477 protein-coding genes, 8 tRNA genes, 7 pseudogenes and 7 riboswitches (2 of these 499 cut by a window edge) are annotated in these 461,373 nt (G+C 45.8%); of the genes and pseudogenes, 105 read left to right on the top strand and 387 right to left on the bottom strand.

Going from position 1 to position 461,373, the window contains the following annotated elements; genetic code table 11:
- Position 1, bottom strand: a 1-nt sliver of a protein-coding gene (locus FKV70_RS03745) for a helix-turn-helix domain-containing protein (protein ID WP_142611842.1). It extends 245 nt beyond the left edge of the window; just 1 of its 246 coding nucleotides falls inside the window; only part of the start codon is in view: it crosses the left edge, with 1 base visible at position 1; its stop codon lies beyond the left edge, outside the window.
- On the bottom strand, positions 1-654 hold the full coding sequence (locus tag FKV70_RS03740) for a hypothetical protein (RefSeq protein ID WP_142611841.1): 654 nt from the start codon (positions 652-654) through the stop codon (positions 1-3). The genes FKV70_RS03745 and FKV70_RS03740 overlap by 1 nt, the downstream gene beginning before the upstream one ends.
- Positions 651-1,262, bottom strand: a complete 612-nt coding sequence (locus tag FKV70_RS03735) for a hypothetical protein (RefSeq protein WP_142611840.1) — start codon at positions 1,260-1,262, stop codon at positions 651-653. Before FKV70_RS03735 ends, FKV70_RS03740 begins: the two co-directional genes overlap by 4 nt.
- 93 nt (positions 1,263-1,355) lie before the next feature.
- The gene (locus tag FKV70_RS25850) at positions 1,356-2,126 is read right to left on the bottom strand and encodes an ORF6C domain-containing protein (protein ID WP_162305659.1); all 771 of its coding nucleotides are present in this window, start codon (positions 2,124-2,126) and stop codon (positions 1,356-1,358) included.
- Positions 2,127-2,201: 75 nt separating this feature from the next.
- Positions 2,202-2,396, bottom strand: a complete 195-nt coding sequence (locus FKV70_RS03725) for a helix-turn-helix domain-containing protein (RefSeq protein ID WP_142611839.1) — start codon at positions 2,394-2,396, stop codon at positions 2,202-2,204.
- Positions 2,397-2,611: 215 nt separating this feature from the next.
- Here FKV70_RS03725 and FKV70_RS03720 point away from each other — a divergent pair, with 215 nt between their 5' ends.
- On the top strand, positions 2,612-3,001 hold the full coding sequence (locus tag FKV70_RS03720) for a helix-turn-helix domain-containing protein (protein WP_142611838.1): 390 nt from the start codon (positions 2,612-2,614) through the stop codon (positions 2,999-3,001).
- Positions 3,002-3,218: 217 nt separating this feature from the next.
- Positions 3,219-3,446, top strand: coding sequence for a helix-turn-helix transcriptional regulator (locus FKV70_RS03715; protein WP_142611837.1), 228 nt, complete (start codon positions 3,219-3,221; stop codon positions 3,444-3,446).
- A 220-nt stretch (positions 3,447-3,666) separates the two neighbouring features.
- Here the strand turns inward: FKV70_RS03715 and FKV70_RS03710 are convergent, their stop codons facing one another.
- From FKV70_RS03710 to FKV70_RS26400, 4 genes are read right to left on the bottom strand one after another with little or no spacing between them, the layout of a single operon-like run.
- Entirely contained in the window at positions 3,667-4,041 is a 375-nt protein-coding gene (locus FKV70_RS03710) for a hypothetical protein (RefSeq protein WP_142611836.1), read from the bottom strand.
- Between the two features lie 13 nt (positions 4,042-4,054).
- Positions 4,055-4,192 carry a cyclic lactone autoinducer peptide gene (locus FKV70_RS26870; RefSeq protein WP_142611835.1) on the bottom strand — a complete coding sequence of 46 codons (138 nt, stop codon included), beginning with the start codon at positions 4,190-4,192 and terminating at the stop codon, positions 4,055-4,057.
- Positions 4,179-4,721, bottom strand: a complete 543-nt coding sequence (locus FKV70_RS03700; protein WP_142611834.1) for an accessory gene regulator ArgB-like protein — start codon at positions 4,719-4,721, stop codon at positions 4,179-4,181. The genes FKV70_RS26870 and FKV70_RS03700 overlap by 14 nt, the downstream gene beginning before the upstream one ends.
- The gene (locus tag FKV70_RS26400; RefSeq protein WP_244310630.1) at positions 4,714-5,010 is read right to left on the bottom strand and encodes a hypothetical protein; all 297 of its coding nucleotides are present in this window, start codon (positions 5,008-5,010) and stop codon (positions 4,714-4,716) included. The genes FKV70_RS03700 and FKV70_RS26400 overlap by 8 nt, the downstream gene beginning before the upstream one ends.
- Before the next feature lie 496 nt (positions 5,011-5,506).
- Between FKV70_RS26400 and FKV70_RS03690 the strand changes: the two genes are divergently transcribed.
- Complete coding sequence (locus tag FKV70_RS03690; protein WP_142611832.1) at positions 5,507-6,142, top strand: hypothetical protein; 636 nt, start codon at positions 5,507-5,509, stop codon at positions 6,140-6,142.
- 454 nt (positions 6,143-6,596) lie between these two features.
- On the opposite strand, the gene FKV70_RS03680 is transcribed toward FKV70_RS03690, so the two are convergent.
- Positions 6,597-6,809 (bottom strand): helix-turn-helix domain-containing protein, encoded by a 213-nt coding sequence (locus FKV70_RS03680; protein WP_053325014.1) that lies wholly within the window; start codon positions 6,807-6,809, stop codon positions 6,597-6,599.
- 147 nt (positions 6,810-6,956) lie between these two features.
- On the opposite strand from FKV70_RS03680, the gene FKV70_RS25845 reads away from it, so the two are divergent.
- Together FKV70_RS25845 and FKV70_RS03675 are read left to right on the top strand one after the other, a co-directional pair.
- Entirely contained in the window at positions 6,957-7,094 is a 138-nt protein-coding gene (locus FKV70_RS25845) for a hypothetical protein (protein WP_161626993.1), read from the top strand.
- A gap of 102 nt (positions 7,095-7,196) precedes the next feature.
- Complete coding sequence (locus FKV70_RS03675; RefSeq protein WP_142611830.1) at positions 7,197-7,511, top strand: hypothetical protein; 315 nt, start codon at positions 7,197-7,199, stop codon at positions 7,509-7,511.
- Positions 7,512-7,708: 197 nt separating this feature from the next.
- On the opposite strand, the gene FKV70_RS03670 is transcribed toward FKV70_RS03675, so the two are convergent.
- The 34 genes from FKV70_RS03670 to FKV70_RS03500 form a co-directional block, all read right to left on the bottom strand.
- On the bottom strand, positions 7,709-8,290 hold the full coding sequence (locus FKV70_RS03670) for a phage holin, LLH family (protein ID WP_142611829.1): 582 nt from the start codon (positions 8,288-8,290) through the stop codon (positions 7,709-7,711).
- Between the two features lie 2 nt (positions 8,291-8,292).
- Positions 8,293-9,243 (bottom strand): GH25 family lysozyme, encoded by a 951-nt coding sequence (locus FKV70_RS03665; protein WP_142611828.1) that lies wholly within the window; start codon positions 9,241-9,243, stop codon positions 8,293-8,295.
- 12 nt (positions 9,244-9,255) lie between these two features.
- Positions 9,256-9,726 carry a phage holin family protein gene (locus tag FKV70_RS03660; RefSeq protein ID WP_142611827.1) on the bottom strand — a complete coding sequence of 157 codons (471 nt, stop codon included), beginning with the start codon at positions 9,724-9,726 and terminating at the stop codon, positions 9,256-9,258.
- Positions 9,727-9,885: 159 nt separating this feature from the next.
- On the bottom strand, positions 9,886-10,092 hold the full coding sequence (locus FKV70_RS03655; protein ID WP_142611826.1) for a hypothetical protein: 207 nt from the start codon (positions 10,090-10,092) through the stop codon (positions 9,886-9,888).
- A 17-nt stretch (positions 10,093-10,109) separates the two neighbouring features.
- A complete protein-coding gene (locus FKV70_RS03650) occupies positions 10,110-10,589 on the bottom strand; it encodes a hypothetical protein (protein ID WP_142611825.1) in 480 nt (159 codons plus the stop codon).
- Positions 10,590-10,602: 13 nt separating this feature from the next.
- On the bottom strand, positions 10,603-13,191 hold the full coding sequence (locus FKV70_RS03645; RefSeq protein WP_142611824.1) for a hypothetical protein: 2,589 nt from the start codon (positions 13,189-13,191) through the stop codon (positions 10,603-10,605).
- Between the two features lie 15 nt (positions 13,192-13,206).
- The gene (locus FKV70_RS03640; protein WP_142611823.1) at positions 13,207-13,848 is read right to left on the bottom strand and encodes a hypothetical protein; all 642 of its coding nucleotides are present in this window, start codon (positions 13,846-13,848) and stop codon (positions 13,207-13,209) included.
- On the bottom strand, positions 13,832-15,019 hold the full coding sequence (locus tag FKV70_RS03635) for a baseplate J/gp47 family protein (RefSeq protein ID WP_142611822.1): 1,188 nt from the start codon (positions 15,017-15,019) through the stop codon (positions 13,832-13,834). The genes FKV70_RS03640 and FKV70_RS03635 overlap by 17 nt, the downstream gene beginning before the upstream one ends.
- Complete coding sequence (locus FKV70_RS03630) at positions 15,009-15,377, bottom strand: DUF2634 domain-containing protein (protein ID WP_142611821.1); 369 nt, start codon at positions 15,375-15,377, stop codon at positions 15,009-15,011. The genes FKV70_RS03635 and FKV70_RS03630 overlap by 11 nt, the downstream gene beginning before the upstream one ends.
- A 13-nt stretch (positions 15,378-15,390) precedes the next feature.
- Positions 15,391-15,789, bottom strand: a complete 399-nt coding sequence (locus FKV70_RS03625; protein ID WP_142611820.1) for a Gp138 family membrane-puncturing spike protein — start codon at positions 15,787-15,789, stop codon at positions 15,391-15,393.
- Positions 15,786-16,574: a phage protein gene (locus FKV70_RS03620; RefSeq protein ID WP_142611819.1), complete on the bottom strand. Its 789-nt coding sequence runs from the start codon at positions 16,572-16,574 to the stop codon at positions 15,786-15,788. The genes FKV70_RS03625 and FKV70_RS03620 overlap by 4 nt, the downstream gene beginning before the upstream one ends.
- A complete protein-coding gene (locus FKV70_RS03615) occupies positions 16,567-16,899 on the bottom strand; it encodes a phage baseplate plug family protein (RefSeq protein WP_142611818.1) in 333 nt (110 codons plus the stop codon). Before FKV70_RS03615 ends, FKV70_RS03620 begins: the two co-directional genes overlap by 8 nt.
- 12 nt (positions 16,900-16,911) lie before the next feature.
- Positions 16,912-17,451 (bottom strand): phage baseplate protein, encoded by a 540-nt coding sequence (locus FKV70_RS03610; RefSeq protein ID WP_142611817.1) that lies wholly within the window; start codon positions 17,449-17,451, stop codon positions 16,912-16,914.
- Positions 17,451-19,880, bottom strand: a complete 2,430-nt coding sequence (locus FKV70_RS03605; protein WP_142611816.1) for a phage tail tape measure protein — start codon at positions 19,878-19,880, stop codon at positions 17,451-17,453. Before FKV70_RS03605 ends, FKV70_RS03610 begins: the two co-directional genes overlap by 1 nt.
- 190 nt (positions 19,881-20,070) lie before the next feature.
- The gene (locus FKV70_RS03595) at positions 20,071-20,376 is read right to left on the bottom strand and encodes a hypothetical protein (RefSeq protein WP_103047698.1); all 306 of its coding nucleotides are present in this window, start codon (positions 20,374-20,376) and stop codon (positions 20,071-20,073) included.
- 33 nt (positions 20,377-20,409) lie between these two features.
- Positions 20,410-20,808 (bottom strand): phage structural protein, encoded by a 399-nt coding sequence (locus tag FKV70_RS03590; RefSeq protein WP_142611814.1) that lies wholly within the window; start codon positions 20,806-20,808, stop codon positions 20,410-20,412.
- Between the two features lie 13 nt (positions 20,809-20,821).
- Entirely contained in the window at positions 20,822-21,823 is a 1,002-nt protein-coding gene (locus FKV70_RS03585) for a DUF3383 family protein (protein WP_142611813.1), read from the bottom strand.
- 13 nt (positions 21,824-21,836) lie between these two features.
- Positions 21,837-22,322, bottom strand: coding sequence for a phage neck terminator protein (locus FKV70_RS03580; RefSeq protein WP_142611812.1), 486 nt, complete (start codon positions 22,320-22,322; stop codon positions 21,837-21,839).
- Positions 22,282-22,656, bottom strand: coding sequence for a hypothetical protein (locus FKV70_RS03575; RefSeq protein ID WP_142611811.1), 375 nt, complete (start codon positions 22,654-22,656; stop codon positions 22,282-22,284). The genes FKV70_RS03580 and FKV70_RS03575 overlap by 41 nt, the downstream gene beginning before the upstream one ends.
- A 10-nt stretch (positions 22,657-22,666) precedes the next feature.
- Positions 22,667-23,137: a phage virion morphogenesis protein gene (locus tag FKV70_RS03570; RefSeq protein ID WP_142611810.1), complete on the bottom strand. Its 471-nt coding sequence runs from the start codon at positions 23,135-23,137 to the stop codon at positions 22,667-22,669.
- Positions 23,137-23,691, bottom strand: a complete 555-nt coding sequence (locus FKV70_RS03565) for a phage head-tail connector protein (protein ID WP_142611809.1) — start codon at positions 23,689-23,691, stop codon at positions 23,137-23,139. The genes FKV70_RS03570 and FKV70_RS03565 overlap by 1 nt, the downstream gene beginning before the upstream one ends.
- Positions 23,691-24,029 carry a hypothetical protein gene (locus FKV70_RS03560; protein ID WP_142611808.1) on the bottom strand — a complete coding sequence of 113 codons (339 nt, stop codon included), beginning with the start codon at positions 24,027-24,029 and terminating at the stop codon, positions 23,691-23,693. Before FKV70_RS03560 ends, FKV70_RS03565 begins: the two co-directional genes overlap by 1 nt.
- 38 nt (positions 24,030-24,067) lie before the next feature.
- A complete protein-coding gene (locus FKV70_RS03555) occupies positions 24,068-25,279 on the bottom strand; it encodes a phage major capsid protein (RefSeq protein ID WP_142611807.1) in 1,212 nt (403 codons plus the stop codon).
- A gap of 43 nt (positions 25,280-25,322) precedes the next feature.
- A complete protein-coding gene (locus FKV70_RS03550; RefSeq protein ID WP_142611806.1) occupies positions 25,323-25,922 on the bottom strand; it encodes an HK97 family phage prohead protease in 600 nt (199 codons plus the stop codon).
- The gene (locus FKV70_RS03545; RefSeq protein WP_244310629.1) at positions 25,861-27,207 is read right to left on the bottom strand and encodes a phage portal protein; all 1,347 of its coding nucleotides are present in this window, start codon (positions 27,205-27,207) and stop codon (positions 25,861-25,863) included. Before FKV70_RS03545 ends, FKV70_RS03550 begins: the two co-directional genes overlap by 62 nt.
- A gap of 15 nt (positions 27,208-27,222) precedes the next feature.
- Positions 27,223-28,986, bottom strand: coding sequence for a terminase large subunit (locus tag FKV70_RS03540; protein WP_142611805.1), 1,764 nt, complete (start codon positions 28,984-28,986; stop codon positions 27,223-27,225).
- On the bottom strand, positions 28,979-29,602 hold the full coding sequence (locus tag FKV70_RS03535) for a P27 family phage terminase small subunit (RefSeq protein ID WP_019686489.1): 624 nt from the start codon (positions 29,600-29,602) through the stop codon (positions 28,979-28,981). Before FKV70_RS03535 ends, FKV70_RS03540 begins: the two co-directional genes overlap by 8 nt.
- 114 nt (positions 29,603-29,716) lie before the next feature.
- Positions 29,717-29,983 carry a hypothetical protein gene (locus FKV70_RS03530; RefSeq protein WP_142611804.1) on the bottom strand — a complete coding sequence of 89 codons (267 nt, stop codon included), beginning with the start codon at positions 29,981-29,983 and terminating at the stop codon, positions 29,717-29,719.
- Complete coding sequence (locus tag FKV70_RS03525; protein ID WP_142611803.1) at positions 29,980-30,207, bottom strand: hypothetical protein; 228 nt, start codon at positions 30,205-30,207, stop codon at positions 29,980-29,982. Before FKV70_RS03525 ends, FKV70_RS03530 begins: the two co-directional genes overlap by 4 nt.
- Positions 30,200-30,406: a hypothetical protein gene (locus tag FKV70_RS03520; RefSeq protein WP_142611802.1), complete on the bottom strand. Its 207-nt coding sequence runs from the start codon at positions 30,404-30,406 to the stop codon at positions 30,200-30,202. The genes FKV70_RS03525 and FKV70_RS03520 overlap by 8 nt, the downstream gene beginning before the upstream one ends.
- Positions 30,403-30,663 carry a hypothetical protein gene (locus tag FKV70_RS03515; protein WP_142611801.1) on the bottom strand — a complete coding sequence of 87 codons (261 nt, stop codon included), beginning with the start codon at positions 30,661-30,663 and terminating at the stop codon, positions 30,403-30,405. The genes FKV70_RS03520 and FKV70_RS03515 overlap by 4 nt, the downstream gene beginning before the upstream one ends.
- On the bottom strand, positions 30,653-31,015 hold the full coding sequence (locus FKV70_RS03510; RefSeq protein ID WP_167669706.1) for an HNH endonuclease: 363 nt from the start codon (positions 31,013-31,015) through the stop codon (positions 30,653-30,655). The genes FKV70_RS03515 and FKV70_RS03510 overlap by 11 nt, the downstream gene beginning before the upstream one ends.
- Entirely contained in the window at positions 31,015-31,287 is a 273-nt protein-coding gene (locus tag FKV70_RS03505; RefSeq protein ID WP_142611800.1) for a hypothetical protein, read from the bottom strand. The genes FKV70_RS03510 and FKV70_RS03505 overlap by 1 nt, the downstream gene beginning before the upstream one ends.
- 238 nt (positions 31,288-31,525) lie before the next feature.
- Complete coding sequence (locus FKV70_RS03500; protein ID WP_142611799.1) at positions 31,526-31,783, bottom strand: hypothetical protein; 258 nt, start codon at positions 31,781-31,783, stop codon at positions 31,526-31,528.
- Between the two features lie 264 nt (positions 31,784-32,047).
- On the opposite strand from FKV70_RS03500, the gene FKV70_RS03495 reads away from it, so the two are divergent.
- Positions 32,048-33,697, top strand: a complete 1,650-nt coding sequence (locus FKV70_RS03495; protein WP_142611798.1) for a recombinase family protein — start codon at positions 32,048-32,050, stop codon at positions 33,695-33,697.
- Between the two features lie 98 nt (positions 33,698-33,795).
- Here the strand turns inward: FKV70_RS03495 and FKV70_RS03490 are convergent, their stop codons facing one another.
- The 13 genes from FKV70_RS03490 to FKV70_RS03435 all read right to left on the bottom strand — a co-directional run bounded on the left by FKV70_RS03490 (position 33,796) and on the right by FKV70_RS03435 (position 40,372).
- The gene (locus tag FKV70_RS03490) at positions 33,796-34,008 is read right to left on the bottom strand and encodes a hypothetical protein (RefSeq protein WP_142611849.1); all 213 of its coding nucleotides are present in this window, start codon (positions 34,006-34,008) and stop codon (positions 33,796-33,798) included.
- A gap of 32 nt (positions 34,009-34,040) precedes the next feature.
- The gene (locus tag FKV70_RS03485; RefSeq protein ID WP_142611848.1) at positions 34,041-34,541 is read right to left on the bottom strand and encodes an ArpU family phage packaging/lysis transcriptional regulator; all 501 of its coding nucleotides are present in this window, start codon (positions 34,539-34,541) and stop codon (positions 34,041-34,043) included.
- A gap of 2 nt (positions 34,542-34,543) precedes the next feature.
- Positions 34,544-34,960 (bottom strand): hypothetical protein, encoded by a 417-nt coding sequence (locus FKV70_RS03480; protein ID WP_142611847.1) that lies wholly within the window; start codon positions 34,958-34,960, stop codon positions 34,544-34,546.
- A gap of 3 nt (positions 34,961-34,963) precedes the next feature.
- Positions 34,964-35,236: a hypothetical protein gene (locus FKV70_RS03475; RefSeq protein ID WP_142611846.1), complete on the bottom strand. Its 273-nt coding sequence runs from the start codon at positions 35,234-35,236 to the stop codon at positions 34,964-34,966.
- The gene (locus FKV70_RS26395; protein ID WP_280115056.1) at positions 35,233-35,784 is read right to left on the bottom strand and encodes a DnaA ATPase domain-containing protein; all 552 of its coding nucleotides are present in this window, start codon (positions 35,782-35,784) and stop codon (positions 35,233-35,235) included. The genes FKV70_RS03475 and FKV70_RS26395 overlap by 4 nt, the downstream gene beginning before the upstream one ends.
- A gap of 241 nt (positions 35,785-36,025) precedes the next feature.
- The gene (locus FKV70_RS26390; protein WP_244310631.1) at positions 36,026-36,943 is read right to left on the bottom strand and encodes a hypothetical protein; all 918 of its coding nucleotides are present in this window, start codon (positions 36,941-36,943) and stop codon (positions 36,026-36,028) included.
- 53 nt (positions 36,944-36,996) lie between these two features.
- On the bottom strand, positions 36,997-37,389 hold the full coding sequence (locus tag FKV70_RS03465) for a DUF6809 family protein (RefSeq protein ID WP_142611844.1): 393 nt from the start codon (positions 37,387-37,389) through the stop codon (positions 36,997-36,999).
- A gap of 94 nt (positions 37,390-37,483) precedes the next feature.
- Positions 37,484-37,732: a hypothetical protein gene (locus FKV70_RS03460; protein WP_142611843.1), complete on the bottom strand. Its 249-nt coding sequence runs from the start codon at positions 37,730-37,732 to the stop codon at positions 37,484-37,486.
- Positions 37,732-37,977: a helix-turn-helix domain-containing protein gene (locus tag FKV70_RS03455; RefSeq protein ID WP_142611842.1), complete on the bottom strand. Its 246-nt coding sequence runs from the start codon at positions 37,975-37,977 to the stop codon at positions 37,732-37,734. Before FKV70_RS03455 ends, FKV70_RS03460 begins: the two co-directional genes overlap by 1 nt.
- Positions 37,977-38,630 (bottom strand): hypothetical protein, encoded by a 654-nt coding sequence (locus FKV70_RS03450; RefSeq protein ID WP_142611841.1) that lies wholly within the window; start codon positions 38,628-38,630, stop codon positions 37,977-37,979. The genes FKV70_RS03455 and FKV70_RS03450 overlap by 1 nt, the downstream gene beginning before the upstream one ends.
- Positions 38,627-39,238, bottom strand: a complete 612-nt coding sequence (locus FKV70_RS03445; RefSeq protein WP_142611840.1) for a hypothetical protein — start codon at positions 39,236-39,238, stop codon at positions 38,627-38,629. The genes FKV70_RS03450 and FKV70_RS03445 overlap by 4 nt, the downstream gene beginning before the upstream one ends.
- A 93-nt stretch (positions 39,239-39,331) precedes the next feature.
- Complete coding sequence (locus FKV70_RS25840) at positions 39,332-40,102, bottom strand: ORF6C domain-containing protein (RefSeq protein WP_162305659.1); 771 nt, start codon at positions 40,100-40,102, stop codon at positions 39,332-39,334.
- Positions 40,103-40,177: 75 nt separating this feature from the next.
- Entirely contained in the window at positions 40,178-40,372 is a 195-nt protein-coding gene (locus FKV70_RS03435) for a helix-turn-helix domain-containing protein (RefSeq protein WP_142611839.1), read from the bottom strand.
- 215 nt (positions 40,373-40,587) lie between these two features.
- On the opposite strand from FKV70_RS03435, the gene FKV70_RS03430 reads away from it, so the two are divergent.
- Together FKV70_RS03430 and FKV70_RS03425 are read left to right on the top strand one after the other, a co-directional pair.
- Positions 40,588-40,977, top strand: coding sequence for a helix-turn-helix domain-containing protein (locus FKV70_RS03430; protein ID WP_142611838.1), 390 nt, complete (start codon positions 40,588-40,590; stop codon positions 40,975-40,977).
- Positions 40,978-41,194: 217 nt separating this feature from the next.
- The gene (locus FKV70_RS03425) at positions 41,195-41,422 is read left to right on the top strand and encodes a helix-turn-helix transcriptional regulator (RefSeq protein ID WP_142611837.1); all 228 of its coding nucleotides are present in this window, start codon (positions 41,195-41,197) and stop codon (positions 41,420-41,422) included.
- A 220-nt stretch (positions 41,423-41,642) separates the two neighbouring features.
- Here the strand turns inward: FKV70_RS03425 and FKV70_RS03420 are convergent, their stop codons facing one another.
- Genes FKV70_RS03420 through FKV70_RS26380 form a run of 4 tightly spaced genes read right to left on the bottom strand, consistent with a single transcriptional unit; the run spans position 41,643 to position 42,986 of the window.
- Positions 41,643-42,017 carry a hypothetical protein gene (locus FKV70_RS03420; RefSeq protein WP_142611836.1) on the bottom strand — a complete coding sequence of 125 codons (375 nt, stop codon included), beginning with the start codon at positions 42,015-42,017 and terminating at the stop codon, positions 41,643-41,645.
- Positions 42,018-42,030: 13 nt separating this feature from the next.
- Positions 42,031-42,168 (bottom strand): cyclic lactone autoinducer peptide, encoded by a 138-nt coding sequence (locus FKV70_RS26865; protein WP_142611835.1) that lies wholly within the window; start codon positions 42,166-42,168, stop codon positions 42,031-42,033.
- A complete protein-coding gene (locus FKV70_RS03410; RefSeq protein ID WP_142611834.1) occupies positions 42,155-42,697 on the bottom strand; it encodes an accessory gene regulator ArgB-like protein in 543 nt (180 codons plus the stop codon). The genes FKV70_RS26865 and FKV70_RS03410 overlap by 14 nt, the downstream gene beginning before the upstream one ends.
- On the bottom strand, positions 42,690-42,986 hold the full coding sequence (locus FKV70_RS26380) for a hypothetical protein (protein ID WP_244310630.1): 297 nt from the start codon (positions 42,984-42,986) through the stop codon (positions 42,690-42,692). The genes FKV70_RS03410 and FKV70_RS26380 overlap by 8 nt, the downstream gene beginning before the upstream one ends.
- A 496-nt stretch (positions 42,987-43,482) precedes the next feature.
- On the opposite strand from FKV70_RS26380, the gene FKV70_RS03400 reads away from it, so the two are divergent.
- The gene (locus FKV70_RS03400; RefSeq protein ID WP_142611832.1) at positions 43,483-44,118 is read left to right on the top strand and encodes a hypothetical protein; all 636 of its coding nucleotides are present in this window, start codon (positions 43,483-43,485) and stop codon (positions 44,116-44,118) included.
- Between the two features lie 454 nt (positions 44,119-44,572).
- Here the strand turns inward: FKV70_RS03400 and FKV70_RS03390 are convergent, their stop codons facing one another.
- A complete protein-coding gene (locus FKV70_RS03390; RefSeq protein ID WP_053325014.1) occupies positions 44,573-44,785 on the bottom strand; it encodes a helix-turn-helix domain-containing protein in 213 nt (70 codons plus the stop codon).
- A 147-nt stretch (positions 44,786-44,932) separates the two neighbouring features.
- Between FKV70_RS03390 and FKV70_RS25835 the strand changes: the two genes are divergently transcribed.
- A complete protein-coding gene (locus tag FKV70_RS25835; protein ID WP_161626993.1) occupies positions 44,933-45,070 on the top strand; it encodes a hypothetical protein in 138 nt (45 codons plus the stop codon).
- A gap of 102 nt (positions 45,071-45,172) precedes the next feature.
- Positions 45,173-45,487 (top strand): hypothetical protein, encoded by a 315-nt coding sequence (locus FKV70_RS03385; protein WP_142611830.1) that lies wholly within the window; start codon positions 45,173-45,175, stop codon positions 45,485-45,487.
- Positions 45,488-45,684: 197 nt separating this feature from the next.
- Here FKV70_RS03385 and FKV70_RS03380 read toward each other — a convergent pair whose 3' ends face one another.
- The 34 genes from FKV70_RS03380 to FKV70_RS03210 form a co-directional block, all read right to left on the bottom strand.
- The gene (locus FKV70_RS03380) at positions 45,685-46,266 is read right to left on the bottom strand and encodes a phage holin, LLH family (protein ID WP_142611829.1); all 582 of its coding nucleotides are present in this window, start codon (positions 46,264-46,266) and stop codon (positions 45,685-45,687) included.
- Between the two features lie 2 nt (positions 46,267-46,268).
- Complete coding sequence (locus tag FKV70_RS03375) at positions 46,269-47,219, bottom strand: GH25 family lysozyme (RefSeq protein WP_142611828.1); 951 nt, start codon at positions 47,217-47,219, stop codon at positions 46,269-46,271.
- Between the two features lie 12 nt (positions 47,220-47,231).
- Positions 47,232-47,702: a phage holin family protein gene (locus FKV70_RS03370; RefSeq protein WP_142611827.1), complete on the bottom strand. Its 471-nt coding sequence runs from the start codon at positions 47,700-47,702 to the stop codon at positions 47,232-47,234.
- A 159-nt stretch (positions 47,703-47,861) separates the two neighbouring features.
- Positions 47,862-48,068 (bottom strand): hypothetical protein, encoded by a 207-nt coding sequence (locus tag FKV70_RS03365; protein ID WP_142611826.1) that lies wholly within the window; start codon positions 48,066-48,068, stop codon positions 47,862-47,864.
- Positions 48,069-48,085: 17 nt separating this feature from the next.
- Positions 48,086-48,565 carry a hypothetical protein gene (locus FKV70_RS03360; protein WP_142611825.1) on the bottom strand — a complete coding sequence of 160 codons (480 nt, stop codon included), beginning with the start codon at positions 48,563-48,565 and terminating at the stop codon, positions 48,086-48,088.
- A gap of 13 nt (positions 48,566-48,578) precedes the next feature.
- Positions 48,579-51,167: a hypothetical protein gene (locus tag FKV70_RS03355; protein WP_142611824.1), complete on the bottom strand. Its 2,589-nt coding sequence runs from the start codon at positions 51,165-51,167 to the stop codon at positions 48,579-48,581.
- Positions 51,168-51,182: 15 nt separating this feature from the next.
- Positions 51,183-51,824: a hypothetical protein gene (locus FKV70_RS03350; protein ID WP_142611823.1), complete on the bottom strand. Its 642-nt coding sequence runs from the start codon at positions 51,822-51,824 to the stop codon at positions 51,183-51,185.
- Positions 51,808-52,995 carry a baseplate J/gp47 family protein gene (locus tag FKV70_RS03345; RefSeq protein ID WP_142611822.1) on the bottom strand — a complete coding sequence of 396 codons (1,188 nt, stop codon included), beginning with the start codon at positions 52,993-52,995 and terminating at the stop codon, positions 51,808-51,810. The genes FKV70_RS03350 and FKV70_RS03345 overlap by 17 nt, the downstream gene beginning before the upstream one ends.
- Positions 52,985-53,353 (bottom strand): DUF2634 domain-containing protein, encoded by a 369-nt coding sequence (locus tag FKV70_RS03340; RefSeq protein ID WP_142611821.1) that lies wholly within the window; start codon positions 53,351-53,353, stop codon positions 52,985-52,987. The genes FKV70_RS03345 and FKV70_RS03340 overlap by 11 nt, the downstream gene beginning before the upstream one ends.
- A 13-nt stretch (positions 53,354-53,366) precedes the next feature.
- Complete coding sequence (locus FKV70_RS03335) at positions 53,367-53,765, bottom strand: Gp138 family membrane-puncturing spike protein (RefSeq protein ID WP_142611820.1); 399 nt, start codon at positions 53,763-53,765, stop codon at positions 53,367-53,369.
- On the bottom strand, positions 53,762-54,550 hold the full coding sequence (locus tag FKV70_RS03330) for a phage protein (protein ID WP_142611819.1): 789 nt from the start codon (positions 54,548-54,550) through the stop codon (positions 53,762-53,764). The genes FKV70_RS03335 and FKV70_RS03330 overlap by 4 nt, the downstream gene beginning before the upstream one ends.
- Positions 54,543-54,875 carry a phage baseplate plug family protein gene (locus FKV70_RS03325; protein ID WP_142611818.1) on the bottom strand — a complete coding sequence of 111 codons (333 nt, stop codon included), beginning with the start codon at positions 54,873-54,875 and terminating at the stop codon, positions 54,543-54,545. Before FKV70_RS03325 ends, FKV70_RS03330 begins: the two co-directional genes overlap by 8 nt.
- A 12-nt stretch (positions 54,876-54,887) precedes the next feature.
- Entirely contained in the window at positions 54,888-55,427 is a 540-nt protein-coding gene (locus FKV70_RS03320; RefSeq protein ID WP_142611817.1) for a phage baseplate protein, read from the bottom strand.
- Positions 55,427-57,856 carry a phage tail tape measure protein gene (locus FKV70_RS03315; protein ID WP_142611816.1) on the bottom strand — a complete coding sequence of 810 codons (2,430 nt, stop codon included), beginning with the start codon at positions 57,854-57,856 and terminating at the stop codon, positions 55,427-55,429. Before FKV70_RS03315 ends, FKV70_RS03320 begins: the two co-directional genes overlap by 1 nt.
- A gap of 190 nt (positions 57,857-58,046) precedes the next feature.
- The gene (locus FKV70_RS03305) at positions 58,047-58,352 is read right to left on the bottom strand and encodes a hypothetical protein (RefSeq protein ID WP_103047698.1); all 306 of its coding nucleotides are present in this window, start codon (positions 58,350-58,352) and stop codon (positions 58,047-58,049) included.
- Positions 58,353-58,385: 33 nt separating this feature from the next.
- Positions 58,386-58,784 (bottom strand): phage structural protein, encoded by a 399-nt coding sequence (locus FKV70_RS03300; RefSeq protein ID WP_142611814.1) that lies wholly within the window; start codon positions 58,782-58,784, stop codon positions 58,386-58,388.
- A gap of 13 nt (positions 58,785-58,797) precedes the next feature.
- A complete protein-coding gene (locus tag FKV70_RS03295) occupies positions 58,798-59,799 on the bottom strand; it encodes a DUF3383 family protein (protein ID WP_142611813.1) in 1,002 nt (333 codons plus the stop codon).
- 13 nt (positions 59,800-59,812) lie between these two features.
- A complete protein-coding gene (locus FKV70_RS03290) occupies positions 59,813-60,298 on the bottom strand; it encodes a phage neck terminator protein (RefSeq protein ID WP_142611812.1) in 486 nt (161 codons plus the stop codon).
- The gene (locus FKV70_RS03285) at positions 60,258-60,632 is read right to left on the bottom strand and encodes a hypothetical protein (RefSeq protein WP_142611811.1); all 375 of its coding nucleotides are present in this window, start codon (positions 60,630-60,632) and stop codon (positions 60,258-60,260) included. Before FKV70_RS03285 ends, FKV70_RS03290 begins: the two co-directional genes overlap by 41 nt.
- 10 nt (positions 60,633-60,642) lie before the next feature.
- Complete coding sequence (locus tag FKV70_RS03280) at positions 60,643-61,113, bottom strand: phage virion morphogenesis protein (protein ID WP_142611810.1); 471 nt, start codon at positions 61,111-61,113, stop codon at positions 60,643-60,645.
- Positions 61,113-61,667 carry a phage head-tail connector protein gene (locus FKV70_RS03275; RefSeq protein ID WP_142611809.1) on the bottom strand — a complete coding sequence of 185 codons (555 nt, stop codon included), beginning with the start codon at positions 61,665-61,667 and terminating at the stop codon, positions 61,113-61,115. The genes FKV70_RS03280 and FKV70_RS03275 overlap by 1 nt, the downstream gene beginning before the upstream one ends.
- Entirely contained in the window at positions 61,667-62,005 is a 339-nt protein-coding gene (locus FKV70_RS03270; RefSeq protein ID WP_142611808.1) for a hypothetical protein, read from the bottom strand. The genes FKV70_RS03275 and FKV70_RS03270 overlap by 1 nt, the downstream gene beginning before the upstream one ends.
- 38 nt (positions 62,006-62,043) lie before the next feature.
- Positions 62,044-63,255, bottom strand: coding sequence for a phage major capsid protein (locus FKV70_RS03265; RefSeq protein WP_142611807.1), 1,212 nt, complete (start codon positions 63,253-63,255; stop codon positions 62,044-62,046).
- Positions 63,256-63,298: 43 nt separating this feature from the next.
- A complete protein-coding gene (locus FKV70_RS03260) occupies positions 63,299-63,898 on the bottom strand; it encodes an HK97 family phage prohead protease (protein ID WP_142611806.1) in 600 nt (199 codons plus the stop codon).
- On the bottom strand, positions 63,837-65,183 hold the full coding sequence (locus FKV70_RS03255) for a phage portal protein (protein WP_244310629.1): 1,347 nt from the start codon (positions 65,181-65,183) through the stop codon (positions 63,837-63,839). The genes FKV70_RS03260 and FKV70_RS03255 overlap by 62 nt, the downstream gene beginning before the upstream one ends.
- 15 nt (positions 65,184-65,198) lie before the next feature.
- Complete coding sequence (locus tag FKV70_RS03250; protein ID WP_142611805.1) at positions 65,199-66,962, bottom strand: terminase large subunit; 1,764 nt, start codon at positions 66,960-66,962, stop codon at positions 65,199-65,201.
- Complete coding sequence (locus FKV70_RS03245; protein WP_019686489.1) at positions 66,955-67,578, bottom strand: P27 family phage terminase small subunit; 624 nt, start codon at positions 67,576-67,578, stop codon at positions 66,955-66,957. Before FKV70_RS03245 ends, FKV70_RS03250 begins: the two co-directional genes overlap by 8 nt.
- 114 nt (positions 67,579-67,692) lie before the next feature.
- Entirely contained in the window at positions 67,693-67,959 is a 267-nt protein-coding gene (locus tag FKV70_RS03240) for a hypothetical protein (protein ID WP_142611804.1), read from the bottom strand.
- Positions 67,956-68,183 (bottom strand): hypothetical protein, encoded by a 228-nt coding sequence (locus tag FKV70_RS03235; protein ID WP_142611803.1) that lies wholly within the window; start codon positions 68,181-68,183, stop codon positions 67,956-67,958. Before FKV70_RS03235 ends, FKV70_RS03240 begins: the two co-directional genes overlap by 4 nt.
- Entirely contained in the window at positions 68,176-68,382 is a 207-nt protein-coding gene (locus FKV70_RS03230; protein WP_142611802.1) for a hypothetical protein, read from the bottom strand. Before FKV70_RS03230 ends, FKV70_RS03235 begins: the two co-directional genes overlap by 8 nt.
- Positions 68,379-68,639 (bottom strand): hypothetical protein, encoded by a 261-nt coding sequence (locus tag FKV70_RS03225; RefSeq protein ID WP_142611801.1) that lies wholly within the window; start codon positions 68,637-68,639, stop codon positions 68,379-68,381. The genes FKV70_RS03230 and FKV70_RS03225 overlap by 4 nt, the downstream gene beginning before the upstream one ends.
- Positions 68,629-68,991, bottom strand: coding sequence for an HNH endonuclease (locus tag FKV70_RS03220; RefSeq protein ID WP_167669706.1), 363 nt, complete (start codon positions 68,989-68,991; stop codon positions 68,629-68,631). The genes FKV70_RS03225 and FKV70_RS03220 overlap by 11 nt, the downstream gene beginning before the upstream one ends.
- A complete protein-coding gene (locus FKV70_RS03215; protein ID WP_142611800.1) occupies positions 68,991-69,263 on the bottom strand; it encodes a hypothetical protein in 273 nt (90 codons plus the stop codon). Before FKV70_RS03215 ends, FKV70_RS03220 begins: the two co-directional genes overlap by 1 nt.
- Before the next feature lie 238 nt (positions 69,264-69,501).
- Positions 69,502-69,759: a hypothetical protein gene (locus FKV70_RS03210; RefSeq protein WP_142611799.1), complete on the bottom strand. Its 258-nt coding sequence runs from the start codon at positions 69,757-69,759 to the stop codon at positions 69,502-69,504.
- A gap of 264 nt (positions 69,760-70,023) precedes the next feature.
- Between FKV70_RS03210 and FKV70_RS03205 the strand changes: the two genes are divergently transcribed.
- Complete coding sequence (locus FKV70_RS03205) at positions 70,024-71,673, top strand: recombinase family protein (RefSeq protein WP_142611798.1); 1,650 nt, start codon at positions 70,024-70,026, stop codon at positions 71,671-71,673.
- Positions 71,674-71,677: 4 nt separating this feature from the next.
- Here the strand turns inward: FKV70_RS03205 and FKV70_RS03200 are convergent.
- Positions 71,678-72,541: pseudogene (locus FKV70_RS03200) on the bottom strand (protein prkA); the annotation flags it as partial.
- A 282-nt stretch (positions 72,542-72,823) separates the two neighbouring features.
- Here FKV70_RS03200 and FKV70_RS03195 point away from each other — a divergent pair.
- A complete protein-coding gene (locus tag FKV70_RS03195) occupies positions 72,824-73,669 on the top strand; it encodes a DUF2161 domain-containing phosphodiesterase (protein WP_142611797.1) in 846 nt (281 codons plus the stop codon).
- A 6-nt stretch (positions 73,670-73,675) separates the two neighbouring features.
- Here FKV70_RS03195 and FKV70_RS03190 read toward each other — a convergent pair whose 3' ends face one another.
- On the bottom strand, positions 73,676-74,929 hold the full coding sequence (locus FKV70_RS03190) for an aminotransferase-like domain-containing protein (protein WP_064795305.1): 1,254 nt from the start codon (positions 74,927-74,929) through the stop codon (positions 73,676-73,678).
- Between the two features lie 49 nt (positions 74,930-74,978).
- Positions 74,979-75,635 carry a response regulator transcription factor gene (locus FKV70_RS03185; RefSeq protein ID WP_142611796.1) on the bottom strand — a complete coding sequence of 219 codons (657 nt, stop codon included), beginning with the start codon at positions 75,633-75,635 and terminating at the stop codon, positions 74,979-74,981.
- A gap of 271 nt (positions 75,636-75,906) precedes the next feature.
- Here FKV70_RS03185 and FKV70_RS03180 point away from each other — a divergent pair, with 271 nt between their 5' ends.
- Together FKV70_RS03180 and FKV70_RS03175 are read left to right on the top strand one after the other, a co-directional pair.
- Complete coding sequence (locus tag FKV70_RS03180; RefSeq protein ID WP_063209899.1) at positions 75,907-76,314, top strand: hypothetical protein; 408 nt, start codon at positions 75,907-75,909, stop codon at positions 76,312-76,314.
- Complete coding sequence (locus FKV70_RS03175; protein ID WP_064795306.1) at positions 76,311-77,378, top strand: phosphodiester glycosidase family protein; 1,068 nt, start codon at positions 76,311-76,313, stop codon at positions 77,376-77,378. The genes FKV70_RS03180 and FKV70_RS03175 overlap by 4 nt, the downstream gene beginning before the upstream one ends.
- Before the next feature lie 100 nt (positions 77,379-77,478).
- Here FKV70_RS03175 and FKV70_RS03170 read toward each other — a convergent pair whose 3' ends face one another.
- From FKV70_RS03170 to FKV70_RS03115, 12 genes are all read right to left on the bottom strand, one after another.
- Entirely contained in the window at positions 77,479-77,727 is a 249-nt protein-coding gene (locus FKV70_RS03170) for an AbrB/MazE/SpoVT family DNA-binding domain-containing protein (protein WP_014599574.1), read from the bottom strand.
- A 376-nt stretch (positions 77,728-78,103) separates the two neighbouring features.
- Positions 78,104-78,568, bottom strand: coding sequence for a tRNA (uridine(34)/cytosine(34)/5-carboxymethylaminomethyluridine(34)-2'-O)-methyltransferase TrmL (trmL, locus tag FKV70_RS03165; RefSeq protein ID WP_063209901.1), 465 nt, complete (start codon positions 78,566-78,568; stop codon positions 78,104-78,106).
- 243 nt (positions 78,569-78,811) lie between these two features.
- Positions 78,812-79,903 (bottom strand): 3-phosphoserine/phosphohydroxythreonine transaminase, encoded by a 1,092-nt coding sequence (serC, locus tag FKV70_RS03160; RefSeq protein ID WP_081276704.1) that lies wholly within the window; start codon positions 79,901-79,903, stop codon positions 78,812-78,814.
- Between the two features lie 268 nt (positions 79,904-80,171).
- Entirely contained in the window at positions 80,172-81,596 is a 1,425-nt protein-coding gene (glnA, locus tag FKV70_RS03155) for a type I glutamate--ammonia ligase (RefSeq protein WP_063209902.1), read from the bottom strand.
- Positions 81,597-81,866: 270 nt separating this feature from the next.
- Positions 81,867-82,904: a 3-deoxy-7-phosphoheptulonate synthase gene (gene aroF, locus FKV70_RS03150; RefSeq protein WP_142611795.1), complete on the bottom strand. Its 1,038-nt coding sequence runs from the start codon at positions 82,902-82,904 to the stop codon at positions 81,867-81,869.
- 264 nt (positions 82,905-83,168) lie between these two features.
- The gene (locus FKV70_RS03145) at positions 83,169-84,125 is read right to left on the bottom strand and encodes a 4-hydroxy-3-methylbut-2-enyl diphosphate reductase (protein WP_142611794.1); all 957 of its coding nucleotides are present in this window, start codon (positions 84,123-84,125) and stop codon (positions 83,169-83,171) included.
- 110 nt (positions 84,126-84,235) lie between these two features.
- On the bottom strand, positions 84,236-85,714 hold the full coding sequence (locus FKV70_RS03140; RefSeq protein ID WP_063209905.1) for a sensor histidine kinase: 1,479 nt from the start codon (positions 85,712-85,714) through the stop codon (positions 84,236-84,238).
- 1 nt (position 85,715) lies between these two features.
- A complete protein-coding gene (locus FKV70_RS03135; RefSeq protein WP_064795310.1) occupies positions 85,716-86,405 on the bottom strand; it encodes a response regulator transcription factor in 690 nt (229 codons plus the stop codon).
- Positions 86,406-86,552: 147 nt separating this feature from the next.
- The gene (locus FKV70_RS03130; protein WP_063209907.1) at positions 86,553-88,136 is read right to left on the bottom strand and encodes a S1C family serine protease; all 1,584 of its coding nucleotides are present in this window, start codon (positions 88,134-88,136) and stop codon (positions 86,553-86,555) included.
- 197 nt (positions 88,137-88,333) lie between these two features.
- The gene (locus FKV70_RS03125; RefSeq protein ID WP_063209908.1) at positions 88,334-88,642 is read right to left on the bottom strand and encodes a hypothetical protein; all 309 of its coding nucleotides are present in this window, start codon (positions 88,640-88,642) and stop codon (positions 88,334-88,336) included.
- Positions 88,643-88,726: 84 nt separating this feature from the next.
- Complete coding sequence (locus FKV70_RS03120; protein ID WP_063209909.1) at positions 88,727-89,302, bottom strand: 3D domain-containing protein; 576 nt, start codon at positions 89,300-89,302, stop codon at positions 88,727-88,729.
- A gap of 61 nt (positions 89,303-89,363) precedes the next feature.
- Entirely contained in the window at positions 89,364-90,245 is an 882-nt protein-coding gene (locus FKV70_RS03115; RefSeq protein ID WP_063209910.1) for a putative sporulation protein YtxC, read from the bottom strand.
- Positions 90,246-90,484: 239 nt separating this feature from the next.
- Between FKV70_RS03115 and FKV70_RS03110 the strand changes: the two genes are divergently transcribed.
- The 4 genes from FKV70_RS03110 to FKV70_RS03095 all read left to right on the top strand — a co-directional run bounded on the left by FKV70_RS03110 (position 90,485) and on the right by FKV70_RS03095 (position 93,747).
- Entirely contained in the window at positions 90,485-90,880 is a 396-nt protein-coding gene (locus tag FKV70_RS03110; protein WP_142611793.1) for a hypothetical protein, read from the top strand.
- Positions 90,881-91,076: 196 nt separating this feature from the next.
- On the top strand, positions 91,077-91,571 hold the full coding sequence (locus FKV70_RS03105; RefSeq protein WP_142611792.1) for a cation:proton antiporter regulatory subunit: 495 nt from the start codon (positions 91,077-91,079) through the stop codon (positions 91,569-91,571).
- 4 nt (positions 91,572-91,575) lie between these two features.
- Positions 91,576-92,802: a cation:proton antiporter gene (locus FKV70_RS03100; RefSeq protein WP_142611791.1), complete on the top strand. Its 1,227-nt coding sequence runs from the start codon at positions 91,576-91,578 to the stop codon at positions 92,800-92,802.
- Between the two features lie 84 nt (positions 92,803-92,886).
- The gene (locus FKV70_RS03095) at positions 92,887-93,747 is read left to right on the top strand and encodes a YitT family protein (protein WP_142611790.1); all 861 of its coding nucleotides are present in this window, start codon (positions 92,887-92,889) and stop codon (positions 93,745-93,747) included.
- Between the two features lie 148 nt (positions 93,748-93,895).
- Here FKV70_RS03095 and mqnC read toward each other — a convergent pair whose 3' ends face one another.
- From mqnC to metA, 4 genes are all read right to left on the bottom strand, one after another.
- Complete coding sequence (gene mqnC, locus FKV70_RS03090; protein ID WP_063209912.1) at positions 93,896-95,029, bottom strand: cyclic dehypoxanthinyl futalosine synthase; 1,134 nt, start codon at positions 95,027-95,029, stop codon at positions 93,896-93,898.
- 310 nt (positions 95,030-95,339) lie between these two features.
- A complete protein-coding gene (locus tag FKV70_RS03085) occupies positions 95,340-96,518 on the bottom strand; it encodes an aminotransferase class I/II-fold pyridoxal phosphate-dependent enzyme (RefSeq protein WP_142611789.1) in 1,179 nt (392 codons plus the stop codon).
- Positions 96,515-97,699: a PLP-dependent transferase gene (locus FKV70_RS03080; protein ID WP_063209914.1), complete on the bottom strand. Its 1,185-nt coding sequence runs from the start codon at positions 97,697-97,699 to the stop codon at positions 96,515-96,517. The genes FKV70_RS03085 and FKV70_RS03080 overlap by 4 nt, the downstream gene beginning before the upstream one ends.
- 125 nt (positions 97,700-97,824) lie before the next feature.
- Positions 97,825-98,742: a homoserine O-acetyltransferase MetA gene (gene metA, locus FKV70_RS03075; protein ID WP_063209915.1), complete on the bottom strand. Its 918-nt coding sequence runs from the start codon at positions 98,740-98,742 to the stop codon at positions 97,825-97,827.
- A 116-nt stretch (positions 98,743-98,858) separates the two neighbouring features.
- Positions 98,859-98,984: riboswitch (SAM riboswitch) on the bottom strand.
- 548 nt (positions 98,985-99,532) lie between these two features.
- On the opposite strand from metA, the gene corA reads away from it, so the two are divergent.
- A complete protein-coding gene (gene corA / locus FKV70_RS03070) occupies positions 99,533-100,468 on the top strand; it encodes a magnesium/cobalt transporter CorA (protein ID WP_063209916.1) in 936 nt (311 codons plus the stop codon).
- 123 nt (positions 100,469-100,591) lie between these two features.
- Here the strand turns inward: corA and FKV70_RS03065 are convergent, their stop codons facing one another.
- The 12 genes from FKV70_RS03065 to FKV70_RS03010 all read right to left on the bottom strand — a co-directional run bounded on the left by FKV70_RS03065 (position 100,592) and on the right by FKV70_RS03010 (position 109,311).
- Positions 100,592-101,599 carry an HRDC domain-containing protein gene (locus FKV70_RS03065; protein ID WP_063209917.1) on the bottom strand — a complete coding sequence of 336 codons (1,008 nt, stop codon included), beginning with the start codon at positions 101,597-101,599 and terminating at the stop codon, positions 100,592-100,594.
- A gap of 165 nt (positions 101,600-101,764) precedes the next feature.
- The gene (locus FKV70_RS03060; RefSeq protein WP_064795315.1) at positions 101,765-102,643 is read right to left on the bottom strand and encodes an ROK family protein; all 879 of its coding nucleotides are present in this window, start codon (positions 102,641-102,643) and stop codon (positions 101,765-101,767) included.
- 217 nt (positions 102,644-102,860) lie between these two features.
- A complete protein-coding gene (locus FKV70_RS03055) occupies positions 102,861-103,757 on the bottom strand; it encodes a 5'-3' exonuclease (protein ID WP_142611788.1) in 897 nt (298 codons plus the stop codon).
- A 72-nt stretch (positions 103,758-103,829) separates the two neighbouring features.
- The gene (locus FKV70_RS03050) at positions 103,830-104,195 is read right to left on the bottom strand and encodes an arsenate reductase family protein (protein WP_142611787.1); all 366 of its coding nucleotides are present in this window, start codon (positions 104,193-104,195) and stop codon (positions 103,830-103,832) included.
- Positions 104,196-104,239: 44 nt separating this feature from the next.
- Complete coding sequence (locus FKV70_RS03045) at positions 104,240-105,199, bottom strand: RluA family pseudouridine synthase (RefSeq protein WP_142611892.1); 960 nt, start codon at positions 105,197-105,199, stop codon at positions 104,240-104,242.
- Positions 105,200-105,220: 21 nt separating this feature from the next.
- Positions 105,221-105,784 (bottom strand): cob(I)yrinic acid a,c-diamide adenosyltransferase, encoded by a 564-nt coding sequence (locus FKV70_RS03040; protein ID WP_025676377.1) that lies wholly within the window; start codon positions 105,782-105,784, stop codon positions 105,221-105,223.
- Positions 105,785-105,802: 18 nt separating this feature from the next.
- On the bottom strand, positions 105,803-106,372 hold the full coding sequence (locus tag FKV70_RS03035) for a type 2 periplasmic-binding domain-containing protein (RefSeq protein WP_063209922.1): 570 nt from the start codon (positions 106,370-106,372) through the stop codon (positions 105,803-105,805).
- A 100-nt stretch (positions 106,373-106,472) separates the two neighbouring features.
- On the bottom strand, positions 106,473-106,679 hold the full coding sequence (locus tag FKV70_RS03030) for an aspartyl-phosphate phosphatase Spo0E family protein (RefSeq protein WP_063209923.1): 207 nt from the start codon (positions 106,677-106,679) through the stop codon (positions 106,473-106,475).
- Positions 106,680-106,793: 114 nt separating this feature from the next.
- Positions 106,794-108,005 carry an aminotransferase class I/II-fold pyridoxal phosphate-dependent enzyme gene (locus FKV70_RS03025; protein WP_142611786.1) on the bottom strand — a complete coding sequence of 404 codons (1,212 nt, stop codon included), beginning with the start codon at positions 108,003-108,005 and terminating at the stop codon, positions 106,794-106,796.
- A 12-nt stretch (positions 108,006-108,017) separates the two neighbouring features.
- The gene (locus FKV70_RS03020; RefSeq protein ID WP_013370105.1) at positions 108,018-108,518 is read right to left on the bottom strand and encodes an Lrp/AsnC family transcriptional regulator; all 501 of its coding nucleotides are present in this window, start codon (positions 108,516-108,518) and stop codon (positions 108,018-108,020) included.
- Positions 108,519-108,662: 144 nt separating this feature from the next.
- Positions 108,663-109,049, bottom strand: coding sequence for a spore coat protein (locus FKV70_RS03015; protein WP_063209925.1), 387 nt, complete (start codon positions 109,047-109,049; stop codon positions 108,663-108,665).
- 25 nt (positions 109,050-109,074) lie between these two features.
- Positions 109,075-109,311, bottom strand: coding sequence for a hypothetical protein (locus FKV70_RS03010; RefSeq protein WP_142611785.1), 237 nt, complete (start codon positions 109,309-109,311; stop codon positions 109,075-109,077).
- Positions 109,312-109,422: 111 nt separating this feature from the next.
- Here FKV70_RS03010 and FKV70_RS03005 point away from each other — a divergent pair, with 111 nt between their 5' ends.
- Positions 109,423-110,661, top strand: a complete 1,239-nt coding sequence (locus FKV70_RS03005) for an NAD(P)/FAD-dependent oxidoreductase (protein WP_142611784.1) — start codon at positions 109,423-109,425, stop codon at positions 110,659-110,661.
- 69 nt (positions 110,662-110,730) lie between these two features.
- On the opposite strand, the gene FKV70_RS03000 is transcribed toward FKV70_RS03005, so the two are convergent.
- The 4 genes from FKV70_RS03000 to FKV70_RS02985 form a co-directional block, all read right to left on the bottom strand.
- Complete coding sequence (locus FKV70_RS03000; protein WP_142611783.1) at positions 110,731-111,984, bottom strand: MFS transporter; 1,254 nt, start codon at positions 111,982-111,984, stop codon at positions 110,731-110,733.
- A gap of 116 nt (positions 111,985-112,100) precedes the next feature.
- Positions 112,101-112,817 (bottom strand): hypothetical protein, encoded by a 717-nt coding sequence (locus tag FKV70_RS02995; protein ID WP_142611782.1) that lies wholly within the window; start codon positions 112,815-112,817, stop codon positions 112,101-112,103.
- 55 nt (positions 112,818-112,872) lie between these two features.
- The gene (locus FKV70_RS02990) at positions 112,873-113,286 is read right to left on the bottom strand and encodes a DUF350 domain-containing protein (RefSeq protein WP_063209930.1); all 414 of its coding nucleotides are present in this window, start codon (positions 113,284-113,286) and stop codon (positions 112,873-112,875) included.
- 52 nt (positions 113,287-113,338) lie between these two features.
- The gene (locus FKV70_RS02985) at positions 113,339-115,708 is read right to left on the bottom strand and encodes an endonuclease MutS2 (RefSeq protein ID WP_142611781.1); all 2,370 of its coding nucleotides are present in this window, start codon (positions 115,706-115,708) and stop codon (positions 113,339-113,341) included.
- A gap of 153 nt (positions 115,709-115,861) precedes the next feature.
- Between FKV70_RS02985 and FKV70_RS02980 the strand changes: the two genes are divergently transcribed.
- A complete protein-coding gene (locus FKV70_RS02980; RefSeq protein WP_063209932.1) occupies positions 115,862-116,221 on the top strand; it encodes a phage holin family protein in 360 nt (119 codons plus the stop codon).
- A gap of 150 nt (positions 116,222-116,371) precedes the next feature.
- Here the strand turns inward: FKV70_RS02980 and FKV70_RS02975 are convergent, their stop codons facing one another.
- From FKV70_RS02975 to ilvB, 14 genes and pseudogenes are all read right to left on the bottom strand, one after another.
- On the bottom strand, positions 116,372-118,396 hold the full coding sequence (locus FKV70_RS02975) for a DNA repair protein (RefSeq protein ID WP_142611780.1): 2,025 nt from the start codon (positions 118,394-118,396) through the stop codon (positions 116,372-116,374).
- A gap of 207 nt (positions 118,397-118,603) precedes the next feature.
- Entirely contained in the window at positions 118,604-121,051 is a 2,448-nt protein-coding gene (gene pheT / locus FKV70_RS02970) for a phenylalanine--tRNA ligase subunit beta (RefSeq protein ID WP_142611779.1), read from the bottom strand.
- Between the two features lie 28 nt (positions 121,052-121,079).
- The gene (pheS, locus tag FKV70_RS02965) at positions 121,080-122,111 is read right to left on the bottom strand and encodes a phenylalanine--tRNA ligase subunit alpha (protein ID WP_280115053.1); all 1,032 of its coding nucleotides are present in this window, start codon (positions 122,109-122,111) and stop codon (positions 121,080-121,082) included.
- Positions 122,112-122,544: 433 nt separating this feature from the next.
- Positions 122,545-124,250: pseudogene (locus tag FKV70_RS26860) on the bottom strand (ABC-F family ATP-binding cassette domain-containing protein).
- Between the two features lie 398 nt (positions 124,251-124,648).
- A tRNA-Gly gene (locus FKV70_RS02955) sits at positions 124,649-124,719 on the bottom strand.
- A 107-nt stretch (positions 124,720-124,826) separates the two neighbouring features.
- On the bottom strand, positions 124,827-126,968 hold the full coding sequence (locus tag FKV70_RS02950) for a putative bifunctional diguanylate cyclase/phosphodiesterase (protein ID WP_142611778.1): 2,142 nt from the start codon (positions 126,966-126,968) through the stop codon (positions 124,827-124,829).
- Positions 126,969-127,308: 340 nt separating this feature from the next.
- Complete coding sequence (locus tag FKV70_RS02945; protein WP_142611777.1) at positions 127,309-128,412, bottom strand: ATP-binding protein; 1,104 nt, start codon at positions 128,410-128,412, stop codon at positions 127,309-127,311.
- Between the two features lie 335 nt (positions 128,413-128,747).
- Entirely contained in the window at positions 128,748-129,164 is a 417-nt protein-coding gene (locus FKV70_RS02940; RefSeq protein WP_142611776.1) for a hypothetical protein, read from the bottom strand.
- A gap of 261 nt (positions 129,165-129,425) precedes the next feature.
- Positions 129,426-129,965 carry a peroxiredoxin gene (locus FKV70_RS02935; protein ID WP_013370083.1) on the bottom strand — a complete coding sequence of 180 codons (540 nt, stop codon included), beginning with the start codon at positions 129,963-129,965 and terminating at the stop codon, positions 129,426-129,428.
- Positions 129,966-130,294: 329 nt separating this feature from the next.
- A complete protein-coding gene (gene leuB / locus FKV70_RS02930; protein WP_064795327.1) occupies positions 130,295-131,371 on the bottom strand; it encodes a 3-isopropylmalate dehydrogenase in 1,077 nt (358 codons plus the stop codon).
- 205 nt (positions 131,372-131,576) lie between these two features.
- A complete protein-coding gene (locus FKV70_RS02925; protein WP_063209940.1) occupies positions 131,577-133,118 on the bottom strand; it encodes a 2-isopropylmalate synthase in 1,542 nt (513 codons plus the stop codon).
- 126 nt (positions 133,119-133,244) lie between these two features.
- Complete coding sequence (ilvC, locus tag FKV70_RS02920; RefSeq protein ID WP_013309387.1) at positions 133,245-134,237, bottom strand: ketol-acid reductoisomerase; 993 nt, start codon at positions 134,235-134,237, stop codon at positions 133,245-133,247.
- 162 nt (positions 134,238-134,399) lie between these two features.
- Complete coding sequence (gene ilvN, locus FKV70_RS02915) at positions 134,400-134,885, bottom strand: acetolactate synthase small subunit (protein WP_016820552.1); 486 nt, start codon at positions 134,883-134,885, stop codon at positions 134,400-134,402.
- Between the two features lies 1 nt (position 134,886).
- A complete protein-coding gene (gene ilvB / locus FKV70_RS02910; protein WP_142611775.1) occupies positions 134,887-136,632 on the bottom strand; it encodes a biosynthetic-type acetolactate synthase large subunit in 1,746 nt (581 codons plus the stop codon).
- Positions 136,633-137,244: 612 nt separating this feature from the next.
- Here ilvB and FKV70_RS02905 point away from each other — a divergent pair.
- A complete protein-coding gene (locus FKV70_RS02905; RefSeq protein ID WP_063209942.1) occupies positions 137,245-137,685 on the top strand; it encodes a GNAT family N-acetyltransferase in 441 nt (146 codons plus the stop codon).
- Between the two features lie 34 nt (positions 137,686-137,719).
- Here FKV70_RS02905 and FKV70_RS02900 read toward each other — a convergent pair whose 3' ends face one another.
- The 9 genes from FKV70_RS02900 to FKV70_RS02860 all read right to left on the bottom strand — a co-directional run bounded on the left by FKV70_RS02900 (position 137,720) and on the right by FKV70_RS02860 (position 146,117).
- A complete protein-coding gene (locus FKV70_RS02900) occupies positions 137,720-138,055 on the bottom strand; it encodes a hypothetical protein (RefSeq protein WP_063209943.1) in 336 nt (111 codons plus the stop codon).
- Between the two features lie 257 nt (positions 138,056-138,312).
- The gene (locus tag FKV70_RS02895) at positions 138,313-139,272 is read right to left on the bottom strand and encodes an ABC transporter permease (RefSeq protein WP_010349245.1); all 960 of its coding nucleotides are present in this window, start codon (positions 139,270-139,272) and stop codon (positions 138,313-138,315) included.
- A gap of 1 nt (position 139,273) precedes the next feature.
- The gene (locus tag FKV70_RS02890; RefSeq protein ID WP_063209945.1) at positions 139,274-140,353 is read right to left on the bottom strand and encodes an ABC transporter permease; all 1,080 of its coding nucleotides are present in this window, start codon (positions 140,351-140,353) and stop codon (positions 139,274-139,276) included.
- On the bottom strand, positions 140,346-141,884 hold the full coding sequence (locus FKV70_RS02885) for an ABC transporter ATP-binding protein (RefSeq protein ID WP_063209986.1): 1,539 nt from the start codon (positions 141,882-141,884) through the stop codon (positions 140,346-140,348). Before FKV70_RS02885 ends, FKV70_RS02890 begins: the two co-directional genes overlap by 8 nt.
- Before the next feature lie 138 nt (positions 141,885-142,022).
- Entirely contained in the window at positions 142,023-143,060 is a 1,038-nt protein-coding gene (locus tag FKV70_RS02880) for a BMP family lipoprotein (RefSeq protein WP_063209946.1), read from the bottom strand.
- Between the two features lie 367 nt (positions 143,061-143,427).
- The gene (gene rplT / locus FKV70_RS02875) at positions 143,428-143,787 is read right to left on the bottom strand and encodes a 50S ribosomal protein L20 (protein ID WP_007429517.1); all 360 of its coding nucleotides are present in this window, start codon (positions 143,785-143,787) and stop codon (positions 143,428-143,430) included.
- Positions 143,788-143,839: 52 nt separating this feature from the next.
- Positions 143,840-144,040 carry a 50S ribosomal protein L35 gene (gene rpmI / locus FKV70_RS02870; RefSeq protein WP_007429516.1) on the bottom strand — a complete coding sequence of 67 codons (201 nt, stop codon included), beginning with the start codon at positions 144,038-144,040 and terminating at the stop codon, positions 143,840-143,842.
- A gap of 20 nt (positions 144,041-144,060) precedes the next feature.
- Positions 144,061-144,558: a translation initiation factor IF-3 gene (infC, locus tag FKV70_RS02865; protein ID WP_007429515.1), complete on the bottom strand. Its 498-nt coding sequence runs from the start codon at positions 144,556-144,558 to the stop codon at positions 144,061-144,063.
- A gap of 320 nt (positions 144,559-144,878) precedes the next feature.
- Positions 144,879-146,117: a glycosyltransferase family 2 protein gene (locus FKV70_RS02860; protein WP_063209947.1), complete on the bottom strand. Its 1,239-nt coding sequence runs from the start codon at positions 146,115-146,117 to the stop codon at positions 144,879-144,881.
- Between the two features lie 601 nt (positions 146,118-146,718).
- Here FKV70_RS02860 and FKV70_RS02855 point away from each other — a divergent pair.
- Both FKV70_RS02855 and FKV70_RS02850 read left to right on the top strand, forming a co-directional pair.
- Positions 146,719-147,246 carry a phosphatase PAP2 family protein gene (locus FKV70_RS02855; RefSeq protein WP_063209948.1) on the top strand — a complete coding sequence of 176 codons (528 nt, stop codon included), beginning with the start codon at positions 146,719-146,721 and terminating at the stop codon, positions 147,244-147,246.
- A 51-nt stretch (positions 147,247-147,297) separates the two neighbouring features.
- Complete coding sequence (locus tag FKV70_RS02850) at positions 147,298-148,431, top strand: MGDG synthase family glycosyltransferase (RefSeq protein ID WP_419866075.1); 1,134 nt, start codon at positions 147,298-147,300, stop codon at positions 148,429-148,431.
- A gap of 45 nt (positions 148,432-148,476) precedes the next feature.
- On the opposite strand, the gene trmB is transcribed toward FKV70_RS02850, so the two are convergent.
- Positions 148,477-149,190 carry a tRNA (guanosine(46)-N7)-methyltransferase TrmB gene (gene trmB / locus FKV70_RS02845; protein ID WP_063209950.1) on the bottom strand — a complete coding sequence of 238 codons (714 nt, stop codon included), beginning with the start codon at positions 149,188-149,190 and terminating at the stop codon, positions 148,477-148,479.
- A gap of 104 nt (positions 149,191-149,294) precedes the next feature.
- On the bottom strand, positions 149,295-149,492 hold the full coding sequence (locus tag FKV70_RS02840) for a hypothetical protein (RefSeq protein ID WP_063209951.1): 198 nt from the start codon (positions 149,490-149,492) through the stop codon (positions 149,295-149,297).
- A 306-nt stretch (positions 149,493-149,798) separates the two neighbouring features.
- On the opposite strand from FKV70_RS02840, the gene mnmL reads away from it, so the two are divergent.
- The 4 genes from mnmL (at position 149,799) to FKV70_RS02820 (ending at position 153,507) form a co-directional block, all read left to right on the top strand.
- A complete protein-coding gene (gene mnmL / locus FKV70_RS02835) occupies positions 149,799-150,752 on the top strand; it encodes a tRNA modification radical SAM protein MnmL/YtqA (protein WP_064795332.1) in 954 nt (317 codons plus the stop codon).
- On the top strand, positions 150,753-151,334 hold the full coding sequence (mnmM, locus tag FKV70_RS02830) for a tRNA 5-(aminomethyl)-2-thiouridylate-methyltransferase MnmM (protein WP_063209953.1): 582 nt from the start codon (positions 150,753-150,755) through the stop codon (positions 151,332-151,334).
- A 168-nt stretch (positions 151,335-151,502) separates the two neighbouring features.
- Positions 151,503-152,477, top strand: coding sequence for a type I phosphomannose isomerase catalytic subunit (locus FKV70_RS02825; RefSeq protein WP_063209954.1), 975 nt, complete (start codon positions 151,503-151,505; stop codon positions 152,475-152,477).
- A gap of 25 nt (positions 152,478-152,502) precedes the next feature.
- On the top strand, positions 152,503-153,507 hold the full coding sequence (locus FKV70_RS02820; RefSeq protein ID WP_142611774.1) for an alpha/beta fold hydrolase: 1,005 nt from the start codon (positions 152,503-152,505) through the stop codon (positions 153,505-153,507).
- Positions 153,508-153,608: 101 nt separating this feature from the next.
- Here the strand turns inward: FKV70_RS02820 and FKV70_RS02815 are convergent, their stop codons facing one another.
- From FKV70_RS02815 to FKV70_RS02805, 3 genes are all read right to left on the bottom strand, one after another.
- Positions 153,609-154,139: a YfiT family bacillithiol transferase gene (locus tag FKV70_RS02815; protein ID WP_142611773.1), complete on the bottom strand. Its 531-nt coding sequence runs from the start codon at positions 154,137-154,139 to the stop codon at positions 153,609-153,611.
- A 140-nt stretch (positions 154,140-154,279) separates the two neighbouring features.
- Positions 154,280-155,572, bottom strand: a complete 1,293-nt coding sequence (gene odhB, locus FKV70_RS02810) for a 2-oxoglutarate dehydrogenase complex dihydrolipoyllysine-residue succinyltransferase (protein WP_142611772.1) — start codon at positions 155,570-155,572, stop codon at positions 154,280-154,282.
- Between the two features lie 5 nt (positions 155,573-155,577).
- Complete coding sequence (locus FKV70_RS02805) at positions 155,578-158,475, bottom strand: 2-oxoglutarate dehydrogenase E1 component (protein ID WP_142611771.1); 2,898 nt, start codon at positions 158,473-158,475, stop codon at positions 155,578-155,580.
- A 588-nt stretch (positions 158,476-159,063) separates the two neighbouring features.
- On the opposite strand from FKV70_RS02805, the gene FKV70_RS02800 reads away from it, so the two are divergent.
- The gene (locus FKV70_RS02800; RefSeq protein ID WP_142611770.1) at positions 159,064-160,335 is read left to right on the top strand and encodes an MFS transporter; all 1,272 of its coding nucleotides are present in this window, start codon (positions 159,064-159,066) and stop codon (positions 160,333-160,335) included.
- A gap of 249 nt (positions 160,336-160,584) precedes the next feature.
- Here FKV70_RS02800 and FKV70_RS02795 read toward each other — a convergent pair.
- Positions 160,585-160,658, bottom strand: a tRNA-Pro gene (locus tag FKV70_RS02795).
- Between the two features lie 130 nt (positions 160,659-160,788).
- Here FKV70_RS02795 and FKV70_RS02790 point away from each other — a divergent pair.
- Positions 160,789-161,094 carry a hypothetical protein gene (locus FKV70_RS02790; protein ID WP_142611769.1) on the top strand — a complete coding sequence of 102 codons (306 nt, stop codon included), beginning with the start codon at positions 160,789-160,791 and terminating at the stop codon, positions 161,092-161,094.
- 67 nt (positions 161,095-161,161) lie between these two features.
- Here the strand turns inward: FKV70_RS02790 and FKV70_RS02785 are convergent, their stop codons facing one another.
- Complete coding sequence (locus tag FKV70_RS02785) at positions 161,162-161,992, bottom strand: barstar family protein (RefSeq protein ID WP_142611768.1); 831 nt, start codon at positions 161,990-161,992, stop codon at positions 161,162-161,164.
- A gap of 180 nt (positions 161,993-162,172) precedes the next feature.
- Positions 162,173-162,436: a hypothetical protein gene (locus FKV70_RS02780; RefSeq protein ID WP_244310628.1), complete on the bottom strand. Its 264-nt coding sequence runs from the start codon at positions 162,434-162,436 to the stop codon at positions 162,173-162,175.
- A gap of 206 nt (positions 162,437-162,642) precedes the next feature.
- On the opposite strand from FKV70_RS02780, the gene FKV70_RS02775 reads away from it, so the two are divergent.
- Both FKV70_RS02775 and FKV70_RS02770 read left to right on the top strand, forming a co-directional pair.
- A complete protein-coding gene (locus FKV70_RS02775; RefSeq protein WP_142611767.1) occupies positions 162,643-163,401 on the top strand; it encodes a DUF2087 domain-containing protein in 759 nt (252 codons plus the stop codon).
- 31 nt (positions 163,402-163,432) lie between these two features.
- Complete coding sequence (locus FKV70_RS02770; RefSeq protein WP_142611766.1) at positions 163,433-163,774, top strand: GIY-YIG nuclease family protein; 342 nt, start codon at positions 163,433-163,435, stop codon at positions 163,772-163,774.
- A gap of 2 nt (positions 163,775-163,776) precedes the next feature.
- Here FKV70_RS02770 and FKV70_RS02765 read toward each other — a convergent pair whose 3' ends face one another.
- From FKV70_RS02765 to FKV70_RS26355, 11 genes and pseudogenes are all read right to left on the bottom strand, one after another.
- Positions 163,777-164,337 carry a GNAT family N-acetyltransferase gene (locus FKV70_RS02765; RefSeq protein WP_142611890.1) on the bottom strand — a complete coding sequence of 187 codons (561 nt, stop codon included), beginning with the start codon at positions 164,335-164,337 and terminating at the stop codon, positions 163,777-163,779.
- 28 nt (positions 164,338-164,365) lie between these two features.
- Positions 164,366-164,923, bottom strand: a complete 558-nt coding sequence (locus tag FKV70_RS02760; protein WP_142611765.1) for a hypothetical protein — start codon at positions 164,921-164,923, stop codon at positions 164,366-164,368.
- Positions 164,924-165,204: 281 nt separating this feature from the next.
- Positions 165,205-166,149, bottom strand: a complete 945-nt coding sequence (locus FKV70_RS02755; RefSeq protein WP_142611764.1) for a class I SAM-dependent methyltransferase — start codon at positions 166,147-166,149, stop codon at positions 165,205-165,207.
- Positions 166,150-166,275: 126 nt separating this feature from the next.
- Positions 166,276-167,478 (bottom strand): rhamnogalacturonan acetylesterase, encoded by a 1,203-nt coding sequence (locus FKV70_RS02750; protein ID WP_142611889.1) that lies wholly within the window; start codon positions 167,476-167,478, stop codon positions 166,276-166,278.
- A gap of 76 nt (positions 167,479-167,554) precedes the next feature.
- A pseudogene (locus tag FKV70_RS02745) lies at positions 167,555-168,029 on the bottom strand (ribosomal maturation YjgA family protein).
- 192 nt (positions 168,030-168,221) lie between these two features.
- Positions 168,222-168,809, bottom strand: a complete 588-nt coding sequence (locus FKV70_RS02740) for a GNAT family N-acetyltransferase (RefSeq protein ID WP_142611763.1) — start codon at positions 168,807-168,809, stop codon at positions 168,222-168,224.
- Positions 168,806-169,519: an HAD family hydrolase gene (locus FKV70_RS02735; protein WP_142611762.1), complete on the bottom strand. Its 714-nt coding sequence runs from the start codon at positions 169,517-169,519 to the stop codon at positions 168,806-168,808. The genes FKV70_RS02740 and FKV70_RS02735 overlap by 4 nt, the downstream gene beginning before the upstream one ends.
- 115 nt (positions 169,520-169,634) lie before the next feature.
- Positions 169,635-170,192: an SMI1/KNR4 family protein gene (locus FKV70_RS02730; protein WP_142611761.1), complete on the bottom strand. Its 558-nt coding sequence runs from the start codon at positions 170,190-170,192 to the stop codon at positions 169,635-169,637.
- Positions 170,193-170,250: 58 nt separating this feature from the next.
- Entirely contained in the window at positions 170,251-170,646 is a 396-nt protein-coding gene (locus FKV70_RS02725; RefSeq protein ID WP_142611760.1) for a hypothetical protein, read from the bottom strand.
- A 145-nt stretch (positions 170,647-170,791) separates the two neighbouring features.
- Positions 170,792-171,160 (bottom strand): hypothetical protein, encoded by a 369-nt coding sequence (locus tag FKV70_RS26360; RefSeq protein WP_244310627.1) that lies wholly within the window; start codon positions 171,158-171,160, stop codon positions 170,792-170,794.
- Entirely contained in the window at positions 171,157-171,468 is a 312-nt protein-coding gene (locus tag FKV70_RS26355; RefSeq protein ID WP_244310625.1) for a hypothetical protein, read from the bottom strand. The genes FKV70_RS26360 and FKV70_RS26355 overlap by 4 nt, the downstream gene beginning before the upstream one ends.
- A 127-nt stretch (positions 171,469-171,595) precedes the next feature.
- On the opposite strand from FKV70_RS26355, the pseudogene FKV70_RS26990 reads away from it, so the two are divergent.
- Positions 171,596-172,086: pseudogene (locus FKV70_RS26990) on the top strand (LuxR C-terminal-related transcriptional regulator); the annotation flags it as partial.
- Between the two features lie 89 nt (positions 172,087-172,175).
- Here FKV70_RS26990 and FKV70_RS02710 read toward each other — a convergent pair.
- The 12 genes from FKV70_RS02710 to FKV70_RS02655 form a co-directional block, all read right to left on the bottom strand.
- Complete coding sequence (locus FKV70_RS02710; protein ID WP_063209972.1) at positions 172,176-172,355, bottom strand: hypothetical protein; 180 nt, start codon at positions 172,353-172,355, stop codon at positions 172,176-172,178.
- Between the two features lie 77 nt (positions 172,356-172,432).
- Complete coding sequence (locus FKV70_RS02705) at positions 172,433-173,434, bottom strand: diacylglycerol kinase catalytic domain-containing protein (protein WP_063209973.1); 1,002 nt, start codon at positions 173,432-173,434, stop codon at positions 172,433-172,435.
- Positions 173,431-174,492: an SPFH domain-containing protein gene (locus FKV70_RS02700; protein ID WP_063209974.1), complete on the bottom strand. Its 1,062-nt coding sequence runs from the start codon at positions 174,490-174,492 to the stop codon at positions 173,431-173,433. Before FKV70_RS02700 ends, FKV70_RS02705 begins: the two co-directional genes overlap by 4 nt.
- Before the next feature lie 202 nt (positions 174,493-174,694).
- Complete coding sequence (locus FKV70_RS02695) at positions 174,695-175,363, bottom strand: HD domain-containing protein (protein ID WP_063209975.1); 669 nt, start codon at positions 175,361-175,363, stop codon at positions 174,695-174,697.
- Between the two features lie 3 nt (positions 175,364-175,366).
- Positions 175,367-176,137, bottom strand: coding sequence for a HEAT repeat domain-containing protein (locus FKV70_RS02690; protein ID WP_142611759.1), 771 nt, complete (start codon positions 176,135-176,137; stop codon positions 175,367-175,369).
- A gap of 221 nt (positions 176,138-176,358) precedes the next feature.
- Positions 176,359-177,393, bottom strand: coding sequence for an NAD(P)/FAD-dependent oxidoreductase (locus FKV70_RS02685; RefSeq protein WP_142611758.1), 1,035 nt, complete (start codon positions 177,391-177,393; stop codon positions 176,359-176,361).
- Between the two features lie 153 nt (positions 177,394-177,546).
- Positions 177,547-178,050: a DinB family protein gene (locus tag FKV70_RS02680; RefSeq protein ID WP_142611757.1), complete on the bottom strand. Its 504-nt coding sequence runs from the start codon at positions 178,048-178,050 to the stop codon at positions 177,547-177,549.
- 24 nt (positions 178,051-178,074) lie between these two features.
- On the bottom strand, positions 178,075-178,524 hold the full coding sequence (locus FKV70_RS02675) for a hypothetical protein (protein ID WP_142611888.1): 450 nt from the start codon (positions 178,522-178,524) through the stop codon (positions 178,075-178,077).
- Between the two features lie 25 nt (positions 178,525-178,549).
- Entirely contained in the window at positions 178,550-179,071 is a 522-nt protein-coding gene (locus tag FKV70_RS02670; protein WP_142611756.1) for a GNAT family N-acetyltransferase, read from the bottom strand.
- A gap of 57 nt (positions 179,072-179,128) precedes the next feature.
- Complete coding sequence (locus tag FKV70_RS02665; protein WP_142611887.1) at positions 179,129-179,620, bottom strand: 8-oxo-dGTP diphosphatase; 492 nt, start codon at positions 179,618-179,620, stop codon at positions 179,129-179,131.
- A gap of 80 nt (positions 179,621-179,700) precedes the next feature.
- The gene (locus FKV70_RS02660; protein ID WP_064795349.1) at positions 179,701-180,162 is read right to left on the bottom strand and encodes a hypothetical protein; all 462 of its coding nucleotides are present in this window, start codon (positions 180,160-180,162) and stop codon (positions 179,701-179,703) included.
- Between the two features lie 11 nt (positions 180,163-180,173).
- Positions 180,174-180,602 carry a GNAT family N-acetyltransferase gene (locus tag FKV70_RS02655; RefSeq protein WP_142611755.1) on the bottom strand — a complete coding sequence of 143 codons (429 nt, stop codon included), beginning with the start codon at positions 180,600-180,602 and terminating at the stop codon, positions 180,174-180,176.
- Positions 180,603-180,990: 388 nt separating this feature from the next.
- On the opposite strand from FKV70_RS02655, the gene FKV70_RS02650 reads away from it, so the two are divergent.
- Both FKV70_RS02650 and FKV70_RS02645 read left to right on the top strand, forming a co-directional pair.
- Entirely contained in the window at positions 180,991-181,566 is a 576-nt protein-coding gene (locus FKV70_RS02650; protein WP_142611754.1) for a class I SAM-dependent methyltransferase, read from the top strand.
- A gap of 15 nt (positions 181,567-181,581) precedes the next feature.
- Positions 181,582-182,187: a DedA family protein gene (locus FKV70_RS02645; RefSeq protein ID WP_142611753.1), complete on the top strand. Its 606-nt coding sequence runs from the start codon at positions 181,582-181,584 to the stop codon at positions 182,185-182,187.
- Positions 182,188-182,501: 314 nt separating this feature from the next.
- Here FKV70_RS02645 and FKV70_RS02640 read toward each other — a convergent pair whose 3' ends face one another.
- The 3 genes from FKV70_RS02640 to recQ all read right to left on the bottom strand — a co-directional run bounded on the left by FKV70_RS02640 (position 182,502) and on the right by recQ (position 187,798).
- Positions 182,502-183,812, bottom strand: coding sequence for an alkaline phosphatase (locus FKV70_RS02640; RefSeq protein WP_142611752.1), 1,311 nt, complete (start codon positions 183,810-183,812; stop codon positions 182,502-182,504).
- A 179-nt stretch (positions 183,813-183,991) separates the two neighbouring features.
- Positions 183,992-185,848, bottom strand: coding sequence for a B12-binding domain-containing radical SAM protein (locus FKV70_RS02635; protein WP_142611751.1), 1,857 nt, complete (start codon positions 185,846-185,848; stop codon positions 183,992-183,994).
- Positions 185,849-185,899: 51 nt separating this feature from the next.
- Positions 185,900-187,798, bottom strand: a complete 1,899-nt coding sequence (recQ, locus tag FKV70_RS02630) for a DNA helicase RecQ (protein WP_142611750.1) — start codon at positions 187,796-187,798, stop codon at positions 185,900-185,902.
- 223 nt (positions 187,799-188,021) lie between these two features.
- On the opposite strand from recQ, the gene FKV70_RS02625 reads away from it, so the two are divergent.
- On the top strand, positions 188,022-189,035 hold the full coding sequence (locus tag FKV70_RS02625; protein ID WP_063208237.1) for an RluA family pseudouridine synthase: 1,014 nt from the start codon (positions 188,022-188,024) through the stop codon (positions 189,033-189,035).
- Positions 189,036-189,116: 81 nt separating this feature from the next.
- Here the strand turns inward: FKV70_RS02625 and FKV70_RS02620 are convergent, their stop codons facing one another.
- Positions 189,117-189,965, bottom strand: a complete 849-nt coding sequence (locus tag FKV70_RS02620) for a hypothetical protein (RefSeq protein ID WP_142611749.1) — start codon at positions 189,963-189,965, stop codon at positions 189,117-189,119.
- A 566-nt stretch (positions 189,966-190,531) separates the two neighbouring features.
- Between FKV70_RS02620 and speD the strand changes: the two genes are divergently transcribed.
- Together speD and FKV70_RS02610 are read left to right on the top strand one after the other, a co-directional pair.
- Entirely contained in the window at positions 190,532-191,338 is an 807-nt protein-coding gene (gene speD, locus FKV70_RS02615; RefSeq protein ID WP_063208231.1) for an adenosylmethionine decarboxylase, read from the top strand.
- A 250-nt stretch (positions 191,339-191,588) separates the two neighbouring features.
- On the top strand, positions 191,589-193,007 hold the full coding sequence (locus FKV70_RS02610) for an NAD-dependent malic enzyme (protein ID WP_142611748.1): 1,419 nt from the start codon (positions 191,589-191,591) through the stop codon (positions 193,005-193,007).
- 82 nt (positions 193,008-193,089) lie between these two features.
- Here the strand turns inward: FKV70_RS02610 and FKV70_RS02605 are convergent, their stop codons facing one another.
- Entirely contained in the window at positions 193,090-193,770 is a 681-nt protein-coding gene (locus tag FKV70_RS02605; protein ID WP_063208225.1) for a protein kinase family protein, read from the bottom strand.
- Positions 193,771-193,905: 135 nt separating this feature from the next.
- Positions 193,906-194,637 carry an HAD family hydrolase gene (locus tag FKV70_RS02600; RefSeq protein WP_142611747.1) on the bottom strand — a complete coding sequence of 244 codons (732 nt, stop codon included), beginning with the start codon at positions 194,635-194,637 and terminating at the stop codon, positions 193,906-193,908.
- A gap of 360 nt (positions 194,638-194,997) precedes the next feature.
- On the opposite strand from FKV70_RS02600, the gene FKV70_RS02595 reads away from it, so the two are divergent.
- From FKV70_RS02595 to FKV70_RS02585, 3 genes are all read left to right on the top strand, one after another.
- Positions 194,998-195,852 carry a hypothetical protein gene (locus tag FKV70_RS02595; protein ID WP_142611746.1) on the top strand — a complete coding sequence of 285 codons (855 nt, stop codon included), beginning with the start codon at positions 194,998-195,000 and terminating at the stop codon, positions 195,850-195,852.
- A 111-nt stretch (positions 195,853-195,963) separates the two neighbouring features.
- The gene (locus tag FKV70_RS02590; protein ID WP_064795359.1) at positions 195,964-196,719 is read left to right on the top strand and encodes a threonine/serine exporter family protein; all 756 of its coding nucleotides are present in this window, start codon (positions 195,964-195,966) and stop codon (positions 196,717-196,719) included.
- A gap of 20 nt (positions 196,720-196,739) precedes the next feature.
- Positions 196,740-197,195: a threonine/serine exporter family protein gene (locus tag FKV70_RS02585; protein ID WP_063208213.1), complete on the top strand. Its 456-nt coding sequence runs from the start codon at positions 196,740-196,742 to the stop codon at positions 197,193-197,195.
- A 76-nt stretch (positions 197,196-197,271) separates the two neighbouring features.
- Here FKV70_RS02585 and FKV70_RS02580 read toward each other — a convergent pair whose 3' ends face one another.
- A complete protein-coding gene (locus FKV70_RS02580; protein ID WP_142611745.1) occupies positions 197,272-197,781 on the bottom strand; it encodes a GNAT family N-acetyltransferase in 510 nt (169 codons plus the stop codon).
- Positions 197,782-197,952: 171 nt separating this feature from the next.
- On the opposite strand from FKV70_RS02580, the gene FKV70_RS02575 reads away from it, so the two are divergent.
- Together FKV70_RS02575 and FKV70_RS02570 are read left to right on the top strand one after the other, a co-directional pair.
- Positions 197,953-198,717, top strand: coding sequence for an MBL fold metallo-hydrolase (locus FKV70_RS02575; protein WP_482811951.1), 765 nt, complete (start codon positions 197,953-197,955; stop codon positions 198,715-198,717).
- Positions 198,718-198,789: 72 nt separating this feature from the next.
- Positions 198,790-199,878 carry a M24 family metallopeptidase gene (locus tag FKV70_RS02570; RefSeq protein WP_142611744.1) on the top strand — a complete coding sequence of 363 codons (1,089 nt, stop codon included), beginning with the start codon at positions 198,790-198,792 and terminating at the stop codon, positions 199,876-199,878.
- 67 nt (positions 199,879-199,945) lie between these two features.
- Here FKV70_RS02570 and FKV70_RS02565 read toward each other — a convergent pair whose 3' ends face one another.
- The 4 genes and pseudogenes from FKV70_RS02565 to FKV70_RS02555 form a co-directional block, all read right to left on the bottom strand.
- Entirely contained in the window at positions 199,946-200,644 is a 699-nt protein-coding gene (locus tag FKV70_RS02565; RefSeq protein ID WP_142611743.1) for a queuosine precursor transporter, read from the bottom strand.
- 248 nt (positions 200,645-200,892) lie between these two features.
- Positions 200,893-202,290 (bottom strand): L-cystine transporter, encoded by a 1,398-nt coding sequence (locus FKV70_RS02560; protein ID WP_142611742.1) that lies wholly within the window; start codon positions 202,288-202,290, stop codon positions 200,893-200,895.
- 245 nt (positions 202,291-202,535) lie between these two features.
- Positions 202,536-202,838, bottom strand: a pseudogene (locus tag FKV70_RS26340) (PTS sugar transporter subunit IIA); the annotation flags it as partial.
- A complete protein-coding gene (locus tag FKV70_RS02555) occupies positions 202,817-203,401 on the bottom strand; it encodes a PTS sugar transporter subunit IIC (protein WP_244310619.1) in 585 nt (194 codons plus the stop codon). The gene FKV70_RS02555 and the pseudogene FKV70_RS26340, both read right to left, overlap by 22 nt.
- Positions 203,402-203,778: 377 nt before the next feature.
- Here FKV70_RS02555 and FKV70_RS02550 point away from each other — a divergent pair, with 377 nt between their 5' ends.
- A complete protein-coding gene (locus FKV70_RS02550; protein ID WP_142611741.1) occupies positions 203,779-205,482 on the top strand; it encodes a methyl-accepting chemotaxis protein in 1,704 nt (567 codons plus the stop codon).
- Between the two features lie 99 nt (positions 205,483-205,581).
- Here FKV70_RS02550 and FKV70_RS02545 read toward each other — a convergent pair whose 3' ends face one another.
- The 10 genes from FKV70_RS02545 to cobD form a co-directional block, all read right to left on the bottom strand.
- Positions 205,582-207,201 carry a cobyric acid synthase gene (locus tag FKV70_RS02545; protein ID WP_142611740.1) on the bottom strand — a complete coding sequence of 540 codons (1,620 nt, stop codon included), beginning with the start codon at positions 207,199-207,201 and terminating at the stop codon, positions 205,582-205,584.
- A gap of 38 nt (positions 207,202-207,239) precedes the next feature.
- Positions 207,240-208,109, bottom strand: coding sequence for an adenosylcobinamide-GDP ribazoletransferase (gene cobS, locus FKV70_RS02540; RefSeq protein ID WP_142611739.1), 870 nt, complete (start codon positions 208,107-208,109; stop codon positions 207,240-207,242).
- Positions 208,106-208,672, bottom strand: coding sequence for a bifunctional adenosylcobinamide kinase/adenosylcobinamide-phosphate guanylyltransferase (gene cobU / locus FKV70_RS02535; protein ID WP_142611738.1), 567 nt, complete (start codon positions 208,670-208,672; stop codon positions 208,106-208,108). The genes cobS and cobU overlap by 4 nt, the downstream gene beginning before the upstream one ends.
- A complete protein-coding gene (cobT, locus tag FKV70_RS02530) occupies positions 208,669-209,751 on the bottom strand; it encodes a nicotinate-nucleotide--dimethylbenzimidazole phosphoribosyltransferase (protein WP_142611737.1) in 1,083 nt (360 codons plus the stop codon). The genes cobU and cobT overlap by 4 nt, the downstream gene beginning before the upstream one ends.
- Complete coding sequence (locus tag FKV70_RS02525) at positions 209,748-210,629, bottom strand: ABC transporter ATP-binding protein (protein WP_142611736.1); 882 nt, start codon at positions 210,627-210,629, stop codon at positions 209,748-209,750. Before FKV70_RS02525 ends, cobT begins: the two co-directional genes overlap by 4 nt.
- Positions 210,626-211,672: a FecCD family ABC transporter permease gene (locus FKV70_RS02520; protein WP_063208175.1), complete on the bottom strand. Its 1,047-nt coding sequence runs from the start codon at positions 211,670-211,672 to the stop codon at positions 210,626-210,628. The genes FKV70_RS02525 and FKV70_RS02520 overlap by 4 nt, the downstream gene beginning before the upstream one ends.
- The gene (locus FKV70_RS02515; RefSeq protein WP_142611735.1) at positions 211,669-212,676 is read right to left on the bottom strand and encodes an ABC transporter substrate-binding protein; all 1,008 of its coding nucleotides are present in this window, start codon (positions 212,674-212,676) and stop codon (positions 211,669-211,671) included. Before FKV70_RS02515 ends, FKV70_RS02520 begins: the two co-directional genes overlap by 4 nt.
- Positions 212,677-212,885: 209 nt before the next feature.
- Positions 212,886-213,077, bottom strand: a riboswitch (cobalamin riboswitch).
- A 125-nt stretch (positions 213,078-213,202) separates the two neighbouring features.
- Entirely contained in the window at positions 213,203-213,934 is a 732-nt protein-coding gene (locus FKV70_RS02510; RefSeq protein ID WP_142611886.1) for a histidine phosphatase family protein, read from the bottom strand.
- Positions 213,935-213,948: 14 nt separating this feature from the next.
- On the bottom strand, positions 213,949-214,920 hold the full coding sequence (gene cbiB / locus FKV70_RS02505; RefSeq protein WP_142611734.1) for an adenosylcobinamide-phosphate synthase CbiB: 972 nt from the start codon (positions 214,918-214,920) through the stop codon (positions 213,949-213,951).
- On the bottom strand, positions 214,910-216,013 hold the full coding sequence (gene cobD / locus FKV70_RS02500) for a threonine-phosphate decarboxylase CobD (protein ID WP_142611733.1): 1,104 nt from the start codon (positions 216,011-216,013) through the stop codon (positions 214,910-214,912). Before cobD ends, cbiB begins: the two co-directional genes overlap by 11 nt.
- 159 nt (positions 216,014-216,172) lie before the next feature.
- On the opposite strand from cobD, the gene lplA reads away from it, so the two are divergent.
- Complete coding sequence (gene lplA, locus FKV70_RS02495) at positions 216,173-217,174, top strand: lipoate--protein ligase (RefSeq protein WP_064795577.1); 1,002 nt, start codon at positions 216,173-216,175, stop codon at positions 217,172-217,174.
- Positions 217,175-217,336: 162 nt separating this feature from the next.
- Positions 217,337-218,137 carry a Cof-type HAD-IIB family hydrolase gene (locus tag FKV70_RS02490; protein WP_064795373.1) on the top strand — a complete coding sequence of 267 codons (801 nt, stop codon included), beginning with the start codon at positions 217,337-217,339 and terminating at the stop codon, positions 218,135-218,137.
- A 157-nt stretch (positions 218,138-218,294) separates the two neighbouring features.
- Here FKV70_RS02490 and FKV70_RS02485 read toward each other — a convergent pair whose 3' ends face one another.
- Entirely contained in the window at positions 218,295-219,206 is a 912-nt protein-coding gene (locus tag FKV70_RS02485; RefSeq protein WP_142611732.1) for a DMT family transporter, read from the bottom strand.
- A 132-nt stretch (positions 219,207-219,338) separates the two neighbouring features.
- Between FKV70_RS02485 and FKV70_RS02480 the strand changes: the two genes are divergently transcribed.
- A complete protein-coding gene (locus tag FKV70_RS02480; protein ID WP_142611731.1) occupies positions 219,339-220,847 on the top strand; it encodes an aminotransferase-like domain-containing protein in 1,509 nt (502 codons plus the stop codon).
- Between the two features lie 4 nt (positions 220,848-220,851).
- Here the strand turns inward: FKV70_RS02480 and FKV70_RS02475 are convergent, their stop codons facing one another.
- Both FKV70_RS02475 and FKV70_RS02470 read right to left on the bottom strand, forming a co-directional pair.
- Positions 220,852-221,622 (bottom strand): MBL fold metallo-hydrolase, encoded by a 771-nt coding sequence (locus FKV70_RS02475; protein ID WP_063208154.1) that lies wholly within the window; start codon positions 221,620-221,622, stop codon positions 220,852-220,854.
- A 151-nt stretch (positions 221,623-221,773) separates the two neighbouring features.
- Positions 221,774-222,835 carry a sulfate/molybdate ABC transporter ATP-binding protein gene (locus tag FKV70_RS02470; RefSeq protein ID WP_142611730.1) on the bottom strand — a complete coding sequence of 354 codons (1,062 nt, stop codon included), beginning with the start codon at positions 222,833-222,835 and terminating at the stop codon, positions 221,774-221,776.
- A 219-nt stretch (positions 222,836-223,054) separates the two neighbouring features.
- Here FKV70_RS02470 and FKV70_RS02465 point away from each other — a divergent pair, with 219 nt between their 5' ends.
- On the top strand, positions 223,055-223,456 hold the full coding sequence (locus FKV70_RS02465) for a secondary thiamine-phosphate synthase enzyme YjbQ (protein WP_063208147.1): 402 nt from the start codon (positions 223,055-223,057) through the stop codon (positions 223,454-223,456).
- 174 nt (positions 223,457-223,630) lie between these two features.
- Here the strand turns inward: FKV70_RS02465 and FKV70_RS02460 are convergent, their stop codons facing one another.
- From FKV70_RS02460 to FKV70_RS02450, 3 genes are all read right to left on the bottom strand, one after another.
- Positions 223,631-224,212: a TetR/AcrR family transcriptional regulator gene (locus tag FKV70_RS02460; protein WP_063208144.1), complete on the bottom strand. Its 582-nt coding sequence runs from the start codon at positions 224,210-224,212 to the stop codon at positions 223,631-223,633.
- Positions 224,213-224,217: 5 nt separating this feature from the next.
- Positions 224,218-224,850: a YigZ family protein gene (locus FKV70_RS02455; RefSeq protein WP_063208141.1), complete on the bottom strand. Its 633-nt coding sequence runs from the start codon at positions 224,848-224,850 to the stop codon at positions 224,218-224,220.
- 146 nt (positions 224,851-224,996) lie between these two features.
- Positions 224,997-226,352 (bottom strand): glucose-6-phosphate isomerase, encoded by a 1,356-nt coding sequence (locus FKV70_RS02450; RefSeq protein WP_063208138.1) that lies wholly within the window; start codon positions 226,350-226,352, stop codon positions 224,997-224,999.
- Between the two features lie 250 nt (positions 226,353-226,602).
- Between FKV70_RS02450 and FKV70_RS02445 the strand changes: the two genes are divergently transcribed.
- Positions 226,603-227,502: an NAD(P)-dependent oxidoreductase gene (locus FKV70_RS02445; RefSeq protein WP_064795376.1), complete on the top strand. Its 900-nt coding sequence runs from the start codon at positions 226,603-226,605 to the stop codon at positions 227,500-227,502.
- A 101-nt stretch (positions 227,503-227,603) separates the two neighbouring features.
- Here FKV70_RS02445 and ppnP read toward each other — a convergent pair whose 3' ends face one another.
- The 4 genes from ppnP to FKV70_RS02425 all read right to left on the bottom strand — a co-directional run bounded on the left by ppnP (position 227,604) and on the right by FKV70_RS02425 (position 232,691).
- Entirely contained in the window at positions 227,604-227,918 is a 315-nt protein-coding gene (gene ppnP / locus FKV70_RS02440; RefSeq protein ID WP_063208132.1) for a pyrimidine/purine nucleoside phosphorylase, read from the bottom strand.
- 288 nt (positions 227,919-228,206) lie between these two features.
- Complete coding sequence (gene tkt / locus FKV70_RS02435; RefSeq protein ID WP_142611729.1) at positions 228,207-230,252, bottom strand: transketolase; 2,046 nt, start codon at positions 230,250-230,252, stop codon at positions 228,207-228,209.
- Between the two features lie 389 nt (positions 230,253-230,641).
- Positions 230,642-231,541 (bottom strand): formyltetrahydrofolate deformylase, encoded by a 900-nt coding sequence (gene purU, locus FKV70_RS02430; RefSeq protein WP_063208126.1) that lies wholly within the window; start codon positions 231,539-231,541, stop codon positions 230,642-230,644.
- A 22-nt stretch (positions 231,542-231,563) separates the two neighbouring features.
- Entirely contained in the window at positions 231,564-232,691 is a 1,128-nt protein-coding gene (locus FKV70_RS02425; RefSeq protein ID WP_063208123.1) for a deoxyribonuclease IV, read from the bottom strand.
- 264 nt (positions 232,692-232,955) lie between these two features.
- Between FKV70_RS02425 and FKV70_RS02420 the strand changes: the two genes are divergently transcribed.
- Complete coding sequence (locus FKV70_RS02420) at positions 232,956-233,870, top strand: TIGR01777 family oxidoreductase (RefSeq protein ID WP_142611728.1); 915 nt, start codon at positions 232,956-232,958, stop codon at positions 233,868-233,870.
- 140 nt (positions 233,871-234,010) lie between these two features.
- On the opposite strand, the gene FKV70_RS02415 is transcribed toward FKV70_RS02420, so the two are convergent.
- From FKV70_RS02415 to FKV70_RS02340, 15 genes are all read right to left on the bottom strand, one after another.
- The gene (locus FKV70_RS02415; RefSeq protein WP_142611727.1) at positions 234,011-235,789 is read right to left on the bottom strand and encodes a DUF6382 domain-containing protein; all 1,779 of its coding nucleotides are present in this window, start codon (positions 235,787-235,789) and stop codon (positions 234,011-234,013) included.
- Between the two features lie 62 nt (positions 235,790-235,851).
- Positions 235,852-236,364: an A24 family peptidase gene (locus tag FKV70_RS02410; RefSeq protein WP_064795382.1), complete on the bottom strand. Its 513-nt coding sequence runs from the start codon at positions 236,362-236,364 to the stop codon at positions 235,852-235,854.
- 91 nt (positions 236,365-236,455) lie between these two features.
- Positions 236,456-237,451 carry a TadE/TadG family type IV pilus assembly protein gene (locus FKV70_RS02405; protein ID WP_142611726.1) on the bottom strand — a complete coding sequence of 332 codons (996 nt, stop codon included), beginning with the start codon at positions 237,449-237,451 and terminating at the stop codon, positions 236,456-236,458.
- Positions 237,420-239,636 carry a DUF5702 domain-containing protein gene (locus FKV70_RS02400; RefSeq protein ID WP_142611885.1) on the bottom strand — a complete coding sequence of 739 codons (2,217 nt, stop codon included), beginning with the start codon at positions 239,634-239,636 and terminating at the stop codon, positions 237,420-237,422. Before FKV70_RS02400 ends, FKV70_RS02405 begins: the two co-directional genes overlap by 32 nt.
- A 40-nt stretch (positions 239,637-239,676) precedes the next feature.
- Positions 239,677-240,345 carry a TadE family protein gene (locus FKV70_RS02395; RefSeq protein WP_142611725.1) on the bottom strand — a complete coding sequence of 223 codons (669 nt, stop codon included), beginning with the start codon at positions 240,343-240,345 and terminating at the stop codon, positions 239,677-239,679.
- Complete coding sequence (locus FKV70_RS02390; protein ID WP_063208101.1) at positions 240,345-240,539, bottom strand: Flp1 family type IVb pilin; 195 nt, start codon at positions 240,537-240,539, stop codon at positions 240,345-240,347. The genes FKV70_RS02395 and FKV70_RS02390 overlap by 1 nt, the downstream gene beginning before the upstream one ends.
- Before the next feature lie 9 nt (positions 240,540-240,548).
- A complete protein-coding gene (locus FKV70_RS02385) occupies positions 240,549-241,433 on the bottom strand; it encodes a type II secretion system F family protein (protein WP_142611724.1) in 885 nt (294 codons plus the stop codon).
- Positions 241,434-241,439: 6 nt separating this feature from the next.
- Positions 241,440-242,231 (bottom strand): type II secretion system F family protein, encoded by a 792-nt coding sequence (locus FKV70_RS02380; protein WP_142611723.1) that lies wholly within the window; start codon positions 242,229-242,231, stop codon positions 241,440-241,442.
- The gene (locus FKV70_RS02375; protein ID WP_142611722.1) at positions 242,228-243,475 is read right to left on the bottom strand and encodes a TadA family conjugal transfer-associated ATPase; all 1,248 of its coding nucleotides are present in this window, start codon (positions 243,473-243,475) and stop codon (positions 242,228-242,230) included. The genes FKV70_RS02380 and FKV70_RS02375 overlap by 4 nt, the downstream gene beginning before the upstream one ends.
- 13 nt (positions 243,476-243,488) lie before the next feature.
- Entirely contained in the window at positions 243,489-244,646 is a 1,158-nt protein-coding gene (locus FKV70_RS02370; protein ID WP_142611721.1) for an AAA family ATPase, read from the bottom strand.
- A 536-nt stretch (positions 244,647-245,182) separates the two neighbouring features.
- Positions 245,183-247,510, bottom strand: coding sequence for a histidine kinase (locus FKV70_RS02360; RefSeq protein WP_142611720.1), 2,328 nt, complete (start codon positions 247,508-247,510; stop codon positions 245,183-245,185).
- A 217-nt stretch (positions 247,511-247,727) separates the two neighbouring features.
- Positions 247,728-248,615 carry a metal ABC transporter permease gene (locus tag FKV70_RS02355; RefSeq protein ID WP_142611719.1) on the bottom strand — a complete coding sequence of 296 codons (888 nt, stop codon included), beginning with the start codon at positions 248,613-248,615 and terminating at the stop codon, positions 247,728-247,730.
- A complete protein-coding gene (locus FKV70_RS02350; RefSeq protein ID WP_142611718.1) occupies positions 248,612-249,541 on the bottom strand; it encodes a metal ABC transporter permease in 930 nt (309 codons plus the stop codon). The genes FKV70_RS02355 and FKV70_RS02350 overlap by 4 nt, the downstream gene beginning before the upstream one ends.
- 5 nt (positions 249,542-249,546) lie before the next feature.
- Complete coding sequence (locus FKV70_RS02345) at positions 249,547-250,311, bottom strand: metal ABC transporter ATP-binding protein (RefSeq protein ID WP_142611717.1); 765 nt, start codon at positions 250,309-250,311, stop codon at positions 249,547-249,549.
- Between the two features lie 14 nt (positions 250,312-250,325).
- Positions 250,326-251,297 carry a metal ABC transporter solute-binding protein, Zn/Mn family gene (locus tag FKV70_RS02340; RefSeq protein WP_142611716.1) on the bottom strand — a complete coding sequence of 324 codons (972 nt, stop codon included), beginning with the start codon at positions 251,295-251,297 and terminating at the stop codon, positions 250,326-250,328.
- A 239-nt stretch (positions 251,298-251,536) separates the two neighbouring features.
- Here FKV70_RS02340 and FKV70_RS02335 point away from each other — a divergent pair, with 239 nt between their 5' ends.
- A complete protein-coding gene (locus tag FKV70_RS02335; RefSeq protein ID WP_142611715.1) occupies positions 251,537-252,325 on the top strand; it encodes a DUF3153 domain-containing protein in 789 nt (262 codons plus the stop codon).
- On the opposite strand, the gene FKV70_RS02330 is transcribed toward FKV70_RS02335, so the two are convergent.
- The 3 genes from FKV70_RS02330 to FKV70_RS02320 all read right to left on the bottom strand — a co-directional run bounded on the left by FKV70_RS02330 (position 252,322) and on the right by FKV70_RS02320 (position 253,741).
- The gene (locus tag FKV70_RS02330) at positions 252,322-252,747 is read right to left on the bottom strand and encodes a thiol-disulfide oxidoreductase DCC family protein (RefSeq protein ID WP_142611884.1); all 426 of its coding nucleotides are present in this window, start codon (positions 252,745-252,747) and stop codon (positions 252,322-252,324) included. The two genes, FKV70_RS02335 and FKV70_RS02330, sit on opposite strands and share 4 nt — an antisense overlap.
- A 126-nt stretch (positions 252,748-252,873) precedes the next feature.
- Positions 252,874-253,200: a hypothetical protein gene (locus FKV70_RS02325; protein WP_142611714.1), complete on the bottom strand. Its 327-nt coding sequence runs from the start codon at positions 253,198-253,200 to the stop codon at positions 252,874-252,876.
- Positions 253,201-253,321: 121 nt separating this feature from the next.
- The gene (locus tag FKV70_RS02320) at positions 253,322-253,741 is read right to left on the bottom strand and encodes an organic hydroperoxide resistance protein (RefSeq protein ID WP_142611713.1); all 420 of its coding nucleotides are present in this window, start codon (positions 253,739-253,741) and stop codon (positions 253,322-253,324) included.
- Between the two features lie 319 nt (positions 253,742-254,060).
- Between FKV70_RS02320 and FKV70_RS02315 the strand changes: the two genes are divergently transcribed.
- Positions 254,061-255,380, top strand: coding sequence for an Nramp family divalent metal transporter (locus tag FKV70_RS02315; RefSeq protein WP_142611712.1), 1,320 nt, complete (start codon positions 254,061-254,063; stop codon positions 255,378-255,380).
- Positions 255,381-255,659: 279 nt separating this feature from the next.
- Here the strand turns inward: FKV70_RS02315 and kdpC are convergent, their stop codons facing one another.
- The 5 genes from kdpC to FKV70_RS02290 form a co-directional block, all read right to left on the bottom strand.
- Positions 255,660-256,388: a potassium-transporting ATPase subunit KdpC gene (kdpC, locus tag FKV70_RS02310; protein WP_142611711.1), complete on the bottom strand. Its 729-nt coding sequence runs from the start codon at positions 256,386-256,388 to the stop codon at positions 255,660-255,662.
- A 19-nt stretch (positions 256,389-256,407) separates the two neighbouring features.
- Positions 256,408-258,438 (bottom strand): potassium-transporting ATPase subunit KdpB, encoded by a 2,031-nt coding sequence (gene kdpB, locus FKV70_RS02305; protein WP_142611710.1) that lies wholly within the window; start codon positions 258,436-258,438, stop codon positions 256,408-256,410.
- Between the two features lie 40 nt (positions 258,439-258,478).
- Complete coding sequence (gene kdpA / locus FKV70_RS02300) at positions 258,479-260,155, bottom strand: potassium-transporting ATPase subunit KdpA (protein ID WP_142611709.1); 1,677 nt, start codon at positions 260,153-260,155, stop codon at positions 258,479-258,481.
- 141 nt (positions 260,156-260,296) lie between these two features.
- Entirely contained in the window at positions 260,297-260,374 is a 78-nt protein-coding gene (kdpF, locus tag FKV70_RS27055) for a K(+)-transporting ATPase subunit F (protein ID WP_080567893.1), read from the bottom strand.
- A gap of 182 nt (positions 260,375-260,556) precedes the next feature.
- Complete coding sequence (locus tag FKV70_RS02290; RefSeq protein WP_063208011.1) at positions 260,557-260,952, bottom strand: hypothetical protein; 396 nt, start codon at positions 260,950-260,952, stop codon at positions 260,557-260,559.
- Positions 260,953-261,065: 113 nt separating this feature from the next.
- Positions 261,066-261,237: riboswitch (cyclic di-AMP (ydaO/yuaA leader) on the bottom strand.
- Between the two features lie 464 nt (positions 261,238-261,701).
- Here FKV70_RS02290 and FKV70_RS02285 point away from each other — a divergent pair.
- Positions 261,702-262,187, top strand: a complete 486-nt coding sequence (locus tag FKV70_RS02285; RefSeq protein WP_063208008.1) for a glutathione peroxidase — start codon at positions 261,702-261,704, stop codon at positions 262,185-262,187.
- Positions 262,188-262,329: 142 nt separating this feature from the next.
- Here the strand turns inward: FKV70_RS02285 and FKV70_RS02280 are convergent.
- A tRNA-Leu gene (locus FKV70_RS02280) sits at positions 262,330-262,412 on the bottom strand.
- A gap of 260 nt (positions 262,413-262,672) precedes the next feature.
- Here FKV70_RS02280 and FKV70_RS02275 point away from each other — a divergent pair.
- Together FKV70_RS02275 and FKV70_RS02270 are read left to right on the top strand one after the other, a co-directional pair.
- Positions 262,673-263,410 (top strand): urease accessory protein UreF, encoded by a 738-nt coding sequence (locus FKV70_RS02275; RefSeq protein ID WP_142611708.1) that lies wholly within the window; start codon positions 262,673-262,675, stop codon positions 263,408-263,410.
- Between the two features lie 292 nt (positions 263,411-263,702).
- On the top strand, positions 263,703-263,924 hold the full coding sequence (locus FKV70_RS02270; protein WP_013369935.1) for a Rha family transcriptional regulator: 222 nt from the start codon (positions 263,703-263,705) through the stop codon (positions 263,922-263,924).
- A gap of 118 nt (positions 263,925-264,042) precedes the next feature.
- On the opposite strand, the gene FKV70_RS02265 is transcribed toward FKV70_RS02270, so the two are convergent.
- From FKV70_RS02265 to FKV70_RS02240, 6 genes are all read right to left on the bottom strand, one after another.
- The gene (locus FKV70_RS02265) at positions 264,043-264,426 is read right to left on the bottom strand and encodes a helix-turn-helix domain-containing protein (RefSeq protein ID WP_063208002.1); all 384 of its coding nucleotides are present in this window, start codon (positions 264,424-264,426) and stop codon (positions 264,043-264,045) included.
- A gap of 89 nt (positions 264,427-264,515) precedes the next feature.
- Complete coding sequence (locus FKV70_RS02260; RefSeq protein ID WP_063207999.1) at positions 264,516-264,890, bottom strand: helix-turn-helix domain-containing protein; 375 nt, start codon at positions 264,888-264,890, stop codon at positions 264,516-264,518.
- A 185-nt stretch (positions 264,891-265,075) separates the two neighbouring features.
- Positions 265,076-265,531 (bottom strand): MarR family winged helix-turn-helix transcriptional regulator, encoded by a 456-nt coding sequence (locus FKV70_RS02255; RefSeq protein WP_063207997.1) that lies wholly within the window; start codon positions 265,529-265,531, stop codon positions 265,076-265,078.
- Between the two features lie 165 nt (positions 265,532-265,696).
- Positions 265,697-265,779, bottom strand: a tRNA-Leu gene (locus FKV70_RS02250).
- 15 nt (positions 265,780-265,794) lie between these two features.
- Positions 265,795-265,870, bottom strand: a tRNA-Lys gene (locus tag FKV70_RS02245).
- 86 nt (positions 265,871-265,956) lie between these two features.
- Positions 265,957-266,028: transfer RNA gene (locus FKV70_RS02240), tRNA-Glu, on the bottom strand.
- A 247-nt stretch (positions 266,029-266,275) separates the two neighbouring features.
- Here FKV70_RS02240 and FKV70_RS02235 point away from each other — a divergent pair.
- Both FKV70_RS02235 and FKV70_RS02230 read left to right on the top strand, forming a co-directional pair.
- A complete protein-coding gene (locus tag FKV70_RS02235) occupies positions 266,276-267,037 on the top strand; it encodes a DeoR/GlpR family DNA-binding transcription regulator (RefSeq protein WP_063207994.1) in 762 nt (253 codons plus the stop codon).
- Between the two features lie 72 nt (positions 267,038-267,109).
- Positions 267,110-267,985, top strand: a complete 876-nt coding sequence (locus FKV70_RS02230; RefSeq protein WP_063207991.1) for a Cof-type HAD-IIB family hydrolase — start codon at positions 267,110-267,112, stop codon at positions 267,983-267,985.
- 169 nt (positions 267,986-268,154) lie between these two features.
- Here the strand turns inward: FKV70_RS02230 and FKV70_RS02225 are convergent.
- The 3 genes from FKV70_RS02225 to FKV70_RS02215 form a co-directional block, all read right to left on the bottom strand.
- Positions 268,155-268,243: transfer RNA gene (locus FKV70_RS02225), tRNA-Ser, on the bottom strand.
- 1 nt (position 268,244) lies between these two features.
- Positions 268,245-268,320 (bottom strand) — tRNA-Asn (locus tag FKV70_RS02220).
- A 44-nt stretch (positions 268,321-268,364) separates the two neighbouring features.
- Positions 268,365-268,877: a SprT family protein gene (locus tag FKV70_RS02215; RefSeq protein WP_142611707.1), complete on the bottom strand. Its 513-nt coding sequence runs from the start codon at positions 268,875-268,877 to the stop codon at positions 268,365-268,367.
- A 142-nt stretch (positions 268,878-269,019) separates the two neighbouring features.
- Between FKV70_RS02215 and cmpA the strand changes: the two genes are divergently transcribed.
- Positions 269,020-269,154 (top strand): cortex morphogenetic protein CmpA, encoded by a 135-nt coding sequence (cmpA, locus tag FKV70_RS02210; RefSeq protein WP_016821163.1) that lies wholly within the window; start codon positions 269,020-269,022, stop codon positions 269,152-269,154.
- Positions 269,155-269,260: 106 nt separating this feature from the next.
- Here the strand turns inward: cmpA and FKV70_RS02205 are convergent, their stop codons facing one another.
- From FKV70_RS02205 to FKV70_RS02180, 6 genes are all read right to left on the bottom strand, one after another.
- Entirely contained in the window at positions 269,261-271,483 is a 2,223-nt protein-coding gene (locus tag FKV70_RS02205) for a Tex family protein (RefSeq protein ID WP_208738387.1), read from the bottom strand.
- A gap of 179 nt (positions 271,484-271,662) precedes the next feature.
- Positions 271,663-272,013 carry a type II toxin-antitoxin system PemK/MazF family toxin gene (locus FKV70_RS02200; protein WP_007429335.1) on the bottom strand — a complete coding sequence of 117 codons (351 nt, stop codon included), beginning with the start codon at positions 272,011-272,013 and terminating at the stop codon, positions 271,663-271,665.
- A gap of 6 nt (positions 272,014-272,019) precedes the next feature.
- The gene (locus FKV70_RS02195) at positions 272,020-272,301 is read right to left on the bottom strand and encodes a CopG family ribbon-helix-helix protein (protein ID WP_063207982.1); all 282 of its coding nucleotides are present in this window, start codon (positions 272,299-272,301) and stop codon (positions 272,020-272,022) included.
- Between the two features lie 293 nt (positions 272,302-272,594).
- On the bottom strand, positions 272,595-273,791 hold the full coding sequence (gene alr, locus FKV70_RS02190; protein WP_063207979.1) for an alanine racemase: 1,197 nt from the start codon (positions 273,789-273,791) through the stop codon (positions 272,595-272,597).
- A gap of 266 nt (positions 273,792-274,057) precedes the next feature.
- The gene (locus FKV70_RS02185) at positions 274,058-275,335 is read right to left on the bottom strand and encodes a DUF4367 domain-containing protein (protein WP_142611705.1); all 1,278 of its coding nucleotides are present in this window, start codon (positions 275,333-275,335) and stop codon (positions 274,058-274,060) included.
- 110 nt (positions 275,336-275,445) lie between these two features.
- Positions 275,446-276,078, bottom strand: a complete 633-nt coding sequence (locus FKV70_RS02180; RefSeq protein ID WP_142611704.1) for a LysE family translocator — start codon at positions 276,076-276,078, stop codon at positions 275,446-275,448.
- A gap of 234 nt (positions 276,079-276,312) precedes the next feature.
- Between FKV70_RS02180 and FKV70_RS02175 the strand changes: the two are divergent.
- The 3 genes and pseudogenes from FKV70_RS02175 (at position 276,313) to FKV70_RS26335 (ending at position 279,139) form a co-directional block, all read left to right on the top strand.
- Positions 276,313-277,307, top strand: a pseudogene (locus tag FKV70_RS02175) (ABC transporter substrate-binding protein).
- A gap of 110 nt (positions 277,308-277,417) precedes the next feature.
- Positions 277,418-278,569, top strand: coding sequence for an AraC family transcriptional regulator (locus FKV70_RS02170; protein WP_244310615.1), 1,152 nt, complete (start codon positions 277,418-277,420; stop codon positions 278,567-278,569).
- A 12-nt stretch (positions 278,570-278,581) separates the two neighbouring features.
- Positions 278,582-279,139 (top strand): ABC transporter substrate-binding protein, encoded by a 558-nt coding sequence (locus FKV70_RS26335; RefSeq protein ID WP_280115055.1) that lies wholly within the window; start codon positions 278,582-278,584, stop codon positions 279,137-279,139.
- A gap of 31 nt (positions 279,140-279,170) precedes the next feature.
- Here the strand turns inward: FKV70_RS26335 and FKV70_RS02165 are convergent, their stop codons facing one another.
- From FKV70_RS02165 to arcA, 7 genes are all read right to left on the bottom strand, one after another.
- Positions 279,171-280,802 carry a formate--tetrahydrofolate ligase gene (locus tag FKV70_RS02165; protein WP_142611703.1) on the bottom strand — a complete coding sequence of 544 codons (1,632 nt, stop codon included), beginning with the start codon at positions 280,800-280,802 and terminating at the stop codon, positions 279,171-279,173.
- Between the two features lie 133 nt (positions 280,803-280,935).
- On the bottom strand, positions 280,936-281,439 hold the full coding sequence (locus FKV70_RS02160; protein ID WP_142611702.1) for a DUF6933 domain-containing protein: 504 nt from the start codon (positions 281,437-281,439) through the stop codon (positions 280,936-280,938).
- Between the two features lie 275 nt (positions 281,440-281,714).
- Entirely contained in the window at positions 281,715-282,404 is a 690-nt protein-coding gene (locus tag FKV70_RS02155; RefSeq protein ID WP_063207965.1) for a Crp/Fnr family transcriptional regulator, read from the bottom strand.
- Between the two features lie 121 nt (positions 282,405-282,525).
- Positions 282,526-283,488 carry a carbamate kinase gene (gene arcC / locus FKV70_RS02150; protein WP_142611701.1) on the bottom strand — a complete coding sequence of 321 codons (963 nt, stop codon included), beginning with the start codon at positions 283,486-283,488 and terminating at the stop codon, positions 282,526-282,528.
- 35 nt (positions 283,489-283,523) lie between these two features.
- Positions 283,524-284,939: an arginine-ornithine antiporter gene (gene arcD, locus FKV70_RS02145; RefSeq protein ID WP_142611700.1), complete on the bottom strand. Its 1,416-nt coding sequence runs from the start codon at positions 284,937-284,939 to the stop codon at positions 283,524-283,526.
- A 68-nt stretch (positions 284,940-285,007) separates the two neighbouring features.
- A complete protein-coding gene (gene argF / locus FKV70_RS02140) occupies positions 285,008-286,006 on the bottom strand; it encodes an ornithine carbamoyltransferase (protein WP_142611699.1) in 999 nt (332 codons plus the stop codon).
- Positions 286,007-286,030: 24 nt separating this feature from the next.
- The gene (gene arcA, locus FKV70_RS02135) at positions 286,031-287,263 is read right to left on the bottom strand and encodes an arginine deiminase (RefSeq protein WP_142611698.1); all 1,233 of its coding nucleotides are present in this window, start codon (positions 287,261-287,263) and stop codon (positions 286,031-286,033) included.
- Between the two features lie 363 nt (positions 287,264-287,626).
- Between arcA and FKV70_RS02130 the strand changes: the two genes are divergently transcribed.
- The 6 genes from FKV70_RS02130 to FKV70_RS02105 all read left to right on the top strand — a co-directional run bounded on the left by FKV70_RS02130 (position 287,627) and on the right by FKV70_RS02105 (position 294,598).
- Positions 287,627-288,334, top strand: coding sequence for a response regulator transcription factor (locus FKV70_RS02130; protein ID WP_064795409.1), 708 nt, complete (start codon positions 287,627-287,629; stop codon positions 288,332-288,334).
- Between the two features lies 1 nt (position 288,335).
- Positions 288,336-289,280 carry a sensor histidine kinase gene (locus tag FKV70_RS02125; RefSeq protein WP_142611697.1) on the top strand — a complete coding sequence of 315 codons (945 nt, stop codon included), beginning with the start codon at positions 288,336-288,338 and terminating at the stop codon, positions 289,278-289,280.
- Between the two features lie 102 nt (positions 289,281-289,382).
- Positions 289,383-290,306, top strand: coding sequence for an ABC transporter ATP-binding protein (locus tag FKV70_RS02120; protein WP_142611696.1), 924 nt, complete (start codon positions 289,383-289,385; stop codon positions 290,304-290,306).
- Positions 290,299-290,991: an ABC transporter permease gene (locus FKV70_RS02115; RefSeq protein ID WP_142611695.1), complete on the top strand. Its 693-nt coding sequence runs from the start codon at positions 290,299-290,301 to the stop codon at positions 290,989-290,991. The genes FKV70_RS02120 and FKV70_RS02115 overlap by 8 nt, the downstream gene beginning before the upstream one ends.
- 77 nt (positions 290,992-291,068) lie before the next feature.
- Positions 291,069-291,213: riboswitch (FMN riboswitch) on the top strand.
- A gap of 170 nt (positions 291,214-291,383) precedes the next feature.
- A complete protein-coding gene (locus tag FKV70_RS02110) occupies positions 291,384-292,334 on the top strand; it encodes a DMT family transporter (RefSeq protein ID WP_142611694.1) in 951 nt (316 codons plus the stop codon).
- Between the two features lie 233 nt (positions 292,335-292,567).
- A complete protein-coding gene (locus tag FKV70_RS02105; RefSeq protein WP_142611693.1) occupies positions 292,568-294,598 on the top strand; it encodes a methyl-accepting chemotaxis protein in 2,031 nt (676 codons plus the stop codon).
- Positions 294,599-294,738: 140 nt separating this feature from the next.
- Here the strand turns inward: FKV70_RS02105 and FKV70_RS02100 are convergent, their stop codons facing one another.
- Positions 294,739-296,220, bottom strand: coding sequence for a carboxylesterase/lipase family protein (locus FKV70_RS02100; protein ID WP_142611692.1), 1,482 nt, complete (start codon positions 296,218-296,220; stop codon positions 294,739-294,741).
- Positions 296,221-296,372: 152 nt separating this feature from the next.
- Positions 296,373-296,936 carry a GbsR/MarR family transcriptional regulator gene (locus FKV70_RS02095; RefSeq protein WP_063207928.1) on the bottom strand — a complete coding sequence of 188 codons (564 nt, stop codon included), beginning with the start codon at positions 296,934-296,936 and terminating at the stop codon, positions 296,373-296,375.
- Between the two features lie 514 nt (positions 296,937-297,450).
- Here FKV70_RS02095 and FKV70_RS02090 point away from each other — a divergent pair.
- On the top strand, positions 297,451-298,674 hold the full coding sequence (locus FKV70_RS02090; RefSeq protein WP_142611691.1) for a quaternary amine ABC transporter ATP-binding protein: 1,224 nt from the start codon (positions 297,451-297,453) through the stop codon (positions 298,672-298,674).
- Positions 298,649-300,418 carry a glycine betaine ABC transporter substrate-binding protein gene (locus tag FKV70_RS02085; RefSeq protein WP_142611690.1) on the top strand — a complete coding sequence of 590 codons (1,770 nt, stop codon included), beginning with the start codon at positions 298,649-298,651 and terminating at the stop codon, positions 300,416-300,418. Before FKV70_RS02090 ends, FKV70_RS02085 begins: the two co-directional genes overlap by 26 nt.
- Before the next feature lie 102 nt (positions 300,419-300,520).
- On the opposite strand, the gene FKV70_RS02080 is transcribed toward FKV70_RS02085, so the two are convergent.
- The 6 genes from FKV70_RS02080 to FKV70_RS02055 all read right to left on the bottom strand — a co-directional run bounded on the left by FKV70_RS02080 (position 300,521) and on the right by FKV70_RS02055 (position 307,245).
- Positions 300,521-301,744 (bottom strand): ABC transporter permease, encoded by a 1,224-nt coding sequence (locus tag FKV70_RS02080; RefSeq protein WP_142611689.1) that lies wholly within the window; start codon positions 301,742-301,744, stop codon positions 300,521-300,523.
- 1 nt (position 301,745) lies between these two features.
- Positions 301,746-303,110 (bottom strand): HlyD family secretion protein, encoded by a 1,365-nt coding sequence (locus FKV70_RS02075; protein WP_064795419.1) that lies wholly within the window; start codon positions 303,108-303,110, stop codon positions 301,746-301,748.
- Positions 303,111-303,134: 24 nt separating this feature from the next.
- A complete protein-coding gene (locus FKV70_RS02070; RefSeq protein ID WP_063207916.1) occupies positions 303,135-303,719 on the bottom strand; it encodes a TetR/AcrR family transcriptional regulator in 585 nt (194 codons plus the stop codon).
- Between the two features lie 255 nt (positions 303,720-303,974).
- Positions 303,975-305,342 carry an ABC transporter substrate-binding protein gene (locus FKV70_RS02065; protein WP_142611688.1) on the bottom strand — a complete coding sequence of 456 codons (1,368 nt, stop codon included), beginning with the start codon at positions 305,340-305,342 and terminating at the stop codon, positions 303,975-303,977.
- Positions 305,343-305,461: 119 nt separating this feature from the next.
- Complete coding sequence (locus FKV70_RS02060; protein ID WP_142611687.1) at positions 305,462-306,283, bottom strand: carbohydrate ABC transporter permease; 822 nt, start codon at positions 306,281-306,283, stop codon at positions 305,462-305,464.
- Positions 306,280-307,245: a carbohydrate ABC transporter permease gene (locus FKV70_RS02055; protein WP_142611686.1), complete on the bottom strand. Its 966-nt coding sequence runs from the start codon at positions 307,243-307,245 to the stop codon at positions 306,280-306,282. The genes FKV70_RS02060 and FKV70_RS02055 overlap by 4 nt, the downstream gene beginning before the upstream one ends.
- A gap of 193 nt (positions 307,246-307,438) precedes the next feature.
- Between FKV70_RS02055 and FKV70_RS02050 the strand changes: the two genes are divergently transcribed.
- The gene (locus FKV70_RS02050) at positions 307,439-307,759 is read left to right on the top strand and encodes a hypothetical protein (RefSeq protein ID WP_142611685.1); all 321 of its coding nucleotides are present in this window, start codon (positions 307,439-307,441) and stop codon (positions 307,757-307,759) included.
- A 111-nt stretch (positions 307,760-307,870) separates the two neighbouring features.
- On the opposite strand, the gene FKV70_RS02045 is transcribed toward FKV70_RS02050, so the two are convergent.
- The gene (locus FKV70_RS02045) at positions 307,871-308,248 is read right to left on the bottom strand and encodes a hypothetical protein (RefSeq protein ID WP_142611684.1); all 378 of its coding nucleotides are present in this window, start codon (positions 308,246-308,248) and stop codon (positions 307,871-307,873) included.
- 495 nt (positions 308,249-308,743) lie between these two features.
- Here FKV70_RS02045 and FKV70_RS26020 point away from each other — a divergent pair, with 495 nt between their 5' ends.
- On the top strand, positions 308,744-308,917 hold the full coding sequence (locus FKV70_RS26020; RefSeq protein WP_013369893.1) for a hypothetical protein: 174 nt from the start codon (positions 308,744-308,746) through the stop codon (positions 308,915-308,917).
- Positions 308,918-309,288: 371 nt separating this feature from the next.
- Positions 309,289-310,074 (top strand): polysaccharide deacetylase family protein, encoded by a 786-nt coding sequence (locus FKV70_RS02040; protein ID WP_142611683.1) that lies wholly within the window; start codon positions 309,289-309,291, stop codon positions 310,072-310,074.
- Between the two features lie 55 nt (positions 310,075-310,129).
- Here FKV70_RS02040 and FKV70_RS02035 read toward each other — a convergent pair whose 3' ends face one another.
- From FKV70_RS02035 to FKV70_RS26330, 5 genes are all read right to left on the bottom strand, one after another.
- The gene (locus FKV70_RS02035) at positions 310,130-311,443 is read right to left on the bottom strand and encodes a prolyl oligopeptidase family serine peptidase (protein ID WP_142611682.1); all 1,314 of its coding nucleotides are present in this window, start codon (positions 311,441-311,443) and stop codon (positions 310,130-310,132) included.
- Between the two features lie 97 nt (positions 311,444-311,540).
- Positions 311,541-312,425, bottom strand: a complete 885-nt coding sequence (locus FKV70_RS02030; protein ID WP_142611681.1) for an AraC family transcriptional regulator — start codon at positions 312,423-312,425, stop codon at positions 311,541-311,543.
- Positions 312,426-312,846: 421 nt separating this feature from the next.
- Positions 312,847-313,563 (bottom strand): complement C1q domain-containing protein, encoded by a 717-nt coding sequence (locus tag FKV70_RS02025; RefSeq protein WP_142611680.1) that lies wholly within the window; start codon positions 313,561-313,563, stop codon positions 312,847-312,849.
- A 224-nt stretch (positions 313,564-313,787) separates the two neighbouring features.
- Positions 313,788-314,744, bottom strand: coding sequence for an IS30 family transposase (locus FKV70_RS02020; RefSeq protein WP_142611679.1), 957 nt, complete (start codon positions 314,742-314,744; stop codon positions 313,788-313,790).
- Between the two features lie 260 nt (positions 314,745-315,004).
- Complete coding sequence (locus FKV70_RS26330) at positions 315,005-315,118, bottom strand: YjcZ family sporulation protein (protein ID WP_081276706.1); 114 nt, start codon at positions 315,116-315,118, stop codon at positions 315,005-315,007.
- 216 nt (positions 315,119-315,334) lie between these two features.
- Between FKV70_RS26330 and FKV70_RS02010 the strand changes: the two genes are divergently transcribed.
- The 5 genes from FKV70_RS02010 (at position 315,335) to FKV70_RS01990 (ending at position 320,013) form a co-directional block, all read left to right on the top strand.
- Positions 315,335-316,126, top strand: coding sequence for a polysaccharide deacetylase family protein (locus tag FKV70_RS02010; protein ID WP_142611678.1), 792 nt, complete (start codon positions 315,335-315,337; stop codon positions 316,124-316,126).
- A 122-nt stretch (positions 316,127-316,248) separates the two neighbouring features.
- Positions 316,249-316,572, top strand: a complete 324-nt coding sequence (locus FKV70_RS02005; protein ID WP_142611677.1) for a hypothetical protein — start codon at positions 316,249-316,251, stop codon at positions 316,570-316,572.
- Positions 316,573-316,647: 75 nt separating this feature from the next.
- Complete coding sequence (locus tag FKV70_RS02000; protein WP_244310612.1) at positions 316,648-317,277, top strand: class F sortase; 630 nt, start codon at positions 316,648-316,650, stop codon at positions 317,275-317,277.
- Between the two features lie 46 nt (positions 317,278-317,323).
- The gene (locus FKV70_RS01995) at positions 317,324-318,448 is read left to right on the top strand and encodes an amidase domain-containing protein (protein WP_142611676.1); all 1,125 of its coding nucleotides are present in this window, start codon (positions 317,324-317,326) and stop codon (positions 318,446-318,448) included.
- 71 nt (positions 318,449-318,519) lie between these two features.
- A complete protein-coding gene (locus FKV70_RS01990) occupies positions 318,520-320,013 on the top strand; it encodes an oligosaccharide flippase family protein (RefSeq protein ID WP_231116710.1) in 1,494 nt (497 codons plus the stop codon).
- 62 nt (positions 320,014-320,075) lie between these two features.
- Here the strand turns inward: FKV70_RS01990 and FKV70_RS27050 are convergent, their stop codons facing one another.
- The 9 genes from FKV70_RS27050 to FKV70_RS01945 form a co-directional block, all read right to left on the bottom strand.
- Positions 320,076-320,201, bottom strand: a complete 126-nt coding sequence (locus FKV70_RS27050; RefSeq protein WP_142611675.1) for a kelch motif-containing protein — start codon at positions 320,199-320,201, stop codon at positions 320,076-320,078.
- Positions 320,202-320,386: 185 nt separating this feature from the next.
- Positions 320,387-320,941, bottom strand: a complete 555-nt coding sequence (locus FKV70_RS01980) for a DUF1003 domain-containing protein (protein ID WP_064795429.1) — start codon at positions 320,939-320,941, stop codon at positions 320,387-320,389.
- Between the two features lie 311 nt (positions 320,942-321,252).
- Positions 321,253-321,425: riboswitch (M-box (ykoK) riboswitch) on the bottom strand.
- Positions 321,426-321,673: 248 nt separating this feature from the next.
- Positions 321,674-323,302, bottom strand: coding sequence for a chaperonin GroEL (gene groL / locus FKV70_RS01975; RefSeq protein WP_013369880.1), 1,629 nt, complete (start codon positions 323,300-323,302; stop codon positions 321,674-321,676).
- A gap of 73 nt (positions 323,303-323,375) precedes the next feature.
- Complete coding sequence (groES, locus tag FKV70_RS01970; RefSeq protein ID WP_007429271.1) at positions 323,376-323,657, bottom strand: co-chaperone GroES; 282 nt, start codon at positions 323,655-323,657, stop codon at positions 323,376-323,378.
- Between the two features lie 249 nt (positions 323,658-323,906).
- Positions 323,907-324,671: a twin-arginine translocase subunit TatC gene (gene tatC / locus FKV70_RS01965; RefSeq protein WP_064795431.1), complete on the bottom strand. Its 765-nt coding sequence runs from the start codon at positions 324,669-324,671 to the stop codon at positions 323,907-323,909.
- 112 nt (positions 324,672-324,783) lie between these two features.
- The gene (locus FKV70_RS01960; RefSeq protein ID WP_142611674.1) at positions 324,784-325,035 is read right to left on the bottom strand and encodes a twin-arginine translocase TatA/TatE family subunit; all 252 of its coding nucleotides are present in this window, start codon (positions 325,033-325,035) and stop codon (positions 324,784-324,786) included.
- Positions 325,036-325,137: 102 nt separating this feature from the next.
- Entirely contained in the window at positions 325,138-325,620 is a 483-nt protein-coding gene (locus FKV70_RS01955; protein WP_013369877.1) for a MogA/MoaB family molybdenum cofactor biosynthesis protein, read from the bottom strand.
- Positions 325,621-325,733: 113 nt separating this feature from the next.
- Positions 325,734-326,222: a cyclic pyranopterin monophosphate synthase MoaC gene (moaC, locus tag FKV70_RS01950; protein WP_064795433.1), complete on the bottom strand. Its 489-nt coding sequence runs from the start codon at positions 326,220-326,222 to the stop codon at positions 325,734-325,736.
- Between the two features lie 45 nt (positions 326,223-326,267).
- Complete coding sequence (locus FKV70_RS01945) at positions 326,268-326,915, bottom strand: 5-formyltetrahydrofolate cyclo-ligase (RefSeq protein ID WP_063207877.1); 648 nt, start codon at positions 326,913-326,915, stop codon at positions 326,268-326,270.
- A gap of 268 nt (positions 326,916-327,183) precedes the next feature.
- Between FKV70_RS01945 and FKV70_RS01940 the strand changes: the two genes are divergently transcribed.
- Positions 327,184-329,148: an ABC-F family ATP-binding cassette domain-containing protein gene (locus FKV70_RS01940; RefSeq protein ID WP_142611673.1), complete on the top strand. Its 1,965-nt coding sequence runs from the start codon at positions 327,184-327,186 to the stop codon at positions 329,146-329,148.
- Positions 329,149-329,683: 535 nt separating this feature from the next.
- Here FKV70_RS01940 and tsaD read toward each other — a convergent pair.
- From tsaD to tsaE, 4 genes are read right to left on the bottom strand one after another with little or no spacing between them, the layout of a single operon-like run.
- Entirely contained in the window at positions 329,684-330,748 is a 1,065-nt protein-coding gene (tsaD, locus tag FKV70_RS01935) for a tRNA (adenosine(37)-N6)-threonylcarbamoyltransferase complex transferase subunit TsaD (protein ID WP_142611672.1), read from the bottom strand.
- Complete coding sequence (gene rimI / locus FKV70_RS01930) at positions 330,745-331,260, bottom strand: ribosomal protein S18-alanine N-acetyltransferase (RefSeq protein WP_142611671.1); 516 nt, start codon at positions 331,258-331,260, stop codon at positions 330,745-330,747. The genes tsaD and rimI overlap by 4 nt, the downstream gene beginning before the upstream one ends.
- 16 nt (positions 331,261-331,276) lie before the next feature.
- Positions 331,277-332,113 (bottom strand): tRNA (adenosine(37)-N6)-threonylcarbamoyltransferase complex dimerization subunit type 1 TsaB, encoded by an 837-nt coding sequence (gene tsaB / locus FKV70_RS01925; protein ID WP_142611670.1) that lies wholly within the window; start codon positions 332,111-332,113, stop codon positions 331,277-331,279.
- A gap of 3 nt (positions 332,114-332,116) precedes the next feature.
- Entirely contained in the window at positions 332,117-332,596 is a 480-nt protein-coding gene (gene tsaE / locus FKV70_RS01920; protein WP_063207863.1) for a tRNA (adenosine(37)-N6)-threonylcarbamoyltransferase complex ATPase subunit type 1 TsaE, read from the bottom strand.
- Positions 332,597-332,730: 134 nt separating this feature from the next.
- On the opposite strand from tsaE, the gene FKV70_RS01915 reads away from it, so the two are divergent.
- The 5 genes from FKV70_RS01915 (at position 332,731) to FKV70_RS01895 (ending at position 337,137) form a co-directional block, all read left to right on the top strand.
- The gene (locus tag FKV70_RS01915) at positions 332,731-333,261 is read left to right on the top strand and encodes a cysteine hydrolase family protein (protein ID WP_142611669.1); all 531 of its coding nucleotides are present in this window, start codon (positions 332,731-332,733) and stop codon (positions 333,259-333,261) included.
- 540 nt (positions 333,262-333,801) lie between these two features.
- Complete coding sequence (locus FKV70_RS01910) at positions 333,802-334,986, top strand: acetyl-CoA C-acetyltransferase (RefSeq protein WP_142611668.1); 1,185 nt, start codon at positions 333,802-333,804, stop codon at positions 334,984-334,986.
- 55 nt (positions 334,987-335,041) lie between these two features.
- Positions 335,042-335,782, top strand: a complete 741-nt coding sequence (locus FKV70_RS01905) for an acetoacetate decarboxylase (RefSeq protein WP_063207853.1) — start codon at positions 335,042-335,044, stop codon at positions 335,780-335,782.
- A 37-nt stretch (positions 335,783-335,819) separates the two neighbouring features.
- Positions 335,820-336,488, top strand: coding sequence for a CoA transferase subunit A (locus FKV70_RS01900; protein ID WP_142611667.1), 669 nt, complete (start codon positions 335,820-335,822; stop codon positions 336,486-336,488).
- A complete protein-coding gene (locus FKV70_RS01895) occupies positions 336,481-337,137 on the top strand; it encodes a 3-oxoacid CoA-transferase subunit B (RefSeq protein ID WP_063207847.1) in 657 nt (218 codons plus the stop codon). The genes FKV70_RS01900 and FKV70_RS01895 overlap by 8 nt, the downstream gene beginning before the upstream one ends.
- Before the next feature lie 153 nt (positions 337,138-337,290).
- On the opposite strand, the gene FKV70_RS01890 is transcribed toward FKV70_RS01895, so the two are convergent.
- Together FKV70_RS01890 and FKV70_RS01885 are read right to left on the bottom strand one after the other, a co-directional pair.
- A complete protein-coding gene (locus FKV70_RS01890; RefSeq protein ID WP_063207844.1) occupies positions 337,291-337,470 on the bottom strand; it encodes an H-type small acid-soluble spore protein in 180 nt (59 codons plus the stop codon).
- A gap of 53 nt (positions 337,471-337,523) precedes the next feature.
- Positions 337,524-337,763, bottom strand: a complete 240-nt coding sequence (locus FKV70_RS01885) for a hypothetical protein (protein ID WP_142611666.1) — start codon at positions 337,761-337,763, stop codon at positions 337,524-337,526.
- A gap of 172 nt (positions 337,764-337,935) precedes the next feature.
- Here FKV70_RS01885 and ku point away from each other — a divergent pair, with 172 nt between their 5' ends.
- Entirely contained in the window at positions 337,936-338,850 is a 915-nt protein-coding gene (ku, locus tag FKV70_RS01880; protein ID WP_063207840.1) for a non-homologous end joining protein Ku, read from the top strand.
- Positions 338,851-338,868: 18 nt separating this feature from the next.
- Here ku and FKV70_RS01875 read toward each other — a convergent pair whose 3' ends face one another.
- The 8 genes from FKV70_RS01875 to FKV70_RS26325 form a co-directional block, all read right to left on the bottom strand.
- Complete coding sequence (locus tag FKV70_RS01875) at positions 338,869-340,728, bottom strand: ABC transporter ATP-binding protein (RefSeq protein ID WP_142611665.1); 1,860 nt, start codon at positions 340,726-340,728, stop codon at positions 338,869-338,871.
- 20 nt (positions 340,729-340,748) lie between these two features.
- Positions 340,749-342,068, bottom strand: a complete 1,320-nt coding sequence (locus tag FKV70_RS01870; RefSeq protein ID WP_142611664.1) for a nucleotidyltransferase domain-containing protein — start codon at positions 342,066-342,068, stop codon at positions 340,749-340,751.
- A gap of 49 nt (positions 342,069-342,117) precedes the next feature.
- Complete coding sequence (locus tag FKV70_RS01865; protein ID WP_142611663.1) at positions 342,118-342,603, bottom strand: lasso peptide biosynthesis B2 protein; 486 nt, start codon at positions 342,601-342,603, stop codon at positions 342,118-342,120.
- A gap of 1 nt (position 342,604) precedes the next feature.
- Positions 342,605-342,907, bottom strand: a complete 303-nt coding sequence (locus FKV70_RS01860) for a lasso peptide biosynthesis PqqD family chaperone (protein WP_142611662.1) — start codon at positions 342,905-342,907, stop codon at positions 342,605-342,607.
- Entirely contained in the window at positions 342,885-343,931 is a 1,047-nt protein-coding gene (locus FKV70_RS01855; protein WP_142611661.1) for a serine kinase, read from the bottom strand. The genes FKV70_RS01860 and FKV70_RS01855 overlap by 23 nt, the downstream gene beginning before the upstream one ends.
- Before the next feature lie 136 nt (positions 343,932-344,067).
- On the bottom strand, positions 344,068-344,196 hold the full coding sequence (locus FKV70_RS01850; protein ID WP_013369856.1) for a paeninodin family lasso peptide: 129 nt from the start codon (positions 344,194-344,196) through the stop codon (positions 344,068-344,070).
- A 52-nt stretch (positions 344,197-344,248) separates the two neighbouring features.
- Complete coding sequence (locus FKV70_RS01845; protein WP_142611660.1) at positions 344,249-346,174, bottom strand: asparagine synthase-related protein; 1,926 nt, start codon at positions 346,172-346,174, stop codon at positions 344,249-344,251.
- Positions 346,175-346,366: 192 nt separating this feature from the next.
- Positions 346,367-346,765: a sulfotransferase gene (locus FKV70_RS26325; RefSeq protein WP_244310611.1), complete on the bottom strand. Its 399-nt coding sequence runs from the start codon at positions 346,763-346,765 to the stop codon at positions 346,367-346,369.
- Between the two features lie 212 nt (positions 346,766-346,977).
- Between FKV70_RS26325 and ligD the strand changes: the two genes are divergently transcribed.
- Positions 346,978-347,880, top strand: a complete 903-nt coding sequence (gene ligD / locus FKV70_RS01835; protein WP_063207819.1) for a non-homologous end-joining DNA ligase — start codon at positions 346,978-346,980, stop codon at positions 347,878-347,880.
- A 68-nt stretch (positions 347,881-347,948) separates the two neighbouring features.
- On the opposite strand, the gene FKV70_RS01830 is transcribed toward ligD, so the two are convergent.
- Both FKV70_RS01830 and cls read right to left on the bottom strand, forming a co-directional pair.
- Positions 347,949-348,893, bottom strand: a complete 945-nt coding sequence (locus FKV70_RS01830; RefSeq protein WP_081276708.1) for a YitT family protein — start codon at positions 348,891-348,893, stop codon at positions 347,949-347,951.
- A gap of 194 nt (positions 348,894-349,087) precedes the next feature.
- Positions 349,088-350,518, bottom strand: a complete 1,431-nt coding sequence (gene cls / locus FKV70_RS01825) for a cardiolipin synthase (protein ID WP_142611659.1) — start codon at positions 350,516-350,518, stop codon at positions 349,088-349,090.
- Positions 350,519-350,640: 122 nt separating this feature from the next.
- Here cls and FKV70_RS01820 point away from each other — a divergent pair, with 122 nt between their 5' ends.
- Both FKV70_RS01820 and FKV70_RS01815 read left to right on the top strand, forming a co-directional pair.
- Positions 350,641-351,672, top strand: coding sequence for a M23 family metallopeptidase (locus FKV70_RS01820; protein WP_142611658.1), 1,032 nt, complete (start codon positions 350,641-350,643; stop codon positions 351,670-351,672).
- 45 nt (positions 351,673-351,717) lie between these two features.
- Positions 351,718-352,194, top strand: coding sequence for a bactofilin family protein (locus FKV70_RS01815; RefSeq protein ID WP_142611657.1), 477 nt, complete (start codon positions 351,718-351,720; stop codon positions 352,192-352,194).
- A gap of 39 nt (positions 352,195-352,233) precedes the next feature.
- On the opposite strand, the gene FKV70_RS01810 is transcribed toward FKV70_RS01815, so the two are convergent.
- The 16 genes from FKV70_RS01810 to FKV70_RS01735 all read right to left on the bottom strand — a co-directional run bounded on the left by FKV70_RS01810 (position 352,234) and on the right by FKV70_RS01735 (position 368,892).
- Positions 352,234-353,319 (bottom strand): AI-2E family transporter, encoded by a 1,086-nt coding sequence (locus tag FKV70_RS01810; RefSeq protein ID WP_064795448.1) that lies wholly within the window; start codon positions 353,317-353,319, stop codon positions 352,234-352,236.
- A gap of 258 nt (positions 353,320-353,577) precedes the next feature.
- Positions 353,578-354,360 (bottom strand): ABC transporter permease, encoded by a 783-nt coding sequence (locus tag FKV70_RS01805; protein WP_064795449.1) that lies wholly within the window; start codon positions 354,358-354,360, stop codon positions 353,578-353,580.
- Entirely contained in the window at positions 354,353-355,273 is a 921-nt protein-coding gene (locus FKV70_RS01800) for an ABC transporter ATP-binding protein (protein ID WP_142611656.1), read from the bottom strand. The genes FKV70_RS01805 and FKV70_RS01800 overlap by 8 nt, the downstream gene beginning before the upstream one ends.
- A 115-nt stretch (positions 355,274-355,388) precedes the next feature.
- Positions 355,389-355,886, bottom strand: coding sequence for a hypothetical protein (locus tag FKV70_RS01795; protein ID WP_142611655.1), 498 nt, complete (start codon positions 355,884-355,886; stop codon positions 355,389-355,391).
- A 118-nt stretch (positions 355,887-356,004) separates the two neighbouring features.
- On the bottom strand, positions 356,005-356,982 hold the full coding sequence (locus tag FKV70_RS01790; protein WP_142611654.1) for an LCP family glycopolymer transferase: 978 nt from the start codon (positions 356,980-356,982) through the stop codon (positions 356,005-356,007).
- 13 nt (positions 356,983-356,995) lie between these two features.
- Entirely contained in the window at positions 356,996-358,336 is a 1,341-nt protein-coding gene (locus FKV70_RS01785; protein WP_142611653.1) for a UDP-glucose dehydrogenase family protein, read from the bottom strand.
- 53 nt (positions 358,337-358,389) lie between these two features.
- Entirely contained in the window at positions 358,390-359,199 is an 810-nt protein-coding gene (locus FKV70_RS01780; RefSeq protein WP_142611652.1) for a WecB/TagA/CpsF family glycosyltransferase, read from the bottom strand.
- Positions 359,177-360,418, bottom strand: coding sequence for a glycosyltransferase family 4 protein (locus FKV70_RS01775; RefSeq protein ID WP_142611651.1), 1,242 nt, complete (start codon positions 360,416-360,418; stop codon positions 359,177-359,179). Before FKV70_RS01775 ends, FKV70_RS01780 begins: the two co-directional genes overlap by 23 nt.
- A complete protein-coding gene (locus FKV70_RS01770; RefSeq protein WP_142611650.1) occupies positions 360,415-361,629 on the bottom strand; it encodes a glycosyltransferase family 4 protein in 1,215 nt (404 codons plus the stop codon). Before FKV70_RS01770 ends, FKV70_RS01775 begins: the two co-directional genes overlap by 4 nt.
- Positions 361,630-361,997: 368 nt before the next feature.
- A complete protein-coding gene (locus tag FKV70_RS01765; protein ID WP_142611649.1) occupies positions 361,998-363,266 on the bottom strand; it encodes a hypothetical protein in 1,269 nt (422 codons plus the stop codon).
- Positions 363,253-364,596: a flippase gene (locus tag FKV70_RS01760; protein WP_142611648.1), complete on the bottom strand. Its 1,344-nt coding sequence runs from the start codon at positions 364,594-364,596 to the stop codon at positions 363,253-363,255. The genes FKV70_RS01765 and FKV70_RS01760 overlap by 14 nt, the downstream gene beginning before the upstream one ends.
- 123 nt (positions 364,597-364,719) lie before the next feature.
- Entirely contained in the window at positions 364,720-365,709 is a 990-nt protein-coding gene (gene gmd, locus FKV70_RS01755) for a GDP-mannose 4,6-dehydratase (protein ID WP_142611647.1), read from the bottom strand.
- A gap of 20 nt (positions 365,710-365,729) precedes the next feature.
- Positions 365,730-366,668, bottom strand: coding sequence for a GDP-L-fucose synthase (gene fcl, locus FKV70_RS01750; RefSeq protein WP_142611646.1), 939 nt, complete (start codon positions 366,666-366,668; stop codon positions 365,730-365,732).
- A gap of 33 nt (positions 366,669-366,701) precedes the next feature.
- A complete protein-coding gene (locus FKV70_RS01745; protein WP_063207767.1) occupies positions 366,702-367,400 on the bottom strand; it encodes a sugar transferase in 699 nt (232 codons plus the stop codon).
- An 84-nt stretch (positions 367,401-367,484) separates the two neighbouring features.
- Positions 367,485-368,162: a CpsD/CapB family tyrosine-protein kinase gene (locus FKV70_RS01740; protein WP_142611645.1), complete on the bottom strand. Its 678-nt coding sequence runs from the start codon at positions 368,160-368,162 to the stop codon at positions 367,485-367,487.
- On the bottom strand, positions 368,143-368,892 hold the full coding sequence (locus FKV70_RS01735) for a YveK family protein (protein WP_142611644.1): 750 nt from the start codon (positions 368,890-368,892) through the stop codon (positions 368,143-368,145). The genes FKV70_RS01740 and FKV70_RS01735 overlap by 20 nt, the downstream gene beginning before the upstream one ends.
- Positions 368,893-369,218: 326 nt before the next feature.
- Between FKV70_RS01735 and FKV70_RS01730 the strand changes: the two genes are divergently transcribed.
- A complete protein-coding gene (locus FKV70_RS01730) occupies positions 369,219-369,590 on the top strand; it encodes a helix-turn-helix domain-containing protein (protein ID WP_063207759.1) in 372 nt (123 codons plus the stop codon).
- 48 nt (positions 369,591-369,638) lie between these two features.
- On the opposite strand, the gene FKV70_RS01725 is transcribed toward FKV70_RS01730, so the two are convergent.
- From FKV70_RS01725 to thpR, 24 genes are all read right to left on the bottom strand, one after another.
- A complete protein-coding gene (locus tag FKV70_RS01725; RefSeq protein WP_142611643.1) occupies positions 369,639-369,821 on the bottom strand; it encodes a hypothetical protein in 183 nt (60 codons plus the stop codon).
- A gap of 309 nt (positions 369,822-370,130) precedes the next feature.
- Positions 370,131-372,425: a hypothetical protein gene (locus FKV70_RS01720; RefSeq protein ID WP_142611642.1), complete on the bottom strand. Its 2,295-nt coding sequence runs from the start codon at positions 372,423-372,425 to the stop codon at positions 370,131-370,133.
- Positions 372,426-372,473: 48 nt separating this feature from the next.
- Positions 372,474-374,075, bottom strand: a complete 1,602-nt coding sequence (locus FKV70_RS01715) for a glycosyl hydrolase (protein WP_142611641.1) — start codon at positions 374,073-374,075, stop codon at positions 372,474-372,476.
- Between the two features lie 13 nt (positions 374,076-374,088).
- Positions 374,089-374,170: riboswitch (cyclic di-GMP riboswitch) on the bottom strand.
- 156 nt (positions 374,171-374,326) lie between these two features.
- Positions 374,327-375,703 (bottom strand): sugar phosphate nucleotidyltransferase, encoded by a 1,377-nt coding sequence (locus FKV70_RS01710; protein WP_142611640.1) that lies wholly within the window; start codon positions 375,701-375,703, stop codon positions 374,327-374,329.
- A gap of 754 nt (positions 375,704-376,457) precedes the next feature.
- Positions 376,458-377,786 (bottom strand): UDP-glucose dehydrogenase family protein, encoded by a 1,329-nt coding sequence (locus FKV70_RS01705; protein WP_063207744.1) that lies wholly within the window; start codon positions 377,784-377,786, stop codon positions 376,458-376,460.
- 5 nt (positions 377,787-377,791) lie between these two features.
- Complete coding sequence (locus FKV70_RS01700; RefSeq protein WP_064795460.1) at positions 377,792-378,892, bottom strand: glycosyltransferase; 1,101 nt, start codon at positions 378,890-378,892, stop codon at positions 377,792-377,794.
- A gap of 28 nt (positions 378,893-378,920) precedes the next feature.
- On the bottom strand, positions 378,921-380,069 hold the full coding sequence (locus FKV70_RS01695; protein ID WP_063207739.1) for a glycosyltransferase family 4 protein: 1,149 nt from the start codon (positions 380,067-380,069) through the stop codon (positions 378,921-378,923).
- Positions 380,066-381,253 (bottom strand): glycosyltransferase family 4 protein, encoded by a 1,188-nt coding sequence (locus FKV70_RS01690; protein ID WP_142611639.1) that lies wholly within the window; start codon positions 381,251-381,253, stop codon positions 380,066-380,068. Before FKV70_RS01690 ends, FKV70_RS01695 begins: the two co-directional genes overlap by 4 nt.
- Positions 381,240-382,079, bottom strand: a complete 840-nt coding sequence (locus FKV70_RS01685; protein ID WP_142611638.1) for a glycosyltransferase family 2 protein — start codon at positions 382,077-382,079, stop codon at positions 381,240-381,242. The genes FKV70_RS01690 and FKV70_RS01685 overlap by 14 nt, the downstream gene beginning before the upstream one ends.
- A 22-nt stretch (positions 382,080-382,101) precedes the next feature.
- Positions 382,102-383,481 (bottom strand): lipopolysaccharide biosynthesis protein, encoded by a 1,380-nt coding sequence (locus FKV70_RS01680; protein ID WP_142611637.1) that lies wholly within the window; start codon positions 383,479-383,481, stop codon positions 382,102-382,104.
- Positions 383,482-383,486: 5 nt separating this feature from the next.
- On the bottom strand, positions 383,487-384,929 hold the full coding sequence (locus tag FKV70_RS01675; protein WP_142611882.1) for an O-antigen ligase family protein: 1,443 nt from the start codon (positions 384,927-384,929) through the stop codon (positions 383,487-383,489).
- 5 nt (positions 384,930-384,934) lie between these two features.
- Positions 384,935-385,705 (bottom strand): WecB/TagA/CpsF family glycosyltransferase, encoded by a 771-nt coding sequence (locus FKV70_RS01670; RefSeq protein WP_063207728.1) that lies wholly within the window; start codon positions 385,703-385,705, stop codon positions 384,935-384,937.
- Between the two features lie 4 nt (positions 385,706-385,709).
- Positions 385,710-387,047 carry an O-antigen ligase family protein gene (locus tag FKV70_RS01665; RefSeq protein ID WP_064795463.1) on the bottom strand — a complete coding sequence of 446 codons (1,338 nt, stop codon included), beginning with the start codon at positions 387,045-387,047 and terminating at the stop codon, positions 385,710-385,712.
- A gap of 10 nt (positions 387,048-387,057) precedes the next feature.
- A complete protein-coding gene (locus FKV70_RS01660; protein WP_142611636.1) occupies positions 387,058-387,993 on the bottom strand; it encodes a glycosyltransferase in 936 nt (311 codons plus the stop codon).
- Positions 387,993-388,691 (bottom strand): sugar transferase, encoded by a 699-nt coding sequence (locus FKV70_RS01655; RefSeq protein ID WP_063207718.1) that lies wholly within the window; start codon positions 388,689-388,691, stop codon positions 387,993-387,995. Before FKV70_RS01655 ends, FKV70_RS01660 begins: the two co-directional genes overlap by 1 nt.
- A gap of 16 nt (positions 388,692-388,707) precedes the next feature.
- Complete coding sequence (galU, locus tag FKV70_RS01650; protein WP_187360703.1) at positions 388,708-389,598, bottom strand: UTP--glucose-1-phosphate uridylyltransferase GalU; 891 nt, start codon at positions 389,596-389,598, stop codon at positions 388,708-388,710.
- A 42-nt stretch (positions 389,599-389,640) separates the two neighbouring features.
- Positions 389,641-390,279, bottom strand: a complete 639-nt coding sequence (locus tag FKV70_RS01645; RefSeq protein WP_063207713.1) for a CpsD/CapB family tyrosine-protein kinase — start codon at positions 390,277-390,279, stop codon at positions 389,641-389,643.
- Entirely contained in the window at positions 390,263-391,006 is a 744-nt protein-coding gene (locus FKV70_RS01640) for a YveK family protein (RefSeq protein WP_196771802.1), read from the bottom strand. Before FKV70_RS01640 ends, FKV70_RS01645 begins: the two co-directional genes overlap by 17 nt.
- Before the next feature lie 285 nt (positions 391,007-391,291).
- Positions 391,292-391,936 (bottom strand): response regulator, encoded by a 645-nt coding sequence (locus FKV70_RS01635; protein ID WP_142611635.1) that lies wholly within the window; start codon positions 391,934-391,936, stop codon positions 391,292-391,294.
- 115 nt (positions 391,937-392,051) lie between these two features.
- Entirely contained in the window at positions 392,052-393,689 is a 1,638-nt protein-coding gene (locus FKV70_RS01630; protein ID WP_063207703.1) for a sensor histidine kinase, read from the bottom strand.
- A 323-nt stretch (positions 393,690-394,012) separates the two neighbouring features.
- The gene (gltB, locus tag FKV70_RS01625; RefSeq protein ID WP_142611634.1) at positions 394,013-398,611 is read right to left on the bottom strand and encodes a glutamate synthase large subunit; all 4,599 of its coding nucleotides are present in this window, start codon (positions 398,609-398,611) and stop codon (positions 394,013-394,015) included.
- A gap of 462 nt (positions 398,612-399,073) precedes the next feature.
- Entirely contained in the window at positions 399,074-399,757 is a 684-nt protein-coding gene (locus FKV70_RS01620) for a metal-dependent hydrolase (protein WP_063207697.1), read from the bottom strand.
- A gap of 166 nt (positions 399,758-399,923) precedes the next feature.
- The gene (locus FKV70_RS01615; protein WP_063207694.1) at positions 399,924-400,736 is read right to left on the bottom strand and encodes a cell wall hydrolase; all 813 of its coding nucleotides are present in this window, start codon (positions 400,734-400,736) and stop codon (positions 399,924-399,926) included.
- Positions 400,737-400,847: 111 nt separating this feature from the next.
- The gene (gene thpR / locus FKV70_RS01610) at positions 400,848-401,414 is read right to left on the bottom strand and encodes an RNA 2',3'-cyclic phosphodiesterase (protein WP_142611633.1); all 567 of its coding nucleotides are present in this window, start codon (positions 401,412-401,414) and stop codon (positions 400,848-400,850) included.
- A gap of 226 nt (positions 401,415-401,640) precedes the next feature.
- On the opposite strand from thpR, the gene FKV70_RS01605 reads away from it, so the two are divergent.
- Positions 401,641-402,597 (top strand): D-2-hydroxyacid dehydrogenase, encoded by a 957-nt coding sequence (locus FKV70_RS01605; protein ID WP_142611632.1) that lies wholly within the window; start codon positions 401,641-401,643, stop codon positions 402,595-402,597.
- Positions 402,598-402,601: 4 nt separating this feature from the next.
- Here the strand turns inward: FKV70_RS01605 and FKV70_RS01600 are convergent, their stop codons facing one another.
- The 31 genes from FKV70_RS01600 to FKV70_RS01465 all read right to left on the bottom strand — a co-directional run bounded on the left by FKV70_RS01600 (position 402,602) and on the right by FKV70_RS01465 (position 430,171).
- The gene (locus tag FKV70_RS01600) at positions 402,602-403,588 is read right to left on the bottom strand and encodes an RNA methyltransferase (protein ID WP_142611631.1); all 987 of its coding nucleotides are present in this window, start codon (positions 403,586-403,588) and stop codon (positions 402,602-402,604) included.
- Positions 403,589-403,610: 22 nt separating this feature from the next.
- Positions 403,611-404,555, bottom strand: a complete 945-nt coding sequence (locus FKV70_RS01595) for an MsnO8 family LLM class oxidoreductase (RefSeq protein WP_142611630.1) — start codon at positions 404,553-404,555, stop codon at positions 403,611-403,613.
- Between the two features lie 71 nt (positions 404,556-404,626).
- Positions 404,627-406,042, bottom strand: coding sequence for a deoxyguanosinetriphosphate triphosphohydrolase family protein (locus FKV70_RS01590; RefSeq protein ID WP_064795471.1), 1,416 nt, complete (start codon positions 406,040-406,042; stop codon positions 404,627-404,629).
- A gap of 210 nt (positions 406,043-406,252) precedes the next feature.
- Positions 406,253-407,164, bottom strand: coding sequence for a nickel transporter permease (gene nikC / locus FKV70_RS01585; RefSeq protein WP_142611629.1), 912 nt, complete (start codon positions 407,162-407,164; stop codon positions 406,253-406,255).
- 35 nt (positions 407,165-407,199) lie between these two features.
- Positions 407,200-408,204 carry an ABC transporter permease gene (locus FKV70_RS01580; RefSeq protein WP_142611628.1) on the bottom strand — a complete coding sequence of 335 codons (1,005 nt, stop codon included), beginning with the start codon at positions 408,202-408,204 and terminating at the stop codon, positions 407,200-407,202.
- Between the two features lie 29 nt (positions 408,205-408,233).
- A complete protein-coding gene (locus FKV70_RS01575) occupies positions 408,234-409,889 on the bottom strand; it encodes an ABC transporter substrate-binding protein (RefSeq protein ID WP_142611627.1) in 1,656 nt (551 codons plus the stop codon).
- Positions 409,890-410,634: 745 nt separating this feature from the next.
- Complete coding sequence (locus FKV70_RS01570; protein ID WP_142611626.1) at positions 410,635-411,603, bottom strand: glycoside hydrolase family 25 protein; 969 nt, start codon at positions 411,601-411,603, stop codon at positions 410,635-410,637.
- 153 nt (positions 411,604-411,756) lie between these two features.
- Complete coding sequence (locus FKV70_RS01565) at positions 411,757-412,203, bottom strand: phage holin family protein (protein WP_142611625.1); 447 nt, start codon at positions 412,201-412,203, stop codon at positions 411,757-411,759.
- Positions 412,204-412,333: 130 nt separating this feature from the next.
- Complete coding sequence (locus FKV70_RS01560) at positions 412,334-413,353, bottom strand: phage tail protein (protein ID WP_142611624.1); 1,020 nt, start codon at positions 413,351-413,353, stop codon at positions 412,334-412,336.
- 15 nt (positions 413,354-413,368) lie between these two features.
- A complete protein-coding gene (locus FKV70_RS01555) occupies positions 413,369-413,758 on the bottom strand; it encodes a phage tail-collar fiber domain-containing protein (RefSeq protein ID WP_064795477.1) in 390 nt (129 codons plus the stop codon).
- Between the two features lie 41 nt (positions 413,759-413,799).
- Entirely contained in the window at positions 413,800-414,567 is a 768-nt protein-coding gene (locus FKV70_RS01550) for a putative phage tail protein (RefSeq protein ID WP_425280347.1), read from the bottom strand.
- 52 nt (positions 414,568-414,619) lie between these two features.
- Positions 414,620-414,751, bottom strand: a complete 132-nt coding sequence (locus FKV70_RS26855) for a hypothetical protein (protein WP_280115052.1) — start codon at positions 414,749-414,751, stop codon at positions 414,620-414,622.
- 41 nt (positions 414,752-414,792) lie between these two features.
- Positions 414,793-415,059 (bottom strand): hypothetical protein, encoded by a 267-nt coding sequence (locus FKV70_RS01545; protein ID WP_142611622.1) that lies wholly within the window; start codon positions 415,057-415,059, stop codon positions 414,793-414,795.
- A gap of 64 nt (positions 415,060-415,123) precedes the next feature.
- Positions 415,124-415,729 carry a hypothetical protein gene (locus tag FKV70_RS01540; RefSeq protein ID WP_142611621.1) on the bottom strand — a complete coding sequence of 202 codons (606 nt, stop codon included), beginning with the start codon at positions 415,727-415,729 and terminating at the stop codon, positions 415,124-415,126.
- Between the two features lie 12 nt (positions 415,730-415,741).
- A complete protein-coding gene (locus FKV70_RS01535) occupies positions 415,742-418,285 on the bottom strand; it encodes a hypothetical protein (RefSeq protein ID WP_142611620.1) in 2,544 nt (847 codons plus the stop codon).
- 1 nt (position 418,286) lies between these two features.
- Positions 418,287-418,961, bottom strand: coding sequence for a YmfQ family protein (locus FKV70_RS01530; protein WP_142611619.1), 675 nt, complete (start codon positions 418,959-418,961; stop codon positions 418,287-418,289).
- Positions 418,954-420,105: a baseplate J/gp47 family protein gene (locus FKV70_RS01525; RefSeq protein ID WP_142611618.1), complete on the bottom strand. Its 1,152-nt coding sequence runs from the start codon at positions 420,103-420,105 to the stop codon at positions 418,954-418,956. Before FKV70_RS01525 ends, FKV70_RS01530 begins: the two co-directional genes overlap by 8 nt.
- Positions 420,105-420,575, bottom strand: a complete 471-nt coding sequence (locus FKV70_RS01520) for a DUF2634 domain-containing protein (protein ID WP_081276710.1) — start codon at positions 420,573-420,575, stop codon at positions 420,105-420,107. The genes FKV70_RS01525 and FKV70_RS01520 overlap by 1 nt, the downstream gene beginning before the upstream one ends.
- Positions 420,562-420,969: a hypothetical protein gene (locus tag FKV70_RS01515; RefSeq protein ID WP_013369781.1), complete on the bottom strand. Its 408-nt coding sequence runs from the start codon at positions 420,967-420,969 to the stop codon at positions 420,562-420,564. Before FKV70_RS01515 ends, FKV70_RS01520 begins: the two co-directional genes overlap by 14 nt.
- Complete coding sequence (locus FKV70_RS01510; protein WP_142611617.1) at positions 420,962-421,939, bottom strand: XkdQ/YqbQ family protein; 978 nt, start codon at positions 421,937-421,939, stop codon at positions 420,962-420,964. Before FKV70_RS01510 ends, FKV70_RS01515 begins: the two co-directional genes overlap by 8 nt.
- The gene (locus FKV70_RS01505; RefSeq protein ID WP_063207644.1) at positions 421,936-422,577 is read right to left on the bottom strand and encodes a LysM peptidoglycan-binding domain-containing protein; all 642 of its coding nucleotides are present in this window, start codon (positions 422,575-422,577) and stop codon (positions 421,936-421,938) included. The genes FKV70_RS01510 and FKV70_RS01505 overlap by 4 nt, the downstream gene beginning before the upstream one ends.
- Before the next feature lie 16 nt (positions 422,578-422,593).
- Positions 422,594-424,471 (bottom strand): transcriptional regulator, encoded by a 1,878-nt coding sequence (locus FKV70_RS01500; protein ID WP_142611616.1) that lies wholly within the window; start codon positions 424,469-424,471, stop codon positions 422,594-422,596.
- Between the two features lie 20 nt (positions 424,472-424,491).
- Complete coding sequence (locus FKV70_RS26850) at positions 424,492-424,620, bottom strand: hypothetical protein (RefSeq protein WP_280115051.1); 129 nt, start codon at positions 424,618-424,620, stop codon at positions 424,492-424,494.
- A gap of 23 nt (positions 424,621-424,643) precedes the next feature.
- Positions 424,644-425,078, bottom strand: a complete 435-nt coding sequence (locus tag FKV70_RS01495; protein ID WP_007429164.1) for a phage tail assembly chaperone — start codon at positions 425,076-425,078, stop codon at positions 424,644-424,646.
- A 98-nt stretch (positions 425,079-425,176) separates the two neighbouring features.
- Positions 425,177-425,584: a phage tail tube protein gene (locus tag FKV70_RS01490; protein WP_013369776.1), complete on the bottom strand. Its 408-nt coding sequence runs from the start codon at positions 425,582-425,584 to the stop codon at positions 425,177-425,179.
- Positions 425,585-425,706: 122 nt separating this feature from the next.
- Complete coding sequence (locus FKV70_RS01485) at positions 425,707-427,173, bottom strand: phage tail sheath family protein (RefSeq protein WP_142611615.1); 1,467 nt, start codon at positions 427,171-427,173, stop codon at positions 425,707-425,709.
- Positions 427,174-427,175: 2 nt separating this feature from the next.
- Positions 427,176-427,394, bottom strand: a complete 219-nt coding sequence (locus FKV70_RS01480) for a YqzN/YkzM domain-containing protein (RefSeq protein WP_142611614.1) — start codon at positions 427,392-427,394, stop codon at positions 427,176-427,178.
- Positions 427,395-427,404: 10 nt separating this feature from the next.
- Positions 427,405-428,265 (bottom strand): hypothetical protein, encoded by an 861-nt coding sequence (locus FKV70_RS01475; RefSeq protein WP_244310607.1) that lies wholly within the window; start codon positions 428,263-428,265, stop codon positions 427,405-427,407.
- Positions 428,262-428,396, bottom strand: coding sequence for a hypothetical protein (locus tag FKV70_RS26845; RefSeq protein ID WP_280115057.1), 135 nt, complete (start codon positions 428,394-428,396; stop codon positions 428,262-428,264). Before FKV70_RS26845 ends, FKV70_RS01475 begins: the two co-directional genes overlap by 4 nt.
- 324 nt (positions 428,397-428,720) lie before the next feature.
- The gene (gene ant(6) / locus FKV70_RS01470; RefSeq protein WP_142611612.1) at positions 428,721-429,575 is read right to left on the bottom strand and encodes an aminoglycoside 6-adenylyltransferase; all 855 of its coding nucleotides are present in this window, start codon (positions 429,573-429,575) and stop codon (positions 428,721-428,723) included.
- 107 nt (positions 429,576-429,682) lie between these two features.
- Positions 429,683-430,171, bottom strand: a complete 489-nt coding sequence (locus FKV70_RS01465) for an ArpU family phage packaging/lysis transcriptional regulator (RefSeq protein WP_142611611.1) — start codon at positions 430,169-430,171, stop codon at positions 429,683-429,685.
- Positions 430,172-430,449: 278 nt separating this feature from the next.
- Between FKV70_RS01465 and FKV70_RS01460 the strand changes: the two genes are divergently transcribed.
- From FKV70_RS01460 to FKV70_RS01445, 4 genes are all read left to right on the top strand, one after another.
- Positions 430,450-430,923 (top strand): helix-turn-helix domain-containing protein, encoded by a 474-nt coding sequence (locus FKV70_RS01460; protein WP_142611610.1) that lies wholly within the window; start codon positions 430,450-430,452, stop codon positions 430,921-430,923.
- A gap of 11 nt (positions 430,924-430,934) precedes the next feature.
- The gene (locus FKV70_RS01455; protein ID WP_142611609.1) at positions 430,935-431,360 is read left to right on the top strand and encodes an ImmA/IrrE family metallo-endopeptidase; all 426 of its coding nucleotides are present in this window, start codon (positions 430,935-430,937) and stop codon (positions 431,358-431,360) included.
- Positions 431,361-431,559: 199 nt separating this feature from the next.
- Positions 431,560-433,482 (top strand): 5'-nucleotidase C-terminal domain-containing protein, encoded by a 1,923-nt coding sequence (locus FKV70_RS01450; RefSeq protein WP_142611608.1) that lies wholly within the window; start codon positions 431,560-431,562, stop codon positions 433,480-433,482.
- Positions 433,483-433,725: 243 nt separating this feature from the next.
- Positions 433,726-434,397 (top strand): 3'-5' exonuclease, encoded by a 672-nt coding sequence (locus tag FKV70_RS01445; protein WP_064795493.1) that lies wholly within the window; start codon positions 433,726-433,728, stop codon positions 434,395-434,397.
- 40 nt (positions 434,398-434,437) lie between these two features.
- On the opposite strand, the gene FKV70_RS01440 is transcribed toward FKV70_RS01445, so the two are convergent.
- From FKV70_RS01440 to FKV70_RS26015, 3 genes are all read right to left on the bottom strand, one after another.
- Positions 434,438-435,421, bottom strand: coding sequence for a helix-turn-helix transcriptional regulator (locus tag FKV70_RS01440; RefSeq protein ID WP_063207609.1), 984 nt, complete (start codon positions 435,419-435,421; stop codon positions 434,438-434,440).
- 71 nt (positions 435,422-435,492) lie between these two features.
- Positions 435,493-436,260, bottom strand: coding sequence for a hypothetical protein (locus tag FKV70_RS01435; RefSeq protein WP_142611607.1), 768 nt, complete (start codon positions 436,258-436,260; stop codon positions 435,493-435,495).
- 224 nt (positions 436,261-436,484) lie between these two features.
- Entirely contained in the window at positions 436,485-436,640 is a 156-nt protein-coding gene (locus tag FKV70_RS26015) for a hypothetical protein (protein WP_167669705.1), read from the bottom strand.
- A gap of 314 nt (positions 436,641-436,954) precedes the next feature.
- Between FKV70_RS26015 and FKV70_RS01430 the strand changes: the two genes are divergently transcribed.
- The 6 genes from FKV70_RS01430 to queF all read left to right on the top strand — a co-directional run bounded on the left by FKV70_RS01430 (position 436,955) and on the right by queF (position 441,355).
- On the top strand, positions 436,955-437,395 hold the full coding sequence (locus FKV70_RS01430) for an SH3 domain-containing protein (protein ID WP_142611606.1): 441 nt from the start codon (positions 436,955-436,957) through the stop codon (positions 437,393-437,395).
- A gap of 24 nt (positions 437,396-437,419) precedes the next feature.
- Positions 437,420-438,124 carry an AIM24 family protein gene (locus FKV70_RS01425; RefSeq protein ID WP_142611605.1) on the top strand — a complete coding sequence of 235 codons (705 nt, stop codon included), beginning with the start codon at positions 437,420-437,422 and terminating at the stop codon, positions 438,122-438,124.
- Positions 438,125-438,209: 85 nt separating this feature from the next.
- Positions 438,210-438,253: riboswitch (PreQ1 riboswitch) on the top strand.
- Between the two features lie 135 nt (positions 438,254-438,388).
- Positions 438,389-439,072: a 7-cyano-7-deazaguanine synthase QueC gene (gene queC / locus FKV70_RS01420; protein WP_142611604.1), complete on the top strand. Its 684-nt coding sequence runs from the start codon at positions 438,389-438,391 to the stop codon at positions 439,070-439,072.
- Entirely contained in the window at positions 439,065-439,556 is a 492-nt protein-coding gene (queD, locus tag FKV70_RS01415; RefSeq protein ID WP_142611603.1) for a 6-carboxytetrahydropterin synthase QueD, read from the top strand. The genes queC and queD overlap by 8 nt, the downstream gene beginning before the upstream one ends.
- Positions 439,549-440,427 carry a 7-carboxy-7-deazaguanine synthase QueE gene (gene queE / locus FKV70_RS01410; RefSeq protein ID WP_142611602.1) on the top strand — a complete coding sequence of 293 codons (879 nt, stop codon included), beginning with the start codon at positions 439,549-439,551 and terminating at the stop codon, positions 440,425-440,427. The genes queD and queE overlap by 8 nt, the downstream gene beginning before the upstream one ends.
- A gap of 430 nt (positions 440,428-440,857) precedes the next feature.
- The gene (gene queF, locus FKV70_RS01405; RefSeq protein WP_007429143.1) at positions 440,858-441,355 is read left to right on the top strand and encodes a preQ(1) synthase; all 498 of its coding nucleotides are present in this window, start codon (positions 440,858-440,860) and stop codon (positions 441,353-441,355) included.
- A gap of 194 nt (positions 441,356-441,549) precedes the next feature.
- Here queF and FKV70_RS01400 read toward each other — a convergent pair whose 3' ends face one another.
- The 5 genes and pseudogenes from FKV70_RS01400 to FKV70_RS01380 all read right to left on the bottom strand — a co-directional run bounded on the left by FKV70_RS01400 (position 441,550) and on the right by FKV70_RS01380 (position 449,713).
- Entirely contained in the window at positions 441,550-442,383 is an 834-nt protein-coding gene (locus FKV70_RS01400; RefSeq protein WP_142611601.1) for an AraC family transcriptional regulator, read from the bottom strand.
- Between the two features lie 216 nt (positions 442,384-442,599).
- Positions 442,600-443,991, bottom strand: coding sequence for a glycoside hydrolase family 32 protein (locus FKV70_RS01395; protein ID WP_142611600.1), 1,392 nt, complete (start codon positions 443,989-443,991; stop codon positions 442,600-442,602).
- Complete coding sequence (gene bglX / locus FKV70_RS01390; RefSeq protein WP_142611599.1) at positions 443,984-446,242, bottom strand: beta-glucosidase BglX; 2,259 nt, start codon at positions 446,240-446,242, stop codon at positions 443,984-443,986. Before bglX ends, FKV70_RS01395 begins: the two co-directional genes overlap by 8 nt.
- 18 nt (positions 446,243-446,260) lie before the next feature.
- Entirely contained in the window at positions 446,261-447,667 is a 1,407-nt protein-coding gene (locus FKV70_RS01385; RefSeq protein ID WP_064795502.1) for a sucrose-specific PTS transporter subunit IIBC, read from the bottom strand.
- 276 nt (positions 447,668-447,943) lie between these two features.
- A pseudogene (locus tag FKV70_RS01380) lies at positions 447,944-449,713 on the bottom strand (acid phosphatase).
- 376 nt (positions 449,714-450,089) lie between these two features.
- Here FKV70_RS01380 and FKV70_RS01375 point away from each other — a divergent pair.
- Complete coding sequence (locus FKV70_RS01375; protein WP_142611598.1) at positions 450,090-451,358, top strand: MFS transporter; 1,269 nt, start codon at positions 450,090-450,092, stop codon at positions 451,356-451,358.
- 111 nt (positions 451,359-451,469) lie between these two features.
- Here the strand turns inward: FKV70_RS01375 and FKV70_RS01370 are convergent, their stop codons facing one another.
- Complete coding sequence (locus FKV70_RS01370; RefSeq protein ID WP_142611597.1) at positions 451,470-452,393, bottom strand: EcsC family protein; 924 nt, start codon at positions 452,391-452,393, stop codon at positions 451,470-451,472.
- A gap of 133 nt (positions 452,394-452,526) precedes the next feature.
- On the opposite strand from FKV70_RS01370, the gene FKV70_RS01365 reads away from it, so the two are divergent.
- Positions 452,527-453,003 carry a GNAT family N-acetyltransferase gene (locus FKV70_RS01365; RefSeq protein ID WP_142611596.1) on the top strand — a complete coding sequence of 159 codons (477 nt, stop codon included), beginning with the start codon at positions 452,527-452,529 and terminating at the stop codon, positions 453,001-453,003.
- Between the two features lie 62 nt (positions 453,004-453,065).
- On the opposite strand, the gene FKV70_RS01360 is transcribed toward FKV70_RS01365, so the two are convergent.
- A complete protein-coding gene (locus FKV70_RS01360; protein ID WP_142611595.1) occupies positions 453,066-453,491 on the bottom strand; it encodes an Lrp/AsnC family transcriptional regulator in 426 nt (141 codons plus the stop codon).
- Between the two features lie 158 nt (positions 453,492-453,649).
- Here FKV70_RS01360 and FKV70_RS01355 point away from each other — a divergent pair, with 158 nt between their 5' ends.
- Together FKV70_RS01355 and FKV70_RS01350 are read left to right on the top strand one after the other, a co-directional pair.
- The gene (locus FKV70_RS01355) at positions 453,650-454,402 is read left to right on the top strand and encodes an MBL fold metallo-hydrolase (RefSeq protein WP_142611594.1); all 753 of its coding nucleotides are present in this window, start codon (positions 453,650-453,652) and stop codon (positions 454,400-454,402) included.
- Between the two features lie 78 nt (positions 454,403-454,480).
- Positions 454,481-455,386 (top strand): SDR family oxidoreductase, encoded by a 906-nt coding sequence (locus tag FKV70_RS01350; RefSeq protein WP_142611593.1) that lies wholly within the window; start codon positions 454,481-454,483, stop codon positions 455,384-455,386.
- A gap of 106 nt (positions 455,387-455,492) precedes the next feature.
- Here the strand turns inward: FKV70_RS01350 and mmsB are convergent, their stop codons facing one another.
- From mmsB to FKV70_RS01330, 4 genes are all read right to left on the bottom strand, one after another.
- Positions 455,493-456,656: a multiple monosaccharide ABC transporter permease gene (mmsB, locus tag FKV70_RS01345; protein ID WP_142611592.1), complete on the bottom strand. Its 1,164-nt coding sequence runs from the start codon at positions 456,654-456,656 to the stop codon at positions 455,493-455,495.
- Complete coding sequence (mmsA, locus tag FKV70_RS01340) at positions 456,640-458,190, bottom strand: multiple monosaccharide ABC transporter ATP-binding protein (RefSeq protein WP_142611591.1); 1,551 nt, start codon at positions 458,188-458,190, stop codon at positions 456,640-456,642. The genes mmsB and mmsA overlap by 17 nt, the downstream gene beginning before the upstream one ends.
- A 32-nt stretch (positions 458,191-458,222) precedes the next feature.
- The gene (chvE, locus tag FKV70_RS01335; protein ID WP_142611590.1) at positions 458,223-459,308 is read right to left on the bottom strand and encodes a multiple monosaccharide ABC transporter substrate-binding protein; all 1,086 of its coding nucleotides are present in this window, start codon (positions 459,306-459,308) and stop codon (positions 458,223-458,225) included.
- 435 nt (positions 459,309-459,743) lie between these two features.
- Positions 459,744-459,968, bottom strand: a complete 225-nt coding sequence (locus FKV70_RS01330; protein WP_069291285.1) for a helix-turn-helix domain-containing protein — start codon at positions 459,966-459,968, stop codon at positions 459,744-459,746.
- 153 nt (positions 459,969-460,121) lie between these two features.
- Here FKV70_RS01330 and FKV70_RS01325 point away from each other — a divergent pair, with 153 nt between their 5' ends.
- Positions 460,122-460,409, top strand: a complete 288-nt coding sequence (locus FKV70_RS01325) for a DUF6809 family protein (RefSeq protein WP_007431381.1) — start codon at positions 460,122-460,124, stop codon at positions 460,407-460,409.
- Between the two features lie 300 nt (positions 460,410-460,709).
- Here FKV70_RS01325 and FKV70_RS01320 read toward each other — a convergent pair whose 3' ends face one another.
- Positions 460,710-461,373: the final stretch of a caspase family protein gene (locus FKV70_RS01320; protein WP_142611589.1), read on the bottom strand. The gene runs 698 nt beyond the window's last position; only the last 664 of its 1,362 coding nucleotides appear in the window; the start codon falls outside the window, past its right edge — the gene reads right to left on this strand; the stop codon is at positions 460,710-460,712.

Raw genomic sequence — 461,373 nt, 5'->3', positions numbered from 1 at the left:
TTATCGCTGCCCCTTCCCTACGGCATTTAAAATGTCCGTTATGGTTCTACTATCCTTGATATACCGTTCATAAGTGTGTTCAATCCAACGGATAGCTTCATCTCTCCCCATACGCCGTACTTCTTGTTTGATAGCCGCTGCTGTTTTCCCATATCTGAAAGAGGCAAGCAATTTGTAATATTCATTCATAAAACTGATAGCTACAGGGTTTTTCTCATCAATCATGGTCAAGTAACTGAATTTAATTAGCCCACGCGCAGAAAAGAGCTTGCCTTCTGGATCGTCAGGATTGTCCATAACGTCTATATCACTTTCATAAGCTGGAATAGTGTAATTTCCTTTTCCTTTCTTTAGTCTCCGCATAGTTACGCTGGGCGCATCAACTTGTGATTGATACAAAGCAAAACGTACATTGCGTTCATAGTCATGATCCCAACCCTCTTCTTTAAATCCATTCAAAACTTCTAAAATGCCAGCAGCCGCTTCTTCAATGGTCATAGCATTAGGGTAAACAGAGTAATCTTTCCCGTTAAACACAGCCACTGCATATTTAGACAAAGGGTTTTCTTCTTCTATCGGGAAAGCGAATATAGTACCTCCTAGACGCTTATGCATATCAGCAGCTCTTGCTTTCAATTCTTCATGCATTTTCATAGGTCGCCACCTTCAAAATCCATAAACGGGCCAAATAACTCTTCTGTCTTTCTCCGCATCATTTCCCGAGTTTGGGGATTTTTCGTTAATTCATCCATCATATAATCCATACAATGATGGGTTAAAGGTTCATTTCCTACCTTCGTGACCAACATCGACATTAACGGTTTATTTCGATCTACCCAGCGTTTCCAATCCTCATAACCGATTGATAACATACTGCGAATTTCCGCTTCACTGTAATAACCACTTGTCTCATCTACGTACATAGCATATTCAAGAACGTATTTGGCATTATGGCGAGCGTGATCTTCACATTCCATTAAGCAAGATTGCATGAAAATGTAATCATCCTGTTCATAGTAAGGATCATTCCGCATGACTCTAATTTCATCAATTGTTTTTATGATTTTTTTGGCTTTGGAAATCATATCATCCAAAATCCGGGCTTTCATTTTAGAAATAATAATATTTTGGGTCCATGCCTTTCGTTCACGAGTTTTAAAATCACCTTCTGTACCAGCTTCGATAAAACGTTCTAAGATCCCATGGCTAGCTGATTGTAATTTGTCGTACTTTTTCCCCATATTCTCATAATTTTTATTCATTTGTTTCGTTCCTTTCTGATTAGGTTTTTGACAAGTACGGCATGTTGTAACGGATTACCAAACCACATACGGGCCAGTTCTGGTAATGATAAATCAGAACAATGTTTGTCCATTAGCTTCTTCAATCTCCCTCATAAGGTTATTAGGTGGAGTCCAATGTGGGACATATTGCAATCCACGGTCAAAATCCTTCGTGAAAGTATTGCTGTAAGAGTTGATCCCAAAAAAGTCTTGATAGTCATTCCACATAGCCTGATAAGCTTTATTGCGTAGGCTACTATTCTTGTAGGCGGCCGATTTCTTTCCGCCAAGCAGTCCGACGATTCTGGCATTGCCTGCTTTCCTTAATTCGCGTTGTTGACCATAGTCAATAGTGGTGTGATTTTCCAGATGTTCCACGCGAGAATCAAGCTGTTGAACCTTGGCATCTGTTATAAAAATGGCTTTAAGTTCAGGACTAAGGCTATCAAAGTCAAACCCCTTTGGAATAAATGCCTCTGCCAAAATATCTTTGGCTTTCAATTGGTATTGAACCAACTTATCCGCAACTTCCGGTTGGTTTACTTGCATATTGGGTGTGATAGAGATTTTCGCAAGCCAGAGCGGTAGATAGTCAAGCTCAATCCCTAGCACCTCTCTTTGCTGCCCCCCAAATTTGAGGGGTAGTTTTTTTGCCCCCTGTTTTAGAGTGGCATCTTCCTGAATATTGCTTACTTGCCGATCCTTTTGTTTTTCACTTAGACCAATTCCATTACAAACATATGAGACTCCGATATAAACCTTCCCATCATTCGCTTTGACTCCAAGCAATTCAGTTCCATTGAAAGGAACCATTTTTTGTTCAATTGGTTGAATGTTATCCATGCCTTCCCTCCCTACTGAATACAAAGCTAATTATGTTCATATTGTGGCTCCCTTGTATAATTTGGTCACTGATAGTTAAGGCTGATGATTGAACTCAATTTGAATACCGAGAGCAGCGCAGACCTCGTTGATAATGCCTTCATGCCACCTCCGCTCACCTTTTAATAAATCACTAATGTACTGGTAACTTCGGTGTGTGGCCCGGGCTAAGTCAGCTTTACTCATTCCCTTTGCTTCCATAGCAGCCTCAACAGCTTCTGTGAAATTCATTGTTGTTCACCTCCATGACTAAATAATAAGCATTATGCTTACATATGTAAATGAGCAAATTTAAGCATTATGCTTAAATATGGAGCATTTCTCTGATATTATCAGCATTATGCTTCAAATTGCTCATTTTTTCAGCATTTTGCTTATTGTTTAAAAACATGGGGAATGTTATTATCATTACAGCAAAATGCTTAAATAGAAGGAGCGGTAAACTAATGTCTGGTGCGGATAGTAGATTAAAAAGAATAAGAAAAGAGAAGAAAATGAGCGGTATAGCAGTTGCGAAGGCTTTAGGGATTACGCCTCAATACTATTACGATATTGAAAAAGGGGAACGACGATTAACAACCGAAATAGCCGGGAAATTGGCTAATTTATATCAAACCACTGTTGATTATCTAATTGGAGTAACAGATGTTAATCAATTTGAAATTGGTAAAAATGCAAACAACCCCGATAGTCACGAAGAATCGGAGTTGGCTGAAATACCTATAGAGAGACTAAACCAGTACAAATTGAGCTATAAAGGTCATGACCTGAGTAAAGAAGAAGCTGACGATATTATCGAACTTCTGGAGGCAGCTCTAAAACGTTGGAAGAAATGATCTCTTCTAAACGCTGTTCAACTTCCGTTGTGTCAATCCCTTGATATTGGTTATGTAACATTTCTAAGTAACATTTCAAATCAATTTTTGAATCCATAAACAACACTCCTAAATTAAATGACGTCCGTTTTTGAGAGGTTGGAATCAGTATACCACAAAAATACGAACAAAAATACGAACACTTGATTAAAATGGAATACATAGAGAGGAGACCCGTATGGATTACCGGCTTGGGGCTTGCCTCTTGCTGGAGCGACTTGAAGAGAACAAAATGAATCAGGCTGATTTTGCTAGAGTAATGGGGGTTTCAAGGCAATTCGTCAATAAGCTAATAACTGGAGAACGTAAAATGTCCCTTGAATTCGCCTTTAATGCAGCTTATCGACTTAACTGCAGAATCACCGACCTATATGTACTTGAAGTCGTCCGCAAGCAGGTGGAGTAGTTTTTCTGCTCCCCCACAGCCTTATTGTCACCCATATGGGTAACAAACAAATGACTGGTTTATGTTTTTATTAAATCCCAAATACTCTCATTTGTAAAAGCAAATTCATATATGAATTTTACAGTTTCGACAACAAGTTTCGACAGCATCCTACTTAAGACATATGTTATAGTTACATGTTCCATAAAAAAAGAGCCGCTGTTAACCTAGCGGCTCTCTACTAATTATAAAATATAATATCTGGCTTTAATCTCGCCAAAGCTGCAGCTATTTTTTTATATCTCAGACCTGCCATTGTGCAGGTCATTTTTTTGTAGCTCTGGCTACTTTGAAATTCAGCAAGTTTCAAGTTTTCGTTTATCCCCGTCAGTTCATCTACATTTATAGTGTAGGAACGATCAACATTGTAAAATCTGTACCCTTCGCTATTAAATAGCATTTCCCAATATCCCAATGGTCCAACTGTGTAAAAAACGCCGTCAAACGTATGCATTGCGATACGTTGGATGCTGCTCTGGCTCTCAATAAAGAGGATCGTACCCACATCCAGTAGTTTTGGGCCCCTGTCGTGCTCCACGGTGACTGAAATTATCATGTGTCCTCCAAGCTTATTTCATTAGTTCCTTTGGCGGCTTTGGATTGTATACGTAAAATAAACTAGCCACCACAACAGTCATTACAGCAAACGATGATAAGCAAGTAGCCAGGGCGTAGTAGGTGCTTCTTTTAATGTTAAGCTTCTTCATGTGTTGTTTCACCTCCTATCCTAAAGTTAATTAACAGTATGGTTTGTGACAAAAAGCTCACTGCCGTAATTGGATCAGCAAAGTAAAAATTGAGCCCAACCACACACAAGGCCAGCACTTTAAGCAACGGAAAGTATTTTGGTGGTATACGTGTTTGGTTTTCGATTCCCGCTGGTGCAAAAGCTAGAATTAAAAGCATACTGACCAATGTTGCACCTATCGTCCAGTTGTGATCCAAGCTGATGAACGATAAGCCAGTAAACAACAGTGTGGAAACAGCTACACAGCCCATGCCACTTTTAAGGTGTATACCTCCAGTCATTTGACGGAGAAAGGCGAATGCCGCCATAATCGTCACCACTTCCCTCGTGCGGCCTGTAAAAACCGATATAACGAGGGTCAAGCCCGTAATAAACACCATATTCAATAAGACAGCCAATGCATGCTGTAATACTGGCACTGAGGCCGGATGGTCTGGTACAACACTTTTGATATGTTGCGCCATTCGTAAGGATAATGGCTCAATCATATTCTCTCTCCTTCCGCAGCGCGTAATATAGAAACATCCCCGCTGCCAGTGCAAAATAGGCTATATTAAGCCATACATCGTTTACATACGCTATTACTGTCAGGGTTGCCAGCGCTCCTATGATTACGATAATGACAATGTTCTGTTCCCATTTAATTCGTAGTTTGTCAAACGGGGCTATAAAACCTATTCCGAATTTATAAAGCAGTCCTGATACGATCAACACGACTGCACTGGTCACGGCTTGTAACAAAGACCCCTTTGCCGATCCCCCTTGTAATTCGCTCATAGGTACATCAGAGTACATAAGCAATAAGAGTATTGTTTGGAACAGTGTATAGACAAAAAAACCAGTCACCGACAGTATACAAGACCATATCAGCGGTACTTTAACTATCGTTGTTATTAGTAGCACCATTAACAGTATGTTTATTACTGGAGCCAGAAAAGCCAATTGTAATTCTTCCCGCAGAACGAAACTTTGGCACGACATTAGTAGAGTCACTACTAAGGCCTGCCATTGGAAGTCCAAAGCTTTTAACCTAAAAATAGTCAACGTCAATACAAAAGCCGCAAAACTCTCAACCACTGAAAAAGTTATAAACATAGACGTATCCCACATCTACTACTCATCCTCTGCATTTTTTCTTTCTTCCCCTGTAAATATACGATTTTCGGCGGTTTTGCTCAAGCCAAATTGGGAAGTATTTCATGTTTTTGTAGAAATATTTTCCTAGGTCTGATAGACTATATCCATATATTATTGATCAATAGGAGGAAGTAAGTTGAAGAAAACTTTAAGTCTCACGGTTGCAGCTATCGCGGCGATTAGCCTGCTTGCTGGGTGTGGAGCTGACAAGACCGCTATTAAGGACGAAACACCTACGCAGGCAAAAGTAGAAAGCCAACCAGCTAAAGAAACTAAGGCTGCTGAACCAGCGACTACTAAAGAAGGGGCTGCGCCGGTTGAAGCAGAGAAAAAGCCCGACGACATTTGGACCTACTATAACGATGCAAAATGGACAGATACATGGAATGGTGTTACTTCTACTATTGAAAAAGTAGTTGTTACTGACCGCGCTCCTAAAGATGGAAATACAAATGATCTTACAGCTTCTGCTGTTGGAGTGAAATTCAAAGTTGAAAACACCACTAAAAAACTTTTCACTACATACCCTGACCAAGCGGAATTGATTACCTCTACTGGTGAACAGGTTCAAGCAGACATGGTGACCTCTGATCACATCGGCGGAGAAATTGAAGAAGGCGTTATTAAAGATGGGAATATAATTTGGTTCCTGAAACGCGGTCATGCTGCTGATATCAAATGGATTAAAATGAAATGGTATGTCATTGAGGGTAACGGTATGGAACCTACTCAAGATAAAAAAGAATACTCAGTTAAACTTGAGCTTAAATAAATAAAGCCCCGGAGCAATCCGGGGTTTTAATATTTGACTATAGTCAACAAAGGCAATCCCATTGCCTGTATAGTTTCAGTGTGGTAACATAATAATATAAATAAGGGGAGTCGCTAGCTCCCCCTGAACAACGATGTGCCTCACGGCGCGCATTATATTACTGTTAAGACAGCAAAACCCACCGTAGGCGGTCAACCTTAGCGGTGGGTTTTGCGCTTGTTACGTCTTTTACGTATCCATCGGTAAACTTTCCGTGAACTAAACCATAGGCTTAGAATCGTTGAAATTACTTTCAGGATCATGTAAAACGCACCAAGTGCAGTCATGGCGTCAATCACCTCCTTTACAGAAGGCTGCGCCGTGACCCCACCCGTTGTCCAATCCAGATTATACCACACAAGTCCTCATGTTGAGGGCTTTTTATTTTGTTCAATAAAAAAAGAGCAGCGAGGTTTTACCCCTCCTGCTCTTTTACATACTCAATAATATCGTTGGGCTGCACATCGAAATATGCACACAGCTTTTCAACGACCTCCAAAGATACGTACTCACCTTTATCGAATTTTGCGATAGTAGACGGTCCCAAACTCAATTCTGTACGCAAATCCATTTTTTTCATTCCTCGTTCAACCAACAATTTCAACAAGGGCTTATACGTTATAGCCATCGAAAGACCCCTTTCCTGTAATTTATATACGCATTATAATATTTTAATTACAGAAAATCAAACATTTTTGCTTGACCAAAAACTACAGGATGTGATATATTATTTACAGGAAGTGAAACACAAGCTTCCGAAAGGGGTGAAAGAAATTTGAGAGCAATAGATTGGGTCTTGCTCTCCACCGCACTCACAAACCTGATAACTGCAATTATCGGTTTGGTCAAAGTGTTTAAAGAGAGCAAGAAAAAGAAAAAGGTACCTAAACGACGCGGGCAGCGTAAACGTTAAAAGTACCAGAGGTGGCGGCTAGTATAGCGCCATCTCCACCCAATCTTAACATAACAGTTTGATATATACAATTGGCGGCGGCCTTACGCAAGGAGACGTGAAATGGAAAAGAAAAAAGCAGAATACCGCAGCAATGGATTAATTCATGTTCCAGATATTCGTATTGAGTACAAAGGATTCATAATCCAACCCAAGTTGGATATGGGGCGAAATCCTTGGCGGATAAAGGGGAATGATATACGGCGTGGCTACATCGTTATGGAGAATGGTTGTCTTGCAATGCCTGGAGGCGCATGGGCCTGTTCAGTTGTTGAGGCAAAACACATGATTGACACCTATCTCGAATCAGGCGGGGACGTACAGAAGTTTTGGGAATTGTTACGTAAGGCTGAATATGAAGAGTATGATGAGGTATAACGCGGGATTCCATGCTCCATTATAGGAGGTAAGTCTATGTATGATGCCATCTTATGGACCATATCTATATCTGGATGGGCAATAAGTATTGTTGCTCTATTGTTAAGTATTCGTAATTACTTTAAATAACAAAAAAGCTCTGCCGACCAATTAAGGTTAGCAGAGCTTTTTCTTACTTGCTCAATGTGTATTAGTCTTTACTCCGCAGTTACAGGCATTTGTTCTGTTGTTGGTGCAGGAACAGACTCAGACTCAGGCTGAATAGGAGCAGGAGCAGCGGGTACAGCTTCTGCTGTAGCTTGGGCTAATAGCTCATTTACTTTAGCTGCCAAACCAACCATAGCCTCTTTCGCCGCTACTCGTGCAGCTTCTTCTGTGCTAATATCGTCTCCTGCAACCGCTATAGCAGTTTCCTCTGTACTAATGGGTTTTTGCTTGGCTTTGTAGTCTAGGTACGCCTTTTCGATGGCCCCCTGAATCTCTATGTCAGTAAGGTAAATACCTCTTTGTTGTAGTTGTCTGGTTACATAGGATAAAGCCTGTTGTAGCTTTTTCGGACCGTCTGCCTCTTTGAAAACTGTCTTAGAGAGAGAGAATCCTTCTTCCGCCAATTTGTGCAACAGGACGCGCTGTGACTCCGTTGTACGGGCGTTTATCCACTCATTAGCCTTCACCTTAATCGTGTTCAGTCCAGCTATAACAATGGCTGTCAGGACTCCTAGAATAGCTGTAGCGACGGTACTTACATATGGTTGTACGGTTTCGATAATTGTTTGCATGATTATTTATCCCCTTTCGTTTTCAACGATGCGATTTTATTTTTTGAATCCCAGGACACTACAGCGCCGTATGCCTCCGCAACGGGTCTTAGCTGCACATATGCCACTCCTTCGACCAGTTGGATAAATTGCAGCTTGGCTCCATTTAAATAAGCGACCTTGAGACTGGTGTCCCAATGACACGATAAACCCAACACAGTAGCAAGCACACGCAACGGAACATACGTCCTGCCACTAAAGAGCAGCGTCTTCCCTACCTGTTTGCCATTTACGATGAACGTACCGGACGTGACTGTCTCCGGCTGCTCAGGGCGCTTTGTGAAACGTTCACGTAGCTCGTCCGCCGTACCATCATACTCATTCATATCCACGTTCCCTTTTATTCCTGCTACCTTGCCGCTGTCGCTGTATTGCCAAATATCCCAACGTTTCCACGTCACTGTATCGCTCGGTACGCGCGTTTCACTATATCGGGCTATCCATAATGGGTACCCGCTCAATGAGGCGTTAAAATTGGCTGCGAATGCATTGCCTGTATAAATAATGGGCTTGCGTCCTGTAAGTCGCTCCAACTCCAGCAGAAAGGCCAACGCTACAGCACTAATAAGCGTTTTAGACAGGTTGCCGGGATTGTTTTCATAATCCATTACAGGCGGCAAGTCCAGAGATTTCCCACCACCTACCTGTTCCAATACCTCGGCAAAATGCCGGGCTTCCGCTTTGGCTGCCTCAACGCTGGTTGCGTCTACAAAGTGGTATGCCCCCAACAATACCCCGGCTGCTCTGGCTCCTTTAGCATTCGTAGTGAATGTAGGATCAACGTAACGTTGCCCCTGGCTGGCCTTGATGAAGGCAAATGAAATACCGTCAGCCTTAACCGCCTTCCAGTCAATGTTTCCTTGATATCGGGATACGTCGATTCCCCGCGCGTTACCTTTTTTATGTGATTGCAAAATAACTCCCCCTTATACAGCAGGCTTTTGCCCCTGCTCTTTATTTTCTGGCTCTGACTCTGACATGTTCGGATTAGGTGCTGGATCGCTTTTTGATTCGAAAATCTTTACGGCGTTTCGTAATACTGTAGGCATAGGTACGCCCATCCGTCCGACATTCTCAGTAATAGACAACAGTTCATTTGCTAGGTAAAAGCAGATGACTGCATTTTGAAAATAATTAAGGCCGCCCAGTGCTGCATCAATAAAATGTGCAACGACTACAACCAAAAAGATTGCCACCTTGCGAATGATCCCATGAAAACCAACTCGGCTGCGTAACTCCCCACGTATCCAAGCAGCCGCCCAGCCAGTCAGCCAGTCCACAATAACCATAATGAGCAGCAAATGTACGAACACGCTAAACCCTCCAAGCAGGTAGCCGGCTACCGCTCCAAACCCCGCCGCCGCTCCCTTAAAAATGTGTGTTAATCTGTCATCCATCGTTCTCCCCCGTCTCTATAGGTCAGGACAATTTTCCTGACCTTTGTCAAAATCTGCGTAAATTATTCCGTTAAATATTCTCTTAATTATTCCGGTGCAGAGAAAAGCCCTCGTCCACTCCGAGGGCATAAAAATAGCGCATCCCTTTGGGTGCGCTGGTTACACTTGTTCTTTCGGTTGCTCAGGTACTGGATCGGCTGCAAGGTCTGGACGCTTTGAATAAATCTCGGCCAAAACTAAGTTGCGATTTTCATCATCCATCTGATAACTATCAACAACATTTTCAATTCCTCGTTCTCCACGCTCATACCGGGTAATACAAGCATTGGCGCAAATGCGAACGCGCGGCATGGACATAGCTGCCATATTCATTTCACCTCCCCTCATTTACCTAGCATAATTTCCGTGAGCACCAACTCCAAGTCGGACAGACGTTGACGGAGCAAATCAGTTTCACTTTGTTCCGGCGTAGCTGGCTTTGTTAGCTCTGCTATTTGCTCCGGTGTGAGTCCTTCTGTCCAAAGGTTATCAGGCTGCTTAGGAGCAACATATACTGGCTGTTCCCCTTCTGCCCTGCCCTTAGATTGCCATTCGTCCAGTGCGGCTATATACGCCTCTTGTGCCTCGTATACGGCACTCTCATAAGCCTTCCATGCAGCAAGATCAAAACGCGGTTTGAACAGTCCCGGTGTTGTAATCGGTACACCAACCGTATAGCCTATTAGTTCCGGCGTTGTCGGCTCAGTATCCTCGTCCTGATCGTCCGGCTGGGCATAAAAAGGGACGACACCATTAAAGGCATCGTCCATTAGTTTGTCTTCAATATAGAACCCCTCTGTAGTTACTCTAGGTACTACTTTCATGTTGTGACCTCCTTTATCTATTCGCTAAGAACTTAATACCGTCTAACCTCAACCAAGCCAAGGATACAGTAGACTCCATTTGCACATTGCCATTCTCAGATACAAGGACTTTTACAGGCACATCTGCGGCTCCTGTGTTGCCTGCACACATTAAGGCAACGAGTTGCTTAGGTCTATACCCTTCGGGCAAGCGGAACATTACAAAGGTACCAGCGGAAGGTGGTTTAATAGACCCTTGAAACGTTACCAAACCATCTGAGGATTTCACGTATTCTACAGGAGAAAACGACGCCTCAACAATGACCCCGTTTAGTAAGGTCGGACTTAACACACCTGGGTTATCCTTGTCAGACTTCTTGTTCTCCAGCACCGACACACGCGCCGTATTCTGTTGTACACTATCCACCAAGTCCGCAAGTAGCGTTTTTTCATTGGCTGCGTAGGAACCTGTAAACGGTACGACTGGCGAACGGTCAAGCATAAGGTACGTAACGCTGTAAGCTGCTGCTGCGTCATGATCGGTATCATATTGCTGCGCCAACGCCCCCGCACTTGTAACCATTTTGTTGGTTATCATCCATGTGGAATCGCGTTTGCCATTTTTATAAATCGCCAAAATATCCGATGCTTTTTGTTTAAGCCACGCCGTAGTAGTGTAGTTTGCGTTATTGACGTTCCATAATTTTTCCACAGGTTGTTGATACGTCTCATTTCGTTCACGCAGCACAATCCCCGTACCTACTTCAACCTGATTGTCTCCCTCGTTGAAGGATAGTTGCCCCTCAGATACGATAGGCTCTACTGTAGGCGTTGCAAGCTGGTATACGAGTTGGTATGGTGTATACCCTGCATAGGACTGCTGTGGTGCTGATTGAGTAAAGTTAGGCAAGCCAATACGCTGAACCCAATACTTAGTACCTGTACCGTTCCACGTCGCTGTTGTCGCTGCCTGCGCCTGTGCTGGCGTGATAGTATTAGCATCATAGGCTTTGTAGCCGTAGAAATAGGCTTTGATGTCATCTTGTGATGGACTGTATTTATCATCCCATCCACTGTCAGCAACACTGATACCAATATAGATGTCTCCTGCTGCGGTGACTGCGTTCGTGTCGGCTGTGTTGCCCGTGCTGCCTTGTGGCATTATTTTTCCATCAAACTTCGTGGCAACCCCGCTTGCAGCCACAGCGCCAGCCGCAAGACCTACTATTTTTACTTGTCTGACTCCAGCAGTAGCAGCAGCGTCACCAAGTACCCACGCCCTGTTACCGTCGATCGTCAATCCTTGCCACTTCTTGGACTTAAAGTATTGCCCATCACGTTCAAATACCGTATCGGCATTGGCTCCTGTAACTGGATCGGCGTACAAGTCTGTTTGCAACGCCAACATGGAATCTTCGCGCGGTTTGAATGGCTTGGCTGTACTGCCGATGTTAAGCATAGGATTTTCATGGGTGAATGAACCTGCAGCGGCGTATCTAAGCCGCACAGATAAAAATCGCGTTTGTGACGATGTGGTGAATGTTTTAGAACCTACAGCAATTACGCCTGGCACAACCTCCCCACTTGGATCAGAGTCGTTTTCATCCCGACGTTCAATGTACTGTATTCCGTCACCTGCACTTGAGATTGTGTATGTTGTATTCGGCAATACAGGAACAACCACTTTTAAGGGCGATAAAGGAAATGGACCAGGATAGCTACTTGTTGAAGCACTCGCTTTGTAGGGACCTTGTAGATTGACTATCCCTGTGTTGATGACCGCCCACTCATAAAAGCTTGGCAATAGATTTTCCCCGTATCGTATCGCATATGGATTACGTACAGGCATTACGCTGTCTACGTAAGGCCATTTAGCTGCTACCTGAGCAGGCGTAAGGGTCGCGGCTGCTGCATAGTCCGCCTCGCTGACCTCGTAAACACGCACACTGTCCATATTAAAAGTGCTTCCGCTGTTGCCTGTGCCTGTGATCGTAACAATGTGAAAAAAGTCCGTCGCGGCGAACCGCACAACAGATGGTGCAAAAACAGAGGAAGATGTAACCTCATTTCCAACTGCGCCAGCAATACCATTTATAGACATGGCTACTTTGCTGGTATTGCCGTTTTTCACATCTGCAACAGCGATGTATTTGCGCCCTGGTGTGGTCAAAAAGGTTGCAGAGGCCGTAGCGGGTATGCTACCTAATGTAAGCTTAAATGAGCTGGTTCCGCTGGTTTTATTAGCTGTATCCGTTGCGATTGTAGTATTGGACGACCATAGGCCCACGCTTTCACAGTTTCCCATACGACCCAGCAAGTTCACCAACATTCGCCCGGTTACGCCGGACAATGAAAACGGAGCTGCCTTCACAGCGTTAAGTATCTGTACACCTGCATTCAGCGTAACCGTTTTGGTATTTATTGTGTTAAAGCGCGATTCTATTTCTTCTTTATGGACTGCGTTTTCTTGTAGCTCTTTAAGAGCAAGATATGATGTGTTCAAATGCCAATTAAACCACTGTGCCGGAGGTTTCAAACCTGGTGTGTAACCCGCTGTTTTCTGTGTTGTAGTAGGTTCCGTTCCGGCCGCAAACCATTCCGGTAATTTCTCTTTAAACGGCATAAAATTACTCCTTTCCTAAATAGGTAAATCTGTATTTTTCCCTGGCTCATAAACCGCGCCAAGCTTGCCGCCAATGACTGAATCGTCCAAACTGCCCCACCCGCGCTCTGGGTCTGCTTCTTCTGGCAGGCTACCAAACTCAAAGGTTCCAGCCAGTTCAATACTTTGGACGCTAACGCCAGCCGCCACGGTTTTTTGAATTATTTGCACGAACTGCGATAATTCAATACCGGATTCGTCCAACTTATCAAGCGGTAAGCGCATGAGGGATAATGCCGCTGGTTCCGGGTCTAACGGATCACTAAATTTCTGTTGAATCTTAATTTCGCTGTAATCTGCACCAACCGCAAGAGCAATGACCCGGATGATCGTGTTAACGTCACCCTTGGATAGGTTACGGGCTATCTTGCTTTTAATCATTATCCGGTAAATTTCATCAGTGGCCACACCTCGAAGTTGTCCCACATTTCCACCGATAAGATCCAATGTAGTTCCCTTTGCAGTGTCGATATCTCGCCATTCTTCGATTGTTTTGAACGTAGTTTCTAAGTCGTTTATCGGGCCAGCTACAATTGTAAAAAGCTTTCCTATATTGCTGTTCGGATTTTTGGTAAACACATCCGTCAGCTTTTTAATAAGGTCAACCGGAGAAATCATGATGCGTCACCTCAATCCAATTCGCTGCTGTTTGGGCCACTTGCTGCACGTCCACAACTAAATTATGTGTCCCGTAGCTTGTTCCATTCGTGGATAGCTCTATAACCACATCTTCCACGCCAACAATGGAATATGCAGCAGCAGCAAGGCGCATCATTACCACATCCTCCCCCATGCTCAAGCCAGCGTATACAGTCCCGTCTAAGTCAGCCCCGCCAATGAACCTGACCAATTTGGATTTAACCTGATCGTCTCCATCAGAAGGATAGGCCGTACTTTTATAAACCTGAATTTTTATATGAACAGGTACAACCACGGCGCGACTAAATTTAATCGGCTGTAGGTTCCCACTAAGGTCCTTAACTTGCATGGATATGTCACCGTAAGACTCGATGCCCGCGGCGCCCACAGATAAAATTGCGTTGGCAATGTCGGTGTCTGATCCACCAAGAGCATACACCTGATATGATTTTGCAGGACGACCAGCAGCATCAGGAGTGATTTTATTGTTTATAATCACCGCCGCCGCACGTACCCCAGTTACCCGCAGCACCGCCCCCCGTATAGCATCGCCTGTCGCTGATCCGCCGCCAGCTACCGACAGACTGAACTTATCACGGAACTCCGGGTCAGTCTCCTTATCACGTCCGCCAAGAATAGCAGCGGGATTGTTTACTGCTGTCACTTCCGGTACCGGGTTAACGATGATCGTTACTGTACCCTCTGGCGTATTGCCAGATAAACCCGCCTCCATCGCCTCCACGGGAACCGTCATACTACCGGAGGCTGGGAAAGTGGCATCAGATGTAGTTTCATACTGCACATCTGTATCTGTTGACACTAAAAAACCCGCCGACACTGTGTAACCGGGGGTTCCTGTAAGGGTTACGTTGCCTGTTGCATATTGCGAAAGAGCACGTGATACACCGACATGAGGACCGAGACGGTCTAAACTGCTTCCCTCTGCGGTGTTTACGTAGGCGCTATAATATACCTTTTCAGCAAGCCCCCAAACCGTGGCAAGAAACCACGCAAAAATCCGCAAGATAATACCCAGCGGAGAGAGGGCGGAAGTATTAATTTTGTCGCCGTATACCTCTTTGGCCTTGTCTTCCATTTCATCTATTAAATCGTCGAATCTCTTACGCTTAAACCCCTTTTCATCCAGCATTAATACTCACCCCTTCCTGCTGGATTACCTCGCCATTCGTTCCGGTTGCCTTGAACGTAACTGTTAGCAGCCGGGCCGCACGGTCAACGGAAAATGTAACATCGTCCACGCTCTCTATTCGTTCTTCCTGCAACAATGCACGGGTAAGCTCATTTCTCATTTCTTCCTCGCTGGCAAGCTTGCCGAGAAACAAACGAAAAGCAAGACCGATATCAGGATTCAGAAACCATTCCCCTGCGTTGGTCCCAATAGCAATTCGACAACACTGTGCTAGTTCTTCGTCACCTTCGTTCATGACCAGGTCCCCCCGGCTATCAAACTCCAAATCTCCGTCAGCGGAAAGTTTGAATGATTGCAAGCTTTCATACCCCCTAACTAAAAGAAGCCGGGAATATCCCGACTATAACCGCGTCATTGCTATCATGTTGCCTTGCCGTGTCAGGCGCAGCCACCGCACCAGCAAGCCCGTTACGTATTTCCCTGTCTGCAACGACCACATAAACCACGTCTCCCGGCTTGTATACAGGTAAATATTCTTGTTCGCTGCCACCGTCTTTAGGTTTTAATCGGTAGCCCAGCCCCGGCACAGCCTGAATCATAGCAGGCTGATCGCTGCCCGTTCGGATAAGCGGCTGTACGCTGGCAATCATTTTCACAGGATCGAATTTAACGACCTTACATGGGAAGGCCACATTAAAATCTGTATACAGCTTCGACAAAAAGCCATCCAACAAAGCAGACATAGCGGCGGCAGGATCAATCTTACTCACAAAATCGCCTCCACTTCCGTTACAAAATCACCTGTCCGGCTGAAAGTATGAGAACCACTGCGGACATGTGCTTTCCCGGTAAAACGGGAATAAGACAGATTAAGCATACTAGCCGTCGTTACCCTGTGCTGGAGCTGCATCTTTATGTTAAAGCCCTTGGCCCCATCCTTTTCAAATCGGCCCGGGGTCCCGATCAATCCCGTTTTGGTATTGACCGCAAACACATTATCCCCTCCGCTTCGCAGATTACGAACGTACAGCTTGTTTTTGTTTATATAAACGCTGGTCCCGCAATCCTTAGCGACCTTTGCGATTATTTCCGTTACTTTGCCTTTTGCGGTATATCCGTCCTGATAGCGGTAATCCTGATTTAGATTAAATTGAGCAATAGGTAGACCAATATAGCTTGCCATCTGTTTAATAATCTTGCTGGCGAGTGTGTTTTCAGCAAAGGCAATTTCTTTTACCTCGCGTTTGTCCAGGTCTTCACTGTCCAGTACATGGATAGTGGTGATTTTGTCCACGCCCTCCCAAACGGTATCTACGTTGGATATGTAGCCGTGGAGCAGTAGACCCACATCACCCTTATATCCAGCATTAAGCATTAATACCTTTCCGCGCTTGATATTGTTTATGGTTGTCTCTGCCAAATTCCAGATTTTAATTTCTGATTCGTTCGGCAAGGTATCATTGTCAAACGGTACTTTGCCCTCAATGTTGTACTTATCGCTGGAAAACTTCATACCAGCGGTCAAGACCTCTATCACACGTCCAAAATTACGCATCGTCCTCATCCTCTTCCTCTATAACATAAAGAAACACGCTCACACCGAGCGTGTCCCATGTTACGGCTGTACTGTTTTCAGATTCGTCATAGGGAACGATGGGTACTTTCGGGAATCTGTCGTCTTGCACATCATAGAACAGCGGTATGCCGTATACGATCTTTTCCCCGTAAACTAGCACTTCCCCATCCAGTTCTAAATCAATGGTGAAATAGTCGTTTTCAGCATTATAGTGAATCTCGAAGGTGTACATTTGTTCAGCCAGTTCAATATCGAAACGGTAAGGAATGTTTTCCTTTTCAATTTCTATATATTCATAGTCCATCAGCGTTCACCCCTAAGCCCACGGGCTACCCTTCTTGAATTTAACCTTTTGGACTTTTTCCTTCTCCTTTTTTCCCTTGCCCTTACCCTTTTTACCTTTCTTGGTCTTGTCCTTTTTGCCTGATTTCTTCTTGTCCTTCTTCTGCTTCACACCACTGTTTACTATTTTCGCCGCCTGCGCTTTAACAGGAAGCGGGAGTTTGCCCACATATGAACTTTGCGCGACCAAGACCTCTGTTATCGTGAACGACACGGCGTAACCGTCAGCAATTGTATAGTCGTGGTCAGTCGCTAAACCGGATATAATTCCCGTGAAAGCTGTACGGCCTACATATTTTACAATCTGTCCCGTGTCAGATGCCTTTTTTAAATATGTAAGCACCCGCGCCGCATCCGACCCGGATATAACCCCACTAAGGGGCATTGTCCGGGCTTTTCGCTGCACATGGTCCACCATATCTATTCCTTTTTCAACAGGTTGTGAAGTAATCTCCACATCGAATGTGGGTGACTCTTTCTCAATCCAAATGTAGTGACTATCTATCATTGCCATTACATATTCACCTCCGGTGAAACAAATCCCTCACGCCGGAATGTTTCTTCTAGAATCTTTTGAACTTGGCGGCGAACCTCGGCGGCTACATCCCCGGCAACCGTAGCGCTTGAAGCATCTGCCCGAAGGTCGATATTCACACTAATGTTCATCGCACCGCCTGCGCTGCCCCCTCCGCCAACACGAGCTGGGGCTAATTTACGGGCTGGCGCATTTGTTGGGCTATTTGTGGATGGTATAATCTCGTCCGTCATGCCAGTTGCAGCAGCAGCCACACGGTCCTGAGTTCCTTCAATCCCTCTCGCCAAGCCTTCGCCTGTAAAGAAACCAAGCTCCATCATTACACGAGACGGGGAATGAATATCAAGTGCGCTTTTGATACTGTTTTGTATACTGTCACCGATACCCTTAACCTTGTCCACTACGGCATTGGCCATAGACATAATCCCGTTAATCATGCCTTCGATTATGTTCTTACCTACTTCAAATAGGTTGATTCCTTGAAGGTAACTGATAATTTGATTCCAGATGCCCGTTATCTTGTTCCAAATGTTGGTGACTGTTGTTGAAATGGTGGACAGAATACTATTCCACACATTGGAAAGGAACGACTTTACGCCATTAAATATATTGGACGTAGTGGTCTTTACGTTGTTCCAAGCGTTGGTTATGCGGCTCCATATGGACGATACAGCCCCGCTAATGCTCCCGGTTATTCCTGTCCATAAAGTGACCAACCACATTTGAATGGTCATAAAGGTTAATATAGTGAACGCCTTTATCTCATCCCAATACTTAACGACAGCAGCTACAGCCCACCCAATCGGTCCAGTCAAAGAAATTAAGAAGGTTGGCCCCCATTGAACAATGAAATTAACAATGGCATTAAAAACATTTGGAACTGTCGTGGTGAAAAAGTTCATGGTTGCAGCAAACGCAATTTTAATTCCTGCCCATGCCCCGTTAATGATATTTCTAAATTTCTCAGATTTTTTATATGCAACCACAAAGGCCACAACCAATCCAGCGATTAGAGCAACCACCAGCCCGATAGGGTTGAGGCTCATTGCAACGTTTAATGCCAGTTGGAACGCTGTCCATATTCGTGTAGCGACGGAAATAGTAGTTACAACAGCTTTATAAGCTACCAACGCGGCTGCGATGCCTGCGATTCTCGGTGCGAACCCCTCAAAGCTCGTCATTTTCTGGACGACACCCGCGATTGTACTGCCAACACTTTGAAGTGTGGGCCATAGCTCTTGTGCTTTGGTTGTAAGCCACTCAATCGCTTTGCCTATCTTATCCCCTATAGCTGCGCCAAACGCCTCTATTTGGGGCTTGTGGTCAGCCGCCCACTGTCCAAACCGATTGAGGTACGGCAGCAGCTTTTGACCAACAGGTATTAAGATCCCAGTTTCTATTTGCCTACCAAACATTTGAAGTGCTTCGCCGGGACTGTTAAACCTGACCTTATTAATATCATTGAGCGTATCGGCAGCAGAGTTAAACTGCGACTTCACCGACCCCATAGCAGTTATCGTCTTGGCCTCTAGGTCTTCAAACTGGCTACCCATCAAAGCAACCCCGACGGTGTTACGTTGAACCGGGTCCTCAATGTCACCGATCATCTGCATAACCTGTTGAAAACTCTTTTTAGCCTCCGGCCCCCCCTGGGCAAATGTATGCATCATCTTATCCGCATTAAGCCCCAACATTTCAAAGGCTTGTGTAGTGGTCTTGCTACCGTCTTTGGCCCGGATGTTAAATTCTTTAACCGCGTCACCGACTTTGTCCAGGTTGAAAGCCCCGTTTTGCGATCCAGCAGCCAGAGTATCAAACATATCATCAGCGCCGAACCCCAAGGATTTAAAAGAAACGGAATACTCATTAGCTGTGTCAAGCAGCTCGCCCGTTTTATCAAGCCCCTTTTGCGCCCCCTGCGCCAACAATGTCATGGATTGCTCTGACGTTATGCCAAATTGCCGCATCATGGTATCGGTGGTCCTTACAGACTCCCCAACCTCAAAATTAAAGGCTCTACCCAAAAGCATTGCATTTTTGGTTGTACCCTCCAGCGCCGCTCCGGTCTGTCCGGTTATCTGCGCCGTGGTGCTAATAGCGCCGCTCAAGTCCTGCCAGTTTTCCCCGAAGTTTTGGGAATACAAATTCTTGGCTATTTCTTTCGTTGCCAACATTTGTTGATCCGTTTGCCCAGTAGCCATTTGAACTTGAGCCATATTCTTTTCAAAATTTGATGCAGCGCTAATAGAAGCCACAGCAAAAGCCCCCATAGCCGCCGTTGCGGCAGCCCCGAAAGCAAATACCCCACCGCGTAAGCTGCTAAGTTGGTCCTCAGCCCGGCGCAATGGACCTTCTGCCACTTTGAAACCAACGGCAAACATTAAGTTACCTATTACGCCGCCAGCCATATATTCACCTCACAACAAAAAGAGCGCCCAAAATAGGCGCTCCATTCATTTTTTATTTGCTGCTCTTTCTTGCTGTTTCAAATAGATATCCAAAGCAGCATTTGCCTCTGCTATATCGTCATGGTCCATCTCGTTCAGATCCGAATAATTTATGTTCATATCTGACAGGAGAAGTCTCCAAGTAAGCCAATTAGCCCTCGCTCGTCGCTCCGCTTCCTTCTGACTTATCATCTTCATCCACTCCGTTCATGAACTGCATTGCGGCAAAAATAACTTCGTTAAACTCCTTAACATCCGTACCAAAGTCTTCAATTTTCATTTTTGGTTCAACTACAACATGCTTCAGCACTTCATCCGCTGATTTTTCATCCGATGCAATACCAAATTTGTTTTTAACCCGGTCAGAAATTTGAGCAACGGCACGGATACCTGGGAATTGGAACAAATATTCTTTACCTGACGTAGAAGTGAACTTTTTCTGTTTGAAATTTGACATGATTTATCGTCTCCTTAAATTTGGATTATTGGATTAAAGAATTTCGTGGTTTGTTAACTGAATTTCATATTCCCGGTCATCTGCCTCATTCCCATATTTACGGGCAGCAGGCTTCTTGACGACCCCGGCTGTACTGGTGATGGTTTCCTTTGGGGTGCCATTGTAAATAACACTAACATCCACTACCTGACCAGTAACGGCTAGTTTGTCCATATATGCTACTTGCGGACTTGTTGCAAGCAATGTGATTTTAAGTGTAGCAAGTGGGTTATTTACCTTGGTTACGAGTACATCACCCTGCGCGCCAACCTTAAAAGTATTTGAATCTTCGTCTTTTTCCCACTCTACCAAGTCCTCAGAAAAACCCGTAAGAAAAACCCCTCCAACTGATACGGAGAGGTCCATAGGATCATATGTGGTTGTTTTAGGCAATTAAATCAACTCCTTAAATTTGGATTAATCCTGTGACTTTTGTCTGGTGAATTGCTCCGTCCAGCTCAAAGGTGAACTTTGCATCATTGTACTGGCGTTTTTCCCGGTCTGCTGGATCTACCTCAGAGCGACGTTTAAAATCCGTTGAGTACAACGGCAATCCATCATCATCGTGGGCTATCATTTCCTGTTGGTCAGCTCGCAATAGATTGGTTTTAACAACTGCTTCAATTTGAGCGATGCCGCTGTTGGAAAACCCTACTTTGTCCTGACGGAAGAACAATTTTTGAACACCCAACTGAATGTTAAGTATGAGCCAGTCCCGACATTGCATAATATCAATGTATTCCCCTGATACTGTTAGCCCTTCGGATGTTTGATCGTCTCCAGCCTTAGTAACATAGGTATTCGCTCCCAGCGCGTGAATAGCTTGCAACTCAGTTTCAGTGATATCCATAGGCGCAATACCTTTAAGCGGTTGAAACTTCCAAGTCAATGACCCAGCTGGCTTTTGTCCTGCACTACCAATCCAAGCAGCGTCAGGATAATTGGTTATATCCTCATGGTAAAAGGAAATAGTGCGGGTGTATTTCTTGGCTTTAATTGTGGCCAGATCCGTCTTACTGCTTGATGCTACGAAAAATAGCCGCGAATCATCCAGTTCCACCGCATCCCCTATCGCCGTGACATCTGCCAGTGTGCGGCTGGTAGATACAAGATAATACCAGTCTTTCGAAAAAATCTTTGGAAGCCAGTCCGCAAGTGGGTCACCTGTTTTATACTGCATTACTGCAATGGATTCGGGTGAATTGCTGCCTTGATTGAACAGAGCATAAGCAGCTTTATAAATCTGTGACGTGTTCGCAAAGTCCTCCAGAACAGCGTCCAGATCATAGTACAATTTAAACTCAGTAGCCGCCGCAGCAGCACCGATAATAAGCGGCCTACCCAATCCGGTTTTAGGAGTAGGACGAAGGATATTAATAATTACTTGAACGTCTCCACGTACCGCCAAAACAATCAGCTCCTTACGTTATTATTTTGTTTGCAATTTTCACTTTTTCGATGTATTCAAGGTCCTGCGAAGTAACGGCGGTGGTGCGAAAATCTACATCAAACCCGTATCGTCGTTCCCACTCGTCCGCAATAAGAATATCTCGGTTGTCCACGTTACCGATGTTAAAAACAATCACGTCCAAATCCTTGAGAACATCCCGTCCAATGGTTTTAAGCCAGTCCTGCGCCCTAAGCGCGTTTGTAATGCTGTCAGCGCTATCCGAAGCATAGGACAAAAAAGAGACGGTAAATTCCACCGTCTCCCGCTGCACCAATTTTCCGTTTTCCTGTGTTACTACTGGGAAACCTCGTCCTTCTGCCGGACCATCTGTAAATGAGTAGGTCAGGAATGCGCCTTTCGGCATGTCTCCCCCGCCGTTCAACTCCACCACCTTGACACCTAAATAGGTCGATAGATTACGAACTATCGCTGACCGAATCGCCCTGAATGGAATCATTTCTGACCACCTTTTTCAACATGTATTTATTAATATCGCTGTACTCTCGTACCTCAGAGGTATCAACTGTGTAATGATTTCCCTGGTACTCTATCCGGTCGCCGTTAGAGTGCACGGAAGCCGTGTACAGTGTCCTATCTTCCTCGGTGTAGTTACCGCCTTCTTCCTGCTGGAGCTTGGCTGAAACGGGCTGGAAATGACCCTGTAGCGAAACTCGTTCTTCTTTTCCCGGAACCCATACACCGTCTTCGTCCCATTCCCCCGAACCGGGTCGGACAAATACGTAAGGCACGTTATATTTCCGCACGACTCCCCCGAAAGCAAACTTACGCATAACCTACCTCCTACTTGTCCACGATCACATGGGTAATAGAGTCCCGAAGTTCGGCCTCTGCAATAAGGATTTTCTTCCCTTTCTTACGCCGGGCATAAAGCGGGGAAAGTGGCGGCTGCTTAATCCTATTAAAATTAGCAAGCGTCTTCGTTTCCCCAATTACTCCAATCTGTTCAAGAAAGGCCATAACGTCCATATTACCCATAGCTACAGGGGTTATGTTCGTGCGGACCCACTTGGAGATACCAGCAGCCGATTTTTTCTTTCCTGTCCCGATAAATGAACGAGCTGGGATTTTCATTTTGGCTGATCCGTATTCATGGACCCCGGCAATCATTGCAAGGTCAGCATTACCCTGCATACCTATATGGACCTCTTTTTTAGCGAGCTTGTTTAAATTGGCTATGATTGCCGGAAGGAAACTCGTTTCATCCAGTTCCACATTTGCGCGGCGAGTGCGTGTCCGTCTTGCTCCAGCCATTAGACCCACCTCCCCACATAAGGAGAAAGAAGCGCCTGAACGGTTGAAGAAAACAATGCGTCTGTATCCCCATAGGTAACAGATATATCCCCGACACGTTCAGACTTCACCCCAATTGCTGTGGGATTTTGTAGCATTCCTTGCACAACAAATATACAGGCCACTTCAACCGCCTCCGGTAAGGTGCGCGGATTATCGGCTGAATCATCGCCCGGAAGCACATACCCCGCCTCATACCGAACCGTTATACTACGCTGTCCTGTATTCCATCCTTTGGGCAAAAATAAAATACCGTCCTCGTTGGCCTCGACTGCAAATTGATCCTTATCCATAGTCGCAACACCAGAAAATACCGGAAAATTACGCAACACCAAAAAGGACGATCCAGAACCGTCCAGCACTTCAGTATATGTTTGTTTTTTGAAAGACCTTCGGCAAAAACTTTCTATAGCTTGGGACGCTGCCATAATGTACATGTTAAGGTTGTTATCCTCGCTAGTGTCCTCAATCGGGATACCTAGCTGGCCTTTTACTTTTGCAATCGTGGTAAGCATTACGCTAAAATTCCTGCTGCGCGAAGTTTAGTTTTTAAATCACGCAGTTCGGCAAGCACACCAGCCGCGTCCGTTGCTGCTGTGTCCGGTACTGCTGCTGCTTTTGTGGCTGTTAGCTTGCCATTAAGGGTACTTGTTAAACTTGAATCCAGCTTGGCTACTGTTACAGCACCGTTTGCCAATTTTGCAGCAGTAACAGAACCATCTACCAACTGTGCGGAGCCGCCCAAGTTAACGGCCACACCATCCTTAGTGATTTTTCCGTCACCTACAACGGCTATTTCCCCGCCGATTGTTAACTTATCTGGCGTTGCGTGGTTTTTTGTCAAATAACTCAATGCTGTTTCCTCCTTTCAGGGGCCTAGGCCCCTAAATATTAGGCTTCTACCGGAACACCAGTCAGGATAACAATTGCATCCTCATTTGCTGGCTTGCCATCAAAACGCTGAATGATACGAGTAAGAGTAGTATCATTCTCGAATGCGTCTCCGCCTTCATCAGTCGTTTTAGCTTCTAAGGTTTTACGATCAAAGAAGTAATAACCGACTTCAAAGTTACCAAAAGCAATTTTTGTCTTGCCAGTTTCTGTTTTGATATCATCAAAAACGGCGACTGGATAACTAAACAAGGTGAATACGTCTGCTTGCGTTGGATCGGGAACCAAAACACTTTTACCGTCTGCATATTTCATGTCAGCCAGAGCTTCAGTCGCAGCGGTGTTCATAACCCATTTAGCTCCGCGTCTATATCCTGCATCCACCATATTTTTCAACTTTCTTAGGAGTTTGATATCAACGCCTGAGGTTGGTGTAGGCAAAGTACGGTATTTTGTAGTTGTGAAAATACCCTCTGTGGAATTTTCCCCACCGATTCCATAAAACACTTCGTCATTCTCTGTATTGAGAGAAATTTCAGTGTACCAGTCAAGAAGTTCTGTACTGATAGAAACAGCGCTATCAGCTATCAATTCATTAGTAGCCTCAAAAATCCCGCCGTATTTATGGACCTTGTATTTGATTTCCTCGTATTGTGGGGTATCCATTTTGTCAATCTTGGTTTTTTCGTCGTAGTTCTTCATTTTCAAATCAGTTCCACGGCGTTTCGGACGGCTACCGGACAACGTTCCTACTGGTTTTACTCCAACCAAATTGCGAATAGAGGTTTTAGATTTTTTCTGAAGAATAATATCCTTGCTATCATCTTCAGGGACCAAAATTCCCCCGCTGCCTTTTTCACCTTCGTTCATTGACCGTGCTTCATTCTGCTTCGCCTTAAATGCAGCCCGTTCTTCATCGGACATTTCCGCATTTCGACCAAACTTCAAGTATTTTTCATAGGCGCTGCGGTATTCCTTGGAAGTATCGGCTTTACGTTCTTCATCATCACCCGGTTCTTTTACAGAATCAGGATCAACGGGAGGCGTTTCGATACCTTCCAAACTGCGGTAAGCTTCAATCTTGGCAGAAATGGTTTCTGCTTCCGTAATCAAAGAACGGGCTTCATCAATCTTTCCTTCTTCCACCAGCTTGCGAGCTGCTTCTTTTTTTGCCGCCAATTGTTGGCGTAGTTCTCTTTCTTTCGGGTCCATTTAAATTCCTCGCTTTCAGTATTTGGGTATAAAAAAACGACCCTTACAATCCCAATAGGTCGATTTCAAGCAATAATTTTTCTACTTTCAATTTGTCTCCAGCTCTAAATTCATCTAACGATCGGCAGGACACTTCATTGGATGGATAAGCAGGAAAAGCAACGGGCGATATTTCATACAATTCAGCATTCAGAATTGAACGTTTATATAGCTTTGTCCCACCTTCTCTATCCTCCGAAGACCATTTTTCCTTAGTGACTCGCATTCCAAAGGAAACACCGTCCACATCGCCGCGCTGAATCAATTCCCAGGCATCATTTCCGGAGCTTGTGTTAGGAATGTCCAGTTCAAAGCGCAATTCCTTATCCCCGCTAAATAAACGTAAAGTGCTGCTCTTAGTGTTACCTAGCACTTGAGAGGTATCGTGTGACCACAAGCCTACAACGCCCCGCGTTCTAATACTTTCGTCAAAAGCACCAGGAGCAATTTGTTCAACAAACTCGTCTCCGTACCAGTCCCGCATTACTTCGCTGTCAGTCTCATACTTGATTCCTCCAGTGATGGTTCTCGTCCCGTCTTCCTCAGTCGCTTCCCTCACTTGGAGTTGTATCGGTAGCGTCCGTTTCTCCTTGTTGTCCTTCATCGGATTGTTTCTGCTCAGTTCCTTCACCCCCCTTCGTCGGATTGACTCCGGTTTGTATTTGCTCCAATTTATCCAAAGTTGTGAAGTTCAACGGAATAAGATGTTTATCGCCCATTTCCCCGATATTGTCACGTTCCTCCAGTTCCCGAACTTCGTTAATAGAATAGACACCCATTTGGATCATTTCTTTGTAGTACGCTGCGCGGCTTTGGCTGTCTCCGCGCAGCTCACTGGTAACATTAAATCTGGCGTATCTCCCTTTGTCTCGCGCTCCGTTTTGAGTAAATAACTTGAAATTAGCCTCTTGTTCCCAATTGGTGATGTGCGGCTGAAGCGTGTTTTTGACATACTCAATGGATTGATGTTCTATATTGGAAAATGTCGCCTTGTCCAAAAGTCCAAGTTTATGAGGCGGAATTTTGTACAGCTTGGCAACTTCACTTATACCAAATTTTTGAGTCTCTATAAATTCAGCATCTTTAAGAGGCATACCAATACTTTTATAATCCAGTCCAGCATCCAGCACAGCAATACGATGTGCATTGTTTAGTCCGGTATGCAATCTATTCCATTCCTCACGGGTACGCTCTTTTGCTGGTTTGTCAATCTTCTGTTCCGTCTTGAGTATCCCGCCTATTGACGTGCCGTTTTCATAAAAAGATGATGTGAATTTTTCCATAGCGTTCTGAGAACCAAGCTTCTCACGCAATGCAGCAATTGGACTCATGCCCTTCAATCCGGTGGTGCTGATCAATTTTAAGTGGAGTACATCAGACATGTGTAACTTGCGCTGTACTCCATTCGGAAGAGTTGTTATATACCAAATTTCATTATTAGTCCAATCAATCTTAACGTCAGTCTGTGCAGGATTGAGAGGCCATAGAGCTTTTGGTAATCCCATTTCGTCCCACTCGATGTTGGCGTAGAAATTCCCCCATGTCGCAAGATGAACCATAGATAATTCTTTGAATGTATAGGCGCTCATAAGTGGATTAGATCGGGTCCCAAGCAAGTACGATACTGGATGATCCGTATCCTTGGTTATTTTCCCTCCACGCTTCCGGAATACTTGAACGGGTAATTTACCGATATCTCCACCCAATACAGAACAAACCGTATAGATATTTGAATTTATAATAGAATTCCCATTGCTCACCCTTTTCCCACTGGCCGTTTTTTCACCAAACAGCCAATCCATAAACCATCCTGCCGGATTTTTAAGATCCGACTTCTGCACATCTGTATTTGAGCGCCGCGACCACCATTTCATTTTACGTTTTGCCAAAGTATCACCCCCAATCTACAACGAAAAATCGTCGCTCATGATGTAATCATTCAAGTTAATACTCTTGTTCATGGACAATGTTAATTTGTGACTGTCTATAACAGCGTCCACGGGGTCTATACGCTTCGTTTTCGCTGTGGGGTCCTTGTCTATCTTTATTTCCCCAAAACTGTTACTGGTGGTCTTAGCGTTCGCCATAGACCACGTTAACAACTTATTGCGACGATCATAAATGACGTTGCCTGCCTCAACTTCCAGCCTAAAATCAACCGTTGCATCATTTAGGCTCTTGGCGCTTTGGACTATCTCGACCAGGTCAACACCAAACTCTTCAAGGTCAGACAAAAAGGCATCCGCATTATGTGGGTCATAAGCGATGCCTATTAATTTCAATTTATGTTTTTTGATTAGATCCCGGTAATAAGTAAGGATGTACTTATAGTCCGTCTTCACGCCGCCCATTGTCTCCGTAGGAGTAAGCAGCCCCTCCATAATCCACATGTCATACGGCGCGTGGTCAGACTGCACATGCTCCTGTACCCGCGCTGCCGGAATCCAACTGTGAGAATGGATGTAGTATTTGCGCTGCCCATCCACATCCAAAGGAAATTCCAAGCATCCAGAAGTTAAGTCGCCGCCGCTTGAAAGGTCCAGTCCTAAATAACATTCTTTGCCCTCCATATCTTCTATGGTCGTGTCAGATTCGCAGGCTTGCCAATGCTCCATGTTCATATACTGCGTATCGGAGAACTGAACCCATCGATTCAAGGACTTGGTGAGGAAGTTTCGCAGTTCTTCCCCTTGCTGAACTTTGGCCTTTATCGCTTCCGACCTTAAACTATCTAAAGTTTCAGGAGTCCATAACGGGTTAGCTTTCGGCCAGTTGGCTTCATCCCATACATCGTCGTCTTTGTCCAACTCGCAGATAAAAACGAACTGAGTTTCGTCGGCATGTGCGCCGGATAGAATTAACTTGCAATATTTGTACAACTCATAGCACGGACCGTTGATATTAAAGCCTGCGGTTGTAATAACGGAAATAAGGCATTGCTTTAATTTTTTGGTTCCATCAGCAAGCAGCTTGTACATTTGATTGTCTTTGTGTAAATGATATTCGTCGACGCTCGCAAAATATGGACGGAATCCATCTATCGTTTTCGTATCTCGACCAAGCGCCCTGATTTCACCCTTGGTCAGAGAACAAAGGATAGTGCTCTTATAGTCTTTAACGTCAAATAGCCCCGACTCGTAATCTGAACCACCAAGCTCGGGGTCTGCATCAATGAATTTGATACATTCCTTTAGGACAATTCTTGCCTGAGCTTCTTTTGTAGCGGTGCAGTATACTTGGGGATAATTATAGCCGTCAAAGTTTCCATAAAAGAGGGCCGGGACCGCGTTGCCCAAAGATTTACCGTTTTGCCGGGCCACCTGAACATATGAGGTGCGGAATCGACGGTAACCATCCAACGTAACCCAGCCATTCCAACTCCCAAACATAAAGTCTTGAAAGCCCCATAGTTCAAGCGGCAAAGGTTCCTCGCCTTCTGCCAGCGTGAGGGACTCGGCAAACTCTATAATCTCATGGGCCTTATCTGGATCGAACACGTAAGGAAAATCTTCCGTACCCTGCCGATCCAAGTCTCGAAGGTGGCGCTCACACGCCTGTCGCTGTGCCTGTCCTGAAACAATTCTACCGGACACCACTTCCAGTGCATAGGCCGTTACCCGATCCGTCTCACCGACAGTGTTGTAAGGGTAAATCTGCGGGTTAGCCACTACGGTTCCCCCCGAACTTTCCGAACTTGCTTGAGGTCTTCTCCGGTTCCTTCGGCTTCGGAACATTCTTTACCTTAGACAAAGGGTTTAAGAAAAGACGGTCCTGCATTTTGAGAAGCATGTCCATCTTCTTGTTGATTGCCGTTTCGATTTTTAATACACCTTCTAAGGAAGCAAGTTGGGAAAGGTACTTTTGTGCCCTCAAACCATACTCGTTCAAATCTTCTTCCGCTTCCTCAGCTTTGCGAGTTAATTCTTCAAAATATTCATCAAATACATAATCTTCAATGGAAATTCGCTCAATTTTTTGATACTGTTTCAGCAGCTTTTCGTACTCTGAATATGTCCGGCAGTACATCGCCAATAGTCCCACATCGGAGCTAGAAAGCAAATTCACACCTTCAGCAGCCGCCGCTTTATAATCTTTCATGCACTGTTTCCAGTGAGCGAAAGCAACTGTATCATCCTTTACAAACACAGGCGGTTTCAGCTTTTCCAGCTCAGTTTTTCCGAGCTTAACCTCACCTTCTTTACGCGCCTGAATCTGTGCTTTGGTTAATCGGTTCGGATTGCCCCCCGCGATGTGAAGGTCAATCGGTTTTGCATTTCTCCCCATCCGGGCGCACCTCCAAATCCCGAAAAATTTATAAAACGAGTTTTTACGCGAAAAAAGTCCGACGCGGTCTATTCCAAAAAAAGTTTTTAGAAATTTGACCCCCCTTCCCCTTTTCTAAGAAATAATCTTAAATTTATTTTTTTCAAAAAATTCATTCAGTACCTGCCTAACCTTCTGTTGCACGTCCTGCGTTGTACACGTCTGGTCAAGGTCTATCTCCACTCGCATGTAGTGTCTACCGTGTAGCTGTGCATTAACTGTTACATCCTTGGTGGCTGCGGCTAACCTCTTCGCTTCCTCGTACTCATCAGTCAATCGGTCATACTCTACTAATTCCTGCGGTGTACCTTCCAACTCATAGATTCCCATTCTAATGATCATGCGTTATCCCTCTCTCTTCCGTGCTTATTGACTATATCGCACACACGTTGAGTACGTGCAGCCTTGGCGATAGTCTTATCAAACAGAGAACGTCCTAGCAGCCTATCCCACCAACGCAACCGTACCGCTACAGCAGTGAAGCGCCCTGTTGATCTACGGCCTAATATGATATGGTTTGTCCGGTTGTCTATAGGCTGTATGTGGTGCAAATAGAAATCAGGCATGATAATTACCCTCCTGCTTAGCCTTATCGTACTCAGCGTTCAACCTTAACACTTGGAATACTTCCTCATGCTCAAGGCTAATGTCACAACGCCTCTCCAAATTACGCAGAATATATCCTATACGCTCATCTTGCCTACTTACAGCCTCTCGCCATCCTTCTGGCGGCTTAGGTGGCGCGTCTACAGTCTTCTTTATCATACGATGATCCACCCCACAGATTTAAACTTACTAATCAAAATATGCACATCGTTAGCCACCTTAAACAGGTTATAGTAGGTCTTTGGAAGACCTATGTAATTGCTTGTTGCGGCGTCAACCTCTGTTCTGAAATACTCGGCTTGTTTCGCCGTCAAAAATGCGTCAGCGTTTATGACTGCTTGGAATCCATCCGCAGACACAGTTACACTAACAACGCTATTGTATACAACCGTTATAGGATCATAGCTAGCTCCCATTCCCAAAACCCCCATCTTCTTTTGCTGTCTTGGTATCGTGGCATTGCTTACACAGCGGTTGCCAGTTATCCCTATCCCAAAACAGTTGCTTGTCTCCCCGGTGCGGGATGATATGATCGACTACTGTCGCAGCAGCCAAGTACCCACGTTGGAAACAGTAGGTACATAATGGGTGCTTACGTAGGTAGCCTTCACGTGCCTTGCGCCATTTGCTATCATAGCCGCGCTCGGCTGCTGTGCCTCTCTGCTGGTCATAGCTGCGTACTTGCTCTTGGTGAGCCTCACAGTACCTCTCATTGCCTGCGACCAGTTCCTTGCATCCCTGCTTACCGCAGAATCGTTTAAGAGCCATTAACACCGCGTCCTTGCCACAATGCGTACAGGGCGACGATCAATTACCTGAGACTGTAGCCTTTGCCGATAATTAAGCTTCATGTATGTAGGAGAAATGTGTGGGCTGTATTCATATAGCCATTTCAGATCGTCGACTGTAATTTTTCTGAACGCTTCAATCAGTGGGGCAAATGATTCTTTGATGCTTTTCCACATAGCGGCAGCAGCTTCATGTAGCTTGCGAATAGTGTCCTCAAATGTTTCTCGCTGCTCTTTGGTCAGTCCGTTCATAACATCATCCCTTTCTACAATTCACCCACATGCATGTTTGTTTTGTTCCTGTCCAGTTACCCCATACGCAGCCTTGACACTTGATCGGCTGTAGAGGCGAAACAGCAGGCACAGGCGGTGGGCGCTTGGTTGACTTAATCATGTATGTTCCCCCGGATAATAATAAATGGCGCACAGCGGAATCGAACCGCCCATAGTCCTGTATGCACCACAAGCCCGGCATAAGCCGGGTAAGGTGTTACAATAGCTCTGTTGCAAGTTGCTTGAGCACTGGTGGGGTGGCAATAAGTTTACCGTCCGACTTGTTACCGTTAACGTAGGCTTTATCTTCTCGGGCATAATAAACAACGCCTTGACCCTCGACGATCGGAAAGCCGCTTTCATCATCCGTCAGGGATGTTTGAACGTGCTTGCCGTGCTGTGCTGCGTGTTCTTCATCATGCAGATGTAAAATACCATCAGAGCTGAGAAATGCGAAACGTGGTTTTACAGACATGCTAGTTTCCTCCTTGTTATGGCATAGCAAAAAGGAGAACGAATTTTCGTTCCCCTCATGCTTGCTTATGGATTGGTGAAGCTAAGGAAAAGTTTCCTGATCACCAAATTTCGATGTTATAAATATATCAGATCAAAAATCAAAAATGTGATAACTATCTTCTATCATTTTACTATTATTTTTCTAAGATTTTCGTTCTTTTACTTTTTTGTTTGGGATATAATACATTACACATACCAAAATAAAAACTAAAGGATGTTGTATATGGCTCCTGTAAGTGCTGATTTTCTACTTAGTTTAGGAATTGAAAACATAATTAACTACCTGCGTAAATCCAGAGCAGATGAAGAACACGAAAGAAGAACAGGCGAAGATGTTCTAAAAGCCCAAAAAGAGTTAATGGACAGAGTCCTTGAACCTTTGGGAATCCCTTATACTCAGCGGCCCGAAGTCGGGTCCGGTGACAAAATATCAACACGGCCAGTTTTCCAAGGTGTCATTGATGATCTTCGCATGAAGAAATACCAGGCTATTGCAGTTAAAGAGATATCACGTATGGGCCGTGGCTCTTATACTGATATGGGTGTTATTTATGATTTAATAGTTGATAATCGGATTTTCATTTTAACTCCTTACAAGTTATATGATCCTCGTAACCCGTCTGACCTACGGCAAATCCGATTTGAACTCTTTATGTCTCGTGAAGAATTTGAAACAACTAGAGAACGTCTATTTGGAGGGAGAGTGAACAACGCAATTGCAGGCCGTTGGGTTGCTGGTCCTGCTCCGTTCGGATTCGATTATGATAAGGATTCGAAAAAGCTAGTTATAAATGAAGAGGAAGCTAGTATTGTGCGTATGATTTTTGATTATTATGTAAATGGTGTGCCAGAATCTGACGGAACAAGACGTGCTGTTAGCTTCCGGGCTTTGGCTACATATATAAGCAAAAAGACATTGATACGGACACCTAAAGGAAAAAAAGAATGGCATCCAAATCAACTATTACAGCTAATAAGCAACGAGCGGTATATAGGAACATTGCGTTTCCGAACTACACAGAGAATCAATGGGAAAATGGTCCAGCGTCCAGAAGAAGAACATATAATCGTACCGGATGCATTCCCGGCTATCATTAGCCCTACCACATGGTTACAGGCACAGGGCAAATTAATTGACTCTGCTCATAAACCGCGTAACAAGATGGATTTTTCCCCTTGTGAACTTGCTGGCCTATGCGTGTGCCAGAAATGCGGCCGGAGAATGGTTAGACAATACAGCGTTCAAAACTACAAAACAAAATCGGGGACTATAAATAAATATCACAAAGAATTTTTGTGGTGTACTACTTCCGGCTGTACATTTTTGAAATATAGATCTATAGAAGAAGACTTACTGGAAGTGTTGCGGCATTTTTCAAATTTAGATAAGGATATTCTACAAGAACAACTCTCCCAACTTATTGCAGAAGATAAAAAGGTTAATTATAAAGAAGACGTTTCTTCATATATTGAGTCGCGAAGCAAAGAACTAAAGAAGCGGATGAATTTCATATATGAAAAATATGAAACTGGCAAGTATACAGATGAAATGTTTGACGAAAGAAAAGCGGAGATTGATTCGGAGTTACAGGAGCTTGCCCTTCTAGAAGCAGAAGCAAGTAAACCACTTCCTACGGAGAGAAACCAAATTGATATTGATGTGGTGAAGAATAATCTAACATCTGTTCTTGAGGCGTACCAAGCAGCAGAAGATAAATCTGATCGTAATAAAATACTGAGAAGTGTCTTTGATCGTGTTATTGTGGAATTAACGGAACGAGGTCGGGGCCGTATTCCTGCTAAATATGTATTGTACCCAGTTTTAAAGCCGGGTTTGGTTACGCGTGATTTCTTTAGTCTTATGAGTATATAACCTATTCATCTGTTATGTCATGATATATGCAAAAGAAAAACGTTGGTGTAGCAGCCTTTTTTCATAAGCTACTTATCTATAAAGAAAGAAGCCACCCCTTATTCTGGAGTGGCTTCTTTCTTTATGGCTTGTTTAATTGCTATTTCAGCGATTGTACGGTGAAGGTCTTCTAATGCGTTTGTCGGCCCCTCACAGGGCGGGATTATAATTCCAATGAGTCCGTTTTTGCCTTGAATGTACGTTGTGACCTTACTTTCAATTTCCACTTTTTTATGTGCGTGTGAGTCGCCATAATCCCCTGGACTTAACATTGTTCCCTCCCCTCCGATCTTGGTTGTATAGTTTATTCGAAGCTGCTTGTCCGTATGTTCGCGCGTTTTGTGTCTATTAAGCTCTGTATGTTGATAATCCCAAAAGCATGAAAGCTATATGCTAAATTTTGAAATGCTTTTCTTCGCAATTTTGCGTAAGTGTCCTTACTAATGGGATGATCCATTTTGAAATTGTAAACTGCGTAATCAGTTGGCATGTCGTCACCCAAATATTTTAATTCGATTATCTCTCTATACTTTGGATACAGGTAACTGACAGCCAGTTCAACGTTTTCACAAAATTGTCTGCGGTGTTCAGGCTCGAACACATTAAATATTGCAACATTCGCAGTTGAATCGCTTGTTACATTGGTTGGACCACTCGGACGATCTTGATAACTGGCCGTTATGGTTGCCTCTCTCTGTTCAATTATCGTATTCTTAAATATTTGATATTTTTCAAAAACACCTACTATTGCATTTTTTGTCTTCTTATTATCTAGCTTTGGTAAATCGGTTGTTGGTTGGCTCATACTCAACCCCCTGCTATATCATTCCTGCGGTTGGCCTTGTCAAAAGCCTGCTGCATATCCGTTCTAATACGCGGTGTGTACATACGATGCTTCTGTATGCACTCAATCTTTTCAGCTCTCCATTTCGCTTTTTCAAATTCATAGACTAAATGCGGATGTCCTTCTGAGACATCGTACAAGGGCTGTAGGCGCTCTCTTTCGTTTTTGATTACTCTACGTTTCCTCCGGTTATCTTGAAGCTGCTGAGAGATATTTAATCGCATATCGTTATCAATCTCCATGAACTCTAAAGCGTGAAGCAGGTCCGTACATTCCAAATCGTAATATCGAACTTCACGGTCAAGGTGTTCATACTCTGTTTTGATACCTTTCAAAATATCACTAAGCTGTTGGGCTACTTCTGCGGCTTCTATCCTCAATTTTCATCTCCCCTTTTTTATAGGGGCTTTATCATGTTTTCCAACCTTCATTCCTAGCTCAAGTCCGTCCTCAAATTCAGATCCGCTCATATCTGTAATTACAGCGTCCCCAAAAGGAATAGTAAGGAGGTTATTTTGACCCTCATAGTAAGGCCCGTTTTTCACTATGAAATCATTTGGCCCCCATGCTGGATCGTTATACATAACTTCCACTTCTTTACCGACCAATTTTTCATATGGCGCTCCTACTGGAGCTGAACGTACAATTATCTTCATAACTCGTTCCCCGTTTCCAGTTGAAATCTATCTCGTGCTTTCTTCTCCCGCCGATCGGGACCAATCATTTCAATTCGCTGAGCTTGTCCAATAATCCGGCTGGCAATCTTCCTGCCATTCAGAGGCAAGCGCAGATGTATACGTTCCGTTGCGTAATTGCTGGTGATAATTGTAATCTTGTTTTTATCCATGCGTTCATTTAGGATGCTGTACAGCTTACCTTCAGCCCATTCAGAATATGAAGCGGTGAACAAATCATCTATCATTAGCACAGGAACGTTATAGTAGCGGCTCAAAACTTCTGTTTCACTCTCTTCACTGTTCCGACTATAGGTAGACCTGATATCCCCGAAAAGTGTTTCCTCGGTAACATAGAGGCCCGGTATGCGTCTTTCAGCCAACGCGTTAGCTATACAATCCATCAAATACGTTTTGCCAGTGCCGTATGCACTCTGATTTCCTTTAATCCGGGTTTCATCCCCAAAGATATAAAGCCACGTTCCTTTCTCTTGGTGGGCTTCGATGTTATCAACGAATTTCGTAACCATAGCAAAGTGCTGGGCATTCTTCGCGTCAATATCAGCATTTTTGAAAGTATGCTGCTTTTGCTCATAATTAAAGCTGCTATTTGCCGTATATTTTGTTAGCTGCCGATCCAGCAAGCATGAGCAGGGCTCCACTTGCGCCACCTGCACCTTCATAGGCGCCCCATGTTTGTCCGTATACCCCTCTTTCTCTACCCAGCGGAATGTATTAATGGTTCCGGTATAATCACACTTTGGACATCCCTCATGTGCTTCTAATTCGCTGTAATAGCTCTTCGGAAAGAATTCCGTCTTCTCCTTCCTTTGGCTTTCCAAGGATGAGGTCTTCTGTTGGGCTTTCATAGTTTCTACTCTCTTGAGAAGATCCCGCATGACTGGTTTTACGCTGTCCACGTCCTCCACCTCCCTGTTGTTTTTTGAACGTTTCAAATGGATTGTTCTCACTCAAGAACTGATCAATGTTTTTAGCATTCATGAATTTTTCCAAAGTGAATTTGTAGGTGTACCAATATAAATCACTTTTAATGATGGTGTTGTAATTGCTTATGGCTTCTTTCATTTCCTCGAAGCTCATATTTTTTAATCTGGCGTTTATACTGGATTGCATTTTTTGAGTTAGTTCTCGATGCTTGATAATTTCAAGCGAATTCCAATAATCATATATATCTTTTAAAACATTATTAGATTTATTTAAGTTCTTTAACTTATTGTGTATTGCCCCTGCTTTGCCCTCACTTTGCCCTTGCTTTGCCCTTGTAATGCCCGTTTCATTGCCCTCTGCTTTGCCCTTGTAGTTATCGGAATCCTGATAAACCCCGTAATTAACAATGGTTAAGAGCAATCCACGCTTTGCCCGTGCTTTTGCCTCATCCTTTGCCAAAAAATCATGTTTTTCTAATTTTTCAATCGCGTTACGCACAACTTTTACTGTTACTTGCTTGTCTCCAATATCATCCGCTATCATTTGATAAGAGGTTGCAATTTGCCCCCGTTTAAGGGGGATAATCTCACCATTTCTAACAACCTCACAATCTTGATATGCGGCTTGCAAAAGCAGTTCAATCATTACCAATCTATGAGTAGCCTTGAGAGAAAGCCAAAGATTAGACTTCCTAATTTTTCGCGCTAAGATGATATATCCATTAGGGATAAAGTCATTCATTTCACCACCACACTATTCTGTGACTTAAGTGTCATTTGCTTGGACCGATTGTTTCAATCTTTCCCCGTTGACACATGTAATGTTTTTAAAAAGCGATATCCCTCAATGAACCCTTTAACAAAGGCTTCTTCTTCTTCATATCCAGCAACAATATTGAAATCGCCTTCCAGATCGCCTAATGCTTCTTTTTCCTTTTTAGGCAATTTATCGCGTAAGGCAGAAAAATTATCACAAAGAATTTTATTGGCTTCTTCGATGTGTGGGAGCATATCCCGGGAAGTGTTACGGGTTAAAAATTTATGTGTAGCCAGTTCACGAAGAACCTCAATCATTCCGTTTTCGAATACATCCGTTAACACGGGTTCACTATCCATAGGGTCTTTACCTTGAAGTCTTCTGAAATCAGGCTCAATTGCTCTAAAAGAAACCATCTGGCATCTGTTCATGTTCAACTCTCCCCATTTTTGGGGACAGCCCTTGCGCTTTATGATGACATGACTTATAATGTGCGCGTGGGCTTGTCCCTTGATTTATGTCGCCTTAACGCCCGGCCAAGGTATTGTTAAGGCTTTTTGTTTGTTCATCATAGAAACCCTTGATTACACCAAAATGGATTTCTTCTGCATATGTTAGATCTTGAACAGCTTTAAATATCTTTTCTGAAATCATTTCTCTAGTGAACACTTCATCCTGCTGAACAATGCAAAGTAATTCGATTAAATCCTTTTTGATTTGCGTCACATTATCATGACAATTCAAATGATCAATTACCATAGGGTCCATTCCCATTACACGCTCACCGCCTCTCTACGAGCTTTGTATACGTCTTCTGCTTTTCCTGCATGAACATGATTGAAAGATATTTTGTAGTATTGCAACAGACGAAAGAACTCGTACGTTTCCGCTCTTGATGCATCTTTCTCCCAGCGTTTTAACTTAGCAACTGAAATCCCCGTTTCATCACTAACCTGTTCGATTGACTTCTTGCAGTTCTCGCGAACTTGCTTCAGAGTTAAATGATTAGCAAGACTCATTATCGCTGCCCCTTCCCTACGGCATTTAAAATGTCCGTTATGGTTCTACTATCCTTGATATACCGTTCATAAGTGTGTTCAATCCAACGGATAGCTTCATCTCTCCCCATACGCCGTACTTCTTGTTTGATAGCCGCTGCTGTTTTCCCATATCTGAAAGAGGCAAGCAATTTGTAATATTCATTCATAAAACTGATAGCTACAGGGTTTTTCTCATCAATCATGGTCAAGTAACTGAATTTAATTAGCCCACGCGCAGAAAAGAGCTTGCCTTCTGGATCGTCAGGATTGTCCATAACGTCTATATCACTTTCATAAGCTGGAATAGTGTAATTTCCTTTTCCTTTCTTTAGTCTCCGCATAGTTACGCTGGGCGCATCAACTTGTGATTGATACAAAGCAAAACGTACATTGCGTTCATAGTCATGATCCCAACCCTCTTCTTTAAATCCATTCAAAACTTCTAAAATGCCAGCAGCCGCTTCTTCAATGGTCATAGCATTAGGGTAAACAGAGTAATCTTTCCCGTTAAACACAGCCACTGCATATTTAGACAAAGGGTTTTCTTCTTCTATCGGGAAAGCGAATATAGTACCTCCTAGACGCTTATGCATATCAGCAGCTCTTGCTTTCAATTCTTCATGCATTTTCATAGGTCGCCACCTTCAAAATCCATAAACGGGCCAAATAACTCTTCTGTCTTTCTCCGCATCATTTCCCGAGTTTGGGGATTTTTCGTTAATTCATCCATCATATAATCCATACAATGATGGGTTAAAGGTTCATTTCCTACCTTCGTGACCAACATCGACATTAACGGTTTATTTCGATCTACCCAGCGTTTCCAATCCTCATAACCGATTGATAACATACTGCGAATTTCCGCTTCACTGTAATAACCACTTGTCTCATCTACGTACATAGCATATTCAAGAACGTATTTGGCATTATGGCGAGCGTGATCTTCACATTCCATTAAGCAAGATTGCATGAAAATGTAATCATCCTGTTCATAGTAAGGATCATTCCGCATGACTCTAATTTCATCAATTGTTTTTATGATTTTTTTGGCTTTGGAAATCATATCATCCAAAATCCGGGCTTTCATTTTAGAAATAATAATATTTTGGGTCCATGCCTTTCGTTCACGAGTTTTAAAATCACCTTCTGTACCAGCTTCGATAAAACGTTCTAAGATCCCATGGCTAGCTGATTGTAATTTGTCGTACTTTTTCCCCATATTCTCATAATTTTTATTCATTTGTTTCGTTCCTTTCTGATTAGGTTTTTGACAAGTACGGCATGTTGTAACGGATTACCAAACCACATACGGGCCAGTTCTGGTAATGATAAATCAGAACAATGTTTGTCCATTAGCTTCTTCAATCTCCCTCATAAGGTTATTAGGTGGAGTCCAATGTGGGACATATTGCAATCCACGGTCAAAATCCTTCGTGAAAGTATTGCTGTAAGAGTTGATCCCAAAAAAGTCTTGATAGTCATTCCACATAGCCTGATAAGCTTTATTGCGTAGGCTACTATTCTTGTAGGCGGCCGATTTCTTTCCGCCAAGCAGTCCGACGATTCTGGCATTGCCTGCTTTCCTTAATTCGCGTTGTTGACCATAGTCAATAGTGGTGTGATTTTCCAGATGTTCCACGCGAGAATCAAGCTGTTGAACCTTGGCATCTGTTATAAAAATGGCTTTAAGTTCAGGACTAAGGCTATCAAAGTCAAACCCCTTTGGAATAAATGCCTCTGCCAAAATATCTTTGGCTTTCAATTGGTATTGAACCAACTTATCCGCAACTTCCGGTTGGTTTACTTGCATATTGGGTGTGATAGAGATTTTCGCAAGCCAGAGCGGTAGATAGTCAAGCTCAATCCCTAGCACCTCTCTTTGCTGCCCCCCAAATTTGAGGGGTAGTTTTTTTGCCCCCTGTTTTAGAGTGGCATCTTCCTGAATATTGCTTACTTGCCGATCCTTTTGTTTTTCACTTAGACCAATTCCATTACAAACATATGAGACTCCGATATAAACCTTCCCATCATTCGCTTTGACTCCAAGCAATTCAGTTCCATTGAAAGGAACCATTTTTTGTTCAATTGGTTGAATGTTATCCATGCCTTCCCTCCCTACTGAATACAAAGCTAATTATGTTCATATTGTGGCTCCCTTGTATAATTTGGTCACTGATAGTTAAGGCTGATGATTGAACTCAATTTGAATACCGAGAGCAGCGCAGACCTCGTTGATAATGCCTTCATGCCACCTCCGCTCACCTTTTAATAAATCACTAATGTACTGGTAACTTCGGTGTGTGGCCCGGGCTAAGTCAGCTTTACTCATTCCCTTTGCTTCCATAGCAGCCTCAACAGCTTCTGTGAAATTCATTGTTGTTCACCTCCATGACTAAATAATAAGCATTATGCTTACATATGTAAATGAGCAAATTTAAGCATTATGCTTAAATATGGAGCATTTCTCTGATATTATCAGCATTATGCTTCAAATTGCTCATTTTTTCAGCATTTTGCTTATTGTTTAAAAACATGGGGAATGTTATTATCATTACAGCAAAATGCTTAAATAGAAGGAGCGGTAAACTAATGTCTGGTGCGGATAGTAGATTAAAAAGAATAAGAAAAGAGAAGAAAATGAGCGGTATAGCAGTTGCGAAGGCTTTAGGGATTACGCCTCAATACTATTACGATATTGAAAAAGGGGAACGACGATTAACAACCGAAATAGCCGGGAAATTGGCTAATTTATATCAAACCACTGTTGATTATCTAATTGGAGTAACAGATGTTAATCAATTTGAAATTGGTAAAAATGCAAACAACCCCGATAGTCACGAAGAATCGGAGTTGGCTGAAATACCTATAGAGAGACTAAACCAGTACAAATTGAGCTATAAAGGTCATGACCTGAGTAAAGAAGAAGCTGACGATATTATCGAACTTCTGGAGGCAGCTCTAAAACGTTGGAAGAAATGATCTCTTCTAAACGCTGTTCAACTTCCGTTGTGTCAATCCCTTGATATTGGTTATGTAACATTTCTAAGTAACATTTCAAATCAATTTTTGAATCCATAAACAACACTCCTAAATTAAATGACGTCCGTTTTTGAGAGGTTGGAATCAGTATACCACAAAAATACGAACAAAAATACGAACACTTGATTAAAATGGAATACATAGAGAGGAGACCCGTATGGATTACCGGCTTGGGGCTTGCCTCTTGCTGGAGCGACTTGAAGAGAACAAAATGAATCAGGCTGATTTTGCTAGAGTAATGGGGGTTTCAAGGCAATTCGTCAATAAGCTAATAACTGGAGAACGTAAAATGTCCCTTGAATTCGCCTTTAATGCAGCTTATCGACTTAACTGCAGAATCACCGACCTATATGTACTTGAAGTCGTCCGCAAGCAGGTGGAGTAGTTTTTCTGCTCCCCCACAGCCTTATTGTCACCCATATGGGTAACAAACAAATGACTGGTTTATGTTTTTATTAAATCCCAAATACTCTCATTTGTAAAAGCAAATTCATATATGAATTTTACAGTTTCGACAACAAGTTTCGACAGCATCCTACTTAAGACATATGTTATAGTTACATGTTCCATAAAAAAAGAGCCGCTGTTAACCTAGCGGCTCTCTACTAATTATAAAATATAATATCTGGCTTTAATCTCGCCAAAGCTGCAGCTATTTTTTTATATCTCAGACCTGCCATTGTGCAGGTCATTTTTTTGTAGCTCTGGCTACTTTGAAATTCAGCAAGTTTCAAGTTTTCGTTTATCCCCGTCAGTTCATCTACATTTATAGTGTAGGAACGATCAACATTGTAAAATCTGTACCCTTCGCTATTAAATAGCATTTCCCAATATCCCAATGGTCCAACTGTGTAAAAAACGCCGTCAAACGTATGCATTGCGATACGTTGGATGCTGCTCTGGCTCTCAATAAAGAGGATCGTACCCACATCCAGTAGTTTTGGGCCCCTGTCGTGCTCCACGGTGACTGAAATTATCATGTGTCCTCCAAGCTTATTTCATTAGTTCCTTTGGCGGCTTTGGATTGTATACGTAAAATAAACTAGCCACCACAACAGTCATTACAGCAAACGATGATAAGCAAGTAGCCAGGGCGTAGTAGGTGCTTCTTTTAATGTTAAGCTTCTTCATGTGTTGTTTCACCTCCTATCCTAAAGTTAATTAACAGTATGGTTTGTGACAAAAAGCTCACTGCCGTAATTGGATCAGCAAAGTAAAAATTGAGCCCAACCACACACAAGGCCAGCACTTTAAGCAACGGAAAGTATTTTGGTGGTATACGTGTTTGGTTTTCGATTCCCGCTGGTGCAAAAGCTAGAATTAAAAGCATACTGACCAATGTTGCACCTATCGTCCAGTTGTGATCCAAGCTGATGAACGATAAGCCAGTAAACAACAGTGTGGAAACAGCTACACAGCCCATGCCACTTTTAAGGTGTATACCTCCAGTCATTTGACGGAGAAAGGCGAATGCCGCCATAATCGTCACCACTTCCCTCGTGCGGCCTGTAAAAACCGATATAACGAGGGTCAAGCCCGTAATAAACACCATATTCAATAAGACAGCCAATGCATGCTGTAATACTGGCACTGAGGCCGGATGGTCTGGTACAACACTTTTGATATGTTGCGCCATTCGTAAGGATAATGGCTCAATCATATTCTCTCTCCTTCCGCAGCGCGTAATATAGAAACATCCCCGCTGCCAGTGCAAAATAGGCTATATTAAGCCATACATCGTTTACATACGCTATTACTGTCAGGGTTGCCAGCGCTCCTATGATTACGATAATGACAATGTTCTGTTCCCATTTAATTCGTAGTTTGTCAAACGGGGCTATAAAACCTATTCCGAATTTATAAAGCAGTCCTGATACGATCAACACGACTGCACTGGTCACGGCTTGTAACAAAGACCCCTTTGCCGATCCCCCTTGTAATTCGCTCATAGGTACATCAGAGTACATAAGCAATAAGAGTATTGTTTGGAACAGTGTATAGACAAAAAAACCAGTCACCGACAGTATACAAGACCATATCAGCGGTACTTTAACTATCGTTGTTATTAGTAGCACCATTAACAGTATGTTTATTACTGGAGCCAGAAAAGCCAATTGTAATTCTTCCCGCAGAACGAAACTTTGGCACGACATTAGTAGAGTCACTACTAAGGCCTGCCATTGGAAGTCCAAAGCTTTTAACCTAAAAATAGTCAACGTCAATACAAAAGCCGCAAAACTCTCAACCACTGAAAAAGTTATAAACATAGACGTATCCCACATCTACTACTCATCCTCTGCATTTTTTCTTTCTTCCCCTGTAAATATACGATTTTCGGCGGTTTTGCTCAAGCCAAATTGGGAAGTATTTCATGTTTTTGTAGAAATATTTTCCTAGGTCTGATAGACTATATCCATATATTATTGATCAATAGGAGGAAGTAAGTTGAAGAAAACTTTAAGTCTCACGGTTGCAGCTATCGCGGCGATTAGCCTGCTTGCTGGGTGTGGAGCTGACAAGACCGCTATTAAGGACGAAACACCTACGCAGGCAAAAGTAGAAAGCCAACCAGCTAAAGAAACTAAGGCTGCTGAACCAGCGACTACTAAAGAAGGGGCTGCGCCGGTTGAAGCAGAGAAAAAGCCCGACGACATTTGGACCTACTATAACGATGCAAAATGGACAGATACATGGAATGGTGTTACTTCTACTATTGAAAAAGTAGTTGTTACTGACCGCGCTCCTAAAGATGGAAATACAAATGATCTTACAGCTTCTGCTGTTGGAGTGAAATTCAAAGTTGAAAACACCACTAAAAAACTTTTCACTACATACCCTGACCAAGCGGAATTGATTACCTCTACTGGTGAACAGGTTCAAGCAGACATGGTGACCTCTGATCACATCGGCGGAGAAATTGAAGAAGGCGTTATTAAAGATGGGAATATAATTTGGTTCCTGAAACGCGGTCATGCTGCTGATATCAAATGGATTAAAATGAAATGGTATGTCATTGAGGGTAACGGTATGGAACCTACTCAAGATAAAAAAGAATACTCAGTTAAACTTGAGCTTAAATAAATAAAGCCCCGGAGCAATCCGGGGTTTTAATATTTGACTATAGTCAACAAAGGCAATCCCATTGCCTGTATAGTTTCAGTGTGGTAACATAATAATATAAATAAGGGGAGTCGCTAGCTCCCCCTGAACAACGATGTGCCTCACGGCGCGCATTATATTACTGTTAAGACAGCAAAACCCACCGTAGGCGGTCAACCTTAGCGGTGGGTTTTGCGCTTGTTACGTCTTTTACGTATCCATCGGTAAACTTTCCGTGAACTAAACCATAGGCTTAGAATCGTTGAAATTACTTTCAGGATCATGTAAAACGCACCAAGTGCAGTCATGGCGTCAATCACCTCCTTTACAGAAGGCTGCGCCGTGACCCCACCCGTTGTCCAATCCAGATTATACCACACAAGTCCTCATGTTGAGGGCTTTTTATTTTGTTCAATAAAAAAAGAGCAGCGAGGTTTTACCCCTCCTGCTCTTTTACATACTCAATAATATCGTTGGGCTGCACATCGAAATATGCACACAGCTTTTCAACGACCTCCAAAGATACGTACTCACCTTTATCGAATTTTGCGATAGTAGACGGTCCCAAACTCAATTCTGTACGCAAATCCATTTTTTTCATTCCTCGTTCAACCAACAATTTCAACAAGGGCTTATACGTTATAGCCATCGAAAGACCCCTTTCCTGTAATTTATATACGCATTATAATATTTTAATTACAGAAAATCAAACATTTTTGCTTGACCAAAAACTACAGGATGTGATATATTATTTACAGGAAGTGAAACACAAGCTTCCGAAAGGGGTGAAAGAAATTTGAGAGCAATAGATTGGGTCTTGCTCTCCACCGCACTCACAAACCTGATAACTGCAATTATCGGTTTGGTCAAAGTGTTTAAAGAGAGCAAGAAAAAGAAAAAGGTACCTAAACGACGCGGGCAGCGTAAACGTTAAAAGTACCAGAGGTGGCGGCTAGTATAGCGCCATCTCCACCCAATCTTAACATAACAGTTTGATATATACAATTGGCGGCGGCCTTACGCAAGGAGACGTGAAATGGAAAAGAAAAAAGCAGAATACCGCAGCAATGGATTAATTCATGTTCCAGATATTCGTATTGAGTACAAAGGATTCATAATCCAACCCAAGTTGGATATGGGGCGAAATCCTTGGCGGATAAAGGGGAATGATATACGGCGTGGCTACATCGTTATGGAGAATGGTTGTCTTGCAATGCCTGGAGGCGCATGGGCCTGTTCAGTTGTTGAGGCAAAACACATGATTGACACCTATCTCGAATCAGGCGGGGACGTACAGAAGTTTTGGGAATTGTTACGTAAGGCTGAATATGAAGAGTATGATGAGGTATAACGCGGGATTCCATGCTCCATTATAGGAGGTAAGTCTATGTATGATGCCATCTTATGGACCATATCTATATCTGGATGGGCAATAAGTATTGTTGCTCTATTGTTAAGTATTCGTAATTACTTTAAATAACAAAAAAGCTCTGCCGACCAATTAAGGTTAGCAGAGCTTTTTCTTACTTGCTCAATGTGTATTAGTCTTTACTCCGCAGTTACAGGCATTTGTTCTGTTGTTGGTGCAGGAACAGACTCAGACTCAGGCTGAATAGGAGCAGGAGCAGCGGGTACAGCTTCTGCTGTAGCTTGGGCTAATAGCTCATTTACTTTAGCTGCCAAACCAACCATAGCCTCTTTCGCCGCTACTCGTGCAGCTTCTTCTGTGCTAATATCGTCTCCTGCAACCGCTATAGCAGTTTCCTCTGTACTAATGGGTTTTTGCTTGGCTTTGTAGTCTAGGTACGCCTTTTCGATGGCCCCCTGAATCTCTATGTCAGTAAGGTAAATACCTCTTTGTTGTAGTTGTCTGGTTACATAGGATAAAGCCTGTTGTAGCTTTTTCGGACCGTCTGCCTCTTTGAAAACTGTCTTAGAGAGAGAGAATCCTTCTTCCGCCAATTTGTGCAACAGGACGCGCTGTGACTCCGTTGTACGGGCGTTTATCCACTCATTAGCCTTCACCTTAATCGTGTTCAGTCCAGCTATAACAATGGCTGTCAGGACTCCTAGAATAGCTGTAGCGACGGTACTTACATATGGTTGTACGGTTTCGATAATTGTTTGCATGATTATTTATCCCCTTTCGTTTTCAACGATGCGATTTTATTTTTTGAATCCCAGGACACTACAGCGCCGTATGCCTCCGCAACGGGTCTTAGCTGCACATATGCCACTCCTTCGACCAGTTGGATAAATTGCAGCTTGGCTCCATTTAAATAAGCGACCTTGAGACTGGTGTCCCAATGACACGATAAACCCAACACAGTAGCAAGCACACGCAACGGAACATACGTCCTGCCACTAAAGAGCAGCGTCTTCCCTACCTGTTTGCCATTTACGATGAACGTACCGGACGTGACTGTCTCCGGCTGCTCAGGGCGCTTTGTGAAACGTTCACGTAGCTCGTCCGCCGTACCATCATACTCATTCATATCCACGTTCCCTTTTATTCCTGCTACCTTGCCGCTGTCGCTGTATTGCCAAATATCCCAACGTTTCCACGTCACTGTATCGCTCGGTACGCGCGTTTCACTATATCGGGCTATCCATAATGGGTACCCGCTCAATGAGGCGTTAAAATTGGCTGCGAATGCATTGCCTGTATAAATAATGGGCTTGCGTCCTGTAAGTCGCTCCAACTCCAGCAGAAAGGCCAACGCTACAGCACTAATAAGCGTTTTAGACAGGTTGCCGGGATTGTTTTCATAATCCATTACAGGCGGCAAGTCCAGAGATTTCCCACCACCTACCTGTTCCAATACCTCGGCAAAATGCCGGGCTTCCGCTTTGGCTGCCTCAACGCTGGTTGCGTCTACAAAGTGGTATGCCCCCAACAATACCCCGGCTGCTCTGGCTCCTTTAGCATTCGTAGTGAATGTAGGATCAACGTAACGTTGCCCCTGGCTGGCCTTGATGAAGGCAAATGAAATACCGTCAGCCTTAACCGCCTTCCAGTCAATGTTTCCTTGATATCGGGATACGTCGATTCCCCGCGCGTTACCTTTTTTATGTGATTGCAAAATAACTCCCCCTTATACAGCAGGCTTTTGCCCCTGCTCTTTATTTTCTGGCTCTGACTCTGACATGTTCGGATTAGGTGCTGGATCGCTTTTTGATTCGAAAATCTTTACGGCGTTTCGTAATACTGTAGGCATAGGTACGCCCATCCGTCCGACATTCTCAGTAATAGACAACAGTTCATTTGCTAGGTAAAAGCAGATGACTGCATTTTGAAAATAATTAAGGCCGCCCAGTGCTGCATCAATAAAATGTGCAACGACTACAACCAAAAAGATTGCCACCTTGCGAATGATCCCATGAAAACCAACTCGGCTGCGTAACTCCCCACGTATCCAAGCAGCCGCCCAGCCAGTCAGCCAGTCCACAATAACCATAATGAGCAGCAAATGTACGAACACGCTAAACCCTCCAAGCAGGTAGCCGGCTACCGCTCCAAACCCCGCCGCCGCTCCCTTAAAAATGTGTGTTAATCTGTCATCCATCGTTCTCCCCCGTCTCTATAGGTCAGGACAATTTTCCTGACCTTTGTCAAAATCTGCGTAAATTATTCCGTTAAATATTCTCTTAATTATTCCGGTGCAGAGAAAAGCCCTCGTCCACTCCGAGGGCATAAAAATAGCGCATCCCTTTGGGTGCGCTGGTTACACTTGTTCTTTCGGTTGCTCAGGTACTGGATCGGCTGCAAGGTCTGGACGCTTTGAATAAATCTCGGCCAAAACTAAGTTGCGATTTTCATCATCCATCTGATAACTATCAACAACATTTTCAATTCCTCGTTCTCCACGCTCATACCGGGTAATACAAGCATTGGCGCAAATGCGAACGCGCGGCATGGACATAGCTGCCATATTCATTTCACCTCCCCTCATTTACCTAGCATAATTTCCGTGAGCACCAACTCCAAGTCGGACAGACGTTGACGGAGCAAATCAGTTTCACTTTGTTCCGGCGTAGCTGGCTTTGTTAGCTCTGCTATTTGCTCCGGTGTGAGTCCTTCTGTCCAAAGGTTATCAGGCTGCTTAGGAGCAACATATACTGGCTGTTCCCCTTCTGCCCTGCCCTTAGATTGCCATTCGTCCAGTGCGGCTATATACGCCTCTTGTGCCTCGTATACGGCACTCTCATAAGCCTTCCATGCAGCAAGATCAAAACGCGGTTTGAACAGTCCCGGTGTTGTAATCGGTACACCAACCGTATAGCCTATTAGTTCCGGCGTTGTCGGCTCAGTATCCTCGTCCTGATCGTCCGGCTGGGCATAAAAAGGGACGACACCATTAAAGGCATCGTCCATTAGTTTGTCTTCAATATAGAACCCCTCTGTAGTTACTCTAGGTACTACTTTCATGTTGTGACCTCCTTTATCTATTCGCTAAGAACTTAATACCGTCTAACCTCAACCAAGCCAAGGATACAGTAGACTCCATTTGCACATTGCCATTCTCAGATACAAGGACTTTTACAGGCACATCTGCGGCTCCTGTGTTGCCTGCACACATTAAGGCAACGAGTTGCTTAGGTCTATACCCTTCGGGCAAGCGGAACATTACAAAGGTACCAGCGGAAGGTGGTTTAATAGACCCTTGAAACGTTACCAAACCATCTGAGGATTTCACGTATTCTACAGGAGAAAACGACGCCTCAACAATGACCCCGTTTAGTAAGGTCGGACTTAACACACCTGGGTTATCCTTGTCAGACTTCTTGTTCTCCAGCACCGACACACGCGCCGTATTCTGTTGTACACTATCCACCAAGTCCGCAAGTAGCGTTTTTTCATTGGCTGCGTAGGAACCTGTAAACGGTACGACTGGCGAACGGTCAAGCATAAGGTACGTAACGCTGTAAGCTGCTGCTGCGTCATGATCGGTATCATATTGCTGCGCCAACGCCCCCGCACTTGTAACCATTTTGTTGGTTATCATCCATGTGGAATCGCGTTTGCCATTTTTATAAATCGCCAAAATATCCGATGCTTTTTGTTTAAGCCACGCCGTAGTAGTGTAGTTTGCGTTATTGACGTTCCATAATTTTTCCACAGGTTGTTGATACGTCTCATTTCGTTCACGCAGCACAATCCCCGTACCTACTTCAACCTGATTGTCTCCCTCGTTGAAGGATAGTTGCCCCTCAGATACGATAGGCTCTACTGTAGGCGTTGCAAGCTGGTATACGAGTTGGTATGGTGTATACCCTGCATAGGACTGCTGTGGTGCTGATTGAGTAAAGTTAGGCAAGCCAATACGCTGAACCCAATACTTAGTACCTGTACCGTTCCACGTCGCTGTTGTCGCTGCCTGCGCCTGTGCTGGCGTGATAGTATTAGCATCATAGGCTTTGTAGCCGTAGAAATAGGCTTTGATGTCATCTTGTGATGGACTGTATTTATCATCCCATCCACTGTCAGCAACACTGATACCAATATAGATGTCTCCTGCTGCGGTGACTGCGTTCGTGTCGGCTGTGTTGCCCGTGCTGCCTTGTGGCATTATTTTTCCATCAAACTTCGTGGCAACCCCGCTTGCAGCCACAGCGCCAGCCGCAAGACCTACTATTTTTACTTGTCTGACTCCAGCAGTAGCAGCAGCGTCACCAAGTACCCACGCCCTGTTACCGTCGATCGTCAATCCTTGCCACTTCTTGGACTTAAAGTATTGCCCATCACGTTCAAATACCGTATCGGCATTGGCTCCTGTAACTGGATCGGCGTACAAGTCTGTTTGCAACGCCAACATGGAATCTTCGCGCGGTTTGAATGGCTTGGCTGTACTGCCGATGTTAAGCATAGGATTTTCATGGGTGAATGAACCTGCAGCGGCGTATCTAAGCCGCACAGATAAAAATCGCGTTTGTGACGATGTGGTGAATGTTTTAGAACCTACAGCAATTACGCCTGGCACAACCTCCCCACTTGGATCAGAGTCGTTTTCATCCCGACGTTCAATGTACTGTATTCCGTCACCTGCACTTGAGATTGTGTATGTTGTATTCGGCAATACAGGAACAACCACTTTTAAGGGCGATAAAGGAAATGGACCAGGATAGCTACTTGTTGAAGCACTCGCTTTGTAGGGACCTTGTAGATTGACTATCCCTGTGTTGATGACCGCCCACTCATAAAAGCTTGGCAATAGATTTTCCCCGTATCGTATCGCATATGGATTACGTACAGGCATTACGCTGTCTACGTAAGGCCATTTAGCTGCTACCTGAGCAGGCGTAAGGGTCGCGGCTGCTGCATAGTCCGCCTCGCTGACCTCGTAAACACGCACACTGTCCATATTAAAAGTGCTTCCGCTGTTGCCTGTGCCTGTGATCGTAACAATGTGAAAAAAGTCCGTCGCGGCGAACCGCACAACAGATGGTGCAAAAACAGAGGAAGATGTAACCTCATTTCCAACTGCGCCAGCAATACCATTTATAGACATGGCTACTTTGCTGGTATTGCCGTTTTTCACATCTGCAACAGCGATGTATTTGCGCCCTGGTGTGGTCAAAAAGGTTGCAGAGGCCGTAGCGGGTATGCTACCTAATGTAAGCTTAAATGAGCTGGTTCCGCTGGTTTTATTAGCTGTATCCGTTGCGATTGTAGTATTGGACGACCATAGGCCCACGCTTTCACAGTTTCCCATACGACCCAGCAAGTTCACCAACATTCGCCCGGTTACGCCGGACAATGAAAACGGAGCTGCCTTCACAGCGTTAAGTATCTGTACACCTGCATTCAGCGTAACCGTTTTGGTATTTATTGTGTTAAAGCGCGATTCTATTTCTTCTTTATGGACTGCGTTTTCTTGTAGCTCTTTAAGAGCAAGATATGATGTGTTCAAATGCCAATTAAACCACTGTGCCGGAGGTTTCAAACCTGGTGTGTAACCCGCTGTTTTCTGTGTTGTAGTAGGTTCCGTTCCGGCCGCAAACCATTCCGGTAATTTCTCTTTAAACGGCATAAAATTACTCCTTTCCTAAATAGGTAAATCTGTATTTTTCCCTGGCTCATAAACCGCGCCAAGCTTGCCGCCAATGACTGAATCGTCCAAACTGCCCCACCCGCGCTCTGGGTCTGCTTCTTCTGGCAGGCTACCAAACTCAAAGGTTCCAGCCAGTTCAATACTTTGGACGCTAACGCCAGCCGCCACGGTTTTTTGAATTATTTGCACGAACTGCGATAATTCAATACCGGATTCGTCCAACTTATCAAGCGGTAAGCGCATGAGGGATAATGCCGCTGGTTCCGGGTCTAACGGATCACTAAATTTCTGTTGAATCTTAATTTCGCTGTAATCTGCACCAACCGCAAGAGCAATGACCCGGATGATCGTGTTAACGTCACCCTTGGATAGGTTACGGGCTATCTTGCTTTTAATCATTATCCGGTAAATTTCATCAGTGGCCACACCTCGAAGTTGTCCCACATTTCCACCGATAAGATCCAATGTAGTTCCCTTTGCAGTGTCGATATCTCGCCATTCTTCGATTGTTTTGAACGTAGTTTCTAAGTCGTTTATCGGGCCAGCTACAATTGTAAAAAGCTTTCCTATATTGCTGTTCGGATTTTTGGTAAACACATCCGTCAGCTTTTTAATAAGGTCAACCGGAGAAATCATGATGCGTCACCTCAATCCAATTCGCTGCTGTTTGGGCCACTTGCTGCACGTCCACAACTAAATTATGTGTCCCGTAGCTTGTTCCATTCGTGGATAGCTCTATAACCACATCTTCCACGCCAACAATGGAATATGCAGCAGCAGCAAGGCGCATCATTACCACATCCTCCCCCATGCTCAAGCCAGCGTATACAGTCCCGTCTAAGTCAGCCCCGCCAATGAACCTGACCAATTTGGATTTAACCTGATCGTCTCCATCAGAAGGATAGGCCGTACTTTTATAAACCTGAATTTTTATATGAACAGGTACAACCACGGCGCGACTAAATTTAATCGGCTGTAGGTTCCCACTAAGGTCCTTAACTTGCATGGATATGTCACCGTAAGACTCGATGCCCGCGGCGCCCACAGATAAAATTGCGTTGGCAATGTCGGTGTCTGATCCACCAAGAGCATACACCTGATATGATTTTGCAGGACGACCAGCAGCATCAGGAGTGATTTTATTGTTTATAATCACCGCCGCCGCACGTACCCCAGTTACCCGCAGCACCGCCCCCCGTATAGCATCGCCTGTCGCTGATCCGCCGCCAGCTACCGACAGACTGAACTTATCACGGAACTCCGGGTCAGTCTCCTTATCACGTCCGCCAAGAATAGCAGCGGGATTGTTTACTGCTGTCACTTCCGGTACCGGGTTAACGATGATCGTTACTGTACCCTCTGGCGTATTGCCAGATAAACCCGCCTCCATCGCCTCCACGGGAACCGTCATACTACCGGAGGCTGGGAAAGTGGCATCAGATGTAGTTTCATACTGCACATCTGTATCTGTTGACACTAAAAAACCCGCCGACACTGTGTAACCGGGGGTTCCTGTAAGGGTTACGTTGCCTGTTGCATATTGCGAAAGAGCACGTGATACACCGACATGAGGACCGAGACGGTCTAAACTGCTTCCCTCTGCGGTGTTTACGTAGGCGCTATAATATACCTTTTCAGCAAGCCCCCAAACCGTGGCAAGAAACCACGCAAAAATCCGCAAGATAATACCCAGCGGAGAGAGGGCGGAAGTATTAATTTTGTCGCCGTATACCTCTTTGGCCTTGTCTTCCATTTCATCTATTAAATCGTCGAATCTCTTACGCTTAAACCCCTTTTCATCCAGCATTAATACTCACCCCTTCCTGCTGGATTACCTCGCCATTCGTTCCGGTTGCCTTGAACGTAACTGTTAGCAGCCGGGCCGCACGGTCAACGGAAAATGTAACATCGTCCACGCTCTCTATTCGTTCTTCCTGCAACAATGCACGGGTAAGCTCATTTCTCATTTCTTCCTCGCTGGCAAGCTTGCCGAGAAACAAACGAAAAGCAAGACCGATATCAGGATTCAGAAACCATTCCCCTGCGTTGGTCCCAATAGCAATTCGACAACACTGTGCTAGTTCTTCGTCACCTTCGTTCATGACCAGGTCCCCCCGGCTATCAAACTCCAAATCTCCGTCAGCGGAAAGTTTGAATGATTGCAAGCTTTCATACCCCCTAACTAAAAGAAGCCGGGAATATCCCGACTATAACCGCGTCATTGCTATCATGTTGCCTTGCCGTGTCAGGCGCAGCCACCGCACCAGCAAGCCCGTTACGTATTTCCCTGTCTGCAACGACCACATAAACCACGTCTCCCGGCTTGTATACAGGTAAATATTCTTGTTCGCTGCCACCGTCTTTAGGTTTTAATCGGTAGCCCAGCCCCGGCACAGCCTGAATCATAGCAGGCTGATCGCTGCCCGTTCGGATAAGCGGCTGTACGCTGGCAATCATTTTCACAGGATCGAATTTAACGACCTTACATGGGAAGGCCACATTAAAATCTGTATACAGCTTCGACAAAAAGCCATCCAACAAAGCAGACATAGCGGCGGCAGGATCAATCTTACTCACAAAATCGCCTCCACTTCCGTTACAAAATCACCTGTCCGGCTGAAAGTATGAGAACCACTGCGGACATGTGCTTTCCCGGTAAAACGGGAATAAGACAGATTAAGCATACTAGCCGTCGTTACCCTGTGCTGGAGCTGCATCTTTATGTTAAAGCCCTTGGCCCCATCCTTTTCAAATCGGCCCGGGGTCCCGATCAATCCCGTTTTGGTATTGACCGCAAACACATTATCCCCTCCGCTTCGCAGATTACGAACGTACAGCTTGTTTTTGTTTATATAAACGCTGGTCCCGCAATCCTTAGCGACCTTTGCGATTATTTCCGTTACTTTGCCTTTTGCGGTATATCCGTCCTGATAGCGGTAATCCTGATTTAGATTAAATTGAGCAATAGGTAGACCAATATAGCTTGCCATCTGTTTAATAATCTTGCTGGCGAGTGTGTTTTCAGCAAAGGCAATTTCTTTTACCTCGCGTTTGTCCAGGTCTTCACTGTCCAGTACATGGATAGTGGTGATTTTGTCCACGCCCTCCCAAACGGTATCTACGTTGGATATGTAGCCGTGGAGCAGTAGACCCACATCACCCTTATATCCAGCATTAAGCATTAATACCTTTCCGCGCTTGATATTGTTTATGGTTGTCTCTGCCAAATTCCAGATTTTAATTTCTGATTCGTTCGGCAAGGTATCATTGTCAAACGGTACTTTGCCCTCAATGTTGTACTTATCGCTGGAAAACTTCATACCAGCGGTCAAGACCTCTATCACACGTCCAAAATTACGCATCGTCCTCATCCTCTTCCTCTATAACATAAAGAAACACGCTCACACCGAGCGTGTCCCATGTTACGGCTGTACTGTTTTCAGATTCGTCATAGGGAACGATGGGTACTTTCGGGAATCTGTCGTCTTGCACATCATAGAACAGCGGTATGCCGTATACGATCTTTTCCCCGTAAACTAGCACTTCCCCATCCAGTTCTAAATCAATGGTGAAATAGTCGTTTTCAGCATTATAGTGAATCTCGAAGGTGTACATTTGTTCAGCCAGTTCAATATCGAAACGGTAAGGAATGTTTTCCTTTTCAATTTCTATATATTCATAGTCCATCAGCGTTCACCCCTAAGCCCACGGGCTACCCTTCTTGAATTTAACCTTTTGGACTTTTTCCTTCTCCTTTTTTCCCTTGCCCTTACCCTTTTTACCTTTCTTGGTCTTGTCCTTTTTGCCTGATTTCTTCTTGTCCTTCTTCTGCTTCACACCACTGTTTACTATTTTCGCCGCCTGCGCTTTAACAGGAAGCGGGAGTTTGCCCACATATGAACTTTGCGCGACCAAGACCTCTGTTATCGTGAACGACACGGCGTAACCGTCAGCAATTGTATAGTCGTGGTCAGTCGCTAAACCGGATATAATTCCCGTGAAAGCTGTACGGCCTACATATTTTACAATCTGTCCCGTGTCAGATGCCTTTTTTAAATATGTAAGCACCCGCGCCGCATCCGACCCGGATATAACCCCACTAAGGGGCATTGTCCGGGCTTTTCGCTGCACATGGTCCACCATATCTATTCCTTTTTCAACAGGTTGTGAAGTAATCTCCACATCGAATGTGGGTGACTCTTTCTCAATCCAAATGTAGTGACTATCTATCATTGCCATTACATATTCACCTCCGGTGAAACAAATCCCTCACGCCGGAATGTTTCTTCTAGAATCTTTTGAACTTGGCGGCGAACCTCGGCGGCTACATCCCCGGCAACCGTAGCGCTTGAAGCATCTGCCCGAAGGTCGATATTCACACTAATGTTCATCGCACCGCCTGCGCTGCCCCCTCCGCCAACACGAGCTGGGGCTAATTTACGGGCTGGCGCATTTGTTGGGCTATTTGTGGATGGTATAATCTCGTCCGTCATGCCAGTTGCAGCAGCAGCCACACGGTCCTGAGTTCCTTCAATCCCTCTCGCCAAGCCTTCGCCTGTAAAGAAACCAAGCTCCATCATTACACGAGACGGGGAATGAATATCAAGTGCGCTTTTGATACTGTTTTGTATACTGTCACCGATACCCTTAACCTTGTCCACTACGGCATTGGCCATAGACATAATCCCGTTAATCATGCCTTCGATTATGTTCTTACCTACTTCAAATAGGTTGATTCCTTGAAGGTAACTGATAATTTGATTCCAGATGCCCGTTATCTTGTTCCAAATGTTGGTGACTGTTGTTGAAATGGTGGACAGAATACTATTCCACACATTGGAAAGGAACGACTTTACGCCATTAAATATATTGGACGTAGTGGTCTTTACGTTGTTCCAAGCGTTGGTTATGCGGCTCCATATGGACGATACAGCCCCGCTAATGCTCCCGGTTATTCCTGTCCATAAAGTGACCAACCACATTTGAATGGTCATAAAGGTTAATATAGTGAACGCCTTTATCTCATCCCAATACTTAACGACAGCAGCTACAGCCCACCCAATCGGTCCAGTCAAAGAAATTAAGAAGGTTGGCCCCCATTGAACAATGAAATTAACAATGGCATTAAAAACATTTGGAACTGTCGTGGTGAAAAAGTTCATGGTTGCAGCAAACGCAATTTTAATTCCTGCCCATGCCCCGTTAATGATATTTCTAAATTTCTCAGATTTTTTATATGCAACCACAAAGGCCACAACCAATCCAGCGATTAGAGCAACCACCAGCCCGATAGGGTTGAGGCTCATTGCAACGTTTAATGCCAGTTGGAACGCTGTCCATATTCGTGTAGCGACGGAAATAGTAGTTACAACAGCTTTATAAGCTACCAACGCGGCTGCGATGCCTGCGATTCTCGGTGCGAACCCCTCAAAGCTCGTCATTTTCTGGACGACACCCGCGATTGTACTGCCAACACTTTGAAGTGTGGGCCATAGCTCTTGTGCTTTGGTTGTAAGCCACTCAATCGCTTTGCCTATCTTATCCCCTATAGCTGCGCCAAACGCCTCTATTTGGGGCTTGTGGTCAGCCGCCCACTGTCCAAACCGATTGAGGTACGGCAGCAGCTTTTGACCAACAGGTATTAAGATCCCAGTTTCTATTTGCCTACCAAACATTTGAAGTGCTTCGCCGGGACTGTTAAACCTGACCTTATTAATATCATTGAGCGTATCGGCAGCAGAGTTAAACTGCGACTTCACCGACCCCATAGCAGTTATCGTCTTGGCCTCTAGGTCTTCAAACTGGCTACCCATCAAAGCAACCCCGACGGTGTTACGTTGAACCGGGTCCTCAATGTCACCGATCATCTGCATAACCTGTTGAAAACTCTTTTTAGCCTCCGGCCCCCCCTGGGCAAATGTATGCATCATCTTATCCGCATTAAGCCCCAACATTTCAAAGGCTTGTGTAGTGGTCTTGCTACCGTCTTTGGCCCGGATGTTAAATTCTTTAACCGCGTCACCGACTTTGTCCAGGTTGAAAGCCCCGTTTTGCGATCCAGCAGCCAGAGTATCAAACATATCATCAGCGCCGAACCCCAAGGATTTAAAAGAAACGGAATACTCATTAGCTGTGTCAAGCAGCTCGCCCGTTTTATCAAGCCCCTTTTGCGCCCCCTGCGCCAACAATGTCATGGATTGCTCTGACGTTATGCCAAATTGCCGCATCATGGTATCGGTGGTCCTTACAGACTCCCCAACCTCAAAATTAAAGGCTCTACCCAAAAGCATTGCATTTTTGGTTGTACCCTCCAGCGCCGCTCCGGTCTGTCCGGTTATCTGCGCCGTGGTGCTAATAGCGCCGCTCAAGTCCTGCCAGTTTTCCCCGAAGTTTTGGGAATACAAATTCTTGGCTATTTCTTTCGTTGCCAACATTTGTTGATCCGTTTGCCCAGTAGCCATTTGAACTTGAGCCATATTCTTTTCAAAATTTGATGCAGCGCTAATAGAAGCCACAGCAAAAGCCCCCATAGCCGCCGTTGCGGCAGCCCCGAAAGCAAATACCCCACCGCGTAAGCTGCTAAGTTGGTCCTCAGCCCGGCGCAATGGACCTTCTGCCACTTTGAAACCAACGGCAAACATTAAGTTACCTATTACGCCGCCAGCCATATATTCACCTCACAACAAAAAGAGCGCCCAAAATAGGCGCTCCATTCATTTTTTATTTGCTGCTCTTTCTTGCTGTTTCAAATAGATATCCAAAGCAGCATTTGCCTCTGCTATATCGTCATGGTCCATCTCGTTCAGATCCGAATAATTTATGTTCATATCTGACAGGAGAAGTCTCCAAGTAAGCCAATTAGCCCTCGCTCGTCGCTCCGCTTCCTTCTGACTTATCATCTTCATCCACTCCGTTCATGAACTGCATTGCGGCAAAAATAACTTCGTTAAACTCCTTAACATCCGTACCAAAGTCTTCAATTTTCATTTTTGGTTCAACTACAACATGCTTCAGCACTTCATCCGCTGATTTTTCATCCGATGCAATACCAAATTTGTTTTTAACCCGGTCAGAAATTTGAGCAACGGCACGGATACCTGGGAATTGGAACAAATATTCTTTACCTGACGTAGAAGTGAACTTTTTCTGTTTGAAATTTGACATGATTTATCGTCTCCTTAAATTTGGATTATTGGATTAAAGAATTTCGTGGTTTGTTAACTGAATTTCATATTCCCGGTCATCTGCCTCATTCCCATATTTACGGGCAGCAGGCTTCTTGACGACCCCGGCTGTACTGGTGATGGTTTCCTTTGGGGTGCCATTGTAAATAACACTAACATCCACTACCTGACCAGTAACGGCTAGTTTGTCCATATATGCTACTTGCGGACTTGTTGCAAGCAATGTGATTTTAAGTGTAGCAAGTGGGTTATTTACCTTGGTTACGAGTACATCACCCTGCGCGCCAACCTTAAAAGTATTTGAATCTTCGTCTTTTTCCCACTCTACCAAGTCCTCAGAAAAACCCGTAAGAAAAACCCCTCCAACTGATACGGAGAGGTCCATAGGATCATATGTGGTTGTTTTAGGCAATTAAATCAACTCCTTAAATTTGGATTAATCCTGTGACTTTTGTCTGGTGAATTGCTCCGTCCAGCTCAAAGGTGAACTTTGCATCATTGTACTGGCGTTTTTCCCGGTCTGCTGGATCTACCTCAGAGCGACGTTTAAAATCCGTTGAGTACAACGGCAATCCATCATCATCGTGGGCTATCATTTCCTGTTGGTCAGCTCGCAATAGATTGGTTTTAACAACTGCTTCAATTTGAGCGATGCCGCTGTTGGAAAACCCTACTTTGTCCTGACGGAAGAACAATTTTTGAACACCCAACTGAATGTTAAGTATGAGCCAGTCCCGACATTGCATAATATCAATGTATTCCCCTGATACTGTTAGCCCTTCGGATGTTTGATCGTCTCCAGCCTTAGTAACATAGGTATTCGCTCCCAGCGCGTGAATAGCTTGCAACTCAGTTTCAGTGATATCCATAGGCGCAATACCTTTAAGCGGTTGAAACTTCCAAGTCAATGACCCAGCTGGCTTTTGTCCTGCACTACCAATCCAAGCAGCGTCAGGATAATTGGTTATATCCTCATGGTAAAAGGAAATAGTGCGGGTGTATTTCTTGGCTTTAATTGTGGCCAGATCCGTCTTACTGCTTGATGCTACGAAAAATAGCCGCGAATCATCCAGTTCCACCGCATCCCCTATCGCCGTGACATCTGCCAGTGTGCGGCTGGTAGATACAAGATAATACCAGTCTTTCGAAAAAATCTTTGGAAGCCAGTCCGCAAGTGGGTCACCTGTTTTATACTGCATTACTGCAATGGATTCGGGTGAATTGCTGCCTTGATTGAACAGAGCATAAGCAGCTTTATAAATCTGTGACGTGTTCGCAAAGTCCTCCAGAACAGCGTCCAGATCATAGTACAATTTAAACTCAGTAGCCGCCGCAGCAGCACCGATAATAAGCGGCCTACCCAATCCGGTTTTAGGAGTAGGACGAAGGATATTAATAATTACTTGAACGTCTCCACGTACCGCCAAAACAATCAGCTCCTTACGTTATTATTTTGTTTGCAATTTTCACTTTTTCGATGTATTCAAGGTCCTGCGAAGTAACGGCGGTGGTGCGAAAATCTACATCAAACCCGTATCGTCGTTCCCACTCGTCCGCAATAAGAATATCTCGGTTGTCCACGTTACCGATGTTAAAAACAATCACGTCCAAATCCTTGAGAACATCCCGTCCAATGGTTTTAAGCCAGTCCTGCGCCCTAAGCGCGTTTGTAATGCTGTCAGCGCTATCCGAAGCATAGGACAAAAAAGAGACGGTAAATTCCACCGTCTCCCGCTGCACCAATTTTCCGTTTTCCTGTGTTACTACTGGGAAACCTCGTCCTTCTGCCGGACCATCTGTAAATGAGTAGGTCAGGAATGCGCCTTTCGGCATGTCTCCCCCGCCGTTCAACTCCACCACCTTGACACCTAAATAGGTCGATAGATTACGAACTATCGCTGACCGAATCGCCCTGAATGGAATCATTTCTGACCACCTTTTTCAACATGTATTTATTAATATCGCTGTACTCTCGTACCTCAGAGGTATCAACTGTGTAATGATTTCCCTGGTACTCTATCCGGTCGCCGTTAGAGTGCACGGAAGCCGTGTACAGTGTCCTATCTTCCTCGGTGTAGTTACCGCCTTCTTCCTGCTGGAGCTTGGCTGAAACGGGCTGGAAATGACCCTGTAGCGAAACTCGTTCTTCTTTTCCCGGAACCCATACACCGTCTTCGTCCCATTCCCCCGAACCGGGTCGGACAAATACGTAAGGCACGTTATATTTCCGCACGACTCCCCCGAAAGCAAACTTACGCATAACCTACCTCCTACTTGTCCACGATCACATGGGTAATAGAGTCCCGAAGTTCGGCCTCTGCAATAAGGATTTTCTTCCCTTTCTTACGCCGGGCATAAAGCGGGGAAAGTGGCGGCTGCTTAATCCTATTAAAATTAGCAAGCGTCTTCGTTTCCCCAATTACTCCAATCTGTTCAAGAAAGGCCATAACGTCCATATTACCCATAGCTACAGGGGTTATGTTCGTGCGGACCCACTTGGAGATACCAGCAGCCGATTTTTTCTTTCCTGTCCCGATAAATGAACGAGCTGGGATTTTCATTTTGGCTGATCCGTATTCATGGACCCCGGCAATCATTGCAAGGTCAGCATTACCCTGCATACCTATATGGACCTCTTTTTTAGCGAGCTTGTTTAAATTGGCTATGATTGCCGGAAGGAAACTCGTTTCATCCAGTTCCACATTTGCGCGGCGAGTGCGTGTCCGTCTTGCTCCAGCCATTAGACCCACCTCCCCACATAAGGAGAAAGAAGCGCCTGAACGGTTGAAGAAAACAATGCGTCTGTATCCCCATAGGTAACAGATATATCCCCGACACGTTCAGACTTCACCCCAATTGCTGTGGGATTTTGTAGCATTCCTTGCACAACAAATATACAGGCCACTTCAACCGCCTCCGGTAAGGTGCGCGGATTATCGGCTGAATCATCGCCCGGAAGCACATACCCCGCCTCATACCGAACCGTTATACTACGCTGTCCTGTATTCCATCCTTTGGGCAAAAATAAAATACCGTCCTCGTTGGCCTCGACTGCAAATTGATCCTTATCCATAGTCGCAACACCAGAAAATACCGGAAAATTACGCAACACCAAAAAGGACGATCCAGAACCGTCCAGCACTTCAGTATATGTTTGTTTTTTGAAAGACCTTCGGCAAAAACTTTCTATAGCTTGGGACGCTGCCATAATGTACATGTTAAGGTTGTTATCCTCGCTAGTGTCCTCAATCGGGATACCTAGCTGGCCTTTTACTTTTGCAATCGTGGTAAGCATTACGCTAAAATTCCTGCTGCGCGAAGTTTAGTTTTTAAATCACGCAGTTCGGCAAGCACACCAGCCGCGTCCGTTGCTGCTGTGTCCGGTACTGCTGCTGCTTTTGTGGCTGTTAGCTTGCCATTAAGGGTACTTGTTAAACTTGAATCCAGCTTGGCTACTGTTACAGCACCGTTTGCCAATTTTGCAGCAGTAACAGAACCATCTACCAACTGTGCGGAGCCGCCCAAGTTAACGGCCACACCATCCTTAGTGATTTTTCCGTCACCTACAACGGCTATTTCCCCGCCGATTGTTAACTTATCTGGCGTTGCGTGGTTTTTTGTCAAATAACTCAATGCTGTTTCCTCCTTTCAGGGGCCTAGGCCCCTAAATATTAGGCTTCTACCGGAACACCAGTCAGGATAACAATTGCATCCTCATTTGCTGGCTTGCCATCAAAACGCTGAATGATACGAGTAAGAGTAGTATCATTCTCGAATGCGTCTCCGCCTTCATCAGTCGTTTTAGCTTCTAAGGTTTTACGATCAAAGAAGTAATAACCGACTTCAAAGTTACCAAAAGCAATTTTTGTCTTGCCAGTTTCTGTTTTGATATCATCAAAAACGGCGACTGGATAACTAAACAAGGTGAATACGTCTGCTTGCGTTGGATCGGGAACCAAAACACTTTTACCGTCTGCATATTTCATGTCAGCCAGAGCTTCAGTCGCAGCGGTGTTCATAACCCATTTAGCTCCGCGTCTATATCCTGCATCCACCATATTTTTCAACTTTCTTAGGAGTTTGATATCAACGCCTGAGGTTGGTGTAGGCAAAGTACGGTATTTTGTAGTTGTGAAAATACCCTCTGTGGAATTTTCCCCACCGATTCCATAAAACACTTCGTCATTCTCTGTATTGAGAGAAATTTCAGTGTACCAGTCAAGAAGTTCTGTACTGATAGAAACAGCGCTATCAGCTATCAATTCATTAGTAGCCTCAAAAATCCCGCCGTATTTATGGACCTTGTATTTGATTTCCTCGTATTGTGGGGTATCCATTTTGTCAATCTTGGTTTTTTCGTCGTAGTTCTTCATTTTCAAATCAGTTCCACGGCGTTTCGGACGGCTACCGGACAACGTTCCTACTGGTTTTACTCCAACCAAATTGCGAATAGAGGTTTTAGATTTTTTCTGAAGAATAATATCCTTGCTATCATCTTCAGGGACCAAAATTCCCCCGCTGCCTTTTTCACCTTCGTTCATTGACCGTGCTTCATTCTGCTTCGCCTTAAATGCAGCCCGTTCTTCATCGGACATTTCCGCATTTCGACCAAACTTCAAGTATTTTTCATAGGCGCTGCGGTATTCCTTGGAAGTATCGGCTTTACGTTCTTCATCATCACCCGGTTCTTTTACAGAATCAGGATCAACGGGAGGCGTTTCGATACCTTCCAAACTGCGGTAAGCTTCAATCTTGGCAGAAATGGTTTCTGCTTCCGTAATCAAAGAACGGGCTTCATCAATCTTTCCTTCTTCCACCAGCTTGCGAGCTGCTTCTTTTTTTGCCGCCAATTGTTGGCGTAGTTCTCTTTCTTTCGGGTCCATTTAAATTCCTCGCTTTCAGTATTTGGGTATAAAAAAACGACCCTTACAATCCCAATAGGTCGATTTCAAGCAATAATTTTTCTACTTTCAATTTGTCTCCAGCTCTAAATTCATCTAACGATCGGCAGGACACTTCATTGGATGGATAAGCAGGAAAAGCAACGGGCGATATTTCATACAATTCAGCATTCAGAATTGAACGTTTATATAGCTTTGTCCCACCTTCTCTATCCTCCGAAGACCATTTTTCCTTAGTGACTCGCATTCCAAAGGAAACACCGTCCACATCGCCGCGCTGAATCAATTCCCAGGCATCATTTCCGGAGCTTGTGTTAGGAATGTCCAGTTCAAAGCGCAATTCCTTATCCCCGCTAAATAAACGTAAAGTGCTGCTCTTAGTGTTACCTAGCACTTGAGAGGTATCGTGTGACCACAAGCCTACAACGCCCCGCGTTCTAATACTTTCGTCAAAAGCACCAGGAGCAATTTGTTCAACAAACTCGTCTCCGTACCAGTCCCGCATTACTTCGCTGTCAGTCTCATACTTGATTCCTCCAGTGATGGTTCTCGTCCCGTCTTCCTCAGTCGCTTCCCTCACTTGGAGTTGTATCGGTAGCGTCCGTTTCTCCTTGTTGTCCTTCATCGGATTGTTTCTGCTCAGTTCCTTCACCCCCCTTCGTCGGATTGACTCCGGTTTGTATTTGCTCCAATTTATCCAAAGTTGTGAAGTTCAACGGAATAAGATGTTTATCGCCCATTTCCCCGATATTGTCACGTTCCTCCAGTTCCCGAACTTCGTTAATAGAATAGACACCCATTTGGATCATTTCTTTGTAGTACGCTGCGCGGCTTTGGCTGTCTCCGCGCAGCTCACTGGTAACATTAAATCTGGCGTATCTCCCTTTGTCTCGCGCTCCGTTTTGAGTAAATAACTTGAAATTAGCCTCTTGTTCCCAATTGGTGATGTGCGGCTGAAGCGTGTTTTTGACATACTCAATGGATTGATGTTCTATATTGGAAAATGTCGCCTTGTCCAAAAGTCCAAGTTTATGAGGCGGAATTTTGTACAGCTTGGCAACTTCACTTATACCAAATTTTTGAGTCTCTATAAATTCAGCATCTTTAAGAGGCATACCAATACTTTTATAATCCAGTCCAGCATCCAGCACAGCAATACGATGTGCATTGTTTAGTCCGGTATGCAATCTATTCCATTCCTCACGGGTACGCTCTTTTGCTGGTTTGTCAATCTTCTGTTCCGTCTTGAGTATCCCGCCTATTGACGTGCCGTTTTCATAAAAAGATGATGTGAATTTTTCCATAGCGTTCTGAGAACCAAGCTTCTCACGCAATGCAGCAATTGGACTCATGCCCTTCAATCCGGTGGTGCTGATCAATTTTAAGTGGAGTACATCAGACATGTGTAACTTGCGCTGTACTCCATTCGGAAGAGTTGTTATATACCAAATTTCATTATTAGTCCAATCAATCTTAACGTCAGTCTGTGCAGGATTGAGAGGCCATAGAGCTTTTGGTAATCCCATTTCGTCCCACTCGATGTTGGCGTAGAAATTCCCCCATGTCGCAAGATGAACCATAGATAATTCTTTGAATGTATAGGCGCTCATAAGTGGATTAGATCGGGTCCCAAGCAAGTACGATACTGGATGATCCGTATCCTTGGTTATTTTCCCTCCACGCTTCCGGAATACTTGAACGGGTAATTTACCGATATCTCCACCCAATACAGAACAAACCGTATAGATATTTGAATTTATAATAGAATTCCCATTGCTCACCCTTTTCCCACTGGCCGTTTTTTCACCAAACAGCCAATCCATAAACCATCCTGCCGGATTTTTAAGATCCGACTTCTGCACATCTGTATTTGAGCGCCGCGACCACCATTTCATTTTACGTTTTGCCAAAGTATCACCCCCAATCTACAACGAAAAATCGTCGCTCATGATGTAATCATTCAAGTTAATACTCTTGTTCATGGACAATGTTAATTTGTGACTGTCTATAACAGCGTCCACGGGGTCTATACGCTTCGTTTTCGCTGTGGGGTCCTTGTCTATCTTTATTTCCCCAAAACTGTTACTGGTGGTCTTAGCGTTCGCCATAGACCACGTTAACAACTTATTGCGACGATCATAAATGACGTTGCCTGCCTCAACTTCCAGCCTAAAATCAACCGTTGCATCATTTAGGCTCTTGGCGCTTTGGACTATCTCGACCAGGTCAACACCAAACTCTTCAAGGTCAGACAAAAAGGCATCCGCATTATGTGGGTCATAAGCGATGCCTATTAATTTCAATTTATGTTTTTTGATTAGATCCCGGTAATAAGTAAGGATGTACTTATAGTCCGTCTTCACGCCGCCCATTGTCTCCGTAGGAGTAAGCAGCCCCTCCATAATCCACATGTCATACGGCGCGTGGTCAGACTGCACATGCTCCTGTACCCGCGCTGCCGGAATCCAACTGTGAGAATGGATGTAGTATTTGCGCTGCCCATCCACATCCAAAGGAAATTCCAAGCATCCAGAAGTTAAGTCGCCGCCGCTTGAAAGGTCCAGTCCTAAATAACATTCTTTGCCCTCCATATCTTCTATGGTCGTGTCAGATTCGCAGGCTTGCCAATGCTCCATGTTCATATACTGCGTATCGGAGAACTGAACCCATCGATTCAAGGACTTGGTGAGGAAGTTTCGCAGTTCTTCCCCTTGCTGAACTTTGGCCTTTATCGCTTCCGACCTTAAACTATCTAAAGTTTCAGGAGTCCATAACGGGTTAGCTTTCGGCCAGTTGGCTTCATCCCATACATCGTCGTCTTTGTCCAACTCGCAGATAAAAACGAACTGAGTTTCGTCGGCATGTGCGCCGGATAGAATTAACTTGCAATATTTGTACAACTCATAGCACGGACCGTTGATATTAAAGCCTGCGGTTGTAATAACGGAAATAAGGCATTGCTTTAATTTTTTGGTTCCATCAGCAAGCAGCTTGTACATTTGATTGTCTTTGTGTAAATGATATTCGTCGACGCTCGCAAAATATGGACGGAATCCATCTATCGTTTTCGTATCTCGACCAAGCGCCCTGATTTCACCCTTGGTCAGAGAACAAAGGATAGTGCTCTTATAGTCTTTAACGTCAAATAGCCCCGACTCGTAATCTGAACCACCAAGCTCGGGGTCTGCATCAATGAATTTGATACATTCCTTTAGGACAATTCTTGCCTGAGCTTCTTTTGTAGCGGTGCAGTATACTTGGGGATAATTATAGCCGTCAAAGTTTCCATAAAAGAGGGCCGGGACCGCGTTGCCCAAAGATTTACCGTTTTGCCGGGCCACCTGAACATATGAGGTGCGGAATCGACGGTAACCATCCAACGTAACCCAGCCATTCCAACTCCCAAACATAAAGTCTTGAAAGCCCCATAGTTCAAGCGGCAAAGGTTCCTCGCCTTCTGCCAGCGTGAGGGACTCGGCAAACTCTATAATCTCATGGGCCTTATCTGGATCGAACACGTAAGGAAAATCTTCCGTACCCTGCCGATCCAAGTCTCGAAGGTGGCGCTCACACGCCTGTCGCTGTGCCTGTCCTGAAACAATTCTACCGGACACCACTTCCAGTGCATAGGCCGTTACCCGATCCGTCTCACCGACAGTGTTGTAAGGGTAAATCTGCGGGTTAGCCACTACGGTTCCCCCCGAACTTTCCGAACTTGCTTGAGGTCTTCTCCGGTTCCTTCGGCTTCGGAACATTCTTTACCTTAGACAAAGGGTTTAAGAAAAGACGGTCCTGCATTTTGAGAAGCATGTCCATCTTCTTGTTGATTGCCGTTTCGATTTTTAATACACCTTCTAAGGAAGCAAGTTGGGAAAGGTACTTTTGTGCCCTCAAACCATACTCGTTCAAATCTTCTTCCGCTTCCTCAGCTTTGCGAGTTAATTCTTCAAAATATTCATCAAATACATAATCTTCAATGGAAATTCGCTCAATTTTTTGATACTGTTTCAGCAGCTTTTCGTACTCTGAATATGTCCGGCAGTACATCGCCAATAGTCCCACATCGGAGCTAGAAAGCAAATTCACACCTTCAGCAGCCGCCGCTTTATAATCTTTCATGCACTGTTTCCAGTGAGCGAAAGCAACTGTATCATCCTTTACAAACACAGGCGGTTTCAGCTTTTCCAGCTCAGTTTTTCCGAGCTTAACCTCACCTTCTTTACGCGCCTGAATCTGTGCTTTGGTTAATCGGTTCGGATTGCCCCCCGCGATGTGAAGGTCAATCGGTTTTGCATTTCTCCCCATCCGGGCGCACCTCCAAATCCCGAAAAATTTATAAAACGAGTTTTTACGCGAAAAAAGTCCGACGCGGTCTATTCCAAAAAAAGTTTTTAGAAATTTGACCCCCCTTCCCCTTTTCTAAGAAATAATCTTAAATTTATTTTTTTCAAAAAATTCATTCAGTACCTGCCTAACCTTCTGTTGCACGTCCTGCGTTGTACACGTCTGGTCAAGGTCTATCTCCACTCGCATGTAGTGTCTACCGTGTAGCTGTGCATTAACTGTTACATCCTTGGTGGCTGCGGCTAACCTCTTCGCTTCCTCGTACTCATCAGTCAATCGGTCATACTCTACTAATTCCTGCGGTGTACCTTCCAACTCATAGATTCCCATTCTAATGATCATGCGTTATCCCTCTCTCTTCCGTGCTTATTGACTATATCGCACACACGTTGAGTACGTGCAGCCTTGGCGATAGTCTTATCAAACAGAGAACGTCCTAGCAGCCTATCCCACCAACGCAACCGTACCGCTACAGCAGTGAAGCGCCCTGTTGATCTACGGCCTAATATGATATGGTTTGTCCGGTTGTCTATAGGCTGTATGTGGTGCAAATAGAAATCAGGCATGATAATTACCCTCCTGCTTAGCCTTATCGTACTCAGCGTTCAACCTTAACACTTGGAATACTTCCTCATGCTCAAGGCTAATGTCACAACGCCTCTCCAAATTACGCAGAATATATCCTATACGCTCATCTTGCCTACTTACAGCCTCTCGCCATCCTTCTGGCGGCTTAGGTGGCGCGTCTACAGTCTTCTTTATCATACGATGATCCACCCCACAGATTTAAACTTACTAATCAAAATATGCACATCGTTAGCCACCTTAAACAGGTTATAGTAGGTCTTTGGAAGACCTATGTAATTGCTTGTTGCGGCGTCAACCTCTGTTCTGAAATACTCGGCTTGTTTCGCCGTCAAAAATGCGTCAGCGTTTATGACTGCTTGGAATCCATCCGCAGACACAGTTACACTAACAACGCTATTGTATACAACCGTTATAGGATCATAGCTAGCTCCCATTCCCAAAACCCCCATCTTCTTTTGCTGTCTTGGTATCGTGGCATTGCTTACACAGCGGTTGCCAGTTATCCCTATCCCAAAACAGTTGCTTGTCTCCCCGGTGCGGGATGATATGATCGACTACTGTCGCAGCAGCCAAGTACCCACGTTGGAAACAGTAGGTACATAATGGGTGCTTACGTAGGTAGCCTTCACGTGCCTTGCGCCATTTGCTATCATAGCCGCGCTCGGCTGCTGTGCCTCTCTGCTGGTCATAGCTGCGTACTTGCTCTTGGTGAGCCTCACAGTACCTCTCATTGCCTGCGACCAGTTCCTTGCATCCCTGCTTACCGCAGAATCGTTTAAGAGCCATTAACACCGCGTCCTTGCCACAATGCGTACAGGGCGACGATCAATTACCTGAGACTGTAGCCTTTGCCGATAATTAAGCTTCATGTATGTAGGAGAAATGTGTGGGCTGTATTCATATAGCCATTTCAGATCGTCGACTGTAATTTTTCTGAACGCTTCAATCAGTGGGGCAAATGATTCTTTGATGCTTTTCCACATAGCGGCAGCAGCTTCATGTAGCTTGCGAATAGTGTCCTCAAATGTTTCTCGCTGCTCTTTGGTCAGTCCGTTCATAACATCATCCCTTTCTACAATTCACCCACATGCATGTTTGTTTTGTTCCTGTCCAGTTACCCCATACGCAGCCTTGACACTTGATCGGCTGTAGAGGCGAAACAGCAGGCACAGGCGGTGGGCGCTTGGTTGACTTAATCATGTATGTTCCCCCGGATAATAATAAATGGCGCACAGCGGAATCGAACCGCCCATAGTCCTGTATGCACCACAAGCCCGGCATAAGCCGGGTAAGGTGTTACAATAGCTCTGTTGCAAGTTGCTTGAGCACTGGTGGGGTGGCAATAAGTTTACCGTCCGACTTGTTACCGTTAACGTAGGCTTTATCTTCTCGGGCATAATAAACAACGCCTTGACCCTCGACGATCGGAAAGCCGCTTTCATCATCCGTCAGGGATGTTTGAACGTGCTTGCCGTGCTGTGCTGCGTGTTCTTCATCATGCAGATGTAAAATACCATCAGAGCTGAGAAATGCGAAACGTGGTTTTACAGACATGCTAGTTTCCTCCTTGTTATGGCATAGCAAAAAGGAGAACGAATTTTCGTTCCCCTCATGCTTGCTTATGGATTGGTGAAGCTAAGGAAAAGTTTCCTGATCACCAAATTTCGATGTTATAAATATATCAGATCAAAAATCAAAAATGTGATAACTATCTTCTATCATTTTACTATTATTTTTCTAAGATTTTCGTTCTTTTACTTTTTTGTTTGGGATATAATACATTACACATACCAAAATAAAAACTAAAGGATGTTGTATATGGCTCCTGTAAGTGCTGATTTTCTACTTAGTTTAGGAATTGAAAACATAATTAACTACCTGCGTAAATCCAGAGCAGATGAAGAACACGAAAGAAGAACAGGCGAAGATGTTCTAAAAGCCCAAAAAGAGTTAATGGACAGAGTCCTTGAACCTTTGGGAATCCCTTATACTCAGCGGCCCGAAGTCGGGTCCGGTGACAAAATATCAACACGGCCAGTTTTCCAAGGTGTCATTGATGATCTTCGCATGAAGAAATACCAGGCTATTGCAGTTAAAGAGATATCACGTATGGGCCGTGGCTCTTATACTGATATGGGTGTTATTTATGATTTAATAGTTGATAATCGGATTTTCATTTTAACTCCTTACAAGTTATATGATCCTCGTAACCCGTCTGACCTACGGCAAATCCGATTTGAACTCTTTATGTCTCGTGAAGAATTTGAAACAACTAGAGAACGTCTATTTGGAGGGAGAGTGAACAACGCAATTGCAGGCCGTTGGGTTGCTGGTCCTGCTCCGTTCGGATTCGATTATGATAAGGATTCGAAAAAGCTAGTTATAAATGAAGAGGAAGCTAGTATTGTGCGTATGATTTTTGATTATTATGTAAATGGTGTGCCAGAATCTGACGGAACAAGACGTGCTGTTAGCTTCCGGGCTTTGGCTACATATATAAGCAAAAAGACATTGATACGGACACCTAAAGGAAAAAAAGAATGGCATCCAAATCAACTATTACAGCTAATAAGCAACGAGCGGTATATAGGAACATTGCGTTTCCGAACTACACAGAGAATCAATGGGAAAATGGTCCAGCGTCCAGAAGAAGAACATATAATCGTACCGGATGCATTCCCGGCTATCATTAGCCCTACCACATGGTTACAGGCACAGGGCAAATTAATTGACTCTGCTCATAAACCGCGTAACAAGATGGATTTTTCCCCTTGTGAACTTGCTGGCCTATGCGTGTGCCAGAAATGCGGCCGGAGAATGGTTAGACAATACAGCGTTCAAAACTACAAAACAAAATCGGGGACTATAAATAAATATCACAAAGAATTTTTGTGGTGTACTACTTCCGGCTGTACATTTTTGAAATATAGATCTATAGAAGAAGACTTACTGGAAGTGTTGCGGCATTTTTCAAATTTAGATAAGGATATTCTACAAGAACAACTCTCCCAACTTATTGCAGAAGATAAAAAGGTTAATTATAAAGAAGACGTTTCTTCATATATTGAGTCGCGAAGCAAAGAACTAAAGAAGCGGATGAATTTCATATATGAAAAATATGAAACTGGCAAGTATACAGATGAAATGTTTGACGAAAGAAAAGCGGAGATTGATTCGGAGTTACAGGAGCTTGCCCTTCTAGAAGCAGAAGCAAGTAAACCACTTCCTACGGAGAGAAACCAAATTGATATTGATGTGGTGAAGAATAATCTAACATCTGTTCTTGAGGCGTACCAAGCAGCAGAAGATAAATCTGATCGTAATAAAATACTGAGAAGTGTCTTTGATCGTGTTATTGTGGAATTAACGGAACGAGGTCGGGGCCGTATTCCTGCTAAATATGTATTGTACCCAGTTTTAAAGCCGGGTTTGGTTACGCGTGATTTCTTTAGTCTTATGAGTATATAACCTATTCATCAGCACTGATGAGCGCAAACCGCCCGGCCTTGAAATTTCCCTCCTGGGTCAGAGACAATAAATTCCACAAAAATTTCTCATCGCATTTCAGCATTTCCTGAAATTCCATCAGTCCGCGATTCGCTTTATTCAACTCTCCATCAAATCGATAGGCGCGCGGATCAGACTCTGAACCATACTCGGTAATAGTGGAAAAGTCGATACTGCCTGTCAAATCAGCAATATCCTGTGATTTCGGATCAGAAGGACTGAACGTGCCTATGCCGATCCGGTTTTCTTCTGATATAAATACCCGCTCCACACGCACCTTTTCGATATCGCCATCAAATTCTGTACGCAGCTTCATCTGGCAGGATGGGCACAGATTACCTTCAATGCGCACACCTAGCTCCTTTTCGAAGTCGGGGCGCAGCTCATGCGGAATAAGATGAAGGGGATCTTCATGCATAGGGCAGCCCTCTATGGCATACACGGCTCCCTGATCCGTTCTTGAAAACTTCTCCAGACCACGCTTTAGCAAAGTGACCAGTGTCGATTTCCCTCCGCTAACAGGTCCCATCAAAAGAAGGATGCGCTTGCGGACATCGAGCCGCCTGGCTGAGGAATGAAAGTATTCCTCCACCAGCTTCTCTAGTGCACGATCCAGCCCAAATATCTCCTGCTCAAAAAATTTATATCGCTTATGTCCCCCAACCTCTTCTACACCAAAAGATTCAATCATTTTGTAAACCCGTGCATGAGCGGTCATCGCCGGTGTCGGGTCTTTCTTGAGTATCTCGATATACTCTCTAAAAGTGCCGTTCCAGGCCAAGCGGTTGTTCTCCGCTCGGTACTCCGCAAGGCGGTCAAAAATATTCATGCTCGGTTCCTCCCATGACTGCGTAATGACTATCCTCCACTCTTGATGATTATGGCTACACTCGTCACGCCTTTCAGGATATGATGCGATCCTCTTAAAAAAAGTGTAATACATACCTATGCAGATTGATTTCAGAATTGACCTATTTTTTGTGACAGGTCTCTAGGCTTTTTCCAAAAACAAAGGGATTCACTGTGCTAAAATAGACAACAACGATGCGGATCTGAACCGTTATGGTACAATAAAAGCTCGGAATAATGGGATAAAGGAGCGAGAGAGTCCATGGCAGTTCGGCATGAGACGGAGCTGTACGCTCCGGTCAAAACCTTTTTTGAAAACTTGGGATATGAAGTCAAGGGAGAAGTACGCAACTGCGACTTGGTGGGGATTAAGCCAGGACAGGAAACACCACTGATTGTGGAGATAAAAAAGACGTTTAACCTGGCGCTGGTGCTGCAAGGTATGCAACGCTTGAAGCTAAGCAGTAATGTATATGTAGCCGTAGAACGGAATCGTGCCAAAAAAGGAGCGGTGAATCAACGCTGGAATGAGCTGGTCGGACTGTGCCGTCAACTGGGGCTTGGCTTGCTCACCGTCACGCATTTTAAAACAAAGCCTCCGCTCGTTGAGGTACTGTGTAAGCCCGTGGGACCTAGCGATAATGTTCACAAAACGACTGCCGTCCGCCGCGGCTCGCGCAAGGAAAAGCTGCTGCGGGAATTTCACGCACGCAGCGGTGACCACAATGTCGGCGGGAGCACCCGGCGCAAGCTGGTCACCGCCTACCGGGAAAAAGCGCTGCGCGTAGCCGCTGCTTTGCAGGGTTTAGGAGAAGCCGCCCCGGCGCAGCTTGCCCGTACAGCAGCCGTCAGCGGAGCTGCTGCCGTGCTCCAGCGCAATTACTATGGCTGGTTTGAACGTGTAGCCCGCGGTCGTTATCGGCTGACTCCGTTCGGTAAAGCCGCTCTAAGCGAGTATGCGGAGGTGCTCCAGCAGCAGGGAATTGAAACGGCCGCTGGAATGGCGGCAGAGTTTAACGAGGGTGGTGAACAGCTGCACATTGCGGAAGCATTCGGCGATTATTCCACCAATGTTGTGGAGGCCGAGGATGACTCACCCCGGTGGTGACTTTTGCTAGCTTCGCGCAGTAAATTCACCGATCGTCTCACCGATCAAATTCATGCCCATAAGCAGTTGTTCTCGGCCCGGGTGGCTAAAATTAAGACGAATATGGGACGCACCTTCATCGCCAACTGCACACAACGCCCCTGGCATAAAGGCTACACCCTTGGGTAGCGCTGCTTTGAGCAGCAAGGCGCTATCCAGCCCTGCGGGCAACTTCACCCACACATACATCCCACCGGATGGGATATGATACGTCACATCTTTCCAAAACGGGCGCTTAAGCAACTCAAGGAGTAATTGGAGTCGAGTTGAGTATTCCTTGTTCAACATCGCCAAGTGCTCGTGCCATTGAAAACGCGAATTGGCCAGCAGTTGGAACAGCAGTCGTTGGTTCATCGTACTGGATTGCACGTCAGCCAGTTGCTTCAAGGCGTACATCCCTTCAATCAGCGGCGCAGGACCAGCTGCCCAGCCAGTTCGCAGTGCAGGGGCAACTGTTTTATTAAATGAACCGATATATAACACTTGACCGCCCTGACCCGCATGATCCAGTGCGAATAGTGAGGGGTAGGCCTCTGCAAACTTTCGGCTCTGGGCATGCGGACTTTTATCATGTGTTTCGTGTTTTTGCTTAAAATGCAACTCGCCGTAAGAATCTTCCTCAACGACCAACACCTCATGACGCCTGCACAGGTCCAAAATTTCCTGCCGTCTAGCCGCGCTCCATAAGGAGCCTGTTGGATTCGTAAACGTTGGCGTAGCAAAAAAAAGCTTGGGGTGATAACGGATCATTAAAGCTTCAAGCTTGTCGGGAATAACGCCCTCCCCATCTGATTCTACAGGAACGATCTGCGCCCCTTGCATCGATAGCACCTGCAGACATCCAGGGGATGTCGGGTTCTCGACCAATACCGGATCACGCTCATCCACCATCAGCCTTACAATCAAGTCTATGGCCTGCTGACTGCCTGTGGTGAGAAGGATTTGACCTGGTGGTACTCTTACTCCTTTACGCTGTTCCCACTCTCCTGCAAGCCATGCCCGCAACGGAAAATAGCCCTCCGGTTCACCATACTGGAGGGCGTCAGGGCCGGAGCCAAACACGTCATGAGCCGCTTCTTCCAACAGTTTCACCGGAAACAGCTCTTGTGCAGGCAACTCTTCAGCCAAAGATATAAAGGAATGTCTTCTCGCATTTTCCCGGATATGACGCACTGGAGAAGCCAACATCGCAGCCGTTCGTGAAGCAAAGGAATATTGCATGAACATCCTCCTTCTCCTGAAAAATAGTCATGTTCTCCGGGCTGACGCGTCAAGCATATAGCTGCTTCGTCTGACGCGCATATAAGGCATAACGTTCAATCGCCTGCGCCCGGCTGGACACACCTAGTTTTGCATATATTTTACGTAGATAATTATCAATGGAGCGCCGGCTAACTTCAATCTCGATCGCAATTTTGTCATATGTAATTCCTTGTACAATACGTTCCATAATAAAAACTTCAGTTTGCGTCAATTCGTCAAAAGGCTCAGCAGCCATTAACGGCATAAATGGCCAATTTCCACAACGAATCCAATCCATTGGTAAAGAAGCAAATCCTTCGCGAAAACCGTTGATCAGGTGAATTAACTGACTCGGTGATGCCTGCTTGGATAGCATTCCATTGGCCCCAAGTGAAATTAACTGCTGAAACAACGTAATATTGTCCTCATCCGTCATAATAACAATATGGCTGTCCGGAGACAAGACCCGCATTTGTGTCAAAAACGGTTCCGCCGTTCCCTCAGGCAACCTATAGTCCATTAAAATAATTTCCGGCCGAATGGAGCAAACCAGCTCCAGGCCTTCTGTGCCGGAGGAAGACATCCCTCTGACAAGTAAATCCTGCTGGTCTTCCAAAATAAGCTTTGTTCCCAGCATACTTGTAGGATGGATATCTATGATGACCACCTGCCATACTTTTCTCATATCTAAACCTCCTGATTTGACAAAAAAATACATAGTTAGCGAAAATAATCGAAAAATTAGAGCTTGCTTATGTAGAATTGCGTAAATGTGAACGTATAGGAAGCGAAAACGATTTAAGGAAATTGTATCCTAGGACTTCCTTCCGATGCAATCTCTTTTTCCAATATTTTTATATAGCTATTTCGCTTTTGCGAAATAAATAGGCCCATGATAGAATTGGAACTGCAAATAAAGACTGAAATTTTGAATTTATACGGGAGTTGAAAATCGCATGCAAGCTTCACCTGAACGTCCTCCTGCCGAAGCCCGGCGGAGCAATTCAAAAAAGGGGTTGCCCGTAAAGACTTTTCTGCTATTTTGGTTCATTCTTATTATACTAGGTGCTCTCGCAACCTATCTGTATAGCAATCACTTGAAGCAGCAAATGCTAAACGAAATGCAAACCCATACAGACCAACAGATTCAGGCACTTAAATCCGACTATGAAAAGCAACTGACAGCACTTTCCAAGGAGGTTAGCGGGTTACAGGGTAAAGTACAGTCCTTCAACGAGCTACTGACCTTTACAAAGGATAATGCCAATAACAAGACCGATAATAGTAATAAGCTGTATACCCAATTAAACGAAGTCAAGCAGCAGCTCAATACACTTCAGAAAAAAATGGACTTGCTAAAATGAATATAGACGCAAAGCAAGTCAACCGGTTCTTTATGTTGGCCCTTGCTCCTTTTATCGGTTTGTTAGGGTGTATTTTGTTAGTGCATCCCCCATTGCGCTTTCCTGAATCAACATCTCCGAGTCTGCAAAAAGCTGAAATCACTTTACAAACGCAATCAGTAGGAACCCAGCTTGATGAGGCCAAGGAAACAGCAGCGTACACCTTATCTACGATTCGCCGGACGTCTGAGCTCTACAAACAAACGACCCAAACGATGAATCAGCTTGTTGCGACTGCCTCTACGCAGTCCAAACGCCCCGAGGTCATCTACAACCGGCGTATCACCGCCAAACTGGGGATTCCTTATGAGCGGGTAGATAGCAACCGGATTACCATTGAGCTGTTTAAGGTAAACCCGGGAATTTATCATGGATACGCAATGAAAATCAAACTTAAAGATCCTACAGCAATGAAAATGTCTTTGGGAAATGACAAATTGGGTGGCTCAGAAACGACCCTGCGTGCAGTGCTGAGACACGGAGCTGTTGCAGGCATCAACGCAGGCGGATTTGCAGATGGAGACGGAAAACGCTATCCATTAAGCACCACTGTCTTGAACGGCCGTTACCTTACCGGCTTTCAGTCAAGCTTCAAGGATTTGTCATTCGTCGGATTGAGTAACGATGGTAAGCTTATTGGGGGCAAATTTTACAACCAAGATATTCTTGACAGCTTAAAACCTGCCTTTGGAGCCACCTTTGTCCCCGTTCTGTTACAAAAAGGCCAAAAAGTGCCTGTTCCTGACAAATGGAAAGTCTCTCCCAAGCGGGCTCCACGCACAGTCATTGGCAACTATAAAGATGATCAGCTGCTTATTATTGTCGTAGACGGCTACAATGAAAGCGGGGGTTCAGGTGCAACGCTCGAAGAACTCCAAGGGAAGATGTACAATCTGGGTGTTCAAGATGCTTATAATTTGGACGGCGGTGGTTCATCATCCCTTATACTAAACGGTCGAATCGTAAATAAACCATCAGATGGTAATTTGCGTCCAGTCCCTACTCATTTTTTATTCTATAAATAGTTATGTGTAGTTTACTATCAAAATAAATATATGCTGTTCAGCATAACTCTATCCGAAAAAAAGCATCACGAACGAATGTCGTGATGCTTTTTCACCTCATTTAGGAGGAGTACTGTGTCATTTCTGTTAGACATTGAGCACAAATATAACGTTCTTTAAAATCGTTTACTTGTTCAATTGAGCCGCAGAATACACATTTTGGACGATAACGTTCCAAAATAATATGGTCGCCTTGAACCAAAATTTCGACAGGATCTCCCTCATTCATTTGATATCTTTTACGCAGTGACTTAGGCAGAACTATTCTCCCCAACTGATCGACTTTACGTACCACACCGGCAGGTTTCATCGTGATCGTACACCTCTCCTATTAAGTAATAACTTACAATTTTCTTCCCAGGCGAAAAACTAGGTACAAAGACACTATTCTTTATGTAGTATTCGCTGTCTTTTTGTCGAATCCTGCTGATCGCAGGAAATTTTATTACATTTTTTCATAAAATCATGAACCATAACAAAGTATGGTACAGAATGTCTATAATATTTTTATCGACCGGAAAGCCAATTATCATTAGCTTTCAATGAGAAATTCCGCAAATTTATGACCCTATATCCTTTATATAAGCTCTACTGTCATGTACTTTCGAGCAATAATAGTGCAACTTTTATTAGCAACTAAGGTCCTGGTTCTTTATTCGCATTTATACTTAAACAATTGATGTTCGTTACGATAAACCTGGAAAATCCAATTGTCTCAGTGCTTCATATACGATAATCGCAGCGGAATTCGACAAGTTTAGAGATCTTACTTTATCTGACATCGGCATCTTGATGCATGTATCAGGATTAGCAGCTAGCAGCTCAGGAGGCAAACCTTTCGTTTCTTTACCAAATACCAAAAAGTCTCCATCCTGAAATTCAATATCACTATAGTGCTGTTTTGCTTTTGTCGTCGCATAAAAAAAGCGACCGTCTTGATATTTTTCTTGTACTTCAGCAAAAGACTCGTGATACTCAATGTGAACAGCATACCAATAATCAAGCCCCGCCCGTTTTAACGTGGCATCATCTGTTCGGAAGCCCAGTGGCTTAACCAGATGCAGATGCGTTCCGGTTGCCGCACAAGTTCTGGCAATATTCCCTGTGTTAGCTGGGATCTCCGGCTCGACAAGCACAATATGTAATGGCATCAGTTTTCGTTCCTTTCATCATTAAATTCATCAGACAAATAACCTAAAGTCTAACCAAAAAGTGTACATGAAAACATACACTTTCTTCATTTTAACAAAATCAGAGGAATATAGACATCAACTGACAAAAAAATATCAATATCCCTACACCACTAAGAGCCTTCCCCTATACACATTCAGGGAAGGCTCTTCTTTAACTTTTTCGATTTTAAATATCGTGTATCGAAATATATATCTCTATAATCAACTGTTACGTTGCTTAAATCCATCCATAAACTCAGCTAATGCTTGACAGTTCTCCAGTGGAACCGCATTGTAAATCGAGGCGCGAAGCCCTCCTACACTGCGATGCCCCTTCAAGCCGATGAAACCCGCTTGTTCGGATTCTTTAATAAATTGTTTTTCCAGATCCTCATTCGCAAGGCGGAAGGTTACGTTCATAATAGAACGATCAGTGCTGTCCACACAACCACGATAGAAGCCTTCGCTTCTGTCAATACGATCGTATAGCAAAGCAGCTTTCTGCTGATTCACACGCTCGATGCCTTCCAAACCGCCTTCCTCCTGGATCCATTTCAGCACTTCATTCACCATGTATATGGCAAAGGATGGGGGCGTATTGTAGAGAGAGTTATTCTTTTCATAAGTACTGTAACGCAGCATCGTAGGAATATGAGCTGGTGAGGAAGCCAGCAGTTCTTCACGGGCAACCACTACCGTTACACCAGAAGGTCCCAGATTTTTTTGCGCGCCAGCATAAATCAATCCAAATTGAGTAACATCAAATGGCTTGCAAAAAATATCACTGGACATGTCCACAATCAGCGGTACGGAACCCGTATCCGGGAATTGCTTAAATTGTGTACCTTCGATCGTCTCGTTGGACGTCATATGCACATATGCAGTATTCTCAGGCAAGTCCAATGCATCCACATTCGGAAGACGCATATATTTCGCATCAGCGGAGGAAGCAGCAATGTGAGCCTTGCCTAATAGCTTAGCTTCTTTATATGCCTTGTCCGACCAGCTGCCTGTCATAACATAGCTTCCGATCTGCCCTTCACTCAAGAAATTTAAAGGCAGCATGGCAAATTGCGTGCTTGCACCCCCTTGCAGGAACAATACCTTGTAGCCTTGTGGATTGCCCAGCAGAGATAGCAGACGTTCCTGCGCTTCATTATGGACAGATTCATACACGGCTCCACGGTGAGACATTTCCATGATGGACATCCCTGTTCCCTGGAAATCTACGAATTCAGCTTGTACACGTTCCAGTACTTTGAGCGGCAATGCCGCCGGTCCTGCATTAAAATTGTAGGCTCTCTTACTCAACAATTTCCCATCCCTTCTCTACTCTGGTGTGGATATTATCGCTATGATAGCAGTATTCATAAATGCGTTCAAGACTTGTATAAAAATGTTTCTGAATTCCTTTATGATGTGACAAAGCTGTGAATGTTAATATATTTAACATCTTTATTTTGTAATATTTATCATAATGGTAAAAGGTCTCCGGTATAAGACCGGAGACCTATCTTGAACAACAACTATTCCCCGCAGGCTAATGAGTGTTATTCAAATCAGCTATACTATCCATGTAATATTAGCAGTCAAAATACAGGCTGTATTCATGTGGATGAACACGGATGTTCACCGATTTCGCTTCAGAACGTTTGAACTCTACATAGTTATCAATAAAGTCCTTCGTAAATACGCCGCCTTCAGTCAGGAATTCGTAATCAGCTTCCAGTGCGTCCAGAGCTTCATCCAGTGAACCAGGTACACTGCGGATTTTGCCTTTTTCAGCATCAGACAGCTCATAGATGTTGGTGTCGAGTGGACCATAGCCCAGTTCGACTGGGTTCAGTTTGCGCTTGATGCCATCCAGACCTGCCATCAGCATTGCTGAGAAAGCAAGGTAAGGGTTAGCTGTGGAGTCCGGTGTACGGAACTCGATCCGACAGCCTTTAGGAGTAACAGCCGCTACTGGAATACGTACAGCCGCAGAACGGTTACCTTTGGAGAACACCAGGTTAACTGGCGCTTCGTAGCCAGGAACGAGACGTTTGAACGAGTTGGTGCTTGGGTTTGTCAAAGCGATCAGCGCAGGTGCATGGTACAGAATACCGCCAATGTAGTGAAGAGCCATTTCGCTCAGATTAGCATAGCCACCTTTTTCGTAGAACAAAGGAGTGTCGCCATCGAAAATAGATTGGTGAACGTGCATACCGCTTCCGTTGTCCCCGAAAATCGGTTTCGGCATGAATGTTGCCACTTTACCATATTGACGAGCTGTGTTGTGTACAATGTATTTATAAACGAGCAGGTTGTCTGCTGTTTTCTTGAGTGTATCAAAACGGAAGTTGATTTCCGCTTGGCCTGCCGTAGCCACCTCATGGTGATGGCGCTCAATTCTCAGACCAGCTTCTTCAAGCAAACGGCACATTTCACTACGAATGTCTTGTTGGGTGTCTACTGGTGCTACAGGTACATAGCCGCCCTTCACGCCCACTTTAAAGGCCAAGTTGCCGCCTTCTTCCTTACGGTTCGTGTTCCAAGCTGCTTCCTCGGAATCTACGAAGAAGGAGGAGCTGTTCATGCCGCTTTCGTAGCGAACATCATCAAAAATGAAAAATTCAGATTCAGGTGCAAAGAATGCCGCTGTACCCACTCCTGCAGATTGCAAAAATTCCTCAGCCTTTTTTGCAATGCCACGAGGATCGCGGTCATATTTTTCGCCGTCTGGCGTAGCAATGTCACACAAAATATTCAGCGTAGGATGCTGAGTGAAAGGGTCAATAAAAACCGCTTCCGGATCGGGCAGCATAACCATGTCGGATTCCTCGATGCCACGATAGCCGGGAATGGAAGAACCGTCGAAAGCAACACCGTTAACAAATGTTTCTTCATCTACTTCGGAAGCTGGCAATGAAATATGGTGAGCACGACCAGACAAATCTACAAAACGAAAATCTACCCACTCAATATTATTTTCCTGAATTGTTTTCAATACGTTTTCAACGGACATGTCTTCTTCCTCCCAATTTTTCCGAACATTAAGTCTTATACAACCCTGAAATGTTCATGATCGAATGTTTTTTCTGTCGTCATTATAAATCTCAAACATGACACGGGTCAATAGCTATGTAAGGTATTTTTTAAACTAATGTTAGATATGCTTACGCTCTTGATAACATTTGCACAACACAAAAAGCCCGAAACATCGGGCTTTTAGGTCATTTTACTCCTATTCACTGCGTTGCTGCAAAACTTTTATGCATTAGTGTAAATAATTAACTTAAGAAACGGCACTAGGGGTATGGAATGTTTTACCAATTGCGGGCGCCAACAATTCCAAATCTTTCAGTAAATCTGCAAATTGATCCGGGAATAGAGACTGTACGCCATCGCCTGTCATCGAGTTGTCAGGGTCTGTGTGCATTTCAATAATTAAACCATCCGCTCCAGCAGCAACTGAGGCCTTTGTCATAGGAACAACCAATTCACGTCTACCTGTACCGTGGCTAGGGTCGGAAATGACTGGCAAATGGCTCAACTGTTGCAACACAGGAATTGCGGACAAATCGAGCGTATTTCTAGTGTAGGTCTCGAAAGTACGGATACCACGCTCACATAACATAACATTCGGATTGCCACCTGCCAAGATGTACTCGGCAGCATTCAAGAATTCGTCATAAGTCGAGCTGAAACCGCGCTTGAGCAATACGGGTTTACCGCAGGTTCCCAGCTTGCGCAACAGATCGAAGTTTTGCATATTACGTGTACCTACTTGCAGAATATCAGCGTACTCCGCACAGATGTCTACATATTCAGGTGTCATGACCTCTGTGATGGTCAAAAGGTCATGCTTCTGGCCCGCCTCAGCCATCATGATTAAACCTTCAACACCCGTTCCTTGGAAGCTGTATGGCCCTGTACGCGGCTTAAAAGCACCTCCACGCAGAACTTGTGCACCTGCAGCTTTGACCAATCCGGCAATTTCATCGATCTGTGCAGCAGACTCAACAGCACATGGCCCCCCCATAACGACAAGCTCGCCCCCACCGATATTTACACCTTTGATGGAGATCACCGTATTTTCCGGATGAAAATCACGGCTCGCTAATTTGTAGGACTTCGATATTTTAACCACATCTTCTACACCCTTCATTTGGCGCAGATGTTCTGCCAGCTTTGGCTCTACACTACCAATCAGTCCGATAATCGTACGATCCGATCCTCGCGACACATGAGCCTGCAACCCTTCTTTTTCAATAACTTCAACAATAGCTTGGATATGTTCTTCAGGTGTGTGAACACCAGCGATAACGATCATTTTTTTCTTCCTCTCTATAAACTATATTTTATTAACCATATTGAATAACATTATGACACTTAGACGCTTGTTCGCTTTTAAGCTTTTATTCGTTAAAGCAACTATACCTGTTTTAGTTCTACTCGTCAAGGCTTAATTGTCTCGAATTATTCTATTTTTCGAGTTAGTGAACCTGGTTTAATTGAATAACATCGGCACTTAAGCAATATAAAAAACCGTTATCCGGATGCTTGTATCCGAATAACGGCTGTCATCAATCATATGTTATTTCGTCGTTTTTGACTTTACTCGTACAGGAGGCAGCAGCTTTTTCATATCAATGGTTCGCCGAATCTCCCATGTTTCCGGGTTATCCGCATCATACTGTTCCAAATACGTAATGACCTCTTTGGTAATCAGCGTAGGGGTTGAAGCCCCAGAGGTCACTGCTACTTTGGCTACACCCTCAAGCCACTCCCTCTTCAGCTCGGTTACATCAGAAATACGATAAGCCTTGGTACCAGCTATTTCCTCCGACACCTGAGCCAATCGGTTTGAATTGTTGCTTCGCGGGTCACCGACCACGATCACCAGATCCGCCTGTCCTGCCTGCTCAGCTACCGCTTCCTGACGTACCTGCGTCGCCAAACAGATTTCATTGTGTATCTCGGCACCTGGATACTTCTCCAGCAGCTTCTTCATAATGTGCTTGATATCCCATTGACTCATGGTCGTCTGATTCGTAATCAGGATTTTGTCTCCTGACAGGGTAAGACTGTCGATCTCTTCTTCCTTTTCAATCAAATGTACATGGTCAGGGGCAATACCGATAGCTCCCTCTGGCTCTGGATGATTTTTCTTGCCAATATAAATAATCTGATAGCCTTCGGCAGACTTCTCCCGAATCAGATCATGTGTCTTCGTCACGTCAGGACAGGTTGCATCAACCGTAGTCAATCCCTTGTCCCGTGCCAGCTTGCGGACCTCTGGTGATACGCCGTGAGCAGTGAAGATGACTGTACCACTCTCTACCTGGCTTAAAATCTCCATGCGGTTCGGTCCGTCCAATGTAATAATCCCTTCATCTTCAAAGGAATGGGTAACATGACTGTTATGAACAATCATGCCTAATATATAAATAGGCCGGGGTAAGTCCAAATTTCTGGCTGCTTGACGAGCCAGTACCATGGCATCGACTACGCCGTAGCAGTAACCCCGGGGCGAAATTCTGAGTACCTCCAAAAAGAGCCCCCGCTTTCTTCGACACAGTATACAGCTCCAATCACTGGACAGCTGTGGGCTTTATGCCTCTACCGGCCAATTCTATGATGTTGTTGCCCTCCTATTATAGCTTATTCCAAAGGCGCGGAAAAGCTGACTGGAAGCCAGATGACAAAGGTCGTTCCTTCTCCCTGACGCGTAACCACTTCCACAGACCCGTGATGTTCATCAATAATCCATTTGGCAATTGATAACCCTAAGCCAATTCCCTCCGTCACACCGCGTGACTCATCTGCCCGGTAAAATCGGTCAAAAATAAAGGGAACCTCACTTTTGTCCATTCCAATGCCTGTATCACTGATCCGTAGCCCCACCTGTCCCTGATATACAATCGCATCAAATCGCACTGTGCCTTCAGGGGTATATTTAAACGCATTATCAATGAAAATGAATAGCATCTGCTGCAAATAATCTTTGCTTCCGTCCATATAAATACCATTCAACAACGAAAAATCGCCCACATTCCATTCGGCCGTTCGCTCCAAAAACTGAGCACGGCGAGCGACCTCGGTTACGAGCGGTTCCAGCGCAACAGGCACCTTATCGAACGTTTTCCCTGTGTCCGCTCTCGCGAGTGATAACATATCGTTCACCAAACGGCTCATTCGCTTGCCTTCATCCGCCATGTCACTCAGCGCCTCCATAGAAAGCTCGCGAATCATGGCTTCATCCATATTCGGTCGCTCATCCGGTTCGGTCGTCCACATTTTGAGTAGAAAATCAACGTTGCCACGAATCGTCGTCAAGGGTGTGCGCAGTTCATGGGATGCATCGGCCACAAAGCGGCGCTGCGCGCCATAAGCATCTTCAAGCTCCTTGTAAAACACTTCTGTACGTCCCAGCATGTTGTTAACTGTCCCGATCAATTGTCCAATTTCATCCGGCGGACCGTCATATTCAATCCGAACACTCAAATCATTACTCGATTGAATCTGATTGGCCCCTTCAATGACCTTGACCAGTGGCTTCATAGATTTACGAGCCAGGAAGAGACCAGAGGTTGCAGCAGCGAGTAAGGCAAATAACGAACCGTACACGAGCACATTTTGCAACCTGTTCATGAGTCGGTCCTGAGAGCCTGTGAATTGCCCAACCTGAAGCAGCCCAACCACCAAGCCCAGCTCCTCGGATTTGATCGGCTGTTGATAAATCATAAAGGAATCGCCATTTACATTCACACGCCGAACCCCTTCACTTTGAACTGCTCCTGTTGCTGTAGACGGAACAGGGAAGGTGATATTGAGGTCTTTCATATTTTGGGTCGTTTTGGTTACACCAGACGTATAATTGTAAATTTGGACATATAGCTGTGAGTCATCTATTCCACGCCCCTGCTCCAACCCCAGATCCAGGTTAGGGACCTCAAACAAGCCCCCTTTTATAATAAGGCGTAATTGCTTGTTAATCTGTGGCGCCTGAGTCATAAGCTGACTTTTCACTTCATTATATGTGTAATAATATACTAGTCCGTAAATAGCCAGACCAAAAATGACAAGCACTATAGCCAAGATGCTCGAATACCAAGCTGTCAGCCGCCACCGAATAGACATATTACACATCACCTCTTAAAATATAGCCAGCTCCCCGAATGGTACGGATAAGCCGCTTGCCACCATTCTGCTCCGTTTTTTGTCGCAACATGGCAATATATACTTCCAGCACATTTGATTCTCCGCTATAGTCATAGCCCCATATTTTATCCATAATCAGATCACGTGACAGAACGCGTTTCGGGTTTTGCATGAACAAATGGAGCAATTCAAATTCTTTGGCCGTCAGTTCCAAGCGTTTGCCACCACGAACCACTTCGCGCGATTCGTTATCTAGTTGTAAATCCTCGAAGATAAGCCGATTTGCATTGTTGTCCTGCTGTTCAGTTTTACGCCGCAAAAGCGCTCGCACTCGTGCCAGCAGTTCTTCCAGAGCAAACGGCTTTACGAGATAATCATCAGCCCCTAAATCCAGACCCTTTACCCGGTTCTCCACCTCATCCTTGGCTGTAAGCATCAGGACAGGTACTGTGCTTCCTCCTTCCCGCATACGACGGCATACTTCAAAACCATCGACCTGCGGCATCATGACATCCAGCACGACCAGATCAGGCTCAGTTGTTAACATTTTATTCAATCCTTCTGCTCCATTCGCGGCTGTCAGTACTTCATATCCTTCAAAAGCCAGCCCTCTGCGCAGCATGGATACAATTTTTTCATCGTCATCAATGATCAGAATAGTAGAACGCATACACGATCAAACTCCTTTGTCTCTTCTTCTTTTCCCTCTATTGTAGCAGGAGTAGGCGCGTGTAGCATCTTGCCACTGCGTACAGCAAGAAACGGAAGGGTCTTCCTTCCGTTTCTTGCGTTCATGTTCAATTTTTAAGTTATTCTCTTATTGTTGAAGCGTAGAGCTAAAGTCATTTTTGTTGCCTATTTTTAGCTGAATATCTTTTTTCTGCCCAGCTCGTTCAATGTTAAGTGTCAAAGCTGTACCCACTTTTTGTTTTTGGATGAATTGAATGAGCTCTTGTGATGTGCTATAAGGCGTACCATTGGCTCCGATAATTACATCGTAAGGACGCAGATCGGCCTGATAAGCAGGTGATTTGTATATAATATCCCGAACAACCGAGCCTTCGGTCAGAGATGTACCTAATTCCTTGGCTACTTCAGGGCTCAAGTTTAAGAGACTTGCACCAATGAAGGGTACAGGTTCTTTCGGAATAGGCTGGTTATTTTTCAACTTATCAACGACTTCCAAAATCGTATTGGACGGAATCGCAAATCCGATCCCCTGTGCGTCTGCACTTACAGCTACGTTCATACCGATAACCTGTCCTTGCAGATTCAGTAACGGTCCGCCAGAGTTACCAGGATTAATGGAGGCATCTGTCTGAATAAGATGCTTGTATTGCGTCGGTTTTCCGGTGGACTCACTATTAATAGTGATCGTACGCTCTTTCGCACTCAACACCCCGGCTGTTACCGAATGTTCGAAGCCTTCTGGGTTACCGATCGCAACCATCCACTCGCCCACTTTAGCGTTATCGGAGTTCCCCAAGGTTACAGTTGGAAAATTATTTTTACCATCAATTTTAAGAACCGCCAAATCAAGATCTGCATTTTTGCCCAAAACTTTGGCTTCGTAAGGCTTGTTGGTTCCCTCTACGGTAACCTGTACTACACTTGCACCTTCCACAACATGGTTGTTGGTCAGGACGTAACCCGATTTATCAAAAATAAAACCGGAACCAATACCCAGCGGAGTTAGCTGTCCACTGTTGCTACCTTCATTTTCGTTACTATTGCCGCTACTGCCACTATCGCCATACTGATTGCCGAAAAAGTATTGATATAGCGGGTCATTGTAATAAGGGCTACTTTGTCTGCCTCCACTAGATTGCTTGGCCAGCGTTTCGATTTTGACGACTGCTGGACCAGCCTTGGCTACCACAGACTGAACATCAGCCGTACCTGAAGGCATCACAGCCGGAACTGCACTTGGAGCCGAGTTGGAGTTGGTGGTTCCTGAATTCGTCGTTTCTCCACTTTCAGCTGCCGCCGAAGTCAACGCTGTTTCTGGTGTGAACATGTTGGTTCGGTCGGCTGTATACATCAATACCGTGATGACCAGCATTCCGGCTAAAAAAGATAAGAAAATCGTTTTCACCTGCGATTTAGGCTTATTCGGTTTAAATTGCCAGTTGCCGTTATTCCGACCTGAACCGTCCTGTTGCTCAGGCACAGCACGTTGATAAGAAGAAGGAAGAGGTCTCACTGCCTGCGGTGGCGTAATCTCGACGTCTTCCACCGACTGGCCTTCCCTGCGTTGTCCGTCCGACTGCACTGAGGAAAAAGGGCCATAGGAATAGTAATACGAGGAACCATTTGATTCGTTTTGCCGAGTTGCTTTATCGTTGTCAACCTGATCATTGTCGTTCCGGCGCCCGGAATTATTATTTTTAAATTCGTCCATTGTATATCTCCTCCCAAACCCTATGCTTCTAGGTGGTGTTGTTTAACTGACTTTATTTTGCACTTTAAACCTTAATTCCACCTTAAAAACAATTAAAAAGGAGATAAAACCTTAGACCTAATAGGTTCTAGCCACTTTTACTCAACGCGAAATGCTCCGGAAATATATCCGGAGCATTGTCTTTTGTATATGCTTTTTTATTTAGTGTTAAAGTTTTCGTCGAACTTTTCGTTCGGTGTTTGTGCATTGCTTTGGATTTTATTACGACTGGAGTTTTGAACTTTTTGCGCTACTACATTTGTGCCGCCTTGATCTGTTGCAAATTCTTCGTCATACTTCTCATTAGGTGTTTGGAAGTTGTCTTGAATTTTATTTTGTTCAGACTGCTTTACCTTTTGAGAAACAACGCCTACCGTATTGTCTTGAGCAAATTCCGTTTTAAACTGATTTCCGGTGTTTGCCTTAAAGCCTTTGTTCATAAAAGAATTTCCGCCTTGATTTGGCATATTATTCAACCTCCCAGTATGGTTTGCGGGAAAAGCTTATCCCGAAACATAGTATGTGAAGTGAGAAAAAACAATATGCAAGGATTATATGGAAGCATCCAGTGTCTCGGGCGGAATGGTCTTATGCGTTTCTATCGCCTTTTGCAGCGACTTTATCATTTTTTCCGTACACTTTCCGTTTCCTTTTTTTATAATTTGAACATCCACATCTTTCTTGCCCCATTCAGAATACACCTGTCGGGTTGTTTTAAAATACAAGTCAATTTTATTACCCTTAATCGCTGAACCTGTATCTGCTACAATCCCGTAGCCGTAACCTGGAATGTACAAAATGCTGCCCAATGGAAACGTCTTGGGATCAGCCGCAATCGTGGACAGTGTATTCTTGTCACGACGCACTTTTACACCGGAATACGTAATACCGTAACCGGGATGATTCGGCCGTTTGCCGGTGGATTCATAGCCTGCTGTATATCCTGTTGCCGTGACCGTCATGGTCGTAATCACCTGCTCTTCACGTGGAGCTAAAACAGGTGTGGACTGCCATTTCTTATGCTGGACCGGTTCTTTGTGACCGTAAACCTCATTGCCGGACAATACCAGGCAGATTGCGATGAATATGGTTCCTAAGATTCGTTTCCATACCAACATGGATCTCATAAAAAACCTCCCCTTGAGGCAAAGGCTTTCCAGAAACCCATGAGTTTATACGAACGGTTGATTATTTTTGAACATCCTGACCTGGATAAAGTTTACTCAGCTTCACTTTGTCTTCAAAAATATGCAGGAGCGTCCGCACAATAGGGGTGTGCTCATCGTCTGTATGCAATATAATGGAAGCAGGAGATATCGAAATAAGGGTGCTGACAATTCGATCCTCGACCTCCATCTCCAGTTCAATACCCGGCATTTCTACAATAATGTCGTCTGCATCAGGAGTCGGTATGGGCACCATGGCATTATCGAGAATGGTGAAATTATGCCCCCCTTGGTGAAGTACATGTACGAGTGGAACTTTGCTCTCCTGAAAAAACACAAAATATTTAAGCAACCCCATAAATTCTTCGTATTGCCGATCTGCCCAGAATTCTTCCATGGCATATTCAACGATTTCTTCAAGCTCTTTTTTATACGCATGCAGTCTAAATTGAATAAGCCCTTCCAAATTGATCACACGAAGCTCCCTGAAGTCCCTTTCCAGGAGACTGGTTAGCTTACCGTGGCGTTTGAGACGCCCTCGGGGACCATCATCATTTAACAGCGAGCGAATCATGCTCCGAATTTGTTCAACGTCCTCTTTCTCCAGCAGAGAACAGGCTTTGGTGAGAATAAGATCGAGTATCCCCCACTCCCTAACTTCGATAATATAATCCGCTATCGCCGAAGCCATGATGCTGTATACACAGGGAAGAAAGCTTTCAAACGCCGAATTGCTTTCAGTGCCCTTGCAGGTCCATGCCACTTTGTTGTCAAGCTGTCTGAAAGTGAATCGAAATCCGCGCCGTGACATATGTAGTCCCTTGGTTCTACTTTTGACCACTTCATAAAAACGGTCGGTTTCCTGATCCCCGTCTGTATTGGTCCACACTGTAAACAGTTCCATTGGCTCACTCCTTTCGATCACTGCTTTCAGTATATGGCGGCCTCTGAAGGGTTATACGAAGTGAACGACTGGAAACAGAAAGACATACGAACAAAAGAGGCTGATCAGGTTTCAAAGAGGTGCTAATCGTGTTATAAACAATTACCGTGATAAGTAAAAATCGAAAGACGTTTGAATATTTAGGATGGGGTATGTTAAGGTTATAGTGATATGAATTTTTCACAAGAGGGAGGGATAAGATGTCAACGATGCTGAACATGCTGCGTACATTCATAATCGTCATATTGAGCTTCGTCCAGATTTTGTCCCTTCCTGTAACGTTCCACGCGGAAGACACCACTCAATCCCTTCAGTTTACTGCAGAATCATCACTTATGCTTCATGACGATGTTACTTCGTTAGAAACGGACACCCACGGGCTGGAGCATCATTCCAAACCAGCGGTACGCAAATCCTCCCTGTTACTGCATCTGGTGATTGCTGCGACCAAATCACTTCCCTTTGTCATTCTGGTAGCGCTTGTGCTGCTATTGAGCATCCCCAAGCTACGTCTGCCTTTTATTCCAGTTATCTGTAAGCTAAAGAAGCAATTGTTCTTGCTCCCCATTAAATTTACCTCTAGTTATGTGGCTTAACCCCCTTTTAGCATGCACATCACCACATGGCATGTCTTTTTGTTAACTTTTCCTATTCATTTCATGTATGAAACTTAATATTCCATTTTTTATTAAAAATTTGATATTATTCTATTCTTGAAGTTACTTTCAGAGTATGTGATTTATTTCCCATATCATTCACTTAAATAAACGTATTATACAGGAGGCTTTATACATGGATATTCGAGAGTCTATTTTGCCAGGAATCGGAATTAAGTATCGAATAGATGCGGAGAGCGGCGATCGAATTGTCATTATTATTCATGATGATGGCAGACGTGAGCTATATCACTTTGATTACGAGGATCTGGAGCAAAGCATTTCTATGACAACCCTGAATGATCAGGAAGCACGAATGGTAGCCTCCATAATCGGTGGCATGACGTATAAGTCCAGGCAGCTTGAAAGTGTAGAAATGACATTTGACGATTTTATTATTGAATGGTATAGAGTGGAATCACACTATGCAAGTGTTGGCAAATCCATCGGGGAGCTGGATGTAAGACAAAACTCGGGGGCCACGGTTATTGCGATTGTAGAGAAAAAGGGAAAAAAATATGTAAATCCCGGTCCCGAAGTGATGATTTGCGATGATGCCACTGTAGTTGTTGTCGGAGAACGTGACCAGCAGAAACGCTTTAAACAAATTCTTATGAACGGAAGCGGGTGATTGGATGGATCACCTGGTATTTGAGGTTGGATTGGCTATCGCTTTAATTGCTGCAGCCGGACTGATTTCCTCCAAACTGCGCTTCTCGGTCATCCCTTTTTATATTCTGATCGGAATGGCAGTTGGACCGCATGCGATGGAGCTATGGCATTTTGATTTTCGGTTTATCGAAAGCGCCCCTTTTATTGATTTTATGGGCAGAATCGGTGTGCTGTTCCTTCTCTTTTATTTAGGACTGGAGTTTTCAGTTGGCCGATTGATTAAATCAGGTCGTTCTATTGCCGTGGGCGGTACCATTTATATTGGCATTAATTTCACACTGGGATTGGCTCTCGGCTTTCTGATCGGCTTTCCTGTAGCAGAAACACTGGTTATTGCCGGAATTACGACAATATCATCCAGTGCGATTGCAGCCAAGGTGCTGGTCGATCTCAAGCGTACCGCCAACGCTGAAACGGAAATGATTTTAGGCATTATTATGTTTGAGGATGTTTTCCTCGCCGTCTACATCTCCATCCTCTCCGGAATAGTTCTTAGCGACTCTTCCTCGCTCGGGGGTGTACTGCTATCGGCACTCATCGCGCTTGGCTTTATGCTGGCAGTTATTATCATCGGTCGAAAAGCCGTCCCTCTGCTAAATCGGATTCTCCGTATCCGCTCCAATGAGGTATTCGGACTTGTTGTTTTTGGCTCTCTGTTCCTGGTGGCTGGTTTTTCGGAAACGATTCATGTCGCGGAAGCTATTGGAGCCCTGTTGGTTGGTCTGGTACTGGCTGAAACGGAACACGCCAAACGGATTGAGCATTTAATTGTTCCTTTCCGCGATTTCTTCGGTGCACTGTTCTTCTTCAGCTTTGGATTATCCATTGATCCGTTGTCCCTTGGGGGAAACGCCGTATGGCTTGCGCTGGCAACCGTCCTTCTCACCCTATTCGGTAACATTTGGGCAGGTATGTTAGCTGGGCGCACAGCTTCCTTATCTCACAAAGCATCCGCAAATATCGGCCTGACTATTGTGGCGCGAGGCGAATTTTCGATCATCATGGCCAACTTGGGTAAAGAAGGCGGTTTGATTGATATAGTTCAACCCTTTGCAGCCATCTATGTGCTCATACTAGCGATTCTTGGGCCGCTTCTGACCAAACAGTCAAAGCCTATTTTTAATATGTTAAACAAAATATTTAAATTCAAGGACTCGCGCGTACGAAAGGAAGAAAGCAAATCGGCGTAATAGTAAAAGCTGGATACGACAATCCATAGGAGGGAAGGCTATGCTGCACGCTGTAAAATATGCCGAAGCTCTATGAGGCGGTTTGTGAGGCCAGCTTCAGGAGATGCGAGCAGGTTCCCTGTCTTTTATACGGTGATTGGCGGAATTACCGCATCCGTCGGTCTGGAATTGTTTCTACATCCGCACGATATGATCGCTGGAGGCGTCACCGGAATCTCCAGACTTATGTCGCTTTATACGCAGGAGCATTTTGGGTTACTGCTATTCGTTTTGAACTTGCCACTAATGCTGCTGTATTCTTTGTCTACTCACAAGCCCATGCTGCTTCGTGCACTCCCTGGTTTGTTTGCCTTTTCAGGCTCAGCCATCATTCTCTCGCCTTTTCCAGCAGTAAGTGGCCATCCGGTCGTATGTGCTCTGGGAGGCGGAATCTGTATTGGACTTGGCGCAGGACTGGCGGCTCGTCACGGTGGGCTGCTTGATTCACTAGGACTCAATGAGTCTGACGATGGTCGTCCTTCCACTTTGATGCTAACCCATCGGAAAATTCCGTTAATACAGATTGTAATGTTGTGTAATTGTTTGCTACTTATTACGGCTGGCTTTGTGCTAGGCTGGGAGCCAGCTCTCTATTCTGCCTTATCCTGTCTCGCTGCCTATGAAACGACCCGGCTGATGTTTACCGGTTTGAGACGTATGGTTTGTGTTGTCAGCAAAAAGCAGCAAGCTGTCGAAGATGCCATACATCGCAGGCTGCGCTTGCACAGCACACCCATTAGAAGCTCTACCCTAATAGAGGGCAAGACGAAAAGTGAATCAGATAAAAAAGAACAAATGGCTACCATTTACAGCGTTCATCTCCTGGATTTGCAGCGCTTTAAGGCAGTCATTCAAATGGCAGACCCTGAGGCTGAGATCATGTATATGAAACGATGGGAACGGTAGCAAAGCCAAATATATTTACCACAATACAAAGAAGAGTAAGATACTGAAGGATTTTCATTCTTCAGCACAAAAACGCTTATCTTCACTATCCTTGTACATGGAATAGTAAAAGATAAGCGTTTTGTAATGTACGTTATATTAGCTAATATTAATTTTGCATAATAAAATCATGTTCAATGCTGCTAGCACTGTCAAAAGTACGAATAATATCATAACGGGTATTGCGCTGTGCTGGAATGTGACCCGTCTCACGGATCAACTGTAAAATAGATTCAATGTTAACCTTATACGTTGCACCTGCAGCGGAAACTACGTTCTCCTCAATCATGGTGCTGCCAAAATCATCGCAACCGTAGTACAGCGATTTTTTACCGATTTCCGGTCCCATGGTTACCCATGAAGACTGGATATGCTTGATGTTATCCAAAACAAGACGGCTGATCGCTACAGTCTTCAAATATTCCTCAGGCGTCTGGCGTTCCTTCTTCAGGTTGGTGTTATCTGGTTGGAAGGTCCACGGAATAAAGGCCAAAAATCCTTCAGAGTTATACTTGTTTTCAATGCATTCGTCCTGAGCGTCACGGACACGCAACAAATGCAGCGCACGCTCCTCCATCAACTCGCCAAAGCCGATAACCATCGTAGCTGTCGTGTTCATCCCAACCTTGTGAGCTGTTTGCATAACATCCATCCAATCACGCCAGGAGCCTTTGAGACGGCTGATTTTGCGGCGTGTGCGGTCATCCAAAATTTCTCCGCCCCCACCTGGGAGAGAATCCAATCCAGCTTCATGAATAGCCCGGATCGTATCTTCCATGGATAGACCGGATTTTTCCTTCATTTTGTGAATTTCAGCTGGGGAGAAGGAATGCATCGTGATATCGGGAAAACGTTCCTTAATAGCTTTCAGCAAATCGGTATAATAGCTGAACGGCAGATTTGGATTTACACCGCCTTGCATTAGGATTTCGGTGCCACCTACCTCCTGCGTTTCCTTAATTTTTTGGAAAATCACCTCATCCGGCAAAACATAACCTTCATCGGAACCCGGTCTACGGTAAAAAGCGCAAAAACGGCAGTATACGTCACACACGTTCGTATAGTTAATATTTCGTCCGATGACGAAGGTTTTAATGGGATTAGGATGCATGCGATTCATGACTTTATTGGCCGCATGGCCTATTTTTTCAACCTCGTCTGATTCGAACAAAGCTACAGTATCCTCTAAATTCAGGCGTTCGCCGCGTAGGGCTTTATCTAAAATATGGTCGATTACACTCATGGTGTATCCTCCTTCGCTGTCACAGGGCGACGAAATGAAAGACAGGACTTATGAACGAGAATGCTTTCACAAACCTGCGTTCGAACCCTGCCGTAATGTATGTTCATGACTAGCCTTGTATGTTGTCTGTGCTATTTAGCATAGTAAAACCTAATGATAATACTAACATATCTTTAGGTAAGGAACCATACTTATTCCCGTTGTATATAGAAAACAGCAAGTCTCCTGAATATCGGAAACCTGCTGCTAAGGACTACATATATTTGCTTCCCTCGTAAAAATGCCAACATGCTATGGATATGCTAACGCTCTAGCACAGCGCCTCATTCAGATCGCAGATCAGGTCATCAATGTCCTCTAGACCAACGGAGAAACGAAGTAGTCCGTCCGTAATCCTGCGCTCCAAGCGTACACTTTGCGGCATAGCCGCATGTGACATCATTGCCGGGTACGACAAGATACTTTCCACTGCTCCTAGACTCACCGCCACAATGGGAATACGTACACGGCTGAGGACCGCTTTGGCACGCTCACCAGAACCTACATCAAACGAAATCACCGCGCCATAACCACTGGATTGAGACTCATGAACTGCACGCCCTGGATGGTTCTCCAACCCCGGGTAGTATACCGCTTCAATATCATTGCGCTCGTTCAGCCAGTTTGCGAGTTTGGCCGCACTCTTTTCGCTATGAGCCATACGCGCTTCCAGTGTCTTCATCCCACGCATAAGCAACCAAGACTCTTGCGGAGCCAGCACGGTACCCAATCCATTCTGAAGCTGCTTGATTTGTCTCCCCAACGATTCGGTACGAGCTACCGCAAGTCCTGCCAGTACGTCACTGTGTCCACCCAAAAACTTGGTCGCACTGTGCAATACAATATCAACTCCCTGCTCGATCGGACGTTGATAATACGGTGTCATAAAAGTATTGTCCAATAACGTCAACAGCCCATGATCCCTTGCCCAAGCGGTTATTCCGGCTACATCGGTAATTTTGAGTGTCGGATTAGAGGGGGTTTCCATATACACAGCTCTTGTATTTTCCTGCAACGCCTCTTTTACAAGATTGAGATCCGTCATATCGACGAAGGTTGTTTCGATATTCATTCGTTTCAAGATGGAGGTCAGCAGACGATATGTCCCTCCGTATACATCTTCCGAAACAATGACATGATCTCCAGCCGATAAGAGCATAAATGTTGTGGAGATAGCAGCCATGCCTGATGCAAAGGCAAAACCACAAGCTCCGCCTTCTAATAAGGCAATATAATCTTCCAAAGCTTGTCGTGTCGGATTGCCTGAACGGCTATAATCATGTTGTGGAGGATTAAAAATATCATGATGATGAAAGGTAGAAGCTTGATAGATCGGGACGCTCGATGCCCCAGTAACACTGTCAATTTCAGAGCCAAAATGCAGCAGCTTGGTTGCGAATTTCCGTTCTTTGCCCAGATCTACTTCGATTCCCCTCGCATCTTCTATCATTGCTGCTCCCCTCCCTCTACTTCTAGACGTGCCGCTTCCAGTGCCGAACGCAAATCTTCAATCAGGTCATCTGTATGCTCAATGCCTACCGAGAAACGCAGAAGCCTGTCATCTACCCCGACTGCATCCCGAATTTCTGCTGGTATGTCCGCATGTGTCTGCACAGCGGGATAAGTCATTAGCGACTCCACACCGCCCAAACTTTCGGCAAACGCAATGAGCTTAATATGACGAAGCAAAGGCTCCACATAGCGAGCATCCTTTACTTTAAAAGAGAAGATCCCTGTGTTTCCGCTGGATTGTTTATTTTGTATCTCACGACCCGGATGACCTTCAAGCGCCGGGTAAAATACTTCTGCCACTGCCGGGTGCGTCAGTAAATAGTTAGACAACACTGTTGCATTATGCTCATGTCGATCCATACGCAGTGCTAACGTCTTCATCCCCTTCATCAACTGATAGCAATCGCTTGGCGAAAGCACGGCTCCTATGGAATTGTGCAGAAAGGAAATCTCAGCTGACAGTTCTTTTCCTTTGGAAACAATCAACCCTGCCAGCACATCGTTATGCCCACCCAAATATTTGGTTGCGCTATGTACCACAATATCCGCACCCAGTTCCAATGGCCGCTGGAAGTATGGTGTTAGCAGCGTATTATCTACAATTGTAAGCAACTCATGTTGCGATGCCCATGCAGCCACCGCTTGAATATCAGTAATCATCATTAACGGGTTGGTAGGCGTTTCTATGAAGACAGCTTTGGTATTGGGTCGACATGACTGTTGGAGTGCTTCAAGATCGTTTGTATCCACATAGCTTGCAGTCACACCAAATTTAGATAAAATACGCTCCAGTAAACGGTAGGTCCCGCCATAAAGATCTAGCGATACAATAAGGTGGTCTCCCTGACCAAACAATGCAAAAACAGTTTGCAGCGCTGCCATTCCTGAACTGCATGCAAAGCCTGCATCACCAGATTCGAGTGCAGCAGCAGCCTCTTCCAATACCTTTCGCGTGGGATTAATCGTCCGAATGTAATCAAACCCAGTACTTTGACCCAGTCGGGGATGGCGGAACGCTGTAGATTGGTAAATCGGGTAATTCACAGCCCCAGTTACTGGCTCCTCAATGGAACCGATTTGTGCCAATCTGCTTTCGATTTTCCACTGTTTCTCACTCATATGAATCCTCCTGTTCACTTCCATAGATAGGTGCTATAACATATGCTGCAAAAATGGATGTCCAAGACTATACTGCTGCGCTACTGCAAGGTGGTACTGTATAAGGGTAAACGACAAGCCCCTTTTTAAATCTGAGGTCCGATATCATAAGGTGTTTCTTGGTATACATAATAGTTAAGCCAATTTGAAAATAATAAATTGGCATGAGCCCGCCAGATCGAGGGCGGTATGCGTTCAGGATCGTCGTTAGGAAAATAATTTTTGGGGACGTCAACATCCAGTCCTTTGGCCACATCGCGGTCGTATTCCCATTTCAGTGAAAGCGGATCATATTCTGAATGCCCTGTTACAAAGATTTGTCTACCATCAAGTGTGGCTACCAGGTACACTCCAGCTTCCTCGGATTCGGATAAAACCTCTAATTCGGCGATATGGTCAATATCTTCCCGCCGAACTTCCGTATGCCGAGAGTGAGGAGCATAAAACAGTTCATCAAAGCCGCGTAGCAGTTTCACTTTAGGTTTAATAACGGTGTGTGGAAATACCCCAAAGCATTTGCTGTCGAGCCCGTATTTTGGAACATTGAAATGATGGTATAAGCCTGCCTGTGAGGCCCAACAGATATGCATGGTCGAAGTAACATTTGTTTTCGTCCACTCAAAGATTTGCCGGATCTCCTCCCAGTAGGTCACATCCTCAAACTCAAGTTGTTCTACAGGGGCTCCTGTAATAATCATGCCGTCAAAACGACTGTTCTTGATCTCATCAAACGTTTTATAGAACATGTTCAAGTATTCTTGCGATGTATTTTTAGATACATGAGACTTCATATGCACCAACGTGACATCCACTTGTAATGGCGTATTGCCGACCAGACGCAACAGTTGAGTTTCTGTTGTTTCCTTTGTAGGCATCAAATTCAAAATGGCGATGCGCAATGGACGAATATCCTGATGATAGGCCAAGCTTTCATCCATTACGAAAATATTTTCGCCCTCCAGTACTTCCTTAGCAGGCAGTGTATCTGGAATCTTAATCGGCATGTAAACTCACTCCTTGATCGGTAAGTTGTGCGAAAATCGCTGGTAGAGATGCCAGGCATATAATAAAAAGACCTTTCTCGGTTAGAGAAAGGTCATATTTGTATCCATATGCGCCTCTCTCATCTGTCAGGGCTACGCTTTTTGTACAAAGCGCGAGTCCTGCAAGAATTAGCACCGTGCGATTAAAATCGCCGGTTGCCGGGTATCATCGGGCTAGTCCCTCCACCTGCTCTTGATAAGATTTCGCTATATTCATTTTAAGTTCACAAAGTTCTTGTTGTTCACTTTAATGCATCGGCTGGGCTTCGTCAAGATGGGTTTGTAATTTTGTATCCTGCATTCACCTTTTGTCTACCTTTTCCATAGGTTAAATCATATCCCCTTATCGCAGAAGCTTATATGATTACCGTTAATTTAGCCCATGATTTTGCGCTTGAAAGGCCGTAGGTCGAGCGTTATACTATACAAGTGCTAATAGGCAAAAATATAGTGCAGCAGTGTACTTGAGAGTGTTTTCTGCGGTACTGTGGCAACCTAAAAAAGAACATTTGTGAGGTGAATCCGGAATGGAAGGCGACCCGAGTCCGAATAGGCGGCGATCCCTGAACAACAGCATAGGAATGACTTCAGCTTGCCGAAAGACGGGACGCCAGGCTCTGCATGCTCCAAAAGCCTCCTGCTTTTGATGTTATGCACGCTTACCCGAACCGGCTAACTGGCAACTGAGTCCATTCCTTATGCTTAAGGTAAACGTATTTCCGTTACGACGGAGCATAAGGAGTGACTATATATGAAAATCCGTTTGGTCAACAACGGGGTTTTTACCCCTGTCGAAGAAATTGAAATGGCGCTCACTGCACCGGCAGAAGGCTTTTATTGGATTGATGCCGATGTCGAGGATCTGGCAGTGCTTCAGCCCTTATTTTCCATGCATGATCTTGCAGTAGAAGACTGTTTGAGTGAAGAAGAACAGCGCCCAAAGATTGAAATTTATGAAAGCCATTATTTTATCGTTGTAAATAGTATTCGTTTTGATGATGAAGAAATATTTTTGCGTGCTTTAAATATTTTTCTCGGCCGCCATTTTATCATTACGGTGACCAAGCAGAAAATCAATGAGCTTCGTACCCTCAAGCCCTTGCTGTGGGAGCAGGAAGTCAGCCAGCCTGACCGTTTTATGTATCTGTTGATTGACTTGATCGTTGACAACTATTTTCTGGTTGGTGACCGGATTGAGGTTCGCATTGAAAAGCTGGAAGAAGACATTCTAATGCATACGAAAAAATCGCATTTGAACGAAATCATCGGCTTGCGCAGTGAGATTCTGTGGCTAAAAAAAGTGCTCGGTCCGCAAAAGGAAGTCATTAACACCCTGAACAAACGGGATTTGCGACTGATCGACGATCAACTGCAAAAATATTTTAGCGACATTTATGAAAATGCTGTGAAAATTTCGGAGACTTTCGAAACTTACCGCGACTTGATGGGGAACCTTCGAGAAGCTTATCAATCAAGTATCGCCAACCGTGCAAATGAAATTATGCGTGTGTTTACGGCCATTACAACTGTATTTATGCCGCTGACGGTCATTACCGGAATATATGGGATGAACTTTGATAATATGCCTGAGCTTCATACACGTTATGGTTATTTTGTCGTCATCGGGATTATGGTGGCATTAGGTGTCAGTATGTTCTGTATTTTCCGCAAGAAGGATTGGGTTTGAATTTTTTCGGTTTTCGAGTTTAGTCATCAAAAGCAGCAGCCGTGTTCTATAAGAACTCGCTGCTGCTTTTTGCTTTGTTGGACCTATTTGTACTACTTTATGACACTTCTTTGCGTATCTATATTATCCAACATGTCGGTCAGGTACTTCCTGATGGCGGAACCGTATACGGACCAGCCGCAATCGCTCATAAATTTGATCCAGTCCTGCTTCCGTTGCTTTTTCTTCTCCATACACTTTTAACATAATGGGCTTGAGCAGCGTATCTCCCAACTCTGCATAAGCAGAACAGATGGCTGTTTGCTCCTCCTCAGACACATGTTCTAATTCCTTGAGGATCAACTTTTTCATATCCATTCCATCTCGATCCAAATGCTCCACAGCTTCAATCACTTCTTTACGGTGCAAGCCTGTCTTTATTCCGATATGCTCTAGTGAAAGACCCTCCGAAATACCCTCAATAATCGCTCTAGTCAGGCTAAACTTATTCAGTTCCTGTCTGTACTGGTTTTCTTTTTGCTTGTACAGCCATGACAAAAAAACTTCTTCTTCCAACGTCTCTGTTACCCAATTCAGCGGAAATGGCGTGGTTCGATCATTTTGCTTCGTTATAGTCAATAGCTCCGTCCCATATTGCGACACCTTACCCTGGCCCATACCAGGCAGTTCTAGCAATTCCTCTTCGGTATGAGGAAGATAGACGCTGATGAGGCGAAGCAGTCGATTCGTAGCGATTAAATAAGGTGCTTTTCGCTCAGTTGCTGCCTTTTGCCGTCTCCACATTGTCAATTGTTCATACACCTCATCACGCGGAAACAAATCACTATAGCAATAGAGCTTTTGTAGTGTTTGTCCTCGTCCTGATGATCCTTTTTGCTCATGAAAAACGCCATGAATTAAAGGTCTGTAGCCTTCAGCCATCTTGAGCGCCAGCTCATGACGGTATACATGCAGTAGTTCCTGCCACAAGCTGCCTTCATACCAAAGGTCGTCTATACTTTCATCAGGCACATGGTGTGTGCTCCAGCCTGCACTCCATCTCCCTTCATGTTGCCCAATCCATACCTGTGCAAAGTCCTCACAACCTTGTTCATTCCGTTTGGACAAGCGGTTTAAAAATACAATCTCCATGATTCTTCCTCCCTCATATGGTTGAAATACTGACCCGCACAATACAAAAACGCAAAAAAAAGCACCTATCTCGCGTATTCGCAAGAAAGGTGCTTCCCTTTTTGATCCGTACTATGCTGTTGTTTATATGATAACCAGACCTTGGAGAACCGTCAACCACAAATTCTAAGAATTGAGCTTTTCCTTTGCCAAAGCCAAAGCACCGCACAATCCAGCATTGTCACCCAATCCCGGAGATACGATATATTGTTCAATTTCTGTAGTCAGACTCGAATGCTGTACGTATCCGTTCAAGAGTTTTTGAAGCTTGGTACGAATGAGTGGGAACAATTGATCCTGCTTCATGACTCCACCGCCCATAATGATTTTTTGCGGTGACAGGATTAATACATAGCTCATTAAAGCTTGTGCCAGATAATGTGCCTCCATTTCCCAGGCTGGGTGATCAACAGAAAGCTCGTGTCCTTTTACCTTCCATCTTTTTTCGAGTGACGGACCCGCTGCCAGTCCTTCCAGGCAATCTCCATGATATGGACATGTGCCTTCATAGTGATCTTCTGGATGACGACGTACCAGAATATGCCCCATTTCCGGGTGGGATAATCCATGGACCAGCTTTCCGCCAACCAAAGCACCCGCTCCGATGCCTGTACCTATTGTAATATACAGACAGTTTTCCAATCCTTTAGCCGCACCCCAAATGGACTCACCCAGCGCTGCTCCATTCACATCTGTGTCAAACCCCATAGGTACATCGAAATGCTCCTTCAGTTTGCCAATCAGATTGTAATTTCCCCAATGCGGCTTTGGCGTTGTTGTAATATAACCATATGTATCACTGCCTTCGATAGGATCAATCGGTCCGAATGAGCCTACGCCCAGCGCTTCAATCCCCTTGCCTTCAAAAAATGCAATGACATTCTCCATGGTTTCTGCTGGAGTCGTTGTTGGAAAGCTAGCTCTTTCCAATACTTCCCCTCGTTCATTTCCAATTCCACATACAAATTTGGTACCGCCTGCCTCAATTGCTCCCAATACTGTCATAGCTGCTGTAATCCCCTCTCCATGATCTCTATTAACTATATTCACCTGAAACGAGCCTAAGGTCAATCCCCTTATCACAATTGTATAAAATCCTTCACATGGCTATATATCCTCGCTGGCATAATTGTATACAAATAAGGATACTAGCGCACCGAGCGCCAGTACCCCTATAAAACTTAGTCCACCTGTAATGTACATCTCAAGCTTAACAGTCTCATTATGATCCGGTTGCGACGCCCATCAACGCACATAAGCTTTTCATTTCAAGCTGTTCAAATTTATCGACAATTTGCACATGATCCAGCGTCAGCAGGCAGCTATCTAGAGCACACGCAACAGGCACATCACAGTGAATTTTAGCAAGCTTGCGTGAAAGATGCAGCATATCCAAATCACTCTCGATCTTTTTACGGACCGATGGTGTCAATTGATCCAGATTTTCCAGAATGCCTTCAATGGAGTCGTATTCCTGCACCAGCTTGAGAGCCGTCTTTTCACCGATTCCCCGTACTCCCGGGTAATTGTCACTTGCATCCCCCATCAAACCTTTGAGGTCAACTACTTGTCGCGGCTTAAGCCCTTTCTCAGACAGTAGCATCTCCGGGGTATATACCATATAATTGCCATGTCCTTTTTTCATAATAATAACCCGTGTCCGCTCATCCACCAATTGAAGTAAATCATGGTCTCCCGAGAGAATCATGACATCCATGTCCTCATTTTGTGAATAATGGCGTGCGAGCGTACCGATACAATCATCCGCTTCAAAGCCTTCTGCCCCAATATTGGGAATGCCGAGGCTGTCCGTCACTTCACGGATCAAAGAAAATTGAGGAATCAAATCGTCTGGCGCGTCGGCTCGGTTTCCTTTATACGCAGCAAAATGTTCCCCACGGAATGTTGTTCCGCCCATGTCCCAGCAGCAAATAACATGAGTAGGGTTAAAGGTTTGAACTGCATCCCAAAAATATCGAATAAAACCATATATAGCATTCGTGGGTACTCCAGCTTTTGTACGACGGATATAACCGTTTGCGGCGGTTGCATAATAAGCACGAAAAAGCAGAGCCATGCCGTCAACCAGCATTACGGATTGTTCATTGCGTTGTGTCACAGATTGTATTGCTCCCATTCATCATAATATTTAACCCCCACAGTATAACATAACATGGTGGCAAATTGGACGTTATTGAGCTCCCCATGTCCCCTCAAATGTTTCCTCTTTGAATCCTACTGTTACTTTAGTCCCGTCGGTTACAATTGGACGTTTGATCAATCTTCCATTTGAGGATAAAAGCGAAATTTGCTCTTCACGGCTCATGTTTCCAAGCTTATCTTTCAATTGTAACTCTTTGTATACTTCACCGCTTGTGTTGAAAAACTTCTTCAATTCCAGACCGCTTTTATTAATCAAGTCTTCCAGTTCCTCCGGGCCAGGCGGTTGTTCGAAAATAGGAATCAGTTCCGTCTCATGCCCCTTGTTGTGCAGCCATTTCACTGCATTACGACAGGTGCTGCATTTAGAATATTGATATACTTTCAGTTGGCTCATCGCTAGATTAACCTCCATTTGGTTTCAATCTCTTATTGAATATTTTATTTCAGATGATATTGAGCTCTTAACAGCTCTTGCAGTGCAATCATATCATCCGGCAAAGGAGCGTAAAATGTCATCCGCTCCCCGGACACAGGATGTACCAAAGACAATTCTGAAGCATGCAGGGCTTGTCGAGGCATTCGAGCATCAAGCTGATCATATTGTTCACGCTGCGCTTCGTTATCGGGTGTAATCCGGTACATTTTATCTCCGATCAGCGGGCACCCGATATATGTCATGTGCACCCGAATTTGGTGTGTACGTCCGGATTCCAATTTTAGACCGATGCGGCTTCCTCCGTTCCACACTTCCTCCAGCTTGTATAGCGTAAGTGCAGGATAACCATCTGGAGTCACCATACGCAAATGCGGATTATCCGGGTTGCGATCAATCGGTCCGTCCACCCTGCCTTCCTGCTGCTCAGGACACCCATGCACAAGAGCTGTATAGCGCTTGTCCACCGTTCCCGCAATCATCTGCTCGGAAATATGCTGGTGAACATACGGATTTTTAGCTACAACCAGTACACCCGTCGTCTCTTGATCAAGACGATGAACAGGACGAAACCGATACAGTTCTCCCTTGGTCTGCCAATAATACACGACCCCGTTAGCCAGCGTCCCTGTGTAATGACCGTGAGTCGGATGGACAATCATGCCCGCCGCCTTGTTCACCACTAACAGATGTTCATCCTCAAACAAAATCTCAAAAGGGATGGGTTCGGGTAAAATATCATCAGAACGCTCGCGCTCCATACGAATCTCTACTCGATCCCCAGACTTCACCTTTTCGCTGATATACACACGTTTCCCGTTCAGCATGATCCCCTGTTCGGTCAGCTTGAGTTTGGATATTAGCTTGCGAGAGATATTCATACGCTTTTGTAGAATGGTCTTCAACAGCATGCCCTCCTCCTCAGGAGGGATCGTATATACGATAGGTTCATAATACAAGCTCATCACAAATTCCCGATTGCCTCCTTATTTGCGGAACACTTTTTTGCTGCGCACATATTCGACATCGGGCACACCCTGGCGTACATTCGCCGTGCGGGCTACCACAAAGAAATAATCGGACAGGCGGTTCAAATACCGACGTACCGCAGGGTTGATATCTGTGTGCTTACCTAGTGTAACTGCACGGCGTTCCGCGCGTCGGCAAACCGTACGGCAAACATGTAATGTCGAAGATAAGGTGCTGCCTCCCGGAATAATAAAACGCTCCACTTTTGGATTTTCTTCCTGGCATGCATCAATCCAGCTTTCCAGCCGCTCTGCCAGTTCGTCTTTCACCTTGTATTTGCTTTCATTGATTTTTACAAACGCTAAATCCGAACCACAATCAAACAGCTCCTGCTGTATTTCCTCCAATTGAGTCCGAATATCCGCAAACTTCTCCCCCTCGGCAAAGCTGATTGCTTGTCCTACAAAGCTGTTCAGCTCGTCAATGGTACCGTACGCCTCCACACGGTCATCATCTTTGGACACTCGTCCGCCGATCACAGAGGTTTGTCCTTCATCACCTGTTCTGGTATAAATACCCATATCATTCTATCCCCTTTATCATTCCGTGAGTGCTTTCAGCACTTTGATGGCTTCTTCTTTATTACTTGTGCGTGGCGGTATGGTAGCAAATAATGTGTTTGAGTTATATTTTAGGTCCTTAAACATCTTCATCTGCTCCACCGGAATTCCGTACAAATGAGTTTCTTTGATTACATCCGTTCCTTCTTCACCTTGCTCTTTTTTCTTAAATACGCCGCCCTCGAATACACCCCGGGTATACGTCTTTTTGTCAAAGGCATCATCTAACGGTAGATTCGAGCCATTCTGTCCATATAGCTTCATATCCTCTTCTGGCAAGAGAAACAAATCATGCTCTCCGGCCGCATATTCTACGACCAGCTTCTGCTGATTATACAGTGGGCTGACTGATATCTCGATCGTCGGAGCCTGTTCGCCCAGCTTATCCTTAAGCTTTTGTGCCAGCTCGTCACGAATACCTGAAGCATCCCCTTTATCCATAATAAATATGGAAAAGCTGTCTTTATCCCGTCCCCCACATCCAGCCAGTAGTACAAGTGCCATTATTCCGAAGATCCATGGCGATAGCCTTTTTAGCGCTGCTCTCATATGTACGCCCCCTCTTCCATGCCACTAATATAGCATAAATTGTGAACGCAAAAAAAGAAGGCCCTGCGGCCTTCTTCGTAGCTACGGTGACTCCACACAGTTACACCCTGCATTCCGTACCATACAGCTTCATATATTCATTGATTTTCAAATCAAGCTTGCAGCTAATTTCGATAACAAGATCAGAGGTGAAGGACTGCTCTTCCTGAAACGTCCGCATCATCTCATTGCGCAGGAACAAAATTTCATCTTCCAGGGAAATGTCGTATCCTATTGAACTCGGCGACTTATATCCAACATATGACATGAGCACTCCTCCTGTAGTTGAAAAATTGAACTTCCTGCTTCCGATTTCAAATTATAGCATAGAAATTTAGAAATAAAAGACTATTTTCTATGAATTACCCATAAAAAAATAATTTTAACCTTCTTTTTTCACTTTCTCTACAAAATGACCAATCCGATCCAAGGCTTCCGTCAACTGGGTAACAGAAGTTGCGTATGAGCAACGAAGATACCCTTCGCCTCCCAAACCAAACACATTGCCAGGTACAGCCGCAACTTTAGCCTCGGTCAATAGGCGCTGTGCAAATTCATCCGAGCTAAGTCCTGTGCTTTGGATACTAGGGAAAACGTAAAAAGCTCCTCTTGGCTCATGGCATTCCAGGCCGATCTCTCTGAATCCTTCAACCATCAGACGGCGACGCTGATTATAGGCTTCAACCATACGGTCTTTCTCACCCATACCATTTCGCAAGCCTTCCAGTGCTGCAACTTGCCCCATCGAAGGCGCACACATGACCGTGTACTGATGGATTTTGAGCATAGCAGCAATCAAATCAGGATGCCCACATGTATAGCCAATACGCCAGCCGGTCATAGCGAAGGCTTTGGAAAAACCACTGACGAGAATCGTACGATCCATCATGCCCGGTACCGAAGCAAAGCTGACATGCTTATCGCCATAGTTCAATTCAGCATAGATTTCATCAGAGATGACGATCAGATCATGCTTTTCCACGATTTCCGCAATCGGAAGCCAGTCTTCATAAGTCATCGTAGCCCCGGTCGGGTTGCTCGGATAGCATAAAATCAGCACCTTGGATTTAGGTGTAATTTTTGCCTCCAGCGCCTCTGCCGTCAGTTTAAACTCATCCTTGGCAAACGTTTCAATGCCGACCGGAATCCCGCCTCCAATCGAAGTGATTGGCGAATAGGAAATGTAGCACGGCTCAGGCACGAGAATTTCATCCCCAGGCACAATTAGCGCGCGCAACGCAAGATCAATCGCCTCGCTACCCCCAACGGTCACAATAATCTCATTTTTAGGATCATAACGGACGTCAAATTGCTCATTCAGATAATCACTAATCGCTTCACGCAGTTCCGGCGTTCCGGCATTAGACGTATAGCTAGTAAAGCCCCGCTCCAATGAATAGACACAGGCTTCCCGCATATGCCAAGGGGTTGTAAAATCCGGTTCGCCTACCCCGAGGGTAATAATATCCTTGTTGCCACCCACCAGGTCAAAAAACTTACGGATACCCGATGATGGGATCTCGCGTACTAATGGGGATAAATAAGAACTCATGGCTTTGTTGTTGTCGGTAAATGCTTCTGTTTTGAGATTCATCATGATCTTCCTTTACGGCGAAATCATCAGACGATTATCTTCCTGATGGTCCTCAAAGATAATTCCGTCCTGCTTGTATTTTTTAAGCGTAAAATTAGTCTTGGTAGACAAAACCGAGTCGATAGGCGATAGCTTCTCCGACACAAAATTAGCGACCTCACGGAGATTGCGACCTTCCACCTCTACCAGCAAATCATAGGCACCGGACATGAGATAAACCGATTTAACTTGCGGATACAAATAAATCCGTTCCGCAATTCCTTCAAATCCTCTCCCACGCTCAGGTGTAATCTGCACTTCGATCAAAGCGGTAACCTTTTCGTCGTCGACTTTGTCCCAATTGACTACAGCGGCGTATTTGACGATTACGTGTTGGTCTTCAAGCTCTTTAATCGAGGTACGTACATCCTGCTCGTCTACCCCCAGCATAGTAGCCAACAAAGTTGGTGTTCTTCTTGCATCTTCTTTTAACAATTCCAGCACTTTTAATTTCAATTCATTCAGCTCTGTCATTCTACATAAGGCCTCCATCGAAAGAGATTACTATACATCATACAATACGCACTTTAAACCTGCAAAGAAAAACCGCCCGCCCCGGTAAACCCGGCAAGACGGACGGCTGTTATGGGAAATTGCTTCAAAAACGGAAAATCCCGTTTACATATAATAAGGGTTGCTTTGGTGAGCAGATTGGCCCTGCTGATGCATAGGTTGGCCATATACTCCCGAGGATGACGACTTCTGCTGAATGAACTGTTGGCATTCCTGTTGAGTCTTGCGAGCTTCTTGAATCTGTTTGTCCAAATCGATACGCAGTGCTTTTGACGAAGTGGAGTACATATTGTTTTGACTCATCAGACGATACAAATCCCCTTGCATACGCAAGGTATCATTCGTAAGGTCGGTGAACATCTGACGCACAGACGGACAATTGGATTCTGTCGTCGCTGTTGTGTACTCGCGCACTGTACGCTTCATATCGGCAAGAATGCTATAGAGCAAATCTTCTTCAGGCATAAATGACATATTGTTTTGTGAATACATCTGGTCAAACCTCCTTTAGTAGTAATTACTGCTGCGGTTGCATAGGGGCAAGTTGTTGATGTTGTTGAAGAGCATTGGAAAGTACATTCAAGTGGTGCTCATGAGTTCTTGCCAGTTGCAAACAGGCCTGCTGAATGGCTGGTTGTTGAATAGAAGCCGCTGTCGCCGCACATTGTTTGAGCAGTAGTTCTTCATTGGAAATGGAGTCTACGATGTACTCCAGCTCTTTGCCTGTCAGGGGTTGCATGTTCGTAGATTGCATAATCTCCGTGCCTCCTTAAATGTTTTGTTGCACGCTGGTTATCTTGTCCGTTTGGCGAAATACTATGTACACATATGAAATACTACATATTGCCTATGAGGAGTGCTATTTATGGAATTGATAAGCGGGAATACGTTTTGGCCGACTACTTTGGAGCAAATGCTGGATTTTCCTCCTTTAGCAGAGGATATAAATTGTGATGTACTGATCATTGGAGGCGGGATGGGTGGATCCCTCTGCTCCCGGCTATTGGGAGAACGACAGGTGGACACTGTACTTATTGACAAGCGAAGGCTGGCACATGGAAGCTCTTCTGCCAATACTGGATTGCTGCAATATAGCAATGACAAGACTTTAACCTCTTTTATTAATACGTTTGGCGAGACCAACGGTGTACTGTTTTACCGTATGTGCAAGGATGCGCTGGATCAGCTAGATAAACTGGCTACCACACTGGATAAGGACCCTGCCTTTATTCGCCGCAGCAGCCTGTACTACGCAAGTACAAAAGAGGATGTACAGGTGCTCCAGGAAGAATACAGACAGCTAACCCGTTTTGGATTTCCAGTGGAATACTGGGATGAACATCAGGTTGCTGCCCGATTTCCTTTTCGAAAACCAGCAGCCTTATATACGCACGAAGATGCTGAGGTTAATCCGTTTTTATTTGCCCAGGGACTGCTGCAATCTGCCAGCCGTCTCGGTGTTCGCTTATATGAGCATACAGAAGCTAAACATTTTGAATTCAACGATAAGGAGGTCGTTTGTCATGCCAACGGCCGGATGATCCGTACAAAAAAAGTTATTTTTGCTACAGGTTATGAAACACAAGAGATTAAAACAGATCGCGGAGCCGTGCTAGAAAGCTCTTATGCTATCGCCACCAATCCCATCGGAGATGCTCCCTTATGGCATGAGCAGTGTCTGATCTGGGAAACTGCTCGTCCTTATCTGTATATGCGCTCAACACCGGAAAGACGTATCATTATTGGTGGTTTGGATGAGCCCGTACTGGATGCCAAGCAGCGTGAAATCAGGTTGTTGCACCAACAGCACAAGCTACTCCAAGCACTACAGGAGCATTTTCCCGGCGTCCCGTTTCAAATCGATTATGCTTGGGCGGCTATATTCGGCACCTCCCACGATGGCTTGCCTTATATTGGTCCACATCCACGTTTTCCAAACTGCTACTTTTTGGAGGGTTACGGGGGGAATGGGACGGTTACGAGTATGGTGGCCGCACAGCTTTTGGCTGATGAGCTGACGGGCACACACCGACCTGAAATGGAGCTGTTTTCTCTGATCCGTCCCACCAAACCCTCACCCGAGACAACAGAACCGATGATTTAAATGAGATACAAAAAGAACCTCCTTTTCCTTATCAACGGATTTGGAGGTTCTTTGGTATTGAATTTATAATTATTCGGTTTGCTTGTGCCAGCGTCGTGCGTGAGAATGAGCCTTGCTTTGCTTCGTTTTTTGTTCCATCTTCAGCACACTTCGCATGAAGATCCACCCAATCACTGGCATCAATGCAAGTCCAATCAATAACCAGATCATCGCCGTAGGAGCCTTACTAATACTTAGAACACCCAAGAAAATCAGTGTTCCCGTCAACCGGCCTATCATTAAGCATAGTTCTCGCAGTACCACCAGTTCCACTCTCTGATTAGCGTCTCCTTCACTCGTTCCCATCAGATCAAAACTCGCAGAAATCATAGGAATTAAATACAAAGGCATGAATAAAGCCGTGCCAATCCCCATAATCAGCAGTGTGCTATACTCCATACGCCACAATAACGGTAAAAGCGCGATCACCAACAGCACGGAACCCAACAGCATACCAGCCGAGCGATAGTGTGGCTTCAGCCATTTTCCGACAGCCCAAAAGCTAAAAAATGAAACCCCTGATGTAATAAGTGAAAACTGTGCTAGCTTCCATTCCTGTTGAGTAACTACATACACGAGCAGCGTTATCAGGAAAGCAAATACCCCTTCACGGATGCCCTGTGTAACAAGTGATAACGACAACGGACGCCACATACTCCCCTTTTGTGACAATCGCTGCTTAGGTTCCTTCCAATTGTACTTTCCTGTCGGTTTACGCTTGCGGAGAAAGAAGCTCAGCACCACCCCTACGACATAAAAGGCCAAGGAAATACTGAATATCACGCGATACCCCGCATCATCCTCCATGCGCGCAATAATCCAACCAGAGAGCCACGGGCCCACTATACCGGAAAACGAGCCCAGCAGACCCACCCATCCGTTAAAATGATCACGACTTGCCTGATCCGTGACTTCAAAAAAAATGACATTAAACGCCAGCCAAAACAAACCTAATGCTGCACCCAATAACATTCCGAGCGGCCATATGTAGTTTACAGCCTGAGGTCCCGTATACAACACGATTAGATAGAATAGGCCAGACAATGCGGTTCCCACGCGCAGGGCATTCATTTTGTTATGTTCCTTGACCCACTTTCCAGCCACCCAGACCATAATTCCCAGCGCGATTTGTTGGCTGACATTAAACCATCCGATCATCGCGTAATCCTGCCTGCTTTTCCATAAATACACATTAAGAAATGTACCGGACAATGCTGCTGCAAACACAAACAATCCATTCAAGCTTAGTAGCAGAATGGATTGTCCGTTCAGGTTTGATTTCAATGCAGTTCCCCCCAACGGAAAAATCACCAATCAGCTTATTACGAGCCAGCCTGTTCAAAGTTTTCTTTGATATAACATGCCCGTATTGAGCTTGGACCTATCCGGGGAATTGCTATTTAATTATTGGAAATACCACTGAGCTTCTCCAGCATCCGCAAGCGGTCATCCTCTGACAAAGTCTGCTGAACATGGAAGCAGCTAGGACACACATAAACATTCAAAACGAACGGCAAATCGAGAACAGGTTTACCGAGCACTGGAGATATCGATGATTCAAAGCCTTCTCTGGTGACGGTTTGTAAACCCGCATGCAGCATATACTCTCCGCATTGGGAACATTCAAGAACTTCCTCTTGTCTATCGAGTATTTGTTCAGCACCTTGTTCATAAGCCATAAGATCTGCACCGCTTTCTTCGAATTTTTGTAAAGTATGCAGCACAGGCAGCTTGTGAAGCTCATTATCCTGCAATAACGGTGCATCAGCCGGCTTTTCAACCACCATTTCATCCTCTGCCTCATATAAAATATCCTGTTCGTCATCATCGCCAAGCTGAATACTCAATGTACGGTAACCCTTAAGGTCTTCTTCTCCATGAGCGTGAAGCGCGGGAGTTACAGAACCCTCATGATCCGCATGATCATGTGTTGCATTTTCATGCCCATCCTTATGTTTGTGAGCAGGTGGAGGAACAGACTCAGACTCATCTTCCTCATCGGTGAGGTCTGAGTATCCCTTCAGATCATTATGACAATAAGGACACTCTTCTTCAGGTCCTAATTCTTCATCCCAGATAATTTCCATGTTACACCATGGACAAATCGTCATTTCCAATCTTTATCATCCTTCCGTTCCAATGCGTATACCAAGCTCTAGTATACAGGATGTGTCAAGTTACACTCGCACCAATCACATAAGAAAGTGATATAGAAATAATCATGGAGAACAAGCCAACTGCCCGGTTATCCTCTTTAATCTCCTGATCGATAGAAAATACCGGTGTCAGAAATTCAAAAAGAAAGTACGCTGCAAGCAGCAGTAAAAAGCCAACGAACGACCAGATCATCGTATCATACACGCTGGATTTAGACTCCATTGCAAAGCGGAGCACGTTGCAAATACCAAACATTTTTCCACCCGTTGCCATGGCTACCGAAACATTGCCTCGCTTGATCTCTTCCCAGCATTTATAACGGGTTACCAGCTCAAAGCAGGATAAAAAAACAATTAACTCCAGCACCGCCACGGAGAAATAACCCAGCATCATCCCCAACGGATGCGATAGCAATTCATCAATCGCCATCTTCACCTCGTCCCTCCCGTTCTACCAAGCGTTCTCGGTCAGCAACCTATATCTATTCCAATTCAGCAACCGTTACACCCGCGCCGCCTTCATTGTAGTTACCGATACGATAGCTTTTCACATGCTTATGCTTGCGAAGGTACTCCTGAATACCGGTTCTCAGGACCCCGGTACCTTTGCCATGAATAATGTATACCTGACCCAGATTGGCCAAAAACGCTTCATCCATGAAGCGGTCCACTTCCATCAGTGCTTCCTCTACGTTGGCTCCCCGAAGGTCAAGTTCACTACGCACATTATCATCCCGTGTCCGCTTAACGCCAGTGACTGGCTTTTGGACCCTTGGAGTAGTCGTTGGGGCTGGTTGCAGTAACTCCAGATCGTCCAGACTGACCTTCATTTTCATGATGCCCAGCTGAACGATAGCTTCCTTGCTGCCAGTCAGTTCAACCACGTGACCTTTTTTATTCAGACTGTGAACTGATACTTCATCGCCAGCCATGATCGAACGAGTACGCGTAGTGGTTGAACGTTTGGCTGTATTTTTCTTACGTTGCTTCGGTTCAGCTTCATCCAGTTCTTTACGAGCTGCAATCAACTTGTGCTCCTTAACCGAGGCTCCCTCTTCCTGAGCCAATCTGCGCAAATCATTAATAATTTTCTCCGCTTCACTACGAGCCTTATCTACGAGAATTCTTGCTTCGTCTTCAGCCTTTTCCAGCATGCGGTCCCGTTGTGACTCCAGTTTATCCAGCTCGGTCTGATGGCGGGTACGCAATGCTTCCATTTCCTTACGCAGTTGCTCTGCTTTTTCCCGTTCTTGCTCAGCAGTCAAACGGTTCTGCTCCAGTGACGCAATCATGTGCTCGACGCGCTGGTCTTCCTCCGTTACCTCGCCACGAGCATAATCTAATATCCGCCCCGGCAATCCCAATCGCTCGGCAATGGCAAAAGCGTTACTTCGTCCGGGTACACCGACCAGAAGGCGGTACGTCGGGCTTAACGTAGCGACATCGAACTCCATACTTGCATTAATAATTCCTTTGCGCTCATAGGCATACGCCTTCAATTCACTATAGTGAGTCGTCGCCACCATACGGCAACCCATAGCATGTATATGTTCCAGAATGGACACAGCCAGCGCCGAACCTTCGGCCGGATCCGTTCCTGCCCCCACCTCATCAAGCAATACAAGGCTTTTAGGTGTCATACTCTTCAAGATGCTAATAATATTGGTCATGTGACTGGAAAATGTACTCAAGTTTTGCTCAATGCTCTGCTCGTCACCAATATCGGCATAGATTGCATCAAATACGCATAGCTGGCTTTCATCCTCAACAGGCACAAACAGTCCAGACATCGCCATTAAACTTAGCAGACCTATCGTTTTCAGGGTAACGGTTTTCCCCCCTGTATTCGGTCCGGTAACGATAATGGAGGTGTACGAATTACCCAGCTCCACATCTATGGGAACGACCTGTTCCAATGGAATTAGAGGGTGTCTACCCTTTTTCAACTTCAAGTACCCGCGATCATTCATTAAAGGCAACGTTGCCTTCATTTCACGAGCAAGACGCGCTTTTGCAAAAATAAAATCAAGATTGCCCAAAATATCCACATCATACAGCAACATATCTGCTTGTTCTGCGACAAGTGCGGTCAGCTTTTGTAAAATGACTTCAATTTCACGCTCTTCTCTCAGCCTGGTTTCCCTCAGCTTGTTGTTCATAGCTACAATGGATTCAGGCTCGATAAACAATGTTGCGCCGGACCCGGATTGATCATGCACAATTCCGCCAAAATAAGAACGATATTCGGCTTTGACCGGGATGACAAACCGATCTCCACGAATCGTAATCAACTGATCCTGAAGCATTTTGGATACGGTTGAGGAGCGAATCATGGAATCCAGCTTTTCACGGATACGCACTTCACCTGATCGCAGCTCGCGGCGAATTTGTGAAAGCTCTGTACTGGCGGAATCCAGCACCTCTGCATTTTCGTCAATACAGCCTTTAATCGAGTTTTCCAAACTTCTTTGCTCCGATAGCTGCTCACTCCAATACAGCAATGTTTCAACAGGATTTTCCTCATGCAAACTTGTCACATATACCTGTATACGGCGTGCAGCTTGAACCGTTGTCCGAATCCCAAGCAACTCCTGCGGACTTAACGTTCCTCCAATACGGGCACGCTTCACCGCCGGAGTGATATCCACTACTCCATTAAAGGAAGGCACTCCTTTTAACCGATCAGCAGCATAGGCCTCATCCGTACCTTTCAGCAATTTCTTGATATGCTCCAAATCGTCGCTGGGCTGTAATCGAAGAGCGATCTGTTGTCCCGTTGCCGTTTGGGCATAGTGACTTAGTTTATTTAGAATTTTTTGATATTCAAGGGTTTTGAAAATTTTAGAGTCCAACTTCACTGCTCCTTTCACTTATATCTATATTATACCGAAAGCAGCAAACTTACGCTATTTGCCAACTCTGCTTTACACATAAGAAAGCTCTTTATGCCACACACTAACCTTTGTCTAACCCTGTTAATTCAAAAAAACAAAGGAGGTTATTCCGTGAGCATTCTCGGGCACATTGTACGTTTCATCGTTGCCGCTCTGGTTCTGATGGTCGTAAGCTGGATCGTTCCCGGATTTAGTGTAGGCGGCTTTTGGAGTGCGCTGATCCTTGCCATTGTCATTGCCTTGATTGGCTATATCGTCGAGGCGATATTTGGTCGACGCGTTTCCCCATTTGGACGCGGTATCGTTGGTTTTCTGGTGAGCGCTCTGGTTATCTGGGTCGCTCAATATGTCGTGGCCCATGTTAGTGTTTCGATTATGGGCGCATTGCTCGCTGCATTGGTTATCGGGATTATCGATCTGTTCATTCCGGTATCGACACCGTTTGAAGCCGGACGCAAGGAAGCGAAATAATTTCAGCAGACACTTCCAGTATAGCTGTCCCGAAGCAGATTCATCTGCCAAAGGACAGCTTTTTGCCATTTTACACTTTTTAGCATGACCATAGACAAAAAATCCCCAGCCATGAGCAGCCGGGGATTGCCTTACATTTATAATCCGTATCTACTGATCCTGTTCAATAAGTTCAATCCATTCATTATACTCCGTTTGAAGCTTGGTGTATTCTTCCTTGAGCTGACGTAATTCTGTCGAAATTTTTTCTGTATTTTCTCGATCTACATCCTGTTGTACTTGTAATAACCGAAGCTGATGAGCCGCCATTTCATATTTCTGACCCACTTCGTCTAATTCAGACTGCAAGGCCTTCCGTTCCTGCTCGATGGACTGCTGTTCTGCCTTTGCGGTGTTGGCAGCCTCAACTGCGAAACGTATCTCCTCCTGAAGTTGTTCCTTCTGTTCAAGCGTTACCGCTATTTCCCGTTCCCAAGATGCAAATTCTTCCTTACGGGCAGCATCTTCAGCTTCCAGACGTTCCGCTTCAGCCTTCAACTGATCATATTTATGCTGCCATTCCACAGAAGCCTTCTCAGCACGTTCCAGTTCACTTTGCCGGTCATGGTTTTCCTGCTGGAGCTGCTTAATATGTTGCTCCAGTTGCCCAGCTCGGCTCTTCATGCTTCCATATTGCTCCTGAAGCGATTGATACGCCTTCGCGCTCTCTTGCTCTCGAATATTAGCTTGCTCAAGCTCGTCCTGAACGCGAATCAGCTCAGGTGACAGCTCTTTGATTTTCGTTTCAAGTTGAACTAGACGTTGCTGCTGTGAAGCATATTGATTATTAGCAGCTTCAACCTCAGCTATGGACTGCTGCAGCTGCTCCTCTATCGCTTCCTTCTGTTCACGCGCTTCCAGCAGGGAAAGTTCCAGTTCTTCTACTGCCGACTGACGCTCTTCTGCAAGCTTCTTCCATGACTTCTCGCTTTCAGCCAGCGTAGCCAGCTCGCTCTGCAGCTTGCGAGAAGATACATGAGCTTGCTCTAGCAACTTCTGCATCCGGCGCTGTTCTTCCTCTAGCTTAGCTGCCTGCTGCTGCGTAGCCTTGGCTTCAGCCGCCAGTTGATCATATCTGCTTTGCAGTTCTTCACGTGCGCGCGTACCTGCCTGCTCCCGCTCTGCTGCCGCCTGTTGCTGTGCTTGCAGCTCGACCTCCAGCTCGGACTGTTGTTGCTTCAATGCTGCAGCTTGCTCTTGAGCCTCCTCCAGGCGAGAAGAAAGCTCTGCGCTTCCTGCCTGTACTTGTTCTAATTGCTCCTGAAGCTCCTCAATCCGAATCTCCTGCTCCAGTGCAGCTTCCTCGGCACGTTGTTGTGCTTCCTCATGCTGGAGCTTTTCTTCATTTAGTGCCAATTCAGCCTGTCTACGTTCCTGCTCCAGCTGATCATTCAGCCCGGAGCACTTGGTCTGCCATTCGCTTAGCTTCTGGCTATGCTCTTGCCGCAAAGCAGATCGCAATTTGTCCAGCTCTATACGCTTCTGCTCCTGATGAGTCTTCTCCGCAGCCGAAAGCTTAGCTTCAGCCTGTTTGGCCGCTTCGACTATTTCCTTCTTCAGCTGCTCTTCTCTCTGCCGGACACGCGCATTCGCAGATTCTTGCTGCTCCTTCAGCTTTCGAGAAGCTTCTTGCCGGGATTCCTCCAATTCACGCTTGGCCTGTTTTTGTTCATGTTCAAGCTCAGCCGCTTTTTTCTCCTGCTGTTCAAGCTTTGCCTTCAACTCGGCAATTTCCTTGGCTGATGCAGATTCAGTTTCCATCAGCTTCTTCTGCGTTGTTTCTTTTTCTTCCCTCAATTGAATAAGAGCTTGCTGCATATCTGAATTTTTCTGCTGTTGTTCCCCTAGGGCCGTCTGGAGCTGCGCCAGATCTCCCCGGAGTTCCGCCCGTTCCGCTGCCAAGCGATTCATGTGGCTCTGAATCTCCTGGATTTGTACAGCTTCTTCAGCCATATGAACCGCAGCCAGCACGGCAATTCGGGGCATATCCAGACGCGAATGAGCTTGAGAAATGCTATGCATACGTTCATCTACGTAATTGGCAACCTGCTTCATATAATCACTATTACTACCGACAAGTTTATAAGAAGTACCGTAGATCTCTACAGTGACGCGAGTACGATCTGGTGTAGTCACAATTATGCCCTCCTTCAATACTACTGTATGTTGATTCTAAGATGTGTCCGGTACTAGGGTAACCCGCCTTCGTGAAGCGTTCAACCTTATTAGCCCGGCTTCCCCGCAGCGGGTGAATATCAGAGTAGAGAGCTTCAATGATGATAGGCCAAAAAGCCGTATCGAACCTCTGTCACTAAGATTCGATACGGCTTCCCGCATTTCCTGCTACTTTCTCAATTCCGCTCCAAAAGTTTGTTCCAGAGACGTAACGACAGGAGAATGCGCCGCATTGATCTCTTCATCTGTTAACGTATGCTCCCAATGACGATAGGTCAGGGAAATAGCTACGCTCTTCTTGTCTTCACCAAGCTTGCTGCCTGTAAATACATCAAACACCCGTGCATCCTGCAACAGTTCTCCGCCTGCAACGTGAATAACACGAAGCAGCTCCCCTGCCTCAACATCTTTATCCACCACGAGAGCAATGTCACGTTCCACGGACGGGAAGCGAGCCAGCTCTTTGAACTGAATATGGGAGTTTGCATGTTCAATGAGCTGTTGCAACGAAATTTCTGCTACATACGTATCATTCAGCCCATAGGACTGTTGCAGCTCCGGATGAATCTGCCCAATCGTACCGATCCGCTGAGAGCTACCATTTACATCCAGCCATACCGAAGCGGAACGTCCTGGGTGGTAGCTTTGCGGTTGGTCAGCCACATAACGAATGCTGGCACTTAGCCCGAAATAATCTAACACCGTTTCAAGCGCACCTTTAATATCAAAGAAATCAACCTTTTCAGCACCGATGTTCCACTGTTTTTCACGGCGAACCCCAGTCAGCAATAGACTGAGCACCTGAATTTCCTGCGGCTGGCGGGTTAATGTCTGTTCTTCTGTATAAAATACAGTTCCCATCTCAAAAATGGCCAGATTATCCTGCTTGCGATTCATATTGTACACCGCTGTATCCAGCATCTGCGGAATGATACTCGTACGCAAAACGCTCCGGTCTTCGCTCATAGGCATGGCCAAACGTACCGGATGACTGCCTTCTGTCAGAGCATTAAACAAGGCTGTGCTTTGCGGATGTACAAAAGAGTAACTGATCGTCTCCTGCCAGCCACCATGAGCCAGCAATCTACGCAAAGAGCGACGCAGGGATTGCGATGCCGTCAAAGCTCCTGGAGTTGTCGGTCCCTCAATCGGCGTGGTTGGGATATTGTCATAGCCATACAAACGTGCCACTTCTTCGATTAAGTCCACATCAATAGTAATATCCCCGCGGCGTGTAGGTACTTCAACTTCCAACACCCCTTGTTCTGCATCGCCACATCCGAAATGAAGTCTACCAAGGATCGTCTTCACCTCAAGCAGGGACAGTTCGGTTCCCAAATATCGGTTTATTTTATCTAGCGACAGCTTGATAATGCGGTTTTCAGCTTTTGCAAAAGCAGACTCTACGATGCCCTGGTGTACAGTCCCCCCTGCATAACGCTGGATCAGCGCAGCTGCACGATTTACAGCATGTATAACAGCGCCTGGATCAACCTCTTTTTCAAAACGCAGACTTGCTTCTGAGCGCAGTCCGAGTTGACGGGATGTTTTGCGAACTGTACCGCCGTCAAACTTCGCAGATTCCAGTGCGATGCTGACTGTCGCATCCGTGACCTCGGAATTGGCTCCGCCCATCACGCCAGCCAATGCAATTGGCTTCACGCCGTCCGTAATCAGTAGCATATGCGGTTCCAGCTTACGTTCCTGATCGTCAAGTGTGATCAAAGTTTCGCCTGCACGAGCAAGTCGAACCTCAATATTTCCATGTTCCAGCTTATCCGCATCAAAAGCATGCAACGGCTGGCCGTATTCCAGCATGACGTAGTTCGTAATATCTACGATATTGTTGATTGGACGAACCCCTGCCGCCATCAGACGATTTTGAATCCATAATGGGGAAGGGCCCACTTTTACACCTGTGATATAACGTGCTGCATAATGCGTACACAGTTCAGGAACATCTACCTTTATGGACAGATGATCTGCCGCTGCATCGCTAATTTCCACCAGATCCTTAGCAGGGTCAGCCAGCGAAATGTCACGTCCTAGAATGGCGCTCACTTCATAAGCAGCTCCATGCATGCTCAGGCAATCCGAGCGGTTGGGTGTCAGATCAAAATCCAGCACCTGATCATCCAGGGCAAGCAGTTTCGTAATCGGCGTACCAATTTCAGCATCCTCTGGCAGCACCAAAATGCCTTCCTGCAATTCTTTTGGCAACAGCTTATCATTCATGCCCAGTTCTTTGGCCGAGCAGATCATGCCCATGGATACAACACCACGCAGCTTAGCCTTTTTAATATGGAAATCTCCTGGAAGTTTGGCACCTACAACTGCAACAGGAACCTTTTGACCTGCATCCACGTTCTTAGCACCACACACAATTTGCAAGTCTTCTCCCTGACCTGCATCAACAATACACACATTCAGCTTATCCGCGTCCGGGTGCTTTTCCTTGCTTTTGACATAGCCTACAACGACGCCAGTAATTCCTTGGTTGCGATGTTCGACTTCATCAATTTCAATGCCCGAACGGGTGATTTTTTCTGCCAGCTCCTCCGCACTCACTTGATCCAGTGATACATACTCGGACAGCCACTCGAATGATACTTTCATATGGGTTCACTTCCCTTGATATAGTTGTTTATTGACGCGCAAACTGCTTCAAGAACGACAGATCGCTGTTATAAAAATGACGAATATCGTCAATGCCGTATTTCAAAATGGCTATCCGTTCTACACCCATACCGAATGCAAAGCCACTGTACACCTCGGGATCAAAACCACCCATTTCCAGCACTTTCGGATGCACCATACCACAGCCCAAAATTTCGATCCATACGCGTTCGCCGTTTTTCTTCACAAAAGTCACGTCTACTTCAGCACTTGGCTCGGTGAACGGGAAGAAGCTTGGGCGCAACCGGATTTCGGTCGATTCCCCGAACATTTCGCGTGCAAATTGCAGCAAGGTCCCTTTCAAATCACTCATACGAATGTTTTTCCCAACCACAAGACCTTCAATTTGGTGGAATTGGAAGGAATGTGTTGCATCATCATCATCACGTCGGAATACCGTACCCGGACAAATCACCTTAATAGGCGTTTCACCCTTCATCGCCTCCATTGCGCGAATCTGAACCGGTGACGTATGGGTACGCATCAATAAATCTTCCGTCAGGTAAAATGAATCCTGCATATCCCGTGCCGGGTGGTTTTTAGGAAGATTCAATGCTTCGAAGTTATAATAATCAGTCTCTGCCTGCGGCCCCTCAGCCACTCGATATCCCATACCTGTAAAAATATCCTCAATTTGCTCAATCACTTTGTTAAGCGGGTGGAGCCCGCCTTGCGGCAGTGCGCGTCCAGGCAGCGTAACGTCGATTTTCTCCGCTTGCAAACGCTCGTTCGTTTCTGCTTTCGTGAACTCGTCCTGCTTACGGTTAACGACCTCTTCAATCGCCTCGCGCACCTCATTGGCTACCTGTCCAACAACTGGACGCTCTTCCGCGCTCAGCTTGCCCATACCGCGCAAAATTTCAGTCAGTGCACCCTTTTTACCCGAATATTTAACTCGTAGTTCAGCCAGTTCCTTGGGTGTTTCCACCTTCTCCAATACTTCCAGTGCTTCTTCCTTCAAGGCCAGCAAATGTTCCTTCATTTGGATGGTTTCGCTCATCGCCTGTTCAGTCCCCTTTCTTCATATCCAGCTTTTCAGACAACAAAAAAAGGTCTTTTCTCCCGGAAAGGGACGAAAAGACCGTGGTACCACCCTCGTTAGACAATGAAGATCAGCTACCCGATACTTTACCTTGCGGCAACCAGTTCGGGTGATCATTCATGTAATACATCATCGTCTCGCTCTGCACGTTGTAACGGTCGTGAACCGGTATCCCCTACTTACACATCCGCCATTTACATGACGCTTGAGGTTCAAGGAACTGCTCCGGAGCGAACTTCAACAGCCCAATATTTGTAGAAACGCTCTCAATCCTACGGCGCTTCCTCCCTGTTCAATCGGACACTGCCTACTCTTCTCCATCAAGACATTTTCAAAATACGAACTATTGCTCATTATTATATGCAAACTACTGCAATTTGGCAAGCAGCGCCTATATTTCATTCCTACAGATATCGGGATCATTTAACCGATCCAGCTTAGCACGAATGCGCCTGATATCGCTCAAGACCTCTTTATCTTCTTCACTCGTCCCTGCCATTCCCATCAATTCGGTAAGACGCAGCTGTAATCTAAGATGTTCTTCCCGCTCCTCTTGATCCTTTGGCTCTCGAATGCGGCTCCGTTCATCTTCTTGTTTTTCGTCGGCCGTCCCTTCATAGATCTCATATCCGCCTCCCGGCTTCATATCGAGCAGCCGAGTTGCCGTACAACGTACCAGTTCCCGGTCATGCGAGACGAGTACCAACGCCCCATCATTTCGGTTCAAAGAATCTTCTACAATTTCACGGGTTTCAATGTCAAAGTAATTTGTCGGTTCGTCCAGCACTAGCAGATTGGCTCCACTAAAGTACAAGCGCAAAAAAGCTATCCTGCATTTTTCTCCCATACTGAGCGTTCCGATCCTTTTAAATACATCCCCTTTGGCAAATAGAAAACAGCCCAGCACCGTTCTCGCTTCGGTTTAGGTCATCGTAGGGAGTGCAAGCAGACTGTCAAGCAACGTCTGGTCCTCTGGAAGCTGCTCCAGCTCCTGTGAAAAATATCCGATATTCAACTGTGGGTTGGTTGTAATTTTCCCTATCTGCGGTTCCAGCTGACCTGTCAATAACCGAAGCAGCGTGGTTTTGCCAATTCCATTGGGTCCCCGAACAGCCAAACGATCCCCACGTGCAACGTTCAGATTTAGATTTTTCATAATGACACGCTCGTCGTAGCTAAAGTCAACCTGCTCAGCACGCAGCAAATATTTAGCCTGAAAACCGCTGTCACTTAATTTCATGTGCAAAGACGGGGCTTCACGCGGTTGCTCTACCCTGTTAGCCTCCAGCCGCTCCAGTTCCTGCTTCCGATAGCTCGCCTCCTGCTCTCGTAGCTCCCGCTCCTTTTGCGCTTTATATTCCTATATCGGCCTTTATAGCGCTTAATGCCCTTGGGTGTCAGCTCAACCAAGCTTGTAGCCACCTTATCCAAAAAAGTTCTGTCATGCGATACAAACAGCAATGTTCCAGGATACGTGGACAGCCATTGCTCCAGCCAGAGCAAGCTTTCGGCATCCAGATGGTTGGTTGGCTCATCCAACACCAGCAACTTCGGCTGCCTGACCATCAGTCCGGCCAGCCGTACCCTCGTCTTCTGCCCTCCGCTCAGATCACCATAAGCAATCGACCACGTCTGGGCAGGCATACCCATTCGGGTGAGCGTCTTTTCCACCTCAGACTCCCAGGCAAAGCCTTGCAGACGCTCGTATTGATCCATCAGCTCCCCGTAACGCTCCAAATGATGCTCCATATCCTTCCCAGGATTGGCTAGGTGAGCTTCCAGCTGTCTCAATGCTTGCTTGAGATGCCAATGCTTAGGGCTGGCCTGCTGCGCGGCCTCCAGTGCGGTTCGTGACCCATCCAACGTATCCTGCTGCTTCAGCCAGCCGCGCTCTTCCAATGGTAAATCATGCTCTACTTGACCAGAGGTTGGTGCTTCATCTCCCAATAATATTCGCAATAGCGTCGTTTTACCTGCTCCATTTCTTCCGAACAGCGCGAGCCGTTCTCCTTCCGTCACGTCCAGCGACACCTTCTCCAATAAAGATGCCCCGTTCCATTCCTTGACTACGTTGCGAACTCGCAAAATGGTTTTCATACCACGATCATCCTTTCCCAGCCCGGTTTTCACACCGGAAGCAATAAAAAAAGCCGCAGAAGGCTGCGACTTGCATACAGGAATATAGAATGACTGCTATGATTTGTTTCTTTCATTTCAGACACACTTCTCCCGTTGCAGCTTGCAGCCGCCTGCCAGTAACATGCAGTTAAATGGGAAAATCAGTGTGCTTACTTCATCGGACGTATGGTAACCTTCCTTTTTATGGGATACTTACTTGCAGTCAATATAGCAGATCACAGCATATTTGCAAATACCGGCGTTATTCCCAATTACCAAATTGGTGTTGAATGAACCACACCCCGGCTAAAAGTATTATCCAATTGAAAATAAAAAGAACCCTTGATTCACAAGGGTTCGGAAACTTTAAAATAGTAAGCGGGTGATGGGAATCGAACCCACGCTATCAGCTTGGAAGGCTGAAGTTCTACCATTGAACTACACCCGCATTATATAACATCTTGATCCATATGTATGACACACTTAAGCTCTCGTCGACCAACTGAATCAGGATGTTATACAGTATAACTTACCTTTCTGGAAAATGCAAGCATACTACATCCCATCCTGAATCAGCCAATTCACAGAGTTACGTAAAAACAATTTTTCAAACACTTCTGCCGGAATGGGGCGGCTAAAATAATACCCCTGTCCTTCATGACAATCCTGGGCCTGCAAAAATTGGAGCTGTTCCTCATTTTCCACCCCTTCAGCCGTGACCTTCAGCTTTAGATGGTGAGCCATAGAGGCAATGGTAGATACAATGGCCGCATTTTTGCTATCGACCAGTACCTCATTTACAAAGGAACGGTCAATTTTAAGACGGTCAATCGGGAGATTTTTCAAATAATGCAGTGAACTATAACCCGTTCCAAAATCATCAATACTGATGGCCACACCGATAGCCTTTATTTTTTTCAATTGTTCAAAGGCCCTGTCCTTATCAAAAGTCATACTCTCGGTAATCTCCAGCTCTAAATAGCGTGGTTCCAGTTCCGTATAGGCCAAAATGCCCCGAATAACATCCACCAGTTTTTTTTGCTGAAATTGGCGCATGGATAAATTGACCGATATCGGGATGGGTGGATATCCTTGCTCCTGCCACTGTTTATTTTGGAGACATGCCTCACGCAGCACCCATTCCCCCAAGGGCACGATCAGGCCACTTTCTTCAGCCACTGGAATAAAATCGCCCGGCATGACCATCCCACGATGAGGATGATTCCAACGCACCAGCGCCTCCAAACTCGTTAGCTCGCCACTTTGCAGGTGGACACGTGGCTGATACACCAAAGAAAATTCCTCATTTTCAAGCGCTCGCCGCAAATCATTCTCCAGTTGTAGTCTTTCATGCGCTCGCATCTGCATCACACTAGCATACCGCTGAAAATTCACGCCTTGCTCCTTGGCACTATGAACAGCAGTATCTGCCTGCTGGATAAGTTGTTCGCTCTGATTCGCATCCCACGGGTACAAAGCGATGCCAACGCTCACCATCACATGATACGACTCCCCATTAATATCAAAAGGCTGATCAAACAACTTCACCATATCATCAATACGATTTCTCACGGCATCTGAATCTTCATAGCCCATTAGAAGAAAGGCAAATTCATCTCCACCCATGCTAAAGACTGCTTCTCCTTCACGGCAAAAACGGGCCAAGCGTTCGCCTACCGCATACAGCAAATAATTGCCTGCCGTATGTCCAAGCGAATCATTAATCGCTTTGAAACGATCAATATTTAGCACTAAAAGAGCTACTGTCTCATCAGACTTCAATGAGTTGCGCAATATTTTATCCAGCCGCTGGGAAAGACGTCGGCGATTGGGGAGGCCTGTTATATCATCATTATAAGCGATATGATTAAACTCAGATTCTGCCGCCTGTTTTTCCCGATAAGGAACCAGAACCATGAGTCTGACCAAACCGTTCAACAGACTATAAAAGGCAATCACGTTAGTCAAAAGTCCTATAAGATGATTAATATCACTCATTTGCCTAGAAAATAAATAAAACAACTGGCTCACAACACACAGCCCGATCCCACGAACCATTAGTAACATGCCCAACTCCGCCGGGCGAACTTTCTTATATTTTCGTACTCCAAAAATAAATGTAAGGACCAGCAGCAACATGACTACCAGATTCAACGTCAAGCCTAGGCTGCCCAATTCGTACCTTATACGTAGATCTGGTAAGCCTGCGTCATAGGCCTTAATAACTCCTAAAATCAGCAAAGTGCAACCTATTCCCGCCCACAAAGCCACTGTCTTGTATTCAGACTTTGTTTTTCTAAATGGAAGAGAGCAAACGAATAGGAGCATAACAGAGGTAAAGGCTCGAATTACAAACAGCAGCCACAACGAAATGCCTGGAGACAAAGCAAAGTCCGTCAGGCTCACAAAACTAAACGAAACGATATGAACCAGGTAAAGCAGACCAGTCACCAGAAAGGTTGGGGCAATAAGAAGTCTCTGCCAGGTTAACTGTTCCAGCAAAACGGACCAGGATTGATAAAAAATAGAAAAACAAATCGCAGCACAGGCAAATCCTAAAATTGGGTATACGAAGAAAAATACATTGTAAGAGTATATTTTATTCAAAGTTACGTGAAATAACTGGGCCATGACAAACAAAACTATCGCAGCCATACCGATGCCTATCGTTTTTTTTACTTCCAGCCGTATATTCATTCAGCCTCTTCAGCCCCCTGCATATCGGAGTTTCCGATCATCTAAGACGTTTGACAGCTTTGGAAGCCGTTGTTTAAGTCTATAGTATCAAAAAAAATGTTGTATTCTGGTATATAATAGCATTTAATCTGTGAAAGGTGAATCATTTTTTTGTTCTATATCCATGAATTTATTTGCGCATTTGCGCAAATACACGAGCTTACAGTACCAAAAAAGCGCATTATCTTTTCAGATTATGCGCTTCAGACGACATTTGTCCAACGGGCTATACCTATACCTCAACGCTGCACACTATAACAGAAATAGTTTGTACAGGACCTCTCTGCGAAAAATCTCCATATTAGACTACAGGAAGGGTAATTTTGAATTGTGTACCGCTTCCATGCTTACTGTCAACATGAATGAAGCCTCCGTGATTTTTGATAATACGATAGCTCACAGCCAATCCCAAGCCGGTTCCACTTTCTTTTGTTGTAAAAAAGGGATCAAATAAACGCGATAATGTATTGTTGTCCATACCTAACCCGTTGTCTTCAATGCAGATGTGAACATAAGGCCCCTCAAGTATTGTATGGATATCAATGCATCCTTCTCGTTCCCCACCGATGCTCTCAATGGCATCCATCGCATTTTTAATCATATTGAGGATAACCTGTTTAATCTGCTTCACGTCAATAGAAACCTTCATGAGCTCATCATTTTCATCCAGTGCGATCTGGCAGCCCTTCATCAACGCCTCACTTTCTGTGAGCAATACTACTTCTTTTAAAAGCCCCATCACAGATACAGCTGTTTTTTGCGGAGCCGAAGGCTTGGACGAATTTAAAAACTCGTAAATAATATCGTTTGCACGATCGATTTCGGTTAAAATAATCCGGGCATACTCATCCCTGCCTAACTCCACCAAGTGCGGCCGCAGCAATTGAATAAAGCCCCGGATTGCAGTAAGCGGGTTACGGATTTCATGGGCGATAGAGGCCGAAATACGTCCAAGCATGGCCAACTTATCATTTTGATACGCCGTCTGCTCAATCTGCTTATAATCCGACACATCCTTTACACTAAATAAAAAATCGCCATCCATCTGATCACCGTAGGTCACTGTTATCAACCAATGCCGACCATACTCATCAATCAACTCATGATAGCGCTTTCTATGAAAGATAGTTTCTTTATAAATCCGCATGATTTTCTTCTTCTTAAACCGACTTAACTCAGGATGATGCAAAATTTGCATCAGGTTGCGACCCGCAAGCGAACTACGTGGTAACTCCAGTAATCTCGCCATTTGCACGTTAATAAAGGTCAGTACCCCGTCACTGTCAAACAGCATGATACCACTATCCAGGTTCTCCAGTACATTTTCATACTTATTATTGGCGATCTGTGTGGAAGGGCAAGCTCCCACGGTATCAAGCAAGGCTTCTTGGAATTCACTGATCATGCCAGGCTTCCCCCTTGTATCGGAATGATAAACTGGCCGTATCGGACGTGTAATATTCTTGAAGAAGAGAAAGGTATCTACCGATTACCCTTCAAATGGGTAAAAAACAGTTTCATTCAACTCCGACCATTTTTTTCGATTCGAGTCTTATTTTATGATAGACAAGATTAAGGATCACAGTCAATCGGAAAAAGTGTCGAATCCACATTTTTCTCCTATTTTCTTTCGTCATAATATCTGCGCAACATTACCAAAATTAAAAAATAAGTTAAGAAAAGCGCCCTACACACCAAAGAAGCTCTCCAGAATTGAGAGCTTCTTTGGTGTGTAGGATGTCAACTGCCGCTCTTATTATGTTGAAGCCGGAATCGTCTTTGGCTCATAACGGCCAGTCTTCTCTTAAGCTCTCCCTGCCATTTCTCATCGTTCATTTGTTTGGCTACCATCAATAAATCCAGCGACATGTCAATTTGGCGCTTTACAATTTCAAATGCATCTTCGCTCTCGCGATTCACACAATTTTCAAATATCGTATCATCGTCTTCCATAACATAATCCTGAAAATCAATCTCGGATGCCCCATCTCCATGTGCATACTCAGCCAAAATTTCATACTCATTTTCGACTTTATAATGAACTTCAATGCGACGACATACCGGGCAAAACAGCAAAGGAACATTATGGACTTGGGTGCGGTAATGCTTCAGCGTTCCCTTGGTTCCTACCATGCTTGCTCCACAGCAATAACTCATCCGGGCTCAGCCTCCTCTGAACAAAACCTGTTCTGCCTTGTTTATCTTCTACAATACCTTATTCGCTTTCATTAGGCAAAATTCCTCCAGAACACAACAACATTTCCATAATTATTTGTTACTTCACTCTGTATTACATGATTCAGACAGGCTACTTCCCAGATGTTCCGCTGAACAGCGCAGGCAAGCAAGCCCCCAACATCGGCAGAGTAACCGCATGTTGGGGGCTTGCTTGTTTAAATTCAACTTGTGAAATTGATATTACAGATTTTTATCGCCTGGTTTCCAGTTCATTGGGCACAATCCACCGGATTGCAATGCTTGCAGTACACGCAATGTTTCTTCTACACTGCGGCCTACATCATTGTGGTTAACCACTTGATATTTCAGTTCGCCTTCTGGATCAATGATGAACAAGCCGCGCAATGCAACGCCTTCTTCTTCGATCAGAACGCCATAGTCACTTGCTGTTTTCTTCGTGATGTCAGAAGCCAATGGGAAGTTCAATTTGCCCAGACCGTTGTTCTCTTTAGCTGTGTTGATCCATGCTTTATGACTATGCACGGAGTCTACACTGATACCCAAGATTTCAGTATCCAGCTCTTTGAATTGATCAGCTGCATCGCTCAAAGCTGTAATTTCTGTTGGGCATACAAATGTGAAATCCAGTGGATAGAAGAAAAATACGAGCCACTTGCCACGGTAATCGGAAAGTTTCACCGAGCCAAATTCTTGACCGTCTCCAGACACTGTTTCCAATGCAAAATCAGGTGCGGGTCTTCCTACCAATCTTTCTGCCATAATGTGAAATCCTCCTTTAAAATATGTAAGAAAAACACCAATTGTGTTTTCCTCAATCATCTGTATTGTAACAAACCACCTACTTGATAAATGTTATCATTCGCTGAAAACAAAGTCAATATTATAACCATTACTTTTTTATAATTATTTTAAACTGGCTTGAAAATTCATAATCTTTTCACATTTTGGGCTTTTTAAGCTTTTTGATACGAAAGTAGCTCCTGATTGCTCAGGAGCTACGGTGTTAAACTTTTGCTGTAAAGTTATGTTGTATAACCGCCCTATATAATAGGAAGCTTTTTTTCAGAACGGGTGCATTTCCGGAAACTTTAGCGAATAGCTGCCGCAATCAAATCGCCCATTTGAGCTGTCGAGATCGCTTGAGATTTATCCACCGCAATATCTGCTGTACGGTGCCCTGCATCCAGTACCTCAGCTACCGCTTTCTCAATAGCATCGGCTGCTTTCTCGTACCCAAAGGTGAGGCGGAACATCAAAGCAACGGACAAAATTGTTGCAATTGGATTCGCCAGTCCCTGGCCTGCAATATCAGGCGCCGAGCCGTGTACCGGCTCGTACAGACCAAAGCTGCCTTCTCCAAGTGATGCAGAGGAGAGCATCCCGATGGACCCGGTCAGCATAGCTGCTTCATCACTAAGGATGTCACCAAACATATTTTCCGTTACAATGACGTCAAAACTGGATGGACGGCGCAGCAATTGCATGGCACAGTTATCGACTAATACATGCTCAAGCTCGACGTCTGGGTAATCTACAGCGACGCGGTTAACGACTTCACGCCATAAACGGGAAGTTTCCAGCACATTGGCCTTATCCACCGATGCGAGCTTTTTGCGACGTTTTTGTGCAATTTCGAAAGATTGGCGAACAATACGCTCAACTTCTGTTACATTATATGCACAAGTATCGATCGCTTCCTCACCCTGAGCACTCTCTCGTCTGTATTTCTCACCGAAATAAATACCGCCCGTCAGCTCACGTACCACAATCAAGTCCGTTCCTTCCAATACTTCTGGTTTCAATGTAGACGCGTCCTTAAGACAATCGAAAACAACAGCAGGACGAAGATTCGAGAACAGACCGAGCTCTTTGCGAATACCGAGCAATCCGGTTTCAGGACGAAGTTCCTTAGGATTGTTGTCCCATTGTGGTCCTCCGACCGCTCCCAACAGCACGGCATCTGCAGATTGACATACGGTCAATGTTTCTTGCGGCAATGGAGTCCCCTTCTTATCAATGGCAATCCCGCCGAACAGGGCATGCTCTGTTTCAAATGAAAGGCCAAACACTTCTTCCGTACGTTTCAAAATTTTCTCTGCCTCTGCAACTACTTCAGGTCCGATTCCGTCTCCCGCTATTACTGCAATCTTTTTAACGTCTGTCATCACGTACACTCCTCTTGTTATACAGCCATAAGACCGTATTTCTCATACCTTCTTTGTAACATATAGAGCATGGCTTTGACCAAGATATAGAATCTATCAATTCAATAGGTTCTGCCTATAAGCTCGTTTTTTTATTAAAAAATAAGAAAACAGGATCGGAAACAACCCGATCCTGTCTATATTCAATGCCTAGGTTTGTATAAAATTAGGATTTATAATCTACGCGATTGCTGTAATTTTTACGCTTGTCGATCAAACCATTCAGTGCATCCACATAAGCCCGTGCACTTGCTTCCAAAATATCGGTACTTACCCCGCGGCCCTGTACAGATATTCCGTTTTGAGTCAGCACCACATGTACTTCCCCTAGAGCGTCCTTGCCATGAGTAACCGATTTAATGGAGTAATCAGAAAGTACAACACTCTCGCTGCTGGCTTGGTCAATCGCATTATAGATCGCATCGACTGAACCATTCCCTTCAGCTTCTGTCTCGATCACCTGGCCTTCATCGTTTACCAGACGCACTTGTGCAGAAGGCGTAGCCTTGTTTCCGTAAGTTACGAAAATGGTCTCCAGCCTGAAGACTTCAGGTGCATCGGCCAATTTTTCTTCCAGCAATGCCAGGATATCATCGTCCGATACTTCCTTTTTCTTATCAGCCAAATCCTTAAACTGGCCAAAAGCGCGATTCAGATCTTCTTCGCTCAATTCGTATCCCAGCTCGACCAAACGCTCACGGAACGCATGACGCCCTGAATGCTTGCCCAGCACCAGCTTGCTTTCTTTCAGACCGATGCTTTCCGGTGTCATAATTTCATAGGTCGTCTTCTCCTTCAGCATGCCGTCCTGGTGAATACCTGATTCGTGCGCAAAAGCGTTGGCCCCCACGATCGCCTTGTTGCCCGGCACAACCATCCCTGTCAAGCGGCTAACCAAACGACTCGTGCGTGCAATTTCAGACAATTGCAGAGACGTTTTGGCTTGGAAAAATTCCTGTCTAGTCTCCAATGCCATGGCGATTTCTTCAATAGCCGTGTTTCCAGCGCGTTCACCGATACCGTTAATGGTTCCCTCGATCTGGTCTGCCCCGTTCAAGATGGCAGCAAGCGTATTAGCAGTAGCCATTCCCAAGTCATTGTGGCAATGTGCACTCAATTGAATCTTCTCCACATCGACCACATTTTGCTTGATGTGTTTGAATATATTTCCGTATTCGTAGGGTGTTAAGTAACCTACCGTGTCCGGGATATTGACGACAGAAGCCCCTTCCTGTACAGCCATGGTGACCATTTCAACCACAAAGTCAAGCTCTGTACGTCCTGCGTCCTCTAAAGAAAACTCCACTTTTGGCAAATATTTTAACCCATAACGAATGGCAGCACGAGCAGTTTCCAACACCTGTGTCTTCTCCATCCGCAGCTTATGCTGACGATGGATTGGAGAGGTTGCCAAAAAGATATGGATACATGGGTCCTGTGCTCCCTTGAGTGCCTCGCGTACCGCATCAATATCTTGTTCCCTTGCACGCGAAAGGCCAATAACGGTCGAATTTTTTACAGCTTTTGCTACTGCATTAACAGCCGCCAGATCACCCGGAGAAGCAGCCGGGAAACCAGCCTCCATACGATCGATTCCCAGCTTCTCCAACTGATGGGCGATCTCCACTTTCTCACGAGTATTCAAGTTCACGCCAGGTGACTGTTCTCCGTCTCTCAAAGTGGTGTCAAATACATATATTTTGCGCAACCTAACGCACCTCCCTCAGCATTTTGGACCCTTAAATTACAATGCGGCTCACGCAATAAGCAGGGCCGCATTGTAATTAATATTTATAAATAATTCATGATGTCGAGCTTATAGTACAAAAGGTTATTACTTTTTGATCCAATGCATCATTTCACGCAATTGTCCGCCCACCACTTCAATCGGATGGTTAGCTTCATTACGGCGAGTAGCCGTCAGGAATGCACGTCCAGATTGGTTTTCAAGGATGAAGTCACGAGCAAATTTACCTTGTTGAATGTCAGTCAATACATCCTTCATAGCTTTCTTTGTATCTTCTGTTACCACACGTGGTCCAGTTACATAATCGCCATATTCCGCTGTATTACTGATGGAATCACGCATAGTTGCCAATCCACCTTCATACATCAGGTCAACGATCAGCTTAAGCTCATGCAAGCATTCGAAGTATGCCATCTCAGGAGCATATCCTGCTTCAGTCAATGTTTCAAAGCCCGCTTTTACAAGTGCGCTCACACCGCCACACAATACCGCCTGCTCACCGAACAGATCCGTTTCCGTTTCTTCACGGAAGGAGGTTTCAATTACGCCCGCACGTGTACAGCCAATGCCTTTTGCATAAGCAAGACCGATTTCTTTGGCTTGACCTGTTGCGTCCTGTTCAATTGCGATCAATCCTGGTACACCAAACCCTTCTACATAGGTACGACGTACCATATGTCCTGGGGATTTTGGAGCAACCAGCAATACATCGCTATCTTTAGGAGCTACGATTTGTCCAAAATGAACATTAAAACCATGGGAGAACAAAAGTGCTGCGCCTTTTTTCAGATTAGGTTCAATTTCATTTTTGTAAACAGAAGCTTGAGTTTCATCAGGCAACAAAATTTGAACCACATCTGCACGGCTTGTTGCATCAGCTACGTTCAGAACTTCAAAACCGTCGTTTCTTGCGACATCAGCTGATTTGCCTTCACGCAAACCAATAACAACATTCACACCACTGTCACGCAAGTTTTGTGCTTGAGCATGTCCTTGGCTACCGTAACCGATAACGGCCACCGTCTTTCCTTTCAATACGCTGAGTTCTGCATCTTTTTCGTAGTACGTTGTAACTGCCATGGTTAATTTCCTCCTTTTAATTGGACCCTTCATAATGAGCGGGTAGTCCAAGAGACTTTGCCTCCGAATGGCATTTAAAAATCTCTTCGAGCACCCGCTCTTATGCGGGCGATTCTTTAATGGTGTAATGCGCTATAAGCGGTAAATCGTTAAAGCTTTATATTATGCATTTCCACGTATCATAGCTGTAACCCCGGTTCGGGTCAACTCGCGAATACCGTAAGGCTTCAACAACTCGATCATCGCATCGATTTTTTCAGTATCGCCAATGACCTGAACAATCAAGCTTGTCGTTCCAACATCAATGACAGCTGCTCTGAACGTTTCTACCACGCCCATAATTTCTGGCCGCTGAGGCGGTTCAGCCTTCACCTTAATCATCGCCAATTCCCGAGCAACCATTGGCTTGGAACTAAGATCGATGACCTTGATTACATCAACCAGCTTGTAAAGCTGCTTTTCAATCTGCTCCAGGTTGTTCTCATCCCCTACAGTCACAATGACCATACGGGATAATCCAGCTTCCTCCGATTGACCTACGGTGATGCTCTCAATGTTAAAGCCACGGCGGCCAAATAGTCCAGACACACGTTGCAAAACGCCGGGATGATCATTTACCAGTACAGCAATGGTATTTTTTGTCGTCATTTTACTCGTCCCCCATCAGCATTTGATCAATGGTCGAACCTTGCGTCACCATCGGATATACATTCTCTTCCTTGCTGACTACAAACTCGACAACGACCGGTCCGGGTGTATCAAGCGCCTCCTGCCAAGCCCGACGTGCTTCTTCCTTGTTCGTAGCACGCAGTCCTTTGACACCGTATGCTTCGGCCAATTTCACAAAATCCGGGCTTCCAGCCAGGTCAATGTGACTGTACCGATTGTCATAGATCAGTTCTTGCCACTGGCGAACCATTCCAAGTACCTGGTTGTTGATAATTACGATTTTGACCGGAATGTTATTGATAGCACAAATGGCTAGCTCCTGCGAACACATCTGCATACCGCCGTCTCCGTTAATCGATATTACTAATCTGTCAGGATTGGCCATTTGAGCGCCGATCGCAGAAGGGAAACCAAATCCCATCGTACCCAGTCCACCAGAGGTGACCCATGAGCGCGGCTGATTGAATTTGTAATACTGTGCGGCCCACATTTGGTGCTGTCCCACGTCCGTCGTAACGATTGCTCCGCCCTTGGTCGTTTGATCCAACAATTCGATAACCCATTGTGGTTTAAGCACTGTTTCCGAATCCTTATAAGAAAAAGGCTTCTCGGCCTTCCATTGCTGAATTTTCGCTCTCCATGCATCCGCCAGGTCTGCGCGTTTCACATCCTGGTTCAGCAGTTCTAATACTGCCTTCACGTCACCTACAATTGGAATATCCGCAGCCACATTTTTTCCAATTTCAGCAGGGTCGATATCGATGTGTACGATTTTGGCTTGAGGAGCAAATCCATCCAACTTGCCTGTCACCCGATCATCAAAACGGGCACCGATACAGATCAGCAGATCTGATTGTTGGATCGCCTGGTTAGAGGTGTATGTTCCGTGCATTCCCGGCATCCCTGTCCAAAGTTCATGTCCACTTGGGAATCCTCCCAATCCAAGCAAGGTTGTCGCAATTGGAATTTCCGTTTTACGAACAAATTCGTAAAGTGCTTCATGTCCACCGGAGTAAACAACTCCTCCACCTGCTAGGATAAATGGACGTTCTGCTTCGGCAATAGCTTGAGTTAGCTTGTCTAGTTGAATCTTGTTGGGCAACACTTTCGGGTTGTAACCCCGCATGGTCACAGGTTCCGTTTGTGGGACAAACAATGTCTGGGCTGCGGAGATATCCTTTGGAATATCAATCAGTACCGGTCCTTTTCTACCTGTGTTGGCAATATGAAATGCCTCATGGATGATTCGCGGCAGCTCCTCTACGTCTCTCACCAAATAGCTGTGCTTCGTAATCGGCATTGTAATTCCCGTGATATCAGCTTCCTGGAAAGCATCTGTACCGATCAGGGAAGATATAACGTTACCCGTGATGACCACCAACGGCACCGAATCCATAAAAGCTGTCGCTATCCCAGTTACCAGGTTTGTCGCTCCAGGTCCGGAAGTCGCGATACAGACACCAACTTTACCGCTTGCCCGTGCATAACCATCTGCCGCATGAATAGCTCCCTGCTCGTGACGAGTGAGGACATGCTTGAAATCCTTGAAGCCGTACATGGCATCGTAGATATAAAGCACTGCACCACCAGGATATCCGAAGACACACTCTACTCCCTCCAGCAAAAGGCTACGGAGTAAAATTTCCGAACCCGTAATCACCTCAGGTTTCATCCACTTTTCACGTAATTCATCGGTTGACCTAACTTCAGGAATTTGTGCACTCATTGGTCATCCTCCTTTACAAAATTCACATACAGCTTACATTTGTAAATACAAAAAAACCTTTCATCCCTAGAACAGACTTACTGTTGCTGAGGGACGAAAGGCTGTAGCTTCCGTGGTACCACCCGTGTTTGCCCGATATTTCGCAATATCGAACCTTGGCAGGTACAGAAATCACAAAGGATCTCCATATCTGGCGTCTGTAACGTAGACCGTACGATTTTCCCTAATAGGCGATTCAGTGCACCGTTAAGCTCATGGGCCCAAATACTTTTCAGGAAAACAGCTCCGAGGTGAGCTCGTTAAAAAGGGATTTTGGTGAAGCTTGCAGCTAATGCCTCACTCTCTGAACAAAAGAGCCCTAATCACTTCGTCCTCTTCATTGCCGTTGTGTTCATGTCATTCTTTCAAATGTTTAGACACATTATATGTCCCTCATCTGGGATAGTCAATACCCAGATTTCATAAAAATTTATGTTTCTCTGCTTTAGCACCTCTGAGCCGCACGCTTATAAGAGGTATCCGCATAATATAAAAAAGACCGCACAGAGAGACTTTGTACACCTCCAAAGCCATGACATATCTTGCTAAAAGGGTAAAAAAGGAGGCCTGTTTATGATTCGCAAACGTTGCGCCCAAGATGACAAAATGATCTTTCGTCTAATCGAGCAAGAGCTTGTCCCCCTATCGCATTTAAGTCTCCAAGAGATGGATCAAATACGAAAAGAATTACCCCGGCGCTTAAACCGGGGCATCACTTTTGTAGCTTGCAGACCGGATAATGCACAGGTTGTTGGCTTCATTCATGTTATGCTGCACGGAGAACTTTTATACATTGATTTGATTGCAATCGCTTCGGCTCATCAAGGTAAAAGATACGGAAAAAAGTTGCTGGAGTGTGCCGAACAATACGGCCGATTGCGACGCTGCAAGCGAGCTAAGGTGATGGTGGACGAAGACAACGTGCGAGGGATCCATTTTTATTTACGTCATCGATACCACATGATGCGTTACGTAGCTCTAAGCCGATGCCACGAACTCGAAAAGTCGCTTTGAAAATTATAATTTTCGGGTTCGTGATGTTGTAGAACTAAAAAAAGTTGGGGTAAAACGGATAGCCTACTCCGGGATATCCCCCGTCTGTATACGCTCCATACTGCGGACCATAACCTGGTCCTCCATAACCTGGACCGTAGCCAGCGTAGGCACCAACGTATGGAGCTGTGCCAATGGCTAGCAAATCAAAAAGCACCAGCGGAATAATCGCTTTCGTGTTTACTTTCTTCTTACGGTTGGGTTGAAGAATTAGTCGGTTACCCGAAATGCGAATCAGCTTACCACTGACCCGGGAGCCATCCTTACGTGTGGCGAAGATGACCTTACCGACAAGCTTCTCCACCTGCTTTCTGGTTATTGCCTGTTTCATCGTATTTCCTCCTTCTTTCTCAACGGATGGACAGATTGAACGGCTCCTTGATAGCTCACCACCACCACAAAATAGACTGAGCTGACAGGGGCCGAGCGTCCGTCCAATCTGCATAGCACAGTCTATTCCATTCATGCCTGAAGCGTATGTTTAAATGCCTGCACAACATAAAAAAACTGGTACCTGCACATGCAGATACCAGTTTTTCAAATATACTAATGCGTCTAGCCAAAAACATTCAGCCGTATAGGTAGTTATTAACGCTTGCTTGGATCGTACAGTTGACCCAAAGCGGCTGGAGCGCGTGAACGTCCAACTGCCGCTACCAGCACAATAATCGTCAAGAGATACGGCAACATAAAAATAATTTCCTGGGGAATACTTTGCGACCATGCAAACAGCTGTACATAGTTGCGAATCGCTTGTGAAAAACCGAAAAACACTGCCGCGCCAAAAGCTCCGAGCGGATTCCATTTACCGAAAATCATAGCGGCAATAGCAATATAACCCTGCCCTGAAACCGTATTATGTGAAAACATATTGGTCGTAGTCAAAGTGATTGTAGCCCCACCAATCCCAGCCAACGCACCACTAATCATAACACCGATATAACGAAGGCGATTGACTTTGATCCCCACTGTATCGGCCGCACCTGGATGCTCTCCTACTGAACGCAAACGCAAGCCAAACGGTGTTTTATACAAAGTAAAGTAGCCAATAATAACCAATAGAATAGCTAGATATGTGGTTGGATAGGCTTGGAAAAATGCTTTTCCTGCAATCGGAATATCCACTAGATAAGGGATGGATATCTCGTTAAAGCCTTGAATCCGGCCGGTGTCACCATCACCCTCAAATAGCAGCTTAACCATATACAGTGTACTACCTGCTGCCAGAAAGTTAATGACAATCCCGCTGATTACCTGATCGGCCTTGAACGTAATGGAGGCTACAGCATGAATTAGCGAAACCAGAATACCAAACACCGCAGCTGACAGTACACCTACCCAGGCCGCAGAGGTGCCTCCTAATCCCGCTTGCTCGGCATAAAATCCGCCGACACCTGCCGCAAATGCGCCAAATACCATAAGTCCTTCCAACCCGAGATTCGTTACACCGGATTTTTCCGAAAAAACTCCGCCAAGAGACGCAAAAATAATCGCCGTCGCAAAAACGAGCGTCGTATGGATTAATTCACCAAGTGTTAACCAACTCATTTTACAACACCTTCTCTTTCTTCCGCTTGGAATACAGCGGCTTTACAACCCAACGCACAATACCTTGGGCGGCAATAAAGAAAATAATCGAGCCAATAACTACCCGGATAATTTCTGGTGGTACATCCGCGCTAAAGCTCATCCCTGCAGAACCATACGTAAGCGTCCCGAACAAAACAGAGCCGAGCAGTACACCGAACGGATTATTCATCCCGATCAAAGACACAGCGATGCCGTCAAAGCCGGTTCCCGGTGATCCTGCCATAACAGATTGATAATGGAAAACCCCCAACACCTCAAAGGCACCAGCCAATCCAGCAAAAACACCACTAATAAACATCGCTTTTATAATATTACGATTTACATTCATACCTGCATAGCGAGATGCATCCTCGTTAAATCCGACAGCCCGAAGCTCATAGCCCTGCTTTGTTTTCCACATGAAAATATAGAAAAACACTGCCGCCAGCACAGCAATAACGGTGCCCCAATGAACCCGAGCATTCCCCATCATCTGGGACAGCCAATCAATGGAAATAGAAGCGGAAGGTTGGATATCTACAGAGCGATTTTCCCCTTCCAAAAGTGCGAACTGATTAATCACCAAATTAGCCAAATACAGTCCGATCCAGTTCATCATAATACATGTAATAACTTCGTTAACGCCTCGTTTGGCCTTCAAATAGCCAGCAATCGCAGCCCATAAGCCTCCGAAAACGGCTCCTGCAATCACAGCTAGCGGTGCATGAATGATAGCAGGCAACCCATGAAGTTTGATGCCCACAATCGAAGCAGCTGTCATACCGACCAGAAACTGACCTTCGCCGCCAATATTAAACAACCCGGCACGAGCCGCAAAAGCAAATGCCAATCCCGTTAGAATTAAAGGAGTCATCTCACGGATCGCTTCGCCAAAGTTGTAGGTGTCTCCGTACACACGGCTAAACAATGCAGAGTACGCCACAATAGGGTCATACCCGCCAATCAACATCACGATAGCACCCAGAATGAGGCCAAAAACAATAGAGACCAGTGCCAGAACAAAGGAGTCTTTTGTGAATACTTTCAATAGGTTAGCCATTCTCTACTCCTTTCTTCACTGCACTTCCTGCCATCATGAGTCCCAGTTCCTGGTCATTCGTTTCTTCAGGCAGCACTTCCCCGACAATCTTGCCCTCATAAATAACAGCAATTCGATCGGATACATTCATAATCTCGTCCAACTCAAATGAAATAAGCAGTACCGCTTTACCTTGATCCCGCTGGGCAATCAATTGTTCTTGGACAAACTCAATAGCCCCAACATCCAGTCCGCGTGTAGGCTGAGCTGCGATGAGAAGGTCTGGGTTTTTATCAATTTCACGCGCTATAATAGCCTTTTGCTGATTCCCACCAGATAACGCTCTTGCCTTGGTATGAATATCTGGTGTTCTTACATCAAACTTCTCAATAAGGCTTTTTGCCTGTTTTTCTATAGCGTCCTTGTTCAAAAAGCCGTTTTTACTGTAAGGTGCCTGATAATACGTCTCCAGCACCATATTTTCACTCATGGAAAAATCGAGCACCAATCCATGCTTATGGCGATCCTCCGGTATATGTGAAACGCCTGCCTCTGAAATTTTGCGCGGTGGCTGGTTTGTCAGTTCTTTTCCGAGCAAACGGATACTTCCGCTATCCACCTTGCGCAATCCTGTCAAGGCTTCAATCAGCTCACTCTGTCCATTGCCGTCCACCCCAGCAATCCCCAAAATCTCGCCGGCCTTAACCTGCAGGTTCAATTCATTCAGAACATGAATGCCATCCTTATTTTTAGAGATTACATTGTTCATTTCCAGTACAGTTTGTCCTGGTTGAGCAAGCTTCTTATCCACTTTAAAGGACACACGGCGGCCTACCATTTTCTCCGCCAGCTCATTCGGTGTTGTTTCAGAGGTTTTGACCGTATCAATAACTTTACCTCGGCGAATGATCGTAACCGTATCGGCAATTTGCATAATTTCTTTGAGCTTATGCGTGATAAGAATGATTGATTTGCCTTCAGCGACTAAGCGCTTCATAATGTCCAGCAACTCAGAAATTTCCTGTGGTGTCAGCACCGCGGTTGGCTCATCGAAAATCAGAATATCTGCACCACGATAGAGTGTCTTGATAATTTCCACACGTTGCTGCATACCCACAGATATATCCTCAATTTTGGCATTCGGATTCACCTGAAGTCCATATTGCTCAGATAACCGCTGTACTTCTGCGGCAGCCTTTTTATAATTGATTTTCAGACCCTTACGTGGCTCCGAACCCAGGACAATATTTTCGGTTACGGTAAACGGCTGTACAAGCTTAAAATGCTGATGTACCATGCCGATCCCCAGATCAATTGCCTTATTAGGACTATCAATCTGTACGGGGTTTCCTCCCATTTCAATGGTCCCTTCATCCGGCTGATATAGTCCGAAAAGAATATTCATAAGCGTAGATTTACCCGCGCCATTCTCACCCAAAAGGGCATGAATTTCTCCCTTATGCAGCTTGATGCTGATGGAGTCGTTGGCAACGATGCCGGGGAATCGTTTTGTAATTTGCTTTAACTCAACGACGGGGGTCGCTGCATCCATGAGATCACCCTTATACACTTTATAGTATGTGCTCCAATGAGCTGATTTTGACCATTATAATCTTATAACTCCAGACGTAAGAACAAGGCTAGTCTTATGAACCAGCCTTGTCGCTACCTCTATGTTCTTCAGTCTAGCTTATTTCGAAGGAACTTTAATCTCGCCTTTAATGATTTTTTGCTTGTATTGTTCTACAAGATCAAGCACATCTTTAGGAACGTTTTTCGAAGATGTATCTGCCAATCCAATTCCGTTATCCTTCAGAGCCAGTGTTTCGACACCGCCCTTAAACTTACCGTCAATTACTTCTTGGGATACACGTTTTACTGCTTCATCTACGCGTTTTACCATCGAAGTTAATGTTACTCCGTCACCAAACTCAAGTGATTGGTCTTTATCTACGCCGATAACCCATACTTGCTGACCTTGCTGCTTACGTGCGAGTGCTTCGTTAAATACGCCTGTTCCTGATCCGCCAGCTGCATGGAAAATAATGTCCGCACCATCATTGTAGATCGTTGCTGCAGCAGCTTTACCAAGATCCGGCTTATCAAATGCACCCGTATAGTTCACAATCAGTTGTGCTTTTGGATTTACAGCCTTTACCCCTGCTTCAAATCCTTTTTCAAAACGTTTGATCAGCGGGCTGTCTTGTCCACCCACAAAACCAACTTTGTTTGTTTTAGTAAGTTTACCAGCCACAACCCCTACCAGGAAGGAACCTTCATTTTCAGCAAATACAACCGATTTAACGTTAGGCGCATCCACAACACTGTCAATGATCGCCAAATTTTTGTTCGGATTGTCTTTGGCTACTTGTCCAATCGCATTCGCAAGATTAAAACCGATTCCCCAAGTCAGGTTGAAATCACCCTTAACGAATTGATTCAGGTTAGGAATATAATCTTGGTCGGATTTACTTTGCAAGTATTTAGCTTTAACGCCTGATTCTTTCTGAATAGCTTGAAGTGCCTCCCAAGCAGATTGATTAAACGATTTGTCGTTTACTCCGCCCACATCTGTAACCATGCCAAGTTGGATATTTGATGTTTTGGCAGAACCGCCTGCTTCTCCACCATTTGCGTTGGACGCACCTTGATTTTTGTTACCGCAGCCTGCGAGAATAACCGAGATCGCCAGCAGCATAACCAAAGACATACTAAACAATTTCTTCATGCTGATACTGTTCCCCCTTAGTGTTAGATCCCTGGACTGTCTCTTTTCTTTAGAAAATGCACATCATTTTCATGTCATTTACTGACGAGACAGATCGTACAGAAGACTTACTTTAGAGATTATACAATTATGATCGACTAAAATCTAGCCAATTAATAACCTTGGGTCAATTTTTTTTAGATTTCCAAAAATGTAAGCGTTACAAAATTAAGAAATCCATACATTCTGCCATCTTACGTCATATTTATTCGTATTTTGAAGAAAACAAAATCTTTTTTAGTGTTAAGTATGTACAAAAAAAGGCGTCCCTACACAGCATACTGCTCGGGACACCTTTGTTACCACTTTCGCGGTTTTTACACCTTAATTAAGCGTTGATTTTACCTTTAGCAACAGTTGCCAAAGAGTTGAATGCATTAATATCATTGACTGCAAGATCAGCCAAGATTTTACGGTTAATGTCCACACCAGCCAATTTCAGACCGTGCATCAATTTGCTGTAAGACAAACCATTCAAACGAGCTGCTGCGTTGATACGCACGATCCACAATCTGCGGAAGTTACGTTTCGTCTGACGACGGTCACGGTATGCGTAAACAAGCGATTTCATTACCTGCTCGTTAGCTGTTTTAAAAATGCGGTGTTTGGAACCAAAATAACCTTTAGCAAGCTTCAATACTTTTTTATGACGACGACGAACGACGAATCCGCCCTTTACTCTTGCCATATCAAAAGACCTCCCAAATAATGTTTATACTTTATTTATTGCCGTGCTTATACTATTTCAGGTTAGCAAGACCTTGTTTCAAACGTCTAACGTCCCCAGGTGCCATCTCAGGGTTAGTACCCAGAACGCGTTTTGCACGTTTGGATTTGTGGGAAAGCAAGTGGTTTCTGTAAGCTTTGTAACGAGTCACTTTACCAGTACCGGTAATTTTGAAGCGGCCTTTAAGGCTGCTATGTGTTTTCATTTTTGGCATTGAACTTCCTCCTTAATTTGTCATTGACTCTTTGGAGCCAATATCATAATCATGCTGCGTCCTTCGAGCTTGGGTTGGCGCTCCACGGTACAAAGATCAGCAACTTCCGTTTTTACACGTTCGAGAATTTTTTGTCCCACATTAGCATGGGTAATTTCACGACCACGGAAACGAACGGAGCATTTCACCTTGTCCCCTTCATTCAGGAACTTCACCACATTGCGAAACTTGGTCTGGTAGTCATGTTCCTCGATGTTGGAACGGAACCATACCTCTTTGATGTCAACGATCTTCTGGTTTTTACGGGCTTCCTTTTCTTTCTTCTGTTGCTCATAACGGAATTTACCGTAATCCATAATCCGACACACGGGCGGCTTCGCTTGAGGCGCCACGTTCACGAGATCCAAGTTTGCGTCAATCGCCATTTGCAGAGCTTCACGAGTCGGTTTAATCCCGATTTGTTCCCCGTTTGCACCAACTAGACGTACTTCTCTCACTCGAATCTCATCATTGATCATATGTTCCTTACTAATAACCCTCCACCTCCAGAACCTGTTATTGTTGTATTGTGTTTAAGCACAAAAAAGGGATGACGACTATGCAGCCGACATCCCTGTCTGATACTCAATTCATCATGAAAGTTGAATTCACAAATCATTGGATCATGACCAGCCGGCAATACCGGACAGGTGAGAAGTCGGACCTTCTGCTTGTTAATCCATACTTTTCAATTAACATACTCGAATATCATATCATGCTACTACAGAGGCGTCAATACTTTTATGAAAATTAGGTGTACACGTCCTCTGTAGGTTACATAGTTTTGCTTCAACAATCATTAACCTTGCTTGCTCTGAACCTCTTCCAGACGAACAACACGCGTATGCTGGGTGTGGCTCCATTGCTTGTTGTTCTGTGTAAAGAATGCATAGAACGTAATCGGATACCACGAAACCAGATAGACTGGGAACAGCAGCAAGTACAGGTATACTTTTTTGAACGTGACCTTTTCCAAGATCATCGCAATCAAAAAGGTGATAATATTCAAACTTATGGCCACAAAACCAGTCCACGCAGGGAATTGTACGTAGATATTTTCAATATTGGGTCCACCGAATATTACAATATCTACCCACATCGCTACTGTCATCAAGAAGGTAAACAGTACGATATACACGTTCAGACCATAAAGAGCCATATCGAATTTAATCAGGCTTCTATCTTTGATACTTTGCCACAGCAATGGGAAGAAATAACGACGAGCAACCGTGAAGTGACCTTGCATCCAGCGCAGACGCTGTCTGGAAGAAGCTTTGAATGTCAACGGCTTCTCATCATACACCTTGGCATCGTAATTAAATCTTGGGTATACGTTGCGTTGTGTACAACGCATGGTGAATTCCAAATCCTCTACCAGACTTGTTGCACCCCAGCCCATTTCCTTGAGCAGATTTGTTTCAAAGCACATGCCTGTACCACCAAGGAAATTAGCCATATTCAGGTTGTGACGTGACAGTTGCCACAAACGGTTGATGTACCAATAAGATACCCCGTATGCTGCTGTGATCCAGGAATCCTCAGGGTTTTTAGTATCAATATACCCCTGGATGACACGGGCGCCTGAGCACAAGTCATTGTTCATTTCGCTCAAGAAATTGGTATGCGCCAAATTGTCGGCATCAAACATGACAATGGCATCATATTGCCGCGGCATAGCCCACAGCTCCTTGAGCATCCACTCAATAGCGTAGCCTTTACCACGCAAATTCGGATTCGTACGTTCACATGCATTCATGCCATGAGCACGAACGATGTCCGCTGTCTTATCTGTGCAGTTATCACAGATTACGAATACGTCGTACAGTTCCTTTGGATAGTCAAGCTCCTTTAAATTTTCCATCAATGCTCCGACAACTTGTTCTTCATTGTGGGCAGCGACTAAAATAGCAAATGATTTTTCTGGAGCCGCCTGCACTTTTCTTTTCTTACGAACCAATCCGAACAAGGAGAATGCAAACTGATAGACTGCGATCACCGCCAGTATGACCTGGAGCGTCACAAAAATAGCGTCTAACATGATCTCTTGTTACCCCCTTTTTATACCCCTTTAAAAATCTTGCGTTTGTCTGTTTTCTATCTGTGTAGCGCAAGTTGCGGCGCTTTATGCGCCTTTTCTGTAGTTTTTGACCCGACCCTTGCTTTCTTCTTTGGCTCTGTGCAGCCCCCTTTTGGCTGACACAGGAATGCCATTACGATTTTCGTTGGTTTTCAACCTTTTGTCAAAGCCCCTAAACGGGTCTCAGCAGCAAAAAAACACGACAAATTCCCGTTTGAACCGAGAATGCGGCGCTGGACCTCTTATTCATGACGCTTAGGTCTTATTTTCATCCATTTGCTAACTTTTTATTTCTTTGGTCCCTCCTTTTTGTGGGCCAATTAGCAACCACTTCTATCCACTCTATCTTATTAGACGGATGAACGCAAAGAAAGTTATACAATACAGCTTATATTCCATTAACATTTTTGTGTAGAATTGAACCAGGTAAGTGGTGATTCTTGAAATGAATAGCGTTTAAAAATATGATGAGAGCAAGAGAATAATTACTTAGACCTGATTAATGTCAAATTGATTCAAAATATTTGCCGACAGACCTGAACCGGCAACCGGAGGAAACCAAATGCAACGTCTAGTCGTAAAACTTGTAAGTCTGGAGCAGCGATTGTTCAAATGGATCAACGGGCGCTTACACAACCGTTTTTTGAACTTTTGGCTGTATTATCTCACACATTTAGGCGGGGCTACCTTTACAATAGCCTCTACGCTTCTTATTTGGTGGCTTGCTCCGTATCCATGGAAAGACTCCGGCATGAAGGGAGCTATCGCTCTTGCGATCAGTCACATCCCTGTAGCTATCGTTAAAAAGCTGTACCCGCGGATACGTCCGTACTTGGCGCTACCAGGCACAAATACATTCCGCAATCCCTTGTCGGATCATTCTTTTCCCTCAGGGCACACGACCGCTATTTTTTCAGCTACCGTTCCTTTTATGCTGCAGTCACCCATGCTAGCACTATTGCTGCTGCCTGTAGCGATAATTGTAGGTTTTTCCCGAATTTATTTGGGGCTTCACTATCCCACGGATGTGCTTGCAGGAGCAGTCATCGGAACGTCTGCCGCAATAGGAACGGTTGCATTCTGGCCTTAAAGCCGATATGGTATGATTGAGAACATCCCAGCAGGAACAGGTGAAATGAGAGTGGCTAAAAAACGAGTGTTATTATTATCGGAAGGTTTCGGTGCCGGACATACTCAAGCTGCCTATGCGCTCTCAAGCAGCTTGCGGAAGCTTTCTCCGGATGTGCAGACAAGAGTGCTGGAGCTGGGGAGCTTTTTGAATCCGAGAATGGCCCCGCTTATTATTACAGCATACAAGAAGACTGTTGTATCGCAGCCTCGCCTAGTCGGATTGGTTTACCGTCATCAATACAAAAAGTCATTAAACCGTCTTACAACGCTCGCTTTGCACCGTCTGTTCTACACACAGACCCGAAATATTCTCCGGCAGCTTCGTCCCGATTTGGTGGTATGTACTCACCCTATCCCAAGCGCAGTCATTTCACGGTTGAAGCGCTTAGGCTTACATGTACCGCTGTGTACCGTCATTACAGACTACGATGCACATGGTACATGGATTAGTCCCGAGGTTGACCGGTACTTTGTGTCTACGCCTGAAGTCATGCGTAAGCTGCGCGCGCGCGGAGTTTCCGTATCGAAAATCCAGGTAACTGGTATTCCGGTTCATCCAAATTTTTGGGAACATCCTGGGCACGATGAAATCAGAGAACAGTTTGGGCTAAAATCCATCCCGACGGTACTCGTTATGGGCGGCGGCTGGGGCCTGATGAACGACGAAGTCATACATCGTTCGCTTACCGATTGGCGAGAAAAAATTCAATTTATTTTTTGTTTGGGGCATAATGATAAAATTCGTCGTAAAATGGAGCTGGATCCTCGGTTCAATCATTCAAACATTCATATTTTTGGATTTACACGGGAAATCGACAAATTAATGGAAGTGTCGAATCTACTCATTACCAAGCCTGGCGGAATGACATGCACCGAAGGGCTGGCCAAAGGGATTCCGATGCTGTTTCACAAGCCTCTCCCTGGACAGGAGGAGGAAAATTGTCAATATTTTACGGCTCAAGGCTTCGGAGAACCGATTACTTCGCTGGACGTTGTCGTGAAATGGATGAACCGTCTGCTATACGATTTTCCAGAAATCGTTCGCAAGCGACAAGAGCACATCCATAATGTAGCGCGATATTATCCTCTTCAGAGCGCACAGAGTATTTTGGATATACTGGAACCAAACAGGGTGCTTTCCTAAAAGGAAGCACCCTGTTTGGTTTACTTTATTTATTTTTGTCTATGGTTACTTTCCGTATTTTTCGAGCCGTGTTTTTTCGTACTCTGCCAAAGCGTCTTTCCCAATCAACACCTCGACACGATGAATGTTCATACCTTTACCCATAAACTTCTGTTCATATTCCGTCATGACATGCTCCTCATTGATTCCGTCACGATGAAGGTTTAACGAAATGTTCGTCATTTGCAGACCGCTGTCGGCGAATGAATTCAGAGAAAACTCAAACAGTGTCTCCGAGTCCGTCTTAAAATGAATTTGCCCTTTGCTGTTCAAAAGCTGACGGTACTTGTCCAAAAAACGCGGATGCGTCAAACGACGGCGTGCATGCTTGGCTTTAGGCCAGGGATCGCTAAAATTCAGATAAATGCGTTCTACTTCTCCTGGTTCAAAAACATTTTCGATCTGTTCGATATTTGCCAGGGCCAACTTGATATTAGGCGGTGTAACAACCTCTGAATCACTCCAGGCCAGACGGGATTTTTCAGTAGCACGGCGAACCAGCTCATCATACATATCAAAGCCGATATAGTTAACCTCTGGATTTCGGTAGCTCATTTGGCTTATAAATTGCCCTTTACCCATGCCAAATTCCACATGAATGGGACGATCATTACCAAAAAGCTGCTGCCATTTCCCCTTATACTGTGATGGTTCCAAGATGACCAGATCTTGCTGTTCTTCTAGACTTTCACGTATTCCTTTTCTTCCGCGTAAACGCATGTTACTCCTCCATATACTCTGTTATCAAGGAAAAAGGAATTTCACCCCCGCTTGAAGATACGGAAATGAAATTCCTTTTTCAATATATTTGGATTGGGGTCCAACTAATTTAATTGTTCATAGTCTACCCCATCAGCAGGTGAAAAATCAATTGTCTTTTGGCAAGCGGCTCTGATTTTTTGACGTGCAGACGTTCCAATCTGACGATCCTGTCCAAAACGGACACCCGTCAATGCTAACGCCTCATCAAAGGTCAACTCAACCGTAACTTTATCCATACGCGTCTTATCCTGCGTTTCCATAAAAGATCACCTCACGGGTTATTTGTGATGGAACCGACGTGCACTTCCCCTAAAGCAGGCGATAGAAACAGCACAGCTGCCTCCCTGAAGAATAATCATTAGCGACTGATAACTTTTTATCTTCAGGATAAAAACAGTCCTTTTATCATATGTCTGGCACCGCTTACAATATAACATATTGTGTAACCTTTTTCAATCCGGAAAGCCATAAAATCCGCACTTTTTAATGACTTTCTCGGTCAAGTGATTCCCATTTAAGATTGAATTTTGTTACAATAGGGTGATCGTAAAAAAAGGAGTACACCCATGAAAACAGATTTGTTGCCTGCTCCTCTCCAGTGGGGAGATAAACGGTTCCATACCTGGAATTACGAAATGCACGAGCAATTTCAAAATAAAGTATTTAAAGTCATGCTGGATGCGGGTTTTACCTGTCCAAATCGCGATGGTTCCATCGCCAAAGGGGGTTGTACCTTTTGTAGTGCACGCGGATCAGGTGATTTTGCCGGACGTCGCCGTGATGATTTGGTCACCCAGTTTAATACGATTCGGGACCGCCAGCATTTAAAATGGCCCAACGCTAAATATATTGGCTATTTTCAAGCCTACACGAATACATATGCCCCGGTTGAAGAGCTGCGAGAATACTTTGAGGTTATTTTAGAGCAGCCCGGCGTTGTCGGTCTGTCCATCGCTACACGTCCGGATTGCCTGCCTGATGATGTCGTGGATTATTTAGCCGAGCTGAACGAACGCACGTATTTGTGGGTCGAAATGGGGCTGCAAACCGTCCATGAATCGACCTCTGAGCTGATTAATCGCGCTCATGATACTCAATGTTATCTGGATGCCGTGGAAAAGCTGCGTAAGCGAAATATCCGTGTGTGTGCCCATATTATTTATGGTCTGCCCCTGGAGACGCATGAAATGATGCTCGATACAGGACGTGCAGTAGCAGCTATGGATGTGCAGGGCATCAAAATCCATCTGCTGCATCTCATGCGCAAAACGCCGATGGTCAAGCAGTACGAAGCAGGATTGCTACGCTTTTTGGAAAAGGACGAGTACATTAAGCTCATTGTAGATACGCTGGAGTTTTTGCCCCCTGAAATGATCGTTCATCGGTTGACCGGAGATGCCCCCCGCGATTTACTGATGGGTCCCATGTGGTCGCTTAAGAAATGGGAAGTGCTGAACGGCATTGATAATGAACTGAAATCACGTGAAACGTGGCAGGGAAAATACTGGAGGAAGTCTTAAATGGGATTCCTGTCTGTTCTGAGCTATGCTCATCAATTGGTAGCTGCGCGGGTGCAGCCAGGCGATACTGCTATAGACGCCACCGTCGGCACAGGCGCAGATACGTTGTTTCTAGCTAAAGCAGCTGGCAAACGGGGGCATGTCTACGGCTTCGATATCCAGCAGGAAGCCTTGGATTACGCCCGTCGTCGGCTGGAAGAAGACACTTCCCCTTCAATAGCAGAAGTATCACTGTTGCTGCAAGGCCATGAGCAAATGCAGCAGGCCATTCCAGACCGGCTGCATGGCAAAGTGGCTGCGGTCATGTTTAACCTCGGCTACTTGCCGTCCGAAGGGGCTGATCCTACGGTCATCACGCATACAGACAGCACACTCGTCGCACTTGAAGCTGCCTTGCAGTTGCTGCGGCCACGTGGGATTCTGACTGCCGTATTATATCCTGGGCATGCCGGCGGCAGGGAAGAAGCAGAAGCCGTCCTTCAATGGGCTTCTGCCCTTCCAGTCTCCAGCGGTCAAAGCATTATTTACCGTCAATTACAACGAGATGCTTCACCTTACGTAGTGGCCGTTGAAAAGAAATAATGTCGGGGTATTCTCGCGTATTTAGGTAATGAGCTGCTTTTTTAGCCGCCTTACATATATTTTTAGCGCCATATGGGCCTATCCATCCTGATTTATTGCCCAGCGGCACGTTTTGATTTCCTGATTCAGTTAGATCGTAGTCATTACTCATTTTGGAGGAGAGAAACTATGCTAAAGCCATACCCGCTGCAATTTCAACCTGAGTTCAAAGAGAGAGTTTGGGGAGGACGAGCCTTAGAACAATTTGGTCTGACCCCACCAGAAGGACATATTGGTGAAGGATGGATGATTGCCGATCATCCGAATGGAACAACAACGGTTATCAATGGCGAGCTGGCTGGAAAAGGACTGGATGAAATTCGCCAGACCTATGGACAGGATTGGCTTGGGGCAAAGGGCGTATCGAAAAAAGGCGGACGTTTTCCACTTTTGATCAAGCTACTGGATTGTAATGATGACTTATCGGTTCAGGTGCATCCCACAGATGATTACGCTGGACTTCCAGCTGGAGAATTAGGAAAAACTGAAATGTGGTATGTGCTTGATGCCAAGCCGGATGCCAAAATTATTTATGGTCTGACCGAAGGTGTAACTCGTGAAAGTCTGCGTACAGCTCTTGAGAGCGGAGATATCATGGGCAGTTTGCGCCAGGTTCCAGTTGAAGCAGGCGATACATTCTTCATTCCTGCTGGAACCGTACATGCACTGTGTGCGGGTGTTGTTGTTGCTGAAATCCAGCAAAATTCGGATACGACCTATCGTTTATATGACTACAACCGCCCCGGTCTGGACGGCAAACCTCGTGAGCTGCACATCGAGGACTCCCTTAATGTAACTTCCTACGAAGGTGCAGGCGCAACAACGATGAAAACGGATGGCTTGCAGCCTGGAGAATGGCTCCAACTGGCATCCTGTGAGTATTTTGTTGTAGAAAAGGGTATTGTAGATGGAAGTTGGACACTTTCTACAACGGAAGACAGCTTCACTATTCTTGTGGTTTGCGAAGGCAGTGGGACCATAACATGGGACAATAATATGGAATCCCTTTCATGTAAAGCAGGAGATTGCTTCCTACTCCCCGCTAATCTCGGCGGTTACACGCTAAATGACGGAATGACCGTACTTAGATCTTATCTTCCTTAAAGCTTAAAGGATGTGATGTCTGATCATGCGGGAATACACCTTCACCATCGCTGAAGATGACGGAACAGAGCTTTTTGCCTACCGCTGGCTGCCCGAGCAAGATGTTCCCGTCAAAGGGATCGTTCAAGTTTCGCATGGCATGTGTGAGACGTCCTACCGCTACATTCAGCTGGCTGAAAAGCTCACTGCTTCTGGCTACGGTGTGTATGCTAACGATCATATCGGCCATGGGCGCACAGCTGGTGATCCTGATAAGCTGGGTATGCCGGGAGCAAATGCATTCAATCGAATGGCAAAAGGCATGCTGGAGCTAGGCGAAATTGTGGCCAAGGAATTCCCTGATCAACCTCGTTTTTTACTAGGTCACAGCATGGGGTCCTTTTTAACCCAAAAAGTTATGTATGATGATCAGCAGTCGTATCACGGGTTTATTTTATCAGGAACCAATGGCCGGCGTGGACTGCTGAAACTCGGAGAGCAGGTTGCTCTGCTGCAAGCCAAACTGCAGGGAATGGATCATCGCAGCATGTTGCTCAACGCTATGGTCTTTGGCGGCTTTAACCGTGCCTTTCGCCCTGTGCGTACAGCGTTCGACTGGCTGTCTCGTGATCCTGATGAAGTAGATCAATTCGTGCACGACCCATTATGCGGAGCTATTTGCACGACAGGCTTTTTTCTTGATTTTTTTAGGCTTTTGCAAGAAATCCACTGGCCTTCATCGCTGAAAAAAATCAATCCCAAACTACCCGTTTATATTTTTGCCGGGGATCGTGATCCAGTGGGCTTGTTCGGCAAAGGTGTGTTGTCGCTAGTGGATATGTATAGAAGCCTAGAGCTTCAAGACGTGGAGTATCGCCTCTATCCTGACGGTCGCCATGAGATGCTGCATGAAACCAATCGCGACGAGGTAATGAATGATATCGTGGACTGGCTTGACCGTCATATTAACACAGGGGAGACCTCTGTTTCCATTTTGTCTGGAGCCTCTGAAGCATCCAGTTTATCAGCATCATCCAAGTCATCATCCTAGTGAGAAATTAACAAAAGAAACCTTTAAAGTCACTTTTATCGTGCTTTAAAGGTTTCTTTTGTATTCCTTTATATTTCAACATGGTATCATTTCTGAATTAATCACCAAGCATTTCGTTCTTTCAGGGAAGTAATATGAGCTGTGTGATGTTTGCCATGCCAGGCATAGATGCCAATGTTTCGTTCCAGACGGATCGTCTGGCCTGATTCAGGATGAATAAATGTTCGGTGCAGCTGATCTTCCCCCAACGAACGCAACATGGTCACCCAACGTTCATGTAGTCCCTCCAGCAGTTGCAACGAGGGTTCCAGCGGAAGCTCCCTAGCATCTGGTATTTCGGCCCAGCGCCCCTCATCATAGGGCTTGATTGTCGGTGTATCCTCGGTCAGCGCCAGCTTAAAACGGATATAGCTATTCATATGACTGTCTGCCAAATGATGCACAACTTGCCGAATCGTCCATCCCCCTTCGCGATAAGGCGTATTGAGCTGCTGTTCATTCAGTCCTTCGACCGCCTGACGCAGTTTTCCAGGCAATTCAGCAATGTCGTCAATCCATGTGATCCGTTGCTCTTCTGTAATCGTATCTGGAATCACGAATGGTCCAATCGGATAGCGCAAGTCTTTGTCCAAAACAGTTCCCGCCCTTCTCTGTATCTGAATGTCTGTACTGTCTATAGCCTTATGTTAGTACTATGCAGGAAAAAAAGCAGACCCGCAAGAGCCTGCTTTTGTCATGAACGTGCAGAGGTGATACACTCGCCAGATTTATGTTATCCTTCCAGCAACAATGATTCGGGATCTTCCAGCAATTCTTTGACCGTTACCAGAAAACGAACCGCCTCGCTACCATCAATAATACGGTGGTCGTAGGACAACGCGATATACATCATCGGACGATTTTCCATACGTTCCTCGTCGATGGCAATCGGGCGGAGCTGAATTTTATGCATGCCCAAAATACCTACTTGCGGCGTATTCAGTATTGGCGTAGACAGCAGGGAACCGAAAATACCTCCGTTGGTTATGGTAAAAGTTCCCCCTTGCAAGTCTGCCAGCGAAAGAGAATTGGAGCGGGCTTTGCTAGCCAAATCCGCAATGCTCTTCTCAATTTCAGCAAAACCAAGGCGATCAGCATCCCGGACAACGGGAACGACCAAACCTTCCTTGGCAGATACAGCAATCCCGATATCATAGTATTTTTTCAGTACGATATCATCACCATTGATTTCTGCATTCACCATAGGGAAACGCTTGAGCGCACCAACCACTGCCTTCGTAAAGAAGGACATGAAACCTAACCCTACATCGTGCTTCTCTTTGAACTTATCTTTACGGCGTTTACGCACATCGAGAATGGCAGTCATATCCACTTCATTAAAAGTGGTCAGCATGGCGGCTGTTTGTTGTGCTTCCACAAGACGCTTGGCAATCGTTGCTCTCCGACGGGACATCCGTTGCCGCTCCACAGGCTTACTATACTCTGTATGAGCTGGGGACGGAGTCACAGGCTTGCCAGCAGCAGGAGGCGAAGGTACAGATGCTGTACGTGATGCTTCAGCACTGTTATGCGTTTTTACGTCTTCCTGGAACACACGTCCGAGCGGGTCCTTTCCCTGTACCTGCTCCAGATTAATCCCGCGCTCACGCGCCAGCTTTCGGGCGGATGGTGATGCCGTCTGACCATTCCCGTCGCTATTGGAGGGAATTGGCGGTGCAGGCTTTTCTACTGCTTTACCGCCGCTTTCTACGGAAGCTGGTGAAGTTGCTGCAGACGGCGCCTCAGGCGCTTGAGTCGCTGCGGCTTCTCCGGCCCCGGTTGCTTCCGCACTGCCGCTTCCGATCAAGCCAACAGCTTCACCGATAACCACGGTGTCCCCCTCCTGACGAAGGATTTTTTGGACCACACCTGCTTCTTCCGCACTAATTTCCAGATTAACCTTATCCGTTTCCAGCTCCAGAAGAACATCTCCCTGTCCTACGGAATCCCCTTCCTTCACAAGCCATTTGGAGATTGTTCCTTCCGTGATGGATTCTCCCATTGCTGGCACTATAATATCGCTCACAGCCGCTACCTCCCCAGTGTAATATTGTTTTTGGAATCCTGCTTCAACGCCGATTGAATAATTCGCTGTTGTTCTAGGCTGTGTACTTGCTGATAACCGCTCGCCGGGCTGGAACGATCCGGTCTGCCTGCGTAGCGAATTTCCGCTCCCTGTGGCACAACCTCTCGCAGGCGAGGCTCCATATAACTCCAGGCGCCCATATTTTTAGGTTCTTCCTGAGCCCATACAAACTCCTTCACATGTGGGAAGCGGCTGAAAATATTCCGAATTTCCTCTGCCGGGAAAGGATATAGCTGCTCCACACGAATAATGTGCAGACGCTCTTCGGCCTCATTCCCGTTCTTATCCTTCTCCAACGCTTCCTCCAGATCAATGGCAATCTTGCCGCTGCACAGTATAATGCGCTCTACGCGATCCGGACGTGATCCCAGACCAGGTTGTTCCAACACAGGACGGAATGTTCCCTCGCTGAATTCAGAAGCAGGCGAAGCGACACGATTGTTGCGAATCAGGCTCTTGGGCGACATCATCACAAGCGGACGTGCTTCCTCGCTTTCGCTTAATGCAGCCTGACGGCGCAGCAGGTGGAAATACTGTGAGGCGCTGCTCAAATTGGCGACAGTCCAGTTATTTTGTGCAGACAACTGGAGGAAACGCTCCAGACGTGCACTCGAATGCTCTGGCCCTTGTCCCTCGCTACCGTGCGGCAACAGCATTACCAGACTGGACTTCTGTCTCCATTTGGCACGGCCGGCGGAAATGAATTGGTCAAAAATAACCTGCGCACAGTTGGCAAAATCGCCGAATTGCGCCTCCCAAATAACCAACGTCTCAGGAGAAAACACGTTATACCCATACTCGAAGCCGAGAACCGACGCCTCAGACAATGGACTGTTATGAATACTGAACGAAGCACGTGCTTCCGGCAATGTATGCAGCGGGCAATGGGTACGCCCAGTTTCAGGCTCATGCAGCACAAGGTTACGATGAGCAAAAGTAGCTCGCTCCGCATCCTGACCTGTCATACGAATAGGCTTGCCGTCTGCTAGAATGGTGGCCAAAGCCAGCGTCTCCGCCAAGCTCCAATCTACCTTTTCACCCTCGTTCAGAGCTGTTTTTCTACGTTGCAAAATTCGTTCCAGCTTCGGATATACATGAAAAGCCTGTGGCCATTTGAGCAAGTTTTCATTGATTTGGCGCAGCTTTTTCAATTCAACCGCCGTACGGACCGGTGTGCTCTGATTCTTTTTCGCCTTCACAGCTGTAAATTCTGGCTCTTCTTCCGGTTGATTCTTCACATGCTCATGCGCTTCCTTCAGTCGGGTTTGGACCTTATCGATAAGACTGGCAGTATACCCTTCATCGACAATGCCCTGCTTCATCAGCTTTTGAGCATACAATTTGCTAACCGTTGGATGATTTTTCACCTTACGATATACCAGCGGTTGGGTTGTTTCTGGGTCGTCGGATTCATTGTGACCATAACGACGGTAACCAATCAGATCAATCAGAAAATCCTTTTTGAAACGATTGCGGTATTCGCCGGCCATACGAGCGGCAGCAATACAAGCCTCTGGATTATCCGCGTTCACGTGTACAATCGGAATTTCGTAACCCTTAGCCAGATCGCTGGCATAACGGGTTGAACGTGAATCAACACTCTCTGTCGTAAAGCCCAGACGATTGTTGACAATGATATGCACTGTACCGCCATTACGGAAGCCGCGCAAATTCGTAAAATTAAGTGATTCGGCTACGATACCTTCACCCGGGAATGCCGCATCACCGTGCATAATAATGGTAGCCGCCTTGCTGACATCCAGCTTCGGATAGCCTGCTTCACTGCGGTCTTCCTGTGCTGCACGCGAAAATCCTTGCACCACCGGATTGACATACTCCAGGTGACTTGGGTTGTTCGCCAATGTCAGACGGGCCTGCACGGCTTCCCCATCTTTTACAAAACGATCTGCGCCCAGATGGTATTTTACATCCCCAGTCCAACCGTAGTTGATTCCTGTGGAACCTTCCGACGGTATCAGATCCTTATTCGGCGAATGATGAAATTCAGAGAAAATTTTGCTGTAAGGCTTGCCCAGCACATGTGCTAGTACATTGAGACGGCCGCGATGCGCCATCCCCATCAGGACATGACTTGCTCCCGCATTTGTAGTTAGACGAATAATCTCGTCGAGTACAGGGACAAGCACATCATTACCCTCGATGGAAAAACGTTTCTGCCCAACGAATGTTTTATGCAGGAACTCTTCGAACTGTTCTACTTCTATTAATCTGCCCAGCAAAGACTTGCGTTCCTGTGTTGTAAGTGGCTTGGAGGACCAACCGGATTCAGCATAGCTATTCAACCAGCTACGTTCCTCCTCGTTATGAATATGACTAAATTCATAGGCAATCGGTCCCGTGTATGCTACACGTAGCCGTTGAATGGCTTCCCATCCATTCAGTGTTCCCGCAGGAGCGTTATCCCATATTAAAGAGGCTGGAAAAGCCTTCAGGTCTTGTTCAGTTAAACCGTAAGATGCTGGATCAAGCAACCGTGTATCCTGCTCTTCATCCAGTCCCAGTGGGTCAATTTGGGCGGCCAAATGTCCGTATTCACGGATATTCCACACCATTTTGCCCGCTGTAACCGCTTTCTGTAATGTGTTTGAATCAAGGTGCCCCAGAGCATTTGGAGGGGGGCCCTGCAATTTGTTGTCTATCATGGAAGCAGCCGAATATTCGGATTGTGGCGGCTCGCCCCATTGATCAAACAGCTCGCGGTAAGCCGGATCAACTGTCCCGGGGTCCGCTACATACTTTTCATACTGGTCCTGCACATAACCTAGATTAGGTCCGTAATACGTCTGCCAAGGTACCTGTCTGCTGCTCTCTTCCATTGTCATCTCGTTCCCTCCGTCAAATTTTGAAATTCATAGCTGGACGGAAATCATTTTCATTTTGTTGTTTTGTTAAATCTTTAATTTGAGTAATTCACACTATGTTCACATTATATGAAATCCATCATCAAAAGTCGAATTTCACAGTGTTTATTTCTCTTCCATTGTATAAACTTTTCTAGCTATGAGCATTTCCTTTTTCTCAACATATCCATGCGTAAATGAGATGAATCGGGTTGTTCTGTATTTCCTGTATTCTTTATCATCTAAAGATTAGAATGTGATATAAAAAGATATCCTAATCACAAACTTAAATCTGTGATTGATATAAAAAGTAATCGCTACAAATAGCGAGACGTTAGCTTAATTAAGATTGAGGTTGACACCCTTTTGTGACTCAGGAATCAAACACCTGACAACCCAAATACCCAGCCATTGGATATCAACTGATGGCTGGGTATTTGGGTTGTCGATACGATGCAAATTCAAACTTAAAGTGACATTAAAGTCACTTTTCTGTACAATTTTCCTACTTTTCACTATTATTTTACTTAGGCATCTAAAAACCGCTTTGAAAGCGAAAGGGATGGAACTGTGACTGGACTAAAACAAATACTTAGAAACAAGAATTATGTCAGATTTTTTCTGGCAACCTTTGCCTCACAAATGGGAGGAGTTATCGGGGTTACTGCATTCATGTTTTATTTGTTGAAACGGTTTTCAAGTCAGCCTTACTATGCAACGATTGCCGAGTTAATGTATTCGCTCCCGATGCTGGTAGTATTTCTCGTGGTTGGAGTGCTGGCAGATCGGATGGACAGACAAAAAATTGCTGTTAATTGTGACTGGATTAGCGCTATTTTATCTTTATGCTTGCTTATTTTTATTTGGGTCGATTCGATTCCTTTGATATTTGCCCTCCTCTTCATCCGTAGTGCTGTCTCCAAATTTTTCTTTCCAGCCGAAAGTGCCATTGTACAGGGGATATTAAACGAAGATGATTACACCATTGCCGCAGGCCTTAATCAAATGATGGGGAGTCTTTTCATGTTATTTGGAGGAACTCTGGGGGCCGTCGTATATTGGCATCTTGGAATTACTGGAGCTATCCTCATTGATGCTGTTTCTTTTATTGTGTCTGCACTGCTTATTCGCTCCTGCAAAATTTCCAAGGAAGTACGCCTTCCGAACGGGGCACATCAATTTAAACAACTAAAATTCAAACTTGTCATGATCGATTTTAAACAAGGATTTCTTTACATATTACGCAACAGACTATTGCTTTGGTTGGTTTCAGGCTTTTTTATGTTTGGTATTTTAAATGGTGGTTTTAGTGTTTTACCGATGTTTATTCTTAAATATAAACTAGCTCCAGCCAACTATGAGCAGTATACGGTATGGGCAGGTATTATTTTTGGAGCTGGTGTGTTGCTTGGTACCCTAATCGCTTCGCTCACCTCCACCAAGTTAAAGCTACACCAAATGATTGCAGCCGGAGTTCTGGTAGCCGGATTGGGGATGTGCACACTTGGATTTGTTAACCACCTCTATGCTTTTCTGATGATCAATTTTGTCATTGCACTGATCCTTCCGTTCATTAACATTGGCATAGGAGGATGGCTGCCTCGTATTGTAGATCCTCAAATGATGGGACGTGTGCAAGGTTTGATTAATCCGTTAATGATGCTGTCCCAGTCTCTTACATTAGGTTTTATTGCTGTGAGCTTTCCTTCATTTATTTCAATTGAGCTCTTGTTTTTATTAGTTGGGGTCTGTACCGTTTTTGTAGGAATATACTACACTATTGTGCTTCCCCGTTATGCTGATTACAGCACTTCTTCTAAGGCCCTTCAGGAATCTTTATAGGCAAATGCAAAAAGTTTACAGATAGTAGCATTGAAGGGATTGTTGATTTGTCACTTTTGCCTCCTATCCCGTGCAGAAGCAGAGGTGGCTCCATCCTATCTCCCTTCAATGCCTCACAAGTACATACATTCGTACATACGACTAGGTCGTCAAAAGCCAGTAGCGACAAAAAGCGATAGGATAGATGTAATATATAAAAAAATGTCCTGCTGGCGCACGATCCGCACCCGCAGGACATTTGGATTATAATCGGAGTAGCGGGATTCGAACCCACGACCTCACCCACCCCAAGGGTGCGCGCTACCTGACTGCGCTATACCCCGATGAACCAGTGTATGTAAACCGTTGCTGTTATTTACCATTATAATCTGGTCATAAAAGCCTGTAAAGGCATAATTTAGTGTGAGTGACACAAAAAGTATAGACTAAAATCTGAGATCACAGGAGCTAACCATGCAGAGCAAAAAAATAATCATTTCCGCAGCACTACTACTTTTTTTAGTACAATTAAGCATTCCTATGTGCTATACCTTTGCACAGGATGACCTTGTCATAGATCAAAAAACGAAGGAGAGGATAGCAGAGCAATATGGCTTGGAAGAACCTCATCCACCTGCATCAGAGCAGCAGCAGAAAATATTTTTCGAAGCTGATTGGGGTTTTAGCACGCCTGCTGGAGCTGTGGTGCAAGAATTGATCAGCTTCACTCACAATCCGCTCATATTTATTAGTCAGCAACTGATACGTTCGCTAAAATAGCCATACACAAACTTCAAATACATTTTCCTCCTATGTAAAAGGTGGATGCAATAATTTATGTTCCATTTCAAAAATTTCCTTCTTGCTTTCCGATCTTATTATCCGAAGAAAAATTCATGAAAACACCACCTGATTCTAAAATCGTTAAGAGTTCCTTAAAATATTGCTGTGGTGAAAATTCATAACATCTCTTTTCTTGGTCCCATTCTTCCTCAAATCTTTCCAAGAAATAATGTGCATTTTTCCAATCGATCGTGAACGGTCCTACTGCCCCAAAACCTCCACAGAGACAGTCCGATATACTGTCCAAGCTAAATCCAAAGTACCCTCCCGGCCCATTAATCGCTTCACCAAGTGCTATAAAAAATGTTGTAAAATCAGATATGTATTCGCCCTCTAAAGTATAGACTTCTCCTCGTTTATCCGGTCTGGCAAAATGATTAGATGCAGAATATATTCTAGTCACGTTTAGCCATCCGGATCGCTCTTCTTTAGAGAAGGTATGCCATATATTATTTTCATACGGCTGGGTTCCCTTTAAAAACTCCCATAATCTTAATTCTACAGAGGAGGGTTTCGTTTCAAACATGCCTGTTAACTCCAGATGGAAATTTTGTTTATTATAATTTTGTTTATGGATTATGTAGGATTCAGGTAAATGAAAATAATAGCTTCCAATCACTTTTTCTTCATCATCTAAAATAGCAATGTACAAGTTGGATATAGATTGTTTTGTCTTTGCTATGTTTCTTATGAATTCCTCATTAAAGACAAATTGTTCAAACATGACCTTTTCATACGTTTCGACCATGATATCACCCGTTAATCCAACCACATCTCGACAAAAACCAACTGTGAGCCCACTTTCATCATCCATGACAGCAAATCTATATTTCATATCATATCTCCTCACAATAATTTTAAGGAATATGGCATCTTAGGAATATAAAATCATGTAAAAAGTTCTAAAGATTCTAGCAAAAAGTCACGCTTACATTTGTTTTTATGATCAGTTAGCTTCCTTCTTATCATTTGTCTACATAGTTCCTTTTGAGCTTTAGTAATTTTATCTTGCACGTTACTTATCAAGTGTTCCTCTATTCCCCTTGGTATTTGGATTTCTTAACAAGTCGATAAGTGGCAGCACCGCTCCACTGTCTCCTAGATCAGCTAATGTAATGGCAATTACATTTCTGAGCAATACACTATTCGTCGTTGCCAAATATCTAGATAATATTGGAGTGAATGAATGATCTAACTTTTCACCCACACCCTCTATTATCTTTACTGCTTCCTTTAAATCTCCACTTTCTATGGCTTCTTCTAATCGCATTTTGTTCATTGTTTATCAACCCAACTTATTACAATATATAACAGCTATCCAGTCCCAACGCAATAACAATTTACATATAATAACAAAATTATATCTCTTTTGTACATAACAGAACAATGTCAAGGACCTGAGAAATTTCAACTCATTGATTTAAAATAAACAAAATGTTATATTGTCTATAAAATAATCATCAATTAATTGAGGTGTTTGCTAAAATGGATCATTCCGAACTATTCTGGAATGCTGGTGTTGAAGAACTGAAGCGTGGATATATTCGCCAAGGGGAGCAGGTGGTTTGCCTGCTGGACGGACAACGATATGAACAAGGCATCATATATCAGGATCAAGGGGTATTCTATGACGCGGAGCGGTATATGCGCCTTCATATTGAGCGGACATACGGATCGGTGTTTGACTATTTGATCGGTCTGGACAAAAAGCTGACCGGACTCACGGATCATCAGAATCGGCTGCTTCAGTTATTTTATCAAGGTATGGGCGATGCGGATATTCAAAAGGAAACCGGAATCGGCAGCGCATCCACCATACGCAATCATCGCTTTGGACTCAAGGAGAAAGAACGACAGGCCAGGGTATTTCTCACATTAATGGAACTGTTAAAAGAGAAAGACCGTCACGCTCCCGCCATCGTAGAAGTACCCGTACGAGCACGGATGGTGGACGAACGTTACAACATTACAGAAGACGAAAGGCAAAAGGTACTCACGAAGTATTTTCCGAATGGTACAGACGGTCGCCTAAAGACCTTTAAAATGCAAGAAAAGCACAAGCTGATTGTGCTGCGTGAAATTGCGTGCCGGTTTGTGAAGGGACAAATATATCATGAAAAAGATATCAATGCGATTTTACAGGAAGTATATAACGATTATGTCACGGTGCGAAGATATATGATCGAATATGGTCTACTAGATCGCAAACCGGATGGCAGTGAATATTGGTTGAAGGAATCGTAAAGCTAGCATTTTAAAATAGGGGGATTCGACAATGGATCGGAGAAAAGAACTAGTTCAGCAATACATGGAGATGAAGACAGAGGCGGGAATCTATTGTATTCGCAATACACGCAATGGGAAAATTTTCGTCGCTTCCACGCCGAATTTAAAGTCGCTGAATGGACGGCGTTTTGAGCTAAATATGGGTGGATTTAAGAATAAACAACTACAACAGGAATGGAATGAGTACGGCGAAGATTCGTTTGAATTTGAAGTGCTGGATGTTTTGAAGAAAAAGGATTCGGAATTCTTTGATGTCAAAGACGCGCTGGCAAAGCTGGAGCAGACCTGGCTTGATCGACTCCAACCTTACGGGGACAAAGGATATTTGTAAACTTACTGCTCCGCGGAAAACTCCTTGCGAAGAAAGCCAAAAACAACAGCGTCCACAAACTGACCTTTTTCATAAAAGTAATCTCTCAAGTGACCCTCTTTAGTAAAGCCACTTTTGAGCAGCAACCGTCTGGAGCCTTCGTTATCTGGATCAATGAAGGCTTCTATACGGTGAACCTGCGGTAATTGAAAGCCGTAATCCACTACCACCTTTATCGCTTCTGTCATCAGGCCTTGCCGCCAGTATTCCGGTGCCAGCTCATAGCCGATTTCGATACGGGAGTGTTCCTTCTGCCAGTTATGAAATCCAATTGTGCCCACGATCCGCTCAGGAACTTCTTTTAGCGTAATCCCCCATCGAAAGCCCTCTTGCTTCTCATATCTCGTTAACATGGAACGAATAAATTTTTCTGCTTGCTCTACCTCCGTAAAGCTTTCCAAATCATAATATTTTGTGACTTCATCTCTGGAGAAATAGGTGAATATGTCCTCCGCGTCTGCTAATGTAAGCTGTCTTAAATAAAGCCGATCAGTCACCAAAACCGGAAACGTTTCCATTGCCAACATACATCTCCCCTCTACTTCGAAAAACCTATTTAATCAACCACCAGCCGACCCCCACCACAACTCCATTGATGAGAAATAATACGCTGCATGCTCTCCATTTATTAATTTCACTTGTTTGAAAAAAGCTGGTCACAGTACTGCGACACAGAAATATTGTAAAAAATAAATTCCAAATAATACGCATACCATATTTAACGTAGTATAGAGTAGGGCTAAGCTGCACACCGTCTAACGCTGGGGAGATATCTGGAATAAACAGAATGGCACACGCATAACGCATGGTCTCATATGTAAAATAAAATAACGCCAACCACCAAGCCCACTTCTTACCAAACAACATGCCGACTCCGGCAGTCGTTCCTGCCAAACCAAGCAATGCAATGAACCCTTGAAACATGCCTCTGCATATGCCTAATAATGTAGAAGCCTCATTTAATGCATTAAGTGTCAATAGCTGTGTCACCAACAGGAGTGCTCCATTAAAGATCAGTAAAATAGCTGAAATGCTTACACCTAAAGGTCGTTCGAAAGCCACGTTCGTTACATAATCTTCTACTTCTTTTTTTGTATACAGATCGGACACTTCTTCTACTCTCCTAACCCAATTATTACATCCAATTTGCGCGGGCATAATAACAGTGTGTTTTCGCCTCATTTCCATATATCGGCTTTTAGGAAAATATGGTTTAATCTTCCCTGAAAAATACCCCGTTACCTATAGATTAATTATTATTATCCAGGACAACAATGCTATCAAATCAATGTCATGAGAATCCTGATCATTAACCGAATCCCAAATAGAGTAATATCTATCCTTATACTACCATTCCAAGAGTGAATCTGACAAATGACTGATAATAGCACTTATGAATGTATACGCGTTATTTTCGTAGCTCTGTAACCTTTAGAGGACTCGATATACTCTACTTGATACCCCATTCGGACACTCAAAAGCTCTTCCATGAATGGCAGGCATGGACTGTAAATAAAGCTCCCTCCTGGCCGAATGGCTCTAAGCAATTCCATATATTTATGAGCGTACTCATGAATATTGCCGTCTGTCTTCAGATGATGATGTATAAAATGGTTGGAGAATGCCATATGTGAAATGATCGTTCCCCATGTACTTTCTCCATAAGTGGTCTCTAACCAATCTCCTTGAATGACACAACCTTCTGTCTCAGCCAGCCGATCTGTTCCGTAAGTCTCAAATCCCAAGGAACGTAAATAGGTAACCAACCGTGCCTCTGATCCGCAACCAACATCTAGAACAGGCTCTTGCAAACGAGCAAGGTCCAATCCCAGCAGATTGGCTTGCAGTTCCGGCGTATATTCCTCACAAGGTATCCAAAAGGTATACTCACTCTCTGCATACTTAGCGAATATTTCACGTCCATTGGTACGAATAAGGAAATCTCTCAAATGCCCATAATGCTGCTGAAGCAGTAAGTCCAGAGTTGCTCCAGCTATAGTTTTCTTTTGAAACAGCCTTTCAATCCGGGTGAAAAATCGATCATACAGCTCCGCAAGCTCCCTTGCATGATTTGTGTGAAAATGTAGATACTGATTGGTATTTACAAACTGGGACAGTATTTTGGCCGCTACATCTTTCACAAAAACATGATATGTATGTTGGCGCTTCAAACTTTGAAGCATGAGGATCAGTTCCGGGCTTCGCTGCGTCAGCCAGTACGTCATTTCCGTTGAAGGTCCTAGCAGAACAGAACCCTCGCGCATGTAAAATAAACTCCGATGCTGATTATGCAGGAGTTGACCGTTAATAAGACTATGAAGTTGAGCGACTGTCATGCTGCTTCCTCCTTTAAGGTTCAGAACATTAATGCCCTACCCAAGCCTATATATATTACTGGGTTTGGGTAGGGTCAGCTTGTTTTCTGAGTGTATCATGGTTGTGGAAACTCAGTGCTATTGCAACTATTCTGCCTTTACATAAGAAGATAAAGGAATATTCAAGTCACGAACCCCTTGGGCTACCAACCGGGCTATTTGCTCCGCACCATACTCCTGAAAATGTGTATCGTCCTTCACGCCATCAGGAAATGCAGGATATACACCTGGCTCCAAATGTAAAAATAACGGAAGTGTTCCTTCCAGTCCTAGTGTATCATAGTAGTCTACACTCAATCGACTAAGATCGACCAGCGCAACCTTCGTCTCTGATGCTGTTTCCTTCATGGCCTGCACATATTCCGGAAAACTGATCCGAAACGAAGCGCTTGCTGCATCATAATCCCGGCGGCCTACAGGAGTAATTAACACAGGTATCGCACCGCGTTGGGTGGCTCCTTGGATGTACGTTTTTAAGTATACTTTGTAATCGGCAGGTGAAACATAACGCTCCTGATTATTGATCGCGGCATCATTATGCCCAAACTGTATGAACAGGTAATCTCCTGGACGGATATTTCGTAAAATATCATCTAATCGCCCTTGAACCAAAAAGGTCCTCGTACTGCGTCCTCCAATAGAACGGTTCACAAAAATAGTCTCATCTGTAAAAAATGGAGCAATCATTTGCCCCCAGCCTGCCTGAGGCTTCATCGAGGCTTTGTAAGTTTGAACCGTAGAATCTCCTGCAAGGTATATGGAGGGGTGCTCTCCAGCCGTTCGAGCTTCCTTGGGAGTGATAACCAAGGCGTTGATCTTCGCTTCATTTCCTGAGAAATACAATTCGAGCTGACCGTCGATGAGTGCAAGCTCGAACGCAGCCTCAACAAATTGTCCTGCTGTTTTGGTAGTAGGTTCTACTTTCACAATGGATTCGGCTTTAACCGTAATATCCGTGTTTCCTGCAGTATCTCCGGCAATTAGAGAAAGCGTGTAATCCGCAGGTGGTAAATTGACGACAAAGGATGAGCCTTGAACACGCACAAAATCTGAGCGTATAGCATCACTTCCACCACGGTTCTCTTCAGTTACCTTGGAAAGATCGATAAATCCATAGCCACGCTCAGGCGTGTAAGCATCCTTGGCAGTGACCTGGGTGTAGCCGTCAGCTACGTCTCCAGGGCCAAAATCAAAACGAAGAGGCGCCGCAAGCTGCTTTTCGGCTAACGCCTGCCCTGGAATAAGTATAGTTGCAAACAACAAGCTGAACCCTGCGCATAACCCAATCATCTTACCCACCAACCTGTGACGCTTTCTCTTTTGTTTCAAGCGCAACCCTCGCTTCTCAGATTATTTGAGTGGCTTATCATCGTTCTCGTTCTATACGTCTGTTGATTCCGGCCGGCCTTTGGCAGCCTTGGTCCAGTGCCCAGGAGACCACAATACCCATCGTGTACCTGATCAGATCCACGGTCAGAAACCCTTTGCCAAGCACTAGGCTGCCCAGGGTTGTCGCCCGAATGTGGTTAATCCAGGGAGCCTGGTACATCTGACTGAACTCAATAGCAAAGCAAAACAGCAAACTGCCCCAAAGGGCTACAGACAACTGACGATTCACCCACAACATTCTCAGCCCAAAATAAATCATGCACGCCCACAAAGCATCCCCAAAATGATTAGCAACGAATGCAGGTAAGTGGGTGGAGAAAGCCCGGCTTCCCAAGCCCAACAAGATCATGACCAGCCACGGCAGCCAAATACGCAGCACGAGCTTTCCAGTGGAACCTCTCCATATTTTTCAGAATAACTCCCCTACTGCTGCTTTTACGAATGTTTTTCATACTACATTACCTGTCCGAATACAGAAAAACATCCGCCAAACGGCTGAAAAGCTCGTATAGCATCCCTTGGGATAGCGTTTGCAAGATTGCTGAACCTTAAGCTGATGTCATATTGTATGCACACCAACTTGTCTGTATTTTTCGTCATATCATGAATCATAATAAGCCTCCACAGCATCCTACAAGCACCTGCTAAAATTCAATACCACGAACCTTGGCAAAAACCATTTGGTGTGCCATGCTCCCCTCTTCATCATACTCGATGTTTCTTAAAATCCCCTCCAGTGTAAAACCTGCGCGTTCTGCTACCTTGGCGCTGCGCGTGTTTCTGGAATCACAACGAATCTCCACCCGATTGGCATGCAAATGCTGTATGGCAAAATCCGCAATACTGTTCACAGCCTCTGCTATAATACCTTTTCCAGTCCATGAGGTTCTGAGCCAATATCCAATTTCAAATCTTCGTGCATCCCAATCAATATGATGCAGACCGCTGCTGGCTACAAATTGTCCCGAAGCCGTATCAAATATATACAGCACCATGTCAGATCGATCCAGAAATTTAAGTCTGGCTTGGCGTGAACGAATTTCAGATTCCTCCGCCGTAGGGAGATTTCTAGCAAAAGGAAGCCAAGGTCGCAGTTCATTTACACTTTCTCGTATCGCCTCATTAACCGCCGCGCCATCGCCCCATTGCGGAGCGCGTATGGTCAATCGCTCCGTCTGGAATTGCTCCGGGAACGATAACAGAATGGGATTCGGTTGCTGCTCCCTACTCATGATGCCCCCTCCTCCATATTCGATGGATAGCTGAGACGATCCAGCCAGCCAGTGATTTCACGTAGACTCCCAATCTGATGATCCGGTACAATGTCCATTTCATTCCACGTCATAAAGCCTTCCAGCCAGATGGTATGCAGCCCTGCACTTTGCGCACCACGAATATCATTCGTCGGATGATCGCCTACGTAACAGGCATGACCAGGTTCGGCAATGTCCAGCTCTTTCAGTGCCAACTCGAAAATACGAGGATTAGGCTTCTCGACGTTGACGCCACCCGATACGATAATGGAATCCACATAATCTCTCAGCATAACCCGGTCAATCTTAGCCTGCTGCGTACGAAGTGAGCCGTTGGTAATAATACCAAGCTTCAAGCCTCGAGACCGTAGTTCGGACAGCACTTCCTTGGCCCCATCCATCAATACCGTAAACTTATGAAATTCCCCATACCAAAAGCCCAGCATCTCCTGGACTGTCGTATCGGGATTTTTCAGTTTCAGGTTTGCATGCAGCTCAGTATACAGCTCTTTCTTATCCCGGTAGCCGTCCTGATCTGCCAGACGTATTCGCTCAACGACAGCCGCGTGGCTGGCTGGTTCTTCTGCCACAATAAATCGTTCTATAAAACGCTCCGTATATGCAGCAAATGCCTGTTTGCGATGAATCAGTGTATTATCCAGATCAAAAATAATGGCTTCTATAGACATAACGAGCTCCTTTCTGTCCGTAAATTTATACCGATCAGCTTGAGACGAATTGAACAACTCCGATCACAATCCTTCCTTTGCCTCGACTTATTTAACTTCCTAGCGATTCGACGCTTCAACTACATAAATCACTCCAAAAGCGAACTGTTTTTACGGCCTCAAAATCAATCTGTTCGTAAGTCTTCTCTCCAAATTCCTGCTTGAAATATTCCTGCAAACTTTCTCCATACACGATAATATCCGTTTGATACACTGAAAATACCGGATTTCCTTCTTCACAAGGCTGCTCTGGGATATATCGGTGACCATAGATGGGGATCAGCTTGGGCACGCGCAAAAACTCACGTTTACATATGTCCACGGCTTCCTGCAAATCTGTTGGTCTATTCCCCCATTCAGAATGCCAGAACATATTCTGTTCCACATCGAAAATCATACCTTCGAGCGGCCAATTCAGCCTTTCCCAAATTACACCCATCCGCTGTGGTGACGTATCTCTCCAAGGAATAAAGCTTCTACCGATTGGAAGAACGTTCATCAGCAGCTCTCTTAAGTCGGGCGGAAAGTGAATATCATACCTGTCTTCGACCTCAGAAATCTCCCGGGTGGATAAGCCTGGGGTTAAGGTTACATCGTCTTTACGTAATAGATCGATAATATAAGCGACATCCATCTTGGATTGAACACCTCCATCGTTGTCTGATTGCACCTTCTGATTGAATTCTAGCAGCTTAGTCGAGCGGATTGGTCAAGAGGCCTACCAGACTTGTAACTTCAACTTCACCGACTCGGCGTGGGCCTTCCATAAAATATCCCCTGGTTCCTACATGTATCCGGTGTCGGTGTACCTTTCCCCTCATTTCTCCAAACAAAATCCACATTCTTGCCTGACCTTCCCGGTGAACCGGGTGCCTGGTATCCATGATCAATTGACCCTCTTCATCTTCAAACTCAGGATGTATTGCATAAATTCCCGTTGTTGTAATATCGTCGCCCTCATAGGAAAAATCGCAGCGATAACCCTGAATAGGCAGTTGTTTCCTGCCTCCTTCTTCCGGTGTGTAAAATCGATATTTTACTATAAAATCGTGCGGATGCTGCCTACTATGTTCATAGGGACTCCACATTTCATATCATCCCCTCTGGTCTTTCCCAGAAATATGTACTTCCTTTTAGTGTAATCCAATAGGAAAAGAAATCCAAGACCTATCCGCAAGGCATTGCCGAATAAGCTTGGATGATATGAGAGTCCTTTTTTCAGATATATGACTTTTATACTTGCTGTCCGTTCACTTGAATATCTACGTCTACCTGCTGTCCCAGCCAAGTCCGCATGCGATTCCATGAAAATACCTGCTCCATGTGAAAAACACCATCTGGAAGTTCTGAACGATACAGGGCAAGCGCTGCAAAGACGGCGGCTTTCGCAGTTAAATTAGACTGATGATGTCCCCTTAGCCTGCATTCGACACTCGTCTCCTTGCCAATGAGCGTTCCTTGGGCGTCTACCTTGACTGCTATAGCGTTTCCTCCAAAGTGCACCTTGGCAAAGCTGCGAACTACAACCTCACGAACTGCTAGCTGTCGGAGCAGACTTGATATCCCGATCGTCCGAGGCCCTACCAGAAGCCGGGTGGTCAAACGCGAATCGAAGCACAGGCGTGTGCTGACTGTAGGAATATGAGCGTACGTGGAAGTGTCTGCTGATCCGAAAAGGGAAATCGATACGCCCGATGACGATCCACTCCTACACCAAAGTCTGCTACTATGCCGTCGGTAAAGCTTCTTTGAGTCACTGGACGTCCCTGTTCTATCACCTCCAAGTCGGTATGAATCTGATCTACAGTCCACTCAATCGCAGCCTGACCGTGTTGATCACCCAAGCCCAGCCTCAAAGATATGTTCAATTCATCCGTCTGATCCATGAGCTGTGTCACTTGCAAAGCCAAAAGATTGGTTAACCCCGAGCTAATCTTCTACACATACAACTTTTCCAACATGACCATACCCGCCAATGATGATGATGTTATCCTTTGTCATAAGCCGTCTCTCCCTCTTTAATCGCAAACCATGCATTTAGAATACGAATATCTGTACGAAGATATCATGAAATACGATCAACTGGTGCGAGAAGGACAGTCCATCGCAACGCTTCATGGGTCTACAAAAGGCCAGCCGGACCGAAGTATACGTTATAGAGAGGTTTTGCAACCCGCTGGATTCGGGGATGAGCTGCGGGTCCCGTTTATGAACAAAGGGGGCTGCTGGGGATTTATTACGTTGTTTCGCTACCATGGGAAACCTGTATTCAGCGCGGAAGAGCAACAACTACTTGGAACATTAGCGCGTCCATAGCCTACCATTTGCGTCAAACGATGGCCGAGATCTACTCATGGACTGAACGAGAAAGACAGCTTGTCCATCTCATTGTGCAAGGCTTTTCTACCAAGGGACTGGCAAGTGCACTTCATATTACGGCTTACACGGTGCAGGATCATCTGAAATCAATTTTCTTGAAAACAGAGGGAAGCAGCCGTCGTGAGCTAGTATGGAAAGTATATTCCAGATCAGATTTAATTAAAAATTTAAAAAGACAGATGACCCACTTAAAGGATCATCTGTCTTTGCATCATTGCTCTATTGAGACGCAAGAGCCTTATTTCTGCGAAGAGGATTTTGTATCGTCGTATGATACTGGTGTGGGCTTCGCAATCCATTCATCAGCTTCTGGCTCGATATCCACGCCGTTGTCCAGCTTCGTCTTCTCCATCAAGGAATCTCCGTCCTCGTTCTTCTTGTTGCGGATTTTCGCCTCGTCTTGAGTATGGTCGCTCATGTTGATTCCTCCTTTATTAATTTCATCTGATGGTTGTACCTTAATCATAATTACCCATTGCTGTCCTGTACAAACCTCTATACGACCAGATGCCCTTTTTTCTCCGCCGGTCCAATGGTCGCCTCAATGCCAGCATTAAACTCCAGGAAGTCGCTTTCTACTCCATCACTGAAAATAACTCCGTTCTCCGGCATCTGCGAAGCAATACGCAGCGGTCTTTCAACTGCCACCTGTCCAAATACCAGCTCCGCAGCAGTCGTCCGGCTGGGAAACGGTTCTCTCACCGTAAAATAAAGCGATGGCAAACTCCAGGCTGCACGATGATCATGCCCCATTCCTTCTACTGCCCCTTCTTGACTGAAAGCAGCATCTGTCATCAGGTGATCTGGAGTCAGCGAGACTGGGTGCCGTGTAGCACTGCCGACAATTCCGGCCGCTCCAGCCAGCACACTCTTCAACCAGCCTGTCGCTCCCAGTCCTGTGGAAACAATAATACCGCTGGATGATTGCTGCTCTACCTGCCCCTCCAATCTCAGCTCATATCTCGCAGACACATGAGTTTTGCGCCCGATGAACAAATCGTTCACGGCATATAAGGATTGACCGTCATTCAGTTGGGCCTTAGCCAGCGTAACCTCCTTAATCGGCCGTCTGTGCACGAACACATCTGGCACCACCCAGCGCAGATCAGATACAGTAAACGGCAGCAATACCCCGTCCCAGCGCATTGGATCTGGATTCACACCGATCAGCGGCTGTTCTGTCAAATATTTTAACGTGTTGGCTACCAGACCATCCTGCCCCAGTACCACCACCGTATCCTGTTCACCAAAAATAAAGTTCGGCACATGCTCCCGCTCCACAATCTGTACACGTCCCAAAGCCGATAACTCGGACGTCGCCGTTGCCACCGCCCTGCGGTAATTCTCATCCTCCAGCACATAATCACTGAAATCCGCCCCCAGCCGTTCCATAAAGAAACGAGCCTGCTGCACCGTGTTGTATCGGACAATCAGTTCCTCCAGTCGCGTTTTACGCTTCACCAAAATAATCTTCTGCTCTGTCATTCGGCTGTTCATCGTGTTCTTCCTCCAGAGCCTCTCGATCCTGCTGATCCGCTCGTTCCCGTATCTGACATGAGACCTTGCAGCAGATCCGGTGTAATGTTCAACTGACCGATTTTTCCTGCATTTTCTGCAAGTTCCTGAAAGGCGATCGCAATCAGCTTATCTGGGCTCATATCCATGTTGGCCATAGCTTGAAGTACGTTAGGCTCGACATCCTGCAACGATTTCATCACCGCTGTTAGCTCATAGGCCTTGGCATCAGCTTCGGCCTTTTTATTCGTTACGGTCAGCTCAATCAGTTCGCGCTTTTTCTCCTCCAACGCCGTGTCAAACCGCAACTGCTCCTCCTTCATCTCACTTTGCTTTTGCTTTACGGAACGCTCGGCATCGAGTTGGGTTTCGCGAATCTGTCTTTTTTTCGTCTCCACCGCAATTTCCGTATTCAACTCATTTTCCTTCACACGCCGCTCCTGCTCAATGGATGCGTTACGGCGCTCATACAAAGCTTGATCCGCATTGCGAAGAATTTCCTCCCTCGCCTGTGCTTCCAGTGCTCTCATCGTCTCCTTATTTGGTAAAATCGCCAAAATGGACAGCCCCATGACCTCAATACCCAGTTTCTCCATTTCAGTATGTTGAGCAATATCCTTCGTCATGTTTTGAGCCAGACGTTCACTGGACTGAACAGCTTCTTTGAGTGGGACACGTTCCAAATACTTTTTGGTAAGCACCTTGGCGATATTTATCACCCGTTGGGCCAGTTTGCTTGGATCATCCGAAATATAGCGTCGCTCCTTTAAATCATACGTGTAGTTTAAAATCTGCGTCGTTCTGCGGTAATCCACAATCCGATAAGTCAGTTGCCCCTGCACTGTCACCGCTTGGAAATCATTCGTCATATCCTCAAACATGAACGGCACATCAATGGAAGAGATCGGTACGACGACAACCGAGGTAGTCGGGGCGTAGTAATAAAAAGATAATCCAACTCCCTCTCGAACCACCTTCCCATTCTTCACCTTCATGACATACTCACTGGGCTGAAATTTAACAAAATTAAATCCAAACATCGTCGTTTCCCCGCTTTCTTTATTGTGTTCGGCACCCTGTTACTTCTTTATTGTTATTATCAATTTGTTATTAACAATAAAATAGCACATATAAACAATAATATCAATATGACATTTATAAAAAAACTAAAGGCCGCTTCCCCTCCGATTTGCTCGGTTAGAGGAAACAGCCTCAGATTAGGAAGCATCAGCTTCCCTTTTTCTATCGGATATCACTCACATTCCATTCTCTATAGAACTGCTCCAGATACATTTCCATCCATTGATGACGGACCTCTGCCAGCTCTCGGGCATAAGCAGTATTCATTAAATCCTTGAGTTTGAGCAGCTTTTCGTAAAAATGGTAAATGGCACTTTTACCTGCGGCGCGATAATCATACTGTGAATAGTCTTGATCCGGTTCATGCATGACACTGCCTTTTGAGCCTGCATACATAAAGGTTCTTGCAATCCCAATCGCCCCCAGGGCATCCAACCGATCTGCATCCTGTACAACCTGACCTTCCAGCGTTTCCATAGGAGGGTTTTGTCCACCATTGTAGGACATCGTAGCAATGATGGTCATCACGTGTGTGATCACATCCGGATCGTTTACATGCTGATGCAGCCACTGCTCCACTTTATCCAGCCCCGCTTGTTTGGATTCATTTAATTTTTCATCCGCTACATCATGCAGCAGTGCTGCCAGTTCACATACGAACGGATCTGCACCTTCTTTTGCAGCAATTTCAATAGACAGCTTCCTCACGCGATCAATATGCCACCAATCGTGACCACTGTGGTCATGCTCCAACTGCTGCTGTACATACGGCTCTACCTTTTGGATGATTTCTACCATTATCGCTTCCTGTTGCTCTGTTCGTCTCTTCATAAGTCACCTTTCAATCCCGTCCATATGTGCTATGTGAGGTTGGTTTGTTTTTTTTATACGCATGTCCATTTGCTTAGCACGAATCATCGAGAGCGCCTTACGGGCTGCCAGCTTCCCATTCGGGCTTCCATGCTTCACTACCTCTTTTAATAATTCGGTCGCTGGTTCATACCCATGATGTCCCAAAAGCATACATGCACGTTCCTGTACATACATATCTTCATCATCCACATAGAGAAGCAATGAATCCACCTCACTGACAGGTGTAATTGCCATTAAGCTGTAAAGAAGCTGGCATCTCACATCATCCTCCATAGATGAATCCTTTTCCAATATAGCCTGTAATTCATTCTTACAGCGAATATCTTCTGTTAGTTGTTTGGCACTTATGTCCCCACCAGATGGGTAATCCTTGTGCAGCTGGTCCCAATCCTGCACTGGATTTTGCCCCAACTCTGCAATTAGCGAAGCCGCATTTCGATACACTGGCGACAAATCCGTTTCCTCGTGATTGATATAACACAGTCTATATGCCAACGGCCCCTCTGCATATAGACCTACATAATTAGAATGATCATCCGTCCATAGAGGGACGATATGTTTGAACACCTCGATCTGCGCCATCCACTCGATACTCTCGGCAAGCTCCTGCTCACTCAATAATCGTAGCTGAACTTTCCGCCCTTCCTGCTTCTTACGATGGATTAATAAAGCTTCCAGCATATCATCAGGCAGATAAATCGCGTGCTGTTCAAGCACCTCTCGTAAGCTCATTTTTTCACGCTCCTTATCTTTTCCATTCCAATTCTACTCTTTAAGTCCGAAAAGGACAGGCTATCTTTATTTTATGCTATATGCGTATGGCATCAACCTCTAGCATCAGAAATCAGTAACCTAGCAAAAAAAGAACCTCCTCAACCACATCAATCGTGGTCAACGGAAGTTATTTGGAAATTTCTGTATTGACTCTTCTCTATTCAACTGGTGTATCTTATCTACTCCACAACACCCAACTCGCGGTTTTTTTCCTTGAAACGGCTATTGTGAGAAGATACATATGCAGCTTTGTCAGCTGTCGGATCAATGTACAGCTTGGCGCTGTTGAGGGCCAAGGCAGCATCTGTGAACGTACCTGCAATCAGATACAGCTTGCTTCCGTATTCGACAAAATCGCCTGCAGCAAAAATCCCCGGTAGATTCGTTTCCAGCTTGTCACTCACTCGGGCATGCCACTCTCCCATATCCAGTCCCCAATTGCGCAAGGGGCCGAAATCGGATTTTAGGCCATGATTTACGATAACTGCATCAACATTCAGCATCTCTGTTTCGCCCGTATCTACATGATTGATCGTCACCTGCTCAATCGACTCTCCGTTGTTGCTATGTAACTGGCTTACCGCATAAGGTGTGAGAACACGAACCGAAGAGGATTTCATATGGGCTACATTTTTCTCATGTCCACCAAAATGATCCCGACGATGTACAACTGTCACACTCGCTGCAATAGATTCCAGCTCATTCGCCCAATCTACCGCCGAGTTGCCTCCACCGGAAATCAGAACATGCTTGTCCCGGAACGGCTCCAGCTCTTGTACGGTATAGTGCAGGTTTGTAACCTCGTAACGGTCGGCACCTTCAATCTCCAATTTAGCCATTTTGAGAATACCATAACCTACGGCCAGAACGATCGTACGCGTCCAGTGCTGTTCCCCTGTGGCAGAAGTCAGCAGGAACGTACCATCTTCTTGCCGATCCATACCTGTAATCTGTTGCCCCAATACAATGGTTGGCTCGAACGTCCGTGCCTGCTGCTCCAGCTGGTCGATCAGCTTTTCACATAAAATCGGGGTCACCCCTCCAACATCCCATATCATCTTCTCCGGGTATATGCGCATCCGTCCGCCCAGCTCATGCTTGGCTTCGATCAGTTTGGTTTTCATATCTCTCATGCCACTGTAAAAAGCAGTATACATACCGGCTGGACCGCCGCCGATGATCGTTACATCATATAATTCCAAGGACCCTGTCACTCTGCAACTCTCCCTATCGTCACGTAATATGTCTGCTTCTATTATAAGTGATAATAATTATCAATATCAATTAAGAAATAAAACATATCTGTGACAGAGGTGTTCATGACTATTGAATTACACTTTATATAGTTATCTGACTACTGCTTTTCGTTAATCTTGTGTATTAGGCAAGGATTGCTGCACTATGGCACGCAATGCTTTTTCATTCAGTCCGGTTTGCACAAATTGAAAACGGTGACCTGCCAGTCTCTGAACTCGATCTATGATCTGTCCCAGATGATAAGCTGTATGCTCTACCACATGGTAAACATCATACATATTTAAATGACCTGTGTTATCCAATGCTGAACAGAAGGAAGAAAAAGCATCTTCAACTTCATCCAGAAGTTGTTTTTTGTTTTGCACTGAAGGTTTGAAGCTCTCCTCCATCCCTTGCTTGTATGTAATCGTCGGATCTATGAGTTTGTTTGCATTTCTACGCACATGCACCATTATATGATGGATGATTCCTCCAATACTGTTCTGTTCCGCTTCACCAGTGGCCCATAACATGGATTCATCCAGAAGTTTGATGCATGCCCGCAGCTTAACCAAATATTGATCGTACATTCTGTGCTTGGATATCATTTTAAATTCATGCATGGAAGAATTCATATGCTCATTTCCTCCTCTATCTTTTCAGGTGTATTTTTTAAAAAAGTCACTCCCGTGGATTATCCAATATTGTTCAGCAGGAGGGACCTCTTTCAGGAAGTTTTGATATTCTCCTTTCCACCCTACCGGCACATAGTGTTCGAAAGAAGCTGGCTCTGGAAATAGCGAGTAGAGAACTTTTTGGTCAAAATCAACATACAAAGCAGGATAGAACTCCAACACTTCATCCTTATGCTGGATTGCATCATCTAGCACCTGAAGCACTGTAGTGAGCTCTCCCGCAGCTACCTTATATTCACGGATGTGATCTAAAAATGCTCCCGCTGTGGTTTCATCTAAAATATCGATACCAAACCGTTCCTCCATCTCGGTATTCAAAAACCAATACTCTCTTTCCGTCACATACCAATTCCATTGTCCCTGGAAAATGACACCGACAATGATGTTTTGCGCATATTCTGGCCATAATTTCATGAGCTTTTGCATTCCTCTCCCTCACTTACAGCTTAATCCAAAACCGGTTTACACGGTTTCCATCTTCCTCTATGTAATCCTTGTCTGCTATTCCTCCGTTCCGCAAAATCGTTCTTTTGGAACTGATATTATCGGAGTCGCATACGACGAGGGCTCTGGAAATGCCCAATTCTTTTGCTATGCCCAATGCCTGGTCCAGCATAGTCACAGCGTACCGGTTCCCTCGTGCAGAAGGACGGATACCATAGCCAATATGACCCCCCGCATTTAATAGATGCTCATTAAGATCATGACGGATATTCACTGCTCCGACAACCTGATCATCTGCATCCACCAGCCAGTATGTCGAACTTTTAACCCAGCCTTCAGATAGGCCAATTCCATTTTTCTGGTGCTTTAAAAATGTCAGCATCCCTTCAAAATCATACGGTTCTATAGAAATCACCCACGGTACCATTTGCTCTTGGCTCTTTTTCCATTCCTCATAAAATGAAAGATAAGCATCCTTCCAGCCCTGATCCGGCTCAACCAATCTGACGCCCTGCATCCTACTCACTACCTCCTCTTTAAACGTTCATTCTCCTGCTAACGGTCGTCTTCATCTCTACACCCCATAGTTCTTAGTCGTTGCTTCCAGGGTTTCATCCGTCTCCGCAATCCACACGGAGCTAACCTCAAATGTCCCCGGCTCGAAAAACAATGGGAATCTCCGCTTAAACCAATCCTGCATTGGCAGATTTAATGCTTCCTTCATATCCACCCACAGCGGCTCTCCCTCAGGGGGATTCTTTAATAGTTCACCCTCCGTTGCTGTAGCCAAATAGTTAAAGACCATATATCTCAGCCCTTGGTTTGGATCACAATATTCGTCAATGCCTTTAAATACAATTTCCGTAACGGTTAAGCCTGTTTCCTCCTTTACTTCACGAATAGCCCCGTTCACAATGCTCTCTGGAAACTCTACTTTTCCTCCTGGGGCAATATATCCCGGAAATCCCTTTCGATTCGGTCTATTCATAAGCAATACCTTGGTTCCGTCTTGAATCATGCACATGGTATAAATTTTGTGTTCCACTTCTGTAGCCAATCTGATCATACCTTTCTTATTCACAATTCTCTAATCTAGCTTTTATCTTTCACACCGACATATTGTGATTAAAATCCCCCATAGAACGATCATAGTCCCTCGTCAAACAACTGTAGACCTATGATTGCAAAGGCGACGCCGTCGCCCACCTTAACGTTGACATCACCATTCATTTCTTCCGAATCTAAAACAAACGTAGCATCTCCTGCAACAATCTCCAAACATTCTATCCCGCCTGCCTCGCCGTGCATCACCTGTTGTACCATTCCTTGGATCCAATAGTCACCTAGCTTTGGTTGAGTGCGAACAATGCCTGTCTTTTCAGTAGGGCGCAGTCTTCTGAACCCTTTTATACTGGATTGATAAATCTCAACCGAAATGACACAGCCAGGAGTCAACTTGTCCAAGCTTTGTTTATACGGAACAACATACGCATATCCCGAGGTCAACTCACACCAAAAAAAAGCCCAGTAGCCGTATACCTTTTCCTCGCCAATCCTACGAATGACGATCTTTTCATCTTTATATACTTCGTTGATCCGTACGCGCATATTCGGAGTCCTCAGTAGATATTTTTCTTATAATAATAGTGTTTAAAGCCTCTAGGAGCCTCATCGATAACACCGACTACTTCATACCCATGTTTCTCATAGAATTCAGGCGCTTGAAAAGAAAAGGTATTTAGTTGTATAAAATTACATCCTTTATCACTAGCCATCTGTTCGATTTCGCCAAGCAGTTGCGAACCGTAGCCCTTTCCTCTATGGCCCTCATCTACCCACAATATATCAACCTCCACCCAGTTCCAACATAATACACTTAAAAGTCCACCGATAACCTGGCCTTCTCCATTTTTGAGCGTAAAATTAATCTCTTCATATCGAGTTTGAATATCTGCCGGGACGTATTTTGCATTAAACTCAATCAGCTTATTTCTGACGAAACGAGCTTCATCCCTACTACTTCGACTCACTTGAGGTTCCAGCGTCATGGCATAAATCCTCCAAATTAGAATGTTTACTAATACTTACTGATTCCATCTATAAAACTAGAGTTAGAAACCTTTCATCTTCCCACTGTTATTTATTGTATATACTTTTTTATGTTTAGTCACATGATTCATTATGAACTGATATAAACGCAAAAGCAGGCTCTCTATGAAACTAAGAGCCTGCATCCCCCCGGCGTACACTGAATGATATGGACTGACCCATACCGAACTTCTTCTCTTTATCCTAGACCATAGTCAAGGAAAGTACCCTCCGCAGGACGGGGAGCTGAGCCCTACTCTAGACAGGAGCAAGTCAAGGGATAATTTGTTACTCTTAGCAGAGATCATTGAACGTGTTTTTAAAAAATTGAAGGTAGGGGAAAGGTGTATGATCCGTATTAGTCATTTGGTTCAGGAAAGATTCATGTTCCTGCTCAAATTTTTGTATTCGCCTGCATATGTGGGTAGCGTAACACCCAGTTCCAGATTTTTAGCTAAAAATATGATAGAATCCATTCCATGGAGTGAAGTTCATGCCGTGGCTGAGCTTGGGGCTGGCACAGGGGCCATTACCCAATACATCCCGTCTACGACAACAATTCAACCCAAGGTTTTGCTCTTTGAAAAGGACCCGACCATGCAGCAAAGCTTAAAAAAAAGGTTCCCGAATTATCTATGCTATTCCGACTCGCGTGAGCTTCAGCTTGCTATGAAAAATGCCCAAGTTGAACAGCTTGACTGTATAATCAGCGGACTGCCGTTCTTTAACTTTCCACAAGTGATGCGAGATCAAATCGTAGAACAAATCCATCTCTCACTGCGGGATGGAGGAATGTTTGTCGCCTTTCAATATTCTAAACAGATGAAACAGCAGCTAGGTGAATGGTTTGATATTGAAGAAATCAAGTTTGTACCTATGAATGTTCCACCCGCATTCGTCTATGTATGCCGAAAGAAAGCTTAAGGAAGGAGTATGGGTATGGATGTTGAATATTTAATTTCCATCATCGAACAGTATGGTTATGCAGCATTATTCTTCTGTCTATGGCTGGGAATTGTGGGCCTGCCCATTCCAGACGAAGTCATAGTGATGACTGGCGGGGCCGTAACAAGCATGGGGATCCTTCATCCGTTACCTGCTTTTTTTATTGTATATCTTGGGGTTGTATCTGGTCTGTCCTTGGGTTATGTGTTGGGGAGAAACCTGGGTACACCCATTTTGGATCGTTTGCGTCGGAAGAAAAAAATGGACAAGTACATTACATTTTCAGAAAATTTAGTACATAAGTATGGAAAATTCACTATATGTATCAGCTATTTGCTGCCGGTCGTTCGCCACATTGTCCCTTATATTGTGGGGATCAATAGGATGAGTTTCAAGCGTTATGCCCTCTTTTCTTATTCAACGGGCTTGGTTTGGACGCTGATCTTCTTTTTGCTTGGACGTCTCTTTGGCGATCATGTACAAGCAGCGGGAGATTTGATTCATCGTTATGGCATGCAGGTGGCATTGCTTGTCACCGTGCTGGTAATCATATTTTTGATAATGAAATTTGTATGGGGGAAGAAAACAACAGAGGAGTAAAGGTTGAATATATCGGTATGTTCATAATTTAGAAGTTACCTGTCGTGCCACTACGATGATTCAATTTGCAATGTTAGGATCTTGATTATTTCCTTCAACAAAAAGAAATAGACCGCCCTCTGGAAAAGGTTAGCGGTCTATTTCACTAATCCAACCCTACAGCCACCGCCCTTATAAGCAGCTGTTGCCAAAGAGTAAGGATGTTGGTAGCATCCTTACTCTTTTTTAGTATATACCTATTGGCTATAGTTTATCACAAGAAAAACCATATTGCCAATATGGAAAAGCCTTTTAAGGGCGGCCTTCACATCACGTTACTTCTTTAATTGAAGCAGCTTGACCAGCTTGTCATGAATGGCCGTATTCGAGTAATTTCCACTAAATTGCGAGGAGCCTGGACCCATGGCAGTCAATGCCACATCTATTCCAGTGTGTCCTTTTGTCGTCCAATCAATATAGAATGTTTCGTTCGTGCCATGAATGGTGAAAGGACCGTCTTCATTGGTTGTACCATCGTCGGCTTCATCTTTCGCATCCTTACCTTCAATCGCCAAACCGCCTGTTTCATGGTCTGCCGTCACTAATACCAATGTATCTGGATGCGCTTTGGCATAGTCCTTAGCTACTTTGACTGCCTTATCCAGCTGTTGCCCGGCTTTAATGGTTAATTCACCTTCATTATCATGCGCCATCTCATCCGTTCCTTCTTCCTCTACCATTAGGAAAAAGCCTTTTTTGTTTTTGGATAAAACATCAAGAGCTTTGGCTGTCATATCTGGCAAAGAAACCGTTGGGTTGTAAGAATTGCCTAGTTTATTGTGAGCTTGAAACATTTCTTCATTGGCGAACAGCCCTAGCAGTTTAGAGCCTTTGGATGCTTTCATTTCTGCCTGATCTGTCACATAGCTATACCCCAACTTCTTTGCTTGCTCCACCAAATTTCCTTGCGTCCCTTTACTAGCTTCCTCAGGATCTTCTGCCGGTGCATCCGGGTGTTTACCTGCTGTTCCTGCAGGGTACCAGAAATCCTCGCCCCCGCCCAGAATCACGTCCAGTTTGCTTTTCTCAAGATACTGCTTGGCAATCTCGCTTTGCGCAGAGCGTTTTTCGACATGCGCACCAAAGGCCGCACCCGTTGCGTCAGTCACTTGGCTTGTCGTTACTACTCCTGTAGACATGCCTGCTTTTTTAGCCAGCTCCATAATGGTGGTCACTGGTTTTTTATTCAAATCCACCCCGATCGCGCCGTTATACGTTTTGACACCTGTTGCAATGGCCGTCGCAGCGGCTGCAGAATCTGTAACAAGGTTGTCCCCTGAACTTGTGCTAACCAGACCCGTTACAGGCATCTTGTCCATTTCAAGTAATCCAGACTTTCCAACCGTTGCCAAGCGAATCGCGTTGCGACTGGCTTCTCCCATACCATCACCGATAAAGAGGATGACGTTTTTAGGAGTATCCGCTTTAACTGATGCAGACTTCTGTGCCTTGGACTCTGCAACAGTGGACTTCGTAGAAGTCGAGGCTGCAAAAGCTTTAGGGATATCGGCAGATAATAAGGGTACAGTCAAAACAGTTGCAGCACTTAACGCAAGGATGCTCTTTTTCATGGAACGCTTTTTCACAAGGTCACACTCCAATAAATTTAATATATATAATAAATTCATCATATATTTGTTTTGTAAAAAATCGTAAAGCAATAGATTTTATGAATGTAAAAATTGGAGTGGTCGCCTATTTTTTTATAACACATAAAAAAGGCATCGACTTGGGTATACCAAAAGTCGATGCCTGCTGGTGTTTATTAAATGGCGGCGATATTTTTGCCGATGGGCATGGTGTAGTACAACGGTTTTTGCTGTCCATTCTGTTGGTAGACTACAAGCAACAGTGTGCGGCCTTCGGCAGTTAATGGGCTACCACCACTCAGGATATGATCCAGACTGAACGGCAGCACATCAAGTACAGCGTGCTTTTGCAGTTCCTTTTCACCCAGCTTCAAGGAAGCAAAGGCGGGGATCATCTCGCGGTATGGTTGCAGCTGTTGACTAGCCACATCCGTCTCACCTGTGCTTTCCTTGCCCACATCTGCCACCGCAGGTGACAACAGCGCGTCCGGATGCTGAAGAACCATTTTCATATAGCTGGACCAATCGTCCTTCTCCAAGGTATGTTCCCACCAGATTTTACGCGGTTTATATTTATGGTTTAGGAAATAATCAAGCTTCATCAGTCCAAGCACCATATCCATTCGCTTGGTTCCCCGCGATTCCAGAAAGGATTGGAGACGCGTAAATAAGTCTTCGAGCTGATGTCCGATTTTCTGCCAGCCCTGTCCTTCCCAGTAGTCTCCGAATTCCTGAAAGAAGTCAAAGGCGGACGAGAATTCACGCTCAATCAGGTAGTTCACCGTATGGTCCATGCGATGAGAATTCCAGTATTTTTCCAATACGTCTTCCAAGCGTTTGAGCCGTACGATATCGGCAAAGGAAAGGACGTCATTGCTCAACATTTCATACGGCGCAACATCCATATACGTATAGTTGTATTTATCGGCGTCAAGCCGCAAACCTGTACCACGCAGCATTTTGAGGAAGCCAAGCTGAAGCTCTTCTGGTCCGAGCGCAAAAACGTCATTAAACGTTTTACGGAATGTGTTGTAGTCCTCCAATGGCAATCCGGCGATCAGATCCAGATGCTGGTCGATTTTGCCGCTTTGCTTGACCTTTGTAACGGTGCGGGAAAGCTTGGTAAAGTTCTGGCGGCGCTTAACCAACTCATTGGTGGGATCATTCGTTGACTGGACACCGATCTCAAAGCGAAACACTCCCGGTGGCGCGTTCTCCGCCAAGTAATCCAATACCTCGGGACGCATAATATCTGCTGTAATTTCAAACTGGAAAACACAACCACGATGATTTTCAATCAAAAACTTGAACATTTCCAGTGCATAATCTCGTTTGATATTGAATGTTCGGTCCACAAATTTAATCAATTTGGCCCCGTTGTCTATCAGGTACAGAATATCCGACTTGGTACGCTCAATATCGTAATAACGCACCCCGACCTCAATGCTGGACAGACAAAATTGGCAGCTGAACGGACAACCGCGGCTCGTTTCAAAATAAACAACCCTTTTCCCAAGTTCCGGGATATCCTCTGCAAAACGATAGGGCGACGGGAGCTCGTTCAAGTCCGCTTTTGGACGACCGGGCATGATAATGACCTCTTCGCCTTTACGGTAAGCCAGTCCATATACAAAATGGAACTTGCGATCCCCCTCCAGCTCCTGCAGCAGTTGATGGAAGGTCTCCTCTCCCTCGCCAACAACAATAAAATCCACATTCGCCAAGCGCTTCATCCAGTGCTCTGTATCGTAAGATACCTCTGGACCACCCAAAACAATTTTGACCTCGGGCATAATCTTTTTCAATACATCAATGACTTTAATCGTCTCTTCAATATTCCAAATATAACAGGAAAAACCGATGACATCTGCCCCTCGTTGAAACAGATCAGATACGATGTTCATCACAGGGTCCTTAATTGTATACTCCGCCAGCTCGATATCAAAATCCTTTTCACTGTAGGCTTTGAGGCATCGGATGGCCAACGAGGTATGAATATATTTAGCATTTAATGTTGATAAAATGACTTTCATAGGTCACAACCTTCTATAAGTTTGCATAGGAATCGTATATCTTTAGTATAGCTATTCAAAATCCTCGTACACATCGTCTGCAAAAATTTCATCCTCGCTTACCATTCCTCCGGTATTCCCCTGATTTTGAAAGAAATCAAGAAACGGCTTGCCGTACTTGCGGAACTTCACTTCACCAACACCCTTGATCCGCAACATGTCTGCCTCGGATTGCGGATTCGCTACGCTCATTTCTCGCAGCGTGGCATCATTGAAGATAATATAAGACGGTACATGCTCCTGAGCGGCCAGATCGCGGCGGATCAGGCGCAGTTGTTCGAACACAGTTTCGTTGACCGCGGCAGGATAGGTGTCGCGTCCCTTTCGTCCGCGTGACCCCGCTCCACTAGCAAAAGCAGTGGCATGTCGCACCACACGCTGCATGACTTTCCGCTGACCTCTCAGCACTTCAGCAGCAAGTTGTTGCAAGCGTACGACCGGATATTGCCCTTCGGATAGCATCAGGTAGCCTTCCGACACAAGAACATTGATAATTTCAGCAATTTCTTTTTCTGTGCGGTTGCCCATCACACCGTAGGTTGGCAGGCTGTCAAAACCATACTGCAGCACTTTTTTGTTACGCGAGCCCTTCAACACCGAGGCCACCATCGAAACCCCATATCGTTCCCGCATTCGATGAATGCATGAAAAAATCTTTTGTGCATCTATAGTCATATCCACCAGTTCCCGCTCATCTGTGCACGAACTGCATATGCCGCAGGCTTCATGCTCCTCCGCTTCTCCAAAGTACTCCAACTGTGCCGAACGCAGGCAGCGAGTTGTGTAACAATAGTCAACCATCTGCTGGAGCTTGCGGTAGTCGTTGCGCTTGCGGTCTTCATCCTGAGGGTTTTGCTCAATCAGGAACTTCTGGGTCACAATATCTTGCGGTCCGAACAGCAAAATACATTGACTCGGGTCGCCATCACGTCCTGCACGCCCCGCTTCTTGTACGTACGCCTCCATATTTTTAGGCATATTGTAATGAATGACATAGCGTACGTTTGATTTATCTATCCCCATGCCAAAGGCGTTGGTCGCGACAATGACACGGATATCGTCGTACAGAAAACCTTCCTGACTATCTGCACGTTCCTGATCTGTCATTCCTGCATGATAACGTCCTGCTGCCATGCCAGCGTCACACAGACGTTGATACAAATCGTCCACGTCTTTACGTGTCGCCGCATAAATAATGCCCGATTCACCCTCATGCTCGCGAGTATAGTTCAGTAAAAAACTGCGTTTGTCTTCTCCACGCAGCACACTGAACGCCAGGTTCGGTCTTCCAAGCCCCGTAACGAACGTCTCTGGTGAACGCAGACGAAGCAGGCGTACAATGTCATCCATAACCTGCGGTGTAGCCGTTGCTGTAAACGCCGCTACGATTGGACGTTCATACAGCCCGTCCACGAATGGAGCCACAGCTAGATAGCTTGTCCGAAAATCATGGCCCCATTGGGATACACAGTGAGCCTCATCTACTGCAACGCAGGAAATCGGTAATTGAGCCATCTCATCTCGGAACCAATCCAGCTCCAATCGTTCAGGAGCAACATACAGCAACTTCAAATCCCCGTTGCGTGCGGCGCGTATGCGGTCATTGACCTCTCGACCGCTCAGCGTACTATTAATGTAGGCAGCTGCAATCCCCATCGTGGTCAGCGCATCTACCTGGTCCTTCATTAACGAAATGAGTGGTGACACGACAATTGTCAGCCCCTCATGCAACAATGCAGGAATCTGGTAGCATATCGATTTTCCGCCACCTGTCGGCATGATGCCCAGCGTATCGTTGCCTTCCAGCATACTGGCCACAATTTTCTTTTGTCCCTCCCGGAAATCGGGATAGCCATAAAATTTTTGCAGCAAGTCCTGCGCCCGTTCCAATGTTGGTGCTTGTACACTCATAGTTTCAAAACTCCTCATATTTCTAGCGTCCTTGACGCCTATCGGCTTTTCTTTCGTTACCTTATAGTTTACCGGGGTTAGGGGTAATGTTCAACCGCTGAAAGCCTGGAATCAGGTTTAGTCTCTTATGGCATTCGCTGTTTTCTCATGATATAGTGAACACGGTGCCGCAAATTGGTCCACAAGTATGAAGAGACACGGCTCCAAGAAGGAGAAAGAACCCATGAATAATCGGAAACCCCAACGGAAAAATCATACAAAATCAACGCCAAACACAAGTCCTTCCAGACGAAACCACAAACCTGCCGGAAAATCTGGCTCCAATAGACCGGAAGCTCAACGGAGAACCCATACTTCGGATAAAGCCCCTGCCAAAACATACACTGTTCAAGAGCCTGCCGAGTTATTGAGCTTTTTAGTTGAACATGTGACTGGCATGGGCCGTAATTCCATTAAATCTGCACTGGCTCGCGGACAAGTTTCCGTCAATGGTATTCCTCGTACTGTGCATAATTTTCCGCTGGAGCAAGGACAGACTGTCGCGCTCTCCAAGGAAAAAGTAGCTCCTGTGGTGCCACTAACCGGGCTGCGTATTTTGCATGAGGACGAAGCTATTATCGTCATCCATAAAGATGCCGGCCTGCTTTCCGTCGCTTCGGCGCAGGAGCAGGAAGTCACAGCGTATCGCCAGCTTACAGCCCACGTGCGACGCGAGCATCCGTACAATCGCATTTTTGTATTGCATCGTTTGGATCGTGATACCTCAGGAGTGATGATGTTTGCGAAAAGCGAAGCCATACAGCAGGAAATGCAGCAAGCATGGAAGGAAGTTGTGTATGAACGAACATACATTGCTCTCGTAGAAGGTCAGGTTAAAAAAGCCGAGGGCACAATCACCTCATGGCTGAAAGAAAGCAAGACGCTGAAAATGTATTCCAGTCCTTATCCGAATGACGGACAACACGCAGTCACTCATTACAAGCGGCTTCAGGCTAATCGGCATTTTTCTTTGCTAGAGGTACGTTTGGAGACCGGACGCAAAAATCAAATCCGCGTGCATATGGAGGATATCGGTCACCCGATTGTTGGAGATAAAAAATACGGTTCCAAGAGCAAGTCGATCGGCCGCCTTGGTCTGCATGCACAGGTATTGTCGTTTATTCATCCCGTCACTGGAGTATTGCTGCGTTTTGAATCTGACATTCCTAAATCATTTCTGAATCCGTTTCGGGAGTAGACTGAAGTAAAGCACACGAGAGTGAGTATAAATAATAAAGAAATCAGGGGGCGTCCAAAGACACCCCCCCTTTTTTATGGGTTAAGCGGTATACGTCCGAACACCATCAGCCATTTTCATCAACTCATCCCATATATAGATAGGCGTATGGCACACCGGACATTCTAGCCAACCGTTTAAGTAGGGTAACTGGGCAAGAAGCAATTTCTCATCTATTTTTTTAGCATATTCGTGCAACCACTGTATATTTGCAACTTTATGGTCCAATGAACGGGGGCGGATCGGATAGGGGATTAGATTGCTTGAATTTACAGGGTCTATATCATAGACAACGAGAATGTCACTCCGTTCATCAGGCCAAATATAGAGCGGGGTACCGCAATGAGGACAATCCAGCATATATTCGTCACCTGTATCAAAGGTTTGCAGCATATAGGCTACGCAATGATACCCCTCAAAGGCAGCGGCCGCAGCGAGAACATAGCGCTTGCCGACATTTCCTTCGTGATCTTTCGCATAAAGCACCATTTCTTCCGTCAATTCTGCAAGCCGTACGATGGCACTTTGATATTGCACGTAAATATATTCTGCCAGGTTAGAATCCACTTCCACCTGATCCCTTGCAAATTCTAATGGAATTTTGGTATGTAAGGGATTATTATTTTTCGCTTCAAATATTCCGCAAATGTTATATATATCTGCCCGAATTCCTATATCAGAACTTTTTAGCGCAATGTCTACTAGATAAGGTACAGCCGCGAATGTACAAGTATACAACGTATTTTGGTGATATAATTCCTCCCAATACAAGGTGTCAGCTATTTCGCCATCATATCCGGCTTGGAGCTGTTTTAACATTTCTGGGACGTATTGAGAAGAACCGTAGGGGCCTTGGAGCAGAGTCCAGACCGGATCGGACAAAGCCAGCATCTTGATACTCCTTCCACCATTTTCTTACAGTAACATGAGATAGGTTTATAAAATGAGTTTGCGATCAAAAATTCATTTAACTTCATAATTCTTAGCTTGTTACGTTTATTTCATTATACGCACATCAGTAGCTGAAGTTGCTTTTCTCGTTTTACGCAATGTACAAAATCACTATTTTTGAGGGTCTATAATCATATTCGGTTAAGATTTGAACATTATGAAGATAAGATACATTAAATTCAGGAATTACGAACCTAAATCTTCTGTTATATTACGAATCCACTGTCAATTTCGTTCCTTTCCTGTATACATAGTCCACATTATAAGCTCTGTTACTAAAAAAACGCTGAGTAAGAAATAAAGTATATTAACGTTAAATTCCCATACATGTAAAATCAAGAGGATCTCAAGTGATGCTGCCTGTTTTTAATGATGTCAAACGGGTAAGACATACATATTCAGGTCTTTATTTTGTCCGTTACAGAGTGGATTGTATGAATCGGTATATGAAGAGGCGTGTTGGGAATATTACGTATGAATACTGCGACTATAAGGGGAAATAGCCTATGACCATAACACCGGAACAGCGGATTACCCTGCACGGATTTAACAATTTGACCAAATCATTGAGCTTCAATATGTACGATATTTGCTACACCAAAACGAAAGAGGAACGCGAGGCCTATATCGAATATATTGATGAACAATATAACTCAGATCGACTGACAGCTATTTTGAAAAATGTGTCTGATATAATCGGCGCCCATGTGCTCAACGTGGCCCAACAGGATTATGTCCCTCAAGGAGCGAGCGTGACGGTACTTATATCCGAAGGGCCTATTGTGGAGGTGCCGACTGAATCGTATGCAGAATCACCAGGCCCTTTACCTGAGTCTGTCGTGATCCAGCTGGATAAAAGTCATATTACGGTTCACACCTACCCTGAATACCATCCAGACGAAGGAATCAGCACGTTTCGTGCAGATATTGATGTTTCTACCTGTGGGGAAATCTCCCCGCTCAAGGCACTTCACTATTTGACTCATTCTTTTGACACGGACATTATGACGATTGATTACCGGGTACGCGGCTTTACACGTGATACGAATGGTCACAAGCTTTTTATAGACCATGATATTGCCTCGATTCAAAACTATATTCCCGACGAAGTACGCAATCAGTATGACATGATCGACGTGAACGTGTATCAGGAAAATATTTTCCATACCAAATGCAAGCTAAAACAATTTGATCTGGACAACTATCTGTTTGGCTACACGAAGGAAAGTCTGAGTGAACAAGAGCAACAGAATATATCCGCACGACTTAAAATCGAAATGGACGAAATTTACTACGGCAAAAATATGACGTAAACAAAAGATGGATCATAATGTTGCACAAAGGACGATTGCTTGGACTGAAATTCAGCCCAGCTCTCGTCCTTTTTGGCTACAAAAATTTAGAGATTGCTCAGCTTGATCTGTACAAGTGGAAGAATGTTCACTATGATAGGGAAAGAAACCACTAATTTTAACTATCATCCAGATTTTAGACTTGCCCCTAATTGTAAGCGCAATCAATTGATCTCACTATTTTGTTATGAAAGACAAAGGAGGAATTTGTATGCAAGGCGGTATTGGCGGTAAAAATATTATTTTACGACTGGAAATTTCCACCGAGCACATCCAGTTTGGTCAATTGATTACATTGGTAAACGAACATGGCGGAGATGTCATTGCCATTGACGTCATCCGCACCTCTGAGAAGGCCACTGTGAGAGATATTACAGTCACCATTGCTGATCCAGCAGAAATCGACCGAATGATCGCCCGGATTAAAAAAGCACAAGGTGTAAAGGTACTGTCCATCTCTGATCGCACCTTCCTCTTACATCTCGGGGGCAAGATTGAAATGCAGCCCAAGGTCCCGATTCAAAACCGCGACGACTTATCCAGAGTGTACACTCCTGATGTGGCGCGCGTATGCATGGCCATCCATGAGGAGCAGGACAAAGCCTTCCGACTAACGATTAAGCGCAACACCGTCGCTGTCGTGTCTGACGGAAGCGCTGTCCTCGGACTCGGCAACATCGGTCCGTATGCAGCTATGCCAGTTATGGAAGGGAAGGCCATGCTGTTCAAGCAGCTCGGGTCCGTCGATGCTTTCCCGATCTGCCTGGATACGCAGGACACCGAAGAAATCATTAAGGCCATTAAGCAGCTGGCCCCAGCCTTTGGCGGTATTAATCTAGAGGATATTTCATCACCACGCTGCTTCGAAATTGAACAGCGGTTACGTGATGAGCTGGACATCCCTGTTTTTCATGACGATCAGCACGGCACAGCTGTCGTTTTGTATGCAGGGCTGATTAACGCGCTCAAAGTGGTCGGCAAATCTCTGTCTGATGTCAAAATTGTTGTCTGTGGTATCGGGGCTGCTGGTGTGGCCTGTACCAAAATTTTGCTATCGGCAGGAGCAGTCAACATCATTGGTGTTGACCGACACGGTGCACTTACAGCCGATGAAACATATGAGCATCCGATGTGGAATTGGTATGCACAGCATACCAACCCTGAACGGCTGTCAGGCACGCTATCGGAGGTTCTAAAAGACGCGGATGTGTTTATCGGTCTGTCGGCAGGTGGAATACTGCAACGAGAAGATGTAAAGCGTATGAAGGAAGCGCCTGTCCTGTTCACCATGGCTAACCCGGTTCCGGAAATTAACCCGGAGGACGTCGAGGACATTGCAGGGGTCATCGCCACTGGGCGTTCGGACTATCCAAACCAGATTAACAATGTACTGTGCTTCCCTGGCATATTCCGAGCAGCACTGGACTGCCGCGCCCGTGAAATTAACGAAGAGATGAAGCTGGCGGCCGCAGAAGCCATCGCAGGCACTATCCGTCCCGATGAATTGAACAAACTGTATATTATCCCGGGTGTATTTAACGAAGGTGCGGTGCAACAGGTGCGTAAAAAGGTGATTCAAGCCGCGATTGCGAGCGGTACAGCCAGAAGAGTGCCTAGAGATTTCAGATAAAAGAAAAGGATTGCTCCCGTAAAGCGGGTGCAATCCTTTTGTATTGAAACATACAGTTGTATTCGGTTACCTGTCACAGCGGTTATGATCTCCATCTAGAAAACAATTGACTGGCACGCTGGGCAAACTCCTCCAGATTGATGCTGGAGTTGTCCAGCTTGTAATACCATTTTTTGATCGTATCCAAAATCCATGAGGGAACCTTAACCTCGGAGAAACTGGAATACAGCGTATGGTATGCCCACACCAAATGCTCCCACCGCTTGTCATCGCCTTCTTTTACATATTCAGATACGTCCAATACCTTGGCGCGTCCGTCTTGCATGAGTACATTCTTGAGATGAATATCACGAGGATTCAACCCCTTGGACCTGACGAATTCCCTCGCCTCTTCCACGTCCAGAATGACCTGCTCCGGCACCGGAATTCCTTGCAGCAGGCAATCCAGCAACGTAATACCGGATTCGTAACTAATGACAATGTACTTATCGCCTTTTCCATAATAATGAGGAAAAAAATCAGACCCTCGCAAACGCTCATACACATCGGCCTCTGCATCTTTTTTCTCGATCGCCATGTCTGAGTACACCTTGAACGCATAGCCTGGCAACGTATCGAGCGTAAATACGGCCGCATCTGTCCCAATGCCAATACAGCGAACCCCTGGGGTGGCTGTTTTAATGGTAACTGGATCATTATCTTCCGTACTATATACGGTTACTTGACTTATGATGTCGTCTGCCTGTCTCCATTGTTCTACCATGTGCGATCCCTCCTTCTCTGTTCTACTAATTTCAAATGAAGTTAGATTTATAACAGATGAATAGTATTACGGACCAGCTTTTGAAATAGCTTCAAAAAAGGTTGAATTCTTTTTAAAAACATGGTATATACCGTTCTAATGTGCGTCCGGCAGGAGCAGCCTTCTTAACTCTGCGTAGCTAGCCGCTGTTTTATAGACCCCCGCCACGTCAGATTCCGGAGTAGCGTTCCTGTGATTGAACCAAATTACCTGCCAATTGGCAGCGATAGCTCCCGCTACATCATTGCGCCAGGAATCCCCAATGTAGCAGCAATGCTCTGGTAAAGTTCCTGTGCGTTCGTTTACTACTTCGAAAATGCGCGGATCAGGCTTGGCATAACCAACCGTCCCAGACACAAAAATATGCTCTGCTGCAACATGATTTTCCAATGTCATAGCTTTAATTTTACTCATCTGGTGTTCTTCAAGACCGTTCGTAATCAAACCAACCACATAGCCAGCCGAGCTCAATTCATCGATTAACGAGGTAGCCCCCTCAAAAGACTCAATTCGGTACTGACGATCCAAGTATTCTTGTTGGACCTGAACCGCCTGCTCACGGGTAAGATCTACCCCAAATTCTTGTAATGCCAGAATAAAACGACCTTCCCTCATATCATCCAGTTCATTCGCTCCTGCCTTCCCCTCCAATAGTCCTCCTTTAGCCGATAGCAAATCGCTGTAATAGCGAATACGGTGGTAGGCTTCCTCATAAGGAAAATGCTCACTCAACCCTAATACTGTACGCAATGCATCACGTGTAGGGTGCAAATGATCGTACATTGTATCATCCACATCAAAAAAGACTGCCTTCTTTTGCAAGTTCATATGCCCACTTCTTTCTGTTCATTCTTTGGATGAGGCTCCTCTTTACCTTGTCCTGATATTATACCCGTTGACCTATTACGATGCACCCTGTCCTTACTGAGTTGTAGCTCGCATTCACACTTCACAGGTGATAACATACACTAAAAAAACTGTCATTTTCGCAGGCTCGCTTTACTTCTCTGCTGCGCTAACATAGGTATCTTGTCCTGGTTTGAACGTAAGCGTTTTATTTGACAACACACGGGTAAAAGGTCACATTTTTGAAAATATTCGTCATACAGGTTTACATTTCGTGTAAAATCACGTACCTTTTAGGGATGAACGCTTTACAGATGTACTTGAAAAAGGGAGGTATATGCAATGGATTCCGGTTCTAACCTAGCCTATGGATCAGCCACACCTTTGATTGAGGCACTTATAGAGTTTGAACAGGAGCTTGAAGCGAACCGGCATTCTCTGAGTTTTGATTTGGGATTGATTATGGAACAGGGCCGCGCTCCGCGATATATGGCTACACCGCCTGATGTTATTCCTTTTGCACATGCTGGGGTGGACGGGATACATTATGGCTTTTTAACCGATTTTGGTCTTGAAAAGGACCTTTCAAGGGCTCCGATTGTATGCGTTTCTCCCGTCGATTGGACGGGGGTATGGGTGGTTGCCCGCCATTTGCAGGATTTTTTAAACGTGGTTTATACAGAAAACAGTTCATTAAAACGGTACTACGCCAGTGGAGCTGATTATTCTGGACATGCTGGTCAGCGTCCTGCGCAGGCTGTAGATGAACGTACTGTATTTGTACGCGAATGCTTTCGTGAACGCTTTGGCATTCTCCCCATTCAAGATATGGCTGCCTATATCGACAGCTTGCGAACAGAACGAAAGCAAAATGAAGTTGCTCCTACATTGAATGGGTTGGGTATTCAGGCATCTTCTTCGACAAAGCACAGCTCTTCTATTGAAAGCAACTTCTTGAACGTTACGGAGCCATTCCTTTGGGAACAACAAGGTGAAGCTGTACGTGAGTTGTTCCGTAGCGGTTCGCGTGAAGCCAGACTTGCCTTTATTCGGGACGCTCAGACACAGCATCTGTTCACCCATTCAGCTCTTCGTGCTTTTGTAACAGGACAGCTTAAATTGATGGGCTTGTCTGAGGCTGCAACATACCTAGAAGAGTCCTACTATACCGTTATTCCCGATACGATAGAATCTTGATAAATTCCCTAGATTCGCCCCATCTAACCGCCTCTGAAAAGGCGGCTTTTTGTGCTACAATAAATGAAAACAACAGGGTCCAACGACCCGGACGCATGAAAGAGAGCGAGCATGAATAATCATTCCTATCCTACTCCTGAAATCATTGAGGTTTGTCTGCTAGCTGGCAAACTGATGATGCAAAATGGAGCCGAAACCTATCGTGTTGAAGACACGATGTCTCGCATTGCTTCGGCCTATGGCATACCCGAGTCCCATAGCTATGTAACGCCAACTGGAATTTTTTTTGCCATCAATGATTCGGAACCTGCCAAGCTCATCCGGATTGTAGAGCGAACCACAGATTTGCACAAGGTGACAGAGGTCAATTCTATTTCACGTAAAATCAGCACAGGCGCCTTGTCTCCAAGCGCAGCCGTAAAAGAGCTTTCGGAAATTGAACGTGGACCCCTCCGCTATTCCAATCGTGTACAGCTGATCGCTGCGGCACTGGCCAGCGGTTGCTTTATGATCATGTTTGGTGGAATCTGGCGAGATTTCCCCTCAGCTGTGTTGTGCGGCGGTATCGGATTTGCAGCCTTACAATATTTTCACAGACTCGTTAAGGTTAAGTTTTTCTCAGAATTTTCTGCATCTTTTCTAATCGGCTTGCTGGCGGCTCTGTTAGTGATCGTCGGCTGGGGACAGATGATGGATAAGATTATCATCGGTTCCGTCATGCCATTGGTACCGGGCTTATTAATTACAAATGCCCTTCGGGATTTAATGTCCGGGCACCTCGTCTCAGGGCTCTCCAAAGGCGCAGATGCTTGCCTGACGTCTTTTGCCATTGGGGCTGGTGTTGCAGTTATCATTTCTTATATGTAATTTGGAGGAGATTCAAGCTTATGCTTGCACAATTATTCACAAGCTTTATTGCTACCGCTGCTTTCGGTATACTGTTCCATGCCCCCAAACGCTCGCTGCTGCAATGTGGTTTTGTCGGTATGCTGGGCTGGCTCGTCTATTATTCAACCACGGATAGCATGGGACCTGTGACCGCCAGCCTTTTAGCCACGATCCTTATTGGCATTGTCAGTCAAGGTTTTGCCAGACTGTACAAAATGCCTGTGATTATTTTCAGCGTGGCAGGCATGATCCCCCTCGTGCCAGGAGGAATGGCCTATAATGCCATGCGCCAATTCGTACAACAACATTATCCTCAGGCACTGGAGCTGGCTATAAACACACTGATGATCGCAGGGGCGATAGCAGTTGGTTTGGTGATGTCTGAGGTGCTTAATCAAATTTTTCACAGCATTCGTTTTAAACCTCGGTGTCCAAGGCAAAGTGATAGCAAGTAAAAATAGGCTGGCCCCAAATCGCTACACTGACAGTGTATGAGACGATGTTGGAGACAGCCTTTTTCTACGCTCAATATTAACCTACTCGCTTACCCAATATAGCCAAATCTCGCTCTATACTGTCCAGTACAGCCACACGTGGATAATACCCCCACTGCTCAAAGCCAAACTTCCGCAGCAGCGCAATACTCGGCTCATTATGACCAAACACAAAACCCAACAGCGTTGTAATTCCCAATCTAGGGCATTCATCTAGCAAGTGCTGTACCAAACGGCTTCCAGTTCCGGTTCCACGAGCATCCTCATGGACATAGATGCTAATTTCCGCTGTGCTGTTATAAGCTGGACGTCCGTAAAAGGACTGAAGGCTGGCCCATCCGCCAATGGTTCCCTTTTGTCTGAGTACCCACAAAGGGCGGTGATTTTCCTCATGAGCCTCAAACCAGGGAATACGGCTCTCCACTGTAACAGGCTCCAGGTCTGCCGTGACCATTCGTCCTGCAATCGTAGAATTATAAATATCCACAATATCGGGAAGATCCTCTCTGCATGCAATTTCAATGGAAAAAGATTGGTCCTTGTTCATTATCGTATCTGCCCCCCTATTGTGGTGATTTATTTATTTATTTATTGTACAGGACAAGCGCCCGAACAGCCATATCGAGTTGTTTTGCGGATTCGTCCCAAAGAGCCTTATAATAGGGTTTGAAGAAACGCCAACACTAGTTAACCGATATAACGACATGAGACAGGAGGTGTGCTTCGGAGTCAAGGGAATCTGAAGCAGCTTAATATGAATATTGGAACTCAAATTTTGATTTTGGAAGTCCCTATGGAATCTTTTTTTGGAAAATCGACCATTTATCCTGTACTGATCAAGGATGAGGATGGACTTACACTGGTTGACACGGGAATGCTCGGGCAATTGGAGCCACTACGCAAGGCTATTTCCGATGTGGGTGAGGATATAAGCCGTTTGAAAAGAATTATTTTAACACATCAGGATATTGATCATATCGGAAATGTTCATGCACTATTGGACTTGCTGCCGAATATTGCCCTACTGGCCCATAAGGATGACATTCCTTATATGACAGGAGAGCGACCATTTGTGAAGCTGACGCCGGAACGCATTAATCTGATGGATGCTGCGCTCAAGCAGCAAGCAGAGGATATGGTTCGCCGCCTGCCAGACTTGCGCTTTGCTCATATTCTTGAGGACGGTGAGCATCTGCCTTATGGTGGGGGTATACAAATTATTCATACACCCGGTCACACGCCCGGACATATCAGCTTGTATGTGCCTGCACAGAAGCTGCTGTTGGCAGCAGATGAACTGCGCGTAGTCGAAGGTGAGCTGGTCGGTCCTGCCGAGTCGGCTACGCCAGATATGCCGTTGGCGCTGAAAAGCCTCGATAAGCTGACGGTATTGGATGTTGATAAGGTACTCTGCTACCATGGTGGTTACTATGATCAAAATGTACAGGCACGTCTACAAGCATTAAGTCAGACAAAAGAATAACCCATTTATAAATATAAATTAGGATGTAATAAGAGCTATAATGAATAAATGGACAGAAAGGAATGAGACTCTATGAATGATAAAATTGCCAAATTGTATGATGAACTAAAGTCACAAGCTTGGGATGGCCTACTTGTGACCGATCCCAAGCATATTTACTACCTGACAGGCTTTGCGAGTGATCCGCATGAGCGTTTTCTAGGTCTCGTGCTGCTTCGTGACCAAGAACCAGAACTGATTGTACCCGCCCTGGATGCCGAAGCAGCCCAAGCCGCTTCTTCCGTGAAGCGTATATCCACCCACACCGATACGGACAATCCATATGATCTGTTGCGCCAACGCACGGGTACTAGTGTGAAAGCATTCGCACTGGAAAAGGAGCACGTCTCCGTCCTCCGTTACGAACAATTACATACTGCCATTGGTGCGGCTCAATATGTGGACCTGGGTCCGGTGCTTCAAGAAATGCGTGTGAGAAAAACACCTGAGGAAGTACAACGTCTGAAACACGCAGCTCGTTTGGTGGAAGATGCTCTTCGTCACGGCCTAACGCATGTTCGTGAAGGGGTGACGGAAGTCGAGCTGGTAGCTGAAATCGAATACCAGATGAAAAAGCTTGGGGCAGATGGTCCATCCTTTGACACTACGGTCTTGTCTGGACCCAAAACAGCCTTACCTCATGGGGTTCCGGGGACCCGCAAGCTACAACATGGCGATCTGCTTATGTTTGATATGGGCGTATATTCGGGTGGTTATGCTTCGGATATTACGCGTACGTTTGCCTTTGGCAAGCTGTCGGCAGAGCTGGAAACGATTTATAATACGGTTCTTCGTTCAAACGAAGCCGGAATTGCCGCCATTCGCCCTGGAGTTTCCTGTGCATCCGTAGACCAGGCAGCACGAGCCGTTGTTGAAGCCGCTGGATATGGACCAGCTTTTAACCATCGGGTTGGACATGGTCTTGGCATGAGTGTTCATGAATATCCGTCTGTACACGGAGGCAATAGCGATCTGCTTCATGAAGGCTTCGTGTTCACCATCGAGCCCGGCATCTACGTGCCAGGTCTCGGAGGCGTGCGGATTGAAGATGATGTTCTGGTCACCTCTAAGGGTGTGGAAGTACTGACCTCATTTCCGAAGGAACTGACCGTGCTAGGGTAATCTATCGTTATTGTTTGTAATTTATAGGTTAGAAGTATGAAAAAAAAGAGGGGCAACCCCAAGCCAATCACGGCTTGAGGGTTTGCTCCTCCTCTTCCATCAAACGGAAATTGCGTGCGATGTACAAAATTGGTGTACCCGCCGCAGTCAGTATAAATTTTAAGATGTAGGTGGTAAACAGCAGCTCGATCCATATCCCCCACGCATAGCCGTAAAAGGCAATACTACAGAAAATGAGGGTGTCTATAAACGAGCTGATCATCGTGCTGCCATTGCCGCGAATCCAGAGCTGATGACGCTCCGGGAAAAATTTACGAATCCAGGCGTATAGACGCACGTCCAGCAATTGACTAACCGCATAGGCTGTCAAGCTGGCAAGCGCAAGCCTTGGCAACAATCCAAAGAGCTGTTGCATAGGTGTCTGGGCAAAATCCGTGGCAGTAGGCTCAAACAACAGCACCATCTGCATCGTGATCGTCGTCATAATCAGAGTGAAAAAGCCAAACCATACAGCTTTTCGTGCCTCTTTAGGCCCATACTTCTCATTTAGTAAGTCGCTGGCCATATACATAGATACATACATTGTATTTCCCAATGTCGTGGTAATGCCAAGCAGATCAATGGTTTTGGTTACCTGAATATTGGCCAATACAGTAGCAACGCCAATCCAGGCGTACAGCCCTTTTTTACCGAACAACCGATAACATAGCAAAAAGAACATAAAATTGACGAGGACAAATGCTATCCCCCATAACAGATTAAACATGAAAGCCTCCTAGTTTTGATAGCGCGGGATGGTTGCGAACCGCGGTTCATCCGAACAAGCCGGAAAAACATTATTTTAATGTATCATAGATTAGGATTTGTGAACAGCTATAATTTACACGGTCATAAGTTCAATATAAAGAGCCGACCTTAGGGTCGGCTCTGAGTATGGAGGTACACACTACACATATACATATGCTATAGATGCGATATGAGACTGTAGTGAACACCATCCGTTTATCTTTTTAATTAGGAGTGCGCCGTTGCATCCAGATCCATGCCATGGTTGTTAAACACGTCGTGATCGTTCTCCTTGAGTACCTTGCCTGAAATGAGACCTGCTGTAATCGAGTCATTAACATTTAACGCAGTACGTCCCATATCAATCAACGGTTCAACAGAAATGAGCAATCCTGCCAAGGCCACAGGTAGGTTCATGGTAGAAAGCACGATCAGGGAAGCGAAGGTGGCCCCACCGCCTACACCTGCCACACCAAACGAGCTGATCGTAACAACCAGAATAAGCGTGAGGATAAAATTCCAACTTGTAGGATCTATGCCCACTGTTGGAGCAATCATGACGGCCAGCATCGCCGGATAAATACCCGCACAGCCGTTTTGCCCAATGGTCGCTCCCAGGGTCGCGGACAGATTCGCGATGCCGTCGGACACACCAAGCTTTTTCGTTTGTGTTTCAACATTTAATGGAATGGTCGCTGCACTGGAACGAGAAGTAAAGGCAAAAACCAGTGTAGGCAATACCTTCTTCACATATGTCACTGGATTGTAGCCGAACAAGGCCAGCAAAATAAGATGAATAACGAACATCACCAATAAAGCCACATAAGAAGCAAGTACAAACTTGATCAGCTTCAAGATTTCATCCGGATTTGTCGTAGCTACCACTTTCGTGATCAGTGCTAAAATACCATAAGGCGTTAATCTCAGCACTAGCGTTACAATCCGCATCACTACAGCGTACACTGCGTCGATCACTTTGCGGAAAGTTTGCGCCTGCTCCGGTTTTTTACGATCCAAACCGAGTACTGCTACCCCAATAAAAGCCGAGAAGATAACCACGGCCAAGGTCGATGTACGGCGTGCCCCCGTCATATCTTCAAAAGGATTCGAAGGAATAAACTCCAATACCTGCTGTGGAATGGTCATATCCTGGACTGTTCCCAGACGTTCTTCCATCTTCAGGCCCTGCGCTTGCTCCTTGTCCCCTTTTTGAATTTCAATTGCTTTTAGATCAAAAGACAGACTGGTTACAATACTTACTGAAGCAGCAATTGCCGTTGTAATCAGTAGTACTGCAATAATGGACACGCTTATTTTGCCAAGGTTCTGTCTTCCCTTTAGATTCATAATAGCTGAAATAATCGACACCATGATCAGCGGAATAACGACCATTTGCAGCAAACGGACATAACCATTACCTGCAAGGTTGAACCAATCGACCGATTTGGTAATGACCTCTGAGCTGGCCCCATAAGCGTATTGAAGAATAGCCCCGTAGATCAGTCCGAAGCCGAGCCCGGTAAATACTCTTTTTGTAAAAGAGATGCGCTTTTTCTGCAACCAGACCAACACGCCGAGCAGTGCAAGCAGCACGATGACATTCAAAATAATAAAGAAGGTATCCATATATCATTTCCTCCAAACTTAAACGTAAGATGTTTTAAAAAAAGCGACCCTTCAATCCGAAGATTACTATATCACAAAGCCAACTATTTTTGTAGGTTTTATTGAAATAAAAATAATAAAGTTGCTTCAGCTGTAGGCTTTAGGTAAATGCCAAAACAGCAAGCCTTCGTAAGAATGAAGGCTTGCTGTTTGTTATTCTGAACACAACGGTTCGTATTCAATTTAGGGGTAGAATTTTCCAACGGTTAGACAATCACTGTGTATAGCAGTTCTTGTTCCTTAACCACTTTATGCTGATTTCCAGCAGGCTCCAACTCGCTATACTGATCCACATTCGTAACAATAACAGGCGTAATCGTTTCGTAACCAGCCTTGCGGATTTCCACCAGATCAAACTCCAGTATAAGGTCGCCTACCTTCACGCGATCTCCTGCTTTAAGATGAGACGTAAAATGAAGTCCTTTTAGTTTAACAGTGTCCATCCCCACGTGAATGAGCATTTCAAGTCCTGAATCACTCACCAAGCCTACAGCATGCCCGCCAATACTTCCGCATCGTCAAAAAGTGAAGCAAAACCATACGACAAATTATGTGCCAGGGTCGTCCACAGCGGGCCAAAAACAAACAGCAATAAAGGTACAATAACGATAAGCGTCAATGTCGGAACGACCAGCAGTTGAATTGAATAGCGGTCGAACCTTTTCAATCCTTTTTCAATCTTCAATGCAAGCCAGACACCAATAAGGATCAGTATAAAAGAAGCGAGATACTGTTGCTCCACCACGGGTAAACCGTCTGAGTTCATTTTCAGGCTGGATTGCAGCAGCTCTATAATGCCGGGAGAATAAGGGCAGGCCCCAATTGCCGCCGCAATAAATATATTGCTACCAAGCTTTCTTGCTGCATTGATCGCTATCATTACGGGCAAAAAATAAAATACGCTTCCACCAATGTACCCTACAGCGGTAAAGGCTTGAGTATCAGAAAAAAAATCTAAGACCAATAAAGCAGTCGCAATTCCCTGAATGATTTCTCCACCAATTAGCAATGGCAAGAGCGGAGTGAATACGCCTGAGATAAAATCAAACAGACGACTGATCGGGTTATACAATAGTTACAAAAACACAGATAAAGCTTTTTAAATTTCTTATTTCTGATAATTTACATCAAACTTACATCTAAACACCCAAGACCATAGTTTCATATTTTTTGTTTCTTTTTGGGCAAATATGACTATTCAACCGTCTGTTAATTATGTAAAATAGGTCTAACCTACTTTTTAGTAAATCATGGATTACTTCCCTTTCTCATTCTTGTCCCTTGAATACAGCTGAAATATACATAGAATCCGAACATTTTCAGTCTTTTCTTCAAGTAAAGAAAGGAAAACAAGTAGATCATGGCTGTCTAGTACCTCATTGGACAAGCGGCCTACATCAAGCAGGGCAATCGTCTGTTTTATTACCATTATGTGAGAGGAGAATTTTCATGAAGCTTTTTAATCGTTCTCTAGGCGCAAAATTACGGATTATGTTTTTGTTGATTCAGCTCTTTGCGTCCCTTTTGTTCAGCATCAGTTTCTATGCAGTAGCCATGAGTATCATTAATAGCAGTGTCATGCCTCAAGTAGATCAACTGCTAGAAACTGGAGCAAAAAATGTGTACCAGGATCTCAATATTTCCTTAGCGGTTCAGGCTGGTCAAGGAAGTGGTTCTGATTCGGGCTCTGCTATGCAGATGGAAGCTTATCTTCAAGACAAGGTCGACACCCTCAAATTAGAATCGGCATATATTGCGGTTCTGAAGGATGATGGTAAGGCCGAAGTTGTCGCACGAAACGTAAAAGCAGCATACAAGGTTAAGGATACGCTCGTACCTGTGGAAGATATTAAAAAAGCAAAGCAAGGCGAGATGAATATTAGTGACATGTACAGTGATCCGCACGGAATTCACAAAACCGCCTTCTTTGCCATATCAGGCAGTAATCTAGTTCTTGGCGTGAACGAAGATGTCGGATTTGTACAGGAAAAATCCCAACAAATACTATGGATTTGCATAGGTATTACCTTGGTAACACTCCTGCTAGGCGGAATTATTTCTACCCTTGTCATACGTAAAGTTGTGCAGCCCATTGCCGAATTGGTTCGTCATAGTGAAAAAATTGCCCAAGGTGATCTGTCGCAAGAAGCGAAAGTTCATGGTGTTAATGAAATTGCTCAACTTGCCCGCAGCTTCCAATCTATGTCTCATAACTTAAAAGAAATGATTGGTCATGTCCTTTCTACATCAGGGGCGGTTGTTGAAGGCTCGGACGAGCTGCTTCGTCGGACTGAGGCTATGAGTGTAAAAGTACAGGACTCTACAGCTGCTGCTGAAGAAGTAGCCAAGGGCAGTACCAGCATCGCTTCGGCCGCTGCTGAAAATGCGCAGGCTATGGAGGAGATCGCTCAAGGGGTTCAGTATATCGCCTCCTCCGCCAACGATGTATCTGATCAAATCAGCGAAGCGACGAAAGAAACGGTCAACGGGAATACGCTCGCTCAAAAAGCTGTAGCTCAAATGTCACAGGTAGGACATGTTGCCGATGAGTCGCTTCGACACATACATAGTATGAACGAACGCTCAGAAGCCATTGGCAGCATCGTTTCTGCAATTTTCGATATTACAAAGCAGATTCAAATGTTGTCTCTGAATGCCTCCATTGAGGCTGCCCGCGCAGGCGAACATGGACGGGGCTTTGCTGTAGTTGCCGGAGAAGTTCGCAAGCTCGCAGAGCAATCCAAAGAAGCAACACAGGAGATTTCGGACTATTTGGTTACTATTCAGGAAGTATCGAAGCAATCGGTGGACTCTGTGACCCAGGTTAGCCGTGAGATTCACTCGGGAACGGAGATGGTTCAGCAAGCAAGTTTTGCCTTTAGCCAGCTGAGTGAGCTCATGCAAAAGATTAACGCTACGATTCAAACCGTATCCGCAGCAACGGAACAAGTATCCGCCAGTTCGGAGGAAGTATCTGCTTCCGTGGAAGAAACAGCTCTCATCGCTGCCAATGCACAGCATATGATTCAGGAAATCGGTTTAAATGCCGATGAGCAACTGAATGAAATGGAAAGCCACAGTGAGGTTGTTCGTCAATTAAGCCAACAAGCAACGGAGCTGCAAAAAGCGGTTGAAAAGTTTAAAATTAAGTAAGCTGATATCCTAAAAGAGGTATCTCTCAGTCACAAAAATGACTGTAGAGATACCTCTTTATTTTTTTAAAGCGATTTAAAGGAACTTCCATGAAGAATTTTATGAATTCATCCCCAGAATGCGATAGATTTGCTCCATATCCAAATGAGCACGTACTACCTCTGCGACACGATCAAACTCCCGTTCCTTGGCTTCACGCACAGTAAAAGTGCTGTCCAAAGGCTTTAAGCCCTTGGCTTGTCTCAGTCCATCCAACCAGGATCGGCGAAAACGGTCATTATCAAACACACCATGCAAGTAAGTTCCCCATACCTTACCGTCAGTCGTGCCCCAACCTTCATCAAAGGTGTTTCCTTCTCCACGCTGAATCTGGAATAATGTTTTCATATTCGTTGAGTCTAAAGTTCTGTCTATAGATACATGTGGTTCTGTGACATGCTCCGTCACACCCATATGTATTTCATAACCTTCAATGACTGGTTTGGAGGCAGAACCTGAGTCAGGGGCAGTGCTTAGCAAAAGTGGACAATGACTAGACAGGATTCCTTGAACACGCACGGTTTGCTTTTCCTTTAAGAAGGTTGTGGATAAAGATAGCCAACCTAATCCATCTGCCTGCTGCGGCAACCCAGATTCGACAGCATCAGGGTCAAATAGCGCTGTACCCAGCATCTGATAGCCCCCACAAATACCAACCAGCTGCGTGCGTCCCGTCTTCATGGCCTCTCGAATGTCATCCTCCAACCCTCTTTCACGCAATTCCAGCAGGTCTCCGATGGTATCTTTGGTTCCCGGTAAGATGATGACGTCCGGTACGCCCAATTGTCCGGTCTCTGTGACATAACGTACGCTCACGTCAGGCTCTGCGGCCAAAGCATCCGTGTCCGTAAAATTGGAAATACGCGGATATCGTATCACTGCAATATCCAATTCTTTATCCTTTACTGACCGCTTAGGCATCTTGTCCAGTACGACCGAATCCTCTGCTTCAATACGAATGTCCGGCAAATAGGGCAATACACCGAGCACAGGAATGCCTGTCCGTTCTTCCAGCCAGTCTAATCCCGGTTGAAGCAGGGACAAATCGCCTCTGAATTTGTTAATGATAAATCCACGGATACGCTGTACTTCATGGGGTTCCAGCAATTCGATAGTCCCTACCAGAGAGGCAAAGACACCGCCCCGGTCGATATCCGAAACCAGCAATACTGGAGCATCCGCCCAGCCTGCAAGGTTCATATTTACAATATCGCGGTCCTTTAAATTAATCTCTGCGGGGCTGCCCGCTCCTTCCATAAGTACAATATCATAGGTATCGCGCAGCCGATTCAGCGCATCCATAACGGTATGCTTGGCTTGTGGCAAAAAATCCTTTCGGTAATCGGAGGCGCTCATATAGGCATAAGGTACACCGTGTACAACAATTTGTGAGTGCATATCCTTGACCGGCTTAATCAGAATCGGATTCATATCGGTCGTCGCCTCAATACCACAAGCCTCGGCCTGCACACCCTGAGCACGTCCAATTTCCTTGCCGTCCTCAGTAACATAAGAGTTTAACGCCATATTTTGTGACTTAAACGGTGCGGGACGATAGCCATCCTGCTTAAAGATCCGGCACAGCGCGGTCGTCACCACGCTTTTGCCCACATCCGACGCTGTTCCTTGAAGCATCAATATAGCGGCCGGGTTTGTGCAGGACGGTTTGAAAGTTGACAATTGCCTCTTCCCCTTTAACGAATTCAATTCAAATTTGGTCACAATCCGTACAAAATGACAATACACAGCAACAAAACCGCCTCCAGCAATTCGTTCAAAGCTCCGTATATATCCCCCGTAAGTCCCCCTAGGCGGCAGTTAATACGGTTTGCTGTAAAGCTTCCAACTCCGTAAGCCAAGAGCGGAAGCAACGCAAAGCCTAGCCAGATTGGAAGAGAGCCAGAATATGAAAGAAGCATCTGTAAGTATGCCCCTGCCAACGATAGTCCTCCTGCTTCCTCAGTCGCTATAGCAAAATCTGCAAAGATATATTGCCCTGCGGCAGCACATAGCGTCACTAATACTGCCCAGAATACGGCCAGTCCGACACGTCTACTATTCATATCAGCAAAACGCGCCGCCAGTCCATCATCGTTCCGGGCTTTAGGCCAGCGCATCATCGCATGTACCATGAACCAACGGCTCCAAACCATCGGAAGTATCAACAGGCCGGATACATTCCGTTCAACCAGCACCGTATACAGCAAAGAAGCCTTGAGCATGAGTAGCAGTACACAAGCAATCACACCCATCGCTCCTACACGGCTATCCTTCATAATCTCCAGCATCCGTTCACGGGACCTGTAGCTGAACAAGGCATCAGCCGCATCCATCCACCCGTCCAGATGCAGGCCGCCTGTCAACCATACCCAGATAGCAAGGGTAAGAATTGCACACGGCAGTGGTGGCAGCACCATAGCAGTAATCGCTGCAAAGCCCCAGACGATAATGCCAATAACCACTCCAACCAGCGGATAATAGCTTGCACTGCGTTTCAGCAGCTCCGGGGAGAAATCCAGCTCCGCCTTGATCGGTAGACGGGTTAAAAATTGAAAAGCTGCAGCAATAGCCTGACGTTCGCGGCTCATAGCTTATATTCCAACTGTTTAAGTTCTACGGGAATGCCCACCGTCACTAAAAAAACTTCATCACAAAGACGGGCGATCTGCTGATTCATCATCCCGCTCAAATCCCGGTACAACCTGCCAAGCGGATATTCTGGTACAATACCATCACCGACCTCATTGGTGACGATGACGAGCGATCCCGGATACTGCTCCACAGCTGCCGCCAGCTCATCCATGGCGGCTCTGGCCGTAGCTTCGCCGTCCTCACCTGCGGCCAGCAGCACATTCGACAGCCATAGGGTCAGGCAGTCGACCAGCACCATAGGCGCAGGTGAAGGCTGCGACGCTTGCGTGCCGCCAAGCCGCCGCAGCAGCTCCGGCAGCGCCTGCGCTTCCTCCAGCGTCTGCCAGTCATACCCGGCAGAATCGCGCTGGAGTCGATGAAGGGCGATGCGCTCCTTCATCTCCACATCATAGGCTTGCGCCGTTGCAATGTAGCAGGCGCGCGGGGCGCGCGTCATGCATAATCGCTCGGCAAAGCCGCTTTTTCCGCTGCGTGCCCCGCCGGTCACGAGCGCCTTCATCGCTGCGCGGCTCCCTGACCGTCCGATACACCTGCATCGGCAAAGGTCGCCATTTCGCGCATAATGCGGCACGCCGCGTCAATCAGGTGCAAGCTAAGCGCACCGCCCGTGCCCTCTCCGAGCCGCATGTCCAGCTGAAGCATAGGCTCCAGCTTGAGCTGGCGGAGCACCGCCGCGTGTCCGCGCTCATCCGAGGCGTGCGAAGCAAGCATGTACGCCGCGCTCGCAGGCGCAAGTGCGCGTGCAGCGAGGGCAGCCGCGCCGGAAATAAAGCCGTCCAGCACCACTGGACAGCGATGTGCGGCTGCGCCGAGGATGACGCCTGCCAGGGCGGCAATCTCCAGACCGCCGACCTTGGTCAGCACGTCCAAAGCGTCATTAGCATCCGGCTGATTCACATCCAATGCACGGCAGACAACGGCTATTTTACGGGTAAGCCCCGCTGAATCTACCCCCGTCCCTCGGCCTACGATAACTTCCGGCTCAAGCCCGGTGAGCGCACATACAACCGCAGCGCTGGCTGTCGTATTCCCGATCCCCAGCTCTCCGGTAACGAATAGCCGTGTGCCCCTTTTAACGGCTTCTGCTACGGCTTCTGCTACGGCTTCAGCTCCGGCTAAAACCGCCTGTTCCGCTTCCGTACGCAGCATCGCTGGCCCTTTAGCTATATTTGAAGTGCCCATGCGTACCTTACGGTTCACCAAATCCGGATGAGCAACATCCGCATTCACACCAACATCTATTACTTGGACATCGGCGCCCGCATGACGTGCCAACACATTAATTGCCGCGCCGCCTGACAGCATGTTATACAGCATTTGCTGCGTCACCTCTGCTGGAAAGGCGCTAACTCCCTCTTCACACACTCCATGATCCGCAGCCATGACCATTACCGTTTTACGATCAAATTCAGGCTTGTCCACGCCAGTAATTCCTGCTAACTGGATGGCCAAACTCTCCAGCTTTCCAAGACTGCCAGGTGGCTTTGTTAATTGGTCCAAATGTGCTGACGCTGCCGAAGCCGCCACCCCATCAGGCTGGGCAATGCTATCAATCAGCTGACGCAGCTTGTCGTTCATACTTTCCACTCCCTGCTCTTTTTAGTATGTTCACAATCTCCTATTGATTCTGCTGTAGACGCAGTGCTTCTGCGCAGCAAGAGCTGCGGCACACCGCTATCGGGATGCGGAAGCATCACAGGCTCAACACCATATACACGCCGAATCCGATCCTCTGTCAGCAAATCCGATGAAGTACCCAATCCTTCAACCATTCCATCCTTAAGTACAAGCAAATTATCGCAAAATTGAGCCGCCAAATTCAGATCATGCAAAACAGCAACGATCGTCACACCCGTTTCTTGGCGCCATTCTGCAAGCAATTCCATAAATTCAAGCTGATATCGCAAATCCAGATAGGTCGTAGGTTCGTCCAGCAGCAATATCTGTGGCTCCTGCACCATCACCTTCGCCAAAGCTACACGCTGTCGCTGTCCCCCACTCAAGCGGTCCAATGTCCTGTCGGCTAGTGAAGTTAGACTCAATCGCGCTAGAACTCGATCCGTAATCGCCTCTACGTCGACTCCTTTTTCCCTGCCAAGCCAGTCCTGATGAGGGAAGCGACCCATTTCTATAACTTCCCTGACCGTGTATCTTACTGGAGGAATCCCTTCCTGCTGGAGTACGGCTACAAATCGGGAAAGCTCTTTTCTGCTGTAGCTATCGATTTTTTTACCATAGATATGAACACTTCCAGAGGTCGGCTGGTCTACGCCAGAAAGCAGATGCAGCAAGGTCGATTTTCCACTCCCGTTCGGACCAATGATCCCCCACCAAGCTCCTTCGTCTACGTTCCAGCTAACATTCTTTAGCACATGGGATTCCCCATAAGCACGGCTCAGGCCCGCTACCTCTAATGCTCGATCACGCACCTTCAGTAATTCACTTTGTTCGGTCACAGCAGATCCCCCCTGCGCAGCTTCTTGTTCCGATACAGGAGATATGCAAAGAACGGTGCTCCCACAAAGGCAGTCATCACGCCTAAGGGAATTTCCGTTGGTGCTAACAACGTGCGAGCTGCGGTATCTGCCCAAGCCATAAAAATAGCCCCACCCAGTGCAGATAACGGAACAATCATCCGGTAATCGGGACCTGTCATCAGACGGATGATATGAGGTACAACGAGTCCGACAAAACCAATGACACCACATACCGAGACAGCGGCCGCTGTGAGCAAGGTAGATATGATCAGGACAGATAGCTTCGTCGCATCTACATGAACTCCCATATGTGCTGCCTGACGTTCACCCAAAGCCAGAATATTCAGTACCCGTGCCCGATTCCACAGGAACACCAGTCCTATGATCACGTAAGGTAACAGAATTCCTGTATATGACCAGCCTCGCAGACTGAGACTTCCCATCGTCCAGTACAATATTTCATTGACTGTTTCCTTCGACATGGCTGTCAAAAAAGAAACAATAGCTCCTAAAAAAGATTGCATCACCACACCTGATAAAATGAGGCTTTGTGTGGGAATTTTCCCACCTTCACGCGCCAACGTCAGCACCATCCACAGCGTCAGCATGCCGGTTATAAACGCGACTAGCGGAAGCGTCCATATCCCCACGAATGAAAATTGAAGTCCCCAATAAATCAGTACTGCCGCTCCTACCGAAGCCCCCGAGGATACCCCCAGTGTATACGGATCAGCCAGGGGATTACGCAGCACACCCTGAAATCCGGCTCCCGCTAGCGCCAGCGCTGCTCCGACCAACATTCCAAGTAACACACGTGGCAGTCTAACCTTCAAAATAATCTGCTCTGCGGATGTATTCCAGTCCGGTGTAAACGTATCACCTAACCATGGTAGGTGGTTGATCAAAATACCTGTGATCTGGCTGACCGGAAGACTGACCGAGCCGATGCCAAGACAGAGCAGCAGCGTCAGCAGCAGCAAAACAAGACCTGTCCCTCCAAAACCGATCAGTCTGCGGTTCATTTGAAAATTTCAGGATACACGCCCTTGGCTACTTCCTTGAGTCCTTCCGTTACGCGTGGACCTGGACGGCTGATCAAATTATCATCCACGGCAAATACACGGTTGTTACGGACAGCCGATATTTGATCCCATCCACTGCGAGCTTTAATGATATCGCCGAGGGTTTGACCTGTTTTGTCATCCTTGACACTTTTGCTGTACAAAATCACGTCAGGGTTGGCAGCTATAATATTTTCCTCACTGATTTGATACCAGCCCTTCTGCGTGGCACCTACGTTTTCTCCTCCCGCCAACGTAATCAGCTCGTCCATAAATTCGCCTTTACCCACTGTCCAGCCTGGTGAAAACTCGACGTATACCCGCAGCTTCTGCCCTTTGCCGATGTTTTTAACTCCTTCTTTCACTTCCGCTACATCTGCTCTCATCTTGTCGGTCACCGCTCTCGCTTCTTTCTGATGATCGGTGATTTTCCCATACAATTCGATGTTAGCTATGACATCTTCAACGGTTTTCGGTTCCGTTTTAAAAATCATAATTCCCATGTCACGCAGTTTGGTCGTAGCCTGTTCACTAAGTGAAATCCCTGCAAAAACGACATCAGGATTCGCAGCAATGATCGCCTCCTCGTTCGGCTTCATAATACCGCCCACTTTAGGCTTTTTCGTAGCCGCTTCCGGATAATCAGAGTAATCCGAAACACCGACAATTTCCTGATCCAGCCCGATGGCAAACAGTGCCTCGGTTTCTGCCGGGGAGACGGAAACGATCTTGTTCGGAGCCTTTTTAAATGTAAATTCCTGCCCTGTTGCATCCTTAACCGTTAGCGGGTAAACCGTTTTGCCCGGAGGTTCTTGGGCAGTTACGGTCTGTCCCGACTGCTGTGAGGAAGTTTGGCCCTCTTTATTCTCAACATTTTTTCCATTCGTGCCACATGCACTCAGCACAACTGCCAATATCAGTGCCAATAGACCTGTTGACCATACCTTTATTTTTTTCCCTGCCATGTTTTGCACCCCTTCATATAAAAATCGTTAAGAGCGTTACTTGAACTTCATCCGATATTTCCCTCATTCCAGCCTTCTTTTCCTATCAAAAACCCCCGCATCCTCATATCAGGACGCAGGGGTCACGTAAGCACAGATTGTATGCAGGCGGGCAGCTTCTTTCCGCATGGACAGTCACTGCGAACACGTCATCCTTTCCTCGAAGGATTATGGTGACAGGCAGATGGGCAGGTATCCTGACTTATGGAAGATGCATGTCCTGATATGCTTTTATATGCTTGGCGGCACATAAAGCAGGGCTAGCGAACATGTTTCCATTTACAGTGGCGGGACCGTGTCGGATTCACACCGACTTCCCTTTTAACAACGCAATGAAGGAAACCATAGTTTCCTCACACGGCGCCGACCTCGTCTGCTGGATATTTGATGTAGTGGTAGTCAAGCCGTTCTTTTACTTGATGATTATAGGTTAAAAAGAGTCGGCTTACAACCCAAACTGCCGCTTTATTCACCGTCTCTTCTCTAATTAAGAAAGCAATCTTGCTATACATTTGTGCGGTCCTGCCCATCTTAACTGAATCCTAGACGCTTCTCCCGGTTTTGGATTCAGGCTCCAAAAATCATGTCCAGGTATCAGCATGCAGGCTAATTGGCGAATTACACCACCATGCGTGACAATCAAAACAGAGGGCGGCTCAGCATTCGACTCTGTGGGCTGAACCTTCAAAGCAGTGCGCCTCGCAAACAGAGAGCCAAGGAATTCACGCAGACGATTCACAAAATGGTTCCATGACTCTCCTCCAGGTGGGGTGATTCGTTGCGGCTCATCAATCCAAGCACGATATAGCGCCACATCCTTGAGCATGTCATACGTTTGTCCATCCCACTCGCCAAAGTGAAGCTCTCGCAGACGGGGTTCCATCATAGGAGGCATAACAGATAATGTTGATTCCGGCAAAATGATCTGCAAGGTCTGGCGACATCGCATCAAATCGCTGCAATAGATTCGAGCAAAGGAATGCCCCTGCAATTTTTCCTGTAAAGGCTGTAACTCCTGCTCAGTTCCTGATAGCAAACCCAAGTCGGTGTGTCCCAGATATCGACGTTCCTTATTCCATAAGGTTGTGCCATGACGAACTAGCATGAGCTCCATGTCCCACTGTGGATCTTCTTTAGCATCATGCGGCTCATTAACCTGTTGTAAGCTCGGACTTAGTACACATTCTTGCGTTATTTTCCCTTCTATATCTTGTCTCAACATGATGTCACTCCTCATTGCACCCATCCCAAGGCAAAATACCCTGCGGCTCCTAGCAAGCACAATCCAACAAACATAGTGGATACAGCGAACATCAGCCGGATCGTATGCCGGATATCCTGCGACTCCAGCGGTCGTAGCCCTTCGCCCATGTAGGCACGAAAGGAGCGTACGCCGTGGTAGACGTTATAGCCACCAAGACGAATCCCCAGTGCACCTGCCACCGCTGATTCGGGGAAGCCGCTGTTGGGGCTTGGGTGCAGACGGGCATCCCGCTTGACTGTGCGCCAGCTTCGTACAGCATCCAGCCGATGCAACCAGGCCGCTATTACAAGCATAGCTGCTGTCAGGCGAGCCGGAATGTAATTAGCTACATCATCCAGACGTGCTGAGGCCCAGCCTAAATACAGATACTTTTCATTTTTGTAGCCGACCATCGAATCAAGCGTATTTACAGCTCGATATGCTAGTGCCAAGGGAGCTCCCCCGATCAGAGCATAAAAAAGTGGGGAAATAATGGCGTCCACGATATTTTCAGCGACCGTTTCGACGGTACCACGCACAATTTCAGGCTCGTCAAGCTGCTGCGTATCCCTCCCGACAATCATGCCTAGCTCCCGACGTGCCGCAGCCAGGTCGTTCGCCTGCAACGCTCGGTATACGGCCATCCCTGCATCCTTTAGCCCTTTGGAAGCAATTGTTGTAGCGATCAGAACAATTTCTACGACGACAGACAGCCACGGGTGAATCCATGCAAGCACACGCAACAGTCCCCAAGCAAGCACAAAGGAGCCTCCTGCCACTATGAGTGGGAGCAGTATGCCCGCGCGTTTCAGTCCCCGGTCACTACGGACCTTACGACGAATCGCTTTTTCCAATGCTGAAATGGCATGTCCCATCCCGATGACTGGATGCGGCAACCATCTCGGATCACCGATTAGCCTGTCCAGTAGATAGGCTGCCATGATTACCAAGCTAACGATCACGCCGCTGATCCTCCTCCAGCACTTCACCCAGTGCAGTCAGCAGCCTATCATTGGCTTCGGCGTCCTTGACCGCAACTCGAAAATGACTCGCCGACAGTCCTGGATACATGGCACAACTACGTATAAGAATTCCACGTTGTCCAAGCGCCCGCTGAATAGCCGATGCACTCCACGTTCCCGGTGCTCTTGCCAGCACGTAATTGGCTTCGCCAGGAACGACACCGCAGCCCCATTCCGCCAAGGCAGCCAATAAGCGACTGCGCTCCGTAGCGATCAGTTCCTGTGTGCGGCGTTCATAAGCTTGTCCGCTTCTCAGACAGGCCTCGCCAGCCAGCAACGCCAATCCATTAACACTCCAGGTCACCTGTTTGGCCGTCATTCGCCGGATATAGTCCGGATGAGCAATCGCATAGCCCAATCGTAAGCCAGGAATGGCATAAAATTTGGTCATCGATCGGATCAAAATCACATGAGGATAGCGCTCCAGCACAGGCAGTAGCGAGATTTGCCGTTCCAGTGGGATAAAATCAATAAATGCTTCATCTACCACCAGCACGGTACCCGATCTGCCAGCCGACTCTGCCAGTTCGTATAGCTCCTGCTCGCCATATTGCACCCCGTTCGGATTATTCGGCTGCCCTAGGAACAATACATCTACCTGCTCCATGAGCTGAAAGATGTCTTCCACATCCGCCTTCCATTGAAGCGAGGCCTTCCCGTATACCCGGTGAACCTCGGCTCCGAATTTACCAGCCAGCTCAGCATATTCGGAAAAACACGGCTCCACAGTACCCACACGCTTGGGAGCCAATCCTAATAGCAGGAGCGCCATGCTTTCAGCCGCGCCGTTACCGATACTCAGCGACTCGGGTGGAACATGCAGCCGCCGTGCGAGCATATTTTTAAAATGGCGGTGTCCAGGGTCTGGATAGCGAATCACCGTGTCAAATGAGCTTTGCAGCGCTTCAAGCACCTCCGGTGGCGGACCGAGCGGATTAATATTCGCACTAAAATCCACAAAATCAGCCGCAGCTCCGCCAAATGTCGCGGCAGCTGTTTCCCTGTCCCCGCCATGACCGTAAACCTCTATCATTGCCTCTCATCCTTTCCGCCCGTTTCCAATCATTTAGCTCCATTATGAGGCTGCTTTTTGCGTTCCGTCAATGCAAATGAGCTTTTGTACATAGCTCACTTGGGTTACAATAGAAGGAGGCACACATAAATTACACAGTTTATATACGGAGGAATGGACATGCTGTTCATCGACAACCAGGGCATACACGACCCAGCCATTAATCTTGCTATTGAGGAATATGCGCTCAAGCATTTACCGCTGGACGACAGCTATCTGCTGTTTTACATTAATCAGCCTTCTATTATTATAGGCAAGCATCAAAACACCGTTGAAGAAATCAACGCTGAATTTGTGAGAGACAACAATATTCAAGTCGTTCGTCGCCTGTCCGGCGGTGGGGCTGTATATCATGATCTCGGTAATTTAAATTTCAGCTTCATTACCAAGGATAACGGGGAGTCCTTTCATAATTTCCTCAAATTTACGCAACCTGTGATTGACGCCTTGCACCAAATGGGAGTAGAAGCCGAAATGACAGGACGCAACGATCTGCAGGTCGGAGAACGTAAAATTTCAGGAAACGCCCAATTTGCCACACGTGGACGCATGTTCAGCCACGGTACATTGATGTTCAACCTGAATCTGGACAATGTGGCTGCATCGCTGCACGCCAATCCCGAAAAATTCAAATCCAAAAGCACAAAATCCGTCCGCAGTCGCGTGGCTAATATCAGCGAGCTGATGGACCGTGAAATGACCATAGAACAATTTCGCGAGGAACTGCTGCGCTCCATCTTTGGCTCAGAATTGGATCAGGTGCCTCAATATAAGCTCACCGATGAGGATTGGGCTAAAATCCATAAAATTTCCAAAGAACGCTATCAGTCGTGGGATTGGAACTACGGTCTATCTCCGGAGAGTAATATCAAGCACACACGTAAATTCCCGGTCGGTATTATAGATATCCGTATGGATCTGAAGGAAGGCTACATCCGTGATATTAAAATCTACGGGGATTTCTTCGGCGTAGGTGATGTCGCTGATATTGAAAATATCCTGCGCGGCAAGCGCTATGAGGAAGGCGAGGTCCGTCAAGCTCTATCCTCTCTCGATTTGAAGCATTACTTCGGTAATATTGAGCTAGACGACTTTGTTGGACTTGTATTTTTGGAAGACTAACCGTTACTTTTTTCCATGGTTTCAAACCAATACTTCAGTGGTTATAAGGGGATGGGCTCTTATGGGCGCCGTCCCTTTTTTAATGCAATATTGTCATTTTGAATATTATAAGATACAATTTTAATATTGCCCCATGATAGAGATAAAGGAGAGAATACCGATATGTATAAATTAATTGCCATTGATATTGATGATACTCTCATTAATGACCAGAAAGAAGTTACTCCAGCGACACAACAGGCTTTGGAAGCTGCTGTAGCTAAAGGTGTGGTGGTTACTCTCGCGACTGGACGTGCTTATGCTTCCGCGCACAAAATTGCACGCCAGACGGGGTTAAACGTACCGATCATTACGTACCAGGGAGCTCTGGTTAAAAACTTGCTGGACGAAAAAGTACTGTATGAGCGTTATGTTCCACTCGTAGCTGCACGTCGTCTCTATGAATTCTGTGTGGAACGCAATCTGCATCTGCAAACGTATATAGATGACAAATTGTACACACGTGAAGATAATCAGAAAATTAAAGATTACACCGAGCTGAATAACACGGAATATTTTGTCGAGCCTGTGTTCAGTAAAGTTATAGAGCAACCTGCTCCTAAATTGCTGATTATTGACGAGCCGGAAGTGCTGGATGAATTAATTCCCGAACTGCGTGAGCTGCTTGGCAGCGAGGTGCATATCACAAAATCAAAGCCTCATTTTCTGGAAATCATGCATCATGAAGGCACCAAGGGCCACGCGCTTACCTTCCTTGCAAACCATTTTGGCTGTGATCTGTCGGAGACCATTGCCATTGGCGACTCTTGGAATGACCATGAAATGCTGGAATGTGCTGGTCTTGGCATCGCGATGGAGAATGCGATTCCTGATTTGAAAAAGCTGGCTGATTACATTACTCGCAGCAATAACGAAGACGGTGTCAAGCATGCCATCGATAAATTTATACTCAATGTTGAATAAGCAAAAAAGTGACTGTTAACGGATATACCTAAATGAACAAATTACATCAACAAAGCCTCCAAACGCCGCTTGTTTAGTTACATACGGCAGTTTGGAGGCTTCTTCTGTCATATCTCATTCTGTCATGTCTCATAATAATCTAACAACTTTCAAAATATCAGGCTACAGAACGTACTTTACGTCTGTTCACCAGACGAATGATTCCATTGTTCATACACATCAATCCGATCACGATGAGCAGCACCCCTGCCAGCATCCACCAGCTTACGTGCTCTCCATATAAAAAAGCACCCAGGCCTACAGCAATCGGTGGTGAAATATAGAGCCATGTAGTCGGAAACAAGGGATTCGTACGCGCCATAAGCCAGTAAAAGAGTGTCTGCGCAATCATAGAACCAAACAAAATCAAATAAAATAGAGATCCCATAGCAGGCAGCAGATTCCACTCCCCAGAATTCCAAGGCTCTGTGAAAGCCGACAGCACTAGCAGCATCCAACCACCATGGAACATTTGTGCCGCATTCAAGGCAATCGGGTTCGTATCACGAAACGCATCCATGACTCGTTTGGAATACAGAGCTCCACCCGAATAACACAGTTCACCCAGCAAAATGGCCATGCAACCTGCCAACCACAGACCGCTGATTTGAACGGCCAAGCCGGGCAATACCACCAGTACGACCCCAAGAAAGCTGATCATGCAGCCCATGAGCGTAATTCTCGTCGTTTTTTGCCGCAGTATTGCAGACTGCATCAGCACAATCATCATCGGTCCGGTGGCTGATAAAATAGCACCAATTCCCGAGCTGACATATTGCTCTGCCCAATACAGTGTTGAGAATGTGCCGAAGGTCGTTCCCGTTCCAATCAGCAGTATTTCCTTACGCCATAATAACGACCACCGAACCTTTCCCAAAAGTCTCATCGCTATAAACAAAATTGCCCCAGCTACCATAAAACGTGTGCCTGCCGATAGGAATGGTGGAAGTCCAGCTTCCACCCCCACTTTGATAGCCAAAAATGTGGTGCCAAAAATAAGACACATAACTGTAAAGGCGATACCAACCATGACACTTCCCTCTCCTTTCTATTACTCACAAGCATACAAGGAGACAGACAGAACAGATGGGCAACCACAGAACAGTTGTACACGTTTTTGAAGTGCTGTATAGTACAATACACACAAAGGAGCGTGGACCGCATGGGCAAAGATAACAGCGAATTATTGTTTTCAACGGAACAGATCTCGACATATCCGGGCTTAAAGCTGTATGAGCAGGTCGTCCATTACATAAATGTGCGGATGGAGCGCGGGGACTGGCCAGCAGACGCTAAATTGCCGTCTGTGCGAAGCCTGGCTCAGGAACTGGGTGTACACCGGTTAACTGTATTCCGGGCATATCAGGAGTTAAAGCAACAAGGACGTATCTATGTAAAGGATAAATCGGGATATTACGCTCATGCTTCCCATGCAGCAGAATTGGGGCCATTTACTACCTATTCGGAGCGTTCATCCACAAGACGGATCTTCCATTCAGAATCCACTTACATGGCAGACGATCCGTCTGTTTCTGTCTGGAGGGGGATGGATGGACTCACCCAGGTTCATGCCGTAAACGCGGATTTCCAATTTTCCAAGGCCCTGATTGATCCCTCTCTCCTACCCAACCGATATTGGAGAGAACTAATGATGCAGGTGTTTGAAAAGCATCCGAAAATCGCGGCTACTTATTCTGCTGTACAAGGAGACGCTGAGCTTCGTGATGCCATGGCGCAGCATTTTAGCACAGATAAGCATTTCGCAGTATCAACCGACGAAGTACTGATTACCTCCGGCGCACAGCAAGCCATTGACCTGGTTTCCCGTTCTCTGATCCGTACAGGAGATCGTGTATTAATCGAACGTCCAGCCTATGGCCCCGCCATGGAAATATTCCGCAGACAAGGCGCCCGCCTGACTGTAACGGATATACGACCGGAAGGTTATGATATGGATCACATTGAATGGTGCCTGAAAACGGAAAAACCTCGTCTCTTTTATATGAATCCGACATTTCACAATCCGACTGGCTTTACGATCCCTGATGAGCAGCGCAAACGACTGCCCGAACTGGCCGAGCGCTACGGCTGTCTTATTGTCGAGGATGACAGCACCTATGATATCAGCTTTGGGCAAAAGCCGCCTTCCCCCATTTTCGCCTATGATATCTCAGGAAGCGTCGTCTATATTCGGAGCTACAGCAAATATGTTGCACCTGGTCTGCGAATCGCAGCCGTTACCTGTCGGCGTCAGCTCATGAACAGCCTGCTAAGCGTCAAAGCGCTAGTGGACAATGGATCACCGCTGCTGAATCAAAAGCTGTTTTTACAATACTTTCAATCCCCACGTATGCAGCAGCATCTAAAAAAGCTATGCATCGCGCTCCAGATTCGCAAGGAAATGATGGAGACCAGTCTCCGTGATTCAGGCTGGACATGGACTAGTCCGACGGGAGGACTCAACCTGTGGCTCCAGCTACCCTCTACGATCAAACCCAATGAGCTGCTGGCCAAAAGTATACAAAAGTCTGTTTCCTTTGTGCCGGGCAATGTATTTGATCCCATCGGCGCAGAGGGTAAAACGCATATACGGTTGTCCTATTCCTACGCTAATGAGCTGCAAATCAGAGAAGGGATCTCCACACTTCTACGCATCAGCCGAACGATGTGAATCGTTATTCTAACGGCAAACTCATGCCGGTGTGTGCCAAACTAATCCCTTCCAGCAGCCCGTAGTTGTGTGTGATATCCACATCATGGGACATATGTGTAAATACCGTGCTTCCGGGCTTCAGTCTTCCTACAAGCTCCTGAGCTTCCAGCATGTCATATACCGAGCGGGTGGCATACTCGGCCTCTTCATGGTAAAAACTTGTTCCCAGCACGAGTAAATTCAGGTTATGTAGAGGCAAAATCTCCGCCTCATTCAGTCCGATTGAATCCGAACAGTAGGCCCATGAGAAGCCGTCTTTTTCCAGACGATAAGCGTAAGCATATCCGTTCTTCCCGTGATTCACACGCCAGCCCCGGATGTTCCATCCGCCAAGTTGGACTCCCTGATCTACTGGAATAAGGTCCAAGTTTCCAGAGAGCCAGGAAAATTGACGTAAGATCGTATCGATCACTTCCTGTGGAGCGAACAAGCGCCCTCGGTTCCCGGTCCAGCGACAGGCATCCGCCCATTCTGGCAATCCTCCAATATGGTCAAAGTGTGCATGCGTCACAAGGATCGTAGGGATAAAACGCAGGCCGCGCAATTCCAGCTGTCTGCGCCAATCGGGGCCACAATCAATCATAAAATCCTCTGTCTCGCTTTCAATCAGCACAGACGACCTCAACCTTACATTCGCTCCTGTCGTGCGAGCCTCCATGCACACAGGACAATCACAATATACACGTGGAACCCCCATTGCATCCCCCGTGCCAAGAAAAATAAGCCGATTCATGATTTAACTCCTATCTATCTGGGTGTTTTTACTACTATTATAACGAACATACCAAGTCTGCGTAAATCAGTCCAGCAATCAACGACAAAAAGAGCATGTCTAAAGCCGGAAAATCAGGCTAGACACCCCCTCAGTCGTGATCGTTTTATTTTTAAATGATGATAGGCATCGGGTCTTCCTTCAGACGGTTCTCCACCATCCAGCTGGACTCCTCATTATATAGATAGGCCCGATGCACCAACACTCGCACCTGCTGACCAGGCTCCAGCGTAGATTTCTCCAGCGAACGGTATGTTATGAGACGCTGGTCACCGACCTGTACTTCAACCATCCATTCACTCCCGCGAAAATGCAAATGCTTCACTATGCCTTCCTCGGTTGCCGACAGGAGCGCAAATTCCTCACTCGGTCCGACATCAATGTACTCTGGACGAATCAAGGCACGTGTTCCCACTCCGGCCGCCTCCTCAAAGCCCCTGAGACTACCCGCCTGTTCAATCACCGTGGATTCCCCAATAAAGGAAGCCACAAACGGGGTTCCCGGTTTTTTATAAATATCCCAAGGCGTTCCCTTCTGCTCCAGCCGTCCTTGATTAATCACCATAATTTCATCCGCTACTTCAATCGCCTCATCCTGATCATGGGTGACGAAAATAGACGTAATACCCACTCGCTCAATCAGCTCTCGCAACCAGGTGCGCAGCTCCTGGCGAATCTTGGCATCAATAGCTGCAAACGGCTCATCCAGCAGCAGCAGTTGAGGCTCTGGTGCCAAAGCACGCGCAAAAGCAACCCGCTGTCGCTGTCCACCCGACAGCTGATGCGGATAACGATGCTCAAAGCCTTTGAGCCCCGTTAGTTCAACCAGTTCAGCGACTTTTTCCTTGATGTGAGTTTTGGAGCTTTTTTTCACTTTCAAGCCAAAGGCAATATTGTCGTACACGCTCATATGCTTAAACAAAGCATAGTTTTGAAATACAAATCCGATTCCACGCTCTTGTGGTGCCAGCTCGTTTACCCTTTTTCCGTGAAAATGGATCTCTCCTGCATCCGGCTGCTCCAGCCCCGCCAAAATGCGAAGAATGGAGGTCTTCCCCCCGCCACTTGGACCAAGCAAACCAATAAGATGGCCCGTCTGAATATCAAAAGATACGTCCTTTACCGCATGAAAATTACCGAAATGCTTGTTTAACCCTCTTACTTCCACATGCATATCCGTACACTTCCTTTCCGCCTCTGGACCCGTTTAGGAACAGCAGCAACCTTGCTAACCGCAAAGCACGCACCTATTTTGAGAGCATTTAATTATTCCAATAAACTTACTTTGTTTTTCTTATGTGATACTTTATCAAAGGAAAGCAATTTTCGTCAACTCTATATATTATCTTGAGTATGAAAAGGGTAAAGTAATACATAGAAAGGAGATGGATTCATGTTGCATACTTTTGAATTATCTACGACACGGCGAGATGAAATGCGTGATATTACACGCGAAGTTGCAGCCCTCATCGAAAAAAGCGGGGTGCAGCAAGGAACAGCATTAATTTATTGTCCACACACGACAGCCGGCATCGCTATTAATGAAAATGCCGACCCTGATGTCAAACATGATGTTATTTTGAGGCTGGATGAGGTTTATCCATGGGAGCATCCCCAATATCGTCATATGGAGGGAAATACGGCGTCCCACCTAAAATCCATTACGACAGGCCCCTCACAAACGGTTATCATTCATGAGGGTAAGCTGTTGCTTGGGCGATGGCAGGGACTTTATTTTTGTGAATTCGACGGCCCACGCAGACGTCAGTACTATGTCAAAATTATGAAGGGCTGACGGGGACGTACAAAAAAAACAGACGATGATATTCTCCCGCTGGATACATCATCGTCTGTTAAATTCTTAGTCGCTTTCGCAAAGTACCGTAATGATTAGTCACCGTCATGAAGTGAAAGCACCCAAAAAAGCGCCCTACATGTTTATGGCTGAAGCGTGTGAATGCAGGTACGCTCATAGGTGTCTGCACAGCAGCTTTACATGTGCTAAAGCAGCAGGCCTGATCTCTTCAAATGTTAATCCGTCCTGAATATAAAATGACACAAAGCCATGCATGGATAAAAACAGACTTTTCGGTACCCTGGAGCATTCTTCCTCCGAATGTCCCTGATCACTCAATTCCTGGCGAATCATAGATGCGAATAATTCTACACAACGGTTTTGTTCTGTACGACAGTATGCAAATAGTTCTTCATCATGCATCATGAACATAATTTCGTACTGATATGGATTTTCCAAGCCAAAACGGATATATTCCAGCATCAAGTACTCCAATCTGCTCAAGCCATCATCAGGCGTGCCTGTTGTTGCTTGCAGTAGAATCCCACGCAAGGTATTGAAATCTTCAATCACAATGGCGTAGAACAGTTCAGCCTTCTCTTTAAAATGATAATATAATGAACCATGACTGTAACCCAGATGCTGGCCAATGCTGCGCATTGAAATCGCACGGTAGCCCTTGGTGATAAACAAGTGCCTGGCCGCTTCCAGAATCCGCCCTCTTGACAACTCCTGTTCTACTGCTCTTCTAGCCATATTATTTATTCCCCTTCAATAAAGTAAAGCTGCTCTCCCTCCGACACAAGCGATTGTCCTTGTGTCAAGTCGGTTATCCAGTTGCAGAAGGATTCCGCATCACCAGCCAGCGGCAGACAGGTTAAAGTAACTTTATCCGTAAACATCGTTTCTCCGGTACGGATGCTGCGATTGCGTAATTCATTTTCCACTTTGCCCAACCAGGTATAATCCAATTCCACAAAAACCTCACGATGCAGCACACGCGTAATCGCATCCCCTGCCTCAATAGCTGCAACAGCACCATCTGAGTATGCGCGAATCAGTCCGCCTGCTCCCAGCATAATTCCGCCAAAGTAACGGGTAACCACAATAGCGACATTTTTCAGCTTCTGATTGCGGATGACCTCCAAAATAGGCTTTCCTGCCGTCCCGCTTGGTTCTCCGTCATCCGATTGCTTTTGGATTTCGTCTCTTTCCCCAATCATATAAGCCGAACAATTATGGGTAGCGTTCCAATGCTCTTTCTTGATGCGTTCTATGAAAGCAACTGCTTCTTCCTCAGTTTCAACAGGCTGAATATGGCCGATAAAACGGGATTTTCGGATTACAATTTCCTTGTTGCCGGCACCGCGTACGGTTCGGTATTGTTCCAACATACACGTATAACCTTCCTTACTTCATTTTACAAGAAAGCAGTTCCCCGCTTCTGGCAGCTGGCGAACTGCTTTCCTGTACTTAAATGTTGCTATACACCATAACGCTTCTGACCGAAACCTGTTTCGAATCAGAGATTATAGCTCCCTTATTCAGACAATCTTGCTTCAAGCTCCGCTTTTTCTTTTTCGAAGCCCGGTTTGCCAAGCAGAGCAAACATGTTCTTTTTGTAAGCTTCTACACCCGGTTGATCGAACGGATTTACGCCCAACAGGTAGCCGCTGATGCCGCAAGCCTTTTCGAAGAAATAAGCAAGGTAGCCAAAGGAGTAAGGGCTCAAGTCAGGAATATTTACAATCAGGTTTGGTACTTGTCCGTCTGTGTGAGCCAGTAATGTACCTTGGAATGCTTTTTTATTTACAAAATCCACCGTTTTGCCTGCCAGGAAATTCAGTCCATCCAGATCATCTTCATCTGCTTCGATGGTGATGTGACTAGGTACATTTTCTACTTGAATTACCGTTTCGAAAATGTTACGACTGCCTTCCTGAATGAATTGTCCCATAGAGTGAAGGTCTGTCGAGAAATCAACAGAAGCTGGATAAATGCCTTTATAATCCTTACCTTCGCTTTCTCCGTACAACTGTTTCCACCATTCGGATACGAAATGCAAAGACGGCTCATAGTTTACGAGAATCTCAATTGCTTTACCTTTGCGATACAAAGCGTTACGAACGGCTGCATATTGATAAGCCTCGTTCTCAGCAACATTCGGATTGCTGTATTCTTTGGAAGCGTCTGCCGCGCCCTGCATCATTTCCTCGATGTTAATGCCTGCTGTAGCAATCGGCAACAAGCCTACAGCTGTCAGTACGGAGTAACGACCACCGACATCATCAGGAATAACGAAAGATTCATAACCTTCCTCGTTAGCGAGCTTTTTCAAAGCGCCACGTTCTTTGTCCGTTGTCGCGTAAATACGTTTGCGCGCTTCTTCTTTACCATATTTTTTCTCCAGAGCTGCACGGAATACGCGGAAAGCGATAGCAGGCTCTGTTGTTGTACCTGATTTGGAGATGACATTGACAGAGAAGTCTTTTCCTTCAATCAGTTCCAACAAATGATTCATATATGTAGAGCTGATGTTGTTGCCTGCAAAATAGATGGCTGGACCCTTGCGTTGATCTTTAGGCAGCGCATTATAGAAGGAATGCGACAGCATTTCGATCGCAGCACGTGCTCCAAGGTAAGAACCGCCGATACCGATTACAATCAATACTTCGGAATCGCTTTGAATTTTAGCAGCAGCCTTTTGGATGCGCGCAAATTCTTCTTTATCATAATTGGTAGGCAGGTCAATCCAACCCAAGAAATCGGAGCCTACGCCTGTTTGGTTGTGCAATTGCTCATGAGCCAACTTGATAGGCTCTGCAAAATAATCAATTTCATGCTGACCTACAAAGGAGAGGGCTTTCGTGTAATCAAAAATAACTTTTTTAGACATGTTTGGAACCTCCTGTTTGGTATTACTAAGACCAGAATACGAACATAAGGACTTAGGAATAGGATACTTTAATTTGCTGAGCCTGACAAGCTTGCGTTACCTATATGTCCTGTGCCTTGTCAGACCCTGCTGTAGATAGGCTAGCATGCCCATGCTACAATGAAACATAGAACAATTGTTTCAATATTCAATTCAAGCCGAACTCGCATCTGCATCGGACGGCAACTTCCAACAAGAAAGGTGATTAGCAATGAAAAACATCGGATTTATCGGACTGGGCACGATGGGCGCCCCGATGGCATCCAATCTGCTAAAACAGGGATTCGGAGTCACAGTTTATAATCGTACTGCTTCGCGCTGCGAACCCTTGGTAGAGCAAGGCGCACGTACAGCTTCAACCCCTCGTGAAGCGGCCGAAGGGCAGCACCTGGTCATTACCATGGTCAGCGATGATCAATCAATACGTGACGTCTATTACGGTCAGGACGGTGTGTTTGCTGGTCTTACGGCTGGTATGACCGTGATGGACAACAGCACGATTTCACCTGAGCTGGTCAAACAACTGGCTGCTGAAGCGGACAAGCTGGGCTGTTCCTTCATTGATGCACCCGTAACAGGCAGCAAGCCTGCCGCTGTTGATGGAACACTCGTGTTCATGGTCGGCGGTCATGCAGAAGTGATTGCGGCACAGTCAGATGTTTTTGATACCTTGGGCAAAAAAGTGCTCCATATGGGGCCAAATGGCAGCGGAGCCGTAGCCAAGCTTGCTCACAATACGATGGTCGGTATAAATAACCTCGCTCTGGCTGAAGGCTTTGCTATCGCGGCTAAATCCGGCATTCCAGCAGACAGCTTCCTAGAATTGGTACAGCTCGGATCGGCAGGCAGCAAAGCCGCTGACCTCAAAGGGCGCAAAATCATTGAGCATGATTTTAGCAACCAGTTCTCACTTGCTCTGATGCTCAAGGATTTGAAGCTCGCTTCCTCACTAACAGACAGCCTGTCCATCCCTACGCCCATGTTGTCCATAGCCAAAAGCTTGTTTCAAGCCGGACAAACACAAGGCTACGGCGATGAGGATCTATCTGCCGTCGTAAAAACATACGAAGCATGGATTGGCCGCACCATTGGTGGTCAGCCTCTTGAGTAAGCCGTTTCTTTGTAAGCATAATGCTGTGCGTTAATGATGACACAGCTTTAGGGTAAGAACACTTGGCTTGTAGCCTGAGTGCTCTTACCCTTTTCAGCTAATTATTCAGGATAAGAACAGCAATAATCCGTTACACTTCGCACTTCCAGCTTGAAGGAAGACTTCGCAGGTACATGAAAGGTTGACGTGCCTTGTATTTCCAGCCATTCCTCGGAACCTGGAAGCAACACTCTCAGATCCCCTGCCAAAATCTCCATGATCTCACGGGAATCCGTACCGAATTCGTACGTTCCCGGCAGCATAATCCCCAGTGTTACCTTACTACCGTCACCCAGGATAACTGTACGACTTGTAACCTGACCATCGTAATAAACATTTGCTTTTTTAATTACGCTTACTCCATCGAACTGTGTCATTCGTTATCCCCTCATCTGCTCTCAATGGTGAATGAATATGGTGCATCATAACATAATTTGGATTCCAGTTTCAGTATGAAAATACACACTGTATCGGTGTACTCTATAGACGATCATCCAAAAGACATTTTTCCGCAAAATACAAATGTATGAAACAAACAGCCGTAAGCCTTACTCAGGTTACGACTGTTTGTAATACATGGATTGCCACGATCAGGTAGGTCGTTTGCCAGCAATACACGATCATTGCTTTATGGACAAACTCTTCCTAATTGCTGCTCCAGTGGTTTATTTCAACAAAGCTTTTACACGGCTAACCACGTTCTCTACTGTAAAACCGTATTCCTTAATTACGCGGTCACCAGGAGCGGATGCGCCAAATGTGCTGATACCGAGAATGTCGCCTTGGTCGCCAACATATTTTTCCCATCCCAGTGGATACGCCATTTCTACAGCCAAACGAGCTTTAACTTCAGGCAGCAGAACGGAATCTTTGTAAGCTTTGTCTTGTTTTTCGAACAGATCCCAGCTTGGGAAGCTGATAACGCGAACCTGAATACCTTGCTCTGCCAATGCTTCCTGTGCTTTAACAGCCAGTTGTACTTCGGAGCCTGTAGCCAGAATTTGAGCAACCGGTTTGCCGTCTGTTGCATCTGCAACCACATAAGCACCGCGTTTGATTCCTTCGCGTGCATGTTCAGCAGTAGCAGCCAGGATTGGCAAGTTTTGACGAGTCAATACCAGTGCAACCGGGTTTTTCTTGTTTTCCAGCGTGTAAGCCCAAGCAGCAGAAGTTTCATTACCGTCAGCCGGACGAATGACCGTCAAGTTCGGGATAATGCGCAGAGAAGCCAATTGTTCGATCGGCTCATGAGTTGGGCCATCTTCACCGACAGCAATACTGTCGTGAGTCAGAACGTAGGTTACAGGCAATCCCATCAGAGCCGCCAGACGAACAGCCGGACGCAGATAATCTGTAAATACGAAGAATGTACCGCCAAATACTTTTACACCTTGGTGCAGCGCCATACCGTTCATCGCAGCAGCCATACCGAACTCGCGGATACCGAAGTAAATATTACGGCCAGCGTAATCTTCTGGCGTAAAGTTCGTCAGGTTGTTCAAATGTGTCATCGTGGAGCTTTCCAAGTCAGCAGATCCACCTGTCAGGAAAGGAACATTTGGAGCCAATCCGTTCAATGCATTACCAGAAGCTACGCGAGTTGAAACCGCTTTGTCTTCTGTAGAGTATTTCGGAAGATCACGATCCCAACCTTCAGGAAGATCGCCCTTTACAGCTGTTTCGAACTGAGCTGCCAAATCAGGGTGAGCTGCTTTGTATTTCGCGAATTGTTCATCCCATGCTTTATTAGCTGCGATACCGCGCTCTTTTACTTTAGCAAAGTGCTCGCGAACCTCTTGTGGTACATGGAAGTCCTCTTCGTATACCCATTTGTAGAATTCTTTAGTCAGCTTGGCTTCTTCTGCTCCCAGCGGGGAACCATGAGTACCGCCGTGTCCGCCTTTACCTTGTTTGTTCGGGCTTCCGTAGCCGATAACTGTTTTCACTTCAATCAACGTAGGACGGGTTGCATCAGCTTGCGCTTCTTCAATTGCTTTTTGGATAGCTGGAAGATCATTACCATCTTCTACACGCAGCACTTGCCAGTTGTATGCTTCAAAACGTTTGGCAACACTCTCGGAAGAGGACAGATTAAGTTTGCCATCCAGTGTAATATCATTGGAATCAAACAATACGATCAGCTTACCCAGTTGAAGGCGACCAGCCAGCGAAGCGGCTTCATGCGAAATCCCTTCCATTAGATCGCCATCGCCACAGATAGCATATGTGAAGTGATCCACAACTTTAAATCCGTCTTTATTATATGTTGCACCCAGTTGTGCTTCTGCCATAGCCATACCTACGGACATTGCCAAACCTTGTCCCAGAGGTCCAGTGGTAGCATCTACACCAGCAGTGTGTCCAAACTCAGGGTGACCCGGTGTACGGCTGCCCCATTGGCGGAATTGCTTCAGCTCTTCCATAGGCAGGTCATAGCCGCTCAGGTGCAGCAGGCTGTATAGCAACATAGAACCGTGTCCTGCAGACAGTACAAAACGGTCACGGTTCACCCATGTAGGGTGATCTGGGTTATGGTTCATTGTTTTAGCAAAAAGTTGGTAGCCCATTGGCGCGGAGCCCATCGGCATACCAGGGTGTCCTGAATTCGCTTTCTCGATGGCATCAATTGCCAACGTACGAATGGTTGTGATGGACAAATTGTCGATCATGGAGTTTTCATCCTTTTGAATCGCTTGGTTCTGGTCAGTCATGGTTTGCCTCCTCATATTGTATGAAGTATGTCAATTGCATTCGGTCATACTCTTCAATATCACCGTCCCATATAGAGACAGAGACTATTGAAGTGAGTGAATCTGCTTGAATGTTTCAATATGACTTATACACTCATAAGTATTGTACCATTTGCCGTGGAAGTTTGCCAGATCGTTTGTAAAGATGATTGTCGAATTGTACTGAGCCCTCATATCAATATACCCGTTATGTATCAACCTCATTTAAAAAATAAGAAAAATCGCAAAAAAATTTATATAGGGGCCTGTGACGCAAACACCACAAAAAAAAAACAAAGCCCATTATGAGTTAGGCTTTGTTTTATCCGAAATGTGTATTCACAAGTTTTCATCATTTTGAAATATGAAGTTCAATTAAAAACGACCGTTTTGTTCTCATGAACCAGTATACGATCCTCTGTATGCCACTTCACGGCTCTTGCCAAAACAACCCGTTCAATCGTGCGACCGATCCGTTTTAGCTCATTTACATCATCTCCGTGGCTTACCCGCTGTACGTCCTGCTCAATGATCGGACCGCCGTCCAATTCCTCGGTTACATAATGCGCAGTAGCACCAATAATTTTTACACCGCGATTATAAGCTTGGGCATACGGCTTGCCACCCACAAAAGCAGGTAGAAAGGAATGATGAATATTGATAATTCGGTTGCGGTAATGCTCAATAAACTTGGGCGAAATAATCTGCATATACCGGGCCAGAATGATCACGTCAATCTCTTCGCCAATGACCTCTAGCTGACGGCGCTCTGCCTCTGGCTTGGTATCAGCTGTCACCGGTATGTGGTGATAAGGAATGCCAAAGGACTCCACATACTCCTTCATATCCGGATGATTACTAACCACCAATGAAATATCCGCGTCCAGATCCCCTGCTTGCCATTGCCACAGTAGCTCTACCAGACAGTGATCTTCTTTGGACACAAAAATAGCCAGCTTTTTCTTGCGGCTGACCGCTGAAATCGTCCACTCCATACGGAATTGCTCGGCAACAGCGACAAAGTCCTGCTCCAATTGCAGCAGTGCTGCACTCAAATTGGGCAGATCAAATTCAATCCGCATAAAAAACATACCGCCGGACGGGTCCATTGTATATTGATCAGATTGAACGATATTGGCTCCATGCTCATACAAAAAGCGGGACACAGTCGCTACAATACCTGGTCCATCTGGACAAGATACAAGCATGCGCGCACGGTTTTCATGTGTAGATGAAGTGCTATTTGGCTGATGTTTTACGTGAAGTTCCATGTGGCTATTCATCCCCCTTATCTTATACCGTCACTGGCAAATGACTACCAGCAAACCAGGCAATTAATCGTTGATTAATGTGTTCTTCGCTCATCTCTGGAAAAAGCGCTGCTTCCGTTACCATGTCATACAGACGTTCCAGCGGCTCACGTGGATCTGCTTTTCTTGCTTTAGCATCATTTTTCAGCAGAGCCCAGGTATCCAGCACAAATTTTCGGACATCCACATCCTGTTTTTTGAAAAACGAATGCAGCTGCTCTACCTGACCCAAAAACTCATCTCCAAAGCGTTCTTTTACATTACCACGAAGCAAGGCGATCTCAACCTCATACATGGGTCGCTGAGTTTTAGCTTCTTTTCCTATCCACGGTGTCTCTAAAATAAACGGACGTCCTTGAAGTGCTTCATGGTGAACCACATTATGAATGGTCTGGTAGCCAATCCAGCCCGATCCAATCGGAGTATGGCGGTCTTTATGAGCGCCAACTGGGTTTTTGCTGTCATTAATGTGAACAACTGCGATGCGATCCAAGCCGACAACACGGTCAAATTGCTCCAGTACACCGTCCAGATCATTGACAATATCATAGCCCGCATCATGAATGTGACAAGTGTCCATACAAACCGTAAGACGTTCGTTACGCTCTACTTTATCTATAATAGAGGCAATTTCCTCAAAGCTGCGTCCCATTTCGGTGCCTTTGCCTGCCATCGTTTCAAGTGCAATATTGACATCGGTCTCCTTCACACCGTTCAGTACCTCGTTCAAACCATCGGCAATACGCCCAATTCCGTACTCTGCATCTTTATCTGTAAAAGCTCCCGGATGCAGCACGATATTTCTCACACCAATTGCATGTGTACGCCGGATTTCCTCCTGAAGAAAGCTGACCGCAAGCTCATAGGTATTTTCCTTGTAAGAGCCGAGATTGATGATATACGGGGCATGCACCACGATATCTTCCATTCCCTTTTCCGCCATCAGCTGCTTGCCTTCCTCTAAATACATGGACTCCATCGGCTTCCGGCGCGTGTTTTGGGGTGCTCCCGTGTATATCATAAACGAGCTGGACCCGTAAGAAGACGCTTCTTTTGTAGCGCTGAGCAGACCCTTGTCCGAGAAGGACACATGAGAACCAATTTTCAGCATGATTTTGATTCATCCCCTTATCCTGTTATGCTTGTCTTATTTTAATTTAATCATTTTAACGTGATTATTGAAATCAAACAACATAGCTTTTATGGCAGCTTTTTTTAGATGACTCCATAAAAGGAATATACGAACAAAGTACACATCAGAATAAATCAACCTCCTGTAGCGTATACAGATACATTCAACATGATGTTTTTTTAGCAAAAAAGGTTATATTTTATAACAGGAACATTTTTTTGAATGGGAAGGAGGATAGGCTGGATGAACATCATCGTATGCGGAGGAACTGGATTGGTGGGGAGTGCACTGGTCAAAAGTCTGCTAGATGACGGATATACCGTGAAAGTCATTACCCGCAAGCCGCTGGTAAGCCATGAAGAGAGCCCTCGCTTGCAATATATGAGCTGGAACGAATTAAAACAAAAGCCTGAATTACTGGAGGGCACGGATACGGTCGTTAATTTAGCAGGAGAGACGCTGAATCAGCGCTGGACGAACAAGTCTAAACAAAGAATTCTTCAATCACGACTGCAATCCGTTGCCCGATTGGCTCAAGCGTTGAATGCTCTGCAAAAAAAACCAAAAGTCATCATACAGGCTTCGGCTGTAGCGGCCTATGGCACATCCCTGACCGAAACATTTGACGAAAAAAGTCCGTGTCGTTCGGAAGATTTTCTGTCCCAGGTGGTTGAGCAATGGGAGGAAGCTGCCAATGCCTATCCTGCCGATGCCCGTCTAATTAAGTTACGCATCAGCCTTGTGCTGGACAGAAAAGAAGGAGCCTTCCCACTCATGAAGATGCCTTACGTCTTCGGAATTGGTGGTAAAATAGGGAGTGGCCATCAATGGATGAGCTGGATTCATATTGGGGATATCGTTCGTCTGATCTCGTATTGTATCCATACACCCGAGATTTCCGGGGCAGTAAACGCTTCGTCACCACATCCCATGACGAACGACCAGTTCGGGAAAACAGTAGCTAAGGTATACCGCCGTCCGCACTGGTTTTCCGTTCCTGGCATTCTCGTTCAAAAGCTATTGGGTGAGATGAGCACGCTTGTATTGGACGGTCAAAAGGTAATACCGCGCAAAGCGCTGGAGCACGGATTTAAGTTTAACTATCCTTCACTGCAAGAAGCGCTAGAGGAACTCCGTTCTCCTCACAAACAGCGTTAAAATGGATTCTGTGGATGATAGATATATGAAGTAAAATCTTTAAGCTGCAACGTTTTAGGCCTATGAATGGTAATCTATTTATAAAAAGAAGCCCAGAATACAATAGGCCTCTTCTTAACATATATTCATTTAATCTTTACTCAAGATGCATCGGAGGATTTAAAAGAGTCCAACCGATAAGTATAAGAGACTCCGGCGATTTTAAAAGTGTCTCCTTCCTTTATTGCATACTCCTTATAAGGCACCATAGGCTCTCCATTCAGCACAGTTCCGTTCGTCGAGGATAAATCCTTAACCATATGGTTTTGTCCTCCTGCAACTATGCAAAGCTCAATATGAGAACGGGAGACTCCATCCGTGTGCTCTACAAACTGGACCAACTGTGGATCTCTTCCGATGATAAAGCTGCCTCCAACGAATTGGTCTGGCTGCAACCGTATGCGCTCGGTCTCTCCACTTCGGGGCAACTTACGATCCAAGCAAGCAATTGGCGAATGCTGATTAGGTGGACTCTGTATCTCTTGATCCGGACGAAGCAGCACGGTTTCCTGCTTGGACATCGTATTGAGTAGTTCCGTGACACCGGATAAGGACTTATAATAAGCCTCGCTGGTATCACTGTCGTCCAATTCATTTACACACGCGATACCTTTCCTCGAAGGCTCGTGTAAATCATAATTCGCACTTACTTTCTCTCGATCCCCCGCCGCTTGGTTTCCCACGCCTTTAGATTCTGAGTTTGGAAGAGTCCAACGCCAGCTCTCCCGCCCTTGATCACTCGAATCGAAGGATTGTTTATCTTGGCGATGGCGTCCTGCTACAAACCCAGTCAACTTATCTACCTGATAACGGTCATTTTTCCGTTGTGCTGAAGGTGTGGTTCCTAACCATTCCGAATCCAATACAGGAACTGCTTCACTATAAAGATGAGCTGAAGCTCGATTACGCTCTAATTTCCCCATCCAGCTTATATAAGCAACAGCGACAAGTACCAAAGTCAGCACAATTGAAATAAGCAAGGGCACTGTCTCTGGATGATCCAAATAAATGTAGCGCCAAACGATAGCCGAGGCGAGCAGACATCCGAGAGCAATGTATGTTTTATACTGTTGCAATTTAGGCTCCGCATCTTCCATTTCTTCGTCGGTTCCTACCTCGACGTTCTCTTCAGGTTTTATAGACTGCTTGAGTTGATTGACCCGCTTAAGCTCCTGGATTTCCTGCAGAGTCTCCCGGTGCTCTTGCCTGTACGTTCTTTCGCCACGATCTGTATAGTTACCCTGTAGGGTATGAGAGGAATGAATAGATGATTTATCCTCATCCTGACCGCCTACGCTTTGTTCACCAGCCGCCATCCCCTGCAACAGTAATTCCTTTAACGCACCCACCTCAAATTCATTTCTATCGCATAGATCAAGTATGCGCTGTATAAATCCTCCCTGAGCGTGAGCCACACGAGTCAGCAAACGAATAATCATCTGTTTAAAATAACTGCCTGTTTGTTCTGGATACTGTACACTGCACAAAGGAATATAGGTTAAACTGACGGTCTCCCTTGTACCCGACCCGCTTACAAAAATGTAATCCTCGTGCAACATAAACTGGCGGATATTTAACATATATTGCGGACTACGATGAAGAGTATCTGCTACTTCAAAGAGAATTCGGTAGAAATCAGAAGTCGATACACTCCCACCTTTCCATACTTGGGAAAGCATACGTTTCCCCGAAATATCGTAATGTAACTCGATCTGAAAATCGACTTCTTTTATTCTAAGTTCCAGCAGACCAGGAATCCGATTACTAGTCAACATTCTGGTCTGTACAGAATTTAAATCATCGGTCTTGAGCCCACCTTCCTTGTTTAGAATCATAAAGGTCCCGCCATTCCGGGCAAAATCCCTGCTTAAACCAAACAATTCATGACCTCCTTAACCCTTTCTTATTTCCTGAGGTAGCATGATCTCCCAAAGCGGACACGTCATGACAAGAAGTAAAGATAAGCACTGACCACCCCCGGAATGACTGCCGTCATAAAAGGAAACCTGATATGCGCTTCTCTCCCACTGATCAGCGCCTTGCCGCTACGAAATAGGAAAAGTCCTCCTAAATTAAACGCCACACGTCGCAATCTCATGATGGTTTCTCTCCTCCATAGTAAAATCCCTATACCAATAATGCCTGCAAAAAAAATCGAATATAGAGCCGATTGCCACGCAAAAGCAGCACCTGTCCATGCTCCAATTAAGCCGAACAACTTTACATCTCCTGCACCAATAGCTCCCATCCAGTACAAAATCAGCATGAATCCAAAGCCTGTTCCAAGACCAGCAACAGCAAATAAAAAACCGTGCCAGCCCCCAAACAGAGTATTGAACAGCAAGCCTACTGCTATGCCAGGCACTGTAAGCTTATTAGGGATTTTCATGCTTCTTAAATCCGTGACCAGCGCAATCGTCAGCAGAATTCCGCACACAATATACATCCACGTCAATGTGATCTTTCCCCTTTATAAAAATAGAAATTTGTAGGACTGCCAACCCTTTTCCATCAATCATAGTTATCTCTAAACGTCTATATTTCGCCTATCCATCAGTTGTCTTCTGCACAGAAAACGGAACCTCGATACGTTGGCCATCCTCCGTTTCAATCACAAAGCTCCATTGACCTGGTGTCGTGTTCGTTCCCACGAACCAATTCCATTCAATAATCCCACCTGCATCAGCCGAGGCCCAGCCCAAGTGCTGAGCCGTGCTTTCACCTGACTTATAAAGTACAGAAAGGCTTGCATTCGTCCCGGGTTCAACCTTGGCCTTGATCAAATTGTAAACTCCCTTCACAGCAGGTTCAGGTTTGACGAGCAGCTGTATGGAATTCTTCGCATCCTTATCCCCTGTCGCATCACCTGTACCTGCTCCCTCTCCTGTATCGCCGATCCAAAGACGTTCCTCGGCTGCAGCTTGGAGCACAATGTTGCGATACAGAAAGGGGACCTTCATCGGTAGCTCATACGATAGCTCTACTCTAAAATAAGGGGCCTTAGTTTCTGTAAGAGAGGGTATATGCACGCTCGTTATATGGACACGTTCATACTCCAGAATGCTTGTCTCCATAAAAGGCTTTAGCATCGGTTTCAGCACAGGATCAAGTACAGCCTCCGTCAAGCGTCCCTTTAGCTCCTCCAGTGGCTTTTTGCCGCCTTGAACAGCACTTTCTACCCAATCACCGATTGGAGGTGGCAGTTGGGCAGCGAATTGGCTTGCATATTCACTCACGGATAACTTAGGCAGTTCATCCAGCGGTTCGTGGGCTGCATCTATTTTCGCGGACGCCGCCTCCACAGCTAGAGATACGGGATAGATTTTAGCCGAAACCTGCTTAACCGCTTCTGAAGCAGTAGTCTGCAAGGCTGTAGATACCAGCGTCATTTGGACCATATAAATGAGAAAAATAATAAAGAATAAAAACAATGGCAGCACCAGTGACGCTTCTAAAACAATACTTCCTTGTTCACGCTGCTCCTGTCCACAAACCTGGCGTAGATGCTGATTAGTAGGAAAAATGCGCTGTTTTCGTGACATAGTACACACTTCCCTTAATGCTCTCCCCTTCTTGGGAGGCAGCTCCAAGCATCTTCATCACTCCCGGTAGAAACCACAGTCTCATCCCATTCTTGACTTCACCCTTTACATACGTACGCCGCTCAGCTGGATTGACATCTGTATTCAGGCGAATCAGAGCAAGCATACGGGACATTTTCCGCTCATTATTGCTATGGAGCATCAGGAACAATCGCAAATGATCCTTATACGTCATTCGAAATTTCAGAAAGTCAGACAAAGGCACATCCCCTTTTTGTGCCAGCATGACCATGTCTTCAATCGCCTTCTCTACTCCATATAACAAGGCTGCCGCCAATACGACCAACGGGTTACCTTTTGAGCTATTTTTAACTAATCCCTCCATCGTTCTAATGGCAAGCCTCATAGCAAAAATTTCCCCATAGGCAGATGCCAGATTACCCGTCGGATTATGGAATCCATACAAGATGTACTCAACTTCCTGATTATTCACTTCCAGTTGATCCCCTAAAATCTGTGCGGCATTCCCTACCTTTCCACCTGATCCGGTCAAACTGCCAAATCGGCTGAAGTCTACGTGATGAAAGTAGGAAAGCGCATATTCGTTCTGGTAAAACTCGTCTCCCAGCTGAGTCAGTAAATTGGATGCCGCCTCGTATAATCCATCCATACTATCCATGGAAGACCCCGCTGCATCATAGGTGTCATAGGACAAATCAGCAGATATAGATGGACTGGTTGTGGACTGATTAAACAAAATACTTTCATTGTAATACTGCTCGACCTCTCGGAATTGCTCAGCGCTTTGTTTACCTTTAGAAAGAACCTCAATGATCCGATAAGCTTGCTTGAGCTTGTTTTTCGCCTCTTTTTCCATTTTCTTGCGTTCTTTGTCCGGACCGCGTCGCGTGTCCATCGTTCTGGCTTCACCGTCGAGTACATTTGCGGGTCCAGTCCAAGCATACGCATTTAAGTATTTATCTATCTCCTTAAGCGTCGAAGCGACTTCTTGCTTGAGCATGTCTGCATTCAAAAATGGATCTGTATAAAAGGACAAGGTACGCATCATACTCGTTATTCTATTGTTAGCAGTATTTATAGCTGTCCGTTGCTTTTCGATTTCTGCTGCCCATTGCTCAAACTCATTATCGGGAATCAACAAATCCTCTGCCTTTTGCCGGGCACTTCCTACAGCCTGATCGGCATTGTAGCCTCCTCCACTTGGAGTGGGGGCTGCGGAAATCTCGTCATAGCCTGCATTGGCCGCCCTCTGCTTATATTGGGCAATGACTTTGCGCATCTCCTCATTAATCTGCCGGGCTTCATTCAACGGATCTTGGGCTTCCACAAGCAGCTTGTCATGCTCCTCTCCAGCCTTAACCATGACCTGTTGCAGGCGATCCAGTGCTGTTCTTGCCCTTCTTGCATACTTCTCCATTTGCATGATTTTTACGTCGTCCACACTCTTCTTGTTATCCTCATATACATGCACGTAATGCTTATACTGAGCAGCAATATCGGCTACAACCTCAAGTGGATCCCATATATACTGATTAGGCATATATGCACCCCTCTGTTTAGTAATCCGTTTACGAACCTCTTCCATATATACTCCTGCCTTACGCTGTTTCTCCAGCATGTCATCCAGTTTGCCTTCTCGTCTGTCATACAGCTTTTGCAGCCGTTTCAGCAAATCTACCGTGTGTGAAGCTTCCTTCATATTTTGAGAGAGTGGCTTCAACTTTTCGAGCACTTCAAACGTAAAATCGACAGGTGCCTTATACTTCATCTCTTCACGGATCTGCTCGTTGAATGTGGCATATTTACCAAGCTCCCTTTCCATTTGCAGGGAGCTGGAATCCAGCTTCATATTCAAAAGCGGCAGCGTTTCCGCGCGCGCCGTACGCCGAGCACTGTCATTCAGCACTTTGACCATAATTTGTTCTCCGCCGCCTTCACCATAAGCAAATAAACCGTACTCCTGTTGTAATGCCGGGTCATAAGCAGACATCACTGACCGTACCGCCGCATGGGTCAGCCGTTCGGTCTGCACATGCAACGCAGCAATTCTCGCATAATCAATAAATACAGCAATAAAACCGAACATGACCGCCAAAATCAGAATGAGGAAGACCGTGACAGCACCTGATTCCCCGTCCTTTGTATTACGTCCCTTACCAAACACCCGCTTCCTCCTTTCCAGTGACATTCCCGCTACCTACTCCTTAACGACCGTTTTGCCCATATTGCATCAATACTTTACCTGCAACTGACGGATCTACCTTTTCACCTGAGCCTCTACCCATAAACTTTGCACCATAATAACGGACCATCTCTACCGTACGAATCCATTCCACAGGTTCTACCACACCCGAGCTCATTTTTCCTTGTAAATCTGTCTGATCTAAAAATTGATTCAGCAAAGGAACCTTCACCATCTTATTGAGCTCTGTGGTAACCCTACGGCGTATTATACTGTTCTCATATGCCATCTGCCCCTGCATGCCCATTGGCATTCTGTTTGCTGCATTGGATAGCTTCTGAGTAGGTATCCCCCCTCCTCCAGTGCCGCCCGGCACCTGTACACGTTCCTGATTATCGGCTCTGGCCCAGCCAAACAGAGCGGCTAACATCACGTCATCCTTCAAACGCCAATAGAGAGAATCCCGTTGTCCTTGCGCAAAAGCTCCTGTACGTGGGTCCTTAAAGCTGTTATCCCAGCTGTAAGCAGCTCTTTCTGAAGCAGTAGAAGCAACCTGCACCAATATAGATTTTTGATATATGTACAGGCAAAAAAATAACATTACAAAAATGACCAGCAGCAAAATGGGAAAGACGAGGGAAGCTTCCAAGGAGAAGCTCCCATCCTCTTTTTGTGCTAATTTGCGCTGCATTATGAATCCATAAAATCGTTACTTTTTTTATCCGCCTTTTTCAACAGCCCTTCTACAATTTTCTTGATCTGATCCTTAAAAATAATTGCTACCGCAATCAGAATCGCAATGATCAGGATCATTTCTAACGTCCCCAAACCATCCTCATCCTTGTACAATTTACGAATACTGCCTGCTACTAATGTCGTCATCATTTTATCCTCCTACATGTTCATCATCATTAAAGCCGGAGCGCCCACCAACACAATAACCGTAAGCAGGATTAGCGCCATCGGGAAAACTAATTTTGAAGAAGCCTGTTCCCCTCTTGTGCGGCTAATTGAAGTCCGCTTGCTCCATAATGTCTGAGACAACTCACGTAAAGCCATTACAAAATCGCTCCCGCCGCGCCTCATATTCAATAAAACTGTCGTTGTAAATATCGTCACTTCCTGAATACCACAACGTTTGCTCAGATGTTCAAATGCCTGTTGAAAGGAATAGCCGCTTTTCCATTCCCCCACTGTCTGCCGCAATTCCCGATACAATGGATGTACCGTATCCTCCCCTTTTCGTTCCACACAATGCAGCAAAGCCCGCTGTACCGTCTCCCCCGCACCAACTAAAAGCATTATTTTACTCAATAGTTCAGGCAATTCCATTAAAATCTGCTGATCCCGCTTCTGTACTTTCCCAAGCAGATCCTTGACCAACGCAACTGGCACCAGGACACCGAGCCCCAAGCCAAGCACCAGTCCAGTCGCTTCCCCGCCCAACATGAGCGATATTAATGCTCCACCAGCAGCCACCATATATCCGTAACCCAACATTTCGGCCAGAAAAAGCATCGTCTTTTCTCCACTGTTGCGCATACCATACAGTTTCTGTATCGATCGCTGAAGCTTGAACATCAGCAAAGGCAGCCTTTGAGTAGCACGTGAAACATGAAGCATGTGAACAAATGGCACCGAAAGTTTTTGTAGCCGCAGTCCTTCCAGCTTCATATGGCGAAAATGTGCATACTTAGCAGCGTACATTTGGTTCAGCACCACCCAACCTCCCACTTGCAGAACCAGCATGACCAGACAAACCAACATCAACACACCCATCACTCCTTACACTTCAATCTTCATAATGTGATTGATCCACACGAGACAACCACCAAGCACCGATAGACAAAAAGTTGATAAAATCATACCTGTACCGCTGTATAAGGGCATCATGTAGTCTCCTGCTGTCACTGTCATAAACAAAACAAACAAAAAAGGCGCTGCAAACATAACCCTAGATTCAAATCGTTTCTGCGCAATCATTACACCGATCTCCTGCTGAATGTCCAGCTTCTCACCAATGACACTTGAAGCCCGTCGTACGACTTCTACCAGATCCCCTCCGGTTCGTTTACAAGCCCTAAATACGTCTGCAAAATTCGTAATATCCTCCATCTGAGCCCGACGAGCCAAATCCTGCAAAGCAGCCTCTACAGGCTGTCCGATTTCGAGGCAGGCTGTAATAATGTTAAATTCAAAGATCAATTCGTGGTCTCCATCTGGACTAAGCAGCCTTAAATCCTCTACAGCCTCACGAAACCCATTTTCCACTGACCTACCCGCTGAAAGAGAAGATGAAAGCGAGTATAGAGCCTGCTTGAATTGAATGCTTAAAGCAGACCTACGTCGTTGCAGCAAAAACCTCCTAAAATAACGAGGGGTCACCACAGCTCCAGCAGCGTATAGCAATGATAATATCCATTGGTGATAAAATAGATATCCGATCATCGCAAACAGCACACCACTAAAAAGAATGCATAGACTTTTTTGTACAGTCGATAAGGTATACACCGTATAATCTGGCAGAGAAGGGACCTCATGTGACACTTGCTTGGCAGTTGCCTTTCTTGTTCTCATATCGATACTCCCTTCCTGTGCCAGCTTTCCGGCTTGATCCCGGCCATTTGCAACTTCAAAGTATGTTGCAGTCCTCCGCCACAACGTTCTAGTCCCCCTACAATTTGTCCTTTACTTTCTCCGCTCTCCCGGAAGCGATAAAGAGGATTCAGCGTCACCTCGCCATTTTCAAAGCCAATCACTTCGCTAATTTCCAGTACTCTTCTGGACTTGTCGCGTAGGCGTGATAGATGAACAAATATATCAATGGCCGAGCTGATCTGCTGCCGTACTACTCCAAGCGGAAGTTCTGCCCCGCCAAGCACCATCGTTTCCAGCCGACTGACCATATCGCGGATATTATTCGCATGACCGGTTGACAACGATCCATCGTGTCCTGTGTTCATTGCTTGCAGCATATCCAACGCTTCACTCCCTCTGACCTCACCCACCACAATGCGGTTGGGCCGCATACGCAAGGAGGAACGAATCAGATCACGAATCGTGATTTCTCCCTTCCCTTCGGTGTTTGCATTCCGTGTTTCCATGGATACCAGGTTTGGGACCGTCACAATTTGTAGCTCTGCCGAATCTTCAATTGTAATAATTCGCTCAGATGAAGGGATGAACTGGGATAATGCATTCAGAAAGGTTGTTTTACCAGAGCCCGTTCCGCCGCTTATAAAAATGTTGTACTTGCTACATACCAAGTCCTTGAGCATAGCGGCTGCTTCTGCATCCAGCGCACCCATTCGTATCAAATCATCCATCGTCATGGGACGCTCGGGAAACTTCCGTATGGTCATCGTCGGTCCCTTGAGAGCAACCGGCGGCAGTACAATATTTACGCGTGATCCATCCTTTAACCGGGCATCCACAATGGGGGAAGCCTCATTTACAATTCGGTTCACCCCAGCTACAATCGTCTGGATCAAATCCTCCAGCCGCTCGCGGGATTCGAATTGCTCGGGCACCTGAATCACCTCACCTGCCCGCTCCACAAAAATTTCCCGATGACTGTTGATCATAATTTCCGTAACGGTCGGGTCGTCAATCAATGGCTGGAGCACATCCAGCCCACGGAAAGAGTTGAACATTTTGCGGACAAGTGCGTGCTTCTCTCGGGAAGTTAAGCTCGCCAGCTCGACATCATTTAGAATTCGCTTTTCGATATGCCGTACCAGATCTGTATCCTTGACTGAGGAGGTTACGTCCAGCCCGTTACGGATATCCGCGCGCAATGCCTTAAATTGTTCCTCATTCATATTCATCATCCCCTTAAGACCAAGCAACCGACGGTTGTGCTGAGCTTTCCATATCCAACAACTCGCGGCACAAATGGCGGATTTCCCGCTGATAAATCGGTGAACTAAGCAGCAGCTCAGGATGCTGCATTTGCTTCCATGAAGGGATATAGGGTAACGCTCCGTTTAGCTCTATAAAGTCACGAGGTAACGAGTTGATCATAGTTCCCATGTAGCGATTCACCACAAAGCTGGTTTTGCATATCATGGCTTTAAGCCCTTCAGGCTGCGTGGTTGCTAAAACATCCAGCCATAATCCACACTTGTGCATGCTCATTAAATCGTCAGCCAGCAACCAGATCAGCTTATGACTGGCCTCAAGTACAGCTTGAGCCCGCTCACCATGTTCAGAATCACCATCTACGATTACCACATCATACTGCCCGCTTTCAGCAATCGTCCGAATGAGCTCTTTTGCTTCATCACAAGTCATATCCATCAATTCCTTGCGATTATAGACAGGTTGAAAAGTATCTGCCTGAATTTCAGGGCGATGCACACAATAGGAAGCCATAGATAATAAAGCGCCCTCCTTCCCCTCCGATTTGAGGTCATACAGCAGCCTAGATAGTCCTTCTTCTTGTGATCCGCTTGAACCGTCTGAACCAGTGAACAACGCGCTTGAATCCATCGTTTCCAGATTCAAATAGAATACCGAATATCCCTCATTGCCCAGTTGCTTTGACATATTGAGCGCGGTCGTTGTTTTACCCAATCCACCAGAAGCTGCTACCATGCCAATAATCATTCCACCTTCCTGACTGTTTACGCTTTTCCGACTATTCGATCTCTGTCTCGCCGTTTCCAAAATAGAACTGACCAACTCAGATAAAGGCTGATATTTTAATAAAAGCTGTTCATATTCGCTCACTTGTTCCCCCTCATATAAAACCAAATAAGGAATATCTGCATTTTCCCGGGTTGTCCATAAATTCAGAAAAGCTGCTTCACCTACTACCACCTCAGGCCTTTTCATTCCACTGGTTTCTATCATGTATTGGTGAAATGCCTCTGGCTGCGAAAATGCCGTTATTCTCAGCCTTCTGGCGTATTCACTTCCATGTACATAATTCAGCAGTGGTTCAATATAATCCCGATCTTCTACGGCCAATACCACTTTTACCGGAACCATAACGCTCATCCCCTTTCCCAACGGAACAACGCAAAAAAGCACCGCTCATCCATCCGTAAGTACATACGGTTGGTGAACGGTGCTTCCGTCACAGAAATTCTATTTACTGGTAGGATAGCATAGCACCTATTTTAGAGCAAGTATTTTTTGTACAAATACTTTCCTGAAATCCTGGTACTAGGAGAAGGCGGGCAGTCTAGCCCCGCCTCCTACGATCTTCAACTTAGTAGAATTTGTGATGACGACGATGACATTCATGATGACGATGGTGGCAGTGATGATGGTGATGGTGACGACGTTTGCGGCAGTGACATCTCTTTTCAAAGTCTTCATGTTTAAATCTTGGCTTAAACTTGATGACAGTCACCTTAATGATTTTCTTAGTCACACGTTTTCTTGGCTTTGGAAAATGACAAAAATGTTTACGATGTTTAAACATTCAATCTCGCCTCCATTTCTTTGAGATAGAATATACTATGGAAGCAGTGAATAACCGGTAACCAGCATATAACTATTTATGAATCAATTAGGCTTTGTTAATAATCTGTTTCCAACTTGATGTCCGGATCATAATCCGCCACGATGAGAACATCCATATGACGTGCTTGACGGAGAATCCTCGGCACAACCGCAGTCTTCCCCCAACAGCTACTTCGGGAAGACTGTCCCACGATAAGCTGCGTACCCGAATATCCTTCCACTGGAGCAATTAAAATGTCGGCAATCTCGCGTCGACTGGAAGCAAGCCGAATTTCAAAGGTTCCCCCCAGTCGGTGGGTCAGCAGCTTTAGTTGTTCCAGACGAAGGTTCAGCTTCTCCGGTACACGTTCACCAACATGAACATAAGTTACAATCCACATAGCCTTCAGACGAAAAGCAATGCGAAAGCCGCGGCGAATCAGCCTTTCAGCATTGTCGGTTAGCGTCACGCCTACAAAAATCACTTCCTCCCTGCGCCACGGTCCCCGAAGTGATTCGTGTCGATCCCAGGACTCCAGCCGCTCATCTACATCATCTGCCAATTCCCGCAAAGCAAGTTCACGCAGCGCAATCAGATTACCCAGCTTAAAAAAGTGACTAAGTGCCTGCTCCACCTTCGCAGGATCGTAAATCTTCCCCTCACGCATACGCTGCTGCAACGATTTGGGAGCCACATCAACAAGCTGTACTTCATCGGCCAAACGCAGCATATGGTCAGGGACAGTCTCTCTCACCCGAATACCAGTAATTTGTTCTACTGCGTCATTCAAGCTCTCCAGATGCTGCACATTCATTGTGGATATAACAGAAATACCATGTTCCAAAATGACCAGTACATCCTGATAACGCTTAGATTTCAGACTTCCCGGAATGTTGGTATGTGCCAGCTCGTCTATTAGCACTACCTCAGGATTACGCCTAAGGATAGCTTCAGTGTCCATCTCTTCCAAATATGCACCATGACGCTCAATAGACTGACGGGGAATCATCTCCAAAGAGCCTACCTGGGCCAGCGTTTCTGCTCTTCCGTGCGTTTCCAGCAATCCGATGACCACATCAATCCCGGTTTCCAGCAGATCATTCCCCTCTCTCAGCATGGTGTATGTTTTGCCGACCCCCGGAGCAGCACCAATGTATACCTTGAGCTTGCCCCGTAGGATTTTGGCTTCCTCAGCCTGTACTTCCTCAACGCTCAAACGATGATACGGGTCAGTATCTCCTTCCTCCTGTCTCATCGTTGGCAAAATCCGTTCCCCTTCCTGTTCGGCTCGGTCCGCAATCAGCAGCAGATCCATATTTTTCATTCGTTTTAAAATTCCGTTCACCAATGATCCTTTAACCAACTCCTGCCACGGAGTCTGCCGAGAGTGCCCCATAACAATTCGGGTAACATTGTGAGTCACCGCATAATGGATAAGTTGACGTGGCAGCCTTCTGCGGGAAAGGAGAGGGATTTCTTCAAAGGTCGATCCGATCTTGTCAGCCAGCTGTTCAATGGAACGCCTGAAGGCTGCTGATTCCTTGGACAGCTTGCGCTTCGAGCTGACAAAGGAGACCACCAGCATATCTCCACCCAAACGCTTAGCCACCTGTTCCCCTCTGCGCACATAAATGGACCCATTCCAATGATATTGGACAGGCACCAAAATACGCTCCGCTGCTCCTGACGCCCCGTGCAAGCCTAACTCCTCCCGGTGCCGTTCCAGCGAATCATTCACATCCTCTGCCACCAGTCGCAGAGCGAGCTCACGCAATTTACCCAGATTTCCCCGGTGAAACATCTCAGGATTGGGCGTATGCATGTAACCTTTCGCCAGCCGCTCCAAAATCATTTCTGGAGTGGCATCAATTAGACGAATTTCATCCGCCAGCTCCAATGTATCCACAGGGACTGTAGATTCCGCTTCAAAACCTGTCAGCTGATATACCCACTCTGTGATTCCTTCGAGTTCATAAACATTGACCGTTGTAATGACGCTAATGCCCAGCTCCAGCAAATACCGAATATCCTCCAGCCTTGTTGGAAATGGGGCGTCTTTTCGATTATGATGTGCCAAATGGTCCACCAGCACTACCTCAGGATTTCGTGCCACTAAAGCTTCCACATTCAGATCCTTTTGTTCTTCGCCATCCTTCATCCAATGAATACTGGGCACTCGCTCCAGCGAGCCGACCTGCTCCACGGTCTCACGCCGCTGCAGGGTCGATACCGCACAAATCACAACATCAATTCCCTCATGTTGCAACGTTTGTCCCTCTTGCAGCATATGATACGTTTTGCCCGAGCCACTGACCGCACCAATGTATATTTTGAGTCTGCCCCGATGCAGTTTGTTAATCGAATCCAGTATTTCCTCTGGTGATTTACGTTTGAAGCTCTCCAATCTCGTCCCTCCCCGAAGATAACAGCTTGTTCCGCCCCTCCTGTGTAGTTGTAAAGAATGTACTCCCGTGTCCCGGTTAATTCAAGATGATCCAGCAAGCTTGCCTCAAAAAAAAACGCACAGCTTAGCATAAGCGTAAAAAAGCGTGCATTCAGGCACTTAATGCCCGTTTGCACGCTATTTTGAGTAATTCATATAGGATCACTTCCTACGACATTTACTTGCTATCTCCAACAACGATTCCCCATTGTTGAAATAACTTTCGCCATACTACACCATGAGATGGGGAAAAGAGAAAAGCCAAAAGCAGCAACACACCCGATACACACAGCATACATGCCGCAATAGAAGCATCTAGTACACTTGCCGCATAAAAGCCTATGATCGAGCTAATGGCGCCAACTCCCACACTGTATGCAATCATAAGAGACAGCTTCTCTGTCAGCAAATAAGCGGTAAGAGGAGGTACAACGAGCATGCCAACCACTAGAATTGCACCCACGCTCTCAAATGACGCTACCGTTGTTAGCGATACGAGACTCATCAGCAGATAATGAAAAAATACAACCGGAATGCCCAAGGAAGCTGCCAAGGCGGGATCAAAGGAGCTGACTTTAAATTGCTTGAAAAATCCTCCTACCACAAGCAGATTGATCAAAAACATCGCGCCCGTAATCCACACAGCCCTCGGACCTACGTCAAAGCCGGCAATCTCTAGCGTATTCCACGGGACATAAGCAATTTCCCCATACAAAACGTGGTCCATATCCAGATGGGCATTGGAAGCAAACACACTGATCAGTAATACACCGATAGCAAACTGTGTTGTAAATACCACGCCAATCGCAGCATCACTTTGCAGGCCACTTTGTTGGAATAGCTGGATCAGATATACCGTTAGCAGCCCCAGCACAGCCGCACCAAACATCATCCACACCGAATCCCTTGATCCGCTAATGAGAAAAGCAATGACAATACCAGGTAGTACCGCATGACTGATCGCATCACCGATCATAGCCATTTTCCGAAGCACGAGAAAGCAGCCAACAATACTGCATCCCCCTGCCACTAACATTCCCGTCAGAATTACATAAAATGAACTCATAGGGCACGCTCCTCCCTTGGCCGTGTTCCGACTCCCTGCTTTAGACCTTTTCTGGCGTGTATCCGAACGATAGCTTTGGAAATCATCCCGCGCTGCGGCGCAAAGATCAGACTTACACCAAACACCACAGTCGCACACAACACGCACAACGGCCCTGTTGGCAGATTTTGTCCCAGAGAGCTAATAACGGTCCCACCCAGACCCGCTATGGCACCAAATAAGCCTGATAGGCACACCATAACACCCAGCTTCTCTGTCCAGTATCTGGCCGACACGGCTGGGGTAATTAGCAGGGCAGCCATCATAATGACGCCCACGGCCTGAATGCCAGCAACTACCGCAATAACGATCAACAGCATCAACAACTTATCCAGTAAACCTGCCGGAAAACCAAGTCCACGGGCAAAGCCGGGATCAAAGCTAAGCAGCTTAAATTCCTTGAAAAATAATAAACATATTCCGATGAGCACCACCGAAATTACCGCCATCGTATAGATATCAGACGATACCATTGCCGCAGCCTGGCCAAATAAAAATTTATCCAACCCACTTTGGTTGCCTGCGCCACGATGCTGAATTTCGGTCAACAACATTATGCCGAAGCCAAAAAATACGGACAACACCGCCGCAATCGCCGAATCGCTTTTAATTCGCGAATACCGGGTTAACGCACTGATAGCAAAGGTAGCAGCCATCCCTGCAATGGCTGCTCCAATCATAAATCCAAACACGGATTTGGTACCTGTGATCATAAAAGCCACACATACCCCCGGCAAAGCTGCATGGGCCAAAGCATCTCCCATAAGCGATTGCTTACGCAAATACATAAAACTGCCAATCACCCCGCTGCTTAAACCAAGTAAAATGCAGCCTAGCAAAATCCACTGCATGTTTGGGTCTGTCAAAAGCGTCGCCAAGCTCGTCATATTGCTCACCTCACTCCGAGTATCGTGCCGGATTCCGAACCTGTTTTGAGTATACTCAGACACCCGCCATACGTACGTTGCAGATTTCCCTCGGTAAAAACATCTGCTGTCTCTCCAAACGCCATCAAATGCCCATTCAGCAGCATAACTTGGTCAAAATAATCCGTAACCGTAGATAAATCATGATGAACAACAAGCACGGTTTTCCCCTGCTGTTTCAGATCATTAAGCAATGAAATAATAGCTTTTTCTGTGGCGGCGTCCACACCGACAAACGGTTCATCCATAAAATAAAGCTGAGCATCCTGCGCAAGTGCTCTCGCCAAAAAAACACGTTGTTGCTGGCCGCCTGACAATTGACTAATCTGCCTGTCTGCAAATGAACTCATTCCAACCTTATCCAAACTCTCCATCGCAGCCTGGCGGTCTGCTGCTCCCGGACGCTTAAACCAGCCCAGTCTTCCGTACCGTCCCATCATAACCACATCCAGAGCGTTTGTCGGGAAATCCCAATCTACCGATTCACGCTGTGGTACATATCCAACCTTGAGCAACTGTTGCTTATAAGGTTTGCCGTAGACCAGCACCTCGCCCTTCAGTCTTGGAATCAGTTCAAGCACGGCCTTGATCAATGTAGATTTACCAGCCCCGTTGGGGCCGATAATACCAATCAGCTTGCCTTCTGGCACCTCAAAAGAGACTTCGAACAATACGGGCTTTTTTTGATAGGCTACCGATAAATCACGAACAACAAGTGGTGAATGTACCATCTGTCTACGCCTCCTTATTTAAGAGCTTTGACGATCGTATTCACGTTATGCTTGACCATTCCAATATATGTTCCATCTTCCGTACCCTCTGCACCCATCGCATCCGAATACAGCTCGCCGCCAACCTTTAGGGTATGACCTTGCTGTTCTGCGCCCTGAATAACCGCGTCTATGGCCTTTCTCGGAACACTTGATTCTAGAAATATGGCTTTAATTTTATGTTCCACCAGATAATCTCTCAGCTTGGTCACATCTTGTGAGCCCGCCTCTGACTCTGTACTCATGCCTTGAAGTCCTCTTACTTCAATCTGGTAAGCGTCTCCGAAATACCCAAAGGCATCATGTGCCGTGACAAGAACGCGCTGAGCCTGCGGTATACTGGCAATCTGCTCTCTCGTGTAATCGTCTAGCTCTCGTAGCTCAGCGAGATAAGCCTCGGCATTGGCCTTATAATCCTTTGCATGAGTAGCATCCAGTTCCGACAATTCATCTCTGACAGTTTCTACCGCAGACATCCAGTTTTGTACATCAAACCAGATATGTGGATCATACTCAGACCCCATTTCCGGGCTAGCTGCACGCAATTGATTCTGGGCAATGTTTTTAGACACGGGTATAACAGGTTTTTGCTTGCTGATTTTCTCCAGAATGTCCTGCATTTTTCCTTCCAGATGCAACCCGTTATAAAAAATGACGTCGGCTTCGTCCAGCTTACGCATATCTCCTTGGGACGCCTTGTACAAATGCGGGTCAACGCCTGACTTCATAATTCCCGTGACCTCCACATGAGCACCACCGACCTTCCCGACAATGTCAGAGATCATGCCGATGGTAGCCGTAGCCTTTATTTTTTGTCCCTTCCCTCTCGCTGCTCCCTGCTCTGTCTTCTTGGGATCGGTACATGCAGTCGCTAGAACCAGAGCTAGAGACAACACGCCAACCGTCGCCACCCACTGCGGCAAAGCCTTCTTAAACTGCTTGTTCATGTTTTAAAATCCTCCTTTTAATATTTATTTTTGGGACAAACTATTTCCTTGAGACAATTATTTTTTATCGAGTCTATATTTTAGAGTATATACCAAAGTTTTTACCTAAGGAAACATTTTTAAGATATAAATCTTATCTTTTCTTTTATAACGTTCGATTTTGGCTCTTCGAATGTGTAATATATAGGAGATGTCAGTCGGTTAAATCAAAGAAATCATACAAAAAGAAGGTGCAGGTCATGAACCCAGCAGGATATGGTCCTTATTGGAACAAACGTCGGCATATCCAGTTACGAAAAATACTACTCATTTTTATGCTGGTGTGTTGTCTGCTTGCCTTAACCTCCTGTGCTCGGGGTGACATCCATGTAGATGTTCATCTCGATCAAAGTGTAGATATGGATGCAACATTCAGTGTAAACAACCAGACACTGGTGATGTTGGACAATCCCGGCCTGCTCGACCGATTAGTTCAACGTATACAAAGCAACAATGTAAATGTAAAGCCGCTATCGGAACAGGGGCGGAAGGGATATCAAATAAAGGGGCATTATCAAGGGGATTGGAGCACAAACCAAAAAAATCCCGATCAGGGTTTACATCTGCCTGAGGGATTAGAAATAAAACGCGCTGTGAGCCAGCATTTTTTCACAACAAATATGGATCTTACGCTTAAGCTTGATCTGCCTCGGATGCTTCCTGAAGAAGCCCGTGGCCTGAGTGATAAATTAGAACAAATGAATGTGTTTGCACGCAAATTACTAGAGCGACAATTGGACCTTAACTTCAGTCTCTCCCTACCTATCCAGCCTGCTTCCAGCAATGCGGACCGGGTGTCGGATGACGGAAAAACACTCTATTGGGACATTGCTCCATTAGAGCCTAACGAGCTAAAATTGTCGGTCAACGTACCCAATGTACGACATATCGTGTATGTATCGGTTACGGGGCTCATACTGATCGTGGTAGCCGTGATACTACTGATTCATAATTACCGTCGCAAAAATAAACATAAAAAAGACAACTAAAAAAATCGTTTCCTAATTTCTGGTGGGGGGATCTGGCATTGATCCTCTTCATCCTTGCCAAACCAACGATATCGGTTACGCGCTACCCAGTTATAGACAGCATCGCGTACAAAGCGGGGAACCAAGATGAGCACATAGGCCACCGGATACGGAAAACGAAGGCGCTTGGCAATCCGCAAAGCTGCGGTAGACCTTGTATAATACGTACCGTCTTCAATCAGTACGAACGTATCCAGCTGATCTGTAGACAGTCCACCTGCATGTAAAAGTTCCTGTCCCACCTCGGATTGCAGGGAACCAAAATGAAATATTCCCTTAGGATCACGTTTGATAATGAAGCGGGTTGCTCCCTGACAAAAGTGGCATACCCCATCCACCAATACAATGGAATGTCCAGTATGCACATGATCAGACTGGTTCATCAACGTATTTCACCTCCACAGAGAAATCAACGGCATGGAAACACAACGATACGATTATAAACAAAAAAACGCCGAAAGTATCCGACGCTTGTTTAGGAATGTATAATCCTTATCCTGTTCGAAAAACTAGCTCAACGCTTTCTCAAACAGCTGTTTTGCATTAATTTGCTCTAAAAACTCATCATGGAACTGATCCATACACTTGCAGATAAAATCCTTATGGCATACCGGGCAAGGTGTCGTTAGCAGTCGACTAATATTCGTCAAAGTCCACTCCGGATTACGTTGAGAAAAAACGCGGCACTCCGTTCCATCGGCCAAACTCATTTCAAACTCATAAAGCCCTTCCTTTTCGTTGCTGCCAGCCAGCGTGAAATTAACAATATTCGGTCTGTAAGACATCATATCACCCGTATTTTTCAAATTTGTTTCGTACCTGATGACCAGAATCACCTATGACATCTTAATGAATTTTGGCGATGATGTCAAATGGTCGCAAATCTCAGCAGCCAGGATCTAGGTGCAAAAGCCGCCGATCAATCGGCGGCCGCATGTAGAACTTTTAAAAATACGGTCAAATGACGTTAAGTTCAACATCAATGTTACCGCGAGTTGCTTTGGAGTACGGACAAAAATCATGTGCTTGGCGCGCCAAATCTTCAGCCTGGGAACGCTCGATTCCTGGCATTTTCACATCCAGACGCACTGCTAGCTGGAAGCCGCCGTCGCTAGAGTCCTTGCCAATCGATACGTGGCTGGTGACCTCTACATTGTCTACCTTTACCTTGGCTTTCCGGGCCACATTCGCCAACGCGCTCTCATAGCATGCGCCGTAGCCTGCTGCAAACAGCTGCTCCGGATTCGTAGCGTCTCCACCTGCGCCACCCAGCTCCTTCGGCGTGCTCAGCTTATGCTTCAAAACCCCGTCGGAAGAAGCAACTGAACCGTCTCTCCCACCATGTACTGTTGCTGATGCTGTGTATAACGCTTCCATGATTTCATCTCTCCTTCTGTACTTTTTTTTGCATTCCACAGGAATTCTCGTCATGTTAATACATGATTTCCCTCTCGTATGTACTTTAAACAAGCCAAGCAAAATGAATCATTTTAAAACTCCCCTTAGGGGCAATATTGCTTGGTTTTTTCCCTTGTTTACTTTTATTAAAATGGTCAACTGCTTCAAAAATACGACAAATTTGCTTGTCCACATAAAAGTTGCACTAGACAAAAACTATTGTGGGTGTACAATAGGGATAACACAATCGCTATGTCACTAATAATATAATTCAACATGGATAAAGAAGGTGAAGCGTATGAAAAATTCAAAGGGCAACTTCGCGGAAATCGCTTCACTGTCGGAAGTGAATCGTTCTTTAAGCGTCCCGAAGGACGGCACCTGGTTTCGAAAATTTCTTGCCTTTGCCGGACCCGGCTATATGGTCGCTGTCGGCTATATGGACCCCGGCAACTGGGCCACAGACATCGCTGGTGGATCGAAATTCGGCTACACACTGCTTAGTGTCATTCTGATCTCCAATCTGATGGCTATCCTGCTGCAAGCCCTAGCCGGCAAGCTCGGCATTGCCACAGGTAAAGATTTGGCTCAAATGTGCCGTGACGCCTACAGTCGCCCTGTAGCGATTAGCTTATGGTTTTTATGCGAAATTGCCATTGCAGCCATGGATTTGGCTGAGGTCATCGGTTCAGCCATTGCGCTAAAGCTGCTGTTCGGTCTACCGTTACTATACGGGGTCATCATTACCGCATTTGATGTCATGCTCATTTTGCTGCTGCAAAACAAAGGCTTTCGGGCATTGGAAACCCTCGTCATTGTACTAATGGCTACGATTGCCGGCTGTTTTGGCATTAATCTTATTTTGGCACAGCCGGAATGGGGCGGCGTATTGGGGGGCTTTGTGCCGGACTCGCAAATTTTGACGAATCCAAGCATGCTGTACATTGCGATCGGTATTATGGGCGCTACCGTAATGCCGCATAACCTGTATCTGCATTCTTCTATTGTACAAACTCGCAAATATGAGAGGACATCAGCAGGTAAACGGGAAGCTATTACATTTGCGACCTGGGATTCCAGTATAGCGCTGATGTTCGCTCTATTCATTAATGCAGCCATCTTGATCGTAGCAGCTGCCGTATTCCATACAGCAGGAAAAACAGATGTAGCAGAGATTAGTGATGCCTATTATCTGCTTTCGCCCTTACTCGGAACCACACTTGCGAGCATACTGTTTGGGGTGGCGTTACTCGCCTCAGGTCAAAACTCGACCGTAACAGGCACTTTAGCTGGACAAATCGTGATGGAGGGCTTCTTGAACCTTCGTCTCTCACCTTGGCTGCGTCGTTTGGTGACCCGCCTTATCGCGATTGTTCCAGCGGTCATCGTCACAGCGATTGCAGGTGAAAAAGGTGCCGAAGAGCTGCTTGTGCTGAGTCAGGTTATTTTATCCATCCAGCTTCCTTTTGCTATCATTCCATTACTGCTCTTTACCAGTGACAAAAAGATTATGGGTGAATTCGCGAATAAAATGTGGCAAAAAGTATTGACCTGGATCGTGACTGCTATCATCATTGTCTTAAATGTGGTGCTCATCATCCAAACAATTTCAGGCTGACAGGCTGTTTGCAAGTAACCAGTAAAAAAAGAGGTATTCCAGGAAGCAAAATAGCCATGGAATACCTCATTTTTCATAATCCCCGTACCCATGACAAATGGAATACTCCCCAATTGTAGAATGCTCCTGAGTACAACACGTGTGATGGTTCTTGGGCTGAAGCCAAATGTCCATCAAACAATGATACTTCCTTTGTAGCGACCCACCTCAGAATATCCCAATCCGTAGAAAAAAGGTATCCCTCCACGCTTATCGCTCGGGGATACCTTTTTCATCTATCTATGACTTAACTGGCTTAACCTTCATTAGCGCTTCAAGCGCGAGATTCAGCTTGAGCACGTTCACACGCGGCTCGCCGAACACCCCGGCGCTGCGGCCTTCTGTCTGCTCCTGCACCATTGCCTTCAGCTGGTCCTGCTCAATCCCCGTCAAGCTGCTAATACGCGGAATTTGAGCCTGTGCCGCCTGTGGCGAGATGTGCGGGTCCAGACCAGAGCCGGAGTTCGTAATCAGGTCCAATGGAACCTGACTTACGGGTACATCCGGGTTATGCTTCTGCCAATCCGCAATAGAATCCTTGATCCGCTGCACCAATGCCGGATTGGACGGCGCATAGTTACTTGAGCCTGAGCCTGCCCCATTGTAATCAATACTTGATACCCGGCCTTGGAAAAAAGCGGGATTAGTAAAGGACTGTCCAATCAGCTCGGAGCCAATTACCCGCCCCTCCGCATCACGAAGCATACTGCCATTTGCTTGCTGCGGAAACAGGATCTGCGCTACCCCTGTACTGACTAGCGGATATGCCAATCCGCACAACAGGATCATTAGCACAGAGGTTCGTAAAGCCACTCCAATAACTGTACTTCCTCGCATCTCTTGTCTTCCTGGTTGATTTTCCGCAACCGCCTTCGTTCCTGTACGTATGTTATGACCTTGTCCCACAGATCCTGCTTTTTCATGTGCAGCAAATCTGCGTCCAGACAACATCCGATAAAAACCACTCATGTCGCTCACCCTTTCTGCGCTAAATCCACAAATGCACTAGCAAATCAATAGCCTTGATGCCGACAAACGGTACCACCATACCGCCCAGCCCATAAATCAGTAAATTCCGTCCCAACAGACGATCCGAGCTCATCGGCTTATACTTTACACCCTTCATTGCGAGCGGAATCAGAAGTGGAATAATGACTGCATTAAAAATAAGCGCCGATAAAATAGCCGATAACGGGGAACCCAGTCCCATGACATTCAATGCACCCATTTGCGGAATGGCCAGCATGAACATCGCCGGAATGATGGCAAAATATTTGGCAACATCGTTCGCAATACTGAACGTTGTCAATGCCCCGCGCGTCATAAGCAGTTGCTTCCCGATGGCGACCACCTCAATAATTTTGGACGGATCGGAATCCAGGTCCACCATATTCGCAGCTTCCTTGGCCGCGACCGTACCGCTATTCATGGCAAGACCGACATCTGCCTGAGCCAGCGCAGGCGCATCATTGGTGCCGTCTCCGGTCATGGCCACCAGCTTGCCCTGCTCCTGCTCACGGCGGATAACCGCGATTTTGTCCTCCGGCTTGCTTTCTGCAACAAAGTCGTCCACACCTGCTTCGCGTGCAATGGTCGCAGCGGTCAGTGGATTATCACCGGTACACATAATCGTACGGATACCCATTTCCCGGAGCTGATCAAAGCGCTCCTTCATACCTGGCTTCACCGTATCCTTCAAATAAATAATGCCGTATATCCGATCATCCAGCGCCACTGCCAGCGGTGTACCTCCTTCTGCGGCTACCTGATTCGCTTTTTCCTCCAGATCGGCCGGAACACTGCCTTTTTGTGATACAATCCACTGCCGAACAGAGTCCACGGCGCCTTTACGTACTCTTCGTCCATCGGCGAGATCCAGACCACTCATCCGGGTTTCTGCCTTGAACTCGATAAAGGCTCCACCTGCTGCCAAGGAATCGTCCAGTGTATATTCCTGCTTGCGCATCAATTCCAGTACTGAGCGTCCCTCTGGCGTCTCATCCTTGAGTGAACTCATCGCCGCCCATTTCGCTAGCTCTGCCTTTTCTATACCATCCACCACCACGAATTCACTCGCCATCCGGTTTCCAAAGGTGATGGTACCCGTTTTATCGAGAATCATCGTATTGATGTCCCCGGATGCTTCTACCGCCTTGCCTGACATAGCCAGCACGTTAAACTGGGTAACCCGGTCCATACCAGCTATCCCAATGGCCGACAAAAGCCCGCCAATCGTGGTCGGTATCAGACAGACCAGCAACGAAATCAGCACGGGAACAGGCAAATCAATCTTAAAATGACGGGCTATCGGGGCCAGCGTCACCACGACAATGAGAAAAATAATCGTCAAGCTGATCAGCAATGTATTCAGCGCAATTTCATTTGGCGTTTTTTGCCGCTGTGCACCTTCTACAAGCGAAATCATTTTATCAATAAACGTCTCACCCGGCTCAGTTGTAATCCGCACCTTAATGCGGTCACTGACCACCCGCGTCCCGCCAGTTACCGAGCAAAAGTCACCGCCCGATTCCTTGATGACCGGAGCCGACTCTCCCGTAATCGCAGATTCATCCACCGAGGCCAGACCTTCAATGACCTCACCATCGCTTGGAATCATTTCGCCCTGAGAAACAATTACCACGTCACCTTTACGCAATGCTGTCGAGCTGACCACCTGAATCTCATTCCCGACGAGCTTATTAGCTTGTGAATCCTGCTTGGATTTTTTCAAGGAAGCAGCCTGTGCCTTCCCCCGTCCCTCTGCGAGCGCTTCGGCAAAGTTAGCAAAAAGCAATGTAAACAACAGAATAATAAAAACAGCCAAGTTAAAGCCCATCTCATTACCGGCTCCAAAATAACCGGGAAGCAGCAGCATGAGCAGCACGACCAATGTACCGATCTCTACGACGAACATGACAGGATTTTTCATCATGATCATCGGATTTAATTTTATAAAGCTATCCTTGACTGCCTGCTTCAAGATGCTTCTATCCAGCATGCGTTTGCGTTCTTCCTTCATGATCAAGCACCCCGTTCATCCATTCTCATTTTCTTCTTCATTACATGGTCAAAAATTCAGCTACAGGCCCTAATACGATCACCGGCAAAAAGGTTAACGCACCAATCAACAGGACAACTCCGATTAGAATAGCTCCAAACAGCTTGTTGTCCGTGCGCAGTGTGCCCGTCGTCACCGGGGTCGGTGCTTTGGCATTCAATGAAGCCGCTACAGCCAGCAATGCAATCATGGATACATATCGTCCAAAGAACATAACGGCTCCTGTTGTTACGTTCCAAAACACGTTGTTATCTGCAAGACCTTCAAATCCCGAACCGTTATTTGCCGCAGATGATGCATATTCATAAAGCACCTGAGTCAACCCGTGGTATCCGGGATTAGAGACTGCATCGTATCCCCAATGGCTCATAAACGCAAGCGCAGTTGGAGCGAGAATGAGAAACGGATGTACCAAAATGGCAATCGCAATCAGCTTCATTTCTTTGCCTTCAATTTTCCTACCCATAAATTCCGGGGTTCTTCCGACCATCAGTCCACATATAAACACTCCCAGAATTGCATACATCAGCATATTCATCAGTCCGACGCCCTTGCCGCCAAAGATGACGTTTAGCATCATTTCTCCCAAAGCAGCCATACCACCTAGCGGGGTCAGTGTATCATGCATATTATTGACCGAACCTGTCGTTGCCGCCGTTGTGACCGTAGTGAATAATACCGATTGTCCAATGCCGAAACGAACCTCTTTCCCTTCCATGCTTCCCTGAGATGCATCCACCCCCAGTGTCTGGATTAACGGATTACCTGTCTTCTCCGACACATATGTAATGGATAGAAAAATAAGAAACAATACCATCATCGAGCTGAAAATAATCCAGCCCTGCTTGCGATTACGGGCAAACAAGCCAAAAGTATACGGCAGCGAAGCCGGCATTACCCACATGGCTAGAATCTCCAGTACGTTCGTCCAAGGACTTGGATTCTCAAAAGGGTGCGCAGAATTAGCTCCAGCATAACCGCCCCCGTTCGTGCCCAAATGCTTGATAGATTCCAGTGAGGCAATGGGCCCCATAGCAATCTGCTGCTGTGTACCGCTTAAAGTTGTAATATCCGCCGTAGATTGTAGCGTTTGCGGTACCTTTAGCCCTACCAGCACCAGCGTAAGCACAAAGGCAAGCGGCAGGAAAATCCGTATGATGGCTTTAATAAAATCTTGAAAAAAATTGCCCAGCCCTTCACCGCGCCGCGTCAAACCTCTCATAAAAGCCGCAGCAACCGATAATCCAGATGCAGCCGAAGTAAACATCATCATCGTGATGAACGCCATCTGTGTCAGATACGTAAGCCCGCTTTCACCGCTATAATGCTGGAGATTCGTATTGGTCATAAAGCTGATTACGGTATTAAAGGCCAATGACGCTTCCATATTACTGTTTCCAACCGGATTGCCCGGGAGTATCGCCTGCAAGCGCAATAGCAGATAGCTGATCCCTACAAGCACCACATTGGTTGCAATGAAACTCAAAGCATATGTGGTCCAACGCATGCTTTCCTGTTTCTTCAAGCCTATAGCCTTATAAATCAGCTTTTCCGTCCCAGCAAAAATCCGATCCGTCCGATTCGGTTCATTTGAAAATACGTGATACATATAGGTCCCCACTGGCTTAACCAAGAGCAGCAATATGACAATCACAATTCCAATTTGCAGTAGCTCCATCCTCTATTCCTCCTTAAAATGCTCCTGCATTTGGAACAACAGACCTAATTCAGACCATCCATTGAGTGCACACGTTTGCGAATATGCCCTTGATGCTTCATTCTTGATCTGCTGTTCCCGCCTGCTCGATCCTATCGTTGACTAGAACTTTTCAGGATTCAGGAGTGCGTAGATTAAATACACGAACACAATAACCGTGAGCCCTAGCACAACGATCATCCTTTTCGCCCTCCTTTTGAGGTCTGCACATCACACCAGCGTATAAACAGCAATATCACTCCATAACTCACAGCCATTACGAGCAGCATGTATAAATCCATCATGTTCCTATCCTCCGTATCGCTCCTCAGATTGTCCTTTTGATCCATCATAAAATCTTAAACCAGCTATGTTATAAGTGCTTATCCGTTCAGCAAGAAACCCACCTCTCCGTTCAATGTGTAGATCACATGGTCCGCTCCCAATCCCCGATAAATTCCTTGTGGATTACAGCCGTGCGTAATAACATAGATCGGTTCTGATGTTAGTGGCCGACATATTTGCAGGAAACGGCAAGTCAAATTCAAGCTGTTTTCGAACAAATACACACTCCCAATTTCTTTACTAGGAAAATTCCATTTTCCCGCTTGCATCGTATTGATGCGCACAATGTGCTCCACACCCATTTTTTTGAGCTGTCGTTCCTCCTGGGTACTGTTTGTGAGAACTGCAAACGCCAATTTTTTGAACATGAGCAATTTCACAAAACTTCTGCCCGCTTCATTCGGTGCAGTGACAATAATTAACCGACCTTCCATCAGTAGCTCCTCTCCCGGTATAAAAAGACAACAAAAAGAAGCCGAAGGAAAAAGGCTTCCTCCGGCTTCATACATTCCATGATAAAATAAACCATGGCTGCACACGGCGGTTTGTTGCCTCTCCCTGTACGCTTACGAGGTTAGCTGTCGGATTCGGACGTGAGAGTCGCCCTATTTACGGCACTTGACCGAAAAATTCACCCCATGAGACACGCGGCTTTCAAAGCCGTACATGTTCGTTGGTTCCCCCGCTTTTGCAACTGCAAAATTCAGCGCTTTAGACAATTCGTTGTTGCTTCATTGTTGTTAATTTGAAATTACGTCTTGAATCATACACCCGTGCAAGGAAGACTGTAAAGCTCAACAGCAAGGCTATAAATCGACCTTTAGAGCATAAAAGATTAATAATAACGCTTACAACACATCTATGCTTCTCACATCTCTCGAAATCTCTATATTTCACCCCTTTTTGAAAATGAAAGGCATGTCAATATTGGCGTAGGGTAAGGCATGGTTGCTCCTTAATTGTAAAAAGGAAAGAAAATACGCTATATGTACCAGATAATTACCGATTAAACCCGTTTTTATGAGAAAGAACTCCTCAATTAGCCCCATTTGAAGCGCAATTTACCGTTTTGAACAAAAGATGATTTTACAATAGTTCAATGCCTGTATACTCTTCCTGGCTTGCAACCTTCCCTTGAGTTGTTTACAATTTAATTGTAGACTATTGAACGAGGAGGAATAGCATGAGCGTATATGAATATAATGCGCAGACCCTGCAAGGAGCGCAAATTCCTTTATCCACATATGAAGGGAAAGTTCTTCTTATCGTGAACACTGCCAGCAAATGTGGGTTAACCCCCCAATATAAAGCACTACAAGAGCTATACGACCAGTATCATGAACAGGGGCTCGAAATTTTGGGATTTCCCAGCAACCAGTTTGCCAAACAAGAGCCGGGTTCCAACGAGGAGATCTCCGAGTTTTGCCAACTCAATTATGGTGTGACCTTTCCGATGTTCGCCAAAACAGATGTCAATGGTGATCAAGCTCACCCTTTATTTCGTTACCTGACCCACACTGCTCCGGGCGTATTGGGCTCTAAAGCGATCAAATGGAATTTTACTAAATTCTTAATTACACGAAAAGGTAATGTATTTAAGCGTTATGCGCCGCAAACCACTCCAGATAAGCTTGCAGGAGATATTGAAAAGCTTTTGCAGGAAAACTGACAATCTTTCTTCATAACAGTTAACGAGCGATCCGTTGTCATGGGTCGCTTCTGTGGCGGGATGTATAAAGAAAGTTAACAAAAAAAAGCATCCCTTCACATAAAACGTGTCAGGATGCTTTTTAACTAGGTATTGCACATAATGCGGTCGAGAGGACTCGAACCTCCACGGGCGTACGCCCACTACCCCCTCAAGATAGCGTGTCTGCCATTCCACCACGACCGCATGTCATAATGTATTGAGGCAACAGATTTATTATACTCTCTCAGCAACAATTTGTAAACAGAAATATAATAATTATTTTATATGTCGCTTTATATAACATATATGAGACATAAGAATATTTTATTTGACATAAAATATTCTTATGTAAATATATATTACATAATCATTTAAGTTAACTCATTATAAACAATATTAAGTTAAATAATATTACACAGGTATTCACTTCAAGGAGGCGAACCATCCTGCATAAAGGTAACCGATTGCTAAACTACGCATTATTGTTGGACCCTTCCCTACCCGTTGGTGGTTTCACCCGATTTCACGGACTGGAGGAACGTTTCCGCAATGGATACTTGAACAGTCTACAAGATCTGGAGCATTACATGCGGGACGAGTGGTATCCTCACATTACAACCCTTGACGGCATGGCCATCAAAAATCTGTATGTCGCCATCCAGCAGAATGACGGTTGGCGAATCGCCCTTATTGATAAAATGCTGTATACCCAACATCCTTCCTCGCAGCATATAAAAGAGTCGCGACTTTCCAGTCAGCGTCTGCTCAAGCTCACAAAGGCTCTCTATCCTTGGCTAGAATTTGACCAACTGGAAGACACACTCATTCAATACAAGGCAATCGGCACACTTGCTACTGTCCACACTTGGATTAACTTCCTCCTCGACACTGATATAGAACAGACCATTCACGGCTATTTTGCCACAGCGGTATCCTTCTGTGTCGAAGATGCCTTCAGACTGCTCAATCCTCCTTACGAGGAAAAAAATTCTCTTATTGCTCGCATGACCAGCGAGCTGCTCACCACCTGGAAGAAGTCTAACAAACCTAAGCCAAGCTCATTTCAGCGTCACCTTCTCCACAAACATCGAACCAACTCCTACATCACTCAGCCACCTTATATGAGCCAAAGTAGCCAATTGGATGCATCCAGGTCCCTTTCCTCCCCAGAGCTGTTTAAACGCCTTCCAGCATCCCTCTGATGCTTCATCTCACCAATCTAACAGTCATAATAAAAAATACTCTGTCCTTTCCTCAAGCGGCAGAGTATTTATTTATTCATCTATCCGAATTCACACCAATAACAGTCTATAGCCGGATTATTTACACTTCATACACTTAATTAAGTATTTTTTTAACGAAATAACGTATTTACGATTGTATAAACACGTATAAAAGTGTATCATAGTTTTAGATGGTTAATTCTAACATGTTTACTGATGATTATTATATCACACCAATTATTCTGCAAGAATCCGTAAGGGGCGATTTCTCTTGAACAACAAAATGCCTGTCACCTCCTTCGGGTGGGCCATCAAACAAAGGCTTGTCGAACTTCGACTGGATCAGAAAACATTTTGTGAGACACATAACATCCCGCCTTCACGCTTGTCCAATCTGATTCATGGCACCCGCAAAGCACAGAGGTACAGAAAACAAGTTGCTGCAATTCTGAATATCGACGATAACGATTATAAGGAGGCGACACCGCACTAATCCCAACAAGTATTTCAACAACAGTCATGCCGCCATATGATCGAGCAACCAAATAAACCCGTAAACCGAACCCCTCAGTCCGTTTTACGGGTTGTTCACCCAGATACTCAGCCATAAGTTACTCAGGCTTTACTTTGTCCTTCTCCCTTTTTTGCTTACGGTATTTGGCAAATTCAACATATTCTAAAATAAAGTTCTGTTCCTCTGTCTCCAGATCTTCTGCCTGGCAATTCAGTGGCCCCATCACCCCAAAAAAATAAGCAGCCTTCTGCTCCTGAAGCACGCCTTCCCCCGGCTTGATCCCTTTCATCAACCAATCGAGCGATACATTAAAAAAGTCCGAAATTTGAATCAAATGGGCGGTACCCGGCGTTGTTTTTCCCCTTCTCCAATCACCGAGATTTCCTGAACTGATTTTAAGCTTCTCACAAAATGCCTTCTTGGTCATTCCTCGATCCTTAATTAAAGCTTCAATCCGCTGATAAATAGTTTGATCTCCCACAATGGTTCCCCTCCGAACGCTGTAACTTTTTTCTAATTACTTCCAATCATGCACATTGGATCACACTCATCAAATCCCACAGCCAATTACTAACCCGTAGTTGAATTGTGCTGGTTTTTCTCTTTACGAAAGCGGGTAAATTCAATATACTCAAGTATAAAATCTCTTTCCGCCTCACTTAGTGATTCTCCTTGGCAATTCAATTGCCCTGAAGCTTCAAAAAAATAAGGGTCTTGCGACTCCTTTAGCACCTTACCCTGCACGTCTCGACCCAGCATAATCCAATCCAGACTGGCATCAAAAAACGAAGCGATTTCAATGAGTTTATTCGTGCCCGGTGTCGTTTTTCCTCTTTTCCAATCTCCAAAGTTTCCAGTACTAATGCCTAACTGCTGACAAAACGCCTTTTTCGTCATCCCTCGTTCCTTAATGAGCTCCTCAATGCGTTGGTAAATAGATTGCATAGAAGTCCCTTCCTCCCTAGCAGGCTCTCAAATAACGATATCATGTCCCCTGTTCCTAATTCAAAGATCACGTGTGCTAAAATTACCGAATTATGTATGTTGGCTTTCATTATACCACAATATGCAACAAAAACCGCCCGTTTTCCGAAGAAAGGGCGGTTTTTAAGTCAGTTCGCTCATGCTAATCATGTAGTAGCGTTATCGATTTTAAGTAGAATCTGCTTCAATTCGTTCAACGTTTCACTCAAGTGCAACAAATCTTCTTCTGGAAGATACACCAGTCGCTCTTGAATTTTATTGGAGAAGGTATGAAATACCTGTTCACAAAAAGCGTCGCCTTCTTCTGTAATAGCTACGTTCACAACTCTACGATCCGAGTCACACGATTGGCGGTCAGCCAGCCCATGCTCCACCAGCTTATCCAGCAGAGGAGTCATGTTGGGACGTGAGACGTTAAGTTGTTTGGACAAATCTGATACCGTAGACGAACGCACTTCACGCAGAAGCATTAACACCTGAAAGTTATTAGGTGACAAATGCAAAGGAAGATCAAGCGGACCGTAGGTGAAAAATTTCTTCTTCACAATCGGAAACAAGCCCAAAATATTTTCTGATATATTTCCTAACAGTTGAGTGTCCATATTTTTCACCGTCACTTCATAAGTTTATATATTTATTATTCTATAACATTATGGCGTCATATTATACTATGGAATCATTATTTCATCATAATCATTGTTTAATTCCATCAATGCACAAATAAAAAAAGCCTCTAACGCGAGAGACTTTTCCGTTTATTCCATTGATGCGGTCGAGAGGACTCGAACCTCCACGAGCATACGCTCACTACCCCCTCAAGATAGCGTGTCTGCCATTCCACCACGACCGCATAACAAAATATAAATGGTGAGCCATGAAGGACTCGAACCTTCGACACCCTGATTAAAAGTCAGGTGCTCTACCAACTGAGCTAATGGCTCATGCTGTTCATCCAAGCTGTCCGCCACTAGACTAGACCTCAGGAATTTCCCTTAAGCATGCAACATGTAGTCTGTAAAGACAACAATGACCCGTAGGGGATTCGAACCCCTGTTACCTCCGTGAAAGGGAGGTGTCTTAACCCCTTGACCAACGGGCCTTATGATATACACCAACTTGGCGACAAGAAAGAGTATATCAAATAAAATAGTAAATGACAATACTTATTTTTATAAATTTTAAAAAAACTATTTTTTTATAATTAAAAAAATGCATATTCACTTACACTTCCTTATCTCCAATTCTCTATTTCTTAAAAAATCACCATAATCGATTGCAATATCACTTACATTTACTTATAATCACTTACGAGATACCGAAATTATTATATATTAGAGGAGCTTTCTATGTATCAGGAAGAACGAATGTTAAAAATCTTGGAGTACTTACAGCTTCACAAGCGCATTTCGGTGGATGATATTTGTGAAATTTTTAATGTTTCACGAGATACTGCCCGTCGAGACCTGGTAAAGCTTGAGGAGCATCAAAAAATTATTCGCACCCGCGGCGGCGCTCTTCTTCCTAAACTGCATCACGATCCAATTGGAAACTATAACGAAAGACTACTAACTGTATCAGAGGAAAAACAAGTCATCGGACAACTGGCTGCCAGCATGGTACGAGATAGGGATCGTATTATATTGGATTCCTCGACCACCGTACAGGCATGTGCAGAAAGACTGAATGTGCGCGAATGTTCGGTCATCACCAATTCAATTAATCAGGCTGACGTGCTATCCAGAAAGGACGGTGTCTCCATTCATCTGTTGGGAGGCCACCTGCAAAAAGAACACCGGTATGTATATGGCTCGGCCGTAATCGCCACTTTGTCTCGCTATTTTGTAGACAAAGCTTTTATCGGCATTGGAGGTATATCCGCTCACGGACTAAGCCTGATTCATGAAGAAGACGGTATGCTGAAGCATCAGATGATGAAACAGGCAGATCAAGTGATCGTCCTTGCGGATCATTCGAAATTCGGAATCAATTTTCCGTATCGTTTTGCGGATTTGTCTGAAATAAATATCGTGATCACCGATCGTTTGCCAGAACCAGCAATGCTGGAAATCTTGCAACATCATGATATTGAAGTGGTTGTCCCCTCGTAGCATTGAAGTTAATTCCTCTTACTAGATTCAAAATATATAACTGAGAGATCAAAAGACAGGAGCTGGAGAGAAATGAAACTGTTCGCGATTGATATGGATGGAACACTGCTGAACGAGGAAGGAAAAATAAGCAAAGCGAACGCTGAGGCCATTCGCAAGGCGCAGCAGCAAGGTGTCCAAGTGACGATTGCCACCGGCAGAGCCGCTTATGATGCCTGGACGAAACTAGAGGAAGCAGAGCTTGTCACTCCTGTCATTGGAGCAAACGGCGCCACTGTACATGATGTGCATCGTCGCCAGTTAACCTCTACTCCCATGGGCCGGAGCGAAACATTTGAAGTGCTGAGCTGGCTTGAGGATAACAACTTCTATTATGAGGTCATGACAGACCGGGCCATTTATTCTCCACAAAAGGGACATCAGCTACTTGCTGTTGAAATGGACCGCTTGCTGAGTACCAACCCGGATATTTCGCTGGATACTTTATTACATGCAGCTGAAAAGCAATATGAACAGACCGGGCATACCCGCATCGCTTCATATGAGCAGATTCCTCTGGATGTAGAGATATATAACGTGCTCTGCTTCTCCTTTGATCATGCCAAATTGGAACGAGGGCGTGAACGTTACCGGGATGTTCAGGGCCTGAACATGGTCATCTCTTCAGACCATAACTTTGAAGTCGAGCACAAGGATGCTTCTAAAGGTAATGCATTGCGTTATCTCGCGAATCATCTGGGCATCCCCATGGAGGAAGCGGTAGCGATCGGAGACAGCTATAACGATATTTCCATGCTAACGATGGCTGGGAGAGGTATCGCCATGGGCAATGCAAAAGACGATATAAAGGCAGTCTGCACCGACGTTACCCTGACCAATGTAGAAGATGGCGTTGCCCATGCTCTGCTGAATCTACTCAAAACCGTCGAGGCTGACGCCGTGAAATAGAAGGGACTCGTTGCGTACTGCGTACAACTCAGACTAACGCTGCTTCATGCTGTACGCAACACGTCCGTCTTACATATAGCAAATTCTTAAAAACAGATCTAGACGAAAAAGACGCTCGTAAGCATCATACCATGCATACGAGCGTCTTTATTCTGCTTATAAACACCAACGGAGAGAGAGGGATTCGAACCCTCGCACCGCTTACGCAGTCTAACCCCTTAGCAGAGGGTCCCCTTATAGCCACTTGGGTATCTCTCCATGGCTCCCCGAACAGGACTCGAACCTGTGACAACTCGATTAACAGTCGAGTGCTCTACCAACTGAGCTATCAGGGAACATTACTGTAAATTATCATACAGTACGGTTAATTTACCATGAATCAGGGGGTTTCGTCAAGTGCCAACAAACGAAGTTTACCTCCACATTTTCCACAGCGATATCGCTGTGGGTTCATTTTACGCTTGCGCATATACTCATGTTGACAGGAAACGCACACCAGCTTGTACCGATAAGGCTGAGGCTTTCTTCCCATTCTTCCCGGCAGAGTCTGACAATGCCTGCTCCCTCCTACACGGGCCAGCCATGCTTTGAAATCAGCATCGCGATGCTTATAACCCATTCCGCGCAGATGCAGATGATAATGGCACAGCTCATGCTTTATTATTTTTTCCACCTCAGAACGTCCATAAGCTGCAAGTTGATGTGGATTAATTTCAATATGATGACTTTTCATAAAATATCGACCGCCTGTAGAAGACAGACGTGCGTTAAAGGTGGCTTGATGTTGAAACGGCACGCCGAAGCTCTCCAGCGAGATGCGCTCTACCCATGCTTGAAGTTCTTCATTACTCATGCAAAGTTTCATTGAATTGCCCAGAGACTTGAACTCCATCCTTATGGCGTACCTCCTTTGCTTCATACTGACAAGCATATTATAAAATAACGGCCGAAGTCTAACCCTGATTCACAAGCACACTTTAGGTATCCACCCCATATGCTAAACATACAGAAGTAACGCAGAGGAGGGGATCGGCTTGCCTCAATGGCTCAGCAACCAGCTCATGCGGGCCTTTTACAAAAAGGACCGACGCCAAATTAAACTGTTAAACGATTGTTGGTTTTTTTATCATAAAGCACCTGGTATAGAATTTGATGCCAACAACGGGTAAAAGCAGAAAATCATCCCAAATGGAAAGCCGGAATCTCCAAACATGGTTCGGAGATTCCGGCTTTTTTTATACCTTCATAAAAGGTTATACAGCTTTATTTAAACCACTATGCCTGTGACTGCACATCTGTGGGAGGTTTCATGGTCAGACCTACCCTGCCTTTTTTCAAATCAACATTCAACACCCACACTGTTACGTTATCACCGACAGATACAACATCCATCGGATGCTTTACGAAACCACTGCGCAGCTGTGAAATATGAACCAACCCGTCACTTTTAATACCGATATCAACAAACGCGCCGAAATCTATGACATTGCGGACAGTTCCCTGAAGTTCCATGCCTGGTGCCAGATCCTCGATCTTCAACACATCCTTGCGGAATACAGGCAATGGCAGCTCGTCGCGCGGGTCACGTCCCGGCCGCTGGAGGCTGTCCAAAATATCCCGCAATGTTGGCACACCCACTTCCAGCTTCGCTGCCAACTGCTCAATATTGGACACATTCAGCGCTTCTGTTGCAGCTTTCGAACCCAGATCATGAGCACTGATGCCCAGTTCCGCCAGCAGGCGGTCTACGACAGCATACGACTCAGGGTGGATCGGCGTGCGATCCAGAGGATTCTCGCCACCCGGTATACGGATAAAACCAATGGATTGCTCGTAGGTTTTTGCACCAAGCCGCGGCACCTTCTGCAACTGACGGCGGTTGCTGAATTTTCCGTTCTCCTCACGGTACTTAACGATATTTTTAGCAATTGTCGCGTTGATCCCTGCCACGTAAGACAACAGCGCCGAGGAAGCTGTGTTCACATCCACGCCGACGTGGTTAACAGCCGATTCTACAACGTCCTTCAAACTTTCATCCAGATGTTTCTGCGACACATCGTGCTGGTATTGACCTACACCAATGGCCTTCGGCTCAATCTTAACCAACTCAGCCAACGGGTCCTGCACACGACGTGCGATAGACGCCGCACTGCGCTCAGCCACGTCCAAATCGGGAAATTCCTCCTGTGCCAGCTTGGAGGCAGAGTATACGCTCGCACCTGCCTCATTAACGATCAGATATGCGAGACTGCTGTCGCCAATATCCGCGATAACTTCGGCTACGAATTGCTCCGTCTCACGCGATGCGGTTCCGTTACCAATGACAATCAACTCGATACCATATTTGGCAATCAGCTGCTTGAACGTTTCGGCAGCCTCACGCTTCTTGTTGTTTGGTGGTGTCGGATACGTTACAGCCACTTCCAGCAGCTTGCCTGTGTCATCGACAACCGCCAGCTTGCAGCCTGTCCGATAGGCCGGATCGACTCCAAGCACACGACGCCCCTTGATCGGAGCCTGAAGCAACAGGCTGCGCAAATTGCCTGCAAAGATAGAGATGGCTTGTTGCTCGCCCTTCTCTGTCATTTCAGCGCGCACTTCACGTTCAATAGACGGCGCGATGAGTCTTTTGTATGCATCCTCAATGACACTGCGTAGCAGGTCCTCTACGACGGACGATCCTTTAATCACTTGACCCGCCACATAATTATAAATCGAATCCGGCGCTACCTCCAGACCAACCTTAAGAATACCTTCCCGCTCCCCGCGATTAATCGCCAGAATACGGTGGGGTGGCATTTTTTTAGCCAGCTCACGATAGCTGTAGTAGTTTTCATACACAGACTCTTGCTCGCTGTCCTTTGCTTCAGAGGTCAACATCCCATGATCCAGTGTATATCGGCGTACCCATTGGCGAATCGTCGCATCATCGGCTATATTTTCAGCCAAAATATCCAAGGCACCCTGGATGGCGGCCTCAGGGGTTTCAACTCCCAGCTCAGCATTTACATAGGCTTCAGCTTCTTTCAAAGCATCACCCTGCTTCGGCTGTCCCCATATCCAGATGGACAGTGGCTCCAAGCCCCGTTCCTTGGCCACACTGGCGCGCGTCTTGCGCTTTTGCCGATATGGACGGTACAGGTCCTCCACTTCCTGAAGTTTAACCGCAGAGGTGATAGCAGCTTGCAGCTCTTCTGTCAGCTTACCCTGTTCATCAATAATGCGGATGACCTCTACCTTACGATCCTCCAGATTACGCAAATACAGCACGCGATCTTCAATTTCACGCAGCTGATTTTCATCCAGCTCTCCTGTCATTTCCTTACGATAACGTGCGATAAAAGGAATGGTATTTCCTTCATCCAATAAACTTATCGTTGTCCGGATTTGCTTGAGTGCCAGCGACAGCTCACTCGCCACTTGTTTGACAATCCGTTCTTGGCGTTCTGCTTCGTTCGGCTCCTGCCCAATTTCCGTCTTTGTTTCCTCGTTAGACAAACCTATCCCTTCTTCCTCACAGCTCTTGTCATACATCATATCTTTTATTATCACAAAAAATGATTCAAAGCGCCAGCGGGTAGCGTAAAAGCAAGCCCTACCTATATTTTTCTTCGGACATGCAAAAGGACAGCGCTAATGCGCTGTCCTTTTCCCGTTTCACTCGTCGTTCCATCATACTAAAAATCAATCAAACCGAGACTGATTTGTAGTGAATCGCTCACTTTGCGCATGGTTTCTTCATCCAAATGGGTGATTTTGTCGGTAAGCCTTTGCTTGTCGATCGTCCGGATCTGCTCCAGAAGAACAACAGAATCACGATCAAAGCCATGCGTCGCCGCGTCGATCTCCACGTGTGTAGGCAGCTTTGCCTTCTGAATCTGTGCAGTGATAGCTGCTACGATCACAGTAGGACTAAACCGGTTGCCGATATCATTTTGAATGATCAGCACAGGTCTGACGCCACCTTGCTCGGAACCGACTACGGGTGAAAGGTCTGCAAAAAAAACGTCGCCGCGCTTTACGATCAATATGGATTACACCCCGCTAACTGTACGGCCCAAGGTGCTGTTTGCATCTTCCTCCGCGTGAAAGGCTTCGGATGCCATGGTCAAGTTAATTTTAGCCATCTCCATGTATCCACGCTGCATAGCTTCACGAATGTAACGTTTTTTACGTTCACTTACATAAAGCTTCATTGCCTGCCTGATAAATTCACTGCGGTTGGAATTTTCCATAGCTACGATCCCGTCCACTTCCTGCAAGAGATGATCTGGCAAACTGATCATTATTCTTTTGGTGTTCTGCAAATTGGCCAACTTCTCTTCCACCCCCAAAACCTTGTCGCCATTGTACCATTATAACGTTATTCCCGGTAATTTATTCAAACGGAATATAAAAGAATGTATATGATATTCGTATATCATCTATGCTGCATTCCATTATAAACTACGCAGTTCGTTTTCGTACAGGCGTTTGATCCCCGAAATACAAGTGTCAGCGGAGCCTAATGCGTCTTTTGACAGTTATAGCGCTCTTTTCTTTCCTTTGTACATATTTCGGGACGTTATACGAAAACTCCTGCTTTTATCCGGTAATTTGCGTTATGAAATTAATTCCAGCGGGTTGGAAGAAGTGAGTTCACCCGAACGACAGGAACATGATTTCGCATGTAAACACGCGGTACCCTGTCTGCGATCATGCAGATCACCTCGTAGTGGATCGTACCAAGCTTGGATGCCAGCTCGTCCGCCGCAATCATTTCGCCGGACTGCTGGCCGATGAGAACAACCTCTTCGCCGGTTTGAATTTCTTCCGCATCCTCTGCGAAAGATTGTAAGGATACCATACACTGGTCCATGCAGATCGTACCGAGTACAGGGACGCGACGACCGCGTATCAACACTTCGACCTTCCCACTTAGCATGCGGGAGTATCCATCCGCATAACCGATTGGCAGTGTGCCGATCCGCTCTTCACTAGAGGTTACATACCGGGTGCCATAACTAACTCCCCAGCCGGGAGGAAGCGTCTTGGTATAAACCACTGCTGTCTTTAAAGACAATACAGGCAACAGTTTAATGACTTGCCGGTTAACCTCATCAGATGGGTACAGACCGTATATACTGATGCCAATCCGCACCATATTGGGGGAAAGGGAAGGGGTATCAATGGTGGCCGCGCTGTTGCCCGTATGTATAATGGGAAAAGTAATACCTTGTTCCCTTAGCGCATCCGCCACGCCCCGAAACCGATCATATTGCAGCAGTGTATAGCCTTTATCTTCTTCATCCGCGCGGGCAAAATGGGTGTACATGCCTTCCAGCACCACTTGCTCTAATTCGCGAGCCTGCCGAACAAAAGCGACAGCCGCTTCTCCAGGCAGCAAACCGAGCCTTCCCATCCCGCTGTCTATTTTGATGTGCACCTTCAGCTTGCGTTCGCTTCCTTGACGGTCCAATCTGCGAATACCCTCCAGCACTTCCTCACTAAACACAGTTAATGAGATATCATGCTCCCAAGCTGTTTGGACAGCTTCAGGCGAAGTATAGCCGAGTACAAGGATCGGCAGTTCAATCCCCGCATGACGAAGCTCCAGAGCCTCATCCAGAAAAGCGACGCTCAAATAATCCGCACCAAGGCGTTCCATTTCCTTTGAAATTTCTACGGCACCATGTCCGTAGGCATTAGCCTTGACACAGACCAGCATCAGCTTATCCGCAGGCAATACCTTGCGAAAGGCTTCATAGTTGGCGCCAAGGTGATCCAGGTTGATTTCGGCCCGGGTCGATCTGTATTGTGCTTGCAAAATCCAGTCACCTTCTTCAATTGTTAGCCTGTAACGTAACCTTTACCATTCAGTTGTAGCAAAATCCTTGCTTCCAAAGGTTAATGGTAATGTTCAGAGACGTGGCTGTCAATGGCAGGGGGGCTTTGCCAGCCTCCTCTACCATATCTACAATAGAACAGGATATACAAGCGATGCACATCTTAGACTGCGAATGAACAAAAGACGGATACGGGCGGCAGCAGAGCATTGTACACTCTAGACCGTCTGCATCCGTCTATAAAATTTTATTTACCCGATTGATCCTGTATAGAAGCGGCAATTTGTATCATTTCGCTCACAGGCAGGTCAGCACTGGTGATTCTGAACTCTATACCATCATTCATCCAGGTCATCGTCTGCTGCTCGCTTCCTGTCAAAACAGCAAAGCTTCCTCCAATATCAACCAGTTCACCTGCGGAAAGTGCGACCGCCCGATCTTTGGGACGCGCCTCCACAATGGTATAGTTATACGTTCCGCTATAACGCAGCATCACCGCATGTGTGCCATTATCCTCCAGCTCAGGGGTATCCTTGATCTGTACTCCGGCTGGCGTATAGGACGGTTCGATCAAGCCAAATTCACCCATCACAGCTTCTGCGGCATCCGTTCCCGCTGACGTTCCGGTTGCAGCGTCCACTGAGCCTGGTGCTGGCTGCTGCGCCTCTCCATTAGTTGCTGCTTCCGGCTTGGACGTATCGCCTGTGGCTGTACCGTCACTCTTCGCTTCACCAGAAGGCTGCTGGACATCGCCCCCTGCGGTTCCCTGCTCTTGTCTGGCTTCACTGGATGTCACGCCAGTCGCTCCTTCTAACGCACCAGAGGCATCAAGCGGACCGCTGGAATCCACTGCCCCTGAAGATGGCGCTCCCTCGCTACCTGCACTCGTTTTTCCTGAAGCCATATTCCGTTCCATATCAAAGGAATCCTTGTCAAACTTCGTATCAAAAGCGAACTGATCAAATTTCAGATCGACAACCACCTTGGCATTTGCATCAGATACCTGTACCTGAGTAGGGGCATAGTTGTTTTTGGACAGCCATATCTTTTGTCTGACCAGCGCATGGCTGTTGTAGTTCGCCGCCACATCAAACACATAGGACTTATCATCGGTAGCCAGCTGACGAGAGGCATCACCGATAATGCTGCGAACCAGCGTTTCATATAAATATACCTGACCTTGATTGTTTGGCCAGTCGCTTTTGAATCGGAAACTCTTGTTCAGGCTGGGTGTCAGCACAAAAACACCCTCATCATTACGAAGCACAATTTGCGTAACGTCCTTTTTCTCGTTCGTCATGGCAATGCGGTAATAGGACGGCTTGCGATAGGATATATCCACCTTGTATTCCTGCGGCGTGTCGCCGGTATGCAGCGTCATCACAGCTGTACCATGGTAGCTGTTCAGGTCGCTCACCACGTCACTCAAATCTTTAACCACATCGTCTGCGCTCTTCTTGCCGCACCCGGCCAGCAGCAACGTTACACACATGACCATGGCAAGCATCCATGAAATCCGGCGCATGTCATCAACCCCTTCAGCACATGTTTTAAATGAATTAGTACATGTCTATGAAGGACTTGTTCGATTTATGCAGACTGGCATGACAAGCTTGAGCGCATCTTTGTACAAGGCTATAAAATCTTTTGGAGACTGATCATAAATTCATACAGGAAGTAAACCGAAAAACCAATCAAAACCACACCAGCACAGATCGTAACCCATTTGATGGCGGTTCGGTTCATGGCTTTTCGTGTTGTCGCTACAAGGGTCATCAAGCCTAAATCATGGATAAGAATACCAAACAAAATACCTAAGCCAACAATCAGGAATTGACTTGTATTTGACCGATCAAATGAACTTGCCAGCACAGTCCCAAAAACACTCACCCAGAACACTAAATTCCCTGGTGAAATAGCGACAAGCAGCCCATTTTTATAGGAAGAAAATAATGATTTCGTCTTTTTTTCTCCTTCTAGCGCAATATCATGATCCGCATTTTTGATGCTGTCGTACCCTACATAGCACAAAAATACAGCTCCGATGAGCCACATGATCACCTGTACAATAGGTAAGGATAGGACCGAGGCCAGACCAAAATATAAACCAATGATTAATAACAAATCGACGGTCATTCCCCCAAGACCCACAATCCATCCATGCATAAATCCATTCTTTAGCCCTTGCTTCGTCATTTCAACCGTAATGGTACCTATAGGTAACGCTATAGAGAAACCTAGTAAAACATATGTAATAAACAATGCCATTTCAAAACCCCTTTCAAATGTATAAAACTGATACTCTATACCATAAAAAATGACAAATCAATAACATGTTAAAGAACGTATGGACGAAAACCACTTAAGGCTCATTTTGTACAAAATCGGATCCATGGACCAAGTTTGTCCATTAAGCATTGAGGGATCAGCGCTTATTATTACCTTTGTGATAATAATTCTCATTTGCAATATTATGAATCATTCTATTATACGGAGGTTGCTATGATCAACAAGAATTCTACGATTAACAAAAAAACTACTCGACAATACACTTCTCTGATCTATCTATTCTCTCTTATGGGGGCATTGCTGCTGGGGTGCGGCGCATCAGACAACCATCAGACTGCAAACAGCAACACAGCAGCATCAACAAAAACATCGGAAGCAGCCACAACTCGCGCCTACATAGACTATAAGGGACATACAGTAGACATTCCCACGACTCCTGGGCGCATTGCTTACTTCGGAGAAAACTATGGGGATCTATTGGTTTTAGGCGTACAGGCTGTTGGTACATCGACTTCTATGATCGAGGGAAAGATATATGAAAAAAAGTTCAGAATGTATCGGACCTAGGATTTCCCATTGATTTAGAAAAAACATTGGCTCTACAACCAGACCTAATCATTACTGCCGATACGGACGAAAAACAATATGCAGCGTTAACAAAAATCGCACCTACCACTATGTTCGATACCTTTGCGCCATTAAATAAGCGTTTGATACATCTCGGAGACATTTTGAACAAGAAAGAAACTGCTGAAGACTGGCTAGCCCAATATAAAATCAAGGAAGCAGAGATGTGGAGCAAACTTCATGCGAAAGGTGTGAAATCGGGTGAAACAGCTTCGGTCTTTACCTACTATCCAGGTGATCGTTTGTTCGTCATGGCGCGGACAGGCCTGTCACAAATACTGTATGAAAAAAATGGTCTCAAACCTACTCCTCTTATTCAGCAAGCGCTGGACGAGAACAAAGGATTCGTGCAAATATCGCAGGAGGTGATTGGACAATACGCGGAAGATCGGATTTTCATACTGAACATTCCAAGCTCAGAAGCCCGCCAATCTACCGAACAGTTAATGAAAAGCAAGCTGTGGCTCCAGCTGCCTGCCGTCCAACAGGGACATGTGTACATGCAGGACATTGGTAAAACCGAAAGTGATGCTTCTACCCGAGAATGGCTATTGGAGGAACTGCCCAAGCTCATAAAATAAGTTCGAAGAAGCTTATCGACATTTGTTGATAGGCTTCTTTTTTGTTGAACTTAAAGGAGGTATACTTATGCATATATGATAACCATTCTCAATAAAAGGAGCATTACACCGTGAACCCGTCCCCGTCGTCTGAATATTCACCCCCTTCCAGCTCGCTGCTTTTTCATTTTAAGCAAATTGTGCTGGCTAGTGAGCTTAACGATAGACTACAATTTCGTCCACATTCAGATCACTGTCTGCTCATGTTCATCGGTGGAACAGGTACGGTGAATATTGGACCAGAGCAGTATGTCTTCCACCCAGGTCATGGGTACTGGTTAACTCCCGGGGAATCCTATCGCATCGCCCCCTTGGTTGGAACTGTACCTGAATACTACAAAATCACATTTCAGGTGATCGCTATGCCATTAGAGACACTATCAGACATGACATTGGCTGAAAACGTAACGGGCATGGCCTCCCTATATCTTAGCTCTGTCCTGCCAGAACCACGTGAATACATTGTCTCCTCTTCCTCCAAGCCTGTTCAGTTGGCCGAAGAGTTATTTTATAGCGCCCAACCAACGAGCCAGCCGCATCATCAAACTTCTGCATTACGTCAGCAAATCATGTTTCAAAAGCTTCTTTTGCTATGGCAGGAAGCACACGCCCATGTCGAGTATAACGATGGCGCTAATTCGGCATTACCCGCATCGGTGGAAAACACCCTTACATATATGGAAAAACACTACGAAAAGCCCCTTACCGTCAAGCAGCTTGCCGAACAGGCGAACGTTTCCATATGGCAATACTTCCAGTTGTTTCGCAAAATAACAGGCAAAAAGCCGCTGCATTACCTCACTGAGCTGCGCTTGAACCATGCCAAGCGGCTGCTGCTGGAATGCAAACGGCCTTTGCGTGAAATTGCCCGTCAGGTGGGTTTCTCTGACGAATATTATTTTAATCGGCGTTTTAGACAAATGACCGGGGTTCCCCCTGGCCAATATGCGCTATCCGCTCCCGGTTCTGTGTGCGTTAAGGATTGGACAGGCCACCAAATTCATATCCCGCGCCAAGCGAGCCGCATCATCTATCATGGTGAAACGATGGGCGATCTGCTCGCGTTAGGAGCCACACCCATTGGAGGAAGTCTGCGGCTCAGTGAATACAGCGGCTATAAGCATCGGCTTGGGAACGTAACTGACGTGGGACTTCCGCTGGATACCGGCGTGACCAGCGCTCTCAATCCTGATCCGATTATCATCGCCAACTCAGATGAATAGGAATATGAGCGCATTGCAAGCATCGCGCCCACCGTCACCTTCAACTCCTTTGCCGCCCTGGAGGAACGGCTGCGTACACTTGGCGCCTGGCTCGATAAGGAACGCGAAGCCGAACGCTGGTTAGCTGCCTTCGCCGCTCGTAATCTAGCGATGTGGCAGCAGCTTAGTACGCATATTACAGCCGGAGAAACCGCCTCTGTCTTTATCTTCGATCATGTGGATCGGCTTTTTGTCATGGGCATGTCCGGATTCTCATCGGCCCTCTACCATCCGCACGGCTTCCAGCCTGTCGAGTCAATCCAAAAGATGCTTGACGCAGGACTAGGCTTCGCAGAAATTGACCCGGACGAATTGCCTGATTACGCTGGCGACCGTATTTTTATGCTTGTCCCTACAGCGCCAGATTCCAAACATGCGCTGGAATACATGCTCAACAGCCCTCTCTGGCACAGCCTACCTGCTGTTCGTCAAGGCCGGGTATATTTCGTAGAAGCAGACCGTTGGAACTGGGGCGATGCCATGACTCGGCAAAAGCTGCTCACTGCCCTGCCCAAACTACTCGTTCATTGATGCCAAAATGCTGCTATTTTCTAGTAAAATGCTACATGAGTCCTTGAATACTCCCATCTGCCTCCAGAGACATATGTTCAGCTGCTGGAGATTTGGGCAGTCCTGGCATCGTCATGGTATTGCCTGTTTCCACGACTACAAAACCTGCGCCTGCGGACAATGATACGCTGGACACGTGAATGGTGAAGCCTTCCGGTGCACCTAGCAAGGAAGGTTGATCTGAGAAAGAATAGGGTGTTTTGGCCATACATACAGGCAGTTGTCCAAAACCAAGCTGCTCCATACCAGCCAACGCCCGTCTAGCCGCAGGCGCGTAAGCTACCTCTGCCGCACCGTAAAGCTCCTTGGCAATGACGCTAATTTTCGCTTGCAAATCAAGCGTATGATCATATAGCGGTGCAAAATGGGCTTTCTCCTTCTGAAGTAAGTTCAGCAGGCTTTGGGCCAACTTTTCTCCCCCTTGGCTTCCCTGCGCCCATACTTGTGAAAGCTCTGCGGGTACACCCAGCTTGCGGCATTCCGAGAAAATCAAATCCAGTTCCGCTTCGCTGTCTGTTACAAAATGGTTAATCGCCACCAATACAGGCACACCAAACTTTTGCAAATTCCGTACATGCCGGCTCATATTGGCTAATCCGAGTTGTAATTGCTCCAGATTTTCTGCGTCCAGCTCATGTTTAGCTACCCCGCCGTTATATTTCAGCGCTTTGGCAGTTACGACCAGCACAGCCGCATCTGGCTGCAAGCCGGACTGACGGCACTTGATGTCAAAAAACTTTTCCGCTCCCAGTTCAGCCCCGAACCCTGCCTCTGTGACGACCACCTCTCCCAGCTTCAATGCCAGCTTTGTACCGATCAGACTGCTGCATCCATGGGCAATGTTAGCAAAAGGTCCACCATGCACAATAACCGGAGTTCCGTCCAGCGTCTGCACCAGATTAGGCTTTAAGGCTTCCCGAAGCAGCACAGCCATACCTTCCACTGCGTGCAGCTCCTCTGCTGTTACCGCCTCACCGGCCTCGTTATATCCAATCACCATTCGACCCAACCGTACTTTAAGATCGTCCATATTTTCACTTAAGCATAGCACCGCCATGACTTCCGAGGCCGAGGTAATCAGAAAGCCGCTTTCTCTCACCGCTCCATTCCCCGCACCCAATCCGGTTACAATACTTCGCAGGCTCCGATCATTCATATCGACAGCCCGTTTCCACACAATTCGTTCTGGCTTCAGCCGCAAAGCATTTCCATGGAACAAATGGTTATCAATCATTGCTGCCAGCAAATTATGTGCTGCCGAAATCGCATGTATATCACCTGTAAAATGCAGATTAATGTCTTCCGCCGGAACAATCTGGGCCTTTCCTCCCCCGGTTGCTCCTCCTTTCATCCCAAAGCAAGGCCCAAGAGACGGCTCCCGCAGGGCTGCCACGGTTTTATGCCCCATCGCATTTAATGCCTGGGATAGCCCGATGGTTGTCAGTGTTTTTCCTTCCCCAGCCGGAGTGGGATTCATCGCTGTAACCAGCACCAGCTTTCCATTCGGGCGATCCTTCAACTGCTCCCACAAAGATGGATTCAGCTTCGCTTTGTATTTGCCGTACGTCTCCAGATGCTCTTCTTCAATTCCTGCTTCTTTGGCAACATCAACAATCCTCTTCATCCTTCGTTATGTACCCCCTGTATTATAAGTCCGACTGATGGTGTAAATCCTTTATCATTTTATTCTATCAGAGTGTACCGTTTATTGCGCTATGATTCATTTCATCGCAAGCATTGCTATCCATAGTAAACGCTCAACTACTCTCTACTTGATAATGCTTTTCTAGCAATTCTTTAAAAACATCAATAGGGTACTTGTATTGATCCGTTTTGAACACAATTCGGTTATTCCACTGGTTCTTTTCCAGCTCGCATCCATGCTCCATGTCGAGTTCCTTCATAATAAATATAATCTCATCTAAGGTTACCATCACACTATGTCTATTTGTCGTAGTTGCCAGCATCTGCCCGCCTTCCTGTGTATATGCCTCTACAATCTGTTCATCAAACCCTTCGCTGATCATTAATTCCTTCAAGGCTTGTACAAAAAGAGCTGGCAGATTCTTGTACTGCGATTTTTTAATCCCAAACAGCGTGACACTTAAGCGGGATATATCATGCATGAACACAATATTTTTTCTCCGATTCAGTAAAAACAAGCCAGCATGCCAGCTATTCAAAGGCGGATAAATATCAACGTGAAGTGGTTCAGTCTCCCATTCCTTCAGCAGTTTTTGTGTTCCCCGTATAACAAACATCATTGCTCTCCTTTATTGACGGTCCTATACCGTAATGCGTAATTCATGATTCGACATACCTACTCTCTGCATAAGACATGTCTTATATATCATAACACCGGATTTCTAAAAGCCGCCTGTAAACTCTTTCAGAATAATATAGGGAGCAGAATATGAATATTAAATATATTACATGTTGTGTTAGGAGTGTCCATGACTGCTCCAATGATTTTATTCGTTGTCATAACCAAAAAAAATGATGAACGCCTTCTTTTTGAAGACGTTCATCTTTTTGTTCATATAGAGATTTCCTCAAAATAGGTGGGGTCATGGATTATAATTTTTTTACCTGAAACTGTAATAATGTGATCTTTCTTTAACTGGTTTAACACACCGCTAACCGTTTCCCGAGACGTTCCGGATATTTTAGAAATTTCGATTGTGGTCAGTGGACACGAAATCACAATCTCTTCCCCATTTTGTTCCCCTAAATCCTGCCTTAAATAATTAATTGACTGTATTACCCGATCTTGCGCATTCGGGATTGTAATATGTTGTATACGATGTTCATGGAGTTTTAAAATTAAAGAAAACTGCTGAACAACAAATATTAATTGTTTTTGATTAGCCTTTAACATATCTTCAAAAATCGCTGTAGGAATATAATATACATCTACATCTGTCAGTGCTTCTGCTGAGTAATTGTATCTTTTATCTGTAAACATGCCGCCATAAGGAAAAATTGAGTATCGTTTTACATAGTCCTCATATAGCAAGTTCCCACTTTGATTTACCCGCTCTACTTTTACAAAGCCATCTAACAAAAGGTAAATTCGTTCCCTTGAATCCCCTTCAAGGAATAAAAATTGGCCCTTCTTATAAGTTCGCCAATAGACAAACTCTGTTAAGCTTTGTAGTTTTTTTTCTGACAATTCAGCAAATAAATCAAACTCTTTTAAATTTTCGATCACATTCCGTTTATTCATAAATCCACCTCTGTTATCTTTAAGCTATAAAGGATCAACGAAACAAGCAGGCCGAATTCGGGAGCAAAAGTCATCCCAAACTCGACCAATGGGTTTAAAAATCCGGATTTTTAAAAGTTATTTATTTATGAACAGGCCCCTCTTCTTTGGAAATAAGCGTACCTGCTTTTCCTTCCAATGCTTCATATACCTTCTCTAAAGAAGTAATAATGGCTTTTCGTGCTGAATTTGGTTTAACAAAATGAATAGCAGCTTCAATTTTTGGAAGCATACTTCCCTCTGCAAAATGTTGTTCCTTTATATATTGTTCTAATTCATCCACAGTTACAGACTCTAATCTTTTTTGATTAGGCTTGTTAAAATTCACATACACATAATCAACTGCAGTTAAAATGACAAGTGTATCGGCATTTACTAATTCGGCTAATTTCTGAGCAGCGAAGTCTTTATCAATAACTGCTTCAGTTCCTGTTAATCCTTCTTTAGACTGAATTACCGGTATTCCGCCACCTCCAACAGCAATGACGATATTCCCATCCTTCACTAAAGAATCAATCACTTTATATTCAAGAATGCTTACAGGTGCTGGTGACGGTACCACTCGTCTCCATCCTCTTCCCGCATCTTCTTTGAATACTGCTTTGGTTTCCTTCATCAATCTTCTTGCTTCGTCCTCTGTATAAAAAGGCCCTATTGGTTTTGTGGGATTATTAAATGCTCCATCGTTTTCATCAACAACCATTCTTGTTACGATTGTTACCACATCTTTAGTTATGCTCTGTTTTCTCAATACCTTTGCAATCGCATTTCCCATCCAATAGCCAATCATTCCTTGACTCATCGCACCACAAGTATCCAACGGCATGGCGGGGGTTTCCTCCGATTCCGCCGCTTTTTGCTGTAATAAAATATTTCCTACTTGCGGACCATTCCCGTGGACAATGATGACATCTACATCACTTTGTATTATTTTCACAAGTTGTTCTGCTGTTTGTTCTAATGCTTCTTGTTGTGCCTTTACCGTAGCATCACCGGATTGTATAGCATTTCCACCTAGGGCCACTACCATTTTTCTACGTTCCATATTTCGACCTCCAATTGTATTTATTTCCAAATATATTAAATCGTTATATTTCCCGTCATTAATTCATAGATTGTGAAAACTGCTAAAGCAGCAATAGCAAGAGATAAGATCAGTTCCACCCGGGTCAATATTCGCTTGGGGTGATCTTGCTTTTGCAGCTTATAATAGATGAGAATGCCTGGAGCATATAAGGTCATGGCTAACAACAAGTAATCCAATCCAGCGGCATAAACTAACCAAATTCCATAAATGCTCGCAACGATACCAATGACAGTATTGATGGTTCGGTCTTTTTCTTTTGACTGCAAGCTATACTTCAATTGATAAAACGCTGAAAACACATAAGGAATTAAAATAGCGGAGGATGCCAGAGAAAACGCAAAATGATATGCTTGATCCGAAATAATGAAGGTTAATAAAAAAAGTTGAATTAAACCATTCGTCATCCATAATGAATTTACAGGGGCCTTATTTTTATTCTCTTTCGCAAACCATTTTGGAAAAAGCCCATCTTTAGAAGATAAATATGGAATCTCAGAGGCAAGTAAAGTCCAGCCTAGCCAAGCGCCTGAGGCGGAAATAACCAAACCTAGGTTAATAAATGCAGCGCCCCATTTTCCAACAACACTTTCAAACAAATAGGCCATGGCTGGATTTTTTAAATTAGCGATATCTGCTTGCCGCATAAGCCCGAGAGATAATACTGTAATCAATACGTAAATAATAAGTGTTCCTATCAATCCAATGACTGTCGCTTTCCCGACATCACTTTTATTTTTTGCACGGCCAGATAGAACAACTGCCCCTTCAACCCCAGTAAATACCCAGAGAGTTACAAGCATGGTGCTTTTAACTTGGCTGCCTACCGCCCCCCAATCAAATATACCGCCTTGTCCCCAAAATCCGTCTACGAATATATTGATTTGAAAAGCAAAGATCCCCACAATAATAAACACAAACACGGGAACTAATTTCGCGATTGTAGTTACTAAGTTTACAAGCGCCGCCGATTGTACGCCTCGTAAAATCAGCAAGTGAACACACCAGAGCATTATGCTCGCTCCAATAATCGACGCTATATTTTGTCCCCCATCAAAAATTGAAAAAAAATAGCCTAATGAGCTAAATAATAGAGTTGCGTAAGCTACATTACCGAGCCATGCGGCTACCCAGTATCCCCACGCACTATTAAAGCCCATAAAATTACCGAATCCAGCTTTTGCGTAACTAAAAATACCGCCTTCCAAATCCGGTCTTTTTCGAGTTAAATTCTGAAAAGATAATCCAAGTGCAATCATTCCGATTCCTGTGATCATCCACCCGATAATAATAGCTCCCGGCCCGGCTCCTTTGGCCATATCACTGGCCAAGTTAAATGCTCCACCACCGATCATCGAACCGACAACAAGGGCTGTTAAAGTAAATAGTCCTAGTTTCTTTTCTTCACCCACTACTCTCGCCTCTCTCTTTTGGATAGTGATAGGGAAGAGAGATTAAGAAGGCATAGTAAACTCCCTCTTTACTCCATATTTCCTAAAGTAGCTGCTAAAACCGCTTTAATGGTATGCAATCTATTTTCAGCTTGCTCGAATACTTTTGAATGCTTGCTGCGGAATACCTCATCGGTTACTTCCATTTCTCTCAATCCATGTTTTTCATAAATTTCTTTTCCATACATGGTTTCGAGATCATGGAATGCAGGCAAACAATGTAAAAAAATAACATCATCATTCCCTGTTTTTTTAATCATTTGCATATTTACCTGGTAAGGTGAAAGCAGCTCAATACGTTCCGCAAATTTATCTTCTTCCCCCATAGATACCCAGACATCTGTGTAGATTACATCTGTACCTGCAACAGCCTCATCAATACTGCTGGTTACCATGACCCGGTCACTAAACTTTTGCGCCAAATAAATGACTTCCTGTGCAGGCCATAATGATTTTGGCGCACAAATCCGAACCTCCATTCCAACGATTGAACCACCAACTAATAAACTGTTCGCAATATTGTTTCGGCCATCGCCAACATAAACGAGCTTTACATTTCGCAAATGCCCTATATGTTCTCGGATGGTCAATAAATCCGCGAGCGTTTGGGTTGGATGCCACATATCCGTTAGACCATTCCACACTGGTACACCCGAATTCTCAGCTAAAGATCTCACTGTTTTATGAGCAAAGCCGCGGAACTCAATTCCGTCAAACATGCGGCCCAACACTTTTGCCGTATCTTCTACGGATTCTTTTTTACCGAGCTGAATATCCCCTTTACCTAAATATTCAGGATGCGCGCCTAAATCTGTACAAGCTACTGTAAATGCACACCGTGTACGAGTAGAAGTTTTTTCAAATAAAAGAGCTATATTTTTTCCTTCCAAATAACGATGGGGAATGCCATTTTTCTTTTTCGCTTTTAAATCTGCTGCTAAATCGAGAAAATACAACAATTCCTCTGCTGTAAAGTCGATCTCCGCAAGAAAACTTTTTCCTTGTAAGCTTGAAATCGTTTCTCCCATATTTATCCCTACTTTCTCTATGATTTAAATATCTTTTCGAACGATGGGCATACTCATGCATCGTGGTCCCCCGCGGCCACGGGATAATTCCGAGCTCAATATTTCGATTACCTCAATACCGTGTTCACGCAATAAAGCATTGGATACATAGTTACGGTCATACGTAACAACTACTCCCGGGGCAATGGCTAATGTATTGGACCCGTCATTCCATTGTTCACGAGCAGAGGCTATTACATCTCCCCCTCCGCAAGGAATAAGAACCAAATCCTTTAAGCCCAAAACCTCTTTTAGAGATTCCATTAAAGAGGTATGATGGGTAATTTTTAGTGTCTCCTCATCTGGACCTTTCTCTAAAACATAAATATTCATATTTCCTTGTGGTCCCTGGATCGCTGGATGAATTGTAAATTTATCATAATCAACCATCGTAAATACGGTATCTAAATGCATAAATGCCCGGCACTTTGGAATTTCAATGGCTAGTATTCTCTTGAATTGTTTTTGACGGCCAAATAGATTTAGGGCTAAACGTTCAATGGCTTTAGCTGAGGTACGTGCTGATACACCAATAGCAATGGTTTCTTCATTTAAAATGAGCTCATCTCCGCCTTCGATTGGAAACTCATAATTGCGGTCCAGCCAAATCGGCACATGATGACTAGTAAATATCGGATGGTGTTTAATGACATACTCTATAAACAATGATTCACGTCTTCGTGCCGTTTCTCTCATTTTATTAATCGTTAATCCATCTCCAATCACTGCTGCAGGATCGCGGGTAAAATATAAATTTGGCAATGGAACTAGATGAAATGGAGAATGATCTTGCATAAATTCATGGAATTGCACTTTCTTACTCGTTTCAATTTCATTCTTTCGGACACCACTCATTATTTTTTGAATTAAATCTTCATTGGAGAAGGAAAGTAAATATTCTTTTAAAATTCGATGTGAAACATTTCCCTCTGCCCTTCCTTCTTCTAACATTTGGTCAACAAATTCTTCTCTCAGTTTTTCATCCACTAATGCCTCTGCCGCAAGTTGTTCCAAATAAAGAACTTCAATTCCTCGATTGCGTAAAGTTTGGGCAAAATAATCATGTTCTTTTTGAATCACCGGCAAATAGGGAATATCGTCAAATAATAACGGCTGTAAATAATCCGGCGTTAAGTTTTCCAATTCTTGTCCCGGACGTTTCAATAACACCGTTTGTAATTCCCCAATCTCCGAAGCAACATGCAATGGATGCTCCATTTGTCGTACCTCCTTTTTGATTTTTGATGTTTACAAGTGCATCATACATGGTCCATGCTTTCCGTCTCGTGCAAATGCCAACATTTTTATTGTGAAATATTTCACGATTTTACTTTTAGATTCATAAAAACCTGTATTTTTATAAACTCGCTGATTTGCGAAATCTATTCCATATTATGATTGAATTAAGTCTTTCTTCTGAACGCGATGGTGCAATTGTTAGTGACGTAGCTCTCTGAGCAAGCCGGGGGAGTTTTAATTATTCTGGGACAAAATGTTATGGAAATCCGCTCCACTGCTCTATATAATTCAGATACAGTTCGTCATACGAGCTAATCTAAAAATTAGGGGTGTTCCACACCTATGCCACAGCATATTTTACTTATTGAAGACGACCTATCTATTGCTGAAATGCTGCTAAAAGCACTCACCAAGGAGGGCTACAATTTAACCACCGCCTATGACGGGGAAGAAGGGCTTATTGCCTTTGAACGTCATACTTACGACCTGATCCTCGTGGATTTGATGATGCCGAAGGTTGACGGTATGGAGGTAATCCGGCAAATTCGTACCCGCAGCGCCGTGCCAATTCTGATTATGTCGGCTAAGGATAGCGATGTGGATAAAGCGCTTGGACTAGGCTTCGGGGCAGATGATTATGTTGCCAAACCTTTTTCGATGCTTGAGATGACGGCACGTATTCAATCCGCAATCCGCAGATCGACTACCTATGCTCGTCTGCAACAGCAGGAGGAACAGCCGCAAGCACAAGTGTTGACCTATGGAGATTTACGCATTGATTTTGATCATTTTACAGTCACACGCGATGAAAATGAAATTCAGCTAACAGCCAAAGAATCCGATATCCTGAAGCTGTTTGCATCCAATCCGAACCGGGTATTTACGAAAGCTCAACTATACGGATTTATTTGGAAAGACGATTATATGGGGGATGAGAACGTGATTAACGTCCATATTCGTCGTCTGCGTGAGAAAATTGAAGAAGATCCCTCTCACCCTGTCCACATTAAGACACTGTGGGGCATCGGTTACAAATGGGAGAACGGTTGATATGAACATCGAAAACATTTTCGAATGGATTGTCGTCCTTATGATGTCTGGCGTTATCCTATGGCTGTGGCGAGAACGCGTCGCCTATAAGCGCAAAATCAAGAATGTTCGAACCCTACTAGAGCGGATCGTGACCGTGAATCATGCGGAAAAGCTGCTATATGTTACAAGTGACGTTGAATTGCAGCGACTTATGACGGAAATCAACCGGTTACTAGATTTAAATTTGAGGGTATCAGCCGATTACAACCGGAGCCAAATCGCTATGCGAAAAATGATTTCGAATATTTCCCACGATCTTAAGACCCCGCTTACCGTTGTGCTTGGATATGCCGAGATGCTGGATGGCGATCCGGATATGCTGCCGGAAGAACGTATGAAGCTGCTATCCAGAATTCATCAAAAGACCAGTGAAGCGATTGAGTTGATCGGAAGCTTTTTTAACTTGGCGAAGCTGGAAGCTAACGATACTGACATTCCACTGACTCGACTAGAAATAGGAGAACTGTGCAGACGCAGCATTTTGGAGTTTTATGATCTGCTGACGGCTCAGGGGTTTACAGTACATATTGATATCCCGGAGCATCCCATACATGCCTTGGGGAACGAAGGAGCCATTGGGCGGGTGCTGAGCAATCTCATTTCGAATGCCATTCGCTACGGTGCAGAAGGTCGAACGCTAGGCCTGAGGCTGTTAGAACAGCAGGATACGGTGCGTATAGAGGTGTGGGATCGCGGAAAAGGCATACAGGAGCCGGAGCAGGATAAGGTTTTTGAACGTATGTACACACTTGAGGATTCGCGTAATAAGACGATTCAGGGCAGTGGACTAGGGCTTACGATTGCCAAGCGCCTGGTTGAATGCATGAGCGGAGAGATGCAATTAACCAGCAAACCCTATGAGCAGACCGTCTTCTCCTTTACCTTGAAGAAGATCAACTATTAAGCAAATTGCTCAACTTAATAAATTTGTAAGAATTACGAAAGAAAAATGAACATTTCGCCCTTTATTCTTGAAATATCAACAGCATACGAAGGGAGAACACCCATGACTTACATAGTACGTACACATCAGCTGACCAAAGCCATGAAGGGCAATGAAATTATAGCAGGGGTCAATATGAATGTGCGCAAGGGGGAAACCTATGGCTTTCTCGGTCCCAATGGAGCGGGCAAGACAACCATGATGAAAATGATTACTAATCTGCTCAAGCCGACCTCGGGGGAGATTGAATTGTTCGGTGAAAAGCTAACGCCACAGTCTTATCATCTGCTCGGACGAATGGGTTCGATTATTGAATATCCTATTTTTTATGACAGGCTGACGGCTCAGCAAAATCTCGAGCTTCATTGTGAATACATGGGCTATTATAATAAGCAGGCTGTCCGGGATGCACTGGAATTAGTGAACTTGCGGAATGCAGGTGACAAGCCGGTAAAAGACTTTTCACTAGGAATGAAGCAGCGTCTCGGGATTGCCCGAGCCATTGCGACCAAGCCGGAGCTACTCATTTTGGATGAACCGATTAATGGTCTAGACCCGGTAGGAATCAAGGAAATTCGGCAGTTATTCCATATGCTATGCAAAGAATATGGGATGACGCTGCTTGTGTCCAGTCATATTTTAGCGGAAATTGAGCAGATTGCGGATACGATAGGGGTAATTAATCACGGACGGCTGATCGAGGAAGTTTCGATGGAACAGGTACGGGATGCCAATACGGAATATATCGAATTTACGACCAACGATTGTAAAAAGGCAGCCTACATCCTTTCCCATCACCTGAGTCTAAATAATATAAAGGTGCTTAATGAACAGAGTATACGTATTTACGATACTAGTGTACCACAGAAGCAAATTACGAAAACGCTCATTTTAAATGATGTAGAGGTCGATTCCATTCATCAGAAAAACAGTACGCTGGAAGACTACTTTTTACGTCTGTTACATGGAGGGGATCACCATGCTTAAATTGATACAGTTGGAGATGAAAAAGTTTCATCTAGCGGGTTACATCCGTTCAGCGCTGATCGCCAACGCCTGCATTCTAGGGTTGCTTAGTACTATTGCGCTGGACAGCCACATTGAAGGAGTACCCGAATTTACACAGTACGCTCAGCTTCTCGATCTCATGGACAATATGGTAAGGGCCACGTTTATTGTATTTGCCTCCGTCCTGCTATGCCGTTTTATCGTAGGAGAATTTAAATCCAAATCGATTACAATCTTGTTCATGTATCCGATTCATCGCCAAAAGCTAATGATCGCCAAGCTCTTGATTGTGCTGCTGTTTACGTTCTTGTCTATTGTAATATCGGAAATCATCATTACGGCTGCGATTCATTTGCTTAACCAGTTTGTCATAATTGTACCGGATAAGCTTACTTTTTCCATACTAGCCGACCAATCAGCGCGCACGCTAATCAATGCCGTTGCCGCCAGCTTTATGGGACTAGTTCCGCTGTATATGGGAATGCGAAGATACTCTGTACCCACGACCATTGTGACCTCGATTCTGATTGTAGCATTGCTTTTCTCCAATAATCACGGTGCTACCCTTAGCTCCATTGCTCCCGTGCAAATCAGTTTTTCTGTGCTGGGCATGCTTGTGGCTTATGCAGCCATTCGGCGCATTGAGTATAAGGATATTGCCTAGTAATAATATACACACATTTTTCACTGGACTTCATTCTAAAACAGGTATATCCTATAGGAGAAATTAAAAAACGGAATAAGGATCTTCGGGGTAGGGTGAGATTCCCAACCGGCGGTATGGCTCATGGAGCTAAGCCCGCGACTCTGTATCTGGCAACAGGATACGGACTGATTTGGTGAGATGCCAAAGCCGACGGTAAAGTCCGGATGGAAGAAGATCGAAGTAGGAACATGCCGCAAAGTCGATGAATACTGCATTATGGTTGTGCAGTGGCTTCATTTAACTTGCATAAAGCGGCAAGTTTATTTGATCAACCCCCGTCTTGCATGGCCTTCGCCATGGACGGGGGTTTTTGTGCCACCGGTCCTGTATTCGCAAGGAGCTAATTAAGAATGAGTCAATCATCAACTGTACTATCATCCAAAAGTTTTGATCGTAGCTCCCACATGAAAAGCGGTTTTTGGCTAGTCGCCATTGGAGCGGCCTTGTGGGGCGCAGATCCGCTGTTTCGTATTATTTTGCTAAAATCATTCACTTCAGCACAAATCGTACTGATGGAGCATGTACTGCTCTTTATCGCTCTGACACCGATGCTGTGGAAGCATCGCGAGGAGCTCAAAACGATCCGCTTTCGTCAAGTTATCGCTATTTTGTTTGTCTCGTGGGGCGGCTCGGCACTAGCCAGTGTGATTTTCACCATGGCACTCAGCAACGGTGATCTGAATGCAGTTCTTTTGCTCCAGAAGCTTCAGCCATTGGTCGCTATTATTCTGGCCCGCGTGATATTGAAGGAAATGTTGCCGCGTCATTTTGGACTATTAATTGTCATCGCTCTGTTCGGGACCTATCTTCTGACCTTCGGTTGGTCGCTTCCCTTTGGGCATGTTCATGATTTTGTTCACGTTGGTAGTTTGCTTGCACTGGGTGCAGCAGTTCTGTGGGGCGGCTCGACCGTTATGGGCAGCTACTTGCTTCGTTCGATGAAATATGAGACGGTAACCTCTCTCCGCTTCATGGTGGCGCTCCCTCTGCTCATTGTCCTCACCTCTGTGGAGCATGCTCCGTGGAATATGCCCACAGGTACATGGGCGGGCGCTGCTGTAATTATTAACTTGCTGCTGCAGGCATTGCTTCCGGGTCTTCTCAGCTTATTACTGTACTACAAAGGCTTAAGTACAACCAAAGCTTCTTATGCTACAATGGCAGAATTGAGCTTTCCCATGGTTGGTGTCGTGATTAACTGGATCGCTTTTCAGCAAATCGTTACCGTAGCGCAATTGACTGGTTTTATGCTGATCTGGATCACACTCTTTATAATTTCTCGTCAACAGAAAAATGAATAGCATGATCCCCTTTCATGCTCACCCAAGCCAAATCGTGAAGATGCTTTTGCATCTCCGATTTGGCTTTTTATGTATTTATATTCATATTTCGATTAGTCCTTAAGAACTATTTTTCAAAAAAAGTACCTAAAACATGCCTTGATTCCTCACTTTTCAAGATTACATCTATAAAATTAGTCGATTTCTGTCGAATAAAACAATGTAGTGACCATCAGACACAGAGGAGAAAAAACATGACTAAAGAAAAACAAACAGTTCCGTGGTGGAACAGGTTTCTCAAGCAGTTTTATTTAATGAGGACAAAATTAATCATTTCTTTTTTGGCTGTGTTATTGATTCCGAGCTTACTTATTGGATACTTTTCTTATCAGGGGGCTACGACACAGCTCAGTCAGCAAATGGCTAATTCCGTATACACGAATCTGTATCTGATCCAAAGCAATGTTAATCAGTATGTATCCCCGATCATGAAGGACGTGGACGTCCTTACCAGTGAAATCCAAGCTGATTCCATTGGTTCCGATCAAGAAGCCCTTCAGAAAAAATTGGATGACATCGTCAAAGCTCATCCTGAGTTAGATGCCGCGCTCCTCGGCAATGCGAAAGGAGAATATATCCGTTCTCCGCTAAAAAAGGAGGCTGATTATGATCCTAGGGAGAGAAAATGGTACAAAAACGCGATGCTACATAAGGGCAACATATTTGTCGGTGTTCCAGTTGCCAGCGTTACGACAGGGAACTTAGTAGTTAATGTATCGGCAACGCTGAAGAACGGTGAAGGGGCTGTTGCATTGGCTTTGAATCTGGACAAGATGGGGGACAGTCTGCAGTCTGTTAAGATAGGCGAACGCGGAGGACTCATCATTGTTGATTCTGACCATAAGGTTGTATCTGGAGCTGGAGCAGCCTTTGACAAGACAGGCAAAAAACCGGCTGACACCATGGAGGGACTTCCCAAAGTGGCGGCAACCGGGGAAAATAATATTCCTTCCGTGTCGCAAATTCAATTTATGAAGCGGGACGTGCAGGCCTTTACACTTAAGGACCCGCTCACCGGCTGGGACATTGTCGCACTGTCAGATCTGGAGGATTACAGTGATGCAGCTCAGCCAATTCTGAAGCAAAGCCTGATTGTAATTGTTATTTCCATACTGGCTGCTGCGATCATCATTGTGCTCATGGTTCGCTCGTTCCTGATCCCACTCAAGAAGCTACAAGCAGGAACAAGGATCGTGCGTGACGGCAATCTGACCGAACGTGTAAATCTATCTAGGAAGGACGAATTCGGCGAGCTGGCACAGAATTTTGACCAGATGACACATTCCTTACATATGATGGTCTCCGAGGTCAACCAAACGTCCTCCCGACTTGCATCCTCTTCCCTGGTAATCAAGGAGAGCACAGAGCAAACGACGGAGTCCGTACAACATGTAGCGGAAACGGTTATGGAATCCGCAGAAAATGCAGCGACCAGCGCCGAAGCATCCGAGCAAACCGCTAATGCCGTTGAAGAAATGGCGAAGGGTGTCAGCACGATTGCTGAATCGGCAAGCTCTATCGTGGATTCAGCTGGAGAAACCGAGCAAGACGTAGCTCAAGGTAGTCAAATGATCAGCCATGTGCGGACACAAATGGACCGCATTCTGGAGGCGGTAAGCCAAACGGCTAGTCTGATGGATGAGCTATCCCAGCTCTCGGACGATGCCAAGCAAATGAATTCGGCTATAGCCGCCATTGCTAAGCAAACTAATTTGTTGTCCCTAAACGCATCTATTGAAGCCTCTAGAGCTGGCGAAGCTGGGCGTGGATTTGCAGTAGTCGCTATAGAGGTACGCAAGCTGTCGGAACAGTCCAAGGAAAGCGCCGATTCGATCAGTCAGATTATTACGCAGATGCTCGACTTGATTCAACGCTCTACCGCCACGATGAACGGTAATGTTCGTAATCAGGTAGGTGAGGGATTGCGAATTAGTCAGGACGCAGAAGGTGCATTCGCGAATATTGAACGCTCTACTTCTCATATCGTGGAACAAATTCAAAGCGTATCCGCTGCTGCTGAACAAATCTCAGCCAGCACAGAGGAGGTTTCTGCCACTGTTACCCATTTGGCAAGCCTATCCCGCAATTCGGCGGACAGTTCGCAGACAACCTCCGCTGCCGCTCAGGAGCAAATGGCAGCCATGGAGGAGATCGCATCTTCCTCACAGGAGTTGTCCAAAATGGCTCAGGATCTGCAAGGGCTTGTTAAGCGATTCAAGATTTAACCTCTACACTGCATGATTTAAGTTTCATGCAAACAAGCATAATGAGTGCCACATCTGTTTACTCACAAAAGCCTTCATCCGTATACAAAATACGGGTGAAGGCTTTTTCGTTAATCATTTCGACCATGTCTCGTATTTACCTATATGCTCATCTGCCCTGTTAGCTGGCGGCGTCTATCCCCTTCCGGATCATGTTCCACCATAATATCCTGATGAAAAATAGCTGTGGCTCGCTGTTGCCTGTTATATTCCGGCCATACCCTCTCAGGCAGCATGGGCTCCCCAGCACGTGCAAAAGCAACCCACGCCTGCTGCATATGATGAGCGAGCTTCTGCATCGAAGGCTGAATCTCTAATCCAAGCTTGCCCAGCAGCTCCAGATTGTCGAAAACAAAAGCAATCTCTGCACCGTGAACCGCTTGTCCGAAAGTTGGATGTCCCGGCAGTGTCCAATCAAAACGATACATCCATACCGAGGCATACTCCGACTGTGCAGCGGCAAGAGCCAACGCAGGACGCCAGAAAATGAAATCGGTCAGCATTTGTGCCTGTCCCTTAATCGTAACTGGAAATGCTTCAATCAGGTCGCCAATGTCAGACATGCCTGTCATCATTTCCAATGCCTGACATGCTGTTGACCTGTTCATAAGATGGGATTCTTTACGGATGAAATAATCCCCCTCATGCAAGTTCGTTCCAATCATAACGGATACCCGTTTGGCAGAGCCTTGGGCAATTGCCGACAGTGGGACATCCGGCAAGGTGACTCCATCTACAACGGGTTGATAAATCATCGCCATCCCTGGTCCGATGACTTCATGCGTTTTCGCCATAGCGAGCATCAACGCATCTGTCGGCAACGTAAACAATCGCTCAGGATGCTGAGTGTCTACACCCAGTTGCTGTAAATAGACAGCCGCCACTTGCTCGGCCTGTGCAGTTGGCAACACCTGCGATGCCCCGCTCTGCAAAATTGCACGCTGGAATAGCCCCTCAGCGGCTGGCATCGCCAATAAAGCGGCAATACTCATCGCGCCTGCCGATTCACCGAACACCGTTACTTCATCCGGGTTGCCGCCAAAGGCAGAAATATGATCCCTAACCCATTTCAGCGCAGCGATTTGATCCAGCAAGCCGGCATTTGAGGTCAGCCCATTTCCCTTTGGAGTTAAATGCAAAAATCCTAACGGCCCTAACCGATAATTGATCGTAACTACAACCACATCGCCATTCTTCGCCATGCGCTCCCCGTCATATAAAGGGATGATCCCAGATCCAGTGACAAAGGCACCGCCATGGATCCACACCATCACTGGGCGTCCCTTCTCAGGAGCCTTTGAAGCAGGTGTCCAAATGTTCAGGTACAAACAATCCTCGGACTGCTCTGGCGGTTCCACCAGATTTCCGGTCATACTTTCAGCGGAGGGCATGGGTTGCGGACAAATAGGTCCGAAACTCGTCGCATCCCGTACACCCTCCCAAGGTTCCAACGGCTGCGGTCCGTGAAAGCGTAGTTTGCCAACAGGAGGCTGTGCATATGGAATACCTCTCCATACATGATACCCATTCCTCGTTTCCCCACGTAATTGACCTAAACGAGTATGTACTATACTACTTTCCATCATGAACCCTCCTTTATCTCATATGTTCAACAGAACGGTAGAATATCACTCTTTACATATCTCTATTATACCCTCTGCGCAGGGCCAAACCAAAAAATACCGGAAGCGCTTTTGCGCTCCGGCATTTTGTAGACAGGTCAGTCGGTTCGTGATTAATCCCGAACCTCTTCTTTCGGAATCAGCTTGTAAATTTCTTCGCTTTCCATCGAATCAATCAATCGGTCCAGCCACTTGTAATAAGCAACAGCCTGCTTCATTTTCAAACGGTCTTGCTGAAGAATCGCCTTGAATTCCTCGTATTCCTCACCCTGCGCCATCAATTTGTCCAGTTCATCGATGGCTTTGCGAAGTACCAATAAATTTGTTTCTACTGCTTTTCTCCATTTAATAGCGAAGAAGTCAGTAAATGTTTGATACCAGTCATACTCGACCTCATACAAATCCTTGCGTGAGCCTTTGCTCCATACCTTGTTCACCATTTTCAGGTCCAACAACGTTCGAACTCCTGTACTCATGCTCGTTTTGCTCATTTCCATTTCACGGCCCATCTCGTCCAGCGTCATCGGTTTATCCGCAAAAAAAAGCAAACCGTACAAATGTCCCGCAGACAGAGTGATTCCATATAGGTCCATGTTTTTACCTATAGCTTCTATGACACGTTTGCGAATTTTTTGCAGCGAAGCCTGCTGCTCATCACCTAACTGGTACAAGCTCATGCTTGCAACCTCCTAATTTTAGAGCATTTTGCACAACCTAGTATGAACGACTTACCCGTTAAGGATTAGCTTTGACGCAATATATGAAATCTTTCAATAATCAATGAAATGTTTCAAAAGCAAAGCTTCTGTCTATATTACAACAGCATGATCGTTCAAAATCATAATTCGCAAAATTGCTAATGATAGTAAACTTTTAAAATTATGGATATACATAGATCTTTTTCTTATGGTCATATTTCATTGTCTATTTTAAAAAAAGCACTATCGGTTGTAAAGTTTCGAATGTTTGAGCATTCTAAAGAACGAGGGAGCATATTGAAGGAAAGTTTGTACAGTTTTTTCTGTACGTACTTTATGAACAGTTTTTTTATTTGAAATGTAAGCAATGCTTCTGTTACAATTATTTTTGTCATTAACCGTTCAGGATGTACAGAATTATGATTTTTATACTCAATCCATCATGCAATATGGGGTTAATACCAAGCAAAGTATAGAAAGAAGAGGTGTATGTATGACGATTTTGGAAGTCAAAAATGTCAGCAAACTCTTTGGTCCTCACGCAGAGCAAGGTGTTCCGCTCCTGGAGCAAGGCTGGGGCAAAGAAAAGCTGGCCAAAGAAAAACAGATTACTGTTGGTGTGAATCGGGCCAACATGGAAATTAAGCAAGGTGAAATTTTCGTAATTATGGGGTTATCAGGTAGCGGCAAGTCCACTTTGGTGCGAATGCTAAATCGCTTGATTGAGCCTACCTCCGGTGAGATTCTGGTCCACGGCAAAGATCTTCGTAAGATGAACAAAGAACAGCTCCGCGAAGTTCGTCGTAAAACCATCAGCATGGTTTTTCAAAAGTTCGCCCTGTTCCCACATCGGACTGTATTGGAAAATGTAGAATATGGTCTTGAAATTCAAAAGGTAGATAAAGCACAGCGCCAGGAAAAGGCACAACAAGCATTGGAACTGGTTGGTCTTAAAAACTGGGGCGATAAAATGCCCGATGAGTTGAGTGGCGGTATGCAGCAGCGTGTCGGCCTTGCACGGGCACTGGCGAATGACCCTGAAGTTCTCCTGATGGATGAAGCATTCAGCGCATTGGACCCTCTCATTCGTCGTGACATGCAAGATGAGTTGCTGGAGCTCCAAGATAAAATGAAAAAAACGATTGTCTTTATCACCCATGACCTGGATGAAGCGCTGCGGATTGGTGACCGGATTGCCTTGATGCGGGACGGAGTAGTCGTACAAATTGGTACACCGGAAGAAATTATGATCCAACCAGCTAACTCTTATGTAGCCCGCTTCGTCGAGGATGTGGATCTGTCCAAGGTTTTGACGGCTGCTCATGTCATGCTTCGTCCAGAAACCATCACGATGGACCGTGGTCCGCGTGTAGCTCTGGAATTGATGCGGGAGCGTGGGATTTCCAATCTCTTCGTCATTGACCGCACCAAAAAGCTTCTGGGTGTAATTAATGCCGAGGATGCTGTTCATGCACTGCGCAACAATTTGAAGATTGAAGATATTTTGATCACGGACGGCCCGCAGGTGACCGCTGAAACGGTCATTAATGATCTCTTTGAAATTACAAGCTCGTCCAAGGTGCCACTGGCTGTCGTCGATGACAAGCAGAAGTTGCTGGGCGTTATCGTCCGTGGAGCTCTACTAGGTGCACTAAGTGGAGATGTACCTACTACAAAGGAGGTGAATGCCCATGATACCGAAACTGCCAATCGCTGAGTGGATTCAATCCATTGTAGACTGGATGGGTATTCATCTGGCTGGATTGTTTAATGTTATTTCTTCGGTTATTGAAGCCGTAGTTGGCTTCTTCTCTGGCTTGTTTATGCTTCCGCACCCTCTGGTGTTCATCGTGATCATCGGGATTATCGCCTTTATGATTGGGCGGGTACAGCTTACACTGTTTACTGTCATCGGCTTCCTGCTGATTGATAATCTCGGCTATTGGAGTGAAACGATGAATACGCTCGGACTGGTCATCACGTCTGCGCTCGTATCCATTGTTATCGGGATTCCGATCGGAATCTGGTGTGCATACAGTAAATCAGCATCACGTATTATCACGCCTTTACTTGATTTTATGCAGACGATGCCTGCGTTCGTGTACTTGCTCCCGGCGGTTACCTTTTTCAGCCTGGGTGTTGTACCGGGTGTGATCGCATCAGTTATTTTTGCGATCCCCCCAACCATTCGCATGACCAACTTGGGGATTATGCAAGTATCGGATGAGCTGGTTGAAGCCTCTGATGCATTTGGTTCAACATCGGCGCAAAAGCTGTTTAAAGTACAGTTGCCACTGGCATTGCCTACCTTAATGGCTGGTATTAATCAGACGATTATGCTGTCACTGTCCATGGTTGTTATTGCCTCCATGATCGGTGCGGAAGGTATCGGTGCAGTTGTGTATCGTGCTGTAACTCAGCTACAAATCGGTAAAGGTTTTGAAGCTGGCTTGGCTGTCGTCGTTCTGGCTATTGTGCTTGACCGCTTTACGCAAAACCTGTTTAAGCCGACGAAGAAAGGCAAAAGTCGTGTATCCAGCAAGCAAAAAGTATGGATCACCTCAGCAGTTACAGCAGTCATTTTGATCGCTGGCGCATCTCAATACTTTGTTGGAACAGATCATTCCGCTGCTGGCAAAGGCAGTGCACCTGCCAATACGGTTGGCACAGAGGTTGGTTATAAAATTATCGGTATTGATCCCGGGGCTGGCATTATGAAGTCAACGGCTAAAGCCATTCAAGACTACAACTTGTCTGATTGGAAGCTAGTCGAGGGTTCCGGTGCAGCCATGACGGCCACGCTGGACAAAGCCATCAAGGCGAAAAAACCGATCATTATTACAGGCTGGACTCCTCACTGGATGTTCAACAAATATGATCTCAAATATTTGGAAGACCCTAAGAAGTCTTATGGTGAAGCTGAGGGTATCCATACGATTGCCCGCAAAGGATTGCAGCAGGATGCTCCCATTGCTTATGAGTTTCTAAAACGTTTCAAATGGACGTCCGAAGATATGGGTGAAATGATGGTTGCCATCCAGGCCGGAACCAGTCCAGAACAAGCTGCCAAAGATTGGGCAGAGAAACATGCCGACAAGGTAAAGGAATGGACTCAGGGTCTGCAACCTGTCAACGGTGACACCTTTAAGCTAAGCTATGTAGCTTGGGATTCGGAAATTGCAAGTACTAATTTGCTGAAATATATAATGGAAAACAAACTGGGTTACAAAGTAACCGCACTGCAAGTTGAAGCAGGTCCTATGTGGACGGGTGTCGCTAGTGGTGATATAGACGCCTCCCCAGCTGCATGGCTGCCGTTAACACATGCGGATTACTGGGCTAAATACAAAGATAAGCTCGACGATCTGGGTGCGAATATGACTGGTGTTAAAACCGGGTTGGTTGTTCCAGCTTATATGAACGTTAAATCCATTACTGAATTGCAGGATAACGGAGCCTAAACGGCTCCGGCTTCTTTCGCTATTTATACCATACTAATAAGTAAAAGGCAGATCAGGATTACTCCCGATCTGCCTTTTGAATATCCATATTTAAATTTGCTCTCAACCTTTAAGTGTGAACCCTTTTTGTACAGGCATTTCGGCTTGCTGCGCTGTCGTTTGATGCTGTCTAAAGAATAACGGATAGATCACGAAGGCCACCAGTAGACTCACACAACCAATGACACCTAGAGCGATCATATCTTTAAAGATGTATGTGATATCCAGTCCCTTGAGCGTAATGTTCCGTACAGCATCCAGATAATACGTCAGCGGCAATATCTCAGCAAGCCTCCGCAAGAAGCCGGGCATTGCTTCCAATGGCCACGTATAGCCTGACAGCATAAAGGAAGGAACAGCAATGAGCATCAAAGTTTGAGTTGCGTCTACTCTGGTCTTGGAAAAAAGACTGAACAGGAACCCTAATCCGCACAAGGCAAAGTTAAAGACCAGCGACACCAAAATCAATGGCAGTACCTGTCCCCTAAACGGAATATCGAAGCATAGGGCACTGATACTGAATACAGTCAGCACATTGAAAGCCCCTGCCGCATAATAGGGTGCCAGCTTGGCAATGGCCAAGCGCCAAGGAGTGTTTTTCCATGCGCCAAATCTTCCCCAAGTCCCTGCTTCCTTATCACGCGTGCAGGACAACGCAATACCAAGCAGCAAACACTGTTGGAGAGCCGCAGAAATAACCCCCAACGGCATAAATAGCTTATAATCATATACCGGGTTAAATAGCACCCTGGAGCGGAACGGGATGGTAGTCAGCGCCGAGGCAGCCTGTTCGGCGTTCATCCCCTTTTGCTTCATGGAATTGAGCGATACTCCAGCACTCACGCTACTAATGACCTGATTGGCTATTCGACTGGCACTATTGGAATACATCATATTACTGCCGTCAATCAGCGTAAGCACAGGTGGATTTTCTCCATGCTTAAGCCGAGTGGTAAAATTGTCGGGAATGACAATTCCGACCTTAGCTTCCCCAGTCTCCACCTGGCGAACTACATCATCCTGATTGGTCACTTGCCGTGTAACGGCAAATGAATCGGTCGCATCGAACGCCTGAATAATTTGGCGACTAAGCTGCGAATTATCGCCGTCATACACTGTGACAGGCATCTCGGTAATCCGCTGATGCGAATACAGGAAGCCGAACAGTATCGTATACACTATTGGTGTAATCAGCAGAATAGCCATAAAGCGGCGGTCGCGGAAGATACTCAGCCATTCCTCGCGAAACACATCGCGGATACGAAGTCTTTCTTGTGAATCCTGCATATTACTGCGCCCCTTTGCCTGTAAACAGAACCGTGGAGCCTGTTGGAACCGAAGCGGCAAGATCCGGCAATGCAACCTTCACACCAAAGGAACGGACATCCTTATCACCAGAGCTTTGGCTCGGTTTTTGAATAGCAAAGTCCGCAGCCGATTCTAACAGAATGACTTTGCCTTTCAACTCCTTGCCACCTGACAGTAATTTAACTTGGACTGTATCCCCTGCTTGAAGGCCGTGCAGAGACGTTTCCGGTACATAAAATTTAGCCCAACGCTGTGTAGATGTTTCAATGGTATAGACCGGGAATCCTGCGCTAGCCATCTCACCCAAGCTAAGCGACTTGGATTTGACGATCCCATCCTCAGGCGCACGTAGCGTAGTATAGCTCAAATAGGTCTGAGCCTCCTGTAGTGCAGCTTGCGCTTGGGCTACCTGTGCATTGGCACCTTCAACCGCAGATTGTGCCTGTTCTACCGTCGATTGCGCCGCCTTCACAGCGGACTGCGCTTGCTCTACCGAAGCCTGAGCAGCTTTGACATCTTCCTGTTGCACTGCAACCTTGCCTGCTCCTGCCTGTGCTTCTTTCACGGCAGCCAAGGCTTGACGGTATTGAGCTTCAGCCGCTGTAATTTCCTCCTTGCGGCTTCCCTCGCGTGCCATATCCAATTTTTGCGACTCTGCATTATACTTGGCCACTGCCTGTTGATGTTCCAATGTCGCTTGATCCAATGATGCCTGGGTTGCTGCACCGGCTTCTTGAAGCTTTTTGGCACGCTCCAGATTTTTAACAGTCAGGTCTAGCGTTTCCTTGGCCACCTTCACAGATGCTTGCAATTGCTCAAGCTCCTGCGGTCTTGCCCCGCTCTTGAGGGCATCCAGTTTTGCTTTGGCGGCGTTAGAAGCTGCTATGGCCTGTTCAATCTGGCTGGAGGAAGCCTCAGCGGTCACAGTGACTGCTGTCGCCCCCTGGCTCTTCTTGGCCTGAGCGGCACTCACAGTAGCCTGTGCCTGACCTACCCCTGCTTGAGCCTGCAATACGCTGGCTTTCGCTTTGGACACATTGCTTTTGGCTGCCAGCAATGCAGCCTGTGCTTGCTTCACCTTATCTTCCAGCTCACGGCTTTCCAAATGGGCGATCACCTGCCCTTTTTTTACCTTGTCGCCCTCTTTCACCAGCATCTGATCAATACGTCCTGCCATCTTAAAACTGGCGTTGAGCGTATCCGATTCTACATAAGCCGTAGGAATAGAAGAAGACTCATCTGCAGATAAGCTGGCGCTCCCTCGTGGGAATGCAGTCAAAGCATAGATTCCTACAGCAATTAAAACAATAAGTACGATGTAAATCGCATATTTTTTAGCTTTCATGTTCTCATCACTCCACCTGTCTATTTAATGTTGCATCCCCAGCGCGTTACATACAAATACCTCGATACTTTCGCGAACTTCCTGTGGATTCATCGTTTCGCCCCATACCATCGACCGCATTGGAGTAAAAATGTAAATGCCGAATAAACAATTTGCAGTCGTTTTTGCATCCAGCTTACTTGAAATTTTCCCATAGGACTTGCCGGAATCAATCTCTGCCTCCATAAAATCAAAATAGTCTGACAGCACCTGCCTAATATTAAAATGCTGTTCCTGTGAGACCCATCCCTTACTGACCAATAGACGACAAAAGTCCGGCTCTCTCCCGATAAACTCAATATGTACCTGGATCAGCTTGCGAACCCTGACTTCCACCTGATCCATGGGAATCTGAGCCATCGCTTCATGGATATCGTGGACAAAACGCTCCATCCCCATCTTCAAAATGTAAATATACAATTCTTGCTTGTTTTTAAAATTGTAGTATAGGGTTCCTTTGGCTATGCCACATACCTTAGCGATTTCCTCCATATTTGTTTCGTTAAAACCTCGTTCGGAAAAAGCTTTGAGTGCGCCGTTAAAAATAATTTCCTTTGTCTGCTGTTTCATGCTTCCTCCTTTTTTGAACTGACCGTCCAGTGCAAAAATTATGTATTTATTATAAGCCCATATTCAGTTATCCAGCAATAGGAAATGTGTAAAATTGACTATTTTAGACACTTCGTCTAAACGACTATTCTAAAATAAAAATGCAAAAACGGATCGAATAAGTGAGGGGGTCACTCATTCGATCCGTTATTTCATAAAATCAGCTAATAAGGGGGCACATTTACGAATTATCAGCTGATTTTAGGGGAGGGCTGACTATTTTTTCACCGTTTGATTGTATTGCGCAATTTTGCCTGTAATTTCTTGTGCAGCTTGGTCCAAGGCCTGTTTTGGCTGCTGTTGACCACTCAGAACAGCTTCGATCGCACCTTCAACGATTTGACGCGCTTCTGGGAATACACCCATCACTGCGCCTTGTGTAGCGGTGGATTGTGCTGATGCGTGCAGCTGGTCAACGGCTGTCTTGAATTGCGGATATTTTACCATGTTATCTTTGAGTACCTTCTCGTCATAAGCTGCTTTCGTAATCGGGAAGTACCCGGTGTTCACACTCCATTGTGCCTGTACTGCTGGGGAAGCGACGAATTTAATGAACTCCCATGCTGCCTTTTGCTGGGCCTCAGGCTTGTTGTTCATGATGTATAAGCTCGCGCCGCCTACAACCACGCCGCCTTCTTTTGCTTCATTGGCTCTTGGCAGGAATCCTGTGCCTACTTCGAATTTATCGCCAACCTGCTCCACAATATTACGCAGCGAAGCGGTGGAATCCAGTGTCATCGCAATTTGTCCTGCGGAAAAAGCTTTCGCCGTGTCGTCCGAGTTACGTCCCAGATTGGATACGACCTTTTCATCGATCATTTTCTTCCACCATGTCAGCGTTTTTACACCAGCATCCGAATTCAGCAAAGATTCCGTAGCTGCTTGCTCGCGTCCGTTGCCATTATTCACATAGTCCGCGTTTTGATTGGCGAACAGTTGCTCCATAAACCAGCCGTAGATGGCAATGGATGCACCGGATTTACCATTCTTGCTCAAGGCTTTGGCGGCTTTTTCGAATTCATCATACGTTTTCGGAGGATTAACTGGATCAAGTCCTGCGGCTTTGAAAGCATCTTTGTTGTAATATAAAATCGGGTTTGACGTATTGAACGGCATGGCGTTCAATTTACCATCAATCGTGTAGTATCGTGTAATATTCGGTTCAAGCTGTGACAAATCGAACTTATCTGCATCAATAAATTGTTGCACAGGTGTGATCATTTTGGAATCGATCATGAATTTACTGCCGATTTCGTATACTTGAATGATGTCCGGTCCACTATTAGAACCCAGTGACGCTTTCAGTTTATTCAAGCTATCATCGTATTTGCCTTGATATACTGGCTCTACCTGAATGTCCTTATGACTAGCGTTAAAGTCAGCAGCAATTTGCTTGATTGCTTTTTCACCGTTGCCGGACATTGAATGCCACCAAGTCAGCTTTATAGGTGAAGCCGCTGCAGTCCCCGTATCATTACCATTACTCGGCTTCTCCGCCGCTGTATTGTTGCTACAACCTGCTGCAACCACCATAGCAGTCAGAATAAGCAGGGTCAAAGCACTTTTCAAACGAAAAAATCTCATAATCTCTCTTCTCTCCCTTTGATTAAATGATTCTTGAATGAAATGTTCGTACCTCTTGTGAGTTAAAGCTTTGTATATAGGCTGCTTACGCAGGTGTTGCTGTTCTTTTGCATCTATAATTAGCCTTTAAGCGCACCTGCTGCCATTCCACGCACCAGCTGTTTGAGTCCAAAGATCAGCAGGAGCAGAGACGGTAAAATGACAAGTGCCGTACCCGCAAACACGAGATTCCATGAAGTCGATTCCTGAAATTCGAGCATGGATATACCGATCTGTACAGTACGCATATTCTCGCTATTCGTGACCAGCAAAGGCCAGAGATATGAATTGTACATGTTCAGAAATGAATACACAGCCAGTGTACCGAGCGCAGGGCGCGATAACGGGAGCACATGAAACAGGAAATATCGGATATGTCCGCACCCATCCATACGAGCAGCCTCGAACAGTTCCTTGGGAAGCTGGAGAAAAAATTGCCTTAACAGGAATGTACCGAATGCCGTCGCCAGAAAAGGAACCGTCAACCCTTGATATGTATCAAGCCAGTTCCAGCTTCGTACCGTCAGATAGTTGGGAATAATGGTAACTTCCCAAGGGATCATCATCGTGGCGACAAACATGCTAAAAATGAAGTTTTTCCCCTTGAATTCCATTTTGGCGAAGGCATAGGCCGCTAGGCTGGCTGTAATCAGTTGTCCAATCATTGTCAGACCCGAAATGAGAAAGGTATTGCCGATAAAAGCTGCAATCGGAACGATTTCAAACACTTCACTAAAATTGGCCATATGAAAGGAATGCGGGAAAAAGCTTGGTGGGTAAGCACTTGCTTCCTCTGGTGGCATGACCGCCATAAAAAATGTATAAATCACCGGATACAAAATCAGAGCGGCTGCAATCGTAAGCAGCACATACAGTAATGTTGAATTCAGGTGTTGTTTCATTGATAATGCACCTTTCTTTCCACCCATTTAAACTGAATCATCGTAAGCAGCAAAATGACGGCAAACAAGACAATGGCCTGCGCACTTCCTGTTCCGAACCGGAAATTAACGAAAGCTTCCTGATAAATGGAATATACGAATACATTCGTACTGTTCACGGGACCACCTTTGGTCAAAATATTAATTTGAGCAAAAGACTGGAAGGCACCAATGATGGAAACTACGGTCACAAAAAAGATCGTCGGTGATAGCAGTGGCATCGAGATACGCCAAAACGTGACCAACGGTCCAGCTCCGTCCATTTTGGCACTTTCGTACATGTCATCCGGAATCCCTTGAAGTCCGCTCGATAAGATTATGTAATTGAAGCCAAGATTCATCCAGATGGTCATGATGGCTACGGAGAACAGCGCCCAGTCCGGGCTGGTCAACCACGGAACCGGATTGATATGTAACAGGGAAAGCACATAGTTGAACATCCCCAGTGTGGGATGGAAAAGAAATTTCCAAATGACCGCTGATGAACCTACCGACAATACCATAGGCAACGAAAATGCAAATTGAAAGATGCGCATTCCACGTAATTTACTGTGTGTAATTGCCGCGAGTACTAGCGCCAGTAAAATGCCTACAGGTACCGTTAATACCGCAAAAAGCAGCGTGACTTTAATCCCTTGCAGAAATTGACCTGAACTGAACAGCATAGCAAAGTTATCTAGCCCCACATAATTTGCAACATTTCCTGCAGGATCTGTAGAATGTAAGCTGAGATATACGGACTTTATCATCGGGTAAAACATAAATACAGCAAACAAAATAAGCGATGGAGCCAAAAAGGTATACGCCAGCGCGTTTTCGCGCAATCTTTGAATTTTTAGCGAACCCGTGCGTATGCGAGCTTTAGACGATGTCCGTTGCTGGCTCCTCGTCCCCAGTCCCAAAGATTTGTTAAGTTCACCCAAAACGGAACGCCCCTTTCTTTTCAAACCAACCTCAGTAAGTGTATCGTTTTGGTGTAAAGGGAACATCAAGTGGACTGGAGTAAAATGTTAATGTTTTGACTCTTTGTAAAACCTATCTTACTAGGTACCTGCACAAGGGCACAGGCTTCTGCATACGATATATCATTATTATGAGTATGGAGGTCAGAGGCGAATGCCGTACAACACCGTCAGTCCGAGAACTTTATACCAGGCTAGACCTGAATTTCAACAAGAAATCAAGAAAGTCCGCGATCAAATACATCATCAAATGGGCCCCTACATGAATCGTACAGTCAGGGTACAAACGATGGATCATCATGTGTATGAAGGAACGATTGTGCATATGGATGCGGATCATCTGTATCTGAGAGTCCCTCAGCAGTATCATTCACCTTCCCCAGGCACTCCTACCCCTTATCGTTCCTATGCCTACAACAATGTCATTCTGCCGCTGGTGCTATTTAATTTGTTGGTTATAGTCCTGTTGAGCTAGCGCTTAATCCATGCCATCTGTTTAACTAAAGACAAAAAACCTCCAAATCCGTAAGCAGCCTAATGTTGGCACATTACGAAGTTGGAGGTTTTAGTTATTTGTGTTCCATAATTATTGGTTCTTACAGGAGATGCCTGCTTCCTGCTCTAGTACGGCTACAAAACGATCGATACGCTCTCCATTGGGAAGGAGGCAGAACACCTCATTCTCCCCCCGATGGATCAGCAGGACGTTCCCCCTAGTATCCGACAAATCCTTTTCCAGCTTAGCCAGCGAAATATGGTGATAATTAATGAACTTGACCCAAGGATGATCCATAGTGCAGGAATAGAAGATGATTCGTTGGGACGTTACTGCCAGCATTCCACAAAGCGATATCTTCTCGGAGTTTTGCTGCCAATCATACGTACACCTAATGCAAGATCGGATGTGTTCGCCAGCTTCTAACGTCAGACTAATGGCTCGCATCTCTTTTTCATCTGTTGTCATCCCATCTCATCTCCTGTTCGAAGTTCAGGAATGAGTCGCAGCTCCATGACCTCAAATCAGCTTTTGCGACTTATCCCGTTGACTTCCAAGATATGTACAACTTAACATGGGCACAGGATGTTATCAACAAGCAAGCTAGCCCTGCTATAATTCAGCAATCATATCTTGCTATGTACTATACTATCTTTTGCCTCAGACGCTTCCTATACTAAACTCACTTGTCAAATCCTAAAAAGGCTTCCTCTAGTTTATTTAACTAGGAGAGAGCCTTTTTATCTATCTTGTATATGAAATGTTTACGTTAAACACCTATTATAATTAATATGTTTGTAATTGTGAGGTTGCTGAACTGTTGTTAACATATAAAAATAATTTGTTTGTAGAACTAAAGTAACCATTTACTTTAACCCAAGTAAATGACAAGGTTGCACGAGCTGGTCTTGAGTCAGTCTGTTTAGGTTGATCCACAACTAAATTAAATTGGAGGTATATTCTATGTTTGATGAATTATTTCTTCATGAAATGTCTTTAGTTTTTCTCTTAGGAAGTGAGTTACTTCTCTTCATTTTTGCTCTTATTTTTATTATTTGCACTTTTAAAAATAACAAAGCATTGCATCAATTGGATGAGATTTTGGCAGAAACAACACACCTAATAAAATCGAAATAAAGGAGAGGATTCTGATAGGTACCTGGACTATATCTGTAACCATAATCTACTGGTTCTGCTTTATCCATATTTTTATATGTTCATGTGCAATGATCTACCTCTTTAAAATAAGAAAAACCAATAAATTATTTCAAAGAAAAATAGAACTGCTCAGTAAGCATATAGAAATACTAAAAGAGCAACTAAACAAAAAATTTTAATTTGCTTTCGTTAATTACAAATACCATATTGATTCAACTTAAATCGATTGTATCAGCAGCTTCTTTACAATTAAACAGAATAACCAAATATAATTTTCAGAAATGAGGAATGGTGCACGCTTCTTCTAGGCAAGCTAATGTGAGAATACATTAGAACGGAGAAGAAGCCTGATGAAATATAACCGTTTGCTATGTGCTGGAATCGCTGTTTCTTTGCTGTGGGTCAGTCCTTGTCCCATTCTATCTAATGAACAAAACACCTCATACGCCTCCCCCGCTCCTGCAAAGGGAAGAGCCTATTACGAGGAACGGGGCGACATTGTATGGGAAGTTCCTACCCATCGTAAGCTCATCGCTCTCACATTCGATGACGGACCGGACGTTAGCAATACACCTGCCATTCTCGATTTACTTCGAAAATACGATGCGAAAGCGACCTTTTTTGTTGTCGGCAGCCGTGTAGAAAAGCTGCCGCACCTTGTAAAACGGGAACGAGAGGAAGGCCACGAAATTGGCAATCATACCTTCCTTCATTCATCCTTTCAGCATATCTCTCGCAACAAAGCTCTGTCCGAACTGGATCAAGGTCAGGCGAGTATCGTTCAGGCAACTGGTGCGGGGACCCATCTGTTTAGACCACCAGGAGGCTCTTATAACGATTCACTCGTCAAGCTAGCCAAGGAAAAGGGGCTGAAAATTATTTTATGGTCCTGGCATCAGGACACCCTAGATTGGCGAAAGCCGGGCGTACACCGTATTGCTAATAAGGTGCTCCGCAACGCCCGTAACGGCGACATTGTCCTCATGCACGATTTTGTACATCATAGTACACAAACCGTTGAAGCCCTGAAGATTATTCTCCCTGAGCTCAAGAAAAGAGGTTATTCCTTCGTCACTGTATCTGAGTTACTCTCTAATCGAGAAAAGCCAGACGGGCTAATTGAGGTCAATAAGTGAAAGAAACAAGAACAACAAGATTAGCTAAAATATGCAGGAGGCCTCTCTATACTTTTCAGTCCAATGTTTTGGAGGCCAGCCATTGCATCATCGTTGTTTTCTTTCCGTTAATCACCTTCGATACTTCGTTGTTATACACGTAAATCCAGGACCAGTGGCCATTGTATTCATACGGTGTTTTGTCGCTTTTCTTGTACAAACCAGAAGTATCCACTACGTTATCAAATAACGACATATGGACATCCTTTGCTCCGGCATTCACTAAACGATTGTAGGTCGGAATCATATAATCGTTGGGTGGAACCACGGTATCGGTTTTGGCAGCCACAAACCAGATCGGAAGATCCTTCATATCGTTAATTTGTTCATCGGTGATAAGGCTATCCTTCAAGGCTTCACACGCCACCACAGCTGCTGCAAAATAGTCTTTATAATCACGGATCAGCAGCATCGTCATGTATCCGCCGTTGGAGTCTCCGCCAATGTAGATTCGGTCTGTATCAATGTCTTTGTTCTTGGCCACGTACTCCTTAATTAAGGACATCAGGGCTTGCTCGTACTTTGAGGTTCCGTCACCAAAGCCTGTAAAACCATCCATCCAGTAGGTTGGGGTCTGCGGTGCCAGCACATAAGCTCCGCCAAAATAAGATTGAATATCCTTAGAGGCAAAATTCGCTGCTTTATTACCCGAAATTGGAATCGTCGGATCTGTACCTCCCTCTCCCATCCCGTGCAGCCAGATCACCAAAGGGTTTTTCACTTTGTCTTTTGCTGGTGCATAGTCCGCATAGGTTAAAGTAACCCCATCAAAAGTCGCTTTGCCAGTTGTAAATTGATCAACAAGCTTCCGAATTTCACCTGAGGAGGTGTCAATTTTCAAGCCGGAAATCGTTCCTGATTGGGTTTTAATAGCCTTTTGCTGCGTGATTGTGTATTGGTTATCATTCCATCCGTTAAAGCCGGAACCTGTATCATAATGAATAGCGGAGCCCAATGTTAAGGCCGGGCCGATTTCCATTTCCAGCACAACGTAGCTTCCTGTTTTCTTTACAGGGTTGCCGCTTTTGTCCGATACATAGGCCTTGGTGACCTTTCTGTTGCCTTTTTCAATAAAGGAATTTACCAACCTATTGTCGCTTCTTTCCACATGTACCTTAAATGTTTCCTTGGTTATCGCATCTTTGGGTATCGGCTTACCCAGATTAACAATGATCTTCGTAATGGTTGCTCCCCAATCCTTAACCTCCGCAACCGTCCGGTATGAGGTGGGCTCCTTGGCCCATGCACCAGAGTTGAAAGCAAGGGTCGTACTGACAGCTAAAGTAAATAACATAGTGGTTTTAGCAACCGTTCTAAACTGTTTAAACATAGATGACTTACCTCCCAGATCCATTAGTAAAACGCTTACATAAATAATTTTAACGATTTTTTTATTTACATCCTGCCTTTTATTAGCCTAATTCAGGTCAATTACTGACTCCTGGCTGCAGACGCTCCTTGTGTTTTTTTCGATATTGATGCGGTGTCGCCTGATACACCTTTTTAAATACCCTGACAAAGGACTTCTCGTTCGGAAATCCGTGTTCCAGCGCAATTTGTAGGATTGAATGATCCGTATTCATAAGAGCACGGAAAGATTTCTCCAGACGGATGGCATTGATATATTGAAACAGCGTCATACCTACATGCTTTACAAAAAAACGGGACAAATATTCGGGAGACAAACCAAAAACCTGGGCTATGGAATCCAGGGATAGGCTCTGATCGTAATTTTCTTTGATATAATCGGTGATCAACGTCAGCCGTTCCAAATATTTGTTAGTGTTAAAGCCAGGGACCGATTCGTTGTCCATTTTAAAATGCATTAATAAAAGGTATACCAGTTTATAAGATAGTGACGTTAAATGGATATGTACTAAAGGGTCATTGTGCTGGTTGAGGTAAGCTACAAATAATGTGTTTAATAGATCACGCAGTTCCTTAAAATGCTGTAATCGCTGCTCGTTGCTTTCGAAAATGGATATGCAATCAAATAAAATAGGATTACTGCCCTTCGTATTTTCTCTAATAAATCCTGAAGGAATCAGAATGGTTATAGCCTCTCTCCCATTGCCCTTAGCCACAGAAAAGGAATGAATAGCATTCGAATTAATGAGCACAATATCTCCTTTTTTAGAGCTGTAATTCGTGCCATCTATATAGATATTGTCGATGCTTCCTGAAAGTACATAGGATATTTCGATACTGTCGTGCCAATGTCTAGGTATGTATGCTGGTTCATTAGAAGAATGAACTATAATTTTCAATGGAAAATGGTGGTCTGCCTGAACCAGCTCATATTTATATTCCAAATTTGTCGCTCCTCTCAGATGTGAACATAATACCTCCCTCTCTCCATAAACAAAAAAACCTAAGATAACAAAATACATAAGATCCCGAGATCTTAACATTTTGTTCCTTAGGTTTTGCCTGCGCTTTGCATAACAGTAACAATCCTAATGTTATTCATTTTCATTTAACTAAGCTAAGTATATAGAGAGTTAAAATTCATGTCAACGCTTTCAATCAAGGCGTCCAACTGCCTAATTATCTTTCGACTTTCAGGAACAGAAAGCAGCGACAATGTCCTTAGTCACATCGTCCGCTGCTCTCCAACTACATCCTTTTGGCTTTATCCCATTCAGGGCTTCTCTGAAAAATTAGACAAACTGACCGGATAAAAGACATAAACCTTAAACCTTTTACTGAATAAGTTACTACTAAGCAACAATATTAAGGCGCCAACTTTAATATTGTCATCGTTGTATTAATATTATTGTGCAACTGGGCAGGAGTTGCATTGGCATTTACCAGTTGTATTGTAGTTGGAACAGTTGTAACGGTTATGATAACCTCAGCTGCGGTAGGTCCCCCACCATTCCCTGTGAAAGGTAATGGTGTTATAGGAGTTCCGTTAACAGTGAGATTGAATGCCGCATCACCCTGGTTGTGAATAGAAAATGAGATGAAGTAGCTCCCCGTCTCGTTAATGGTTATTGTTGGAGATGGAGGAATGAAAGTAAATGCACCACCAACATTCGCTAAAACCCCAGTAAAGGTAATTGGTGAGTTGCCCGGAACTGTGTCAGTCCCCGTACCAGGATCTGCTCTGAAAACACTTAAGAAGTCTGATATCCCGGCGCCTGCAGGCCCTGCTGGCCCCGTTGCTCCTGCTGGCCCTGCGGGTCCTATTGCTCCTGCCGGTCCTGTTGCTCCTACTGCCCCTGCAGGTCCGGGAATTCCTTGAAGACCTTGAGCACCTGGAACTCCTTGTGGACCTGGCAATCCCTGTGGACCTGGCAGCCCCTGTGGTCCTTGGGGCCCTTGAGGACCTTGAGGACCTTGAATCCCTTTAACAATGACCTTTGGTAAAACTTTGATTTTTTTAACTGTACATCTTCTAAATTTTCTCCGATGCATTTTGTTTTGCCAACAATGATGTCGAAACATAATTAATGATCACCTCCAAAGTCTAGTCAAATTAGTTTATTGTGCAATGAACTAAAAAGATTGGGCTGTTGACTTCATCTAGGAAAGATAGGCATAGGCTTGACCCTATCATGTTTGGTTTATTACAACTCTTCCATTAGAGGCTTATTCAATTCAATGGATTGACTGGATGGAGGGACGTTAACACGTCCCTCTTTAATTTGATTTATGTATAAGACGGATTGTCAAGCTAAGTGCGACAGTTCCTCTGAAAAGGATTCGTGAGCGGTTCTCCAACCCAAGCATTTTCGTGGTCTATGGTTGATCAAGCGCAGAGCAGTCTCCAAGGCTTCATCCGTGATTTGCGCAAAATCTGTCCCCTTGGGAAAAAACTCTCGCAAGAGGCCATTGGCATTCTCATTCGAGCCGCGTTGCCAGGAAGAATACGGATCTGCGAAATATACCTGTAGGCCATGAGCTTCTTCCAGGCTGGCGTAACAGGCGAATTCCTTGCCACGATCTGCAGTAGCGGTTTGAAATGCACCGTCAGGGTACTGCGAGGCTACTACACCAAAAGCAATTTCCATGGACAAAGCTGTACGGTCAGGCATGGGAACGGCGGTGTACAGTCGGGTCTTGCGTTCGATGAATGTAGCTACGCAGCCCTTGCTTTTCCCACGGCCCGAGACGACCGTATCGAGTTCCCAATGACCGAAGGTTTTACGGGAACGAACCTCTTTCGGACGCTGAGAGATGGTCTTACCCACAGCGAACTTGCCGCGTGTCTCTACAGGCTTCTGCCGTTTACCTTTGTGGCGTAGGACGGCAAGCACTCCTTTCACCAAACGGCCTGTATATAGCCAGCGATAGATGGTTTTAAAGCAGACCACAGGGTGTCCCTCTTGACGGAGTCGTTCTACGATCTGCTCGGGAGACCACGTGGCATGAAGCTTTTCTTCAATAAGGACCGACTGCTGTGGTGTCCATTTTCCGGCTGGGACGGAGGACTTACGTCGCTGGACATAGCTCTCCTGAGATCGCTCGGCACAATAGGGCTTCTGCGTTTCATTTCGACGGAGTTCTCGGCAAATGGTGGCATGATGCCTGCCCAATTCACTGGCAATGGCTCGAGCACTTTTCCCCTGCTGGTGGAGGATTTCTAGCTTGCTGCGCTCGATTATGCTAAGATGTGTGTAGCTCATGGTGGATTCTCCTTGTGTGAATGTGGTGTAGGAACCTTCATTCTACACGAATCCGGCCATGGGCCATTTTTTATTTATTTCCCGTAGGTGTCGCACTTCATATTACAATCCGTCATAAGAAAAAAAGAGCAAACTGCAAAAATACACCCCCTAGAATTCATCGGAATAACCAAGAAGGTTTCCAATGTCTATTCTAAGGGGTACACTTCAACAGCCAGTAGGGTGTTTACACCATTTTTAATAGAAGTTATTTAGCAAAATTAAACCCAGAATGATTTAGTGATTATAACCAACAGAATAAAAAGTACCAAGATTGCTGCTGTAGAAGTCCACATACCGCCAACACCTGGAGTGTTATTATCACATGCTCCCATAGCCCTAACCTCCTTTACTCGTTGTACAATTCAATATATGCATAAATACATTCTATGACAGGGCATTCAGGTAAGTAGATAATAATTTTGCCAACCCATTAAAAGATTAGATCATACAGCACATATCCTAGTCTATCGATGCTCTAAGATAGTCGAATAAAGCACACTTCTTCATGGCAACCTAACCTAAAAACGTTAGAACGGAGATTAGGCCCGATGAAAAACATTCGATTGGTGTCTTCTGCCATCGCTGCTTTTTTGCTGTGCTCCAGCTCCTTCCCTACTCCATATGTGATCGCACAGAACACCTCAAACGTCTCTCCTGCACATACAAAGGGAAGATCCTATTATGAAGAACGTGGCGATATTGTATGGGAAGTTCCTACTCATCAACCCAAGGTAATTGCTCTGACTTTTGATGACGGACCGGATACAAGTAACACGCCGGCTATTTTGGATTTGCTTAAGAAATATGATGCTAAAGCGACCTTTTTCGTTGTTGGTAGCCGCGTAGAAAAATTTCCTGACATTGTAAAACGAGAGCTTAAAGAAGGGCATGATGTCGGCAACCACACTTTTCATCATCCATCCTTCCATCGAATTTCCCGTGATAAAGCTTTATCTGAGGTTGACCAGGGTCAAGCCAGCATTGTTAAGGCTACAGGAACAGAAACTCACTTTTTCCGTCCACCAGGCGGTTATTATACAGATTCACTCGTCGAACTTTCTAAAGAAAAAGGGCTAAAAATAATTTTATGGTCCTGGCATCAAGATACCTTGGATTGGCGAAAACCTGGTGTGCAACGCATCGCCAACAAAGTACTCCGTAATGCTCGTAACGGCGATATTGTTCTTATGCACGACTATGTATATAAAAGTACACAAACTATGGAAGCCTTGAAAATCATTTTGCCTGAGCTGAAAAAAAGAGGCTTTACCTTTATAACTGTTTCCGAACTGCTTGCGACTCACAAGATTCCCGAAGGATTTATTGAAGTGAATAAATGACTTCATTTATGTAAAGTCCAATATAACTACCTTCTAGGAAATACTTGGCTACATGAAAAGCTCTTGGTACGGAAATTATATTAGGGATTAACAATTAACAACTATTCAAGGAGGCAAATATCATGAAAAAAGCAATATTGGCTGTTGCATCTCTGGCAGTATTTATGTCTGTAGGATCGATGGCATCTGCATCTGCGCCCGCAGAAAAACAGGAACACAAAATGCACCAACAACAGGCTAAGAGCCATACGAAAAAAGAGCACAAAATACATGCTAAGAGCAAGCATGAGAAAGCTCACAAGCTGCATGCACGTGAAGCTGCACCTGCCAAAATGATCGATGGAAAAACAATGCATACGAAAAGTATTAAAGCTAAAAGCATTAAAGCAAAGGCTACTAAATTGCCAAAAACAGGATTTGGTGGCGCAAGCGAGCAAATGAATTAGGAGGGACAAAAGAGAGAGGATCAACTAAACCCCTCTCTCTTTCTTCATATGAACAAAAAGTGGATCATTTATTTTATGGTGCTATTGATTTTATTGGGAACCACATGCTGTTCGCTCACAGCTAAAGACCAAAGAAAAATTCCCACGAATCAGCCAGTTAAGGTTAAAACTCAAGCCTATAAAATCACAAAAAATTCTTTACCTGTTAAAAAAAATTATTTTCCCGGGATCATTCCACATAAAATCGATATTCCAGCGGTTCGTATTCATTCAATTATAGAACCGGTAACTTATTTAGAGAATGGCCAGATGGGCGTCCCAGATAAAACAGACCGAGTAGGGTATTTATCTAACCATGTGTTGCCAGGTTCAGCAGGTAATGCAATTATGGACGGGCATGTCGATACATACACGGGTCCAGCAGTTTTTTATCCTCTAAAAAAACTGAAAAAAGGCGATTATGTGTATGTAACTGGCGATAATGGTTGCAAGCTTCAATTTGTAGTGGAGTCCGTAAAGTTTTACCTCACCCCCGAAGCACCGATTCAAACGATTTTTGGTCCTACAGAAGAGCACCGTTTAAACTTGATTACCTGTGCTGGGCGCTACAGTCGAAGCAAGAAGGAACATGAAGGGCGATTGGTCGTCTTTACCAAATTAGCACACATGAATTCAGCCTGTGAGAAACTTATGATACAAAAGTAGGGCATTTTCAAAAAACAATTTACCTTTCCAAGGAGAATGAATGCAGGTGCTTAGAATCAAAAAATTACACTTACTGTGCATGATCTTGCTAACGATCCCCGCTTGCAGCTTCATTAATTTTCATGCACAAGCCGAGCCAGTTCAGAAGGATAACGTGGTCCCTTTTCTTCAAGAATTGTTTGAAGACCGTACCAGATTATTAATGGATCAGGATAAAAAGCATATCGAGGACCATTACTTGTTAAAAGACAAACGAAGTAACTACGAATATCTTCATGAAATCAATAGAGCCGAATACATTCAAGAATGGGCCAAGCATCGTAAAATAAAATTTGTGAATGCGGAAAGCTCCATTAGGATAGCTCGTATAGAAGTACTGGGTGACATGGCAAAAGTGTCACTTGTCCAATCCTTGAAATTGAGTTATGAGTATGTAAATAGCTATCCCGGTCAGCATGATTTTGGAATTGGAACACGGCATGGCATCACACTAAGAAAAAAGGATAATCGTTGGTACGTGGAACGGGAATGGTATTCAGATCCTTTGGAAGAGAACCCCAAAAAAATCGAAAAAAGCGATTTGCATTTCATTGCCAATAAAGCTGTATTAGAGCCAACAAAGATTATTAATAAATACAACCGATCACGAGCCGTTGACTATGCCAACAAGTATGCAGGAATAACATGGGGGGCAGGAAATGGTCAGCGCTACAACCAAAAATACCTGGATTACAACTCTAAAGGAGGAGACTGCACTAACTTTTCCTCTCAAGTTATCGGAGACAAGGAGGAAGGCGGAGGACTTCCTATGAGATCTGGATGGCATTACTCCTATGGTAACGGTGGGAGCCAAGCATGGGTTCAGACGGATGCATTTAAAAATTTTCTTATACGCTCTGGGTATGGCAGGATTATCGGACAAGGAAGCTTTTCCAATGTCGTCCAATCCGTCAATGACTTACAGCAGCAACCCGAAAAACCCCAGCTACTTCCAGGTGATTTGATTGCTTACGTTTTAAGAGGAGATGTAGATCATTTCTCTGTTGTAGTAGGATTTGATCAGAGTGGCTATCCTTTAATCAACTCCCATACTGCCGACCGTTTTAAAGTACCTTTTGATTTGGGATGGGACAAAAACACCAAGTATTTGTTGATTCACATACGAGATTAAGTATCATGTTCATACCCCAACAGTTGCTGTCATAAAATGATAATGGACAACTTCTAATGGGGGAAAAAAATTTGAAATTACCTCTTATCTTAAAACAAACCATGGTAAGAGCTAATGCAATGATTGTTGTGAAAGCCATAGGTTTGGTCGGAAAAGTATTTATGACACGGTTTGTTGGAGCAGAAGGAATGGGGCTTTATCAGCTGGCCTACTCCTTCTATAGCTTAATACTAATGATTATTTCTGGAGGATTGCCGACAGCTCTGGGTATGTTTACAGCTAAGTATACAGCCAGAGGCTGGCGGCTATTTAAGTTTTTTGCAGTTTTCATGATTCTCGCGGGAATAGCATGTAGTGTCCTGGTCTTTCGCCTTTCAACGCCAATTGCTAATTTGCTTGGTTATCCGCAGCTCAACTTTGCGATTCGCTACCTCTCTCCTGCTATATTGGTCGTTCCCTTGTTAAGTTTACTGCGCGGCTATTTGCAAGGGCTTGAAAGATATACCACCATTGCCCTTTCGGAAATTATCGAACAATCCGTGAGAATTGGTACCTTAATGTGTATGGTGCCGCTATTTATTCAATCTGGCATTGAGTTTGCTGTAGGCGGAGCAGTACTTGGGACTTTTACAGGCGCGATCGTATCGTTTGCTATTCTTTCTGCTTTCTTTATATATAATCGTCCCGTAATCGGGTTATCCCCCTCACCTCTTCCATCTATTCGAACGGATTTGCCTTTGTTAGTACAGGCTTCACTTGCTATCGCCCTTACACGCTTACTTATTCCTGCTTCCGACTTTATTGATGCCATGATCATCCCTCAGCGATTACAGGTTGCGGGGGTTTCGCCCAAAGAATCAGCCGAGATGTTCGGTACTGTTACTGGCATCGCACTGGTTGTCGCTTATATGCCTACTTTGATTACAGGCTCCCTAACCCATACACTCACGATGAAAATAACTGCAGATTGGCAAAATAGGCTATATCATTTATTCTACAAAAAGAGCTATATTGCCATGCAAATAGCATGGGTCTGGGGATTAGCCTCAGGTTTTTTCATTTTTAAATACGCTCCGGAAATTTCCTTATATATTTTTGGAATACAAAACGCTGCAAATCCGATTAAGTCGTTAGCAATGTTACCATTAGTTGTCGGATTACGGGAAGTGACTACAAGTATTTTATGGGCAAAAAATCGAAAGAAAACTCCTTTTATTGGCCTCTGCATTGGCGTCCTTTCCAATTTCATGATCCTCTACACCCTACTGGCTATCCCCAAATTTGGTTATATCGGAATGTGTGTGGGAGTCATAATGATGGAATTAGTCTCCACACTCTGGAATTTCCACGCTCTACAGCTCTTACAGAGGCCTAAATCACACACAATTATCTTTTTATTAATGGACGTTCTGATTTTCGAAGCCATTCTAATTATGTGCACACTATGTTCCAAAGCTTTAACCCTACTTAACTGGTCAGAATCCATCATTATGGTTGTAGAGATTATCCACTTTTGCTGTTGGTGTACCCTATTCTTAAAAGTAAAATTAAAAGCACTTGCATAAAAAAGGGCTCCCTCGCGGGAGCCCTGCTTATTTACAAGGACGTGTTAATCGTGAGTCAACGATTAACAATGAGCGCAATGAGAATTGGAAATCACTTTTGAAAAAGTGACCGTCTCATTATAGCCACCAATTACATAAATATCATTTCCATAAATAACGGAAGTTGCTGCAGCACGAGCCGTAGGCATGCTACTTCCCGAGGCCCAGTATTATTTTCGAATCATAAATTTGTACATCCTTATATGGGCTTGATCCTGAAGAATCACCGATATATCTACTCTAAATTTAAACTGATTCGAAAGAAATAAGATTCGTTAATCTGAATCGATTGAGGTAAAAACTTCTCTACGGGGCCTCTATATAATCTAAAGTGTCATTTGTGTTCTTCATTCGGTTGTTTTAGAACAAGTAAGAGTTTTTTAATCTCAATCAGTTCGCCTTCGATCCGATGAAGGTGGCTCTGCATATCGTCAATCTCTTGTTCGGCTTTGTAGTTGATCGCGAAGTCAATGATCGATTCATGCTTATCCCTTGCAGCTTGGCGGTTCTGACTCATCATAATGACCGGAGCCTGAAATGCTGCGATAAAGGACAAACACAAGTTCAACAAGATAAATGGAGGTTCATCGAAATGAAAGCGAGTAAACGGCAAGCTGTTCAAGAGTATCCAGAGGGTCAGAAAGATAGCGAAATAAGTAATAAATCTCCAACTACCGCCAAATGATGCAATCCGATCCGCAAGACGATCTTGCCAGCTTGTTGTTCTTTGGTACGCTTCATCTAAATGAGAAAGAATGCTATTTTCGTAACTATCGACTAGACGATCAATACGACGAGTATTTTCCTGATTCAATTCAATATCAAAGCCTTGAATATGAGTAGCATTTTTATTTTGCTGTTTTTTTTGAAAAAAATTCATTTTTGACATGTCAACTGCCTCCTTGTTTTAAGGCAGTCGGGTCCAATACTAACCCGTAGGAAAGGAGTAGCAACCATACTCAATTATGGTATCTAGTTTTAACCCGACTACCAATAGACTCACTGGTTCTGGATCCGGTTCAGACGAACTTCGACTATTCATTGAATGGTTCAACCCCTCTCCCTTAACATGTTGTGGGCTCCATATTTTACTGATCACACTGGAGCCAGATCATTGCCAATACCTGCACATTGAAATAAAAACGCCCCTCAGCTCAACTGAAGGGCGCAGTTCTGCATGCAAGATAAAGCATACAAATATCCGATTCCCCCCAGTCGAGCTTTAGCACTATACGACGTAAAAGAACCAAAGTTCTTTAGCCACATTAAGAAGAGCCTTAATCCGGCAATTCCTGTTATACCCATTGGCATCTTTCGATGTTTCCGGGCAGTGGCTTATGTTCATATAGGAGCCTCACCTAACGAGGACATCAATATTTCCTTAACAAAGCATACTGCTGTCCAAATGTGCTGTCAACCCAAATATACTTACTGTCATAAGAGCATCCCTAAAAACAATAAAATACCCTACCAGCACTAAGCCAGAAAAAGCAAAGAGGCTTCTCAAAAGTTCGGAGAACTAATGAGAGCCTCTAAAAAACAGACTGATTGTTAACAAATCGTTAACAAATCAATATAACAACCCCTCAAACCCTTGGTGCAACAAGGGTTTTTGGTTTTATTACATCATGCCGCCCATGCCGCCCATGCCGCCCATATCAGGCATTGCAGCCTTTTCTGGTTCTGGCTTGTCAGCGATCACTGCTTCAGTAGTCAAGAACATTGCTGCTACGGAAGCAGCGTTTTGCAATGCATAACGAGTTACTTTGGCAGGGTCTACGATACCAGCTTCGATCATGTTTACCCAGTCACCAGTAGCTGCGTTAAAGCCTACGCCAACTTCTTCGCGTTTCAGACGCTCAACGATTACAGAGCCTTCTTCACCTGCATTAGCAGCGATAGTGCGAATTGGAGCTTCCAGAGCGCGCAACACGATGTTCACGCCTGTTTGCTCGTCGCCTTGCAGTTCAACAGCTGCAACTGCTTTGTATACGTTCAGGAGCGCTACACCACCACCGGATACGATACCTTCTTCAACCGCCGCACGGGTTGCGTTCAGAGCATCTTCGATGCGCAGTTTGCGTTCTTTCAATTCTGTTTCAGTAGCCGCACCGACTTTGATTACTGCTACGCCGCCGGACAATTTAGCCAGACGCTCTTGCAGTTTCTCTTTGTCGAACTCGGAAGTAGTTTCTTCCAGTTGTGTACGGATTTGGCTAACACGAGCGTCGATGTCGGCTTTGTTTCCAGCACCGTCAACCACAATCGTGTTTTCTTTTGTAATACGCACTTGACGTGCTGTACCCAGTTGGTCCACAGAAGCAGTTTTCAGGTCCAGACCCAATTCTTCTGTGATTACTTGACCGCCAGTCAGGGCAGCGATGTCTTGCAGCATTGCTTTACGACGGTCACCAAAGCCAGGAGCTTTAACAGCTACAGCGTTGAATGTACCACGCAGCTTGTTGACAACGAGCATAGCCAGCGCTTCGCCTTCAATATCTTCAGCGATCAGAACGAGTGGTTTGCCTTGTTGTACGATTTTTTCAAGCAATGGCAGGATTTCTTGTGTGTTTGTGATTTTTTTGTCAGTGATCAAGATATATGGATTGTCCAGTACAGCTTCCATTTTGTCCGTATCTGTAATCATGTACGGAGAAATGTAGCCACGGTCAAACTGCATACCTTCAACTACTTCCAGTTCTGTTGCAAAACCGCGGGATTCTTCAACAGTGATGACACCGTCTTTGCCCACTTTTTCCATAGCTTCAGCGATCAGTTCGCCTACTTCATCATCAGCAGCGGAAATACCAGCTACTTGAGCAATGGATTGTTTGCTTTCGATTGGTTTGGAGATAGCTTGCAGTTCAGCAACAGCTGCTTTAACCGCTTTGTCGATCCCTTTACGGATACCGATTGGGCTTGCGCCAGCAGTTACGTTTTTCAAACCTTCAGTGATGAGGGCTTGAGCCAAAACAGTAGCCGTAGTCGTACCGTCACCAGCTACATCGTTTGTTTTGGTTGCTACTTCTTTAACCAGTTGAGCGCCCATGTTTTCGAACGCGTCTTCCAGCTCGATTTCTTTTGCAATCGTTACGCCGTCATTAGTGATGAGCGGGCTACCGAATTTTTTCTCCAGTACAACGTTACGGCCTTTCGGTCCGAGTGTTACTTTAACAGCGTTAGCCAATGCATCTACCCCGCGCAGCATGGAGCGACGAGCGTCTTCACTAAATTTAATGTCTTTAGCCATTTGTGATAAACCTCCCTATGGATTATGAATGATTTGTTTCAATTCCTATATTTAGGTCTTGTCCGGGTTCCGGTTAACCGATGATCGCGTGGATATCGCTTTCTTTCATAATCAAATATTCTTTACCTTCATATTTGATTTCCGTTCCAGCGTATTTGGAGAAAATAACACGGTCGCCTTCTTTTACTTCCAGAGGAATACGGGCACCGTCTTTCAATGCGCCTGCGCCAACCGCGATAATTTTGCCTTCTTGCGGCTTTTCCTTGGCAGAGTCAGGAAGTACGATTCCGAAGGAAGTCGTTGTTTCTTGCTCAATTGCTTCCACCAATACGCGTTCACCCAAAGGTTTGATCATGAAAAATAGCCTCCTTATTAAGTGTTTATCCTGTAATTTGGTTGTTATGTTGTATGTATTAGCACTCAACAGTCGTCAGTGCTAACAACCAACTTTATGATACTCAACTTGAGATTGAATTTCAAGTCCCTAATGTATTTTTTATGGGAATTTTTATGGACAGCCATTCTTGATTATATCTACCTATCCTAAAAATAACCGTTAACTCAAGGCTAATGGTTATTTTTTAAGACAGCTATGCTGATAGATTTAAGAAAAATTACGCAATTGGGCTTCCCGTTCTTCCTGTGCACGCAGTTGTCTACGGTACACGACCGATGACAGATATACACTCGCTTCATACAGCACCAACAACGGAATCGCCACCAAAAAATCGGATATAAAATCCGGCGGAGTGATCACAACAGCGACAAAAACAAGCAGGAAATAAGAGATCTTCCGCCACTTGCGAAGCCTCATCGGGGTGAGTACACGAATCCCTGTCAGAAACATAATCAGCAGGGGGAGTTCAAACAGCAGCGCTACAGGCAGCACAATGTTAAACATAAAGGTGAAATATTGTGCAATACCGTACGTTTCCTGCAACCCCATGCTTTTGGTGACGGACGATGTGAACTGAATCGCCATCGGGAAAATAATGAAATAAGCAAAAGCAGCGCCAATCATAAACAAAAGCAGCACATAAGGCACATATCGCAAAGTTGCACTCCGTTCTTGCGGCCTTAATCCCGGGCTGACAAACTTCCACAATTGGTAGCAGGCAAACGGCAACGCCACTGCAATGCCAATGATCATGGCGATCTTCATGTAGATACCAATCCCGTCCCAAAAGGAAAATGCGTTTAACTGAAAAGCTTGCGCCGAACCGGATCGAATAAGCCAGTCATAGACAGAACCCGCCGCGAACAAGCCACCAACCAATGCCAATACAAATACAATCAGCACATAAATTATTCTGCGACGAAGCTCACCCAGATGTTCCATTAGCGGCATTTCATGCTCTGGTGGGGACAAGTCCATTCCTCCTTTCTGAACGGGACGCAGCAGCGCCTCCTAAAAAATAAAGCCCTTCACTGAAGAAGAGGCTCATGTTCGTTATACAAACAGCAATAATAAATAACTAAATCTATGACAAGCGTTTATCCTCGGGCTGAGGTTGAACTTCTGAAGACGTCGTCTGTGATGCTTGGACCACACTATCTTTGCTTTCTTTACGCTCAGTCCGTTCATCTTCAGATAAAATATCGCGTGCCCCGTTTTTAAATTCACGGAATGTACGCCCTACAGCTCGGCCCAGCTCAGGCAGCTTGTTCGGACCAAAGAGCAGCAGCGCCAGAATAATTAACAAAATATAACCCGGTGCTCCAATATTGGGCATGTGTAGTAATCCTCCTTATATTGACGAACAAAATGAAAAACCTCTGTCCGTATACGGCCTTAAAATTCTTACAGGTATCATACCACACACATGGGCTGCCTTCTACCGGAACTGACCTGTCACCATAAGCAATGCTTCCGGGAGTTGATCCATAATCGCTGCCAAATTTTCATGTACGCCTTTTGGCGTTCCTGGCAAATTGACAATCAGCGTACGTCCGCGTATCCCCACGATTCCACGAAATAGCATGGCCGCCGGATTTTTCTGCATCACGATCATTCTCATGGCTTCCGCCATACCTGGCACTTCCCGTTCCACGACCCGTCTGGTCGCCTCAGGTGTCACATCACGAATCGCCAGTTCGGTTCCGCCCGTAGTTAGCACCAAGTCTGCATGAAAATAATCGGTCATTTCGATCAAAGCCGCAATAATCTCATCCGGTTCATCGGGAACGATCCGGTATTCCACAATCTCTCCGCCCAGTTCTTCTTCGACGAGTTCCCGGATGACCTGTGCGCTTGTATCCTCACGCTCTCCCCTTGCCCCTTTATCACTGGCTGTTAGGATCGCCGTTTTCCACACCATAAGATCACCCTTCTCCTATCATGAAAGAATACTTTCTCTTCTGAAAATCAGAAACAGCCGCGCTGCATCCTCCATCACATCACAGTACCCTCTCGGCGACAATGTTGTCTATGTCAAGGTTTCTGGTGGTCCTCCCTTTGAAAATCCCCATGCTTGCCACCCGTTTTGGATTGCAGCATGGTAGGGCCGATGATCATATCTTTTTGCAGCGCCTTGCACATATCATACACGGTTAACGCTGCGGCTGAAGCCGCTGTCAAAGCTTCCATTTCTACACCTGTCTTACCCTCGGTCTTCACTTCAACTTCAATATGAAGCACATCATGTCCATTATCGGAAAAAGTAATGTTCACGCCTGTCAGCGCCAGCGGATGACACATCGGTATCCAGTCTGACGTTTTTTTCGCACCTTGAATCCCTGCGACCTGGGCTACGGCAAGAACATCACCCTTGCCAATTCTTCCTTCTTTTACAGCCGTCAATGTAGCCGGATCCATCGTAATCTGAGTCACGGCGACTGCCGTACGAACCGTAGACGTTTTGCCCGAAATATCTACCATACGAGCTCGTCCCTGTTCGTTAAAATGAGTAAAGGAATCCACGACTCCCTCACAGCTCCTTTCACATACCCAACTTTACTTCATTCATCATTTGTCGATTTTGCCATGATCACAATCGAAGCGTCCTTCCGGTGTAAACAGCACGTCCACTCGCAAATCTCCTGGCTCCATGGGTACTTGTGCTAACAATTGTCCCGGTAGCAGCAGCGAGACATACAGTGGACCTACGGAACCGTTATTACGCTTCTCTGCCTCTACCTGTGCGGTAAAGCGATCATAGTAACCCCCGCCATAGCCGATCCTGCCTCCATGACGATCAAAGGCCAAGCCGGGGACAACCACCCAGTCGATTCCCGTCCACATTTCAGGCAACCATTCCTTGCATGTCAATGCAGGCTCAGGGATGTTCCATACGCCGGGCACCATATTTCCGTACTCATCCATCTCCCTCAGCTCCATGGTTCGGCTTACCGAATCCACTCTCGGGGCCAGGACACGATCTCCCTGTGACCAGCAATGCTCAATGAGGGGAGTCGTCGAAATCTCGCTGCCAAAAGAGAGATAACTAAATAAGGTTAGCTTATCCCCATTTCTGTCTATTCTAAGCTGCTCCCATGCCTCGATTGCATGCCGACAGGCCACAGCCGATGCCTTCTGCCTTGTCAGCGGGTCCATGGAGTCACGCGCTTCCCGTTGCTGTACACGCAGCGCGTTCTTCACATTACAGACATCCACATATCCGCCCTCCCGCACAATCGTCGATAATCATCCAAACGTTACAATTGTTCATTTGTCAGTAAGTGCTGTACGTTGCAAGTTTTTTTCATTCTTTTTCACTTCTCGTTTAAGTTTATCATTGTTTATACAAATTGACTACACGAGGCTCAAGGGTTTGGGGAGTGAAAGCAGTGCAATAGTGGGTAATTTCATGTAAACTGGAAGGAAGGTACCTGCGAAAAAGGCAGGCAGAACTGTGCAAATTGTAATGGAGGAACGATACGCTATGCTATTGCAAGTAACCGGAATTACGAAATCCTATGGAATTGAACCCGTTCTGGACGGGATTAACCTTCAAATATTGGAACGTGAACGTATTGGACTAGTAGGTGTGAACGGTGCAGGCAAATCGACCCTGCTCAAAATCATTGCTGGTGAAATATCGTATGACAGTGGACAAATCTTTAAGGCAAAGGAAACCAGCATCGGTTATTTGGCGCAAAACAGCGGTTTGGATTCTGACCGCTCGATCTGGGATGAAATGATGCTGGTGTTCGCACCGCTGATTGATGCAGAACGAGAGCTTCGGCAAATGGAGCAGGAAATCGCCGAACCGGCCAATGCGCAGAACGAAAAGCGTTATGCCGATCTGCTCGAACGCTATGCACGACGCTCAGACTGGTTCAAGGATCACGGCGGTTACGAAATGGAGACCCGTATTCGCAGTGTGCTGCACGGCATGGGCTTTGGTTCATTTGCACCCGAGACGCCTGTAGTCACCCTGAGCGGAGGTCAAAAAACCAGGCTTGCGCTAGCACGCATCCTGCTGCTCGCTCCAGATGTGCTTATGCTCGATGAGCCTACCAACTATCTGGATATTCAGACACTGACCTGGCTGGAAGACTATTTGCGCGGCTACTCCGGCTCACTGCTGGTCGTATCACATGACCGATATTTTTTGGATCGACTGGTGACAACGATTGTTGAAATCGAACGCCATCGCTCCACCCGCTATACAGGCAACTACAGCCGCTATATGGAACTAAAGGCTGCCGAGTACGAAACAAATCTCAAGCATTACGAAAAGCAACAAGAAGAAATCGCCCGTATGGAGGCATTTATACAGCGCAATATCGTGCGAGCCTCTACAACCAAACGTGCCCAGAGCCGCCGCAAGCAGCTAGATAAAATGGATCGCATGGATCGACCTATGGGCGATTTGAAAAAAGCCCATTTTTCTTTTGAAACCGCCTATATGTCGGGTAAAGAAGTATTAGAGGTGCGCGATCTTTCCGTAGCGTATGAGGGCAAAAAGCCTTTATTCCAGCATGCCTCCTTTGACTTAAAGCGAGGAGATACGGTGGCATTGATTGGTCCGAACGGGATCGGTAAATCGACGCTGCTTAAATGCCTGACCGGCTCACTTAAACCGGCTGCCGGGTCTATCCATTGGGGGACAAAAATCAAAATCGGCTTATATGACCAGGAGCAGACAAACCTGAACCCCGCCAATACCGTACTGGAGGAGTTGTGGAGTGAGTACCCTCATATGGAAGAAGCACGGATTCGGACAGTGCTGGGTAATTTCCTGTTTAGCGGTGACGATGTACTGAAAAAGATAGCTTCATTAAGCGGAGGAGAAAAAGCCCGCGTATCCCTGGCCAAACTAATGCTGCGTGAAGCCAACGTATTAATTCTCGATGAGCCTACAAACCATCTCGATCTGTTTAGCAAAGAAGTGCTGGAAGCGGCGTTGATGGACTATGACGGTACACTGCTGTTCATCTCCCATGACCGTTATTTCCTTAACAAAATGGCTGAGCGTGTTATCGAGCTTCATCCTGAAGGAATAGAACATTTCCTGGGGAATTATGATGACTATGTAGCCAAAAAACAAGAGCTGGAAGAAATAGCGCAGGAAGCTCTCGAAGCAAGTCAGAGCAGTCGTGGCAAAACATCGTCTTCCTCTGCATCAGCAACAGACGAGATCACCCCCAAATCACGTGCGGCCACCTATGCGGCAGACAAACAAGCCAAAAGCGAGGAACGCAGCCGTCAACGCAAGCTGGAGGCATTGGAAAACAAGATCAAAACGCTGGAAGAACAAATTGCAGGCTTAGAGGAACAAATGACTTTGCCTGAGATTTATCAGGATTACACGGCGCTTCAGAGTATTCAGGCAGAACTCGACACCCATAAACAGGAATTGACCAAAACCTATGCATCCTGGGAGGAACTGCTTGAGGCATAAAAGCTGCTGCATAACATCCTAGCCATAAAAATTTCACATTTTCCTCTTCTATTTTTTGTACACAAGAATATCCACAGCTTTTGTGCATGAACGATATTGAAAAATGGCCTTTTGGGCCATTTTTTTATTGATAAAACGCCAACTTCAAATGAAAACCAAATTTATCCACCATCTTATCCACATTATCCACAGATTTCACATTCACTCTAGCTATGATATATCCCCCATTCGGCTATCTCCTAAAAGTCTTAGCCTGCTTGCTTTCAGCTTAATTATTCACATTTCGTACGGTATATGTGGATAACTTTGTTCACAACTTGACAAATCACATCATTATTCGGGCAGTATAAAATTTTCATATTTTTTTGCTGGATCATGAAAAATCGTAAACAATTGTGACGAATCATGCGAGGAAATAAAATACTGGCATTCCTGCGCTCAAACTCCTGTATTTTATCCTCTTGAAATTTTTTTTATATATGTATAGCACGAAACAAAAAAGACACGACCCTTAAGACGTGTCGTGTCCTTCCTATTAAGTTTGAACAGACCACTCTTCCAGAGACAGCCCTGGGTCAGCTTTCATGTCCAATGAGGTGAATTCTCCACGCTTCCACTTGGCGTATGCTGCGGCACCGATCATCGCTGCATTATCTGTACAGTATTTCATGGACGGTATAAGCAGTTCGATGCCTTCACGCTCGCAGCGCTCCCGCAATGCTGTACGCAATCCACGATTAGCAGCAACACCGCCGCAAAGCAGCAGCTGCTTCACACCGTATTCACGCATAGCGCGAATCGCTTTTTCCACCAGCACCTCTACGACCGACTCTTGAAAACCTCTTGCAATCGCCCCCGCATGAACGGTCTCTCCGCGCATTTTCGTCTGGTTAATTACATTCAGCACTGCAGACTTCAAGCCGCTGAAGCTAAAATCATAAGAATCCGGCTCCAGCCATGCACGCGGCAAGGTAACCACTTCCTTCGATTCATGGGCTACACGATCCACATGCGGACCGCCAGGATACGGAAATCCGATGGCTCGCGCTACTTTATCGTAGGCTTCTCCAACCGCATCATCCCTTGTACGACCAATAAGCTGAAAATGACCCTCGGACTCCATCAGTACCAGCTCAGTATGCCCTCCTGACACCACGAGAGCAATGCACGGATATACAATATCATGCTCCAACTGATTCGCATAAATATGTCCCGCAATATGATGCGTTCCGATTAGCGGCTTGCCGAACGCCATTGCCGCACTCTTGGCGGCCACAATTCCAACCAGCAATGCGCCAACCAGTCCTGGTCCTTGTGTCACCGCAACTGCTGAAATCTCGCGGGGACTGATTCCCGATGTTTGCATAGCCTCGTCCAGCATATAAGTAATACTTTCCACATGTTTGCGTGATGCTACCTCTGGCACAACCCCGCCAAAAGCTTTGTGTGTTTCAATCTGACTGGAAATCAGATTCGAAAGCACCTCTGTGCCGTTTTTCACGACGGACACAGCCGTTTCATCACAACTCGTTTCCACTGCCAGTATATAGCAAGGCTCACCGCTGGCAGAGCCTGTACCTGTTTTTTCCGCTTGCGTCATTGCTCCTGCACGCTTCCTTCCTGTTCACCGGATGCCCCGTGTGCGGGAAGATCCGCCCACATGATCACAGCATCCTCGTTATTATCCGAATAATAGCCTTTGCGCACACCTGCGGGCTTAAAGCCCTTTTTCTCATACAAGCCTTGCGCGATTCGGTTCGTTACCCGTACCTCCAGAGTCATACGCTCCATCCCTAAATAAGAGGCGGTCTGCATCAGCTCATCCAACAGCTTGTCTCCAAACTTGCGTCCGCGATATGCCTCGCGAACTGCAATATTCGTAATATGGGCCTCATCCATAATCGTCCACATACCTGCGTAACCAATGGCTCGTCCATTAAGTTCCATAATCATATATTTAGCAAAATGATTCATCGTCAGCTCATTGCGGAAGGCTTCCTCCGTCCACGGCAACGTGAACGCTTCATGCTCAATCTCCAGCACATCGGGGATGTCATCCAGTTGCATTAAACGAAACTCAATCTTCTCTTCCCGCTGTATGTTCTTTGCCATGTTGTTCACCGCCTCTTCAGCGCTGACGAAGCAGATTGGCTTCCGCCTCCGCCAGCTGGGTATAATTCGGAACCAGCGTATGTAGCTCGTCATGTTCCTGACGAAGCAGCTTATCCGCCCCAAGGCGGCCAACCCATTTTCCTTCCAGCTCATAAGGTACAATACGAAGCTCGCTCCATGCACGTAAGCGCTCCGCAGTTTCGGCGTGAATCGCCGTTTCACCTACGAGCCAAATAACCGCAGGACGTTCTTCGGCAGGCAATGCCTCCAAACGTTGCAGCAGGTCATCCGTCCATGCAGTCATCAACCGGATGGCATCCGGCTCTAACCGCTGCGGGCTGCCGATATCGTTAACAGTATTCGCGGCGAACAGTCCCGTGTACACCTGACCACGGCGCGCATCCAGCACAGGCACAATCCAGTCTGCTGCCTGCGCCCCAGACGAGCCGTTATGCACAGACTCAGGTTTACCTTCTTGCCCTTTCAGCTCGATACCACGGATCCATCCACCCCATGCCAAAGCCTGCAAAGTGGAAATGGAAGTCACCGGAACCCCCCAGGCCCAAGCTAATGTTTTGGCTGCTGTCACCGCAATTCGGATACCGGTGTAAGATCCCGGTCCAACACCTACGGCAAGGCCGTCCACATCGTTGCGTGTCAGTCCTGCTTCGCTCAAGAGCCGTTCCAGCTCGGTAATGACATGCACCGAGTGATTGCGTTCACCCAAAACGTTACTTTCTCCCAGCAGCTCTTTTCCGTTCATCAGGGCGGCCGCCATTACGGTCGTCGCTGTATCTAACGCCAAAAACCGCTCACGCGGCTTTTCATTTACATCTGTATGCTCTCTTTGCATGGTTCAAACTCCATTCTCCCGCAAACTGCGGCACCATTGTTCATAAGGCTCGCCGTACCCGGTCAGGTGAATCAAGCGCTCCCCTACATCCGTTGTTTCTATATACATGTGAAGCCGCTGATCCGGCAACATATCCGGTATAATACTACCCCATTCCACCAGACATACTCCTGTCCCGTAAAAATATTCGTCCAGCCCAAGATCCTCCGCCTCGTCCTGGGAAATCCGGTATACATCCATATGATACAAAGGCAATCGACCCTCGTACTCCTTAATGAGGGTAAAGGTTGGGCTATTTACGATACCCGGCACACCTAAATGGCTGGCAAAAGCCTTGGAAAAAGCAGTCTTACCCGCTCCCAGATCTCCATCCAGCACAATTACGGTTCCGGGAACCGCTTTGGCTGCCAAAAAGCCTGCTAATGTCCCGGTCTGTGCCTCTGAGACAGAACGGAATACACACTGTTCCTGCGAAATTGTCATCTCTTTTAATCACCTTTCGTCCGCATCGGACCGTTCCAACTTGTTCTTTATTATATAGTTCACCTTATGTCGCCGCAAGGCATGTAGACATGCTATTGTAGTTAGATAATACACACAGGGAGGGAATCGAACCGATGGGGCAAACCGTTTTACTCTTGATTGATGTTCAGCAGGCTATGTTCATGTATGATGAGAAGCTATATCGTGAGCAGGAGGTTATAGCACATTTGCAGCAGCTTTTGACTCAAGCCAGAGCTGCCGGCACACCGGTAATTTTTGTACAGCATACTGATGAAGCAGATGAGGATTTCCGGGAAAACAGTATAGGCTGGGCTATCGCCGACGTAGTGCGTCCTCTTCCTCATGAACGAATTGTCCGTAAATCATCCTGGGACAGCTTCTACCAGACTGAATTGGGTGATGCGCTCCAGGAATTGGGGGCAGATCAGTTGATTATTGCCGGGATGCAGACTGAATTTTGTCTCGACACGACTTGCCGAAGCGCCTATAGTCTGGGATACCAAAACAACGTGCTTGTATCTGATGCGCATACTACATTTGATAGCAAGGTGCTGAGCGGCGAACAAATTGTAGCTCATCACAATGCAACGCTAGGGAATCGCTTTGCACGTTTGCTTGCGACAGCAGATGTACATTTTTCTTGAGTTTTTTGAAGTTTATGCTCCAAGCCGGTTGCTTTCAAGCAATCGGCTTATTTTTTTGTTCACGCTAACAAAAAAATACTGACGTTATAACGTCAAATGCAATGAGTGGCCCGAAGATAAGGTCTACATAAAAAGGACTCGAAGAAAACTTTTTCATAGCTTGATTTGAAATTTCATATTTAACAGAAAATTCAATTTTTGATCACAACTTTCAGAAAAATAAAGAAATTAACAGGAAACGTTAGAATGGCCTAATTATTGTGGAGGATATGGCTCCATAAACATCTGTACTTAGATCTATGTAAAGATTTGAACATTGAGCAAAATCTGTATTGGAACTATGATAATTCTGGTTTTAATTTCCAGACGGGAAAGAAGGCGATCGGACCATCATACTCACTGTCTAGGCACCATGATATGCCCGCATGTAAATGTATCTTGCAGTCTCTGCGTTTCGTAGGTTAGGACCGAAAATTACGAATTGAAGTGCAGTCATGGATGTATGTGTCCTCGAACACAGCGAAAGGAATGTGAGTTTTTATGAAAAAAGTAGCTATAGTAAGCCCGTTGAGAACAGCGGTCGGTTCGTTTAATAAAGCCCTTGCGCCCTTGAGCGCTCCTGAACTGGGAGCAACCGTGATGACGGCATGCCTTCAGCAAAGTAAATTAGAGCCTTCTTTGATTGATCAAATTTTTATGGGAAATGTTCTTCAAGCAGGCAATGGACAAAACCCTGCTAGACAGGCGGCACTTAAAGCGGGTATCCCCATTGGTGTACCCGAATCAACGATAAACACAGTTTGCGGTTCAGGACTTCATGCCGTCGCATTAGCTTACGATTCAATATTGGCGGAACAAGGAAACATCGTCATGGCTGGAGGCATGGAGAGCATGTCGAACGCCCCTTATCTGCTAAAAAATGCAAGAAACGGCTATAAGCTTGGCAACGGTGAATTGGTAGACTCCCTGGTGGCCGACGGCCTAACATGCCCAATCAACCATTACCATATGGGAATTACCGCAGAAAATGTTGCCGAAAAATATGGAATCTCAAGACTGGAGCAAGATGCATTTGCCTATGAAAGCCAGATAAAGGCTTCCAAAGCAAAAAACAACAAGTTTTTTGAAGAGCAAATTGTTCCGGTCATGATCAAAAACAAAAAAGAAACTACTTATTTCACAGAGGACGAACACATAAGAGGAAATACGACGAAAGAAAAACTTTCAAACTTAAAGCCCGCGTTTAAGGAGAACGGAACGGTTACTGCCGGAAACGCTTCGGGCATCAATGATGGTGCGGCGGCTATGTTAGTCGTGTCGGAAGACAAATGTAAGGAACATGCGTTAAAGCCGCTGGCCTATATCAAAGGTTACTCGCTTGTTGGTGTTGACCCTGCATATATGGGAATGGGACCGGTAAAAGCTATTTCGTCACTTCTGCAGAAACAGGGAATGTCGATTGATTCTATTGATCTTTTTGAAATCAATGAAGCGTTTGCTGCACAAGCGCTGGCGGTGCAAAAAGAGCTGGGAGTTAATCCAGAGAAGGTCAATGTCAATGGCGGCGCGATCGCAATCGGTCATCCTGTTGGTGCAAGCGGTGCTAGGGTATTGGTTACGTTAGTTCATGAAATGGTGCGCAGATCTTCACGTTACGGCGTAGTCTCGTTATGCATTGGAACAGGAATGGGAATAGCCATGCTGGTTGAAAATGCTCGCATTTAAAATGCGCGTTCAAGATAATTGTTGAAATACCTCTTAAAAAAGAAGGGAGATCGCTATGAATCAAAAAGATGTACTTTCACTCCAATCCATGCCTGCGGCCAGTGGTAGTTATGGACGTCCGCCATGCCGCTTCATCAACCGGGAATTCTTTATTATTACCTATGAATCCGATCCCGCTGCGATTAGACAGGCGGTCCCGGAACCCCTTCAGCCCGATGGAAGTAATACGGTCTCCTATGAATGGATCAAAATGCCCGATTCATCCGGTTTGGGAAGCTATGAGGAAAGCGGTATTGTCATTCCGTGTACTTATCAGGGAGAACCGTGCAATTTTGTCGCCCAAATGTATTTGGATAATGCACCTGCTATTCTGGGGGGACGTGAAATTTGGGGATTTCCGAAAAAATGGGCGAAACCTCGCCTGGTCGTTGAAGATACTGAGACGCTGACGGGTACATTGCATTACAATAACGTCCTGGTAGCCATGGGAACCACCCCTTTCAAATATAACGTGCTTGATGAAAAGGAAACGGCTAAAGCCATCGCAAAAACGCAAGTTAATTTAAAATTAATTCCTGATGTAGACGGCACCCCTAAAATTGCTCAGCTAGTGGCATATAATCTTGAAAATATTACTGTAAAAGGCGCCTGGTCAGGGCCTGCCAGATTAAGCTTGATCCCACATGTTAATGCTCCTGTAGCAGATTTGCCGGTTAAAGCTTATGTTGGCGGAAAACATTTTATTGCCGATTTAACGCTTCCATATGGAAGAGTCCTATACGATTATCTCCAATAAAGTTTGCTTCCTAAAAAATAGATAAGGAGACGGAACCATGAATAAAAAAGTAAACTCCGCTGAAGAAGCAGTTAAGAAAATCAAAGACGGAGACACGGTGATGGTCGGAGGTTTTATGCAAGGAGGCATTCCGGAGGAACTGGTGCGTGCGCTTGTCGACACCAATTCCGCTGACAATCTTACGATCGTTTCCAATGATACAGGCACACCAGAATTATCTATTTACAGACTTGTGAAAAGTGGCAGAGTCAAGCGGATTTTTGCATCCTATATTGGCTCCAATCCAGAAACAGGAAGACTCCTGATGACGAAAGAAGCGGACGTTCAACTCTTCCCGCAAGGAACGCTTGCTGAAAAAATACGCGCAGGTGGAGCTGGTTTGGGTGGTATTTTAACCCCTGTAGGTGTAGGCACCATTGTAGAGGAAGGAAAAAAGAAAATCAAAATTGACGAAAGAGAATATCTGCTCGAACTGCCGCTGAAAGCCGATGTGGCGCTCATCAGAGCCCATAAAGCTGATGAAGCAGGGAACCTGGTCATCAACGGTTCTTCACGCAACTTCAATTTGGTTATGGCTACCGCAGCCGAGTATGTAATTGCTCAGACCGACGAATACGTAAAGGCCGGGGAAATTGACCCCAATCATATCAACGTTCCTGGAATATTTGTCGATGCGATTGTAAAGGTGGGTGGAGACAATGAATAATAGAGAATTGATTATTAGAAGAATAGCCCAGGAATTCAAAGATGGCGAAGTGGTAAACCTGGGCATTGGATTGCCTACAATGGCAGTGGACTATATCCCTGAAAACGTTAATATTATGCTGCAGGCTGAGAACGGAATCGTCGGCGTTGGTCCCAAAGCAGCCCCGGGAAAAGAAAGAGTCGATTGTATCGATTCAGGCGGAAACTATGTTACAACCGTAAAAGGTGCCTGCTTTCTGGACAGTGCGCTTTCATTTTCCATCATACGTGGAGGGCATGTGGACGTCACCGTTTTGGGTGCCCTGGAGGTCGATGAAAAAGGTAACCTGGCAAACTGGATGATCCCAGGGAAAAAGGTGCCTGGGATGGGCGGAGCAATGGATTTGGTGGTTGGAGCCAAGAGAGTGATTGTAGCCATGGAGCATGTGAACAAAAATGGGGCGCCAAAAATACTAAAACAATGCAAGCTGCCCCTCACCGCCGTAAATGTTGTAAAGACCATCGTAACCGAAAAGGCAGTCATTGATGTTATTCCGGGTAAAGGGCTCATGCTCAAGGAAATTGCTCCAGGTTTATCGGTGGAAGATGTCCAAAAGGCAACAGAGGCTGAACTGATCGTTTCACCACATTTGAAGACCATGGCAGTGTAAAAGATGTAGACATGAAACACCATCTCCACCTTTCAATTAACTTCTCTAGCGTTTAACTTGTCTTTCCATCTTCAGATCGCATTTAGGATATAAATAAGGTTCGCTAATTGCTCATTGAGCAATTGCGAGCCTTTTTAGTTTGGTATCCCTCTCCTATTGCTCTTCCAATCGATCTACACGAACAGTTTGTGTATCGCCGGGTCTGCTGCCGATCTGTACCGTTGCCATACCATTCGCTTCATCTACATGCTCAATCCAAATCGGTTTGCCATCCAATTGGACGGCAATCGTGTCGGATGAATCATAAATGGCTTTTGCTCGTTCCACGTTCATCTGTTTTCCTCCTTTTGCTTGTTTTTGTACAACATATTTAGAAATATTGTGACCTAGTCTTCATCTATAATCCGTTCAACATCTAATGAAGGAAAGCTATCAGAAGGCGAGGTTGAAACTACAGCCTCCATGTCTACATGAGCCACAGCTACAGGAAAAGGCGACTGTGTTCCATGTGAAAGAGCAAACTCGGGCGGCAATGCATCCTGTTCGCCTCCAGCAGGCCCTCGAAAGGCAATGTGACTTTGACCCACACGATGACTAATTTGCCGAGGATAGGGTTTTCTAGGCATCTATTGTGTACCTCCTTTGAATCGGATATGGCTTAACATTCACCAAAAAAGCCGAAAACATGCGCAAATCAAAACAATTTCGCAGCCTTCATTTGCCCCTCATACAATCTTTTGCACGAAGCATACTAAGTGAAAAATGAAAAATGCGGATTAAAAAAGGAGGACTGGCGGTATGCATACGGTCTGGAAAGGCGCGATCAGCTTCGGGCTGGTTCATGTGCCAGTTAAAATGTTTTCAGCTACTGAAGATAAGGACATTTCCATGCGTTATATTCACAAGGAATGTGGAAGCCCACTGAGCTATGTACGAAAGTGCCCTGTTTGTGATAAGGAAGTTGAATGGGAGGAAATTGGAAAAGGATACGAATATGAAAAAGGAAAATTTGTCATGTTTGACAAGGAGGAACTGGAGCAAGTTAGCGGACAAGCCGATAAAAATATCGTGATTTTGGATTTTGTGGATTTACAGGAAATTGATCCGATTTACTTTCAGAAAACGTATTATCTGTCCCCGGATCAGGCTGGCTCCAATGCGTATAAGCTGCTCATGAATGCCATGAAGGATACCGGAAAAATCGGGATTGCCCAAATCTCCATTCGTTCGAAAAGCAGCCTTGCCGCCATTCGCGTACTGGATGAATGCTTGGCGGTGGAAACCATGTTTTACCCGGACGAAATTCGTCCAATTGCTCAAGTTCCCAACTTGCCCGGACAGGAGGAGGTTAAAGAAAAGGAGCTGACCATGGCAAAAATGCTGATTGAGCAACTGTCTACCCCTTTTGATGCAGCAAAGTATACGGATCAGTACCGCGAGCGTCTGCTTGATCTTATCCAGCATAAAGTAGCTGGAGAAGAGGTGCGCATTGCCCCAACACAGCCTCAAACGAATGTGGTAGATTTGATGGCTGCCCTTCAAGCCAGTATTGAGGCAGTAAAGCCAGTCGTTACCGACCCCGGTCCTGGTGCGAAAAAACGCGCTGCACGTAAGCCAGCTGCCGTGACAGCACAGCAGGCTGTCGCAGGCGACGACATCTCTCCTGCTCCAGTTAAAAAGAGAAGAAGCCCTGCTAAACGTAAAGAAACTTGAGCTTACAGAAAAATCTGACTAAGGGGCGGCGCTGACAGTGCTTTGGTACGAAAGCAACTGACTGAACGCCCCCCGCTCCTCTTCTACCAGTTGGCGGTAGTTCCCCTGCTGAATGATCTCGCCTTGATCCAGGACAACAATTTGATCCGCATGTCTGATCGTTGACAGACGGTGAGCGATCACGATCAACGTCATTTGACCTTTCATCCGTTCCAATGCTGCCTGAATTGCAGCTTCATGCTCACCATCCAGCGCACTTGTCGCTTCATCCAGGATGAGTACAGGAGGATGATGCAGGATAGCCCGCGCAAGGACCAGCCGTTGACGCTCTCCCCCGGACAGACGAATCCCGCGATCACCAATAACGGTGTCCAGCCCTTCTGGCAGTCTGGATACGAAGTGGTCTGCGGCTGCAAAATGTAATGCCTCCCATAGCTGCTGTTCAGTAGCATCCTTATCGGCCAGCTTTAAATTTTCGCGGACGGTCGCATGGAACAGAAATGGATCTTGTGATACATAGCCAAAGGACTGTCGCCACAGTGGCAGCAATTCGTCGTCCAAAACATGCCCATCGATCTGAATCTGCCCACTCGTTGGACGTAAAAACCCCATCAGCACATCGACCATGGTGCTTTTACCTGCTCCTGATTTCCCAACAATGGCGGTCATTCCCCGGGCGGGTATAAACAAATTAATCTGACGCAGCGCAGGCTCTACTGCACCCTCGTAGCAATAATCCAGACGTGTGCATTCTATTCCATTATGAAGAGACAAGGGTTGCCGTACAGATACAGATGCTAGCTGATGTTCCGATAAATCGAATGGAACGTGAGTCTCAGAGGATGTAAGCCCGATCAACGAGGGATCTGAGAATGCTTCACATTCCCGTTGTACTTTGGTTACACTTTCAAAAGCAGAGACCATAGACATGATATATTCCAAGCTCGCTTGGATAAGGGCAAACCTGGGCCATAAGCGGGAAAATATAAGGATGAGCACAATCAGTTTTTCAGGTGTAACATGCAGCCACTGGAGCGACACAAAAAGGACGCTAACGACAAAAATAGCTGCCGCTATGCGATGAAAAAACTGTGTGGTCGCGTTTTGCCGAACAAACTGAGTCGTATTGTCCTCCATGCGCTGCGTCAGGGAACGAAACCAGCGGATATTCGCCGCTTCGAGCAGATTGCTTTTAATATCTTTCATCCCGTTCATATGATCCGTAATTCCGGCAAAATAAACCTGTGACAGCTCAGTAGTACGATCACCTAATTGTTTGGCATTTCGGATGGAACGACGGAACACGACAAACAGCACCAATCCACTCACAAACACCAGCCCGGTTAAAGAAGGGGATAACCAAAAAGCCAGCGCAATCTGGATTAGCGTAAACATGACGGCTGTGACCAGTTGAAGGAGCAAATTGGTTCCCTGACTGACGCGCGCCAGCTCGGTCGTCATCACATGGCTAAAATCAGATTTGCGCTGACGCAAATAAAAAGCCCACTGCGCCTTCATAAAGGAAGTGTATACATCTATGCGAAGGGAACGCATAAAACGCTGCTGAATCCGCGAGCTGAGAATGGACTGGTAACGCTGAAGCAAAGCCTGCCCTGTAAGCAGCGCTACAAAAAGCAGCAACATCCCTGGCAACAGCCAGCTTTTAGGAATATGCGGTAGAAAATAATCAAATCCATCCGACAGAAATGGCATTTCGGAATGACCGCCGAATACGCCGATGGCCGCCAGCATCGGAACAAGCATATAAATGCCGACACTCTCCAGTAGGCTGACGATGATCATACATCCAATATTGAGAAATAACGCCCCGCCGTTCACGCCATACAGCTTGGTCATATATAATCGCAGGTGAGTCATCATGTACACTCCTTATCAGATCAGTGCTTTGAAAATCGCCGCTTCAGCCAAAGAAATGGACGTAAAGGAATATACAAAAAATGTAGCTGGCGAGGCAGTGGAAAAACGACTGAATCCCTCGTAGAAGGAAACAAACGGCTGATGAAATACCATAACCTATGTCTCGGCTCCTTTAAGGAAAGCAAGTAAGTGCGGCTAACCGAAGTACCGCCCCCCGTAGGGGTGGTCTTCATCGGCTCGGTCAAAGCTACGCTGGGCACCAGCTCTGACCGAGCAAGTCTGTCTGTACCCGTCCTAGTGGCAACCGGGTACGGGGCGGGTACGCTGGCCTGCATAAAGGCCAGCGCGCTCAGCGCAAGCCTGTGTGCCTGCCGGGTAGCCGATATTGGACGCATCGGCTCCGGGATCGGCGTACCCAGCAGCGCAGCGGCCAGCGCCCAAGCCTGCCCGCCCGCAGGCAGGCCTCCGTAACGGCGCAGCAGAGGAAGCAGCGCCCAATCGACTGTGCGCACAGCAAGCCTGTCGATGTCAACTAACCAGCGCAGCCTGAACCAGCCGTGACGCGCTCCGTGTGCGCTCAAGTACAGAAATTGATGCTGGCTGCCAAGCGTATACATACAGGACGTCGTCACCGTCCTGCTCTCTACAGAAGTCGCTGGGGCCATCCGACTGGCTTGTGCACCTTCGGCTTTGCCCATTTGCCGGTAGTCCCAAAGCTCGTCAAAGGAGGGCTCCCGCCCCCCATCCGGGTGAAGCCGCCAGTGCAACTCGACTTCGACCCTCTTTTGCAGGTGTAGAAAGGAGGCATGATGATCCTTCCACTTCCAACTGCCTAGGACGCGCACTTCGCCGCTTTTGGACGCATACCCGGCTTCCTTCATCCAATGCTCCGCTTCATCCATGTCATCCGGGGCGATGAGTAAATCGATGTCTTTAGAGGTACGCAGGGAAAGATCTCCATACAATTGCTGCGCCAGAGCAGGCCCCTTTAGCATCAGGACACGGATTCCGTGAGCTGTGAGCAGCCTGGTCAGACGCTCTGCTTCTGCTTGAAGCTGGAGCATGCGCAGCGTGTTTCGTTGGTATTGCCCTTGAAGGTACCGCAGCAATTCTGCGGGAATGAACGGATGATCTAACGTTTTTAGCTGGAGATACACCGTAGGCACCACGCGATGATGTTCTGTCAAACGCAGCAAGCGGGACCAATCCATCTCCTGCAACTGGGAAAGAGTCGCCGTATCCTGCCATAGGTTGACGTCTTTACGAAGCAGAGAGAGTAACAACGTTAATTCCTGATCCTCATTCCAGTTAGCAAGTTCCCAAATAGACTTGGTGGCCATGGATTTTTCTCCTTTGACTCTTTGAACGTTCTTTTTCTTTTGTATCGCACTAAAACAGAGAACTGCCTTTATCCGCTATCTTCGTATTTGTAGCTGTCACCGCGTGTCTTCCGAATATCCCCACCACGGTAAATGCCTCCATCTCCCGTTCTCCCGTAACATAGATCGGTCCGCTGCGTACCCATGCATGTGCTGCCAATCGGCCCGCAGCATTTTTGGCTGTGCCCAGATACAATGTGCAGTCCAGTTTTCTGCGTCCCAGCAACGTCATAGCGGCTGCGGCTTGTACAAGACAGCTACTGCGCCAAGGAGTATAACGACTGGCTACATCCACAGCTTGTGAAATGTGACGGATCGACTCCTCCTGCCCATCCTCGCACTGCCAGGAAGTTTCTTCCACACAGATCCCCCAAGCCCCTGAGTAATCTCCAAAAGAACGACGCTGGCGAAACCTTGCACACCCCAGCTCCAGCCAGGCTTCCGGCAACAATCTCCTGACCTTTGGAGGCAAGAGAAAAAGCCGTTGTATCCGCATGTCAGTCCGACTCCGGTAGGAGTCTCAACAATCCTTCCCGCTCCAATTCAGCTATAAAAGTATGTACCTGCTGCCTGCACTGTTCCTCGTCCACTTCATATTCATTTGTCAGGACAGTTACGATCTCTCCAAGTGAAGGACTGGATTCTGCCAGTTCCCAGATTCGTCCTCCCGTGAAGCCCAAATTATAATACTTTCCGGTATGAATACTCATCATTACTTTTTCCCCGTCCATATCACTTACATAGACCTCTTCACTGTACGTGACGCGATAATGATCCTTAGCTGAATTCGTGGCTGCCATAATGTTCCTCCTTATGAATGAGTTCAAGTACTCGCTGTACAACCTCGGACGCCGTGAAGAAGGAGCTGTCCCTCAGCAGCCGCCAGCCTTCCACCTTCCGAGCCATCCGGGCCGCTGTATCAAAATACCATTCACCCAAACTCATACGCGGAATGATTCCCCTACGATATGTATGCTGGAGCAATGTATGCAAGCACTCCAGTTTGTTCAAGGGCTGTTCCGTAACCATCACTGGCTCCCCTCCACGCATCAACTCACCGTTTGATGAATTGTTCACAAGCTCGAATACGCCGCCTAGAGGAAGCGGATCATTATAGAATTCATTCACAGCAGGCACCGCATATTTATTGAACTCACCTGCAATTTTACGCAAATCTCGGTATTGTGGCGTTGCAGGATTACCGTCGGTTAGGGAAAGAACGTGCTCTTTGTGTAGTACATGTTTCTCCTGTAGAGCCTCCAATTGAAGCAAGCTTTCCAGCCCCAGCTTTTGCTGCGGATATGCCGGATATACGATAGCTGCGGAAGCCGTGACATTTATAGCAATTACGTCATCACTAACCATCTGATAGCCTGCATGTCTAAACGCAGCAGCCAGCGTCGATTTTCCCGCGCCGGATTCACCTACAAATGCGTAGACCCGCCCCCCGATGACGACCGCACTTCCATGAATAGGTAAAGTCCGTTTTTGCAGCAGTAGAACCCCCATGCATGTACCCAGTATATACAGCCGCACGGTGTCGGGATCAGCCCCAGGCAGCATACTTACCTCGATTTCCTTGCCTTCTCTGATCGCATAAATGGCTGTGCCCGGGATCTGGAACATAAAGCGTTCATCCTGCATTACAAAATTGGTCTGCTCCAGTTGCTCCCTCCATGCTGACAAATCAGCCTGTCGAATGACTACATCCTCTTCCACTCCCGGCTCTGCCGGGATTAGCTCTGGTAAGATCAGCTCACTGGCAATCCTGAGCCCAAAGGCTGTATATTTCACCCGACGGATATGGGTATTCCTGTCATGCACGCTAGGACCACTCCCCTATTCTTGAAATCCCGTCTTTATTTCTTCGGGTTCAACCTACCCCAAAGAAATAAAGACGGCTCGTGATCATTAAGCTATTTGACTCTCAGCCCAGCATCGGCCCATGTATAATGATCGATTAGCTAGGATTATACAAATCGGCATCGTGGTCTGACACCCAGTCAATCTGCTTCCAGCCTTTACCTGCCATAGTTTGGTTAATATCCAGCACCTCAATCGTGGGTTCCTGCCATTCTTTTTTACTCATCTCATCACCTCCCCTCTCACGAATGGCACCCGTCTGACCGGATAAATGAGAATTAGTTCAATCCACAGAGAAAACGGTACACGATCAAGCTATGCATGAACAGTCGTATATTCGGATCAGATGCCTGTTCCGGACGGGGACTTCGGTAGTTCGCCATCGCGGTCTTAATATAGTCCATATTGAGATATTCGGCAGCTCTTAAATCATGACACATCACTTGCAGCTCTCCCATAAACTCATCCCAACAAGGAATCATACGATGTAGCCAATCCGCAGGCTGTACGCCGCGTACTCGCTGATTCAATCGAACATCATCAGGAAGATGATCACGCATAGCTTTACGAATGAGGGCCCTGTCCCGACCGTTTTGTACATATTGTTCAAATGGCACCGATAAACAAAAGCGAATGACACGGCTATCTCCGGTCGGATCACGTTCCCACAGGCCATAACGGAGTGAAAGCTTGGTCGCCATGACACCATTTTTGTTGGCAATCGCCAAATTTGAAAACTTCTCTTTTCTTGTCTGATCGGCACTTTTTCTCCAACCGGTGCCACTCAATACAGGAATATCTTCTACATTCATCCTTTTGGCAAACTCCGGGTGAATCAGTGATGGAATTGGACTTCGATGGCTGTGTCGCAACCATGTACAGGCTTCAAGTGAAGTGGCTTTTTTCAACACCACGGGGAGTAGATGAGACATACGATTGCCTGTAAGCTTGCTGTATTGCCACACCCCCTGCAAGGATTGCAGCCAGTGCAAACGACGAAACTGACGGGCGTAATAGTCCAGCGCAGGCCCCCACGATACGGTAAAATTCCCGCGTGCTCCAGTCAACAGAACACCGACATTGTGTTCCTGAGCTTTTTCATAAAAACCCCTGATCCAGAAGGAGTTTTCAAAATATTTGTAGGGAGCTTCCATCAACTCCAGCCACATATCAATTTCAGAAAACGGGCTTTTCCCTTCAAAATCCATATAATTTTCTTGAATGTTGCCCACATAACGAGCCGTGGAATGAATGTAGCTGCGTTCATTCGCCAGCAATGTAGGCGGTGTCCAATCTGTAAAATCTTGTACAGGAACATAGCTGTAAGCATGTAGCGGCTTATGTTGTAAGTGCAGCGATGGCGCGGCAAAGCTGGCAACCGCTCCGGAATCCAATCCCCCGCTCAGGGCAGCCCCTACAGCCCGATGCGTCCGTAACCGGGCATTCACCGCCTGTGAGAATACCTCGCGGAAAGCTTCTATGTATTCGCCCCCTGTTTTGAGCCGCAGTGGCTCTACCTCCTCCAGACATGCATACTTATGGAGCGTTTGTTTTCCCTCTTCCATGGTGAACCAATGTGCGGGAGGCAACTGGTTAATATGCTTGTAGGCGGTCGTCCCGATATCGACCGATTCCTGCATCGCACGGATCGATAAGAATTCGGCCAGCCAGGGTTCATGCAGTTCTTTTCTCAGAGAGGACAGAACCCATAGCGGAGCGATTACCGTGCTAAACGCAAATCCTCCGTCATGTTGGTAGGTATACAGCGTACGATTGCCTGTCATATCTCTAGCACCATATAATCGATGTTCTTTAGCATCCCAAATGACAAAGGCAAAATCACCTATTAGATAGCCGGCTGCATCTACACCCCATTTGTCGTATGCCAGCAAAATCAGCTCGCTGTCTGTGATATCTTGCCGCTGCCCCTGCCCAACTGCCAGCCGTTCAAACAGCTCAGCACGATTGTCAATGATCGCATCGGCCGTGATGGCCAAATCCCTTAGCTCATCATAAAAGGGAAGATGCTCATGAATAGATTCAGGGGTCACGTGCTGGGCATGACATCCCAAAAAAATGGAACCTTCATGCCAAATGCACACGCGGTCGGCGGGATATTTTTGCAAGGTTTGCATCATTTTCTCGCCTTCTTCAGCACATACAGCCGCATGCCCAAATCTATAGATTCCGGCAATTGCACTCACGTTCTCCCCCCTTTTCTTTTCCGATACTTGATAACACTATAGACGCCCAGCGATTGAATGCGTCTATTACTCACCATCTGTGCCATGTCCATCTCTGCCGTGGTGTGAGGTGCAGCATGATGAGTTGCAATTGTCATTAAGTCCTTGTTATACGCATCATGTTCTTCCAGCATTCGATAAGCTGTCTTCCATTCAAAGCCACTTTGTTGGAGGAATTGGTGTGTACAGTTCAATTACCATTGTACTCAACAGATGTTGCCAGCTATGTACTGAATTCTGATGCGCCTGTTCATGCTCTATGACAAACGGATCACCCGCTCCCATGCTATAAAAAAGACTGGATTGAGGCGTATCCGCAAAGTTCCCGTACCTTTCCATCCCCGGCTCATAATGGACCCCCAGAAAATGACACAGCTTCTCGATCTCCAACGTTGGATTAGCTACGAATTGTTCATACATAAGCGGGTATGCAAGTGGAAGAGGTGTGGCAAACAGGCGAGAATGGTTTTGCAAAATAGCGGTTAGCAGCGAGCTTCCACTTCGAGGGACACTCAATAGAAATACGAGCTTTCCGCCTTGCTTGTCAATCAAGCACACTCCTCCTCTACCTCTGCTCAGAGATGTTTTAATAGATACACATCGTATTTTTATTATAATTTATGATACATAATGTATCTTGTCAATCCCTTTAATGGATAATTTCTGTGCTGCATGTTCATGTTAAACCTTATGTAGATGTAGAAGTGCAGTCAGTTGTCTGTAAATTGATGTTGCTGCATGTTAGCCAAAAGGAGCTTAGCACTATGGGACGAGCTGTTAAAGGTACGATTACGATCGAAGGTCATGAAATTGCGATCACAAACCCGGATAAACCGCTGTGGCCCGAAGCGGGTGTAACTAAGGCGCTATATCTTCGCAAGCTTGCGGTATTGGCCCCCTTCCTGCTCAAATATTGCCATCAGCGTCTATTGACTGTCATCCGTTGGCCACATGGGATTCACGGGGATTTTTTTTATCAGAAAAATGCCCCACAGCCGCGGCCAGACTACATTGAAACCGCTCTGCATGACGGCATTGAGTATATCGTGCTCGGCAAGCTGCCCCAGCTACTCTGGCTCGGTAATCAAGCTGCATTGGAATTTCACCCCTCTCTGCACCTAGCAGGAAGCCAACTGCCTTGTGAATGGATGATTGATCTTGATCCATCCAGAGAGGTCGAGCCACGTATTATGGAGGCCGCCTCCATTGTAGGCGAAGTTTTGGCTTCGCTTGGGTTGGACTCGGTCCCCAAAACCTCCGGGGCCACAGGTGTACAAATTATCGTTCCAATCCGTACAGGCGTAACCTTTGACGAGCTGCGCAGCATTGGCCTGTTGGTTGGCCAATTTGTGACGGAAAAGCACCCGCATCTGTTCACTCTGGAACGATTAAAGAAGGATCGCGGAACAGCCATCTATTTTGATTATCTGCAGCATTATCAGGGAAAAACCCTAGCTGCTCCATATACTCCACGGGCACGTCCCGGCGCTACGGTCTCCACTCCGCTAACCTGGGAGGAGGTACGGCAGGATGTGTCGCCACTTGACTACCATTTGCTGAATATTGAGGAACGGTTAAACCAGGTAGGCGACTTGATCGCTAAGGTCCCTCCCCAGCCGATCGAAAATATCCTTCAGCATATGCGCACCAAGGCTTCCCCCACCTGATCCATGCTTGGAAGCATAAAAAAGGGGACGAACCCCGCAGCCATAGGCTGAGAAATTGTCCCCTTGCGCTAGTGTATTCCTTTTTTCTTAAAGCGTCCGCCCTTCACATCGTGAATGTTACCGATCGCAACGAAGGCGTGCGGGTCCCAATCTTCAACAATGCTCTTCAGCTTCGCTTCCTCCAGTCGGGTTATGACGACGAAAATCACTTTCTTGCTCTCGCCTGTAAAGCCGCCTTCCCCTTCCAGATAAGTTACTCCCCGTCCAAGACGGTCCGTCAGGGCATCTCCGATATCACGGTATTTCTCACTAATAATCCAGACCGATTTGGACTGATCCAGACCCTCAATCGTAATATCAATCATTTTCATAGCAATATAATAAGCAATCATGGAATACAGGGCATTCGGCCAACCGAACACAAAACCTGCACTTCCCAGAATGAAAATATTCACAAACAGTACGATCTCACCGACCGAAAAGGGAGTCTTCTCACTGACGAGAATAGCCACAATCTCCGTGCCATCCAGCGAGCCGCCGGATCGAATCACAAGACCCACCCCAACGCCAAGAATGACACCCCCAAAGATCGCGCCGAGCAGCGGTTCCCCTGGAGTCAATGCACTTACATTGTGAAGTAACGCAGTTCCGATGGACATAACAACAATGCCGAATAATGTGGATAAAGCGAAGGTTTTACCGATTTGTTTGTAACCGATAAGTAAAAATGGAAGGTTCAACAGGGTCAGGAAAATACCGAGCGGATAACCAGTAATCTTGGAGGCCATAATGGAAATACCTGTAACACCTCCGTCAATAACGCCATTAGGAACCAGGAATATTTCCAGTCCCACAGCCATCAGCGCTGCACCAACCACGATCATGGCTGCACGCTGGAATAAGCGTTTTACTTTGTTCTTTGGATTAGCTGGAATTTTGCTGATCTTGGTCAACTCTCCGGTTACATCTGTGATCTCAGACAGATTTTGGACTTCCTTGCTCACTACACTCATATATAAATCCCCCCGTTACAGTATGGTATATTAGACCGAAAAAGGGGCTGCTCCCCGCAGTCCCCTCTCCTTTACGGCGCTTAGTTATACGAATAGTATATCATAAAACTGTGATTTTGCGCAAAAAAGTTAGTAAAGAGCACATAAATCACAATAAAGAGGGATTATATTGATAAAAACGGCGAAAATCGCCTTTAAAGGAGAGGAGAGAGCATGCGAGTTAGAATTTCAGCTAACTTTTGAGATCGAGGACGTCTGCGAAACACATTCAATTCTATTTTTGAAGAGTTGGAAATGTCCTCTACAAAATCTGCAGAAAGCCGATCTATCGCCGAAGTGGCAAAAAGTACAGCAGTCAACTCAAAATTATAGAAAAAGCTGCGCATGTCCATATTTGCGGTCCCGACCGAGCCAAGCAAATCATCCACAATCACCACTTTGGCGTGAATAAATCCTTTTCGATATTGGTAGAACTCCACTCCTGCCTCCAGCAATTCTTGTACATAGGACAGTGAGGCCAGATGAACCAGTTTTGAATCTGATTGGTAGGGAATAATAATTTTTACATCGATGCCACTGACGGCCGCCAGCTTCAGCGCCTCATAAATCCCCGGATCGGGAATAAAATACGGCGTCGTTATCCAAATCCGCTGTTTGGCAACCGTGAGCGCTCCAAAGCATAATTCCTGAATCGTATCCCACACCTGATCAGGACCACTGCTCAAAATCTGCACTTCCTCAATCCCTGTGCAGTTATGTGGGGGAAATAAATTCACATCCATCAGCCGCTCTTTTGAAGCCAGTTTCCAGTCGCTAAGAAACACATTTTGCAGAAAATAAACGCCATCTCCTTCAATCTGCAAGTGTGTATCCCTCCAAAATCCCACTTTAGGGTACTTTCCGAGATAATCGTCGCCTACATTGATTCCCCCCACAAATCCGATCGTGCCGTCCACCACCACAATTTTCCTGTGATTACGATAGTTAATCCGGCGATCCAGCGTGGCAAAAAAAGGCGGTAGAAAATAATGAAATTCCACCCCAGCCTCACTACAAGTGCGAATAAATGAATAGGGCAAATTGTAGCTTCCTACCCCATCCACAATGAATCGCACCTTCACTCCCTCACGGGCCTTACGGATCATGACCTCCTGAAATTTCTTTCCGATTTCGTCTGCTCGAAATATGTAAAATTCCACATGAATATGGTGTTGCGCATGCTCCATCGCTGTCAGCATGGCCTCAAAGGTCTCTTCTCCATTCGTCAGCACACGAGTGCGGTTGCAGCCAGTCAACGGGTTTTCCGACATACGAATTAACTGATTAAACAGACGCTCCTGATGCTTGAAATGGGGATTGTGCATTTGCTCTACATTTTCAATCACCCTGGTTTGTGCCCACAGACGTTCACGGAATTCACGAAATAGCTGTGATCCTGCTTTACGAACCACTTTACGCTTCTGGTAATCCTGTGCGACAAAATAGTACACCACAAAACCAATGAGCGGGAAACAAAATAAAATAAAGAGCCAGGCTACCGCCTTGGACGGCTTGCGAAATTCGAATAGCAGAATCGTCCCGGTCTGAAAAATAAAAACAATTAAAACCAACAGCAACCACAGCATGTCTAAGCCTCCTTATATATCTACGTTTTATACAAAGCTCCAATTTTTTTGACATGTTTGCCTTTTAAACTGAATAGATAGTAACCAAGCACTATAGGAGCGATGTCCGGAAAGGAGCGATTATGAAAAAAGGAAGCCTAAATCGCCGGATGACCCTGCTTGTCATTCGGGATGCACAGCAACCACCCAAGCAGCTACAATGCTCCACAGCCGCTGTCATTCTCGTCCCGACCCTTGTGATCGCATCAATCTCTACGCTCGTGATCGGGCTGCAAATCCGTTCTTCCCATATTATTTCCCAAATGGAAACCAATCTTGCTGTTCAGAGTTTGCAGATGGAGGTCACGGTAGCAGACAAAGACGCAGCTATTGGGCGGCTGCGACAAGAAGTCATGGAGCTGACGAATCAAGCCACCAGTATTCGCGAACGTCTCCAGCGCGTAACAGAGCTGGAACAACAAATGCAGCAATTCATTCGTAAATACGGAAATTCCTCCAGCACAAGCAGCCATAAATCAACCATAACTCCGCTCTCCTGGAATGCTTCCGATCATATCGGAGGCGAATTGATCGCAGTGCATGAAAATACAGCCCTTTTAGCCAGCCAGGCCATGGATGACTTTCAGGAAATCGAGGCTCTGCTGGACACCGTGGAACGTACGGTTCCGCGCTCGATTCAACAAGCAAACGCCGTCCAGCAGAACCTGGAGCGCAAACAAGCCGCACAGCTGCTCCAGACCCGCAGACTCGAACTTACTGAACAAGGGAGACCCTCGATTTGGCCTGCGGGTTCGCGGCGCATGACCTCCAGCTTCGGCTATCGCAGCGACCCATTTACAGGTAGGTCCGCTTTTCATTCCGGCGTGGACATTGCCGGTCAATCCGGCGATCCTGTCTATGCGGCAGGAGCAGGCACTGTGCTGGAGGCCGCTTCCAGTGGAGCCCGCGGCAAGTGTATCATCATCCAGCATCCTGACGGACTTCAGAGCTGGTATATGCACCTAAGCGGTATGCAGGTGGCTCCGGGGGACCGTGTTCACAAAGGACAGACCATTGGCCTGCTAGGAAGCACCGGAAGAAGTACAGGACCTCATCTTCATTTTCAGATTGTCAAGCATAACCAACCTGTCGATCCATTACTGTATGTACAATGAGGATTTTGCAAAATACTGACAATAAAGGATTGGAGGCACACGCTTATGTTCAAGGAATCCAAGAAAAAGCTCCCCACCCCAGCTACGGATACACTGCTCGCGCATGGCACCCGCTTTGAAGGTACGATTGTGGCAGAGGCCAATATTCGCATCGACGGTCACTTTCAGGGCGATATCTACAGCACTCATACTGTCGTCATTGGAGAATCTGCGGTTGTACGCTCGGACATCATTGCACGGGACGTCATTCTGGCCGGCAAGGTGTTCGGCAGCATCACCACAGAAGAACGATTGACCATTACACCCACAGGCGAACTGTATGGAAATACGACGACCCCCACGCTGGTCATCTCTGAAGGCGGCATCCTGAACGGCACCAGTCAAATGAACCAAACCACGATGAACCAAGCCATAGAGGCAGAATCGCTGACGGCTACAGAGAAATCGGATGATGAAAACCAATCCAGTTTCAGCCAAGACGAAGAGGACAGCGAAGCCACCCTACAACCTGAAGCAGGCTAGATCGGCTTATACTCCTTTTATATCCAGTACAACCTCCATTCACTCCATAATATCTTCCACTCTGCGTTCCAAAAATAAATGATACACCTTGCGTATGACGATTTTGCCGCACATATATAATGGAATCACCAAAATGATCCCCAAGATCCCGAGCAGGTCGCCACCAACCAGCAATAAAATGACGACAGTCAACGGATGAATATCCAACTGCTTGCCAAAGACAATCGGTGATAACCAATTATCCTGAATTTGCTGGGCAACGATCACCACCACCAGCGACCAGAGCGCCATCGAAGGCGATTCGAGAAATCCAATGATAACCACAGGTATAGAAGCAGCTACTGCCCCCACATAGGGAATAAAATTAAGGAAAATCGAAATAACGGCAAGCAGCAAGGCATAAGGCAAACCAATAATCAAAAATCCAAGGAACATCATCAAGCCCAGTGCGACATTGATCAGCACCCGACTGACGATAAAGCTGCTAAGCGCACTATCGATATCCTCCATCACCTCCAGCGCGTCCTTGTGATATTTTCTAGGAAAGAAATTTAGCATTTTGGGGCCAAACTTGCTCCCTTCCTTCAACATATAGTAGAGCAATATCGGGAAGGTAGCCAATACAATAAAAAAGTAGGATACGAACGATACCAGCTTTACCGAATAATCTGACAGCGCAGAAAAGGCTTCATTTAAGGTATCTGACAGTTGTGACAGCGGGTCTTCACCTGGAGGCAGCACTTGTCTCAAGGATTGATTATGCCGCCACTGGCTCAATTGATCAACCAGACTTTTAATGAGCTTCGGCGCATTCTCAAATAAATTGGTTACCTGATCACGGAGCGTAGGCCACACTCCCCATGAGAAAAGGAATAGCAACACGCCAATGACCAAATAGATCAGCAATATGGAAATCGATCGTTTGATTTTTCTCCGTTCCATAACATCTACGATCGGTCTCAATAAATAATAGAGGAAAAAAGATAGCATCAGCGGTACAATCAGCAGGCTGACCAAGGATACGAGAGGACTGAATATAAAACTTACTTTGGTGCCCAAGTAAATGATGAGCAACAGCATGACGATTCCTGAAGTCAGACGAAAAAAACGATTATTTTGCAGCATATCATGCGCCCCCCTGTTCTGTTTCTCTCTACTTCTTTAAACGCAAACCGACCCTATTGATTGATTCTTGCTGAAAATAGATTACAATATACCCACACTTGCAGAATATGTAGCAAAAATGACATAAATACTGCATGAACAGTGTTAACATATAAAAAAGGAAGTCCAACTGCCTAAGCATTGGACTTCCTTTTTATGATCTCGGCATTTTGCCAAAATCCTCGTATGATTAAATCATTCATTCTAAGAGAAACATGTCTAGGTTGAAACATCCCGTTTTACGAATACCACCCAGGCAACTGCGATAAAAACCACATAATAAGCGGCCAGCACGGCGAGCGAAAAGATTAGATCGGAACTTACTGTACCCGGCGGCATATCCAGATATTTTTTCAGATCCATATGCGTAAAGAGTACGTATTTGGTCCATTCAAAACGATCTGTGCTGAACAAGCCAATCGAGTTATAAATGGTTTTGGTGAACATCATAAACAAGGACAAACCAATCGCCAAGGCGCTGGATCGAAACACTGCGGATAACATAAATGCAAAAGCCATGGTTACGAATAAGGCGATATAGCTATACAAGAAGTTTAGCGTTACGTAAGAGATTGGATCACTGAACAGCGGAACAGAGCCTGCTGGTGTGTCCTTCGATAACATCAGCCAGGAGGATAGCGTAACCATCAAAACCAAAACGATCGTTCCAAGCAAACTGAACAAAATCACCGATATATACTTGGACAACAAAATTTTGCTGCGAGTCCAAGGTCGGATGAGCAGCAGCTTAATCGTCCCCCATGTAAATTCGCCAGCCACTGAATCAGCAGCTACAATAACCGTAAACGTCGTATTTAGAAAAAATGTAAACAACGTTGTCAATGCGATGCCATCCCACACACTGACCTGATCGGAAACCAGAGAAATCAGCATTGGAATCACAGCGGTGATGACCGCTAGCAGTCCGAGCATAATCCACGTGCGCACACGCAAGTAGATTTTAAGATTTTCGTTATGTACCAGCTTGAAGAAATCAGCCAATGGACCCGCCTCCCGTCACTTCCAAAAATTGATCTTCCAACGTACGGGCAACCGGGTGAATGGCATACACCTTGACTCCATTTGCAGCCAGCAGACTGTTCATCTCTGCAATCTGCTCCCGCTCCAAGTGCAGCAGTAGTTGATTGCCTTCGATGCGCCCTGCTCCAGCAAGGGTATAAGCTTGCTCGGCATCATTGACTTCAAAAGCAATTTCTGCCGTCTGCAGTTCTCCCTCTGAATTCTTCAACTGCTTGATATCGACCAACCGCCCGCTCTGAATAATAGCCACACGGTCGCACATCAGCTCCATTTCGGACAACAAATGACTTGATACAAATACGGAAATTCCTTCCGAACGGGTCAATTGACGCAAATAATCCCGCAGTTCACGAATACCCTGCGGGTCCAAGCCATTGGTCGGCTCATCCAGCACGAGCAGCTTCGGTCGATGCAAAATTGCCTGAGCTACCCCGAGTCGCTGCCGCATTCCGAGCGAATAGGTTTTGACTTTATCATGAATTCGGTTTCCGAGTCCTACCAGACGAATCGCTTCATCTATACGCTCTTGGATCACCCCGGGAGACATACGTGCAAAATGCTGCAAATTTTGATAGCCTGTCAGAAACTTGTACATTTCCGGGTTCTCAACAATCGCACCAACATGGGAAACAGCCTTTTCAAAATCGGTAATGATGCTGTCTCCACAAATATGAATATCACCCTTGCTGATCGAAATCAGGCCAACCATCATACGAATAGTGGTCGTTTTTCCCGCACCGTTGGGTCCGAGGAAACCAAATACCTGTCCGGCCGGAACCTCCAGTGTCAGATTGTCCACGATCGCTTTTGAGGAAATGATTTTACTCACACCCTCCATACGTATTACGGGAACCTGTCCTGCCGCTTGCTGCATGCTATGAAACTCCTTCCACCCGGAGTGAAGCTGTTATTCTTTTTACTGTACATTTCCGGTTTTGGAAGTATTGTACCATATTTATCCTATCAGAAACACCTTCGGGGGCATCTTATTATGGCTGTTCCTTTTCCTTGTATATCCAAAGCACCCTCCACTCCTCATCTTCCTGCGTCACATAACAAGGCTGCACAATATCAAAAGTGCCAAAGCGAGTCTTGTAATGTTGAGTGACCGTAATACGGTAGACCTTACCTAGCTCTTCTCCATTCGAATCAGTACGAATATCGTACTCAGCCTGCGGTTCCCCCAGTTCAAACGTAAACGTATCCGTCCCCATATCCTGCATAAAAACGTGCGCACGCTGTTGTACATACGTGGACTTCTCGAATTTTTTCTTCATTTGTGAATGAAAAAGCTCCCATGAGCCGCCAAAATTCCCCGATTGCTCCATCGTGTAGAACTCATTCAGCACTTTTACGGCTTGATTCCCTTCCCCCGTAGACATCATCCCACGCAGACCCATCCACAGCAGCCATAGCAACCCACATATGCTTGCAAAATACAGCAACTTACGGACGAACGCCGAAGCTGCTCTCCTTCTAAGCAGCATACATGCCCCTCCCTCTGTCGGACTGTACCGAATACTCTACAGATGTATGTGGGACAAGAGGAGTTTAGAAGAGAACAACGGGTCTCCCCTGAGGGACACCCGCCTGCTACGATCCTGCCTAAGGCGATGGGGCAGTTGTGAGCAAGTGCTTCTCCAATATTCCATGGATGCGTTGGCGTTCCGGCTCATCTACGATGTAATAATACACGCCGTTGATTTTGCTCCCATGTCCCTTGATCTCAACGGTATCCGTCTGCTTAAGAGAAGGGCCGATCTGGGTCAGAAAGGTTTTCATATCGTCAAAGCTAATGTCTGTGCGAATCTGTTTCCCTGCTGCCTCCAGGATCGGTTTTACTCGCAACAGCCCTTCTTCGCTGATGGATTGGGCCAGAATTTGCTTGAGCAGCTCTCGCTGGCGGGCGTTCCTTCCGAGATCCCCACGCGGATCATCAAATCGCATACGGGCATAGGCCAATGCTTCAGTTCCGTTCAAGTTCAAATTCCCCTGCGCAAAATGATGCCCCTCATACTGAAAATCAAGCGGATTGTAAACCTCGACTCCCCCCACAAGGTCCACCATTTTCGCAAACCCTTCCATATTCATTTGTACATAGTAATCTATCGAATGGTTCAAAAAATGCTCTACCGTACGGATCGACATATCCACGCCTCCGAAAGCAAACGCGTGATTGATTTTGTCATCACGCCCTCTACCCATCAACTCTGTTCGCGTATCGCGTGGAATGTTGAACATCAACATCGAACCCTTGGCGGGATTCACAGATAGAACGATCATCGTATCGGATCGACCTGGATCGTGCGGCCGCCGATCTACACCCAGCACCAGCACGGTGAACGGCTTGAACTGGGAGATGGCTGCCGGATTGGGTGTACTCGCTCCAGTGTCTGTACCCACGGAGCGCCCCACTCCGCCCGTTGCAAGGCTAGAGACGGCTCCGGGCTGCACGATGCTGCGCGGATGATACATCGCATTCGCCGCTGTTTTAAAGGAATGATACACATAGGTGGTATAGGCGGCCCCTCCTACCACCAATAACGCCACGGCGCCCAACGTCACCTTCAGCCATCGTTTCATACGCAGCCTCCCTTTACGGATTCACTACAGACTGATGACGATCTATATCCAGATTGTTCATCTGTGGTCTACCAACAGAATAGTATGCAAAGGAAGTTTGTCTGATTTGTTCTTCCCTATACACATTGCGCCCGTCAATCATAATGGGATACTTCATCAGCTCGTTCAGTTCACCCAATCCGACCTCACCAAACTCCTCCCATTCTGTCAGAAGACACAATGCATCGCACCCTACCGCTGCTTCTCGCGCACTATCGGTCCACTGTATTTCCGGGCTGTCCAGCAATCGCCGGAAGTTAGCGGTAGCGATCGGGTCATATGCACGAATGTGCGCCCCTGCCTCCAGCAGCGACTGCATGATATCCATCGCCGGAGCGTCTCTTACGTCATCTGTATTCGGTTTAAAGGCCAGCCCCCATATGCCAATCGTAGCTCCTTCCAGCTCACCCAGTGCCTCTTTCAGCTTGCGGATCACGTTAAAACGTTGTCCCTGATTCACCTCTACTACGGATTTCAGCAGCTTAAATTCATAATCTACGTTGCCTGCAATTTGAATTAAAGCCTGTGTATCCTTGGGAAAACACGAACCCCCATAGCCAATACCAGCGGACAAAAAGGAGGAACCGATCCGTTGGTCCAGCCCCATACCGTGGGCCACGCGTGTAACGTCTGCCCCTACCTTTTCACAAATATTAGCAATCTCATTGATAAACGAAATTTTGGTCGCCAAAAAAGCGTTCGACGCATACTTGATCATCTCGGCCGAACGGATATCCGTGGTTAAGATATTCGTTGTCAGCGGCTCATGCAGAGTAGTTAGCACCGCCGCCACATGCGGATCAGAAGCTCCAATGACGATCCGATCTGGCTGTAGAGTGTCTATCACTGCCGAGCCTTCTCGTAAAAATTCAGGAACCGAAGCGATGCCAAAAGGATAGTTCGTGCGACTCGCCATCCAGTTTTGAATACGCTCGTTCGTTCCGACAGGCACCGTGCTTTTGGTGACAATGATCTTGTAGCCATTCATGGCATCTGCCACCTCGCACGCTGCTTCTTCAATATAGGACAGGTTGGCTTCTCCACTCGGCAATGAAGGCGTGCCTACCGCCAAAATAACAATATCAGCTGCTTGCACCGAGGCCGCGATATCTGTTGTAAAGCTCAGCCGCCCCTGCTCCACATTATCTTTAATTAGAGCCTTTAAGCCTGGTTCATAAATCGGTACCCCGCCTGCACGTAACTGCCGAATTTTATCTTCATTCTGGTCGATACAGACGACGGTATTTCCAAGCGCGGCAAAACAGACCCCTGACACCAGTCCAACATATCCGGCACCTACCACACATAGCTTCAAAAACAATTCCCCCTTTTACATGCTGTCTCATTGCATCGTACTTTTGCTCCGCTTTACTTCTCTATGCCTCTCCCTGTATGCCGATTATGATAGAGCGTGAGCCTTTTATTATGCCGATAGGATTTGAGAAAACGATAGATATACATTGGATTGTTATACGCATATCTCTTCCACAAACGTTTTGGCTCACAGAGCAGACGGTAAAGCCATTCCAGTCCCAGCCTTTGTACCGTTAGCGGCGGTCTGCGAACCTTGCCTGTAATATAGTCAAAGGCTGCCCCTACTCCGATCATCACGCCTCGGATACGATCTTTGTTGCGATGCATCCAGATTTCCTGCTTTGGGCAGCCCAGACTAACGAATATGATATGCGCACCTGAGGCATTGATTTCCTCAACGATCCGCTTCTCCTCAGCTGGCTGAAGTTCACGAAATGGCGGTGAAAAGCTGCCCGCGATACGAATTCCAGGATAATCCTGCCCTATCCTGTCTTTTAAGCTATCCAGCGTATCTGGCGTACTGCCGTAAAAGTATACGCTCACCCCCATTTGTGGCGCACGTTCGCACAACTTCAGCATCAAACTGGGACCATCCACCCGATCCTGACGCTCAAACCCGTACAGCTTGAGCGCCCATACCAGTGGCATACCGTCTGGAGTACACAAATCAGCCTGAGTGAGCGCTTCGTGGAACTCGGGCTGATTCCCGGCCGTGACAATGGAATGGGTGTTGCAAATACATACATAGCTGTCCTTTCGTCCGACTGCCCATTGTTCCAGCGTATGTACCGTCTCCTGAAATGTCAGTGCTGCAACATCTGTGCTCGCAATCCTTCCGACTCTATACTGGGGCGGCTGCTTCATTGTCACATTCCTCCATGACCTCGCTATATATCGCCAACAGTTGCTTCACATTCACTTCTTCCGTGTAATGTGCGGCATAGTTTTCCGCCACCTTCTGCCGCATAGCTGTATAGTTCTCATAGGCAACTGCATGGCGAATCACGGTCTTTATATTTTCCAGATCGTCATGTTGAAAATGGAAACCCGTCACCCCGTCCTTCACGACTTCCTCCAGTGCGCCGATTCGGCTGCACAATACTGGCGTTCCTACGGAATAGGACTCTACAATCGTCATCGGAAAACCTTCATACCAAATGGAAGGCACCATGACATACATGGCCCGGCTCATAAAATTCAACACCGTGTCTCCATCCTGCTTGCCGAGAAACTGAATATCTTCCTGCGGATAAGCTGCAGCCAGTTCAGCCTTTTCCGGACCATCCCCAATGATGAGTAGCCTCAATCCGTCTCGATTTTCCAGCTGTGACCAGGCCTGCAGCAAATTGCGAACCCCCTTTTCAGCGGAAATCCGCCCCACGAACAACAAATAACGATCATTAGGATCATACTTGGCTTTCACCGTTTGATGATGGATAAAATTCGGTTTCACTGCGATGCGGTCCAGCGGAAGGCCGCTTTCGGCAAATTTGTCCCGTGCAAACTGCGTCAGCGCAATATAGCGGCTTACCTTGTGCTGCCATGTGCCGATCAGCTCGTTGAACTTAATCATCGCCGCCACCGGAATCGTCTGCAGCTGCGAGCCTCGGTAACATCCATGACGGATGGAATGCAGCAGCGAGCCGTGCAAGCATTTTTCACAAACCTCATTCCCTCGCATAAAGGTTGCCGCCGGACAAATCAGCCTGTAATTATGCAGGGTCTGGACCACCGGAATCCCCAGCCGTTCACAGGCATGATAGACCGAAGGGGATATAACTGGGAAAAAATTGTGCACATGTACCACATCCGGTTTCACCCGCAAAAGCAGCTCTTTGATCCTTTTGAATTCCGGGAAGGACCATGTCGCCTCCACCGCCAGCTTGGCCATGTTGGCCAACCCTTTGCTTTTAATGCTGTCGTTATGCACATAATAATGCTCCGTCTCTATTCCTCTGGAACGCAGCATAGCCGATTCCTGCTCGACAACCTTGTCTTCTCCCCCACTTTGCTGATAAAAGTTATGGATGATCAGTACTTTGCTTACAGGCGGGGTCATTCGTCTGCTAACCTGTTGACTCACGTGGCTGCCCCTCTTTCCTGTGTTGATTGCATAACGTGATTGGAACTCATAGGTTGAGCCCGTTGCTGGCTTACGATATCATCCGCAATCCGATCCCACGACATCCGCTCGATCGTAAGGAATGCTTGTTCGGCCAAGCTTCGTCTAAGCTCAGCATTCTCCAGCAGCGTGCCTATGCGACCTGCCCATTCCTCTTCCGAAAAACTTCTCAGCATCACTCCGCTTACCCCATCCTCAATCAAGGTAACCGAGCCACCGTTCACCGAGGAAATAATCGGAACGCGGAACAGCATACTTTCCAGCAGCACCATACCAAAAATATCGTATTGCGTCGGAAACAGCATCACATCTGCCGCTCCGTAGATCTGCCACAGATGACGTTGCTCCACTCTTGGAAAATGTATAATGCTATCCGTCAACCCCAGTTGCTGGGCATATGCCCAATAGCGATCCGTATCTACTTTCCGTCCATTCCCAACCATTAACAAAAGGCAGGCAGGATGCCTTTGGAGTACTCTTTTGAACGTATTCAGCATAAAACGTATATTTCTTCGTTCCTCCAGTACACCGACATACAGTAGCACCGGGCGATCTCCGATCCGACGCAGCTCATTCGCAACTTCACGGTTTTCCTCGCGCGCTCCACTGTTGTCGTCACTGTTGAATCCTTTCTCTACATTGCTGCGATCCAGTCCGACTCCGATCGTTATTACGTTGTTAAAGCCTTTATTCTCCAGATAGCGCTTGGCCAGATCGGATTTAACATAGGTTCGGCGTAGAGACTTTGTCACCTTAGGCAGCAGCATAGCATCGTACAGTTTGCGGATCAGCGCATGCGTGTTATCCCGGTATGGTCCGTGATATAGCGCCAGCTTGTCGGGGCATTTGCGGGAAAGCAGATAGGTCATAATCTGGTTGTATTCTGTAGTAATGACCAGGTCATAAGCTTTCAGAAAAGAATCTTTGAGAACATCTCTGTAGATGCTGTTGCTTAAAAACTTGAACCCGTGCAGCCAGATAATACGCAAGGTGCATCCTTCGTGCTGGTAAATCTGTTCCAGATGGGTCTCCTTACGATCGTTGTAGTAAACAATATCGCAATCGAAGCCTTTACGGACGAGCGCTTTACCCAAGCCAACTTCCTGCAAATTGTATGAGGCTCCATTCACCTTGCTGGCAAAGTTGCGAAGATACAATATTTTTGGAATCATCATCAGTACTCCTGCCATTTCATATTGGGTGAATTATGGGAGGCGGAGGGTTCAGAGGCCGCTGCGCACTCCATTTGATCTTCCGATCGCTGTTGCAGTGGGATTCCAGGGTATATAAAACATTACGAGGTAGGAATTCCACTGCAAAGGCAGACGCTAGCGCTTCTTCAGATTCAAATGGACCGCTCCGCTACTGACCGCCGTTTCCATAAAGTCACCCCATCTTAAAAAAGGGAATGCAGGCATAAAGTGCCGTGGGATTCCGCCCTCTATAGGGCTTATTCAAACCAAAGAATCCCACGTCAACAGCGATCGGAAGATCAAACCCGTCCCGCAGCGGACTGCCATCCACATTAACCGCTCCAAGATCAAACCCTGCCCGAAGCGGCCTTCCCCCTCCAACTTGAATGGTCCCCCTGCCGCTGTCTTTCCTCCATCATCTGCATATTAAAATGGTCTGCCCCTTTAAGCTGAGCGGCTGCCATACCCGCTACCAAGGTCACGCTTGATTCCATCGGCACAAAGCGATATTTGTAGGCTGTAAGCCGATGATCCGTTTCGTGAAATAAAATGTCCTGGGCATAATTGCCCCATCGGTCCTTAGGCATCAGATCGATCGTCATACCTGCATGTGCAGAAGGCAGCAGCATATTGGAGCCATGAATGCCGATGACTAATCGGCTGGCTGCGTATATTTCGCATACCCGCAGCTCACTTTCCCGGTCGAAGCGTGATACACGCTCGTCAGAAATCCATGCCGGGAAGCTCCCTGTGCGCCCGAGTCCCGCAACAGTAAAACGATGATCAGGGAAGCTTTCTCTCAGCCTGCGGAACAGCCTGATGATTTTGCTCCGTTGATGGTAAATTAGCGGTTTCAGTCCACGTTTGAGTTGTGGAAACTTTTGCACCGCTCTGGCCATATGATGGCTGCCGCTCCACAAGCGGTCTTCTCTCCATACAAAGGTAATACGTGGATTCGGTTCACGTTCCTCGTCATAACGCGCAACACCTGTAAATTGCTCAATTTCAAACTGGTTGGGATGTGAATATGCCGGACTGATGTACACCTCATCAAAACGCATCAATTCCTCAATCATCCGATGATGCAGCATAGGATAAAAGTTTCGTGCCTTGCTGAACGGTACATCAACCGTCCAAATCTCAGATACATATGCTGGCACCATCCACTCCAGCGACTTTTGCACAATAACGATGATCCCTAATTCCGGCGATTGCTCATATTCGCGCTGAACATTCAGCAGCTTGAGCAATGCATGGCCATACAAATAATCTATAGTGTTGACAATGATTACACGCGAAGAAGCTTTCTTTTTATGCACGGTCATACCGACTGCTAAATCATAGGAAGGATTCATCAACGATTGCCGCAAAGGCTCTCCGAGCCATTTTCTTGACTTCGCATCACCGGTCAGGGTATAGTCAGGCATTTCTACACGATAAGGTGAATACGTCGCATGACCCACCCTCATGTCCTCAAGGTATTCACGTCCGCAACCCTCACATTTAGTACTGACACATACGTGGATTCCCTGCCACAGCACCTCTCCACCATGTAACGTACCTCCACAATGCGGGCACTGTTCCTCATGCCGAACAAACGGTTTAATCGGTATCATGATTGTTCTCTCCAACTTTCGGTACTGTAATATGAACATGCCAGAAGGTCAGAATGGACTTCATCATCCAACCCAAATTGGCTTTGACTTCCTTAAACAACAAATCCATTAGAAATACAGATATCGTAAAGGACAAAATCGTCGCCACTAAGGACCCTCGAACCCCAAGCCATGGGATCAGCGCGTAATTGAAGGCGATATTCGTAACCGCACCAATTACCGAGGTCAGCAGCGTGTATTTGAACAAATTTTCGTTGGTGATAAACAAGCTTTTGGCGACACTAAAGTTGGTGAAAAATAGACGAATCGCAAACAGTGACAGCAGCGAGCCTGCTTCAGTGAACTCTCTCCCATACAGCACAACTACTACCCATTGGGATAGAAAAAATAAGGGAACTGAAGTCACAAGAAAGCATATAAACATCAGCCGATACACGTTAGACAACGTCCGTCTGTATTCATCGCTTCCTGTTTGCTTGGAACGCGTTACCACTGGAGCATAGGCTGTTGTTAGAACGACCGGGATAAAGCCCAGCACCTCGATGAGTCGGAGTGCAACGGAGTATTGCCCGACCGCTTCGTTTCCCAACATTTCACCGATAATGACCTGATCGATCCGTGCCTGCACATACACAGCGGAGGAGGACAAAATAAGCGGCCAGCTGTGATCCATGATTCGCCGAGCAGTCGTGAAGCGGAACGTCCACTTGTTCACACGCCGTCCTTCCTTATGGAAGAAATACAGCAGCAGCAAGCTCCCCAGCAGAAACTCTCCATGAGCACACAACGCCACTGTCCAGATTGGAGTACCGGACAACAGTAAAACGATTTTTGCGGTGGAACCGAGGACAAAGGCGGTATTCTTGGCAACAACCGTATATTTGGACAACATCTGCGCACGGAACCAGTAGTCGATAATATCAAACAACTGAAATACCGAGGCTGTAGCCAGAATCAGATTGATTAACCGTACTGAACTGTCTTCCGGTCTGAGCAGTGAAATAAAGGAATAGGACAGTACAATGGCTACCAAAGTACCTAACAACTTCAGCAGAACCGCTGTCCCCAATAGCTCGTGCTCATCCTTGGGATCTTTGACAAGATCGCGTACTAATATTGAATCAAAGCCAAGGGTCGTGAAAATTAGAAACATTCCGAAAAAGGATTCCGCATAATTCCATTTTCCCAGTTCCTCTGGTCCTAACACCCTCGCCATGATAATGCTGACTGCCAGCCCGAACACCATGCGGATCATTTTGTCACCGAACAGCCAGGATGTATTCACCAATAAGCTTCTGCGCGGTTTGACACGTTTCTTGACTAATGTCATAGGTTCTACTCCATCTTGAAAAATGACCTCAAACACAGCTTTATAACCTGTTGATCTGTTAATGCAGCTGAAATCGTGTACAACGAAGAGACCCCCCAGCCAGCGGGTGGCCTCTTTCACCTCTTACACGACGACGGAAGTTTCGACTGCAGCCTGCCTTTTTACACGTTCCAAGTCTGCATCCACCATCATACGAACAAGCTGCTCGAAGCCGACTTCCAATCGCCAGCCTAGCTTTTCTTTCGCCTTGGCACAATCGCCAAGCAATAGATCTACCTCTGCCGGTCGAACAAATTGCGGGTCAATAACAACGTAATCCTCATAATTTAAACCTACATGGGAAAAAGCAATTTGCAGCAGTTCCCGCACAGAATGCATTTCTCCCGTTGAAATGACATAATCATCTGGTCGGTCCTGCTGAAGCATCAGCCACATCGCCTTGACATAATCCCCTGCAAATCCCCAGTCTCGCAGTGAATCCAAATTGCCCATACGCAGCTCCTGCTGCAATCCCAGCTTGATACGAGCTACTGCATCTGACACTTTGCGTGTTACAAACTCCAGCCCTCGGCGGGGCGATTCGTGGTTGAACAAAATACCGGAGCAAGCAAACATATCAAAGCTTTCGCGGTAATTGACTGTAATCCAATGGCCGTACACTTTGGCGACACCATAAGGACTGCGTGGGTAAAACGGGGTCGTTTCTGTCTGCGGTGTCTCCAGTACTTTACCGAACATCTCGCTGCTTGACGCCTGATAAAAGCGTGCTTCCGGTTTGGCAATCCGAACCGCCTCCAGCATATTGGTGACAGATAACGCTGTAATTTGCCCTGTAGCCAAGGGCTGCGGCCATGAAGCCGCTACAAAGGATTGAGCGGCCAAGTTGTAGACCTCATCTGGGTCGGACTGACGGACGGCTTCGATCAGCGAAGCCAGATCAGTCATATCACCGGAAAGCCAGTGAATTTCATTTTGAATATGCGATACATTTTCAAAGTTCGGTGTGCTGGTTCGTCTGCGCATCCCATACACCTCATAATCCTTGGACAGCAGAAACTCAGCCAGATAAGACCCGTCTTGCCCGGTAATCCCTGTGATCAGCGCTTTTTTCATCCCAATTCCCCCACCGTTAATTATTGTTCAACCAGATCTAGACCTTGAAACGTCTGGTACACGGACCTTAATCCTTCTTCTAGTGAAATACGCGCCGACCAGCCCAGCCCGGAAAGCCGGGATACATCCACCAACTTGCGCGGCGTTCCGTCAGGAACGGATGTATTAAAGGTAATTTCGCCCTCATAGCCAACTACATTCTTGACTCGTTCAGCCAGCTCACGAATCGAAATATCATCACCCACACCAATATTGACAATCTCATTTCCCTCATAGCTATTCATCAGGAAAAGACAGGCATCAGCCAAATCATCTGAATGAAGAAATTCCCGGCGAGGCGTACCGGAGCCCCATACTTCTACCGTCGGAGAGTGCTTCAGCTTAGCCTCATGAAACTTGCGAATCAGCGCAGGCAGTACATGAGAGGTTTGAAGATCAAAATTGTCGCCCGGTCCATATAGATTCGTTGGCATCACGGAAATATAACGGGTTCCGTACTGACGGTTGTAGGACTGACACATTTTAATTCCGGCAATTTTAGCAATCGCATAGGCCTCGTTGGTAGGCTCTAGCTCACCCGTAAGCAGATATTCCTCGCGCAATGGCTGCGGAGCAAATTTGGGATAAATACAGGTCGAGCCGAGGAATAACAGCTTGCTTACATTCGCCCGGTATGCCGCGTCAATCACATTGGTTTGTATAAGCAGATTGTCACGGATAAAATCAGCCGGATATTCGTTATTTGCCAAAATTCCGCCCACCTTGGCCGCTGCTAGAAATACATAATCCACGGGCTCTGTTTCAAAAAAATGATCTACGGCCTCTTTATCACGCAGATCCAGCTCACGGCTTGTGCGAGTAATAATATGACGATATCCCGCCTTCTGAAGCGCGCGGACAATCGCGGAACCTACCAGCCCATTGTGCCCTGCCACATAGATGTTGGAATGAAGCTCCATCCTTCTCTCCTACCCCTCTTTGTTAAATTGACTTTAATATGCATCTTTGGAGCCCAACAGCACACGAAATGTTTTCAGCATGATGATCATATCCGTGCGGAAACTGCGTCTAGATATGTACTCCAAATCCAGTTCAACCATCTGGTCAAAGCTTAGATGATTGCGACCACTGATCTGCCATAGTCCAGTGCAGCCCGGTGTAACTGTCAGACGTAGCTTATCCCTCATGGTGTAATCATGGACTTCTCTTGGCAGAGGGGGTCTGGGTCCTACAAGGCTCATATGTCCACGCAGTACATTGAAGAGTTGCGGTAGTTCGTCGATACTCGTTCTGCGAAGAAAGCGGCCGACACGGGTAATGCGGGGATCGTCCCGCATTTTGAACATTGCACCCTCAATTTCATTTTCCTCCAGCAGTGCAGACAATCTGGCTTCGGCATCAGACACCATGGAACGAAATTTGATCATACGAAACGGCCGCTCATGTTTGCCAATACGTATTTGATAAAATAATGCACTCCCCTTGGGGTCCTCCAGCTTAATCAACAAAATGACGAGTAGAAATACCGGGCACAGTACGATAATTCCAATAAAAGACAATATAATATCCATACTTCGCTTTACGAGCGGATATATGCTCCATCCTTGTCGTCGTTCAAGCCCATGAGCGACCGAATATACATCCACTGACGCGCCCAACGCTTCGGCCTCGTTCGAGCGGGAAGAAGACACGTCTCATCACCTCGCTCCTCATTGATAAATATTATTTATACATTGTTAAAAGAATTTTATATATTCTTATTTCCTTCGATTTATTCATGTCAGATTGCGTTCCTCCATACCACGATCGGTGCGGCGCTTCACGTTATTGAGCACTACACCCAAAATGCGCGCCTTTACTCTTTCCAAATTTGCCTTCGCTTTCTTAACAACATCCTTTTTGACCTTCCCTGCCTGCACTACCAAAATGACACCATCACACATGGCGCTTACAATGAGACCATCCGGAAAAGACAGCAGTGGGGGCGTATCCATCAAAATCACGTCATAATGTTCTTTTAGGTCAACTAGTAGAGCCTTCATTCTACGGGAACTAAGCATCTCGGACGGGTTGGGTGGATTCGGCCCAGCTGTGATTGCATGCAGATGATCAATCTCGGTTTCCTGAACCACCTCCTGCCATGGCTGTTGATTGGCAAGTACCCGTGTCAGTCCCGTATGATTGCGCAAACCAAACATATGATGCAAAGAGGATCGACGCAGATCCATATCCATAACCAGCACTTTTTTCCCCTCTTGTGCATAGGTTACAGCCAAATTGCTAATCGTGACTGTTCTGCCTTCACCCGCCTGAGCAGAAGCCACCATCATCACTTCAATTGGCTCGTCTACAGAAGAAAACTGGATGTTAGTGCGAAGCATGCGGTATTCCTCCGAAACGGAAGACTGAGCATGTAAGGATGTAACAAGCTGATTATTGATTAATCGCGGCATATTGTCCCTCACCTATCTGTTTAGGAGTTGTAGTAGAGCTGTCAGAGCGTCTATCCTCTTTTTTCATTTTTGAAATCAGGGATAAGGTAGGCAGACCGAGCTCTTTTTCAACATCCTCCTCATTCTTAAATGTATCATCCAATACCTCCAGCAAAAACGCCAAGCCTATTCCCAACAATAAAGAAATGGCAAAAGCAATAAAAATCTGTATAGCGGGATTATTGTTCACAGGAACTGCTGGATCATTCAAACTGGCTTCGCTTAGGATGGTGACATTGTCCATTTTCATGATAGAGGGGATTTGCCGTTTGAATACTTTGGCTACCGCATTGACGGTTTTCACAGCCTTTGTATACGACAAGTCGCGAACTGTAACATCCATGACCTGTGAATCACCTGCGGTGTTCACTCTCAATTTTTGCGCCAAAGCTGACGGAGTAACCTTAAGATCGGGGAAGCTGGCGACCACCTGATCCATAATCGCCGAGGAGATCATAATTTGCTTATAGGAGTTCGTTAAGGCTATGTTGGTTTGCACTACACTGTAATCGACAACACCTGCACGATCCGGCCGTGGCGTCTGGTTAATAATGAGCTTTGCAGTAGCTTCATAAACCTGCGGGGTAAAATATACATTTTTTATGCCTACTACAGTACACACCAGCAGTACAATACTGCCAATCAACCACATTCTTTTGCGGATCAAACGGATGTACTCTTTCAACTGCACAAGACCAGTCCTCCCTGCTTGACTTGTTTTCGATGGAATAACGCTTGTACTGATCCTCTGCATGACGGGAAAAGAACGATGCATGACCCTCTAATCTATAGTAAAATGTTGTATAATAGCGCATAGAAGGTCTAGCCAGCGAATACGCACGAAATGCTCAATCATCGGTGGCCTCTTAGGGTATATAAATGAAGATACAAGTGAAAACTATGAAATACAGATACATTATGTAACTACATAATCAATTTATGATACAAATTGTATCTTGTCAAGCGTAAAATTGCCCTTTTTACCTTTCTTAACCTTGCCTTCAGGAGGAAAAACAGATGAATTATGGAACCCGCATCGCTGAATTACGAGAACATAAGGGATTAAAACAAGAGGAATTAGCGCAATCCCTCGGAATTACGCGGGCGGCTCTTTCTCACTATGAAAAAAATAGACGCAAACCAGACTTTGAGACCCTGACCAAGCTCGCTGATATTTTCGGGGTAACCATCGATTATTTGGTGGGACGTACGAGCCAGCCGACAGCCATATTAGATTCAGATGTGAGGGAATTTGTGGATCAGCTTGAACTGTCCGACGAGGATATCCTGCAACGTTTTAACCTGACGATTGACGGACGCACCTTGACTGAGGAAGAAGCCAAGCGCTTTATCGCATTTGTTCGAATGGAACGAATGATGGAAAAATGAAAGCGCTGCTGCTCGATGTTTGGATCAAGTAGGACCAGCAACTGAAATTTACATGCGCTTGTCCTTCCGGCACTTGATGTCATCTACATCGTCATTCAGCCATTCCGATGTCGTGATCCCACATTGGAGCAAAATGTTCCGGATGTCCAAGTGGATAGCCGCTTTGCCTGCTTTCCGTGCGTTGTTTCGAATAAGAGGGCTATTCTCCCCTAATTCTGTTTCCTTATTCATTCAGCATTAACCTCACTTTATTATTCTTGGTCACCGGAAAGAAATTCCTTACAAACCATGTATGTATAGTCATGAACAAAACTATTATATATGAATACATAGCTGCAATGTTGTCGTCTTATGACGAGAATATAAAAGGATTTTCTTATTTTTTTCTCCATTATACGTAAAGTATTGGCAATTCAGAACGATTTGCAAATAAAAAAGAACCTGCCAGGTCCTATTTTCTCCTGATAGGTTCTTTTTTGCTTTCTATTGAATTGATGTCAGGTATTCATTAGGTAAGGTCCTATATGCATTCTGGTGTGATTAAGCAACCTCGGCTGCCTGGGAAACCTGAGTTCCCCCGGTCGCTCGGACTTTGTAGAAGTAATGACTTCCGTCTTTTACTGTGCGGTCCGTATACGTGCTTCCTGCTACTTGCGATGCAATTACCTGGTAGGCACCGTCTGTCTGGTCGGCACGCAGCACATCATAGGAAGTTACGCCTTCTGCTTGAAGCCAATTAATCTTCACCGCTCCATCTTGAATAGAGGCGGCTTTGACCTCTGTTGGAGCAGAGGCTGCGGCCTGATCTGTGCTTTTTAATTCCAAAATATATTGTACCGATTCGCCAGGCCCCAGCTTTTCTTCAAAATCAAGGGCAGGCGATGCCTTGAGCCCTGATATGGAACGCTGCGCCTGACTGTAGGTAGAACCCGCTCCAAAACGTTCCCCCGTGTACAAGCCGGCTTTTGGCATCGTCACCCGTGCACGAACGGTCTGCGTGGTGGATTCGAAATTGACTAGATTCACCAGCAATTTGTTCGAGGTAGCGCCGCTGCCTACCAGCGGTTTAAGCTTGGATGTATCGACCGCGCGAACATAAACCATCTTATCCTTGGTTTCCTCTGGATTCAGTATGGTATAAGTCAGCGGTTTGCCATGCGTGGCATAAGCTAGACTTAAGCGTCTCATGATCTTAACGCGGGTGTCCTGCCCTTGCCCAAACGGATAGATTTCCGTGTTAGCCGGATTGTGGCTTTGCAGATCAAAGCCTGTTTTAAACAGCGTGTAATCCTTATAAAAAGCTGCATGCTGGATGAACATATCAGCAAACCCGATTTGCGAGCGCATAATCCGATCGAATGCGGCTGCTTGTGGCTGACTGGCCCCGTAATCAGGGTTATCTCGATGCGTATCGTTAGTGCCGAACTCCGTATTTAGCATTTTTTTCGCTAGTCCGTCGCTTGAGCCACCAAAGGTTTTCAAATTTTGAACGAAGCTGCCCCCGCCCTCTTCATTATACGATTCACCATAGGCGTGTCCGTTGGTCAGGTCGGTGACTTCTTCCAGCTGTTTACGCTGCGCAGGGTCCCGTTCCCATCCATCCGGATCACCACATTTTTGTGTCCCTCCGGTTTGATTTTTACACGCCTTGGTAGAGTATGTCGGCCAGTAGGCCCAACCCGGCGCTACGGTTTTGAGATGCGGTGCCAATTGTTTGCCTTCCGTATTCAACCACTTAGCCACAGCCAGATCTACTGCCTTGGAGCGGTTAAACAAGCCAGGTTCGTTATCTACTTCATAATACTGAAGGTATGAGCCGTATTTTTTTACATAATCACGCAACTTTTGCTTAGCCGTCTCTGGCAGAGTCCCGTCTTTTTGCAGCTTAATATCACCTGTGTATAGATACAAAGCAGACGACTGCATATTATACTGCTTTAATGTTTGATAGTAATCATCCACGTCTGTGCATGCCTTGCCCACATTACTGGCACAGGTGACCCTCATGACGTTGCCGCTATAGGCAATTCCCAGCCATTTGAGAACGTATGGCAGATGCTTAACTGCACCCTGATCATAATAAAATTCTTTATTGTTCACATTCGTACCGGTCAGTATATATTTACCATGTACCGGTTCAGTCGCAGGGGAAGCTAACGTCTCCAAGCTCAAGTCATCCCAAGTCCACCACACATTTTTATCTTCTGCAGAGGAGCAGTATAGGCAGCGCGCTGTCTTTAGCTTGAGTACGTTAACACCGCTTTGCAATTGTTCTTTGGGGATATACAGCTCGTAGTTATTTTTGAAATTATAGGTACTTCCGGTGCCGGATACCCCGGCAATCTGAATAATTCCGGACAGCTGATGATTTGAAAAAACAGCCATCTGCGGTACAGCTTTGCCCGCATCCAAAATCCGGACGCGGAATATCATACCATTGGGAGGAATCTGATTCAGCTTATACTGGAGTGTCAGTTCTGGATTCGTGGATGCATTCAATCCGGGAGGAACATCTCCACTGCTGAGCAATACCGGAACTGTTGTACTCTCTGCTGCCGACATCGCCGAAAATGTTGCTTTAGCGGATGATTCGGTAGAAGCTGCTGCTGCAGAAATATCGATATTATCCCTACCGACCACTCCTTTAAATTCCGCTGAAGAGTCATCCCTCTGACCCAGCTTCCATACTGGACTGGCCGCCGCTACCTTATCTGTCTGCAATTCTGCACTTTTTGAAGGCGGATATATAAACCAAACGATCATGGCTAGAGCTGCGATACCCAGTAGTCCGGATAATACGACCGCATACCTATGGGTCATCCATTTTTTCATCATATGATACACCCTCTCTCCTCAAAATTTTTGACCGGGAAAGAGTATCTATCAAGGAAGAAACAAAGCGTTTCCGGGAACCACCGCTTTCGCTTCATGCTGACTTTCCCACATCAGACGAGCCATCGCATCGCCTTTTTCATCATAGTATTCCACTTTTAGATTTACCATTTTACCTGCTTCCAAAGCAATGCTGCCTTTACGCTCTGTCCAGCTTTGTTTGAACCAACTGTCAATCACCAATTTGCCGTCTACCCATACGCGGATACCATCATCGGATATCGTTGTAAACGTATAGGTTTCACTGTATTGTGGTTTGACTTTACCAGTCCAGCGAACCGAGAACTGGTCGGCATTTACCTTAGGATCAGCGGCAACAGCGCGCCAGTTGTAATCCAGCTTGCTGTCTGTACGGATCAAAACAGGACTGCCGCTCAAATTCATATTGTTGAAATATTCGCCCCGCAGCCCGTTCACATATACCACATCAGGAACGGAAGGAGGAGTCGGAGCTGGGGGTACGACCACTACTGGGGGAGCCGGAATAGGCTCACTTTGTCCCTCATCCGGTAAGGTCGGTATGTCTGTCCCAGGTAGTTGCATTGCTGCCAGCCCGTTTTTCACATCATCCCGTGTCAGACTCCTCGGATCTTTCATATAATCCTGTATTTGATTGGTTGTGTTATTCTCGGTCAACATGTTGCCCCACGTCATGGAATATACCCATTTCGGCTGAGCCTGCAACACCTCAGAGCTAGGCATCTCACCATGTTCCCCAATGGCAATCGGTTTATTCCGTGCCAGTCCGAGCAGTCCTTCATAATGACTTTGCTTAAAATCATTGTTGTAAATGTCTACTGCCAAAATATCCACTTTGTCATCCCCCGGATATTTCGGAGTATACGGGACAGTGTAGGAATTAGGAGCATTGGGACTCCACACCCACAGCAGGTTGTTCAATTGATGCGTGTTTACAAAACGGTCGTACATGATGTTCCATAGCTGATTAAAATTGTTCTTGTTTCCCCACCAGAACCAGTCGCCATTCATTTCGTGGTAAGGTCTCCACAATACCGGAACCCCTGCATCACGAAGCTGCTTTAACGATACAGCGACCTTATCCAGATCGGCTATAAGGAGGTTATACTGCGCAGTGCCTGGCGTTACGTATTTATTGAACTCCGCCTGACTTACTTTCGCCTGCACATTGGCCCAAGTCAGCGGCCTACCCGGCAGCGCTTCATGAAAAGTCATCGCCACAATGCCACCAGATCTGCTCCAATGAATAGCGCTATCGACGACATTTTTACGTTGTGCTGCTTCTATAGTGTCAGATTGACCAGAGATGGCTCCCATCTCAAAGCCGTGCAGACCCACATACGCCTGGCTGATTTTTTGGACTTTGTTGCTAAGTTCATCTGGGCTCTCCAAATAATCGTGCTGACCAGTGACTGTTTTTTTTCCAGAGATGCTGAGTAAATAATTGTATAGTTCACGGGCCTGAGTAGAAGCGTCCGAATTAACAGGTTGTAATGAAGCGGCATTTACCACAGACAGAAAACCACCAAAACCGACGGGAAACAAAGAAAAAAGCATAACAACTGGGAGTACATGACGTATCAGTCGATACAGAGGAATAAAATTGAATCTCACTTTCGCTCTTCCTTTCGGTAGCCAGGCTGCCATCCTTACGGGAAGGCCCTTTAGCTTTGCGTATCTGCCTTTCGACAGGGCTGCGTTTATCGTTGGAAGGAGTTTGGATTCCTTCTTAACCTAAGTATCGACTTTTTTTTACCAAAATTTAATAGGTCATGTTCATGAATTTACAGGTTTTCGCCCAATTTCGACAGTTTAGGTCATAAATTTTCATCTAACTTTCTTTTTTTACGTTTTTACGAAAATAATTATGAGATAAATTGATGACGAGAAATTTCATTCCAATCCATACAAAAGCGTACAATATCCTCTTCAACCAACTCAGAGCCAGTCTGCACTTCAATCAAATCTACATCGGTCACAGCCAAAATGCTATGCTTCGTCCCTTCAGGGATGCGGACGACATCACCAGCCTTCACCTTGTGCAGCTTCTCATTCAAAATAATTTCCGCTTCGCCGCTAATAATAGTCCAGATTTCGCTCCGTTTGAAGTGAAGCTGGTAGCTGATATTTTTACCTTTGTGTACACGGATTCGTTTGGTCAGAACCTCATTACCCTCGTCATACTTTACATAGTCTACAACCCGATACTGCCCCCAACGACGTTCTTCATACATTGGACGCTGATCATGAGCCTTGAGCACTTCCTTGATGCGTGGACTTTCTGCCTTATTGGTCACAAGAATACCGTCTGGGCTAGCAGCTACAATCAGATCATTTGTTCCAATGATCGCCACCGGAATGTCCAACTCATTAATAAGACTTGTATTGACACAATCCTCCGTTACTACCCCTCTACCCACTTGCTGATGAGACATCTCTTCTGTGAGTGTATTCCAGGTCCCTAGATCCTTCCAAAAACCATTGTATGGAAGAACGACGATATCTTTTTCCTTCTCGACTACCTCGTAGTCAAAGCTGATTTTTTCCAGAGATGCATATTGCTTTTGCATTTCTTCATAATTCAGTGGCAAGCCCTTGGCTGCCAGAATATCCAGCAAATAGCTTAATTTGAATGCAAAAACCCCGCAGTTCCATAAAGCATTGCGTTCCATTAGACGTTCCGCCTGCTCCCGGTCGGGTTTCTCTTGAAAATGGCTCACTTCGCGGTAGCCTGTGCTACCTTGAATGGCATCGTTTTTCGGAATAATATAACCGTATTTCTCTGAAGGATAGGAAGGGACAACCCCGATTAGTGCAAGCTTTCCTTCACTCTCCTGAAGTGTATGTTCCAGTTGGGCTACGGAAGCAAAGAAAGCATCCTCTACATAAGGATCGACAGGCAATATAGCTATAATTTCATCAGGCGAAACACCTGCAATGGAATATAGATAAGTCGCTGTCAGTGCAATCGCAGGAAAGGTATCTCTGCGTTCCGGCTCAACAATAATGCGCGTATTCGATCCGACCTGACTCTGGATCATTTCGACCTGCGCTCTTCCTGTCGCAATAAACGAGGATTCGGATAATCCGTTGTCTCCCAATTGTCTCCATACCCGCTGCACCATAGATTCCGAAATCCCTTCCGGGCTCTCCAGGACCTTCAAAAATTGTTTGGAACGGGAATCGTTGGATAACGGCCATAATCTTTTACCGGAACCACCAGACAAAAGTACGAGCTTCATATCTCTCCACTTCCTCTCTATTATGTGTGGGTGATCGAATGGGGCTAGGTTGAGTGACCCGCTACGGTCTGGATTTGATCTTATAATCGCTGTTGCCGTGGGATTCTTCGGATTGTGTAAGACATTTATATGTAAGAATCCCAAGTCAAAGGCGACCGCTCCGCTTCTCCAGATTCAAATCCATTCCTGCGCTACTCAAAAATGCATCATATCGATCATACCTTGTGGTGCAAAAGGCACGACCGGACATTATTAAGTCCGGTCAGCCTGTAAAAGTCTCACGCTTTCGGTGCTTGCCCGCTGTGCTTGCAAGCTTTTTAGTAATCGAGGTTTCGTAACGTCTTGCCAAGATTGCCTGCGGCAACTGCAATGGCGTCTTGCTCTACAAGGAGCAGCATAGCGTATCCGCATGGTAAGCTTGCTCCACAGGGGGGCGTGCGGCATTGCCGCATGGCGTCCTTGATCAGAAGGAGCGGCTCAATCATGCCGCTCCTTCTGATCTACCCTTCCTACTCCCATCCCATAAGATGGGAGGTTAAAAACCGTGACTCTGTGCGGAAAAGCAGCGGAGCGGTCCATTTGAATCTGGAGAAGCGCTAGCGTTCGCCTTTGCAGTGGGATTCTTACCTTGGAATGTTCTATATAATCCAGAGAATCCCACTGCAACAGCGACCGGAAGATCAAATGGAACGCGTAGCGTCTTCACCCCCGCCACAGCCACTGTCACTTTTTAACCGGTCACTTCGGTCACTTTTTAAACTTCCACCTTATCTCTGTTCCACCCACTCATCCGCGGACGACCTACGGAATAGTATTCCAGCCCAGAGCCTTGAATCTGTTCCTCGGTAAATACGTTACGACCGTCAATCAGAACTGGCTTGTGTAGAATGGAGCCCAGTTGCACGAGGTCAACTTTTTTGAACTCTTCCCAATCCGTTAGCAGGCACACAGCATCGCTTTTTTCGGCGGCTTGCTGCGGGGAGGAGCACCATACAATATTCGGATGATCCACGCGCTCCTTGAATTTATCCATCGCAATCGGATCATACAGCTTGACAATGGCTCCTGCCTGAATGAGCGTTTCTACGATTTCCAGTGCTGGAGCTTCGCGGATATCATCTGTATTAGGCTTGAAGGCGAGGCCCCAAATGCCAATCGATACGCCGTTTAGCTGACCCAGCGATTCACGCAGCTTGGATACAATCATAAAGCGTTGGTCGGTATTCACTTCGACCACCGATTTTAACAACTTGAACTCATAGTCTACATTACCCGCAATTTGGATGAGCGCATTCGTATCTTTCGGGAAGCAAGAGCCCCCATATCCGATCCCTGCTTGCAGGAAAGAGGAACCGATCCGTTTGTCCATACCCATACCTTCAGCTACGCAGGTAACATCTGCGCCAACCTTTTCGCAAATATTAGCAATCTCGTTAATAAACGATATTTTAGTTGCCAGAAACGCATTGGAGGCATATTTGATCATTTCAGCACTGCGGATATCCGTCACATAGATTTTATCTGTGAAAACTTGATGCAGAGTGACCATTGTTTCACGCAAACCTGTATTGTCCAAACCAATAATGATGCGATCTGGATAAAGCGTATCATTGATGGCTGAACCTTCTCTCAGGAACTCCGGCGCGGATACAATATCAAATGACAAGCTCGTATGACGAGCGACTACATCCTTAATCTTTTCGTTTGTTCCGACAGGTACGGTGCTTTTGGTCATAATAATCTTGTACCCGTTCATGGCTTTCCCGACATCAGCGGCCGCCTGTTCAATGTAAGACAAATTCGCCTCGCCGTTAGCCAGTGAAGGTGTACCTACCGCTAAAATGACAACATCCGATCGACGTACCGCATCGGCCAAATCCGAGGTAAACTCCAAACGACCAGCTTCCAGATTCAACGCGATCAATTCTTCAATACCCGGTTCATAAATCGGAGATTCCGCACGATTCAACATGTCGATTTTGTACTGCTCCAGATCGACACAAATCACCTCATTACCTTTTTGCGCAAAACATACACCCGAGACGAGCCCAACGTATCCAGTACCGATTACAGCCAGCTTCATTCCGTTCATCCTCCTTTTAGAAAGTTCACATAGGCTTGTTCTACATACTTTTTCAATTGATCCTTGAAGTTATCTTCATCAAATTTGCGAGCATGGTTAATGATATCGTCCACATTCCATGCATGTTGCTCAACCTTTGCGACGGCCTCCAGCACATCGTCTACCTGATGCTTGCGGAAAAATACGCCGTTCACATGAGGAACAATCGTATCCAGTGCTCCCCCGCCCTGAAAAGCGATAACGGGCCGTCCGGCCGCATTCGCCTCCAGAGGGGTAATACCGAAGTCCTCTTCGCCCGGAAAAACGAGCGCACGACATTCCGCCATCAACTTGTTAACCTCTTCGTCCTCAAGTCTGCCGAGGAACTCAATGTTCGGGGCAGCCATGGCTTCGAGTCGTTTACGATCCGGTCCCTCGCCAACGATGCGCAGCTTGAGACCGTTACGTTTGAATGCCTCAATCGCGAGATCAATGCGCTTGTAGGATACCAAACGGGATACGATCAAATAATAGTCACCGATGCTTGTAGCACGTTTAAAACGGGATGTATTGATAGGAGGGAAAATAACATCTGCCTCCCGTTGGTAATAGTGCAAAATTCTCCGCTTGACGACGGAAGAATTGGCGACAAACTGGTCTACGTTGCGAGAAGTTTTGGCATCCCAAGTTTTCAGCCTGTTCATGTACAGCTTTAGCATATTTTTGAGCAGGTTGGATTTGGACTGCCGGGCCATATATGTATCGTAATCCCAGGCAAATCGCATCGGTGTGTGACAATAACAAATGTGAAACGTATGCTTGGGTACCTGGATGCTTTTCATAAATGCGCTGCTGGAGCTTAAAACAATGTCGAAATCCCTAAAATCAAAATCACGGATAGCGATGGGATACAGCGGCAGCACTCCTTTGAAGTTGGCCTTCACTCCTGGGATGTTTTGTAGCCAAGTGGCTCTAATATCCGCATCCTTCAAGTTACGCGACAGACGCTCATCGCTGAACACTGTTGTGAAGATGGGAGCCTCCGGATACATATCATGGAATACCTCCACTACCCTTTCCGCTCCGCCCATTTGGATTAAGTAATCATGTGCTATCGCTATTTTCATCTGAATCATCCTTTAACGCGAATGTCGGTCAGACTCCTGCCAACAAACCCTTATAGTAATGAACTATATCCTTAACCGTGTTCTCGATGACAAAATGCTTCTTGACCCGTTCCATCCCTTTCTCACCCATCTGCTGACGTTCTTGTGGATGCTCCAGCATCCAGCGGATGGCTGCTTCCAGCTTGGCTGGGTCTCCCGGTTCAATGAGCAGCCCGGTTTCATTGGGTACTACCGTTTCCTTGGGACCACCTTCATTTGAAGCGATCACGGGCAAGCCTGCAGCCATGCCCTCAATAATGACCTGACCGAATGGTTCCGGTGTAATGGAGGTATGAATGAGCAAATCACAGCGCTGCATCAGACCCTGAATGTCATCGACGTGTCCCATCAGATTGACGTTTGTCAATCCGTATTCGCGCATCGTGGATTCCAATCGTTGTTTGTATTCCTCTTCTCCGAACAACGCATCTCCAGCCAGCCAGAATTTCACACGCTGATCTGGTAAAAAAGAGCGGGCCGCTTCCAGTAAAATATGTTGTCCTTTCCATTCCGCCAATCTGCCAACCAATACAACGTTAAACGAGTCATCGCCACGTACATGCGCAGCCGAATCACGAGCTGTAATTGCTTTGGCAAAAGCGGAGTAGACGACGAGCGTCTTTTTGTCCGGAGGTAATTCCAACGCACTCAGCGTGGATTTGGAATTGGCGATCACTCCGTTGGGCAAAAAGCGGGACATCAGCCGAATCCCTTTGGCCACAATCGGCTTCAGATACGGCGGACCGATATGGTCACGGATATGCCAGATCAACGGCAACTTCGCTGATTTGGCCGCTACTGCACCATATAGTGCGGACTTGAGTGAGTTCGTGTGGACACACACGACTTTTTCCTCACGCAGCAAAGGCGCGAGTTTTCTGCCGTAAGCCAGCAAGCGAAAGGCTGCTGCAGGCGCACCCAGATTAACGGCATTCCGTCCCCGATTGCGAATCGAATCATCTAAGGGAACGATACGCACATCAATATCACGCTGGCGAAGCCGATCCGCCAAATCACCCTCCTCCGCCAAAATAACGAGCGGATCGATATGTTCTCCGATATTCGTCAGGATGTTATACAAAGCGACTTCGCCACCGCTCCATCTTGCCGTATGGTCAATATAAGCCACTCTCATCATTTTGCCGCCGCCTTTCTGTCAAGGACCAGTCGGAACACTTCTTCCACCTGCTCCGCCACATGTCCCCATGTATATCTGCTCAGGACATGGTCCCGGCATTCCCGTGCATTCGGTAGAGATTCACGATGATCCAGCACACGCAGCAGCCCTTCAGCAATGGCTTCACTGTCCGTCCCCTGGAACAGTAGCTCAGGACGGAATCCTCTTAAAATCTCCTTGTTTCCGCCCACAGGGGTAGCCAGCACGGGCAGCCCCGAGGCCATCGCCTCGACGGTAATCAGACCGAAACCCTCTAGCGCCTGTGTTGGCACAACGAACAAATTCGAGGCTTGATGGTACAGGGGCAGCTCCTCATCCGACACATAACCAAGCAGCCTTACATGGTTATGAAGATTGTATTCCGCCACCTTGGAAGCCAATTCCTCCATCAAGGGACCTCTCCCACCAATCAGCAGCAGATGATCAGGATGTCGCTCGGTTACTCGTCTCCATGCTTCGAGCAGTTGTAGCAGTCCCATGCGATTCACAAGACGACGAACGGTTAGCACAATCGTCGCATCTTGTGGCAAATTCAGCTGCTTTCGTACGGCAGCCCGATCCTCTGCCGGATGGAATCTTTCCACATTTGCCGCACCGGGAATCACATGGATTTTGCTAAGTGGAACTTTATAGTGCTCATGTAAAATATCGCGAAACGTCTCGCTTAGCACTATAAATTTATCCGCCAAACCATAAGCTTTCATTTCAATGGATTTGGCCAACGTCGTTTTTAGAAAATGCTTAATTCCCTGTCCTTCAATCTTTAATTCCTCCGTCCAGGGTCCATGGAAAGTGGTAACGACGGGGATTCCTCTTTTTTTCGCCTCTAGTGCCGGCCCGACACCATAGGGAGCAAAGTGGGAATACAGCACATCGATCGGCTGCTTGTCGAACAGCTCTGCTGCATATTTTTGCATCAGATCTCTGCGCTTCCAGATGGACTGCTGCTTGCTGCCAATCGAATGAATCCGAATACGGTCTTGCGCCTGCGGCTGCTCATCACTACAGATGAGAGCATCCAGCGTATTGCCTTCTAGCGTAAGCTGCTCACAGATGGACTTGAAATATGTGTTGAGACCGCCCGCCTGCAAGGACGGCCAGCTGAGCCCCGTGGCGGCAATACGAAATCCGTTATTGTACGACATAGCTGGTTTCTCCTTTCTGCTCGGTCTGTCCGTCATTCACAATTTCTATCTTTTTTCTCCGCTTGGTTAGCTCATAATGCTTGAAGCAGACGAGAAACTCATACATGACCCAGAAAACGGCTACGGCAAAACCCGCCAACCCCTTGCGATATAAGCCTTGAACAAAATACTTCTGTACAAAGCGAGCGGGAGGCCTCCACAATAGTCTGGTAATCCGAAAGGATCTCCCTTTGTTAAATGCCGTCTCTGCTTCAAGATCTGTATATTTGTTAAAACGTGTCATGTGATCACTGATGCTGCGGAAGCCATAGTGCCATAACACGCCCTCCAGATTGACAATCTGGGAAGAGGCTACATCTGGCATTTCATGAACAAGGCTATTGGTGATGCCATAAATCTGCCGATTGTACAAGCGAACTAAATATTCGCCCTTGTTCATCCATTTGCCGAGAAAATCGCCAATGCGAAATACGGAATAGGCTTTGGCAGGATCGTGGAGCGTTTCCTTTACTTTCAACAATTCACCAAGCAACTCTGCATCCACTACTTCGTCTGTATCAATCAGAAAAATCCAATCAAATTCCGCTTTATCAACACCAAACATGCGTTGTTTGGCATAACCGGGCCATGGGTTGGAAAACACCCGACAGCCCAATGATTCAGCTACCTGAATCGTATTGTCCTTGCTCCCTCCGTCAATGACGACGATATCGTCCGCAAAGGGCTGGCAGGATTTAATGGCAGCTGTGATTCGAATGCCATCATCCTGAGCGATAATAACTACGGATATCCGGTTGTCCGCGGGAACGCTAGACATGTGGTTCATTAGCGGGTGCCTCCTTCTTTATCTAACCGTTAACTGGCTTTTTCCGGATGTAATGTGACATCGTTGATCGGAGCCATTGAAAATCTTGTTTGGAAATAAGCAGTCTTGGAATTTTCATTTTCAGAACGAATTTAACATTACATAAAATGAAAACGAACCGTAAAATCCCCGAAGACAACATTGCTATCCCTGCACCCGTCAATCCATATCTCGGCACGAGTATGGACAGCAATGGAATGACGAGCGCCAATCCGACACCCTGTAGAATGGTAACCAGCTTTGGCTTGCCCAACGCCATAAATTGTTGTGCCAACACCATGGTACCTCCACTGATAGCAACCTCAAGCACCAGAAACCGGAATACCGTAAGCGCTTGTTTAAACTCTTGACCATATAACAAGGTAAATACGAACGGAGCAATCAGCATTAACATCAGCGCAGCCAAAATGGTTGCCGTTGAAGTTATTCGAAATGCCCGAAAGGTAATGGCTACCGCTTCTTCCTTATCCAGACCGGAGGCTTTGGGAAACAGCACGACAATGATTGAGGTTGAAAATACATTCACCATCCGGGCCAGGCTGACCGCTACCGCATATAGCCCGAGATCAGCAGGTCTCAATAGACCCGCAATCAAAATCTGGTCAATATAAGTGGAAACTTGCCCCATCAGATCATTTCCGTATGAACCCATACCGTAGGTAAAGAGATTTTTAAATTGCGTCCAGCTGTTCTTTACCTTCGGTTTGTACAGACGAATCATTCGTATCGTAACGCCGATATAGATCGGCAAGCCTGGTAATAAATAGGCCAATGCTGAGGTGTACGGATTCATCGTCCCTGTCAGGATCAGAATCGCCAGACCCAGCAGCGTACTTAGGGGTACCAGATACCGGAATAAATTGTATTGTTTATATTCCGAGCGAACTTGAAGCAATGCATTATTGACCTGTGAAATCGCTATGAGCGGACACATCATCATAGAGCATTGCGCGAACAGTATGACCGATGAAGAGAAAGAGCGCAGCCAATAAGGAATTAGAAATACTCCGACGAGTGTCGCTACTCCCCCAAACACCGTGGCCAGCAGCAAAGCCAGACCATACAGCTTGCCTGTTTCTTCTGGCTTCCTTTTGGCATTGTAAATCAACGCAGACGGAACACCGAAGCTCATGCAGAAGGCAAGAAATTGGGACCAGTTCACCATCGCTGTCTGTTCCCCGCGTCCAGTCGGACCCAAGAATCGTGCCGTCAGCACACCAGTCAGCATATTCACGACGAGAATCAGCATACTGAATATCATCGTTTTTACTGCTGCAGAGCTGTTATCTTTGCTTTTGGCAAACCGAATCACCGTGGACCATAGTGTCCGGACAGGTGCGGATAATGCTTGTAAGTTTTGCACAGCCTTTACCTTCTTTCCGCGATGACGTCTTTTGCCCATAGTCCTATTCCGATCATCATCCAGATCAAATAGCCGCGCATACCGGGGAAACCGTTATCCGATATGAGACTGGCTACAGCTCCGGCCCATGTAGCCAACGCCAGTCTGATATAAGGCTGACTGGAATTCCGTTCGGCAATACGGACGAGAAGGCGCTTGATGATAACGAACAGACCACCGAAGAAAAAGAATGCTCCGCAAATACCGAAGGTGAGGAAAATGGCTATATATCCATTATCCATAATCCCAAGTTCACCGAGATCGCCGCCGTTATCAAGCTTGGTTCCAATTCCTACACTCCCGATCCCCTGCCCGACTGGATTGCTAGTAATCGCCGGAAGCATCGTATGCAGTAAATCCAGACGTTCATTGTACGAATGATCCTCTTGAATATCTGTCAACGTCTGCATGCGAGCCACCAAACCTTCTGCCCCCGGAAGTTTTGGAACTATAAAGTAGAGAAGAAGGCCGACGACAGCCAATTGAAACAGGGTCTTCCACTTTCCTTTGGAGGATGAACTGAGGATGTAAGCCAGCAACATGACGAATGCAATCAGCCAGGCAGAACGTACCAGCGTGACCAAGAGACACACGACTGTCAGCAGGACTCCAACCCATCCCAAAGTGCCTCGCCACCGTTTTTCCATCAGCATCGGTACAAGGGCCATTGCCAGGAAAATAGCGCATGGACCAGGAGAATTCAGGGAAGAAAATACTCTGATTTGAAGCGGTTCTGGCACACCAATGGAATTCATCTCCACGTGATTCATCCAAAATGCATCCCAAGGCGGTACCATCAAGTACTGAATTATGCCGTATATCGCGACAAAGACAGCAATGTTGGCATATGAATACAGCAAACGATCCAGCTCTCTTGCTTTCATAGGCTTAATCGCTAGATAAGGCAATAGAAGCAAAGGAACCACATAATTGGCCAAATCATATGCAAAAACGATGCCATTTTTGAATAACCCGACCATACTTCCGTAGGCTAATTCTATGCCGAAAAATACAGCAATTCGGGTTAATGGCTTTTCCGCCAGATGAATACCCCGCAACACAGGAATAATCAACATGCTGCTTACCAGCAGTGGCGCCACGCTCAGCAGGGACACCGAGTGATACGTTCCCTCCATCCAATCTGCAATTCGGCGGATTTCCGGGCCTACTGCCCACACCACCAATGTGTAAGGAATCAGAAGCCGTGATTGCAAGATCGCCAGCAGGAAGGCCGGAAAAACGAGCGCCAGCAATATGGCCCCCTGTTGGCTCATGGTGGGATTCATCTTGGCGCTGGCAAATCCGATGGCGAGTGGCAGCATACAAGCCAGCACCCCTATGCCGATCATGCCAATTCCGCGCCGATTTCCTAGCCAGATGGAAAGCTGCTGATCTGCCAACCGACTTATGTTTCTCACCCCTGGCCTCCCTTCACCCGTTTCCGCTTGAACATCTCTTTAAACAGCAGAACGAGGAACTGGGAATCCTCAATCAGATATCTTTTCCACAAACGTTTAGGCTCCTGAGACAATCTCCAAAACCATTCAAATCCTGTCTTCTGCATCAGCTCCGGTGCTCTCTTTACATTTCCTGACAGGAAATCAAAGGTCGCTCCTACCCCAATCGAAATCGGAGCGCGGTAAGTCTCGTAATATCTGTAAATCCATTTTTCCTGCTTCGGTGCTCCTACACCTACAAAAACGATGTCTGGGCGAGCCTCTTGAAGCAACTGGATAATGTATCTGTTCTCCTCTTCGTTTTTCTCAAAACCATAAGAGGGAGAATAGCAGCCCACCACATTCATGTTCGGATAGGATTCCTGGAGATTGCGCATTGCCTTTTCAGGAATACCATCAGCTGCACCCAGAAAAAACAAACGGTAGCCTCGATCTTCAAAAGCCTCTCCAAGCCGGGTGAACAAATCGGACCCTGACACCTTTTGTTTGAGGGGCTTTTTCAGTAACTTAGACGCCCAAATGATAGGCATTCCATCGGCCACTACGGCTCCGGCATCCGAATATACCTTGCGGAATTCATCATCCTTGCGAAGCTTGATCACATGGTCGACATTACAGGTCAAAATGTAGGAATGACGCTGATGCTCAATAGAAGTATCTATAAATTCGAGTAGATCATTAAAATCATAATTATCAAAGTTGACATCGAACATGTTCACTCTGCTCATCGTATCACTTCTCTTTGCGAAAATCGGTTTGAGTAGATGTCTGGTATAATGCGTTCAAATACCAGCAAAACGGAATAATCATCTGAACCGTCGACAACGTATTATCTGAAAACGAGTAGATCAGAAAACCTGCAATTAAACTTGCAAAATAAGGTTTGATAGACTTGGCAAGTGACCGGTAAATAAGAGCGAACACGATCAGCAATGAAAGCATTAATAGCCCGCAACCGATATATCCGGTATCAAAATAAAAGCGTATATACTCGTTATGCGGTACAACAAAGCCATTGAATAACGTCCCGTCGTTCGCAACCGTTACCGCGCCAAGACCTCTTCCTGACCAAGGGTAATCATGTACTCTGTTCAAAAAATATTCCCATGCCTCCGAGCGTCCCGACAGGTCAATGCCTGTATCGGTCTCCCGTTCGAAGGAGCGTTTTTTCAAATTGTTCCATTGCAGGGCCACCGCCCCCAGAGCAACCAAAAACGATCCGGCCAGCGGTAGCAAATAATTGACTTTTCCCTTGAGGTACTGACGGGCAATATCAAACAGGTACACAGCAAGCATTAATAACAACGCCAGAATCGGCCCACGTGTACCGGTGGCGATTAAAATTAGAAAGTTCAGTGCCAATACTGTGTAATAAAAGGTAGCTTGCTTAGGTTTGCGCTTGACCTCAATCAGAGAGACAGCAATTCCGAGAAAGGAGAGCATTGCCAAATGCGGCGGTATATTCGCTCCTTGTACTCTGACTGCGCCCGTAAATTCCACATCTGTAAAGGAATGCAACCCTAAAACCTGCAAACCTAATCCTATGACCACACTAATAATCGGCAACAGGCTAATCAGTCGAATATGCTTTTCCGCCACATCTTTTTTCCACTGGATCAGTAAAAAAAAGAAGGGAAGGGATAGTCCCACGAACGCCTTGACGGCAATCGAGGTCGTTAACAAAGGCAGCCATGCCGAAAATCCAAATGTAATCCCCAGCATGATCACCAATGCCCAGACCGGATAGCTGAACTTGAGACGAATGCCATATACGAGCATGCATGGCACTAGCAGAGCCAAAATGCCCAATTTGTACAATGACAAGATCTCAATGCCAAACACGCCACCCTGGTACAGAGAATCGACCGAGACCGCTGTGCTTAGCAACACCGCATAGCTGATGCGCTCAGGATGATGGATAGACACAGCCAACAAAAGTAGTAAGCATACCGCAGCAATACTGACCACAGGTTGATAGGTAGCTGCAATTCCTACAGCAAGAGCGCCCAATAGAAAAATAAAAACATGCTGTATAGTGTTTATTCTAGAAGTCCAAGGATAGTTACTCATGTTCAATTTTTCACCCCGCAGCTGACTCGCTTTTCCGGTTGCGCAGGGTATCCAGCGTTCCGCGGATATTTTCAAGCCTGCACCGGTTCAACAGCTTCCTGCCCTCAGTACGTGCCAGCAGGGAATCCACCGTGATGTATAATGCTTTGGCTACCACTTTTGCCATCAGCATCGCGTTCCCGCGCAGACCTGCGGCCTGAGCAGCGTTGGACATGCCTTGACAATAGTAGCGGTTCATAATCCATTCTCTTGTTAAGCGTGAAGCTGGAACAAAATGTTCTACAGCCATGTGCGGATGATACATAATTGTTCCACCGTTTTTACGGATTTGCTCGAACACCCACGATTCTTCGCCAGATAGTAGGATATCTCCCTTTCTGCCCAAGTGGAGCGGGAACATGACGGCGGCGAAAGCCGTTTTGCGCATAGCCATATTCGCTCCAAATGGATTCAGCCCCGCCGGATATTCACGGACAGATTGCCCCAGATCAATAATCGTGTAAGGCAATTCAAGCGGACCCGTCAACCAGCTCGGCCGTTCCGTCTCAAACTTAGGATCAATTTTCCCACCCATAGCCGTCAGCTCGGGATTGTTCCCAAAGGCCGACATAATCGTTTGCAGCCATGTAACACACGGAATTGCATCATCATCCAGAAAAGCAATGACGTCTGCTTTTGATAACGTAATGCCGGCATTACGAGCGGCAGACAGTCCTTGTTCGCGCTCATAATGATACCGAAGATGAATATCTTGGCCATGTGCAACGGTAAATCTTTTGATCGTTGCAGCTGTATGATCGGTGGATCGGTTATCGACCACAATGATCTCAGCCAGTGCAAGGTCTTCCAGCTTCAGCAGAGACATTAACGTTTTCTCCAGCAGGTCCGCCCGGTTATAGGTGCAAATAACGACGGACACTGCGGGACTTCGCTTAAATGCATCCATCAGTAAGCATCCTTGGAGAACAGCATTTTAACGCCTGTTTTCATGATGATTTTCAGATCGAGCCACGTATTGCGAACATGAATATACTTCAAATCCATTTGCACCATTTCTTCGAAGCCTACACTGTTACGTGCGCTCACCTGCCAGTAACCCGTACATCCTGGTGTTACAATCAGGCGCTGCTTGTCATAATCGGAGTATTGCTCAACCTCGCTGGGCAACGGCGGCCGCGGACCCACTAAAGTCATGTCTCCAACCAACACATTCCACAGCTGCGGAATCTCATCAATACTCGTCTTGCGCAGAAAACTGCCAACTTTTGTGATCCGAGGATCGTTCTTAATTTTGAACATGGCGCCGCTCACTTCATTCAGCTCCATCAAGTCCTTTTTCAGTTCCTCGGCATTGGACACCATTGAACGGAATTTATACATATTGAATAACTTCTCATTCTTGCCCACCCGAATCTGCTTGAAAAATACGCTTCCCTTTGGGTCTTCAAGCTTAATCAAAATGCCCACCACTGCAAAAAGCGGAAGCAAAACGATTAAGCCCACGAAAGACAGCAGCATATCAAGGAGGCGTTTTGTGACCAGGTAGGACGTTTTATCCTGAATTTGTGTATTTCCGTATGGCATGTAAAACGCTTTACCTGACATGACAGCCTCGCCATCCTCCGGTAAATTTTCCATGCTCATGCTGACGTACCTCCTCTCAACCCACTGTGGTTGCTTTCTCGGTCTTTTTTAGCCATTCATTCATAGCCTCCATAACCGGATACTTCAAATCATCACTGGCAAGCGCAAACTCAAGAGTGGTTAAAATATATCCAAGACGTTCACCTACGTCATAACGTGTGCCTTCAAAGTCATAGGCGTATACACGTTCACTCTGATTCAGCTTTTGGATCGCGTCCGTCAACTGAATTTCGCCGCCAGCTCCTTTTTCCTGAAGATCAAGATATTTGAAAATTTTCGGCGAGAACACATAACGACCCATAATAGCCAAATCGGATGGGGCTGTGCCTGGAGCCGGTTTTTCAATAAAATTATTCACTCGGTACAATCGTCCGTCCTGCTGATCCGGTTCAATGATGCCGTACCGGTTCGTAAATTCCTGGGGTACCCGCTGTACGCCGATAACAGAATTTTGTGTTTCTTCATATTGATCCATCAGCTGGCGCAGGCAAGGTGTCTGGCCTGTTACGATATCGTCACCTAGCAGCACACCAAATGGCTCGTCCCCGATAAAACGTCTTGCGCACCATACCGCATGTCCAAGGCCCTTTGGTTCTTTCTGGCGAATGTAATGGATTTCCACTCCCGAAGAACGCTGTACTTCCTCCAGAAGCTTCAGCTTACCGTCCTCGAGCAATTTGGATTCCAGCTCAAATGCGTTGTCAAAGTGGTCCTCAATGGCCCGTTTCCCTTTACCCGTAACGATAATAATGTCCTCGATACCAGAGGCAATCGCTTCTTCCACGATATATTGAATCGTAGGCTTATTGATAATTGGAAGCATTTCCTTAGGCATTGCCTTGGTAGCAGGGAGGAAGCGCGTTCCCAATCCTGCTGCTGGAATAATGGCCTTCTTCACTTTTTTCATCATCGCACTCATTCTCCTTGCTTCATCGAATTTTGGTGTTGCTTACTTCACCTGATTCATCACAATTCCAACCAGCGTCGCACTGGCCTGCTCCATGAGTTGCTTTGTTTTGCGTAGATCTTCCCGCTTGGTCCGGCCATGCTTGGCCACGAGAATCACACCATCCGTCAAGCCTGCAACCAGGCGGGCATCCGTATAATTCAGCGCTGGCGCCGAATCGAGCAAGATGATGTCATATTCACGTTTGAGCTCTTCCAACAGCTCTGCCATGCGTTCGCTACCAAGCAGATCTGCTGCGTTATACAGACTGTCCCCACCGGGAATAACCGATAGCTCCAGTCCACCATGCCTAACGATAGATTTGGAAGAAGCCCCACCGCGCAAATAAGCCGATAGACCTCCGGTATTCTCCATTCCGAATATCTCGTGCAGCGCTGGCTTATGCAGATTGCAATCCACCAGAGCTACCTTTTTGCCTTCTTGAGCAAAGGAAACTCCGATGTTGGCAATCAGTGTTGTTTTCCCCGCTCCGCTTTCCGGCGAGGTTAGCAAAAGAACCGTCCCACGGTTCTTTTGTCCAATCACCTGCTGCCGGATGTATGTACGGAGGGATCGAAATGATTCCGAGATATACGATGATGGATTACTTTCTGTAATCAACATGTCATTCAATCGCAGCATATTTACGCTCCCCTACCCGTTCTTTGGAATTTCCGGCCACTCCATCGATGTCCTTCTTGCGAATGACAGGGATCGATGCAATTACCGGAATGCCGATGTCTGCATCCGCTTCTTTTTCCGTGCGCAGCGTGCCGTTAATGCTTTCCAGGAACACAATCGTGCCCAGCGCAATCATGAGCGATACGAGAAAACTAATCGCAATATTCATGAGCGGATTCCCATTAATCGGGTCAGGATTGGCCTGCGGGTCCGCTTCATTTAAAATTTTTACATTATTTAACTCCATCAACCCCGGAACCGTCTGCACGAATTTCTGGGTTACTGCATTTACAACCGCTGCGGCCTGAGAATAACTGCCTGCCTCAAACGTCAAGCCGATCACCTGACTTTTATCCGAGGATTTAATCTGCAGTTTCTCTGCCAACTTTTGCGACGTCAAATGGAACTCAGGATGAGTCGCTACCACAGCGTCCATAATTTTAGGTGAAGTGAGAATTTGCTTGTAGCTTTCCACCAAATTAAGACTTGTGTTGACGTCATTCAGATTGTTACTCCCCTGCTTGGCGGAAATATGATTAACCAGCAGTTGGCTTGAAGCGGAGTAGACTGGCTTTACGACATTGTCACTCACAATGTAAGTCGTTACACATGAGAGAATGACAAAAATCGCAATCAGCCACAATCTTTTTTTGATCAGGACTAAATAATCCAAAATGGTTTTCTCCACAAAAATCCTCCCTCCCATACAATTTCTCTTCTTATTTTAAGTATGATCTAATTGTAACAATCCGTTGTATGGACGACATGGAACCGAACGGCACTTTCTCCCTCACTACAGGGGAAGGGGGATGTATACTTTTGGATACGGCATGGTATACTTTTGTACCATACTTTGTCGATTGTGGAAAAATGAAAGCGAAAAAGCCATAAAACCACCAGTTTTGGTGATTTTATGGCTTTTTCTACTTTTCCCATACCACTCGAATATGAAATTATAGCGTTGCATATGGGATTAGCGCATCATCATATTGGTCGGCTCGTATTTCGCCAGACCAATCGCATTCGCATATAATGCTGCCTGCGTACGATCTGCCAATCGCAGCTTGGCCAAGATCTGACTAACATGCTTTTTGACGGTGAACTCACTGATGAATAGCCGAGATGCTATTTCACGATTGCAAGCCCCTTGCCCCAGCTCAACCAGCACTTCCCTTTCCTTGGGTGTCAGGTCGTCTGTGAGATTACCTGCATCTTCACGCAGTTTATTTTCGAGAATAGCCGGATCATAATATTTGCGTCCTTTGTTGACAAGATGAATCGCGTAAATTAATTCCTCAGGCAAAGCCTCCTTAAGTACATAACCGTCCACAGAGGCTTCCTCTGCTTTCAGAAAGTCTTCACGTGTTGCAGAAGAGGTCAGCAAAATAAATTTGCTTTTGAACCCGCGTCCGCGCGCTATCTTGATAATATCCAGGCCTGATTCATCAGCTAATTTCAAATCCAGCAGCACTAAATCTGGATTCGTTTCCTCGATCACTACAAGCGCTTCCTGTTGATTCTGGGCCTCTCCCGCGAACTGAACATTGGGCTGCATGGATATAACCGCAGCGAGTCCTTTCCGTACTAAAGGATGATCATCGACAATGACAATTTTCATGATTCGGCCTCCTGTCTACAGTTCAGGATTTGCATAATCCCTATGTATCCGATTGTTACCGCAGATTTTGTATTGCAGAATGTTCACACATTGTATTCAAGGATTTGCAAAATCCTCATTCATAAGCATTTACCGGAATAGACAATCGAATCTGTGTTCCCTCTCCGATTCGACTTGAAATATCAAATTCGCCTCCCATCGATTGAGCTAAATATTCCATATTCATCATGCCCAGGCCCCCGCCTGCACTGACCGCCTCACCTCCTGCTACCATTCTCGCCGTCTCAAATCCTACTCCGTCGTCATGAATAGACAGTCTAATCACTTGGGGCGTCAATTTTAACTTCACATCAATTCGCTTGGCCAATCCATGACGGATTGCGTTCCCCGCCGCTTCGGAAATGATGCGGAACAAAGCCTTTTGGTACAAATACGGAAGTGAATAATGATCACCATGGATGTCAAAATCAATTTGTACATGGTTCAGCTTGGAGAGTGTATGCAGATGACTTTTCACTGACCCCAACCAAGTTGAGCCTCCGCTTTTTTTCGAGCTTAGACTATGAATTGCCCCTTTCAGCTCTCTAACCGCTTGGTTTGCAGATTGCTGGATTAAATCAATTTGTTCCTCCACCTGCTCCTTAGGCTGATGGCACCAAGTCTGCCGGAGAGAATGCGTTGCGTACACAATACCAAAAAGACTTTGTGAGACATTGTCATGCATTTCATTGGCGATCCGGTTCTGCTCATTCGTCACAATCAACTGATTCTCGATACGCTCCAGTTCATACCGCTCCAAAAACACAGCACTCAGCTCAGCTAGGAATATCAGTTGCTGTACGAGCCAGCGTCTCCCCGTCAAACTTTGATCCGGTCCCAGCTTAAGGCCAATCGTCGCTACAAAGCGGGTCGTCATCGGTACAGTGATCATAAGGAAGTCGCCCCATTCCGGCAGATGTCGAAAGAATGGCTCGCGTTCTTCCCTGAACTCCTCCCGGTAATTCCCCAGTTCCTCAAATAGCTGCTCCTCTTCCTCTACTGTCCAGCCTGTCTGGCTGCTTGCCGGTGCATCCTCCTCCTGACTGTCCAGCCAGAAAAATGCACGGCTCTGCTTGGTTAGCTTGACAGTATAATCCGAGATGACCTGCCCCAGATTTAGTGCCTCATTATGGCTGGTCGTCTCCATAATGTGGTAAATCGACTTGATATGATCCATCGTCTCATTGGCTTGATCTTTAGCCACCTTCAGTTCGTCCTTCATGACGCGAATAACCTGCATTGCCATCGTGGTTACGATCAATACCAGAAACAAATTAATGTTCTGCAATATAAGATCCCACAAAAAATATTGACCTGGTGTAAAAAAGATATAACAAAATGTGAGCACCAAACCGATATAAGAAAGTAGGAGCGTCCAGCTGTATCTCATAGATAGATGAGCACAAGCTACCAACATGGGAGTAATCACATACCATTTGAACGGGCTATTGATCCCTCCGGTCGGGAACAGCAGCAAAATAATCCCTGCCGTTTCTAGTGCAATACTACATTTCAATACCATATCATGAAGTCTGTATTTACGGTAAATCCAAGTAAAGGCTGTAACGGATAAAAATAGAAAAACAATTAGTAATAGCTTTTGCCATACCATTAATCTAGATGTTTCGAACAGAAAAACAAGTGATGTTAAAGATAAAGATACATAACGGTATAAAAAAATCATTTTGTCTTCTGCTGACTTCTTCAACTTCATCCTGTCACCCTATTCTGTGTTTTGAAGGGACGGTGGGCATATTAGGTTTGTTTGTGTACTCTAAAAAATCATAACCAATCCAAAAATAAATAACAAGACATAAACTCTTACGTAAACGGTTACATTCCAAAAAATTTGGTACTTTTTATAACATATTTACCGTTTCAGGAAAACATTTTGGGGGTAATGTCAGAATTTATGACGTTTGTCAAGGTAATAAATCACATTTTTTGATCAACCTGAAAAAGGGACTTGCTGGTACCGCCGTGACTATAACAGCGGTATTCAACAAGTCCTTTTTATTGAATTTGGCGGTCTACTTTTTAGCCCCCGGTACGCGCCAATTCACGCATATTGGCTTCAAACGCTGCCAGTAGAGCTTCATCTCCGCTCAAACCGGTCGCCTCTTCTTTTTGGATCTGTTCAACCATACGCTTGTAATCCTTTGGAATCACCCGTACAAATTGCTGAATCGCAGTCTGCCATTCATCCAAAATACGTTGGCCTGCTTCACTACCTGTGTAAGTAACATGGCGCTGAATCATGCCGCGCAATTCCGCTGCTTCCGCAGGGTCTTCCACATCTTCCAGCAACACCATTTCCAGATTACAACGGCTTAGGAACGTTCCCTCTGGATCATGGACGTATGCAATACCTCCGGACATCCCGGCTCCAAAGTTCCGTCCGGTTCCACCCAGTACAGCTACACGTCCGCCCGTCATGTATTCGCAACCGTGATCACCAACGCCCTCAACAACAATACGTGCGCCGGAGTTACGAACGGCAAAGCGCTCGCCTGCGATTCCGTTAATGTAAGCTTCACCGCTGGTCGCTCCATACAAGGCTGTATTTCCGATAATAATGTTCTCTTCTGCCTTAAAGGTCGCTTTGGGAGATTTTTTTACAATAACTTTACCGCCAGATAGGCCTTTACCAACATAGTCATTGCTATCGCCTTCCACGCTCAGCGTGATGCCTTTCGGAATAAAGGCCCCGAAGCTTTGACCTGCCGATCCAATAAAGTTAAAGCGAATCGTATCCTCAGGAAGACCTGCCGCCCCATATTTACGTGTGACCTCGCTGCCCAGAATCGTACCTACTGCACGATTTACGTTGGTAATAGGCAAGGTACCCTCAACAGGCGTTCCGCTCTCCAGTGCTTCCGCTGCCATCGGTACCAGCTTCAGCATATCGAGTGTTTCTTCCAGTCCGTGGTTTTGGCGCTGTACACGGTAACGTACACTTCCGTCTTCCAGCTCAGGAACATGCAGCAGCAAGCTCAGATCTACGCCTTTCTTCTTCCAGTGTGAATCAGCATTCACAGTATCCAGGCAATCCGTACGGCCAATCATTTCCTGAATCGTACGGAATCCCAACTCTGCCATAATTTCACGGACATCTTCTGCGATGAAGCGCATAAAATTCACCACATGGGCAGGGTCACCCATATAATTTTTGCGCAGCTCCGGATTTTGAGTAGCCACACCAACCGGACAGGTATCCATTTGGCATACCCGCATCATAATACAGCCCAACGCCACGAGCGGCGCTGTGGAAAAGCCATATTCTTCCGCACCCAACAGGGCAGCTACGACCAAATCGCGTCCGGACAGCATTTTACCGTCTGTCTCCAATACTACGCGGTCGCGCAGGTTGTTCAGCATGAGCGTCTGATGCGTCTCAGCCAGCCCCAGCTCCCAAGGCATACCCGCATGGCGGATGGAGCCTTGCGGAGAAGCGCCTGTACCACCGTCATAACCGCTGACCAGAATAATGTCAGCACGGCCTTTGGCTACCCCTGTAGCAATCGTGCCCACGCCTACCTCTGATACCAGCTTTACGTTAATGTCAGCACGTGGATTGGCGTTTTTGAGATCGTAGATGAGCTCTGCCAAATCCTCGATAGAATAAATATCATGATGCGGCGGTGGCGAAATCAGGCCTACCCCCGGCGTTGAACCGCGTACCTCGGCGACCCAAGGATACACCTTGCGTCCTGGCAGTTGACCACCTTCGCCCGGCTTCGCGCCTTGCGCCATTTTGATCTGAATTTCGTCGGCATTCACCAGGTAGTTCGACGTTACACCAAATCGGCCAGAGGCCACCTGCTTGATCGAACTGCGGCGTGAATCACCATTAGCATCCGGGATGAAACGCGCAGGGTTCTCCCCGCCCTCGCCCGTGTTGCTCTTGCCGCCGATTCGATTCATCGCAATCGCCAAATCTTCATGCGCTTCCTGGCTAATCGAGCCGAAAGACATAGCCCCCGTTTTAAAGCGGCGCATAATCGATGCAGCAGATTCCACTTCATCTAGTGGCACAGGCCCACCAGCAGGCTTCAATTGAAGCATGGAGCGAATCGTCAAATACTGTTCAGATTCACCCTGTACCAGCTTGGCGTACTTCTTGTAAAGCTCGTAGTCTCCCGAGCGTACCGCCTGCTGGAGCAAATGCACTGTTTGCGGGTTAAACAAATGCTCTTCTCCATCGTTACGCCATTGGTATTCACCGCCCGAATCAAGCACCTTGTCGTTGCCGTCCTTATCCGTGAAAGCACGGTTATGGTGGGCCAATGATTCCATTGTCACTTCCTCCAGACCAATACCGCCGATACGGGAAGGGGTCCAGGTGAAATAACGGTCAACAAAATCCTGTTTCAAACCTACGGCCTCGAAAATTTGCGCTCCACGATAGGATTGAATCGTGGATATACCCATTTTGGACAATATTTTAACGACACCCTTGGTGGCCGCTTTAATATAATTTTTAACTGCCTTCTCGTGCGAGATGCCGCGCAGCAAACCCTGTTGAATCATAACATCCAGCGTTTCAAATGCCAGATACGGATTAACTGCACTCACACCGTAGCCCAGCAGCACCGCATAATGGTGAATATCCCTTGGCTCACCGGATTCCAGTAAAATGCTCACACGTGTGCGTGTACCCTGCTTAATCAGATGGTGATGCAGGCTGGAAACAGCCAGCAACGCCGGAATGGCTGCATTTTCCGCATCCACTCCACGGTCAGACAGAATCAGAATATTATGACCTTTGTCAATGACACGGTCGGCTGCCTCAAACAGTCCTTTCAGTGCTTGGTTTAAACCCTCAGCACCTTTCTTAGCTTCAAAGAAGATCGGAATGGTCATGGATTTGAAGCCTGGACGGTGTACGTGACGAATTTTGGCAAACTCTTCATTCGACAACACCGGCGAATCCAACCGAATTTGACGACAGCTTTCTGGCTCTGGGTGCAACAAATTGCGCTCTGGTCCAATCGTCGTTGCAGTAGACGTCACGATCTCTTCACGAATGGCATCAATTGGCGGGTTGGTAACCTGAGCAAACATTTGTTTAAAGTAATTGTACAAACGTTGCGGACGGTCAGATAATACCGCCAGTGGAGCATCGTACCCCATTGAGCCAATTGGTTCCGCACCCGTAAGTGCCATTGGCTCCAGAAGTTTGCGCAGTTCCTCAAACGTATAACCAAATGCGAGTTGCAACTGATTTACATTTTCATGTTTCGGCTCTGGCTGCTCCAGTGCTTCAGGCAGATCATCCAGATCAATCAAATGCTCATCCAACCACTGCTGATAAGGTTCTTCGGATGCGATACGTTCCTTTAACTCTTCATCAGAGACGATGCGGCCTTCTTGGGTATCCACCAGCAGCATACGTCCTGGACGGAGACGATCCTTATAAAGCACATTTTCAGGTGCAATGTCCAATACGCCCGCCTCAGATGACAGTGCAATCAGATCATCCTTGGTCACATAGTAGCGTGCAGGACGCAGACCGTTACGGTCGAGAATGGCCCCGATTTGGATACCGTCTGTAAACGCCATCGCAGCAGGTCCATCCCACGGCTCCATCAAAGTGCTGTGATATTCATAAAATGCCCGCTTTTTCGGGTCCATAGTTTCATGCTTGTTCCACGGCTCAGGCACCATCATCATGGCTACATGAGGAAGCGAACGTCCGCTCAAATACAGAAACTCCAGCGTATTATCAAACATGGCTGTATCCGAGCCGTCTGGGTTGATGACTGGTTTAACCTTCTTGATGTCGCTGCCAAACGCTTCGCTTTCAAATTGTGCCTGACGTGCATGCATCCAGTTTACGTTGCCGCGCATGGTATTAATTTCACCGTTGTGAATCATAAAACGATAAGGATGCGCACGATCCCAGCTCGGGAACGTATTCGTGCTAAAACGGGAATGGACCAGCGCGATCGCCGATGTTACCCGCTCATCCTGCAAATCCAAATAAAATTTCCCTACCTGCTCCGTTGTCAGCATTCCTTTGTATACAACCTTGCGACAGGACAAACTTGGAATATAGAACGACTCACCATTCTGATCCTCTTGGTTATAGCGAATAGCAAGCTCTGCACGTTTACGAATGACATACAGTTTCCGTTCAAAGTCCAGTTCTTCCTTCAAATCGCTACTGCGGCCGATGAACACCTGACGCACGCCAGGTTTGGCTGCTTTGGCCGATTTACCCAGCATTTCGTCATAGGTAGGTACATCGCGGAAACCCAAACAGTTTTGACCTTCGTCCATAATGATGTCTCTAAGCTTTTGCTCATGCATCTCACGAACTTCTGGATCATTGGATACAAAAAGCATACCCACGCCGTAATGTCCGGACTTTGGCAATTTGAAGCCCAATCGCTCCGCTTCCTCTTGAAAAAACAGATGAGGAACCTGAATCATGACCCCTGCTCCGTCACCGGAGTTTGGTTCACTTCCCTGACCGCCCCGATGCTCCATATTTACGAGCATGGTCAAAGCCTGACTTACAATATCGTGCGATGGTTTTCCCTTGATGTGGGCAACAAAGCCCATGCCGCAGGCATCTTTTTCGAATTGGGGATCATATAGTCCCTGTTTGGGTGGTAAACCTGTCTGTCTCATGGAACGCAACCTTTCTGTTATAAAGTCATGCTGGCCTGAAATACAGGCGGCCGAATAGAAGACAGTGGCAACAAGAGGTAAAGCAAAGAACAACTACGAGGAATGGGGGACAAAAACATAAGACGTATTCAAGGCGGTACGGTCCGCCGATACGCATGTTTTTCAATAATTATGCAATGGCTTGACTTGAAAAACACGTCGATTCCACTGATGAATCTAATTAGTTCTATCATTTTATCATTGACCTATTGTGTTAGCAATTCAAAGTTTTTATGGTTGTGATAATAAATCTTTTACATTACAGCTTCAACGTACCAATGCAAAAATGTATCATTTTTATGTATAAATATTCATTAAAAAATCAGCCTTTTCTATCCCTCCAGGGAACAGAAAAGGCTGACATAAGGAGACTTGATGAACCTGCGATTCATCAAGTGTATGCCTGCAAATTGAGAATTCGTATTAAAATTCGAGACTTTCGCCTGGCTTCAATGCTTTCCCTTCAATACCTTCTTTATGAAGACGGTCACAGAAGCCATCTCCATCCTGCTCTATACCGGGGAAAGTATTGTAATGCACCGGTATCACGCGGCTTGCCCGTAGCCATTTCGCTGCCAATAAGGCATCCTCCGGTCCCATTGTATAACCATCACCGATTGGCAATACTGCGGCATCGATGGAGTTGGTTTCCCCAATAAGACGCATATCGCCAAACAAGCCAGTATCCCCTGCATGGAAAAATGTTTTGCCTCCCATGGTCAACAAAATCCCTGCTGGCTCTCCCATATAGATCGTCTGTCCATTCACTGTCAAAGAGGAGCTGTGGAACGCCAGCGTAAATTTCACATGAAAACCGTCAAATTGGTGACCACCCCCCAGGTTCATACCGTGAGCTTTGGTCCCCAGAGATGAACAATATTCAGCCAGTTCCGCCACCGCAATCACAGGGCAATCATTGCGCTTGGCAATATCAACTGCATCCCCAAAATGATCGGCATGACCGTGTGTCAACAACACTGCATCGACCTGAATATCTTCGGCCTGTACGGTTGCTTTAGGATTACCTGTCAAAAAAGGATCGATAATAATCCGTTTTCCCTCTGCCTCCACCAAAACAACTGAATGTCCATAATATGTGATTTTCATAACATTTACGCCTCCTTTGTCACTTTCATGATTAAGATTACCTTCCTTTACCTATTATACCTATTTTGCATGCCAGCTTCACGCACACACAAAATACGTTCACGAAGCTGAACCCGTTGTTTAGAAAGGGCTGTTATTTGTCGCTTTTGGGATTTATGCAAAATACTCATTTATAAAAGGTATGATGACCGATTGTCTTTACCTTGGTACGCGAATGATGAACCGTAAGGTCCTGGGCCAACGTAAGCGAAAGGAAAAAACAGGTGTTATCAGGCACGGCTTTATGGCCATTCAAAGCAGCTGTAACTGCACGGATGCTGTCCTGATTAGGCTGAACACGACGAAGACGCCCGTTCGCAACCGGACTAAATTGCGCTTTTTGATAAATCACTGCCTGAATCGTATCGGGAAATGAGGCTGACCGCAGCCGGTTTAAGACAACGTTGGCAACTGCCACTTTGCCTTCGTACGGTTCGCCTTCTGCTTCTGCCATTACTATTTTTTGCAGCAGGAGCAGTTCTTTAGCGGAGACAGGATAGCTCCAGGTAGACAACGCCTTGTCGTTCTGAGTGAGCATTTTTGTCTTCGTAAAGTAGATGGTTGTAGGAGGGGTTAGGATTGCGGACTTGCTATGCTGGACCTCAGGCTTTTTCTTGCCTGTAACAGCGTTATTCCGAGCTTGTTCCACCTGCTTCATCTGGGAAGCGGGTAACGGAGTCGGCATGATTTCTTTCCAGCTTGGCTGCCCATGAGCAGCGACAAAGATGGGGCTTGTCCTGTTTGACCCGTTACGGGTCCCCATCCTGTCGCCATATGTAGGAACTGAAGTGTTTCCTGACCAACTCAGAGATTTCATAGGTGCATTTTTATGATTATTCTGTGTTTGCTGAACCTCAGCGTAGAGGCCTATCCCCAATATACAAACAAGCAGCACACTCAAAAGAGGTGCAAACCAACGATGTTCTTTAATAATTTCCATAATGTTCCTCCCGTTAACTTTAAGCACATTCCTCTGATATGTAACCCAAAATGCGCTTTTTGAATAACGCTGAAACACTATATCACTAAATTCGCTGATAGATCAAGGGTTTCACCTCATTAATGGGAATGTTTGAATTATTTGGTACATCGGTTTTTGCCCCATTCGTGTTGCATATAACACAAATTCCCCCACTACCCAAGACTCGCCGCTTCGGCCATTTGACTGCCACACTGACGCTGAAACGGGCTCTTCTCCTGTATACGAACGCGCTACGGTGATATGGGGTCGATAAGGCCTTTGCTCGGGTTTAAAACCCAGCGGTTCGGTAGCCCGAAGTATGGACTGGTATAGCTGATCTAGCGGCTCTCGCTGCCCGGTCACTCCTCTCCACAGTACACGCGGAAATTGTTCACGTCCAAAAAAGCCTGCCTCACCTATGCCGAGCGTGAACGGACGATGCTCAGCCGCAGCATGAGCTAGGGCCTGCTCAAGTTGTGGAATAACCGAGGTCGCCACATCACCCAGAAACTGTAGGGTCACGTGGTAATCTCTGAAGTCACTCCATTTGCGAAAAGACAAATGATTCAAATCCTGCTCCACCCAATGACGTAACTTCTTCTTGTGCTCGTTCGGCAAAGCAATCGCTGTAAAAAGCCTTTGCGATTCATTTTTCATCAACCGCTTCTCCTTTCTTATGATTATCCCGTGGATATTCCAAAAAATAGCTGTTTGGTTGGTCCCTAATCAGGGTAAGCCACTTGTTGTTATATATAATGACACCACAAGCTTGTTTCTACCCTTCTTATGCAAATTTTCCGGCAATCTGTTATCCTTGAAGGGATGGTTCGCCAGAATATATTGGAAACTCCAAAGAATTCAAACATCGAGGAGGCAATGAATCATGGGAAGCATTTTAAGTTTACATCAACTGACGGAAGATCAAAAAATACAGGTTCATGCAGCGGCTCCAGGCTACGAGTTGATTATTGGCAAGGCTCAAGAACTGAAGTCTGAACAAATCCGTGAGGCCGAGATTATTTTAGGCTGGTCCAAGCATATTGCCGAGGAGGCATTACATCCAGACAGCAAACTGAAATGGATACAAACCTGGTCGGCTGGGATTGATAAGCTGCCGCTTGCCGAACTGGAAAAGCGCGACATTGCACTCACGAATACGAGCGGTGTGCATGCGATTCCAATCACGGAGCAGATCTTTGGCATGCTGCTATCGCATACCCGTTATTTACAGCAAGCAGCTCTCTTGCAGCGTCAGAAAACATGGCAACCACCGGCAGGTCAACTGACGGAATTACGTGGTAAAACGCTGCTGATTACAGGCGTTGGCGAAATCGGGCGTGAAACCGCCCGGATCGCAGAAGCCTTCGGCATGCGTGTGATCGGGGTTCGCCGTTCCGGCAAGGAAGCTCCCCATGTAGAACGCATGTACACCAACGAACAATTGCATGAAGCATTGGGCGTGGCGGATATTGTGGTAAATATTTTGCCATTCACAGAAGAGACCCATCACTTCTTTGACGAAAAAGCATTTGCAGCTATGCGCAAAGGAGCCTTCTTCATTAATGTCGGTCGTGGCAAGACTGTTCATACAGATGCCCTGGTACGTTCACTGGAGCAGAAACATATTGCCTTTGCCGGACTGGATGTATTTGAGGAAGAACCGCTACCTGCGTCACATCCACTATGGAGCCTGGAGCATGTGCTAATTACACCGCATATTGCAGGGGATACAGACCGATATGCTGAACGAGCGGTGGACATTTTTCTTACGAATTTAAAAGCCTATGCTACGGGTCAAAAGCTGCCGCTGAATTTGGTTAACTATAAAACTCAGTATTAACAACCTACTCACAGATCCAGATTTCCCGACTCATACCTGTCTTATGGATGCGGCATTGCTCCGTAACGACCCAGCCTGACTCGGATAGCAATGTTGCCATCGGCTCCGTGCTCACGATCACTGCCCGCGCGGCCAGACGTCTCAGACTGCGCAGCATCCTTTTTTGTTCATCAGCAGGGAGCACGGAACACAGGTTATAGGGCATATCCAATATAGCTGCATCGTAAGCGCCTGTGAGCATATTCATATCTCCGAGCTTCACCAGATCCTCTTCATATCCAAAATGACGTAAATTCACTCGTGCCCCACGTACTGCCAACGGATTGATGTCACAGCCGCGAATATCTTTGCCCATACTCAATGCCTCAATCATTACATTGCCCATACCACAACACGGGTCCAACAGTTTTAAGGGGCTTGATTTTTCCTTAGAGGCAGTTAGATCTGTTGCTGCCAAATTCACAAGTGCTCTAGCTACCAAAACGGGGAGTCCAGTAGAATAATTTTGCGGCTTCTGACGACGTTCCTGCCATGATCTGTCGCTATACTCGCACTTGCCCATTAGCCACCGTTCTCCTACCCGTATGACTCCTAGGGTGACATCCGGCATCTTCATTTGCGCCTGCCCCTGAATACGTGCGCCAATCCGGCGTTCTATCCCGCGTCGTTCATCATAGTCGGCCCCATTGTCCCCTTCTTTAAGGCACAGCACCTTAAAAGTCTTTCCTTGCTCCAACTGTAACATAGAAGCCGCTTCACATAGTTCCTCCAGCGTGTCCGCATTGATGGTGATATCCAGACGAAGATGGATAAACGGGCTGACTCCCGGCTCCAGCCGAAGATGGGACAACAGCATGGAACTATGCATGGGCTCCTGACCAAATAAGCATTTTAGTTCCAAAAGGCACAGCTCACGCTCGGTTTCATGACACGCATAGGTATAAATGTAGCTTGATTTCATTTCACTCATATTCGTTTCGTGTTTATTCATGTTAGAATCTCTTTTCATCATTTCATTTGGATTCCAGACTGGAATTCATCGCCTCCGCTATGAGTCGGTAGGAAAGAAGCCGCTGCTCATAATCGGGAATGGGTGTGACCAGTAGAAACTCATTATTATCATATTTGATCTGCAAACTACGCAACTGATCAGCAATAACCGCTGGTGTCCCCACCAACCAACTGGCCCGTACCGCCGGATCGCCTAATGAAATCTGAGCAGCCCATTGCTGCGCCAACTCATCCGTCAAAGCACATACTGCTCCTACAGCAACCATAGTACGCGGCTTGTCCATCCGGGTGGATGGCTGAAAGTGAGAGCGGTAAATGCTTAGCATTTCTTCCGTTTGCTGTTCACTCATAAATTGGCCAAATACATAGCCTGTTGAATACCTTGCAGCATATTCGGCACTTTTTCGGTTGGTACCCAGCATCCACAGTGCTGGCGGCTGATCTGGCATCGGACGGGCAATCACAGGGGTCTGCTCATATTCATATGTGCCTTCCAATAAAGCCAATAGAGCTTCCATCTTCTGTGGCAGCTCGGTCACATGTTGAAGAAAATTGCCACTTAGTGCCATCGAAGCATGAGGTCCCCCGCCAGGGGCTCTCCCCAGCCCCAATTCGACTCTGCCCGGATATAGAGCGGCCAGCAGATGAAACCATTCGGCGACCTTGACTGGACTATAATGCGGAAGCAATATAGCTCCCGCACCCAGTCGGATTGTTGTCGTCACCGCCCCGATATGAGACAACAGCACTTCTGGACTGGAGGAAGCCAGCCCCTCCATATCATGATGCTCGGAGGTCCAGTAGCGTGTATATCCCCACGCTTCCGCCTGTCTCGCCAACTCCGCTGCCCATTGAACCGCTTGCTCCGGGCGAGTGCCGGGCAGCAGCGGTACCATATCAAGTACACCAAGATTCAACGAGTTAATAGCTAAAGATTGAGGTTGCATATACGCCTTCCCCCCTCCCTTATATCCGTTCTAAACGAGTTTCTTCTACTATATAGGGTTAAATAAAAGTGTTAGTCCAGGTCATAAATGGAACCCACCTTCAGACCATATAACTCATTATAAATTTTTTCAGCAAACGCATCGGTCATGCCTGCAATATAATCGATGACCATATGCTCCCATGTCCAGATCGGTTTTGCCTTGGCTTGGTCGCGCTCATAGCGCTGGAGCCAATCGGTTGGAATAATGGACTTGGATGTTTCAGGGTCCAGGAAAGCCAACCATAACCGTCTGAGCATCCATTCACTGCGTTTTTGCAGACGCTGCACGCGCAGATCGCGGATCATGGTGACCCAAGCGAAGCTTTTTAACACACTCACCGTGCGCAGCATATCCAAATCCTCGCTTCCATCCCGTACAAAGGTTACCTTCTTCCAATTTCCATCATCAATTACACCTAAACTACTGACAAACAGACTGACCCAGTATGCCTTCACCTCACGGCGGGTGCGAGAATAGTCGTGTTCGCATATCGGCATCTTGCCATTCCACACCTTCAAAAATTCGCTTAGCACTGCCGCTACCTTCTGTTCAATCTCAGTCAGTTGCCAGCCTTGCCAGAAGCTATCCTCCAGCGTAGTGATCTTCTCCGTAATCAGACGAATTAAGTATGGATCATATAAGAAATGTTCGTGCACTTCAATTTTCCCTGCCTTAATCCCATCCTCCAGATCATGCGCGGAATAAGCAATATCGTCGCACAGGTCCATGAGCTGGGCCTCCAGCGTTTTTTTACCGTCAGGGATGCCCCAATCCTCACGGATCGAACGTATATATTCCCACTCATGCAGGTACAACCCTTTTTTATTCAAAATTCCTGGATACGGGTATTTGTTGATTCCGAGCAACACCGCGTCCGACAAATTCAAACCATCCACATTTTCACGCTTCTCCAAAAACATTATCAGCCGAAAATTGTGCGCATTCCCTTCAAAATGCTCATAAATTTGTCGCTCACGCGCATAGGCCTCAAGTCCACGCTTGGACTCTGGCGTAAAGCCGCCAGCTGCGGATATCTTTTCTACCTTTGTCTCTATCAGTTGATCCAAAATCCCGTCCAGTACCTCTTCTCCCTTGTGCCCGAACGGTGGATGTCCAAAGTCATGTGCGATCGACGCACACTCCACCACCTCAGGGTCAATGATCAGTCCTGCATTATCCGCCTGTTCCAACTCTACCTCTGGATGACGGCGCAGCAAGCTTCGTGCTGCCTCACGGGCAATTTGCGCTACCTCCAAAGAATGTGTCAACCGTGTGCGATAATAGTCGCCTGTGCCTGCGCCAAATACTTGTGATTTACCCTGCAACCGACGGAAAGTCGGTGAATGGATCAATCGGGAATAATCCCGTTCATATGCCGCCCGTGAAGCGTCGCTTCGTGTCTGCTCCGCAAATTGCCGATGTTCTCTCTTGTTTTGCCATGTCATAAAGCCCACTCCCTACGTACTCAATTGGAGTGATTATACATTTTTTTCACGCCTCAGGAAAGTTCACATGACTTTCAGCAATGAAAATTATTTTTGGCGCCATTGCACAGACAGTGATCTTACCGAAACATCAAGAAATATCATAATAAAGAGGTGTCCCTCCAGCCGCATATTCAGGCCAGGGAACACCTCAGAAAACGAAACCAAGTTCTAATGCTTTGCTTTCGGGTCCAAAACATCCCGCAGGCCATCCCCCATCAGATTAAAGCCCAAAACAGTTAGCATAATGGATACACCCGGAAAAATAACCGTCCAAGGTGCATTTTGGATATATTGCCGCGAATCGGATAACATTTTGCCCCACTCAGGCTCAGGAGGTTGTGCACCCAAACCGAGAAATCCGAGCGCTGCTGCTTCAATGATGGCCGTTCCAATCCCCAATGTTCCCTGTACGATGATCGGTGTCAGGCTATTAGGCAAAATATAACGGAGTATGATGCGCCGATTATTAGCCCCGAGCGCCCGCGCAGAAGTTATATACTCCTCCGTTTTAACACTCAGCACCTTGGAGCGAACCAAACGTCCATACGTAGGCACATTGACAATGGCAATAGCGTATAATGCATTTTCCAACGACGGCCCGAGAATCGCCACAATAGCAATTGCCAGCAAAATGCCCGGAAACGCCAGCAAGATATCGAATAGGCGCGAGATGATCATATCAGCCCATTTTCCGTAAAAGCCCGCGATTAATCCCAGAGCAGTTCCTACAATCATCGAACCAATAACGGACAAGAAACCGACCCATAACGAGATTCTGGCGCCATACAGCGTACGAGTCAGTAAATCTCGACCCAGATCATCGGTACCGAACCAATGCTCTGCGGAAGGAGGCTGCAAGCGGCTTACCAAATTTTGCTCTTTATAGTCAAAAGGAGCAATCCAGGGCGCGATCAAAGCAATGATGACAAAGAAGATAATAATGCTCAGACCAACTAATGCCATCTTGTTGTGGCGAAAAGCTCTCCACGCATCTCTCCAAGGGCCTGACACGACAGGCGAATACGCCAATGGACTGCGTGTTGTCGGTATGTTATTGGGTTGCATTGAAAATTGTGACATCGGACAACCTCCCCTCTGACCCATTGACGACTTGATTAATGATAATGGATACGCCGGTCAAGAACGGCATACAGCAAATCGACAATCAGATTAATGATGACGAACAGGAACGCAATGATCAAAATTCCGCTTTGGATAACCGGATAGTCCCGCGAGCTTATCGCTTCAAAAATGTACCGCCCAATGCCAGGCCAGGCAAATATGGTCTCTGTCAGTACGGCGCCTCCCAGTAGAGAGCCGGTCTGAAGACCGATGACAGTAAGCACGGGGATAGCGGCATTTTTAAGTGCATGTTTGTACACCACTTGAAAAGATGCCAGCCCCTTCGCCCGAGCGGTGCGGATATAGTCCGCATCCATCACCTCCAGCATGCTGGAACGGGTAATACGCGCTATGACCGCCATTGGAATCGTGCCCAGTGCGATACTGGGCAGGATCAAATGCTTGATGACGGTCCACACTTGGTCCATACGTCCACCTATGAACGCATCAATCACGGCTAAATTCGTCACAGCTTCCACTGGATCACGGGAATTCATGCGTCCGATGGAAGGGAGCCAATGCAGCTTATTAGCAAAGATCCACTGCTCCATCAAGCCCAGCCAAAAAATCGGCATCGATACTCCGACCAGGGCAATCACCATACTGACATAGTCAAACCAGGAATTTCGCTTCCAGGCACTCACAATGCCTGCATTCATACCCACGACAACGGCAAAAAACATGCTTGCGACCGTCAACTCCAGCGTAGCCGCCAGATAAGGGACCATTTCCCGGGCAATCGGCTGCCTGGTGCGAATGGAATCGCCCAAGTCCCCTCGTGCCAGCTCACTTAGATAGGTCCCATACTGCTGTAACCACGGCTTATCCAGCCCTAATTGCCCGCGCAGCGCCTGTTTGGACTGCTCCGTGGCCTTGTCCCCCAGTATCGTTTCCGCCGGATCACCGGGAATAGCATGAATAATCGAAAACACGATAAGCGTCATACCCAGCAATACCGGAATCAATATAGCCAGCCTTTTTACAATATATGAGTTCATATGCTATTCACCGCCTGCTTGCGTTTAGGCTATTCAAAATAAACATTACTGTACGATTCGGTGCCTGTTGGAGAAGGAACAAACCCTTTAAGGTTAGTTTTCCCGGCCATTAAAGGTGTCGTGTGTACCAGTGGAATCCATGGCGCATCCTTTTTGATGATTTCCTGCGCTTGCTTGTACAGCTCAGTACGTTTGTCCTGATCCACTTCCGTTTGAGCTTTTACTAGAATTTTATGCAGCTCCTCGTTCGCATAGAAACTGCGGTTATTACCTGGAATTGTATCCTTGTCCAATAGGGTGTACAGGAAGTTATCCGGATCGCCATTGTCCCCGTTCCAGCCCAGCATGTACAAATCATCCTTCTCCCCAGCCTTAAGATCATCCAGATACGTAGCCCATTCCGGAGATTGAATGTTGACTTTGACGCCTATTTTCTCAAAATCCGCCTGAATGGCCTCTGCTACCTTTTTGCCGTCAGGCATGTATGGACGAGATACAGGCATGGCATAGAAGATTAGTGGCTCTGGAAGCCCGTTAGGGAAGCCCGCTTCCGCCAGCAAAGATTTAGCCTTATTCAGATCATAGGCGTAGTCCTGAATGCCATCATTGTATCCCCATAACGTAGGTGGCATCGGATTAACCGCTGGCTTAGCCTGTCCGGCAAATAGTGCATCAATAATAGCTTGCTTGTTTACTGCGTGGTTCAATGCCTGCCGCACCTTGGGATTATCGAATTTCTTTTTCTTCAAATTAAACCCAATGTACGCAATATTGAAAGGTGGACGTTCAATTTTCACCAACTCACTGTTACCTTCTAACTGCTTCACATCATCCGGGTTCATATCTTCCATCAGATCAATTTCCCCGTTTTGCAGCGCATTATATCGTGCAGTATTGTCGGGGATAGAGCGCACAATGACCTTAGCCAGCTTGGGCTGTCCCTTCTTCCAATAATTCGGATTTTTCTCCAGTGTAATGGAGTCATTCCGCTTCCATTCTTTAAATACAAACGGTCCTGTACCCACCGGATTGCTTTTGAAATCAGCCTTTTTCTCCTGCACAGCCTTGGGACTAGCAATCCCAAATGAAGTCATAGCTAAATTTTGCAGAAAAGGAGCCTGCGGTTTATTTAATGTAAATTGAACGGTGCTGGCATCTACTGCCTTGACCGATTTGATCACCCGGCTTTTTTCGGAACCAAACATGGAGTCATAATAGTCAAATGAGTCTCCCTCATATTTATATGGACTTTTCGTATTAGCCCAGCGCTCGAAGTTAAACACGACCGCCTCTGCATTAAAGTCAGTCCCGTCGTGGAATTTCACACCCTGCCGCAGCTTGAATGTGTACACCAAACCATCTGGAGACACTTCCCAGCTCTCAGCTAATCCGGGTTGTACTGTGGTTGTACCGTCCTTGTACTCCAATAGGGAATCAAATACCTGATGTCCAATCTTTAGGGATTCGCTATCTGTTACAATGGCAGGATCCAGTGCCACGGAATCCCCACCTCGCCCATAAATTAACGTGTCCTGCACACCTTCCCCCGCTCCGCCTGGCGATTTTCCTGCCTCTGGTTTTGCACCTTCACCTGCTCCTCCACAACCGGAAAGCGCCAAAACAGCTCCTAGCGCAAGTACCAGCAGTACTGTCCAGATGTTGTGTTTTGCGTATTTTTTGCCCATGCAGCAAGCCCCTTTCACACCTTATATATTGTTAATTCGTTGATACCGGATGAATACCAAGTCCTATGGATTGGTATGACAAGCTTGTCCTCAAGCTGTAGTCCCAAGTTCAGAGTTCATCCAATAGGTGTAGTAGTAGGGAAAGTATGGGGGTTCTGGACAGGCTTTTATCGTAAAATACTGGCAGAAGCACTCATAATCTAGTGGTGTATGTAAGAGATGTAGTAGGAAAATTGAATAGATGTAATGTCATAAAAGAGAGGATTATGTTAGATCATGGAGAATGTGTGATATATACTCACAGATAGTGAATACTTGTTTCAAAATAAGTTGATTATTGGATACTTTACTATAAAATCTGGAAGCAGACAAGGGGGTTCTTCATACATTACGATATGTTTTTATGCATCATGTTAATTAACATCACAAATCAACTTACACGTTCATATCAAATAAAACTCCTGCTTGTGGTCGTAAACCTACAAGCAGGAGTATGATCTTTCTCAAAGAAGCATTCATCACTGAACCTACAGACACGGCCTGACTCCTTTTACGATGAAAAAATGCCACAGAAACTTTATAAGTAAACATCTGCCTCTTACAACACCGCTTCCATCCTTTAAATCCCAACTCCCAGCTATGTTCTAAAATAAAGAAACATACAGGGGCCGTCGCAGCTCGGTCCTGCTGATAGATATGCTGCATTTTCACCCAATGACTCACACTTTATAAACGCTCTAGTAAATTACTTGGTGATTTTAAACACACCTAGACGGTTCAACACGACCAGCAAACGATAAAAATCATAACTGCTTGGCAGTTTCGTATCCACAATCGGGCTTGCCGGATTAACTGCAACAGCAGCAGCCATCGCTTCCTTGGCCCAGGCTGGTACAGGCATAGCCTGACGCGCCTCCAGTTCAGCTACTCGCTGATCCACCTTTTTAATATAAGCGCTCTGTTCATTTAATGTTTGCTTGAGCACATCTCTGCTGTTTTCAAGGGCGGCCACCTGCTGCTGCAGGGCCTTAAATACTGCTTTTTCCTCCGCTGTCATGGGTTCTTCCCCCTCTTCTCTTGCAAATGCTTGGCGTAACTCAGCCTCTGTTCCAGCATATACATTCAGATCAACTGGCCCTTGGATGCCTTCAACCCGTCCACTATCACTGTATTGCCAGAAATCCCAATTCTTCCATGGTGTGGTATCACTAGGCACTCGTGTACTACTGTAACGCGCAATCCATAGCTTATAACTACCCAACGGGGCTTTGAAATGGGCAGCAAAAGCATTGCCCGTATATACCATCGGCTTGCAACCGCTGACTCGCTCAAATTCCGTCAAAAATGCCAGTGCAATCTCATGAATTGCGGCTGAGCTAAGCCCTCCCGGATTGTTTTCATAATCCATGACCGCTGGCAAGTCTAGCGCTTTCGCACCCCCTACCTGATCCAGCACCTCGGCGAAATGCCTGGCTTCCGCTTTGGCTGCGTTTACAGTGGTCGCATCTACAAAATGGTAAGCTCCAAGTAAAATTCCGGCTGCCCTGATCCCTTTTGCATTCGTGATAAATGTCGGATCAATGTAACGCTGTCCTTGACTTGCTTTAATAAATGCAAATGATTTGCCATCGGCTCGCACACGTTTCCAATCAATCGTTCCCTGATATCGGGACACGTCAATGCCTTCGGCCGCGTTAGGGCTGCGACTTTGCATAAGGCGCTCCCCCCTGTCATTCATAATGTTGTAGCACTCTGTCTCTGTTATATATGCTTGGACCAAGGAGCCGGTATGGGCTTTTCCACTTTTATGCCGAAAAAAGGCGAAAAGACCATCTTCCTTTTTTTTGCAAGGGCGACGGTCAGCACTTTATGAAGCTTTATTTTCTTTGTCGGAAGGGTCGGGTGGCTTTATTTTTTCCCCACTCGATTTGGACTCAAAAATGGCTACCGCATTCCGCAAAATATCCGGCATCGGCACTCCCATTCTGCCCACATTTTCTATAATGGACAACAGCTCGTTCGCTAAATAAAAGAAAACGACGGCATCCCGGAAGTAATGTGCATCCCCGAGAATACCGTCGATCAGATGAGCTACCGTAATGAGTAGAAACACGGTAACCTTGCGAAAAATACCGTAATACCCTTGGCGGCTTTTCAGCTCTCCATTAATCCAGGCCGCTGCCCATCCGGTGAAAAAGTCGATCACGACCATCCACCACAGCAACGTCAACATTGTGGTCCACCCCCCGAAAAAATAACCGATCAAGGTCCCCGTGGAAAACCCCAGCCAAATCTGATCGATCTTTTCATGCATGTTTGTTCCCCCGATCTGTTGGTCAGGAAAAATTTCCCGACGTAATATAAGCCCCCGACCACGGTTGGGGGCAGAAAAAAAGAGTATCCGGTTTGGATACGCTGGTTAATCTTTTACTCATAACAACCACCTACCACCCGATAGCTGTAAGATAACCTTGATAGTACCAAGTGATGCTGCCCGTAATATCACAGCGCAATTTGACCCCACCTTTTAGGTTAAAGTCTCCTGGGATGTTGATTGATATCGTCGGGCCACCCGTCCCCTGCTGTGCCGATCCTGTATAAAAAATAACACTAGCTGTTCCTACTGCCTTGTCGATTTTGAATCCGGTACAGTAGTAGGTAGAACCGCTTTTCCAAGGCTCACGGTGTACCGGAAAGTCAAATCGTCTACCGGAACCATCCAGCATGTAGAATAAAACAGTAGCGTCCTGACTCATAGACATATAAAAAGCCGAACTGACTCCGGGACCATATGACAGGAGTGAACCGGAAGCCAGGCTGTTAAACCCAGCAGGCATCGTGAATAGGTCGCCGTTAGCCGTCCCGCGCTGAATCGTTTGAACCTTATATTTCATTTGTGCAGATTGTGCTATTTTCGAGATGAGACTATTAAAGTCCTCTGACATTGTAGCCGATCCTCCATTGGCAATGATTTCGGCTACCAAGCGTTGCTTGTAGTCATTGCCAGATTGAAAAGCCTGTTCAGCCCGGTTGTAAGCTTCATTCGCTCTATCATTAGCCGCCTTTACCGCACTGGGAGTAGCTGCCTGATCTGTAGCTGTGCTGCCGGTAGAGGTATTAAGCTGCACAATCCCTCTCGCCTGTGTGGATGCAGAAGGCAAATCTGATGCCGGGTGACTATGCTGCTTTGGTGCTGCATATTGCTCTGTATACTTTTTGGCATTTCCCTCAGCTGCACTCCATGCCGCTTGTTTGGCTGCCGTAACGTGGAGATCTGTATTACTGGCATGGCTGTCTAACGCTTCCTTAGAAGCAACCCCGTTTCCAGCCGGATCCTTTTTAATATTTTCAACCTGTGCGGCCAATTCCTGATCGTTTGCGTAAAGAGTATCAATGGGGACATTCAGAACGTCCGCATGTCCCTGATCAGTAGTAACAAATCTGCGTGGTTGTTGTATACTCATACTTCTTCATCCTCCTTAATAAATGTCATCAATTTCGAATACAAATTCCATATCACTATCTTTCACTTTATTAGTCATTGTACGAACAGCTGTCAGCTTACCCGTCGAGTCTACCAGCGCAAGCTCATTAATCGTCTCACCCGCCAGTTCATTTTCTGCTAGTGAACAAATATAACGGATCGTCGCAGGCGCAATGAATTCAAAACTAGTAATTTCCTTTTGGATCAATTCCTTTTTCAAGGCCTGTTCTGCTCCGTCCAAAGGCAGTGGTTTCCCCGCTTGATCTACGCCTCCGCTACCAAACGCCATCTTTATCACTTTTGTCAGCGTTCCTCCCTCAGCGCGGGCACGTGCCATTTGTTCCCTTGCGTAAGCAGTTGTAACTGTCAGAACTTGTTCTGCCACACTTATCATCCTTTCTATTTTAAAAGTAAAAGCTAGTTTGTTTAAATTGAAATGACTTTCTCCGTTGAGCTTAACATCTGACTTCCATCCAGCTTCCTACTTCCATCTAACTTCCAATAATGGTTTCGAATTTTCACGTTGCCTTCCTGATGATGAATCACTTGATATTTGGTGACTAATTTCATACGGTTCACATAACGCATAGGTTCCTCTGTCCACCCAGACAAAGAGGCTATTCCGTTCAGTAACTCGACACCATCTAGATACCATGGCTTCCCACCAAAAAAGCGAACTCGCGAACGTAATCGAATACGAGAAACCATTAGATTCTCATGAAGAAATGCAAGCCTAGTTTTATTATTCATATAAAAAGCAAGATGAGCAGGTTTAATATCCTCGATAATCTTTTTGAAATCAATCATATTTTCGGGGATATGGTTTTCAAAGCTTATACCAAACTTATATTCCGTCGGATGAAAGTCTACTTCCCCTTCCACACCAAAAGAGTTCATGATTTTCCGTATTAAATTGCCTGAAAATTTACCACTCCCACGGAGTTTCGACTCCACGACAGAACGTCGCTGTTCCAACGGCTTTCCCAAATTGATCGGGATACCTAACTCCATCTCCCAGCTTTCCAGCGCCCAAGTGGCGGTGCGAACAAAAAATTGGGCTAATGTATCATCCAAAGCAAGATATAGAACATCTAGTTCGCTACCCTTTACATCCATATCGACATGCATTACACGAGAGGTTTCATAATAGGCTGGCAGATAGGAGAATAGCTCTTGTCCCCGCGAACTGAACATTCGATTTTTGAATTCTCCGGTTATATCTTGGATAACAGATTCCTTTTTTTCATCAATACCCATCCATACTCACCATCCCCAGCTCTACCACCTGATCGGGCTGAATGTTTATAAAAGGTTTGCTTTGTCTTTTCATTTTCAGCCTGGAGAAACTCATCAAAACTAAAAACACTCTTTCATACATGCTCACTCCTCCTTTGAGTACAGGCATTTTTTGCTCTGTACTTATACTGTCTTCTTACGGAAAATTGAGCTATACCATTTAACCGTTTCTCGCTGTGCACTCGAAACCTCCATAGATGGCGAATCCTCTATGTTATCCAACACCAGATCAGAGCGATTGGATAAAATCATTCCAAACACTTGTTTACGTTGTTCTTCATTTAAAGCATAGTTTCCAATAATAGCTGCTACATGGCCTTCTCCCCGATCATAGCGGGTGATGCAAGCATGAGCACAAATACGTATTTGAGCCTCTGTTAAAGCTGCCATGGTTATGACTTCACCTCTTTTTATAAAGATTGTTGTTACATATCATCGTCAGTACACGTTATTTTCATGTGTTACCAAGCATGAGCTGGGTCAACGTCACTTCGAGATCTGCAATCCGCTGCTTCAGTTGATCTGTCTCGCTTGGCTGTTGCCCTGCTTTTTGTGCCAGTTCCTTAATTGCTTCCTCACTCAACCCTTCATTCCAGAATGTCGTCGGCTCTCTTCGTTCTGGAGCCGTGAATGTCTGAGCAGAATATACAGGCTCGTCTCCACGTTCGTTTTCCGGCTTGCTTCGCCATTCATCATGCTGCTTCTGAAATAAAACTTGGGATTCGTTGTTCAACTGATCAAAGGCTTTTTGTGCTTCCATCAGCTTTTGATTATATTCCGCTTCATAGGTCAGCCAACCTTGGATGTCAAAACGAGGATGGTATAGACCAGATGGCACTGGAATCCCTACTGTATAACCAGCAGGGATGCTTTCTGAACTTGTTCCATCTGTGGTACTAGAGCTACTGTCAGCAAGCCGATGGGTGGCTAGTTGCTGGTTTGTATCAGATAGCGTAGGTGAAAATGGAGTATAAAAAGGGACGATACCTGAAAAGGTATCGTCCACCAGCTCGTCCTCAAGATAGAGGCCGTTTGTATTTACTTTAGGTGCTGCTTTCATGGCGTGACCTCCTTATTGTTTTACGCGGTATGAGAAGTTAACTACCAAGGCGGAATTTTTAACATCCGTATCACATTGTAGGCTATTAACCCCCACGTAAAGAGTGCAAGGCGTAGAGTTAGTGCCATTGTTGCTAATTCCATTTACCTCTATCGGACTTTCGGGCTTATACCCCTCTGGGAAGCTGAAAATGACTGAACCGAAAGTACCCACACCACCCTTTATATACCCTTGAACGTGAACCCACCCCTGTGAATCTCTGTAATAGCTCAGTGGTCTACGAACTGTATCATAATTGACCCAACCATTAAGCAACGTAGGCGTAATCCATTCAGGTTTGTCCTTGTCAGCCTTCTTGTTCTCAACCACAGACACACGAGCGTTAGCCTGCTGTACACTTTTTACCAAGTCTGTCAACAGCGTCTTTTCATTGGCTGCGTAGGAGCCTATGAACTGTATAATTGGTGATAGGTCCGACATAACGTAAGTTGTTGAAAAGCTATCCGCTGGATCATACAATCCTACAGCTAACCTCGCAAATGCTCTTCCTATTGAAATAGCAGGGTCTGTCGCTGGTCTAATAACAACCTCCCACCGAGAATCCTTTTTCCCATTTCTGTACACACCAAGGATATTCCACGGCTTGTACTTTAGAGGGTGTTCGGCATTTATATAGGCGTAAAAACCAGCAATCGTGTTAACACCAGAGCTTTCACGCAGAACAATCCCCGTACCTACTTCAACTTGATTATCCCCCTCGTTAAACGATAACTGTCCCTCGCTAACGATAGGTTCAACAGTAGGTGCCTCAAGCTGATACACAAGTTGGTAAGGCGTGTATTCTTCATAAGAGCTGCTAGGTAACGGCTTGGAATAGGTAGCTGTACCAACGCGATGTACCCAGTATTTTGTGCCTGTGCCGTTATATGTGGCGATAGTTGCTGCCTGTGCCGCCTCTGGAGTATACGTTCCAGCATCATACATTTTCCAACCCATAAAATACACTTTAATTTCATCCGTTGTTGGCGTATAGTTGTCTCCCCATCCGCTATCTGCGCTCGAGATGGACAGACCAACAACGCCAGAATCCGGACTAAGGTGCGATTGATCTGACCCACCCAGTGGGAAAACATGTTGAATCAACTTACCATCAAACTTAGTTATTCTCTCACTATCAACCCTGCCGTTAGTGATAGGTAGTCGAACAACTTTATATCCCGTTGCTGATGAAAAAAAAGACCAAGGTAATGACCCATCTAGCACCAAATTTCTCCATATCTTACTTTTAAAACACTGCCCCTCTTGCACAAAAATTCTATCGGCATTACCACCTGACACCGGATCTGCGTGCAAATCTGTTTGCAGAGCAAGCATGGAGTCTTCTCGCGGCTTGAATGGTTTTACTGTGTTGCCAATGTTGAGCATAATATCCGAAAGCGTTATTTCTTCCGTGGATGTCCCTAACAAACGGATTACTATACCATTAGTGCCCGCAGGAACTGTGAATGTGTACGAGATACGTCCACTACCTGTTACATTACCGATAACTGCAGTCTCATTTTGTGAATTTACATGTATTCTGCCCGTTGCCCCACTCGACTGACCGGAAACAGTGTAAATTTGCCCAGGAACTAGCGGGGAGATGGATGCTATCATTATATTCGAAGAAGAAACGACAACATTTTGACCGTCTTTAATAATAGGCGTTCCAACCTTAGTATCCCAAGAATAAAAAGAATGCGGGGCCAGGTTTTCTCCGTACCGAATCGCATACGGATTACGAACAGGCATTATGCTATCCACATATGGATATTTGATAGCTACCTGTTCAGCGGTCATGCTGTCTAAGGCAGCATAATCTGAAGCGTTAATCTCATAAAGACGAATAGCGTCTACATAAAAAGCTTGGCCAGTTGCTGTTGAAATTGATGTAACTTCTAAGTTCACCTCAGTATCGTTTGTCGGTACACATTTTGTATAGATCGTTACAAATCGACTCTGATCTTTGGACTGTTTGAGCGCCTTATTACCACCTGTAGAAAAGTTTACATAGATATTACTTGAGGCATTGATGTTTTTAACATCAGCCAGGGCGACATAGTATCTTCCACCAGTAAGCTTTAATTCGGTACTATACACGTTATACACACCGGAGGCATTCTTTGCAGTAACCTTGATAGATCCCGTACCCTGCGCCTTATTAGATGTATCCACTGCAAGATCAGCTTCCCAACCTAAAAGGCTGTCAATTCGGTCACAAGAGCCTACCCGCCCCAACAAATTCACCAACGTACGTCCGCTTAGTCCCGTCAACGAAAATGGCGCGGCCTTTTCCGCACGAACAATCTGTACACCGGGTTCCAAAGTTACCGCCTTGCGTTCCGTCGTATCCAGGCGCTTCTTAATCTCATTTACACTATCATTTACACCACCAGCAAATTCATCAACAGACCGCCAGTTTTGATCCAGATACTTTTCCAAATCAAAATACGTCGTTTTGGGTGATGTGCGGTCAATTTGATTTAAACCAAGATTCGGTGTTTTTTCGCTTGCCATGTTATGCGCCACCTCCTAAATATCTATCCTGTGTTGTATGTTCATTTTCATAGAGGGTCATAGACTCCACTTCGGCAATGGTCAGGTAACGTAATTTATACTCCACTGCCATGTGAGCGGGCTTGATTTCCTCAATGGCTGCTTTCAGATCCTCCACGTTGGGAGGAATCCCGATGGTATCTATAAATTTGACCGTAAATCCCCATTCGGCAGGATGAAAAGTAACCTCTACCGTGCCTCCGTCATACGCTTCAGCTACATTTTTGACAAGCCGGCCGGAAAAAGTTCCTGCCCCTCGCAGCTTCGATTCCACCACGGCACGCCGTTGATCCAATGGCTTCGCCAGGTCGGTTTCGATCCCCAGCTCCATTTCCCAGCGTTCCAACCCCCAGGTGGCAGTACGTACGAAAAACTGTCCCACCGTTGCGTCCATTGCCAGATACAAAGCGTCCAGTTCGCTTCCTTTAGCATCCATATCAGAACGCATCACACGTGAGGTTTCATAATAGGCGGGCAAATAGGAAAGCAGCTCGCGTCCCCGCTCGCTGCTCATTTGACCCATTGCATCTTCCGCTAGAGTTACTCGATTAACAAAAGTGTCACTACGATTTGTACGTTTTCCCTCGTCTGGGTTATTCAAAAGCTCTTCAAAACTGTTCATTCCGCTGTTACTCACTGACGCTCACCGTCCCCAGTACGGCCACCTGACCTGATCCAATCTCAATATTCTGATTGCTCAGTCCATTAATTTTCAGTTCAGAGAAATCAATAATAATTGGAATGTCCAGCAGCACAGCGGAAATCCGGGTGTACCGTACCAACGGATCTGCCTTGTAAAAAGCAAGCTGCTTCAAATACGTCCGCACACCGTTTTCAATCAGCTTTTTGATTTCATCCAGAGTGGACGGCTTCTCTTTGGTGCGCTGTACCTTGACCGAAATGTTTATTACTACTTCAGCCGCTGGCATGACCGTCACCACGGGGCCCGCTGGTGCTAGCCCTTCGCCTTGCCCATCCTGAGTTGGATCGATATACTTTTGCACCGCAGCCACAATATCCGGGCTGGCAGCGCGTTTATCCGTATCCAGCACATATAGCCCCACTGTTCCTGGACCTTTCCAGAGCGGAACAACCTCCACGCCACCCACGCCAGCAATCTCATTTGCCCACTGGGTATACTGCGCCTTGTTGCCGCTTGTGCCCTGGTTCCGCACCTTGGCATAAAAACGCTCCAGCAGCAGCTGGTCGCTCTCAACGTCTGTGCCGCTTTTGGTTTCCTCCGTATTGATCACGGAGGACACCCCGCTAATCGGAGTAGCCATCACCTGGATGACGCCTGCTGGAACATTGCCGCGGCGTCCGGGATTGACCGCCCGGATGATTGCTTCCCCTGTGCCCTGCTCATCCAGCGTGACCGAGGCCGTAGTCGCATACTCAATCGAGGCTTCTCCGGACACATCATCTGCCGGAGTCGCCACCAACGTTCCCGCTGGGACAGTTGTTCCCGCTGTGCCTGTGAACTTGACCTTCCCTGAGGCCGCAACGGCTTCCCGCCGTGTCACTCCATGCTCTGCTGTCCGCAAATCCAGCTCTGGCGAGCGAAAATCCGGGTTATCGCTGGCTGCTGTGCTGGCAAAGCCTCGACGCAGCAGCTCCTGCGCCCAGATTGCGGCTTCAGAAAGCATAAACGCCACCGGCGCCTGCGCATCCCAAATAAAAGAGCCCTCGGACTTATCAATGTCCGAAGGCACTTTTTCCAGCATTCGATTTAAGATTTCCTCTTCCGTCTGGTCTACCAAATATTCCGGCAAGTCTACCATTAGATCACCACACTTTCCACAATTTCCGTTTCATCTCGCACGTTCGTAATCTGGCAGCTAAAATAGCATGCCTCACCTTCCCAGCGAAACGTAAACTGGTCCACACTAGCCGTACGTGCATCCGCTAGCAACGCCTCTGTGACCATGCGTTTAATTTCACTTTCCTGCACCCCGTGCCCATAGCTGCTGCCAATCAGCTCCTCCAGCTCACTTCCATAGTCAGGCGAATAAATCACATGCCGATAGCGAGGAGTGCGTATGGCTTTTTCACACCACTGTACCCAGGCTTCTTTCTCGCCTGTAGTCACGATTTTACGACTAGGGCTCATAACAAACTCCCCGGCTTCAAAATCAAACCTCCAGCTTCGCCCAAATACTGCACGGTTATCCTCCAGCACATCTGGATCGGTCACATCTGCATCTGTCCAAATCATATCATCTGTTTCGGGAAATAAATTAGCCACGTCCATTCACCACCTTGCACACGACAACCACATCGTTACCGCTATTCACCCGCACCGCCAGTACCCGATCCCCAGGCTTAAGTCCTTTGTTCAGGCTCAGATTTACATCCTCCAGCTCATCTTCCCCGATATAAAAGGAAGTTTTTAGCTCTTTGCCTTCCCAATTTTCTGATTCCACCGAGGTTGAGGTGCCTTTGTACATATGGCGCGGTACAGATAGCAGCCCCGGCAGCTCGGCGACCAGATAATCCTGGAGCTCATGTTTAAAATCGTCCAGCTTGAGTCCTGTGGAGGTGATAGTACCTAATACTGCACCTACTCCACTCAGCGCTTGCTTGGTATGTTTATGAAATGAGGATTGCAGCGCAGTGGCTAAATGCCCGTAGGGGTCCTTATTCAAGGTAAAACCTCCTTTTTACATCGCCATACGTTCCGAGCTCCAGCGACATACTGCCCGGGTTGCCCAATTCCCTGCTCACTGAAATCACCAGCAGCTTCATGGCCCCTAACATTACCGCGTCTCCTGCTCGAATCGTGTTCATATCTGGCGCATTTACCGATATCGTTTGTTGTATGCCTCTCAGCTTACTTTTGGCCAACTCGCGTGCCGCTGCACCCGACTTCACCTCGTCATCCTGCACGATTACCTGAAGGGTTCCATATTTGGCAATGTCCTTTTCTTCAAGTGCCATCACTTTGGAAGGAACCTCTTTGCCCGTCTCGCTTGCCGTTGTAGCCAGCACCTTCACTCTCGTGGCCGCACCTTCCAGCGTACGGGATTGTGTCGTATCGGTCACTCTTTCCAAAATGTACACATCTTTGTTCGTGCCCAGTTCATAAAGCTCCAAACCGGAAGTAACCATCCGTGGATGATACAGCTTGCCTCCCGCTTTTGCCGTTTCCCGCAGATCTCCCAGCATCATGGAGTAAATGGACTGTGTTCGGTATACAGCGCGCCCGAGCTGCTTTCTTGTGTCTGGCAATGAAGCGATTTTTAGTTTCCAGTCCCTCGCATACTTCTGAAAACGCTGGGTAGCTGTCTGCTTGGCAGGGAGCAAATATTCATCCTCGGACTTGTCCAAATATACGGTGCGATCATATATCGTCAGCGTCATACGTTTGAGCCCATTGTTCGAAGTTTCTACTTCCCAAATAACGGCTGGAGACAGCAACGGGACATAATCCTTTTTACCATAAGGAATCCCACTTACCCGAATCGACATCCCTGGAGAAATGGGCGGCATATCCGGCGTAACCACCAAATTGACCGTGCCCTGATAAGCGATTTGCTCCAGCGAATCCCTCAAATTAATGTTCTCTACGAGAGGTGATAAATCATATTTATCCTGTAAAATGACTTTGTAGCTCATGATAACACCAGCTTTTGACCCGGTTTAATAGAATTTGGATTTTGTCCAATGACCTTTTTGTTAAGCTGATAAATGCGACTCCATTGCGAGCTGTCCCCTAACTCCAGCTTGGCAATTTTGGACAAGGAATCTCCCGATTTAACCGTGTAAGTCTTCTTTTTTTCTTTCATATCCGTGCGAGGCTTTTTGTTGACTGTAGCAGACTTCGCCCCACTGCCGGCTTTTTTGGCCACTTTCATTTCACTCCAGGTTCGCAGTGACAAATCAAAATTCACATCCCCATATTCCCCGCCCCGAAAGGTTGAATTATGAGAAGCCACAATTACAGGTACATTCACGGCTGTCTCTGTAATGATAAAGCGTAGCGGGCTCTTGGATAACAAAAAGCCATTCAACGTGTTCATGGCCTCCTGCGGATCAGGGATGTCTTCGTATGTGCAATACGCTGGATTGTACTCTTTTGGAAAAAAAGAAGAGAAGGAGATTTCCTTCACCTTCTCCCCTTGTGGGAAGTCAAACTCCCCATAGGATAAAATCGTTGTTGTATCAAATCCTTTTTGTCGTGAAATCGTTACTTCCTCAGGATTTACTGGAAACTGAAACTTTTTCCCCTTACCATCCGTCAAACTAAACTCCATACTATTCACCTCCTACTCACACTAGGGCCCTAGCTGTCTTGTTGTTATCCATAGCTTGACGGAATCCTGCTACGAAGCGTTTGCCTACTTCTGAAGCCAAAGCATCAAAATTAACACGTTCACCAACAGCCACCTGAATTGCTCCTGTTGGCATATTCACTTGCATGTTTGATTTATTTCTATTTGTGTTCTTTACTGAATGGACTGCTGCCGTTCTGTGTCTATCATTTGCACGATATGTTCTAGAACTTGCAACTAAAGTCCGAGAATATTTATTCGGAGTACTTTTTTTAGCAGCAGTTTTCTCTGTGCTCTGAATAAGCTCCCAGTTCAATTTCTCTGGAGAATCCAAGATCATTTGAAGGAAATCGCTTGTTTTTGATGTTGCTTTTTTAACTTTTTCTTTAAAAGGGTCAGCATTTTTCTGAACAAAGTTATTCAATTTATTAGAGAAATTTTTAGTCCCTTCACTAATATTGTTGATTTTCTCCTTGACCCCTTCTGCCAACCCTGGAACATAACCTTTTAATCGATTACTCACACCATTAATCTTGTTTTCAAGTGCTCCCTTCATATTATTAGTCAAATCACTAGATAAAGGTATTCCTTTTGAGAGTTTCCCTGTTATATTCTCAACAATTCCGATAGCACTTTCACTTTTGTTCCCAATGAAATTGACAATTTTATTACTCCAAGAATCAATTGTTACAGGAGCAGTAGTCTTTATATTATTCGTTTTATTAGCCACTTCATTGTTAAAACCATTCATACTTTGTTTAAAATCTTTGGTAGTAGTATCAATGCCTTCATTTAAGGATTTAGTCCAGCCTTTAAGATGCGTTTTAGCATACCAGACTTTTTCCATAATTTTGCCCCCACCTATACCACCTAACCACTCTCCTGCCGCCCCAAGAACTAATGAGGCAATAGGAGCGATAACTGGTCCCACATAAGGAATAGCCACGGTAGCTCCACCTACACTTTTACCTACTATATTACCTATTTTTGAGCCAACAAATTCACCTATTAGTTTATACTTTTCTTCTCCAGTAGCATTGAGTATTTCAGAAGCATCATATACAACATCTGCAACAACAATGGCGCTTTTGGCTATTTTACCTGCACCCTTCAAACCTGTTTTTACCCAAGATGGCGCACCCGAGTACATAGAGGCTGCTCGTGTGTAAATAGTAGATGTTTTAATTCGATTTACTACATCGTCAATTTTAGTTTTAGCAGTTTGTAACCATGAAGGCATTGCAGCAACTTGTGACGGAGTAATGGCCTTGTAGGCTTTAATAGTTTTATTTAGTGATTCTACAGCATCATTCACCTTACTAAATTTCTTAATGAAAGCCATAGTATTCATAACAGGCTTTATTACAACTATCTTTTCTTTTTCAGTATTTTTAGTCGCAGAGCTCTGAGAAATTACAGATTTGCTGGGAGAATTAGATGTGCTAGTTTTTAAGGGCACGCCAGGAGCTGAGGACTTGTTAATGTTTACTTTGTTTTGTAAACCAAGTTGAGACGTGATCTTTTTTTGTAAATTAGTCAAAGAATGGTTGATCCCATTAGAACTGCCCATCTTACTGTGACATGTTGATCTACATTTCGAGCAATCCTTAGAACAGGCACATTTAACAGCAATCTTAATTCCAGATAAATTTCGGGCCAGGCGATTTATTTTATATAAACGTGAAGTTAAATTACTCAACGCATTAGAAAGTCGCTTAACTGACTCCGTAGTTTGGTCAATAACTATCTTTTGTCTTTGGAAACTACTAAGCCCAAAATTTCTTGCCCTCTTCTGGATACTCTCAAAGTATCGATCCATAGCTTTTAATTCTTTATTAACTCTACTTAAACTTCTTATATCCAAAATATCATCCACACCTACACCTCCTTTTACTACTACGTATTATCTGCTAGAGCATCTAGTTCTTCTTCAGCAAACGCCAGCAGCAGCATGCGCTCACCGCGAGGAAGCCGCCAAAAGTCTCCGGGACGAAGGTGGTGCCGGACCCACAAATGGTACAGCATCGTCGTCATTCCCCCGGAGCTGATTAGTTTTTTAGATCAGCAATCTCAACGCCAAAACCGGACAGTTCCAGCACTTTATCCCCTACTGCGTCCAGTTCACCCGCCAGCAGCATACGACGGACAGACTGCTCGCCACCGGACAGCTTCAAGCGGCTTGTAATCCGAGGATCGCCCCAACCGTTAAGGGATAGACCCTTCACTTCCAGCTTTCCGGTAGCTTCCGAAATCAACAAGGCGTTGAACGTTTCGGTATCTACTTTTTCATCAACGGCGCCCTTCACGGTTCGACGAATCGTGCAACGTTCACGAATGCTGTCTACCTTACTGGAGGTCAGACCGTGCAGCACAATTTTCATATCGAGGCGCTTGATACGAACTGTTTCTTCTGGAAGTTTTTCAGCGGCTTCAAACAGACTGTCCAAAATTTGTTCTTCTGTCATATTCTCATTCAAGCTCATAAGTCATTCTCCCTTATTGTTTATTTCAGAATTTCACAATTCTTATATACATTTGGGGAACGGGACACCTGACAACATCCCATTCCCCGTTAACCAATTTAGTTCGCTACAATCGGGTCAAGCAGCTCATAGCCTTCGAAGGTGAAAGTCGTTTCTTCTGGTACTTCTTCCCCTGCAGTCCAGTTAGCCAATTGAATTTTATCCGGCATGCAGCGAATCAAACGAACACGTTCATGTCCAAAAGATTCGGGATCGTCCAGCTTGGAAATAATATCGAATTTCTCAAAACCACGACGAATCATATCGGAAGTTACTTTGTAACCACTCATCGTTCCAGTACCTTTTTTAGCTCCATTTTTATGGACTTTCCACGTATTACCTACCAAATTCAGTTCTCTTTTATCAATTTCCACGCTAGCTTCCAGCTTGTTAATATGTGTCTGCCATACCCCATCAATATATGCCTGACCAAACGTACCTAAAATAACTCTTGAAGCATCCAACATTTCTTTTTCCTCCTCAAAATAATTCATAATATAGTTCGAGATTTCACAAAATCCTCGTTGTTAAAATGCTATTGCAATCCTACTGATCACCTGCGAAATGCTTATGCGCGTAAAATGCTTATTTATTGCACGTAAAATGTGCCGAACAGCTGCTCCATCACGTCGGTGAGCTTCACATTCCATTGCAGGAACACTTGGTCCGGCTCTGGTTTGATGACTGGCGCATCACCGTAGTAGGCTGGGTCAAGAATGACATCGTAGCCATCTGCCTCGATTACGTTGCTCAGGGACAGCTGTGCCAGGTATTCTTTGATCGCACCGATGAGTGCCAAACGGCCTTCTACTGTGTTGTTGATTTTGCCAATATAAGTTTCTTCGGCTGCACGCTGCAAGTCAGCGTTAATGGCATCCATAACACGGATGGAACGGATTTTCTTCCATGCGTTGTTTTGTCCGGCCGTCGGGTTCACCAAGCTGTTGATTCCACGCAGCGCTTTGACCTGACGACCGTCGAAGAACAGGAGGAAAACCCCGTTACGGACAGCCTGTTCCTGCTCGGAACGTGTCCAGCGGCGGGTTACATCCTCAAAAGGCGTAACTGCATACGTTGCGGATTGGTTCAACCGTTGGCCTGCAATCAGTCCGGCTACATAGACAGCCGTTTGGGCAGAGCTATAGTCTGTACCTGCCAGACGTACGCCTGTGCCCACGTTCACGATGCCTTCATGATTGAGTGCCAGGGAACGTGCGGAAGCCAAGCTGACAGCCGTTTTGGACACATCATCTGCGGCAGAACCGCCGAATACAGCGATGACGCCTTTGCCTTCATTCCGGACACGTTTGATCCAGGCAGCAAAGCTTTGCAGCAACGCCAGATCGGCTGCATAATCCAGGGCCAGCACATTAAAATCCTGTCCTTCAAGTGCTTCCTGCATCGCGATGTAATCGGCATTAACCAGCTTGCTGTTGCCGCTATTGCCGCCTGTCAGGTGAACGCCGCTAACATCCACTGGAATGCCGCCTTCGCCGACAACCTCAGCCTTCACCCATACGTTTTCGCTGTTCTCGTTCATCGCCTTGGCAATCGAAGCAGCCGTGCCGTCGCTGCCTTTGTACGTACCGAGCAGCTTGGTTCCTTCATAGAGGCGCACCTCTCGAGCTTGTTCGTCGCCCAAAGTCGGCTGTACCGTTACGGCAAAACCATTACCGCGGCTACCTGTGTACAAAGCCTTCAAACGCAGCACATCGGTTGGGGTCTCGCCACCACTTTTTAGCGTTACAGACGCCTCAGCAGCCGTGTCATCTGCCAAGCGGTAAGCGAGCAGTTTTTTTGGACCTCCCAGCAAAGCCAGATACAACGTGGAATATGCTGTCGCACCATTCTCACTGTCACCGGAGAAGATTTGGCTAATAGCCGTTTCACTGCCAACCTCTACAAACTCACGTACAGGGCCCCAATTCGCCTTAACGGGTACAACGACCGTACCGCGCGATCCACCTTGAATCGCTGAAGCTGCTGCTGCCTGAAAATTCATATACAAACCCGGTAATACCGGTTTATTCGTGTTTTCCCATGTTCCGCCTGCCATAATTAATCCACCTTCGCTTTCATAAATTGTTCGATTTTAATGTGTGCTTCTGCTACCGTAAACTGCTTGTCCTGTGTGCCAAAAAAGGCGCCTGCCAGCACTTCTTCTTTTACAGAAAACAATGATTCTGCGTGCTCCTTTAGTTCCTCCAGCGTGTAGCGTGGGTCACTTGCTTCCTGCCCTGCATTTAGCAGGCTTTTCTCATGGTTTTCCAAGGTCACTCAGACCACCTCATTTCAAAATAGGATGAATTTCCACTCTACGAATCAACGCCGCTTCCTCAGCCGGACGCATACGCCGCTGCACCAGCATCAACCGAAGCTGACCGTCTAAAATGGCATCTGCCTGTAAATCGGCTGAAGCTTCAGCCATAGACATATAACGGCCCTTGTCCTGCTCCAGAGGAAGCTGGATTTGAGCGGCAAAGCCTTCAACCAGCGCGGAAGCTGCGTGGTTTTCCTCGGTGGTATCCGGGGCGATGATATGCCCGATAAACCGTTTGCGGAGCTCATACATGGAAGCTCCCGCCATCCGGGTTTCACAGCCGCTCAGCCGCCATAATACCGCGTGGCCGAGCGGCTGAGCAGGCCATGCGTCGGCGTATACCGACCACGATTCGCCCAGTTGCTTCTGCGTCCAGTGGACCAGCGCTGCCAGCCACTCTTCCGGCTGTGCTGCATTAGATGCTGAAGTAGCAGAACCGCCTTCGGTTTCAGGCACATACACGCCAAAACGCAGCGTTCTATAGGCCTTACCCGTAACTGTGTCCAGCTTTTCTGCATCCCGCACGCCCAAATAATGTGCGGTAAAAGCTGACATGTCCTCACCTTTGCCTGTCACCGGTGTCCGGTGCAGCCCGGCAATCAGGGCATTCGCCCATACATCCGCCTGCGCCAGCCCAGCTTGTCCTGCGTACAGCTTGATGCGGACAACCTGCCGATAACCGGCCCAGGAAGATTTCCAGATTTCCTCGCCCAGTGCCATAACCGCATACGGCTCCTCTGCCGTCTGCGAGGGTGGCTGAACATCGTATACACGCCCTTGCAGCGCTGGAATAATGTCAATGAGCTTTTGCTTAAAGGCCTGTCTCATTCTGTGGCATGCCACCCTTGCGTATCTTGTGCTCGCATGTTGTAACTGTTTAGCCAGGCTTTTTTCCAGTTCCATGTTCTCATCCGGCGCAGCCTTGTACTCATGCATTGCAGCATCCCTTGCTTAGGCAACACGACTCCTCCTTTCTATACATCGAATTCCCGGGAAGTGACAAAGACGATGACCGCATGAAAAAACCGGCCCTTTTGGCCGGCTAACGTTTGACTGTGTGTGTCTTCGGTATGTCCTCTTGTCTTGATTCCCGATGATATAATCTTACACCCTAATAACGAATGCGCTGCCGGGGAAATGGACGATAAAAGCAGAGACTAGGGATGAAGTTAGGTGGTATTTTGCGAACATTTGTTCCTATCATTAAAACACGCTTAATCTCATTGTTGATACTGCACACAAAAAAATAACCGCCCTTTAAAAAGAGCGGTTATTGATATCATTCAATTTAATGAATTATAAATATTTTCAGTATATCTAGTAATGGCTTCATCGTAATCTGGATACTCATATTTCAAACTGCTGGCCACAGCCTTAGCGTATGTTCTAAACAATGCATAGCAAGTAAGTAAAGACTGCCACATTTCGCGATAGCCGTTCTCAGAGTAAGTAGATAGTAGGCTTTCCCAATCTTCATTAGGAAGATACTGATTTATAAATTTATAGTTTTTTCCTACACTAAAGGTGTACCCTTGCTCTGATCCAATCTTCCAAGCCATCATGCGCAGCAAATTAGGTCGTGCAATCTCGTTTAAATGGTCGATAGCAAACAGGATTTCCTTTCTCGCCAATCCTTTTACGATATAAGTCGAGACCATCCAAAACTCATTACAGCAATCATCAAATTCCCTTGCCGTCGGCTTTTTAATCCAATATTGACGATCGTTTGCGATCACTTCCTCTTGGATCAGTGCATCCTTATCAAGCAAAACCTCTACTAAACCATCGCTATTCGTAAAATAATCCTCTACCTCGTTCATGGGGATCAGTGTCAGATCTAATTTGTTCCCGTCCTCAAAAAGAATGATATATGAAAACCAGCTGCCTAGTTCTGATGGAAAAAGCTCCATATCCTCGGGTTTTTGCATCATAAGTCTATTCCCAAAAACGTGAAGCCATTGATCACTCTCCCTGAAAGAATCCATATCTGTTACAAAGTAAGAAATATCATAATCTTGAAATGAATCGGGAGGAATATTGAAGTTTGTACGCGATCCTTCCAGCGTGACCAAGCGTATTCTTTCATCGTTCATAGCAAACTTTACAAGCATATCCAGCATTTCTTGTTCACTTCTCAATGCATCCTTCCTCCGTTCCCATCTTAATTACGAACCTATGCTTCTTATTCGCCGTTGTGGTGCATACTCCTTGCTATCTAGGTTAATAGAGCCACAGGCTATGACCCCTATGCATTTACCGAACCCAGTCTTCGATCCGCACTCTTCTGCAAGCCTGCCAGATTCAAAACACCTTGGTCTGCCAGCGCTAGCGCCATTTTGTAAAAAGCACGCGTACGAAGCTTCGTATACGTATCCTTGCTGACTGGCGGGTCCAACACATAATTGTAGACCTTGTAATCGAACACATCGTCATCCTTTAAATAACGCTCACGGATAAGCAGCTGTTCACGTTCATTCAAGCGGCTCACTACCGCATCCACCATTTGGCAATAGGCCAAGCGGGCGGCAGGAGCATCTACATTATATACGGCAGTCCGGGCCGTTGGGTCGCTTGTCACATTTGTGGGTCCGTTCGGGCGATCCGTATAGCCAGCAGTGATAAAGCTTTCCCGATCCATAAAGGTTATTGTTTTATAAATCCGGTATTTCTCAAACACACCCTCCAATGCATTCTGCGTTTTGCGACGGTCTAATTCGGGTAAGTTATTTCTCATAAAAAGCAACACTCCTTATATTATGCCTTTTGACAATGATGTATTTTTAAAATAGAAAAACGCATTTGTTTACATTGTGTTCCCCTTTTGTTCGCATCTTGAGTATAACATAACATTATTTAGGATAGGTATCCATCGTGAAAAAAAGCAATATAGCCCCAAAAACAGGATATTCGCTCTATTTTTCTATGCCTTTTGGCATATTACGTGCTTTTACTATTTGCCTAATGGTATAATAAAGCTAAACCTATGATTCTAATGCAGAAAGGAGCTCCATTGTGGAACAGCCAGCATTCGGAACTTACTTAAAACAGCAGCGTGAGCACAAGCAATTGAGCATCAACCAATTAGCAGATGCCGCAGGCATTAGTAATTCACAAATTTCCCGCATCGAAAATGGACTCCGCGGCGTTCCCAAACCCTCCACCCTCCGTAAAATAGCAGACGCACTCAGCGTACCCTATACTGAAATGATGAAGGCGGCTGGATATTGGACCGACGATGATTCAATCGAGCAAAATCCGCATGAACTTTATCGTTCTACTGTGCCGGAATGGGCAACTTCCAAAGACCGCCGGGATTTTAAAAAAATGCTGGAGGAAGACGACGAATTAATGTTTGATGGCATTCCACTGGATGAAAAAGACCGTCAACGGATCAAGGACGTACTGACAGGCCTGTTCTGGGAAGCCAAGCAAATGAACAAACATAAAAAGCCCGCCGACCCCGGTGCGAGCAAAGATCAGGGATAGTAGGTGAACGTATGAACGAACTCATTCACAAACTTGTCCGAAAATACCGTACCAATTGCCCTTTCGATATCGCGAATGCCCTAGGCATCCATATCCGCTACTGCGATCTGGGCTCCACAACCAAAGGGTTGTATTATCACAAGCTACGCAGGAGATTTATCGTCATTCACAATGGACTTACACCAGAATGGGAACGTTTTGTCTGTGCGCATGAATTGGGCCATGATCGACTGCATAAAGGGATTAGCCGCTTTTTTATGGAAGAGCATTCCTACTTTTCCCCCGGCAAATTTGAACAGCAGGCCAATCGCTTTGCCGTACTGTTGCTGAGTGAAGGGAATCCGCCGCTGGCTGACGAAACATTGGATCACTATTTACCGCGGATCGGGCTGCCTAAAGAAACCGCCCTTTTTTTTGACTACAAAACAGAACGTTAGTTCTCGTTCTATGAATTCCTGTTCATTTTATTACTCCTCTATAATAGTAGGTAATTTGACGATAGCTTTAACAACCGATAGATCAAAAAAATGTAGTGCTTTGATATAAAATAGAAGTTATTTTTACAATCATCTGATAAAATGTGGACGTAAGCGGTTTCTCTAATTCATTCATTTTATGGGAGGTTGAAGGAACAACATGAACTCATGGAAAAAACTCTCGTCGATCTTGACGACCGCCGCGCTTCTGTTCGGATGTCTCGGCACTGCAGCAGCGGACCCAGCTACCAATGCGGGGACAGCGGGAACGGGGACAACAACGACTCCAGTCAGCGGCAAACACATCACCATCCTACATACGAATGATACCCATGCTCACGTGGTGGCCAATGACAAGGAAATGGGCTTCGCCAAGCTGGCAGGAATCATCGACCAATACCGCGCTGCTAATCCCAATACATTGCTGCTGGATGACGGGGATACCGTTCATGGAACGACCTTTGCTACCCTGGTTAACGGTGAGAGTATTGTGAAAGTAATTAACAAGCTGCGCTATGATGCAATGGTTCCGGGGAACCATGAGTTTAATTACGGCTGGAAGCATCTGGTTGAATTGAGCAAGGAGATTCAGTTCCCTGTGCTGAGCGCCAACATTAAGCAAACGGACGGAACACGTTTGTTCCAACCGTATACTATTAAAGAAGTCGATGGCGTTAAAATCGGCATTATCGGTCTGACTACACCTGAAACGGCATATAAAACCAACCCTAAAAATGTGGAAGGCATTCAGTTCACTGACCCTGCGGCGGAAGCCAAGGCGGCCGTAGACGAAATTCGCAGCAAAGTAGATGTCGTCGTGGCTCTGGGTCATCTGGGGCAAGATGCGTCCAGCAAAGATACCAGCCTCAAGATCGTGAAGGAAGTGCCCGGCATTGATATTTTCATCGACGGACACAGCCATACCGTACTCGAAAAAGGCCTGATCGGTGATAACGGCACGTTGATCGCCAGTGCAGGTGAATACACCAAGTATCTGGGTGTGGTGGATCTATGGGTAGACGGCGGTAAGGTTGTCCAAAAGCAAGCGAAGCTGATCGATTCGACTCAAGCTGCCGGCGTTCAGCCGAATGCTGAAATTGCTGCATTAATCTCCTCCATTCAGAAAGATCAAGAACCTATTCTTAAAGAGGTGGTAGCACAAACGAGTGTAAATCTGGAAGGAGCACGCGAAAAGGTGCGTGCGGGTGAAACCAATCTTGGCGACTTGCTTACCGATGCTATGCGTGACGTTTCGGGGGCAGATGTGGCTTTAACGAATGGTGGCGGTATCCGCGCTTCCATCAAAGCAGGCACGGTTACCAAGGGAGACATCATCACTGTATTGCCTTTCGGCAACCAAATTGTTACCTTGAAAGTAAAGGGCTCTGACCTTCAGGCTGCACTGGAAAATGGCACAGCCGCCTACCCGGAACCAAGCGGGGGTTTCCCACAGGTGTCCGGTATCTCGTTCAAAATAGACACCTCCGCAGCCAAAGGCAGCCGTGTTCACTCCATCCTGATTGGTGGAAAGGCCCTTGATCCTGAGGCAACCTATACACTGGCTACCAATGATTTTACTGCCGTAGGCGGTGACCAATATACGATGTTCGCTAAATATCCACAAGCAGGTATGTTCGGATCGTTGGATGAAGCGTTAATCCGCTATATGCAAAAGACCGGCTCTACTAGCCTGCAAGTACAAGCGGACGGCCGTATTCAAGAAGCCAAGGCAGATGGAAAAGCTATTGTCCCTGCCACACAAACTGTACCGTCTGCTCCAGCCGCGACACCAGCACCTCAGCAGGAGAAACCACAATCCGATTCCACAGCGGCTGTAAAACCAGCACCTGCGAAATCGACACCTGCGAAATCGGCACCTGCAAAGCCTCAAACCGCCAAGCCACAGCAGGCATCGACTGCTGCACAAGCTGCAAATAGCCATGTATATGTTGTAAAATCCGGGGATACACTGTATGCCATTTCTCGCAAACACGGTACCACCTGGCAACAGCTTCAGCAGTTGAATAAATTGAAAAATCCTCACCGTATTTATCCAGGACAAAAGTTAGACCTCCCGGCCTAACTCCATAGCTAGTATAAGCAGCATTCGAAATCCAAGTGATTTTGGATGCTGCTGTATGTCAGGGAGTTTATAGATATGCGATAGTCCAAGCCCATTTGGACATCGCATATTTTTTTTGAAAGCAAGCCTTTTAACCGCTGACAAGTTGTGAAGCGAGAGGTATGATGGAGAAGAGTCATTCGGGCAGAAAACATTTGTCCTGTTATCCGTCGGGATCAGTTATGTGTGGAAGGAGTTCATTAAATGCAATACATTATTTATGATCTTGAATTTACTGTTAGCCGTAACGCCAGATATTCCTCTGAAATCATTGATATCGGTGCCGTCAAAGTTATTCAGGGAGACGATGGCCTATTCGTTGCAGATACATTTCACAGTTTTGTAAGACCATCGAATCGGCCTGTGCTCTCTACAGATACCGTTCAATTCACGGGTATTACTCAACGAGACATTGATGCTGCTCCACTCTTTCCTGAAGCCGTGAAGCAATTTATTGCCTGGCTCGGTACGGATTCGCCTTATTATTTATGCGCATGGGGTCCGGATGACCGTCAGAAGCTGGTGTCCCATTGTCGTACCCATCATGTAGATCTCGGCTGGATTCATAATACAAATGATATACAGAAGCAAATTTCCCGTCTGTTTAGTTCCAATGGAAAGTATCGTCAATTGAGCTTGTCTCAGGCGTTGGAATTGTGCAACATTGACTTTGACGGTCAACAGCATCGGGCATTGGATGATGCTGTGAACACCGCTCAGGTTTTCATGCACCATTTTGATCGTATTACTTTAGTTCATAATGCTGCTGACGATGAGGAAAGCCGCGGCTCGAAGCTCGTCTACTCTTCACCAGAAGAAGAACAGGAACAGTACAGTCCCTTCGGCAATCTCGCCAACCTGTTTAAGGACCGTTAAGCAGATAGCTCCCCGGCCCGTTCCGGGGTATCCCCCCCTGTTATTCCTGATTTCCTGCCTTTTTGTCGAAATAAAACGCCCCCCAGGTTCGCAGCATTTCTTGCATACGTTTGCGGTAACGTAAAGGTTCCAGAATTTCAGCCTCAGCTCCATAAGATGTGAGCCAATCCAGAAACTCACGGTCATGATTGACCGTCACCTCAAACAACAAGCTACCATCCGGCAAGTCCTTGAGAAGAGGCTTGATGAACAGTTCCTCTTCTTTAACCCGATATACAGAATTGGCGGAAAAACGTACCACAAACCGAATATTCTGGTTTCCTTTGGTCACCGACCAGGTACCTTTAAAAAACATTTCCATTTCAGATGTATTTTTTTGAAACGTATACGGCAAAATCCTCATATTCCGAAAGCGGCTGATCCGAAAGGTTCTCATAGCGGATTGCTTATGACAAAAACCAAGCATATAGAATCGCCGGTCTTGAGGAACCAAACAATAAGGATCTACTTGCACCAATGACACATCTTCGTTTTGAGGCGAGCTGTACTCCGCTTCAATTGTCTGCTGCGTAAGACTCGCCAAAACAATCAGCCTGAGCAGATAGGGCTGGTTTTCCCGATCAAGTGTCGAGCCGAGCCGGATGATATTTTTCATTTCCTGCGCGAAGCTCGTCTGGTCCATCTTTTTTTTCTGACTAGAGGCCATCACTTTCTCATAAGCACTTTCAAAAGCTGGCGGTAAGAGAGGCTTGATCGTTTCCATAATCTCTCCCAGCTTGGTAAAAGCCTCTGCCTCTTCTTCTGTCCAATTTAGAGGATACAAAGCAAAATTGCTAATAAAGATGTACCCCTTGCCATGCCCCATATTCGCGATCGGAATATGCATGGCGCTTAGCGCCTCCATATCTCGGTATATGGTACGTTCTGATGTTTCACAACGTTCGGCAAGCTCTCTTGCCAATATCCCCGGATTTGCCTGAACAATAGTAATAATCCGCATTAAACGTATCAACCGATCAGTCAAGGAAGTCTCTCCTTTACAAAAAGATAGTAAATTAGACTGACTAATTTGCACAAATAAACTAGCATAATTATCTATCTCAACCTATCATTCTCCGTAAAATGAACATCTCCTATCAATATTTCCTTATTAAAAAAGACTTTAGAGCTATACGCTTTAAACGATACAAAAGACCCACTCCATTTATTGCGTATGGACAAAAGTAACTCGGCTTCCTCCAGATAATCCATGTCTTCGCTTCTGGCTGCATATATAAGCAATTCATCTGCTTGTCTCGTAAGGATGAACGCTCCTCGCTCAGGTTCCCCTTTCTCGTACATACGCAACGCCTTTTTCACAATTGGGGACGTCTCATTCAGCTTTATGTATTTTTCCACCTTCGGGTTGGATGGCATGCTCAGCAAACCAAGATGATGCGTGTAATGGATATAGAGCTGGTCCGTCCGGATCAGCGTTCGCTTTTCCTGCGATGGCTTGCGCCAGCTCCACTCGATCATTCCAATCGTATGTCTTCCGGACGCGTGAGCAGGGATAGAAAACGTCAAAATAGCTTGTCTATATTTGCCCCGCCGCACATCCCCACAGTGAACAAACATGCAATCACCGTTTTCTGATTTTTTAAATCCAAGTCTCACCCCTTCAGCTTTTAATAAATTTACCCCGTTTTCTGGACTGAACTGAAGTTGAAGGTCACATCCCGATGCCTTCGGTATTAGGTTCCCTTTTCTTTTACGTATAGCTCCATAGCCCCATTCTATCAGTAGATTTACTTGTTTGGACCCATTCGCAGATATAGACTCTCTGTCCCATGTATACGTTACATTGAGCATTGACTTCACCACTGGTAAATTCCCCCTAAAAGAACATGTAACTCTAAATTAACAGTGTTATCTGACACTATATTGTCAGGGAACATATGTTTGATTGTGAAAATTATACATGGTAATCTTTATGAAAGGGGACCTAATTCGCGAAATAACATTTTAATCCTTTCAAATTGCATAAATACGCAAAAATAGCCCGGCGTATGCCGGGCTACATGATAGTCTACTTCATATATTTAAACTTATGAAATTGAGGTTTCTGTTAAAGAAATATTCGTTTTTGTGCAAACATCGGATATAGGAGCAAAAGTAGTGCTGTCCACAATGAGCTCCTTTGATAATGGTTTTCCATTGACAGTAATTTTTAAAATGGTATAGTTTTGTTCTCTTTCGTTCATATTCCAAAATCTCCTTTTATATCCATTTTTTATATATTTCAATTCATTCATATTCCTATCCAAGCCCTGATCAGGTGCGGATTATTCTTGACTGGTTTGCTGGGAAAAATGCCGGAAGGTTGCCGCTTCCTTGATATACCCGTTTTAGGGTACACTTAAACTAATATATCGAGTTTTTTTGATCATCTTTTCCCGTCTTTGTCGTCAGTATATTCTAAAATCTGCACCCAAACCATGATATTGTACGTAACCATGTGATGTGGGTAATGATCTATATCATCTAACATCCTGGTTTATCAAAAGGGGGACATCTCTTGGCACGAGCAACTTGTCACTTTGCCTTATACCGCCGCATTATCTGCGCTGCTATAGCGCTTTTGTTTATTTTTGGAGTCACCCGTGTACCCGAAGTTCATGCTGCTTATTGGGATGATGTATATCAAGGCTTTGAGCAGTTTTCACGCCTGCCCGGCGATGTGTACCAGCTCAAGGAAAGCTATCGCCAAACCCGGGAAGATCTGGAAAAGGCCCGTTCCAGCATTGAAACCTATCAGAAGCAAAACGCCCAACTGCTGGAGCAAAACCGCAAGCTGAATGACACCGTTACAGAACTAAAAAATCTTCAAGCCCAGCGCGATCAGGCTTCACACCGAAATAAAATGCTCATCATCACGGCTATCATTCTGCTGGCTGGTTATTTTATCGGTATCCGACTATTGCGTTACGGGATGCGTCGACGTTCGGGAAGATACTAACACCTGAAAGGATGAAAGGTCTGCATGGACATACAAGCAGGACAACACCATGATGAAAGTGTCGGTTCGGTCATAACGCTCGATCTGGCTGAAGGAGAGAAGCTGCATGTTCTGCATCCGCAGCAAATCATCGCATATCGCGGACCCAGTTCAGGCCGCAGTGATAAGCTGATGAATATTAAAGGCATGTATCGCAAGCACAAACTGATTCAAGCTGATTTCACAGGGGCTTGTCGGCTAATTGCCGCCCTTCCTCCTGGCTTTAGTCTGAAGATGATCAAGCTTGAAGGAAGCGATGATCTCTTATACGATTTTCGCAACCTGTTCTGGTACAGCTCCGGCATCCAGATGCGTACCAAGCTGTTAAGCATGAAAAACATGCTGTTTAGCCGTGATGTCATTAAAATGAAATTTGACGGGACAGGTCACATCGGTATTTTGACACAGGGATTGGTATGTCAAGAACAGCTTCATCCGTCAGAGCCGATCTATGTCGATGCAAGCAGCGTCATAGCCTATCCCGAAAATGCCAAGCTGGAGTTAACCGTATACGGTAACCATCTGGCCAGCCAGCATATGAACTATCAGTTTAAAATGACGGGACACGGTACCGTACTATTTCATGCAGGTGAGCATCATCGGCGGCTCCAGCAGGATATGAACGACGATGGTGTGATCAAACGATTTTTAAGGGAAGTCATTCCATTTGGTGGAGTGTTTATCAAATAGCCCTGCCATGCTATAATGGCAATGCTATCAATGAAGCGGTCTGTCCTCGTGACAGATGCTAATGAAGAAAATCCATGCTTAGCGCATGGGAGAGGTTCGCGAACTCCCTCTATAAAAAACTAACGATGCTTTGTCCTCCGCATTGAAAAATGAATTTGCGGGGCAAGGCCTGTTTTTTGTTGAAGCCGGTTCAAGAACTCTCTTTCTTCCAAGTGACAAGACGCTGTGTCTTACACCATTCCAAGAAGATCGAGAGGTTTTTTTATGTTTGCAAACGAAAAAGCAGTCGTCGTATTCAGCGGCGGCCAAGACAGCACAACCTGTTTATTTTGGGCAAAAAAACATTTTGCCGAAGTAGAAACTGTGACGTTCGATTACGGTCAACGCCACAAGCAGGAAATCGAAGTTGCCGCCGGAATTGCCAAAGAGCTAGGTGTTCCGCAAACGGTACTGGATATGAGCCTGCTCAACCAACTTGCCCCGAATGCCCTCACACGTTCCGACATTGACATTACTCAAGAGGAAGGCGAACTGCCTAGCACATTTGTAGACGGTCGCAACCTATTGTTCCTGAGCTTTGCAGCGGTTCTCGCCAAGCAAAAAGGAGCGCGCCACATCATTACAGGCGTATGCGAAACAGATTTCAGCGGCTATCCCGATTGCCGGGATTCCTTTATTAAATCGCTGAACGTTACACTGAACCTTTCAATGGACTATCCCTTTGTGATTCATACCCCGCTCATGTGGTTGAATAAGGCCGAAACCTGGCAAATGGCCGATGAGCTGAAGGCTTTTGAATTTGTGAGAACCCGTACATTAACATGCTATAACGGCATCATTGGCGATGGCTGTGGGGAATGTCCTGCCTGCAATCTCCGTCGTGCTGGACTGGAGCAGTATCTCACGGTTCGCGGCGCTTCATCCCAGGGAGTTGAAGGCCATGCGTGAGCCAGGTACCTTTCGTATTGTCGACAAGCTTCAGCAGTTTGGGACAGACATTGAGCGCTCTCAGCTCCGGTATCACCGCAAACGTGTACTCGTCAGCAAACAGTTTACGTTCGATGCAGCACACCATTTGCACTGTTATGAAGGCAAATGCAAAAATCTGCATGGTCACACCTATGTCGTCGTATTCGGCATAAGCGGTATACCAGGAGAAACAGGGCTGACGCTGGATTTTGGCGATATCAAAACGATCTGGAAAGAGCGAATTGAGCCTTTTCTGGACCACCGTTACTTGAATGAGACGCTTCCTCCAATGAATACAACGGCGGAAAATATGGTCGTCTGGATCTTTGAACAAATGGAGTCAGCCTTGACCTCGGATGTATATTGCAATCGTGTTGAAGGGGGACGTACCGAGTTTGTACGGCTGTTCGAGACACCTACCAGCTACGCCGAGTTCCGACGGGAGTGGATGTTCGATGAGTAATACTATAACTGCTAATACCATAAATACGCACCAACCTATGACTACACCCGACAAGGCTAAAGCAGCCTCTATTCCTGTACTGGAGGTGTTTGGTCCCACCGTTCAGGGCGAAGGGATGGTCATTGGTCGTAAAACGATGTTTGTGCGTACCGCAGGCTGCGATTACCATTGCTCATGGTGTGACTCCGCTTTTACCTGGGATGGCAGCGCCAAAGATCAAATTCGCCGTCTGAGTGCCACTGAGATATGGCAGGAACTACAGTCCATCGGCGGCGAACGGTTCTCGCATGTGACCCTTTCCGGAGGTAATCCTGCCCTGCTGCCACAGCTCGGGATGCTAGTTACCCTGCTACGCAGTCAAGGCATGGCCATCGCCGTCGAAACCCAAGGTTCCCGCTGGCAGGAATGGCTGTACGATATCGATGAGGTGACCTTGTCCCCGAAGCCACCCAGCTCTGGCATGACGACCAACTGGGACGTGCTGGATGATATCGTAGCCCGTCTGTCAAATCAAAAGATAGCTGGAGCGTCCAAGTCTGCGACAAACGTCTCGATCCCAACGTGCAGCAAGCAATATGAGGATGAATCAGTCAGACTCTACACTGGAGCATGCAGCCTGAAGGTCGTGATCTTCGATGACACCGATCTTGCCTATGCCCGCACCATTCACGAGCGCTATCCACACGTACCGTTGTTCCTCCAGACGGGTAACCCCGATGTGAACACGGAGAACACTGGACAGATCGCAGAGTCTCTTTTACATCGTTATGAATGGCTTATCGACCGAGTTATGGACGATACCCGACTCAACGATGTAAGAGTCCTCCCGCAGCTCCACACCCTCGTATGGGGCAACAAACGCGGCGTATAACATGCATATACAATATATTCCATATAAGCTGTATGTGATACACAAGATACGTCAAATTAGTCGAGTACACCCTCGACACCTCAAAGCTATAAAACAAGAGAAACCCTCGTCCGTGAGGACGGAGTTTCTCCATAAAATAACGCTCTTTAAATATAAGGAGCGAAATCTCACTTCTGCCCAACCGACAGGTAAACGAGCAGGGATTTTATGGTGATGACGGCGGTCGGCAGCGGAGCGGAGGATTTGAAGCTGGAGAAGCGATAGTGTTCGCCTTTGAAATGGGATTCTAACCTATGCATCTTTTAAATGATCAGCAAGAATCCCATTTCAACAGCGATCGGAAGCTCAAATCCTTCGCGGAGCGGCCTCTCCACCACCATAACTCCCTACCTTTTTACCACTAAACCAACTTTAAGGAGCCTCACTCAATATGACCGGAAGAAAACCCGAAGAAATGACCGACGTTACCCTGCTTGGTAACCAAGGCACACAATACACTTTTGCTTATGATCCTGCCATTCTCGAAAGCTTTGATAATAAACACCCGTACCGGGATTATTTTGTGAAGTTTAATTGCCCGGAGTTCACCAGCCTGTGCCCGATTACAGGACAGCCTGATTTTGCAACCATCTACATCAGCTATATTCCTGATATTAAAATGGTTGAAAGCAAGTCCCTTAAGCTGTACCTGTTCAGCTTCCGCAATCACGGTGATTTTCACGAGGACTGCGTTAACATTATCATGAATGACCTGATCAAGCTGATGGACCCGCGTTATATCGAGGTGTGGGGCAAGTTCACGCCACGCGGCGGCATTTCCATTGACCCCTATACAAATTATGGAAAACCGGGAACCAAGTATGAGCAAATGGCCGAGCATCGCATGATGAATCATGATATGTACCCGGAGACCGTAGATAATCGATAAGCTCATAGCTCTTCTGACCCAGTGTAAAAATACCAAGGGGCTATCCTGTAAAAGTCTTAAAACGACTCAGGGACAGCCCCTTGATATTTATGAAAAATAGGATGAATTTATATACTCATAAAATTATAGGTTTGGAATTGGGCAAAAATGGACTTCAGAGCATGAACTCAAGATGCCGGTCGTACTTGTGAGTTTTACACACTCAGATCAAATTTTGATTTTTTATATTCATAAGGGGTTTTGCCCATAACTTCCTTAAAAGCTTTTCTAAATGATTTTTCATTTGGAAAGCCAGCCTCGTAAGAAATTTCTGTAAGTGGCTTATTCGTTGTTTCCAATAAATCAATTGCCTTTTCCAAACAAAGAACTTGCTTGTACTCCGTAAACGTCTGACCTGTATATTCATGAAACATTCTCGACAAATAGGCCTCCGAATAGCCGCAGATTCGAGCTGTTTTCGCCAGGCTAATATTTTCAGCATAATGCTCTTTAATAAAATCCATAATGGTCTTTATCTTTTGCTGCTTTTCACTAAATATTTCTGGCTGTAAGTCTGCTGCCTGACTAAAATGATTAACAAGCAAATACTTAAGTTCAATAATTCGGCTTTGCTCTAAAATATAGTCATATCTTCCTTTGGAAACATGCAGGTTATATATATCCATAAACAACTCTCTTAATTTAGAAAGTATAGTATGTTCAACTTCTCGCTCTTGCGTGTTTAATTGGATGAATACTTGTTCATTGGCAAAAAAGGTAGCTGGAAATTGCAATACAACGACTTGATTTTCCGTAATACTTTGGGTGGAGTGCGGTACATTGCTGTTAATAAACAGTGCATCCTTTTCCTTCAAAATGGTTATCTTTCCTTCATGCCACACCTTCAGACTTCCACTTGTACAATAGATTAATTCCATATTGCTGTGAAAATGCATCGGGATGACTCTTTCTGTATCTGTCGATTGAAACATAAAGAGGTTAATCATTTTTCTTCTGTCTATTTCGATATGTTCATATATTTTTTTCATACGACACCTCAGTAACCAGCTATGAGTAATCAACAGTAATTTATATTCAGTCATATACTCTAATACTCATACTATACCGATAGTAAAATGCCTACACAAGCTGAAATCTATCCAGTCGACCAATACAAAAAAAGGCAGTTCTTCTCGCAAACGGAGTCTTGAACAGCCTTTTCTTGCCTGCTTGTAGCTCTACAGGTGAAAGATACTCATATCGTTTTAAGGATTGATTATGACATCACATTCCTGTAGCTGATAAATCTCAATTTTCCCTTCATTGTCTCCTGCTTCAAGTACCACAGTGCGTTGTTCCGTATCCTCCAGGAAATACCGCAGAGTAAATACTTCCTCGCCTTCGTTCAGAAAAATCTCCAGACTTGAGCTTTCTATAAATATTTGCATGTCTGCAAGTTGATTGGCTAACGTTGCTTTTCTGTACTCCCTCTGGTTGGTCAACCAGTTTGTTCTCCATACGGTTATACTGTTTTCTGCCGAATCATAGTTAATTTCCACAGCATTTCTTATGATCATTTTGAAGTTTTCTGTAAGCTTCGATAAATGAACAATGCATTCCACCTGCAAAGAAGGCAGCAGCCAAACCCCATTTTTGTGAATGTCCTTCTGGGAATGCACACCCTCCAGTCTTAACAATTGTAATTCCGGCAATGGTTTTTGATAGAGCACACCGTTAGATAGCACTATTTCTCTAGGTAAAGTCAGCGCATGAATCCAGCCTTCCTGAATGGTGGGAACAGCCCTCTCCGCTTCTTCATTCATGCCGCTCATCCACCCAAACATAATGGTTCTGTCATTCACCTTAAATGACTGTGGCGCGTAGAAATCAAACCCTCGATCAAGCTCTTTAAAATGGGCAAGGTTCCCGATAAATTTTCCTGTATTCATAAATTTCCCAACCATATATCCCGATTGGTTAGGGTTTCTATAATATTCGCCTGCTTCCGGTAAACCCTGTGGAGAGAAGACAAAAATATCATTTTCCGCAAAATGAAGTAGATCAGGACATTCCCACATATATCCGAATTCACGATCATGCTCCAAAAATGATCCTTGGCATTCCCAAACAGACAAATCTGTGGATTTGTAGATAAGCGTATCTCCAGTCAAATCCTCTCTTTGAGCGCCCACGATCAGCCACCAGCTCCCATTCCGATCTCTCCATACTTTGGGATCTCGGACATGTCTGGTATAGCCCTTGGGATGTTCGAATAAGGGGCCCATTTTCTGAAAATGCTCCCCGTCCTCCGAGATGGCTGCGCATTGATAGCTTTCCTTGACACCGTCATCCCTGATTACATTTCCTGTGTAAAACAGATACAGTTTTTCCTGATGCACTATGGCGCCGCCGGAATAAATGCCGTCCTTGTCATACCATTCCGAAGGCTCTAGCGCAACACTTTTCCTTTGCCAATGCACCAGATCGCTGGAAACAACATGACCCCAGCATTTGTTTCGATGTTCGGTTCCTTTGGGGTTCCACTGATAGAACACATGATATTGATGCTTGAAAAAGGCAAGTCCATTAGGATCATTTAATAGCCCGTAGGGAGGAGTAATATGATATTTAAGATGATAAGCGTCGCTTTTATTCATGTTGATCCTCCCGTAACAAAGTAAAACTAAAGCTTAGCAAAGTTTCCTGTGAGCTTGAACCGATATAAACCTCAAATTCGCCAGGTTCACTCTTATATTCCATTTCACGTCCATAAAATTTAAGCATGTCTTCATCCACTGAAAATTCAACAATTTTAGTTTCGCCGCTGTGCAAAAATACTTTTTTGAAGTCTTTTAATTCCTTCACTGGCCTTGCCACACTTGCAAATTTATCGCGAATATATAATTGAATCGTTTCTTTCCCAGCATACGTTCCAGTGTTGGATACAGAAATGCGGATATCCACTGACTCATTTGTTTTCATTTCCTTTTGGCTGACGGTTAATAGACTGTATTCAAATGAGGTATAGGATAGGCCATAGCCAAACGGATACAAGGGTTCGTTCACTTCGTCTATATATCGGGACGCAAAGCGGTAAGAGCCATTTTCTTTTAAATTCGGTCTGCCTGTATTCAGCTCATTGTAGTATACCGGAATCTGACCGACGCTACGTGGAAAGGTCATCGCTAATTTCCCAGACGGATTTACTTCTCCATACAGTATATTGGCCAGCGCTTCTCCGCCCATCGTGCCCGGATACCAGGCCTGAATAATCGCGTCCACCTTTTCAGCAACATCGGTAAGGATCAAAGGTCTTCCACTATATACGATCAGAACGATCCTTTTGCCCAATAAGCTTAATTCATGAAGTAGTCTCAACTGCGGCTCTGGAAGCGCCGGGTTCGTTCGTGATCCACCTTCTCCGCTCTGATAAATACTTTCTCCCAAGGCAAGGACTATGACTTCTGCTTCATTTGCATTCCTAATGGCTTCTTGCAGTAGATCTTCCTCCGAGCTTGTTTCCACCGCCAGTTTGTCCGCATATTTATCGAACGTTTTCCTTGCATCAACAGGCAGCAGATAACTCCCCCTGCATACCGAGAGATTGTCGGGGCCAACCAGCTGTAACAACCCCGTTTTCAAATTTATAGTGTCTGTCTCCTCCCCCTTAATCGCCCACATGCCCAAGGTAGAATTTTCTTCTGCATAGGGACCAATCAAAGCTATCTTCATTTCCCTTGATAACGGTAATACATTATTTTCATTTTTCAGCAGCACCACAGATTCCTCTGTCAGGGATAGTGCCGCTTGTTTATGATCGTCTGACAAAATGCTGCTGGTTGAACGTTTAACGATTTCCTGTAATCCGCGGAATGGGTCCTCAAACAGCCCCAAATCATTTTTCAGCTTTAAGACACGGTATACAGCTTCATTCAGAAGCTCCAGCATATAATCGTTACCAGTTATTACATTCTTCAATTGATTAGCGTACACAGCCGTTTTCATATCCACATCCACGCCCGCCAACAGTGCCAGCCTGGCGGCAGAAGTCTCGTCTTCGGCATAACCATGCATGATTAGCTCTTCAATAGCGGCGTAATCCGAGATCAATACACCGTCAAAATTCATTTCCTGTCTTAATACATTACGGTTAAGCCACTCGTTTCCAGTCGCAGGGATCCCATTCAATGTATTAAATGCCGTCATGACAAGCTTGGCACCCGCTTCTATTGCAGCTTGATATCCAGGCAAATAATATTCTCGCAATGCATGCTCAGATAGATCCACGGCATTGTATTCCCGTCCGGCGACAGGTGCTCCGTAAGCGGCAAAATGCTTGACACAAGCAGCAATTTTATGGGCTGGTACGGCTCCACCTTCCAAGTTGTTTCCCTGGATTCCCAGCACTACGCTCTGGGCATATTTCTGCGCCAGCAAGGTATCTTCACCAGGCGATTCCATCACCCGCCCCCAGCGAGGGTCTCTCACCAAATCTACCATAGGGGAAAAGGTTACATGAATGCCTTCCTCGTAGCACTCCCGGGCGGCAATCGAAGCGGCATTCTCTACCTCCTCATAGTTCCAGCTACATGCTTGAGCGATCGGAATCGGGAAAATGGTTCGATATCCGTAGATAATATCTGCCATGAATAACAGTGGGATTTTATGAGCCGATTTCTCCAAATAATCGGTTTGCAATCGAATTATTTTTTCCGGGTTGGTAATGTTTAATATGGAGCCCGTATTATAAATATTATAGTCCGTATTTAGCCCCAGTTTTTTCAAAGGGCCCGTCACAACCGTATCCATGTCTCCTTCAAAAAAATCACCGGTCAGTTGAATAAGCTGACCAATTTTCTCTTCTATTGAAAGGGTATTCAATTTTTCAAGCAATGTTTTGTTGTCCATGATTTTCTCCACTAAATTTTATTTGTTCTCTACTTTTTCTTTAAATCCAAAGATCCACGTCAACGCAAATGCGACACCAAAACCGATTAAACAAACGAAAGCATACAGAAAAATCTGATTATTCAAATACAGCAACAAACCAGGTATAGCTGTAATCGACATGCCTGTGGCCTGAACATTAAAGATACGTGCAAAGAATCCTCCAACTGCTCCCCCAATCAAGCCCATCACGAATGGTTTGCCATATCGAATGTTCACCCCAAAAATAGCGGGTTCTGTAATGCCGAGTAGTGCAGACACAGCAGACGGGTAAGCAATAGATTTGGTTTTTAATCTTTTGGATTTCAAGCCGACAGCTAACGCCGCACCCGCTTGTGCACAAATAGATGCCGAGCTAATCGGATTAACCATATTCCAGCCGCCATCTACCAGCATTTGTATTTCGATCAGGTTGAGCGCATGGTGCAGCCCGGTAACGACAATAATCTGATTAATGCCACCATAAATAAACCCGCCAATGCCAAACGGCAACTTCAAAATAGCTGTAACTGCCGATAATATTAAAACCTCTACTTCATGGAAGATGGGACCAATCACGAACAAGCCCAGTACCAGTGTGAGCAACAATGTCAGAAACGGTGTCAGAATCAAATCCAATGCCTCAGGAACGGATTTCCTGATTCTTTTCTCCATCATCGCTCCCACGATCCCTATAATGAACGCCGGCAGAACGGAGCCCTGATAGCCTGCGATTTTAATGAAGCCTAAAAATAAAAGAGGTTCCTTCACATGTTGAGCGACATCCCAGGATGTAGGTAATGAAGGACTTACGAGCATGAGTCCGAGCAAAATCCCCAAGATCGGCGACCCGCCAAACACTCTGAATGCTGACCAGCATACCAGCACAGGTAAAAAGGCAAACGCGGTATCGGTCAGTATTTGCGTAAATAATATGAAATTCGCAGAAATATCATCCGGTGTAAGTCCAAATAACTGAAGCAGTGCAGGCTGAGTTACCAAGCCCCTAACTCCCATAAACAAGCCGGTAGCTACCAATGCAGGGATAATGGGAACAAATACATCCCCGAAAACGCGGATCATTCTTTTGAAAAAGTTATCATCTTGGGTTGAGGCCTTCTCTTTCAGCTCTGCCTTCGATGTCGCAGATACGTTCTGGCCGACCATCGCTTCGTAAACCTTGTTCACGGTACCGGTTCCAAAAATAATCTGATATTGTCCAGAGGTAAAAAACACCCCTTTTGCCTTATCAATATTTTCGATAAATTCATCATCAATGATGTCCCTGTCTTTTACAATCAATCTCAGCCGTGTGGCACAATGTGCCATAGAAATAATATTGTCTTCTCCGCCAAGCCCTTTAATGACATCCTGGGCTATTTTAACGTATTCTTTTTCAAGACTCATCAGTCTTCTTCCTTTCCTCTGTTCCTCTTAGTTAGTCTGAACCCTTAAAACTTGGACTAATATGCCTCTTAAGAATAACATGACTGCGCTTTCAAACAGTGCGATTATTTTACTACATTAAGGTCAAATTTTGACCTTTTTATACCCTTGGCTATAAATAACACCGAGAAATCGGCTTTGTACGGGAACAAAAAATGCACCTTCAGAATGAGCACTGGATAACTTCATAGTTGATCCGGTGTATTTTAAAGGTGCACCTTTAATTGTCCTATTTGGTTACTTTGTGACTTTTAACTGAACACTATTAGCTGTATAGACCACCTTCACTTTATAATTGCTTGGTAAACCCGCTGCTTCAATGGAAGAGAATGCCCCATTGCGTTTACCATAGGTTATAATGGTGGCGCCGCTAGCTGGTACATATTTATTAGAAAAATTCAGGCGTAATTTCCCGTTAAGTTGGGCTGTTCCCTTAATTTTGAGCACATCATTTTTACTTTGCAGGTTGAGCTCAAGTTTTCCCTTGGCAGTTTGTTTGTAATTCCCGCTAACAACCAGCTTTCCAGAATTATTTTTAAGAAGAGTTCCCCCGTTATTTGTAACTGCGCCCCTTCCGAAGGCCGTCTCCGAATTCCCTGCAAGTATGCCTTGATCGATCTGTGTACCGCCGGTATACGTATTGCTACCCATAAGCTTCAACGTACCTGTGCCCTTTTTAGTCAGCTTTCCAACCCCAGAAATATGGTTGCGCCAGCGATCCAATGCATTGAAACCGCCTTTGGAGGAGTCCATATTGACTGTAACATTATTGACGAAAGCACCGTAGCCATCCGCAGCGGAAAACAGGTCTAATCGTCCCCATCCTTCGGCATCGTCAAGCACAGGATATCCAGATGGAAGACCTGTAGTGGCCAATACCCAACGGCGTTGTGTGCTATCAAGGTAAGGCAGGCGTGTCTCCAATAATACCTCCGCTCCTTTAGGCACTGTCATTGGCTTCGTCGTTGGATTAATTGGGCTGAATCCGTACGTTAATCGTTCATTATAATTCTTTTTATTCGTGGCATAGTTGCTTTATCGATCTGGGGCTGTACCCTTTTGGGACAACAATTGCGTATGAGCATCCTGATAAGCTGCTTTCTTCAAGCTGCTATTGGCTGGATCGGACAGGATGGCAGCCGCCATCGCTGTTGCCATGACACGTCCCCCCATAACATCAAGTGGGGAATGCATACCAGCAACAACGCGGTTATTACCCAGCTCCGAAGCTCGTGTCAGCAATTCCTGATAACGCTCCGGCATGGCATAGGCCATGGCAATAGAACTGAGATACGCAGCATTGGTATGACCGCTAGGAAAGCCGCCATCATTAGTAGCATCAGATTTGAGTGCAGGGATCAGACTGGGAACAACCACTGAATTATCGCTCCAGCGGAACGGACGAGGATAGCTAAAGTAAGATTTAGCCGGGTTGGTCGTAGAGTAATCCCCACGCAAGGTATTGACCAGTTTCACGATGTTACCAAGACTGGAGCTTGTGTCCCCTACATTCGTTCCCTCATCTTCATATTTTTTAGTTGTGGCATCAGCCGGGACGTCGTTGATTGTTGTCGTCGCACCTGCCTTCTTTCGATAGATATCAGTAAGCGAACCCAGACCGTCGATTATACTGTAGCTCTGATTTCGGCGATCATCCAAGTAAGCCGCATCGGCCTCACCGGCAGTGCGACGGGCAGCGATATCGATCACCTTTTGAATATTAGCGTCCAGTACACTGCTGTTTAGCTTGGTGCCTGTGTCCCAGGTAGCGCCAGGAGTCCAAAGCTTATTAAATTCAGAAAGCAATCCGAGAGTCGAATTGGAGCTTTCCGTCTTATTAGCAGCACTATTATTTTTATAATGATCTACAAAATACCCCCATGACGGTTCTGTTGGAGTTACTGTTGTTGGCAGCGTGGCCGCACTCGCATAACTTCCACCTAGAGAACCTAGAAGTAAAGGTAAAGATAATAATGCAACTGATAATGGTTTCTTTAGCAATTTCATTCTCAAATCAGATCCTCTCTTCTCTTGTGCTCTGCATACTGTTTCTACGGAGCTATTATCTATACAACAAGATGTATGACATAAAGAATCATATCTTAAGTTTGTTAAATAAAGAGCTTCGTTCTGTTAAATTTTGCTTGCTTATTTATATGTAAAAAGAATATCAACAACATTCAACATGGAACCAATTCATGCAAATATCATACACTCAGGGCAAGTTAATCTGTTGTGAAATAAAGGATCGAGCAATAAAGAGTATCCAGCAGAATGGGCAAGCAGCGAGGAGGAAAGAGGGGCTTTATCCCCCTTTCAGCCATTTGCTGCAAATGGATTGCTTCCTATATCTTAAAATATACATACATACCCGGAGGTTGCCATGACTACTAAATCGGCTACAAAAAAAGAAACGGGCCAATCGCTCCCCCTCCCGGGGCCGCAAGCGAAAAGCACCGTTTTTGTAATTCTGATTGCGATCAGTTTCGTTCATCTGTTCAATGACTCGATTCAATCGGTCATTCCAGCGATCTTTCCAATCCTGAAGGATTCTATGAGCCTAAACTACACGCAGATCGGCTGGATTTCATTCGCCATCAACTTCACAGCTTCGATCATGCAGCCTGTAATTGGCTTGTTTTCGGACAAACGGCCTACGCCCGCTATCCTTCCTATCGGTATGGGCTTTACGCTGACTGGCATGCTGCTGCTCGCCTATGCTGCCGATTATAAAGCAGTGCTAGTCGCAGTCATCTTCGTAGGTCTGGGCTCAGCTGCCTTTCACCCGGAAGGCTCGCGCGTATCCCATATGGCGGCAGGATCACGCCGGGGATTGGCACAATCCATTTTCCAGGTCGGCGGCAATGCAGGTCAATCACTGGCACCGATGCTCACGAGCTGGATTTTTATCCCGTTGGGGCAATTTGGCGCCATCTGGTTCACAGGTATTGCGGCAGCCGGGATTGTAGTGCAATCGTTCATTGCCCGCTGGTACGGTAACGTCCTGCGTACAGAAGGCATTGCACGCAAAAAAGCGGCAACACGCCGTATGAAGCCCGAAGTGCGCAGCCGCATTATGTTTGCCATGATTGTCCTCATTCTGCTGGTATTTGTTCGTTCGTGGTATTCGACGTCGGTCGGAAGCTACTATGCGTTTTACCTGATGGAAGTATTTAAAATGCCATTGGCTGATGCACAGTTGTACATTTTCCTGTTCCTCGGAGCTGGAGCCTTGGGCACCTTCTTTGGCGGCCCGCTGGCAGACCGGTTTGGTAAACGCAATATGATTTTTCTGTCCATGGTATTAGCTGCACCACTGGCCCTGCTATTGCCTTATGCCAACCAATTCTGGACGGCGATCCTGCTGGCGATTATCGGATTTATTATGTTGTCCAGCTTTTCGGTCACAGTCGTATATGCACAGATGCTCGTGCCTGGCAAAATCGGAACGGTGTCCGGTCTCATTACAGGCTTGGCTTTTGGTCTGGGTGGGGTGGGCGCACTTGTGCTCGGCAGTTGGATCGACAAAGTAGGCATTACCAACATCATGTTCCTGTGTGGCTTTTTGCCACTGCTCGGCATTTTAACATTTCTACTTCCTACAGACAAAACCCTCAATCGCTGGGCGGAAGAAAATGGAGCCGAAGTGTAACAGGCTAACGTGCGGCGGTCATCTCGGCCGCTGCACACCTTCATAAACAACTAACTCAAGCCACATTCCTCACTTCTTCCCCACTCTTCACCTCTCCTCCATTCCTTACTTCTACTCCAACCCATTCTCTACTTCTACCAAACGCTTTAAAATACGACGCTTCCGATACAGCATTTTCCCCGCCTCAGCTACGTCATGAATAGCACCTCGATTGGCCATGGAGCCAAACAAGATGCCCGCAATTGGGACCATTTGCAGTAGCTTTTTCCAACCAAACTGATCACGATAAGTGTTAATGACTTCTCTCCATCCTTGCATTTGCGAAAAAACCTGTGCCTGACGCGAAGGATCATCGAACAAGGCCAGTTCCTCTAATACAGCCTTTTTCCCCACAATATCAGATGAAGCAAATTGCATACATTTAATAATAAAAATGCGTTCCTGCTTATCATGAGGGTTAAAGCCATAGCACAAAGCGATTTCCTGAAGCACCTTGAGTGACAAGCCGAGCAAAATAGGAATATCCGCCGCAATCGTAAACACACCGCCTATCCCCGTAGTTGCTCCCTGAGCGGTGGCAAAGGTAATGCGCCCCGACGTTATATCGTCCGCAGTCTGATCCATGATCGTTAGCGGTAGCTCAGCCACCTGCTTCAAATCCCACAGAGAATCGTCACTATGCTCAGCATTTGTATTTTTCCCGCCACGGGGCTGATCCTCCGTATCTAAGACGGAATCTGCACTATTTTGCTTAATCATATATTCACAGGCCGTTTTGTTCAGCCTGCTCAGAACCGTTTCTTCTTTCACCAAATATTTGCCGCCATTCTGAATGAAGCTGCCCAGCTCGTTTAGCAGTTGCTCCAGCTTGTCTTTAATGATTTTCGGCGTCAGCCGATCCAGCAGCATAAAGGGCCACCTGCCGATTTTTTCCCAGAAAAAAATATCCTTCTGCTCCTTCTCCCACTTCTCAATCTGCTTTAGCTCTTGGTGCAATATATCCTGACTTTCACGATATTCTATCAGCGGCTTCATAAGCGTAGATGTCTCCTTTTGACTATGTTAGTTTATGTATGGATAATACGTAAGTAAGGCGAGTTCAGGTTTCTTTTTTTAGCAAACAAGATTGATATATTAGATTAAAATTTGTTCAGATCGGAGTGTAATGATGAATAATATAGAGCTTGTCCCTTACCATTGTGAGCATGATGCTATTTTACATACCTTTTATTTGCCTGAGGAGCAAAAGCAATTTACTGGAATGCCAGATGACATGCTGGCACTGGCCAAGGAAGACCCACACCGCCATCCTGTCGTGATTACGGCTACCGGAAGACCGGTTGGATTTTTTATTTTATATGATGGAGATGAATTAGCAAACTATACGAATACTTCTGAGGCACTGCTACTGCGTGCGTTTTCTATTCATTACGCAGATCAAGGACAAGGATTCGCTAAACAAGGACTGCTTTTGCTACCACAGTTTATTTCTAGACACTTCCCACATATTCGCGAGATTGTACTGGGCGTCAATGCCCGTAATCTTTCTGCTCAAAGTCTTTATCTCAAATGCGGCTTTATCGATGAAGGTAACACAAAAATGGGACAACACGGCTTGCAGCATATTTTTAAAATGTGCCTGTAACGCTGCTTCGATTGCCCTCGTAAAACAAAAGCTTTCGGCACAAACGCCGAAAGCTTTTATCATTAAATTTCGCCAATGGAAAAGCTCAATTTGTAGTTACCAAACTTCGTAAGCTCATCCAGCATCGTATTTAACTCTGACTGTGAAGACATGCGTACCCGCATCCAATAACAGCCCTCCCCACTCACCCGATGGATTTCGACGATAGAGGGATGCTCCCGTGCAAAAGCCTGAAAAGCACTGTGAGTCGTTCCTGAATTTAAAAAAACCGTAATAAAGGCATGGATCGTCTGTCCAATTTTTCCAGGGTTCCAGCGCAACGTATAACCCTCGATGATGCCCGCGTCCTGCATTTTTCGCACACGTGCCCCTACTGCTTGACCCGTCAAATGAACAAGCTGACCGACCTCCTTATGCGTTAAAGAGCTGTCTTCAATCAGATGATGAAGGATGCGCAGGTCGGTCTCATCAGGTACGAATAGTTCCATAGTTATTTTTCCTTTCATGATGAAACGAGAATGCTGATTTTCCTTTCAGCAAGCCGTAGCCTGTATCTATTTCCGTCAGGTATGATTGTAGCAGAAACAAAGAACAGCCGAAAATACAGTCGGTCAAAAAACATTTACGATCAAAGGAGCTTCCATATATGAAAATCACACTAATCCGCAACGCAACCTTGTGGATCGAATACGCTGGAATAAAATTTCTGATTGATCCGATGCTGAGTGATGCTGGGATAAACCCACCGGTCCCTAACACGGAAAACACCCGCCGTAATCCGCTCGTTCCCTTGCCGCCGCAATGGCAGACGCTTGGCCAGCCTGACGTAGTCATCGTCACACATTTGCATCTGGATCATTGGGACCCGGCGGCAGTACGCTGGCTGGACAAACAAATCCCTGTCTTCTGCCAGCCCGGAAATGAAGAACAAATCACAGCCGACGGTTTTACACAGGTTGCTCCGATTGCAGTGGCTGGCTCAGTCGGGAAAATCGAGGTTAGCCGTACAACCGGGCATCACGGAACCGGGGAAATCGGGGAACAGATGGGACCCGTATCCGGCTTTGTATTTCAGGCTCCAGGCGAGCCTGTCGTTTATGTGGCTGGGGATACCATTTGGTGCAGTGAAGTTGCGGAAGCACTGGATGAATACCACCCTGACTGGACGATCGTGAACGCTGGAGGAGCGCGGTTTACGGTGGGCGATCCTATTATTATGACTGCCCAAGATGTAACGGCTGTTGCACAGCATGCCCCTTACACCCAAGTCGTTGCTGTGCATATGGAAGCAATCAACCATTGTGTGCTGACTCGCTCCGAGCTTACAGAACATATCCACCGTGAAGGTTTGCAGGAACGCGTCCATATTCCGGTGGATGGAGCGACGATTTCGGCATAAGGCGACCATCCTGAATCACCATTTGCGCCCATTTTGCATATATTGGATTTCAAAACGCCTAAAAGAAGGGATTATTAAATGAATTGGCAATATCAACATCCTTATTATGGTACAGAAACCCAATGTAAAGAAGTTCCGATTGCTTTTCCTCCCCAGCATCAATATAGACAGCCGGGGTTGGAATACCTGGTGGTTCCACGCCCTATCTTTGATAATCCAAAGTATATCGGCACGGGAAAGCTTCAGGATCGGGTGGCTATTATCAGCGGCGGGGACAGTGGCATTGGTCGTGCAGTTGCAGTGGCATTTGCCAAGGAAGGGGCCGATGTGGTCATTGCCTATCTCGATGAGCATCGAGATGCTATGGAAACCCGTGATGTCATTCACCGGCTTGGCCGGCGTTGTTTGCTAATTCCGGGTGATCTAAGGCTAAGAAGCAACTGCTGTCTGGTTGTTCAAAAAACGATGGAAACCTTCGGTCGTATTGATATCCTCATTAATAATATGGGTGTTCAGTTTGTGCGTGAATCGTATCTGGATATCAGTGAGCAGCAGCTTCGTGATACGTTTGACACAAATATTATTTCCTTCTTCCATATGACTACAGAAGCCTTGCCGTATATGCGGGCTGGGGCCAGCATCGTCAATACGGCATCGGTTACAGCCTATGTTGGGCAAAAGAATCTGATTGACTATTCAGCTACCAAAGGAGCCATTGTCAGCTTCACGCGCGCTTTGGCTAACAATCTGGTCGATCAGGGTATTCGGGTGAATGCCATTGCTCCCGGTCCGATCTGGACTCCGCTGAATCCGGCCACACAGTCGACCGAAGTCATCCGCACCTTTGGCAGCAATACGCCGATGAAGCGGGCCGGGCAGCCTTATGAATTAGCTCCTGCCTATGTGCTGCTGGCTTCGGATGATGGCTCCTACATTACCGGTCAAACGCTGCATGTGAACGGCGGACAAATGGTGACGACATAGTTGGGTTGGCTAATAGCCATAAGGCCTAACATTACAAGCAAACCTCCAGCATCCACAAGTTAAGTGGGACTGGAGGTTTGTTTATTTTACAATAATGAATATAAGCTTAGACTGATCTTTTGTTTTTGTTGTAAATATCGAAGGCAACCGCCAGCAGCAGTACCAAGCCCTTGATGCCTTGCTGCCAGTCAATACCGAGGCCGATCAGAGACATGCCGTTATTCAGTACGCCCATAACCAAGCCACCGATAATCGCTCCAAAAACCGTACCGATCCCACCTGACGCTGAAGCTCCACCGATAAAGCAAGCCGCGATGGCATCCAGCTCAAAGTTTGTACCCGCTCTCGGCGTAGCCGCGTTCAGACGTGCAGCAAAGATGAGACCGGAAATAGCAGCCAATACGCCCATGTTGACAAATACCCAGAATGTTACTTTTTTCGTTTTGACACCAGACAGGCCCGCTGCCTTTTCATTTCCACCCAGTGCATACACATGACGGCCCATAACCGTGCGGTTCATGACAAAGGAATATACCACGATCAGGATGAACAGCAGGACGAGAATGTTCGGTATCCCCGCATAGCTTGCAAGCATGAAGGTGAACAAATTAATCACAGCAGCCACTACGATCAATTTGAGTACAAATAACGCCTGTGGTGGAACCTCAAATCCATATTTAAGCTGAGAACGGCGTTCACGAAGTTCATTCACAATAAACCATACCGTAAGTGCAATGCCGACAATGATGGATACCAGGTTATAACCGGTAGCTGAAAAATCCGGCAGGAAACCTGAACTGATTTTCTGAAATCCTCCCGGGAAAGGAGAGATCGACTGGCCTTCCAACACGATCATTGTTAATCCGCGGAAGAGCAGCATTCCCGCCAGGGTAACGATAAATGCCGGAATCCGTACATAAGCGACCCAGAACCCTTGCCATGCCCCAATTAACGCTCCGACCAGCAAAGCTGCAATCACAGCGACCCACGCTGGAAGCTGCCAATCGACCATCATAATGGCGGCAACTGCACCGACAAAAGCGGCTATGGAGCCGACGGACAAATCAATATGCCCAGTGATGATAACCAGCACCATCCCGATCGCCAGCACGAGAATGTAGCTGTTTTGCAAAATCAGATTGGTAATATTAATCGGCTTCAACAGCAAGCCGCCTGTCAGTGCCTCAAATAAAATCATAATAACGACCAGCGCAATCATCATGCCGTATTGGCGGATGTTATTTTTAAATAGTTTAGTTATGGTTTCCATGCTTCACGCCTCCTGACTTGGTCATATATCTCATCAACGTTTCCTGCGAAGCGTCCTCACGGCTAACCTCTCCGGTGATCCGCCCGGCATTCATGACATAAATCCGGTCACACAAGCCTAATACCTCTGGCAGCTCAGACGAAATGACCAGCACGCCCTTGCCCTCAGCGGCAAGTCGGTGAATAATCGTATAGATTTCATATTTGGCACCCACATCGATCCCGCGTGTCGGCTCATCCAGAATCAAAATATCCGGTCCGGCAAAAATCCATTTGCTCAGCACTACCTTCTGCTGATTGCCGCCACTCAGATTACCGGTTTTCTGTAAAATACTCGGCGCTTTGATGTTCATGCTTTTTTTCATTTCCTCTGCAACGACGACTTCCTCCTGCTCATTGACCACAGCGCCCTTCGTCAGCTTGCTCAGACCAGTCAGCGAAATATTGCGCTTGATATCATCCATTAAAATGAGGCCATACTCCTTGCGGTCCTCTGTCACATAGGCAAAACCGTTGTTAATCGCGTCCGTAACCGTGTTGTTCTGGATCGGCTTGCCGTCCTTAATCAGTTGACCCGAGATATTGCGTCCGTATGACTTGCCAAAGATACTCATCGCCAGCTCAGTCCGTCCTGCACCCATCAGCCCGGCAATACCGACAATTTCACCACGGCGAATGTTCAGATTCACCTGATCCAGCACCTTGCGGTCTGCATGATGCTCGTGATATACCGTCCAGTCCTTCACTTCCAACACGACTTTGCCAATCTCGGCATGACGCTCTGGATAACGGCTGGTCAAATCGCGTCCAACCATCCCGCTAATGATCCGATCCTCTGTGACCTCATCCTTTTTCATATCCAGCGTCTCAATCGTCTTCCCATCCCGCAAAATCGTAATCGAATCCGATACCTTTGCGACCTCATTCAGCTTGTGGGAGATCAGAATGCAGGAAATGCCCTGTTTTTTAAATTCCAGCATCAAATTAAGCAGATTTTCACTATCATCCTCATTCAATGCCGCTGTTGGTTCATCCAGAATAAGCAGCTTTACCTTTTTAGAGAGCGCCTTCGCAATTTCGACCAGTTGTTGCTTCCCGACCCCGATGTTCGTAACCAAGGTATTGGGATTTTCACTCAAACCGACCTTAGACAGTAGCTCACGTGTCCCCACAAAAGTCTCTTTCCAATCAATCACGCCGCCACTGGCGCGCTCGTTACCCAGATAAATATTTTCCGCAATCGAGAGATAAGGGATCAATGCCAGTTCCTGATGGATAATGACGATGCCCAATTCCTCGCTCTGCTTGATATCCTTGAACTCACACGTTTTGCCTTGGAAAATAATATCCCCTTCGTAGGTTCCATGTGGATATACACCACTCAGTACCTTCATTAGCGTCGATTTGCCCGCACCGTTCTCGCCGCACAGCGAATGAATCTCGCCTTCCTTGACCTTGAGATTCACATTTTCCAATGCCTTTACGCCAGGAAAGGTTTTGGTAATTCCCTTCATTTCCAAGATGATTCCAGTCATGGGATACGCTCCTTTCGGTTGGATTCTTACTCTTATTTCAGTCCGATTTGCTCTTTGGTGTAATAGTGACTGCCGACAATATCCTTCTCCACATTCGTCCGATCCACCGAGATTGGATCAAGCAGGTACGCAGGAACCACTTTTTTTCCGTTGTTATACGATTTGACGTCATTCACTTCCGCTTGCTTGCCTTGTAAAATGCTATTGGCCATCACAACCGTTTGCTCAGCCAGCTTGCGAGTATCCTTAAATATAGTTTGGGTCTGCTCTCCAGCCACAATGGACTTGATCGAAGCCAGCTCCGCATCCTGTCCGGTAATGATCGGCAGCGGCTTGTTCGCTGATCCATATCCGACCCCTTTCAGGGATGAAATGATACCGATGCTAATGCCGTCATACGGAGAGAGCACCGCATCCAGATTGGCCCCTGAGTAGTAGGCACTCAGCAGATTATCCATCCGCGACTGTGCCAAAGCTCCATCCCATCGCAGTGTAGCGATCTGCGCCATCGTCATCTGCTTGCTGCGCACGACCAGCTTACCGGAATCAATGTATGGCTTAAGTACGGACATCGCACCATTAAAGAAGAAGTATGCATTATTGTCATCCGGCGATCCGCCGAACAGCTCGATATTGAAAGGGCCCTTGCCATCTTTGAGACCCAGCTTTTTCTCAATATATGCCGCCTGTAATACGCCCACCTTGAAGTTATCAAAGGTCGCATAATATGTCAGATACGGTGTGTTACGAATCAGACGGTCGTAAGAAATGACCTGAATCCCTCGGTCATGTGCCTTCTGAATTACATCCGTCAGCGTGTTCCCATCGACCGAAGCGATGACCATGACATTGACGCCCTTGGTGATCATGTTTTCGATTTGGGAAATTTGATTTTCCACCACGTCCTCGGCATACTGTAAATCCGTTTTATAGCCTTGCTCCTGAAACAACCGAACCATATTCTCCCCGTCCCCTACCCAACGCTCAGACGATTTGGTCGGCATGGAAATACCCACATAGCCTTTTTCCTTGCTGCCCGTTCCACTCTCCGCCAGATTGCAGGCCGAAAGCATCAGGGCCAAAACCAGAAGCCAAACAACAACAGCTCCCTTTTTCATATGAAGTTCCCCTTTCCTCATGTGATGCAAGTCATTTGAAGGTAAGGATTTTGCAAAATCCTCAGGTCATTGCTGATTAGATCTTTAATTAGATAGCGCTTACATAAGTGAGGCGATGAGCACCTCTCTTTTTTTATGTGCAAACACATGGTATCATTCCAGGCCGGGAAAGGTCTTTGCAGGTTTTGAACTTTTTTTATAAAATTTTAACCTTTGTGATGGGGGAATGATTTGAAGAGGAATAAAGATTGTCGGGAGATCGCTCATATAATTGAAAACACAAAAAGACTTTAGCCTTCTTACGATTGGCAAAGTCTCAATTTGTAGAATCATTAAATCGGCTATCTAAAGAGTACACATAGACCCCGGCTCCAACGGAGCCACAACTTAAATATTTATGTTATACGACGGAATCACTCCTTGAATCTGCTCTCACTATTGATTATCTCCAGGTAGATATTCAATCAAATCAGATAATTTACAGTTAAATGTATCGCAAAGCTTGAATAAAGTCTCCAGCTTTGTTGTTTCTATATTCGTTTCCCTATATAGCTTATTAATTGAATTCCGACTCAATCCCGATTTCGCCATTAATTCTGTTATATCATCTATTCGATGTTCTGCCATGAGTTCCCTTATATTGCACTTGATTACGGTCATCTTTTCCCCTCCATAATTCTATCTTATCTCCCATATCAGTAATCATCAACGAAAAGCAAAGATTTAACTCTACAAAGTCAAATATTCACCTTGTAATTAACTACATAAGGTTATATAATAACTCTATGAAGTTAATCGAAGGAGGAACAACATATGATTAATGCATTAGAATCATTGACAGAGCCACTTATAAGAATACGTTTAGAATTACTCTTTGCTGAGCTTCTGGAGTACCATACGGAGTACAATCAGCTTTCTTCGGAGACAGATCGATACTTTAGAACGCTTCGCGAAGCGTTACCCGATCAACTTCAACATACGGTTTTTCTGTACGAAGATGCTCAAATTTCTCTACAATCCATCTTAGAAAGAAGCATCTACATACAAGGTTTCAAAGACGCTCTACAACTCTTTAGTGAATTGAAAAATTCTAACATCTAGAAGATCATATGACTCCCTTTCCTATTGCTTTTGATTTTGTCGTATAACGTTCTTGTATTCTCGAACCCGGGGACCTTAAGGCCGGCTTGACCGGCCGGGTCCGCTTGAAGACTTAGGTTAGCAGGGTTATCTGCCTGACTTCACTTCCTCGAAATGCCTCGGGCAGATCAAGGCTCCGCCAGGAGCCACAGCGTGAATATGTTGTTATCTGATGAATCTGCCCTACATCTCCGAATTAAGACAGGACGTCGACCCACATTTAATTACTAATGTTATAATATATTTCAACTGAATATCTATTTACTCGTCAATTTCATTTAATAATTCTTTTTCAATTTCCTTTTGAAGCAAAAAATATCTTCTAATTTCATCCCAGCAATCCGAAAAGATTTGTTGAATCTCTACTTCCTCTAAATTGTAATCACTAGAATCTGTATATATTTTAAGTTCATCATTAGCAACGTCGAATTCAGAATCAAATATTGTATCACCCATTGGGTGTAGGCCTGAAATTTTCAAGGATAGCCCCAGAGAAACAGTTATTTCTCTCGTTTTGTCATCTTCGTAAAGAAATGCACTAATGTTGAATTTATCATCACTTCTCTCAAATATAACTTCTTCCTCCCACTCGTACTCCATTAGAAAATCCATAATTTCTTCTAATATCTTTCTTATTTCATTCTTAACCTTACTAATCCTTATACAATACGCCTCTACATCTATTTCTTTCAATCCTTCATAATCATACATTGGAAAATGTCTTCCATCATTCTCGAGACCTCTAAGATGAGCAATTATTAAGTCATTTTCAAAATCAATAATAAGTCTTTCAGGAATAAATATAAAATCAATATAATTATTACTTCCTTCAGAACTAGCTCCTGAAACTTCAAAAATAATAAATGTATTTGAGCTAGAGACTTCGGCCCATGGTTTTTGAGTTCCTCTTATGTCTGTACTAGAT

It is taken from the genome of Paenibacillus ottowii (assembly GCF_006874425.1).
Lineage (GTDB): Bacteria > Bacillota > Bacilli > Paenibacillales > Paenibacillaceae > Paenibacillus > Paenibacillus ottowii.
The sequence above is the reverse complement of the archived record's forward strand: the minus strand, read 5'-3'. Positions and strand labels throughout refer to the sequence as shown.

What these genes read in the sequence shown, in the direction of transcription:
- FKV70_RS02085 (WP_142611690.1), top strand. Translation starts at nt 298,649, where the DNA reads ATGATACCGAAACTGCCAATCGCTGAGTGGATTCAATCCATTGTAGAC.
- FKV70_RS03215 (WP_142611800.1), bottom strand. Translation starts at nt 69,263, where the DNA reads ATGAACGGACTGACCAAAGAGCAGCGAGAAACATTTGAGGACACTATT.
- FKV70_RS01820 (WP_142611658.1), top strand. Translation starts at nt 350,641, where the DNA reads ATGAAAAAAGGAAGCCTAAATCGCCGGATGACCCTGCTTGTCATTCGG.
- FKV70_RS02645 (WP_142611753.1), top strand. Translation starts at nt 181,582, where the DNA reads ATGGATGTTGAATATTTAATTTCCATCATCGAACAGTATGGTTATGCA.
- tkt (WP_142611729.1), bottom strand. Translation starts at nt 230,252, where the DNA reads ATGACTGACCAGAACCAAGCGATTCAAAAGGATGAAAACTCCATGATC.
- FKV70_RS02565 (WP_142611743.1), bottom strand. Translation starts at nt 200,644, where the DNA reads ATGTTTAATCTGTTATGGGGGATAGCATTTGTCCTCGTCAATTTTATG.
- FKV70_RS01400 (WP_142611601.1), bottom strand. Translation starts at nt 442,383, where the DNA reads ATGAAAAAAATATATGAACATATCGAAATAGACAGAAGAAAAATGATT.
- FKV70_RS01535 (WP_142611620.1), bottom strand. Translation starts at nt 418,285, where the DNA reads ATGGCAAGCGAAAAAACACCGAATCTTGGTTTAAATCAAATTGACCGC.
- FKV70_RS03325 (WP_142611818.1), bottom strand. Translation starts at nt 54,875, where the DNA reads ATGGACTATGAATATATAGAAATTGAAAAGGAAAACATTCCTTACCGT.
- FKV70_RS03190 (WP_064795305.1), bottom strand. Translation starts at nt 74,929, where the DNA reads ATGCAATATTCCTTTGCTTCACGAACGGCTGCGATGTTGGCTTCTCCA.
- FKV70_RS01445 (WP_064795493.1), top strand. Translation starts at nt 433,726, where the DNA reads ATGCAATACATTATTTATGATCTTGAATTTACTGTTAGCCGTAACGCC.
- trmL (WP_063209901.1), bottom strand. Translation starts at nt 78,568, where the DNA reads ATGCCATTACATATTGTGCTTGTCGAGCCGGAGATCCCAGCTAACACA.
- FKV70_RS02285 (WP_063208008.1), top strand. Translation starts at nt 261,702, where the DNA reads ATGAGCGTATATGAATATAATGCGCAGACCCTGCAAGGAGCGCAAATT.
- ligD (WP_063207819.1), top strand. Translation starts at nt 346,978, where the DNA reads ATGGGACGAGCTGTTAAAGGTACGATTACGATCGAAGGTCATGAAATT.
- FKV70_RS03225 (WP_142611801.1), bottom strand. Translation starts at nt 68,639, where the DNA reads ATGGGAGCTAGCTATGATCCTATAACGGTTGTATACAATAGCGTTGTT.
- FKV70_RS01570 (WP_142611626.1), bottom strand. Translation starts at nt 411,603, where the DNA reads ATGCAAAGTCGCAGCCCTAACGCGGCCGAAGGCATTGACGTGTCCCGA.
- FKV70_RS02695 (WP_063209975.1), bottom strand. Translation starts at nt 175,363, where the DNA reads ATGAAGAGACGAACAGAGCAACAGGAAGCGATAATGGTAGAAATCATC.
- FKV70_RS02625 (WP_063208237.1), top strand. Translation starts at nt 188,022, where the DNA reads ATGAATAATCGGAAACCCCAACGGAAAAATCATACAAAATCAACGCCA.
- FKV70_RS02340 (WP_142611716.1), bottom strand. Translation starts at nt 251,297, where the DNA reads ATGAACAAGCAGTTTAAGAAGGCTTTGCCGCAGTGGGTGGCGACGGTT.
- FKV70_RS01710 (WP_142611640.1), bottom strand. Translation starts at nt 375,703, where the DNA reads ATGAAGCTCGTACTTTTGTCTGGTGGTTCCGGTAAAAGATTATGGCCG.
- FKV70_RS03355 (WP_142611824.1), bottom strand. Translation starts at nt 51,167, where the DNA reads ATGCCGTTTAAAGAGAAATTACCGGAATGGTTTGCGGCCGGAACGGAA.
- queF (WP_007429143.1), top strand. Translation starts at nt 440,858, where the DNA reads ATGACCGGAAGAAAACCCGAAGAAATGACCGACGTTACCCTGCTTGGT.
- FKV70_RS03110 (WP_142611793.1), top strand. Translation starts at nt 90,485, where the DNA reads ATGTCAACGATGCTGAACATGCTGCGTACATTCATAATCGTCATATTG.
- cobT (WP_142611737.1), bottom strand. Translation starts at nt 209,751, where the DNA reads ATGAACGACAAGCTGCGTCAGCTGATTGATAGCATTGCCCAGCCTGAT.
- FKV70_RS03280 (WP_142611810.1), bottom strand. Translation starts at nt 61,113, where the DNA reads ATGGCTGGAGCAAGACGGACACGCACTCGCCGCGCAAATGTGGAACTG.
- FKV70_RS01520 (WP_081276710.1), bottom strand. Translation starts at nt 420,575, where the DNA reads ATGGACGTGGCTAATTTATTTCCCGAAACAGATGATATGATTTGGACA.
- FKV70_RS01895 (WP_063207847.1), top strand. Translation starts at nt 336,481, where the DNA reads ATGAATAATAGAGAATTGATTATTAGAAGAATAGCCCAGGAATTCAAA.
- FKV70_RS03020 (WP_013370105.1), bottom strand. Translation starts at nt 108,518, where the DNA reads ATGACAGAGCTGAATGAATTGAAATTAAAAGTGCTGGAATTGTTAAAA.
- FKV70_RS03195 (WP_142611797.1), top strand. Translation starts at nt 72,824, where the DNA reads ATGGCAGTTCGGCATGAGACGGAGCTGTACGCTCCGGTCAAAACCTTT.
- lplA (WP_064795577.1), top strand. Translation starts at nt 216,173, where the DNA reads ATGCTGTTCATCGACAACCAGGGCATACACGACCCAGCCATTAATCTT.
- FKV70_RS03065 (WP_063209917.1), bottom strand. Translation starts at nt 101,599, where the DNA reads ATGGAGATTGTATTTTTAAACCGCTTGTCCAAACGGAATGAACAAGGT.
- FKV70_RS02025 (WP_142611680.1), bottom strand. Translation starts at nt 313,563, where the DNA reads ATGTTTCGACATCATTGTTGGCAAAACAAAATGCATCGGAGAAAATTT.
- bglX (WP_142611599.1), bottom strand. Translation starts at nt 446,242, where the DNA reads ATGGACAACAAAACATTGCTTGAAAAATTGAATACCCTTTCAATAGAA.
- FKV70_RS02665 (WP_142611887.1), bottom strand. Translation starts at nt 179,620, where the DNA reads ATGATCAGATTGGCTACAGAAGTGGAACACAAAATTTATACCATGTGC.
- FKV70_RS03045 (WP_142611892.1), bottom strand. Translation starts at nt 105,199, where the DNA reads ATGAGCTTGTATTATGAACCTATCGTATATACGATCCCTCCTGAGGAG.
- FKV70_RS03120 (WP_063209909.1), bottom strand. Translation starts at nt 89,302, where the DNA reads ATGAGATCCATGTTGGTATGGAAACGAATCTTAGGAACCATATTCATC.
- FKV70_RS03725 (WP_142611839.1), bottom strand. Translation starts at nt 2,396, where the DNA reads ATGAATTTCACAGAAGCTGTTGAGGCTGCTATGGAAGCAAAGGGAATG.
- FKV70_RS01800 (WP_142611656.1), bottom strand. Translation starts at nt 355,273, where the DNA reads ATGCAGCAAGCGGCAGGACAGGTTCCCGTAATACGTATGGAGGGTGTG.
- FKV70_RS02050 (WP_142611685.1), top strand. Translation starts at nt 307,439, where the DNA reads ATGCCGTACAACACCGTCAGTCCGAGAACTTTATACCAGGCTAGACCT.
- FKV70_RS02390 (WP_063208101.1), bottom strand. Translation starts at nt 240,539, where the DNA reads ATGATGACGACATTAGTAGCAGGCAGTATTCGTAAATTGTACAAGGAT.
- FKV70_RS01455 (WP_142611609.1), top strand. Translation starts at nt 430,935, where the DNA reads ATGAACGAACTCATTCACAAACTTGTCCGAAAATACCGTACCAATTGC.
- FKV70_RS03245 (WP_019686489.1), bottom strand. Translation starts at nt 67,578, where the DNA reads ATGGGGAGAAATGCAAAACCGATTGACCTTCACATCGCGGGGGGCAAT.
- FKV70_RS03735 (WP_142611840.1), bottom strand. Translation starts at nt 1,262, where the DNA reads ATGAATAAAAATTATGAGAATATGGGGAAAAAGTACGACAAATTACAA.
- cobD (WP_142611733.1), bottom strand. Translation starts at nt 216,013, where the DNA reads ATGATAGAGGTTTACGGTCATGGCGGGGACAGGGAAACAGCTGCCGCG.
- FKV70_RS02155 (WP_063207965.1), bottom strand. Translation starts at nt 282,404, where the DNA reads ATGAATAAACGGAATGTGATCGAAAATTTAAAAGAGTTTGATTTATTT.
- FKV70_RS01830 (WP_081276708.1), bottom strand. Translation starts at nt 348,893, where the DNA reads ATGAGTGTAGTGAGCAAGGAAGTCCAAAATCTGTCTGAGATCACAGAT.
- groES (WP_007429271.1), bottom strand. Translation starts at nt 323,657, where the DNA reads ATGATCAAACCTTTGGGTGAACGCGTATTGGTGGAAGCAATTGAGCAA.
- FKV70_RS02945 (WP_142611777.1), bottom strand. Translation starts at nt 128,412, where the DNA reads ATGATCAGTGAATTCCAAGAAGCCTTGCTTGATACCGTGGGAGCTTGC.
- FKV70_RS01540 (WP_142611621.1), bottom strand. Translation starts at nt 415,729, where the DNA reads ATGAAAGCAGCACCTAAAGTAAATACAAACGGCCTCTATCTTGAGGAC.
- FKV70_RS03410 (WP_142611834.1), bottom strand. Translation starts at nt 42,697, where the DNA reads ATGATTGAGCCATTATCCTTACGAATGGCGCAACATATCAAAAGTGTT.
- nikC (WP_142611629.1), bottom strand. Translation starts at nt 407,164, where the DNA reads ATGTCACAATTTTCAATGCAACCCAATAACATACCGACAACACGCAGT.
- FKV70_RS03180 (WP_063209899.1), top strand. Translation starts at nt 75,907, where the DNA reads ATGCAAGCTTCACCTGAACGTCCTCCTGCCGAAGCCCGGCGGAGCAAT.
- FKV70_RS02650 (WP_142611754.1), top strand. Translation starts at nt 180,991, where the DNA reads ATGATCCGTATTAGTCATTTGGTTCAGGAAAGATTCATGTTCCTGCTC.
- aroF (WP_142611795.1), bottom strand. Translation starts at nt 82,904, where the DNA reads ATGATCGTTATCGCTGGTGTTCACACACCTGAAGAACATATCCAAGCT.
- FKV70_RS01395 (WP_142611600.1), bottom strand. Translation starts at nt 443,991, where the DNA reads ATGAATAAAAGCGACGCTTATCATCTTAAATATCATATTACTCCTCCC.
- FKV70_RS02475 (WP_063208154.1), bottom strand. Translation starts at nt 221,622, where the DNA reads ATGAATCGGCTTATTTTTCTTGGCACGGGGGATGCAATGGGGGTTCCA.
- FKV70_RS02020 (WP_142611679.1), bottom strand. Translation starts at nt 314,744, where the DNA reads ATGAGCTACACACATCTTAGCATAATCGAGCGCAGCAAGCTAGAAATC.
- FKV70_RS03495 (WP_142611798.1), top strand. Translation starts at nt 32,048, where the DNA reads ATGGCTCCTGTAAGTGCTGATTTTCTACTTAGTTTAGGAATTGAAAAC.
- FKV70_RS02740 (WP_142611763.1), bottom strand. Translation starts at nt 168,809, where the DNA reads ATGAGTAGGGAGCAGCAACCGAATCCCATTCTGTTATCGTTCCCGGAG.
- FKV70_RS02785 (WP_142611768.1), bottom strand. Translation starts at nt 161,992, where the DNA reads ATGAAATATAGATTTGCTGTCATGGATGATGAAAGTGGGCTCACAGTT.
- FKV70_RS03490 (WP_142611849.1), bottom strand. Translation starts at nt 34,008, where the DNA reads ATGTTAAGTCCAGGGGATTATGGCGACTCACACGCACATAAAAAAGTG.
- FKV70_RS03265 (WP_142611807.1), bottom strand. Translation starts at nt 63,255, where the DNA reads ATGGACCCGAAAGAAAGAGAACTACGCCAACAATTGGCGGCAAAAAAA.
- FKV70_RS02260 (WP_063207999.1), bottom strand. Translation starts at nt 264,890, where the DNA reads ATGCAATCTATTTACCAACGCATTGAGGAGCTCATTAAGGAACGAGGG.
- FKV70_RS03175 (WP_064795306.1), top strand. Translation starts at nt 76,311, where the DNA reads ATGAATATAGACGCAAAGCAAGTCAACCGGTTCTTTATGTTGGCCCTT.
- FKV70_RS02455 (WP_063208141.1), bottom strand. Translation starts at nt 224,850, where the DNA reads ATGTTGGAACAATACCGAACCGTACGCGGTGCCGGCAACAAGGAAATT.
- FKV70_RS02375 (WP_142611722.1), bottom strand. Translation starts at nt 243,475, where the DNA reads ATGAATGAGGAACAATTTAAGGCATTGCGCGCGGATATCCGTAACGGG.
- FKV70_RS02750 (WP_142611889.1), bottom strand. Translation starts at nt 167,478, where the DNA reads ATGATTGGGTTATGCGCAGGGTTCAGCTTGTTGTTTGCAACTATACTT.
- FKV70_RS01510 (WP_142611617.1), bottom strand. Translation starts at nt 421,939, where the DNA reads ATGAGCTACAAAGTCATTTTACAGGATAAATATGATTTATCACCTCTC.
- FKV70_RS03040 (WP_025676377.1), bottom strand. Translation starts at nt 105,784, where the DNA reads ATGGGTATTTATACCAGAACAGGTGATGAAGGACAAACCTCTGTGATC.
- FKV70_RS02620 (WP_142611749.1), bottom strand. Translation starts at nt 189,965, where the DNA reads ATGCTGGCTTTGTCCGATCCGGTCTGGACTCTGCTCCAAGGCCCCTAC.
- FKV70_RS01980 (WP_064795429.1), bottom strand. Translation starts at nt 320,941, where the DNA reads ATGTCAAAAATGAATTTTTTTCAAAAAAAACAGCAAAATAAAAATGCT.
- FKV70_RS02335 (WP_142611715.1), top strand. Translation starts at nt 251,537, where the DNA reads ATGAACCCAGCAGGATATGGTCCTTATTGGAACAAACGTCGGCATATC.
- FKV70_RS02165 (WP_142611703.1), bottom strand. Translation starts at nt 280,802, where the DNA reads ATGAAGAGGATTGTTGATGTTGCCAAAGAAGCAGGAATTGAAGAAGAG.
- FKV70_RS03030 (WP_063209923.1), bottom strand. Translation starts at nt 106,679, where the DNA reads ATGTCATATGTTGGATATAAGTCGCCGAGTTCAATAGGATACGACATT.
- FKV70_RS02105 (WP_142611693.1), top strand. Translation starts at nt 292,568, where the DNA reads ATGACTAAAGAAAAACAAACAGTTCCGTGGTGGAACAGGTTTCTCAAG.
- FKV70_RS02120 (WP_142611696.1), top strand. Translation starts at nt 289,383, where the DNA reads ATGACTTACATAGTACGTACACATCAGCTGACCAAAGCCATGAAGGGC.
- FKV70_RS01690 (WP_142611639.1), bottom strand. Translation starts at nt 381,253, where the DNA reads ATGTCGTACAATAACGGATTTCGTATTGCCGCCACGGGGCTCAGCTGG.
- mnmM (WP_063209953.1), top strand. Translation starts at nt 150,753, where the DNA reads ATGGGATTCCTGTCTGTTCTGAGCTATGCTCATCAATTGGTAGCTGCG.
- FKV70_RS03390 (WP_053325014.1), bottom strand. Translation starts at nt 44,785, where the DNA reads ATGGCTATAACGTATAAGCCCTTGTTGAAATTGTTGGTTGAACGAGGA.
- FKV70_RS02840 (WP_063209951.1), bottom strand. Translation starts at nt 149,492, where the DNA reads ATGGAAACGCAGGATAAGACGCGTATGGATAAAGTTACGGTTGAGTTG.
- FKV70_RS01465 (WP_142611611.1), bottom strand. Translation starts at nt 430,171, where the DNA reads ATGAGAAATAACTTACCCGAATTAGACCGTCGCAAAACGCAGAATGCA.
- FKV70_RS01365 (WP_142611596.1), top strand. Translation starts at nt 452,527, where the DNA reads ATGAATAATATAGAGCTTGTCCCTTACCATTGTGAGCATGATGCTATT.
- FKV70_RS03010 (WP_142611785.1), bottom strand. Translation starts at nt 109,311, where the DNA reads ATGCAATCTACGAACATGCAACCCCTGACAGGCAAAGAGCTGGAGTAC.
- tsaE (WP_063207863.1), bottom strand. Translation starts at nt 332,596, where the DNA reads ATGACAATTTCGCAGGAACAGTGTGTATTCCGTTCTGTCTCAGAGGCA.
- FKV70_RS02010 (WP_142611678.1), top strand. Translation starts at nt 315,335, where the DNA reads ATGAAAAACATTCGATTGGTGTCTTCTGCCATCGCTGCTTTTTTGCTG.
- FKV70_RS26870 (WP_142611835.1), bottom strand. Translation starts at nt 4,192, where the DNA reads ATGAAGAAGCTTAACATTAAAAGAAGCACCTACTACGCCCTGGCTACT.
- FKV70_RS02425 (WP_063208123.1), bottom strand. Translation starts at nt 232,691, where the DNA reads ATGCTGAAAATTGGTTCTCATGTGTCCTTCTCGGACAAGGGTCTGCTC.
- FKV70_RS01505 (WP_063207644.1), bottom strand. Translation starts at nt 422,577, where the DNA reads ATGGAGTTTAGTTTGACGGATGGTAAGGGGAAAAAGTTTCAGTTTCCA.
- FKV70_RS03620 (WP_142611819.1), bottom strand. Translation starts at nt 16,574, where the DNA reads ATGCGTAATTTTGGACGTGTGATAGAGGTCTTGACCGCTGGTATGAAG.
- FKV70_RS01885 (WP_142611666.1), bottom strand. Translation starts at nt 337,763, where the DNA reads ATGCCTAGAAAACCCTATCCTCGGCAAATTAGTCATCGTGTGGGTCAA.
- FKV70_RS02805 (WP_142611771.1), bottom strand. Translation starts at nt 158,475, where the DNA reads ATGACAATGGAAGAGAGCAGCAGACAGGTACCTTGGCAGACGTATTAC.
- FKV70_RS01900 (WP_142611667.1), top strand. Translation starts at nt 335,820, where the DNA reads ATGAATAAAAAAGTAAACTCCGCTGAAGAAGCAGTTAAGAAAATCAAA.
- FKV70_RS02900 (WP_063209943.1), bottom strand. Translation starts at nt 138,055, where the DNA reads ATGAAACAGGCAATAACCAGAAAGCAGGTGGAGAAGCTTGTCGGTAAG.
- FKV70_RS01695 (WP_063207739.1), bottom strand. Translation starts at nt 380,069, where the DNA reads ATGATGAGAGTGGCTTATATTGACCATACGGCAAGATGGAGCGGTGGC.
- FKV70_RS02465 (WP_063208147.1), top strand. Translation starts at nt 223,055, where the DNA reads ATGTTGCATACTTTTGAATTATCTACGACACGGCGAGATGAAATGCGT.
- queD (WP_142611603.1), top strand. Translation starts at nt 439,065, where the DNA reads ATGCGTGAGCCAGGTACCTTTCGTATTGTCGACAAGCTTCAGCAGTTT.
- FKV70_RS01720 (WP_142611642.1), bottom strand. Translation starts at nt 372,425, where the DNA reads ATGATGAAAAAATGGATGACCCATAGGTATGCGGTCGTATTATCCGGA.
- kdpB (WP_142611710.1), bottom strand. Translation starts at nt 258,438, where the DNA reads ATGAAGGAAGAACGCAAACGCATGCTGGATAGAAGCATCTTGAAGCAG.
- FKV70_RS03290 (WP_142611812.1), bottom strand. Translation starts at nt 60,298, where the DNA reads ATGATTCCATTCAGGGCGATTCGGTCAGCGATAGTTCGTAATCTATCG.
- FKV70_RS02710 (WP_063209972.1), bottom strand. Translation starts at nt 172,355, where the DNA reads ATGAGCGACCATACTCAAGACGAGGCGAAAATCCGCAACAAGAAGAAC.
- FKV70_RS03100 (WP_142611791.1), top strand. Translation starts at nt 91,576, where the DNA reads ATGGATCACCTGGTATTTGAGGTTGGATTGGCTATCGCTTTAATTGCT.
- FKV70_RS03565 (WP_142611809.1), bottom strand. Translation starts at nt 23,691, where the DNA reads ATGCTTACCACGATTGCAAAAGTAAAAGGCCAGCTAGGTATCCCGATT.
- kdpA (WP_142611709.1), bottom strand. Translation starts at nt 260,155, where the DNA reads ATGGAGCTACTGCAAATTGGAATTGTGATTGTCATATTGCTGCTCTTG.
- argF (WP_142611699.1), bottom strand. Translation starts at nt 286,006, where the DNA reads ATGGGAGAAACGATTTCAAGCTTACAAGGAAAAAGTTTTCTTGCGGAG.
- FKV70_RS01780 (WP_142611652.1), bottom strand. Translation starts at nt 359,199, where the DNA reads ATGAAGCAGCCGCCCCAGTATAGAGTCGGAAGGATTGCGAGCACAGAT.
- mmsA (WP_142611591.1), bottom strand. Translation starts at nt 458,190, where the DNA reads ATGACTGGAATCATCTTGGAAATGAAGGGAATTACCAAAACCTTTCCT.
- FKV70_RS02755 (WP_142611764.1), bottom strand. Translation starts at nt 166,149, where the DNA reads ATGACAGTCGCTCAACTTCATAGTCTTATTAACGGTCAACTCCTGCAT.
- FKV70_RS01565 (WP_142611625.1), bottom strand. Translation starts at nt 412,203, where the DNA reads ATGCATGAAAAGATCGATCAGATTTGGCTGGGGTTTTCCACGGGGACC.
- FKV70_RS03435 (WP_142611839.1), bottom strand. Translation starts at nt 40,372, where the DNA reads ATGAATTTCACAGAAGCTGTTGAGGCTGCTATGGAAGCAAAGGGAATG.
- FKV70_RS03135 (WP_064795310.1), bottom strand. Translation starts at nt 86,405, where the DNA reads ATGCGTTCTACTATTCTGATCATTGATGACGATGAAAAAATTGTATCC.
- FKV70_RS03510 (WP_167669706.1), bottom strand. Translation starts at nt 31,015, where the DNA reads ATGGCTCTTAAACGATTCTGCGGTAAGCAGGGATGCAAGGAACTGGTC.
- FKV70_RS02590 (WP_064795359.1), top strand. Translation starts at nt 195,964, where the DNA reads ATGAATAATCATTCCTATCCTACTCCTGAAATCATTGAGGTTTGTCTG.
- FKV70_RS01645 (WP_063207713.1), bottom strand. Translation starts at nt 390,279, where the DNA reads ATGCTGCGATTGAATGACATGTTGATTACAGAAAGTAATCCATCATCG.
- FKV70_RS02035 (WP_142611682.1), bottom strand. Translation starts at nt 311,443, where the DNA reads ATGTTTAAACAGTTTAGAACGGTTGCTAAAACCACTATGTTATTTACT.
- FKV70_RS03210 (WP_142611799.1), bottom strand. Translation starts at nt 69,759, where the DNA reads ATGTCTGTAAAACCACGTTTCGCATTTCTCAGCTCTGATGGTATTTTA.
- FKV70_RS03025 (WP_142611786.1), bottom strand. Translation starts at nt 108,005, where the DNA reads ATGAATCTCAAAACAGAAGCATTTACCGACAACAACAAAGCCATGAGT.
- ilvC (WP_013309387.1), bottom strand. Translation starts at nt 134,237, where the DNA reads ATGGCAGTTACAACGTACTACGAAAAAGATGCAGAACTCAGCGTATTG.
- speD (WP_063208231.1), top strand. Translation starts at nt 190,532, where the DNA reads ATGACCATAACACCGGAACAGCGGATTACCCTGCACGGATTTAACAAT.
- FKV70_RS02570 (WP_142611744.1), top strand. Translation starts at nt 198,790, where the DNA reads ATGAATGATAAAATTGCCAAATTGTATGATGAACTAAAGTCACAAGCT.
- FKV70_RS01590 (WP_064795471.1), bottom strand. Translation starts at nt 406,042, where the DNA reads ATGACATGGCAAAACAAGAGAGAACATCGGCAATTTGCGGAGCAGACA.
- FKV70_RS02880 (WP_063209946.1), bottom strand. Translation starts at nt 143,060, where the DNA reads ATGAAGAAATTGTTTAGTATGTCTTTGGTTATGCTGCTGGCGATCTCG.
- FKV70_RS01670 (WP_063207728.1), bottom strand. Translation starts at nt 385,705, where the DNA reads ATGAGCAGAGTGAACATGTTCGATGTCAACTTTGATAATTATGATTTT.
- FKV70_RS03535 (WP_019686489.1), bottom strand. Translation starts at nt 29,602, where the DNA reads ATGGGGAGAAATGCAAAACCGATTGACCTTCACATCGCGGGGGGCAAT.
- FKV70_RS03320 (WP_142611817.1), bottom strand. Translation starts at nt 55,427, where the DNA reads ATGGCAATGATAGATAGTCACTACATTTGGATTGAGAAAGAGTCACCC.
- FKV70_RS01860 (WP_142611662.1), bottom strand. Translation starts at nt 342,907, where the DNA reads ATGGCAGCCACGAATTCAGCTAAGGATCATTATCGCGTCACGTACAGT.
- purU (WP_063208126.1), bottom strand. Translation starts at nt 231,541, where the DNA reads ATGGAACTTCACGTAAAACATCAGCCAAATAGCACTTCATCTACACAT.
- FKV70_RS01425 (WP_142611605.1), top strand. Translation starts at nt 437,420, where the DNA reads ATGGACATACAAGCAGGACAACACCATGATGAAAGTGTCGGTTCGGTC.
- FKV70_RS02905 (WP_063209942.1), top strand. Translation starts at nt 137,245, where the DNA reads ATGATTCGCAAACGTTGCGCCCAAGATGACAAAATGATCTTTCGTCTA.
- recQ (WP_142611750.1), bottom strand. Translation starts at nt 187,798, where the DNA reads ATGAGTGTACAAGCACCAACATTGGAACGGGCGCAGGACTTGCTGCAA.
- rplT (WP_007429517.1), bottom strand. Translation starts at nt 143,787, where the DNA reads ATGGCAAGAGTAAAGGGCGGATTCGTCGTTCGTCGTCGTCATAAAAAA.
- FKV70_RS02605 (WP_063208225.1), bottom strand. Translation starts at nt 193,770, where the DNA reads ATGGTAGAACAATGGAGACAGGCAGACGACATCATAAGTCAAGTAACC.
- FKV70_RS01550 (WP_425280347.1), bottom strand. Translation starts at nt 414,567, where the DNA reads ATGTTCAGTTCGCGGGGACAAGAGCTATTCTCCTATCTGCCAGCCTAT.
- FKV70_RS01725 (WP_142611643.1), bottom strand. Translation starts at nt 369,821, where the DNA reads ATGAATAAGGAAACAGAATTAGGGGAGAATAGCCCTCTTATTCGAAAC.
- FKV70_RS01850 (WP_013369856.1), bottom strand. Translation starts at nt 344,196, where the DNA reads ATGAGTAAAAAAGAATGGCAGGAACCCACGATTGAGGTGCTGGATATT.
- thpR (WP_142611633.1), bottom strand. Translation starts at nt 401,414, where the DNA reads ATGAAAAATGAATCGCAAAGGCTTTTTACAGCGATTGCTTTGCCGAAC.
- arcC (WP_142611701.1), bottom strand. Translation starts at nt 283,488, where the DNA reads ATGGAACGTAGAAAAATGGTAGTGGCCCTAGGTGGAAATGCTATACAA.
- FKV70_RS01560 (WP_142611624.1), bottom strand. Translation starts at nt 413,353, where the DNA reads ATGAGTATACAACAACCACGCAGATTTGTTACTACTGATCAGGGACAT.
- FKV70_RS26395 (WP_280115056.1), bottom strand. Translation starts at nt 35,784, where the DNA reads ATGGTTACGAAATTCGTTGATAACATCGAAGCCCACCAAGAGAAAGGA.
- FKV70_RS01810 (WP_064795448.1), bottom strand. Translation starts at nt 353,319, where the DNA reads ATGCTGCAAAATAATCGTTTTTTTCGTCTGACTTCAGGAATCGTCATG.
- FKV70_RS02660 (WP_064795349.1), bottom strand. Translation starts at nt 180,162, where the DNA reads ATGCGCGTACGGATCAACGAAGTATATAAAGATGAAAAGATCGTCATT.
- FKV70_RS01475 (WP_244310607.1), bottom strand. Translation starts at nt 428,265, where the DNA reads ATGAGACAGGCCTTTAAGCAAAAGCTCATTGACATTATTCCAGCGCTG.
- FKV70_RS01635 (WP_142611635.1), bottom strand. Translation starts at nt 391,936, where the DNA reads ATGAAAATTGTCATTGTCGATGATCATCCTTTAGTACGGAAAGGACTC.
- FKV70_RS01955 (WP_013369877.1), bottom strand. Translation starts at nt 325,620, where the DNA reads ATGGTGTGGAAAACGGCGATCCTAACAGCCAGTGATAAAGGGGCAAGG.
- FKV70_RS03050 (WP_142611787.1), bottom strand. Translation starts at nt 104,195, where the DNA reads ATGAGCCAACTGAAAGTATATCAATATTCTAAATGCAGCACCTGTCGT.
- FKV70_RS02480 (WP_142611731.1), top strand. Translation starts at nt 219,339, where the DNA reads ATGGGCAAAGATAACAGCGAATTATTGTTTTCAACGGAACAGATCTCG.
- FKV70_RS02255 (WP_063207997.1), bottom strand. Translation starts at nt 265,531, where the DNA reads ATGGACACTCAACTGTTAGGAAATATATCAGAAAATATTTTGGGCTTG.
- FKV70_RS03455 (WP_142611842.1), bottom strand. Translation starts at nt 37,977, where the DNA reads ATGAGTCTTGCTAATCATTTAACTCTGAAGCAAGTTCGCGAGAACTGC.
- FKV70_RS03350 (WP_142611823.1), bottom strand. Translation starts at nt 51,824, where the DNA reads ATGATTTCTCCGGTTGACCTTATTAAAAAGCTGACGGATGTGTTTACC.
- ilvN (WP_016820552.1), bottom strand. Translation starts at nt 134,885, where the DNA reads ATGACGACAAAAAATACCATTGCTGTACTGGTAAATGATCATCCCGGC.
- FKV70_RS02450 (WP_063208138.1), bottom strand. Translation starts at nt 226,352, where the DNA reads ATGTCTAAAAAAGTTATTTTTGATTACACGAAAGCCCTCTCCTTTGTA.
- FKV70_RS02770 (WP_142611766.1), top strand. Translation starts at nt 163,433, where the DNA reads ATGGATCGGAGAAAAGAACTAGTTCAGCAATACATGGAGATGAAGACA.
- FKV70_RS02180 (WP_142611704.1), bottom strand. Translation starts at nt 276,078, where the DNA reads ATGGCATTGTTTATTACATATGTTTTACTAGGTTTCTCTATAGCGTTA.
- FKV70_RS03450 (WP_142611841.1), bottom strand. Translation starts at nt 38,630, where the DNA reads ATGAAAATGCATGAAGAATTGAAAGCAAGAGCTGCTGATATGCATAAG.
- FKV70_RS02490 (WP_064795373.1), top strand. Translation starts at nt 217,337, where the DNA reads ATGTATAAATTAATTGCCATTGATATTGATGATACTCTCATTAATGAC.
- FKV70_RS03015 (WP_063209925.1), bottom strand. Translation starts at nt 109,049, where the DNA reads ATGTATTCACAAAACAATATGTCATTTATGCCTGAAGAAGATTTGCTC.
- FKV70_RS02185 (WP_142611705.1), bottom strand. Translation starts at nt 275,335, where the DNA reads ATGCGCCGGATTTCATGGATGCTTGCCATGGTCATGTGTGTAACGTTG.
- FKV70_RS03525 (WP_142611803.1), bottom strand. Translation starts at nt 30,207, where the DNA reads ATGCCTGATTTCTATTTGCACCACATACAGCCTATAGACAACCGGACA.
- kdpC (WP_142611711.1), bottom strand. Translation starts at nt 256,388, where the DNA reads ATGAGTGGTTTTTATCGGATGTTGTCTGGACGCAGATTTGCTGCACAT.
- FKV70_RS03115 (WP_063209910.1), bottom strand. Translation starts at nt 90,245, where the DNA reads ATGGAACTGTTTACAGTGTGGACCAATACAGACGGGGATCAGGAAACC.
- FKV70_RS01940 (WP_142611673.1), top strand. Translation starts at nt 327,184, where the DNA reads ATGCTATTGCAAGTAACCGGAATTACGAAATCCTATGGAATTGAACCC.
- FKV70_RS02560 (WP_142611742.1), bottom strand. Translation starts at nt 202,290, where the DNA reads ATGGATACCTTCTTTATTATTTTGAATGTCATCGTGCTGCTTGCACTG.
- FKV70_RS02890 (WP_063209945.1), bottom strand. Translation starts at nt 140,353, where the DNA reads ATGGCTAACCTATTGAAAGTATTCACAAAAGACTCCTTTGTTCTGGCA.
- FKV70_RS03035 (WP_063209922.1), bottom strand. Translation starts at nt 106,372, where the DNA reads ATGAGAGCAGCGCTAAAAAGGCTATCGCCATGGATCTTCGGAATAATG.
- FKV70_RS02040 (WP_142611683.1), top strand. Translation starts at nt 309,289, where the DNA reads ATGAAATATAACCGTTTGCTATGTGCTGGAATCGCTGTTTCTTTGCTG.
- FKV70_RS01450 (WP_142611608.1), top strand. Translation starts at nt 431,560, where the DNA reads ATGAACTCATGGAAAAAACTCTCGTCGATCTTGACGACCGCCGCGCTT.
- FKV70_RS02705 (WP_063209973.1), bottom strand. Translation starts at nt 173,434, where the DNA reads ATGAACAGCCGAATGACAGAGCAGAAGATTATTTTGGTGAAGCGTAAA.
- FKV70_RS02790 (WP_142611769.1), top strand. Translation starts at nt 160,789, where the DNA reads ATGCAGAGCAAAAAAATAATCATTTCCGCAGCACTACTACTTTTTTTA.
- FKV70_RS03740 (WP_142611841.1), bottom strand. Translation starts at nt 654, where the DNA reads ATGAAAATGCATGAAGAATTGAAAGCAAGAGCTGCTGATATGCATAAG.
- FKV70_RS03595 (WP_103047698.1), bottom strand. Translation starts at nt 20,376, where the DNA reads ATGTCAAATTTCAAACAGAAAAAGTTCACTTCTACGTCAGGTAAAGAA.
- FKV70_RS01875 (WP_142611665.1), bottom strand. Translation starts at nt 340,728, where the DNA reads ATGACTCACCTGCGATTATATATGACCAAGCTGTATGGCGTGAACGGC.
- FKV70_RS02315 (WP_142611712.1), top strand. Translation starts at nt 254,061, where the DNA reads ATGAAAAATTCAAAGGGCAACTTCGCGGAAATCGCTTCACTGTCGGAA.
- FKV70_RS02990 (WP_063209930.1), bottom strand. Translation starts at nt 113,286, where the DNA reads ATGGCGATTGATGAATTGCTATCGCATCCGTTGGGGATGATGCTGGGT.
- gmd (WP_142611647.1), bottom strand. Translation starts at nt 365,709, where the DNA reads ATGAAAAAAGCGCTGATCACAGGGATTACCGGGCAAGACGGGTCTTAT.
- FKV70_RS01685 (WP_142611638.1), bottom strand. Translation starts at nt 382,079, where the DNA reads ATGAACCACATGTCTAGCGTTCCCGCGGACAACCGGATATCCGTAGTT.
- FKV70_RS02420 (WP_142611728.1), top strand. Translation starts at nt 232,956, where the DNA reads ATGAACATCATCGTATGCGGAGGAACTGGATTGGTGGGGAGTGCACTG.
- FKV70_RS01705 (WP_063207744.1), bottom strand. Translation starts at nt 377,786, where the DNA reads ATGAAGCTGGCTGTAATCGGTACTGGATACGTTGGGCTCGTCTCGGGT.
- FKV70_RS02095 (WP_063207928.1), bottom strand. Translation starts at nt 296,936, where the DNA reads ATGAGCTTGTACCAGTTAGGTGATGAGCAGCAGGCTTCGCTGCAAAAA.
- FKV70_RS03550 (WP_142611806.1), bottom strand. Translation starts at nt 25,922, where the DNA reads ATGAAGGACAACAAGGAGAAACGGACGCTACCGATACAACTCCAAGTG.
- FKV70_RS01575 (WP_142611627.1), bottom strand. Translation starts at nt 409,889, where the DNA reads ATGGGCAAAAAATACGCAAAACACAACATCTGGACAGTACTGCTGGTA.
- FKV70_RS01385 (WP_064795502.1), bottom strand. Translation starts at nt 447,667, where the DNA reads ATGAGTCTTGAAAAAGAATACGTTAAAATAGCCCAGGATGTCATTAAA.
- FKV70_RS02380 (WP_142611723.1), bottom strand. Translation starts at nt 242,231, where the DNA reads ATGAGAACAAGAAAGGCAACTGCCAAGCAAGTGTCACATGAGGTCCCT.
- FKV70_RS03635 (WP_142611822.1), bottom strand. Translation starts at nt 15,019, where the DNA reads ATGCTGGATGAAAAGGGGTTTAAGCGTAAGAGATTCGACGATTTAATA.
- FKV70_RS03205 (WP_142611798.1), top strand. Translation starts at nt 70,024, where the DNA reads ATGGCTCCTGTAAGTGCTGATTTTCTACTTAGTTTAGGAATTGAAAAC.
- FKV70_RS02690 (WP_142611759.1), bottom strand. Translation starts at nt 176,137, where the DNA reads ATGAGCTTACGAGAGGTGCTTGAACAGCACGCGATTTATCTGCCTGAT.
- FKV70_RS03275 (WP_142611809.1), bottom strand. Translation starts at nt 61,667, where the DNA reads ATGCTTACCACGATTGCAAAAGTAAAAGGCCAGCTAGGTATCCCGATT.
- FKV70_RS02855 (WP_063209948.1), top strand. Translation starts at nt 146,719, where the DNA reads ATGCAACGTCTAGTCGTAAAACTTGTAAGTCTGGAGCAGCGATTGTTC.
- FKV70_RS01870 (WP_142611664.1), bottom strand. Translation starts at nt 342,068, where the DNA reads ATGGCCACCAAGTCTATTTGGGAACTTGCTAACTGGAATGAGGATCAG.
- FKV70_RS03710 (WP_142611836.1), bottom strand. Translation starts at nt 4,041, where the DNA reads ATGATAATTTCAGTCACCGTGGAGCACGACAGGGGCCCAAAACTACTG.
- FKV70_RS02065 (WP_142611688.1), bottom strand. Translation starts at nt 305,342, where the DNA reads ATGAGATTTTTTCGTTTGAAAAGTGCTTTGACCCTGCTTATTCTGACT.
- FKV70_RS02320 (WP_142611713.1), bottom strand. Translation starts at nt 253,741, where the DNA reads ATGGAAGCGTTATACACAGCATCAGCAACAGTACATGGTGGGAGAGAC.
- tsaD (WP_142611672.1), bottom strand. Translation starts at nt 330,748, where the DNA reads ATGACGCAAGCGGAAAAAACAGGTACAGGCTCTGCCAGCGGTGAGCCT.
- FKV70_RS01615 (WP_063207694.1), bottom strand. Translation starts at nt 400,736, where the DNA reads ATGGAAATTATTAAAGAACATCGTTGGTTTGCACCTCTTTTGAGTGTG.
- FKV70_RS02950 (WP_142611778.1), bottom strand. Translation starts at nt 126,968, where the DNA reads ATGAATATACGGCTGGAAGTAAAAAAAACGATAGGCATCGGTATGGCT.
- FKV70_RS03430 (WP_142611838.1), top strand. Translation starts at nt 40,588, where the DNA reads ATGTCTGGTGCGGATAGTAGATTAAAAAGAATAAGAAAAGAGAAGAAA.
- ku (WP_063207840.1), top strand. Translation starts at nt 337,936, where the DNA reads ATGCATACGGTCTGGAAAGGCGCGATCAGCTTCGGGCTGGTTCATGTG.
- FKV70_RS03185 (WP_142611796.1), bottom strand. Translation starts at nt 75,635, where the DNA reads ATGAGAAAAGTATGGCAGGTGGTCATCATAGATATCCATCCTACAAGT.
- FKV70_RS03220 (WP_167669706.1), bottom strand. Translation starts at nt 68,991, where the DNA reads ATGGCTCTTAAACGATTCTGCGGTAAGCAGGGATGCAAGGAACTGGTC.
- FKV70_RS01910 (WP_142611668.1), top strand. Translation starts at nt 333,802, where the DNA reads ATGAAAAAAGTAGCTATAGTAAGCCCGTTGAGAACAGCGGTCGGTTCG.
- FKV70_RS03655 (WP_142611826.1), bottom strand. Translation starts at nt 10,092, where the DNA reads ATGGCAGCTATGTCCATGCCGCGCGTTCGCATTTGCGCCAATGCTTGT.
- FKV70_RS03530 (WP_142611804.1), bottom strand. Translation starts at nt 29,983, where the DNA reads ATGATCATTAGAATGGGAATCTATGAGTTGGAAGGTACACCGCAGGAA.
- leuB (WP_064795327.1), bottom strand. Translation starts at nt 131,371, where the DNA reads ATGACAGACGTTAAAAAGATTGCAGTAATAGCGGGAGACGGAATCGGA.
- FKV70_RS01600 (WP_142611631.1), bottom strand. Translation starts at nt 403,588, where the DNA reads ATGAATAAACACGAAACGAATATGAGTGAAATGAAATCAAGCTACATT.
- FKV70_RS02045 (WP_142611684.1), bottom strand. Translation starts at nt 308,248, where the DNA reads ATGACAACAGATGAAAAAGAGATGCGAGCCATTAGTCTGACGTTAGAA.
- ilvB (WP_142611775.1), bottom strand. Translation starts at nt 136,632, where the DNA reads ATGAGTGCACAAATTCCTGAAGTTAGGTCAACCGATGAATTACGTGAA.
- FKV70_RS03675 (WP_142611830.1), top strand. Translation starts at nt 7,197, where the DNA reads ATGGAAAAGAAAAAAGCAGAATACCGCAGCAATGGATTAATTCATGTT.
- FKV70_RS01630 (WP_063207703.1), bottom strand. Translation starts at nt 393,689, where the DNA reads ATGAAGTTGAAGAAGTCAGCAGAAGACAAAATGATTTTTTTATACCGT.
- FKV70_RS02600 (WP_142611747.1), bottom strand. Translation starts at nt 194,637, where the DNA reads ATGAACTTGCAAAAGAAGGCAGTCTTTTTTGATGTGGATGATACAATG.
- corA (WP_063209916.1), top strand. Translation starts at nt 99,533, where the DNA reads ATGAAAATCCGTTTGGTCAACAACGGGGTTTTTACCCCTGTCGAAGAA.
- FKV70_RS03305 (WP_103047698.1), bottom strand. Translation starts at nt 58,352, where the DNA reads ATGTCAAATTTCAAACAGAAAAAGTTCACTTCTACGTCAGGTAAAGAA.
- FKV70_RS02075 (WP_064795419.1), bottom strand. Translation starts at nt 303,110, where the DNA reads ATGAAAGCTAAAAAATATGCGATTTACATCGTACTTATTGTTTTAATT.
- glnA (WP_063209902.1), bottom strand. Translation starts at nt 81,596, where the DNA reads ATGTCCGTTGAAAACGTATTGAAAACAATTCAGGAAAATAATATTGAG.
- FKV70_RS02675 (WP_142611888.1), bottom strand. Translation starts at nt 178,524, where the DNA reads ATGAAATTATGGCCAGAATATGCGCAAAACATCATTGTCGGTGTCATT.
- FKV70_RS02130 (WP_064795409.1), top strand. Translation starts at nt 287,627, where the DNA reads ATGCCACAGCATATTTTACTTATTGAAGACGACCTATCTATTGCTGAA.
- pheS (WP_280115053.1), bottom strand. Translation starts at nt 122,111, where the DNA reads ATGAGCGAAACCATCCAAATGAAGGAACATTTGCTGGCCTTGAAGGAA.
- FKV70_RS01865 (WP_142611663.1), bottom strand. Translation starts at nt 342,603, where the DNA reads ATGCGGATACAACGGCTTTTTCTCTTGCCTCCAAAGGTCAGGAGATTG.
- FKV70_RS25840 (WP_162305659.1), bottom strand. Translation starts at nt 40,102, where the DNA reads ATGGATAACATTCAACCAATTGAACAAAAAATGGTTCCTTTCAATGGA.
- FKV70_RS26380 (WP_244310630.1), bottom strand. Translation starts at nt 42,986, where the DNA reads ATGAGCGAATTACAAGGGGGATCGGCAAAGGGGTCTTTGTTACAAGCC.
- FKV70_RS02395 (WP_142611725.1), bottom strand. Translation starts at nt 240,345, where the DNA reads ATGCAGCGCAAATTAGCACAAAAAGAGGATGGGAGCTTCTCCTTGGAA.
- FKV70_RS02520 (WP_063208175.1), bottom strand. Translation starts at nt 211,672, where the DNA reads ATGAACCGCAGACTGATCGGTTTTGGAGGGACAGGTCTTGTTTTGCTG.
- FKV70_RS01795 (WP_142611655.1), bottom strand. Translation starts at nt 355,886, where the DNA reads ATGCTGCTTAGAAGGAGAGCAGCTTCGGCGTTCGTCCGTAAGTTGCTG.
- FKV70_RS01915 (WP_142611669.1), top strand. Translation starts at nt 332,731, where the DNA reads ATGGGGCAAACCGTTTTACTCTTGATTGATGTTCAGCAGGCTATGTTC.
- FKV70_RS01545 (WP_142611622.1), bottom strand. Translation starts at nt 415,059, where the DNA reads ATGGCAGCTTTAACAGAGGCTCAAATACGTATTTGTGCTCATGCTTGC.
- FKV70_RS02230 (WP_063207991.1), top strand. Translation starts at nt 267,110, where the DNA reads ATGAAACTGTTCGCGATTGATATGGATGGAACACTGCTGAACGAGGAA.
- FKV70_RS03445 (WP_142611840.1), bottom strand. Translation starts at nt 39,238, where the DNA reads ATGAATAAAAATTATGAGAATATGGGGAAAAAGTACGACAAATTACAA.
- FKV70_RS03360 (WP_142611825.1), bottom strand. Translation starts at nt 48,565, where the DNA reads ATGAAAGTAGTACCTAGAGTAACTACAGAGGGGTTCTATATTGAAGAC.
- FKV70_RS03670 (WP_142611829.1), bottom strand. Translation starts at nt 8,290, where the DNA reads ATGCAAACAATTATCGAAACCGTACAACCATATGTAAGTACCGTCGCT.
- FKV70_RS01355 (WP_142611594.1), top strand. Translation starts at nt 453,650, where the DNA reads ATGAAAATCACACTAATCCGCAACGCAACCTTGTGGATCGAATACGCT.
- FKV70_RS01815 (WP_142611657.1), top strand. Translation starts at nt 351,718, where the DNA reads ATGTTCAAGGAATCCAAGAAAAAGCTCCCCACCCCAGCTACGGATACA.
- galU (WP_187360703.1), bottom strand. Translation starts at nt 389,598, where the DNA reads ATGAAAAAAGTGAAGAAGGCCATTATTCCAGCAGCAGGATTGGGAACG.
- mnmL (WP_064795332.1), top strand. Translation starts at nt 149,799, where the DNA reads ATGAAAACAGATTTGTTGCCTGCTCCTCTCCAGTGGGGAGATAAACGG.
- FKV70_RS02115 (WP_142611695.1), top strand. Translation starts at nt 290,299, where the DNA reads ATGCTTAAATTGATACAGTTGGAGATGAAAAAGTTTCATCTAGCGGGT.
- FKV70_RS02550 (WP_142611741.1), top strand. Translation starts at nt 203,779, where the DNA reads ATGAAGCTTTTTAATCGTTCTCTAGGCGCAAAATTACGGATTATGTTT.
- FKV70_RS02110 (WP_142611694.1), top strand. Translation starts at nt 291,384, where the DNA reads ATGAGTCAATCATCAACTGTACTATCATCCAAAAGTTTTGATCGTAGC.
- groL (WP_013369880.1), bottom strand. Translation starts at nt 323,302, where the DNA reads ATGGCTAAAGACATTAAATTTAGTGAAGACGCTCGTCGCTCCATGCTG.
- FKV70_RS01960 (WP_142611674.1), bottom strand. Translation starts at nt 325,035, where the DNA reads ATGCCCAATATTGGAGCACCGGGTTATATTTTGTTAATTATTCTGGCG.
- FKV70_RS26400 (WP_244310630.1), bottom strand. Translation starts at nt 5,010, where the DNA reads ATGAGCGAATTACAAGGGGGATCGGCAAAGGGGTCTTTGTTACAAGCC.
- FKV70_RS03475 (WP_142611846.1), bottom strand. Translation starts at nt 35,236, where the DNA reads ATGAAGATAATTGTACGTTCAGCTCCAGTAGGAGCGCCATATGAAAAA.
- FKV70_RS02355 (WP_142611719.1), bottom strand. Translation starts at nt 248,615, where the DNA reads ATGAGTTCATTTTATGTAATTCTGACGGGAATGTTAGTGGCAGGGGGA.
- FKV70_RS03240 (WP_142611804.1), bottom strand. Translation starts at nt 67,959, where the DNA reads ATGATCATTAGAATGGGAATCTATGAGTTGGAAGGTACACCGCAGGAA.
- FKV70_RS02610 (WP_142611748.1), top strand. Translation starts at nt 191,589, where the DNA reads ATGCAAGGCGGTATTGGCGGTAAAAATATTATTTTACGACTGGAAATT.
- FKV70_RS03365 (WP_142611826.1), bottom strand. Translation starts at nt 48,068, where the DNA reads ATGGCAGCTATGTCCATGCCGCGCGTTCGCATTTGCGCCAATGCTTGT.
- cobS (WP_142611739.1), bottom strand. Translation starts at nt 208,109, where the DNA reads ATGAGCCGCGAACGTCAGGCTATTGCTGCAGCTTTTCAATTTTTAACC.
- FKV70_RS02680 (WP_142611757.1), bottom strand. Translation starts at nt 178,050, where the DNA reads ATGAATTCTTCCATGCATGAATTTAAAATGATATCCAAGCACAGAATG.
- chvE (WP_142611590.1), bottom strand. Translation starts at nt 459,308, where the DNA reads ATGAAAAAGGGAGCTGTTGTTGTTTGGCTTCTGGTTTTGGCCCTGATG.
- FKV70_RS01605 (WP_142611632.1), top strand. Translation starts at nt 401,641, where the DNA reads ATGGGAAGCATTTTAAGTTTACATCAACTGACGGAAGATCAAAAAATA.
- FKV70_RS03345 (WP_142611822.1), bottom strand. Translation starts at nt 52,995, where the DNA reads ATGCTGGATGAAAAGGGGTTTAAGCGTAAGAGATTCGACGATTTAATA.
- FKV70_RS03715 (WP_142611837.1), top strand. Translation starts at nt 3,219, where the DNA reads ATGGATTACCGGCTTGGGGCTTGCCTCTTGCTGGAGCGACTTGAAGAG.
- FKV70_RS01325 (WP_007431381.1), top strand. Translation starts at nt 460,122, where the DNA reads ATGATTAATGCATTAGAATCATTGACAGAGCCACTTATAAGAATACGT.
- queC (WP_142611604.1), top strand. Translation starts at nt 438,389, where the DNA reads ATGTTTGCAAACGAAAAAGCAGTCGTCGTATTCAGCGGCGGCCAAGAC.
- gltB (WP_142611634.1), bottom strand. Translation starts at nt 398,611, where the DNA reads ATGAGACAGACAGGTTTACCACCCAAACAGGGACTATATGATCCCCAA.
- FKV70_RS26855 (WP_280115052.1), bottom strand. Translation starts at nt 414,751, where the DNA reads ATGTATGAAAGAGTGTTTTTAGTTTTGATGAGTTTCTCCAGGCTGAAA.
- FKV70_RS01730 (WP_063207759.1), top strand. Translation starts at nt 369,219, where the DNA reads ATGAATTATGGAACCCGCATCGCTGAATTACGAGAACATAAGGGATTA.
- FKV70_RS02000 (WP_244310612.1), top strand. Translation starts at nt 316,648, where the DNA reads ATGGTGCTATTGATTTTATTGGGAACCACATGCTGTTCGCTCACAGCT.
- FKV70_RS02345 (WP_142611717.1), bottom strand. Translation starts at nt 250,311, where the DNA reads ATGGTACATTCACCACTTGTTGTTCGTGATTTATCGGTAGCCTATCAA.
- fcl (WP_142611646.1), bottom strand. Translation starts at nt 366,668, where the DNA reads ATGGAGCTTCATTCCAACATCTATGTGGCAGGGCACAATGGGCTGGTA.
- FKV70_RS03680 (WP_053325014.1), bottom strand. Translation starts at nt 6,809, where the DNA reads ATGGCTATAACGTATAAGCCCTTGTTGAAATTGTTGGTTGAACGAGGA.
- FKV70_RS01490 (WP_013369776.1), bottom strand. Translation starts at nt 425,584, where the DNA reads ATGTTGGATGCTTCAAGAGTTATTTTAGGTACGTTTGGTCAGGCATAT.
- FKV70_RS03720 (WP_142611838.1), top strand. Translation starts at nt 2,612, where the DNA reads ATGTCTGGTGCGGATAGTAGATTAAAAAGAATAAGAAAAGAGAAGAAA.
- FKV70_RS02215 (WP_142611707.1), bottom strand. Translation starts at nt 268,877, where the DNA reads ATGGAGTTCAAGTCTCTGGGCAATTCAATGAAACTTTGCATGAGTAAT.
- FKV70_RS02940 (WP_142611776.1), bottom strand. Translation starts at nt 129,164, where the DNA reads ATGAGTTATTGCTGTGGAGCAAGCATGGTAGGAACCAAGGGAACGCTG.
- FKV70_RS03505 (WP_142611800.1), bottom strand. Translation starts at nt 31,287, where the DNA reads ATGAACGGACTGACCAAAGAGCAGCGAGAAACATTTGAGGACACTATT.
- FKV70_RS27050 (WP_142611675.1), bottom strand. Translation starts at nt 320,201, where the DNA reads ATGCCTACGGCTCGTGCTGCAGCAACTTCCGTTATTTATGGAAATGAT.
- FKV70_RS03515 (WP_142611801.1), bottom strand. Translation starts at nt 30,663, where the DNA reads ATGGGAGCTAGCTATGATCCTATAACGGTTGTATACAATAGCGTTGTT.
- FKV70_RS02060 (WP_142611687.1), bottom strand. Translation starts at nt 306,283, where the DNA reads ATGAAACAACACCTGAATTCAACATTACTGTATGTGCTGCTTACGATT.
- FKV70_RS03520 (WP_142611802.1), bottom strand. Translation starts at nt 30,406, where the DNA reads ATGATAAAGAAGACTGTAGACGCGCCACCTAAGCCGCCAGAAGGATGG.
- FKV70_RS01765 (WP_142611649.1), bottom strand. Translation starts at nt 363,266, where the DNA reads ATGATACCGATTAAACCGTTTGTTCGGCATGAGGAACAGTGCCCGCAT.
- FKV70_RS03080 (WP_063209914.1), bottom strand. Translation starts at nt 97,699, where the DNA reads ATGAGTGAGAAACAGTGGAAAATCGAAAGCAGATTGGCACAAATCGGT.
- FKV70_RS01660 (WP_142611636.1), bottom strand. Translation starts at nt 387,993, where the DNA reads ATGGATGCATTTAAGCGAAGTCCCGCAGTGTCCGTCGTTATTTGCACC.
- kdpF (WP_080567893.1), bottom strand. Translation starts at nt 260,374, where the DNA reads ATGATCGTTGTGCTAGGGCTCACGGTTATTGTGTTCGTGTATTTAATC.
- FKV70_RS02885 (WP_063209986.1), bottom strand. Translation starts at nt 141,884, where the DNA reads ATGGATGCAGCGACCCCCGTCGTTGAGTTAAAGCAAATTACAAAACGA.
- FKV70_RS26390 (WP_244310631.1), bottom strand. Translation starts at nt 36,943, where the DNA reads ATGAATGACTTTATCCCTAATGGATATATCATCTTAGCGCGAAAAATT.
- FKV70_RS02005 (WP_142611677.1), top strand. Translation starts at nt 316,249, where the DNA reads ATGAAAAAAGCAATATTGGCTGTTGCATCTCTGGCAGTATTTATGTCT.
- FKV70_RS03140 (WP_063209905.1), bottom strand. Translation starts at nt 85,714, where the DNA reads ATGTCTATTCGGTGGCGGCTGACAGCTTGGTATTCGAGCATCTTGGCT.
- FKV70_RS26020 (WP_013369893.1), top strand. Translation starts at nt 308,744, where the DNA reads ATGTTTGATGAATTATTTCTTCATGAAATGTCTTTAGTTTTTCTCTTA.
- FKV70_RS02595 (WP_142611746.1), top strand. Translation starts at nt 194,998, where the DNA reads ATGGATTCCGGTTCTAACCTAGCCTATGGATCAGCCACACCTTTGATT.
- FKV70_RS02290 (WP_063208011.1), bottom strand. Translation starts at nt 260,952, where the DNA reads ATGGAAGGTCGGTTAATTATTGTCACTGCACCGAATGAAGCGGGCAGA.
- FKV70_RS03005 (WP_142611784.1), top strand. Translation starts at nt 109,423, where the DNA reads ATGGAATTGATAAGCGGGAATACGTTTTGGCCGACTACTTTGGAGCAA.
- FKV70_RS02775 (WP_142611767.1), top strand. Translation starts at nt 162,643, where the DNA reads ATGGATCATTCCGAACTATTCTGGAATGCTGGTGTTGAAGAACTGAAG.
- arcA (WP_142611698.1), bottom strand. Translation starts at nt 287,263, where the DNA reads ATGGAGCATCCATTGCATGTTGCTTCGGAGATTGGGGAATTACAAACG.
- rimI (WP_142611671.1), bottom strand. Translation starts at nt 331,260, where the DNA reads ATGGCAAAGAACATACAGCGGGAAGAGAAGATTGAGTTTCGTTTAATG.
- FKV70_RS26865 (WP_142611835.1), bottom strand. Translation starts at nt 42,168, where the DNA reads ATGAAGAAGCTTAACATTAAAAGAAGCACCTACTACGCCCTGGCTACT.
- FKV70_RS01700 (WP_064795460.1), bottom strand. Translation starts at nt 378,892, where the DNA reads ATGAAAATAGCGATAGCACATGATTACTTAATCCAAATGGGCGGAGCG.
- FKV70_RS02860 (WP_063209947.1), bottom strand. Translation starts at nt 146,117, where the DNA reads ATGTTAGACGCTATTTTTGTGACGCTCCAGGTCATACTGGCGGTGATC.
- FKV70_RS26330 (WP_081276706.1), bottom strand. Translation starts at nt 315,118, where the DNA reads ATGGGAGCATGTGATAATAACACTCCAGGTGTTGGCGGTATGTGGACT.
- FKV70_RS02725 (WP_142611760.1), bottom strand. Translation starts at nt 170,646, where the DNA reads ATGTGGAGTCCCTATGAACATAGTAGGCAGCATCCGCACGATTTTATA.
- metA (WP_063209915.1), bottom strand. Translation starts at nt 98,742, where the DNA reads ATGCCGATTAAGATTCCAGATACACTGCCTGCTAAGGAAGTACTGGAG.
- FKV70_RS03485 (WP_142611848.1), bottom strand. Translation starts at nt 34,541, where the DNA reads ATGAGCCAACCAACAACCGATTTACCAAAGCTAGATAATAAGAAGACA.
- FKV70_RS02735 (WP_142611762.1), bottom strand. Translation starts at nt 169,519, where the DNA reads ATGTCTATAGAAGCCATTATTTTTGATCTGGATAATACACTGATTCAT.
- FKV70_RS02935 (WP_013370083.1), bottom strand. Translation starts at nt 129,965, where the DNA reads ATGGCAGAAAGATTGGTAGGAAGACCCGCACCTGATTTTGCATTGGAA.
- FKV70_RS01350 (WP_142611593.1), top strand. Translation starts at nt 454,481, where the DNA reads ATGAATTGGCAATATCAACATCCTTATTATGGTACAGAAACCCAATGT.
- FKV70_RS01620 (WP_063207697.1), bottom strand. Translation starts at nt 399,757, where the DNA reads ATGAAAATCACATATTATGGACATTCAGTTGTTTTGGTGGAGGCAGAG.
- infC (WP_007429515.1), bottom strand. Translation starts at nt 144,558, where the DNA reads ATGATCAATGATGAGATTCGAGTGAGAGAAGTACGTCTAGTTGGTGCA.
- FKV70_RS02585 (WP_063208213.1), top strand. Translation starts at nt 196,740, where the DNA reads ATGCTTGCACAATTATTCACAAGCTTTATTGCTACCGCTGCTTTCGGT.
- FKV70_RS02895 (WP_010349245.1), bottom strand. Translation starts at nt 139,272, where the DNA reads ATGAGTTGGTTAACACTTGGTGAATTAATCCATACGACGCTCGTTTTT.
- FKV70_RS03640 (WP_142611823.1), bottom strand. Translation starts at nt 13,848, where the DNA reads ATGATTTCTCCGGTTGACCTTATTAAAAAGCTGACGGATGTGTTTACC.
- FKV70_RS01770 (WP_142611650.1), bottom strand. Translation starts at nt 361,629, where the DNA reads ATGATTCCAAAAATATTGTATCTTCGCAACTTTGCCAGCAAGGTGAAT.
- FKV70_RS01580 (WP_142611628.1), bottom strand. Translation starts at nt 408,204, where the DNA reads ATGAACTCATATATTGTAAAAAGGCTGGCTATATTGATTCCGGTATTG.
- FKV70_RS02080 (WP_142611689.1), bottom strand. Translation starts at nt 301,744, where the DNA reads ATGCAGGATTCACAAGAAAGACTTCGTATCCGCGATGTGTTTCGCGAG.
- rpmI (WP_007429516.1), bottom strand. Translation starts at nt 144,040, where the DNA reads ATGCCAAAAATGAAAACACATAGCAGCCTTAAAGGCCGCTTCAAAATT.
- FKV70_RS02635 (WP_142611751.1), bottom strand. Translation starts at nt 185,848, where the DNA reads ATGAAAGTCATTTTATCAACATTAAATGCTAAATATATTCATACCTCG.
- ppnP (WP_063208132.1), bottom strand. Translation starts at nt 227,918, where the DNA reads ATGACACAGTTCGATGGAGTAAGCGTAATTAAAAAAGCAAATGTTTAT.
- FKV70_RS01375 (WP_142611598.1), top strand. Translation starts at nt 450,090, where the DNA reads ATGACTACTAAATCGGCTACAAAAAAAGAAACGGGCCAATCGCTCCCC.
- FKV70_RS03315 (WP_142611816.1), bottom strand. Translation starts at nt 57,856, where the DNA reads ATGGCTGGCGGCGTAATAGGTAACTTAATGTTTGCCGTTGGTTTCAAA.
- FKV70_RS03130 (WP_063209907.1), bottom strand. Translation starts at nt 88,136, where the DNA reads ATGGACGAATTTAAAAATAATAATTCCGGGCGCCGGAACGACAATGAT.
- FKV70_RS03170 (WP_014599574.1), bottom strand. Translation starts at nt 77,727, where the DNA reads ATGAAACCTGCCGGTGTGGTACGTAAAGTCGATCAGTTGGGGAGAATA.
- FKV70_RS02730 (WP_142611761.1), bottom strand. Translation starts at nt 170,192, where the DNA reads ATGGATGTCGCTTATATTATCGATCTATTACGTAAAGACGATGTAACC.
- FKV70_RS02125 (WP_142611697.1), top strand. Translation starts at nt 288,336, where the DNA reads ATGAACATCGAAAACATTTTCGAATGGATTGTCGTCCTTATGATGTCT.
- FKV70_RS02470 (WP_142611730.1), bottom strand. Translation starts at nt 222,835, where the DNA reads ATGCATGTGGAAGTAAGAGGGTTAAACAAGCATTTCGGTAATTTTCAT.
- FKV70_RS02160 (WP_142611702.1), bottom strand. Translation starts at nt 281,439, where the DNA reads ATGTTTGTTATACGGGGAACACAAAAACTGCTGAAGGAATGGGAGACT.
- FKV70_RS03425 (WP_142611837.1), top strand. Translation starts at nt 41,195, where the DNA reads ATGGATTACCGGCTTGGGGCTTGCCTCTTGCTGGAGCGACTTGAAGAG.
- FKV70_RS02445 (WP_064795376.1), top strand. Translation starts at nt 226,603, where the DNA reads ATGAAAAACATCGGATTTATCGGACTGGGCACGATGGGCGCCCCGATG.
- FKV70_RS02515 (WP_142611735.1), bottom strand. Translation starts at nt 212,676, where the DNA reads ATGGCAGGGAAAAAAATAAAGGTATGGTCAACAGGTCTATTGGCACTG.
- FKV70_RS02100 (WP_142611692.1), bottom strand. Translation starts at nt 296,220, where the DNA reads ATGGAAAGTAGTATAGTACATACTCGTTTAGGTCAATTACGTGGGGAA.
- FKV70_RS01665 (WP_064795463.1), bottom strand. Translation starts at nt 387,047, where the DNA reads ATGAGTAACTATCCTTGGACTTCTAGAATAAACACTATACAGCATGTT.
- FKV70_RS26850 (WP_280115051.1), bottom strand. Translation starts at nt 424,620, where the DNA reads ATGCTGTACCATTTGTGGGTCCGGCACCACCTTCGTCCCGGAGACTTT.
- FKV70_RS03125 (WP_063209908.1), bottom strand. Translation starts at nt 88,642, where the DNA reads ATGCCAAATCAAGGCGGAAATTCTTTTATGAACAAAGGCTTTAAGGCA.
- mmsB (WP_142611592.1), bottom strand. Translation starts at nt 456,656, where the DNA reads ATGGAAACCATAACTAAACTATTTAAAAATAACATCCGCCAATACGGC.
- FKV70_RS02580 (WP_142611745.1), bottom strand. Translation starts at nt 197,781, where the DNA reads ATGAACAAGGACCAATCTTTTTCCATTGAAATTGCATGCAGAGAGGAT.
- FKV70_RS26015 (WP_167669705.1), bottom strand. Translation starts at nt 436,640, where the DNA reads ATGAACGAAAGAGAACAAAACTATACCATTTTAAAAATTACTGTCAAT.
- FKV70_RS03555 (WP_142611807.1), bottom strand. Translation starts at nt 25,279, where the DNA reads ATGGACCCGAAAGAAAGAGAACTACGCCAACAATTGGCGGCAAAAAAA.
- FKV70_RS02090 (WP_142611691.1), top strand. Translation starts at nt 297,451, where the DNA reads ATGACGATTTTGGAAGTCAAAAATGTCAGCAAACTCTTTGGTCCTCAC.
- FKV70_RS02700 (WP_063209974.1), bottom strand. Translation starts at nt 174,492, where the DNA reads ATGTTTGGATTTAATTTTGTTAAATTTCAGCCCAGTGAGTATGTCATG.
- FKV70_RS02235 (WP_063207994.1), top strand. Translation starts at nt 266,276, where the DNA reads ATGTATCAGGAAGAACGAATGTTAAAAATCTTGGAGTACTTACAGCTT.
- FKV70_RS25850 (WP_162305659.1), bottom strand. Translation starts at nt 2,126, where the DNA reads ATGGATAACATTCAACCAATTGAACAAAAAATGGTTCCTTTCAATGGA.
- FKV70_RS02370 (WP_142611721.1), bottom strand. Translation starts at nt 244,646, where the DNA reads ATGGTTCCGGTAAAAGTGGTATTGGCCGTAGAAGATCGGGATTATATT.
- FKV70_RS03085 (WP_142611789.1), bottom strand. Translation starts at nt 96,518, where the DNA reads ATGATAGAAGATGCGAGGGGAATCGAAGTAGATCTGGGCAAAGAACGG.
- FKV70_RS03330 (WP_142611819.1), bottom strand. Translation starts at nt 54,550, where the DNA reads ATGCGTAATTTTGGACGTGTGATAGAGGTCTTGACCGCTGGTATGAAG.
- FKV70_RS03230 (WP_142611802.1), bottom strand. Translation starts at nt 68,382, where the DNA reads ATGATAAAGAAGACTGTAGACGCGCCACCTAAGCCGCCAGAAGGATGG.
- FKV70_RS01485 (WP_142611615.1), bottom strand. Translation starts at nt 427,173, where the DNA reads ATGGCAGGCGGAACATGGGAAAACACGAATAAACCGGTATTACCGGGT.
- FKV70_RS01370 (WP_142611597.1), bottom strand. Translation starts at nt 452,393, where the DNA reads ATGAAGCCGCTGATAGAATATCGTGAAAGTCAGGATATATTGCACCAA.
- queE (WP_142611602.1), top strand. Translation starts at nt 439,549, where the DNA reads ATGAGTAATACTATAACTGCTAATACCATAAATACGCACCAACCTATG.
- FKV70_RS03420 (WP_142611836.1), bottom strand. Translation starts at nt 42,017, where the DNA reads ATGATAATTTCAGTCACCGTGGAGCACGACAGGGGCCCAAAACTACTG.
- FKV70_RS02820 (WP_142611774.1), top strand. Translation starts at nt 152,503, where the DNA reads ATGCGGGAATACACCTTCACCATCGCTGAAGATGACGGAACAGAGCTT.
- FKV70_RS02405 (WP_142611726.1), bottom strand. Translation starts at nt 237,451, where the DNA reads ATGTCACGAAAACAGCGCATTTTTCCTACTAATCAGCATCTACGCCAG.
- pheT (WP_142611779.1), bottom strand. Translation starts at nt 121,051, where the DNA reads ATGAAAGTATCATTCGAGTGGCTGTCCGAGTATGTATCACTGGATCAA.
- FKV70_RS03235 (WP_142611803.1), bottom strand. Translation starts at nt 68,183, where the DNA reads ATGCCTGATTTCTATTTGCACCACATACAGCCTATAGACAACCGGACA.
- FKV70_RS02655 (WP_142611755.1), bottom strand. Translation starts at nt 180,602, where the DNA reads ATGACGCTGGAACCTCAAGTGAGTCGAAGTAGTAGGGATGAAGCTCGT.
- FKV70_RS03660 (WP_142611827.1), bottom strand. Translation starts at nt 9,726, where the DNA reads ATGGATGACAGATTAACACACATTTTTAAGGGAGCGGCGGCGGGGTTT.
- FKV70_RS01330 (WP_069291285.1), bottom strand. Translation starts at nt 459,968, where the DNA reads ATGACCGTAATCAAGTGCAATATAAGGGAACTCATGGCAGAACATCGA.
- mqnC (WP_063209912.1), bottom strand. Translation starts at nt 95,029, where the DNA reads ATGAGTGTAATCGACCATATTTTAGATAAAGCCCTACGCGGCGAACGC.
- FKV70_RS03570 (WP_142611810.1), bottom strand. Translation starts at nt 23,137, where the DNA reads ATGGCTGGAGCAAGACGGACACGCACTCGCCGCGCAAATGTGGAACTG.
- FKV70_RS02485 (WP_142611732.1), bottom strand. Translation starts at nt 219,206, where the DNA reads ATGGTTGGTATCGCCTTTACAGTTATGTGTCTTATTTTTGGCACCACA.
- FKV70_RS03385 (WP_142611830.1), top strand. Translation starts at nt 45,173, where the DNA reads ATGGAAAAGAAAAAAGCAGAATACCGCAGCAATGGATTAATTCATGTT.
- FKV70_RS03105 (WP_142611792.1), top strand. Translation starts at nt 91,077, where the DNA reads ATGGATATTCGAGAGTCTATTTTGCCAGGAATCGGAATTAAGTATCGA.
- FKV70_RS01790 (WP_142611654.1), bottom strand. Translation starts at nt 356,982, where the DNA reads ATGAAACGATGGCTGAAGGTGACGTTGGGCGCCGTGGCGTTATTGGTG.
- FKV70_RS01890 (WP_063207844.1), bottom strand. Translation starts at nt 337,470, where the DNA reads ATGAACGTGGAACGAGCAAAAGCCATTTATGATTCATCCGACACGATT.
- FKV70_RS01760 (WP_142611648.1), bottom strand. Translation starts at nt 364,596, where the DNA reads ATGACATTAGTCAAGAAACGTGTCAAACCGCGCAGAAGCTTATTGGTG.
- FKV70_RS01595 (WP_142611630.1), bottom strand. Translation starts at nt 404,555, where the DNA reads ATGCAACCTCAATCTTTAGCTATTAACTCGTTGAATCTTGGTGTACTT.
- FKV70_RS01655 (WP_063207718.1), bottom strand. Translation starts at nt 388,691, where the DNA reads ATGAGCATGGAAAATTTACCGGAGGATGGCGAGGCTGTCATGTCAGGT.
- FKV70_RS03460 (WP_142611843.1), bottom strand. Translation starts at nt 37,732, where the DNA reads ATGGGAATGGACCCTATGGTAATTGATCATTTGAATTGTCATGATAAT.
- FKV70_RS03610 (WP_142611817.1), bottom strand. Translation starts at nt 17,451, where the DNA reads ATGGCAATGATAGATAGTCACTACATTTGGATTGAGAAAGAGTCACCC.
- FKV70_RS02780 (WP_244310628.1), bottom strand. Translation starts at nt 162,436, where the DNA reads ATGAACAAAATGCGATTAGAAGAAGCCATAGAAAGTGGAGATTTAAAG.
- FKV70_RS02070 (WP_063207916.1), bottom strand. Translation starts at nt 303,719, where the DNA reads ATGAAACAGCAGACAAAGGAAATTATTTTTAACGGCGCACTCAAAGCT.
- FKV70_RS02670 (WP_142611756.1), bottom strand. Translation starts at nt 179,071, where the DNA reads ATGCAGGGCGTCAGATTGGTTGAGCCGGATCAGGGCTGGAAGGATGCT.
- FKV70_RS03700 (WP_142611834.1), bottom strand. Translation starts at nt 4,721, where the DNA reads ATGATTGAGCCATTATCCTTACGAATGGCGCAACATATCAAAAGTGTT.
- FKV70_RS01360 (WP_142611595.1), bottom strand. Translation starts at nt 453,491, where the DNA reads ATGGAACTATTCGTACCTGATGAGACCGACCTGCGCATCCTTCATCAT.
- FKV70_RS02385 (WP_142611724.1), bottom strand. Translation starts at nt 241,433, where the DNA reads ATGGGTGTGTTGATGTTGGTTTGTCTGGTCATGCTGGTTCTGCAAGTG.
- FKV70_RS03285 (WP_142611811.1), bottom strand. Translation starts at nt 60,632, where the DNA reads ATGCGTAAGTTTGCTTTCGGGGGAGTCGTGCGGAAATATAACGTGCCT.
- cls (WP_142611659.1), bottom strand. Translation starts at nt 350,518, where the DNA reads ATGCTGTGGTTGCTGTTGGTTTTAATTGTTTTTATTTTTCAGACCGGG.
- FKV70_RS03500 (WP_142611799.1), bottom strand. Translation starts at nt 31,783, where the DNA reads ATGTCTGTAAAACCACGTTTCGCATTTCTCAGCTCTGATGGTATTTTA.
- FKV70_RS03650 (WP_142611825.1), bottom strand. Translation starts at nt 10,589, where the DNA reads ATGAAAGTAGTACCTAGAGTAACTACAGAGGGGTTCTATATTGAAGAC.
- FKV70_RS02330 (WP_142611884.1), bottom strand. Translation starts at nt 252,747, where the DNA reads ATGAACCAGTCTGATCATGTGCATACTGGACATTCCATTGTATTGGTG.
- trmB (WP_063209950.1), bottom strand. Translation starts at nt 149,190, where the DNA reads ATGCGTTTACGCGGAAGAAAAGGAATACGTGAAAGTCTAGAAGAACAG.
- FKV70_RS01525 (WP_142611618.1), bottom strand. Translation starts at nt 420,105, where the DNA reads ATGGTAGACTTGCCGGAATATTTGGTAGACCAGACGGAAGAGGAAATC.
- FKV70_RS03260 (WP_142611806.1), bottom strand. Translation starts at nt 63,898, where the DNA reads ATGAAGGACAACAAGGAGAAACGGACGCTACCGATACAACTCCAAGTG.
- FKV70_RS01905 (WP_063207853.1), top strand. Translation starts at nt 335,042, where the DNA reads ATGAATCAAAAAGATGTACTTTCACTCCAATCCATGCCTGCGGCCAGT.
- FKV70_RS03465 (WP_142611844.1), bottom strand. Translation starts at nt 37,389, where the DNA reads ATGAACAGATGCCAGATGGTTTCTTTTAGAGCAATTGAGCCTGATTTC.
- FKV70_RS02350 (WP_142611718.1), bottom strand. Translation starts at nt 249,541, where the DNA reads ATGACGAGCTTGGCGACGCTTTTGACAGACCCAAACATGCAGTGGATT.
- FKV70_RS02460 (WP_063208144.1), bottom strand. Translation starts at nt 224,212, where the DNA reads ATGGCTAGAAGAGCAGTAGAACAGGAGTTGTCAAGAGGGCGGATTCTG.
- FKV70_RS02825 (WP_063209954.1), top strand. Translation starts at nt 151,503, where the DNA reads ATGCTAAAGCCATACCCGCTGCAATTTCAACCTGAGTTCAAAGAGAGA.
- FKV70_RS03645 (WP_142611824.1), bottom strand. Translation starts at nt 13,191, where the DNA reads ATGCCGTTTAAAGAGAAATTACCGGAATGGTTTGCGGCCGGAACGGAA.
- tsaB (WP_142611670.1), bottom strand. Translation starts at nt 332,113, where the DNA reads ATGCAAAGAGAGCATACAGATGTAAATGAAAAGCCGCGTGAGCGGTTT.
- FKV70_RS03370 (WP_142611827.1), bottom strand. Translation starts at nt 47,702, where the DNA reads ATGGATGACAGATTAACACACATTTTTAAGGGAGCGGCGGCGGGGTTT.
- FKV70_RS01740 (WP_142611645.1), bottom strand. Translation starts at nt 368,162, where the DNA reads ATGCCGCGATTAATCAATAATCAGCTTGTTACATCCTTACATGCTCAG.
- FKV70_RS03615 (WP_142611818.1), bottom strand. Translation starts at nt 16,899, where the DNA reads ATGGACTATGAATATATAGAAATTGAAAAGGAAAACATTCCTTACCGT.
- FKV70_RS01495 (WP_007429164.1), bottom strand. Translation starts at nt 425,078, where the DNA reads ATGAGCTTGAATGAGAATATGACAGAAGAACAAATTTTGGACAGTCTG.
- FKV70_RS03605 (WP_142611816.1), bottom strand. Translation starts at nt 19,880, where the DNA reads ATGGCTGGCGGCGTAATAGGTAACTTAATGTTTGCCGTTGGTTTCAAA.
- FKV70_RS03380 (WP_142611829.1), bottom strand. Translation starts at nt 46,266, where the DNA reads ATGCAAACAATTATCGAAACCGTACAACCATATGTAAGTACCGTCGCT.
- FKV70_RS03060 (WP_064795315.1), bottom strand. Translation starts at nt 102,643, where the DNA reads ATGACAGTATTGGGAGCAATTGAGGCAGGCGGTACCAAATTTGTATGT.
- cobU (WP_142611738.1), bottom strand. Translation starts at nt 208,672, where the DNA reads ATGAAGGCGCTCGTGACCGGCGGGGCACGCAGCGGAAAAAGCGGCTTT.
- FKV70_RS03580 (WP_142611812.1), bottom strand. Translation starts at nt 22,322, where the DNA reads ATGATTCCATTCAGGGCGATTCGGTCAGCGATAGTTCGTAATCTATCG.
- FKV70_RS03575 (WP_142611811.1), bottom strand. Translation starts at nt 22,656, where the DNA reads ATGCGTAAGTTTGCTTTCGGGGGAGTCGTGCGGAAATATAACGTGCCT.